430 protein-coding genes, 11 pseudogenes and 6 riboswitches (2 of these 447 running past the window's edge) are annotated in these 461,373 nt (G+C 33.0%); of the genes and pseudogenes, 328 read left to right on the forward strand and 113 right to left on the reverse strand.

What is annotated here, in order from left to right; translation table 11 throughout:
- Positions 1 to 789, forward strand: partial view of a S8 family serine peptidase gene (locus V5E38_RS00315; protein WP_499211745.1) — the end only. Its footprint begins 3,381 nt before the window's first position; 789 of the gene's 4,170 nt are visible here — the last part of the coding sequence; its start codon lies beyond the left edge, outside the window; it ends in the stop codon at positions 787 to 789.
- Between the two features lie 292 nt (positions 790 to 1,081).
- On the opposite strand, the gene V5E38_RS00320 is transcribed toward V5E38_RS00315, so the two are convergent.
- Together V5E38_RS00320 and V5E38_RS00325 are read right to left on the reverse strand one after the other, a co-directional pair.
- Entirely contained in the window at positions 1,082 to 1,306 is a 225-nt protein-coding gene (locus V5E38_RS00320; protein WP_499211746.1) for a hypothetical protein, read from the reverse strand.
- Positions 1,307 to 1,599: 293 nt separating this feature from the next.
- The gene (locus tag V5E38_RS00325) at positions 1,600 to 2,487 is read right to left on the reverse strand and encodes a LysR family transcriptional regulator (RefSeq protein ID WP_499211747.1); all 888 of its coding nucleotides are present in this window, start codon (positions 2,485 to 2,487) and stop codon (positions 1,600 to 1,602) included.
- A 621-nt stretch (positions 2,488 to 3,108) separates the two neighbouring features.
- Between V5E38_RS00325 and V5E38_RS00330 the strand changes: the two genes are divergently transcribed.
- The 5 genes from V5E38_RS00330 (at position 3,109) to V5E38_RS00350 (ending at position 15,418) form a co-directional block, all read left to right on the forward strand.
- Positions 3,109 to 4,347: a helix-turn-helix domain-containing protein gene (locus V5E38_RS00330; protein ID WP_499211748.1), complete on the forward strand. Its 1,239-nt coding sequence runs from the start codon at positions 3,109 to 3,111 to the stop codon at positions 4,345 to 4,347.
- A gap of 415 nt (positions 4,348 to 4,762) precedes the next feature.
- Positions 4,763 to 8,926 (forward strand): S8 family serine peptidase, encoded by a 4,164-nt coding sequence (locus V5E38_RS00335; RefSeq protein WP_499211749.1) that lies wholly within the window; start codon positions 4,763 to 4,765, stop codon positions 8,924 to 8,926.
- 225 nt (positions 8,927 to 9,151) lie between these two features.
- Entirely contained in the window at positions 9,152 to 13,336 is a 4,185-nt protein-coding gene (locus tag V5E38_RS00340; protein WP_499211750.1) for a S8 family serine peptidase, read from the forward strand.
- Between the two features lie 502 nt (positions 13,337 to 13,838).
- Entirely contained in the window at positions 13,839 to 14,297 is a 459-nt protein-coding gene (locus V5E38_RS00345; RefSeq protein ID WP_499211751.1) for an SRPBCC family protein, read from the forward strand.
- A 305-nt stretch (positions 14,298 to 14,602) separates the two neighbouring features.
- Positions 14,603 to 15,418 carry a class I SAM-dependent methyltransferase gene (locus tag V5E38_RS00350; protein WP_499211752.1) on the forward strand — a complete coding sequence of 272 codons (816 nt, stop codon included), beginning with the start codon at positions 14,603 to 14,605 and terminating at the stop codon, positions 15,416 to 15,418.
- A 65-nt stretch (positions 15,419 to 15,483) separates the two neighbouring features.
- On the opposite strand, the gene V5E38_RS00355 is transcribed toward V5E38_RS00350, so the two are convergent.
- The 3 genes from V5E38_RS00355 to V5E38_RS00365 all read right to left on the reverse strand — a co-directional run bounded on the left by V5E38_RS00355 (position 15,484) and on the right by V5E38_RS00365 (position 16,786).
- Positions 15,484 to 15,618: a hypothetical protein gene (locus tag V5E38_RS00355; protein WP_056467807.1), complete on the reverse strand. Its 135-nt coding sequence runs from the start codon at positions 15,616 to 15,618 to the stop codon at positions 15,484 to 15,486.
- Between the two features lie 68 nt (positions 15,619 to 15,686).
- Entirely contained in the window at positions 15,687 to 16,352 is a 666-nt protein-coding gene (locus V5E38_RS00360; protein WP_499211753.1) for a YczE/YyaS/YitT family protein, read from the reverse strand.
- Complete coding sequence (locus V5E38_RS00365; protein ID WP_097976879.1) at positions 16,349 to 16,786, reverse strand: GNAT family N-acetyltransferase; 438 nt, start codon at positions 16,784 to 16,786, stop codon at positions 16,349 to 16,351. The genes V5E38_RS00360 and V5E38_RS00365 overlap by 4 nt, the downstream gene beginning before the upstream one ends.
- A gap of 124 nt (positions 16,787 to 16,910) precedes the next feature.
- On the opposite strand from V5E38_RS00365, the gene V5E38_RS00370 reads away from it, so the two are divergent.
- From V5E38_RS00370 to V5E38_RS00385, 4 genes are all read left to right on the forward strand, one after another.
- Positions 16,911 to 17,363: a MarR family winged helix-turn-helix transcriptional regulator gene (locus V5E38_RS00370; protein WP_097976817.1), complete on the forward strand. Its 453-nt coding sequence runs from the start codon at positions 16,911 to 16,913 to the stop codon at positions 17,361 to 17,363.
- A gap of 26 nt (positions 17,364 to 17,389) precedes the next feature.
- Positions 17,390 to 17,908, forward strand: coding sequence for a GNAT family N-acetyltransferase (paiA, locus tag V5E38_RS00375; protein ID WP_499211754.1), 519 nt, complete (start codon positions 17,390 to 17,392; stop codon positions 17,906 to 17,908).
- 65 nt (positions 17,909 to 17,973) lie between these two features.
- Entirely contained in the window at positions 17,974 to 18,384 is a 411-nt protein-coding gene (locus tag V5E38_RS00380) for a GNAT family N-acetyltransferase (RefSeq protein WP_499211755.1), read from the forward strand.
- Positions 18,385 to 18,647: 263 nt separating this feature from the next.
- Entirely contained in the window at positions 18,648 to 18,878 is a 231-nt protein-coding gene (locus V5E38_RS00385) for a transposase (RefSeq protein WP_499211756.1), read from the forward strand.
- 62 nt (positions 18,879 to 18,940) lie between these two features.
- Here V5E38_RS00385 and V5E38_RS00390 read toward each other — a convergent pair whose 3' ends face one another.
- Positions 18,941 to 21,181, reverse strand: a complete 2,241-nt coding sequence (locus tag V5E38_RS00390) for an MMPL family transporter (RefSeq protein ID WP_499211757.1) — start codon at positions 21,179 to 21,181, stop codon at positions 18,941 to 18,943.
- A gap of 118 nt (positions 21,182 to 21,299) precedes the next feature.
- Here V5E38_RS00390 and V5E38_RS00395 point away from each other — a divergent pair, with 118 nt between their 5' ends.
- Positions 21,300 to 21,923, forward strand: coding sequence for a TetR/AcrR family transcriptional regulator (locus V5E38_RS00395; RefSeq protein WP_499211758.1), 624 nt, complete (start codon positions 21,300 to 21,302; stop codon positions 21,921 to 21,923).
- Positions 21,924 to 22,335: 412 nt separating this feature from the next.
- Positions 22,336 to 22,875 carry a DUF2179 domain-containing protein gene (locus tag V5E38_RS00400; protein WP_499211759.1) on the forward strand — a complete coding sequence of 180 codons (540 nt, stop codon included), beginning with the start codon at positions 22,336 to 22,338 and terminating at the stop codon, positions 22,873 to 22,875.
- Between the two features lie 109 nt (positions 22,876 to 22,984).
- Here V5E38_RS00400 and V5E38_RS00405 read toward each other — a convergent pair whose 3' ends face one another.
- A complete protein-coding gene (locus V5E38_RS00405; protein ID WP_499211760.1) occupies positions 22,985 to 24,025 on the reverse strand; it encodes a YeiH family protein in 1,041 nt (346 codons plus the stop codon).
- 381 nt (positions 24,026 to 24,406) lie between these two features.
- Here V5E38_RS00405 and V5E38_RS00410 point away from each other — a divergent pair, with 381 nt between their 5' ends.
- The 5 genes from V5E38_RS00410 to lipP1 all read left to right on the forward strand — a co-directional run bounded on the left by V5E38_RS00410 (position 24,407) and on the right by lipP1 (position 30,543).
- Complete coding sequence (locus V5E38_RS00410) at positions 24,407 to 25,921, forward strand: acyl-CoA synthetase family protein (protein ID WP_499211761.1); 1,515 nt, start codon at positions 24,407 to 24,409, stop codon at positions 25,919 to 25,921.
- A 33-nt stretch (positions 25,922 to 25,954) separates the two neighbouring features.
- Positions 25,955 to 27,010 carry a Fe(II)-2OG oxygenase family protein gene (locus V5E38_RS00415; protein WP_499211762.1) on the forward strand — a complete coding sequence of 352 codons (1,056 nt, stop codon included), beginning with the start codon at positions 25,955 to 25,957 and terminating at the stop codon, positions 27,008 to 27,010.
- Positions 27,011 to 27,097: 87 nt separating this feature from the next.
- Positions 27,098 to 28,387, forward strand: coding sequence for an MFS transporter (locus V5E38_RS00420; protein WP_499211763.1), 1,290 nt, complete (start codon positions 27,098 to 27,100; stop codon positions 28,385 to 28,387).
- 68 nt (positions 28,388 to 28,455) lie between these two features.
- Positions 28,456 to 29,454, forward strand: coding sequence for a TauD/TfdA family dioxygenase (locus V5E38_RS00425; RefSeq protein WP_499211764.1), 999 nt, complete (start codon positions 28,456 to 28,458; stop codon positions 29,452 to 29,454).
- Positions 29,455 to 29,592: 138 nt separating this feature from the next.
- On the forward strand, positions 29,593 to 30,543 hold the full coding sequence (gene lipP1 / locus V5E38_RS00430) for an alpha/beta hydrolase (protein WP_499211765.1): 951 nt from the start codon (positions 29,593 to 29,595) through the stop codon (positions 30,541 to 30,543).
- A 119-nt stretch (positions 30,544 to 30,662) separates the two neighbouring features.
- On the opposite strand, the gene V5E38_RS00435 is transcribed toward lipP1, so the two are convergent.
- Positions 30,663 to 31,436, reverse strand: coding sequence for an SDR family NAD(P)-dependent oxidoreductase (locus V5E38_RS00435; RefSeq protein ID WP_499211766.1), 774 nt, complete (start codon positions 31,434 to 31,436; stop codon positions 30,663 to 30,665).
- 482 nt (positions 31,437 to 31,918) lie between these two features.
- Here V5E38_RS00435 and V5E38_RS00440 point away from each other — a divergent pair, with 482 nt between their 5' ends.
- A complete protein-coding gene (locus V5E38_RS00440; protein ID WP_499211767.1) occupies positions 31,919 to 33,208 on the forward strand; it encodes an MFS transporter in 1,290 nt (429 codons plus the stop codon).
- Positions 33,209 to 33,238: 30 nt separating this feature from the next.
- Positions 33,239 to 33,424: a hypothetical protein gene (locus V5E38_RS00445; protein WP_097976789.1), complete on the forward strand. Its 186-nt coding sequence runs from the start codon at positions 33,239 to 33,241 to the stop codon at positions 33,422 to 33,424.
- 65 nt (positions 33,425 to 33,489) lie between these two features.
- On the opposite strand, the gene V5E38_RS00450 is transcribed toward V5E38_RS00445, so the two are convergent.
- Entirely contained in the window at positions 33,490 to 34,395 is a 906-nt protein-coding gene (locus V5E38_RS00450) for a LysR family transcriptional regulator (protein ID WP_097976787.1), read from the reverse strand.
- Positions 34,396 to 34,539: 144 nt separating this feature from the next.
- Here V5E38_RS00450 and V5E38_RS00455 point away from each other — a divergent pair, with 144 nt between their 5' ends.
- The 4 genes from V5E38_RS00455 (at position 34,540) to V5E38_RS00470 (ending at position 38,214) form a co-directional block, all read left to right on the forward strand.
- Positions 34,540 to 35,328 (forward strand): Rossmann-fold NAD(P)-binding domain-containing protein, encoded by a 789-nt coding sequence (locus V5E38_RS00455; RefSeq protein ID WP_499211768.1) that lies wholly within the window; start codon positions 34,540 to 34,542, stop codon positions 35,326 to 35,328.
- A gap of 190 nt (positions 35,329 to 35,518) precedes the next feature.
- Positions 35,519 to 35,995 (forward strand): 2,4'-dihydroxyacetophenone dioxygenase family protein, encoded by a 477-nt coding sequence (locus V5E38_RS00460; protein ID WP_335478473.1) that lies wholly within the window; start codon positions 35,519 to 35,521, stop codon positions 35,993 to 35,995.
- Positions 35,996 to 36,210: 215 nt separating this feature from the next.
- A complete protein-coding gene (locus V5E38_RS00465) occupies positions 36,211 to 36,993 on the forward strand; it encodes an SDR family NAD(P)-dependent oxidoreductase (protein ID WP_499211769.1) in 783 nt (260 codons plus the stop codon).
- Between the two features lie 45 nt (positions 36,994 to 37,038).
- The gene (locus V5E38_RS00470) at positions 37,039 to 38,214 is read left to right on the forward strand and encodes a thiolase family protein (protein ID WP_499211770.1); all 1,176 of its coding nucleotides are present in this window, start codon (positions 37,039 to 37,041) and stop codon (positions 38,212 to 38,214) included.
- 84 nt (positions 38,215 to 38,298) lie between these two features.
- Here V5E38_RS00470 and V5E38_RS00475 read toward each other — a convergent pair whose 3' ends face one another.
- A complete protein-coding gene (locus V5E38_RS00475) occupies positions 38,299 to 39,066 on the reverse strand; it encodes a sulfite exporter TauE/SafE family protein (protein WP_499211771.1) in 768 nt (255 codons plus the stop codon).
- A gap of 228 nt (positions 39,067 to 39,294) precedes the next feature.
- On the opposite strand from V5E38_RS00475, the gene V5E38_RS00480 reads away from it, so the two are divergent.
- The gene (locus V5E38_RS00480) at positions 39,295 to 39,624 is read left to right on the forward strand and encodes a hypothetical protein (RefSeq protein ID WP_499211772.1); all 330 of its coding nucleotides are present in this window, start codon (positions 39,295 to 39,297) and stop codon (positions 39,622 to 39,624) included.
- Positions 39,625 to 39,793: 169 nt separating this feature from the next.
- Here V5E38_RS00480 and V5E38_RS00485 read toward each other — a convergent pair whose 3' ends face one another.
- Genes V5E38_RS00485 through V5E38_RS00495 form a run of 3 tightly spaced genes read right to left on the reverse strand, consistent with a single transcriptional unit; the run spans position 39,794 to position 40,516 of the window.
- A complete protein-coding gene (locus tag V5E38_RS00485) occupies positions 39,794 to 40,063 on the reverse strand; it encodes a hypothetical protein (protein ID WP_499211773.1) in 270 nt (89 codons plus the stop codon).
- 9 nt (positions 40,064 to 40,072) lie between these two features.
- Entirely contained in the window at positions 40,073 to 40,252 is a 180-nt protein-coding gene (locus V5E38_RS00490) for a hypothetical protein (RefSeq protein ID WP_499211774.1), read from the reverse strand.
- A 36-nt stretch (positions 40,253 to 40,288) separates the two neighbouring features.
- Positions 40,289 to 40,516 carry a hypothetical protein gene (locus V5E38_RS00495; RefSeq protein WP_499211775.1) on the reverse strand — a complete coding sequence of 76 codons (228 nt, stop codon included), beginning with the start codon at positions 40,514 to 40,516 and terminating at the stop codon, positions 40,289 to 40,291.
- A gap of 80 nt (positions 40,517 to 40,596) precedes the next feature.
- Here V5E38_RS00495 and V5E38_RS00500 point away from each other — a divergent pair, with 80 nt between their 5' ends.
- Positions 40,597 to 40,938, forward strand: coding sequence for a hypothetical protein (locus V5E38_RS00500; protein ID WP_499211776.1), 342 nt, complete (start codon positions 40,597 to 40,599; stop codon positions 40,936 to 40,938).
- Positions 40,939 to 41,026: 88 nt separating this feature from the next.
- Here V5E38_RS00500 and V5E38_RS00505 read toward each other — a convergent pair whose 3' ends face one another.
- On the reverse strand, positions 41,027 to 44,143 hold the full coding sequence (locus tag V5E38_RS00505) for an efflux RND transporter permease subunit (RefSeq protein WP_499211777.1): 3,117 nt from the start codon (positions 44,141 to 44,143) through the stop codon (positions 41,027 to 41,029).
- A gap of 237 nt (positions 44,144 to 44,380) precedes the next feature.
- On the opposite strand from V5E38_RS00505, the gene V5E38_RS00510 reads away from it, so the two are divergent.
- Genes V5E38_RS00510 through V5E38_RS00525 form a run of 4 tightly spaced genes read left to right on the forward strand, consistent with a single transcriptional unit; the run spans position 44,381 to position 48,995 of the window.
- Positions 44,381 to 45,079 carry a response regulator transcription factor gene (locus V5E38_RS00510; protein ID WP_499211778.1) on the forward strand — a complete coding sequence of 233 codons (699 nt, stop codon included), beginning with the start codon at positions 44,381 to 44,383 and terminating at the stop codon, positions 45,077 to 45,079.
- 1 nt (position 45,080) lies between these two features.
- Positions 45,081 to 46,439 carry a sensor histidine kinase gene (locus tag V5E38_RS00515; RefSeq protein WP_499211779.1) on the forward strand — a complete coding sequence of 453 codons (1,359 nt, stop codon included), beginning with the start codon at positions 45,081 to 45,083 and terminating at the stop codon, positions 46,437 to 46,439.
- Positions 46,440 to 46,479: 40 nt separating this feature from the next.
- Complete coding sequence (locus V5E38_RS00520) at positions 46,480 to 47,793, forward strand: VTT domain-containing protein (RefSeq protein ID WP_499211780.1); 1,314 nt, start codon at positions 46,480 to 46,482, stop codon at positions 47,791 to 47,793.
- Between the two features lie 41 nt (positions 47,794 to 47,834).
- Positions 47,835 to 48,995 carry an MFS transporter gene (locus tag V5E38_RS00525; protein ID WP_499211781.1) on the forward strand — a complete coding sequence of 387 codons (1,161 nt, stop codon included), beginning with the start codon at positions 47,835 to 47,837 and terminating at the stop codon, positions 48,993 to 48,995.
- Positions 48,996 to 49,150: 155 nt separating this feature from the next.
- Here V5E38_RS00525 and bioA read toward each other — a convergent pair whose 3' ends face one another.
- Complete coding sequence (bioA, locus tag V5E38_RS00530) at positions 49,151 to 50,509, reverse strand: aminotransferase family protein (RefSeq protein ID WP_499211782.1); 1,359 nt, start codon at positions 50,507 to 50,509, stop codon at positions 49,151 to 49,153.
- A 140-nt stretch (positions 50,510 to 50,649) separates the two neighbouring features.
- Between bioA and V5E38_RS00535 the strand changes: the two genes are divergently transcribed.
- From V5E38_RS00535 to bioB, 3 genes are read left to right on the forward strand one after another with little or no spacing between them, the layout of a single operon-like run.
- Positions 50,650 to 51,222 (forward strand): biotin transporter BioY, encoded by a 573-nt coding sequence (locus tag V5E38_RS00535; RefSeq protein WP_499211783.1) that lies wholly within the window; start codon positions 50,650 to 50,652, stop codon positions 51,220 to 51,222.
- A gap of 1 nt (position 51,223) precedes the next feature.
- A complete protein-coding gene (gene bioD, locus V5E38_RS00540; protein ID WP_499211784.1) occupies positions 51,224 to 51,910 on the forward strand; it encodes an ATP-dependent dethiobiotin synthetase BioD in 687 nt (228 codons plus the stop codon).
- Between the two features lie 16 nt (positions 51,911 to 51,926).
- On the forward strand, positions 51,927 to 52,922 hold the full coding sequence (bioB, locus tag V5E38_RS00545) for a biotin synthase BioB (protein ID WP_499211785.1): 996 nt from the start codon (positions 51,927 to 51,929) through the stop codon (positions 52,920 to 52,922).
- A gap of 78 nt (positions 52,923 to 53,000) precedes the next feature.
- On the opposite strand, the gene pgmB is transcribed toward bioB, so the two are convergent.
- Positions 53,001 to 53,672: a beta-phosphoglucomutase gene (gene pgmB, locus V5E38_RS00550; RefSeq protein ID WP_499211786.1), complete on the reverse strand. Its 672-nt coding sequence runs from the start codon at positions 53,670 to 53,672 to the stop codon at positions 53,001 to 53,003.
- A 22-nt stretch (positions 53,673 to 53,694) separates the two neighbouring features.
- Complete coding sequence (locus V5E38_RS00555) at positions 53,695 to 54,714, reverse strand: LacI family DNA-binding transcriptional regulator (RefSeq protein WP_499211787.1); 1,020 nt, start codon at positions 54,712 to 54,714, stop codon at positions 53,695 to 53,697.
- Positions 54,715 to 55,211: 497 nt separating this feature from the next.
- Here V5E38_RS00555 and V5E38_RS00560 point away from each other — a divergent pair, with 497 nt between their 5' ends.
- From V5E38_RS00560 to V5E38_RS00600, 9 genes are all read left to right on the forward strand, one after another.
- On the forward strand, positions 55,212 to 56,894 hold the full coding sequence (locus tag V5E38_RS00560) for an alpha-amylase family glycosyl hydrolase (RefSeq protein WP_499211788.1): 1,683 nt from the start codon (positions 55,212 to 55,214) through the stop codon (positions 56,892 to 56,894).
- Positions 56,895 to 56,905: 11 nt separating this feature from the next.
- Complete coding sequence (locus tag V5E38_RS00565) at positions 56,906 to 58,192, forward strand: ABC transporter substrate-binding protein (RefSeq protein ID WP_499211789.1); 1,287 nt, start codon at positions 56,906 to 56,908, stop codon at positions 58,190 to 58,192.
- Positions 58,193 to 58,349: 157 nt separating this feature from the next.
- Complete coding sequence (locus V5E38_RS00570; RefSeq protein WP_499211790.1) at positions 58,350 to 59,234, forward strand: carbohydrate ABC transporter permease; 885 nt, start codon at positions 58,350 to 58,352, stop codon at positions 59,232 to 59,234.
- Positions 59,218 to 60,072 (forward strand): carbohydrate ABC transporter permease, encoded by an 855-nt coding sequence (locus V5E38_RS00575; RefSeq protein ID WP_499211791.1) that lies wholly within the window; start codon positions 59,218 to 59,220, stop codon positions 60,070 to 60,072. The genes V5E38_RS00570 and V5E38_RS00575 overlap by 17 nt, the downstream gene beginning before the upstream one ends.
- A gap of 35 nt (positions 60,073 to 60,107) precedes the next feature.
- Positions 60,108 to 61,166 carry a zinc-dependent alcohol dehydrogenase gene (locus V5E38_RS00580; protein WP_499211792.1) on the forward strand — a complete coding sequence of 353 codons (1,059 nt, stop codon included), beginning with the start codon at positions 60,108 to 60,110 and terminating at the stop codon, positions 61,164 to 61,166.
- A gap of 53 nt (positions 61,167 to 61,219) precedes the next feature.
- The gene (locus V5E38_RS00585) at positions 61,220 to 62,014 is read left to right on the forward strand and encodes a sugar phosphate isomerase/epimerase family protein (protein WP_499211793.1); all 795 of its coding nucleotides are present in this window, start codon (positions 61,220 to 61,222) and stop codon (positions 62,012 to 62,014) included.
- Between the two features lie 16 nt (positions 62,015 to 62,030).
- On the forward strand, positions 62,031 to 63,065 hold the full coding sequence (locus tag V5E38_RS00590) for a Gfo/Idh/MocA family protein (RefSeq protein ID WP_499213485.1): 1,035 nt from the start codon (positions 62,031 to 62,033) through the stop codon (positions 63,063 to 63,065).
- Positions 63,062 to 65,284 carry a glycoside hydrolase family 65 protein gene (locus V5E38_RS00595; protein ID WP_499211794.1) on the forward strand — a complete coding sequence of 741 codons (2,223 nt, stop codon included), beginning with the start codon at positions 63,062 to 63,064 and terminating at the stop codon, positions 65,282 to 65,284. Before V5E38_RS00590 ends, V5E38_RS00595 begins: the two co-directional genes overlap by 4 nt.
- 9 nt (positions 65,285 to 65,293) lie before the next feature.
- The gene (locus V5E38_RS00600; protein WP_499211795.1) at positions 65,294 to 66,415 is read left to right on the forward strand and encodes a glycerate kinase; all 1,122 of its coding nucleotides are present in this window, start codon (positions 65,294 to 65,296) and stop codon (positions 66,413 to 66,415) included.
- 122 nt (positions 66,416 to 66,537) lie between these two features.
- On the opposite strand, the gene V5E38_RS00605 is transcribed toward V5E38_RS00600, so the two are convergent.
- A complete protein-coding gene (locus V5E38_RS00605; RefSeq protein WP_499211796.1) occupies positions 66,538 to 67,731 on the reverse strand; it encodes a chromate transporter in 1,194 nt (397 codons plus the stop codon).
- A 164-nt stretch (positions 67,732 to 67,895) separates the two neighbouring features.
- Here V5E38_RS00605 and dsdA point away from each other — a divergent pair, with 164 nt between their 5' ends.
- From dsdA to V5E38_RS00690, 17 genes are all read left to right on the forward strand, one after another.
- Positions 67,896 to 69,233: a D-serine dehydratase gene (dsdA, locus tag V5E38_RS00610; RefSeq protein ID WP_499211797.1), complete on the forward strand. Its 1,338-nt coding sequence runs from the start codon at positions 67,896 to 67,898 to the stop codon at positions 69,231 to 69,233.
- 314 nt (positions 69,234 to 69,547) lie between these two features.
- Positions 69,548 to 71,023 carry an aminotransferase class V-fold PLP-dependent enzyme gene (locus V5E38_RS00615; protein ID WP_499211798.1) on the forward strand — a complete coding sequence of 492 codons (1,476 nt, stop codon included), beginning with the start codon at positions 69,548 to 69,550 and terminating at the stop codon, positions 71,021 to 71,023.
- A gap of 211 nt (positions 71,024 to 71,234) precedes the next feature.
- Positions 71,235 to 71,495 (forward strand): metal-sensitive transcriptional regulator, encoded by a 261-nt coding sequence (locus V5E38_RS00620; RefSeq protein WP_429889219.1) that lies wholly within the window; start codon positions 71,235 to 71,237, stop codon positions 71,493 to 71,495.
- A 127-nt stretch (positions 71,496 to 71,622) separates the two neighbouring features.
- Positions 71,623 to 72,099 carry a DsrE/DsrF/DrsH-like family protein gene (locus V5E38_RS00625; RefSeq protein WP_499211799.1) on the forward strand — a complete coding sequence of 159 codons (477 nt, stop codon included), beginning with the start codon at positions 71,623 to 71,625 and terminating at the stop codon, positions 72,097 to 72,099.
- A gap of 19 nt (positions 72,100 to 72,118) precedes the next feature.
- Complete coding sequence (locus V5E38_RS00630; RefSeq protein WP_499211800.1) at positions 72,119 to 72,415, forward strand: rhodanese-like domain-containing protein; 297 nt, start codon at positions 72,119 to 72,121, stop codon at positions 72,413 to 72,415.
- 54 nt (positions 72,416 to 72,469) lie between these two features.
- Positions 72,470 to 73,042: a sulfurtransferase TusA family protein gene (locus V5E38_RS00635; RefSeq protein ID WP_499211801.1), complete on the forward strand. Its 573-nt coding sequence runs from the start codon at positions 72,470 to 72,472 to the stop codon at positions 73,040 to 73,042.
- 44 nt (positions 73,043 to 73,086) lie between these two features.
- Complete coding sequence (locus tag V5E38_RS00640) at positions 73,087 to 74,214, forward strand: MBL fold metallo-hydrolase (RefSeq protein WP_499211802.1); 1,128 nt, start codon at positions 73,087 to 73,089, stop codon at positions 74,212 to 74,214.
- 21 nt (positions 74,215 to 74,235) lie between these two features.
- Positions 74,236 to 74,463, forward strand: a complete 228-nt coding sequence (locus V5E38_RS00645; protein WP_499211803.1) for a sulfurtransferase TusA family protein — start codon at positions 74,236 to 74,238, stop codon at positions 74,461 to 74,463.
- Positions 74,464 to 74,531: 68 nt separating this feature from the next.
- Positions 74,532 to 75,323: a sulfite exporter TauE/SafE family protein gene (locus tag V5E38_RS00650; protein ID WP_499211804.1), complete on the forward strand. Its 792-nt coding sequence runs from the start codon at positions 74,532 to 74,534 to the stop codon at positions 75,321 to 75,323.
- A gap of 222 nt (positions 75,324 to 75,545) precedes the next feature.
- Positions 75,546 to 75,896: an ASCH domain-containing protein gene (locus V5E38_RS00655; protein ID WP_499211805.1), complete on the forward strand. Its 351-nt coding sequence runs from the start codon at positions 75,546 to 75,548 to the stop codon at positions 75,894 to 75,896.
- A 5-nt stretch (positions 75,897 to 75,901) separates the two neighbouring features.
- The gene (locus V5E38_RS00660) at positions 75,902 to 76,336 is read left to right on the forward strand and encodes a hypothetical protein (RefSeq protein WP_499211806.1); all 435 of its coding nucleotides are present in this window, start codon (positions 75,902 to 75,904) and stop codon (positions 76,334 to 76,336) included.
- Between the two features lie 274 nt (positions 76,337 to 76,610).
- A riboswitch (SAM riboswitch) is annotated at positions 76,611 to 76,728 on the forward strand.
- A 175-nt stretch (positions 76,729 to 76,903) separates the two neighbouring features.
- Positions 76,904 to 77,920: a methionine ABC transporter ATP-binding protein gene (locus V5E38_RS00665; RefSeq protein ID WP_499211807.1), complete on the forward strand. Its 1,017-nt coding sequence runs from the start codon at positions 76,904 to 76,906 to the stop codon at positions 77,918 to 77,920.
- Positions 77,910 to 78,578: a methionine ABC transporter permease gene (locus V5E38_RS00670; protein ID WP_056467650.1), complete on the forward strand. Its 669-nt coding sequence runs from the start codon at positions 77,910 to 77,912 to the stop codon at positions 78,576 to 78,578. The genes V5E38_RS00665 and V5E38_RS00670 overlap by 11 nt, the downstream gene beginning before the upstream one ends.
- Positions 78,575 to 79,423, forward strand: coding sequence for a MetQ/NlpA family ABC transporter substrate-binding protein (locus V5E38_RS00675; protein ID WP_335447773.1), 849 nt, complete (start codon positions 78,575 to 78,577; stop codon positions 79,421 to 79,423). The genes V5E38_RS00670 and V5E38_RS00675 overlap by 4 nt, the downstream gene beginning before the upstream one ends.
- A 46-nt stretch (positions 79,424 to 79,469) precedes the next feature.
- On the forward strand, positions 79,470 to 80,660 hold the full coding sequence (locus tag V5E38_RS00680) for a M20 family metallopeptidase (RefSeq protein WP_499211808.1): 1,191 nt from the start codon (positions 79,470 to 79,472) through the stop codon (positions 80,658 to 80,660).
- 278 nt (positions 80,661 to 80,938) lie between these two features.
- Positions 80,939 to 81,328: a YidH family protein gene (locus V5E38_RS00685; RefSeq protein WP_499211809.1), complete on the forward strand. Its 390-nt coding sequence runs from the start codon at positions 80,939 to 80,941 to the stop codon at positions 81,326 to 81,328.
- A gap of 84 nt (positions 81,329 to 81,412) precedes the next feature.
- Complete coding sequence (locus V5E38_RS00690; protein WP_499211810.1) at positions 81,413 to 82,288, forward strand: alpha/beta fold hydrolase; 876 nt, start codon at positions 81,413 to 81,415, stop codon at positions 82,286 to 82,288.
- Between the two features lie 478 nt (positions 82,289 to 82,766).
- On the opposite strand, the gene V5E38_RS00695 is transcribed toward V5E38_RS00690, so the two are convergent.
- Entirely contained in the window at positions 82,767 to 84,119 is a 1,353-nt protein-coding gene (locus tag V5E38_RS00695; protein WP_499211811.1) for a divalent metal cation transporter, read from the reverse strand.
- A gap of 335 nt (positions 84,120 to 84,454) precedes the next feature.
- Between V5E38_RS00695 and V5E38_RS00700 the strand changes: the two genes are divergently transcribed.
- Positions 84,455 to 85,015, forward strand: a complete 561-nt coding sequence (locus tag V5E38_RS00700) for a DEAD/DEAH box helicase family protein (protein ID WP_499211812.1) — start codon at positions 84,455 to 84,457, stop codon at positions 85,013 to 85,015.
- Between the two features lie 207 nt (positions 85,016 to 85,222).
- Here V5E38_RS00700 and V5E38_RS00705 read toward each other — a convergent pair whose 3' ends face one another.
- The 3 genes from V5E38_RS00705 to V5E38_RS00715 all read right to left on the reverse strand — a co-directional run bounded on the left by V5E38_RS00705 (position 85,223) and on the right by V5E38_RS00715 (position 87,359).
- Positions 85,223 to 85,837, reverse strand: coding sequence for a TasA family protein (locus V5E38_RS00705; protein ID WP_499211813.1), 615 nt, complete (start codon positions 85,835 to 85,837; stop codon positions 85,223 to 85,225).
- 72 nt (positions 85,838 to 85,909) lie between these two features.
- Positions 85,910 to 86,455 carry a signal peptidase I SipW gene (sipW, locus tag V5E38_RS00710; RefSeq protein ID WP_499213486.1) on the reverse strand — a complete coding sequence of 182 codons (546 nt, stop codon included), beginning with the start codon at positions 86,453 to 86,455 and terminating at the stop codon, positions 85,910 to 85,912.
- Between the two features lie 13 nt (positions 86,456 to 86,468).
- Complete coding sequence (locus tag V5E38_RS00715) at positions 86,469 to 87,359, reverse strand: DUF4047 domain-containing protein (RefSeq protein WP_499211814.1); 891 nt, start codon at positions 87,357 to 87,359, stop codon at positions 86,469 to 86,471.
- Positions 87,360 to 87,623: 264 nt separating this feature from the next.
- Here V5E38_RS00715 and V5E38_RS00720 point away from each other — a divergent pair, with 264 nt between their 5' ends.
- The 6 genes from V5E38_RS00720 to V5E38_RS00745 all read left to right on the forward strand — a co-directional run bounded on the left by V5E38_RS00720 (position 87,624) and on the right by V5E38_RS00745 (position 95,364).
- On the forward strand, positions 87,624 to 89,318 hold the full coding sequence (locus V5E38_RS00720; protein WP_499213487.1) for a M4 family metallopeptidase: 1,695 nt from the start codon (positions 87,624 to 87,626) through the stop codon (positions 89,316 to 89,318).
- A gap of 203 nt (positions 89,319 to 89,521) precedes the next feature.
- The gene (locus V5E38_RS00725; protein ID WP_499211815.1) at positions 89,522 to 90,781 is read left to right on the forward strand and encodes a helix-turn-helix domain-containing protein; all 1,260 of its coding nucleotides are present in this window, start codon (positions 89,522 to 89,524) and stop codon (positions 90,779 to 90,781) included.
- Between the two features lie 628 nt (positions 90,782 to 91,409).
- A complete protein-coding gene (locus V5E38_RS00730; RefSeq protein WP_429889194.1) occupies positions 91,410 to 92,087 on the forward strand; it encodes a response regulator transcription factor in 678 nt (225 codons plus the stop codon).
- Positions 92,084 to 93,472: a sensor histidine kinase gene (locus V5E38_RS00735; RefSeq protein WP_499211816.1), complete on the forward strand. Its 1,389-nt coding sequence runs from the start codon at positions 92,084 to 92,086 to the stop codon at positions 93,470 to 93,472. Before V5E38_RS00730 ends, V5E38_RS00735 begins: the two co-directional genes overlap by 4 nt.
- A gap of 123 nt (positions 93,473 to 93,595) precedes the next feature.
- A complete protein-coding gene (locus V5E38_RS00740) occupies positions 93,596 to 94,681 on the forward strand; it encodes an ABC transporter permease (protein ID WP_499211817.1) in 1,086 nt (361 codons plus the stop codon).
- Entirely contained in the window at positions 94,681 to 95,364 is a 684-nt protein-coding gene (locus V5E38_RS00745) for an ABC transporter ATP-binding protein (RefSeq protein ID WP_499211818.1), read from the forward strand. The genes V5E38_RS00740 and V5E38_RS00745 overlap by 1 nt, the downstream gene beginning before the upstream one ends.
- Positions 95,365 to 95,516: 152 nt before the next feature.
- Here the strand turns inward: V5E38_RS00745 and poxB are convergent, their stop codons facing one another.
- The gene (poxB, locus tag V5E38_RS00750; protein WP_499211819.1) at positions 95,517 to 97,253 is read right to left on the reverse strand and encodes a ubiquinone-dependent pyruvate dehydrogenase; all 1,737 of its coding nucleotides are present in this window, start codon (positions 97,251 to 97,253) and stop codon (positions 95,517 to 95,519) included.
- Positions 97,254 to 97,501: 248 nt separating this feature from the next.
- Between poxB and V5E38_RS00755 the strand changes: the two genes are divergently transcribed.
- Positions 97,502 to 97,879, forward strand: a complete 378-nt coding sequence (locus tag V5E38_RS00755) for a MerR family transcriptional regulator (protein ID WP_499211820.1) — start codon at positions 97,502 to 97,504, stop codon at positions 97,877 to 97,879.
- Positions 97,880 to 97,910: 31 nt separating this feature from the next.
- Positions 97,911 to 99,575, forward strand: coding sequence for an acyl-CoA dehydrogenase family protein (locus V5E38_RS00760; protein WP_499211821.1), 1,665 nt, complete (start codon positions 97,911 to 97,913; stop codon positions 99,573 to 99,575).
- Positions 99,576 to 99,807: 232 nt separating this feature from the next.
- Here the strand turns inward: V5E38_RS00760 and V5E38_RS00765 are convergent, their stop codons facing one another.
- The 3 genes from V5E38_RS00765 to V5E38_RS00775 all read right to left on the reverse strand — a co-directional run bounded on the left by V5E38_RS00765 (position 99,808) and on the right by V5E38_RS00775 (position 101,143).
- Complete coding sequence (locus V5E38_RS00765) at positions 99,808 to 99,996, reverse strand: hypothetical protein (protein WP_499211822.1); 189 nt, start codon at positions 99,994 to 99,996, stop codon at positions 99,808 to 99,810.
- Positions 99,997 to 100,086: 90 nt separating this feature from the next.
- Positions 100,087 to 100,245 carry a hypothetical protein gene (locus tag V5E38_RS00770; RefSeq protein WP_176522550.1) on the reverse strand — a complete coding sequence of 53 codons (159 nt, stop codon included), beginning with the start codon at positions 100,243 to 100,245 and terminating at the stop codon, positions 100,087 to 100,089.
- A gap of 13 nt (positions 100,246 to 100,258) precedes the next feature.
- Positions 100,259 to 101,143, reverse strand: coding sequence for a hypothetical protein (locus tag V5E38_RS00775; protein WP_499211823.1), 885 nt, complete (start codon positions 101,141 to 101,143; stop codon positions 100,259 to 100,261).
- Between the two features lie 280 nt (positions 101,144 to 101,423).
- Between V5E38_RS00775 and V5E38_RS00780 the strand changes: the two genes are divergently transcribed.
- Positions 101,424 to 101,750, forward strand: coding sequence for a transposase (locus V5E38_RS00780; RefSeq protein ID WP_499210303.1), 327 nt, complete (start codon positions 101,424 to 101,426; stop codon positions 101,748 to 101,750).
- Positions 101,693 to 102,613 (forward strand): IS3 family transposase, encoded by a 921-nt coding sequence (locus V5E38_RS00785; protein WP_499213488.1) that lies wholly within the window; start codon positions 101,693 to 101,695, stop codon positions 102,611 to 102,613. Before V5E38_RS00780 ends, V5E38_RS00785 begins: the two co-directional genes overlap by 58 nt.
- A 56-nt stretch (positions 102,614 to 102,669) precedes the next feature.
- Here the strand turns inward: V5E38_RS00785 and V5E38_RS00790 are convergent, their stop codons facing one another.
- Entirely contained in the window at positions 102,670 to 103,221 is a 552-nt protein-coding gene (locus V5E38_RS00790) for a hypothetical protein (protein ID WP_097976684.1), read from the reverse strand.
- Positions 103,222 to 103,337: 116 nt separating this feature from the next.
- Here V5E38_RS00790 and V5E38_RS00795 point away from each other — a divergent pair, with 116 nt between their 5' ends.
- The 4 genes from V5E38_RS00795 (at position 103,338) to V5E38_RS00810 (ending at position 107,142) form a co-directional block, all read left to right on the forward strand.
- Entirely contained in the window at positions 103,338 to 103,637 is a 300-nt protein-coding gene (locus V5E38_RS00795; protein WP_088014157.1) for a metal-sensitive transcriptional regulator, read from the forward strand.
- A gap of 14 nt (positions 103,638 to 103,651) precedes the next feature.
- A complete protein-coding gene (locus V5E38_RS00800; protein ID WP_499211824.1) occupies positions 103,652 to 106,045 on the forward strand; it encodes a heavy metal translocating P-type ATPase in 2,394 nt (797 codons plus the stop codon).
- Between the two features lie 12 nt (positions 106,046 to 106,057).
- The gene (locus V5E38_RS00805) at positions 106,058 to 106,258 is read left to right on the forward strand and encodes a cation transporter (RefSeq protein ID WP_088014159.1); all 201 of its coding nucleotides are present in this window, start codon (positions 106,058 to 106,060) and stop codon (positions 106,256 to 106,258) included.
- A 77-nt stretch (positions 106,259 to 106,335) separates the two neighbouring features.
- A complete protein-coding gene (locus tag V5E38_RS00810; RefSeq protein WP_499211825.1) occupies positions 106,336 to 107,142 on the forward strand; it encodes a DUF8832 domain-containing protein in 807 nt (268 codons plus the stop codon).
- Between the two features lie 83 nt (positions 107,143 to 107,225).
- On the opposite strand, the gene V5E38_RS00815 is transcribed toward V5E38_RS00810, so the two are convergent.
- The 6 genes from V5E38_RS00815 to V5E38_RS00840 are packed head-to-tail and all read right to left on the reverse strand — an operon-like array spanning position 107,226 to position 111,087.
- Complete coding sequence (locus V5E38_RS00815; RefSeq protein WP_248266999.1) at positions 107,226 to 107,393, reverse strand: hypothetical protein; 168 nt, start codon at positions 107,391 to 107,393, stop codon at positions 107,226 to 107,228.
- Positions 107,394 to 108,401, reverse strand: coding sequence for a ThiF family adenylyltransferase (locus V5E38_RS00820; protein ID WP_499211826.1), 1,008 nt, complete (start codon positions 108,399 to 108,401; stop codon positions 107,394 to 107,396).
- Positions 108,398 to 109,165, reverse strand: a complete 768-nt coding sequence (locus V5E38_RS00825; RefSeq protein ID WP_499211827.1) for a thiazole synthase — start codon at positions 109,163 to 109,165, stop codon at positions 108,398 to 108,400. The genes V5E38_RS00820 and V5E38_RS00825 overlap by 4 nt, the downstream gene beginning before the upstream one ends.
- A 2-nt stretch (positions 109,166 to 109,167) precedes the next feature.
- Positions 109,168 to 109,371 carry a sulfur carrier protein ThiS gene (thiS, locus tag V5E38_RS00830; protein ID WP_499211828.1) on the reverse strand — a complete coding sequence of 68 codons (204 nt, stop codon included), beginning with the start codon at positions 109,369 to 109,371 and terminating at the stop codon, positions 109,168 to 109,170.
- A 26-nt stretch (positions 109,372 to 109,397) separates the two neighbouring features.
- The gene (thiO, locus tag V5E38_RS00835) at positions 109,398 to 110,489 is read right to left on the reverse strand and encodes a glycine oxidase ThiO (protein WP_499211829.1); all 1,092 of its coding nucleotides are present in this window, start codon (positions 110,487 to 110,489) and stop codon (positions 109,398 to 109,400) included.
- The gene (locus tag V5E38_RS00840) at positions 110,473 to 111,087 is read right to left on the reverse strand and encodes a thiamine phosphate synthase (protein ID WP_056467557.1); all 615 of its coding nucleotides are present in this window, start codon (positions 111,085 to 111,087) and stop codon (positions 110,473 to 110,475) included. The genes thiO and V5E38_RS00840 overlap by 17 nt, the downstream gene beginning before the upstream one ends.
- Before the next feature lie 88 nt (positions 111,088 to 111,175).
- Positions 111,176 to 111,285: riboswitch (TPP riboswitch) on the reverse strand.
- Positions 111,286 to 111,522: 237 nt separating this feature from the next.
- Positions 111,523 to 111,637: riboswitch (TPP riboswitch) on the forward strand.
- A gap of 136 nt (positions 111,638 to 111,773) precedes the next feature.
- Here V5E38_RS00840 and thiC point away from each other — a divergent pair.
- Positions 111,774 to 113,552, forward strand: a complete 1,779-nt coding sequence (thiC, locus tag V5E38_RS00845) for a phosphomethylpyrimidine synthase ThiC (RefSeq protein ID WP_499211830.1) — start codon at positions 111,774 to 111,776, stop codon at positions 113,550 to 113,552.
- Positions 113,553 to 113,797: 245 nt separating this feature from the next.
- On the opposite strand, the gene V5E38_RS00850 is transcribed toward thiC, so the two are convergent.
- Positions 113,798 to 113,977 (reverse strand): small acid-soluble spore protein H, encoded by a 180-nt coding sequence (locus V5E38_RS00850; RefSeq protein WP_056467551.1) that lies wholly within the window; start codon positions 113,975 to 113,977, stop codon positions 113,798 to 113,800.
- 430 nt (positions 113,978 to 114,407) lie between these two features.
- Here V5E38_RS00850 and V5E38_RS00855 point away from each other — a divergent pair, with 430 nt between their 5' ends.
- Positions 114,408 to 114,941: a hypothetical protein gene (locus V5E38_RS00855; protein ID WP_499211831.1), complete on the forward strand. Its 534-nt coding sequence runs from the start codon at positions 114,408 to 114,410 to the stop codon at positions 114,939 to 114,941.
- Positions 114,942 to 114,998: 57 nt separating this feature from the next.
- Here the strand turns inward: V5E38_RS00855 and V5E38_RS00860 are convergent, their stop codons facing one another.
- The 4 genes from V5E38_RS00860 to V5E38_RS00875 all read right to left on the reverse strand — a co-directional run bounded on the left by V5E38_RS00860 (position 114,999) and on the right by V5E38_RS00875 (position 117,748).
- Positions 114,999 to 115,130, reverse strand: coding sequence for a YjcZ family sporulation protein (locus V5E38_RS00860; RefSeq protein ID WP_088014171.1), 132 nt, complete (start codon positions 115,128 to 115,130; stop codon positions 114,999 to 115,001).
- Positions 115,131 to 115,302: 172 nt separating this feature from the next.
- Positions 115,303 to 115,563 carry a hypothetical protein gene (locus V5E38_RS00865; protein WP_499211832.1) on the reverse strand — a complete coding sequence of 87 codons (261 nt, stop codon included), beginning with the start codon at positions 115,561 to 115,563 and terminating at the stop codon, positions 115,303 to 115,305.
- Between the two features lie 176 nt (positions 115,564 to 115,739).
- Positions 115,740 to 117,146, reverse strand: a complete 1,407-nt coding sequence (gene bcaP, locus V5E38_RS00870; RefSeq protein ID WP_499211833.1) for an amino acid permease — start codon at positions 117,144 to 117,146, stop codon at positions 115,740 to 115,742.
- Positions 117,147 to 117,568: 422 nt separating this feature from the next.
- Positions 117,569 to 117,748 carry an H-type small acid-soluble spore protein gene (locus tag V5E38_RS00875; protein ID WP_056471502.1) on the reverse strand — a complete coding sequence of 60 codons (180 nt, stop codon included), beginning with the start codon at positions 117,746 to 117,748 and terminating at the stop codon, positions 117,569 to 117,571.
- 338 nt (positions 117,749 to 118,086) lie between these two features.
- On the opposite strand from V5E38_RS00875, the gene V5E38_RS00880 reads away from it, so the two are divergent.
- Complete coding sequence (locus V5E38_RS00880) at positions 118,087 to 119,046, forward strand: LacI family DNA-binding transcriptional regulator (protein WP_098565736.1); 960 nt, start codon at positions 118,087 to 118,089, stop codon at positions 119,044 to 119,046.
- 290 nt (positions 119,047 to 119,336) lie between these two features.
- On the opposite strand, the gene V5E38_RS00885 is transcribed toward V5E38_RS00880, so the two are convergent.
- On the reverse strand, positions 119,337 to 120,236 hold the full coding sequence (locus tag V5E38_RS00885; RefSeq protein ID WP_499211834.1) for a LysR family transcriptional regulator: 900 nt from the start codon (positions 120,234 to 120,236) through the stop codon (positions 119,337 to 119,339).
- 132 nt (positions 120,237 to 120,368) lie between these two features.
- Here V5E38_RS00885 and V5E38_RS00890 point away from each other — a divergent pair, with 132 nt between their 5' ends.
- From V5E38_RS00890 to V5E38_RS00940, 11 genes are all read left to right on the forward strand, one after another.
- Positions 120,369 to 121,637: an APC family permease gene (locus V5E38_RS00890; RefSeq protein ID WP_499211835.1), complete on the forward strand. Its 1,269-nt coding sequence runs from the start codon at positions 120,369 to 120,371 to the stop codon at positions 121,635 to 121,637.
- 146 nt (positions 121,638 to 121,783) lie between these two features.
- Positions 121,784 to 122,866 carry a hypothetical protein gene (locus tag V5E38_RS00895; protein ID WP_499211836.1) on the forward strand — a complete coding sequence of 361 codons (1,083 nt, stop codon included), beginning with the start codon at positions 121,784 to 121,786 and terminating at the stop codon, positions 122,864 to 122,866.
- Between the two features lie 159 nt (positions 122,867 to 123,025).
- Positions 123,026 to 123,173, forward strand: a riboswitch (FMN riboswitch).
- A gap of 331 nt (positions 123,174 to 123,504) precedes the next feature.
- The gene (gene ribE, locus V5E38_RS00900; protein ID WP_499211837.1) at positions 123,505 to 124,152 is read left to right on the forward strand and encodes a riboflavin synthase; all 648 of its coding nucleotides are present in this window, start codon (positions 123,505 to 123,507) and stop codon (positions 124,150 to 124,152) included.
- Between the two features lie 12 nt (positions 124,153 to 124,164).
- Entirely contained in the window at positions 124,165 to 125,358 is a 1,194-nt protein-coding gene (locus tag V5E38_RS00905; RefSeq protein WP_499211838.1) for a bifunctional 3,4-dihydroxy-2-butanone-4-phosphate synthase/GTP cyclohydrolase II, read from the forward strand.
- Positions 125,359 to 125,375: 17 nt separating this feature from the next.
- Positions 125,376 to 125,837 (forward strand): 6,7-dimethyl-8-ribityllumazine synthase, encoded by a 462-nt coding sequence (gene ribH / locus V5E38_RS00910; protein ID WP_097976649.1) that lies wholly within the window; start codon positions 125,376 to 125,378, stop codon positions 125,835 to 125,837.
- 146 nt (positions 125,838 to 125,983) lie between these two features.
- Positions 125,984 to 127,270, forward strand: a complete 1,287-nt coding sequence (locus V5E38_RS00915; protein WP_499211839.1) for a class I SAM-dependent methyltransferase — start codon at positions 125,984 to 125,986, stop codon at positions 127,268 to 127,270.
- Positions 127,267 to 129,852 (forward strand): metallophosphoesterase, encoded by a 2,586-nt coding sequence (locus V5E38_RS00920; RefSeq protein WP_499211840.1) that lies wholly within the window; start codon positions 127,267 to 127,269, stop codon positions 129,850 to 129,852. The genes V5E38_RS00915 and V5E38_RS00920 overlap by 4 nt, the downstream gene beginning before the upstream one ends.
- 225 nt (positions 129,853 to 130,077) lie before the next feature.
- Positions 130,078 to 131,076 carry an MBL fold metallo-hydrolase gene (locus V5E38_RS00925; RefSeq protein ID WP_499213489.1) on the forward strand — a complete coding sequence of 333 codons (999 nt, stop codon included), beginning with the start codon at positions 130,078 to 130,080 and terminating at the stop codon, positions 131,074 to 131,076.
- An 81-nt stretch (positions 131,077 to 131,157) separates the two neighbouring features.
- Positions 131,158 to 131,634: a YbaK/EbsC family protein gene (locus V5E38_RS00930; RefSeq protein ID WP_499211841.1), complete on the forward strand. Its 477-nt coding sequence runs from the start codon at positions 131,158 to 131,160 to the stop codon at positions 131,632 to 131,634.
- Positions 131,635 to 131,787: 153 nt separating this feature from the next.
- Positions 131,788 to 132,609 (forward strand): MBL fold metallo-hydrolase, encoded by an 822-nt coding sequence (locus tag V5E38_RS00935; RefSeq protein WP_499211842.1) that lies wholly within the window; start codon positions 131,788 to 131,790, stop codon positions 132,607 to 132,609.
- A gap of 423 nt (positions 132,610 to 133,032) precedes the next feature.
- A complete protein-coding gene (locus V5E38_RS00940) occupies positions 133,033 to 137,199 on the forward strand; it encodes a S8 family serine peptidase (protein ID WP_499211843.1) in 4,167 nt (1,388 codons plus the stop codon).
- Positions 137,200 to 137,251: 52 nt separating this feature from the next.
- Here the strand turns inward: V5E38_RS00940 and V5E38_RS00945 are convergent, their stop codons facing one another.
- On the reverse strand, positions 137,252 to 138,442 hold the full coding sequence (locus tag V5E38_RS00945; RefSeq protein ID WP_499211844.1) for a YhgE/Pip domain-containing protein: 1,191 nt from the start codon (positions 138,440 to 138,442) through the stop codon (positions 137,252 to 137,254).
- A 173-nt stretch (positions 138,443 to 138,615) separates the two neighbouring features.
- On the opposite strand from V5E38_RS00945, the gene V5E38_RS00950 reads away from it, so the two are divergent.
- Entirely contained in the window at positions 138,616 to 139,224 is a 609-nt protein-coding gene (locus tag V5E38_RS00950; protein ID WP_499211845.1) for a TetR/AcrR family transcriptional regulator, read from the forward strand.
- Positions 139,225 to 139,284: 60 nt separating this feature from the next.
- On the opposite strand, the gene V5E38_RS00955 is transcribed toward V5E38_RS00950, so the two are convergent.
- Complete coding sequence (locus V5E38_RS00955; protein WP_499211846.1) at positions 139,285 to 140,133, reverse strand: MurR/RpiR family transcriptional regulator; 849 nt, start codon at positions 140,131 to 140,133, stop codon at positions 139,285 to 139,287.
- Positions 140,134 to 140,689: 556 nt separating this feature from the next.
- Between V5E38_RS00955 and V5E38_RS00960 the strand changes: the two genes are divergently transcribed.
- The 13 genes from V5E38_RS00960 to V5E38_RS01020 all read left to right on the forward strand — a co-directional run bounded on the left by V5E38_RS00960 (position 140,690) and on the right by V5E38_RS01020 (position 161,007).
- Positions 140,690 to 141,949 (forward strand): helix-turn-helix domain-containing protein, encoded by a 1,260-nt coding sequence (locus V5E38_RS00960; protein ID WP_097976632.1) that lies wholly within the window; start codon positions 140,690 to 140,692, stop codon positions 141,947 to 141,949.
- A gap of 806 nt (positions 141,950 to 142,755) precedes the next feature.
- Positions 142,756 to 146,901 (forward strand): S8 family serine peptidase, encoded by a 4,146-nt coding sequence (locus tag V5E38_RS00965; RefSeq protein WP_499211847.1) that lies wholly within the window; start codon positions 142,756 to 142,758, stop codon positions 146,899 to 146,901.
- 907 nt (positions 146,902 to 147,808) lie between these two features.
- Positions 147,809 to 151,978: a S8 family serine peptidase gene (locus V5E38_RS00970; RefSeq protein WP_499211848.1), complete on the forward strand. Its 4,170-nt coding sequence runs from the start codon at positions 147,809 to 147,811 to the stop codon at positions 151,976 to 151,978.
- 184 nt (positions 151,979 to 152,162) lie between these two features.
- A complete protein-coding gene (locus tag V5E38_RS00975) occupies positions 152,163 to 153,233 on the forward strand; it encodes a GerAB/ArcD/ProY family transporter (protein ID WP_499211849.1) in 1,071 nt (356 codons plus the stop codon).
- On the forward strand, positions 153,230 to 154,696 hold the full coding sequence (locus tag V5E38_RS00980) for a spore germination protein (protein ID WP_499211850.1): 1,467 nt from the start codon (positions 153,230 to 153,232) through the stop codon (positions 154,694 to 154,696). Before V5E38_RS00975 ends, V5E38_RS00980 begins: the two co-directional genes overlap by 4 nt.
- Positions 154,697 to 154,702: 6 nt before the next feature.
- Positions 154,703 to 155,818: a Ger(x)C family spore germination protein gene (locus V5E38_RS00985; protein WP_499211851.1), complete on the forward strand. Its 1,116-nt coding sequence runs from the start codon at positions 154,703 to 154,705 to the stop codon at positions 155,816 to 155,818.
- A 124-nt stretch (positions 155,819 to 155,942) separates the two neighbouring features.
- Complete coding sequence (locus tag V5E38_RS00990; protein WP_499211852.1) at positions 155,943 to 156,662, forward strand: hypothetical protein; 720 nt, start codon at positions 155,943 to 155,945, stop codon at positions 156,660 to 156,662.
- A 36-nt stretch (positions 156,663 to 156,698) separates the two neighbouring features.
- Complete coding sequence (cobU, locus tag V5E38_RS00995; protein WP_499211853.1) at positions 156,699 to 157,274, forward strand: bifunctional adenosylcobinamide kinase/adenosylcobinamide-phosphate guanylyltransferase; 576 nt, start codon at positions 156,699 to 156,701, stop codon at positions 157,272 to 157,274.
- A 10-nt stretch (positions 157,275 to 157,284) separates the two neighbouring features.
- Entirely contained in the window at positions 157,285 to 158,025 is a 741-nt protein-coding gene (gene cobS, locus V5E38_RS01000; protein ID WP_499211854.1) for an adenosylcobinamide-GDP ribazoletransferase, read from the forward strand.
- Positions 158,022 to 158,621: a histidine phosphatase family protein gene (locus tag V5E38_RS01005; RefSeq protein WP_499211855.1), complete on the forward strand. Its 600-nt coding sequence runs from the start codon at positions 158,022 to 158,024 to the stop codon at positions 158,619 to 158,621. The genes cobS and V5E38_RS01005 overlap by 4 nt, the downstream gene beginning before the upstream one ends.
- 14 nt (positions 158,622 to 158,635) lie before the next feature.
- Positions 158,636 to 159,133 carry an ECF transporter S component gene (locus V5E38_RS01010; protein ID WP_387332183.1) on the forward strand — a complete coding sequence of 166 codons (498 nt, stop codon included), beginning with the start codon at positions 158,636 to 158,638 and terminating at the stop codon, positions 159,131 to 159,133.
- Complete coding sequence (locus V5E38_RS01015; RefSeq protein ID WP_499211856.1) at positions 159,114 to 159,884, forward strand: hypothetical protein; 771 nt, start codon at positions 159,114 to 159,116, stop codon at positions 159,882 to 159,884. Before V5E38_RS01010 ends, V5E38_RS01015 begins: the two co-directional genes overlap by 20 nt.
- Positions 159,885 to 159,918: 34 nt before the next feature.
- On the forward strand, positions 159,919 to 161,007 hold the full coding sequence (locus V5E38_RS01020; RefSeq protein WP_499211857.1) for a DNA alkylation repair protein: 1,089 nt from the start codon (positions 159,919 to 159,921) through the stop codon (positions 161,005 to 161,007).
- A 53-nt stretch (positions 161,008 to 161,060) separates the two neighbouring features.
- On the opposite strand, the gene V5E38_RS01025 is transcribed toward V5E38_RS01020, so the two are convergent.
- Complete coding sequence (locus tag V5E38_RS01025) at positions 161,061 to 161,933, reverse strand: hypothetical protein (RefSeq protein WP_499211858.1); 873 nt, start codon at positions 161,931 to 161,933, stop codon at positions 161,061 to 161,063.
- A gap of 303 nt (positions 161,934 to 162,236) precedes the next feature.
- On the opposite strand from V5E38_RS01025, the gene V5E38_RS01030 reads away from it, so the two are divergent.
- Positions 162,237 to 163,370, forward strand: coding sequence for a zinc-dependent alcohol dehydrogenase (locus V5E38_RS01030; RefSeq protein ID WP_499211859.1), 1,134 nt, complete (start codon positions 162,237 to 162,239; stop codon positions 163,368 to 163,370).
- Positions 163,371 to 163,407: 37 nt separating this feature from the next.
- On the opposite strand, the gene V5E38_RS01035 is transcribed toward V5E38_RS01030, so the two are convergent.
- Complete coding sequence (locus V5E38_RS01035) at positions 163,408 to 164,658, reverse strand: MFS transporter (RefSeq protein WP_499211860.1); 1,251 nt, start codon at positions 164,656 to 164,658, stop codon at positions 163,408 to 163,410.
- A gap of 508 nt (positions 164,659 to 165,166) precedes the next feature.
- Between V5E38_RS01035 and V5E38_RS01040 the strand changes: the two genes are divergently transcribed.
- The 17 genes and pseudogenes from V5E38_RS01040 to V5E38_RS01120 all read left to right on the forward strand — a co-directional run bounded on the left by V5E38_RS01040 (position 165,167) and on the right by V5E38_RS01120 (position 180,435).
- Entirely contained in the window at positions 165,167 to 165,541 is a 375-nt protein-coding gene (locus V5E38_RS01040; protein WP_387332191.1) for a hypothetical protein, read from the forward strand.
- 402 nt (positions 165,542 to 165,943) lie between these two features.
- Complete coding sequence (locus V5E38_RS01045; RefSeq protein ID WP_499211861.1) at positions 165,944 to 166,861, forward strand: LysR family transcriptional regulator; 918 nt, start codon at positions 165,944 to 165,946, stop codon at positions 166,859 to 166,861.
- A 239-nt stretch (positions 166,862 to 167,100) separates the two neighbouring features.
- Positions 167,101 to 167,646, forward strand: a complete 546-nt coding sequence (gene ssuE, locus V5E38_RS01050; RefSeq protein WP_499211862.1) for an NADPH-dependent FMN reductase family protein — start codon at positions 167,101 to 167,103, stop codon at positions 167,644 to 167,646.
- A 28-nt stretch (positions 167,647 to 167,674) separates the two neighbouring features.
- Positions 167,675 to 168,490 (forward strand): type 2 periplasmic-binding domain-containing protein, encoded by an 816-nt coding sequence (locus V5E38_RS01055; RefSeq protein WP_499211863.1) that lies wholly within the window; start codon positions 167,675 to 167,677, stop codon positions 168,488 to 168,490.
- 26 nt (positions 168,491 to 168,516) lie between these two features.
- A complete protein-coding gene (locus tag V5E38_RS01060) occupies positions 168,517 to 169,299 on the forward strand; it encodes an amino acid ABC transporter permease (protein ID WP_097976606.1) in 783 nt (260 codons plus the stop codon).
- Positions 169,296 to 170,006: an amino acid ABC transporter permease gene (locus V5E38_RS01065; RefSeq protein ID WP_499211864.1), complete on the forward strand. Its 711-nt coding sequence runs from the start codon at positions 169,296 to 169,298 to the stop codon at positions 170,004 to 170,006. The genes V5E38_RS01060 and V5E38_RS01065 overlap by 4 nt, the downstream gene beginning before the upstream one ends.
- Positions 170,003 to 170,755 carry an amino acid ABC transporter ATP-binding protein gene (locus V5E38_RS01070; RefSeq protein WP_499211865.1) on the forward strand — a complete coding sequence of 251 codons (753 nt, stop codon included), beginning with the start codon at positions 170,003 to 170,005 and terminating at the stop codon, positions 170,753 to 170,755. The genes V5E38_RS01065 and V5E38_RS01070 overlap by 4 nt, the downstream gene beginning before the upstream one ends.
- A gap of 18 nt (positions 170,756 to 170,773) precedes the next feature.
- A complete protein-coding gene (locus V5E38_RS01075) occupies positions 170,774 to 171,784 on the forward strand; it encodes an LLM class flavin-dependent oxidoreductase (protein ID WP_499211866.1) in 1,011 nt (336 codons plus the stop codon).
- Between the two features lie 25 nt (positions 171,785 to 171,809).
- On the forward strand, positions 171,810 to 172,976 hold the full coding sequence (locus V5E38_RS01080; RefSeq protein WP_499211867.1) for a zinc-binding metallopeptidase family protein: 1,167 nt from the start codon (positions 171,810 to 171,812) through the stop codon (positions 172,974 to 172,976).
- A 10-nt stretch (positions 172,977 to 172,986) separates the two neighbouring features.
- Complete coding sequence (locus V5E38_RS01085; RefSeq protein ID WP_499211868.1) at positions 172,987 to 173,460, forward strand: DinB family protein; 474 nt, start codon at positions 172,987 to 172,989, stop codon at positions 173,458 to 173,460.
- 16 nt (positions 173,461 to 173,476) lie between these two features.
- Positions 173,477 to 174,010: a GNAT family N-acetyltransferase gene (locus V5E38_RS01090; protein WP_499211869.1), complete on the forward strand. Its 534-nt coding sequence runs from the start codon at positions 173,477 to 173,479 to the stop codon at positions 174,008 to 174,010.
- 14 nt (positions 174,011 to 174,024) lie between these two features.
- Positions 174,025 to 175,353, forward strand: a complete 1,329-nt coding sequence (locus V5E38_RS01095) for an LLM class flavin-dependent oxidoreductase (protein WP_499211870.1) — start codon at positions 174,025 to 174,027, stop codon at positions 175,351 to 175,353.
- Positions 175,354 to 175,498: 145 nt separating this feature from the next.
- Positions 175,499 to 175,780: a hypothetical protein gene (locus V5E38_RS01100; protein WP_499211871.1), complete on the forward strand. Its 282-nt coding sequence runs from the start codon at positions 175,499 to 175,501 to the stop codon at positions 175,778 to 175,780.
- 334 nt (positions 175,781 to 176,114) lie between these two features.
- A complete protein-coding gene (locus V5E38_RS01105) occupies positions 176,115 to 176,786 on the forward strand; it encodes a response regulator transcription factor (protein ID WP_141437794.1) in 672 nt (223 codons plus the stop codon).
- Between the two features lie 8 nt (positions 176,787 to 176,794).
- Positions 176,795 to 178,030: a sensor histidine kinase gene (locus V5E38_RS01110; protein WP_499211872.1), complete on the forward strand. Its 1,236-nt coding sequence runs from the start codon at positions 176,795 to 176,797 to the stop codon at positions 178,028 to 178,030.
- 448 nt (positions 178,031 to 178,478) lie between these two features.
- Positions 178,479 to 178,604 (forward strand): annotated as a pseudogene (locus tag V5E38_RS01115) (FGGY family carbohydrate kinase); the annotation flags it as partial.
- A gap of 184 nt (positions 178,605 to 178,788) precedes the next feature.
- Positions 178,789 to 180,435 carry a glycerol-3-phosphate dehydrogenase/oxidase gene (locus tag V5E38_RS01120; protein WP_499211873.1) on the forward strand — a complete coding sequence of 549 codons (1,647 nt, stop codon included), beginning with the start codon at positions 178,789 to 178,791 and terminating at the stop codon, positions 180,433 to 180,435.
- A gap of 80 nt (positions 180,436 to 180,515) precedes the next feature.
- On the opposite strand, the gene V5E38_RS01125 is transcribed toward V5E38_RS01120, so the two are convergent.
- The gene (locus V5E38_RS01125) at positions 180,516 to 181,097 is read right to left on the reverse strand and encodes a DNA-3-methyladenine glycosylase (RefSeq protein WP_499211874.1); all 582 of its coding nucleotides are present in this window, start codon (positions 181,095 to 181,097) and stop codon (positions 180,516 to 180,518) included.
- Positions 181,098 to 181,315: 218 nt separating this feature from the next.
- Between V5E38_RS01125 and V5E38_RS01130 the strand changes: the two genes are divergently transcribed.
- The 7 genes from V5E38_RS01130 (at position 181,316) to V5E38_RS01160 (ending at position 190,619) form a co-directional block, all read left to right on the forward strand.
- Positions 181,316 to 183,703, forward strand: a complete 2,388-nt coding sequence (locus tag V5E38_RS01130; protein ID WP_499211875.1) for a M6 family metallopeptidase — start codon at positions 181,316 to 181,318, stop codon at positions 183,701 to 183,703.
- Positions 183,704 to 184,389: 686 nt separating this feature from the next.
- Positions 184,390 to 185,409: a Bug family tripartite tricarboxylate transporter substrate binding protein gene (locus V5E38_RS01135; protein ID WP_499211876.1), complete on the forward strand. Its 1,020-nt coding sequence runs from the start codon at positions 184,390 to 184,392 to the stop codon at positions 185,407 to 185,409.
- A 63-nt stretch (positions 185,410 to 185,472) separates the two neighbouring features.
- On the forward strand, positions 185,473 to 185,925 hold the full coding sequence (locus tag V5E38_RS01140; protein WP_335447669.1) for a tripartite tricarboxylate transporter TctB family protein: 453 nt from the start codon (positions 185,473 to 185,475) through the stop codon (positions 185,923 to 185,925).
- A 45-nt stretch (positions 185,926 to 185,970) separates the two neighbouring features.
- Positions 185,971 to 187,476 (forward strand): tripartite tricarboxylate transporter permease, encoded by a 1,506-nt coding sequence (locus V5E38_RS01145; protein ID WP_420488132.1) that lies wholly within the window; start codon positions 185,971 to 185,973, stop codon positions 187,474 to 187,476.
- Between the two features lie 67 nt (positions 187,477 to 187,543).
- Complete coding sequence (locus V5E38_RS01150; protein ID WP_499211877.1) at positions 187,544 to 189,178, forward strand: sensor histidine kinase; 1,635 nt, start codon at positions 187,544 to 187,546, stop codon at positions 189,176 to 189,178.
- Positions 189,144 to 189,845, forward strand: a complete 702-nt coding sequence (locus V5E38_RS01155; RefSeq protein ID WP_499211878.1) for a response regulator — start codon at positions 189,144 to 189,146, stop codon at positions 189,843 to 189,845. The genes V5E38_RS01150 and V5E38_RS01155 overlap by 35 nt, the downstream gene beginning before the upstream one ends.
- Positions 189,846 to 190,079: 234 nt before the next feature.
- A complete protein-coding gene (locus V5E38_RS01160) occupies positions 190,080 to 190,619 on the forward strand; it encodes a GNAT family N-acetyltransferase (RefSeq protein ID WP_499211879.1) in 540 nt (179 codons plus the stop codon).
- Positions 190,620 to 190,725: 106 nt separating this feature from the next.
- Here the strand turns inward: V5E38_RS01160 and V5E38_RS01165 are convergent, their stop codons facing one another.
- A complete protein-coding gene (locus V5E38_RS01165; RefSeq protein WP_499211880.1) occupies positions 190,726 to 191,685 on the reverse strand; it encodes an ABC transporter substrate-binding protein in 960 nt (319 codons plus the stop codon).
- 169 nt (positions 191,686 to 191,854) lie between these two features.
- Here V5E38_RS01165 and V5E38_RS01170 point away from each other — a divergent pair, with 169 nt between their 5' ends.
- From V5E38_RS01170 to V5E38_RS01190, 5 genes are read left to right on the forward strand one after another with little or no spacing between them, the layout of a single operon-like run.
- Complete coding sequence (locus V5E38_RS01170; protein ID WP_499211881.1) at positions 191,855 to 192,856, forward strand: FecCD family ABC transporter permease; 1,002 nt, start codon at positions 191,855 to 191,857, stop codon at positions 192,854 to 192,856.
- Positions 192,853 to 193,905, forward strand: coding sequence for a FecCD family ABC transporter permease (locus V5E38_RS01175; RefSeq protein WP_499211882.1), 1,053 nt, complete (start codon positions 192,853 to 192,855; stop codon positions 193,903 to 193,905). Before V5E38_RS01170 ends, V5E38_RS01175 begins: the two co-directional genes overlap by 4 nt.
- Positions 193,906 to 193,909: 4 nt before the next feature.
- Positions 193,910 to 194,710, forward strand: a complete 801-nt coding sequence (locus tag V5E38_RS01180) for an ABC transporter ATP-binding protein (RefSeq protein WP_499211883.1) — start codon at positions 193,910 to 193,912, stop codon at positions 194,708 to 194,710.
- A gap of 59 nt (positions 194,711 to 194,769) precedes the next feature.
- On the forward strand, positions 194,770 to 195,492 hold the full coding sequence (locus V5E38_RS01185; RefSeq protein WP_499211884.1) for an ATP-binding cassette domain-containing protein: 723 nt from the start codon (positions 194,770 to 194,772) through the stop codon (positions 195,490 to 195,492).
- A 13-nt stretch (positions 195,493 to 195,505) separates the two neighbouring features.
- A complete protein-coding gene (locus V5E38_RS01190; protein ID WP_499211885.1) occupies positions 195,506 to 196,285 on the forward strand; it encodes an ABC transporter permease in 780 nt (259 codons plus the stop codon).
- A gap of 56 nt (positions 196,286 to 196,341) precedes the next feature.
- Here the strand turns inward: V5E38_RS01190 and V5E38_RS01195 are convergent, their stop codons facing one another.
- From V5E38_RS01195 to mprF, 3 genes are all read right to left on the reverse strand, one after another.
- Positions 196,342 to 196,761: an organic hydroperoxide resistance protein gene (locus V5E38_RS01195; protein WP_499211886.1), complete on the reverse strand. Its 420-nt coding sequence runs from the start codon at positions 196,759 to 196,761 to the stop codon at positions 196,342 to 196,344.
- A 26-nt stretch (positions 196,762 to 196,787) separates the two neighbouring features.
- Positions 196,788 to 197,240 (reverse strand): MarR family winged helix-turn-helix transcriptional regulator, encoded by a 453-nt coding sequence (locus tag V5E38_RS01200; RefSeq protein ID WP_335447664.1) that lies wholly within the window; start codon positions 197,238 to 197,240, stop codon positions 196,788 to 196,790.
- 205 nt (positions 197,241 to 197,445) lie between these two features.
- The gene (gene mprF / locus V5E38_RS01205) at positions 197,446 to 199,968 is read right to left on the reverse strand and encodes a putative bifunctional lysylphosphatidylglycerol flippase/synthetase (RefSeq protein WP_499211887.1); all 2,523 of its coding nucleotides are present in this window, start codon (positions 199,966 to 199,968) and stop codon (positions 197,446 to 197,448) included.
- Positions 199,969 to 200,555: 587 nt separating this feature from the next.
- On the opposite strand from mprF, the gene V5E38_RS01210 reads away from it, so the two are divergent.
- The 9 genes from V5E38_RS01210 to V5E38_RS01250 all read left to right on the forward strand — a co-directional run bounded on the left by V5E38_RS01210 (position 200,556) and on the right by V5E38_RS01250 (position 211,035).
- Entirely contained in the window at positions 200,556 to 202,151 is a 1,596-nt protein-coding gene (locus tag V5E38_RS01210; protein ID WP_499211888.1) for an FMN-binding glutamate synthase family protein, read from the forward strand.
- A 311-nt stretch (positions 202,152 to 202,462) separates the two neighbouring features.
- On the forward strand, positions 202,463 to 202,732 hold the full coding sequence (locus tag V5E38_RS01215; RefSeq protein WP_097976557.1) for a hypothetical protein: 270 nt from the start codon (positions 202,463 to 202,465) through the stop codon (positions 202,730 to 202,732).
- 289 nt (positions 202,733 to 203,021) lie between these two features.
- A complete protein-coding gene (locus V5E38_RS01220; protein WP_499211889.1) occupies positions 203,022 to 203,546 on the forward strand; it encodes a DinB family protein in 525 nt (174 codons plus the stop codon).
- Positions 203,547 to 203,660: 114 nt separating this feature from the next.
- Positions 203,661 to 204,239, forward strand: coding sequence for a TMEM175 family protein (locus tag V5E38_RS01225; RefSeq protein WP_499211890.1), 579 nt, complete (start codon positions 203,661 to 203,663; stop codon positions 204,237 to 204,239).
- 26 nt (positions 204,240 to 204,265) lie between these two features.
- Positions 204,266 to 204,613 (forward strand): VOC family protein, encoded by a 348-nt coding sequence (locus V5E38_RS01230; RefSeq protein WP_499213490.1) that lies wholly within the window; start codon positions 204,266 to 204,268, stop codon positions 204,611 to 204,613.
- Between the two features lie 612 nt (positions 204,614 to 205,225).
- Positions 205,226 to 205,366: riboswitch (cyclic di-AMP (ydaO/yuaA leader) on the forward strand.
- 86 nt (positions 205,367 to 205,452) lie between these two features.
- Positions 205,453 to 205,632 carry a hypothetical protein gene (locus V5E38_RS01235; protein WP_097976550.1) on the forward strand — a complete coding sequence of 60 codons (180 nt, stop codon included), beginning with the start codon at positions 205,453 to 205,455 and terminating at the stop codon, positions 205,630 to 205,632.
- Positions 205,633 to 205,816: 184 nt separating this feature from the next.
- Complete coding sequence (locus V5E38_RS01240) at positions 205,817 to 206,500, forward strand: response regulator transcription factor (RefSeq protein WP_499211891.1); 684 nt, start codon at positions 205,817 to 205,819, stop codon at positions 206,498 to 206,500.
- A complete protein-coding gene (locus tag V5E38_RS01245) occupies positions 206,497 to 207,822 on the forward strand; it encodes a sensor histidine kinase (RefSeq protein WP_499211892.1) in 1,326 nt (441 codons plus the stop codon). Before V5E38_RS01240 ends, V5E38_RS01245 begins: the two co-directional genes overlap by 4 nt.
- Positions 207,823 to 207,933: 111 nt before the next feature.
- Positions 207,934 to 211,035, forward strand: a complete 3,102-nt coding sequence (locus tag V5E38_RS01250; RefSeq protein ID WP_499211893.1) for an efflux RND transporter permease subunit — start codon at positions 207,934 to 207,936, stop codon at positions 211,033 to 211,035.
- A gap of 384 nt (positions 211,036 to 211,419) precedes the next feature.
- On the opposite strand, the gene V5E38_RS01255 is transcribed toward V5E38_RS01250, so the two are convergent.
- From V5E38_RS01255 to V5E38_RS01270, 4 genes are all read right to left on the reverse strand, one after another.
- Positions 211,420 to 211,758 (reverse strand): hypothetical protein, encoded by a 339-nt coding sequence (locus V5E38_RS01255; protein WP_499211894.1) that lies wholly within the window; start codon positions 211,756 to 211,758, stop codon positions 211,420 to 211,422.
- A gap of 106 nt (positions 211,759 to 211,864) precedes the next feature.
- Complete coding sequence (locus tag V5E38_RS01260) at positions 211,865 to 212,002, reverse strand: hypothetical protein (protein ID WP_499211895.1); 138 nt, start codon at positions 212,000 to 212,002, stop codon at positions 211,865 to 211,867.
- Positions 212,003 to 212,240: 238 nt separating this feature from the next.
- Entirely contained in the window at positions 212,241 to 212,531 is a 291-nt protein-coding gene (locus tag V5E38_RS01265; RefSeq protein ID WP_499211896.1) for a HesB/YadR/YfhF family protein, read from the reverse strand.
- A gap of 174 nt (positions 212,532 to 212,705) precedes the next feature.
- Positions 212,706 to 213,404, reverse strand: coding sequence for an FTR1 family protein (locus V5E38_RS01270; RefSeq protein ID WP_499211897.1), 699 nt, complete (start codon positions 213,402 to 213,404; stop codon positions 212,706 to 212,708).
- Between the two features lie 155 nt (positions 213,405 to 213,559).
- On the opposite strand from V5E38_RS01270, the gene V5E38_RS01275 reads away from it, so the two are divergent.
- The 3 genes from V5E38_RS01275 to V5E38_RS01285 all read left to right on the forward strand — a co-directional run bounded on the left by V5E38_RS01275 (position 213,560) and on the right by V5E38_RS01285 (position 214,258).
- Entirely contained in the window at positions 213,560 to 213,895 is a 336-nt protein-coding gene (locus V5E38_RS01275) for an MGMT family protein (protein ID WP_097976538.1), read from the forward strand.
- Between the two features lie 76 nt (positions 213,896 to 213,971).
- Positions 213,972 to 214,139: a hypothetical protein gene (locus V5E38_RS01280; protein ID WP_499211898.1), complete on the forward strand. Its 168-nt coding sequence runs from the start codon at positions 213,972 to 213,974 to the stop codon at positions 214,137 to 214,139.
- Positions 214,136 to 214,258: a DUF3967 domain-containing protein gene (locus V5E38_RS01285; protein WP_499213491.1), complete on the forward strand. Its 123-nt coding sequence runs from the start codon at positions 214,136 to 214,138 to the stop codon at positions 214,256 to 214,258. Before V5E38_RS01280 ends, V5E38_RS01285 begins: the two co-directional genes overlap by 4 nt.
- A gap of 329 nt (positions 214,259 to 214,587) precedes the next feature.
- Here V5E38_RS01285 and V5E38_RS01290 read toward each other — a convergent pair whose 3' ends face one another.
- Positions 214,588 to 214,848, reverse strand: coding sequence for a hypothetical protein (locus V5E38_RS01290; protein ID WP_499211899.1), 261 nt, complete (start codon positions 214,846 to 214,848; stop codon positions 214,588 to 214,590).
- A gap of 85 nt (positions 214,849 to 214,933) precedes the next feature.
- Here V5E38_RS01290 and V5E38_RS01295 point away from each other — a divergent pair, with 85 nt between their 5' ends.
- The 8 genes from V5E38_RS01295 (at position 214,934) to V5E38_RS01330 (ending at position 221,959) form a co-directional block, all read left to right on the forward strand.
- Positions 214,934 to 215,386, forward strand: a complete 453-nt coding sequence (locus V5E38_RS01295) for a hypothetical protein (RefSeq protein WP_499211900.1) — start codon at positions 214,934 to 214,936, stop codon at positions 215,384 to 215,386.
- Between the two features lie 14 nt (positions 215,387 to 215,400).
- Entirely contained in the window at positions 215,401 to 215,784 is a 384-nt protein-coding gene (locus V5E38_RS01300) for a hypothetical protein (protein WP_499211901.1), read from the forward strand.
- Between the two features lie 261 nt (positions 215,785 to 216,045).
- The gene (locus V5E38_RS01305) at positions 216,046 to 216,228 is read left to right on the forward strand and encodes a hypothetical protein (protein WP_499211902.1); all 183 of its coding nucleotides are present in this window, start codon (positions 216,046 to 216,048) and stop codon (positions 216,226 to 216,228) included.
- A gap of 361 nt (positions 216,229 to 216,589) precedes the next feature.
- Complete coding sequence (locus V5E38_RS01310; protein WP_499211903.1) at positions 216,590 to 217,204, forward strand: DUF4004 family protein; 615 nt, start codon at positions 216,590 to 216,592, stop codon at positions 217,202 to 217,204.
- Positions 217,205 to 217,222: 18 nt separating this feature from the next.
- Positions 217,223 to 218,032 (forward strand): polymer-forming cytoskeletal protein, encoded by an 810-nt coding sequence (locus V5E38_RS01315; RefSeq protein WP_499211904.1) that lies wholly within the window; start codon positions 217,223 to 217,225, stop codon positions 218,030 to 218,032.
- Between the two features lie 255 nt (positions 218,033 to 218,287).
- Positions 218,288 to 219,964, forward strand: coding sequence for a glycoside hydrolase family 13 protein (locus V5E38_RS01320; RefSeq protein ID WP_499211905.1), 1,677 nt, complete (start codon positions 218,288 to 218,290; stop codon positions 219,962 to 219,964).
- A gap of 542 nt (positions 219,965 to 220,506) precedes the next feature.
- Positions 220,507 to 220,965, forward strand: coding sequence for a C40 family peptidase (locus V5E38_RS01325; protein ID WP_499211906.1), 459 nt, complete (start codon positions 220,507 to 220,509; stop codon positions 220,963 to 220,965).
- Between the two features lie 268 nt (positions 220,966 to 221,233).
- On the forward strand, positions 221,234 to 221,959 hold the full coding sequence (locus tag V5E38_RS01330; protein WP_499213492.1) for a prepilin peptidase: 726 nt from the start codon (positions 221,234 to 221,236) through the stop codon (positions 221,957 to 221,959).
- Between the two features lie 50 nt (positions 221,960 to 222,009).
- Here the strand turns inward: V5E38_RS01330 and V5E38_RS01335 are convergent, their stop codons facing one another.
- Positions 222,010 to 222,564: a thioredoxin family protein gene (locus tag V5E38_RS01335; protein WP_499211907.1), complete on the reverse strand. Its 555-nt coding sequence runs from the start codon at positions 222,562 to 222,564 to the stop codon at positions 222,010 to 222,012.
- Positions 222,565 to 222,692: 128 nt separating this feature from the next.
- Between V5E38_RS01335 and V5E38_RS01340 the strand changes: the two genes are divergently transcribed.
- Positions 222,693 to 225,089 (forward strand): penicillin acylase family protein, encoded by a 2,397-nt coding sequence (locus V5E38_RS01340; protein WP_499211908.1) that lies wholly within the window; start codon positions 222,693 to 222,695, stop codon positions 225,087 to 225,089.
- Positions 225,090 to 225,390: 301 nt separating this feature from the next.
- Positions 225,391 to 226,263: a patatin-like phospholipase family protein gene (locus V5E38_RS01345; RefSeq protein ID WP_499211909.1), complete on the forward strand. Its 873-nt coding sequence runs from the start codon at positions 225,391 to 225,393 to the stop codon at positions 226,261 to 226,263.
- A gap of 597 nt (positions 226,264 to 226,860) precedes the next feature.
- On the opposite strand, the gene V5E38_RS01350 is transcribed toward V5E38_RS01345, so the two are convergent.
- The gene (locus tag V5E38_RS01350) at positions 226,861 to 228,162 is read right to left on the reverse strand and encodes an NCS2 family permease (protein ID WP_097976523.1); all 1,302 of its coding nucleotides are present in this window, start codon (positions 228,160 to 228,162) and stop codon (positions 226,861 to 226,863) included.
- 187 nt (positions 228,163 to 228,349) lie between these two features.
- Here V5E38_RS01350 and V5E38_RS01355 point away from each other — a divergent pair, with 187 nt between their 5' ends.
- Positions 228,350 to 229,219, forward strand: coding sequence for a Rossmann-fold NAD(P)-binding domain-containing protein (locus tag V5E38_RS01355; protein WP_499211910.1), 870 nt, complete (start codon positions 228,350 to 228,352; stop codon positions 229,217 to 229,219).
- A gap of 48 nt (positions 229,220 to 229,267) precedes the next feature.
- On the opposite strand, the gene V5E38_RS01360 is transcribed toward V5E38_RS01355, so the two are convergent.
- Entirely contained in the window at positions 229,268 to 229,480 is a 213-nt protein-coding gene (locus V5E38_RS01360; protein WP_056471273.1) for a DUF1540 domain-containing protein, read from the reverse strand.
- 174 nt (positions 229,481 to 229,654) lie between these two features.
- Here V5E38_RS01360 and V5E38_RS01365 point away from each other — a divergent pair, with 174 nt between their 5' ends.
- Positions 229,655 to 231,379: a phospho-sugar mutase gene (locus tag V5E38_RS01365; RefSeq protein WP_499211911.1), complete on the forward strand. Its 1,725-nt coding sequence runs from the start codon at positions 229,655 to 229,657 to the stop codon at positions 231,377 to 231,379.
- A 41-nt stretch (positions 231,380 to 231,420) separates the two neighbouring features.
- On the opposite strand, the gene V5E38_RS01370 is transcribed toward V5E38_RS01365, so the two are convergent.
- On the reverse strand, positions 231,421 to 231,678 hold the full coding sequence (locus V5E38_RS01370) for a YhdB family protein (RefSeq protein ID WP_069032872.1): 258 nt from the start codon (positions 231,676 to 231,678) through the stop codon (positions 231,421 to 231,423).
- A 706-nt stretch (positions 231,679 to 232,384) separates the two neighbouring features.
- Between V5E38_RS01370 and V5E38_RS01375 the strand changes: the two genes are divergently transcribed.
- From V5E38_RS01375 to V5E38_RS01430, 12 genes and pseudogenes are all read left to right on the forward strand, one after another.
- Positions 232,385 to 233,806: a SpoVR family protein gene (locus V5E38_RS01375; protein ID WP_499211912.1), complete on the forward strand. Its 1,422-nt coding sequence runs from the start codon at positions 232,385 to 232,387 to the stop codon at positions 233,804 to 233,806.
- A 204-nt stretch (positions 233,807 to 234,010) separates the two neighbouring features.
- On the forward strand, positions 234,011 to 234,433 hold the full coding sequence (locus V5E38_RS01380; RefSeq protein ID WP_499211913.1) for a universal stress protein: 423 nt from the start codon (positions 234,011 to 234,013) through the stop codon (positions 234,431 to 234,433).
- Positions 234,434 to 234,579: 146 nt separating this feature from the next.
- A complete protein-coding gene (locus tag V5E38_RS01385) occupies positions 234,580 to 235,017 on the forward strand; it encodes a universal stress protein (protein ID WP_499211914.1) in 438 nt (145 codons plus the stop codon).
- A gap of 195 nt (positions 235,018 to 235,212) precedes the next feature.
- Positions 235,213 to 235,308, forward strand: coding sequence for a hypothetical protein (locus V5E38_RS01390; RefSeq protein WP_499213493.1), 96 nt, complete (start codon positions 235,213 to 235,215; stop codon positions 235,306 to 235,308).
- Positions 235,309 to 235,537: 229 nt separating this feature from the next.
- Positions 235,538 to 236,122, forward strand: coding sequence for a DoxX family membrane protein (locus V5E38_RS01395; RefSeq protein ID WP_499211915.1), 585 nt, complete (start codon positions 235,538 to 235,540; stop codon positions 236,120 to 236,122).
- A gap of 245 nt (positions 236,123 to 236,367) precedes the next feature.
- Positions 236,368 to 237,000: pseudogene (locus tag V5E38_RS01400) on the forward strand (SpoVR family protein); the annotation flags it as partial.
- Between the two features lie 871 nt (positions 237,001 to 237,871).
- Positions 237,872 to 241,684: a S8/S53 family peptidase gene (locus V5E38_RS01405; RefSeq protein ID WP_499211916.1), complete on the forward strand. Its 3,813-nt coding sequence runs from the start codon at positions 237,872 to 237,874 to the stop codon at positions 241,682 to 241,684.
- Positions 241,685 to 242,171: 487 nt separating this feature from the next.
- Positions 242,172 to 242,435, forward strand: a pseudogene (locus V5E38_RS01410) (CPCC family cysteine-rich protein).
- Between the two features lie 368 nt (positions 242,436 to 242,803).
- Complete coding sequence (locus tag V5E38_RS01415) at positions 242,804 to 243,049, forward strand: hypothetical protein (protein ID WP_499211917.1); 246 nt, start codon at positions 242,804 to 242,806, stop codon at positions 243,047 to 243,049.
- Between the two features lie 608 nt (positions 243,050 to 243,657).
- Positions 243,658 to 243,813, forward strand: a complete 156-nt coding sequence (locus V5E38_RS01420; protein WP_499211918.1) for a XapX domain-containing protein — start codon at positions 243,658 to 243,660, stop codon at positions 243,811 to 243,813.
- Between the two features lie 12 nt (positions 243,814 to 243,825).
- Positions 243,826 to 244,011 carry a hypothetical protein gene (locus V5E38_RS01425; protein WP_499211919.1) on the forward strand — a complete coding sequence of 62 codons (186 nt, stop codon included), beginning with the start codon at positions 243,826 to 243,828 and terminating at the stop codon, positions 244,009 to 244,011.
- Positions 244,012 to 244,033: 22 nt separating this feature from the next.
- Positions 244,034 to 245,212, forward strand: a complete 1,179-nt coding sequence (locus V5E38_RS01430; protein WP_499211920.1) for a NupC/NupG family nucleoside CNT transporter — start codon at positions 244,034 to 244,036, stop codon at positions 245,210 to 245,212.
- A gap of 112 nt (positions 245,213 to 245,324) precedes the next feature.
- On the opposite strand, the gene V5E38_RS01435 is transcribed toward V5E38_RS01430, so the two are convergent.
- Genes V5E38_RS01435 through V5E38_RS01445 form a run of 3 tightly spaced genes read right to left on the reverse strand, consistent with a single transcriptional unit; the run spans position 245,325 to position 248,974 of the window.
- The gene (locus V5E38_RS01435) at positions 245,325 to 246,443 is read right to left on the reverse strand and encodes a Ger(x)C family spore germination protein (RefSeq protein WP_499211921.1); all 1,119 of its coding nucleotides are present in this window, start codon (positions 246,441 to 246,443) and stop codon (positions 245,325 to 245,327) included.
- On the reverse strand, positions 246,440 to 247,537 hold the full coding sequence (locus V5E38_RS01440) for a GerAB/ArcD/ProY family transporter (protein WP_499211922.1): 1,098 nt from the start codon (positions 247,535 to 247,537) through the stop codon (positions 246,440 to 246,442). The genes V5E38_RS01435 and V5E38_RS01440 overlap by 4 nt, the downstream gene beginning before the upstream one ends.
- A 6-nt stretch (positions 247,538 to 247,543) precedes the next feature.
- Entirely contained in the window at positions 247,544 to 248,974 is a 1,431-nt protein-coding gene (locus tag V5E38_RS01445; protein WP_499211923.1) for a spore germination protein, read from the reverse strand.
- Positions 248,975 to 249,950: 976 nt separating this feature from the next.
- Between V5E38_RS01445 and V5E38_RS01450 the strand changes: the two genes are divergently transcribed.
- Together V5E38_RS01450 and V5E38_RS01455 are read left to right on the forward strand one after the other, a co-directional pair.
- Positions 249,951 to 250,382 (forward strand): hypothetical protein, encoded by a 432-nt coding sequence (locus tag V5E38_RS01450; protein WP_499211924.1) that lies wholly within the window; start codon positions 249,951 to 249,953, stop codon positions 250,380 to 250,382.
- A 142-nt stretch (positions 250,383 to 250,524) separates the two neighbouring features.
- Positions 250,525 to 250,764: a hypothetical protein gene (locus tag V5E38_RS01455; protein WP_499211925.1), complete on the forward strand. Its 240-nt coding sequence runs from the start codon at positions 250,525 to 250,527 to the stop codon at positions 250,762 to 250,764.
- Positions 250,765 to 250,873: 109 nt separating this feature from the next.
- Here the strand turns inward: V5E38_RS01455 and adhE are convergent.
- Positions 250,874 to 253,013, reverse strand: a pseudogene (gene adhE / locus V5E38_RS01460) (bifunctional acetaldehyde-CoA/alcohol dehydrogenase); the annotation flags it as partial.
- 3 nt (positions 253,014 to 253,016) lie between these two features.
- On the opposite strand from adhE, the pseudogene V5E38_RS01465 reads away from it, so the two are divergent.
- Both V5E38_RS01465 and pflA read left to right on the forward strand, forming a co-directional pair.
- Positions 253,017 to 253,271, forward strand: a pseudogene (locus V5E38_RS01465) (glycine radical domain-containing protein); the annotation flags it as partial.
- Positions 253,272 to 253,282: 11 nt separating this feature from the next.
- Entirely contained in the window at positions 253,283 to 254,029 is a 747-nt protein-coding gene (gene pflA, locus V5E38_RS01470) for a pyruvate formate lyase-activating protein (RefSeq protein WP_499211926.1), read from the forward strand.
- A gap of 53 nt (positions 254,030 to 254,082) precedes the next feature.
- Here the strand turns inward: pflA and V5E38_RS01475 are convergent.
- Together V5E38_RS01475 and V5E38_RS01480 are read right to left on the reverse strand one after the other, a co-directional pair.
- Positions 254,083 to 254,900: pseudogene (locus V5E38_RS01475) on the reverse strand (formate/nitrite transporter family protein).
- Positions 254,901 to 255,127: 227 nt separating this feature from the next.
- Entirely contained in the window at positions 255,128 to 255,436 is a 309-nt protein-coding gene (locus V5E38_RS01480) for a hypothetical protein (protein WP_499211927.1), read from the reverse strand.
- A 53-nt stretch (positions 255,437 to 255,489) separates the two neighbouring features.
- Here V5E38_RS01480 and V5E38_RS01485 point away from each other — a divergent pair, with 53 nt between their 5' ends.
- The 7 genes from V5E38_RS01485 to V5E38_RS01515 all read left to right on the forward strand — a co-directional run bounded on the left by V5E38_RS01485 (position 255,490) and on the right by V5E38_RS01515 (position 260,167).
- Positions 255,490 to 256,035, forward strand: a complete 546-nt coding sequence (locus V5E38_RS01485; protein WP_499211928.1) for a hypothetical protein — start codon at positions 255,490 to 255,492, stop codon at positions 256,033 to 256,035.
- Between the two features lie 362 nt (positions 256,036 to 256,397).
- Positions 256,398 to 256,778: a hypothetical protein gene (locus tag V5E38_RS01490; protein WP_499211929.1), complete on the forward strand. Its 381-nt coding sequence runs from the start codon at positions 256,398 to 256,400 to the stop codon at positions 256,776 to 256,778.
- 195 nt (positions 256,779 to 256,973) lie between these two features.
- Positions 256,974 to 257,318, forward strand: coding sequence for an SdpI family protein (locus tag V5E38_RS01495; RefSeq protein WP_499211930.1), 345 nt, complete (start codon positions 256,974 to 256,976; stop codon positions 257,316 to 257,318).
- A gap of 83 nt (positions 257,319 to 257,401) precedes the next feature.
- Complete coding sequence (locus V5E38_RS01500) at positions 257,402 to 257,614, forward strand: hypothetical protein (RefSeq protein WP_499211931.1); 213 nt, start codon at positions 257,402 to 257,404, stop codon at positions 257,612 to 257,614.
- 136 nt (positions 257,615 to 257,750) lie between these two features.
- On the forward strand, positions 257,751 to 258,023 hold the full coding sequence (locus tag V5E38_RS01505) for a ribosomal protein L7/L12 (protein WP_499211932.1): 273 nt from the start codon (positions 257,751 to 257,753) through the stop codon (positions 258,021 to 258,023).
- A 172-nt stretch (positions 258,024 to 258,195) separates the two neighbouring features.
- Entirely contained in the window at positions 258,196 to 258,852 is a 657-nt protein-coding gene (locus V5E38_RS01510; protein ID WP_499211933.1) for a response regulator transcription factor, read from the forward strand.
- A gap of 4 nt (positions 258,853 to 258,856) precedes the next feature.
- A complete protein-coding gene (locus tag V5E38_RS01515; RefSeq protein WP_499211934.1) occupies positions 258,857 to 260,167 on the forward strand; it encodes a sensor histidine kinase in 1,311 nt (436 codons plus the stop codon).
- Between the two features lie 205 nt (positions 260,168 to 260,372).
- Here V5E38_RS01515 and V5E38_RS01520 read toward each other — a convergent pair whose 3' ends face one another.
- Complete coding sequence (locus tag V5E38_RS01520; protein ID WP_499211935.1) at positions 260,373 to 261,608, reverse strand: IS110 family RNA-guided transposase; 1,236 nt, start codon at positions 261,606 to 261,608, stop codon at positions 260,373 to 260,375.
- Positions 261,609 to 262,810: 1,202 nt separating this feature from the next.
- Here V5E38_RS01520 and V5E38_RS01525 point away from each other — a divergent pair.
- Together V5E38_RS01525 and V5E38_RS01530 are read left to right on the forward strand one after the other, a co-directional pair.
- Complete coding sequence (locus V5E38_RS01525; RefSeq protein ID WP_499211936.1) at positions 262,811 to 266,251, forward strand: LamG-like jellyroll fold domain-containing protein; 3,441 nt, start codon at positions 262,811 to 262,813, stop codon at positions 266,249 to 266,251.
- A gap of 190 nt (positions 266,252 to 266,441) precedes the next feature.
- Positions 266,442 to 267,509, forward strand: a complete 1,068-nt coding sequence (locus V5E38_RS01530; RefSeq protein WP_499211937.1) for a HupE/UreJ family protein — start codon at positions 266,442 to 266,444, stop codon at positions 267,507 to 267,509.
- A 787-nt stretch (positions 267,510 to 268,296) separates the two neighbouring features.
- Here V5E38_RS01530 and V5E38_RS01535 read toward each other — a convergent pair.
- Positions 268,297 to 268,521, reverse strand: a complete 225-nt coding sequence (locus tag V5E38_RS01535; RefSeq protein WP_499211938.1) for a DUF3953 domain-containing protein — start codon at positions 268,519 to 268,521, stop codon at positions 268,297 to 268,299.
- A gap of 325 nt (positions 268,522 to 268,846) precedes the next feature.
- Between V5E38_RS01535 and V5E38_RS01540 the strand changes: the two genes are divergently transcribed.
- The 5 genes and pseudogenes from V5E38_RS01540 (at position 268,847) to V5E38_RS01560 (ending at position 273,799) form a co-directional block, all read left to right on the forward strand.
- Entirely contained in the window at positions 268,847 to 270,418 is a 1,572-nt protein-coding gene (locus tag V5E38_RS01540) for a peptidoglycan D,D-transpeptidase FtsI family protein (protein ID WP_499213494.1), read from the forward strand.
- 201 nt (positions 270,419 to 270,619) lie between these two features.
- Positions 270,620 to 271,252: pseudogene (locus V5E38_RS01545) on the forward strand (SpoVR family protein); the annotation flags it as partial.
- 185 nt (positions 271,253 to 271,437) lie between these two features.
- Positions 271,438 to 271,881: a hypothetical protein gene (locus tag V5E38_RS01550; RefSeq protein ID WP_499211939.1), complete on the forward strand. Its 444-nt coding sequence runs from the start codon at positions 271,438 to 271,440 to the stop codon at positions 271,879 to 271,881.
- A gap of 474 nt (positions 271,882 to 272,355) precedes the next feature.
- Positions 272,356 to 273,465 carry a spore germination protein gene (locus V5E38_RS01555; RefSeq protein ID WP_499211940.1) on the forward strand — a complete coding sequence of 370 codons (1,110 nt, stop codon included), beginning with the start codon at positions 272,356 to 272,358 and terminating at the stop codon, positions 273,463 to 273,465.
- The gene (locus V5E38_RS01560) at positions 273,452 to 273,799 is read left to right on the forward strand and encodes a hypothetical protein (protein ID WP_499211941.1); all 348 of its coding nucleotides are present in this window, start codon (positions 273,452 to 273,454) and stop codon (positions 273,797 to 273,799) included. Before V5E38_RS01555 ends, V5E38_RS01560 begins: the two co-directional genes overlap by 14 nt.
- Positions 273,800 to 273,946: 147 nt before the next feature.
- Here V5E38_RS01560 and V5E38_RS01565 read toward each other — a convergent pair whose 3' ends face one another.
- Positions 273,947 to 274,189 (reverse strand): hypothetical protein, encoded by a 243-nt coding sequence (locus V5E38_RS01565; RefSeq protein ID WP_499211942.1) that lies wholly within the window; start codon positions 274,187 to 274,189, stop codon positions 273,947 to 273,949.
- Positions 274,190 to 274,708: 519 nt separating this feature from the next.
- Here V5E38_RS01565 and V5E38_RS01570 point away from each other — a divergent pair.
- The 15 genes and pseudogenes from V5E38_RS01570 (at position 274,709) to V5E38_RS01640 (ending at position 288,481) form a co-directional block, all read left to right on the forward strand.
- The gene (locus V5E38_RS01570; RefSeq protein WP_056471542.1) at positions 274,709 to 275,206 is read left to right on the forward strand and encodes a DinB family protein; all 498 of its coding nucleotides are present in this window, start codon (positions 274,709 to 274,711) and stop codon (positions 275,204 to 275,206) included.
- A 168-nt stretch (positions 275,207 to 275,374) separates the two neighbouring features.
- Positions 275,375 to 275,509, forward strand: a complete 135-nt coding sequence (locus V5E38_RS01575) for a hypothetical protein (protein ID WP_499211943.1) — start codon at positions 275,375 to 275,377, stop codon at positions 275,507 to 275,509.
- 68 nt (positions 275,510 to 275,577) lie between these two features.
- Positions 275,578 to 276,210: pseudogene (locus V5E38_RS01580) on the forward strand (SpoVR family protein); the annotation flags it as partial.
- A 285-nt stretch (positions 276,211 to 276,495) separates the two neighbouring features.
- On the forward strand, positions 276,496 to 276,624 hold the full coding sequence (locus tag V5E38_RS01585) for a hypothetical protein (RefSeq protein WP_499211944.1): 129 nt from the start codon (positions 276,496 to 276,498) through the stop codon (positions 276,622 to 276,624).
- A gap of 101 nt (positions 276,625 to 276,725) precedes the next feature.
- On the forward strand, positions 276,726 to 276,935 hold the full coding sequence (locus tag V5E38_RS01590; RefSeq protein WP_499211945.1) for a hypothetical protein: 210 nt from the start codon (positions 276,726 to 276,728) through the stop codon (positions 276,933 to 276,935).
- Between the two features lie 370 nt (positions 276,936 to 277,305).
- Complete coding sequence (locus V5E38_RS01595) at positions 277,306 to 278,562, forward strand: efflux RND transporter periplasmic adaptor subunit (protein WP_499211946.1); 1,257 nt, start codon at positions 277,306 to 277,308, stop codon at positions 278,560 to 278,562.
- The gene (locus tag V5E38_RS01600; RefSeq protein ID WP_499211947.1) at positions 278,562 to 279,281 is read left to right on the forward strand and encodes an ABC transporter ATP-binding protein; all 720 of its coding nucleotides are present in this window, start codon (positions 278,562 to 278,564) and stop codon (positions 279,279 to 279,281) included. Before V5E38_RS01595 ends, V5E38_RS01600 begins: the two co-directional genes overlap by 1 nt.
- Complete coding sequence (locus V5E38_RS01605) at positions 279,256 to 280,410, forward strand: ABC transporter permease (protein WP_499211948.1); 1,155 nt, start codon at positions 279,256 to 279,258, stop codon at positions 280,408 to 280,410. The genes V5E38_RS01600 and V5E38_RS01605 overlap by 26 nt, the downstream gene beginning before the upstream one ends.
- A 271-nt stretch (positions 280,411 to 280,681) precedes the next feature.
- Positions 280,682 to 281,983 (forward strand): zinc-binding metallopeptidase family protein, encoded by a 1,302-nt coding sequence (locus tag V5E38_RS01610; RefSeq protein ID WP_499211949.1) that lies wholly within the window; start codon positions 280,682 to 280,684, stop codon positions 281,981 to 281,983.
- A gap of 26 nt (positions 281,984 to 282,009) precedes the next feature.
- Positions 282,010 to 282,843, forward strand: coding sequence for an EamA family transporter (locus V5E38_RS01615; protein ID WP_387328690.1), 834 nt, complete (start codon positions 282,010 to 282,012; stop codon positions 282,841 to 282,843).
- Positions 282,844 to 282,854: 11 nt separating this feature from the next.
- Positions 282,855 to 284,156 (forward strand): ArsR family transcriptional regulator, encoded by a 1,302-nt coding sequence (locus V5E38_RS01620; protein WP_499211950.1) that lies wholly within the window; start codon positions 282,855 to 282,857, stop codon positions 284,154 to 284,156.
- Between the two features lie 125 nt (positions 284,157 to 284,281).
- Positions 284,282 to 285,511 (forward strand): Zn-dependent hydrolase, encoded by a 1,230-nt coding sequence (locus tag V5E38_RS01625; RefSeq protein ID WP_499211951.1) that lies wholly within the window; start codon positions 284,282 to 284,284, stop codon positions 285,509 to 285,511.
- 14 nt (positions 285,512 to 285,525) lie between these two features.
- Positions 285,526 to 286,701: a M20 family metallopeptidase gene (locus tag V5E38_RS01630; RefSeq protein ID WP_499211952.1), complete on the forward strand. Its 1,176-nt coding sequence runs from the start codon at positions 285,526 to 285,528 to the stop codon at positions 286,699 to 286,701.
- A 111-nt stretch (positions 286,702 to 286,812) separates the two neighbouring features.
- Positions 286,813 to 287,007, forward strand: coding sequence for a DUF3311 domain-containing protein (locus V5E38_RS01635; protein WP_098427932.1), 195 nt, complete (start codon positions 286,813 to 286,815; stop codon positions 287,005 to 287,007).
- A gap of 1 nt (position 287,008) precedes the next feature.
- The gene (locus tag V5E38_RS01640; RefSeq protein ID WP_499211953.1) at positions 287,009 to 288,481 is read left to right on the forward strand and encodes a sodium:solute symporter family protein; all 1,473 of its coding nucleotides are present in this window, start codon (positions 287,009 to 287,011) and stop codon (positions 288,479 to 288,481) included.
- A 100-nt stretch (positions 288,482 to 288,581) separates the two neighbouring features.
- Here the strand turns inward: V5E38_RS01640 and V5E38_RS01645 are convergent.
- The 3 genes and pseudogenes from V5E38_RS01645 to V5E38_RS01655 all read right to left on the reverse strand — a co-directional run bounded on the left by V5E38_RS01645 (position 288,582) and on the right by V5E38_RS01655 (position 290,452).
- Positions 288,582 to 289,142: pseudogene (locus V5E38_RS01645) on the reverse strand (VanZ family protein).
- A gap of 345 nt (positions 289,143 to 289,487) precedes the next feature.
- Entirely contained in the window at positions 289,488 to 290,306 is an 819-nt protein-coding gene (locus V5E38_RS01650) for an SPFH domain-containing protein (protein ID WP_499211954.1), read from the reverse strand.
- On the reverse strand, positions 290,303 to 290,452 hold the full coding sequence (locus V5E38_RS01655) for a hypothetical protein (RefSeq protein WP_179887080.1): 150 nt from the start codon (positions 290,450 to 290,452) through the stop codon (positions 290,303 to 290,305). The genes V5E38_RS01650 and V5E38_RS01655 overlap by 4 nt, the downstream gene beginning before the upstream one ends.
- Positions 290,453 to 291,047: 595 nt before the next feature.
- Here V5E38_RS01655 and V5E38_RS01660 point away from each other — a divergent pair.
- Positions 291,048 to 291,353, forward strand: coding sequence for a helix-turn-helix domain-containing protein (locus V5E38_RS01660; RefSeq protein WP_499211955.1), 306 nt, complete (start codon positions 291,048 to 291,050; stop codon positions 291,351 to 291,353).
- Positions 291,354 to 291,465: 112 nt separating this feature from the next.
- Here V5E38_RS01660 and V5E38_RS01665 read toward each other — a convergent pair whose 3' ends face one another.
- On the reverse strand, positions 291,466 to 292,401 hold the full coding sequence (locus tag V5E38_RS01665; RefSeq protein WP_499211956.1) for a helix-turn-helix transcriptional regulator: 936 nt from the start codon (positions 292,399 to 292,401) through the stop codon (positions 291,466 to 291,468).
- Between the two features lie 156 nt (positions 292,402 to 292,557).
- Between V5E38_RS01665 and modA the strand changes: the two genes are divergently transcribed.
- Both modA and V5E38_RS01675 read left to right on the forward strand, forming a co-directional pair.
- A complete protein-coding gene (modA, locus tag V5E38_RS01670) occupies positions 292,558 to 293,370 on the forward strand; it encodes a molybdate ABC transporter substrate-binding protein (RefSeq protein ID WP_499211957.1) in 813 nt (270 codons plus the stop codon).
- Positions 293,371 to 293,388: 18 nt separating this feature from the next.
- A complete protein-coding gene (locus V5E38_RS01675) occupies positions 293,389 to 293,559 on the forward strand; it encodes a hypothetical protein (protein WP_499211958.1) in 171 nt (56 codons plus the stop codon).
- A gap of 66 nt (positions 293,560 to 293,625) precedes the next feature.
- Here V5E38_RS01675 and V5E38_RS01680 read toward each other — a convergent pair whose 3' ends face one another.
- From V5E38_RS01680 to V5E38_RS01705, 6 genes are all read right to left on the reverse strand, one after another.
- Positions 293,626 to 294,090 carry a hypothetical protein gene (locus tag V5E38_RS01680; protein WP_499211959.1) on the reverse strand — a complete coding sequence of 155 codons (465 nt, stop codon included), beginning with the start codon at positions 294,088 to 294,090 and terminating at the stop codon, positions 293,626 to 293,628.
- A gap of 197 nt (positions 294,091 to 294,287) precedes the next feature.
- Complete coding sequence (locus tag V5E38_RS01685; protein WP_499211960.1) at positions 294,288 to 294,713, reverse strand: hypothetical protein; 426 nt, start codon at positions 294,711 to 294,713, stop codon at positions 294,288 to 294,290.
- Positions 294,685 to 295,881 (reverse strand): MFS transporter, encoded by a 1,197-nt coding sequence (locus tag V5E38_RS01690; RefSeq protein ID WP_499211961.1) that lies wholly within the window; start codon positions 295,879 to 295,881, stop codon positions 294,685 to 294,687. Before V5E38_RS01690 ends, V5E38_RS01685 begins: the two co-directional genes overlap by 29 nt.
- On the reverse strand, positions 295,878 to 296,507 hold the full coding sequence (locus V5E38_RS01695; RefSeq protein ID WP_499211962.1) for a dienelactone hydrolase family protein: 630 nt from the start codon (positions 296,505 to 296,507) through the stop codon (positions 295,878 to 295,880). Before V5E38_RS01695 ends, V5E38_RS01690 begins: the two co-directional genes overlap by 4 nt.
- Positions 296,508 to 296,607: 100 nt before the next feature.
- The gene (locus V5E38_RS01700; RefSeq protein ID WP_499211963.1) at positions 296,608 to 297,864 is read right to left on the reverse strand and encodes a cytochrome P450; all 1,257 of its coding nucleotides are present in this window, start codon (positions 297,862 to 297,864) and stop codon (positions 296,608 to 296,610) included.
- Between the two features lie 14 nt (positions 297,865 to 297,878).
- A complete protein-coding gene (locus tag V5E38_RS01705; protein ID WP_499211964.1) occupies positions 297,879 to 299,111 on the reverse strand; it encodes an HD domain-containing protein in 1,233 nt (410 codons plus the stop codon).
- 269 nt (positions 299,112 to 299,380) lie between these two features.
- Positions 299,381 to 299,482, reverse strand: a riboswitch (purine riboswitch).
- A gap of 372 nt (positions 299,483 to 299,854) precedes the next feature.
- Here V5E38_RS01705 and V5E38_RS01710 point away from each other — a divergent pair.
- From V5E38_RS01710 to V5E38_RS01720, 3 genes are all read left to right on the forward strand, one after another.
- Entirely contained in the window at positions 299,855 to 301,834 is a 1,980-nt protein-coding gene (locus V5E38_RS01710) for an acetoacetate--CoA ligase (RefSeq protein ID WP_499211965.1), read from the forward strand.
- A 191-nt stretch (positions 301,835 to 302,025) separates the two neighbouring features.
- A complete protein-coding gene (locus V5E38_RS01715) occupies positions 302,026 to 302,304 on the forward strand; it encodes a DUF5655 domain-containing protein (RefSeq protein WP_499211966.1) in 279 nt (92 codons plus the stop codon).
- 297 nt (positions 302,305 to 302,601) lie between these two features.
- Entirely contained in the window at positions 302,602 to 303,621 is a 1,020-nt protein-coding gene (locus tag V5E38_RS01720) for a DNA/RNA non-specific endonuclease (protein WP_499211967.1), read from the forward strand.
- Between the two features lie 214 nt (positions 303,622 to 303,835).
- Here V5E38_RS01720 and V5E38_RS01725 read toward each other — a convergent pair whose 3' ends face one another.
- Entirely contained in the window at positions 303,836 to 304,048 is a 213-nt protein-coding gene (locus V5E38_RS01725; RefSeq protein ID WP_097978475.1) for a hypothetical protein, read from the reverse strand.
- 188 nt (positions 304,049 to 304,236) lie between these two features.
- Here V5E38_RS01725 and V5E38_RS01730 point away from each other — a divergent pair, with 188 nt between their 5' ends.
- Together V5E38_RS01730 and V5E38_RS01735 are read left to right on the forward strand one after the other, a co-directional pair.
- Complete coding sequence (locus V5E38_RS01730; protein WP_069032911.1) at positions 304,237 to 304,518, forward strand: DUF3892 domain-containing protein; 282 nt, start codon at positions 304,237 to 304,239, stop codon at positions 304,516 to 304,518.
- A gap of 111 nt (positions 304,519 to 304,629) precedes the next feature.
- On the forward strand, positions 304,630 to 305,643 hold the full coding sequence (locus tag V5E38_RS01735) for an alpha/beta hydrolase (protein ID WP_499211968.1): 1,014 nt from the start codon (positions 304,630 to 304,632) through the stop codon (positions 305,641 to 305,643).
- Positions 305,644 to 305,684: 41 nt separating this feature from the next.
- Here V5E38_RS01735 and V5E38_RS01740 read toward each other — a convergent pair whose 3' ends face one another.
- Positions 305,685 to 307,142 carry a BglG family transcription antiterminator gene (locus V5E38_RS01740; RefSeq protein ID WP_499211969.1) on the reverse strand — a complete coding sequence of 486 codons (1,458 nt, stop codon included), beginning with the start codon at positions 307,140 to 307,142 and terminating at the stop codon, positions 305,685 to 305,687.
- Between the two features lie 250 nt (positions 307,143 to 307,392).
- Between V5E38_RS01740 and V5E38_RS01745 the strand changes: the two genes are divergently transcribed.
- Both V5E38_RS01745 and V5E38_RS01750 read left to right on the forward strand, forming a co-directional pair.
- On the forward strand, positions 307,393 to 308,106 hold the full coding sequence (locus V5E38_RS01745; RefSeq protein WP_499211970.1) for a WxL domain-containing protein: 714 nt from the start codon (positions 307,393 to 307,395) through the stop codon (positions 308,104 to 308,106).
- A 129-nt stretch (positions 308,107 to 308,235) separates the two neighbouring features.
- Positions 308,236 to 309,276: a WxLIP family cell surface protein gene (locus V5E38_RS01750; RefSeq protein WP_499211971.1), complete on the forward strand. Its 1,041-nt coding sequence runs from the start codon at positions 308,236 to 308,238 to the stop codon at positions 309,274 to 309,276.
- Positions 309,277 to 309,392: 116 nt separating this feature from the next.
- Here V5E38_RS01750 and V5E38_RS01755 read toward each other — a convergent pair whose 3' ends face one another.
- Positions 309,393 to 310,292, reverse strand: a complete 900-nt coding sequence (locus tag V5E38_RS01755) for a LysR family transcriptional regulator (protein ID WP_499211972.1) — start codon at positions 310,290 to 310,292, stop codon at positions 309,393 to 309,395.
- 323 nt (positions 310,293 to 310,615) lie between these two features.
- Between V5E38_RS01755 and V5E38_RS01760 the strand changes: the two genes are divergently transcribed.
- The 3 genes from V5E38_RS01760 to V5E38_RS01770 all read left to right on the forward strand — a co-directional run bounded on the left by V5E38_RS01760 (position 310,616) and on the right by V5E38_RS01770 (position 320,911).
- Entirely contained in the window at positions 310,616 to 311,872 is a 1,257-nt protein-coding gene (locus V5E38_RS01760; protein ID WP_499211973.1) for a helix-turn-helix domain-containing protein, read from the forward strand.
- A gap of 336 nt (positions 311,873 to 312,208) precedes the next feature.
- Complete coding sequence (locus tag V5E38_RS01765; RefSeq protein ID WP_499211974.1) at positions 312,209 to 316,375, forward strand: S8 family serine peptidase; 4,167 nt, start codon at positions 312,209 to 312,211, stop codon at positions 316,373 to 316,375.
- A gap of 393 nt (positions 316,376 to 316,768) precedes the next feature.
- Positions 316,769 to 320,911, forward strand: a complete 4,143-nt coding sequence (locus V5E38_RS01770; protein WP_499211975.1) for a S8 family serine peptidase — start codon at positions 316,769 to 316,771, stop codon at positions 320,909 to 320,911.
- A 323-nt stretch (positions 320,912 to 321,234) separates the two neighbouring features.
- Here V5E38_RS01770 and V5E38_RS01775 read toward each other — a convergent pair whose 3' ends face one another.
- Positions 321,235 to 321,549, reverse strand: coding sequence for a winged helix-turn-helix transcriptional regulator (locus V5E38_RS01775; protein WP_499211976.1), 315 nt, complete (start codon positions 321,547 to 321,549; stop codon positions 321,235 to 321,237).
- Between the two features lie 177 nt (positions 321,550 to 321,726).
- Here V5E38_RS01775 and V5E38_RS01780 point away from each other — a divergent pair, with 177 nt between their 5' ends.
- The 4 genes from V5E38_RS01780 to V5E38_RS01795 all read left to right on the forward strand — a co-directional run bounded on the left by V5E38_RS01780 (position 321,727) and on the right by V5E38_RS01795 (position 325,346).
- Complete coding sequence (locus V5E38_RS01780; RefSeq protein WP_499211977.1) at positions 321,727 to 322,821, forward strand: FAD-dependent monooxygenase; 1,095 nt, start codon at positions 321,727 to 321,729, stop codon at positions 322,819 to 322,821.
- Positions 322,822 to 322,912: 91 nt separating this feature from the next.
- On the forward strand, positions 322,913 to 323,674 hold the full coding sequence (locus tag V5E38_RS01785; RefSeq protein ID WP_499211978.1) for a GTP cyclohydrolase II: 762 nt from the start codon (positions 322,913 to 322,915) through the stop codon (positions 323,672 to 323,674).
- Positions 323,667 to 324,764 (forward strand): bifunctional diaminohydroxyphosphoribosylaminopyrimidine deaminase/5-amino-6-(5-phosphoribosylamino)uracil reductase, encoded by a 1,098-nt coding sequence (gene ribD, locus V5E38_RS01790; RefSeq protein ID WP_499211979.1) that lies wholly within the window; start codon positions 323,667 to 323,669, stop codon positions 324,762 to 324,764. The genes V5E38_RS01785 and ribD overlap by 8 nt, the downstream gene beginning before the upstream one ends.
- A 15-nt stretch (positions 324,765 to 324,779) precedes the next feature.
- Complete coding sequence (locus V5E38_RS01795) at positions 324,780 to 325,346, forward strand: 5' nucleotidase, NT5C type (RefSeq protein ID WP_499211980.1); 567 nt, start codon at positions 324,780 to 324,782, stop codon at positions 325,344 to 325,346.
- Between the two features lie 680 nt (positions 325,347 to 326,026).
- Here V5E38_RS01795 and V5E38_RS01800 read toward each other — a convergent pair.
- Complete coding sequence (locus V5E38_RS01800; protein WP_499211981.1) at positions 326,027 to 327,322, reverse strand: C40 family peptidase; 1,296 nt, start codon at positions 327,320 to 327,322, stop codon at positions 326,027 to 326,029.
- A gap of 426 nt (positions 327,323 to 327,748) precedes the next feature.
- On the opposite strand from V5E38_RS01800, the gene V5E38_RS01805 reads away from it, so the two are divergent.
- The 7 genes from V5E38_RS01805 to V5E38_RS01835 all read left to right on the forward strand — a co-directional run bounded on the left by V5E38_RS01805 (position 327,749) and on the right by V5E38_RS01835 (position 333,826).
- Positions 327,749 to 328,042 carry a hypothetical protein gene (locus V5E38_RS01805; protein ID WP_499211982.1) on the forward strand — a complete coding sequence of 98 codons (294 nt, stop codon included), beginning with the start codon at positions 327,749 to 327,751 and terminating at the stop codon, positions 328,040 to 328,042.
- Between the two features lie 182 nt (positions 328,043 to 328,224).
- Positions 328,225 to 328,527, forward strand: a complete 303-nt coding sequence (locus V5E38_RS01810; RefSeq protein WP_499211983.1) for a hypothetical protein — start codon at positions 328,225 to 328,227, stop codon at positions 328,525 to 328,527.
- A gap of 192 nt (positions 328,528 to 328,719) precedes the next feature.
- The gene (locus tag V5E38_RS01815) at positions 328,720 to 329,220 is read left to right on the forward strand and encodes a GNAT family N-acetyltransferase (protein ID WP_499211984.1); all 501 of its coding nucleotides are present in this window, start codon (positions 328,720 to 328,722) and stop codon (positions 329,218 to 329,220) included.
- A gap of 21 nt (positions 329,221 to 329,241) precedes the next feature.
- On the forward strand, positions 329,242 to 329,793 hold the full coding sequence (locus V5E38_RS01820) for a 2'-5' RNA ligase family protein (protein WP_499211985.1): 552 nt from the start codon (positions 329,242 to 329,244) through the stop codon (positions 329,791 to 329,793).
- Between the two features lie 386 nt (positions 329,794 to 330,179).
- Complete coding sequence (locus tag V5E38_RS01825) at positions 330,180 to 331,265, forward strand: aromatic ring-hydroxylating oxygenase subunit alpha (RefSeq protein ID WP_499211986.1); 1,086 nt, start codon at positions 330,180 to 330,182, stop codon at positions 331,263 to 331,265.
- Entirely contained in the window at positions 331,265 to 332,713 is a 1,449-nt protein-coding gene (locus tag V5E38_RS01830; protein ID WP_499211987.1) for an aldehyde dehydrogenase family protein, read from the forward strand. Before V5E38_RS01825 ends, V5E38_RS01830 begins: the two co-directional genes overlap by 1 nt.
- An 18-nt stretch (positions 332,714 to 332,731) precedes the next feature.
- Positions 332,732 to 333,826 carry a tartrate dehydrogenase gene (locus V5E38_RS01835; RefSeq protein ID WP_387328563.1) on the forward strand — a complete coding sequence of 365 codons (1,095 nt, stop codon included), beginning with the start codon at positions 332,732 to 332,734 and terminating at the stop codon, positions 333,824 to 333,826.
- Positions 333,827 to 333,901: 75 nt separating this feature from the next.
- Here V5E38_RS01835 and V5E38_RS01840 read toward each other — a convergent pair whose 3' ends face one another.
- Positions 333,902 to 335,263 carry a sigma-54 interaction domain-containing protein gene (locus V5E38_RS01840; RefSeq protein ID WP_499211988.1) on the reverse strand — a complete coding sequence of 454 codons (1,362 nt, stop codon included), beginning with the start codon at positions 335,261 to 335,263 and terminating at the stop codon, positions 333,902 to 333,904.
- Positions 335,264 to 335,401: 138 nt separating this feature from the next.
- Here V5E38_RS01840 and V5E38_RS01845 point away from each other — a divergent pair, with 138 nt between their 5' ends.
- Genes V5E38_RS01845 through V5E38_RS01855 form a run of 3 tightly spaced genes read left to right on the forward strand, consistent with a single transcriptional unit; the run spans position 335,402 to position 337,664 of the window.
- Positions 335,402 to 335,590 (forward strand): DUF3311 domain-containing protein, encoded by a 189-nt coding sequence (locus tag V5E38_RS01845; protein ID WP_025671330.1) that lies wholly within the window; start codon positions 335,402 to 335,404, stop codon positions 335,588 to 335,590.
- Positions 335,587 to 337,062, forward strand: coding sequence for a sodium:solute symporter family protein (locus V5E38_RS01850; protein ID WP_499211989.1), 1,476 nt, complete (start codon positions 335,587 to 335,589; stop codon positions 337,060 to 337,062). The genes V5E38_RS01845 and V5E38_RS01850 overlap by 4 nt, the downstream gene beginning before the upstream one ends.
- Positions 337,063 to 337,067: 5 nt before the next feature.
- On the forward strand, positions 337,068 to 337,664 hold the full coding sequence (locus V5E38_RS01855) for an SGNH/GDSL hydrolase family protein (RefSeq protein WP_499211990.1): 597 nt from the start codon (positions 337,068 to 337,070) through the stop codon (positions 337,662 to 337,664).
- A gap of 889 nt (positions 337,665 to 338,553) precedes the next feature.
- Here the strand turns inward: V5E38_RS01855 and V5E38_RS01860 are convergent.
- The gene (locus V5E38_RS01860) at positions 338,554 to 338,796 is read right to left on the reverse strand and encodes a DUF2584 family protein (protein WP_499211991.1); all 243 of its coding nucleotides are present in this window, start codon (positions 338,794 to 338,796) and stop codon (positions 338,554 to 338,556) included.
- 138 nt (positions 338,797 to 338,934) lie between these two features.
- Between V5E38_RS01860 and V5E38_RS01865 the strand changes: the two genes are divergently transcribed.
- Together V5E38_RS01865 and V5E38_RS01870 are read left to right on the forward strand one after the other, a co-directional pair.
- Positions 338,935 to 339,840: a phosphotransferase enzyme family protein gene (locus V5E38_RS01865; RefSeq protein WP_499211992.1), complete on the forward strand. Its 906-nt coding sequence runs from the start codon at positions 338,935 to 338,937 to the stop codon at positions 339,838 to 339,840.
- Between the two features lie 167 nt (positions 339,841 to 340,007).
- Entirely contained in the window at positions 340,008 to 340,202 is a 195-nt protein-coding gene (locus V5E38_RS01870) for a hypothetical protein (protein WP_056471692.1), read from the forward strand.
- Between the two features lie 386 nt (positions 340,203 to 340,588).
- Here the strand turns inward: V5E38_RS01870 and V5E38_RS01875 are convergent, their stop codons facing one another.
- Complete coding sequence (locus V5E38_RS01875) at positions 340,589 to 341,350, reverse strand: DeoR/GlpR family DNA-binding transcription regulator (RefSeq protein ID WP_499211993.1); 762 nt, start codon at positions 341,348 to 341,350, stop codon at positions 340,589 to 340,591.
- A gap of 217 nt (positions 341,351 to 341,567) precedes the next feature.
- Here V5E38_RS01875 and V5E38_RS01880 point away from each other — a divergent pair, with 217 nt between their 5' ends.
- The 6 genes from V5E38_RS01880 to pbfA are packed head-to-tail and all read left to right on the forward strand — an operon-like array spanning position 341,568 to position 348,243.
- Entirely contained in the window at positions 341,568 to 342,320 is a 753-nt protein-coding gene (locus V5E38_RS01880) for an ABC transporter ATP-binding protein (RefSeq protein WP_335479882.1), read from the forward strand.
- Positions 342,313 to 343,938, forward strand: coding sequence for an ABC transporter permease family protein (locus V5E38_RS01885; RefSeq protein WP_499211994.1), 1,626 nt, complete (start codon positions 342,313 to 342,315; stop codon positions 343,936 to 343,938). The genes V5E38_RS01880 and V5E38_RS01885 overlap by 8 nt, the downstream gene beginning before the upstream one ends.
- A gap of 41 nt (positions 343,939 to 343,979) precedes the next feature.
- Positions 343,980 to 344,972: a type 2 periplasmic-binding domain-containing protein gene (locus tag V5E38_RS01890; protein WP_499211995.1), complete on the forward strand. Its 993-nt coding sequence runs from the start codon at positions 343,980 to 343,982 to the stop codon at positions 344,970 to 344,972.
- Between the two features lie 21 nt (positions 344,973 to 344,993).
- A complete protein-coding gene (phnW, locus tag V5E38_RS01895) occupies positions 344,994 to 346,088 on the forward strand; it encodes a 2-aminoethylphosphonate--pyruvate transaminase (protein WP_499211996.1) in 1,095 nt (364 codons plus the stop codon).
- Positions 346,085 to 346,897: a phosphonoacetaldehyde hydrolase gene (phnX, locus tag V5E38_RS01900; RefSeq protein WP_499211997.1), complete on the forward strand. Its 813-nt coding sequence runs from the start codon at positions 346,085 to 346,087 to the stop codon at positions 346,895 to 346,897. Before phnW ends, phnX begins: the two co-directional genes overlap by 4 nt.
- A complete protein-coding gene (pbfA, locus tag V5E38_RS01905; protein WP_499211998.1) occupies positions 346,891 to 348,243 on the forward strand; it encodes a PLP-dependent aminotransferase family protein in 1,353 nt (450 codons plus the stop codon). The genes phnX and pbfA overlap by 7 nt, the downstream gene beginning before the upstream one ends.
- A 604-nt stretch (positions 348,244 to 348,847) precedes the next feature.
- Here pbfA and V5E38_RS01910 read toward each other — a convergent pair.
- The gene (locus V5E38_RS01910) at positions 348,848 to 349,282 is read right to left on the reverse strand and encodes an SRPBCC domain-containing protein (RefSeq protein WP_097978500.1); all 435 of its coding nucleotides are present in this window, start codon (positions 349,280 to 349,282) and stop codon (positions 348,848 to 348,850) included.
- A 369-nt stretch (positions 349,283 to 349,651) separates the two neighbouring features.
- Here V5E38_RS01910 and V5E38_RS01915 point away from each other — a divergent pair, with 369 nt between their 5' ends.
- Entirely contained in the window at positions 349,652 to 350,518 is an 867-nt protein-coding gene (locus V5E38_RS01915; RefSeq protein ID WP_499211999.1) for a J domain-containing protein, read from the forward strand.
- Between the two features lie 168 nt (positions 350,519 to 350,686).
- Here the strand turns inward: V5E38_RS01915 and V5E38_RS01920 are convergent, their stop codons facing one another.
- Positions 350,687 to 352,258 (reverse strand): catalase, encoded by a 1,572-nt coding sequence (locus V5E38_RS01920; protein ID WP_499212000.1) that lies wholly within the window; start codon positions 352,256 to 352,258, stop codon positions 350,687 to 350,689.
- Between the two features lie 189 nt (positions 352,259 to 352,447).
- Here V5E38_RS01920 and V5E38_RS01925 point away from each other — a divergent pair, with 189 nt between their 5' ends.
- Complete coding sequence (locus tag V5E38_RS01925) at positions 352,448 to 352,975, forward strand: SH3 domain-containing protein (protein WP_499212001.1); 528 nt, start codon at positions 352,448 to 352,450, stop codon at positions 352,973 to 352,975.
- Positions 352,976 to 353,136: 161 nt separating this feature from the next.
- Here the strand turns inward: V5E38_RS01925 and V5E38_RS01930 are convergent, their stop codons facing one another.
- Positions 353,137 to 353,658, reverse strand: a complete 522-nt coding sequence (locus tag V5E38_RS01930; RefSeq protein WP_499212002.1) for a cupin domain-containing protein — start codon at positions 353,656 to 353,658, stop codon at positions 353,137 to 353,139.
- A 216-nt stretch (positions 353,659 to 353,874) separates the two neighbouring features.
- Here V5E38_RS01930 and V5E38_RS01935 point away from each other — a divergent pair, with 216 nt between their 5' ends.
- From V5E38_RS01935 to V5E38_RS01950, 4 genes are all read left to right on the forward strand, one after another.
- Positions 353,875 to 354,327, forward strand: coding sequence for a hypothetical protein (locus V5E38_RS01935; protein WP_499212003.1), 453 nt, complete (start codon positions 353,875 to 353,877; stop codon positions 354,325 to 354,327).
- 178 nt (positions 354,328 to 354,505) lie between these two features.
- Positions 354,506 to 355,225 carry a YebC/PmpR family DNA-binding transcriptional regulator gene (locus tag V5E38_RS01940; RefSeq protein ID WP_499212004.1) on the forward strand — a complete coding sequence of 240 codons (720 nt, stop codon included), beginning with the start codon at positions 354,506 to 354,508 and terminating at the stop codon, positions 355,223 to 355,225.
- Between the two features lie 241 nt (positions 355,226 to 355,466).
- Complete coding sequence (locus V5E38_RS01945; protein WP_499212005.1) at positions 355,467 to 355,754, forward strand: hypothetical protein; 288 nt, start codon at positions 355,467 to 355,469, stop codon at positions 355,752 to 355,754.
- A gap of 38 nt (positions 355,755 to 355,792) precedes the next feature.
- Complete coding sequence (locus V5E38_RS01950) at positions 355,793 to 356,254, forward strand: hypothetical protein (protein ID WP_499212006.1); 462 nt, start codon at positions 355,793 to 355,795, stop codon at positions 356,252 to 356,254.
- Between the two features lie 240 nt (positions 356,255 to 356,494).
- Here V5E38_RS01950 and V5E38_RS01955 read toward each other — a convergent pair whose 3' ends face one another.
- Positions 356,495 to 356,992, reverse strand: coding sequence for a hypothetical protein (locus tag V5E38_RS01955; protein WP_499212007.1), 498 nt, complete (start codon positions 356,990 to 356,992; stop codon positions 356,495 to 356,497).
- A gap of 439 nt (positions 356,993 to 357,431) precedes the next feature.
- Between V5E38_RS01955 and V5E38_RS01960 the strand changes: the two genes are divergently transcribed.
- From V5E38_RS01960 to V5E38_RS01975, 4 genes are all read left to right on the forward strand, one after another.
- A complete protein-coding gene (locus V5E38_RS01960; protein ID WP_499212008.1) occupies positions 357,432 to 358,682 on the forward strand; it encodes a helix-turn-helix domain-containing protein in 1,251 nt (416 codons plus the stop codon).
- Between the two features lies 1 nt (position 358,683).
- Complete coding sequence (locus V5E38_RS01965; protein WP_499212009.1) at positions 358,684 to 358,947, forward strand: hypothetical protein; 264 nt, start codon at positions 358,684 to 358,686, stop codon at positions 358,945 to 358,947.
- A gap of 61 nt (positions 358,948 to 359,008) precedes the next feature.
- Complete coding sequence (locus V5E38_RS01970; RefSeq protein WP_499212010.1) at positions 359,009 to 359,578, forward strand: nucleotidyltransferase domain-containing protein; 570 nt, start codon at positions 359,009 to 359,011, stop codon at positions 359,576 to 359,578.
- A 23-nt stretch (positions 359,579 to 359,601) separates the two neighbouring features.
- Positions 359,602 to 360,105: a GNAT family protein gene (locus V5E38_RS01975; RefSeq protein WP_499212011.1), complete on the forward strand. Its 504-nt coding sequence runs from the start codon at positions 359,602 to 359,604 to the stop codon at positions 360,103 to 360,105.
- A 103-nt stretch (positions 360,106 to 360,208) separates the two neighbouring features.
- Here V5E38_RS01975 and V5E38_RS01980 read toward each other — a convergent pair whose 3' ends face one another.
- On the reverse strand, positions 360,209 to 361,651 hold the full coding sequence (locus V5E38_RS01980; RefSeq protein WP_499212012.1) for a flavin monoamine oxidase family protein: 1,443 nt from the start codon (positions 361,649 to 361,651) through the stop codon (positions 360,209 to 360,211).
- A gap of 289 nt (positions 361,652 to 361,940) precedes the next feature.
- Here V5E38_RS01980 and V5E38_RS01985 point away from each other — a divergent pair, with 289 nt between their 5' ends.
- The gene (locus tag V5E38_RS01985) at positions 361,941 to 362,663 is read left to right on the forward strand and encodes a toast rack family protein (protein ID WP_499212013.1); all 723 of its coding nucleotides are present in this window, start codon (positions 361,941 to 361,943) and stop codon (positions 362,661 to 362,663) included.
- A gap of 49 nt (positions 362,664 to 362,712) precedes the next feature.
- Entirely contained in the window at positions 362,713 to 363,558 is an 846-nt protein-coding gene (locus V5E38_RS01990; protein ID WP_499212014.1) for a class I SAM-dependent methyltransferase, read from the forward strand.
- A gap of 51 nt (positions 363,559 to 363,609) precedes the next feature.
- Here the strand turns inward: V5E38_RS01990 and V5E38_RS01995 are convergent, their stop codons facing one another.
- Positions 363,610 to 363,942, reverse strand: a complete 333-nt coding sequence (locus V5E38_RS01995; RefSeq protein WP_499212015.1) for a hypothetical protein — start codon at positions 363,940 to 363,942, stop codon at positions 363,610 to 363,612.
- A 268-nt stretch (positions 363,943 to 364,210) separates the two neighbouring features.
- On the opposite strand from V5E38_RS01995, the gene V5E38_RS02000 reads away from it, so the two are divergent.
- The 6 genes from V5E38_RS02000 to V5E38_RS02025 all read left to right on the forward strand — a co-directional run bounded on the left by V5E38_RS02000 (position 364,211) and on the right by V5E38_RS02025 (position 370,077).
- Positions 364,211 to 364,900 (forward strand): response regulator transcription factor, encoded by a 690-nt coding sequence (locus V5E38_RS02000; RefSeq protein ID WP_499212016.1) that lies wholly within the window; start codon positions 364,211 to 364,213, stop codon positions 364,898 to 364,900.
- The gene (locus V5E38_RS02005) at positions 364,897 to 366,354 is read left to right on the forward strand and encodes a sensor histidine kinase (RefSeq protein ID WP_499212017.1); all 1,458 of its coding nucleotides are present in this window, start codon (positions 364,897 to 364,899) and stop codon (positions 366,352 to 366,354) included. Before V5E38_RS02000 ends, V5E38_RS02005 begins: the two co-directional genes overlap by 4 nt.
- 88 nt (positions 366,355 to 366,442) lie before the next feature.
- A complete protein-coding gene (locus V5E38_RS02010; protein WP_499212018.1) occupies positions 366,443 to 367,480 on the forward strand; it encodes a hypothetical protein in 1,038 nt (345 codons plus the stop codon).
- A gap of 317 nt (positions 367,481 to 367,797) precedes the next feature.
- Positions 367,798 to 368,994 (forward strand): CapA family protein, encoded by a 1,197-nt coding sequence (locus tag V5E38_RS02015; RefSeq protein WP_499212019.1) that lies wholly within the window; start codon positions 367,798 to 367,800, stop codon positions 368,992 to 368,994.
- Between the two features lie 196 nt (positions 368,995 to 369,190).
- Entirely contained in the window at positions 369,191 to 369,481 is a 291-nt protein-coding gene (locus tag V5E38_RS02020) for a hypothetical protein (protein ID WP_097973929.1), read from the forward strand.
- A 128-nt stretch (positions 369,482 to 369,609) separates the two neighbouring features.
- Positions 369,610 to 370,077 (forward strand): GNAT family N-acetyltransferase, encoded by a 468-nt coding sequence (locus tag V5E38_RS02025; protein ID WP_499212020.1) that lies wholly within the window; start codon positions 369,610 to 369,612, stop codon positions 370,075 to 370,077.
- A 45-nt stretch (positions 370,078 to 370,122) separates the two neighbouring features.
- Here V5E38_RS02025 and V5E38_RS02030 read toward each other — a convergent pair whose 3' ends face one another.
- A complete protein-coding gene (locus V5E38_RS02030) occupies positions 370,123 to 372,222 on the reverse strand; it encodes a TerD family protein (RefSeq protein ID WP_499212021.1) in 2,100 nt (699 codons plus the stop codon).
- A gap of 399 nt (positions 372,223 to 372,621) precedes the next feature.
- On the opposite strand from V5E38_RS02030, the gene V5E38_RS02035 reads away from it, so the two are divergent.
- The 5 genes from V5E38_RS02035 (at position 372,622) to V5E38_RS02055 (ending at position 375,404) form a co-directional block, all read left to right on the forward strand.
- Positions 372,622 to 373,047: an SRPBCC family protein gene (locus V5E38_RS02035; protein ID WP_499212022.1), complete on the forward strand. Its 426-nt coding sequence runs from the start codon at positions 372,622 to 372,624 to the stop codon at positions 373,045 to 373,047.
- The gene (locus V5E38_RS02040) at positions 373,047 to 373,418 is read left to right on the forward strand and encodes an ArsR/SmtB family transcription factor (RefSeq protein ID WP_499212023.1); all 372 of its coding nucleotides are present in this window, start codon (positions 373,047 to 373,049) and stop codon (positions 373,416 to 373,418) included. Before V5E38_RS02035 ends, V5E38_RS02040 begins: the two co-directional genes overlap by 1 nt.
- Before the next feature lie 126 nt (positions 373,419 to 373,544).
- On the forward strand, positions 373,545 to 374,708 hold the full coding sequence (locus V5E38_RS02045; protein WP_499212024.1) for an MFS transporter: 1,164 nt from the start codon (positions 373,545 to 373,547) through the stop codon (positions 374,706 to 374,708).
- 117 nt (positions 374,709 to 374,825) lie between these two features.
- Complete coding sequence (locus tag V5E38_RS02050; protein ID WP_499212025.1) at positions 374,826 to 374,963, forward strand: hypothetical protein; 138 nt, start codon at positions 374,826 to 374,828, stop codon at positions 374,961 to 374,963.
- A 114-nt stretch (positions 374,964 to 375,077) separates the two neighbouring features.
- Positions 375,078 to 375,404 carry an antibiotic biosynthesis monooxygenase family protein gene (locus V5E38_RS02055; protein ID WP_499212026.1) on the forward strand — a complete coding sequence of 109 codons (327 nt, stop codon included), beginning with the start codon at positions 375,078 to 375,080 and terminating at the stop codon, positions 375,402 to 375,404.
- Between the two features lie 150 nt (positions 375,405 to 375,554).
- Here V5E38_RS02055 and V5E38_RS02060 read toward each other — a convergent pair whose 3' ends face one another.
- On the reverse strand, positions 375,555 to 375,710 hold the full coding sequence (locus V5E38_RS02060; RefSeq protein ID WP_069033300.1) for a DUF1540 domain-containing protein: 156 nt from the start codon (positions 375,708 to 375,710) through the stop codon (positions 375,555 to 375,557).
- Between the two features lie 639 nt (positions 375,711 to 376,349).
- Here V5E38_RS02060 and V5E38_RS02065 point away from each other — a divergent pair.
- Positions 376,350 to 377,531 (forward strand): hypothetical protein, encoded by a 1,182-nt coding sequence (locus V5E38_RS02065; RefSeq protein ID WP_499212027.1) that lies wholly within the window; start codon positions 376,350 to 376,352, stop codon positions 377,529 to 377,531.
- A gap of 89 nt (positions 377,532 to 377,620) precedes the next feature.
- Here the strand turns inward: V5E38_RS02065 and V5E38_RS02070 are convergent, their stop codons facing one another.
- Positions 377,621 to 377,956, reverse strand: coding sequence for a hypothetical protein (locus tag V5E38_RS02070; protein ID WP_069033298.1), 336 nt, complete (start codon positions 377,954 to 377,956; stop codon positions 377,621 to 377,623).
- A gap of 279 nt (positions 377,957 to 378,235) precedes the next feature.
- Here V5E38_RS02070 and V5E38_RS02075 point away from each other — a divergent pair, with 279 nt between their 5' ends.
- The 7 genes from V5E38_RS02075 to V5E38_RS02105 all read left to right on the forward strand — a co-directional run bounded on the left by V5E38_RS02075 (position 378,236) and on the right by V5E38_RS02105 (position 384,819).
- On the forward strand, positions 378,236 to 378,568 hold the full coding sequence (locus V5E38_RS02075) for a 2Fe-2S iron-sulfur cluster-binding protein (protein ID WP_097973915.1): 333 nt from the start codon (positions 378,236 to 378,238) through the stop codon (positions 378,566 to 378,568).
- A 112-nt stretch (positions 378,569 to 378,680) separates the two neighbouring features.
- The gene (locus tag V5E38_RS02080) at positions 378,681 to 379,448 is read left to right on the forward strand and encodes a creatininase family protein (protein WP_499212028.1); all 768 of its coding nucleotides are present in this window, start codon (positions 378,681 to 378,683) and stop codon (positions 379,446 to 379,448) included.
- 27 nt (positions 379,449 to 379,475) lie between these two features.
- Complete coding sequence (locus tag V5E38_RS02085) at positions 379,476 to 380,930, forward strand: hypothetical protein (protein WP_499212029.1); 1,455 nt, start codon at positions 379,476 to 379,478, stop codon at positions 380,928 to 380,930.
- A 220-nt stretch (positions 380,931 to 381,150) separates the two neighbouring features.
- A complete protein-coding gene (locus V5E38_RS02090) occupies positions 381,151 to 381,879 on the forward strand; it encodes an iron-containing redox enzyme family protein (protein WP_056471818.1) in 729 nt (242 codons plus the stop codon).
- A gap of 58 nt (positions 381,880 to 381,937) precedes the next feature.
- Complete coding sequence (locus V5E38_RS02095; protein ID WP_499212030.1) at positions 381,938 to 383,410, forward strand: aldehyde dehydrogenase family protein; 1,473 nt, start codon at positions 381,938 to 381,940, stop codon at positions 383,408 to 383,410.
- A 12-nt stretch (positions 383,411 to 383,422) separates the two neighbouring features.
- A complete protein-coding gene (locus V5E38_RS02100; RefSeq protein WP_499212031.1) occupies positions 383,423 to 383,902 on the forward strand; it encodes a GlcG/HbpS family heme-binding protein in 480 nt (159 codons plus the stop codon).
- 248 nt (positions 383,903 to 384,150) lie between these two features.
- A complete protein-coding gene (locus tag V5E38_RS02105) occupies positions 384,151 to 384,819 on the forward strand; it encodes a GntR family transcriptional regulator (RefSeq protein WP_098232970.1) in 669 nt (222 codons plus the stop codon).
- Positions 384,820 to 384,973: 154 nt separating this feature from the next.
- Here V5E38_RS02105 and V5E38_RS02110 read toward each other — a convergent pair whose 3' ends face one another.
- Positions 384,974 to 385,774 carry an aspartate dehydrogenase gene (locus V5E38_RS02110; RefSeq protein ID WP_499212032.1) on the reverse strand — a complete coding sequence of 267 codons (801 nt, stop codon included), beginning with the start codon at positions 385,772 to 385,774 and terminating at the stop codon, positions 384,974 to 384,976.
- Between the two features lie 190 nt (positions 385,775 to 385,964).
- On the opposite strand from V5E38_RS02110, the gene V5E38_RS02115 reads away from it, so the two are divergent.
- From V5E38_RS02115 to V5E38_RS02130, 4 genes are read left to right on the forward strand one after another with little or no spacing between them, the layout of a single operon-like run.
- Entirely contained in the window at positions 385,965 to 386,309 is a 345-nt protein-coding gene (locus V5E38_RS02115; protein WP_097973903.1) for a 2Fe-2S iron-sulfur cluster-binding protein, read from the forward strand.
- Positions 386,310 to 386,339: 30 nt separating this feature from the next.
- Positions 386,340 to 386,543: a hypothetical protein gene (locus V5E38_RS02120; RefSeq protein WP_499212033.1), complete on the forward strand. Its 204-nt coding sequence runs from the start codon at positions 386,340 to 386,342 to the stop codon at positions 386,541 to 386,543.
- Between the two features lie 29 nt (positions 386,544 to 386,572).
- A complete protein-coding gene (locus V5E38_RS02125; RefSeq protein ID WP_097973900.1) occupies positions 386,573 to 387,142 on the forward strand; it encodes a chromate transporter in 570 nt (189 codons plus the stop codon).
- Positions 387,142 to 387,666 carry a chromate transporter gene (locus V5E38_RS02130; protein ID WP_387328446.1) on the forward strand — a complete coding sequence of 175 codons (525 nt, stop codon included), beginning with the start codon at positions 387,142 to 387,144 and terminating at the stop codon, positions 387,664 to 387,666. Before V5E38_RS02125 ends, V5E38_RS02130 begins: the two co-directional genes overlap by 1 nt.
- Before the next feature lie 210 nt (positions 387,667 to 387,876).
- On the opposite strand, the gene V5E38_RS02135 is transcribed toward V5E38_RS02130, so the two are convergent.
- Positions 387,877 to 388,119: a YkuS family protein gene (locus V5E38_RS02135; protein WP_056471845.1), complete on the reverse strand. Its 243-nt coding sequence runs from the start codon at positions 388,117 to 388,119 to the stop codon at positions 387,877 to 387,879.
- Between the two features lie 103 nt (positions 388,120 to 388,222).
- On the opposite strand from V5E38_RS02135, the gene V5E38_RS02140 reads away from it, so the two are divergent.
- The 6 genes from V5E38_RS02140 to V5E38_RS02165 all read left to right on the forward strand — a co-directional run bounded on the left by V5E38_RS02140 (position 388,223) and on the right by V5E38_RS02165 (position 393,518).
- A complete protein-coding gene (locus V5E38_RS02140; protein WP_082459488.1) occupies positions 388,223 to 388,357 on the forward strand; it encodes a YuzL family protein in 135 nt (44 codons plus the stop codon).
- 221 nt (positions 388,358 to 388,578) lie between these two features.
- Positions 388,579 to 389,514, forward strand: a complete 936-nt coding sequence (locus tag V5E38_RS02145) for a DUF1835 domain-containing protein (protein WP_499212034.1) — start codon at positions 388,579 to 388,581, stop codon at positions 389,512 to 389,514.
- Positions 389,515 to 390,017: 503 nt separating this feature from the next.
- A complete protein-coding gene (locus tag V5E38_RS02150; protein ID WP_499212035.1) occupies positions 390,018 to 390,992 on the forward strand; it encodes a DMT family transporter in 975 nt (324 codons plus the stop codon).
- Positions 390,993 to 391,004: 12 nt separating this feature from the next.
- A complete protein-coding gene (locus V5E38_RS02155) occupies positions 391,005 to 391,946 on the forward strand; it encodes a DNA-3-methyladenine glycosylase family protein (RefSeq protein ID WP_499212036.1) in 942 nt (313 codons plus the stop codon).
- Between the two features lie 115 nt (positions 391,947 to 392,061).
- Positions 392,062 to 392,703, forward strand: a complete 642-nt coding sequence (locus V5E38_RS02160; protein WP_499212037.1) for a thermonuclease family protein — start codon at positions 392,062 to 392,064, stop codon at positions 392,701 to 392,703.
- A gap of 401 nt (positions 392,704 to 393,104) precedes the next feature.
- On the forward strand, positions 393,105 to 393,518 hold the full coding sequence (locus tag V5E38_RS02165) for a hypothetical protein (RefSeq protein ID WP_335477964.1): 414 nt from the start codon (positions 393,105 to 393,107) through the stop codon (positions 393,516 to 393,518).
- 98 nt (positions 393,519 to 393,616) lie between these two features.
- On the opposite strand, the gene V5E38_RS02170 is transcribed toward V5E38_RS02165, so the two are convergent.
- The 6 genes from V5E38_RS02170 to V5E38_RS02195 all read right to left on the reverse strand — a co-directional run bounded on the left by V5E38_RS02170 (position 393,617) and on the right by V5E38_RS02195 (position 398,996).
- Positions 393,617 to 395,125 (reverse strand): flavin monoamine oxidase family protein, encoded by a 1,509-nt coding sequence (locus V5E38_RS02170; protein WP_499212038.1) that lies wholly within the window; start codon positions 395,123 to 395,125, stop codon positions 393,617 to 393,619.
- A gap of 157 nt (positions 395,126 to 395,282) precedes the next feature.
- Positions 395,283 to 395,423 (reverse strand): lmo0937 family membrane protein, encoded by a 141-nt coding sequence (locus tag V5E38_RS02175; RefSeq protein ID WP_170927396.1) that lies wholly within the window; start codon positions 395,421 to 395,423, stop codon positions 395,283 to 395,285.
- 115 nt (positions 395,424 to 395,538) lie between these two features.
- The gene (nadE, locus tag V5E38_RS02180) at positions 395,539 to 396,360 is read right to left on the reverse strand and encodes an ammonia-dependent NAD(+) synthetase (RefSeq protein WP_499212039.1); all 822 of its coding nucleotides are present in this window, start codon (positions 396,358 to 396,360) and stop codon (positions 395,539 to 395,541) included.
- The gene (gene nadD / locus V5E38_RS02185; RefSeq protein WP_056471873.1) at positions 396,357 to 396,986 is read right to left on the reverse strand and encodes a nicotinate (nicotinamide) nucleotide adenylyltransferase; all 630 of its coding nucleotides are present in this window, start codon (positions 396,984 to 396,986) and stop codon (positions 396,357 to 396,359) included. Before nadD ends, nadE begins: the two co-directional genes overlap by 4 nt.
- On the reverse strand, positions 396,979 to 398,448 hold the full coding sequence (locus V5E38_RS02190; RefSeq protein WP_499212040.1) for a nicotinate phosphoribosyltransferase: 1,470 nt from the start codon (positions 398,446 to 398,448) through the stop codon (positions 396,979 to 396,981). The genes nadD and V5E38_RS02190 overlap by 8 nt, the downstream gene beginning before the upstream one ends.
- Positions 398,445 to 398,996: a cysteine hydrolase family protein gene (locus V5E38_RS02195; RefSeq protein WP_499212041.1), complete on the reverse strand. Its 552-nt coding sequence runs from the start codon at positions 398,994 to 398,996 to the stop codon at positions 398,445 to 398,447. Before V5E38_RS02195 ends, V5E38_RS02190 begins: the two co-directional genes overlap by 4 nt.
- Before the next feature lie 265 nt (positions 398,997 to 399,261).
- Between V5E38_RS02195 and V5E38_RS02200 the strand changes: the two genes are divergently transcribed.
- From V5E38_RS02200 to V5E38_RS02210, 3 genes and pseudogenes are all read left to right on the forward strand, one after another.
- Positions 399,262 to 399,714, forward strand: coding sequence for a GNAT family N-acetyltransferase (locus V5E38_RS02200; protein WP_499212042.1), 453 nt, complete (start codon positions 399,262 to 399,264; stop codon positions 399,712 to 399,714).
- Between the two features lie 106 nt (positions 399,715 to 399,820).
- Positions 399,821 to 400,036 (forward strand): annotated as a pseudogene (locus V5E38_RS02205) (RtcB family protein); the annotation flags it as partial.
- 287 nt (positions 400,037 to 400,323) lie between these two features.
- A complete protein-coding gene (locus V5E38_RS02210) occupies positions 400,324 to 401,283 on the forward strand; it encodes an RtcB family protein (protein ID WP_499212043.1) in 960 nt (319 codons plus the stop codon).
- A 247-nt stretch (positions 401,284 to 401,530) separates the two neighbouring features.
- On the opposite strand, the gene V5E38_RS02215 is transcribed toward V5E38_RS02210, so the two are convergent.
- Complete coding sequence (locus tag V5E38_RS02215) at positions 401,531 to 402,010, reverse strand: GNAT family N-acetyltransferase (protein ID WP_499212044.1); 480 nt, start codon at positions 402,008 to 402,010, stop codon at positions 401,531 to 401,533.
- A 146-nt stretch (positions 402,011 to 402,156) separates the two neighbouring features.
- Here V5E38_RS02215 and V5E38_RS02220 point away from each other — a divergent pair, with 146 nt between their 5' ends.
- Genes V5E38_RS02220 through V5E38_RS02230 form a run of 3 tightly spaced genes read left to right on the forward strand, consistent with a single transcriptional unit; the run spans position 402,157 to position 403,940 of the window.
- Positions 402,157 to 402,519: a VOC family protein gene (locus V5E38_RS02220; protein WP_499212045.1), complete on the forward strand. Its 363-nt coding sequence runs from the start codon at positions 402,157 to 402,159 to the stop codon at positions 402,517 to 402,519.
- A 29-nt stretch (positions 402,520 to 402,548) separates the two neighbouring features.
- Positions 402,549 to 403,121 (forward strand): hypothetical protein, encoded by a 573-nt coding sequence (locus V5E38_RS02225; RefSeq protein ID WP_499212046.1) that lies wholly within the window; start codon positions 402,549 to 402,551, stop codon positions 403,119 to 403,121.
- 54 nt (positions 403,122 to 403,175) lie between these two features.
- Positions 403,176 to 403,940, forward strand: a complete 765-nt coding sequence (locus V5E38_RS02230) for a 2-phosphosulfolactate phosphatase (RefSeq protein ID WP_499212047.1) — start codon at positions 403,176 to 403,178, stop codon at positions 403,938 to 403,940.
- A gap of 23 nt (positions 403,941 to 403,963) precedes the next feature.
- Here the strand turns inward: V5E38_RS02230 and V5E38_RS02235 are convergent, their stop codons facing one another.
- Positions 403,964 to 405,223, reverse strand: a complete 1,260-nt coding sequence (locus tag V5E38_RS02235; protein ID WP_499212048.1) for a TolB domain-containing protein — start codon at positions 405,221 to 405,223, stop codon at positions 403,964 to 403,966.
- 138 nt (positions 405,224 to 405,361) lie between these two features.
- On the opposite strand from V5E38_RS02235, the gene V5E38_RS02240 reads away from it, so the two are divergent.
- A complete protein-coding gene (locus V5E38_RS02240) occupies positions 405,362 to 405,778 on the forward strand; it encodes an NUDIX hydrolase (protein WP_499212049.1) in 417 nt (138 codons plus the stop codon).
- A 45-nt stretch (positions 405,779 to 405,823) separates the two neighbouring features.
- On the opposite strand, the gene hpt is transcribed toward V5E38_RS02240, so the two are convergent.
- On the reverse strand, positions 405,824 to 406,351 hold the full coding sequence (gene hpt, locus V5E38_RS02245) for a phosphoribosyltransferase (protein ID WP_499212050.1): 528 nt from the start codon (positions 406,349 to 406,351) through the stop codon (positions 405,824 to 405,826).
- A 172-nt stretch (positions 406,352 to 406,523) separates the two neighbouring features.
- On the opposite strand from hpt, the gene V5E38_RS02250 reads away from it, so the two are divergent.
- Entirely contained in the window at positions 406,524 to 408,062 is a 1,539-nt protein-coding gene (locus V5E38_RS02250; RefSeq protein WP_499212051.1) for an FAD-dependent oxidoreductase, read from the forward strand.
- Between the two features lie 125 nt (positions 408,063 to 408,187).
- On the opposite strand, the gene V5E38_RS02255 is transcribed toward V5E38_RS02250, so the two are convergent.
- Together V5E38_RS02255 and V5E38_RS02260 are read right to left on the reverse strand one after the other, a co-directional pair.
- Positions 408,188 to 408,547, reverse strand: a complete 360-nt coding sequence (locus V5E38_RS02255) for a GNAT family N-acetyltransferase (RefSeq protein WP_499212052.1) — start codon at positions 408,545 to 408,547, stop codon at positions 408,188 to 408,190.
- The gene (locus V5E38_RS02260; RefSeq protein WP_499212053.1) at positions 408,535 to 408,720 is read right to left on the reverse strand and encodes a GNAT family N-acetyltransferase; all 186 of its coding nucleotides are present in this window, start codon (positions 408,718 to 408,720) and stop codon (positions 408,535 to 408,537) included. The genes V5E38_RS02255 and V5E38_RS02260 overlap by 13 nt, the downstream gene beginning before the upstream one ends.
- A 156-nt stretch (positions 408,721 to 408,876) precedes the next feature.
- On the opposite strand from V5E38_RS02260, the gene V5E38_RS02265 reads away from it, so the two are divergent.
- From V5E38_RS02265 to V5E38_RS02300, 8 genes are all read left to right on the forward strand, one after another.
- Positions 408,877 to 409,329, forward strand: a complete 453-nt coding sequence (locus V5E38_RS02265; protein WP_499212054.1) for a VOC family protein — start codon at positions 408,877 to 408,879, stop codon at positions 409,327 to 409,329.
- Positions 409,330 to 409,588: 259 nt separating this feature from the next.
- The gene (locus V5E38_RS02270; RefSeq protein WP_499212055.1) at positions 409,589 to 409,933 is read left to right on the forward strand and encodes an SHOCT domain-containing protein; all 345 of its coding nucleotides are present in this window, start codon (positions 409,589 to 409,591) and stop codon (positions 409,931 to 409,933) included.
- A gap of 42 nt (positions 409,934 to 409,975) precedes the next feature.
- Positions 409,976 to 410,887, forward strand: coding sequence for an AEC family transporter (locus V5E38_RS02275; protein ID WP_499212056.1), 912 nt, complete (start codon positions 409,976 to 409,978; stop codon positions 410,885 to 410,887).
- A gap of 137 nt (positions 410,888 to 411,024) precedes the next feature.
- Entirely contained in the window at positions 411,025 to 411,570 is a 546-nt protein-coding gene (locus tag V5E38_RS02280) for a Gmad2 immunoglobulin-like domain-containing protein (RefSeq protein ID WP_499212057.1), read from the forward strand.
- A 421-nt stretch (positions 411,571 to 411,991) separates the two neighbouring features.
- The gene (locus V5E38_RS02285) at positions 411,992 to 412,660 is read left to right on the forward strand and encodes a response regulator transcription factor (RefSeq protein WP_056471929.1); all 669 of its coding nucleotides are present in this window, start codon (positions 411,992 to 411,994) and stop codon (positions 412,658 to 412,660) included.
- A 14-nt stretch (positions 412,661 to 412,674) separates the two neighbouring features.
- Positions 412,675 to 414,063: a HAMP domain-containing sensor histidine kinase gene (locus V5E38_RS02290; protein ID WP_499212058.1), complete on the forward strand. Its 1,389-nt coding sequence runs from the start codon at positions 412,675 to 412,677 to the stop codon at positions 414,061 to 414,063.
- A gap of 201 nt (positions 414,064 to 414,264) precedes the next feature.
- A complete protein-coding gene (locus V5E38_RS02295) occupies positions 414,265 to 414,726 on the forward strand; it encodes a hypothetical protein (protein ID WP_499212059.1) in 462 nt (153 codons plus the stop codon).
- 117 nt (positions 414,727 to 414,843) lie between these two features.
- Entirely contained in the window at positions 414,844 to 415,485 is a 642-nt protein-coding gene (locus tag V5E38_RS02300; RefSeq protein WP_499212060.1) for an alanyl-tRNA editing protein, read from the forward strand.
- Positions 415,486 to 415,587: 102 nt separating this feature from the next.
- Here V5E38_RS02300 and V5E38_RS02305 read toward each other — a convergent pair whose 3' ends face one another.
- Positions 415,588 to 416,412 (reverse strand): aldo/keto reductase, encoded by an 825-nt coding sequence (locus V5E38_RS02305; RefSeq protein ID WP_499212061.1) that lies wholly within the window; start codon positions 416,410 to 416,412, stop codon positions 415,588 to 415,590.
- A 285-nt stretch (positions 416,413 to 416,697) separates the two neighbouring features.
- Here V5E38_RS02305 and V5E38_RS02310 point away from each other — a divergent pair, with 285 nt between their 5' ends.
- Positions 416,698 to 417,261, forward strand: a complete 564-nt coding sequence (locus V5E38_RS02310) for a beta-class carbonic anhydrase (RefSeq protein WP_499212062.1) — start codon at positions 416,698 to 416,700, stop codon at positions 417,259 to 417,261.
- 513 nt (positions 417,262 to 417,774) lie between these two features.
- Here V5E38_RS02310 and V5E38_RS02315 read toward each other — a convergent pair.
- Positions 417,775 to 418,560 (reverse strand): carbonic anhydrase, encoded by a 786-nt coding sequence (locus V5E38_RS02315; RefSeq protein WP_499212063.1) that lies wholly within the window; start codon positions 418,558 to 418,560, stop codon positions 417,775 to 417,777.
- Between the two features lie 88 nt (positions 418,561 to 418,648).
- On the opposite strand from V5E38_RS02315, the gene V5E38_RS02320 reads away from it, so the two are divergent.
- From V5E38_RS02320 to V5E38_RS02335, 4 genes are all read left to right on the forward strand, one after another.
- On the forward strand, positions 418,649 to 419,356 hold the full coding sequence (locus V5E38_RS02320; RefSeq protein WP_499212064.1) for a DNA alkylation repair protein: 708 nt from the start codon (positions 418,649 to 418,651) through the stop codon (positions 419,354 to 419,356).
- Positions 419,357 to 419,553: 197 nt separating this feature from the next.
- Positions 419,554 to 420,060, forward strand: a complete 507-nt coding sequence (locus V5E38_RS02325) for a GNAT family N-acetyltransferase (protein ID WP_499212065.1) — start codon at positions 419,554 to 419,556, stop codon at positions 420,058 to 420,060.
- Between the two features lie 31 nt (positions 420,061 to 420,091).
- Entirely contained in the window at positions 420,092 to 420,472 is a 381-nt protein-coding gene (locus V5E38_RS02330; protein ID WP_499212066.1) for a hypothetical protein, read from the forward strand.
- Positions 420,473 to 420,568: 96 nt separating this feature from the next.
- On the forward strand, positions 420,569 to 421,084 hold the full coding sequence (locus V5E38_RS02335) for a PCYCGC motif-containing (lipo)protein (RefSeq protein WP_499212067.1): 516 nt from the start codon (positions 420,569 to 420,571) through the stop codon (positions 421,082 to 421,084).
- 76 nt (positions 421,085 to 421,160) lie between these two features.
- Here the strand turns inward: V5E38_RS02335 and V5E38_RS02340 are convergent, their stop codons facing one another.
- The gene (locus V5E38_RS02340; protein ID WP_499212068.1) at positions 421,161 to 421,322 is read right to left on the reverse strand and encodes a hypothetical protein; all 162 of its coding nucleotides are present in this window, start codon (positions 421,320 to 421,322) and stop codon (positions 421,161 to 421,163) included.
- 162 nt (positions 421,323 to 421,484) lie between these two features.
- Between V5E38_RS02340 and V5E38_RS02345 the strand changes: the two genes are divergently transcribed.
- Positions 421,485 to 421,868 (forward strand): ArsR/SmtB family transcription factor, encoded by a 384-nt coding sequence (locus V5E38_RS02345; RefSeq protein ID WP_335479253.1) that lies wholly within the window; start codon positions 421,485 to 421,487, stop codon positions 421,866 to 421,868.
- Positions 421,869 to 421,899: 31 nt separating this feature from the next.
- Entirely contained in the window at positions 421,900 to 424,026 is a 2,127-nt protein-coding gene (locus tag V5E38_RS02350; protein ID WP_499212069.1) for a heavy metal translocating P-type ATPase, read from the forward strand.
- Positions 424,027 to 424,238: 212 nt separating this feature from the next.
- On the opposite strand, the gene V5E38_RS02355 is transcribed toward V5E38_RS02350, so the two are convergent.
- Positions 424,239 to 424,850, reverse strand: a complete 612-nt coding sequence (locus tag V5E38_RS02355) for a DedA family protein (RefSeq protein WP_499212070.1) — start codon at positions 424,848 to 424,850, stop codon at positions 424,239 to 424,241.
- A 349-nt stretch (positions 424,851 to 425,199) separates the two neighbouring features.
- On the opposite strand from V5E38_RS02355, the gene V5E38_RS02360 reads away from it, so the two are divergent.
- From V5E38_RS02360 to V5E38_RS02375, 4 genes are all read left to right on the forward strand, one after another.
- A complete protein-coding gene (locus V5E38_RS02360) occupies positions 425,200 to 425,745 on the forward strand; it encodes a GNAT family N-acetyltransferase (protein ID WP_499212071.1) in 546 nt (181 codons plus the stop codon).
- Positions 425,746 to 425,816: 71 nt separating this feature from the next.
- Positions 425,817 to 426,488 (forward strand): HAD family hydrolase, encoded by a 672-nt coding sequence (locus V5E38_RS02365; protein WP_499212072.1) that lies wholly within the window; start codon positions 425,817 to 425,819, stop codon positions 426,486 to 426,488.
- Positions 426,489 to 426,504: 16 nt separating this feature from the next.
- Positions 426,505 to 427,767, forward strand: a complete 1,263-nt coding sequence (locus V5E38_RS02370; RefSeq protein ID WP_499212073.1) for an MFS transporter — start codon at positions 426,505 to 426,507, stop codon at positions 427,765 to 427,767.
- 44 nt (positions 427,768 to 427,811) lie between these two features.
- Positions 427,812 to 428,759 carry an aminoglycoside phosphotransferase family protein gene (locus V5E38_RS02375; RefSeq protein WP_499212074.1) on the forward strand — a complete coding sequence of 316 codons (948 nt, stop codon included), beginning with the start codon at positions 427,812 to 427,814 and terminating at the stop codon, positions 428,757 to 428,759.
- 61 nt (positions 428,760 to 428,820) lie between these two features.
- On the opposite strand, the gene V5E38_RS02380 is transcribed toward V5E38_RS02375, so the two are convergent.
- Positions 428,821 to 429,105, reverse strand: coding sequence for a YciI family protein (locus V5E38_RS02380; RefSeq protein ID WP_499212075.1), 285 nt, complete (start codon positions 429,103 to 429,105; stop codon positions 428,821 to 428,823).
- Positions 429,106 to 429,202: 97 nt separating this feature from the next.
- On the opposite strand from V5E38_RS02380, the gene V5E38_RS02385 reads away from it, so the two are divergent.
- The 18 genes and pseudogenes from V5E38_RS02385 (at position 429,203) to V5E38_RS02470 (ending at position 451,838) form a co-directional block, all read left to right on the forward strand.
- Positions 429,203 to 429,358 carry a hypothetical protein gene (locus V5E38_RS02385; protein ID WP_499212076.1) on the forward strand — a complete coding sequence of 52 codons (156 nt, stop codon included), beginning with the start codon at positions 429,203 to 429,205 and terminating at the stop codon, positions 429,356 to 429,358.
- Positions 429,359 to 429,518: 160 nt separating this feature from the next.
- Positions 429,519 to 429,689, forward strand: coding sequence for a hypothetical protein (locus V5E38_RS02390; RefSeq protein ID WP_499212077.1), 171 nt, complete (start codon positions 429,519 to 429,521; stop codon positions 429,687 to 429,689).
- A 495-nt stretch (positions 429,690 to 430,184) separates the two neighbouring features.
- Positions 430,185 to 430,958, forward strand: a complete 774-nt coding sequence (locus V5E38_RS02395) for a nucleotidyltransferase domain-containing protein (RefSeq protein ID WP_499212078.1) — start codon at positions 430,185 to 430,187, stop codon at positions 430,956 to 430,958.
- A 68-nt stretch (positions 430,959 to 431,026) separates the two neighbouring features.
- Positions 431,027 to 431,464 (forward strand): Dps family protein, encoded by a 438-nt coding sequence (locus V5E38_RS02400; protein ID WP_499212079.1) that lies wholly within the window; start codon positions 431,027 to 431,029, stop codon positions 431,462 to 431,464.
- Between the two features lie 253 nt (positions 431,465 to 431,717).
- The gene (gene argF / locus V5E38_RS02405) at positions 431,718 to 432,755 is read left to right on the forward strand and encodes an ornithine carbamoyltransferase (RefSeq protein ID WP_499212080.1); all 1,038 of its coding nucleotides are present in this window, start codon (positions 431,718 to 431,720) and stop codon (positions 432,753 to 432,755) included.
- Positions 432,756 to 432,796: 41 nt separating this feature from the next.
- Complete coding sequence (locus V5E38_RS02410; RefSeq protein WP_499212081.1) at positions 432,797 to 434,011, forward strand: argininosuccinate synthase; 1,215 nt, start codon at positions 432,797 to 432,799, stop codon at positions 434,009 to 434,011.
- A gap of 27 nt (positions 434,012 to 434,038) precedes the next feature.
- The gene (argH, locus tag V5E38_RS02415) at positions 434,039 to 435,430 is read left to right on the forward strand and encodes an argininosuccinate lyase (RefSeq protein ID WP_499212082.1); all 1,392 of its coding nucleotides are present in this window, start codon (positions 434,039 to 434,041) and stop codon (positions 435,428 to 435,430) included.
- A 116-nt stretch (positions 435,431 to 435,546) separates the two neighbouring features.
- Positions 435,547 to 436,554, forward strand: coding sequence for a PTS sugar transporter subunit IIC (locus V5E38_RS02420; RefSeq protein WP_499212083.1), 1,008 nt, complete (start codon positions 435,547 to 435,549; stop codon positions 436,552 to 436,554).
- A gap of 452 nt (positions 436,555 to 437,006) precedes the next feature.
- Positions 437,007 to 437,414: pseudogene (locus tag V5E38_RS02425) on the forward strand (DapH/DapD/GlmU-related protein); the annotation flags it as partial.
- A 78-nt stretch (positions 437,415 to 437,492) separates the two neighbouring features.
- A complete protein-coding gene (locus V5E38_RS02430; protein WP_499212084.1) occupies positions 437,493 to 438,254 on the forward strand; it encodes a metallophosphoesterase in 762 nt (253 codons plus the stop codon).
- Between the two features lie 494 nt (positions 438,255 to 438,748).
- The gene (locus V5E38_RS02435; RefSeq protein ID WP_499212085.1) at positions 438,749 to 444,034 is read left to right on the forward strand and encodes a S8 family serine peptidase; all 5,286 of its coding nucleotides are present in this window, start codon (positions 438,749 to 438,751) and stop codon (positions 444,032 to 444,034) included.
- A gap of 162 nt (positions 444,035 to 444,196) precedes the next feature.
- Positions 444,197 to 445,072: a Rossmann-fold NAD(P)-binding domain-containing protein gene (locus V5E38_RS02440; RefSeq protein WP_499212086.1), complete on the forward strand. Its 876-nt coding sequence runs from the start codon at positions 444,197 to 444,199 to the stop codon at positions 445,070 to 445,072.
- A gap of 370 nt (positions 445,073 to 445,442) precedes the next feature.
- The gene (locus V5E38_RS02445; protein WP_499212087.1) at positions 445,443 to 446,873 is read left to right on the forward strand and encodes a GntP family permease; all 1,431 of its coding nucleotides are present in this window, start codon (positions 445,443 to 445,445) and stop codon (positions 446,871 to 446,873) included.
- 40 nt (positions 446,874 to 446,913) lie between these two features.
- Complete coding sequence (locus tag V5E38_RS02450; RefSeq protein WP_025568519.1) at positions 446,914 to 447,615, forward strand: CoA transferase subunit A; 702 nt, start codon at positions 446,914 to 446,916, stop codon at positions 447,613 to 447,615.
- A gap of 12 nt (positions 447,616 to 447,627) precedes the next feature.
- The gene (locus tag V5E38_RS02455) at positions 447,628 to 448,284 is read left to right on the forward strand and encodes a 3-oxoacid CoA-transferase subunit B (protein WP_097973804.1); all 657 of its coding nucleotides are present in this window, start codon (positions 447,628 to 447,630) and stop codon (positions 448,282 to 448,284) included.
- A gap of 30 nt (positions 448,285 to 448,314) precedes the next feature.
- Positions 448,315 to 449,091, forward strand: coding sequence for a 3-hydroxybutyrate dehydrogenase (locus V5E38_RS02460; protein ID WP_499213495.1), 777 nt, complete (start codon positions 448,315 to 448,317; stop codon positions 449,089 to 449,091).
- 85 nt (positions 449,092 to 449,176) lie between these two features.
- A complete protein-coding gene (locus V5E38_RS02465) occupies positions 449,177 to 450,595 on the forward strand; it encodes a sigma-54 interaction domain-containing protein (RefSeq protein WP_499212088.1) in 1,419 nt (472 codons plus the stop codon).
- A gap of 52 nt (positions 450,596 to 450,647) precedes the next feature.
- The gene (locus V5E38_RS02470; protein WP_499212089.1) at positions 450,648 to 451,838 is read left to right on the forward strand and encodes an acetyl-CoA C-acetyltransferase; all 1,191 of its coding nucleotides are present in this window, start codon (positions 450,648 to 450,650) and stop codon (positions 451,836 to 451,838) included.
- A gap of 53 nt (positions 451,839 to 451,891) precedes the next feature.
- Here the strand turns inward: V5E38_RS02470 and V5E38_RS02475 are convergent, their stop codons facing one another.
- Positions 451,892 to 453,052 carry a phosphoglycerate dehydrogenase gene (locus V5E38_RS02475; protein WP_499212090.1) on the reverse strand — a complete coding sequence of 387 codons (1,161 nt, stop codon included), beginning with the start codon at positions 453,050 to 453,052 and terminating at the stop codon, positions 451,892 to 451,894.
- Entirely contained in the window at positions 453,049 to 454,143 is a 1,095-nt protein-coding gene (serC, locus tag V5E38_RS02480) for a 3-phosphoserine/phosphohydroxythreonine transaminase (RefSeq protein ID WP_499212091.1), read from the reverse strand. The genes V5E38_RS02475 and serC overlap by 4 nt, the downstream gene beginning before the upstream one ends.
- A 283-nt stretch (positions 454,144 to 454,426) precedes the next feature.
- On the opposite strand from serC, the gene V5E38_RS02485 reads away from it, so the two are divergent.
- The 7 genes from V5E38_RS02485 to V5E38_RS02515 all read left to right on the forward strand — a co-directional run.
- Entirely contained in the window at positions 454,427 to 455,311 is an 885-nt protein-coding gene (locus V5E38_RS02485; protein ID WP_335478959.1) for an HD-GYP domain-containing protein, read from the forward strand.
- 427 nt (positions 455,312 to 455,738) lie between these two features.
- The gene (locus tag V5E38_RS02490; protein ID WP_499212092.1) at positions 455,739 to 456,155 is read left to right on the forward strand and encodes a MerR family transcriptional regulator; all 417 of its coding nucleotides are present in this window, start codon (positions 455,739 to 455,741) and stop codon (positions 456,153 to 456,155) included.
- A gap of 163 nt (positions 456,156 to 456,318) precedes the next feature.
- Positions 456,319 to 457,635, forward strand: a complete 1,317-nt coding sequence (locus tag V5E38_RS02495; protein ID WP_499212093.1) for a hemolysin family protein — start codon at positions 456,319 to 456,321, stop codon at positions 457,633 to 457,635.
- Between the two features lie 404 nt (positions 457,636 to 458,039).
- Complete coding sequence (locus tag V5E38_RS02500) at positions 458,040 to 458,921, forward strand: hemolysin family protein (protein WP_499212094.1); 882 nt, start codon at positions 458,040 to 458,042, stop codon at positions 458,919 to 458,921.
- A 302-nt stretch (positions 458,922 to 459,223) separates the two neighbouring features.
- Complete coding sequence (locus V5E38_RS02505; protein ID WP_419179311.1) at positions 459,224 to 460,021, forward strand: amino acid ABC transporter substrate-binding protein; 798 nt, start codon at positions 459,224 to 459,226, stop codon at positions 460,019 to 460,021.
- Positions 460,008 to 460,703 (forward strand): amino acid ABC transporter permease, encoded by a 696-nt coding sequence (locus V5E38_RS02510; RefSeq protein ID WP_097973787.1) that lies wholly within the window; start codon positions 460,008 to 460,010, stop codon positions 460,701 to 460,703. Before V5E38_RS02505 ends, V5E38_RS02510 begins: the two co-directional genes overlap by 14 nt.
- A 14-nt stretch (positions 460,704 to 460,717) precedes the next feature.
- Positions 460,718 to 461,373, forward strand: the 5' portion of a protein-coding gene (locus V5E38_RS02515; protein ID WP_499212095.1) for an amino acid ABC transporter ATP-binding protein. The gene runs 79 nt beyond the window's last position; the window shows 656 of its 735 coding nt (coding positions 1-656); it begins with the start codon at positions 460,718 to 460,720; the stop codon falls past the right edge of the window.

The following is a 461,373-nucleotide window of genomic DNA, read 5'->3' on the forward strand; positions in this document are numbered from 1 at the left end:
AATGCATCTGTTAAAGTTGGTGCTTCTATCGATCAAGGAAATCTAAAAATAGATAAAAACTTACCTTTCTTAGATATTACGCTTAAATTGACGAATGATAAGTTATATTTACCAGAGGGCTATGGATTTGATGTATCGTCGTTTAAATATAAGAAAACAGCAGATGCAACTACTACTAACGTTATCCGTGTCTATAAAGACAAACCATTTTATGTTTTACCAAAACAATCGACAGTGAATGGAGTTATGTTACCTGAAGCATTCCTGATACCTGGGGCAAATCAAATAAATTCTAAGGTTGACTATTCTAAGCTTGGAGCACAAGTATATGCACAAGATGCAAATGGTAAAACGTATAATCTATCTAGTATTACAAAAAGTTCATACTTTACGCTTGATAACCTACCATTTTCAAATAAAGACTATGACATTTACGTGAAAGTGCCAGGACATCTAACTAGCAAAGTATCAGCAAAATTATTTAGAGACTTTGCTGGTGAGCTTGCTGGGGCTAAAAAGTTAGTTGAGATTGACAAAAATCATGCAGGTGATGTAAATGGCGATAATGTGATTGATGTAATGGATGCAATTTATTTACAAGTTTATTGGGGAACGAATAAACGTTCTGCCGATATTAACTTTGACGGTGTAGTTGATGTGAAAGACTTTGCATTTGTTGAGAAAAACTACTTAATGCAAAATACTTCAATAGACAGTTCAGTAAAACCTAAGAAGAAATATAAATCAGAAACGTTGGAAAGTGTAAAAAAAGATATAGGAATTAACTAATATTTAAATCTTATGTTTTAATTGGCTCCGGTTTTGAACCGGAGTCTTTATATAGATTGGAGGATATATAATGCATTTGTTTGTTTATCCTTTATTACTAATGTTGCTATTTTTGACATCAGTTATTTTAATCCTAATGCTATTAAAATGAAGTGGTTAAAATAAATTAGTATCTTTCACTATTAAATTTTTCAATTTAAATATAAAAAACCTACACACGTATGCAGGTTTTAATAGTATTGTTTATATTCATAATATGTTATAGGAAAATTTAAAAATATGTTCAAAATTATTAATAAACTGGATGCTGGCTTTGACAAGGTGGAAATCCATTAATATCTTGAATCATATTGAAATCGTACTGTTTTAGAGCAAATTGTGATTGATACATATATTCAATAATAAGAACTTTTGAACCTGAAACACCACACAATACTCCTGATGTACCTTGCCCATTTGTTAAAGAAACTCCTACAGGTTGACCCACTAAATATCTTGTTTTTTGACTCCAAGGCATTCTGATCACTCCTTTCAAATAAGTATATTTGATTGGAAAAGGAATGGTGCCTTATCCAATGGGGGAAGGCAAATAATGTTTAGTTCAGATTTTTTCGGGAGAAGAACTTTTATTTAGAAAATTTTAAATTTATAGTTTTATTCAAAATTCAAATTAAATCAACTTTCAATATAATGTAAATATCAACAGAAAGAGGGGATATTTAAAATTAGGGGGTGTTAATTGCTGTTTTTTTACTGTAATATACCAAGACCAAATCTCTCAACGATTTGGTCTTTAGTTTAATTGTTAAATCACTCAATATTAGCTTGCATATACTTGATAAAGTTTTTCGAAATTTTCGTAAGAGGCTTGCTGATAAGATTGACAGACCAAAATTCATCACTTATAAAAGTTGGAGTTTTTAAAGGAATGGCCCTGATTTTTCCTGATAAAGTATCAGGGTGATTTTTAAATGTTAGATCACGCACCAGTGTAATCCCTAAATTATTTTTTACTGCATCTTTAATACTATCGGTATTATTTGTAACAAATAATACTTTCATATTGTCAAAAATTTTGCGACTGTGTTCAATCAAAGAATTACTGTTATATAGGACAAAATTTTCATGAATTAAGTCTTCTGGAGTAACTTCTTTTAGTTTATTTAGTGGAGATTTTTCGCCAACGAGTACGCAATATTTAGTTGTAGTCATCAGTTCGTATGTTACATCTTTGTTTTCATTTAGTCTTTTTTCACTTGAAAATAAAAAAGCAATATCAGGTTGATCAATTGGAATTAGGTCTAGAATCTGTGCAGGATCATATTCATAAACTTGCACATCAATCATTGGGAAAGCTTTTTTGAAGTTTAGGATTGAATCATTGATCATGTAAATTAATCCTGGAACCGTTGCAATTTTTAATTGAGTTTGTAAAACATTCTTTTGAATTGCAATCTTTTCCTCCAAAATTTCAAATTCATCTAAGACTTTTTGTGCCTGTTTAATGACTTCTTTTCCAGCTTCAGTAGGTACTGTTTTCATCTTTAAGCGGAAGAATAGTTTTAAATCCAATTTCTTTTCTAATTCTTTAAGAGCTTGACTTACAGCTGAAGGAGATATATGTAAGTTTTTAGCTGCTTTTGTAATCGATTCCTCTTTCGATATTTCTGCTATATATTTTAAATGCTCAATATTCATTTGTACCTCCTTTAAGCGGGATCGAAGTATGAATTATTATACTGTATGTTTTTAAATATATTAAATTATTAAATATTATTTTAGTACTGGAAATATTGACCATTGGCCGTGAAGGGGAATTTGTTATTTTGATATATTTTCTAATAAGTGTTTGATTAAGTATTCCTTAATAGTTATTAAACAAAAACGCGTTTTACAAGATAAATATAAGTATCTAAAATATAGTGTATACATTATAAGATAGAAATTTTTGAATAAGGGTATATGGTTTAAAAGTGAATGTTTTATAGCCAAATCAAAATTAGAGATGCGCTTAATTTATATTCTATAATAATATTTTTAGCCTTACTATTGGTATTCAAATTGTAGAGGAAAATAACTGTGTTCAATCCACATACTTAATTTCAATTTATAATTTGGGAACTGAATAAAGAGTCAGTCATTTTAAGGATAAACTACAAAATCATATCCCCGCATAGTTAGACAGCATCTTAGTACTTCAATATACTTCATTCCAGTTAACAATAATTAGATGCTGTAAGCCATGGATAAAGTGGTTTATGGCATTTTTGCTTTAAGTATAAAGAGATTAAAAATTCTTAATATTAGGTGGGGTGCAACATGAATGATTTTCTACTATATGAGTTTAACAAGCTGATGAAGAAAAATAAGTGGAATCTTAAAGAGCTAGCTAGAAAAGCAGATATCCATTATAGCGATATGAGTAGAATATTTAATAATAAAAAACCACTATCATTACATTATTTGGATGCAATAACAGAGGCTTTTCAACTACCTAAGGGATCCTTTTACAAAGGATATTTGAAATTATGTTTTAATGAGAGAAATTTATTAGATAAAAGGAGAAGTGATGCCTTTATCTATGAATGTGCTAAACATGGTTTTAATTCAGAACTATCATTTACCTTATCTGTAATGATTGAAGAAAAATCAAAAGCAATCCGTTCTAAATATTTTCAAAATTTATTCTATATTGCAGAACAACTTTTTACAGAAGGGAACGAGCAAGAAGCATTACCTTTATACGAACTAATTATTGAGCATATGCCCAATTCAGCAACTGAAGAAGTAGCAATTAGTTATTTCCGAAAATTTTATATGACTCGTCTAACGAGTGAAGGAAGTTTAGTTTTAGTTCGTATTATCGAGTATATTTCCTATATGCCTCCCAAATTTCAGGAACTAACAATTTTATGGATTACAGCTACTTACTATATGTTAAGAGATTGGGATGAAGTTTTACATTATGCTAAACGATTAGAAAGAATGGCTAAAATTAAAGACCATGTAGGACGTGCATTAATGTATCAAGCATTTGCGTTAACAAGATTGGGCGGTAAATTAGAGGATGTTTTAAATTTAATTGAAAAATATGAAAAAATTAATGCTTATTATGCGGATATTGCTGTTGGAAATCGATATGTAGCACACATAGATTTTGGTAATCTGCATGTTATTGATTCGTATTTTAATTGGCTTCGAGATCGTGAGGATTTTTATGTTGGAATTCCAAGAATCATTGAAAGCTATGTAAACTTAGGTAGATTAGATGATGCTGAAAACTTTATTGAAAAGTATGAAGAAAAAATAGTTGAAATGAGCAACTCTCCTGATCTATTTAAACAGCATCTTTATTTAGATTACTGTTATGCACTAGGATTGTTAAAATGTGAAGAAGATAAAATAAACGAAGGTCTGGATGAAATATTAAACGTGGCGTTAAAGGTCAAAAATTCGGAGATTCATGAGAGATTCCAAAAATGTTTATTAGCAATATGGCACTATCGAGATTTTTTGAGTGAAGAATTAGAAGAAAAATATATTCGTATTCTTAGTTGAATTGTTAGTTTCAAAAGGCTTCGGTAACTATCGGAGTCTTTTTATTTTTTTACAAAATCAAAATTGCATTAACATTAATATAATTAATATTTCATTATAACAGCAAAATTAAAATGTATAAAAGATATACTTTTTTGCATTAAACGACAGTTCTATAATCCGTTAATGACGAAAACTGCTTGTGAATTACAAATTGTAAGTTCTTTAACCACATGAAATGTAAGTATTTAAAAGGAAATATTTTCAAATTACAAACTACAAACTACATAAGGGGATATTAACCGTTTGTCGTTTTTTGTTGGAATTTATCAAAAGAAAAAATAAAATTGATTGTTTTTGTCAAAATGTCGAAACTGCAAACTGTCCGTATAATCTAAATAGAAAGAAAATAAAGATAAATGGGGGAGACAACAGGATGAAGCGTATAATCAAGGGTACAGCAATTTTGACATTAAGTACTGGCGTTTTATTAAATGCATTTCCAGTAACACAACATCAGCCAATTGTAAAGGCTGCGGCACAATCTTCAATCGAAGAAGTACTATCAAAGCTTACAACAGAACAACGTGAAGCTTTAAAAAAATTAGAGGTTACTAGTCAAGAAGGGTTACAGTTACCAAATTCAGTTGATTTAAACAGTACTAAAAATTTATCAGTCATCGTTGAATTGAATGAAAATCCAGCAAAAGTAGCTGTACTTGAAGAGGCTGCGAAAGGCAATAGTTTATCTCTTGATGATGCAAAACAAAAAGCGAATGAAGCGCAAGATACATTTAAAAATGACTTGCAAACGATCTTTAAAGATGATTTAAAACAAAATAAAAATCTTTATAAAATTAAACGAACTTATAAAAATACATTAAATGGTGTGGCGATTGACTTACCTGCGAATAAAGTTAAGTCATTATTAAATTCAAAAACTGTTAAAGCAGTATGGCCAAACAATGTGATTCAAGTAGAACCAGAAAAAGTAGCTCAAAGTGCAGTGGATTCAACACAGAAAATGGAAACAGAAGTATTCCCTGGTGTTAGTAAAGTACACGCAGAAGGCTTCACTGGAAAAGGAGTTAAAGTTGGAGTTATAGACACAGGGATTGATTATAATCACCCAGATTTAACAGATGCATATAAAGGATACCGTGCACAAGATGGTGTTAATCCTAAGACAATTGATCCAAACTCTGTAAAAGGTTGGGATTTTGTAGATAATGATGCAGATCCAATGGAAACAACTTATGCTGATTGGAAAAAATCAGGGTTAGCAGAAAAGGATCCTTTAACAGGTGCAACTTTCTACACAGAACACGGGACACATGTATCCGGAATTATTGCCGGTCGTGGTAAAAATAATACTGATTACGCCGTAACAGGTGTCGCGCCAGATGCTGATTTATACGTTTATCGTGTATTAGGAAGATTTGGATCTGGTACAACTGAAGCTGTTTTAGGCGGTGTTGACAAGGCTATATCTGATGGGATGGACGTTATCAATTTATCACTTGGATCGAACATTAATGATCCAGAAAATATTGAGAGTCTTGCGTTAAATAATGCAGTCCTTTCGGGTGTAACGGCTGTTGTATCAGCTGGTAACTCAGGTAGTGGTATGGATACTTTAGGATCACCTGGAGCGTCAGCATTGGCGATTACAGTTGGTGCAAATGATACGAAGACTGTGATTGAAACATCAAAAGGTACTCTACATGGAACAGAAGATGTAGCTGCTGATTTAAAATTATTTGGTAAAGGTTTTGCAGATGATGTAACAAGCTTAAAAGGTAAAAATTTACCAATCGTTTTAGTACCAAGTGTAGGTGCAGATTCTGATTATAAAAATATTGATGTGAATGGAAAGATTGCATTAGTAAATAGAGGATCAGTGGCACTGAATGATAAAATTACAATTGCTCAAAAACATGGCGCGGCTGCAGTTATCATGATTGATAATGTACCTGGTGAAGGGTTTGTTCCATCGTACCTAGGTAAAGGTTATGGATTTATTCCTGCATTTTCTATGTCATATGAACAAGGGGCAGCATTAGTAGCAAAACTTGGTACAAGTAATCCAACATTCTCATTTGATGAAATAGGACAAGTAACGGATCAAGGTAGTAAGTTAGCGGCATTTAGTTCGCGTGGACCATCTCGTATTAATTATGATATTAAACCTGAAGTAACAGCACCAGGTGTTGCCGTATTCTCAACTGTACCTTCTTATATGCATGGTGCGAATCAAATTGGAAAATATGACTACGCTTATGAGAATTTATCAGGTACATCAATGGCATCACCGAACGTAGCGGGAGTTGCAGCATTATTAAAACAAGCAAATCCTAACTTAACACCTGCCGAAATTAAAGAAACATTAATGAATACTGCCGATCCACTAAATGGAGACTATAGCGTATTTGAATCTGGTGCAGGACAAGTTGATCCTTATGAAGCAATCCATTCAAAAACAAGAATTGAAGTAGTGGATGAAACAAAGGGAACATACGATAAAAAAGGCAATTTAACAACGGCAAAAGATTTAACAGGTGCACTTTCATTTGGTTCACATGCTCCAGAAGGAAAAAATATTAGCGATCAACGCACGCTGAACATCTATAACAATAGCAATCTAGCAAAAACATATGATGTGACTGTTTCCTTCCAAGCAGACCGTCGTGGTTCATTAGATGCTGACGACAATGGCGTAATGGTAGTGACAGATAAGTCAATTAAAGTTGGCGCAAATTCGAAAAAGAAATCAACTGTCGCAATTACAGTACCAAAATCAGCAAAATTAGGTATTTACGAAGGATTTGTGACCTATACAAATCATGCTAATCCAGACGAAACATTCCAAGTGCCATTTGGGATTAAAACGGTGGAAGATGGAATAAACCAAGTAACGATGAGTCCACAAGCATTTACGCAAGTATTTGATGCAGCTTATCCGGGTCAACTAGTTTATACAAACGCGCAATTTAGTCTGAAATCAAACTTAAGTACTATTGATGTTATCCTAGAAGATGGGAAAACAGGAGAAGAATTGGGCTATGTAGGTACTTTAAATGGCCTGTTAATGAAGGAAAATGTTGCTTTATCAGCGAGAGTATTTAATGGATATTATTATAAGCCGACAGGTGATTCTGAGCACCCATTTGCGTATGATTCTGATTTAGCAAAACCAGGTTATTATAAGATCAAGTTAGTTGGTAAAAATGACGCTGGAAAAACATTTACTCAAGAAGCACCGTTCTACTTTGATAATTCGGCACCAAAAATGACAATTAACAGTCCGGATCTTGTTGAGTACAAAAATGGTCAAACAAGTGTGACAATAACTGGTTCAGTTTACGATAAAGAAACGGAAGAAATGCAAAAACTTGGCATGAACTTTAATCAAGGTAGTACAAAAGTATATTATCAAGATTATTTAGGTGGAAGAGCAGTAGCTGTACCTGTAAATCCAGATGGTACATTTACAGCAACAATTCCAACAGTTTCAACAAGACCGATGGAACTTGTTGTCTATGCAATGGATGCGGCATCAAACAAAACATTTAAAGAAGGTAGAGAGATTTTTGTTACGCGCGATGACGTAACGTATGGCTATATGAACCCTGAAAAACGTACGGCAAAAATGGGCGAAACAGCGAATGCTACTTTAAAGTTAAATAATGCAAATGGGGTAAAACAAGTAGTCTATAAATTCCAATATAATAAATCTGTTGCAACTATGAATGTAAAAGCAAATCCAAGTGTAGCTGATAAAGTGGATATAAAAGTAGAAGATGCAATATTGGGTGGAACTACTTATGGGGGCACAGTAACTGTCACAACAAAAGATGGAGTTGCTCCATTATCAGGAGATTTAAATCTTGCAGATATCGAATTTAAAATGAGTAATAATTATTCTGCGTCTGCTGCTCTTTTCCCTACAAATTTATATAGTGTTACAGTAATGAATAGTAGCGGGACTACAACAACTGTTCCATCTGGAAATCCATCTATTACTTATATGGAACCAACTACTTCTTTACTTGATGGAGCTCTGTTGGCAGAATCATTCTTAGCTCCAGATGGAGGTTTACTTGGTATTTTTGATTATTCTAAACTGGGTGCAAAAGTTAAAGCGACAGCTGGTAACGGTAAAGTGTACGAAGGGGTTATTTCTTCCACAGGTAGTTATAAAGTACCGAATTTACCATTAAATGATGATAAGTATGAACTTGAAGTAAATATTCCTGGATATTTTACAGAACACAAAGATTTTACAATCGGATTCCATGGTGAAAATGGAAAAGTGACGAATCAACATTTAAACTTGAAATTAAATACTGCGATTGCTGGAGATGTAAATAAAGATGATGTCATCGACGTTATGGATGCACTTTACTTACAAACTTACTGGGGAACAAATAAACGTAATGCAGATATTAACTTTGATGGTGTAGTTGATGCAAAAGATATGGCATTTGTAGAGGAAAACTACTTAATGCAAAACCCTACAATTAACTATGCACCGACACCTAAAGAGAAATATAAATCACAAACGTTAGAAAGTGTTAAGAGTGCATTAGGCGTTAATTAAAAGAAAGAATTTAAATTAAGTTTTAGGCTTAAAGGGCTCCGGGATAAACCGGAGTCTTTTCAATTTTATTGGAAGCAAAGTTTAAGTTCAGTATTAATAGATTAACCAAAATTATTTGTCGAATTATTTTAGTAAATTGATAAAAAATGTCAAAATCTAAAAAGCGTAAACTTTCCCTATAATCAAAATAGTAAGATTATTCTATTGATAGGGGGATAAAAGAAGTTGAATCGTTTAATCAAAGGTACAGCAATTTTGACACTAAGTACTGGTGTGTTACTGAACGCTTTTCCAGTAACACATCATCAGCCAATAGTAAAAGCTGCGACACAATCATCAATTGAAGAAGTGCTAGCAAAGCTTACACCTGAGCAACGTCAAGCATTAAAGAAATTAGAGGTTACTAGTCAAGAAGGATTACAATTACCTTCTTCAGTAGATTTACAGAGTTCGAAAAATCTATCTGTAATTGTTGAGTTTAAAGAACAGCCAGCGAAAGTAGCTGTTTTAGAAGAAGCCGCGGATGGTAATAGTTTATCTCTTGATGATGCAAAGCAAAAGGCAGACGATGCGCAAGAAACATTTAAAACTGATTTACAAACAATTTTTAAAGATGATTTAAAAGAAAATAAGAATCTTTATAAAATACAACGTACGTACAAAAATACATTAAATGGTGTAGCGATCGACTTACCAGCAAATAAAGTTAAGTCATTACTAGAATCTAAGGCTGTTAAAGCTGTTTGGCCAAATAATGTGATTCAAATTGAGCCAGAAAAAGCAACTGAAAATGCACAAGGTTCGACAACGAAAACAGAAACGGAAGTATTCCCTGGCGTAAGTAAATTACATGCAGAAGGATTTACTGGAAAAGGTGTTAAAGTAGGGGTCATTGATACAGGGATTGATTATAATCACCCGGATTTAACGGATGCGTATAAAGGCTATCGTGCGCAATCTGGTGTTGATCCAAAGACAATCAGTCCAAGTTCTGTAAAAGGTTGGGATTTTGTCGACAATGATGCAGATCCAATGGAAACAACGTATGATGATTGGAAGAAATCAGGATTAGCAGAAAAGGATTCACTTACAGGCGAAACTTACTACACGGAGCATGGAACTCATGTATCAGGCATCATCGCAGGCCGTGGTAAAAATAATACTGATTACGCTGTAACGGGTGTTGCACCAGATGCGGATTTATACGTTTATCGTGTATTAGGAAGATTTGGTTCAGGTACAACAGAAAATGTATTAGGTGGTATTGATAAGGCGATATCTGACGGAATGGATGTTATTAATCTATCACTTGGTGCTAGCGTAAATGATCCAGAAAATGTTGAAAGTCTTGCATTAAACAACGCGGTCCTTTCTGGTGTAACGGCAGTTGTAGCGGCCGGTAATGCTGGTAATGGTATGTATACAGTAGGTGCACCAGGAGCTGCGGCATTACCGATTACAGTTGGTGCGAATGATACAAAAACAATCATTGCTACATCGAAAGGTACATTACATGGAACGACTGACGTAAGTGCAGATTTAAAATTATTAGGAAAAGGCTTAAACGACAATGTCGATAATTTAAAAGGAAAAAATTTACCGATCGTTTTAGTACCGAATTACGGTGCTGATACTGATTATAAAAATATCGATGTGACTGGTAAAATCGTACTTGTGAAACGCGGCTTAAATGCGTTGATTGATAAAATCACGATTGCCCAAAAACATGGTGCAGCAGCCGTTCTTATGGCAGACAATATAGCGGGTGAAGGGTTTATTCCAGCTTACTTAGGTGCAGGCTATGGAATGATTCCTACTTTCTCAATGTCATATGAGCAAGGCAATGACCTGATTGCTAAACTTGGTACAGGTACGCCAACTTTCTCATTTGATGAATTGGGACAAATAACGAATCCAGGAAATACATTAGCTTCATTCAGTTCACGTGGACCAGCTCGTATCACATATGATATTAAACCTGAAGTGACGGCTCCGGGTGTAGCAGTATTTTCAACTGTACCTTCTTACATGCACGGTGCAAATCAAATTGGTAAATATCAGTATGCTTATGACAATTTATCTGGAACATCGATGGCAACCCCAAATGTTGCAGGTGTCGCGGCCTTATTAAAACAAGCTAATCCAAACATAACACCAGCTGAAATTAAAGAAACGTTAATGAATACAGCCGATCCATTAAATGGGGATTATAGTGTATTTGAATCGGGTGCTGGACAAGTCGATCCTTATGAAGCAATTCATTCACAAACGAGAATTGAAGTAGTAGATGAAACGAAAGGTGCAGTAGACAAAAAAGGCAACCTTAAAACAGTTAAAAACTTAACAGGTGCACTTGCATTTGGTGTATTTGCACCAGCTGGACAAAATATTAGTGATCAGCGTTCAGTTAATATCTATAACAATAGTAATCAAGCAAAAACATATGATGTAAAGGTATCTTACCAAACTGGACGTCGTGGCTCATTAAATGCTGACGATAATGGTGTAATGGTAGTAACAGACAAGTCTATTAAAGTTAGCGCAAATGCGAAAAAGAAATCAACTGTCGCAATCACCGTACCAAAATCAGCAAAATTAGGCATTTACGAAGGATTTGTAACGTACACAAATCATGATAATTCGGCTGAAACATACCAAGTACCTTTCGCGATTAAAACAGTAGAGGAAGGAATCAATCCAATTTCGTTTACGCCACAAGCAATTACGCAAGTATTTGATTATGCGATTCCAGGCCAATTAGTGTATACAAGTGCGATTATGAGTCTTAAATCACACATGCGTACATTTGATGCGATACTTGAAGATGGCAATACGGGTAAAGAAATAGGCTTTCTCGGAACGATGAGTGGGATAGGAATGGATGAAAATATAAAATATACAGTAAATCATATTTTTAATGGTCAATATTACAAGGCTACGGGTAATGATGATCAACCATTCGAGTACAATTCGGATATGGCGAAACCAGGATACTATAAGATCAAAATAATAGGTACAAATGATGCAGGAAAAACATTCTCACAAGAAGCACCAATTTATTTTGATAATACAGCCCCTAAATTAACAGTAAACGCACCAGATATCGTTGAATATAAGAATGGTCAATCTAGCGTCACATTCACTGGTTCGGTTTATGATAAAGAAACAGAAGAAATGCAAAAACTTGGTATGAACTTTAACCAAGGAAGTACAAAAGTTTATTATAGAGATTATTTAGGTGGACGAGATGTAGCAGTACCAGTAAATCCTGATGGTACGTTCTCAGTAACTGTTCCAACAGTTGCAACAAGAGCAATGGAACTTAATTTCTATGGGGTTGATGCGGCAACAAATAAAACATTTGTCGGTGCTAGAAATGTCTTTGTCACACGTGATGACGTAACTTATGGGTATTTAAATCCTCAAGATCGTTCAGCAAAAATGGGTCAAACAACCCATGCGACTTTTATGTTAAACAAAGCAAAAGATGTTAAACAAGTTGTCTATAAATTTTATCATTATTCAAATGTTGCAAAAATGAATATTACGCTAGATCAAAGTGTAGCAGATAAGGTAGATATGACTGTGATTGATAATCCGGTTTCTCCAGGTTCGGCTAATTACTTGGCTACGGTTACAATCAAAACAAAAGATGGGGTTGCTCCACTTTCTGGTGATTTAAAACTTGCGGAAGCAGAGTTTAAGATGAGTAATGACTACACTGCATATCCTGTCATGTACGAAGGTGTACAAGGATTATTCAGCACTACTGTAACAGATAATAATAATTCAACAGTTGCTGTACAGAGTAGTAATCCAGTCATAGCATTCATGGACCCAACTTATTCTTTACTTCGTGGTCCAAAAGCTGCAGAAGCGTTCTTGGCTCCAAATGGTCAACCAATAGGGTCAACTTCTCTTGATTATTCTAAATTGGGCATAAAAATAACGGCAACAGGTTCAGATGGTACTGTGTATGAAGCACCAAACAGTAAAGATTCTACGTTCAATGTACCGAATTTACCATTTACGGATGAAGAGTTTGAGCTTAAAGTTGATATTCCTGGACATTTTACAGTACACAAAGACTTTACAATCGGATTCCATGAAGATGGGAAAGTTACACATCAAAACCTTTATCTATATGGACTACAACCAACATACGCAGGGGACGTAAATAAAGATGATGTCATCGACGTAATGGACGCAGTTTACTTACAAACTTACTGGGGAACGAATAAACGTGATGCAGATATTAACTTTGACGGTGTAGTTGATGCAAAAGATATGGCATTTGTAGAGAAAAACTACTTAATGCAAAATCCAACAATTAACTATGCTCCATCACCAGTAAAGAAATATAAAGGACAAACTTTAGAAAGTGTTGAGAGTGCGTTAGGAATAAAGTAATAGAAGAAAGACTATTTGGCTCCGGTAAAATACCGGAGTCTTTTATATTTTATAATTTTAATTGAACAAATAAATTGGAAATGATGATTGTTGACGAAATTAGAATCATGTCAATTTAACATATAATAAAGATAAGAAATTTAATTGGATACTATTTTAAGGGAGATTAATATGATTGCTGTTTTACCTGGTTTATTTTAAATTTTTGTTACTGCAATTACTGTTTACTTTATTATCAGATTTACGAATACTAAGTATGAAAAGATGATCACAATGTTGGGGACATCTGTTTTAGCTATTATGACAATTGTCTTTATTGCTGAGACTGTCTTTTATTGTAAAATCTAATAAAACTAACGAATAAGTCAATATCATTAAGAAGTATATATATAAAAGTGGTAAATCGAAGTCGATCTATAAAGGGATTATCCGTTTATATGTTGAATAACTCTATACTGATTACGGATAAACTTAATTTTATTGAATAATAGGAGGGAAGGATATGGACCAAAACAATGCAACTCATGTAGGTGAAAACGAGATTGTCATCACTCGCATTTTTGATGCTCCACGTGAACTTGTGTTTGAAGCTTGGACGAATGAGGAGCACTTATCAAAGTGGTGGGGACCTAATGGATTTACGTCGACTTTTCAAAAGTTTGAGATGAAACCCGGGGGTACTTGGGAGTTTATCATGCATGGCTCTGATGGAGTTGATTTTCCTAACACTAACATTATTGTCGAAGTCGTTCAACTGGAGAGAATCGTCTTCAAACATGATGTATTTCCACATTTTCTAGCGACTGCAATCTTTGAGGAGCTGGATGGTAGGACTAAACTTACATATAGTTCACGATTTGAAGAAGAAGCTACTGTATTTGATAAGGTAAAAACATATGCTGTTCCGGGGGCTGAACAGACAATGGAACGACTTGGGGAACATCTGGTAAGTATGTCTTAATATTACCTGTGAACGATTGATCGTTTTGATATTTACTTTGTTAGAAAATTGCCTAAATGAAGAATGAAAAGAGATAGGAGGCGACCATAAGCTGTCGCTTTTTTTGTGTAATCATTAATTCCATAAACAATAATAGTATCTCTAATATGTGTTTAATAAACAGATGGCTTCAATAGAGAGTTATTCTGTTTTTAATAAATATTTACAGATCGCATAGCAAGGCCATCTCCAACTACAAGTATCAAAATTGAAAAAGGTATTTTAGATTATTTAACGAACCCAATAATAAACTCTTTAAAGATTGGGTGGGATTAATAATAAAACAAAATGAATTTTATAGTAGTGAACAAATTAAAAATAGTGTAATCGAGCAACTTCGGAACGCCGGTTGCGTTTTTGCAGAAGAAGAGGCTCAGCTTCTCATTTCTGAAGCTGATACTTTTGAAGAACTTTTAACAATGGTAAATCTTCGAGTAACTGGTTCACCAATAGAATACATTCTAGGTTGGGCGGAGTTTTATGGCAATAGGATTGCAGTAGGCCCAGGGGTCTTCGTTCCTCGCCGTCGGACAGAGTTTCTTGCTCAAAAGGCGATTGACTTATCTGTACCTGGTGTCAAAGTTGTTGATCTTTGTTGTGGTTCTGGTGCAGTAGGTGTAGCGATTTACAATGCAGTAGGGTTGGTTTCGTTGTATGCGGTCGATATTAATCCTACTGCAGTCCAGTGTGCCAAGTGCAATATTTCTAAACTAGGTGGTCTTGTATATGAAGGTGATCTTTATAATCCATTACCACCTCAATTACATGGGAATGTTGATATTATAGTCGCAAACGCACCATATGTTCCTACTGAGGCAATAAAGTCTCTCCCTCAAGAGGCACGTCTTTATGAGCCAAAAGTTGCACTTGATGGTGGTAAGGATGGAAATGATATTCATCGAAAAGTTGCAGAAAATGCGTCTTTTTGGTTAGCTTCGGGCGGGCATTTATTAATAGAGACGAGCAAAGTTCAAGCTCATCAAACAGTTGAAATTTTTACTCAATGTGGACTAATAGCCGGGTTAGCACACGATAATGATTTGGACGCCACAGTCGTAATTGGTACAAAACCGCCATTATAGAATTAATTAAAAACAACCAGTGTAGCCTCGTTATGGGTTACTCTGGTTGTTTTTAGTAGCAAAGTTTATTTTTTGTTCGACTTTTTTGCTAAATTCTGTAGTTCACTTTGAGGCTCAGTTGAAAATTCAACGTCTTTTCCGTATCCTTGTGGATTAACACTTGGAGCCTTTTGTCCTCTTCCAGATGATTTTTTACTCATGTGCTTCACCTCCAAAGTTAGTGTTTCCGAAGAGTGTAGATTTATGAGTAAAAGTAATCTAGTACATTCTATATAGAAAGATTTTTCTCTTTTTCAAAGTTAGAAGATGTACTATGGTGTGATAGTACGCGGTCTAAAAATTTTTTTGTAAGTGGCATAAAGAAATTAAGTATTAACCCACCAAAACAAACGGTTAGCATCGTCCCAATGCCAATTGGTCCATTTGAAATGAAGGCAGCTATTAAGAAAATGAGATAAATGACTGTTTTCGAAAAAAAGATAGTTGTTCTTGTTAATTCCTGTAGGATTAATGTTAATCGGTCCACTGGAATAGGTGCAAAGTTTGTGTGTAAATAGGTTGCAGTTCCGAGTCCTGAAATAACTAATCCGAAACTATAACATGCTGTTTTGCTATACCAAATTTCAGGTGTTACTAAATTGTGTAATAAATAAAGCCACATATCAATACCGATACCTGTAATAAAGGCAGTTACTAATCCTAAAAATTCTGGTCTTTGTCTTTTTAAAAAAGAATTTATACATATTAGAAGTAAAGCAATGATGATTTCCCAACTTCCGACAGTCAACCCCACATTTTTGGATAACCCTACTAAAAGTGCATCAAAAGGTGAAGTTCCAAGGTTAGATTGTATGTTGATTGAAATACCTAAGGTTAATATTAAAATTCCTAATACGTAATAGACATGTTTCGCTTTAATTAATCGCTTTATCATTTAGTTATTTCTTTTAGCATTAGAATATGAGGGATCCCGTCTTCTATAAAGACATCAGAGGAAGTGTGATAACCAAGTTTTTTATAAAAACCTTCTGCATGTGTTTGGCCATGCAATTTTACTTTCGAAGCTCCTTGTTCTTCCGCGATTTCTTCTAAAGCTTTAATAATGTTTTTGCCAAGACCAAATTTTCGGAAAGACTCAAGGATACAGATTCTTTCCAATTTACCTACTCCATCAACAAACCTAATTCTTCCTGTTCCGACTGGTTGTTCATTGTAATGAACTAATATGTGTTGGCAATCTCCATTCAATTTGTCGTATTGATCAAATTCATCTTCTAGAGGTACACCTTGTTCTTTCACAAATATATCTTTCCTTATTGCAAATGCTATTTTTAGCTCTTCTTCATTCATTATTTTTTTTGTATTCATCACTTTTATCAGTCCCTTTTAATTAAATTTTTTTGTTTTATTGCAAATGCAACAAAAATAAGTTAAATTCAATATATATCATTTTTATTGCATTTACAACAAAATTAATACTAAGGAGTTATTTATGAAGGAGATTCTTCGTGAAATTGGAATGATCGCAAGGGCTCTAGATTCGATCAGTAATATTGAATTTAAAGAGCATGACCTTACCAAAGGGCAGTATTTATATCTAGTGCGAATAGCTGAAAATCCAGGAATCATTCAAGAAAAATTAGCTGAGATGATAAAAGTAGATCGAACAACAGCAGCGCGTGCTATAAAAAAACTTGAAATGAATGGATTTATTGAAAAGAAAGAGGATAAAGAGAACAAAAAAATAAAAAAACTCTTTGCAACAGAAAAAGGGGAAAATGTTTATCCATTTATAAAAAGAGAAAACGATTATTCTAATATCGTTGCACTAGAGGGACTGTCCGAAATAGAAGTTGAAACCATTTTTACTCTACTTCAAAAGGTAAGAAAAAATGTAGAAAAAGACTGGGAATTTGTAAAAAAGGGAAACAAGAGAAATTATTGATTAGATAAGAGGAGAGATAGATTAATATGACGATCAATATAACAAAGTGTAGTTCTAAGGATTCACACACACTTCAACAAATCGGTTATGAAACGTTTAATGAGACATTTAAGGATCAAAATACGCTAGAAAATATGAATGCTTATTTAGAAAGAGCGTTTAATTTAAATCAAATAGAAGAAGAATTGTTAAATCAGTCTTCGCAATTCTTTTTCATTCATTTTAATCAAACCATTACTGGCTATTTGAAGGTCAATAGAGACGATGCCCAATCCGAAGAAATGGGTTCAGAATCACTTGAAATCGAGAGGATTTATATAAAGAAGGAGTTTCAAAAACATGGGCTTGGTAAAATTCTGTTTAATAAAGCCATAGAAATTGCGGAGGAACTTAATAAAAAGAAAATCTGGCTAGGCGTATGGGAAAAAAACGAAAATGCGATCGCATTTTATAAAAAAATGGGATTTGTTCACAATGGGTCACACTCATTTTATATGGGTGATGAAGAACAAATAGACTTGATCATGACTAAAACACTTGGGTAAAATTGTCCACATTAAAATAATCTCTCAACTACAGATTAGTGGTAAAGAACACAAAGGAGAGAACGATGGAAACGACGATAAGACAAGTAAAAAAGGAAGATGTATGGAAAATAAGGCATAAAGTTATGTGGGCAGATCAGCCTTTTTATTATATCAAATTGAAAGATGATGCATTAGGGGTTCATTATGGCCTTTTTGAAGGATTTACTTTAATTTCAGTTATTTCTATTTTTATAACGAACGGAGAATGTCAGTTCCGTAAATTTGCAACTCTTCAACAAGAACAAGGTAGAGGGTATGGGAGTAAGTTGTTAAATTATGTAATAAAGGAAGTTCAGAATAATAGCGTGAAGAAAATTTGGTGTAATGCTAGAAAGAATAAAGTGAGTTTTTATAAAAAATTTGGTTTGATAGTAACCAATACCAGTTTTATAAAGGATGGGAAAGATTACGTCATTATGGAGAAATATTTGTAGTAGATAAGTATAAAGGTTGACAATGATACTGATTACGGTTATCTAAAAAAGCTTGACTAGTTACCAAGCTTTTTTGGTATTTTTTTGGTTAATTTTAGGTGGAGAATGAAATGAGCGGTCAATTTGGATAGTTAATCTAAATTGGTAAAGAATAAAATTAACAATATTCAATAATAAAATGGAGTAAGCACTTGAAAACTTTAATATTTTGTTCAATTATTTTTTTTCCTATTATTATGAATGGATTAGCCAGATTTAATCGAATGTTTAACACAATCTTTAATTTGATCGCAATCATATCTTATGTAGTATTTGGTGGAATTTCAGCAATATCAATTTATGAAATTATAAAACATGATGTTGTTTTTATGACCAATATCCATGCTGTATTTCTTAATATTTATTTTTTAATTGCTGGCTCTTACTTAGGTATATATGGCTTATATCAACTGATTAATTTGATGATGAAACAGCTTAATCAAACTAATCAGTAAAGTACAAAAACACCACAACGCATCATTTTCTCTAAAGCATGCATTGTGGTGCTTTTTTATCGTTATTTTTCTATTTGCATTTCTAGTTTTGAATCATACTCTTTTTTCGAAAGTTCACCTGGCCAATATGCAAATCTACCTAATACGGTAGTAATTGCTGGAACTAAAAGTGGACGAACTATGAATGTATCAATTAATACTCCAATACAAGTAACAATTCCAAATTGAACTAATACTTGAATAGGTAGTGTTGCTAATACTAGGAATGTACCGGCCAAGATTAATCCAGCAGATGAAATAACAGCCCCGGTTTTTGCGACGCCATTAGAAACTGCTTCGCGATGAGTTTGTTTCTTTTTATTTTTCCATATTTCCGAAACCATGAATATATTGTAATCTTCACCTAATGCTACTAAAAATACAAAGGAATATAATGGAATCGAACCTTGTATCGCGCTAGCCCCAAATCCGTAGTGAAGAATTAGCCAGCCAGCACCTAATGCTGAAAGATAAGATAATATGACGGTTAGAATTAAGTAAATCATCGCTGTAAAGGAACGTAAATAAGTTAACAGTAATAATGCAATTAATCCAATCATTACCGGAATGATCACGGATTCATCCTGCTCAGTTATATTTTTTGTATCTAAATTTGTTGCTGTTTCTCCACCAATCCAGTAATGCTTATTTACTTGTTGTATATCATATTCGTTCAATAGTTTCTTAATTTTCTTTTCTAGTTGAGGGATTCTCTCTAATCCTTTAATAGAATATGGATTATCGACTAAAGAAATTTCATATAATTGTAATTTTTTATTCTCTTTACCTGTAATAGGATCAGATACATCTTTTACGAATGAAAGTGATTCTAATTCTTTTTTTACAGGGATATTTTTATTTTCTGTATCGATTATTACTTTAACAGGTGCTAATAAACCTGATGAATAATGGTCAGATATTAAATCAAAACCTTCTCTTGAAGGCATATCTTTAGGAAATGATTGAAGTAAATCGTACGTGTATTGTACTCGAGGTACAAATAGAGCTAGCCCTCCTAAAAGCATGATCGAGACTAGAATAATTGTCCAAGGTTTTTGAGTAACTACTTTTCCTATTTTTTGATTAAATGTTACTTTGATTTTTGATTTCTTAATTGATTTGCCTTTTTTCTTAGCTCTTAATGCTTCCATTTCCTCTGTTCTTGGGATAAAAGGAAAAAATGAAACTCTACCAAAAATAGAAAGTAGGGCAGGTAGGATTGTAATTGCAGCAATACCCATAATAAGGACTGCCAAACTAAATGGTACTGCGAAACGATGGAAAGCACCATATTGAGCTAATAAGAGAGTACCTAATCCAATAACGACTGTTAAAGCACTCATTGAGATGGCTCCACTAGATTCTCGGATTGCGAGTTGAAGTGCTTTATATTTGTTTTCTTCCAAAAGTAAATATTCACGATATCTAGATATTAAAAATAAACAATAATCAGTTCCTGCACCAAATAATAAAACTGTCATAATCGAAACGGCTTGGGAATCTACCGTTATAATACCTTTATCACCTAAAAAGCCTAATAATGGATTTACAATTCCATATGAGAAACCAACGACTATTAACGGGACAATTGCCATAATTGGTGAACGATATAGAAGGATTAAGAAAACTAATACAAGTGATACTGTTGACAATAAAAGTTTAACATCGGCTTGTGAAAATAAACTTACAGCGTCTGTTTGAATACCAACCGGGCCAGAAAAGCGGACTTTTAGACCTGATTCTGTTAATTTTCGTTTTACCGGGTCTTCACCAGAATTGTTTTTAATTAGCTTTTCTATTTTGTTGATGTTTTTTTGTAGTACTTTATCATCTGCTTTTTTATCAAAAAGAACGGCTGTAATGATTGTAGTACCATCCTCTGAAGAACTTCGTTTAATTGCCTGGATAGGCATTAAATCATATGACGGAGATGTTAATTGATTTTTTAATGGATTATTTCTAAGTTCTTTATAAACAGTTTGAATGACTTTGTAATCGTCCTCATTTAGTCCGTCTTTACGGTTCCAAACAATTAATAAAGGATTTCCAGAATCAGTTGGAAATTCTTTTTTTATCAGCTGATCCGCTTTTTGAGACATGGATTGCTTAGGTAAGTTATCTGCAGTATTGTTTTCTACCTCGTTTACAGATGGAAAAGAAAATGATAATACAACCGTTAATAAAACCCACACCAACAATGTTATCCATCTTGTACGTTTACTACTTACAAATTTGCCCCAAGAATGAAAGGGGTGCTGTTTCATATGGAATTCACCTCACGTAAAATTTATTAACTTAATTATATATACTGGTCAGTTAATTAATCAAGAACTTTTGTTATGCTATAATGAAGGGGAAATAAAAGGTTAGGAGAGAAGCACATTGGAACAAATTAAACGTCCTCTTGGAAGACCACCACAGGACTCAAAAAAAAAGCCTACAAAAACAACAATCGTTGAAAATGCAATCCAATTGTTTCTTCAAAACGGATATCAATTAGTTTCAATGGATGACGTAGCTAAGAAGTGTGGTGTAACCAAAGCAACGGTTTATTATTATTATCCAACAAAAGCAGATCTCTTTACGGATGCAATGGTTCAAATGATGCTTCGAATAAGTGATCGAATTGCTGAGATTTTATCTACAGATAAATCGTTAAAAGAAAATCTCAACGAAATGGTAAAAGTCCATTTAAGAGCAACTTTTGAAATTGATTTAAAAGCTTTTACGAAAGAAGCGAAAGTCTCTTTATCAGATGAGCAATTACAACAGATGAATAAAGCGGAAGAAATGATGTATAATGTGATCGAAAAAGCAATGGCAACGGCAATAGAGAATGGAGAAATACCTAAAGGTAATCCAACATTCTATACCCAATTGTTCTTAGCAATTTTATCGGTTGGAAATTATAAGGATACAGATCAAAATTCAATTTTCTCTACAATAGATGAAATGGCTGAACAGATTATAGACTTCTTTTGGAATGGAATAATGGGCAATAAATAAAAGAAGATTTACTTTTTGAGTAGATCTTCTTTTTTGCGTGTGAATAAAAATTAAAACATCAGAAAAGGCTCATGAGTAAGTAAACAAGTAAGAAGTTGAAAAGAGCAAACTCATAACAGTTTCATGAGTAAATGAATTAGTAAGAAAAATGTTGGTTTATTTTAACAGTAATCTTTTAATGTTTTGAAAGAAAAGCAGGAATTTAAATGAACAAGTTGAATTAAGTACTAAACTGGTAAATTATACAAAAAAAATCACACTGTGTACTCATCAATTTACCTATATTATTATAGTAATTTTCTACTAGGCTTTCACTTTGATTCCTTAACAAAAAGTTTAAAAGCAAGGCTTAGGATGAAACAAATAAATACCTAAATCTGCTGTCCAAAATTTAAACTTTGAGGTGTCTACATTGAAAGATATTTTACTTATTTTATTATTGCAATTGATTTATGTACCTATTTTAACATTAAGAACTATTTTTTTAGTTAAAGGGCTGAGTATGGCTGCTGCGTTTTTCGGCTTTGTGGAAGCAATTATTTACGTATTTGGATTATCGCTTGTTTTTTCCGGAGACCAAAGTACTGTATCAATGGTTGTTTATGCGGTCGGATTTGGGATAGGCATTCTAATTGGCAGTTACGTAGAAAACCGCTTAGCAATCGGTTACACGGCATTAGTAGTTAATTTAACGAACAAAAATAAATTACTTATTAACCGACTTCGTGAGGAAGGATTCGGCGTAACAGTATTTCAAGGAGAAGGAAGAGATAGCGAGCGTTATCATTTGGATATATTAACAAAACGTAATAGAGAACCTGAACTAATGGGTCTTATTGAGCAGTATGAACCAAGTGCCTTTATTATTTCATATGAAGCGAGAAGGTTTAAAGGTGGATTTTTATTAAACGCAATGAAAAAAGCAAAACATAAGAAACCGAACGTATTATAGACACTATAAAATAAGAAAAAAATCAGAGAAACTGCCGTTTAGATTCTCTGATTTTTTTATTTATTGATATATAGGGAAAAGTGGTTGCCAATTAAGAATGTATATCTATTTAAACTAAAATAAATGTTATGAAAGATAGTAGAATTGATGTAATGAATATGGCAATTAGAGGGCGTAATGATTTCGTACGTAATTCTTTTAGGTTAATATTTAATCCTAAGCCAGTCATTGACATTGTTAAGATAAATGATGTAAAAACAGCAATGTCTGACATGAAATTTTTAGATACTGGAACTTCTTTTCCAAGGACGTAACTCCCTACAAAACTCATAATTACAAATCCAATTAAAAACCATGGAAACTCCAATTTTGCTTCTCCATCTAATTTTCCTTTCTTCTTCATCCAGAATAAAAGGATAAAACAAACCGGAATTAATAGAAAAACACGAGAAAGTTTGGCAAGCAATGCATGAGCGAGAGCATCTTGACCTGCAGGAGCAGCTGCTAAAGCAACATGAGCAATCTCGTGAAGACTTATTCCAGCCCAAGCTCCATATTCAGTTGGACTAATCGGTAATAAAGGATAGATTAGAGTATAAATGATGGAAAAAATTGTGCCGACTAATGCTATGATCCCAACGGCCATAGCTGTGTCTTCATCTTTAGATTTTATTATTGGAGATACGGCAGCGATTGCAGCGGCGCCACAAATGCCTGTTCCAATACTTAATAATAAGGACAGATTAAAGTCTGCTTTAAGCCATTTTGCTATAAGCAAAAGAACAACAATCGATAATATAATTGTTCCAGCCCCTTTTAGTAATAAAGGCAAACCATCACTAAAAATGACAACCATGTTTAGTTTTAATCCGTACAGTATGATGGCAAATCTTAAAAGTCTTTTTGAAGAGAATTGAATTCCTGCGCGTAATTTTTCAGGATAACCAAAAAATTGTCTATATACTAAAGCAAGTAAAATGGCACATGCAAGTGGTCCAACATGATCGAACCCTGGTAACTTTGCCAATAGAAAACCTAAAACAGCTATGATGAATGTAAAAGCCACTCCATAGATCATTGCTACATTTAACTGTTTAATAGGCTTTTTTTGTTGCTCTGGTTTTGTATTGATTATTGCCTTTTGTTCCATCTTGTCCATCTCCTCGTGGCGTTCTATGTTATTATCGTATCGAAACATTTATCATAAGGAAAATAAATTATTATTATAGTTATGATAAGGAAATACGATAGGTGGAAAAAGAAGTTATAATTTAACTATAAATAAACAGAGCCTTTTTAAGTTTTGGCTTTGTTTTTTTATTTTAGAGCTAGGTGAATCTTAAAGTGTGTTTTAATGGGACCTTATTATATGAATAACATCTTAATATTAGTTAGACTTACATACAAATTAAAATCTTTAATTTTATTTCATTTTTATTTATGAGTATACTTAGTGTAGTAATATTTTAAATATTCAAAATAATTAATTTATAAAACGCTTTCAAGCGGTTGGAAGGGGGGAATTCACTTAATGAGCAATAACTTATACGAAATCTTAAATAGAAGCGCTATTAATTTCCCGGATAGTATTGCTTATATGTATGGTGATCAGTGTGTTACATATAGGAAATTAAATCAGCTTGTAAATCAATTTGCTACCGGAATGTCTGCACAAGGAATCGGCAAAGGAGATGGAGTTGCCCTTTTATTAGGAAATAGCCCAGAATTTCTCATTGCTTACTATGGAATATTGCGACTAGGTGCATTTCTTGTTCCAATTAATCCTTTATTTACCCAAGATGAAATCAGCTACATATTAGAAAATAGTCAAGTAAAAGCGGTTATTGCTCATGAATCTGTTGAGCCAACGTTATCAGATCTAAAGAAACAGTTGGTTAATCTAAATTTAGTCATTTATACAGAAGCAAAGAAACAGGAATGGACATGGGAACACCTTATGAAATCAGGAACAAGTGTAATTGGAAGTCCATTTATTGATCAAGAAGATCTAGCAGTTATTCTGTACACATCAGGTACTACAGGCAAACCAAAGGGTGCAATGTTAACACATCGAAATTTGGCTTCGAATGCAGATTCTATTTCTAAATTACTTGAACTGGATGAAAACGACCGAGTAGTGGCTGTTCTGCCAATGTTCCATGTTTTCTGTATGACAGTTTGTTTGAACGCATCGATTACTTGTGGCGCAACAGTTATAATTCAGCCTAAATTCAGCCCAGTTGATGTAGTAGGTACCATTCATAAAAGAAATGCCACGGTATTTGCAGGAGTACCTACGATGTACAATTTTATTAATCAATTACCTGAAGCTTCATCGGAGCATTTCAAATCCATTCGTATTTGTATTTCAGGTGGTGCGTCGATTCCTGTAGAGCTTCTACAAAAATTTGAAAGTAAGTTCAATGTACCTATATTAGAGGGATATGGACTTTCTGAAACAGCCCCACTTGTTGCAATTAATCCATTAAAAGGAATTAGGAAACCAGGTTCAATCGGAAGAAATATTCCCGCTGTTCAAAGCAAAGTAGTTGATAAATTTGGAGAAGAATTACCAAGAGGCGAGGTTGGAGAATTGGTTGTTCAAGGACCAAATGTAATGAAGGGATATTTAGGAATGCAGGAAGCTACATTGGCTGCTTTTAAAAACGGGTGGTTTTACACCGGTGATCTCGCAACAATGGACGAAGATGGATACATCTACATTCTTGACCGAAAGAAGGACATGATTATTGTTGGAGGTTACAATGTTTATCCTCGTGAAGTGGAAGAAGTACTATATCAACATGCCGCAGTTGTAGAGGCAGCAGTAGTTGGCGTACCTAATAAAGAATACGGAGAAAGTGTAAAAGCATACGTCGTAGTTAAAGATGAACAGTTTACAGAGAACGATATTATTCAATTTTGTAAAGATAAGCTAGTTAAATACAAGCTTCCTAAATATGTAGAATTTTTTAAAGAGCTACCAAAGAATTCAACTGGGAAGATTTTACGTAGAGAGTTAAGAGAATTGACTGAAGTGAAGTAAACAAATAAATCATTCATAAAGGGAGGATTCATTATGTCAACAATTTTAAAGGAAAAGGTTAAAGGGCAAGTAGCTTGGAAAGGAACAGACTTAGCAAAAGATGAATCTTGGATTTATCACTTATCTGAGGAAACAATTGTTGAGCTTGAAAATGCACTAGCACATGTTAAACAAAAAGGGTTAAGAGCACCAAATTTTAACAAAGAAGACTTCCAAGTTCCAAATCTTTTAAATGAAATTGATTACTTTGTTGAAGAACTTGAGAATGGAAGGGGATTTCTATTAATTCGAGGTTTACCGATTGAAGGATATACAGATGAAGAAGCAAGTATCATTTATTGGGGACTTGGCCTTCATATGGGTACTCCAGTATCGCAAAATGCAAATGGTGAACTTTTAGGGCACGTTAGAGATCAAGGTCTTAGTTTAGCAAATTCAAACGTTCGTGGTTACCAAACGAAACTGCATCTTCCTTTTCATGCTGATGGTTCTGATGTAGTAGGTTTATTAAGTCTACGAAAAGGGAAATCAGGGGGGGAAAGTAGCATTATAAGCTCGATGGCAGTTTACAACGAAATTCTAGAGAAGAACCCAGAATATTTAGGAATACTATGTCGTCCGTTTAACTTTGATCGCCGTGGAGAAGAGGGGCCAGGAGAATCGCCAATATTTACGTCACCAATTTTTAGTTACTATGATGGAAAACTAAGTTGCCGATATGTTCGTTTATTTATCGAGTCAGCACAAGCGAAAACGGGTATCCAGCTATCAAAAGTTGAAATTGAAGCATTAGATTTACTGGACTCTCTACTTCATGATGAAAATTTACATTTCAATATGATGCTGGAACCAGGTGATATGCAATTTGTAAATAATTACACGGTTCTTCATTCACGAACTCAATACGAAGATTATGAAGAACTAGATCAAAAACGTCATTTGTTAAGATTATGGCTCACAATGCCAAATGGCCGTGAAATTTCTCCGGATTTCGCAATGTTTTTTGACGAAAATACTGGAAAACCGGGTCGTGGCGGTGTACCTGCACGTAATAAAACAGCGGGCGGTATTGTTGAAACTTTAAAGTAATTTAACTTCTGTAAGAATGAGTGTGAACACCTTTTCCTTTTTTGGAAAAGGTGTTCCTTAAATAGTGAAAAGTGAGGATATACTTGTATGTCAAAAACTCCAAAGTATGCTTGGGTAATCTTATTATTTCTAGTTCTTACCGGTATGATCAACCAAGTCGATAAAATTATCATTGGTTTGGTTTCTGTTCCTTTAATGAAAGAATTACATTTAAGTCCAACAAAATGGGGAGTTGTAGGAAGTTCATTTTTTTGGTTTTTTACATTTTCTTCAATAATACTTGGAGGAATGGCTGATTCAAAAAATACAAAAAAAATGCTGACATGGCTTTCATTGGTTTGGCTAATTGTGCAGTTTGCAACTCCTTTTGCTTCTAGCCTAACTTTGCTTTTGATAACAAGAATGTTTTTAGGATTAGGTGAAGGTCCAGCTCCTGCTCTTTCTACAGCAATCATGGGAAAATGGTTCCCAAAACATAGGCATGGTATAGGTTTTGGTGCGGTTCTTTTAGGAACGACCGGGGGTTCGGCAATCGCTTCTCCCTTATTAATATCATTAATTGATAAACAAGGATGGAAATCGGCATTTTTAATGATGGGAGTTCTTGGACTAATCGTGTTAGTTTTATGGTTAATTTTCGGTAAAGAAAGTCCAACAGAAATTGGACTACCAGCCATGCATCAAACGGAGCACCAGCCTAGCCTACCTAAAGTATCAATGCGACAGTTTTTTCCGTATCTATTTTCTAAAAACTTTATATTAACCGTTTTGTGCGGTGGATGTGCATATTGGTTATTATCCATTCAGGCAGTATGGTTCCCGTCTTATTTTACAAAAATTCAACAGTTTGACTCTCAGACTTTAAAACTAGCGGTATCCCTGCCTTTTCTTTTTGCAGCTTTTTGTCAAATTGGATTTTCTATGCTATCTGATCGTCTTTACCGCAAAACAGGCAATATTCGTAAAGCCCGTATTAATCTTGCGGGTATCATGATGATGTTATCTTCTATTTGTCTATATCTAGCAATAACCGTGAATTCAGTTACGATGTCTATTGTTTTCTTTACACTCGCACCTGGTTTTGCGTATGTAATCCTTTCACTTGCTTCTGCTATATTGATGGAGTTCTTTTCTCCCGAGAACATTGGTAAAGCACAGGGGGCATTCATTGCTTTTGCAAGTATATCTAGTATTATTGCTCCACTTGTTTTCGGATACTTTATTCAACATTCACTAACTGAAGCAATTGGTTATCATTACGCGTTTGGATTTTCTTCATTAGGAATGCTGATAATAGGAATCGTATTTTGGCTTGGTGTACATCCCGCAAATCGAAGAAACGCAATAAATGAATCGGGGGAGCAAATGAGTAGTTAAGGAATGATCTGCAAGTAAACTATTCGGCAATTAAATTAATAATCTTCAATTTCGAAGGAGGAGTTTTAATGTCAGTCATTTTAAATGAAAAAATTCAAGGGCGATCTGCTTGGAAAGGTATTGATCTTGCTAAGGATGAATCATGGATTTATTTTTTAACCGATACAACAATTGCTGCACTTGAGAAGGCCGTATTATATGTTCAACAAAAAGGGTTAAAAGCACCTGATTTTAAAAAGGATGATTTTCCAATTCCTGATTTAGCTGACGAAATTAAGTACTTTGTTGACGAATTAGAGAATGGAAGAGGTTTTCTTTTAATCCGTGGATTGCCAATGGATCGATATTCCGATGAAGAAGCAAGTATCATTTACTGGGGGCTTGGACTCCATTTAGGACTGCCAATCATTCAAAGTAAAAATGGGGAACTCCTAGGTCATATTAAAAATGTAGGCAAGGACTTTAAAGATAATACAAAAGTACGTGGCTACCAAACGAATGTACATCTTGATTATCATACAGACCTTGCTGATGTGGTTGGTTTACTATGTCTTCGTAAAGCCAAATCTGGTGGTTTAAGTAGTATCGCGAGTGCGATGTCGATCTATAATGAAATTCTGGAAAAACGCCCAGAATATCTTGAAATTCTCTATCGTTCATTTGCCCATGACCTTCGCGGGGAGGAAACGCCAGGTCAATCACCTGTCGTTCAATCACCAATCTTTAGTTATTTCGATGGTAAATTAAGCTGCAGATATATTCGCCAGTATGTCCAATCTGCACAAACGAAAACAGGTATCCATTTGTCGAAAGAGGAAATTGAAGCATTTGATTTTATTGATTCCCTTACTCATGATAAAAACTTCCATATCGATATGATGATGGAACCAGGTGACATGCAATTCGTTAATAATTATACTGTTTTCCATTCACGTACTCATTTTGAAGATTTTGAGGAAGAGGGTAAAAAACGTCATTTATTAAGATTATGGCTTATGATGCCAAATGGTCGTAAAATTGCTCCAGGTTTTGAGTTTTATATTGGTGGGGCACCCATAAATAGTTAAAGAACAGGGAAATTTAGCTTATTAAGTAATTGGTGATTTTATTCAGGGATGACATGAATAAGATCACCAATTTATCATTTAGATTGACTAATTGTCTGGATAAAAGTATAAAAATAAAACGAGAGAGGATGATATTGTTTGGCAAAGTTAGATCCGCAAGCGGAGAAGTTTTTAAGTGTACTAAAACAGATGCCACCTATTCATGAACTGGAACCCAAAATTGTAAGAGAAATGCTATCAAAGTCACCTCGTCCTCTTGTAAATCTAGAAGGATTATCAAAAGTAGAGGACTTTATGATTCCAGTCAGTAATAATGAAGAAATTAATTGTCGAGTTTACATGCCAGAAGGTCAAGGTCCCTTTCCAATATTCATATACTATCATGGAGGGGGATGGGTTCTTGGGGATATTGAATCAACGGACGCAAGCTGTTGTTTAATTGCTAATAGAACAAAGAGGATTGTTGTATCAGTAAACTATCGCCTTGCACCAGAATATAAGTTTCCAACAGCAGTGGAAGATGCATTTTCAGCTTTGGAATGGGTTTATGAAAATGGTATTTCCTTTAATGGGGATGTCTCTAGATTGATCGTTGGTGGAGATAGTGTAGGTGGAAATCTTGCTACAGTCGTTACAATGATTGCAAGAGACAGAAAAGGTCCTAGCATTGCGGGACAAGTTTTAATTTATCCCCCAACGAATCTTGAGTTCAATACAGAATCACATCAGTTGTTTGCGAAAGGATTTGGTTTAGATCGAGAACAGCTAATTTGGTTCCGAACTCATTATTTAAGCAATGAAGAGGATAAGACGGATGAGTACGCTTCTCCGTTAATAGCAAAAGACTTAAGTGGCCTTCCAAAAGCATTAATCATTACGGCGGAAAATGATGTACTACGGGATGAAGGAGCAGCCTATGCCAATCGGCTGAAACAGTTTGGAGTACAAGTTGAATATGTGTGTGAACCTGGAATGATCCACGGCTATTTTGCACATATGGCAATATTTTCGAACAATATTGAATCGACGGTTTCTAAGATCGATAAATTTTTACGATCAGACTGTGACAAAAGCTTGCAATCAGTGTGAGAATCAATTTTTAGGAATTTGTTTACGCACTTAAAGAGCCTCAAAAATTGTGAGGCTCTATTTCTTTGAATTATTAACTTATAAACTATGAAACCGTAAAACCATTTCAAATAAGTATATTAAAAATAAACGGTATTTCCGATGCCACCAGTTACTGGTATTACTTCTCCAGTTATTGATGCTGATAAAGGTGATGCTAGGAAAGTAACGACGTAAGCAATCTCCTCAGGAGTAATCAAGCGACCGAGAGAATTTAGTGATTTAACTTGTTGAATTGCTTCTTCATTCGTTACTTTGTCTCTAAAAGTTTCAGTATCAACAATTCCAGGATAGATTGCATTGACGTTAATTCCATGCTTTCCTAATTCCATTGATGCAGATTTTGTTAAATGGACGACAGATGCGTTACGTGGACCAGAGCTAAAGTAATTGCCACCAATCCTAGCAGCTAGTCCACTGATATTAATAATTCGTCCCCACTTGTTTTCAATCATATGTGGCGCAACGGCTCTAATACTACGAAAATACCCCATATATTTTTCTTCAAAATCCTTTATAATAAGTTCTTCTTTAATACTATTAAAGTCCTCAGGCTCATGACCACCAACGCGGGCTCCACTGTTAATTAGTATATCTATGCTTCCCATTTTTGCTGCTGATTTTTCTACTAGATTTAAGATGGAGTCTGGATCGGTAGTGTCAGCTACGATTGGGTAAATATTTCGACTAGTTTCTTGTGCCAGTTCCTCTGCTGCAATCTTTAGCGTGGATTCATTTCTTGAACAAATCGTACAATCTACACCTTCAAGAGCTAGCTGGCGGGCAACAGCTTTACCAATACCTCGACTACCTCCAACAATAAGTGCTTTTTTTTCTTGTAATTTTAAGTCCATTGTTCAGCCTCCAGTTCGATTCAATAGTACTAGAAAAAAATTGAATGATATAGTATTTACTCATTTCTATACTTAATTGTACCTATAAATAATATTTATATAAAATTAAAGATTCTAATTTGTAATTTAGTTGTACTAATATATCGTGGTGTGATAGTTTCCTGTTCCTATGATACAATGGTACGTATTTCATATATTAGTAGTATTTACATGTAAGTTAAAATGTTTTATTTTATTTAACTGAAAATTATGAATATAATAAATATAAAGAATATTTTAATGTAATTAAAGTTATAAAATGAATCAATTTAAATAAAGGGGGGAAGGGCATCTTTGTCATTTGGTAGAGAAGGTGATAGAACAATTTTGTAAGCGCTTTACCAAAACGGAAGAATTGTTAATTTGTTATAAACGCTTTAGTTAGAAAACAAGTTGCATTTTAGAGATGTTCAATAATTAGAAGGAAAGAAAGGGAGATTTTTTTGAACACACCAAAATACTCTTGGATTATTTTATTAATTCTAGTTGCTTCTGGCATGGTCAATCAAGTTGATAAAATCATCATAGGTTTAGTATCGGTTCCGTTAATGAAAGAATTACATTTATGTCCATCGCAATGGGGATTAGTTGGAAGCTCGTTTTTCTGGTTCTTTACGATCTCTTCTTTCATTCTTGGTGGCATGGCTGATTCTAAAAACACGAAGAAGATGTTTACTTGGATTATGTTAATATGGTTAATCGTTCAATTTACAACACCTTTTGTATCTAGTTTATCTCTATTAATGTTTTCAAGAATGCTATTAGGAGCAGGGGAAGGGCCAGCTATTTCTATTTCAACTTCAATCATTGGAAAATGGTTTCCAAAACATAGACATGGTATTGGTTTTGGGGCCGTGCTCTTTGGAGCTACAATCGGACCTGCAATTGCTTCTCCACTATTAATCTCACTAATTAACCAATATAGTTGGAGAGCCGCTTTTGTAGCAATGGGAGCAGTCGGATGTATTGTTTTACTTTTATGGATGATTTTTGGAAAAGAGAGCCCAAAAGATATCGGGATTTCTACATATGAGCAAGAGGAAAAAAACTCAGTTATTCCAAATAAGGTTTCATGGAAGCAGTTTTTTCCTCATATTTTTTCTAAGAATTTTATTTTCACTGCTGTTTGCGCAGGCTGTGCATATTGGTTATTGTCTGTCCAAGCGGTTTGGTTTCCAGCATATTTTTCGAAAGTTCAACATTTTGATGGTAAAACATTAAAAATGGCAGTATCATTCCCTTTTCTCTTTGCAGCTATTTGCCAAATTGCATTTGCCCTAATTTCAGACCGCATTTACCGCAAAACAAAGGATATACGAAAAGCAAGAATAAATCTTGCAGGAATTTCAATGATGTCATCTGCTATTTGTTTATATATTGGAAGTGTTGCAAATTCAAGTGCAATTTCCATCTTGTTCTTCATCCTTGCACCGGGTTTTGCAATTGTTATTCTTTCACTGGCACCAGCCATGTTAATGGAGTTCTTTTCACCTAAAAACATTGGAAAAGCTCAAGGGACATATGTTGCTATATCAAGTTCAACGAGTATTATTGCTCCTGTTATATTTGGTAATTTTATTGAAAATGCCGGAAGTGAGTCTTTAGGATATGGATACGGATTTTTAGTGACGTCTTTAGTTATGTTTGTTTTCGGATTAATATTTTGGATCGCCGTGCGTCCAGCTAAGCAAACAAGCACTACAATCAAGGTAGAGGAACAAGTCATTATATAAAAAGTATGAAATAATCGAGGAGGAAAGATCATGTGTAAAAATAGAAAAGTCTTTGATGGAATCGATTGCTGTGTAGAATGTAATGAAGAATTATCCATTATGGAGAGAAATCGTAGTAACTGCTGGAGTTGCCAGGATAAAATCACTGAAACTTACGCTGATGACCATATCGATAACGAAACAAAAGTCAAAACTGAGCAAAATATTAGTTCGTGATAATAATAATTTCGAATAAAAGGAGAAGCTCTCGCGTCCACTTCGAACGCAGTAGCTTCTCTTTTTTAGCTATTCATAATTTCGGATTTTAAAAAATGAATATATTTGTTAGCGTATGTAGATAAATGTTTATCTTCTGATCGAACTAATCCTAAAGAAATGTTAACAGTATTATGGTTCACTAAATCGATTGGAATAATATCACCATTAATAACTGATGGATAATTTTGCATGACAAAATCAGGGGCAAATGTAATTGCCAGGTTTTCATTTACGGCTTGTAGAAGTCCAGCCATATTATTTGTTGTAAATAAAATTTTCATAGGCTTATATTTGACAAAAAAATCTTGAACAAAATATTGCATTAATTCGCCTTTATATATGACGAGCGTTTGATCAAGAATGTCTTCCGGGGTTACTGTACCAAGAATAGCTAAAGGAGAGTGCTTAGAAACGTATACTTTTTGCTTTCCATCAAGCAGTGCTTCAAAAGCGATTCCTTCCATATTTACTCCTATATCACTTGAATATGTAATTAGGCCAAAATCAGTCTTATGCTGTCTAACATCATCAATCACTAATGTACCACTTTTTTCAGTAACCTCAAGATTTACATGAGGATAATCATGACTAAAAATAGAGATTGCTTTAACGAGAAATGTCATTAAACCAGGTAAAGAAGATATATTAAGCTCACCCACCTCGGTAGAGTTAAATAAATTAGCTGTCTCCTTTATTTCCTCAAGTTTCTTTTGAACCTCATAGGCAAGTTTTAAAATGACTCTTCCCTCATCAGTTGGAACCGCGCCATGTCCCCGTGAACGTTTAAATACTTTAATTTCTAGTTCTTTTTCTAAGTTTGTTATGGACTGGCTAATTGTTGATTGTGTAACATGTAAATTTTGTGCAGCCACTGACAAGGAACTGTATTTTGCGACTTCAACAATATAGATTAATTGCTCAATATTCATGTTTGTCCCCTTTTTTTGAATATTAATGATACTAACTTACACATTAAAATCTTTAATTTTTTTTCATTATAATTTATATGTATAATCAATATCAATAAGATTTTCAAAAATTAGAATATTCTTAATTTTAGGAGGGAGAGTAAAATGTCATTAGCACAATTATTTGATTTAACAGGAAAGACAGCAATCGTTACAGGAGGCGGAAGTGGGTTAGGACGTGTAATGGCAATAGCTTTAGCAGAAGCAGGGGCAAATGTAGTAGTTTGTTCTAGACGTTTAGAAGTTTGCGAAGAAGTTGTGAAAGAAATAGAGGCATTAGGCAGACGATCGTTAGCTATATCATTAGATGTGACTAGTCCCGAATCAATTGAAAAGGGATTGGAACAAGCTGTTTCCCAATTTGGAACCATCGAAATTTTAGTAAATAGTAGTGGAACTGTTTTTGAAACGCCAGCTGCAGAAATGCCTTTAGAACAATGGCAATCCATGCTTGACACAAATGTGACAGGAACGTTTTTAATGTGTCAGGCAGTCGGCAAACATATGATTAATAATGAATACGGCAAAATCATCAATATTTCTTCTAGTATAGGATTTAAAGGTGTTGATCCTGAAGCTGTAGATTCTGTTGGATATACAACAAGTAAGGGTGCCGTTATGACTTTAACGAAGGATTTAGCAGTTAAGTGGGGGCGTCATGGTGTTAATGTAAACTCAATTGCTCCTGGCGTTTTTACTACTGGAATGAATAATCCAGAAATACCAGGAACGCTTGTACATAAAGCAGGTCCGTTCATTGCTACTCAAGTTCCACTTAGAAGATTAGGTAGTGATCATGATTTGGTAGGTGCTACCCTTTACTTTGCTTCTGCTGCATCTGACTATTGTACAGGACAAATATTAGTTCTTGATGGAGGCCTTGGTGCTAAGTAAAATTGATCAAAACAATTTAGTGATGTAAATTAGTCAAACTTAAATACAAGTTAAAAATACTAATTTTACTTTACGGAAAATTATAAATATACTGATAATAATCAATTAGAAGTAGTTTTAAGTTGTCATACTAATGTCAGAGACTACTATAGACGAATTAAAAAAAACATAGATGGAAGAGGGGATTTAAGTGAGTAATGTAAAGGGAATAAAAGAAGTAATAGTGCACCATGCTGGAAATATTAATGTAGATGAGTTGCCTTGGATTCCTTATTTTGGTGATTCAAAATTTAAATTACTTAAAGCAAACCCCGTAACAGGGCAAACTCTTACATTATTATATGTACCTGCGAAAATGCAGCTTCCTGCACATTTCCATCCCGGAACAGTTATTGTATATACTGTTCAAGGAACGTGGAGATATCTAGAAGAATCTTGGATTTCTAAACCAGGTGACGTTGTTTATGAGCCTGCTGGATCGAAACATACACCTACTGCTGTTGGTGACGAAGATGTTATTACCTTTAATATTGTAGAAGGAACATTGGATTATATCGGTGAGAATGGTGAAATTCTTGCTAGAGATAATTGGGAAACGTTTCTAAATAGATACTATGAATATTGTGCTGCTGAAGGGATCGAACCTGTTGATGTGACTAAATTTTAATAATTAGTGTATGAAAAGAGAATCTAAAAACGTCCAGTGACGAACAGGATTCTCTTTTCTTATGAATAATAATCTTAAGGCATTTGTATATAAGTAAGACTTACTTGTAGGTTAAATTCTTTAATTTTATTTAATTATTACTTATGATTATAATTAGTTGTAAATTAATGTTTTTAAAATTTAGAATATTTAAAAATGAGGAGGTTCATCTAAATATGCCAGCTGAAACAGTATTAATTACAGGCGCTACAAAAGGTATTGGATTGGAATTTGCAAAGATTTTCGCAGGTCATCGCTATAATTTAGTTTTAGTTGCTAGAGATGAGTTGATGTTGGAGAAACAAGCTGGTTTTTTAAAAAAGGAATACGGAATAGAAGTTCATACATTTGTCGGTGATCTAAGTAATCATGAAACTGTAGAGAGCTTGTATACATACCTAAAAAGGGAAGGAATCAATATCGATATATTGATTAATAACGCTGGAGCGGGCGGATTAGGGTTAATGACAGAATTAGATATTAAGAAAGAAATAGAATGTTTACAGTTGAATATGATTTCCTTAACTTATTTAACTAGACTTATAGCGGATGAAATGATTAAGCGAAATCACGGTAAAATTTTAAATGTTGCTTCAACTGCAGCTTTTCAACCAACTCCACGGATGTCGATGTATGGGGCAAGTAAATCATATGTTTTATCTTTTACAGAAGCGATAGCCGAAGAATTAAGAGGTACCGGGGTTCAAGTTAGTGTATTATGTCCTCCTTCAACAAAGACACCACTTACTGAGGGACTTGCTTCAACTGGAACAAAAATTTTCATTAAAAACTTAATGGATCCAAAAGCAGTTGCCAAGTGTGGTTACGAAGGCTTAATGAAAAATAAAACTGTGATCATTCCAGGCTTTAAAAATAAACTGATGGCAAAATCTGTTGGAATACTGCCAAGGAAGTGGGTTACTACTTATACCCGGAAGATGATTGAGGAAAAAGTGTAAGTAGCCATATTTGAGATTAAGATATAACGAAGAGAGGGATCGTTAATGCAGAATGTATATTTAGTTGAAGCGCTCAGAACACCAATTGGGTGTTTCGGAGGCTCATTAAAAGATGTAGGTGCTGTACAGCTTGCATCAACAGTTATTAAGGAGGTATGGCAAAGATCTGGTCTATCTGCTGATTGTGTTGATGAAGTAGTATTAGGTAATGTTCTAAAGTCAGGGCTTAAAGGAAATCCAGCAAGACAAGCCGCAATTAATGCTGGTTTACCTGTTTCAATACCTGCGATTACAATTGATAAACAATGTGCATCTGGACTGCGAGCAATCACATTAGCCTATCATCAAATACTAGCTGGAGATTCGAATGTTGTAATTGCTGGAGGGACGGAAAGTATGAGTAATGTCCCACATTTAGTAATGAATGCAAGATGGGGACAAAAAATGGGAGATTTAAGGACAGTAGATGCAATTTTTCATGACGGGCTTCACTGTGCAATAGAAGGTTACCATATGGGTATTACAGCAGAAAATTTAGTTGAAGACTATCGTATATCGCGCGAGGAGCAAGACATATTTGCTTTAAATAGTCAGCAAAAAGCGATTAGAGCTAGAGAACTAGGAAAATTTGAAAATGAAATTGTTCCAGTTACGCTTAAAACTAAAAAAGGTCCCATTTTATTTAAAGAAGATGAGAACATAAAAAATACTAGTCAAGAGAAACTACAAACTCTTAAAGCGGCTTTTAAAGAGAATGGAACAGTGACTGCTGGAAATGCTTCATCATTAAATGATGGTGCTGCTGCTGTAATTGTTGCATCAGAACAAGCAGTTCGAGAATATGGATTAAAACCGCTTGCCAAAATTCGTTCGGTAGCAAGCGCTGCTGTTGCTCCTTCAATTATGGGAATTGGTCCAGTTCCTGCAACACAAAAAGCACTGCAACGAGCAAATCTAACGATACAGGATATAGAATTAGCAGAGATCAATGAAGCATTTGCTGCACAAGTACTAGCAGTAAATAAATTGTTAAATATATCAGAAGAGATTATTAATGTAAATGGAGGAGCTATTGCATTAGGCCATCCAATCGGCTGTTCAGGTACTAGAATTGTAGTTACTTTATTACATGAATTAATACGTCAAAAGAAACAAATTGGTTTAGCAACTTTATGTGTAGGTGGCGGGCAAGGAGTTTCAATGATCATAGAAGCTGTATAATCTAATTAAAAAGTAATGGTAAGCAAATTCAACGAAGAATTGCTTACCATTTTAGTTTATAAACAAGATACACTTATAATTATCTCAATGAAGATAATCAAAAGTATTTTTTGCTAACAAGATAAAGGTTACTGTAATAAAAAGGATTCGAACGTAGCCACTTCCTTTTTTAATAGCGAATTTTGAACCACAAATTGCTCCTGCTATTTGTGCAAGTCCCATAGCTAGTCCATAGGCGTAATGAACTTGTCCCAAGTACATAAACATTAATAATGCAGCTATATTACTACCAAAATTTAAAAACTTTGCGTTGCCTGCAGCTTTTAAGAAATCAAACCCCATCATTAAAAAAGCAAATATTAGGAATGAACCAGTTCCAGGGCCAATGAATCCATCATAGAAACCAATCCCAAAAATTAAAAGCATAAACAGAATAATACGAGTAACTGACAGCTTTTTATTGGTAGTCGTATCTCCCCAATCTTTCTTAAAAATAGTATATATTGCAACTGCTGCAAGCATAACGAGCATAAGAGGCTTAAGAACGGTAGGGTCAATTAAATGAACTGTCCAAGCTCCCAAGATGGAACCAATAAATGTGAGTGGGAATAACTTATAGACAGATTTCAAATCAAGCTTTCCAGAACGATAGAACATGATTGTGCTCGTTAAAGAGCCAATTGACCCAGCTAATTTGTTCGTTGCGACGGCAGCAGCTGGAGATAGACCAGTAAATAATAATACTGGCAAAGTAATTAGCTCACCGCCTCCAACTACAGAATCAATAAATGCAGCTAAAAATCCAAATACAATTAAAGTTAATAATAACGACGGATCAATATGGAATATCATCAAATCTACCTTTCTTTTATTTACTAATTTGAAAGTAGTTAAAATAGGAAACGAAGTAAATCATTAATTTAGTAATATAAGAATTATTTTTATTTTTACAAAATAAAATAGCAGTAACATTTTTTCCGTATTAGTTATAATAGGTGAGATTTTAATTTCAACTTGTGCCACTTTCTAAAATTTCGCATATATTGGTATGTGATAATTTAATGAAGAGGTGTGTATGGATTGAATTTCGAACAAAAAATTACAACTACAGAAATAGGACAAGCTAAAGAAAAATACTTTGAAAAAAACGTCAATCGTTTAATGAAAGAGATTGTTACTAAGATCGAAATGAAGATGGCACTTGAAGAACTAAAAGTTAAACGTATTATCCGATTTGATGGTCTAGAAAATGATGAAGTTATTAAACAAGTACAAAATGATTTAACGAAAATATTTGAGGATTCAATTATAGAAATACAACTAAAAATGAGTGAAATTGAGATATATCTTAATTCATTAGAAGAAATAAAGGGCAATTCAATAAAAAAGGAAAGCGATTTTAATAAATAAAAAAGAGTGAGAAACACTAGGTTTCTTCACTCTATTTTTTTGCCTTTGTTTGAGTTTGATTCATCTCGGGAAATTGCTTATTTATTGTTAATGTTGATATTAATCGTAATTTTTTTATCGCAATGAGATGATGATTGACCATTTTGTACAGCACTTAATATTTTAGCAATTACATCTGTACAGCAATCACAATTCTTGTGTTCGCAGCGGTCACACTCATGGTCTTCACAGCAGTCACACTCATGGTCTTCACAGCAGTCACATTCATGGTCTTCGCAACAGTCACACTCATGGTCTTCGCAGCAGTCGCATTCATGATCTTCACAGCAGTCACATTCATGGTCTTCACAGCAGTCACATTCGTGGTGTTCATGGCAATCACATTTGTGCTTGTCGGAATGTTTTCGAGTTTTCTTATCTTTTTTGCAACAACAATCAATATTAATATTCACCGTAATACTGTCATCACATTTCTTGTGTTCGCAACAATCACATTTCTTGTGTTCATGACAATCACATTTCTTGTGTTCATGACAATCGCATTTCTTGTGTTCATGACAATCGCATTTCTTATGGTCATGACAATTGCATTTCTTGTGGTCACAACAATTACATTTCTTGAGCTCATGGCAATCACAATTCTTGTGATCACGACAATCGGATTTCATGTGTTCGCAGCAATTACAATTCTTGTGTTCATGACATTCGCATTTTTTGTGCTCGTGGCAATCACATTTCTTGTGATCACGACAATCGCATCTCTTGTGGTCACAGCAATCGCAATTCTTGTGTTCATGGCAATCGCATCTCTTATGTTCGCAGCAATCACATTTCTTGTGATCATGACAATCGCATCTCTTGAGATCACAGCAATCACAATTCTTGTGCTCATGGCAATCGCATCTCTTATGTTCGCAGCAATCACAATTTTTGTGTTCATGACAATCGCACTTCTTATGTTCGCAACAACATTTGCATGGCGGACAAGGCGGACAAGGCGGGCACGGTCGACACGGAGGACAAGGCGGACACGGTGGTTTAGGTGGCGGACTTGGTGGTTTAGGCGGCGGACTTGGTGGTTTAGGCGGTGGACTTGACGGCTTAGGCGGTGGACATGGTGGCTTCGGTGGTAGAAGTGGCTTTATTGGTGGGCACGGAGGTTTAGGTTCGCATCTACATGGCTCACAGTCGCAGTTACATTTCTTCATTATATATCACCCATTAAATTTGAATTATTCAGGTCTTCTAACTATCAATATGTTCGATGTGGATAGCTTGTCAGTGTTATTGACTATACATGTATTATTTATTTAGATGAAAATACGTACAAGATTTTAGTCCAAGTATTATATTTCTAAAATAGAAAAGGTAACTCTCAAATACAAGAGTTACCTTTAAAAAATTATAGTGGATTAACTTTCTCAGTTGAAATTACTTTCTTATTTGATTGTTTTTTATGCAACCATTGATAAATAATTGGTATTACTAAAAAGCTATTTAAAGTAGATGTGATCATCCCACCGATTACAACAATTCCTAATGTCTGTGAAATAACTGTATCACCTTGGTGTGAAAATGCTAGTGGTAATAGTGTTAAAATCGTTGTTGCTGCTGTAATTAAGATAGGTCTAATCCTTGAAAGACTACCAGAAATAACGGCTTCTTCAGTATTCATACCGTTTTTACGATTACGCTCAATCTTATCAACTAGTACGATACCATTTGTTACTACAATTCCAGTTAACATTAAGACCCCGATTAGTGCTGCTAAGTTCCACTCTCCACCTACTATTACTAAAGAGATAACAACACCACTTAATGCTAGTGGGATACTTAATAATACTGAAACTGGAGCTCTCCATCCTTTAAATAATGATGAAGTAATGACCATAACTAAAAGTATAGAGAAGGCTACGGCAATTGACATATCAAAAATCATTTCTTTAACTTGTTGAGTAATACCTCCCATAGAGTAACTTACTCCTTTAGGAAGAGCTTGTTTACTAATTACGTCATCAACCTGTTTTGAAACTTTACTAATGTCATTTGAAGTTATTTGACCTGTAACGATTGAGTAAGGCTCTCCATTGCGTTCATTAATCGTTGAAGGAGCATTATCTTTCGTAATAGATGCAATTTGTTCAAGTTTGACGGTTTTATTACTACTTGTTAAGAAAGTTTCATTTTTAAGTGAATTGATTACATCTTCTGGCGATGCATTTAATTGAACTTGATTATTTCCACTACTAATTTGATCAAGATACATATCAACTGGCAGACTTATATGGTTAACTACAAATGTAGCATCTTTAGATTGTGACATATAACGGTTAATTACTTTCGTTATATCTGCTAATTGAATTCCATTTTGTTCAATTGCTTGTTGGTTAAATGTAATTTTATATTTTGGAAGACCAGATGTTAAATCTACTTTTCCATCAACGCTTAGTCCATCAATTTTAACAAGTTTTGATCTCATTTGATCTGCAATTTTATCTAGTGTGGCTTGATCAGAGCCAGTAAATATGACTTTCAATAAAGAGTCATCACCGGCAATACTTTGACTTGAAACAGTATAAGCTACATTTTTAGATAATTGTGGCAGTTGTTTTCCAAGCTCTTTAATGACTTGATCTGAGTCTTTTACGTTCTTTAAAGCAACAGAAATGTTAGCTACGTTAGGTTTTTGTAGGAAACCACCGCCTTGGTCAAATACATCATCACTTTGTGGCGTATTGGTTGATCCAAAATTAGAAAGATAAGATTTTATTTTTGGATTATTTTTTAATTGACTTTCTACCTTTTGAACCGCAGAATCTACTTGCATTAATGTACTTCCTTGAGGTAATTCAAGTTTAATTGCCACTTGACCAGTTTTAGCACTTGGTAAGAATGAAACAGGTAAAAACGAACCAAATGCTACTGCGAAAATAAATAGTAAAGCTGAAATGAAAATTGTAAGTTTTTTCTTCTTTAATGATGATAATAAGATCGGTTTCATCATTGGTTCTAAAGAAACAGCATTTGTTTTCTTTGTATTATTTTTCCAACCCATTAGTGCAAGTGCTGGAATAACAAGAATTGCTACAAAGAACGATATAATTAAAGAGATAACAACAGACCATGCAAATCCGCTATATGAAGCACTAATAGCTCCACCTACAAAGGCAATTGGAATATAAACAGCAATTGTTGTAAGTGTTGATGCTAAAATCGCAGGAGTCATTTCATAAACTGCTGAACTTAATGAGTATAGTAATGATTTATCAGGATTTTGTTCTCTTTTACGGTACATATTATCAAGGATAACGATTGAATCATCAACAATACGACCCATTGCAACAATTAAACCTGAAACGGTTAAAATATTAAGTGTGATACCCATTGATTTTAGGATAGCTGTTGTTGCTAATAAAGAAATTGGTAATGAAATTGCAATGACTAATGTTGATTTTACATTGCGGAAGAAGAAAAATACGCAAATCATTGAGAAAAGACATCCAAGTAAACCTTCACGAATTAAACCGTTTAATGAATCATTTAATTCTTTTTCACGATCTAATTGAGGTGTTAATTTAACAGAACCGTCTTTTACTTGTTGTAAGCTTTGAATTCTTTCCTTCACATTTTTTGCTACGTCAGTAATGTTTGCACTTTGAGTTTTAATAACATTTAATTGAACACTTGTTTTTCCATCTGTTCTTGCAATCGTTTTTACATCATTTAAGGCGTGAGTAACTGTTGCAAATGCTGAAAGTGGAATTTGATCACCATCTGAATTTTTGATTTTTACATCATTTAATTGTTTCTCATTTAAATTCCATCCATCAAATTTAACTGGAATAGACAGTTGATTTTGTAAGATTGTTCCTTCAGGTAAAGATGGAACTGTTACAGCTAAGGCTTTATTTAAGTCATCTAAAGTAAGTTTATTTTTTGCTAGGTCCTTCGTTCTAACAGTTAGAACGTATCCATCTTTTGCACCACCGAACACTGAAACATCAGATACACCTGGAACTGTTTTAAGGTGTTGCACAATATCCATTTGTGTTACTGATTTTAAAGTATTATCATCTAATTTATCACTAGTCAAACTGTAAGTTAGGATTGGGAATGAACTAGTTGTAAGTCTAGTAACTAAAGGTTTAGATGTAATTGTCGGAGGAATGTCCGCATTTTCTAAAGCTTTATTTACATCAATTTCGGCTTGTTTCATATCTGTATTCATTGGAAAATAAAGACTCATAAAAACTCCGCCATCATAAGAGCTAGTTTCAATATCTTGTAAACCTTCTGTTGTTCTTACAGCACTTTCAAGACTATTAGTAATATTTTGTTTTACTTGATCGGCCTGGTACATAGGTAGACGCATGCTTACAGTAAGAGTTGAATTGTTTATACCTGGTAAATAATCGCGTTGCATTTGGTAAGCTGAGATAGCACCCCAAGTTACAATCATAACGACACAAACAATCATTAAAATTGCTCTTTGCATGGTCCCTTCTATAAATTTTTTCATCTTAAACCTCCTAAGATTTTTATTTTAAATTGAAAATTATTTCATAAATCAACCCCATGTCATTGTAAAATTTCTAACTGAAACTTTAATGAATAATCAATTAAAATTAGATTAAAATGAAAAAAATACGAATCAAAAGTTCTATAATGGCATTTATACAAGGAACTTCTAAGACTAGAATCAGACTTAAAAATAGAATAGAGATACTAAAACTATTAATAGAAATAGGTGAGTTAAATGAAGAAAATCTTAATTATTGAGGATGAAATAAATATAGCTCGAGTTTTAAAATTAGAAATAGAATATGAGGGTTATGAAGTGTTAGTCGAACATAATGGAAAAGCTGGTTTAGAGTCGGCTTTAAGCAATAATGTCGATCTAATTTTATTAGATGTTATGTTACCTGAATTGAGTGGAATCGAAGTTTTAAGAAGGATCAGAAAAACAAACCAATTTGTTCCAGTAATTTTATTAACTGCTAGAGATGCTACACATGATAAAATTATCGGACTTGATTATGGTGCTAATGATTATATAACAAAACCTTTTGAAATCGAAGAAGTCTTAGCAAGAATACGTTCGTGTCTACGATCAAGTAATCTAGTTCATGAATTTAAGAAAAGCGAAGACGAAAATCCTACTTTAACGATTGAGGATTTAGCTGTTAATTTAGAAGCTAGAGAAGTAAAGAGGGATGATAAAGTCATTTCATTAACACCAAAAGAGTATGATTTATTAGTTTATCTATTAACAAATCAAAATAAAATTGTGACTAGAGAAGGCATCATAACTACCGTCTGGGGTTATGAGTACGAAGGGGAAACAAATGTTGTTGATGTGTACATTAGACATTTAAGAAAGAAAATTGAAGAGGACTTTGACGTCCCTTTAATTCGAACGATACGAGGTGTGGGGTACACAATGAGGAAGGGTTAAGATGAAAATAACAACTAAAATAAATTTATTAATTACTTCATGGATCTTAATCATCCTAATTTTAATTAACGGCTTAGTTTTTTATTTGTTTATGACAACAACTGTAAATATGGAAGAACATGTTGTAAGTCAAAAGGCGCATGAAATTTTAAAAAAACATGAAATCCATAACTCTTTGGTGTTAAATGAAGAAGCATTATATCCATTTATGTCTAATCATTCTTATATTCGAATCATTGATCCAAACTCTAATATTGTGACAGAAATTAGTAATGATAAACTACTGAATCGTATTAAACCTAAGTTCACTAAAAAAGAAGAAACGAAGCTAATCCCTTTTAGTGAGCATCAAAATATAGTCGTACGCGTACCAATTTTACAGAACCAAAAAGTGATTGGAACGCTTGAAATTGGTGAGCTGTTAGTAGGACTTGAAGGTCGGAAAGATTTGTTATTAACAATAATGGCGATTGTTACTGGTGTCTCTGCAATTTTATCAATGATGGCTGGAAGATGGTTAACACGCATCATTATGAACCCAATTACTTCTATGATTACTACGATGGAAGATATTGAAAAAAGTGGGGTTCCAAAAAAGATTTTAATAAAAAATGAAACGAAAGATGAATTGCATAAAATGGCAAGCACGTTTAATCGAATGATCAGTAGGTTACAAGAAAACATCGAAAAGCAGAAACAGTTTGTTTCAGATGCTTCTCATGAGTTAAAAACTCCGATTACTGTCATTAGTAGCTTTGCTAATTTATTAAGAAGACGTGGTTTGAAAAATGAGGAAATGGCGACGGAAGCAATAGAAACGATATATTCTGAAGCCAACCGTATGCAAGATTTAACAAAAACGTTATTAGCTTTAGCCGAATCAGAGAATTTAAAGAATATCGAAATGAATCCAGTAGATCTAGTTGCTTTATGTAATTCGACTTTAGTACAACTGCAAAATGTATATAAACGAGAAATTTCTTTCCACGCACAAAAACAGAAAATAGTAATCAAAGGTAATGAACTTAAAATTAAACAAGTAATTATTATCTTCTTAGATAATGCTATAAAGTACAGTTCAGACAAAATTGAGGTAAGCATTAGTTGTAGTAGTGAAACAGCTATTCTTTCAATAAAAGATTACGGAATTGGGATTCGAGAGGAAGAATTAGAAAATATTTTTGAACGATTTTATCGAGTTGATAAAGCGCGTAGCCGTGAAACCAGTGGTGGCACTGGACTTGGTCTTTCAATTGCAAAAAATATAATTAGCTTGCATAATGGGAAAATTAATTTTAAAAGTGTTGAAAATGTAGGAACGGAAGTAGAGGTAGTATTTCCCCTAGATGAGTTTAAGTGAAAATAATCAGTACATGAGTATTGAAGATTGAGGTTTTAATATGAACGAAATCATCCACTTATTAAATCAATATGGCTATATCATCTTATTTCTATCATTGATGTTGGAATTGATCATAGTTCCTATTCCGAATGAAGCATTAATGAGTTATGTAGGTGTTTTATGTTTTCATGGGAAAATGAATATTGTTTTGTCCATTATTTCTGCTGGCCTTGGAGGAATTGTTGGGGTAACAATCTCTTATTGGTTAGGATATAAACTTGGTACACCGTTTTTTCGCAAATTTGGACGCTATATCCATATGGGTCCTGAAAAGATCGAAAAGATGTCAAAATGGTATGAAAAATATGGGAAGGTATTATTATTAGTATCTTACTTTATTCCAGGGATTAGACATTTCGCAAGCATCATATCTGGAATCATTAAATTACCGTATCGATCCTTTGCTTTTTTTTCCTATATAGGTGTATTTCTTTGGATTGGAACCTTTATATGGTTAGGGCAGATTATGGGACCTAAATGGGATATTTATCAAGTAGAAATTAAAAAGTGGTTAGTATTAGGTAGCATTTTATTAGGTATTATCGTACTTACATTATTTGTTGTTAGAACAAATAAGGAAATAATAAAAGAGTCATTACTATTAATTTTTGAATCAAGTTTCAAGAGATTTAAAAGTTTCATGAAATTAAAGTTGATCATCCTAACATGTTTAATTTTTTTCGTTACGTTCATTATCTTAATGATCGGGTTAATTCAGGACAAAATCAGTAATGAATTTGATAAATTCAATTCCGTATTCAAGACCATTGTTTTTAATTTATTTAATCAAAATTGGCATGGGAGTATGAACTTTATTTATTCATTATCGACATGGAAGGTTTTATTGGCAGTCTCACTTGCTACCATTCTTGTCATATTAATAAACAACAAAAATAAATGGCTAGAATTGCTCTTTTTTATCGCTAGTTTAGCTGGAATTGTTATACTTTCCGTTGGGATTCCTTGGATCTTCAACTTTATGTTAGGTAGTAATGTAAGTAAAAACTTTCCAAATGAAAAATCTATGTTGATTTTGACAGTATTAGGTTACTTCATTATTATGTTAATTCGGCATAACAAAGCTTATTTACTTAATATCGTAATGTTCTTCTGTTTTATTTTTGTTGTTCTACTATTTTCTATAAGCAGCGTCTATTTGCACCACTTATTGCCTAGTGACATTGCCGCTGGATTTGTTTTCAGCTCAGTTTGGTTAAGCGGAATCATATTCTCACTAGAGTTGTTTCGATTTGTCTCGCTGTTGAAAGAGAATATACGTGAGGAAAAATTATTAAAAAAGCAAGTCGAATGACTGTAATCTTCTTTTATTACGATTTAAGGAGGTAATGGATTATGAGAGGCAAGAATGTGTGGATATTAAGTCTGGTCAGCTTTTTTACAGACATGGGTACTTACATGGTAACACCGTTAATCCCTATTATTCTGTCAGCCTCAGGTCCTTTTATAATCGGTCTTATTGACGGCTTATCCGAAAGTCTGGCTAGTGTATTAAAGTTATATTCTGGTAAGCGTTCAGATCGACTGAAGAACAGAAAAAACTTGGCGATTGTAGGATATGGGTTATCAGGTATAGGAAGGCTTGTTCTAATTTTTTCAAGTTCATGGATCGGAGTTTTCATTTGGAAGCTAGTTGATCGAACTGGAAAGGGAATTCGTACAGCCCCAAGAGACGCTTTAATATCAGAATCTGGTGGGAAAAATAAGCAAGGTAGAGTTTTCGGTATTCATCAAATGATGGATATGTTAGGAGCTTCTTTAGGAATAGGAACAGCCATTGTTATTTTGCAAGCGGTAGGAAATAAAAACATTAAGGATGTGTTTTTATATTCATTGATTCCTATAACAATTGGATGGATTATTTTATTTAGCGTAAAGGAAAGAATAAATATACCAATTGGGCAACCAAATAAGCCATCAAGAAAGTTAGATTTTAAATGGGAACTTTTAGATTCCAGTATAAAGAAACTATTATTAATTGTACTATTGTTTACAATTGTAAATTCATCCAATTCTTTTTTGTTATTAAGAGCGGCAAATCTTGGATTCTCGAATCAAAGTGTCTTATTAATGTATTTACTATTTCATTTAACAGCTTCTTCTTTTTCTTATATTTCAGGTGCTTTTTCCGATAAATATGGACGTAGAGGAATACTAACGGCTGGGTATGCTTTATATGGAATCGTTTATATCGGATTTGCAGAAGTTCACTCAGCCACTGGTCTAGTCATTCTATTTATTCTATACGGACTTTATTCAGCATTAACAAAAGGGGTTGAAAAAGCACTTGTCGTAGAATTAGCGAGCCCTGATTCGAAGGGAACGGCACTCGGTTTCTATGCGATGGTTTCCGGAATTGGATTTTTTCCAGCTTCGTTGCTAACAGGATGGTTATGGCAACAATTTGGAGCGACTACTTCATTTTATATTAATGGAGTGATTGCATTATTTACTGCTTTATTGTTAACGAGAACGTTAAAGAAATTTAAGAAGTGACTAAAAAACTAAATAGATTATTGGAAAAAAACAGAAAAACCAACATGAAGAGTTTTTCTGTTTTTTTCTGGAAAATTAATGATGATTAAGCCATTCTAGCTCAACCTTTAAAAGAATGATAAGTTTATCAAAAAGTTAAAACTCAAGTGACTAGTTTACATTTCTGTAACTTCAGAAATAGCGCGATAAAGAATATCAATCATCTCATCAAGCTCCGATTCCTTTGAAGCTAATGGAGGCATAAATACAATAACATTTCCAAGGGGACGGGTGAGTAGTCCAAGCTCTTTTGCTCTTTTGGTTACTCTCACACCAATTCGTTCGTTCCAATGGAAAGCTTCTTTAGTATCCTTTGATTTTACTAGTTCAATTCCAATCATCAAACCACTTTGACGTATATCTCCAACATGTTTAAACTCATTAAATTGCATCAGTTTCTCTTGGACATAAGATGCGATTGTTTCGACATGTTGTAATAATTTCTTTTTATTAAATAAATCTAGATTCGCTAATGCAACAGCGCATCCAAGGGGATTACCTGTATAGCTGTGCCCATGAAAAAAAGTTTTTTGTTCTTCATATGTACCTAAAAATGCTTCGTAAATTTTGTTAGTCGTTAAAGTTGCTGCAACTGGTAAATAGCCACCAGTTAACCCTTTGCCACAAGTTAAAATATCTGGCGTAACTCCTTCTAGTTCACAAGCAAACATTTTACCTGTTCGACCAAATCCTGTTGCAACTTCATCAGCAATTAACAATACATCGTACTTTATGCATAATTCCTGTATTGCTTTTAAATAGCCTTTTGGCATGACAATAATACCACTAGCTCCTTGAACAATTGGTTCAATAATTAATGCCGCAATTGAGTTAGCCTTTTCGATGAATAAATTTTCAACCTCTTTTAAATAGGAATTGATTATTTCTTCTTCAGTTCCCACATATTTAGAACGATAAAGATGTGGATAGGAAACCTTTAAACTTGGAAACATTAACTCGTTATATGCTTGATGATACAAGTCGATTGCCCCTACGGACACTGCTCCGATTGTATCTCCGTGATAAGCTTCCTTCATTGTAACAAAAGTATTTTTACCGGATCTTCCTATGTTTCGCCAATATTGATACGCCATTTTAATCGCAATTTCTACTGAGGTAGCACCTGAGTCTGAATAAAAAACTTTCTCTAATCCGCTTGGAGAGATTTCAACTAGTCTCTCTGCTAAAAGAATTGCAGGTATATTGGCCATTCCAAGAAGTGTTGAATGGGCAACCTTCTCTAATTGTTCATGAATGGCTTCATTTAATTCTTGAATATTATGACCGTGAACATTTAACCAAATAGAGGATACACCATCGTAATATTCATTGCCTAATACATCATATAGTTTTCGATCTTTACCATGTGAAATAATTAGCGGATCTTCGTTTAAATAATCCTTCATTTGAGTAAAAGGGTGCCAAAGATATTGTTTATTTTTTTTAGATAAATCTTGATAGAGTTCATGGTTCATATATGTTCCCCCCCTGTTTTATATGTTAACCTTATATAATAGTTTGGTTGACATATATTTCAATTGCATGTTAATTTAATTTTGTGAGTTTGTCAAATTTTGCTAAATTATCAAACTCATAAACTAATAGGGGGGATACGATGCAAAATAGAACTTTATCACTAACAGTAATCTCATTATTTGCCTCACTAACATCGATCGGAGCCTTTATAAAGATTCCTTTACCAGTGATTCCTTTTACGCTTCAAATTCTTTTCGTGTTTTTAGCAGGCTGCCTTTTAGGAAGTAAAAAGGGGATGATGAGTCAACTACTGTATGTTGGAATTGGATTAATCGGAATACCAGTATTTGCTTCGGGTGGCGGACCTGAATATGTTTTAAAACCAACATTTGGCTATTTAATCGGTTTCATTATTGCTGCGTTTGTAATTGGATCAATTGTTGAAAAAACAAAGAAACCAAAACTTAAGAATTTTATTTTTGCTAATGTAATCGGATTAATTATTGTTTATATTTTAGGCATTACATATGTATATATTTCATTAAACACTTGGTTAGATAGTCCCGTTTCATTAAAAGAAGTTCTTATGATGGGACTCGTATATAGTATTGGACAAGATTTATTACTAGCTGTTTTTGGGGGAGTATTAGCGGTGCGCCTACATTCCCATTTTGCAAAAGCTAGAGAAAATGAAAAAAAGGTGGCTGCTTAAGATGGGAAAAGGATATTTTGTTACTGGTATCGATACGAATATTGGAAAAACTTATGTTACTGCCCAAATGGTGGATTGCTTGCAGAAAAAAGGAATTGATGCAATACCCTATAAACCAATACAAAGTGGAGTCGTTAATATTAACGATAGACTCATAGGGGAAGATACAGCCTTTTATAAAGAGAAGCTAGAACTAACAGAAGAGCATGATTACTACAGTACATATACATTGAAAACACCAGTCTCACCACATTTAGCTAGTAAACTAGAAGATGTCTATATTGATGAGCAAGTTATTTTAGAAAAATATAAGCAATTAGAAAATAAGCATGATGTTGTTTTTGTTGAAGGAGCGGGTGGAGTTGCGGTTCCGTTAAAAGAAAATTTTGGAACGATTGATTTAATAAAACTATTAAACTTACCAGTAATCCTTGTTACATCATTAAAGCTAGGAACAATTAATCATACTGTATTAACAACTGAATATTTAAAATCACATCAAATTAATCTAATGGGATTATTAATTAATAAAGTACCATCAGTTATGGGTGAAATGGAAAAAGATAATTTAGTTATGCTAGAAAAATTAACAGGTCATAACGTTCTTGGTGTTATACCGGAGCAGATGGATTTTTTTACAGAAACATCTATTTTAGAATTCCAAGAATTATTAACGAAAAATCAATGAAATGGTGAGTGATGATATGAATTGGACTAAATTAGCGCAAGAGGTTATTTTAGGTAAAGAAATTTCAGATGAGGAAGCTTTAAGCATCTTGTCATGTGAAGATGATAAATTACTTTCACTTTTAAACGGTGCATTTATCATAAGGAAACATTATTATGGAAAAAAAGTTAAACTTAATATGATCATTAATGCTAAAAGTGGTTATTGTCCTGAGGATTGCGGTTATTGTTCCCAGTCTTCAATTTCTAGTGCACCGATTGAGAAATATCCTTTTCTATCTAAAGAAGAAATTCTTGATGGGGCAAAGCGTGCTTTTGAATTAAAAGCAGGTACATATTGCATTGTTGCAAGTGGGCGCGGACCAACGAATCGAGATGTAAATGTAGTAACGGATGCAGTTAAGGAAATTAAAGAATTGTATGGTTTGAAAGTATGTGCGTGTTTAGGACTTATTAAGGATCATCAAGCAAATGAACTTAAAGAAGCAGGTGTTGATCGATATAATCATAATTTAAATACATCAGCTGAGCACCATAATTATATTACGACAACTCATACATATCAGGACCGAATCGATACGGTTGAGAAAGTTAAACAGTCAGGTATATCTCCATGTTCAGGAGCTATTATAGGGATGAAAGAAACAAAACAAGATGTTATTTCAATCGCGAGGTCATTACGACAATTGGATGCAGATTCCATTCCGGTAAACTTTTTACATGCTATTGATGGAACGAAACTAGAAGGCGTGAACGAATTAAATCCGCGTTATTGTTTAAAAGTATTAGCACTATTCCGCTTTATTAATCCAACGAAAGAAATTCGAATTTCTGGAGGACGAGAAGTAAATCTGCGCAGTTTACAACCACTAGGACTGTATGCTGCAAATAGTATTTTTATAGGTGATTATTTGACTACGGAAGGTCAGGAGACAAATAGTGACCATGCAATGCTAGAAGATTTAGGGTTTGAGATTGAATTGGTTGGAAAACAAGAAGAGATATTTTCATAATAAAAAAAAACGAAAATCTTAAAAATGAGATTTTCGTTTTTTGGGGTTATATAGATGAACAAGTTATTCTTATATAATTTATGATGCTGAATACTTATCAATAATTCTATTAAGCTCTAATTCTTCTGTTGATGATAAAACAAAATTAGCATGGCTTAAAATTGTAGAATCTCCAATTGCAATAGAGAACATATTTGCAGCATTAATTGCTTCAACTCCTGCAGATGCATCCTCCACACCGATACAGTTTTCAGGGTTAGCCGAAACTGCATTAGCAGCTTTTAGAAATACCTCTGGATCTGGTTTTGAATTGACGACCGTTGCAGCGTCAACAATATGATCAAAATACGAGGTAATTCCTAAAGCATTAGCAACCATTAATGCATTCTTTGAAGCCGAAGCCATCGCAATTTTAATGCCTGCTTTCTTGATTTGAAGTAAGAAAGATTCAATTCCTGGTAATAGGTCCTTTTCAGAAATATTACGGATTAGTTCAACATAATGAGCATTCTTTTTCGTTGCTAACTCATCTTTTGCAGCTTCGGAGAAATCATTTTGTCTTTCTCCTAATTCTAGGATTCTTTCTAATGAATCTGTTCGGCTTACTCCTTTTAGCGTTTCATTAAACTCTCGGTCAAAAGGAATTCCTAAATCTTCACCTAGTTTTTTCCATGCTAAATAATGAAATTCAGCAGTATCCGTAATTACGCCATCTAAGTCAAAAATAATCGCTTCAATTTGTTTATTCAAAATGGTACCCCCGTTACTTCAATCAATTTATTTTGGCAACTGATTTTCGTTCGACCAGCTTTGTTGGAACAATAATGTGCTCTGATTTTTCAGGTTCATTTTTTATTCGCTTAAACAGTAGGTCTGTAGCTATTTCACCAAGCTTCATAATCGGAATTTCAATCCCAGTTAGAGGTGGTGAGAATAAAGGTGAAAAAATGCCATTATTATATCCAATAATTGATATATCTTTTGGAATAGATATTCCTAACTTTGCAGTTGTATTATAGAGTCCAATAACCTTTAGATCATCTATCGCAAAAATTGCAGTAGGTAAATCTTTTGATTTCAAAAGTGATTCGGAAACTTCATATGCACTTTCCATTGTATAACCACTATCAATAATTCGATCAGGGCGAAGTGGAATTCCGTTATCAACTAAACATTTTTTATATCCTTCCAATCTGTCAATCGATACATGGTAATCGAGAGAAGAATGAAGACATGCAATGTCAGTGTGTCCTTGATCGATTAAGTGTTGGACTAATTGATAACTATCATTAAAATTATCAGTATCCACTGAATAAATATGTTGATAATTTCCTTCAACTCTTCCAATAACTACTACTGGAATTTCATATTTATCTAATTCTTTGAAAAAGTCTTCATTGGCAGGTGAACTCAGCATTAGAATTCCCTTAATCATTTTCCCTCGAATTTTCTCGATACATTTATTTAATTCATCTTTGCTATTTTTAGATGTTTGGATAATGACATCGAAATTTTCTACTTCTGATCTCGTTGAAATAGAGTGAATAATTTCAGAAAAAAACGTGTTTCCGGCAGTTGTTTTCGTAGAACGAGACATCACCAATATTGCATCAAAGCCTGATGATGTAAGTGCTCGAGCTAATTTGTTTGGCTGATAATTTAATTCTTCAATTGCCTTCATTACTCGATTTCGACTTTCTTCTGAAATATTATCTTTATTATTTAGCACTCGAGATACAGTGGACTTTGAAACGTTAGCTACACGAGCAATATCATAAATTGTAGGGCCCATTTGTATACTCCATTCTGGTTTAAAGTAATTTTAGTAAAAACGTTTACATTTTATCGCTATTAATTATTTTAAAAAAATTATGATCATATAACATTTAAAAAAATATATCAAAATATTTTTTTGTGACTTATAGCTAGGAGCGGCTTCCAAAAAAATATTGTTCATAATATACATTGATAGTAACGATTTATTTTAAAATTTGTCAAGACTGTGAACAGCGAATAGTAAAATTAAACTTGTTTCATGTTGTAATTATTACAAGGGCAATTATAGGGAGAATAGGAAAAAGTAGCAATACTAAATGGTGAGTAATAAAAATAAAACGTAATAAATTATTCTATTAAAGTAAATAGAGTGTAAATAAAAAAATAAATTTTTATAAATATTTTAAATTGACAGTAAGCGCTTTCTATAATATATTGAATTTGGGAGCGGTACCAAACGTGTACCAACTTTTTTTACATCTCTGTGGGAGCGATACCACAAGGAGGGATCATATGAGTAAAATAAAAGAAAGATTAGCTTTTATTTATAAAAATGAAGATATAAAACAGATTAATAGCATAATAGAGAAACGAATTGAAGAAGCTAAATTGAACATTACTAAAAAAAGAAAACAAAATTGGGATGAGTCAGATGTTGTTTTAATTACTTATGGCGATCAGTTTCAAGAAGATGGAAAACCAACATTAGAAACATTTAAAAAAATGTTTGATGAACATTTAGCTAATAAATTTGAACTTGTTCATATTTTACCTTTTTATCCTTATACATCAGATGATGGTTTTTCAGTAGTTGACTATAAAAAAGTTAATCCTGAATTAGGAGATTGGTCACATATTGAGAATTTATCAAAATCAACGAGAATCATGTTTGATTATGTATGTAATCACATTTCTAGTAAGAGTGAATGGTTCCAAGGCTATTTGAATGGTGATTCAAAATATAAAGATTACTTCGTCGAAATGGATCCATCAATTGATTTAAGCTCAGTAACTAGACCTAGAGCACTTCCATTGCTATCAAAGTTTAATTTAGCGAATGGTGAGGAAAAATACATTTGGACAACATTTAGTGACGATCAAATTGATTTGAACTTTAGTAATCCACAAGTTTTATTAGATATGGTTGATGTTTTACTGTTTTACCTGGAACAAGGAGCAGAATATGTAAGACTTGATGCTGTAGGATATATGTGGAAGGAAGTTGGAACTTCTTGTATCCACCTAGAAAAGACGCATGAAATCGTTAAATTATTCCGTGATTTATTAGATGAAGCTGCAAAAGGCACAGTAATGATTACTGAAACAAATGTACCTCATTTGGATAATATTTCTTATTTCGGTAACGGACATGATGAAGCGCATATGGTTTACCAATTTCCACTGCCTCCATTAGTTTTATACTCACTTCATAAAGGAAATGGAAGTGCATTAACAAATTGGGCAAAAAATCTTGAAGGATCTGGAGAAGAAACAACGTTCTTCAACTTCTTGGCTTCTCATGATGGAATTGGTTTAAATCCGATTCGTGGGATTATTCCTGAAGAAGAAATACTTTCATTAGTAGAAGATTTAAAAGTAGAAGGTGCACTTGTAAATTATAAGAAAAATTCAGATGGTACTGAAAGTCCATATGAAATTAATGTAACTTACTTAGATGCTTTAAATAAACAATCATCTAGTGATGAACTAAGAGTAAAGAAATTCTTATTGGCACATTCAATTTTACTAACATTCCAAGGAGTACCAGCAATTTATATTCAAAGTATGCTTGGTTCAAGAAATGATTATGCAGGTGTTGAAAGAACAGGTATGAATCGTTCGATTAATCGTCAAAAATATTCATTTGTTGAAATTGAAAATGAATTAAATGAAGTTGGATCATTAAGAAATAAGATTTTTACAGAACTTACAAATATTATTCGAATACGTAAAGAAGAAAAACTATTTAATCCGAATACAAAAATGGAAGTACTTGATCTGAACGAAAATGTATTCGCTATTAAACGAGTAGATGAAGAAGATAGCATTGTCATTCTTCATAATCTTTCAAATGAAAAAGTTATATGCAGTTTCAATGGAAAATATTTAAATATTTTAACTGAAGAAGTTGAAGAATTTAATGAATCTATTTCTTTAGATCCATATCAATACATTTGGTTAAAACCAGTAAATTAGGAGGAAGAACAATGAAGAAATTTCTAAGTATGTTCTTGGTTTTAATGTTAGCTGTTGGATTAACAGCTTGTGGTGGTAAAAAAGAGGATGGTAAAGTAACGATTGAATTTATGCATTCTTCTGTTGAACAAGAAAGATTAGCGGTTATTACAGACTTAATTTCAAAATTTGAAAAAGCAAATCCAAATATTAAAGTAAAGCAAGTTCCAGTTGAGGAAGATGCTTATAATACAAAGGTTGTAACGTTAGCAAGCTCTGGTAAACTTCCAGCAGTAATTGAAGTTGGACAAGACTATGCAAAAGTTATGGACAAAGATGAATTAATTGATAAAGATGCAGTTAAATCAGTCATCTCTAAAGTTGGAGAAGATAAGTATTATGAAGGTGCGTTAAAGCTTTTAAAAACTGAGGACGGCAAAAATTATACAGGTGTACCAATTAGTGGTTGGGTTCAAGGAATTTGGTATAACAAGCAAATGCTTGAGGATAAAGGATTCGCAGAACCTAAAAACTGGGATGATGTTTTAAAGATTGCAAAGGCATTTACGAATAGTGGAAGTAAAAAATACGGTATTGCACTTCCAACTGTTGAAGGTGGTTTTTCTGAGCAAGCCTTCTCACAATTTGCTTTATCAAATAATGCAAATATGTTCGATAGCAAAGGTAATTTAACATTAGATACACCTGAAATGAAAGAAGCTGTAAGTTACTACAAAGAATTATCAAAATACACAATGCCAGGTTCTAATGATGTTACTGAAGTAAAAGATGCGTTTATGAATGGAACTGCTCCAATGGCCGTTTACTCAACTTATATTCTTCCTTCAGTATATGAAGAAGGAAAAACAAACAATATTGGATTTGTCATTCCAACTGAAAAAACAAAAGCAGTTTATGGAACAGTATCTGCTTACACGATTTCTTCTGGTTTAGATGATGACCAAAAAGCTGCAGCAGAAAAATTAGTAGAGTTTATGGCAAAACCTGAAAATAATACGAAGTTAGTATTAATGTCCCCAGGTGGATCTCAACCAGTAAATAAAGATGTAACAGAAAGCAAAGAATATAAAGAAAATAAAGTTGTCAATTCATTTGGTGAGCTTTCAACTGAAATCGCAAGCGCGTTTGATAACATTCAAGTATTTGGTCTTGTTGATAACAAGAACTTCTTAAAAATGGGTGATGTTACAAGTTCAGGAGCAGTTGCCAAGTTAATTAATGAAGTGACTGTTGGTGGAAAAAGCGTAGATTCTGCTATTAAAGAAGCGGGAGAAAAATTAAAAGGTGTAATAAAATAATTACTTTTAATACCAAGTATTAATTATTTGATTCTTAATTACTGAAAGTTGTTTAAGAAGAACGAACGCTTGAAAAGCAAGCTAAGTTGCTTTTTAAACAACTTTTCTTTATCACCAATCTATCAAATGAGAGAATAGATTGTTTTTAGGAGGTAGTATGAAACCGATTGTCCGAAAAAAATCTGATATAAAGCTAGCCATGGTACTACTTTTACCAAGTATTTTACTTCTATTATTACTAGTTGCTTATCCGATGTTATCTAATATAAAAATAAGTTTTTTTGATCAGCCAATTAACCCTAGATTACCAGCTAAGTTTGTTGGTTTATCTCACTACACAGATGTTCTTAAAGATATTGAGTTTTATAAATCTCTAGGAATTACCATTCTATATACAGTATTAACTGTAGTTGGTAGTACTGTAGTTGGTCTTGGTGTTGCATTATTCTTTAATCGACCATTTAAGTTTCGTAAAACTGCTCGTTCTTTAATTATCTTGTCTTATGTAACGCCATCTATCTCATTAGTTTTTGCTTGGAAATATATGTTTAATAACTCATATGGGATTATTAATTACTTGGGAACGGATGTTTTCCATCTATTTAAAACTGCACCACTATGGTTTGATAATCCAGTTAGTAGTTTTATAGTTGTAGTCGTATTTGCAATTTGGAAGTATTTCCCTTATGCGTTTATTTCGTTTTTAGCAATTTTGCAAACGATTGATAAGTCATTATACGAAGCTGCTGATATTGATGGAGCTTCACTTTGGCAAAAGTTTAAGGTTGTAACTTTACCAGCAATTATGCCGGTATTACTAACTGTTGTAACTTTAAGATTTATTTGGATGTTCTACATGTTTACAGATGTTTATTTGTTAACAAACAAAGTAAATATTTTAGGTATTTATTTATACGAAACAGCGTTTGCTTTCAATAATCTAGGAAAAGCATCGTCAATTTCAGTAATCTTATTCATCATATTATTCATTGTTATTATCGTATCAAGAAAGAGGGTGAACTTAAATGGCAGCAGTAAGTAGCAAAAGAAATAAAATTATTAAGAAAACTGGTTTCTACGTTGTGCTGATCCTAATACTTGGAATCATGTTATTTCCATTCTTTATTATGCTAATGACGTCATTAAAAAGTTCAAAAGAAGCAATTGCAACACATCCGGCAATATTGCCACATGAATGGACTTTCCAGCATTATATTGACATTTTTAATCCAACAATTTTCCCATATTTAAACTACTTCAAAAATAGTTTAATCGTTTCATTAATAGCAGCTTCATTATCAGTAGTACTTGGAATATTAGGAGCTTACGCATTATCGAAACTGAAATTTAAAGGAAGAGTCACAATTAATGCTAGTTTTTACACTGTATATATGTTTTCAGGGATTTTACTAGTAGTACCTTTATTCAAAATAATTTCTGGCTTTGGGTTATATGATACAAAAATGGCATTGATCATTACGATGATTGTGCAAACTCTTCCAACAGCGATTTTTATGTTAAGGAGTTATTTCGATACAATTCCTGAAGATTTAGAAGAAGCGGCTATGATTGATGGCCTTAGTCGATTAAAAATAATCTTCTATATTATTATTCCTTTATCAATATCGGGAATCGTTTCAGTTTTCGTATATGCATTTATGATTGCATGGAATGATTATTTATTTGCATCGATTTTCTTATCAAGTTCAGAAAACTTTACGTTACCAATCGGTTTAAATACTTTATTTAGTACACCAGATTATGTGTGGGGTCGTATGATGGCAGCATCTTTAGTTACAGCTTTACCTGTAGTTATTATGTATGCATTATCTGAGCACTTTATAAAAGGTAACTTAACTGAGGGTGGAGTAAAAGGTTAATTCGAAACGATTTTTTACTGAAAGGATGAAATAAAATGAAAAAATTAGTAGCAGTTGAACCGAGAGTTGCAGCATTAGTTGAGTACGAAGATCGCCCAGTACAACCAAATGAAGTAAAAATTAAAGTAGAATTTGCTTCACCAAAACATGGTACAGAAGTGGTTGATTTTAGAGGACTTAGCCCATTTATTGATGAGGAGTTCAATGAAGAGTGGAAAATGTTTATGCCACGTGAAGAAGGTTCTGCACGTGGAATCGTATTTGGTGAATTTCAATTAGGAAATATGGTTGTAGGTAGTATTTGTGAAATTGGTGATGACGTGACTGAGTATAAATTAGGTGATCAAGTTTGTACTTATGGTCAAATAATGGAAACTGTAATTGTTAATGCTGTAGATAACTATAAATTACGTAAAATGCCAGAAGGTTCAACGTGGAAGAATGCAGTTTATTATGACCCAGCACAATTTGCGATGAGCGGTGTTAGAGACGCAAATGTTAGAGCGGGCGATTACGTAGTAGTTGTCGGTTTGGGTGCGATTGGACAAATTGCAATCCAATTAGCAAAGAAAGCTGGCGCTAGTATTGTAATTGGTGTAGATCCGATTAGTCACAGATGTGATATCGCTTTAAAAAATGGAGCTGACTATTGCTTCGACCCAACAGCTTGTGATTTAGGATACGAAATTAAAAAAATAACAAATAAATTAGGTGCAGATTCAATTATTGAAACTAGTGGTGTTTCAAGTGCACTTCAAGCAGCGTTAAGAGGAATTGCATACGGTGGAACAATTTCTTATATCGCATTTGCAAAACCTTTCCCAGAAGGATTTAATCTTGGTCGTGAAGCTCACTTTAATAATGCAAAGATTGTATTTTCACGAGGCAGTAGTGAACCGAACCCAGATTATCCTCGTTGGTCACGTAAACGTATCGAAAATACTTGTTGGGAATTATTAATGAACGGGTATTTAAATTGTGAAGATTTAATTGAACCAGTTGTTTCGTTTAATGAAGTAGCCGAATCATATATGGAATTTGTTGATCAAAAACCTGAACTAAGTATCAAGATGGGTGTTCAATTCAATAAGTAAAAGAAGAACTTTGGGAGTGTATAGCACTCCCCTCTATTTAGGAGTGAAAAAAGATGAAAATTGGAACACAAAATCAAGCATTTTTCCCAGAAAACATAAAGGAAAAATTTAGCTATTTAAAAGAAATTGGTTTTGAAGGTTTTGAAATCGATGGTAAATATTTAGTTGATCATTTAGATGAGGTTAAAGAAGCAATCGCCGAGACTGGTTTACCTGTAACTACAGCTTGTGGTGGTTATTATGGATGGATTGGCGACTTTATTGAAGAACGTCGACTAAAAGGCTTAGCTGATATTGAAGAAATTTTAAAAGCATTAAAAGAAGTTGGAGGAAAAGGGATTGTCGTTCCAGCAGCATGGGGGATGTTTACATTCCGATTACCACCTATGGCTTCTCCAAGAAGCTTAGAGGGAGACCGAAAAGCTGTTACTGAATCACTTGAATTTCTAGATAAAGTAGCTGGTGAAACAGGAACTATAATTTACTTAGAACCATTAAACAGATATCAAGATCATATGATTAATACTTTGGCTGATGCACGTAAATATATTGAAGATAATCAGTTTGAAAATGTGAAAATAATTGCTGACTTTTATCACATGAATATTGAAGAAGATAGTATATCAGAAGCACTTCACAATAATCGTGATTTAGTTGAACATATTCACATTGCAGATAATCATCGCTTCCAACCGGGGAGTGGATCATTAGATTTTAAAAAGCACTTCGAGCAATTAAGGATTGATGGCTATGATGGTTATTTAACATTTGAATGTCGTGTTCGTGGCACTAACTTAGAGGATGAGTACATTAAAGCATTTCATCATATAAAAGAAGCTTTAAGTTGAAAGGAGTAGCATTGTGATTAAGAAGAGAGTAGCTATTATTGGCGGGGGACAAATAGCTGAAAAAGTTCACGTTGCTTACTATAAAACTAGAGAAGATTTAGAAGTTGTTGCAGTAGTAGGTGTAAATGAAGAATCACTAAGGAGCTTTGCAGAGCGAAATAATATTCCTAACTTTTACACTGATGCTACTGAAATGTATGCAAAAGAAAGACCTGACATTGTTAGTGTTTGTACTCCAAATAAATTTCATTTTGAAAGTGTTATGCAAGCATTAGAAAATAATTGTGATGTTTTTTGTGAGAAACCACCTGCTATCTTAGCTGAAGATGCTAGAAAGATGTATGAAACAGCGATAGAGAAGGGACGTATACTTGCCTATGATTTTCATCACCGTTTTGCTGATGATGTTTCGATCGTAAAAGAAAAAATAGAGCAAGGTTTATTGGGCGAAATTTATTTTGTTAAAGTGAAGGCTTTAAGACGAAATGGCATTCCAGGTTGGGGTAACTTCACTAATAAAGAAATCCAAGGCGGAGGACCACTAATCGATTTAGGAATCCATATGCTTGATACTGCACTTTACGTTTTGGACTATCCAAAGGTTAAAAAAGTAACAGCAAAAATGTTTAAGAAAATTGGTCATAAGAAAGATGAAGGTGCATTTGGTAAATGGGATCCTTCAAAATTTGAAGTAGAAGATTCTTTATTTTCTTATATTGAATTAGAGAATGGATGCTTAATTCAATTAGAAACATCCTTTGCATTGAATATAAAAGAAAAATCAGAAATGAATGTAGAACTTTGTGGAGATCAAGCTGGTGCTTTGATGTTTCCAGCGGAAATCTACACAGATGAAAAAGGAGAGCTTGTAACGCTTTTAAAGAGAGAAGAAGCTGATCCTGACCGTCATTCGAAAAGCATGGCTGCTTTTGTTGATCGTTGTTTAGGGAAGAATGTCATGTTAGCAGATGGAAAACAAGGTTATGCTATCCAACAACTTGTTGAAGCGATCTATCAATCAGCTGAAAAAGGTGAGAGTATATCTTTATGAAAGAAGTAAATGTAATTAACGAAAATAAATTTGATTTACAATCTATCAATAAATACGCAACAATTATGGCTTTAGGAAATGGCTATTTAGGTTTACGAGCAAGTCATGAAGAATACTATTCAGAACAAACTCGAGGAATGTACGTAGCAGGAGTTTATAATAAATTCACAGCAAATGATGTTACAGAAATCGTAAATTTACCAGATTTAATTGGTATGAAGATTGAAATAAATGGCGAGATTTTCTCTGTCCTTACAGGTAAAATCCTTTCTTATGAGCGTATTTTAAATATGCAAAAAGGAGAACTAACAAGAGAAGTCGTATGGAAAAACAAAGATGGTCATCGTTTTTGTTTAAAATTCCAACGATTTGTTTCAAAAGATAATTTACATTTACTTGCATCAAAAATTACTGTGATTAGTTTGGATTGTGATGCATCAATTAAAATAACGACTGGTATTGATGCACAGACATCTAATTTTGGAAAGCAACACCTTTTAGAAGAAAACATTCGTGTGATCGATAAAAAAATCATGCATGCGGTATATAGTACAACTGAAAGTAATCACACAATCGCTTTAGCATCATCATGTAATGTACCTAGTACTAGTAACGTTTCTTTTATGGCAAAGAACCGTCAACTTATGGCAATCATTCAACAAGATTTAACCGTTAATCAGTCGTTCGAATTAGAAAAAATAAGTGCAATCTATACTTCAATTGATAAAGGAAAAGAAGAGCCTACACAAGCTAGTATTCAGGCTGTTCAAGAAAATAGATCAGCTGGATACGATTGTCTACTAGAAAGTTCAGCTATTAAGTGGAATCATTTTTGGGAACAAAAGCGTGTTACCATTTCTTCAAAGGAAGAGATTGATCAAATCGCAATAGACTTTTCACTTTACCATATTGAAATAATGACACCATCACATGATGAAAGGGTTAGTGTTGGAGCAAAGGGTTTAACAGGTGAAGGGTATAAAGGACATGTATTTTGGGATACCGAAATTTTTATTGCACCTTTTCATTTATTTACTGAACCAGAAGTAGCAAGAAAATTATTAACATATCGATATCTTCATATAAAAGAAGCAAAAGATAAAGCCACTAAAAATGGTTATGCTGGAGCTCTTTTCCCTTGGGAAAGTGCATACTCTGGAATGGAGGAAACTCCTGAATATGCAGCTATTAATATATTAACTGGTACTCGTCAAAAGGTTGCTTCAGCTATAGCTGAGCATCATATTGTTGCTGATATTGCTTTTGCAGTATGTCAATACTATGAAAATACATTTGATGATGTATTTATGGCAAATGAAGGTTTAGAATTGTTAAAGGAAACTGCACGTTTTTGGATTAGTCGTACGACTGATGAAAATGAAGTACTTTCAATTAATGATGTAATTGGACCTGATGAATATACAGAACATATTAACAACAATGCTTATACGAACTATATGGCTTATTATAATGTTCAACAGGCATTAAGGTATATGGAAAAGTATCATAAAATAGAAGAAGACCTAGTAAAGAGCGGAAATGACTTTTTAAATCGACTTTACTTACCACAACCAAACGAAGACAAAATTATTCCACAGGATGATACATTTTTAACAAAACCTGAGATTGATTTATCGATTTATAAACAGACACAAGGTAGCCAGGCAATTCTCTTTGATTATACACGACAAGAAGTAAATGAAATGCAGATTTTAAAACAGGCTGATGTAGTTATGCTACTATATCTATTCCCAAATTTATTTGAAGAAGATGTAGTCAAAAAGAATTTGCATTATTATGAGGAGCATACAATTCATGATTCATCACTTAGTAAAGCAATTCATGCAATTGTTGCTGCAAGATGTGGCGAAAAAGAAAATGCTTATCGACTTTTCAGAGAAGCTTGCTTAATCGATTTAGGACCTAATCCGAAGTCATCAGATGAAGGAATTCATGCAGCATCATTAGGTGCTAATTGGTTAGCAATAATTTTTGGTTTTGCAAACATAACGGTGGAAGCAAATAAGTTGAAAATTAATCCAAACTTACCTAAAAATTGGGACAAACTTTCTTTCCCGTTCCAATGGCATGGTAAAAATCTTGAGATTTCAATTACGCAAGAATCTGTAATGGTGACTAAACATACTGATACAGAGGTTGCAATTGAAATTAATGGTGAATTATTTAACGTAACAGATCAAATTATCGCTTCACTTTAAGGAGGACAAATGAAAGTAGTTATTTTACCTGATTCCTTTAAAGAAAGCTTGGATGCAACGAATGTAGCTAATGCCATTCATAAAGGCTTTCATTCCGTATTCCCTAATGCAGAGTATCATTTATTACCATTGGCTGACGGAGGGGAGGGCACTGTTCAAGCTTTAATCGCATCAAATGGTGGAGAAGTAGAAACCATTAATGTAACAGGCCCTCTTAATGAAACTGTTCAAGCTAAAATTGCTTTTTCTAAGGATAATAAAACGGCATTTATAGAAATGGCTGAAGCTTGTGGTTTACATCTTGTACCGCTTGAAAAACGTGATCCATTACAAACTACTTCCTTTGGTGTTGGCGAATTAATTCTTTATGCTATTGAGCGTGGAGCTTCTGAGCTTATTGTTGGTGTTGGAGGTAGCTCAACAAATGATGGTGGAATTGGGATGGCTCAAGCCCTAGGTTACCAATTCTTCGATCAAAACGGTGAGGAAATTGAATGCAATGGTGAAACATTGCTAAAAGTAGCTTCAATGTCTGATGAAAAAAGGTCACCGCTATTAGATAATGTAAAAATCACAATTGCGGCTGATGTTGTTAACCCATTGATTGGTAGAAATGGAGCAACATATATTTTTGGACCACAGAAAGGACTTTCTGCGAATCAATTAGCTATAATTGATGAAGCTATGGGAAATTTCTATCAGATTGCTCAGCAGTATCTAAATAAATCCGTTTCACAGATCCCCGGAAGTGGAGCTGGTGGGGGCATGGGTGCAGGCCTAATGCTTTTCGCAAATGCTTCAATTAAAAAAGGGATTGAACTAGTTCTTGACCAATTAAATGTTAAAGAAGTATGCAAGGATGCTGACATCGTAATTGTAGGAGAAGGCAGAATGGATGGACAAACAATTTATGGTAAAGCACCTGTTGGGGCGGCTGCTTGTGCCCCAGCTAATGCGAAAGTAATTGCAATTTGTGGTAGTATTGGTGATGGGATCGAGGAATTGTATAAACACGGAATCGATGCTATTTTCCCTACGATTCCTGCAATCTTACCGATTGAAGATATTATGATAAACGCATTTGAAAATATTGAAAGAACTGCAAGAAATATTGCTATATTGTTAAAATAATTGAAAATAAAAAGCAGAAAAACATGTATGAGTTTTTCTGCTTTTTAATGGATTTGCCCTTCTTTTACAAATGACGAGGGGCTGTTCTCTTAAAGTTTGAATAGATAATTAACAAAAAAAATTCAAATTCTAGATAAAATTTCTCCACTAATTGCTCCAACAAGAACAATAACCCATGGTGGTAATTTCATCATTACTAACATACAAAATAAGACAGCTACGATTAAAAAGTCAACAATTGAAAATATAGAGCTTATCCATATTGGATTAATAAAAGCTGAAATTAAGATCCCAACTACTGCTGCGTTTACTCCTAATAAAGCTCTCCTTAATTTCGAATTACGACGCATACTAGCCCAAATTGGAAGAGTACCTAAAATAAGTAGGAAAGCAGGTAAAAAGATGGCAATCGTTGCAATTAAACCTCCTCGCCAGCCAGCCATTACAGTTCCTAAATAGGAAGCAAACGTAAATAATGGTCCTGGTACAGCCTGCGTGACACCATATCCAGCCAAAAATGTTTCTTTGTTTAGCCATCCTGTAGGAACAAACTCACGTTCAAGTAAAGGGAGAACAACATGGCCTCCACCAAATACCATTGATCCTGCTCTGTAAAAACTGTCAAATATAGATATCCATTTTGACGCTGTAAACGAACTAATTAAGGGTAATAAAACTAATAATATAAAAAATATAGCCAAGCAAATGATTGAAACTTTTTTTGATATATTCGTAACTAATGTAGTTTTATCACTATTTTCATTATCCTGATATAGTAAATATCCTACAATTGAAGAAATTAAAATGACAGCAATTTGAGTGAATGTCGTTTGCCATATTAGTGTAGCGATCATTGCAAACAAAGCAAGAGCCTTCCTTTTTAAATCAGGCGTCAAGTTCTTTACCATACCTAAAATAGCCTGTGCAACAATTGGCACTGCAACCAGTTTTAATCCATGGATCCAACCGGAATTTTTTATATCCAAGTCTTGTAGTAATAATGCAAATAATATAAGTACAATTACTGATGGTAATGTAAATCCAATAAATGAGACAATTCCCCCTAAGACCCCTGCACGTATTACGCCAATACCAATGCCAACTTGGCTGCTTGCTGGTCCAGGTAAAAATTGTGACAAAGCGACTAAGTCAGCATAGTTTTGATCGTCAATCCACTTTTTCCTTCTTACATATTCTTCACGAAAATAACCTAAATGAGCGATCGGTCCACCAAAAGAAGTTAAGCCAAGTTTAGTAGAAACAATAAGTATTTCTAATAAAGAAGTTAATTTTCTATTTTTAGTATTAAGTTCCATATTTTCCTCCAGCAACTGATACATAGAAATAGTATAGTTTGAATCAAATACTAAACCAATGTCTTCTCAATGAAATTTACAAAAGATTAACAATCAAAGCTATTCTAGAAAATTTAATATCTGTTAAACTTTAAATAAGCTGATTAAAGCAAGGAGGAAATAGGATGGAGAGAATTGATATTCAGGGATATATAGAAAGTAATCCAATACTAGAAAAACTTATTAACTTAGAGGAATACTTTTGGTTGAATCCAAATTTAGAGACGTTTCAAAAAGCTATTAAAAAGTCACCACTTACCCAAGAAGATGTAAACGACGCAGATAAACGATTAAAAAGGTTTGCTCCATATATATCAAAGGTTTTTCCAGAAACAAAAGATACAAATGGCATTATTGAGTCACCTTTAGTACAAATTCCTTCTATGAAACAATCGTTAGAAAAAAGTTTTCAACAAACTATATTAGGAGAATTATTTTTAAAATGTGATAGTCATTTACCAATATCAGGGTCAATTAAAGCAAGAGGTGGCATTTATGAAATTTTAAAGCATGCCGAAAGCCTAGCTATAAAGCATCAGCTATTAACGAGTGAAGATGATTACTCAAAAATAGATAGTGATATTTTTAGAGAATTTTTCTCTAACTACTCAATTGCTGTAGGGTCCACTGGTAATTTAGGTATGAGCATTGGAATTATTAGTGCAAAGTTAGGTTTTAAAGTAACAGTTCATATGTCAGCAGATGCAAAGCAATGGAAAAAAGATTTACTTAGAAGTAAAAATGTAAATGTTATTGAGTACGAGGCGGATTATAGTAAGGCAGTAGAAGAAGGACGAATTCAAGCAGAAGCAGATCCTAATTGTTATTTTGTAGATGATGAAAATTCAAAAGATTTATTTTTAGGATATGCAGTAGCAGCTTCACGTTTAAAAAAACAATTTGAAGAATTAGACATTACAATTGATGAAAATCATCCATTATTTGTTTATTTACCTTGCGGAGTTGGAGGAGGACCTGGTGGTGTCGCATTTGGTCTGAAACTATTATTTAAAGATAATGTTCATGTCTTTTTTGCCGAGCCAACTCATTCTCCTTGTATGTTGATTGGATTAATGACAGGACTTCACGATCAAGTTTCTGTACAAGATTTTGGTATTGATAATAAAACGGATGCAGATGGACTTGCTGTAGGGAGACCATCTGGCTTTGTAGGAAAAATCATCGAGCCTTTTTTAAGCGGTAGCTACACAATAAGTGATGAAAAGCTATATACCATGTTAAAAGAGTTAGTTGATACTGAAAATCTTTATTTAGAGCCGTCAGCACTAGCTGGTATGATCGGTCCAATTAAATTATTTAAAGAAGGTAAAGATTATTTACTAAAAAATAATTTAATGAAAAAAATGGAAAATAGTACCCATGTCATTTGGGCTACAGGTGGTAGTATGGTTCCTGAAAAAATGATGAAAGAGTACTATCAAAAAGGGTCTCTTTTTAAATAAAATAGATAGTGTAAAATTTTACTAATATTTTAAAAGTGAAAAAAATTCTTTTAATGCAGAATAATTTGACATATATTTGTATATGTAAATAAGTTTTCTATTTAGATTTTGACGCAAGATATTTTCTTTTTAATTGGTTCTGTTTAAAAATTGATAAATTACTTTAAAAAAGCCATTCCGTCATGAGCGGACTGGCTTCAGTGCATTTTATATAATACCCTATTGGGTATTGGAATACTCGGTTTTATCTTAATTATCTAAACAGAGCTTCCGATTAAAAAGCACAAAACATATTCTCATTAGGAGCGATAAAATTGAATTTAGAAAAGTATTTTTCACAATTTAGAAAAGAGATTATTGGAAATGAAAAAACATTCTTATCGCCATTTGGTGAAAAGAAAATTATTTATTTAGATTGGGCTGCGAGCGGTAGGTTATATGGACCTGTTGAAGAAAAATTTCTTTCAACTTTTGGGCCTTATGTTGCAAATACGCATACGGAATCAAATATAACTGGAAGCACGATGACGAATTGTTATCATGAAGCATTACAGATCATAAAGGAACATGTTAATGCAAGCGCTTCCGACACAATCATAACAGATGGATCAGGAATGACAGGCGTTATGAATAAGTTTCAACGTATTTTAGGGTTGAAAATTCATGAAAACTTCCATTTCCGTTTAAGTTTACCTGAGGAAGAAAGACCGGTAGTTTTTATAACTAGTATGGAGCATCATAGTAATCACACTTCATGGTTAGAAACGATTTGTGATGTGGAAGTTGTACCGAACTGTGCGAACAACGTAGTTGATTTAGAATTTTTAAGAAAACGCCTAGAGTTTTATAAGAATAAACGAAAAGTAATTGGATCATTTAGTGCTTGCTCGAATGTATCTGGATTAATTACACCTTATCATAAGCTTGCTAGACTTATGCATGAATATAATGGTGTTTGTTTTGTGGATTTCTCAGCTTCTGCACCATACGTTGACATTGATATGCATCCTAGTGATCCAATGGAAAAACTTGATGCGATTCTGTTTTCTCCACATAAGTTTTTAGGAGGGCCTGGTAGTAGCGGAGTTTTAATATTTGACTCTTCTCTATATCAAAATAAAATTCCAGATCATCCAGGTGGAGGAACTGTTGAGTGGACGAATCCATGGGGTGAGAAAAAATATATTAACAATATTCGCGAAAGAGAAGATGGCGGTACTCCAGGATTTCTGCAAACAATTAGAACAGCACTTGCTATTAAGGTAAAAGATGCAATGGGTACAATGAACATCTTAAACCGTGAAGAAGAATTAGAACACATCTTATTAGATGAACTTAAGTCAATTGAAAATGTAGTGGTACTTGAAAATTCAAGCAATCCAAGATTAGGTTTTTATTCTTTTTATTTAAAGGATATTCACCATAATTTAGTTGTTAGATTATTAAATGATCGTTTCGGAATTCAAGTAAGAGGCGGTTGTTCATGCGCAGGTACTTATGGACATATGCTTTTGAATATTACAAGAGAAATGTCTAAATCAATTACAGATGAAATTGATAATGGAAATATTAGTGTAAAGCCTGGTTGGATTCGCATGAGTGTTCATCCAACGACTACAAATGAAGAGGTAGTTATATTCACTAATGCTTTAAAAGATATTATTCAAAACATTGGCGAATGGTCTAATGATTATATTTATTTAAAAGAGAAAAATGACTACATGCATAAAGACGAAGCAGTTATGGAAGTAGGTACTTATTTTGAGATAGAAATGACTGTAAAATCTTAAATTCTCAAGATACTCGAACAAAAATGATCACATTAATGTGATTATTTTTGTTCATATTTACTTTTAACTAACTAAAAGAAGGCTAACTTTTATAAAATTAAATGGTTGACAATATACCCTAAGGGGTATATATTCTAAGTAAGAATATTGCACATATATTCTAAAATAAATGCGTAAGCCTTATTTAGTTTTATGAGTTAGGGGTGATTTAATGAAATATGATGATCCAGTAAAAAATAGAATAAAGCGAATTGAGGGACAGATTCGTGGAATTTTAAAAATGATAGAAGAAGACAAGGACTGTAAAGATGTCATTACACAGTTATCAGCAGTTAAATCAGCTTTGGATCGTACGATTGGCGTTATAGTAAGCTCAAATTTAGTTGATTGTGTCCGAAATGCGAATGAAAACGGGCAAGATGCTGAAGATTTAGTGAAAGAAGCAGTAAACTTACTTGTAAAAAGTAGATAATATATGGTTTGACTCAATTTTTTAATTTTAACATCATATACCCATAGGGGTAATAGTATATATAAGATATATTTTTTTGTTTTGTTATATACCCTAGTGGGTATAAAGAATGGAAAGGAGAAAGAATATGACAGCTAAGAAAACAAATATCATTTTATTTAGTGGAGATTATGACAAAGCAATGGCTGCCTACATTATTGCGAACGGTGCTGCAGCTTTTGATCATGAAGTAACTATTTTTCATACATTTTGGGGGTTAAATGCTTTACGAAAAGGTGAACATATAGCAACAAAAAAAGGTTTTATCGAAAAGATGTTTGGAAAGATGATGCCTAGAGGGGCCGATAAAATGGGACTTTCTAAAATGAATTTTGCAGGTTTTGGACCAAAGATGATTAAGGATATTATTAAAAAGCATAATGCATTGCCTTTACCACAATTAATTGAAATGGCCCAAGAACAAGATATAAATTTAGTAGCATGTACAATGACAATGGATCTGTTAGGTCTACAAACCGAAGAGTTATTAGAGAATATTCAGTATGCTGGTGTTGCCGCCTATATTGGTGAAGCAGAAGAAGGTCAAGTAAACTTATTTATTTAATTAGAAAGGATTGAATAACATGAAAGAAATTACTGCGATTGATCTTGAAAATAATTTGAAAACTGGAAAAGAAGTAACGGTTATCGATGTTCGTGAAGTAGATGAAGTTGCAGCAGGGAAAATCCCAGAAGCTATTCATATTCCACTTGGATTAATTGAATTTCGATTGCACGAATTAGATAAATCAAAAGAATATATTATGGTTTGTCGTTCAGGTGCTAGAAGTGGCCGTGCAACAGAATTCCTTCAATCACAAGGGTTTAACGTTAAAAACATGGTAGGCGGAATGCTTTCTTGGTTCGGTAATGTAGAATAATTTTTTTGATTAAATAGATACCCCAAGTGGTATTTAAAGTATGGAGGTTATCAGATGGAACTGATTAAATCGAACGTGAAATTAGATGCAAAAGGATTAGCTTGTCCAATGCCGATTGTGAAGACTAGAAAAGCAATGAAGGAATTAGAAAATGGGCAAGTAATCGAGGTTCAAGCGACTGATAAAGGTTCAAAAGCAGACATTAAAGCTTGGGCGGAAAGCACTGGAAATCAATACTTAGGAACAATCGAAAATGGAGAAGTATTACTTCATTATTTAAGAAAATCTTCAGATGAAAATACAATTGAAAAAAGATTCGAAAACGTCATTTCGAACGATCAATTAAGTCAAAAACTACAAAATGAAAATATAATCGTTTTAGATGTAAGAGAAGAAGCAGAATATGTATTTAATCATATACCAAATGCGGTATCAATCCCTTTAGGTGAATTGGAGAGCCGTATGACAGAATTAAATAAAGAAAATGAAATATATATCGTTTGCAGAACTGGAAACCGCAGTGACCTTGCTGCTCAATTACTAGTTTCTAGCGGTTTTACTAACGTGTTTAATGTAATACCTGGAATGACTGAATGGTCTGGGGAAACAGTAAGCATAAAAGGTTAATCTAATTTTTTTTGAATAAAAGTATACTATAGGGGGTATAAAAGATGGCAGTCACAGCAATGTCTGCAAAAGAGATTACAAAAAAAATATTTGATAAAGAAAAACTATTTATTCTTGATGTACGAAATACTGATGATTATAACGATTGGAAAATAGAAGGTTCAAATTTTGAACATTTAAATATACCTTATTTTGATTTACTAGATGGGGTTGAAGACATTTTAGATAAGATTCCTGCAAGTACAGATATTTTAGTTGTGTGTGCTAAAGAAGGATCTTCCATCATGATTGCAGAGATGCTTTCAGACGAGGGACTAGATGTAGCTTATCTTAAAGGCGGAATGAAAGAGTGGAGTGAACATCTAGAACCAGTAAAAATTGCAGATTTGAAAAATGGTGGAGAGCTGTATCAATTTGTCAGAATCGGTAAGGGATGTTTATCCTACATGGTGCTTTCAAATAATGAGGCTGCTATTATTGATGGTACTCGAATGACGGATATCTACGTTGATTTTGCAAATACAAAGAGCGTAAAAATTACAAATGTATTTGATACTCACCTTCATGCAGACCATATTTCTGGCGGAAGAAAAATTGCTGAGATTACGGGAGCAACATACTGGTTACCACCAAAGGATGCTAAAGAGGTTACTTTTGAATATAGTCCATTAGAAGATGGTAATAAGGTAATGATTGGCGAAACAGCAATCAGTATTGAGGCTTTTTATTCACCAGGTCATACAATCGGATCAACTTCATTTGTCATTGATGAAAAGTTTTTACTTTCTGGAGATATTTTATTTATCGATTCAATTGGAAGACCCGATCTTGCTGGTATGGCAGAGGACTGGGTAGGAGATTTACGCGAAACCCTTTATAAAAAATACCGAAACTTATCGCTTGAATTAATCGTGCTTCCAGCACATTTTATGGTGATTAGCGAATTGAACGAAGATGGTAGTGTTTATAAAAAACTAGGATATTTATTTGATCAGAATCATGGATTGAACATTGAAAGTGAAAGTGAGTTTAGAAAGTTAGTAACTGAGAACTTACCACCTCAACCAAACTCATATCAAGAAATCCGTGAGGTAAATATGGGTAAAATTAATTTGGATGAAGAAAAACAGAGAGAAATGGAAATTGGTCCAAATCGCTGTGCAGTACGATAATGAAAATTGGAGGAGAATAAAATGGAAGCTACAAAATTTTTAGATGCAAAAGGTTTAGCATGTCCAATTCCAATTGTTAAAACAAGAAAAGCAATTGCAGAGATTGAAGCAGGCGAAGTATTAGAAATTCATGTAACTGATAAAGGTGCTAAAAACGACCTTGCTGCTTGGGCTAAATCAGGTGGACATGAATTATTAAATTATACCGAAGAAGACAATGTTTTAAAATTTTGGATTAAAAAAGGTTAAGCTAATAGATTAATAGGAAAAGGAGGGGGAATAGTCACATCTCCTTTTCTATTATAGGGGGACTTAAAATGGAGTGGACCTTAATTTTAGTACTTTTCTTAGTTGGTTTTTTTGGGTCCTTTATTTCAGGAATGGTAGGAATTGGTGGAGCGATTATAAATTATCCAATGCTCCTATTTATTCCTCCATTATTAGGATTTGTTGCTTTCACGCCACATCAAGTATCAGGTATAAGTGCCGTCCAAGTAGTATTTGCAACTTTAGGTGGGGTATTAAGCTATCGGAAAAGCGGTTATTTAAACAAAAAAGTAATAGTAAGTATGGGAATAAGTGTACTAATAGGAAGTTTTCTTGGTGGATTCGGTTCAAATCTACTTTCAGAACATGGAATTAATCTTGTTTATGGAATTTTAGCAATGATAGCGGTCGTTTTAATGTTTATTCCTAGAAAAAACGTAGAGATGTCAGCAGATGGTCAAATTTCAATTAATGTATGGCTTGCTGCAGGTTTGGCATTTATCGTTGGAACAAGTGCAGGTATTGTTGGTGCAGGAGGAGCATTTCTGTTAGTACCAATCATGTTAACGATCTTAAAAATACCAACTCGTGTGACTATTGCATCGTCATTAGCCATTACATTTATCTCTTCAATAGGCGTAACGATCGGGAAAATCTCTACTGGCCAAGTTGAAATTTTGCCGACAATTATTGTTGTAATTGCAAGTTTAATTGCCTCACCATTAGGTGCAAAAATAGGTAAACAAACAAAAACGCAGGTTTTAAGAGGGATTCTAGCAGTTTTAATTGGATTTACCGCTTTGAAGATTTGGATTACGATTATAAAATCATGGGTTAGTTGAATAAGGATTAACTGTAAAAAACAGAAAAACTATTTTGGGAGTTTTTCTGTTTTTCTATTAGCCTTTATTATGGTACTACGTGTAAGGCACTTTTTGTTGCTTCTTATTTCAATATTCTTAAATAAAATTTGCTAATTAAGTACTAATTTAATTAAAATGGAACTAGTCGTTTTTTTTAATAGCCTTTACTATAAATTTAAATTGAAATGGAGAATGAATTAGATGACAAATCAAAATGAAACGAACGCTTTACCGCCAAAAACATGTACAATTGAACGCCTTGTTACGCTTCAAGAGGATGTTGAAAAGGTATTGGCAGGACAAAAAACTGCTACTCGCCGAAATGGTAGATATGCAGATGTTGGGGAAGTGATGACCCTTCAAAATAATCAGTATGTTGTTGAAAAAGTTTATTCTCAATCTCTTGGTGAATTGACAGATGAGGATGCTAAGCAGGAAGGCTATTCAACTGTAGAAGAGTATAAGCAATCGATCCTGTCAATCCATCCTGGAATGCCTTGGCTGCCAAAAATGAGGGTATGGGTTCATGAGTTCCGTCTCATTCAAGAATAATTTATATGCTGTATAGATTGCTTCTTTATATACATATTGCTAGTGTAATCTTATCGATTGGCCCTTTTTTTATACTGATTCCGATACTCAAAAAGCTGCATACCTCGAAGTCTGCGATACAACAGAGCTATTTGGATGTATTCCGGTTCGCTGTCAGATTGGCAAAGCATGCTGGGCATGTACTGGTTGGATCAGGGGTCTTGTTGGTACTAGTAGGTCATTGGTCGTGGAAGACATCTTGGATTGTGATGACTATTCTTCTTTTGGTGAGTTCATTATTTTTCCTAGCTAGAGCCTTTTCACCGACCATACGGAAATTTAGTGAACCAACGCATGACCAGAGAATGCTGATTCAAAAGCTTCGTCGATCTATCTGGATTTACATCGTTCTTTTGATGGTTATGCTATGGTTTATGGTAGTAAAGCCTGCATTATGGTAGGCATAATTCAAAAAAGCAGACAGGTTCTCTTTATCGAAGAAGCCTTGTCTGCTTTTTTGGCCTTATCTTAAATGAGATACTAATAAGAATCCCGAAAATTAAGTATTTAGACCTATTTTAAACGATATAATAAACAGGTTTCTTGATTTGAATTTCAAGGACCTAAGTCATGTGGCAAACTGTGCGCGCAAAAAAAATTCAAAAAAAATTCTTGACGGATTCTAAAAAGAGGGATAACATAAACTCAATAATTCAAAAACTTAATAAATTCTATTACTTATCCAGAGAGGTGGAGGGACTGGCCCTACGATACCTCGGCAACGGGTTTGTTATTTCGTAACAAATACCGTGCTAATTCCTGCAAATCGTTTAATCGATTTGAAAGATAAGAAGTAAAGTGGCTTATATATTTTAACCCCTCTTCTTATCTGTTTTATCGGATAAGAAGAGGGGTTTTTTGATGTAGTGCCTTAGGAGAAAAAGGGGGAAATATAGATATAAATCCTAGTTTTCAAATATGTTTACTAAGTTATAAAAGTTGGAATAACTTGCAATGGGGGAAGTAATTTGATTGAGATAAAAAATGTCTCCAAGGTTTATCCTGGAAGGCCACCAATTAAAGCTTTAAATAATATTAATATGAAAATAGAGAAAGGGGAGATCTTTGGAATCATTGGTTTTTCCGGAGCAGGAAAAAGTACATTGATTCGTTGTTTAAATAGACTTGAAGAGCCAACAGAAGGATCAGTTCTCATTGATGGATTGGACCTAATGACATTAAAAGATGAAGAGTTACGTAAGACACGTAGAAAAATTGGTGTCGTATTCCAACACTTTAATCTACTTTCTGCTAAAACGGTATTTGATAATATAGCAATGCCGCTATATCTTGAAGGAAAAAAGAAACGGGATGTTCAGGAAAAGGTAATGGAGTTAATTGAATTTGTTGGACTTACAGGGAAGCAAGATGTATTTCCGGGGCACTTATCGGGAGGACAAAAGCAAAGAGTGGGAATAGCAAGGGCACTCGTAACAGATCCAGATCTTTTGCTATGTGATGAAGCTACATCTGCATTAGACCCTGAAACAACAAAGAATGTATTAGAGCTTTTAAGGAAGGTAAATAATTCCTATAATCTTACAATTTTCCTTATTACCCATGAAATGAGTGTAATTCGTGATCTTTGTGATAAAGTGGCGGTCATTGATGATGGTGAAATTGTCGAGGAAGGTAATGTTTATGACGTTTTTACGAATCCACAAAAAAGTATTACAAAGAATTTTGTTAACACTGTATTACAAAATGAGGTGCCGCCTAAGTTATCGAAATCATTATCAAAGGGAAAATATTATCAATTAGTCTTCCTAGGTGACAAGGCAGGCAACCCATTATTATCAGAGGTTCTTAAAAAATTCGATATAAATTTAAATATTCTTTATGGATCGATTACAGAGTTACAAGAAAGACCTTATGGGAATTTGCTCGTGGCACTAGAAGGAACAAAAGAGGAAAGCGCAAAAGCTATTAAATTTATTTCGGAAAAGGGGATAGATGTGAGGGAGGTTGAGTTAAATGGAGCTTAATTGGGAATTCTTTTGGCCGCAGTTTTTGCAGGCAACTCAAGATACATTTCTAACTGTGCTAGGATCATTTATTTTTGGCACAATCATAGGATTACCTTTAGGTATTATCCTAGTTGTAACAAGGCCAGGTCATATAATGGAAAACAAACCTTTATTTACGTTGTTAAATACCATTATTAATATTGTTCGATCTGTACCATTTATTATTTTGCTAGTTGCCATTATTCCATTTACTAGATTATTGACGGGAACGTCCATTGGAGTAGTTGCAGCAATTGTTCCACTTTCAATCTTTGTAGGGCCATATTTGGCAAGATTGATTGAGAACTCCATGTTAGAAGTAGATAAGGGAGTACTGGAAACAGCTTACTCAATGGGAGCAACAAAGTTTCAGATCATCGTGAAGTTTATTTTGCCTGAAGCGATTCCATCGTTGATTCTTTCATTTACAACAGCAACGATTGGATTGATTGGATCGACTGCGGCAGCAGGTGCTGTTGGTGCTGGTGGATTAGGGGACTTAGCTATTACATATGGTTATCAACGCTTTGAAACATTGGTTATTGTCATTACAGTTGTATTACTAGTAGTTATTGTTCAACTCATACAAAGTTTAGGAAATACGTGGTCAAGATACGTAAGGAGGAAAAGAGGATGAAAAAGTTTTTTACTATTTTTGCAGCATTATTATTAACAGTTTCGGTATTATCAGCATGTGGTTCTAACGCATCATCAGGTAATGGAAAAGAGAGAACAGTTAAGATTGGTATTAACGGTGATGACTATGAACTTTGGAATATTGTACAAAAACAAGTGAAAAATGATGGCATTAAATTGAAAATCATTTCATTTTCAGATTATGTTCAGCCTAACACAGCACTTAATGACGGTAGCCTTGATTTAAATTCTTTTCAAACGATTACTTATATGAACCAATTTAAAGGCGATCATAATTTAGATATTTCAGCAATTGGCTCGACAGTTATTGCGCCAATGGGGATTTACTCACATAAATTTAAAAAGCTAAGTGATATTCCAGATGGAGCAACGATTACGATACCAAATGATGTTACGAACGCAGGGCGTGCACTTAAACTATTACAATCTTCAAAGCTAATTAGTTTAGTAGATAATTTTGATCCTAAAGGTAGTATTGAACAAATTAAAGAAAATCCTAAACATCTAAAAATCAAACCGATTGCTGCAGGGCAAACAGCTAGATCATTAGATGATGTGGCAGCAGCGATCATCAATAATGGATTCGCCGTTCAAGCAGGCTTAGACCCTGCAAAGGATCCACTTTATAAAGAAGATCCTAATGATAAAGCAGCTATGCCGTATATCAATGTTATTGCATCCCGTACGAAGAATAAAAATGACAAGGACTTTGCAAAGATTGTAAAGGCCTATCAATCAAAAGAAGTTCATGATTACATTATTAAACGTGACAAAGGTGCTACAGTTCCAGTAGTCATTTCGATTGATAAAATTAAAAATCTATAAAGCTAGTGCATGCTTATTTAAAAAAATGGAAGGGAGAAAAGTTTAAATGACAGTCAAAATTGAAACACAAAGAGAACAAATTGTGAAAAGTATTGAGAGATCGAAGGAAGTTTATCTTGAAATTAGCCACAAAATTCATGAGAAACCTGAAATTGGCAATCAAGAATTTTTTGCATCAGAAACACATACTAAAATTCTAGTAGAAGCTGGATTCGATGTTACACGTAATATTGCAGGACATGAAACAGGATTTGTAGCAAGGAAAAAGTCGTCTAAGCAAGGCCCAACCATCGCTTTTTTAGCAGAATACGATGCACTACCTGGTCTTGGTCATGCATGCGGACATAATATTATTGGAACAACAAGTGTGGCAGCAGGAATCGCTCTTGCTGAAGTCATCTCAGAAACTGGAGGAGAGGTTGTTATATTTGGAACACCTGCAGAAGAGGGTGGACCAAATGGAAGTGCAAAGGGGAGTTTCGTAAAAAATGGATTACTAGAAGGTGTTGATGCAGCTCTTATGCTCCACCCAAGTGGTAAAACAGGTTTATCGAGTCCATCGTTGGCAGTAGATCCATTAGACTTCCATTTTTATGGAAGAGCAGCTCATGCTGCTGGGTCACCAGAACATGGCATTAATGCCTTAGATGCAGTAATCCAATTATTCAATGGCATTAATGCCCTTCGTCAGCAGCTTTCTAGTGATGTTCGCATACACGGAATTATCACTCATGGAGGCGATGCACCAAATATTATTCCAGAGTATGCTTCAGCAAGATTCTTCATCCGTGCTAGTTCTTGGAAGCGTACGGAGAAAGTATCTACTAAGATTCGTAATATTGCCGAAGGAGCAGCACTTGCAACTGGTAGTACTGTGAAAATTGAAAGATTCCAAAATGAAGTCCATGATTTTATTATCAATCAATCTCTTGATGAGCTTGTTGGTGAGGAACTAAGACTATTAGGGGAAGTAGTGAATAGCAAAAGCGGCGGGCTTGGATCTACTGATGCCGGAAATGTAAGCCATGTTGTTCCGACTTCTCACGCATATATTAAAATTGGACCTGATGATTTAATTGCTCATACAAATGAATTTCGTGAAGCTGCGAGATCGCCACTTGGTGATCATGCTCTAATTACGGGTGCAAAAGCATTGGCTCTAACGGGCTATCGTTTAATTACTGATAAAAACCTTTTGGAAAAAGTTCAAAATGAATTTCAACAAACAGAAAAATAGTTAGATTGAACGGTCAAAAAGATGGACGGAATTACCATCTTTTTGACCGTTTTATTTTTGAAAGCTCAATTATTTGTTCTATTCATATAGAAGCCTTCTGTTAAATTCTCCCTCCGTTAATTCCATAGTAAAAAATATAGGTTTACATTACCCCATTTCAATTTTTATCAAAACGTAATCCCAATTTTACTAAATCTTAAATTTTAAAGATTAAACTAAAACTTAGATATGTTTTCTACAAGTTTACTCTATAAATCTTTGATAGGGGGTAATTTAATATGGTTTCTTTAAGTAAAGTAAAAGATTTCTCAGATGAAACTGTTAAATATGCACAACAACATCTAGCAAACGAAAGGACATATTTAGCATGGTTGCGAACTGCAATCTCAATTACTGGTGTAGGATTTTTAACAACTTCGCTACACTTTACAATTAAAATTAGTGATAGCCAGTTCATCAATACATTAGCAATTTTTCTTGGCATATATGCATGTGTTGTTGGTTTAATTTCTGGAGTATTAGCTACTATTCAGTACAGTAAAAAGCGGAAAGAAATTCAAAATGGAAAATTTATACCTGCTCATCATTCAATTATTCTTGTATCAATTCTATTATCTTTTTTACTATTCATGATTGTGCTGTATTTGTCTTTATTATTATTTAATTAAACGTGAATAGTTTCAGTTTATTCGCTGTTTTTTTAATAGGGATATTTTTATAAAAATCGAATATTACATAAAGTGGACACTAAAATGAATGGAGTGATTGATATTTTTTTTCCTGAGTCTCGGTTTGAATCGATTAATGGAATGGAGCTTCATTTTACAGAATGGGGAGAAAGAAAAAATCCAACAGTTGTTTGCTGGCATGGTTTAACTAGGAATGGTAGGGATTTTGATATTTTAGCTCGTCATTTAGCTAAGGATTACCATGTCATCTGTCCAGATATGATTGGGCGTGGATTAAGTCAGTGGAGTACTTCTCCTGAGCAAGATTACTGTTTTGAAAACTATGTAAATCTAGCAATTGGATTATTAGACCGTTTAGAAATTGAACAAGTTCGTTGGGTAGGGACTTCGATGGGTGGAGCAATTGGAATGCGACTTGCTGGTACGCCTAAACATCTAAACCGTATTTCTCATTTAGTCCTAAACGATATCGGGGCAGGAGCTTCAGAAAACCAACCACAAGATATTGAAGGGATTAAGAGAATTATTAGCTATGTCGGTACACCACCTCAATTTAAAACATTTACTGAATTGAAGAATTACTATAAGTTAATTTATCATTCATTTGGTGTTTCGAGTGAAGAAGAATGGAATGATTTTACGCAAAATTCTTGCCGTAGAAGAGATGAGGGTGGAATTGGTCCAGATTATGATCCTAAAATTGCATTACAATTTCAGCATACTGAAGATTTAACTTTGTGGAATTACTGGGAATCTATTCAGTCCAAGATTTTACTCATTCGAGGAGAAGTTTCGGACGTCTTGCCACTGGATGTAGCATTAAAAATGAAGGAAACGCAGAAGTTTCAAATGGAAACAATACCTAAAGTTGGTCATGCCCCTGCTTTAAATACAAATGAGCAAATCTCAATTATTGATAATTTTTTAAAAGAAGTCTAGATTTTACTATTTGAAATTTTGGGTTGTTCCTTTTGTTGAGTTAACTGACTAAGGAGCGGCCTTTTTTATTGAAAATATAATTGATGAACTATGTGGGGGGATCATACCTTTACTATATATTTGTAGTTTATATCTTTGTCCTTTTTTATAAATATTAAGTAGATTTTTCCAATATAGTAAGAATTAGGTTATACTTGCAGGTTTTCCGTTTGTGAATAGCCAATATTGTACAATTTTCAAGTCATAATACCTTAACTGGTACGGGGAATTTTTCATCTTAATTGCGGTTTTTAGATATTTAATTGCAGATTTGCTATTTTTATTTGTGATTTTCAAAATTTAATTGCAGTTTTGCTATTTTTATTTGCGATTTCCGAATTTTAATTGCAGTCCATTTACGTTTACAGAAAAGAGAAAGTAAAAAAAGATTGAACAAATGTCATTCAAACATCTGTTCAATCTTTTTTATTTCATTTTATTATTTAAAGAATGTTGCCCAAAGTAAATATGCATTTAATACTGCAATTACTGAAGCAATTGTCCAAGCTACTGATTTAAGCCAAGTTTTATTAACGAATTTACCCATTTTCTTAGCATCACTAGTGAACATGACTAGTGGTATAACCGCGAAAGATAACTGTAAAGATAAGATTACCTGACTTAGAATTAATAAATCTGCAGTTCCATTTGCTCCATAAAAATAAGTGACAATAAGAGCTGGTGTAACAGCAATTAATCGAGTAATTAATCTTCTTATCCAAGGCTTAAGCTTAATATTTAAAAAGCCTTCCATTACAATTTGCCCAGCTAGAGTACCAGTTAAGGTAGAATTTTGACCTGATGCCAATAATGCCAATCCGAAAAATGTACTTGCTAAAGTCGTTCCAAGTAATGGAGTAAGAAGCTGGAATGCATCTTCAATTGATGCAACATTTGTATGACCCGATTTGTAGAAAGTTGAAGCAGCTAAAATTAAGATTGCTGCGTTTACAAACAATGCAATCATTAATGCAACTGTTGAGTCAATTGTCGCAAATTTAATTGCTTCTTTTTTACCAGCATCAGATACATCAAACTTTCTAGTTTGAACAATTGAAGAGTGTAGATATAAGTTATGAGGCATAACAGTTGCCCCTAAAATTCCTAAAGAAATATAAAGCATTTTTGGATCTGTAATAACTTGAGAACTTGGAATAAATCCACCAAATACAGCTTTTATATCAGGTTGAGACATGATCAACTCAAATACAAAGCTTCCTGTAATTAAGATGATTAAAGAAATAACAAATGCTTCAATATATCTAAATCCTTTATTTTGTAAAAGTAAGACAAGTAATATATCTAAAGTTGTCAAACAGATTCCATAAAACAAAGGAATACCAAATAATAGATTTAAAGCGATGGCTGAGCCAATTAATTCAGCTAAATCACATGCAGCAATTGCGGCTTCACAAAGTACCCAAAGTATAAATGATACAGGTTTACTGAAGTGGTCTCGACATGCTTGAGCTAAATCTCTACCAGTAACGATACCCAATTTAGCAGCTAATGATTGTAGAATGATGGCCATTAGATTAGAAATTAAAATAACCGATAATAAAGTGTAATTAAAAGCAGATCCACCTGCTATTGAAGTTGCCCAGTTTCCAGGATCCATATATCCAACTGCAACTAAATAACCTGGACCAGCAAATGCAAGAAACTTTCGGAAATTACTTGCTTTCTTTGGAACAGATAATGAACGATGAACCTCTTGCAAACTAGGTTGTGTATGCTCCTGTCTCCAGCCGGCTTCGTTATATATGACTTTTTCTTGTGATTCTTGTGACATGTTTCCCACCACCTCATTTATTGTACAAATCAAATAGTTTTTCCCTAGGGAAAGTTTTTAAATTATATGCTGATTTTAACATAATAGTTCCCAAATGTAATAAAAAATTTTTGATAACTTCGTAAATTTTTAGTAAACAGAAAATATACGTAGAATATTTACCTTTTCTTTGTTTCTGCTTTTTTACTATTTCTTATGCAATTCATTCAGATCGTTCAGTTTTTTGTATGTTGAAGTTTGTTATCAAGTTAATTATTTTCAAGTGTGATATACTAGTCTGAAAATTATGTTTTGTGGTTGCTTATAAAAAATTAATATATTTGGGAGAGAGTTCTATGAAGTTTGTATTAATATTCGGGCCTCAAGCCGTCGGAAAAATGACTGTAGGGCATGAACTAGAAAAAATAACAGATTTAAAATTGTTTCATAATCACATGACAATCGATTTAGTTAGTAAGTTTTTTGATTATGGAACAAAGGAAGGGAGTAGATTAGTTAATTTATTTCGAAATGAAATATTTGAAGAGGTCTCAAAAAGTAACTTATATGGAATTATTTTTACATACGTGTGGGCTCTGGATCATAAATCTGATTGGGATTATGTTGAGAAAGTTTGTACTATATATGAGTCAAAAGGCGCAACAACCTATTTTGTTGAGCTTGAAGCAGAACTTGACGTGCGACTTGCACGAAATAAAACTCCTCACAGATTAGAGCATAAACCAACAAAAAGAGATATTGAATGGTCTGAAAATAATTTAATAAAGACAATGGAAAAATTTAGATTAAATTCAATAGAAGGGGAAATTAAGAAGGAAAATTATCTAAAAATAAATAACACAAATATGAGTGCAGAAGAAGTAGCTAAATTAATAAAAGAAAGATTTGCTTTGTAAGTAATAGATTCACTTTTAATTTTCAGTATCGTTTACTGATAGGTTCTTAAGGAGAATATCTTACTCAAAAACAAAAAGATAAAGTAAGCTTTAGTGGAAATCAAGCACACTCTTCACCTTATACGAAAGTTTTTTAATTAATAGACAAGATTGTTTTTCAACAACGTGAAAAACCACCTAATCAAATTTAGGTGGTTTTGTTTTTTATTAGTTGCTGTTAGGATCAGTGTCGTCGTGGTATGTACTTCCACCAGTTTGAGCATTAAATGTCCAATCAACTTTAAGCTTATCACCTTGGAATTGGTTTTGGTCTTTTCCATTATCAACAAACTCGAATAATACAAAAATCTTTTCTTTTTGTCCTGCTGCAATGCCGTCAGGGTCTTTTGTGCTACCTACAAATTGATTAATTGCTGTTAAATCAGGAGTTTGATTTTGTAAGTCATATAATGTAGTTTCAACGATTTCATTTGTAGCACTGCTTGTGTTGTACATAATCGTTACTTTAATATGCTTAGCTAAGTCTTCTGAGTTATTATTTTTTACGTCTTCAACTTGATATTTAGTGCTTAATAAAACTTTATTAATATCTAAAGTTCCATTGTTTTCTAACGTAAATTCACGATATACTTCATCACCAGGTTTTAAATTGCTAATGTTTACAACAGCATTAGGGTTCATACCTAAGTCTAATGTACCTGCTGCGAACGTATTATCAGTTTTAATTGTATCGCTAAAGTATGCAAAGGTACCTCCACTAATTAATGATAAACCGACTGCTCCACTCATTACAACTTGACCAATTCTCTTAGTAAAACTCATTTCATTTCCCCCTTAAGGTTTATTTATTAAACTCTTAAGCTTTTATTTTGTACTTAAGAGATCTAACCAACTTTATCCTGCTGTTTTTTGTTCAAACTCTTTTTTTAATTGGAACAAATTGCGTATTGCAAAAAGAGTTAAAAGAAAACCTGGAACTATTAATAAGAGTGCAGATCCAGCTTTAGAGCCTACAAAATTTAATGCATAACCAACATATGGAACCGTGAAATTTGAATATATTCCTACGATATTTTGAGGATACACTGTCCATAAATCTTGGGCATTATTGTTATCACCCTTCGTTTTATATGAAATTTCTCCATTTTTATGATGGACAGCCGCTATTCTGTGAGTGATTAGCTTATTATCCATTTGGAAGGTAACAACATCGCCTTTTAGATAAGACGATGGATTTGCACCTAGCTTTACTGCAATAATTGAACCTGTATGAAAAGTAGGTTCCATTGACCCAGATAAAACAGCTTTTAATTGATAGCCTAAAATGGTAGAATCTCCACCCGTAAACCTAGAAGAAATCACAATAAAAGCTAAGAAACACAAGATGACAATAGAAATACTTTTAAAAATATTACCTACAATTGATAAAATTTTGTTCAACATGAGAGATCACCTATTCGTTTTGAATTGTATTTACTGAATTATTAGAAACTTCATTTGAGATTGAATCCGTATTGGTCTGATCAGAATCTTGGCTCAGAACTGAATCTGTATTGGTCTGATCAGAATCCTGGTTCGGAACTGAATCTATATCTGTATGATTAGATTTCTGGTTCGGAATTGAATCTGTATCAGAATTATTAGAATCCCGGCTTTGAATTGAATCTGTATCAGAGTTATTAGAATTCTGGCTCTGAATTGAATCTGTTTCAGAACTATTAGAATCCTGGCTCTGAATTGAATCTGTATCAGAACGATTAGAACTTTGGTCCTGATCAGATTCGGTAGCATTTTTAGGTTCACTAGTATCGTTATTAATCGTTTCTTTACTTTCACTTAGCTGGGTTTGAATTGTAGATTTAATGGACGCTATCTTTTGAAGATTAATTGTTTCATTTAATTGCTGGATTAGTTGATTAACAACCTGGTAGCCTTTTCTCTCATATTCATAGTTACTTTGTTCAGTTTCAGAAAGTTCATGAATTTGATTGTGATAAGAGTTCAACTGCTCTTGAATACTTTGTAAACTCTTAATCTCATTATTTAATTCTTGTTCCTCATTAAGAACAGTAGTAAGTAAATTTGACAATTCAGAGTAATTACCATTAATTGATGTCTGTAGGATCGTCTTATATAAATGATTAGCTCTTGTTGAATGATCTTTTGCAGCTATTTCTAATTGTTGGATTGTTTTAGGAAACACGATTGCTGCTGAAACGACTTGTTCTGTAGATACTTGACTAGAAAAGGTTGCCTCCGTTTGACCAACTGTTTGCATTGCCAAGTAAAATTGAATAGAACATAAACTGACGATGATGGAGACTTTTTTTCTTGCTTGTTTCAAATTTTCACTCCTTTGCAAAAGCCCTGTTGAAATTCATTATTGCTCAGTTGTCGGAAAATTGAAACCGGGTTATTTTTGAGTTAATAAACGGTAGTTTTTTGTCAGAATTAGTCGTTTGTAGGGTAAAAAGCTGTAAAATCACCTGAAAAAGAACCCGGGTTTGACATATTGATTTAATTTTGAATTTTCTTAATAATGAAAATTGCAGTCGCAAAACAATTTAAATAAGGGGTGAAAGTTTTGAAGATGAAAAAAGAGAAAAGAATGAGAAGAAAAGCAATTCCAGCTGTAATGGCATTAACAGTGGCATTTAGTGGAGGACTAACAACTTTACCTTCATTTGTAAATGTAAAAGCAAGTGCAGCGACAGTTAATCAAGCTTTAAGTAAGGAAGAGGTAGTAAAAGCGTACCTGAATTCAAAGGTAAAAAGTCTTGCAAGATCAAGTTCTCCATGGGAACAATTTAAGATTGTAGGTGAAGAAGCTAATAGTGTGACTGATACTTACCATGTAAGAACAATTGAACAGTATAAGGGAATTCCAATTTATGGTTCAGGACAAACTGTAGCATTAGACGCAGATAACAATGTATATGCATCATTTGGTGATGTAAATCAAACATTATCTCGCGCAATTATTCCGACTGAAGCTACAATTTCTGAGGACGATGCTGTAGCAACTGCGAAGGAAAGTATTGATTCACAAATCGGAGTTGTTAAAAATTATGATGGAATTGATACACAATTGACGATCTATCCATATAAAGGAGAGTATCACTTAGCGTATTTAGTTAAGGCTTCAACTTCTGTTCCAGCACCAGGATATTTCCACTATTTTGTAGATGCTACAAATGGTGAAATCATTAATAGCTTTAATGCAATTGATAATGTTGATGTATCAAAACTGACAGTTGCTACTGGAAAGGGCTTAGACGTATTTGGTAAAATGCAATCTTTCCCAGTTGGAAAAGATGCATCAACTGGTTCTAGTTATTTATATGGTGGATCAGTTACTGGTTCTACAACAAGCCCTACTATCGTACCACTAGCAACATTTGATGCACATCGCATGCCTGAAACTTCATTTATCATATTATCAGCACTTTTAGGATTTACTGGCTTTGAAGTAACAACGAATAGTCCAACTAATTTCTTCTATGATCCTGCAGCAGTTTCTGCTCATGTTAATGCTGATAAAGTAAACAAATACTATCAAAATGTATTTAAACGTAACAGCTTAGATAACAAAGGTATGACTTTAATTAGTACAGTACACGTGGGAGCTAAATGGAATAATGCAGCATGGAATGGTAAACAAATGTTATATGGAGATGGCGATGGAGTTGTTTTAGGCGCACTTTCTGGTGGATTAGATGTAATTGGACATGAAATGACACATGGTGTGATTGAAAAGTCTGGCCTAGATTTAACATATAGTGGAGAGTCTGGAGCTCTTAATGAGTCATTAGCAGACATCTTTGGAACATTCGTTCAAATCTATACAACGAAAGTAAACGAGTGGGAAATGGGTGAAGATGTTTACACTCCAACTAAAGCAGGTGATGGTGGACTCCGTTCATTAAGCGACCCAGGTTCAGTACGTGTAAGCACGAAATATATGCCTTCAGGTTACTATCCAGATACTTATCAAGATCGATATTTAGGTACTGAGGATAATGGCGGAGTGCATATTAATAGTGGTATTAACAACAAAGCTGCATACCTAATTACACAAGGTGGTACAAATAACGGTTATACGATTACTGGTGTTGGTGTAAATAATGCACAAAAAATTTACTACCAATCTATGAAATATCTAACTGCTGATTCTAACTTTAAAGAAATGAGAGCAGCAGTAATTCAGGCATCACGTGATTTCTTCCCAGATAAAAATGGAGTACCTTCTGCTCAAACGAAGGCTGCTATGGATGCATATTCTTCAGTAGGTGTATACGAATAACAAAATTAAACCATGAACTAGTTTACCTGTTCATGGTTTTCTTATTTTCTGTTAAATTTTTCCTATACCTTAAAATAAGTATAGTAAGTAATAATTATTAATTTTACATTAAAATATCCTCATAAATTGTGTGTATAGCATGATGGAAACTAAGTTGAACTATTGTATATTTAGTATAAGTTTTAGGATAGGAGGAGCAATCAATGATCGAAGGAGAAGTTATAAAATTTTATCGTACGAAAGCCGGGCTAACACAAGAAGAACTTGGAAAAGGAATCTGCTCTTCAAAGCACGTTGGAAAAATTGAAAGAGGGAATACTTCCTACTCATCTGAGATTATTACCTTGTTTTCTGAACGATTACAAATTGATATTCGAAAAGAAATTGCAAACTTTGAAAATCTTGAAAATAAACTACTAAACTGGCATACAGCAATTATTAAAGTAAGAATGAAGGAAGTTGATTCATATAAAAAAGAGCTAGAAAAAATCCCTTTTATTAATTCGCCAAAATATGATGCTTTGTATCAATTGCTGCTAGCAAGATATTATCTCTTAAAGAACGACTATAAAAACACTTATACAATTATACTAAGTATACAAAGAAACTATAAAGATCTACCTCCTTTTGAAAGAAATCTCCTTTTGCATGTAATAGGAATTTATTATTTAAATAATTACAATAATTCAAGTACAGAGAATCATCATAAAGCAATACAAACTTTAAAGAAGATTGATCTAAACGAATACGGAAATCCAGAATACTATTATCATTTAGCTGTTGCATATGTATGGGTTGATTCTAAGGTAATGGCTTATGTATACGCAGAAAAAGCCCTTAAATATTTTAAAGATACAAGTAATTATTTACGTGCCATAAATGCTGAATCAATTATGCTTTTACAATCAAGCAACGATGGGCACTTAGACTTTAAAATATTGAAACAATCATATAAAAACCTGATTCATGATAGTGAAACGCTTAATGCACCGGATAAAACAGGGATGTTATTGAATAATTTTGCTTTAGAATATTATAAAAGAAAAGACTATGAAAAGGCTCAAAAATATTATAAGGCAGCATTACAATTGGAGAAAAAGCCATCGGTAATTTATCTTCAACGACTTAATAATTATCTTAGAAGTTCATTTGAAGGTAAATTAATGCGCAAATCTGCTTTATTAAATAGTGCTCAAAAAGGTCTAACAATCGCGAATGATTTAAAGAATCAACATTATCAAATTCTTTTCACATTACTGATCTATTTGATTGAAAATAAAACGGAAGAGTATATAGTGTACATAGAAAAAACAGCTTTTCCATACTTTAAGTCACGCAATCATACTATTTTTATAAAACGATATGGTAAGGAGTTGTATGATTATTATGTGAAAGAAAAAGAGTTTGAGAAGGCAGTTAAAATGTCTAACTTCTTAATAGATGCTATTAAAATACATAACTAAAGGACTGTTGTATGACAGTTTTTTTATTTTTTCAGATTAAAGAAGGAGTGTGATGAATAAAGTTGCACGCAAATAAAACTATCAATAATGATTAAATGTGCCACTAAATTTAATTGGAAACTAATTTTTTCAATAATGTTAAAAAAAGTTCCATAAAGGAACTTTTTTAAAATATTATTATGTTGGAATAACAATATCGGAAATAGGGACAAATATTACTATTTCTAACACAATTCTATCATGATTGACTCTTTTCGAAATGGTTGTTGTTTATAAACCGATCATTTTTAAATCACACAGTAAAGAAAGAAGCTGGTTGGAAACAAGGTGTGGGGTTTCTGTAGGGCAATCTGAAAAGTGGAAATTTGAGATGTCTCCCGATTATATTCAACTAGACATCTCCTTAAAGAGCAACAAGATTTACGAAAACAGCCATTTTAAACTACATATTAATAGTATGTCTAAAATACAAAAATGTATGGGGGACAAACTATATTACAGAAATTTTTTTTCATGCTATAATACATCCGCATTTTAAGCCCATGAAAAATAGTAAAAGGATATTAAAATTAAAATATGATATGATTTTTTAAATAATTGCACTAAATTCAAAGAATGGGGATAAATTATGATTCGAATTTTAATTGTGGATGATGATTCTCATATAAGAGAGTTATTGAAAATGTATTTACAAACTGAAGGCTACACGACATTTGAAGCAGCTAACGGAGACGAAGCTTCTGCATTGCTTGAGCAACAACAAATTAATTTAGCGATTGTAGATATAATGATGCCAGGAAAAGATGGGTACCAACTTTGTGAAGAAATAAGAGAGTATTATGATTTTCCCGTAATATTGTTAACTGCAAAAAGCGAGCTTTCTGATAAAGAAAAAGGTTTTGCAGTAGGCACAGATGACTATTTGACCAAACCATTTGAACCAAAAGAAATACTATTTCGGATTAAGGCTCTGTTAAGAAGATACAATATGATTAGTGCTCAAAAAATAAAACTGAACGAAACCGTTATCGATCGAAAAAGTTATGAAGTTTACTGTAATGGAAAATTACTTATGCTTCCAATGAAGGAATTTGAATTATTGTCTCAATTGGCAAGTTATCCAGATCGAATTTTTACACGTGATGAGCTGATCCAATTAATTTGGGGTGCTGATTTTGAAGGTGATGATCGAACAATAAATGTTCATATTAAACGTTTACGTGAAAGGTTTTCTAGTTTAACGAATGACTTTAGTATAAAAACCGTTCGTGGCGTTGGTTATAAATTGGAGGTCACTAGAAAGTGAAAACTTTATACATAAGAATTGTTCTTACAATCCTCGGTGTAATGATTTGTAGCAGTTTATTGGCTTTCTTTCTTTCGAATGTGTATTACCACTATAATCTAAAGCCTTATAATGATAAGAAATTAACTAAAATGGCTTTAGACGTTGGTACTTTTTATGAAGAAAATAATGATATCGAATTAAGCAATTACTTAAAAAGTATTAGTAAATTGGGATATCAAATTTTATTAGTAGATCAACAAGGAAATCAATCCTTTTATGGTGGTTCTTTTAGAGAAAAAAAACTAGATCGGAAAGTGATTGATTCTGTTTTAAACGGGAAGGTCTACCATGGTATTGCCGAATTTCCAACATCATTATTTGTGACTGGTTTTTTTGATAATACATTAAGTAATACAGTCGGTGTTCCTTTAAAATCGACTACTAATCATTTAGCGCTTTTTATGCGTCCAAATGTACAGCTTCAATTTGGTGAATTGCGTATACTCTTTTCCATTCTTCTCTTACTGACAATTGTATTAAGTATCGTATTTGTTCTAGTTAGTACAAGATATATTGTAAAACCGATTATTAAATTAACTGAAGCAACTAAAAAAATTGCAGAAGGAAAATATAATGTTCAATTGCAAATTAAACGCCAAGACGAAATAGGAAAACTGGCTAATCACTTTTCGCATATGTCACAAAGATTAGGACAAATTGAAGCGATGCGTCAGGAGTTTGTGTCAAATGTATCTCATGAAATTCAATCACCACTTGCTTCGATACAAGGTTTTTCGCAATCACTACAAACTGAAAAATTAACCGAAGAGCAAAAGAATCATTACTTATCAATAATAGAGGAAGAAAGTAAAAGAATGTCCTTGTTAAGTAAACAATTATTAACGCTAGCTGCCTTAGATAAGGAAGAAAGTATATTGCAAAAAACAACTTTTGATGTTGCCGAGCAAATTAAACAAGTAGTTTTTACAACTGAATGGAGTTGGAGAAACAAAGAGTTGGCCATTGATTTGGAATTACCACAAACTTATGTGTATGCTGATAAGAATCTACTACATCAAGTCTGGACAAACCTAATGACGAATAGCATTAAATTTAATCATGAAGGTGGATCAATCTCAATAAAACTGAGTAGTAATGAAGAGTATGTTCAAATTGAATTTCAAGATACTGGAATTGGTATTTCCGAAAAGGATTTACAACAAATATTTAATCGATTTTTTATTGCTGATAAGGCAAGAAATCGAAAGGAATCCAGTAGCGGCTTAGGTTTAGCGATAGTTAAACAAATCATTGAATTACATAATGGGCATATTGAAGTAAGTAGTAAAGTAAGCGAAGGAACTAAATTTCATCTATCCATACCAAATATAAAAGAGTTCTGATTTATAATTGTAATCGACTGTTCACCTGTTGTTCATCTAACATTCCTATACTTTAAATTACAGAGAGTGATTCTACTTTTTACACTCTTTAAAATTTAGTATGTTAAAGGAGATGAATGACAGGTGTTTCTTGCATTAAGGGAATTTAAACACGCAAAATTACGTTTTTTATTAATTAGTCTAATCATGATCCTTATATCATTCCTAGTATTATTCGTTTCAGGATTGGCGAAAGGATTATCTTTTGATAATGCTTCTTCTATTGATAGCATGGCCTCAAATTATTTTGTATTACAAAAAGAATCGGGTAAACAAATTAATCATTCAATGTTAACGGAAAATCAAATAAATGAAGTTCAGAACTTGGTTGATGAGAAAAATTCCACTACTTTAGGAGTTCAAATGACTACGTTTCTAAAGGATGGAACATCTAAAAAAATTGATGCTACCTTATTTGGAATTGATGTGAATGGGTTAGCAGCCCCAAAGGTAATTGAAGGAGAAATGATTAATAATTCAACAAAGAATGAAGTGGTAGGAGATATTTCTTTAAAAGAAAAAGGAATCAAGCTTGGGGACATAATTTCAGATCAAATCTCGGGTAAAGAATTTAAAGTTGTTGGATTTACCGAGAATCAATCATATAGTCACGCACCGGTTATCCATATGAATTACAAAGAGTGGGCAATGGTCAATAGTAAGAATTCATTTAATGCAATTGCATTAAAAACAAACGAAAGTACAGCAAAAAAAGTAAGTGAAAAAGTCTCAGGAGTAGAAGTGATTAATAAAAATCAAGCATTAAAAGGCATACCTGGTTATAAAGAAGAGCAGGGTTCTTTACTAATGATGATTGTTTTTCTATTCTTTATCGGAGCTTTTGTATTAGCAGTCTTTTTCTATATCATTACGATTCAAAAAATTAATCAATTTGGCGTGCTAAAAGCAATAGGTTCAAAAACTAGTTATTTAGCTAAGAATATTATTTTTCAAGTTTTAACACTTACACTATTAAGTTTAATGATCAGCATTTCAACCACATTTGGATTATCTAAAGTATTACCAGCTAGCTTACCTTTTGTATTTGATGCTAAGTTAATCATCGGAAGTTCATTATTATTCCTATTTGTAGCAATAGTTGGTTCGTTAATATCTTTATTAAAAGTAGTAAAAATAGATGCGATTGAAGCAATAGGGAGGGCTTTTTAATGAGTAATAAACTAGTACTAGATAATATTAGCAAAACATACAATGACGGTGATTCTTTAGCAACAACAGTATTAGATCAAGTTTCCATTCAAGTAAAAGCTGGTGAACTAGTAGCAGTTGTTGGTCCGTCTGGCTCAGGGAAAAGCACCTTCCTTTCAATAGCAGGAGCATTATTATCTCCGACTAGTGGGAAAATTTTAATAGATGATATTGAAATAAGTAATCTTCCAGCAAATAAACTGAATGAATTTAGATTATCTAAAATCGGATTTATTTTTCAAATGTCTAATTTAATCCCATATTTAACAGTTAAAGATCAGCTTCTATTAATTGCTGAATTAGCTGGAATAAAAACCAAAGTTGCCGAGAAGAAAGCAAACGAATTACTTGAACAATTAGGATTATCAAAGAGGATGAGAAACTATCCAGAAAATTTATCAGGTGGAGAGAGACAACGAGTAGCCATTGCACGAGCACTAATGAATGATCCAGAAGTAATCTTTGCGGATGAACCTACAGCTAGTCTCGATTCTGAAAGAGGAAGAGCTGTTGTTGAAATGCTATCTAAAGAAGTGAAGCAAAGGCAAAAAGCTGCGATAATGGTCACTCATGATAAAAGGATGTTAGATTTGTGTGACCGTGTTGTTTACATTGAAAATGGCAAACTTACTGAACAAATTTAAGGAAGAGCCCGTTTTAAATAAACGGGTTCTTTTTAAATTGTTTATGAGTAAGTAATTTAGAACAAAGAGCTATTTTAGTGACTCATGAACCCGGAGTATGGAATATATTCTGAATAAACAAAAGAACCCGTTCAAATCGAACGGGTTCTTTTTTATAGATGTAATCGATCTAAAAGATTCGATTTAGCAAGATCAATTACATCACTTGCATGGCCATTTAATACAGCTTTTAATGTCCATAGTGTAAATCCATGCGCTTGTTCAATACTTACTTTAGGAGGCATTGCCAGTTCTTGACGGTTTACTAAAACATCGATTAGAGCCGGTCCATTGTGTTCAAACGCACGTTGTACAGCGGATTCTAAATCAGCAGGGTCTTCTACACGAATTCCTTCAATCCCCATCGCTTGAGCTAATGATGCAAAGTTAGGGTTTTCTAAAGATGTACCAGTTTCTAGGTAACCAGCAGCTTTCATTTCTAATTCTACGAAACTTAGCGCACTATTATTGAATACGACTATTTTTACAGGTAATTTATGCTGGTGGATCGTTAATAAATCACCCATTAACATTGATAATCCACCATCTCCGCATAATGCCACTACTTGACGTCCAGGTTGAGAAACTTGAGCACCAATTGCTTGAGGCATGGCATTAGCCATCGTTCCATGATTAAATGATCCAAGTAATCTTCTTTTTCCATTCATTTGTAAATATCGTGCAGACCATAATGTAGGCGTACCGACATCACATGTAAAGATCGTATCTTCACTTGCAAGATCACTTACAATCTTAGTTAAATACTGAGGGTGGATTGGAGTTCGACCTGGTTTTCCTACAGCAAATTTTTCTAAATCTTCACGTACATTTTTGTATGCTGAAACATACTTTTCTAAATGGCTTGAATCTTTCACATCTGTTAAGAGAGGTAATAACTGACTAATTGTTTCTTTTACATCTCCACATAGTCCATAAGTAAGTGCAGCTCGTCGACCTAGATGCTCAGCTCGAACATCAACTTGTAAAATAACTGCATCGTCCGGATAAAACTGTCGATATGGGAAATCTGTTCCAAGCATTAACAAGACATCACAATCCATAATCGCGTGATATCCTGATGAGTAGCCAATTAATCCGGTTAGCCCAGCATTATATGGATTATCGTATTCAAGGAATTCTTTTCCTCTAAGCGCAATAACCATTGGAGATTTTAACTTTTCGCAAAGAAGCATTAAATGAGAATGAGCTCCTTCACAGCCCGCTCCGCAAAGTAGTGTAACTTTCTTCCCATCATTGAGAAATCCAGCTAGTTTTTCCAATTCAGGTTTCGATGGACTAATCAGTGGATTCGTTACATGAATAACTTGTTCTGGAACAGTTTGTCGATCTTCTAAAGCAGCTATGTCTCCAGGTAAAACAAGTACAGATACACCTTTTCTTGCGATTGCATGCTGCATTGCAATCGTTGCTAGACGAGGCATTTGTTCTGCTCTATAGACTGTTTCACAGAAGTGACTGCATTCTTTAAATAATTGCTCAGGACGAGTTTGTTGAAAATACTCACTTCCAATTTCGATGCTTGGAATTTGAGCCGCGATCGCCAGTACAGGAATACGGCTTCGATGACAATCGTATAATCCGTTAATTAGGTGAAGATTACCTGGACCACTGCTTCCCGCACAAACTGCGATACTTCCACTCATTAGAGCATCTGAACCTGCAGCAAAAGCCGCAACCTCTTCATGGCGAACGCCGATCCATTCAATTCTTTTTGAGTTTTTAATTGAATCCAAAACAGCATTTAAAGAATCGCCAACAATACCGTAAATTCTAGTAACTCCTGCCTGAATCAATGAATCAATCAGTAAATCTGCAATTGTTTTCCTCATTGTAATCTCCTTCTAGTTCACTGTTAATGGAACTAATTGAATTTAATAAGCCTTAGGCTACAGATAAATTTATGCTTTGCAGAAATGTAAAACGTTATACCAAAAAAAGGCAGGAAAAGTAGGATGCATTAAGAATTAAATACTTTAAAAATCTCTTAACCTCGAATTTTTTGTCGAAGGAATTCATCTTGAAACTTACGTTTACGTAAGATTTATAATATATCTATAGCTAGAAGGAGGAGGGCATTTTGAAGTTTTATTCGATTCGAGAGATGACGAATGAATTTAATACGACTCATAGAACCCTTAGATATTATGAAGAAATCGGATTATTACACCCATCCTATACTGAAAGTGGTAGAAGAAGGTATTCTCATAAAGATCGTACACGTCTTTATTTAATTCAAAGGGGTAAAAATTTAGGCTTTCATTTGCAGGAAATAAAAGAAATGATTGATTTATTTACGCTCGATCGAACAGGTGAAAAACAATTACAAAAAACAATTGAATATGGAAATCAAAAAATTATAGAGTTAGATAAAAAAATTAACGATTTAATTCAATTAAAAGAAGAAATTATGAGAATGAAGAGTAATCTTGAGCGGAATTTATTAGAAATCGAATGAAATACTTCCGAAAAAGGATGTGGAAGGTTTAATGAATTTTTATAAAGAAGATCGTAATCTACAATTGATATTAGGAAAATATTTTAATGAGGATTTTTTTACATGGGCTAATAAAGAATTAGAAGAATTTGGTGAGCTTTGTGCGAATGAAATCGATCAACGTGCAATTCACACAGACCGAGAAGGTCAACCACGTTTAATCAAATATGATGCATATGGTAATGATATTTCACATGTTTGGGTAAATGAAGGTTATAAGCAAACTGTAAAAAATACTTATAATAGAGGGATTGTTAGTTATATTCATAAGTCAATTCCCGAACTTGGTATAAAGGGGAATTATATTTATTCCTATGCACAAGGTTATTTATTATCACAGGCTGAAGCTGGTTTTTATTGTCCAGTAACATTATCAATGGCTGCTACGTTTTTAGTTGAAAAATATGCAGATGAAGCATTAAAAGAAAAATATCTCCCCCATCTATTATCAACTGGGGAAACAGAATTATATGAAGGAGCGACTTTTTTAACTGAAAGACAGGGTGGTTCAGATGTTGGGGCCAATGTAGTGAAAGCAGTTAAAGAAGGAGATTACTATCGTATTTACGGAGAAAAATATTTTGCTAGCAATGCAGGTCAGTGTGGTATTACAACAATTTTAGCAAGAATTGAGGGAGCGCCTTCTGGGAGTAAGGGGTTAAGTTTATTTTTAGTACCTTGGAAGAATGATGATGGTACTAATAATGGATTCGTGATTCGTCGCTTAAAAGATAAGCTAGGTGTAAGAGCTGTTCCATCAGGAGAAGTTGAGTTTAATGGAGCGAAAGCATTTCTAATCGGAGATCCTTCTAGAGGAATTAACTATATGATGGAAGCATTGAATCTATCTAGAATATGTAATGCTGTAGCATCAGTTGGAATTATGAGAAGAGCCTATGTGGAGGCGAAGAAATATGCTGAAAATAGACCGGCATTTGGACAAATATTAACGAATTTTCCAATGATCCAAGAGACATTAGCAAAACTTACAACCATTCAGGAAGTTCAGACAAGCGCAGTATTTAATTTAGTGGCTTTATATGATCGAGTGGTTGGGAAAGAAAATGGAACAAGTGAGGAACAAACATTAGTAAGACTTTTAATCGCTTTATTAAAAATGCGTACAGCGGAAGAAGCGATTCATTTCTCCCACGAGGCGATTGAAATGCATGGAGGAAATGGTTATATTGAAGATTTTGTTACACCTCGACTTCTAAGAGATGCTCAAGTACTTACAGTCTGGGAAGGAACAGCTAATATTTTAGGTTTAGAGATTTTGAGACTGTTTAACAAAATGAATGGTTATCAAGTCTTTAAATCATTTATTGAAGAAAAATTAGTGGATACACCTCAAACATTAATAGATGAAAGTGAAATCATTAAGAAAAAGCTGGAAGAATTAAATGAGATTGTTCTTTATACATCTACTTTAGATGCTAAAATTCAATCATATAATTCAAAGAAAATAGCAAATAAAATGGCAGACTTAGTTGAAGCAGTTACTGCTCTTGAAGATGCAAAAGAGCATATTCGAAAAGAATACATTGCAAAAGTATTGATCCATGAACGATATTTTAAAAATCACATTAACAAAGAACAAATTCATTTAAAGTATTTTGATGAAATTGTCGGTTATAAAGTTTCGATAAATAAATGAAATGATTAATGTGAAATATCTTGTGTCGCTGGTCATTGAATGTACTGGAGTCAATTCTGAAATGTACAAGTACGAAGTGAACTATATTTACCACGGGAATTTCTTAATTAAATATATTTTAATAAACTTTCTAAAAATAACACTCAATGGGAAAAATATTAAGCTATAAGTATTCTCAATAATCGAATTAGGCGACAAATTTTTAAAAAAATAATTAAAAAAAGATGGGGAATCAAAATTTCCACCATCTTTTTTTCTTGTTCGTTTGCTCATCTTTTAATGATTTTAGAAAATCTTTATTTGACTTTAATACATTTTCTTCATTGATTACGCCTAATGGTTTGGACTTGATATGTTTCATTCTTCGCAATATCTCTTCATTTGATTGAAGTACATCTTCAATTTGATTGTTTTTGCTCAATTGAATCACCTCTTAGTCACTAATAGATAGTATATTAGTATCTCTTATAAGATATGATTCAAAACAAAAAAAGAGTGCAACCATTGCACCCTATACGCCTCTATTTTTTAACGCTCTAATTGCTAATCTGTTTGTTTTTCTTAAATTAGTGATTTCACTGGATGGTTCAATTACGATTCCATTACGTTTAGGAGAGGACTTAGGTTGTGATTCAGGAGCTTTTTTAAACGATAATAATTTTTTAAACATCCATATCGACTCCTTATCTTAAGTTTCTAATAGCAGAATACATTGTTGTGATTGCAAATAAATAGTGTCTATCTACCGTTAATAAATCCGTAGATTGAACTGCAACAAGATAGCAATAACTATCTTTCATAAATTGTAGCACGTATATCCCTTGGTCTTCAATGCTATGCTGATTTTTTGATTTAATATCTGATAAAAATGATTGCTTAATATCATCTCCAACACCAAATCTTAATTTATACATATTAAAAAAATCGGTATAGGCAATATCTGTTTCCGGGTATATCTTGACAACAACTTTGGCCTCGTAAAAATATAAATAGTTTTTTAGCAAATTATTTAATTCATCCTCAGGATCTAATTGCTTGTCTAAATACGATTCTAGTGATTCTATGAACTCAATATAATGATTAGTCCTTTGAAGAAGTTTAGCAACTAATCGATCGTTTTTTTCAATTTGAGTTTTAAAACTAACACTTTTTTCAATGGTGTTCCCAGCCCAGATAAATTTATCAGGTGTTAAGAGAAAAAAGATATCTACAAATAAAGGAATCCAAATTAATGAGATTAAAATGGGGATTGTAACCAAATCCTTAATATCAGAAAATTGAACAGTATTAAAAATTTTGTATGTAACAAGCCCACCTACAAATAAAAAAGTATAAAGCGCATACCAAATTTTACGATAAAAAACTAAGTTTGCGTCATACTGAAAAATATGATCTTCGCTATTTTGACTTTTATAATATTTAATTAATACATAAATAAGGAAAATTAAAATCGCCAAAACACAAAAACAAAGAACAGCATCCATGAAATCAAAATGAAGTCCTTTCTCTGATGAAGCTTTGGGTTTTTGAATTATTTTACTTACATTAGTTTCATTAAATAGCAACATAAAATCCCTCCTAAAAACAATAAAGCAATGTGGAAGTATAATGAGTTTCATTACTCACGTAAGTATACAAAATAGTGGTTAAATTTGGTAGAAAATTTTGAATTTGTTATAAAATTATCACAAATTATGTAACTTTATGAAAATAATCTTTAGGTTAAAAAATACAATCTACTAAAAAAGAAATTTTTAAAAAAGAAAAGACACCCTAAGTGTAATAATCCCCTTATAGTAGACAGTTAAAAGAAAGGTACTGTACTGTCTACTATAGGGGGAATTTTTTATGGGGAAAATTAGAAAAACTTATACAAAAGAATTTAAACTTAAAGCGATTAACCTGTATTTTGATGAGGGTATGGGATTAAAAACTATAGGTAAACAGCTGGGAATTGCTCATTCAGTAGTAGAAAGATGGGTTAAACATTATAAAAATGAAGGTATCGCAGGGCTTGAAGAAAAACGTGGAAAGGCAAAAGGACCAAATATAGGAAGACCACGGTTAGAGCCATTAAGTGATGCAGAAAAGATTCAAAGATTAGAAGCTGAGAATGCATATTTAAAAAAGCTCTTAGCTTTGAAAAAGGAGATGGTACTAAAAAGAAAGCGCTAGAGTTTAGTGTTATTTTTGAGCTGAAAACAAAGTTTCCTGTTATTTTACTATGTAAGATTGCAGGAGTTTCTAAAAGTGGATTTTATAAATGGGCTAAGAAACAAGAAAACCCTTCAATTAAACAAATTGAAGATCAATTTATTGTTTCTAAAATTAAAGAATGTCATGAAGATCCAGATGTAAATGAAAGTTTCGGGTATGTAAGGGTAAAAACATGGTTGAAGAAAGTATATGGAATAGTAGTAAACCATAAACGAGTATATCGCCTTATGAAAGAAAATGGGATTAAGGCTAAAATTCGTGTTAAGAAATGGAAGTATTTTGGTCGTAAAGAACCTTATGTCATTTCTGATAACTATTTAAACCGAGATTTCTCTTCAGATAACCCAAATAGAAAATGGGTAACCGATATAACTTATCTAATATTTAACGGAAAAAGACTATACCTTTCAGTTATCCAAGATCTTTATAATAACGAAATTATTTCTTACCAATTAAGTGAAAGAAATGATTTAAAACTCGTTTTAGATACCATAAAAAAAGGGATAAAAAAAAGAGATGTAAGTGGTCTCCTAATACATAGTGATCAAGGATTCCAGTACACCTCAAAAAGATATAACCTAACACTTAAAAGATACAATATAAAGATAAGTATGTCCAGAAAAGGAAATTGTTTAGATAATGCATGTATTGAAAGTTTCTTTAGTCATTTTAAATCAGAATGTTTTTATCGATATCAATTTATCGAACAAAAACAAGTTGAGCACGCAGTGAAACGTTATATTTGGTACTACAATAATAAGAGATTTCAAAAGAAATTAAATAACCTTAGCCCTATAGAATACAGGGCTAAGGCTGCTTAAAGTACTTTTTAATTACTGTCTACTTGACAGGGGTAAGTCCAAAGTTGGGTGTCTTTCTACTTTTTCAACACATTAATTTTATAGCTCTGGGAAGCAGGAGTATTTCCAAAATGAGTAAAAGAATAAAACACAGTTAAAATGAGCAGCAGGCTAGAAATAATAATTACTGGAAAGAATGATGATAGTAGTTTTGGGAATCGCTGACTTAAAAACATAGTAGAACAAAATATAGATGAACAAGTTAATAATAATAAACAAATTAATAATAAAGCATGTGCTTCTGAAATTGAAATCATCACGACGATCATGCTCCCCATCATACCGGCCATCATTCCAGTAAAGATCCCCTCAAGTAGTGCAAGGAAATGTAATCGAAAGCCGATACATAACCCAATGAGTGCAGGTAAGCCCATTGAAATGAGTAAGGAATTGAAAAATTGTTGGTGATTTGAAAGTGTAATGAGTACACCTATTGTTAAACCAGTAGTCATACTGATCATCATCATATACATCATTTGATGCATCTGGTCATTTTTTGTTGGTTTGAGGTGGATTGAAATGATTGTTATGAAGAGCATTATGCTAATACATACCCAACTGGTGAACATATATGATACCCCCTAACTATTCGCTTTTTATCATCATATGGACAACTTAAAATAAATAGAATAAAAAATTGACACCTATACCCCCTATGAGTATATAATAATGGTGAGGTGATAAGATGGAAAATTGCCATGATGATCAAATGGTTCCAAGAAGTGAAGACGAAATTAATGATTTAATGAAGCGTCTTCGTAGAATAGAGGGGCAAGTAAGAGGAATTCAAAAAATGGTCGAAGAAGACCGATATTGTATAGATATTTTGACGCAAATTATGGCAGTTGAAGCTGCTATGAAAAAGGTAAGTTTCTCATTGATTGAAAGACATGCGAATCATTGTATGGTTAAGGCCGTTAAAGAAAACAATGGTGAAGCATCAGTTACTGAATTAATGGAGGTTATTAAGCGTTACGTAAAATAAGGGGGTTGATTAATATGAATGAAGCAAAGCAGTTAACCCTGGGGATTGAGGGGATGACTTGCGCAGCTTGTGCAACCCGAATCGAAAAAAGCTTAAATCGAATGGATGGCTTGAAAGCGAATGTGAATCTAGCTTTAGAAAAAGCTACTATTACCTATGATAAAGGACAATATCAAACTTCTGATTTAATAGAAAAAATCCATACGATTGGTTATGAGGTTGCAGTTGAAAAGATTACATTAAATATTGAAGGAATGACATGTGCTGCTTGTTCGGCTCGAATCGAAAAAGTAATAGGGAAAATGGACGGAATAGTTCAAATCAATGTCAATCTAGCTATGAATATAGCAACGATTTCTTATTTACCTGAAGTACGCTCGGTCCAATCGATAATAGATAAAATTAGTCACATCGGTTATGCAGCAGCCATAAAAGAAGAAAATGCAGTTAAAGAAAAAGACACAACAAAAAACAAACAGATTCAATTGATTGTTTCTATCTTACTTTCACTTCCACTATTGTATTCGATGGTATCTCATCTTCCATTTAGTACAAATATTTGGATGCCACATTTATTAATGAATCCATGGTTTCAATTATTGTTTGCAACTCCAGTTCAGTTTATTATAGGTTGGCATTTTTATGTAGGAGCATTTAAAGCAATACGAAATTATAGTGCAAATATGGATGTGCTCGTCGTACTCGGAACATCGGCAGCTTATTTTTATAGCTTTGTTGAGTCGATTAAGACAACTAATAATAGTATGTATATGCCGCATCTATATTTTGAGACAAGTGCGGTTTTAATTACATTAGTTTTGCTTGGAAAATATTTTGAGCATATTGCTAAAGGGAAAACGACTGAAGCAATTTCAAAACTAATGGAATTACAAGCTAAGGAAGCTATTGTTATAGAAAATGGAAATGAAGTTTATGTACCATTGGAAGCTGTAAAAGTTGGAGATCTACTTCTTGTTAAACCAGGTGAGAAAATTCCAGTGGATGGTGTCATTGTATCAGGAGTATCTACAGTTGATGAATCAATGATTACAGGTGAATCTTTACCAGTTGATAAAAAGACTGATGATAAAGTTGTTGGAGCAACAGTCAATGGTAATGGTATTTTAACCATACGAGCTGAGAAGGTTGGTAAGGATACGGCATTAGCAAATATTGTGAAAATAGTTGAAGAAGCACAAGGTTCAAAAGCTCCAATTCAAAGATTAGCTGATCGAATTTCGAATCTATTTGTTCCAATTGTAATTGGGATAGCCATATTAACATTTATCATTTGGTTTTTTGTAGTCGATCCTCAAAATTTGCCTAAGTCAATTGAAGTAGCAATAGCTGTTTTAGTCATAGCATGTCCTTGTGCTTTAGGACTTGCTACACCAACTTCGATTATGGTTGGAAGTGGAAAAGGTGCGGAAAATGGGATTTTATACAAAGGCGGAGAATTTTTAGAAACGACCCAAAAAATTAATACAATCATTCTTGATAAAACAGGAACTGTTACAAAAGGAAAGCCTGAAGTAACAGATATCATTAATTTAAATCATCGAGAGGATTTATTGAAGCTCGTTGCAAGTGTAGAGAAAATGTCAGAGCATCCTTTAGCACAAGCAATTGTTCAATACGCACTTAAACAGGAATTGCAACTAACAGATCTTACAGAGTTTATTGCCATACCTGGACATGGAGTAGAAGCCTTGATTGAAAATAAAAAGGTATATATCGGTACTAGGAAGTTAATGAATGAAAAGAATATCGATTTTTCTCCAGTTGAAGATCAACTAATCGTATTTGAATCTGCCGGGAAAACAGGGATGTTAATAGCAATTGACGACAACCTGGAAGGAATTATTGCTGTAGCTGATACAATTAAAGAATCTTCAAGACATGCGATAGATGCATTAAAGGATTTAAAAATAGAGGTTTTTATGGTAACCGGTGATAATAAACACACAGCAAAGGCGATTGCAGATCAAGTTGGGATCGAAAATGTATTTGCTGAAGTTCTACCAGAGAAAAAAGCAGATATAGTAGCTGAACTACAAAAACAAGGGAAAATTGTTGCGATGGTTGGAGATGGGATTAATGATGCTCCAGCTCTTGCAAAAGCTGATATTGGGATGGCAATTGGCACTGGTGCAGATGTCGCGATAGAAACAGCCGATGTTACGTTAGTAGGTGGCGACTTATCACATATTCCGAGAGCTATTAGTTTAAGTAAAAAAACAATGAATAATATTCGCCAAAATTTATTTTGGGCGTTATTTTATAACAGTTTAGGTATACCGATTGCAGCTTTAGGGTTATTGCAGCCTTGGATTGCAGGTGCTGCAATGGCATTTAGCTCTGTATCGGTTGTCTTAAACGCATTAAGATTAAAACGTATAAAAATTTAGGAGGATTTAGTAATGGAAACAATTCTAAAAGTAGAAGGTATGACATGTGGACACTGCAAAGCTGCAGTTATGAAAGCGGTAGAAGGAGTGTCTGGTACAAATAATATAATCGTAAGTTTAGAAAATAAAGAAGTAACATTCAATACTTCAAACGCTGAAACAATTGAGAAAGTAAAAGAGGCTATTGAAGATCAAGGTTACGATATCGTTTAATCTTAGCAAAAAAATAAAAGGCGAACTAATGGTTCGCTTTTTATTTGGAAAAAATGCGAGACTGGGGAGAGAATTAGATGAAATACTTATTGTTGTTACTTAGTTTTGTTACAGTTATTGGTTTAAGTGGATGTGGAAATATGTCCCATACAGCTTCTAATCATGAAAGTATGAATCATGAAACAAAAGAAGAAAAAGATTCAACAAAGGTACAATTTACGTTTAACAGTAATCCTGAAAGTGGTAAGAAAGTAAATCTAAACATTCAAGTTAATGATTTGATGGGGAAAACAGTAAATAAATTTGAGTTCGAGCACGAAAAATTAATGCATTTAATTGTTGTAAGTAAGGATTTATCATATTTTGACCATTTGCACCCAGTATACAAAGGTAAAGGGTTATTTACAGTCACACCGGATTTTCCAAGTGGTGGTGAATATAAATTATTTGCAGATTTTATACCTGAGGGCTCTGATAAAAACGTAAAAACAAAACTAGTACAAGTGTCAGGTGAGCAAGCTAAACCAGTTTCACTAATACCAGATAGAGTATTAACAAAAGTAATTGATGGAAAGGAGGTTACTTTAAAATTTGATAAATTGACGACAAAGAATGAAGTTAAAATGGCATTTACGATTAAGGATGCTAAAACCAAAAAAGGTATTACTGATTTACAGCCTTATTTGGGTGCTATTGGTCATGTTGTTGCGATTAGTGGTGATACGAGTACTTACTTACATGTCCATCCAATGAATGAAAAGTCAAGTGGACCTGACGCAGAGTTTATGACTAGTTTTCCTAAAAAAGGATTATATAAAATATGGGGACAGTTTAAACAAAATGGAGATGTGTTTATAGTACCATTTGTTGTAGATGTGCCATAAATTAAACAGATAAAAAGCAGGAAACCCTTTTTTTCCTGCTTTTTTATATTTTCTTAAAGTTATATATTTACATATTAATTGTTTTATAAGATATTCGGCTTAATATCTGCTGGATGACTATTTGGTTTTTTTAAACCATCAGTCTTACTAGCATCATTAAGTGATAAGTATTTAGTTTCATGTGCCCATGCAATTGAAACGAATGTTCCAACGACTAAAACTCTGTTAAAATATTGTTGTAAAAAAGTCATTCAACCTAAAACTTTGTGATAGAGTTCCTTAGCAACAGATGGTTCCTTTGTACCGTGAATGATCGCTCGACCGTCTTTAAATAAAACAATGCGATGATCTTCATAAGTACATGACAATAAATAAGGATTTACAATCAAATCATTTACTAACCCTTGTAATCTTTCAGACAGGTTAGTTAGTGTTGGGGTTTTAGAAGATGATACTCTTAGTTGGACTGCATCTCTTCCACATAAAACATATGACTTCATATGGTCATCATCTTTTAAAAATGGGTAACTTCTTATAGAGCCACATGTTGGACAATTTTTATTTTTTAATTTTTCGATGTTTATATCAGACTTTTCATGCTTCCAAACATCAATCGATTGTAAGATTGGTAAAAGTTCATAGTTAGTAAGATATTGCATGGCATAGGTTACTTGGTAGGCAGCAATCATTTGCACAATTGGACTGATTACTCCTACTGTATCGCAAGTCATATTTAAAGTTGGTATATGATTTAATAAACAGTTAAGACAAGGAGTTTTTCCTGGAATAATTGGAAATGAGAGGCCGTAGCTTCCAACACACGCACCAAAAATAAAAGGAATCCCATGCTTAATTGCTGCATCATTCACTACCATTCTAGTTTCAAAATTATCTGTTGCATCTAGTATGATTGTTTGACCTTTAATCAGCTCTTCAATATTAAGACTAGTAATATCTGTTATTAAACTAGTAATGGACACTTCACTATTAATTTGTTGAAGTCGATTTTTAGCTGCAATTACTTTAGGTAGTTTATTTCTAGCATCTTCTTCAGTATAAAGAGATTGCCTTTGTAAATTACTCCATTCAACGTAATCGCGGTCAACAATTGTTATATTTCCAATTCCTGCTCGTACAAGCATTTCTGCTATTGATGAGCCTAGTGCACCTACACCAATAATAATGGCACTGGCTTTTTGTAAGTTTGATTGGTGATCTCTTCCTAAAAATAATTCTTGCTTTGCATAACGGTTTGTCAAGAATTCACCAACCCTGTGATTGGGCTACTAGCTTCACCATAATTTTTTTCTTCAATTCTTCCTGCCTCATAACCAAGCCTTCCTGCTTCAATAGCAAGCTTCATTGCAAAGGCCATTTTTACAGGATTTTTCGCATTAGAAACAGCAGTATTTAAAAGGACTCCATCAGCACCTAGTTCCATCGCAAAAGCTGCATCTTTTGGAGACCCGATTCCGGCATCTACTATAACAGGAACATTCGATTGCTCAATGATGAATTTAAGATTTAATGGATTAATAATTCCTTTTCCGGAACCGATTGGAGATGCACCTGGCATAATCGCATGTACACCAAGTTCTTCTAGTCTTCTTGCTAGCACAACATCATCGGAAGTATAAGGTAATACAATAAAGCCTTCGTTTAATAACATTTCTGATGCCTTCAATGTTTCGATTGGATCAGGTAATAATGATTTATCACACCCAATTACTTCTACCTTGATCATATCGCACAAGCCTGACGCTTTTGCCAATCGTGCAATTCTAACTGCCTCTTCAGCAGTTTTTGCACCAGCTGTATTTGGCAATAATTTATATTTCGTTAGATCTAATTGTTCAAGAAAATTTGGTTGAGATTCCTCAAAAATATTCATTCTTCTAACAGCAAAAGTTAGGATCTCGGCTTCCGATACTTCAACAGCTTCTTTCTGGACTTCAAATGAAGGGTATTTTCCTGTTCCTAATAATAATCTTGAATGAAACGTATGATTTCCTACTTTTAACATAATTAGCCACCACCTACAAAATGTATTAATTCTACAGAATCTCCGTTAGAGAGATGAGTTAACGAATACTGTTCCTTATAAATAATTTCTTTATTTACCTCGACAATAACAATTCGGTTTTCTAATTGATATTCATTCAGCAGATCCTGAATTGTACAGGTTATGCTCGAAATATCAATATTCTTTCCGTTTAACCTTATTTCCAAAAGATTACACCCCCAAAGAGTTAAAATTAACGATTGATTTTAAATGCTTCGATCCAGTTACGATTGACTTTCCGCTTAAGGATCAAATCTCGAATTAATTTTCCAGTTGCTGGTGCAAGCAATATTCCATTTCGAAAATGGCCGGTCGCAAATAAGATTTGATCCTCATCTGGATGAGTTCCAATAAAGGGATTATAGTCGAGAGTTCGCGGTCGTAATCCTGCCCAAAATGAATCAATTTTCATGTCATCAATTTCGGGAAGCATTTTTTTAGCGCTTTGTATTAATGACTCAATCCCCCTTAAGCTAGGGTTCTCATTCCATTCGTTATCAAACATGGTAGCTCCGATGACAAGGCGGCCGTCATTCCTTGGAACAATATAATTTTGTTCATGGAAGAGAGTATGCTTTAATGCAACCTTTTCACTTTTGACAGAGATGCATTCACCTTTAACGGGAATAATTTCGTGTTGTAATCCAAGCTGTCCAAACAATGAATTACTCCAAACGCCACTTGCAACCACTATAGTTTTTGCTTCAAAATCGCCATTTGTTGTTTTAATTAAATAATGTGAATCATTTTTTTGAATCTGAAATACATGTGTATATTCAAAAATAGATGCACCTAAAATTTGAGCACTTTTGCAAAACGCATTACAGACAGAAACAGGTAATACATTCACATCGTCTTCAATATAAGCTGCTCCAATGATGTTTGGATGAATGCCAGGTATCTGTTTTTTTAACTCCTCCTGGTTATACCAAAGTGCCGAAGTTTGAGTGAGTAGCGGAGTTAATTGTTTTTTTTCTAAATCTGTATAAGCTAGTTTGAAAATGCCACCTTTTTTAAGTTCAATATCAATTCCACATAATTCTTTTAATTCTTCTTGAAGGTGAAAATAAGTTAATTGACTATTTCTAGCAAAAGTAAAAAACGACTCGGAGTGATCCCACTCGGAATGGGCACCAAGCATTCCAGCAGCTGCCTTAGTTGTTTTCTGTCCAACTTGTTGTCCTTCAAGAACTGCGACATGAATATTTTCTTTCGCTAGATAATAAGCAATGGAACAACCTATTATTCCACCACCAATTAATACAACATCAAATTTCTTGTTCATAAGCGAATTTGCACCTTTCAAAATATTGCAGCGCAGCTTCTAGAGGATTTCGGGCAGAAAATATGCCAGACATGACAGCTATACCATCAATTTCGTTCTCTTTTAGAACTTGGATATGTTCAGGTAATATTCCGCCGACTGCATAGATTGGTATAGTTAACGTTTTTTTCATTTCTGGAATTAGTTCAATCCCATTAGGTGTTAATCCATTTTTACACTCTGTTTCAAAACAATGACCGTACAGAATATAGTCAGCTTTATCATTTTCTGCCTGTATTGCTTCAGTAAGTGTGTGAACTGATTTTCCTACTCGTAAATTAGGAAAATATTCTTTTACATCAACAAGGGGAAGACCATGTCCCGGTAAGTGAATATTTGATAGGTTAGAGAAAATAGCTATATCTAAACGATCATTTAAAACAATTTTTTTCATATCTACCTTGTTTATTTTTAGTAGATTTAAGAGTGATAGTAGCTCAATTGCCGTTTTCGACTTTTCGCGAATATGTACATAGTCGACTGCATCGATTATTTGAATTATTTTTGTAGCAAGTACTTCGACTGAGTGCTGATCATCTGTAATTGCAATAAGTTCCATGGCCCAGCCTCTTTCATTTGCAAAATTTTTTCAAACAAAAAAACCACTTTCCTAAAAAAAGAAAGTGGTTACATTACACGCGAAAAAAGTATAAAATGCGCCACTTTCCTACGCAGGTACTAGCCTGTTCAGGTTTTGAGGGTTTAAAAGTAACTACCTTATTCTCAGCCCTTATCAAGGGATCCCCTAGTGATGAATATGTATGAAAATTAATCTTAGCATAGCATATAAAAAATAATATTCAATACTAAATTTATTTTTACTAGTCCAATTTTAGTACCAGAAATTGGGCTTGAAGTATAGTGAAATCAAGTGTTTTTAGGAATAAAAAAAAACCAAAATCTTTTTTTTGTTTGGAGTTTCTGTAAAAATTTAGGGAAATAAAAACATTTACATTTTAAATTTATGGGTTTATATTTAGTTTGAACAATTTAATAGATTGACTAGGGGTGTCCAATTAATTGGGCTGAGAGAGAAACGTGATTAAGTTTCTTAACCCTCAGGACCTGATCTGGTTCATACCAGCGTGGGGAAGTTAGAAATTTTCATTAATGATTACATAATTATTAATGTAGTTTTGCTAACACTTAGCCGGGTCTTAAACATAAGATTCCGGCTTTTTTTCATGCTTTAAATGGATTGGATTTCGTCCTTTTTAAACTAATTAAAAAGGGGAATGAAATCAAATGAACAATTCTGTAAATGAAATGAATTTTTCCATCATGTCTAGTTTTTCAGGAAGTAAGAAGGTATATGTTGAAGGATCTAGACCTGACATTAAGGTGCCAATGCGTGAGATTCAATTAAGTCCAACAACTGGCACTTTTGGCGAAGAAGAAAATGCTCCAGTTAGAGTATACGACACTAGTGGACCTTACACAGACTCAGCTAGCTCAGTTGATATTCGAATGGGACTTAAGGCGATTAGACATAACTGGGTAATCGAAAGAAATGATGTTGAAGAGTATGAAGGGCGTGAAATAAAGCCTGAAGATAATGGATATAGAAAAGAGTCAGATCAACATAATGTTGAAGTATTTAAAGGGTTAAAAAGAAAACCATTACGTGCAAAAGATAATGGAAATATTACTCAAATGCATTATGCTCGTAAAGGAATTATTACACCTGAAATGGAATTTATTGCGATTCGAGAGAATGTTTCAGCCGAATTTGTTCGTGATGAGGTTGCAAAAGGAAGGGCTGTCATTCCATCGAATATTAATCACCCTGAAAGTGAGCCAATGATTATCGGTCGTAATTTTCATGTGAAAATTAATGCCAATATAGGTAATTCAGCGGTTACGTCTTCAATCGAGGAAGAAGTAGAAAAAATGACATGGGCTACTCGTTGGGGAGCGGATACGATGATGGACCTTTCTACTGGGAAGAATATTCATACAACACGTGAATGGATTGTCCGAAACTCGCCGGTACCAGTAGGGACAGTTCCGATTTATCAGGCGCTTGAAAAGGTTAATGGAATCGCTGAAGATTTAACCTGGGAAGTGTTTAGAGATACTCTAATCGAACAAGCGGAACAAGGGGTAGACTATTTTACGATTCATGCGGGAGTATTATTACGCTATATCCCATTAACTGCAAAACGAGTGACAGGAATTGTATCTCGTGGCGGGTCTATTTTGGCTCAATGGTGTTTAGCTCACCATAAAGAGAATTTTTTATATACTCATTTTGAAGAAATTTGTGAAATTATGAAGCGTTATGACGTAACCTTCTCTTTAGGAGATGGACTGAGACCAGGCTCAATTGCCGATGCAAATGATGAAGCACAATTCGCTGAGTTAGAAACACTAGGTGAGTTAACGAAAATTGCTTGGAAACACGATGTTCAAGTTATGATTGAAGGACCAGGACATGTACCAATGCACTTAATTAAAGAGAATATGGATAAACAATTAGAAATTTGTCAAGAAGCGCCATTTTATACATTAGGACCGTTAACGACTGATATTGCGCCTGGCTACGATCATATTACATCAGCAATCGGTGCAGCAATGATTGGTTGGTTTGGTACTGCAATGCTTTGTTATGTAACTCCGAAAGAGCATTTAGGTCTTCCAAATAAAGAAGATGTAAGAGTAGGTGTTATTACATACAAAATAGCGGCACATGCAGCTGACTTAGCAAAAGGGCACCCTGGTGCACAAAAAAGAGATGATGCACTTTCAAAAGCAAGATTTGAATTTAGATGGCGTGATCAGTTTAATCTTTCCCTTGATCCTGAAAGAGCAATTGAATATCACGATGAAACATTACCTGCTGAAGGAGCTAAAACAGCGCATTTTTGTTCAATGTGTGGTCCAAAATTCTGTAGTATGAGAATCTCACAAGATATTCGAGATAAAGTAAAACAAGAAGAACTTCAGAATGATTCAATGATCGAAGAAGGAATGAAAGAAAAAGCGCTCGAATTTAGAAAACAGGGCGGAGAAATCTATCAATAAGGGTGTGAGCCTTATATGAATAGGGTAGAAGAAATCATAAAAGAAATAAAGAATTTGGAAAGAAATATGAGTCAGTTAAAAATCGAATTGAGCACAATTCAAAAAAATTGTGTACACGATTTCCAGAAGAAAGATACGATACAAGAATGCCTTAAATGCAGTTTAATTGAAAGCTTGTCTTGGTAAAATGAGAAACAATAAAAAACAAACCTCACAACAAAGAGGTTTGTTTTTTTACTTAAGAATTAATGTTCTGACAAACTATTGATTGAAACTTCTTCCTCTCGATCTGGTTGACCTAGCGGATAGATTCTAGCAGTTTCATTTGTTTCATCAACATGTTGAATGTAAATTGGTACTCCATTATATGTCACATTAGCCATTTCAGGTGAAGAAGCAATTTCTTGAGCTCGTTGTTTATTCATAAGGAACCTCCTCTTAATTAAAAATAGAAACCTAACATAGTATTAACCGTGATGAGATTGAGTATTCATATAAAATTCATCTTCAAAAGCACCACATTTTAAAGACTGGAGCTCTAAAAATTGAGAGAAGGTCTTTTTTTTATTGTTTTTTAAGAGAACATGCTGAAGGTAAACAAGTGAAGTAAAAGTGATAAAAAGAGTTAAGTAAAGAAGGATTATATACAAATATTACCATTGAAAATGATTATCACTGATGATAGGATTATAAACGTAAATGATAATGATAACTATTTTCATTTAACTGTAAAGGAGGGGGAATTTATAGAGGATCATCAACTTTGAGAATTAAATATCAATTTTAAAAAAACAACACATGATATTAGTAAGAATTTAAACTTTCTTACTATAAAGAATTGGAGAAAGTATTTAGATGGAATTATTCATTCAGCAATTTAAAAATAATGCTTTTCAATGTTTATTTACTTTAATGCGTATTCTATTTGGAATTGGTTGGTTATTTGCTGGGGTTACGAAAATTACTGAGAAGCGTTGGTATAGTGAACCTGGGGTTTTTATTAAAAACTATTTTATTTTGGCCATTGAAAAGCCAAATGTTCCTGAGTTTTATAAATATTTCATTCAACATTTTGCAATGAAGCATTACTTATTTTTTAATTACACGATTCCTGTAGTTCAAATTCTAATTGGTATTCTATTAATAATGGGTTTATTTATCCTTCCTTCTGTTTTATTTTGTCTATTTATGCATATTAATTTCATTCTTTCCGGTAATATGAACTTAATAAGTTTAACCTTATATACAAGCGCTTTTGGAATTTTACTTTCTTTAAATCGAGCTTACGTGTTAAGTTTAGATCGTTACCTTGGAATAGAAAAACTGTTCGTCTTAAAAAGTTCAGTACATATCAATACAATTCATTCTAAGCAAGCACAAGCTTCTTAATATATTATAAAAAAAACTCCTGTTAAAATTTAACAGGAGTTTTATAGTTTTTAAAGATTACCAGTGATGTCCATATCCATATCCGTCATATCCAGACCAGCAAGCTGCTCCAACAATGATTAATAAGATAAATAGAACAACGATTAAAGCAAAACCGTTAAGATGGTGTCCGTGATGTCCAGTACTCATACATGTGACCTCCTTCATACGATATTTAAGGGAAAATTCCCTTAGGGTCATGCAGCTAATTGAAAATTACAATTAGGAGAGGTGGATAATGTATCGTATGTTTTTTTGCCAACTATGAAACTAGTCTATATTGTAATTAGGCTTTTACCTAGACGAAGTTTTAATAAATCAATTATTTTTCCTTAGGAAGTGAGATTGCTGTTTCAACTACATAACCATTTTGAAACTTCACTGCAATTGTACCTAAATAAGTATCAGTAGGCTGAAGTGTTTCAGTACAAGTAAAATAACGTATATGTACAACTTCTTTCGTATCTTTACTAATCTTTTGGCAAGCAAGTAAATTACTTAGTCGTTTTAATGCGATCTCTCTTCTCACTCCAATAAGATCTTTTTTAATAAATGATTCATAATAATTTTTTAATGGGAACATTTTTACAGCTCCTGTTCATCCGAAAATAAAATTTCTTAAGAGGTATCATATCATAAAGTAAATCTGTTTTTTAAAGTTTGTTGTTGTGGATATTTATCATTATTCTAGATTTTTGAGGAAAATATGTAACTAATAAAAGAATCCCACTATAGTAACCTATAGTGGGATTTCATTACTTATGCAGTTTGATTTGTATCCTTATCAATCTTATTTTTACCGTTTAGTTTAGAATTTTTATATCCGTATGTGATATAAATTACTAAACCGATTACTAACCAGACTACGAAACCTTTCCAAGTAAATGATGAAAGTTGTAGCATTAAATATACACAGAATACAACAGCTAATACTGGTACTACAGGTACCCAAGGAGTTTTGAATCCACGCTTTAAGTCTGGACGAGTTTTTCTTAATACTAGAACACCAAGAGAAACAGCAGAGAAAGCGAATAAAGTACCGATATTTGTTAATTCAGCTAATTTGTTTAATGGAATTAAGCCAGCGAATAAAGCAACTAGTCCGCCAGTTACCCAAGTGCTTGTTACAGGAACTGAAGTTTTCTTATTAACTTTTGATAATTTACCTGGTAATAAACCGTCTTTACTGATTGCATAGAATAGACGAGTTTGTCCAAACATCATTACGATTAATACAGTTGTAATACCGATGATTGCGCCAAGTGAAATGAAACCAGCTGCCCAATCTTGGTGAATAAATGCTAGTGCAAAAGCAACAGGGTCTTTAACACCTAATTGATCAAACGGAACGATACCAGTAAGAATTAATGAAACGACAATATATAAGATTGTACAAATTGTTAAAGCTGAGATAATACCGATTGGTAAGTTACGTTGAGGGTTTTTAACTTCCTCAGCTGCAGTTGATACTGCATCAAATCCAAAGTAAGCAAATACTACTACTGCAGCACCAGCTGTTACCCCATGGAATCCCATTGGCATAAATGGAGTCCAGTTATGCGGTTGAACGTACCAAACACCAACTACGATAAAAAGTGCTACTACTGCTAATTTTACAATTACCATGATCGTGTTAAGTTTTGCTGATTCTTTAACACCTCTAGTAAGAATGAACGTTACAAGTAAAACAATAATTACTGCGGGTAAATCAATAAAAGTATGTTTAGATGGATCAAATGCACTTGTTAAAGCTGTTGGAAGGTTTACTCCAAAACCATGTAATAAACTTTGGAAATATCCAGACCATCCACTTGCTACTGCTGAAGATGCAAGTCCATACTCTAGTACCATATCCCAACCTAATATCCAAGCAATAACTTCACCAAAAGCAACATAACTATAAGTGTAAGCACTACCAGCCTCTGGAATCATAGAGGCAAATTCAGAGTAACAAAGTGCGGCGAATGTACAAGCTAAACCTGCGATAATAAATGAAAGAACAAGTGCTGGACCTGCATAATCAGCTGCTGCTACACCAGTTAAAACGAATATACCTGTACCGATGATGGCACCGATACCTAACATTGTAAGATCAAACGCCCCTAGAACTTGTTTAAGTGAACTAGGCGAACTGCTTGTAACTGATTTTTTTCGAAATAAATTCATATGAGCCTCCTCTAATCTTTTTTTGTAGTTTTTTAATCTTCTATTAAGAAAGTTTAGTATTTTCTAATTTTACCTTAAAAAATAGAAAATTCTGACAATTAGCTCCGAAGTAATATTACAATTTGTCTCCCTTAAGTGATTTTTATGATAACACACTTATAGAAATATTCAAACAATTTTTCGACTTTTTTTTCAATTTTTTTTAAAGTAAGTAGTAAATTTGACTTATTACCCAATACCTAGTTGTTTGGTAAAAATAAACTAGTTAATAGTTATGCCATAAGTAATACTGCACTCATTAAGCTCTATATTCCTAAAGGTTTCAGTTGAAATTAGACTAAATAGTTATATAATTGGGCTTTTTTCCCAAAAATGAAATAAACCTCTTAAATAGAGGTTTATTTTCGGGACTTTTTTATCATTTAATGTTCTTTTAAGTGACTTAATGATACTTCTTTATCATTTTGTGGTTGATCAAGAGGATAAATTCTTGCTGTACCCTCATTTTTATTAACATGTTGAATATAAACAGGTACTCCATCGCAAGTTACATTAATCATACCAGGTGCAGCTACGATTTCTAAGGCTCTTTCAGTATCCATCATAATACCTCCTTTAATTACTAACCTATTTTATTATTTACATAGTAAAGTTAGAGTATTCATGGAAAATAGGAGCTTTTTTAAAGGATTATGTAATATAGGACAAGGAGGATAATTGTTGCAGCGATTGTTTTAAGTTTTGCCTGCATTTACTTAACTCGTTTCTTTTCTTGTTGTATGATAGCAAAGAAAGCGAAAAATAAAATTGTACTACACATAAATAGTAAACAAAGTAAACCAAAAAGTATTTGCATATTCGTACCTCCTTTTTATGATGACAACATCGTAAAGTATGGAACTAGTTTCAGAGCAAGAAAAAGTTTAGAAAAGGTGAGAAAATGTCTAATATTAAAGAAATTGCGAGGATTGCCGGCGTTTCGGTTACAACAGTCTCACGAGTTTTAAATGATGAACCATACGTTAGTGAGGAAAAAAGAAAAGCAGTTTTAAATGCAATTGAGTTAACAAATTATCAAAGAAATCAAAATGCAGTCAATTTAAGCAAAGGAAAAACGAATCTAATTGGAGTAGTTATTCCGTTCTCGCAACATCCGTACTTTGGATTGCTAATTGATGGAATTGCTAACGAAGCGATAAAAAATAATTATAAGTTAGTACTATTTCAATCAAATTATGAGGAGAAGAGAGAAATTGAGGCTTTAAAGATGCTGCAGCATAAACAAATAGATTCGCTCATTATTTGTTCTAGAATTTGTTCGATTGAAATGATCGAGAATTATAAGCAATATGGACAAATAGTATTATTTGAAGATACGAGAAATACGGGGGTTTCCTCAACATTTATTGATCAATACAATTGCTTCATGATTGCATTAGAATATTTATATCAAAAAGGACATCGGAAAATCGGTTATAGTATTGGCCGTAGAACAGGCAAGAATAGTAAACAAAGAGAATCTGCCTATATTGATTTTCATAATAAATATAATGAATCACTAAATAACGATTTCGTATTCGATAATTGTTACTATTTTGAAGATGGTGAAAGAATCGTCCAATCTTTATTAAATTTAAAAGAGAGACCAACAGCTTTGTTAGTAACAAGTGACCAAGTGGCAGCGGGTGTGCAAACTTGCTGTAATGATTGTGGAATAGCTATTCCTCATGATTTAGCGATAATTGGGTTCGATAATCAACCAATTGCAAAAGTAATGAAGTTAACAACAGTCGAAATTCCATTACGAGAAATAGGGAAAAAACTTTTTATACAAGCGATTGATTCAGTAATTAATCAAGAGGAGATAGCGATTAAATTAATTGAGCGGCAGACTGTATAAAAAAAGCTAGTTAGGGGCTAGCTTTTTTTCATGAGGTTGAATGGGGAAGTGCAAATAAAAAAGTGGTATCAGCAATAAAATCAGCATAACTGCAAATTAAGTCTCGAAACATGATGGTATAGAGTAAATGCATCAAAAAAATAGAAAAAATAACAATAAAATGGACTGAGAAACAACTAAAACAAAACAAAATCCACTAAAACTATATTAATAAACAATAAATTTTCAAGGATTAGACAGAATATTTTTCAAAAAAATTATGTGTTCGGACTATAACTCCAAAGTAAAAACTAACTTTTGATAGACTGATTCCATAAAGATGACTGTTCTCTAACAACTTCCATAAATTTTCTAGCAGAACGTGATTGCCATCTGTTTTTATGCCATGACATGATTGTAGATACACTTCCTAAATTTGTATCCCAATGTATGACTTTTAGTTTTTGTCGCTGCATTTCATTTTGAACTGCTACGAGTGGGAGTATGGATATACCAAGTCCACACATGACACATTGCTTAATAGCCTCAACACTCCAAAATTCCATTCCAGACTCAGTTGCGATCCCTTTACTTCTTAAAAATGCTTCAAAATAATCACGATAACTACCTTGTTCTGTGAGAATTATATTTTCATTCGCATTTAGTGTAAACGTTGAAAGTGTTCTAGTATCAGAAGTTGGAGGTAGTAAAATGACAAGTGGTTCTTCAATTAGTGTTTCCGTATACAAATCCGAATCCGTTAATGGAGCCTGTAGGAAGAAACCAATATCTAGATCACCTCGACGTAATTCATCTTGTAATTCCCAACATGATCCAGATTTCATCATAATATTTACTTTCGGGTTTTGTGATCGAAATGCTTGAATAATTTGTGGAAGACGATAGATTGTTAAAGATTCAGGAGCTCCAATCTTTAACGTGGATACCTCTTCATTTTCCATTTGGAATACATCTTTTGCTTTTGTATAGAGCTGAATCATTTCGATTGCGTGAACTAAAAAGTTCTCACCGACCTCAGTCAGATGAACCTTTTTACCTAAACGGTCAAATAAAGGTACTCCTAACTCTTGCTCAAGTGCTTGTATATGTGCAGTAACTGTAGATTGTGCATATCCGAGATGGACCGCAGCTCTAGAGAACCCGCCCATATCCACAATTGACTTAAACGTAATTAAATGACGGATTTCCATAATAACCTCCTAAGTATCGGATTTTCCGATGGTTTATATCATAACTATTCATTTTACCGATGCTAGGTCGGTTCATATAATTAAAGTATACGAGATTACAATTTGTTTCAATAACAATTGGAGGGATATTAATTGAGGAATCGAAAAATTGGTTTTCTTTTGCTCAGCGGGTTAATGATTGGACCTATTTTAGGTTCGGGAATTATCATTTTACCACCTGCAGTGTATGAAACTGCTGGTAATTATGCTATTTTTGCTTGGGTTCTTATGCTTGGTTTAAGTTTAATATTTGCACTAATGTTTGGTAAGCTAAGCCTGTTGATTCCAGGAGATTCTGGAGTACCATTGGCAGTTGAACGTGCATTTGGTACACAAATAAAAAACCTTTCAGCTATTTTCTTTTTACTTGCAGTTTGTTTTGGACCAATTGCAGTTACAGGTACGGCAGGGCATTACCTACAACTACTGACAAATCAAAGTTTCTTCAATGAAAAGTGGCTAGCTTTAGGAATCCTATGTTTTGTTTATATCATTTTAACTCGAAGCATTGCCGATGTTGGAAAATTTGCCTTTTTTATGTCTAGTTTCATTGTAGTGACGCTAATAGTTGGCAGTATTCATACATTATTTACAGTTGATGGGAGCTTTACTTTATCGAATCCAATAACCGTTTCTGATTTTGGAGAAAGTTTACTTTTATTATTTTGGGCTTTAATCGGGTGGGAGGTCATCGGTAGCTATTCTTTAGAAGTAAAAACGCCAGAACGAACGATTCCTAGAGCAATAGTCTTAAGTTTCTCGATTATAGCAATAGTAAGTTTAACCGTTGCATTTGCTTTCCAGTGGATTCATTCTAAAAATGGAAATATGATGGATCAATCATTAGCACCGTTACTTAAGAGTTTATTTGGAAGTTGGTCAACTCCGATTATTTCATCAATTACAATTGCTCTTTGTATTAGTACGGTTCTCCTAGTAATAGGAGCAGTATCACGGCTAATCGCCGATCAAGCCAAAAACGGTTTATTACCTTCATGGCTTTCTTTTAAAAATAAAAATAATGTGGCAACTCGATCGTTATTTAGTTTGTTTTGCATTCACATAATTGTATTTATTCTTTATTTTAATGACTTCCTAAGCATTCAAACATTTGTAGCAATTGCAAATGCATTCTTCCTATGCAACGCCTTACTAGGAGTATTGGCATGTTTGCGATTATTTGATTCCATATTTTTTAAAATGGGTTCATGTATTCTAGCAATTTGCTTTTTAGGAATACTTTTATTTTCTTCACCGGTCATTTTAATTTCTATCGCAATGGTTTCAATTTACTTTATTCTGCTTCAGAAAAGAGAGCTGAAAAAACAAAGTATTAGTATAATTCGAGTTGGAAATAAATAAAATTTGGATGGTTTAACAATAAAAGGAATTTCAATAAAATGAAATTTCTTTTTTGTTGCATAAAATAACTTATCAGTTTTGCTTTTTTTGTAAGAATAAATGCCATTATTAAGATAAAATAAAAGTAAAGGCGGGTGAATCATATATTGTTCATATCCAAGTTAAGATGGCTTAATTTTTGTATAGTAATACTAATTGGATTAATTGTTATTTCAAATTTACTGATTTATCATCTTGAAATTATGCAGCCACTTCCTCATGAAATTGTACTTGCTTCTTTGTTTGACTTCCTCATAATAATACCTTTTCTTGTATATTTGTTTATTTTAAAAAAGCGTTATTCACTAAAATATTTACCAATTGTTGTGTTCATCGGATACGTTTTAGCTAGTGTAATCATCCCAAAAAGTCATCTAGCTTTCTATTCATTTATTAACTATTTTTTGATAGCTAGTGAAGCTTTTTTTGTAATTTTTGAATTGTATATTTTTTGCAAAGTGATTAGAAAGCTTCCTAAAATTATAAAAAAGTTTAGAGAAAATAAGTTAGAAATTCCTTATTTTCAAATCCGATTAGATCAAGTAATGACTTCTGAATTGAAACAATCTAGACTGAAAGATATAATCGTTTCAGAGTTAGCGATGTATTATTATTCTTTATTTTCTTGGAAAAGAAAACAATATACGGAGATAATAAATCATCAGGTTTTCACGTTCCATAAAAAAACAAGTTCAATCGCGTTATTTATTATGCTAATTCATGCTCTAATTCTGGAATCCGTTGGTTTTCATTTTCTGCTTTATTCATGGAATCCAGTCTTAAGTGGGATTGCATTAGTATTAAATATTTATACATTTGTATTATTAGTTGCAGAAATACAGTGCATAAGAAATTGTCCATTTATAATCACTGATCAGATTCTTCATATTCAAGTTGGGTTAATAAAGCATTTGACTGTTTCTTTAGAAAATATAAAGTCAATTGAATATATCAAATCCACTAGTAAAAAATTAATGAATGAAAAAAAAGAAACTTTTAATGCGATACTTAAAGATTTTATAGTTGAGGAGCCAACGCTTGAAATAGAATTATATAAAAAGGAACAAGCTAAGTTAATGTATGGATTTAAACATAGTGTACTAAAAATACATCTTAGACCAGATGAACCGGAAAAATTTTATGAGGAATTATCATTGAAGGTAAAGAAATTAAAAAGTCAAAAAGAATAATTTTAAATTATTTATGTAAATATAGTGTGAAAAATCCATATTTTATAAGGTTTTTTCGCTTAAATTATCTTTTCTATTAGATCGTTTTAATAGAAATAGAATCTTAAAATCTTTACAATCAAATAATTGCTAGTTATAATGAAACCAAATTTGATAATTAGTGTCCTTCGGGGTCGGGTGAAATTCCCAACCGGCGGTGTTGTATATTTTTATACTAAGCCCGTGAGCTTCATATAGATTTTTTATATGTTGCTGATCTAGTTAGAATCTAGAGCCGACAGTATAGTCTGGATGGGAGAAGGATGGAGTGCATATACGGTATGGCTATTTGTTTTTTCAAAAATACTATCCGTATAGGCTTAGTTCGTTGTACATATTTTATTTGTACAACAATAGACGTGCTACAATATTGTCTTTTAATAGTTCATATTGTACTAGCGTTTATTTAAGTATGCTTCCTTTCTTAAACATCTATTGCCCCTTAGGAGTTTTCTAAGGGGCTTTTCACTTTTTCAAATTAATTTGAATTAGAAGGTGTGATAAGGTGGATCAACTATTTATGAAATTAGAGATGGATCTTATAAAGTCATTTAAAGGGCTTGAGTGTAATGTGCTTTTTCGAAATGAGGTGAAAAAACTTGTTTACTGGAATCGTTGAGGAAATAGGAAAAGTAAAAAATATCGTAAAAAAAGGTAAAACTTTATTGCTAACAATTGAGGCACCAGTCATTTTAAAGGATGTTCATTTAGGAGATAGTATCTCTGTAAATGGAGTGTGTTTAACCGTTACAGATTTTACTAAAAATGAATTTTCTGTTGATGTCATGCCTGAAACGTTTCAAGCGTCGAATCTAAGTACTTTGGTTTCAAACCAAAAAGTAAATTTAGAGCGGGCAATGGCTGCAAATGGAAGGTTTGGTGGACATATTGTATCGGGTCATATTGATGGCACAGGTAAAATTATATCTGTAAATGCAATGGAAAACGCAGTAATGTATAAAATTACTATTCCAAGTTCGTTTGCTAAATATTGCCTACAAAAAGGCAGTATAACGATTGATGGTACAAGTTTAACAATATTTGAAGTTGAAACTGATATTGTAACAATCTCTTTAATTCCTCATACCCGATCACATACGATCTTAGGCAGTAAAAAAACGGGAGACGTTGTTAATATTGAGTTTGATTTATTAGGTAAGTATGTTGAAAAAATGCTTGGTATGAATGAGACGAAAAAGAGTTCTGCAATAACAACTTCATTTTTATCTCAAAATGGCTATATATAAAGGAGTAAGATCATGTTCTCTAAAATAGAAGAAGCAATTGAAGACTTGAAAAATGGAAAAATTATTATTGTTTGTGATGATGAAGATCGAGAGAATGAAGGCGATTTTGTTGTTATCGGAGAATTTGCAACTCCTGAAAATATCAATTTTATGGCAACACATGGCCGCGGATTAATTTGTGCGCCTGTTTCTGAAGAAATAGCCAAAAAATTAGATTTATATGAAATGGTAGCAAAAAATACAGATTCTCACGGAACTGCCTTTACTGTTAGTATCGATCATATTGATTCTACTACTGGTATCTCAGCATTTGAGCGTTCACATACTGTTTTACAAATGTTAAATGATAAATCAACTGGAGCAGATTTTAGAAGACCTGGTCATATGTTTCCTTTAGTCGCTAAAAACGGAGGCGTTATTGAGAGACCGGGACATACTGAAGCTGCAGTAGATTTAGCTCGAATGGCTGGATCGAAAGAAGTTGGTGTCATTTGTGAAATTATGAATGATGATGGAACAATGGCAAGAGTACCCGATTTAATCAAAATCGCAAACAAGTTTAATTTAAAAATGATAACAATTAAAGATTTAATTCATTATAGACAAGAAACTGAACAACTTGTAAAAAGAGAAGTTGAAATTAAATTACCAACTGATTTTGGTGTTTTTAAGATGATTGGTTATACAAATGAGATCGACGGTAAAGAGCATATTGCGATTGTAAAAGGTAAAGTTGACGATGGTGAACCAGTGCTTGTACGTATTCATTCGGAATGTTTAACAGGTGATGTATTTGGCTCATGTCGTTGTGATTGTGGACCTCAGTTACAATCAACATTATCGATGATTGAAGAAGCAGGCAAAGGCGTAATTGTTTATATGCGTCAAGAAGGCAGAGGGATTGGCTTACTTAATAAGTTAAGAGCATATAAGTTACAGGAAGAAGGCTTTGATACTGTTGAAGCAAATTTAAACTTAGGATTTGATTCAGATTTAAGAGATTATGCCATAAGTGCTCAAATTATAAAAGATTTAGGCATTGAGAGTATAGATTTAGTAACTAATAATCCAGTTAAAATAGATGCGTTAAAATCTCACGGAATACAGATTAATAATCGAGTGCCAATTCAAACTGAGATGAAAATGGAAAACGAAAAATATTTAATAACTAAAATTGAAAAAATGGGACATTTATTACACTATTAAAAATGGGAGAGATTAAGATGAAATTTGAAGGAAATTTAGTAGGATCTGGACTTAAAGTTGCTGTAATTGTAGGACGTTTTAATGAATTTATTACATCAAAACTACTTGGTGGTGCAGAAGATGCACTATATCGTCATGGTGTAGAAGAATCAGACGTTGATGTTATTTGGGTACCTGGAGCATTTGAAATTCCATTAGTTGCAAAAAAACTAGCAGATTCAAAAAAATACGATGCGATCATTACGCTTGGAACAGTTATTCGTGGGGCAACTACTCATTATGATTACGTATGTAACGAAGTGGCAAAAGGGGTTGCAGCTATTACTCTACAAACTGGTATCCCTGTTATTTTTGGTGTATTAACGACAGAAAATATTGAACAAGCAATTGAAAGAGCGGGCACGAAAGCTGGTAATAAAGGTTGGGATTCTGGTATTTCGGCAATTGAGATGGCTAATTTATTAAGAACTTTAAACTAAGTATATATATAATAGAAGAAACTGGTTAAGGAGAGGTGAATTTTACCTCTCTTTTTTTTATTAAATTACCAATAATCTATTAGAAATTACATGTTAAAATAAGATTAATAATTTGATAATTCAAAAAGAAAGGGTGATTCACTCAAGTGGCTATTTTTCAGTTAAAATCAAATAACCCTGATTTTTCCTATATAATTGCAAAAAATCCAAGCTCTGGGATGAGTATTAAAACAATTAGGAAGGGAAACGCGTTTGCGTGGTATTCTACAGAAGATACATATAATATTTATTTTAAAGATGCTGATAATGAAATTTCGTATAAAGAACAAGCAGAGGAAATGTTTGAATACTTAAATACGACAAGATATTGTTCAACCCTATTCCCTTTAAATGCAATCAACACATTCTTTTCTTCAGCATTCAAAAAATTACATGAAAAAGATCAGAATGAATATGAAAATAGCGTATTGATTAATGCTATTCATGTGAAAAACGTTAGTTACTTAAACTTCTTTCAGAGGCATTTAAATGAATTTGATCTAACCTTCGAAGAGTTAGCTAGTAAAACTTATCAGCTACGTATTCATACAACAAAAACAATTCATGAGTTAATTCACTATACGACAGTGCTATGCGTTTTCTTGAGCATCGTTTCAGATGAGTATATCGATTTTACAGACGATGTTATACGAAAATATATAACTAGTATGCAAGTCATTGATGCACCTTATTATATACGTTATTTATTTAATAGAAATGTGTTAAATAGTCGTAAAAAATTTCTTGCATTTAAAAATGAACTTGAAAAAACAAATCATTATGAAATTGATTTTAAATTTGGAAATACTGCAAGACAGCGCCAAGAGTGGATTTCAGAACAGTTAAAATTTGAGCGTTCTATTCTTGATATTGGTTGTGGTGAGGGAGCGTATGCAATTCCTTATAGTCAAAAAATCAGTGAGTATGATTATTTCGCAATTGATATTGATGACGAAATAAGAGAACGATTGAAATATAAAATAAATAACAAAGTGATTGAAAATATTGCAATCTATGAGTCTTTATCTCACTTTCTAGAGTTTTACGACAACGATTTGAATGTTGATGTATTGCTAACTGAAGTTGTTGAACATATGAGTGTTAAGGATGCTACCAAATTAATAAAGAGCGTACTATCTTATGTTAATTTTGAGAATTTCATCATAACGACTCCAAATGCAGAGTTTAATAATCTATACCAATTAGATGGATTTAGGCATGATGATCATAAATGGGAAATGACAAAAGAAGATTTCGTTAAATGGATTGATTCAATCTTAAGTAATACGAAATATACGTATACATTCTCGGATGTAGGAGATCGTGTAGACGGAATCTCACTTTCTCAGGCAGTTGTTATTACGAAGCAAAAAGTAAAGGAGCATCAGGAATGAAAATCTCAACAAATGTTCATACGATTTTTCTTTTAGTAGGCTCTAGTGAATGTGGAAAATCGACTTTTGCAAAAAATATTTTAATTCCATCTTTATCTTATAGAGACGAGTCGAGAAATTATAAAACAAATATACAGTATTTATCATCTGATGATATTAGACGAGAAATATTAGGGGAAGATTTTGATAAACATAGTACGATTATGCTCGAGGCGAGTGAACAAGCATTTGAATTACTATTTACTAAATTAAAGATGGTTACAACATTCCCCATTAATGCAGAATTTGTAATTGTCGATACAACTGGACTATCAGAATCATTCCGTGATCAAGTTGTAGAGATCGCAAATCAAAATTCATATAATGTTGATTTAGTATTATTTGACTATAAAAATATTCGTGAGTATTATTCTTCAGACCGATCAAAGAAATTAATTGATAATCATGTAAGACGTCTTCGAACAGAAGTAATTCCAAATATAAAAAGAAGTAATTATCGAAATATACATCGTATTCGTCAGAAGAATTTTCTTAATCCGACTGAATTTGAGATTAAAGTAGATAATATGGAGGAGTATATTTCTCGAAAGCTGCCTACAAAATACAAATATACAATCGTAGGGGATATTCATGAACAGGTTCTCACATTTCAAAAGCTATTATCGAAAGCTGGTTTCACGGTTCAAAATAATCAAATAATAGAATCAGAGAAAAGTAGTAATCACCGCATACTATTAGTAGGAGATTGGATTGATAAAGGGAACAAAGTTAAAGAAATAATTGAATTCATTTATTCAAACCGTAAATGGTTTTATTTTATAAAAGGTAATCATGAAAATTTTGTTAGTAAGTATTTATTAGGTCAATTAAAAGATTCTTCGATTGATCAGAGCTTAATCGAAACATACTTTACTTCTATTAAAACGTTGGAAAAAGATGAAGGGCTCCAAGTTAAGTTTTTAGAGCTGGTTAATGAAAGTAAGGAGTTTTATCACTATATAGGTGAAGACTTTCCTTCATATTATATTACTCATGCTCCATGTAAAAAGAAATATATTGGAAAAATGGATAATAATTCATCACGCCATCAACGTTCATTCCGAATTGATCGTAATAAACCGATTCAGGAGCAATTACAATTTTTAGCTGAGGAAGCTGTTTCAAATCAGCCTTATCATGTATTTGGTCATGTTGCGAGTAAGAAATTAATTCGTATTAAGAATAAATATGGAATTGATACTGGTGCTGCTAGTGGGAATCAACTGACTAGTATTAGAATTTATACAAATAACCCATATTTGTATAGTGTTCCTTCAGTTGATGAGGATGTCGTGAATAAAGAAGAATTACCAGAATTATTCAAAGGAAGAGAAAAAAGTATCAATCTAAATGAATTGGATCAAAGAGATAAACGACGTCTCAATTATGTATTAAAAAATTCAATTAATTATATTTCTGGTACGATGAGTCCGGCTGATAAGGATACAAATGCGAATGATTTAGAGTCTTTAAAGCAAGGACTACAATACTTTAAAGATAAAAAGGTTCAAGAAGTTGTACTTCAACCAAAGTATATGGGTTCAAGATGTAATATCTATTTATCTAAAACAATTGAAGAATGTTATGCAGTCAGTCGGAATGGATACCGTGTAAAAAATGTTGATCTTTCGGGCGTGTATTCAATGCTATTAGAACGATTAGGTAACTTTATGGAAAAAGAGGATATTAGAACTTTAATTCTAGATGGAGAGTTACTACCTTGGAGCGTATTAGGCACGGGATTAATAGAGGGTAAATTTAATGTCTTATCAAAATCATTAAGGTCTGAATTAAGCATATTAAAAGAGACTGGATTTGATGAGCATTTTAACAAACTGATCTCTAGATATGAGCAAACGGATTTTCATGCTGAAGTAAATCATACTACGAAACAAGTATTAACAAATAAATATGGTCACAATGACTATTCAACATTTAGTGCAGTAAAAGAAACGTTAAAGTCGTACGTACCGATTAAAAAGCATGAAGAGTTATTAGATATCTATGATGAGCAACTGAGAATATATGGAGCGGAATCAGAAATAGAGTATAAGCCATTTAATCTCTTAAAAATGGTTTATGAAAATGGTGAGGAAAAATTACCTTCATTAAGTACTGCGGAAATTTTCTCACTCGTATCGGGTGACGATTATTTAGTTCTTTCATTGGACGATGAACATTACTTTGAAAAAGCTAATCATTATTATGAAACGCTAACGACAACTAGAAAAATGGAAGGGGTAGTCATAAAACCTAACCATAAATCTTTCAATAGTGCTCCATTCTTAAAGGTTAGAAACGCTGATTATTTAACGCTTGTTTATGGATATGATTATAAATTAGAACATAAATATCAGAAGTTAATCAAACAAAAGCGGATCAATAAGAAGATAAATGCCTCAATTAAAGATTATGTTTTAGGGCAAAAGATGTTAGAATATCCACTATCTTCAATCTCAAATGATAATGAGCAGTATAAACAATTAATTGCAAATAAATTATTCGAAGAACAGCAGGCAAAAGAAATAGATCCTAGATTATAAAATGAAACACCTTTTATGAATCATAAAAGGTGTTTTTTCATTAAAAATAGCAATCTGAATATTTGTTTAATCTTCTAAATTTATGGTAGTGTAAAATTTAGTAAAAGTTAATTTGGAGGTAGAAATTAAATGTTATTTTTACTAATTATAGTATTGCTAGTTATCTTAATAACAATGTTTCTAAATACATATCCTCATTTTGGGAAGAAATATTCAAAGGATAAAATGCAGTCATTTTATGCTTTAGATCATTATAAAAATGGTAAGTTTATAAACCAAGTTCCTACGAGTATGAGTATGGATTTCAAAACAAATATTTCCATGATTAGGGACTTTGTTAAGAAAAATCCGAATCGTACACCTAAAGATGGGATCCCAATGGAGAAAATCGATGTATCATTATTGCATTCGAAAAATAACGACACAAAAATTACTTGGTTTGGACACTCAGCTTTATTAATTCAAATCGATGGAAAAAGTATATTAATTGATCCAATGTTTGGGAACGCACCAACCCCGTTTCCGCAATTTGGTGGTAAAAGATATAGTGGAGGTTTACCAATTGAGATCAGTGAATTACCAAGAATAGATGCTGTCATATTATCGCATGATCATTATGACCATTTAGATTACGGTACGATAAAAAAAATCAAGCAAAAAGTTGATCGATTTATTGTTCCTCTTGGTGTAGGGAGTCACTTGGTGAGTTGGGGAGTATCAAAAGAGAGTATTTCTGAACATAACTGGTGGGATGAATTTAAATTTGATCAATTAACTTTAGCTTGTACTCCTGCAAGACATTTTTCAGGAAGAAATTTAACTGATCGTAACAGTACATTGTGGTGTTCGTGGGTCATCATTGGTGAGAAAACGAAAATTTACTTTAGTGGAGATAGTGGTTATGCACCTCATTTTAAGGAAATAGGAGAAAAATATGGGCCGTTTGATCTAGCGCTAATGGAATGTGGTCAATATGATAAACGATGGTCTGCAATTCATATGCTGCCAGAAGAAACAGTTCAGGCCTTTATTGATGTAAAAGGTGAAGTTCTTGTTCCAATTCATTTTGGTGCTTTTACATTAGCATTTCATGACTGGAATGATCCAATTGAACGTGCTGTTAAGGCTGCTAAAGAAAATGGGGTAAAGTATGCAACACCTAAAATTGGAGAAACAATTAATATAAGTGCAGGTGAATATCCTAATTCAGTTTGGTGGAAGTAGTTTATTTATTTGAAAAAAAGCAGGATTGTACACTTTATTATTGAATAAATAAAAAATCAATTTTTTAGGGAAGTGATGTTAATGGAAGCATTAAAAGAAAGTGCAAAAATCGTACAAGATTTAATTCTTGAGTTAGGTTACTCGAATAAAGTGATTGAATTACCAAATAGTGCAAGAACTGCTAAAGAAGCAGCGGATGCATTAAATTGTGAAGTGGCTCAAATTGCAAAGTCTATTATATTTAAATTAGAAAGTTCAAATAGTCCTGTCCTAATCGTAGCAAGTGGAATAAACCGTGTAAATGAGAAACAAATCGAGAAAATAATTAATGATAAACTAGGTAAAGCAGATGCTGATTTCGTACGTGAACAAACAGGATTCGTAATTGGAGGGGTATCACCAATCGGTCATAAAAACCAAGTAATGACGTTTATTGATGAGGATCTGTTACAGTATAAAGAAGTATGGGCTGCCGCGGGTCATCCAAAAGCAATTTTTCAGTTAACACCAAATGAATTAATTGAAATGACAAAAGGGAAAGTTGTAAAAATTAAATAATAGAACCTAAATCATTTAGGCACATTCAAGTGTAATAAATCAGTTATTGATTTACTATACTTAAATGTGTCTATTTATATTGGGAATTTTTACCTTGAAATCTATATGGAATACGTCAGATTAAATTAGAGGGAAAGTGAGATGAATAAGTAAATGTTCAAATTTATTTGTACGACTTGTGGCGTTCAGTATAACAAGTCTATTGATCCTCCTGAGTACTGCATAATTTGTTCTGAAGAAAGACAATATATCAATCCAAGTGGTCAAAGTTGGACAACATTACAATCAATGAAAGAAGAGAACTATCAAAATATTATTCGTTTTGAAGAGGAAAATCTATATAGTATTGTAACTAGCCCCAAGTTTGGGATTGGTCAAACTGCATATCTCATTAAGAATGAAGGGTTTAATGTTTTATGGGATTGTGTTACTTATCTAGATGAGAAGACGATTGAAGAAATTATGAGATTAGGAGGAATCAATGCGATTGCTCTATCACATCCACACTATTACTCTAGTCAAATTGAATGGGCTGAAAGATTTGATGTACCTGTATACATACATGAAGATGATCAAGAGTGGGTCACGAGAAAAAGTGATAAAATTATTTTTTGGTCTGGCGAATCGTTAAAGCTTAACAAAGGAATTCAAATTCATCGATTAGGTGGTCACTTTAAAGGTGGGGCAGTATTAGAATGGAAAGCTGGAAATGAGCAAAAAGGAATACTGTTAACAGGTGATATTATTCAAGTAGTTGCAGATCGAAATTGGGTAAGTTTTATGTACAGTTATCCTAATTTAATTCCATTACCAGCAAAAAAAGTAAAAGAGATATCATTAGCCGTAGAGAAGCTAACATTTGATCGAATTTATAATGCATTTCATGGGATTGTAAAAGAGAATGCAAAGCTCGTTGTCTCTAATTCTGCTAAAAGATATATTGAAGCATTGGATGGTATATTATTTGATACTTAAATGATAGTTAATCTACGAAAAAAGGACCAACTCTGTTTGGTTCTTTTTTGTGTTTTAGGAATCTTACAATCTTACTTAGAACATTCCATCGTTTATCTAAATAACTTTATTTATATTTTAATTTTTAATTAGCTAATTGAATTATAAAATGAATCCCTAAAATAGTTAAAAATCACGTTAATTTTATTAAAAAAAACGCAGAATTTTGTCGTATTTTTTCATGAGTGGAATAAATGCTGATAAATCAAGGCCAGCAATAACCCATTTGATTAAAAACAGAATATTCACGATAATTTAAGTAAGATAAATGAACGAAAATTGATCATTTTAAATGATTAATGACAGTGAATTTTGTCAATATAAGATAATTTTTGTAATTAATTGTATTAGCTATTTTATTGAAAACGAACTGGAGGAAGAAAGATGGGGGAGAATAGAGAGAAGGGTAAAGTTCTTAAAGGTTTTACAGTATTAGCTTTAACATCTAGTTTTATGTTAGGTTCTCTTGGACAAGTATCAAATGTATCAAATGCAGCAAGTCCAAGTAAAGCAGAAGACATTCTTACTAACTTAACTGCACAGCAAAGAGCGGCACTTAAAGAGCTTTCAACGAATGAAGAATCAGGGCTTCAAATTTCTTCTGATATTAATTTGGACTCTACAGAGCAAACAAGTGTCATTGTCGAGTTTGTGAATCAACCTGCTAAAGTTGCTCAAATTGAAGCTAGTTTGGAAGGGAAAACTCTAACTAAATCGGATGCTGAAACATTAATCGATCAAGACCATGATATGTTTACGAAAGATGTTAGACAAGTTTTAACTAGTGGTAAAAGTAAAAAAGTAGATTATAAAATTAATCGTTCTTATAAACATGCATTTAATGGCGTTTCGATGACATTACCAGCAAATCAAATTAAGAATCTACTAACATCTAAAGCTGTTAAAAGAGTTTGGAGTAACGAAACGTTTTCAATTGATCCACCAAAAGAAACTGAACAACTAAAAGCAGATGAAGCTAATGTTGGAAATTATACTCCATACGATGCATTAGATCGTTTACACGCAGAAGGGTTTACTGGTAAAGGAATTAAGGTTGGGATTTTAGATACTGGTATAGATTATAACCACCCAGACTTGAAGGATGCTTATAAAGGTGGATATGATTTTGTAAATAATGATAATGATCCAATGGAAACGACCTACGCAGATTGGAAAAAATCTGGTAAGCCTGAAGTTAGTAATTCAGAAGCATATTACACTGAGCATGGTACGCATGTAGCTGGAATTATAGGTGGCCGTGGTAAAGCAAATAGTGACTATAAAACGCTAGGTGCAGCACCAGATTCAGACTTATACGCATACCGTGTACTTGGACCATATGGAAGTGGAACAACTGATGCCATTATTGCAGGAATCGATCGTGCAGTTCAAGACGGTATGGACGTCATTAATATGTCACTTGGAGCAACTATAAATGATCCAATGTATGCAACTTCTATCGCAGTTAACAATGCAGTTTTAAGTGGCGTGACAACAGTCGTTGCAGCAGGAAATACTGGCGATCAAATGTATACACTTGGTTCACCTGGTGCTGCGGCGTTAGCTTTAACGGTAGGGGCATCATCAATCGCTTTAGATGTTTATCAATATGCAGGAGTAAATAATGGAAAGAACTATTCAGTAAGACAATTAGCTCAAAATTATTCAGATAATATGACATCACTAAAAGGAAAAACTTATCAATTAGTTGATGTGGGTCTTGGAAACCCTGCAGATTTTACTGGTAAAGATGTAAAAGGAAAAATTGCCTTTATTAAACGTGGTACGATTGCTTTAATTGATAAAATTAAAAACGCAAAAGCAAATGGTGCTGTAGGCGTATTAATATATAATGATGAAACAAATAAAGCTGAAGGTGCAATCCAAGCATTCCTTGGTGAATCTGTTGACGCAATTCCTACATTTTCTGTTTCAAATGAAGAAGGATTAGAAATTTCGGCTGCAATCAAAGCTGGTGCATCAGATTTTACTTTTAGTGATTTTAAAAAGATACAAACAGCATCAGATGAATTAGCAACATTTAGTTCAAGAGGTCCATCTCGCAGGAACTATGATATTAAACCAGAAGTAACTGCTCAAGGTGTAGCCATTCTTTCAACTGTACCATTTTATGAAAATAATAAAACAGCTGATGGATCAAAACCTGAAGATTATAAATATGCTTATGCTCGCTTATCTGGAACTTCAATGGCAACACCTTATGTAGCGGGGGTTTCAGCATTATTACTTCAATCAAATAAAGATTTACAACCAGAGGATATTAAATCAATCTTAATGAACACTGCTGATCCATTGTCAAAAGCGTATAGCGTTTTTGAAGTAGGTAGTGGACGAGTAGATGCATATGAAGCAATTCATTCTAATGTAGAGTTAGAAGTGGTGGATCAAACATCTGCGGTTATTGATGGAAAAGAAAAATCAATTAAAGAATTAACTGGTGGCATTAGTTTTGGATCTTATGGATTCGATGATCAAGATGTTACAGATTCTCGTAAGATTACATTAAAAAATCGTAGTGAAAAAGTGAAAACATTTAATGTAGATGTAAATTTTCAAACTGGATTAAGGGGATCTAAAGATGCAGCTAAAAATAATGTAACATTAACTGGTCCTACTTCTGTAAAATTAGATGGAATTAGCCAAGAAAATATTAAGTTTAACTTAAACATTCCAAAAACTGCAGAAAAGGGAACATACGAAGGGTACATTATATTTACAAATTCACAAGATTCAACGGAAACGTATCAAATTCCATTTGGTGGACGTTTTGTTGATGAAGGAATTGATACTTTTAAGATCAACAATCCAATGTTTGGCAATAATATAGACTGGCCTGAAAATGCGTATCCTTATATAAGTTTTAGTTACTCATTAAAATCATATATGAAAACATTAGATGTAGTGTTACAAGATGCTGAAACTGGTGAGGATTTAGGTTTAGTAGGTTCATTTGTACCAATCACATTGAACGAAAATCAAAATTATACGAATTCAAGAGGATTTAATTCGATCTACTATCCATTTACTGGAGACGCGAAAAATCCGATAAGTAGCGAACCGAATAATGCAACAGCGGGTAAATATCGATTAAAAATGATTGGAACAAATGAAGAAGGTAAGGTATTCACTAAAACAGCTGATTTCTTTTTTGACGCTGGCACACCAACTATGACAACTAGCTTTGATAATTTAGATCAAAAAGTTATTGAATATAAAGATAGTCAATTCGATTCAAATGGCCAATTTTTATATGACTTTAACATTAATTTAAATGATCCTGAAACTGCCGAAGCAAATGGCTTAGGTATTCCGGTTGATCAATCAAGCAATGTAGTTGTATCGTTTTATGATAGTCCATTCCCAGCAAAGCCAAAGTATACAGATAAAAATGGAAACTATACGGATAAGATTAAAGTTAAAAAGCGTTCTACTCCATTGCAAGTTTCATTTTATGGATTTGATGCAGCACGAAACTTTACTGGAAATGCGTCGAATGATTTAAGAATCATATTTGTCGATGAAAATTTTCCATACTATTACTTAAAACCAAATAAACAAACCGTTACAACAGGTGATACTGTAAATTACAGTGTTCGTTCAAATAACGTGAAAAACTTAAAAACAACAAAAATCAATTTAAAAGTTGATCCAAATCTTGCAACTATTCAAAATGTCGATGTAAGTGACGAAGTAAAACAATTTGGGGATGCGCAAGTTTCTGTGTCATCAATACCTACTGCAACGGGTACACTTCTTTATACATTTACATTTACTTATAATGGAACGAAAGATTTGACAGAAGATTTAAAACTATATAATTTCGACATAAAAACAGCTGAGAAATGGACTAAAGGTGTGCCATTTGATTGGTATACAATGACGTCATCAACGATTGATCAATCAAATGTAGAAACAAGTAACGTCTATACTTATATGGAAACTTATAAAATCAAGGAAGCTCAATCAAGGGTAGATGGAGCCATATTATCTGAAGGATCAATTGATCCGACTACAGGTCAAATGAATTATGCAATTGATCAAAGTAAAATTGGTGCAAAAGTAACAGTTACTTCTTATGATGGAAAAACGACTGTAGAAGCACCAATTTCTAACAAAAATGGTCAATACATTGCTGAAGGCATAAAAGCTGATCATAAACCTTATACTGTGAAAGTCGATATACCTGGTCATTTTACAATGTATCGAAAAATGAATTTAGCAGATAACGTACGTGGTGAATTAATAGGGAAGAGAATGAATTGGAATTTAACTAGGGCAGCAGCTGGTGATGTGAATAAAGATAACGTTATCGACATTTTAGATGCAATAGCTGTCCAAACATATTGGGGTACAAATAAAAATACTACCGATTTTAACTTTGATAAAGTAGTGGATGCAAAGGATATGGCTTATATTGTGAAGAACTTTGGATTACAAAATTCTTCAGTTGATAATACGCCAACACCAAAAACTACTTATAAAGGAAAGACTTTAGAAAGTATTTTAAAGGATTTAGGATTAAATCAGTAATAAGAAGAGGGAAACCTATATACGGTTTCCCTTTTTGGTTCCATTTCGAAATTTATTTCATAACTACTGTTTGATTTAGTTCTTCTTTTTTTGGCTTAAACGCAGATAAGGATAAAAGAATAATGGAGATTACACCAATCCAAATAATAATACTTAATGGATGACTCATCGAAAATCCTTTATCAAAATAGAAAATTTCTCTTAATCCGTCAGCACCAAATCGCATTGGGACCCATGAGTAAATCCAGTTTTTTGAAAAAGTTGGTAAAAGCTCTTTTGGCATTCCGATTAAAGAACCCGAGAAGAAAAAGATTAGGGCAAAGATCCCTACCCCACCAAAGCCGATCCAAGACATGACAGCAGAAATTAAGATATGGAAACAGAAATAAGTAATCGTTAAATATAGCGCAACGTCCAAGAAGTTTGGAAGAGTAAAGCCAATCCACTTTACCATTAAAGTTATGCCGAAACCGATTAGGAAGGATAGAACTACTCCTAATAGTAATTGTTCAAAAATAACTTTTAATTTACTAATTGAATTTGATGTTACTGTTTTCTTTTTCGCTAAAAAGACGATTACGGCACCAATTAAGCTAGACATCCAAAGTGGTGTGATTAAACTTACTGGTGCATTTCCATTTGCTGTATGTGTTCCAATCGCATTTGTATTTTCAACCTTCGTTATGATTGGGTTTGCTAATACTTCAGCTTGATTAACTGAAATTGAGCGCACGTTTTTCTTTAATTCATTAAAAATTTCAGTATGAATAGTTAAGTTAAGATTTTCTACTAAATGAGTCAGCATTTGACTAGCCATTGTTGATCCACTTGTATTTTTACCTTGATTAACTAAAATTTTCATTGTAATAGGTGAAGGATTCGCTGTTTTTAATGAAGCCTGATTTTTACTTAAATCATTCGGAAGAATAAGGGCAGCATAGTATTTTTGGTCATTTAGACCATTACGTACTTTTTCTTCACTTGATACTTGAATCCACTTAATCGCTGGTTTTTCACCATTTTTCGTTTTAGATAGTGCATTTATTTTTGCAACCATCATATCACCTATATTAACAGTCCCTTTTGAAGGTACTTGAATTCCTTGATCTTCGTTTACGATCGCGATTGGAAGATTTTTAGGTGTAGGATTAACGGATGATGCTAATGTTAGACTGAAGATAATCGCAACAACTAGTACTAGTATAGGAGCTAATATAGCTTGTTTTTGTTTAAATAAGTTCATTTCAATAACCTCCTAATTCTTTTAATTAAATAACTGAACAACGTGTTGACTATTGTTATGTGAAGATATTACAATGAGTTTTAATAAATCACAATAAGCAAATCATACAAATGTGTTCATTACTAAACACATTTGTATGATTTGTTTAGCAAGAACTAAAAGGATGATCTAAAATGAGTCAATCATTGAGAGAAATAAAAGTTGAAAAAACAAAGAAATTAATAAAAGAGACGTTGTTAGATTTAATAGAAGAAAAAGGATTCGAAGCTATTTCAGTTAGAGATATTACTTTAAAAGCAGGATTAAATCGCGGTACATTTTATCTACATTATAGAGATAAATATGATTTAATGGAAAAAAGTCAAAATGAAATATTGGAAGGATTACAGGATCGACTTATATTTATAAGGCCAAAAGAAATGAATGAGTTTTATTCAAATGATATTGTCTATCCACCTATTCTTAATGTATATCATTATTTAAAAGAAAATCAACGATTGATAAAAATTTTAATCAGTACAAAAGGTGACCCAGCTTTTCCGAAGAAAATGAAGGAACATATAAAAGAGACGATTTATGAAAAACTAGTGGATTTATTAGAAGAAGAATACATGATTGAAATTCCACATGAATACACAACTGCATTTATTTCATCGGCATTTTTTGGACTTATGGAGCAATGGCTAGAAAAAGAAGAACCAATTACCCCTGAAGAAATGGCAATCATGCATATGAAGCTTTTGAAGTTTATGAAGAAATTTGTTAGTCAAATCGCTAAATAATATATGCAATAAAAATGATGTCTCAAGATTTTTATTTGAGACATCATTTTCCTAATAATATTAAGATCTTGTTTCTGATATTGCTGTTCTAACTTTTTCAAATGATGTTTTAGCTTTATGAGAGTTCAAAATCATTAAGTTTACGTATAATGCATCAATAATGCTTAATTGCGCAATTCTTGAAGCAAGTGCTTCTGGTCGATATTCTGTTTCTTCAGAAGATGTGTAAAGGGAGACATCAACATTTTGACTTAAAGGTGATTTTGGAAAACCTGTAATTCCAATTGTTTTGGTACCGTTTTCATTTAGTACTTGCAAAATACGAAGGATGTCTTTATTTGAGCCAGAGTGTGAAATAACGATTGCCACATCTTCCTTTGTCAATTGAGAAGCTGACATCAATTGAAAGTGAGAGTCCGTGTACGAGTTCGCTTTTATTCCTGTACGAATAAATTTATGGAAGGCATCCATTGCAATAACAGACGAGCCACCGACACCATATAATTCAACTTTATTTGCTTTTAATATAAGATTTACTGCTTTTTTAATTGATGTACCATCTAGAATTTGGGCAGTATTTTCAAGTGTTCGAATATTAGATTGAAATATTTTATTTGCGATTGTTATTTCATCGTCTTTTTCGTTAATCTCCTCGTGGATTTGCTGAATCGGCGTCATAATTTCAGTTGCTAATGCAATTTTAAGCGCTTGGTATCCTTTAAATCCAATCCTTTTACAAAATCTAAAAACAGTTGCATCAGCAACGTTTAAGTCTTCAGCTACTTCTGTAATCGTACTGTGTATAATATGCTTTGGGTTTTGTAATATATAATCAGCGATTTTTTTTTCTTTATCACTTAATCGCGCATAATAAGAACGAATTTTACCTAAGCTGTTCGTTTGTTCCATATTCTTTACACCTTTCCTCAGGAAATTGATTTTTAGAATAAATAAATTTTTAATATAGTATTAAATTGAAATTGTTTGTATTTCAAAGATTTAGAAAAGCATTATTATTTGCTTAATAATTATTATATAGGAAAAAAGAGTTTTTTTTAATAATAATATGAAAACCCTTTCATACGAAAAATATTTCGCATATTATTATTTTTGTCAAAAAAATTTTTTTCACACATATTTAGTATAGCAAATTTTCAAAATAAGTGGGTTAAGTGATAAAAAAAGAGTCAATAAAGGAATATTATTTGGTTTAAATGGAGAAGGATGAAATTAAACATAGCTGGCTGAATAGGTCTTTAGGAATAAATAAAAAATAATACATTAGTCTTTAAGATAGGATTTCATTTTTAAACCATATCTTTTTTTTAGTTATATTGTATTGAAATTGAAAGGGGATTTCCTAGTATTAGGTAAAAATCATTAATTGTTTTTTCCTTAAAAGGATATTAAAATTTAGTAAAGAATATTTAGATAAATATGTTTATAGAGATAGAGGAGGGTGCATATGATTGAGGGGGAAATCATAAAGTTTTATCGTGAAAAAATGGGGTTAACTCAAGCTATGCTTGGAGAAGGTATATGTACAACTACTCATGTAAGTAAAATTGAAAGAGGTAAGACGGCATACTCACCTGATATTATTGCTTTATTTTCAGATCGTTTAGGAATTAATATTAATCAAGAAGTCCAATCTTTTTATAATTTAGAGAAAAAATTACAACTATGGCATGATGCATTAATCATGAAAAAAGAAGCTCAAATAGAAGAATATAAAGCAGAACTTGAACAAATGCCCTTTATTGACTATTCACAATATGCAGCCCACTATAATTTACTAAGAGCAAGGTATTATTTTCATTATCAAAATTTAGATATGGTTAAGCAAATACTTACATATGTAAAAAAAGAATTTAGTGATTTATCTCCTTTCGAGAAAAATTTATTCTATCATCTTCAAGGTATGTACTATATATCGAACTATACTAGCCTAAGTAGTGAAGACCATCAAAAGGCAATTAAAGTATTAAAGATGATTAATATTGATGAGTATCGAAATGAAGAATATTATCACCATCTAGCAATTGCCTATCATTATGGAAGTTCAAAAATCTTAGCGTATAAATATGCCGAAATGGCACTTAAGTTTTTTCAGAAGACGAATAATTATTTATTTGCAATTAGTTCCGAAACCCTTATGCTATTGCAGTACGGTAGTGAATTAGAAATGAATTTTAGTGAAGTTGTCGAACGCTATAAAGATCTGATTCATAACTGTGAAGTATTAGGAGATCGCGAACGCAAGGCCATTTTATTAAATAATCTCGGAGTGAAATACTTTAAGCGGGAAGAGTATGAAACTGCGTTGTATTATTTTGAGGAAAGTATTAATGAAACCGAAAATAAAAAATCAATCAATTATTTAAGACGTTTGTGCAATTATTTAGAGACATGTACAGAAGGCATACTATTAGAAAAAGAGATACTTCTTGGTGTGATGAAAAGAGCATTAGCATTAGCAAAAATGTTAAAAAGCCCAGTACATATTACATTGATTAAACTATTTAAGCTTAAGGCTGAGGGAGCCCGTGAAAAATTTTATCAATATCTATCGGATGAGGCACTCCCATTCTTTTATTCTACTAATAATAAATTTTATATCGAACAGTTTGGTAAGAAATTATATAAATACTATATAGAGATTAAAGAGTTTCAAAAAGCTGCTGAGTTATATGAGTCCATTGAACATACATTTGTAAGCATGTAAATAACATGAGGGTATCCCAAAAGGGGTCCCTCGTTTTTTTTGCTGAAAAATTCAAATAAAGTGGTCCAACTATGCAAATAAATATTGGCAAGTTCAAATAAACAGTGAACTGTAAATAAAATCTGAGAATCGCAATTAAAATTAATAAAACAGCAATTAAAATTAGAGAATAGCAATAAAAATTGCCAAAACTGAAATTAAATCCAAGGAAATCGCAAATAAAGTTAATAATTACCCATACCGGATGGGGTATTATGAATCGGAAATTGTATAATAGCAGATCAGTTTAAATGGAAAACTAGCTAATATAATCTAAATCTTACAATTTCAACTAAACGATTTAATTATTTTTAAAAATAGAGAAGTATCTCAAACACAAATGAGAAGTACATCCTGAAATACCCCCACTATTTAGATTAACAAATAATTGTTCCAAAGAAGTTAAGGAGACATCGTGTGAAATTTGAGATGGCTCCTTTTTTTGTCTTTTATAGAAATTTATTTCGTGGTAATAGGCTAATAAATTAATAGATTGAATGTAAATGCATGAAATTGGTTTATTCTGATGGGGAATTATGTTGTAATTTGTCGTTTTTTCAAAAGGGTATTTAGTAAACGTTGATAAATCAAGGTTTGTTATAACCCAATTGCTTAAAAATAGAAAATTCTCAATAATATAATTAATAGAAATGAACGACAAATGTCATTCTATTTTGTTGATTACTTGAAGATGTTGTCAAAAAAACTTATTTCTAGTATTAACGTAAAAGGCAATCTAAGAAGAAAAATGAACTGGAGGAAGAAAAATGGGGGAAAAGAGAGAAAAAAGTAAAGTTCTAAAAAGTTTTACTGTTTTAGCTTTAACATCTAGTTTTATTTTAGGTTCTCTTGGGCAAGTAACAAATGTATCAAATGCAGCAAGTCCAAGTAAGGCAGAAGATATTTTGGCAAGTTTAAGTTCAGAGCAAAGAGCAGCTCTTAAGCAGCTTTCTACAAGTGAAGAAACTGGGCTTCAAATTTCCTCAGATATTAACTTGGACTCTACTGAACAAACGAATGTCATTGTAGAGTTTGCCAATAAACCAGTTAAGGTCGCTCAAATTGAAGCGAGTGTGGAGGGTAAAACCTTAACAAAAACTGATGCACAAAAATTAATTGATCAAGACCATGCTACTTTTACAAAAGATATAGGGCAAGTTTTAACAAATACAAAAAGTAAAAAGGTAGATTATAAAATTAATCGTTCATTTAAACATGCATTCAATGGTGTTTCGATCACACTGCCAGCAAACCAAATAAAGAATCTATTAAAATCAAAAGCAGTAAAAACAGTTTGGAGTAATGAGAAATTCTCAATTGATCCGCCTGCAAAAAATCAAGAAAACGAACAATTAAAAGCAGACGAGTTTAATGTTGCAAACTATTCTCCTTATGATCAGCTAGATCGTCTACATGCAGAAGGCTATACAGGTAAAGGGATTAAAATTGGTATTTTAGATACAGGTATGGATTATAACCATCCAGATTTAAAAGATGCATATAAAGGCGGATATGATTTTGTCGATAATGATAATGATCCGATGGAAACAACATATGAGGATTGGAAGAAATCAGGAAAACCAGAAGTAAACGGTTCTACTTATTATACTGAACATGGTACACATGTTGCAGGAATTATCGGTGGGCGTGGAGTAGCTGATAGTGAGTATTCATCTGTTGGTGCTGCACCAGAAGCAGATCTTTATGCTTATCGTGTACTAGGTCCATATGGTGGCGGAACAAGTGAAGGAATTATTGCAGGAATTGATAGAGCAGTAAAAGATGGCATGGATGTTATTAACATGTCACTTGGGGCATCATTGAATGATCCACTTTACGCTACTTCTATCGCTGTAAACAATGCAGTATTAAGTGGGGTAACGACAGTTGTTGCAGCTGGTAATGATGGAGACAAAATGTATACATTAGGTTCGCCAGGATCAGCTGCATTAGCTTTAACAGTTGGTGCTTCATCTGTTGCAATTGATATATATCAATATGCCGGTGTACTCAATGGTAAAAATTACAATCTAAGACAATTAACGAAAAATTACAAAGATGATTTATCAGCATTAAAAGAGAAATCGATTCAACTAGTCGATGTAGGACTTGGAGATCAGGCTGGTTATAAAAATAAAGATGTAAAAGGGAAATTTGTATTCATGAACCGAGGGGTTTATACATTAGACTCCAAAGTTGCATATGCCAAAGCTCAAGGTGCTGTGGGTGTTATCATGGCTAACGATGAAGCAAACAAGGCAGAGGGAGCAATTCAGACATTCCTTGGTGAATCAATGAATGCGATTCCTTCATTCTCAGTTTCATTTGAAGAGGGTTCAGTAATTTCTGCAGCATTAAAAGCTGGTAAATCAGAATTCACATTTGGTGATTTCAAGAAAATTCAAACAGCATCTGATGAATTAGCAGGGTTTAGTTCAAGGGGTCCTTCACGAATCAATTATGATATCAAACCAGAAGTTACAGCACCTGGAGTATCAATACTAGCAACTGTTCCATTTTATGTAAATGATAAAAACGTTGATGGCTCAAAACCTGAAGATTATAAATATGCTTATGCACGACTATCAGGTACTTCAATGGCTACTCCTTATGTAGCTGGTGTATCTGCATTATTACTTCAATCAAATAAAGATCTTGAGCCAGCTGATGTAAAATCTATTTTAATGAATACAGCTGATCCATTAACAAAGGATTATAGTGTATTTGAGGTAGGAAGCGGTCGAGTTGATGCATATGAAGCAATCCATTCTAATGTAGAAATTCAAGTAGTAGATCAAACACCGACAATCATTAATGGAAAACAAAAAACAATCAAAGAATTAACCGGTGGATTTAGCTTTGGTTCAATTGGATTTGAAAACAAAGATATTACAGAATCTCGCCATGTTACATTGAAAAATAGAAGTGAAAAAGCGAAAACATTTAGTGTAAAAGCTAAATTCCAAACGGGCACTAGAGGATCTTTAGATGCGGCTAAAAATAATGTAACATTAACTGGTCCTACTTCAGTAAAGTTAAATGGAATTAGTTCTAAATCAATCAATTTTAGCTTAAGCATTCCAAAAACAGCTGAAAAAGGCACATATGAAGGGTATATTGTATTTACAAATAATGCAGATCCTACTGAAGAATACCAAATTCCATTTGGTGGACGTGTTGTTAATGAAGGAATCGATTTCTTTAAAGCTGACCCATTGTTTTCAACTGATACTAGCTGGCCAGCAAATTCATTTCCATTTCTTGGATTTGAATTCTCATTAAAATCTCATATGAAGACATTGGATGTTCTTTTATCTGATCCAAAGACAGGTGAAGATCTTGGTTTAGTTGGTTCATTTACACCAATTACTTTAAATGATAATCAGTCGTATTTTATTGGAAGAGGATTTAATTCGATTTACTATCCATTTACAGGAGATTCTAAAAATCCAATTAGCAATGAACCGAGCTTTGCGCAACCAGGTCATTATCAATTAAAGATGGTTGGAACAAATGAAAATGGAAAAACGTTCACAAAAGTTTCTGATTTCATTTACGATTTAGCCCCTCCAACTATGACGTCAAGTTTTGACTCTTTAGATCAAAAGGTAATTGAATATAATGATGCACAGTTTGATTCAAATGGAGAATTTTTATACGACTTTAATATTAATCTAAATGACCCTGAAACAGATCAAGCAAATAAATTAGGTTTAGATGTAGATCAATCAAGTAACAAAGTTGTTTCGTTTTATAATAGTCCATTTCCTGCAAATCCAATTAAAACAGATAAAAATGGAAACTATAGTGACCAAATTGTAGTGAGAAAACAATCTGCGCCGTTGGAAGTTTCGTTCTATGGTATTGATGCAGCAAAAAACTTTACTGCTAACGCAACTAATAAGTTAAGCGTCGCATTTGTGGATCAAAATTTACCGTACTACTATTTAAAAGCAGATAAAAACCTTCTTAAGACTGGTGAAGCTGTAAATTACACTGTTCGTTCGAACAATGTGAAAAATTTAAAGACAACTAAAATTACAATGAGAAATTATAATTATGCTTCAATTGAGAATGTAGTTGTAAATGATGCAGTTAAAAAGTATGGTAAAGCAGAGGTTAGTGTAAATACTACACCAACGAGTCATACATTTACATTTACATATTTTGGAGATAAAGCATTACCAGAAGATTTACCATTATTTAATTTTGACCTTAAAACAGATAACAAGTATCTTAATGAAAGTCCTTACTGGTTTGATATGAATGCAACAACAATAGATCAAGCAAATGTTGAGACAAAAGATATCTATACTTATATGGAAAGATATAAATTAAAGCCAACTGTTTCTAGAATAAGAGGTGTATTACAAGTTGAAGGTGGCTTAGATCCAGTTACAGGTGAACCGAATTATGCTATTGATCTAAGTAAAGCCAATGCAAAAGTAACAGTTACTTCGTACGATGGAAAAACAGTTACTCACGCACCAATTACAGACAAATATGGTTCATATGATGTTGATGGGATAAAAGCTGATAAAAATGCCTATACATTAACAGTGGATGTACCTGGGCACTTTACGATGAACCAACAAGTTGTTTTATCATATGAAATTCGTGGTGAAACTGTAGGTAAATTTTATAAATATAGTTTAGCAATTGCTGCAGCTGGAGACGTTAATAAAGATGATGTAATCGATGTACTAGATGCATTAGCTGTACAAACTTATTGGGGTACAAATAAAGCTACAGCAGACTTTAATTTTGATAAAGTAGTAGATAAAAAGGATATGGACTTTGTTGTTCGAAACTTTGGATTACAAAATCCTACTGTTGATAATGCGCCAAAACCAAAAACTACTTATAAAGGTGCAACTTTAGATAGTATTTTAAAAGAGTTAGGTTTAAATTAATCATCATTTAGAAGAGGGAAGCCAGCTAGATTGGCTTCCCTTATTTATGTTATAGGAATATATGTGAAATGATGAAGTAGAGAAGTGCAATTAAAATAGTGAAAAATGCAATTTAAAAAGTTGGAACTGCAATTAAAAAATAGAAATCTGCAAATAAATTGGGGAGCGTGCAAATAAATATTCGAAAACTACAAATAAAATTGCCAAATCTACAAATAAAAAAGTTAAATCTGCAAATAAGATTGCTGCAACAACATATAAAGCTATTAATTTTAATTAAATTGAGTGAAAAAACATAGATAAGTAAAATGATAAATTGAAAATGATCAAAAACAGAAGTAAAATCCAATGAAACAATCGAAATGCCCAAACTGTGAACTCAAATAGCATTCTCTCAGATTGTCCACAAACGTTCGTATTCTTTGTTACTAAAGGTAACTCATCCTTCTCCCGTTCGGTACTCTTTACAATAAAATGTGTTAATTTTTGACCATTAAAATGATGAATTAAAATATTCTAAAATAGTTTTATCAAGTTCAATTAGCTAGAAAAAGTGAACATCCCGAAATTTATCTAAAACGATTAAAGTTTAATTAAAAAAAGTAAGCGTTTTCAAAGAACTGACTATTTCTTTTAAAATGATAGAAAAATTGGGTTATTTCGATTGTTATTCACGGGAGAATATAGAAGAATCCTGTCGAATGTAGAGAGGGAGAATTTAAAACTTTGGTAAATTAGGGGAGGGATAACCCAATTGACCGAAAATTGGAAAAAAATGATAATAAATGTAGAAAGTAAATTTGATGTAAAGAGGTATATATGAAGATAAAAAGTAGCTTACTATTTTATAAATCATAGATCTTTATTTAATTTTACTTTAGATAAATAAAAGCCAGGAGGAAGAAGAATGGGGAAAAGAGTAAAGAAAAGTAAGTTTGTATCAGGCTTTACCGTATTAGCTCTATCATCTAGTGTTGTTGTTGCACCGATTGCACATGTAACTAATGTTTCAAAAGCAGCAGGGAAAACAAAGACAGAAACAATACTTGCAAATTTAACTTCCCAGCAAAGAGCTGCTTTAAAACAAATTTCAACGAATGAATCGACAGGGCTTCAAATCTCATCAGACATAGATCAAACGACTACAAAACAAACCTCAGTTATTGTAGAGTTTGCAAATAAACCTGCGAAGGTGGCCAAAATTGAGGCGCTAGTTGAAGGTAAATCATTAACTGAGACACAAGCAGGGAAATTAGTTGATCAAGATCATACTACTTTTACTGCAGAAGTGGGGCAAGTTCTTAAAGATGAAAATAATAAAAAGGTAGATTTTAAAATTAAACATTCGTATAAAAATGCCTTTAACGGCGTTTCAATGAGTCTACCAGCAAATCAAATTAAGAATCTATTAAAATCAAAAGCAGTTAAAACTGTTTGGAGTAACGAGAAGTTCTCTATTGACCCTCCAAAGGAATCAGATAAGAACAGCGAGTTAAAAGCAGACGAATCTAAAGTAGCAAACTATACGCCATATGACGGCTTGGATAAGCTTCATGCTGAAGGCTATACAGGAAAGGGCATTAAAGTTGGGATTCTTGATACAGGTATCGATTACAACCACCCAGATTTAAAAGACGCTTTCAAAGGTGGGTATGATTTTGTAGATAATGATAATGATCCAATGGAGACAACATATGCTGATTGGTTAAAAGCTGGTAAACCAGGTTCTGCAAATGGAGCTGATTATTATACTGAGCATGGTACTCACGTAGCAGGTATCATTGGTGGACGTGGTGCGTCAGATAGTGAATACAAACAGGTTGGTGCAGCACCAGAATCTGATATCTATTCATATCGTGTACTTGGACCTGGTGGGGTTGGAACAAGTGAAGCTATTATAGCTGGGCTTGATAAAGCAGTAAAAGATGGCATGGATGTGATTAATATGTCACTAGGTGCATCGATAAATGATCCACTTTATGCAACTTCTATCGCGGTTAACAATGCGGTATTAAGTGGCGTAACGACTGTCGTAGCTGCAGGAAATGATGGAGACAAAATGGACACATTAGGTTCACCAGGAGCGGCTGCATTAGCATTAACTGTTGGAGCTTCATCAGTTGCAATTGATCTTTATCAATTTAACGGAATGCAGGATGGAAACAAATACAACTTTAGACAATTAGCTCAAAACTACTCCGATAATTTAACGACATTAAAAGGTAAAACCTATCAACTTGTTGATGTAGGTTTAGCAAATCCATCTAATTTTACAGGAAAAGACTTAAAAGGCAAGATTGCTTACATTCAACGTGGAACGATTGCTTTGATTGATAAAATTAAAAATGCAAAAGCAGCTGGCGCTGTAGGTGTATTAATGGCTAATAATATTGATAACCAAAGTGAAGGAGCAATCCAAGCATTCTTAGGTGAGTCAGTAGATGCTATTCCTTCATTCTCAGTATCATATGAAGAGGGAATAAAAATCACAGCAGCGGTTAAAGCAGGTAGAAATGAAGTTTCTTTTGGTGAATATACTAAGCTACAAACAGCTTCCGATGAATTAGCGACGTTTAGTTCGAGAGGACCATCACGTGTAAACTATGATATCAAGCCAGAAGTAACTGCTCCAGGTGTTTCGATTCTTTCAAGTGTACCATTTTATGTAAATAATAAAACAGGCGATGGATCAAAGCCTGAAGATTATAAGTATGCTTATGAGCGTATGTCTGGAACATCGATGGCGACACCATATGTAGCAGGTGTATCTGCACTTTTACTTCAATCAAATAAAGACTTGCAACCAGAAGATATCAAATCAATCCTAATGAATACTGCTGATCCATTATCAAAAGCTTATAGTGTATTTGAAGTAGGTAGTGGACGTGTAGATGCATATGAAGCAATTCATTCAAATGTAGAATTAGAAGTGGTTGATAAAACACCAACGATCGTAAACGGCAAGGAAAAATTAATTAATGAGTTAACTGGTGGGATGAGCTTTGGTTCATATGGATTTGATAATAGTGATATTGCAGATTCTCGCAGTGTTACTTTAAAGAATCGTAGTGAAAAAGCAAAAACATTTAGTGTTGACGTGAAATATCAAACTGGTTTAAGAGGATCTAAGGATGCAGCTTCGAATAATGTGTCACTTTCGGGACCTACATCAGTGAAGTTAAATGGAATAAGTTCAAAATCAATTAAGTTTAATTTAAACATTCCAAAAACTGCTGAAAAAGGAACATATGAAGGCTATGTTACATTTACGAATACAGCGGATCCAACTGAGCAATATCAAATTCCGTTTGGTGTTCGCGTAGTTGAAGAGGGGATCAAATCATTTAATTTAATCAACCCACTTTATTCAAATAAAATTACGAATCCAACTTATGCGTACCCATTTATTGATGGAAGTGTTTCTCTGAAAACACATATGAAATCATTAGATGTTATCGTTCAAGATCCAACAACTGGTCAAGATTTAGGTATTATTGGATCATTTAATACCTCAGTAATAAAAGAAGATGTAGTGTACAATATTGGTCGACTTGTAGGAGGATATTACTTCCCATTCACTGGAGATGCGAAAAACCCGATTAGCAGTAAATATGAATTAATTAAACCAGGTCACTACAAATTAAGACTAGTTGGTGTGAGTGAAAGTGGAAAAACATTTGCTGAAGCTAGAGACTTTATGCTGGAATATGCTGTTCCTAATATGACTTCAAGCTTTGACAAGTTAGATCAAAAGGTTATCGAGTATAGTGATAGCCAACTGGACAAAAATGGACAAATGTTATATGACTTCAATATTAACGTAAATGATCCAGAAATTGACGAAGCGAAAAAATACGGTATTAAAGCTGATCAATCAGATAACACAATTGTTTATACTTATAATTCTTTCTTCCCATCATTACCTATTAACGTAGATAAAAATGGGGATTATACGGATCAAATTTTAGTTGATAGTAAATATTCAGTATTACCATTAACATTCTATGGAATGGATGCAGCGTTAAATCCAACTGCTCAAATTAGAATCTCTTTTGTAAAAAATACAACTCCGTATTACTACTTAAAAGCGAATAAGCAAAATATCGTACCTAGTGATACTGTAAACTACTCAGTTAAAGCAAATAATATTAGTAACTTAAAAACTACTAAATTAACTCTTCAATTGAATAATAATCAAGGAATCATTGACAATATTCTAGTAAATGATGAAGTTAAAAAATATGGCGATGCACAAGTTACAGTAAAAACATCTCCTACTACTTGGGATTATATTACGCAATATGACTTTACTTTTACTTACTCAGGTTCTGCTAAGTTACCAGAAGACACTCAATTATTTAATTTCGATATTAAAACATTAGATAAATCATATACAACAGGTTCAGCAATAAACTTCTCAGGTAACGGTACATCTACAATTGATACATCAAATGTAGAAACGAAAAATGTTTACACTTATATTGAAGGATACAATGTAAAACCATCAGTTTCAAAACTTTCCGGTACACTACAAGTAGAAGGTGCAAAAAATCCTTTAACAGGGGAAACGAATTATGCGATCGATCAAAGTAAATTAGGTACGAAAATTACATTAACATCTTATGATGGTAAAACTGTTTTACAAACACCAATCACATCAAAACAAGGTGATTATGCATTCGACGGTGTGAAATTAGACAGTAAACCTTATACATTATCAGTAGATGTACCAGGTCACTTTAAAATGAATCATATAATGGATAATTTATTTGATAATGTCCGCGGGGATTTAATCGGTAAGCAATTGCGCTACTTATTAGATGTTGCACCTGCTGGCGATGCAAATAAAGACGATGTAATCGACGTACTAGATGCATTAGCTGTACAAACTTACTGGGGAACAAACAAAGCATCTGCTGACTTCAACTTTGATAAAGTAGTTGATGCAAAAGATATGGATTATGTCGTTAAGAACTTTGGATTACAAAATTCAACTGTTCCAAATCCTCCTAAAGCTAAATATTCATATAAAGGTGCTACGTTAGATAGTATCTTAACAGATTTAGGCTTAAACTAAACAACTAATAAAAGCAGCCTTCTCCCGATTATTTTCTGGGAGAAGGCTTTTTATTTTTAAATTACTTTTTTAAAAAATTTCTTTCTCTAAATCCTACAATAAAAAACACAATGGTAAATTTATACATAAAGAAATTCACTTAGGGTTAACTTAAAGAAATAAAGGATTTATAGGGAGACTTTTTATGAATAAAAAGTTTATTTATTCAATTCATATCTATATTTTATTAATTATGTCTAGCGGGTTTATGTTACACGTGTTTATCGTGCCGAGCGTTTTGACATCTACTCATCGAGACTCTTGGGTTACGGTTATTGCTAGTATTCTCCCTTTCATGATCTGGGCAGCTATAGTTTTTAATTTGTATAAAAAGCTTAATAATGAAGATATTTTATCTTTAATGTTTAAAGTATTTTATAAGCCATTAGCTTACATATTATCAACTATTTTTGTAGCTTACTTTTTACTAGTAGCTTTTGTTACTTTTAAATTTACTCTTATTTGGGCCAATATAAACTATACACAAGATATACCAAATTTTGTTGTTGTATTATTAATTACTCTTATTTGCTTTTATGCAGCACTTAAAGGAATACGTTCAATTAGTACGATGGCATTCTTAATTTTACCACCAGTTGTTTTGTTCGGCTTTTTAGTCGGTGTCGGGAACGGTAAGAACAAAAATTTTGGCCTACTGTTTCCAATATTTGAAAATGGATATCATGATATTTTACATGGTTTCGTTTATACTTGTTCAGGATTCTTTGAAATTATTTTCATTTTATTTCTAAATTCTTTCTTAAAAGATCAAATAAAAGGTAAATGGCTAATTTTAGTAAGTTTTATATTACTAATGTTAATTTTGGGACCTCTTACAGGTGCGATTATGGAGTTTGGACCTGTTGAGGCAGAAAAAATGAGAAATCCTGTTTATGAACAATGGAAACTTCTAACGTTAGGAGTGAATATTACTAGATTGGATTTTTTATCAATTTTTCAGTGGTTATCAGGCGCATTTATTCGAATTAGTTTGAATCTGTATATTGCGAATTACATTATCGAATATAGTGGACGAAAAAAATGGAGTTTACCAATACTGTCACTTTTTTTATTTGTAGCAGTAATGATTCCATGGAATGCATCGTCATTTTATAACTTTTTACAATACTATTATTTTCCAATAAATTTAATCTTTTTAATATGCACTATGCTACTATTTTTAGTTATTACAAAATTTAAAGGTGATTCAGCATGAAAAAAGAATCGACAACTTTAGAAAACCTTAATCTATTAGAATTTATGGAGTCTTTTAATCACTCTTCGGATATTGACTTTAGAACGAAATCCTATAAAGAAGGCGAAGACTCACACTTTGTAATCATCATGTTTTGTCCAAACTTAATTGATGTACAATTTAGCAATCAAATTATTAATGACATATTTAACGTAGTCCATAAAGAAGAAATGTTTGATTTTGAGTTATTAAGAAATATAGTCGAAGCTAAAAGATTAAAAGATGGATCTACTATTAAAAAGGAAGTTGAAGAAAACTTATTTTCTGGAGATTTAGTAATATTTAGCTCTTATTTAAATGATGTTTTCTTTATTCCAGTAGCAAATCCTCCGCAACGAAATCCAGAAGAATCAAATTTAGAAAATTCAATACGCGGTCCAAGAGACGGATTTGTAGAAAGTATTTCAATTAATATGGCATTAATTCGTCAAAGACTGAAGACTTCAACATTAAAAAGTGTTGAATATACAATCGGTGAACGAAGTCGAACGAAAGTTTTATTAGTATATATAGAAGACATTATTAATCCTGAAATTCTATCAAAGGTAAAAAAACGTCTAAGTTCAATAAAAAAAGATGTGATTGTAAGTAGTTATGAAATTGAGGAAATGCTGTATGACCAACCATTCTCGATTTTTCCACTTTTAGATAATATAGGAAGACCCGACTTCGTTGTACAATCATTAAATCAGGGAAGGTTTGCGGTGATTGTTGAAGGGAATCCAACCTGTTTAATTGGCCCTACAAACTTAAACCAACTAGTGTATTCGCCTGAGGATATACATGCGAGCTTTTATTATGTAAACATAGTTAGGTATCTTAGAATTATGGCCATTGTAACAACCATTTTCCTACCAGGATTCTATATTGCATTAATTACATTTCATTTAGATCAATTGCCATATCCATTTCTTGCCACAATTGGCATGTCTAGGAATGGACTTCCTTTTTCGGCACCAATAGAAGCTGTTTTAATGCTAGTATTTTTTGAGTTATTTAAAGAAGCTGGTATACGTTTACCAAAAGCAGTTGGGCAAACTGTAGCTGTTCTAGGCGGGTTATTTATCGGAGATGCAGCGATACGTGCAGGATTAACTTCTCCTTCCATGCTTGTTGTGGTAGCTTTAACTGTCATCTCAGGCTATACATTAATTAATCAAAATATTTCTGGAAACATTGTGATTTTACGCTTTTTTGTTCTGTTTTTTTCATCTATTTTAGGATTAATTGGTTTCTTTACCAGTTTTTTTCTAATAGCTACGATGATTGTTTCTTTAGAAAGCTTTGGTCATCCATATATTTCGAATCTGTCTGTTCCAAGTAAATCTGACTTTTTAAATATACATATAAAATTACCACAAAAGTTTAAGAAGACAAGAAATCAATCACTCCATCCAGTTGATGAAGACCGTCAAAAGGAGTGAGAAAAAATGAAAAAATTACTAGTCCTTATCATAATGATATTTCAACTATTCATTTTAACAGGTTGCTGGGGAGAACGAACCATTATTGATCAAACATTAGTGACAAGTTTTGGGATTGACTATAAAGATGGTCAATATATTGTAACCATTCAAGCTCTCAATTTTTCGAATATCGCTAAGCAAGAAAGCGGGGCATTACAAGTTCCCGCTCCTCCTTTAATCGGTCAAGAAACAGGTAAGAGTATACAGGCAGCATTTACTAAATTGGAAGCAAAATCACCAATACCTTTATATTTCGGTCATGTTAACAGTGTCATTTTAAGTAAGTCGGTTATTGAAAAAAAAATGAAGGATGTTAATTCCTTTATTAGCGGAAGACCTTTATTAAGATACACACTTTGGATTTATGGAACTGATCGGAAAATTGAAGATATACTACTGAGTCAAAGCTTTTTCAATTTGCCTTTTCTTTATACTGTGGTGAATAATCCTGCTGAAAAAAGTAGAATGAGTTTAATTTCTTTAAGTATGCAATTCCATCAATATATTTCGAAATTCAATCAACCCGTTGGGGCATTAATCATTCCTTCGTTAGATATTGAAGATAGGAGTTTTAAAGAAAAAAAGGAAGACAAAATCGCATATATAAACGGTGCCTACATTATTTCACAGCAAAAATATAAAGGTCAAGTAACTTTAAAGGAAATAAAATCACTAGATTATCTTGATCAAAAAAACTATAGTCTACCACTTGTTTTAGAAAGAGATAAATTAAATATAGAAATAAGAAGTTCAAATGGTTCAGTTAAAGTCGTAAAAGGTGGTAAGAAGCCAAAGTATATTATTAATATAAAAACAAATGTAGCCATTGTACAGAACGAAAATAATTTAAGTAATAAAAAAGTTTCCTCTAAAATCAGAAATAAAATGAAAAAAGAAATATTAAAAACAATTAAAAAAGGAGAAGAACTTCATGCAGATCTTCTCAATATTTCAGAAAAGCCTTATCGGTTTAATCGAAAAGAATGGGATTTAAAAACGTTGAATGCTCTTAATGTTAACTCAATAAAAGATGTAAAAGTGACAGTGCACATTATAGGTAGTAAAGCTTATAAAAGATAAAAGGTATGAAAAGGAAGATCACATTAAGAAGGTTAATTTTTATATAAAAGACCTTCTTTTTTTTTGCTCATTTTTGTTGAAAATGAATTATGATAGAAATGAACTGAAAAAAAGGAGAAAGGCTATGACTGAAGGAGTAAAGGATCATTGGTTTCCAGGACGTTGGTTAGGTGGGATCTCATTAATTTTAGGCCCAATTTTTATGCTGATGGGAGTTATTTTAAGAAGTAAGTTTCATTTCTTCTTTCCAGATCAGTTAGAAGCATATAAGGCTCACCCAACTTTACTATTTTTATCTTATAGCTTCTTTATTGCTGGGAACGTTTTATTGTGGCCAGCAGTTATTTCACTTTGTAAATTAATCAGTATAAAGAAGCCAAATTGGGCAATATGGGGAGGGAGTTTTGCGATATTTGGTCTTTTTGCTCGTACTTTTCATGCTGGGGTTGATCATCTAGCTTTTCAACTTGTACGAATTCAAGGTGTTGATTCCGCAACAAAAGTAATGGAGCAATCTTACGGAGCGTTTCATATATTCCATAGCCTATCCCCATTAATTATGTTTGGTTGGATTATTTTAGCCATTGGTTCATATCGAGCTAGAGTACTGGGGTTAATTCGATCTATAATGTTAGGCCTTATGAGTTCGCTGCCACTTGGTGTCTTAAAAGGTACAACCCCATTTTCAATTGTGGCTACAACGGCTCTTTGTATAGCACTTTTACCAATGGGTATAAGCGTATTAAAAGAAGGACCAAGACCTAGTTTGAAGAAAATACTTGGCTCAGTTTTATTAATGATTGTATTGTTAGTAGGTTTATTTGTAATCGGAGAGTTAGGTTAAAAAAATTAAAATAATCCCTAATTTTTTGGAGAAGAGGTGAAAAACTTGATTCTTGTAATTGGTGGAGCGCGTAGTGGAAAAAGTTCTTACGCAGAAAAAAGAATAAGAGAATTACAAACAAATTCAACTGATGTAGTCTATATTGCTACTGCAATACCATTTGACGGAGATATGAATGAGAGAATTAAGAGACATCAAGAAGATCGTCCGATTGATTGGCATACTGTTGAGCGGTATAAACAATTTAATCAATTAAAAATGAATGAGGAATTTATACAATCCAAATTTGTCATATTAGATTGCATGACGGTTATGATTACAAATTTAATGTTTGATCATTATACTGATATTGATTTTGAGACGATGAATAATGAACAAATAAATAAACTAGAAGTAGATATAGAAAATGAAGTGAACGAGTTGATAGACGTTTGTGATCAACACGGTAAAACATTCATAATTGTATCGAATGAGGTAGGTTATGGACTTGTTCCATCTTATCGATTAGGAAGGATTTATAGAGATATAGCTGGGCGTATAAATCAAAAAATAGCTTCAAGAGCAGAAGAAGTTATACTCGTTACAGCTGGTATACCATTAAGAATAAAGTAGGAGTACCAATATGAATCGATTTAAAATGATCCTTAGTTTTTTTTCAACCATCCCGGTTAAAAATTACGATTTTATTGAAGCCGAACTAGGAAAAGGAATTAGATTGGTTCCATTAGTAGGTGTGTTAATTGGTTTAATACTAGTTAGTTTAAATACTGGAATCTCGTTAGTTTTGGACAAAGAAGCCAATGCATTTCTTATTCTATTAGTCTATTTATTCTTAACAGGTGGATTACATTTTGATGGAGTAGCTGACACCTCAGATGGAATTTTTAGTTATCGTTCAAAAGAAAGAATATTAGAAATTATGAAAGATAGTCGCATTGGCGCATTTGGGGTCATTTCCTTAATTGTTTTATTTTTAGGAGATTGGTTATTTTTATCAAAGAGTACAACATTTGTTATGTTTTTATTTCCGATTATTGGAAGATGCATTGCCTTATTTACATGCAGAATTAGTACTTATGCTAGAAATGAAGGATTTGGAAGTCAATTTATAATCGAAGCCAAAAAATCTAATTCATTATTTGTTCTAATTACATATGTGTTACTCATTTGTGTAAGTAGTGTATTACTCAATGAAATAGCCATTATTTTTGCGGTATGTATCACGTTTATTTTTATTACTTTTTTAACGAAAAGAATCAATCAAAAACTTGATGGAATTACAGGGGATGTAATTGGATTTACAATTGAAGTTTCCCAATTATGCTTTTTAATTTTTGCTGTTATAGGTGAGAGATTAGTATGAGAATATTTTTAATTAGACACACAGAAAGCATTGGAAATAGACAAAAGGTTTATGCAGGAATGACTGATTTTGATTTAACAGAAAAAGGCTTAAGTCAAATAGGTGGTGTGATCACCCAGTTTACGAAAATGATTGAGCCTACTTCACACTTTACTTTGTATTCTAGTCCACTTCGTAGATGCACATTATTAAGTGATGCGATTGAAGGTTTAATAGGAGAATCGAAAATCGTTGATCATCGGTTACAAGAGACAAATTTTGGGCTATTTGAAGGGAAAACATATACTGATCTTTTAAATGAAGTGCCTGAAGTTGTAGAAAAGTGGAATGAGGATTTGATTCATTTTCAAATTCCGAATGGGGAAAGCTTAAAGCAGTGTGCAGAAAGAGTTAATACATTTTGTCATGATATTAGATTAAAAAATGAAGATGTAATAGTCGTATCACATGGTGGGATTATGAAGGTACTACTCTTAAATTTACTTCATTTAGATTTAAGTCATTTCTGGAAATTTTATACGAGTAATGGATGTATTATTGAAATTGAGTATAATAACGGTTTTGGATTTTTGAAAAATATCATTCAACTAAATTAATAGGATGGAGAAACATGAACACAAAAAGAATTGTTTTACTTTCATTATTTATCGCATTAAGTGCAGTACTGTCTAATATAAAAATAGTTTATTCTATCGCATTCGATTCATTGCCGGCCTTTCTGGCTGCTATGTTGATTTCACCGATTGCAGGCGGGATTGTAGGGGCACTAGGTCATCTTCTTACAGCAATTACTTCAGGTTTTCCATTTACAGTACCAGTGCATCTATTTATCGCAATACAAATGCTTGTGATTGTTTGGATGTTTGGCGTATTATTTAAAAAAATGAATCAATACATCGCAATGATCGTGGCAATTATCTTAAATGGTCCAGTTGCAACTTTGTTAAGTGGTCTATTAATTGCTTATTTGAATCACTCGTTTACAGTAAAGACTATTAGTAGTTTTTTTATCTTAATGGTTGTGCCTTTGACTTTAGCTTCAGCAGCAAATATTGTTTTAGCATTTATACTTCAAAAGGTGATGAAACGTGCAAATTTCAAAATATAGAGATTTAACTTTAATGCATATAGATGGGAGTCGTTATTTTACTATTGCTTGTGATAGTTGCGGTGGAATAGGGATGAGTGAGCTTGATCTCATTAAAGTTGATGAAGACATTGTAGGTTATTTAACAGCGAAATTATGTTTAGTCGAAACATTAGCATTTCGTGCTAAGCCCACTGTTTTAATTAATACTTTATGTGTAGAAATGAACGGAAGAGGTAAGCGAATAATAAACGGGATTGAAAAAGCGATTAAAGAATATAATGAAGCTAATTTTTATGAAGACAACTTAGAAATAAATATTACAGGAAGTACAGAAGAAAATATTCCAACAAAACAAACAGGTTTAGGAATTACTTTAATGGGAGAAATTTATAATCCGTTTAATAGAAAAGAAGTCATTTCAGGGGATCGTGTAATATTAATTGGTTATCCAAAAGTAGGAAATGAAGTATTAGAGGATTTAAATGAAAATAAAAACGAAATCATTAACTTTAATTCATTAAAGCAATTATCAAATTGCGAAGAAGTCTCAGATCTATTACCGGTCGGTTCAAAAGGCGTTCAATATGAATTGAATCAGTTGATTGAAACACATACTATCGATATAAAATTAGTTAATCAATCTAGTATCCCATTACATAAATCGGCAGGTCCCGCGACATGTGCTCTAGCAATTATTAAAAAGGATGCGATTGAGGGATTAAAAAGGCAAATCTTACAACCAATCACATTACTAGGTGAGATCATTTAATGAATCGATTGAAATAAAAATATGGAGAATTAATATGGCAGAAGCTTTAAAAGATTTATATAACCACGATTTAATTTCAAAAATTGCAAACGAAATTAATAACGTTTATACAGATTTTAATCGAGAAACATTTATGGATAAGGTTTTCAATGAGAGCTGGGAAGCAAAAACATTAAAGGAAAGAATGAGACATATTACGATTTGTTTGGGAGAGACACTTCCAAACAAATATGAAAAATCAATAGAGATTTTAAGTAGTATATTAGAGAAATTTCCAAAAGGCCAATTAAGTAGTATTTTTTTTCCTGATTTTATTGAAGTGTACGGCTTAGATCATTGGGAAAAATCAATAGAAGCCCTAGAATTATTCACAAAGCACTCAACATCAGAATTTGCTGTTAGACCGTTCATTGTTCAAGACCAAGAACGAATGATGACACAAATGCTGAAATGGTCTACTCATCCAGATGAACATGTAAGAAGACTTGCAAGTGAAGGATGCCGTCCAAAATTACCTTGGGGGACGGTTCTAAAAAATCTAAAAAAAGACCCAACTCCAATTCTTCCTATTCTAGAAAACTTAAAGGAAGACGAGTCATTATATGTTCGCAAAAGTGTAGCGAATAATTTAAACGATATTTCGAAAGATCACCCAACTCTAGTATTAAAAATTGCGAAAGAATGGTACGGTAAAAATCCACATACGAATTGGATTATAAAGCATGCATGTAGAACATTATTAAAAAAAGGGAATATAGAAGCTTTAACGATTTTTGGATTTCAAACGACAAAAGCAATCCATTTAGACAAATTCCAATTACAATCAGACAAAATCGAAATTGGTGGAGACTTAAACTTTTCATTTACAATTCATAGTAACGAACCGACTACTACAAAACTTAGAATCGAATTCGCAATTGATTTTGTAAAGTCAAAAGGTAATCGTACAAGAAAAATCTTTAAAATATCCGAAAACACAATTGAAAATGACAAAACATTATCATACAACAAAACACACTCATTCAAAAACTTATCAACAAGAAAACACTACCCAGGCCAACATAGCATCACAATTCTAATCAATGGAGTTGAAAGTGGAACTTTTGACTTTATGGTAAACTAAAAAAGAGATTCCAATCTATGGAATCTCTCTATGTTTTTTAATCTTTTCTTCACTTATCCCTGCCTCTTGTGCATCATCACATCTTCAGTTAATGGAGTAAAGCCTAGTTTTTCTTGTAACACACTTTTAGGAATTAGTGATTTAGTGATTGTAACTGCTGTAACTTTTCGATTGATGTTTTCATTATGGATGATCGACATTATATCATAAAAATAAGGTATAGCTGCGTCAGTATAAGCAACAGCTAATATTTCTGAATACCCAGTATCTGGTCGTATTGTCATACCAAAATAGGCAATGACTTGATTTTCTTTCTTACATTCAACTGCATAGTCAAATTCAATTGAGCTATAATACTCATTCATCATGGCAACTTGTTCGTTCGTAAGAATTTGTTGCTTCATTTTTAAATCTTTCCAAACATTAAATTGAAATTGATCCTTTATCTCATACGAAAATCCAGGAATACTTTGAATTGTTTTTATAAGAAGTGGATAATACGCACCAACTATTTGTGTACGATTGGTAATGTTGAAGCCTTTTGATAAGAAATAGTCTATTTGTTTTGACCACTGTCCTCTAAATCGCTGTGCAAATAGTTTTCCACCGTATTCCTCGCTAACAGCAAATTGATAAACTCTTTCAAACAATTCATCCCGGACTGTATCCTCATATTCAGGTAATACCCATGGATAACCTAATGAAACAAACTCTCCTTTACCAGAAAAACTCATATATCCTACAAGCTGATCTCCGTTAAAAGCAAAGCATCTAGATTTTTCATTAAATTCAGATTGTTGTTCAAATAATTTTGGAGATAAAGTTGCTTTCCAAGCATATGGTAGAGATTCGGTCATCTTATTCCAAAAATCAAACTGCAAATCAAGATCTGTTGGACTCTCATAAAAACGATAATCTATAGTCATATTAATATCCTTTCCTAAATCGTACTAATTTTAATAGTATCAAATTCATTTGGATTTGAATCTTCAAATAGCTAATTTTACTAAAAAAAATCAGTAACATTTAATAGGGTCAATTAAATAAATATCACATTAATTAAAGTATGATTTTATAGGCATTCTGTTGCCTATAAAAAGAGCATTGACCAAGAGTTTAATTAGAGTTTGAAAAGGGGCTCTTTTTTATTTCACTTTTTTATTACTAATTACATATTTATATTCCTTAAGGTAACGCTATGAAAATGACCTGAATTTAGGAGGAGAACTATGCGAGCGGTTACTTATCAAGGGTATTATAATGTAAAAACAATTAAAGTAGATGACCCAAAAATACAGGATAAAGATGATGTCATTATTAAAATTACTTCAACAGCAATTTGTGGATCTGACCTACATCTTTATCAAGGCAATTTTCCAATAAAAGAAGGCTATATTATTGGACATGAGCCAATGGGAATAGTCGAAGAAATTGGCCCGGGTGTTACTAATCTAAAAAAAGGGGACCGAGTTGTTATTCCATTTACTGTAGCATGTGGAACTTGTCCATATTGTAATCATGGAATGCAAAGCCAGTGTGATAATTCAAATCCACATTATGATTCGGGTGGATATTTAGGTTATACGGCAAAGTTTGGAGATTATCCAGGTGGACAAGCAGAGTATTTAAGGGTACCGTTTGGCAACTATACTCCGTTTAAAATACCAGAAAGTTGTGAGTTAGACGATGATCATTTACTTTTTATGTCAGATGTATTACCAACTGCATTTTGGAGTGTTGAAAATGCAGGGGTCAAAGAACGAGATACAGTCGTTGTATTAGGATGCGGTCCAATTGGACTAATGGCTCAGGAGTTTGCTTGGAAAAAAGGTGCAAAAAGAGTTATTGCTGTAGACTATATCGATTACCGATTAGAGCATTCAAAAAAGATGAATAAAACTGAAGCCTATGATTTTTCGAAAGATCCAGATATGGGTGAAACCTTAAAAGAGATAACAAAAGGTGGAGCGGATGTTGTAATTGATTGTGTTGGTATGGATGGGAAGAAATCACCGTTGGAATTTATTGAACAGAAAATGAAATTACAAGGTGGAACACTAGGACCAATTCAAATTGCCACAAAGGCTGTTAAAAAATGTGGAACTGTTCAAATCACAGGAGTCTACGGTGGGAACTATAATGCGTTTCCTTTAGGTGCATTTTTCAGTAGAAATATAAATATAAAAATGGGGCAAGCTCCGGCAAGACATTATATGCCATACTTATATGAACAAATTACAAGTGGAAATATTGATCCGACGAAAATTATTACTCATAAATTATCTTTAGATGAAGCAGATCATGCTTATCATATTTTTAATAATAAAGAAGATAATTGTATTAAAGTGGTTTTACAGCCATAAATAAAAGGAGTTCAAATTTGAACTCCTTTAGATTTATCTAGAGAGATATTTTATTTTGCTTATAATCTAATTGTTTTGAATGTGCCATTTTATAGGCCATCACGCCAAAGAATACTCCCGCCAATCCTCTGAATATCGTTGAAATAATCATGGCAATATTCATACTGAATGATTCAAGTAAAAAAACACCAAATTGTGGAGCGATGAAGGCAACGATTGAAAGTAAGAAATTATAATTGGCAATATAGGAAGTGCGATGTTCTTCTTCTGTAGCTTCTAGTAAGCTATTAAAAAGTATTAAAACTGTACCAGATACAAAAAATCCTGATGTAAAGTTTACGATAAATAGGTATACATAATTTGTTGATAAAATATTTAAAATAGGTGCAGATGCCATTCCGATTGAAATCCAAATTAATAATTGAGTATTACTATAACGATTCGCCATCTTTGCCCACCAACGAAAGCTAACAATTTGTGAAAGTTGATTGCTTACAGTAAATAAACTAATCCAGAAAGCAGTTGCATGAGCAAATCTTATTTGATAGATTGAAAATAAAGACCATGCCATTTGCCATGCGAAGTTAAAAAATAGAGCACAAACTAAAAATGAGATATAGGGTTTATACTGAAAAAGATGTTTTGAAAAAGGAGAATAATGATTTGAAATTTCAATTTTTTGCTTCTCCTCTTTATGTTTCAATATATAAAAGAACTCAATCATTCCGAATATAAACGCGAATAAAAAAAGTAATTGATATGGAAGGGCACTTTTTGGGCTAATGGATTTCATACATATTCCTGCTACAAGCGTTACAATCATACCTGTAAAGGTTAGTATTCTATTTCGATTGCCAAAAAATGTGTTTCGACGATCTGCTGGAATTAAATCACCAATAAATGCTTGCCAGCTTAAATTCAGAAATGTACCTGGAAAATTCATTAATGCAATTAAAATAACAAAAAGCCATGCGATATGCTCTGATTTAACAAATGGAAGAAAAACCATTATTAATAGAAAAAAACGTGTAAAGAAAATGGAGTAGGCAGTGAATTTTCTTTTTTCTTCTAGCTTATTAACCATAAAAGCAGCTGGGAGCATCGCGGCCATTCCGACGATTGAAGGTAAGGAAGAAATTAAACCAACTTGATAATTGGTAGCACCTAAAATTGTAATAGCAAACAATATAAAATAGTTATTTGATAAACTGATTGCGATTGTAGATGCAGCTCCATTTTTAATGCTCTGGGATTCATTGTGTAGCACATCTTGTTTACTGTAAATCAACTTACGTTCCTTCTTCCTTTTTATTAATTTCCTAATTTTAAACAAAATTCAAAATAGAATATTTGATTTTAAATTTTTAAATAATTCATTAGAACAATAGCATATTTATTCATTGAATTCTATGTTTTAGAACTAAGTTTTATTGTAAAATAATGGCTTTAATTTGAACGAAAATTTCCAAAAATTAGCTATTAATTTCAGAGTTTTAAAATTGCATTTTATAATAATTTTTAATAAACTAGAATAATCTGTCTGATGTACTAAGATTAATATTTAAAACATATTAAATATTGGAAAGAACATTTTTTAATAGTTAAGCCATACTAATATTAGAATTGACGTAAAAATAATCCCAATTATTTCATCGTCAATTTTTTATTTCACTATGATGATCAGTACGCAAGCGTAGTAGGCAATTGCACTACGTCTGACTTCGCCTAAAAGGCTGGTCAATCGAAGTTTTCTTTATTTTACATAATTAAGAATATACGGCAAGGAGTAGAGACATATGTTTTCACCAGTTTACAAAGTAAATGATGATGGAGAAATTTACTTAAGTACAAAAGGTTTTTCAGTAACCTACGACCAATTTAAAGAGGATGAACAAGGAAACGCATATGTAATCGTAAAAAGCGATGAAGAACCTCTAATCAGAGTAAAACTACTTCTACATAATATTGGTAATGCAAAAACACCAGAATTAGAAGTGAAAAACAAATCTGGATTAGGTCAGGTGGAAATAAGATTACTTCGTGTAAAAATTAAAAAATTCAAAAATGGATGGGGTGCAAAAATTCCTTTATCCAATGGAGAAGTGACGATTAAAGGTGATATACCTAAACACGTCAAAATCCAAGTAGTTCGAAAAGTTAAATTATCGTAAATTTTTATTTAATAATAACTAATTAGAGTTCCACTATTTTTTGTCCTTTTTATGCTTATCTATTAATAATTTTAAAAACTAATTTATCGACTTATATTAATAAAACAGGGAGTCTGCTCCTACTAAATAGCCCTAGTTCTATATAAGAACTTGGGTTTTCTTTTAATCATCTTGAATAGTTATATATAATTTTGTACAACAAAGTTTCTATTTAAGAAAACTGAATCATCAACTAAAATTGTTCAGAATGTAGTATATAAAAAAGGATTTTTTGAAGCTTCAAAGAATATGTAATGATTAAAATATAAAAATAACATATTCTAATAGACTTTATTAATGATAATATTTTAAAAAATGAGTAGTAAGATAGAATCCTCCGAATTGAATAAAGATGAATATTAAATGAATATAACTAAACTGTTTTTTAAGGATGTGAAAGAAATTAATATTGAAAATATAGAAGCGTTTATCCATGTAATTCACTATGGTAGCTTTAACAAAGCTGCAGAATCACTTTTTCTATCACAACCAACTGTTACAGCTAGAATTCAATCGTTAGAAAGAGAATTAAATTGTCAGCTTTTTCACCGTTCCGGTAAACAAGTTAATATTACAGAAGAGGGTAAACGCTTCTTACCGTATGCTCAACAATTAGTTCATATATACGAAAAAGGGAAGATGCACATTAATCAAAAAAAATCACACAATAATGAATTGAAAATTGGCTGTACTGTTTCGGTTTCAAATTATGTTATTTCAGAAATTTTGCCAAAACTTTCGGTAAGTAGTGAAGATTTACATTATAAAGTTATTACAGGTAAGAGTGATGAATTAATGGATAAAGTGTTAAATAATGAAATTGATATAGGTTTTGTTCGGAAAACTAGTCACCCTAGCTTTCAATCAATTAAATTATTTGAAGATCCAATTACACTTTATGTTTATAAAGATCATCCATTTATTTCAAAAAAATCAATCACAATTCAAGATATCGCTCAGGAAAATCTTATTTTCTTTGAATGCGGTTCATTAGATTGGCTGAGAATTCATCGATTATTTGAAAATCTAGAGGCTCCTCCAAATATTAGGATTCATACTGATAGTTCGGAGATGGCAAAAAAACTTATAATAGAACAATTTGGAATTGCTTTCTTGCCTAGTATCAGTGTCAAAAAAGAAGTTAAAGAAGGAATACTATTTCCAATACATATTGAAGAAACAAAGGGAATTTTTCTTCAAACAAATATTTTCTGCAATCGTGGAGAGTATACAGATTTAATGAATGAAATAGTTGATTTAAGCAAAGAGTTGGTGAAATAGCCAACTCTTTTTTTTTATAAGGAAATAACAATTGGGGGCATCTACATTTGACAATCAACTAGATCGTACTGAAAGGATCAATAAAATTAATGAGCTAATTCAAATATTTAATTAAACGATAGAAAACTTCTATTGGAAATTACGTTGACTAAATATTCTGTCAGTGATAAAGTTTATAACAATTAATTCCTAGTTAACCAATAAGAAATATTGGTTTTATGAGATGAGGAGGGAAATCATTGAAGGAAATCGTCATTATTTCAGCTAGTTCGTCACCAAACTCAAGATTGAATGGCATACTCCAATTTGTAAAAGAAAAATGGACCAAAGAAGGTGTTAAAGTATGCCAAGTAAATATTGGGGATTTACAAGCGGAAGCTTTAATTAAGAGCGATTTTAATAATGAAGAAATTAAAGAAGCCCTTAATAAAATTGAGAATTCGATCGGGATTGTTATTGCTGGACCTGTCTATAAGGCCTCATATTCAGGTTTATTAAAAATATTTTTAGACTTAATTCCCCAGAATGGTTTGAAAAATAAAGTTGTGCTTCCTATCTTCATCGGTGGTACAATTGCCCATTTACTTAGTTTAGATTATGCATTAAAACCAGTCCTCTCTGTTCTTGGGGGAAATCATTTTGTTTCTAGTGTTTATGCAATTGATGATTGGGTAATAAGAGATTATCAAAATCATTTTTTATTATCTAATGAATTAACAGAAAGACTAAATAAAGCAACTGAAGAATTATCAGAAGAATTAATTTGGCTAGCAGTAAGACCCTAAAAAAATTATCAGAAATGAGGAATTGAGAATGAAAAAGTTTGTGATTACACTTGTATCCTTGGCAGTCGTTGTTTTAATCATTACATTTGCTTTAAAAAATAAAGATAAAGAGGCAGCAACAGCTACTGGTTCAAAAGTTCAAAGAATTGTTGTAGGTACTGGTACACAATTTCCAAATGTGTGCTTTATCGATAAAAATGGAAATCTAACTGGTTTTGATGTTGAACTTGTAAAAGAAGTTGATAAAAGATTACCAGAATACAAGTTTGATTTAAAAACATATGAATTTTCAAGCTTATTGTTAAGTCTAGAAACTAAGAAAATAGATTTTGTTGCACACGAAATTGAAAAAAATCCAGAGAGGGAAGAGAAGTATTTATTTAACAAAGAAGCTTATGCGCATTGGAAAAATAAAATCGTTGTTGCAAAAGGTAATAATTCAATTCAATCAATTGATGACTTAAAAGGCAAAAAGGTATTAACAACAGCTACAAGTGCAGAAGCACAAATTCTTGAAAATTATAATAAAGAGCATAATAACGCAATTAAAATTGTTTATCAAAATGGTGGAGCAAATGACACTGTACAACAAATTACGTCAGGGCGTGTAGATGCTACAGTCTCTGCAGATTTTACCTTATCTTTGATTGATCCAAAAGGCGAATTGAAAGCAGTAGGGCCAGCTTTAACCGAGGCTGATGTAATATTTGCCTTTAGAAAAAATGATACAAAAGATCAAAAATTAGCAGATGCAATTGACGAAGCACTATTAAAAATAAAAGCTGACGGAACACTTGCTAACTTAAGCAAAAAGTGGTTAGGTGCTGATTTTACAGAAAATTAAAGCTAAAACCAAAAGGGTGAGAATGAATGGGTGCTGATTTTAAAGCTGGATTGATCTTTGAATATTTTATTAAATTACTACCTTTTATAAAGATTTCGTTAATCATTGTAGGGAGTTCTATTTTAGTAGGGTTGGGTGTTGGTCTACTTGTAGCCTTACCTAGAATGTATAAGGTACCAATTTTTCAAAGAATCTCGCAAATATATGTTTCATTTTTTAGGGGAACTCCTATTTTAATTCAATTATTTTTAATTTATTATGGCGTACCTGAGCTATTAAAACTAGTAGAAGTAGATGTTAGTAGAATTGATGTTTTATATTTTGTCATTTTAACATACGGATTACACAGTGCAGCTTTTATTTCAGAAGGTATTCGTGCATCAGTTAGTGCTGTAGATAGAGGGCAAATTGAAGCGGCCTATTCTGTTGGAATGGACGGATATCAGGCTTTTAAGAGAATCATAGCACCACAAGCATTCGCAATATGGATCCCTATTTTAGGAAACTTATTAATAGGAACACTAAAAGATACATCATTAGCATTTACTCTTGGGGTAATGGAGTTAACAGGGCAATCACAAACATTAGGTTTACTAAATCGTCATTTTATTGAATCCTATCTTGCCCTTGCTCTCGTTTATTTTATTTTAAGTGTCTTTCTTGAAAAAGGATTTATCTTATTAGAAAACCGATTTGGAAAATATGAAAGAACAAGTGTTGAAAAGAAAGAAAAAACTTTTAAAATCCGTAACTTATTTGGAAAAATGAATCGTGATGTTGTTGTTGTGAAAGAAGGTACGAGATTATGAAACTAGATTTCTCATTTATTTGGGAGGCATTTATACAAATACTACCTGCAATTCCAACTACACTTTTCATAACTTTTTTGTCAGTCCTTATTGGATTTGTAATAGGAACTTTTACGGCTATTGTTCGTATTTATAAGGTTCCAATATTGAGTCAGGCAGCATCTAGTTACGTTACGATTATTCGAGGAACGCCGATGATTACACACTTGTTAATTATTTATTATTCAATTTCAATGCTATTAGATTCACTTGCTAAACATTATCATTTATCTTTTAATTCATCATCAATTCCTATGACGGCTTTTGCAATTATTTCCTTTTCTATTACAGCAGGTGCGTATTTATCTGAAGTGGTTAGAGCTGGAATTACAAATATCGATCGAGGACAAATTGAAGCAGCTTATTCAGTTGGTATGACAACAACACAAGCACTAAGAAGAATTGTATTTCCACAAGCCTTCGCTGTAAGTTTACCAAATTTATCAAATACATTTATTGGAATGCTGCATGGATCAACTTTGGCATTTATTGTTTCTGTTGTAGATATAAACGCAAAGGCACAAATTGTTGCTTCTACAAATTGGAAGTTTTTTGAGGCATATATTGCAGCCGCACTAATTTTCTGGGGAATTACATTAGTTATTGAAAGAATGACAAGTTTATTAGAGAAGAGATTTAGCGTCTTTAGTCGAGGGGGAGTGAAATGATTACTTTAACGAATGTAACAAAGTCCTTTGGAAAAAATCATGTGTTAAAAGGTATAGATTTAACAGTTAATAAAGGAGAAGTCGTCGCAATTCTAGGTCCTAGTGGATCAGGAAAAACAACTTTACTTCGTTGTATAAATTATTTAGAGAAACCAAATAAAGGAAAAATTACAATAGACGATTTTAAAGTAGATTTTAGTCAAGCTTCAAAAACTGAAATTCTTTCATTGCGCCAGAAAACTGCTATGGTATTCCAACAATTTAATTTATTTAAAAATAAAACAGTAGTTGAAAATGTAATGGAAGGATTAATAGTAGCTAAAAAATGGTCTAAGGAAGCAGCATACAAAAAAAGCGCTGAATTACTTGAGAAAGTAGGCTTAGGAAACAAGTTAGATTCTTACCCTCTACAGTTATCCGGTGGTCAGCAACAAAGAGTAGGAATTGCTCGGGCCCTTGCTTTAAATCCAGAGGTCATTTTATTCGACGAACCAACCTCTGCTTTAGACCCTGAATTAGTAGGTGAAGTACTAGCGATTATACGAAAAATAGCAAAAGAAGGAATTACAATGATTATCGTCACACATGAAATGGCATTTGCTAGGGAAGTTGCTAATCATGTTGTGTTTATGGACGGCGGCATAATTGTTGAAGAAGGGAATCCCAAGGCTATCTTTCAATCACCTAAAGAAGAAAGAACAATTCAGTTTTTAAAACGATTTTCAGAGGAAGACATGTACTATATTTAAAAAAATGGAGGAAAGAATATGGGACTTAAATATGGATTCTTAGATCAAAGTATTATTTTTCCTGGTCAAACTGCAAATGAAGTACTTATAAACACTATAAATCTAGCAAAAGAAGCTGAAAGATTAGGATTTAACCGATTTTGGGTATCAGAGCATCACAATTCACAAGGAATTGCTGGATCATCTCCAGAAGTGCTTGTTTCACATATTCTTGCTAAAACTGAACGAATTGCTGTTGGTTCAGGTGGGGTAATGCTACAGCATTATAGCCCGTATAAAGTAGCAGAAAACTTTAATGTATTAGCTAATTTGTCACCAAATAGAGTAGAGCTTGGCATAGGAAGAGCACCGGGCGGATTTCCAAAATCTAGCCAAGAGCTCCAAAAAAACTTGAAAGAACCTCAATCTCTTGAAGAGAAAATTGATGAATTAGAAAATTTTTTATATCAGGATGCTTCAGAAGTAAGTTCGTTTGATTCTTTACAAGCTTCTCCATTACCACAGATTAGAGTTCCGCTATTTTTATTAGGAACAAGTGTATCAAGTGCAAAATTTGCAGCTAAAAAGGGCTATCCATATGCATTTGCATTATTCATAAATAATGACCCAGTGGCAGCAAGGGAAGCGATCGAGGCTTATAATAATTCCTTTAATCAACAAAGTGGTCGAAAACCAAAGTTTATTTTAGCCTTGTCTACGATTGTGACTGAAACGGAAGAGGAAGCACTAAAATTATCAGATCAATTACAAACTGTGCGAGTTACATTAGGGAATGGCCAAATTATAAATGTCGGCACGCTTGAGCAAGCAGAGATTTACGCTAAACAAGCTGGCCAAACCTATACTACAGAAGTTCGAGAGGCAGACGTTCTTAAGGGAACAAAAGAAACTTTTCAAAAAAGAGTTTTTGAATATCAAAAAGAATACGGTATTGATGAATTTATTTTCACATCATTAATTCCAGATTTTGAACGAAGAGTTCGTTCTCTGCAATTAATTAAAGAGGCTTTTACAGAAATAACAGTCTGACTTAACAGTTTAGGAGTTGAAAACCATGCAATTTGAGATATCTGATGCGCTACTTGAAAAGCTAATTCAAATAAGAAGGAGTTTACATGCAATACCAGAGTTAGCGTTTGAAGAATATGAAACAACAGCCACACTTGTTCAACTTTTAACAGAGTATAACATACGGATCCTTTCTTTACCGTTAAAAACTGGTCTTGTTGCAGAAATCGGTGATGACCGAAAAGGTCCTACAATCGCAATTAGGGCGGACATTGATGCACTTCCGATCCAGGAGGAAACAGGATTACCTTTTTCATCAAAAAATCCAAATAAGATGCACGCTTGTGGACATGATTTTCATACAGTTGCAATCTTGGGTACAGCTATTTTATTGAAGGAAATTGAAAGTGAACTGCCGGGAAAAGTACAGATTCTATTTCAACCTGCTGAAGAAATTGGAAAAGGTGCATTAGAAATTATTAAAACAAATGTATTAAAGGATACAAAGGTGATTATTGGTATGCATAATAAACCTGATTTAACAGTTGGAACGATTGGGATAAAATCAGGTCCTTTAATGGCAGCTGCCGACGGATTTACTGTTGAAATAAATGGGAAATCTAGCCATGCAGCGGTACCGGAAGCAGGGCTAGATTCAATCCTTACTGCATCACATATTATTACGTCCCTTCAATCGATTGTGAGCCGTAATATTAGTCCACTTGAAAATGCAGTTGTAAGTGTAACAAAATTCCATAGTGGGAAAGCATCAAATGTGATCGCAGACAAAGCGGTTTTTAGTGGGACAGTTCGTACCTTTAAGATGGAAGTCAGACAGACCATTCAAAATCGGTTAAATGAAATTAGTAAGTCTGTTGGTGATGCTTTTAGAACGGATGTTCATACGATTTGGAAACCTGGTCCACCCCCTGTTGTTAATGATGAAAAATTAGCACGAATTGCAAGAGATGTAGCAACTGAACAAAGCTTACATGTAATTGAGCCGTCTGTATCTGCAGCAAGTGAAGATTTTTCCTATTATTTAGAAGAGATTCCAGGTTTATTCGTATTTTTTGGAACTTCAGGAAAATATGAGTGGCATCATCCTAAATTTAATCTTGATGAGAAAGCAATCCCGCTAAGTATTAAATTTTTCACAGATTTTTCGATCACGATACTGAATGAACTTTCAAAAAGTGTAGTCAAAATATAGGAGGAAATAGATGAGTACTTTATCAATTGAATTAAGTGAATTTAATCAACTTTATGATTTATTATCGGAAAAAACTTTCAATCTTCCAAAAGAGAAACTGCATTGGAAGAAAAATGAAAGATCGTGGAGTATTGTAGAAGTGTTAACTCATTTATTAGATCATGCACTTGTAGTGAACTTTCGACTAAGGGAAGTTTTAGCTGGATCAAGTGTTCAATTACCTGCTTTTGATCAAGATAAATGGATTGCAGGGCAATATGCAAATGATGGAAATATTGCAGACGTACTGGAAACATATCGTGTTATTTTATATTACAATAGTCAATTGCTTAAAAGACTAACAAGTGATGATTGGAAGAAGAGCGGAATAAACCCTCAAAATGCAATCGTTACAGTTGAAGACATAATTAAATCTTTTATCTCACATGTTCATCTTCATTTAAAACAAATACAACGTATTTTGTATGAATACAGCTTAGTTTAATTAGAGGAGGTAGGCTATGTCTTCAAATCGTTTAATTATTAGAGAGTCCCAACCAAATGAAATAGATAAAATAAAAAAAGTGTTAATCGATGCGTATGAACAATATGCTGCTATTCTTTCAAAAGAACAATGGGAAAACTATAAAAATAGTATTATTGATGCAACTGATAACAGCCACACTAAGACAAAGCTTGTTGCGATTGTCGATAATGTTCTATTAGGTGCATGTTTTATCTATGACTCTGCTGAAAAAGCATATGGGAAGCCTAAGTTAGAGATTAATTATCCTATAATTCGCTTAATAGGTGTTTCCCCTAAAGCAAGAGGATTAGGGATTGCGACAGAATTAATAAAAGCAAGCTGCAATCTTTCATTAGAGTGGGGAACGGACAGAATTGTTCTTCATACATCAGATATGATGAAATCTGCTATTAGTTTATATGAAAAAATTGGGTTTCAACGAGCTAAACAATATGAGTTTATGAATGGAGATTTACTTGTAAAAAGCTATGAACTAAATATTAAAGATACTGCAATTTTATTAAATTAATGGAGGGGAAAAAAATGACAGAAAGAAAAAAACTAAAGCTTGGAGCACTAGTTCATGGAGTAGGAGGCAGTATGTCTGGCTGGCGTCATCCAGAGGTTCAAACGGATGCAAGTGTAAATTTTTCCTATTACCAAGAGCAAGTGAAATTAGCTGAGAACGGAAAATTTGATTTAGTTTTTATTGCAGATGGATTATATATAACAGAAAAGTCGATACCACATTTTTTAAATCGCTTTGAACCAATTACCATCTTATCGGCATTAGCAGGAGTAACAAAGAATATAGGCCTAGTTGGTACGCTCTCAACTACTTATAGTGAACCATTTACTGTAGCGAGACAATTCATGTCAATTGATCATATAAGTAATGGGCGTGCAGGATGGAATTTAGTTACTTCTCCACTTGAAGGCTCTGCTAAAAACTATAGTGAAAATGGTCACCCTTCACATGATGATCGATATAAAATTGCAGAAGAGCACTTAGAAATAACTAGAGGTCTATGGGATTCTTGGGAAGATGACGCGTTTGTTCGAGATAAAGAATCAGGTGTATTTTTTGATCCGAAAAAGCTACACAGATTAAATTATGAAGGAAAGTATTTTCAAGTAGAAGGTCCTCTTAATATCGGACGCTCTAAACAAGGTCAACCAGTTGTGTTTCAAGCTGGATCTTCAGAAAGTGGCAAGGAATTAGCTGCTAAAGCTGCTGACGCAGTGTTTACTGGTCATGATAATATACAAGAAGCTAAGCAATTTTATAAAGATGTAAAGGATCGTGCAGTAGCATACGGCAGATCAAAAGATGATATCGTTATTTTCCCTGGTATTGCTCCAATAGTTGGTCAAACCGAAGAGGAAGCAGAGCAAAAATATTTAGATCTTGTTAATTTAACAAGTATTGAAAATGCGTTGGATTATTTAGGTCGTTTCTTTGAGCATCATGACTTTTCTCAATATCCTTTAGATGAACCTTTCCCAGATATTGGTGATTTAGGGAAAAATAGTTTTAGAAGTAATACAGATAAAATAAAGAAAGAAGCGAAAGAAAAAGGATTAACACTTAGACAGGTAGCATTACAAGCTGCTACTCCTAGAAGTTCATTTATTGGCACCCCGGAAAAAATTGCTAATCTAATTCAAGAGTGGTATGAACAGGAAGCAGCTGACGGTTTAATGATTTATTCAGCAATTCCAAGTGCATTAAAGGATTTTACGGAACAAGTCATACCATTATTACAGGAACGAGGAATCTATCGTACAGAATATGAATCGTCTACTTTGAGAGGAAACTTAGGATTACAAATTCCTCAAAATCGTTATATTACTAATCTAGTTAAAAACTAATCTTAAAATTTATCGAAAACCATCTTAGACAGGTGGTTTTTTTATGATTTTTATTCTAAAAAAGTCAAAATTAATTAGTTGTTAAGTAAAAATTAAGGTTTCTATTACATAATTCAATTAATTGAATTTAAGGAGTGGAATCAAGATGGAAGATTTGGAATCAAATTTCGTAGAAAAAAATCAAAAAACGAATTTGAAGAATCGTTCAACTATGGGTGCGTTTTCGCCTAAAGTCATTTCTATTTTATTAGTTATCAATTTAGTAATTGGCATTTTTACGTTAATTGGAGTTGGCTATTTAAGTTATAAAAATAATAATCGAACAGAAATGATGAGAAACTTCCGAAATGGAGGAGGCTTCCCACAAAATGGTGGAGGAGGTTTTTTCAATCAACAACCAGGAGGTTCATCAGGTAGCAGCAATTAAGGAAAAGCCTCAGTTGGTGCACATATTAAGGATTATAAAAACTTTCAAAATACAATCGGTAACCATGAACAAGAAACAGATATACAAATACATTATTAAGCGAATATTCGTACTTAGCTCATTTGGTGGTATGATAAATATAACAAGAATGTATTCAATTTACCTGTTTTTTTATTATCATTAACATTTTCTCTATTAGTTGGGGTGATTTTTTAGGGGGGTTCCTAAAAGAACTTCAAATATGAGGCCAATTCAAGCAGTACGATTTGAATAAAGAAAGGGGAGCGTTGTTATATGATGAACGCTTCTTTTTAGTCTAATGGAGGCAAAAAAAGTGAGAATTTTAGTTGTAGAAGATCATATAGAAGTTTTAAATTCAATCGTTGAATTATTATCAAATGATTTTAAAGTAGATAAGGCGTTAGAAGGGGAAGAAGGCTTTTTCATGGCGATGCAAAACATATATGATGTAATTGTATTAGATGTCATGCTGCCTGAGAAAAATGGTTTTGAAATTGTTAAGGACTTGAGAAAGGTAGGGGTACATACACCAGTTCTTTTCCTAACTGCCAAAGATTCACTAGAAGATCGTGTTGAAGGATTAAACTTAGGAGCGGACGATTATTTAGTAAAACCATTTCAAGGGCCGGAGTTACTAGCAAGAATTTATGCATTACTTAGAAGAAGTGGTAAATTAACAATTGATAGTTCATTGAAGTATCAAGGAATCATTTTAAAAGGAAAAGAGCATCCTGTAGAAATAAATAATGAATCGATTCATTTAACCATCAAACAATATGAGCTACTAGAATACTTCATTCAAAACCAAGGCAAGATTTTAATGAAAGAACAAATTTTTGATAGAATTTGGGGATTTGATTCTGATACGACTGTTGCGATCGTTGAAGTATATGTACATCAGCTCCGAAAAAAACTAGAGCCATTTAATTATGGTAGTATGATTAAGACTGTTAGAGGAATCGGATATATTATGAAAGATGACTAGGTGAAGAGATGTTTAAGAAAACAAAAATTCGATTAACGATAATAAATTCAGTAGTATTTATCTTAATAATTGGAATCCTTTCTTTCATTATTTATTCATATACAAATAATCGTTTATATAAAGAAGTAGATCAATCACTTTTATGGAATATTAATCGTATACAAAATAGTGATAATCCAAATCGTTTACCAATTTCCAATCGAGATCCACGTGTTTTAATGATCATGTGGGATGAAAATAAAAAATTAGTAAATCCCATGCCAGGTATGAATGCGATTATTCTACAAGATGAACTTAAATATCCTACAAAAATAAACGAAATTTATAATGATAAAATCGGTGTTATGAATTATCGAACGATCTCAATTCAGGGTGAGACGAATCGAGGGAAAATTACACTACAAATATTACGAAATATCGACTCGGAGAAGGATTTAGTTGATACATTATTAATCATATTAATCGTTGGTTGGGTTCTGGGAAGTGCATTATCAGTTGTAGCAGGTTATATTTTGGCTGGACGCGCACTCGTACCAATAACAAACGCATGGCAAAAACAACAAGAGTTCGTATCAGACGCTTCACATGAAATTCGAACGCCTTTAACTGTAATCCAATCACGTTTGGAATTATTACTTAGAGAGCCAAGCGCAACAATCGAAGAAAAGGCACAAGACTTTTCAATAATGTTAAAAGAGAATAGGCGTCTTTCAAAACTAGTAGCAAGCTTATTAACCTTAGCTAGATCAGATTCTGGGCAAATACAATTAAATAAAAAAATATTCTCCTTAAATGAATTGTTAGAAGAAGTTGTTTCACACTTCACTGAAATCATATCATTTCAAAATAAAGAAATATTTTTGTCTATTAAAGATACGTATTTTTATTTTGGCGATCAAGAAAGAATTCACCAATTACTTGTGATTTTAATCGATAATGCAATGAAATTTACAAACGAAAATGATACGATTCAAATTAGCTGTAAACAAGTGAAAAATAATTTTTTAATTAAGGTTATAGATAGTGGAGTAGGGATAAAAGAAGAAAACCTTCCTCGAATATTTGACCGTTTCTTCCAAGAAGATGTCTCACGTACATCCAAAAATGGAATTGGACTTGGATTATCAATTGCAAAATGGATTGTTGAAGAACATGGTGGGAAAATCAAAGTTCAAAGTAAAAAAGGAGAAGGCACTAGTTTTGAAGTATCTTTACCGATAATGTCCTCTTCAAAAAACAGTTAAATGCCAAGACATCGTAGCGATTTAATGATGATTTCCTCAAGAAAATAACTTATATTTCCGACATTATTTCCTAAGAAATAACGATAAACTACAATAAATTAAATAAAACAAAAGAATTTAATATAAATGAGAAAATCTACTATATAAAATTAGTGGGTTTTTTTATGTGAAAAAAAATGATGATTTCCAATACAGTACTAGGAATGAAAGGAATCACTAATTATCGAATAGAATATGTATTTAAAAGATTAAATGTAATATTTTGGCCAAGATTTAATAAATGGTGTTTGCAAAAAGCAACTTTCAACTTTTGCAGTTATTAGTTCTTTGATTTAGTTCCTGCTTTTCTGAGATTAAAGTGTGGAAATCAACATTCCTCTTTAAATAGATACTAAGTCGCATTTTTAAATCAAACCTACATAAAATAATAGTAAGGAGGTCATTTGAGATGGAAAAATATATTTTATCACTTGACCAAGGGACGACTAGCTCAAGAGCAATTTTGTTTGATAAAAAAGGTAAGATAGTACATACAGCTCAAAAAGAGTTTACACAATATTTTCCACAGGCTGGAAAAAAGCAGTTAATGCCACTTTAGCATTTAAATAAGTAAACAACATAATTATTTTTTAATTCGAAACTCTAGGACCCTTTCTACATGCAGATGTAATTGTAGCGGTCCTTTTTCATTTTAGATTAATTTCTTTTTGTGTCGCTTTTTAAGACAACTAGAAAATTTGTTGAAGTGAGGTTTTACAATGGAAGAACAATTTTCAAGTTTAAATAGGAAAAGGATTAAGAAAACATTAGCTGAAAAAGAGTTCGATTTATTAGTAATTGGTGGTGGAATAACAGGATGTGGTATTGCACTTGATGCAACTACTAGAGGGATGAGTACGGCCCTAGTTGAGATGCAGGATTTTGCATCGGGTACATCTAGTCGTTCTACTAAGCTAGTTCATGGTGGTTTACGATATTTAAAACAGTATGAATTTAAAATGGTAGCTGAAGTTGGGAAAGAACGTGCAATTGTTTACGAAAATGGTCCACATGTGACTACACCTGAAAGGATGTTACTTCCCATATATAAGGGTGGAACTTTTGGTAAGTTTACTACTTCTATTGGCCTTAGATTATATGACTACTTAGCGGGTGTAAAAAAAGATGAGCGAAAGAAAATGTTAAATCGAAAAGAAACGATAGAAAAGGAGCCATTAGTTAAAAGAGAGGGGCTTAAAGCTGGAGGATATTACGTTGAATATCGAACCGATGATGCTCGCCTTACAATCGAAGTTATAAAAAAAGCAGTTGAACACGGAGCACATGCAATCAATTATGTAGAAGTGACTGATTTTATCTATGAAAATAATAGAATAGTAGGAGTCAAAGCAATTGATTTGATAACGAAAGTACCTTTTACAATTCGGGCAAAGAGGATTGTTAACGCAACTGGCCCATGGGTTGACCAGCTTAGGGAAATGGAACGATTAGAAAGTGATAAAAATCTTAGACTAACAAAAGGGGTTCATTTAGTAATTGATCATAAGAAATTTCCTTTAAATCAGTCTGTCTATTTTGATACGGTTGACGGTCGAATGGTCTTTGCAATTCCAAGAGATGGAAAGACTTATGTTGGTACAACAGATACATTTTTTAATCTAGATACCTCTAATCCAAAAGTAAGTAATGAAGATCGGGAATATATATTAAATTGTGTTCAGTATATGTTTCCAACAATAAAGCTGGAAGATACTGACGTTGAATCAAGTTGGGCTGGCATTCGTCCTTTAATTTTTGAAGAAGGTAAGGATCCTTCTGAAATCTCAAGAAAGGATGAGATTTGGGAATCATCTTCTGGTTTAATTTCTATTGCTGGGGGAAAGTTAACAGGCTATCGGAAAATGGCGGAGACAATTGTAGACCTTATTTCAAAAGATAATGAAAATAGATTTAAAGTATGTCAGACTAAAACTTTACCTATATCCGGTGGCGATGTTGGGGGCTCAAAAGGTTTTAATTATTTTAAAAAACGATTTTCATCTGCTGGGATAGCAATTGGATTAAGTGAATCGGAATATAAAAGATTAAGTAAAATATATGGATCGAATATAGAACATTTAATGAATATATCATTTAGTGAATTGAAAAATGATTCTAATTTTCCACTATCATTATTTTTACAACTAGAATATGGAATTCAAAATGAAATGGTTGTAAAGCCAGTCGACTTTTTTATAAGGAGAACTGGATTTTTATATTTTCAAATTGATCTAGTTAATAAGTATAAAGACGAAGTGATTCGTTATATGGCGAATCGATTAAGTTGGAATAAGTACCAAGTTTTAGAATATCGTTTGGAATTGGAAGAGCAAATAAAAAATGCAGTTTCTTCATCTGATGAATGATATTTAAAAATAGGTTCCGAAATTAAGAAGACCCAGACTGTTTGAAAGCGAGAATTCGTCAACAGCCTGGGGATTTTTTATTATCTTGAAACAAATTTATTTTCCGTAATCCAAAATCTCCATGGATAGTCCCTCGCTTCACCGGTATTTTCAATACCGATTCTAGGTCCACTACTAATATGTTCTGGTTTAATTCCTTCTTTGATGTAAACGGGAGGGAGCCAAATCGGTTTTCCATAAGATTCCATCGTAATATTCAATGCTTTTGTAAGCTTACCTGGTCCATTCGTTAAATTAGAAATGGGTTGATTTTTTCGAAATTCGATCATTTTTTCAATCCCGTCCAAAGGTTCTAGTGCTCTAATTAATATTGCATTAGGAATGCCAACTTCCCCGCAAACAACATTTATTAAGGTATGAGTGTGCATTTGATAAGTATAGATGAATCCTGGCTCATGAAACATAATTTCTGTCCGTTTCGTACGTCGGTTTTGAAAACTATGTGCAGCACGATCATCTGGGCCCATATATGCCTCGGTCTCTACGATCATTCCAGAAAGTTCCAATTCATCAGTACGATGAACTAATATACAGCCTAAAAGCTCCTTTGCTAATTGTAAAGTTGGTTTTAAAAAGAAATCTTTTTTAATTGTCGAATTCATAATAAACTCCTCGAAATTTGATTGATAAAAAGAGAAAATGTATTTTCTTGTCACTGTAATAAGAAATTGTACCTATTCCTAATGTTAAAAAATCATTAAAAATGGATTAAATAGATTAAGTGAACCATTAGAAATTATTCATAATTACTCATTGTACAATACACCTTAAGCTAGTACTATTTAATTTGTTAGAAGATTCTGAAAAGGGGTGTAGATTTATGGCAAGACCATCATACTGGAAGGTATTATCGAGCGTATCACTTGCTGCAGCATTAAGTATGTCCATTTTTTCAACTGGAGTTACTTCAAAAGCAGCAATTCCTACTGAAAGTGAAAGTAAGCAGTTAGTAGAAAGTCCTTATTTAGATTTAAACGTAGTGGATGAAGAAAGATTAGAAAAGGCTTTAAGAGACAGAGGCGTGATCAAAGAATCTGATAGTGCTGAAGTAGCTAAAGAAAAAGTACAAGCATACATAAAAGAAAAACAAGGTGCATATAAAGAGAAAGTTAATGCACAATCAGATTCAAAAATTGCTGATAAACAAAGAGAAACACTAGAAAAACGTAAAGCTCAACTTTTATCACAATTAAATAAAGGACACGAAAACTATAAAAAAGGCAAACCAACTGGTGTAGTAAAAGTTGATTCTGCTAAACAGGCTAGCTATAACGGCGGAGTTCGTGAAGATAAGGTATTAGTAATTTTAACTGAATTCGCTGATTTCAAACATAACAATATTGATAAACAAGATGGGTACATGTACTCTGATGATTTCAGCAAAAAACATTACGAAGACATGCTTTTCGGAGATAAAGAATTTACTTTACACGATGGCTCTAAAGTAAAAACTTTTAAACAATTTTATGAAGAGCAATCTGGTGGGAGCTATACTGTTAAGGGTACAGTTACAAACTGGTTAACAGTTGCTGGTAATGCAGCTGATTATGGCGATGATAGCCCAACTGGTGGACATGATAACTTAGCACCAAAAGGTCCTCGTGATCTAGTTAAAGAATCACTACGTGCTGCAATTAATTCAGGTATTAATTTAGCTGATTTTGATGATCTAGATATTTATGACCTTGATGGCGATGGAAATATTAATGAGCCTGACGGATTAGTGGATCACTTAATGGTTCTTCATGCTGGAACTGGTCAAGAAGCTGGTGGCGGTAAATTAGGAGATAAAGCGATCTGGTCACATCGTTGGACTTTAAATGGAGTAACTACTTTCTCAGGAACAAAATCAAAATCTACAAATTGGAACGGATTGATGGCTGCATATGATTACACAATTGAGCCAGAAGATGGAGCAGTTGGTGTATTCGCTCACGAATTCGGTCATGATTTAGGATTACCAGATGAGTATGATACCGGGTACACTGGAAATGGTGAACCAGTTGCTTCTTGGTCAATCATGAGTGGTGGTAGTTGGAACGGTGCAATCGCTGGTACAACACCTACAAGTTTCTCACCACAAAACAAGGAGTACTTCCAAAAAACTTATGGTGGAAACTGGGCAAATATGACTGAAGTAGACTATAAGGATATTGATGAAAAAGGTATTGCTGCTATTATCGATCAAAGTGTTACTAAATCAAATAATCCAGCGATCATAAAAGTTAACTTACCTAAAAAAGAAGTAAAAAGTAAATTTCAACCTCAATTTGGTGCAAAGTACTACTATAGTACAAAAGGTGATGACCTTCACACTACTATGACTTCACCAGTATTTAATTTAACAGCAGCTACAAATGCAAGCTTCGCTGTAAAAGCAAACTATGAAGTTGAAACTGGTTATGATTATGTAGATGTAAATGTATTAGATGCAGCAACTGGTGCTAAACTTGCAAAAATTGATACGATTGGTGACGAAAACATTGCAGGTGGACTTGATACATCTAAAGGACTTTGGGTAGATAAAGTTTATGACTTATCTGCATTCAAAGGAAAAAATGTAAAAGTTCAGTTTGAATATGTTACTGATGGTGGACTAGCTCCTGAAGGATTTGCTTTCGACGAAGCAAAATTAACTGTTGACGGTGCAGTTAAATTTACTGATGGTGCTGAAGGAACTCCAGCATTTACATTAGACAAAGCAACTGTATCAAATGGTACTGATTTTAAAGATCACTACTACTACTTAGAGTGGAGAAATTATGCTGGCTCTGATAAAGCATTAGAATATGCTCGTGGGGTTAAGTATAATACTGGTTTAGTAGTTTGGTATGGAGATGATAGCTACACAGATAACTGGACAGGTGTTCACCCTGGTGAAGGTTTCTTAGGTGTAGTAGATGCTCATCCAGAGGCTATGGTTGGTACATTAAATGGTAAACCATCCGTATCACAAAGTACTCGTTACCAAGTAGCTGACGCTGCTTTCAGTTACGACAAATCACCTGAATTCTACATTAATTCGCCATCTCGTGGGATCTTTGACTATGATGGACTACCTGGTGTAACAGAATTCAATGATTCAAATAGTTACCAAAATACTTTAATTCCAGATGCAGGAAGAAAAGTACCTAACTACGGCTTAAAATTCCAAGTAATTGGAGAAGCAAAAGATAATTCAGCTGGTGCTGTTTGGATTCATAAGTAAGAAAAAAGAATACGATTCTGATATAATTTCAGACTCGTATTCTTTTTTGTTTTTGTAGACTGGTCGAGAAATGAGTTTTTTTTTAGTCTCTTGGTTAATTTCTATTATAGCTTGTTATGAGTAAGTTAATTTCGAGTTCTAGCTTTTATGGTTCCTCATGAGCCTGTTATGAGTAAGTATTTTTTGAGTTTTAGCGGATCAAGTACCTCATGAACCCGTTATGAGGAAGTAACTTTCAAAAACTAGCGTAAATAGTTCCTCATAAACCCGTTATGAAGAAGTAAATTACAAAATCCAGCATATATAGTTCCTCGTAAACCCGTTATGAGGAAGTAACTTTCAAAAACCAGCGTAAATAGTTCCTCATAAACTCGTTATGAGGAAGTAAATTACAAAATCCAGCGAATCAAGTACCTCATGAACCCGTTATGAGGAGGTAACTTTCAAAAACTAGCGAATCAAGTTCCTCATAAACCTACTATCAGTAAGCAATTTTTTATTATCCCAACTACGCCTCTTTTCCGCCTAAAGGTACCCCAATCGGAGAGTCTTCTTTATCGTGGTTTTTATGAACAAAATGGTTTTAATGGACTTTACGTCTTTAACGTTCATAAAAACTTTTTTCAGAATTATTAAATTATAATACTTGTATTAGAAAGCGTTTTCAAAAAAGGGAGGAACTAAAGGTGAAATTTAAAAAGACTAGTTTGTTTGTAATGACTTCTTTAATCGCTGTGAGTCTTGCAGCATGTAAAAGTAGTAGTGTAACAACAGGAGGCAATAACTCATCTTATCCAAATAAGGCAATTTCGGTTGTAGCACCATCAGGAGCAGGCGGGGGATGGGATTTAACAGCTAGATCGTTCACTAAAGTTTTAAGTGAAACAAAACTTGTTAAGGAACCTATGACGGTAGAAAATAAGCCAGGCGGTGGCGGTACGGTATTCATGGCTGAGTATGCTACACAGGATAAAGCAAATAATGAAAAATTATTTGTAAACTCACCACCTATCATTATTAACAACTTGAAAAAAGAGGGAAATAGTCCTTATGGCTATAAAAATAGTACACCTTTAGCTCAGCTAACTAAGGATTATGGTGCAATCGTTGTAAAGGCTGATTCTAAGTATAAAGATTTAAAATCACTTTTAGAAGATATTAAAAAGAATCCAAAGAACATTACTTTAGCTGGGGGATCTGCTCCAGGGTCAATGGATCATTTAATCGGAATTTTACCTGCTTATAAATACGGAATTGATCCTACGAAAATTAAGTATGTATCCTATGATGGTGGTTCAGAGGCAATTACAGCATTATTAGGTAATAATGCGGATGTCATATCGACCGATGTTTCTAGTACGCTTGAGTTTGTTAAATCAGGTAAAGTTAAAGTTTTAGCAGTAACATCACCTGAACGTTTACAAGGAGATGTATTGTCTGAGTTTCCAACAGCTAAAGAACAGGGCGTTGATGCTGAGTTTATCATTTGGCGTGGGGTTTTTGGACCAGAGAAAATGTCTAAGGATGCATACTCATATTGGGAAAAAACAATTTCAAAATTAGTTGAAACAAAAGAATGGAAAGAAGAAGTAGAAAAGCAAGGCTGGCAGCAGGAATATAAAGATGGTAAAGAATTTAATTCGTTTTTATCAGAACAAGAAACACAAGTTCAAGATTTATTAAAAGCATTAGGAATGAATAAATAGTTGAAATAAAGAAGGGGAAAACACTCCTTCTTTTCCAATACTGAACATAAAGAGGTGAGATACATGAATAAAAAATTTGATCGATTAGCAGCAATCATTTTTCTTATTACAGGTATTACTTTTATTATAGAAAGTCGGAGTATAGCAGCCACTGCTTATGGTAGTGTAGTTGGTCCGAACGTTTTTCCATTTATACTTGGCTGTGCGCTATCTTTATTAAGCTGTAGGTTATTTTACGAAACATTTTCTTATAAGGGAAAAGAAAAGGAAGTAGTTCAATATAATTATAAGCAATTTTTTATCATCCTAGCTTCAGCAATTCTTTATGCACTTTTACTTGAGAAAATCGGTTTTATTATTAGTTCGTTTTTATTCTTAATTGTAGCAATTCAAACAATGGAGCGTGGAAACTGGTTAAAATCACTTTCGATTTCATTAGGTTATTCACTCATTATTTATTTTATTTTCGTCGATGTTTTAAAAGGAACTTTACCAGTTTGGTCAATTTGGTTTTAGAAAATAGAAGGGAGAGTTATTAACTTGAGTACTTTTCAATATTTAATGCAGGGATTTGAAACTGCATTTACATGGTACAACTTATTGTTTGCTTTTGCCGGAGTATTAATTGGTACAGCAGTAGGGGTATTACCTGGTATTGGGCCAATGAGTGGGGTCGCTTTATTAATACCTGTTACTGCTTCTGTAACTGGTTTTTTAGGACCTGAGCAAGCAGCGGGCAGTGCAATTATTTTATTAGCTGGTGTATATTATGGTGCTATGTATGGAGGTTCTACTACTTCAATTCTATTAAACACGCCAGGTGAATCTTCATCGGTAGTGACGACTTTAGATGGCTATCAAATGGCTAAAAAAGGTAGAGCTGGAAGTGCTTTGTCAATCGCCGCAATTGGTTCATTTGTAGCAGGGATTTTTACTCTTATTGCACTGATCGTATTAGCAAAACCATTATCGGCATTAGCAATTAAGTTCGGTCCAGCTGAATATTTTTCATTAATGCTTCTTGGTTTATGTGCAGTAAGTGGACTAGCAGGAAAGTCAGTAACAAAAGCATTAATTATGACGATCTTCGGATTACTACTAGCTACAATTGGAATTGATTCCGTATCAGGCGTTTCTCGTTTTACATATGACATTCCATGGCTATATCAAGGGTTAGAATTTTTAACAGTAGCGGTAGGATTATTTGCGCTAGGTGAAGTATTTAAAACAATTATTGAAAATGAAGTTGAAGATGGTGAGATGGCAAAGATTAATAATTTATTACCATCTAAAGAAGAATTAAAAGAAAGTGTAGCACCGATTGCTAGGGGCTCTGTTTTAGGATTTTTCGTCGGTTTATTACCGGGGGCGGGTGCTATTTTAGCTTCATTTTTCGCTTATATTTTAGAAAAGAAAGTTAGTAAAACGCCAGAAAAGTTTGGAACTGGTACAATTGCTGGAGTTGCATCTCCTGAGTCAGCAAACAATGCCGCATCTGGGGGAGCAATGATTCCTTTATTAACTTTAGGGATTCCAAGTTCAGGAACAACTGCAATCCTAATGGGTGCTTTAATGATGTATAACATACAACCGGGACCACTTCTTTTCGATGAACATCCTGATGTTGCATGGGGGTTAATTGCTAGTATGTTTATTGGTAACGTAATGCTGATTATCTTAAACATGCCTTTAGTAAAAATATTTGCAAAGATTATTCAAACGCCAAAGAAATACTTGTTACCACTAATTGTAGCCATTTCAATATTTGGTGTTTATGCCGTACAAGTATCTGTAAATGATTTACTTCTATTAATAGCATGTGGTATTTTTGGATATTTCCTTTCTAAAAATGATTTTCCAATCGCACCACTAGTATTAGGTATCGTTTTAGGACCAATGATTGAGAATAATTTAAGAAGAGCTTTAACGGTATCAAATGGTGATTATAGTATTTTCTTTACTCATCCTATTTCATTAGTATTTTTAATAATTGGAGTACTTTGGATTCTTATTCCAATTATTATTAAATTGAAGGGTAAAGAAGTAGTTATTAATGTAGAAGCTTAAATTTCTAACAAAACTCCTTTAACAAAAGGAGTTTTTTGATTATTATAAAAATATAAGGAGAAATTTTATGCGTTTACATTATAAGTTAATGATCTTTATTTCTGTTCTCATTTTAGTTATTAGTAGTGTTTTTGAAATAGTATCTCAAGAAATGTTTCTAAAAAACCTTAAACATGAAAAGGGATTAAAGGCTTTAGCTATTTCTCAAACAGTGGCAAATATGCCAGAAGTTCGTAAAGCATTTTTAAGTGAAAATCCATCTGGGATCATTCAGCCGATCGTTGAACAAATCCGAAAGAAAGTTGGAGCGGAATTTATCGTTGTTGGGAATAAAAATGAAGTACGTTATTCACATCCAAACCGATTCCTAATCGGGAAGAAAATGGTTGGAGGAGATAATGATAAAGTATTTAAGGGACAAGAAATCGTATCGGAATCGACTGGTACACTCGGTCCTTCTTTAAGAGGAAAAACTCCTATTTTTGATGATAATGGTAGCGTAATTGGAGTTGTTTCTGTAGGCTACTTAATAAAAGATATCGACCATGAGGCACAAGCGTTTAGTAAAAAACTAATAAAAAATAGTATTGTCATCTTACTTCTTGGAATAGGAGTAGCATTTTTAATTTCATTTAATATAAAAAAATCGATCTTCGGATTGGAGCCGAAAGAAATTGGAAGGATGTACAAAGAAAAACACGCAATTTTGGAATCGATTCATGAAGGGATTATTGCGATTGATGAATACGGAGAAATAACGGTAGTTAATGAAAATGCTCATAAAGTACTTTCTATTCCAAATAATTTAAAGCTTAGAGGATTAAAAATAGAAGACGTATTGCATAATTCGCATCTGAAGAAAGTAGTTGAAACAGGTCAGCCAATTTATGATTTAGAGTTTTTAATAAATGAAAAAGTAATGATTATTAATTGTATACCGATTGTTGGAGTGAATTCTAAAATTGTTGGAGCAGTAACAACCTTTAGGGAAAAATCCGAATTGAATAAATTGCTAAATGAACTATCGCAAATAAAAGCATATTCAGAAGGCCTGAGAGCTCAGGCACATGAATATTCAAATAAGTTGCATACCATCTTAGGTTTAATACAGCTTGAATCCTATCAAGAAGCGATTGAATTAATTTCAAAGGAATCAAATATTACTCAAAATATTATCCATTTTATTATGGAAGAAATTTCAGACCCAGTTGTTGCAGGACTTCTTTTAGGAAAAATAAGTTTAGCTAATGAGTTAAAAGTAGACTTTAACATTGATTATAATAGTAGTTTTGCAGATGTCCCAAAAGAAATAAATAGGGAAGACTTAATAACAATAATCGGAAATCTATTAAATAACGCATTCGATGCAGTATTAGAAACAAATAAATCAGAAAAGCTTGTTTCACTATTTCTTACTGATTTAGGTAAGGATTTAGTGATTGAAATTGAAGATAATGCAAATGGTATCCCTGAGGAATTAATCGATGAGATTTTTGAATATGGTATTTCTACTAAGGAGCAATCTAAAAACTCAGGGATCGGACTTCACCTAGTCCAGAGATTGCTCCATAAATTAAACGGACAAATTACTTTTCATTCAAACGAACATGGGGGAACTACATTTATTGTTGCCATTCCGAAACGCCAAAAGGAGAGTAACAGATACGATGAAAAAGAATTTAATAGAAGTGTTAATAGTTGAAGATGATAGTAGAATTGCAGAAATTCATCAGCGATTTATTGAAAGAATAGAAGGGTTTAGTGTAATTGGTATTGCGACAAATTATCAAGATGCTGTTGATTTAATTGAGATTCTAAAGCCGCAGCTAGTATTATTAGATGTTTATTTTCCGGATATGAATGGTTTAGATTTTTTACAATGGATGAAGAAAAATTCAATTTTGGCAGATGTTATTATGATTACAGCTTCCAAAGAAATCGAATCAGTTAATAAGGCCTTACATTATGGTGTATTTGATTTTATTATTAAGCCAGTCATTTTTGATCGTTTTAAAAAGTCTCTAATTCGTTATGTAAATCATTCAAATAAAGTACAAAGCCTACAATCCAAAAGTGCTTATCTAACTCAGGAAGAAATAGATGGTTTAATCGGAAAAAATAATTCGATGATTGAAGAGCAAAGTATATACCCTAAAGGTATTGATAAGCTTACTTTAGATAAGGTGTTATTTGTGATAAATGAAGTTCATAACGGTATGACTGCTGAGAATATAGGACTGGAAATTGGCGTTAGTCGTACTACTGCCCGGAGATATTTAGAATATCTAGTATCTGAAGGAAAAGTATTAGCGGATTTAGCGTATGGAACGATTGGTAGGCCAGAAAGAGTATATTTGATAAAAAACTAGATTATTTGATAGTAAAGTTTACTTAATGACTATGACAAACCTAACATTTCTGTAACAAGAATTGAGAAAAATCATGAAAAGAGAATCAGCTAAACGCTTGGTATACAAGCGTTTTTTTATGTTTTTTACAAATTTATGACAATGTGAGTTTACTAGAGTCTAGCTTTTGAAAGCGTTGAAAACCTTCTATTTGTTATATAAAATATACTTTGCAAGAACTACGGAGGGATAGGTATGAAAATACGTTTATTAACTAAAGAAGATGCTGAAATCTATCTTAATATTCGTTTAGAAGGTTTAAAAGAGAATCCTGAAGTTTTTATTACAACTATGGACGAAATACTTGATCAAGATGACCCTATTGAATACAAAGCAGAAATATTGGATCAAGATAAAAACTATACGATCGGTGCATTTACTGACAAAGGTCAATTAATTGGAGTAGCAACTTTAAAAACATTTGAAAAAGTTAAAGCAGAGCATAAAGGAAAAATTGAGTCTGTCTATGTTTCTCCTAGCGCTCGAAAAATGGGGGCAGGCTATCTTTTAATTGAAGAAGCGATCCACTTAGCAAAAAGCTTTGGACTTGAACAACTTACATTAAATATCGTAGAAGGTAATGAAACATCAAAAAAACTGTATGAAAAACTAGGATTCAAAACATTTGCTAAAACACCTAATAGTTTAAAATTTAACAATGAATATTGGGACCAGGAGCATATGATGCTTACGCTAATTGCAGGAAATGCTGAAGATGCAGGGAAAGCGGGATAAGCAAGTATAGCAGGAATGGAAATTAGCTAAATACCGACTTTAACAAAAAAAGTTTACCTAAATTGTCATTCGATCTGACAATAAAGGTAAACCTTTTTAAATTCTATTATTTAGTAAAAGTCTTTTCAATATCATCTAACATTAAGTAAGCAGCCTTGATTCCACCTGCAGTGTTCCAAGTAACATCATTTACTTTAATGACATGTCCATTTTTAGAAGCATTTAACTTTTTGAATAAAGGATCTTCTGTAAATTCTTTTTCAAGCTTAGATCCAGACTCTTTACCGTCATCAAACGTAAAGTAGAATATGTAATCTCCATCCATCGCTGGAATACGTTCTTTTGTCACACCTCTTTCAGCAAAATCAGGAGCATTTTGTTCCTCTGGACGTTGGAATCCTAATTGTTTAAGAATTACACCAGAGAATGTATCTTGGTGATAGATTCGTACATCAGCACCCATGAAACGGACCATTGAAATTTTTTGATTTACTTTATCGCCTAATTCAGCTTTTAGATTATCAACACGTTTAGTATAATCAGCTAATACTGTATTACCTTGTTCTTCTTTGTTTAAAACTTTTGCATAAAATTTGAAATTCTCTTGCCAATCTCCACGTAATGTTTCAGCGAAAACTGTTGGTGCAATAGCACTTAATTGCTCATACACTTTTTCTTGACGCATTTTATTACCGATGATTAAATCTGGTTTTAAACTAGCGATTTTCTCAAGGTTAACTTCACTTTCCACACCTACAACTTCTACGCCATCCATATCTTTAGAAATATGATCATACCAAGGGTTTCCTGTCCATGATTTAACAGCACCAACTGGTTTCACACCTAATGCTAATAAAGCTTCAGTTCCTTCGTTTGTTAATATAACAACTCTTTTTGGATTAACAGGAACTTTTGTCGTTCCCATTGCATGCTCAATTGTAATTGTATTTGCTTTTTTACTTTCTTTACCAGAAGCTTCGTCTGATTTTTTTGTGCCACAAGCACCTAATACCATAATTGCTGCAATGAATAAAGCAATTAGTGAAGAAAATTTTAGTTTTTTCATAGAATGGTCTCCCTTTTTAGTTGATAATGATTATCATTTATCTCGACAAATAGTATTATAGATTAAGATTTGATTAGAAGTCAATAAGAAAATGAAAATCATTCTCATTGACTTGATAATTCATATCATTTAGACTAATAAAAGAGAATAGAATAGTAGGAGATATAAAATGCTTATTCATCCAAGATCAAGAGTTATTGTATTAGTAGCTTGTTTTTTATTATTAGTAATTTGTTTTTTTTCTAGTATTTTACTAGGATATACGGATACTAGTTTTACAAGCTTAATTCATTCATTTACACAATTTGATGGGTCTAATGAACAGTTAATTATTCAAAATGTTCGAATTCCAAGAGCGATCATTGCTTCAATAGTAGGAGCAAGTTTAGCAATCGCTGGTTTATTTATGCAAGTTTTAACTAAAAATCCTCTAGCATCACCAAGCGTTCTAGGAATTAACGCTGGTGCCTCGATGTTAATTGTACTTAGTATCACTTTTTTTCATTTACAATCACCTAATGCGACTATATGGCTTTCATTTATAGGAGCTACATTATCAGCTGTATTTGTATTTGGTTTAAGTTCAATAGGGAAAGACGGAGCGACACCATTAAAAATTACTTTAGCTGGTGTTTCAATTGCAGCTATGTTTAGCTCAATAACCCAAGGCTTACTAGTAACTAACGAAGTGGCATTAGAGCAAGTACTATTTTGGCTAGCTGGTTCAGTTCAAGGGCGTTCACTTGATTCTTTACATATGGTACTACCATATATCGTAATAGCTTGGGTGGTCTCATTTGCACTTGGTGGAAAGATTAATACATTCATGTTAGGAGAAGATGTATCTAGAGCTTTAGGTCAAAATACAGCTTTATTAAAAACGACATTAGTTGTATTAGTCATCATTCTAGCCGGTGGTGCTGTAAGTATAGCAGGACCAATAGGATTAGTCGGTATAATTGTCCCTCAAATAGTTAGAATGTTCGTTAAAAATGATTATCGTTGGATGATTCCGTTTTGTGGTATTTTCGGAGCAATACTACTTCTTTTAGCTGATGTAGGATCTCGTTACATTTTAATGCCAGAAGAAACGCCAGTTGGTATTATGACCGCAGTTATTGGTGCACCATTTTTTATTTACTTAGCAAGAAAAGGCGGTACAGTAAAATGAACATGATTAAATTAAGAAACAAGTACTTTTCACTACTATTTAATAAGCGATCATTTTCCGTTTTAATAATTGCTCTTCTTTTACTGATCAGTTCTTTTATAGTGAGTTTAACGCTAGGTGACCGTTATATCTCGATTCCAAAAGTATTATCTGTTATTTTTGGTGAAGGTGAAAAAATAGATGAATTATTTATACAAGCATTTCGAATGCCACGAATCATCATTGCCATTTTTGCTGGAATTTCTTTAGCAATCGCTGGAGCAATTCTTCAAGGTTTAGTTAGAAACCCACTAGCATCACCAGATATTCTTGGAATAACAGGTGGAGCAGGTGCTGCCGTTGTTTTATTTTTAGCTATTTTTAGTGATAATCGGACGAATCAATTAACTGTAAGTATAAAATGGTTACCATTAGCGGCATTTATCGGTGCCATCATCAGTTTAGTATTTGTCTATGCTTTTGCTTATAAGGATGGGGAATTAAGACCTTTAAGATTAGTTTTAGTAGGAGTAGGATTTTCGGCATTAGCTCAAAGCACAACTTCATTCTTTATGATTATTGGACCTATTTTTAGAGCAACCGAAGCGAATATGTGGTTAACCGGGAGCGTCTATGGAGCAAACTGGGAACAAGTTAAAATCATTACAGTCTGGACGCTAGTTTTTATCGTGTTAGCATTATCGTTTATAAGACATATCAATACGCAGCAACTTGGAGATGAAGTTTCAACAAGCTTAGGAGTTCAAGTAGAAAAAAATCGACTAATCTTGTTATTTATAAGTACAGCATTAGTAGCTGGTGCAGTTGCATTTGCGGGAGCAATCGCATTTGTTGGACTAATTGCGCCTCATATTGCTCGGAAAATAGTTGGTGCTTCTTACGGTGCATTGATTCCCTTATCTGGAATCATCGGTGCCATCATGGTATTGTTAGCTGATACAATTGGAAGAACGGTGTTTAGTCCAATTCAAATACCTGCTGGTGTATTTACTGCTGTAATTGGTGCACCATATTTTATCTATTTATTATTTAAGACAGGAAAAAGGTGATAAGATGTCAACGAGTGCAATCGAAACAGAAAAATTAACGTTATCGTATGATGACCGTACAATTATAAACGAATTAAATTTTCAAGTCCCAAAAGGAAAAATCACAGTTTTAATTGGAGCTAATGGGTGCGGAAAATCAACATTACTTCGTTCACTTGCAAGATTACTTCAACCAAAAAGTGGAACCATCTTACTTGATGGAAAAGAAATTAGTAAGCGACCTACAAAGGAGATTGCACGTAATCTTTCAATCCTGCCTCAAAGTCCTGTTGCACCAGAAGGTTTAACAGTTTTTCAATTAGTAAAGCAAGGAAGATATCCATATCAAACTTGGTTAAAACAATGGTCAAAAGAAGATGAAGAAAAAGTAAATCATGCTTTGAAAATGACAAATATGTATCAATTAAAGGATCAATTAGTCGATTCTTTATCTGGTGGACAACGTCAACGTGCTTGGATTGCGATGACATTGGCTCAGGACACAGATACAATTTTATTAGATGAACCAACAACATATTTAGATTTAACACATCAAATCGAGATATTAGACCTACTTTACGAATTAAATGAAAAAGAGCAGCGTACAATTGTTATGGTACTACATGATATAAACCTAGCATGTCGTTATGCACACAACGTTGTTGCGATTTCAAATGGTGAAGTTTACGCAGAAGGAGACCCAGAAAACATCATTAATCAGAGCTTAATCTGTGACGTTTTCTGTATGAACTGCGATATTGTGAAGGATCCATTATTCGGAACGCCACTTTGCATACCTCATGGCCGAGGAAGAAAAATAATTTAATCAATTTTAAAGGGTGTCCTTGTATAGGGCACCTTTCATTTAGAAAGAGGTGAGAAAGAATGACGTTATCAATTAACAGTATAAGTGTAGATATTCTTGGTAGTTCAATCCTTAAAAACATTAATTTTCAAACGAATAAGGGTGAAATTTTTTGTTTAATTGGAACTTCAGGGGCAGGGAAAACGACATTGCTTCGGACATTAAATCGATTACAGTCAATTAGTAAAGGTGAAATTCATTTAAATGGACAATCAATATATAAAATGACACCTCAAAGTTTAAGAAAAAGTGCAGTAATGATCCTACAAACTCCTTCATTATTTGAAGGGACCGTTGAGGATAATATTTTGTTTGGAGTCAAATTAAACGGTAGCTATGATAAGACTGATTCCAAAACAGTAGCGAAATCTTTATTAGAAAAAGTAGGATTAGAGACGAAATTACTTGGTCGGAATGCTTCAACCCTCTCGATAGGACAACAGCAAAGAGTATCAATCGCTAGAGCAATTGCCATGAAACCAAGCATTTTATTATGTGATGAAATTACTTCAGCATTAGATCCACAATCGACTCTACATATTCAGGAGCTTCTAGTAACTTTAAAAAGAGAAGAAAATTTAACGATTATTCTTGTTACGCACAATATGGAATTAGTTCAACAAATAGCTGATCGAGTAGGGCTACTGATTGATGGTAAATTAGTAGAAGTCAGTCCAGTTAATGAATTTTTTAATAATCCCAGCACAGAATTAGGGAAGAATTTTCTTTCTACAATTGCTTAAAAGAGGTGAAATGATGGACGGTAATTTGCATATTACAGGAGTATCTCTGACATTTTTATTAATTATTATAGCTATCGCATTATCCTATTATCAGAAACTCGGTGTTGAAAAAGACATTGGCGTTTCTTCAGTAAGAACCGTCATTCAATTAATGATCATGGGGTATGTACTTGAATATATACTGCAAATTGAGCACCTTTTAATTATCATCATTATTTTATTTTGTATGATTTTATTCGGTGCTTATACTTCGAGTAAAAGGTCACAACAAATTGAAGGAGCATTTTTTATTTCATTTATTAGTATATTGCTAGGTGTCATGATTTCTTTAGGAGTCGTATTGTTAGCAAATAAAATTGCGTTGAAGGCTCAATATGTTATTCCAATTTCAAGTATGATTATTAGTACATCTATGAACGCGAATAGTTTAGCATTAACGAGACTTAGAGCTGAAATTCAAGCAAGTAAAAATCAAATTGAAGCTGCATTATGCTTAGGGGCAACAACTAAACAAGCTTCAAATAATGTCATAAAAAATTCAATTAGAGCTGCCTTAATTCCATCAATTGATCGAGCTAAAACTGTAGGAATTGTTACTTTACCAGGCTCGATGACGGGAATGATCTTTGCTGGCATAAGTCCTTTATATGCGATTAAATATCAATTGTTAATCGAATGTATTTTAATTGGCGCAATCGCAATTAGTGTATTCTCCTCAACACTTCTTTCCTATAGAAAGTTCTTCACAAAAGACGATTCATTGAAATATGAAACGATAATGGAACAAGGATAAGGATAGAGGGAGAAGGTGTAAGCAAAAACTTTTCCTTCTCCCATTAGATCTAAATATTATCCGATTACTCTTAATTGTACATCCATGTTTCCTCTAGTTGCTTTTGAATATGGGCAAACACCATGGGCTGCTTTTACTAGTTCTACAGCTACTTCTGTTGGAACACCTTGTACTTTTACATCAAGTTGAGCAGCTAATTTGAATCCTCCGTCAGCAGGGTCTTTACCAATTGTTATGTTTGCAATAACTGATGTAGATTCTAATTTAATTTTCTGCCTACGAGCTACTAAATTTAATGCACTGTCAAAACAAGCTGAATAGCCAGCGGCAAATAGTTGTTCAGGATTTGTTGCTCCACCAGGACCGCCTAATTCTACTGGTGGTTTAAGTGATAAATTAATAAAATCATCTGATGAAATAACTCTTCCGTCACGTCCACCTGTTGCAGTTGCTGTAGCAGTATATAATTTTTCCATTACAATCTCTCCTTAATATTTATTATCTATTTTTTATTTTCGTTAGCAGATTGAACTTTCTTTAATAATGCTTTTGTTTGGTTTAATATTGTTAAAAATTCCTCTTGAGTAGTATTACTTTCCTTGAAAAACTTCTCAGGTATACAGAAAGCTTTTTCTTTTAATTTAATACCTTCTTCAGTTAATGTAATAAATACTTTTCTCTCATCACTTGAATCACGTTTTCGGAAAATTAGTCCCGCAGATTCCATCCGTTTTAGCATTGGGGTAAGTGTTCCTGAGTCTAAAAAAAGAGTCTCCCCAAGTTCTTTAACAGTTTGTTGGTCTTTTTCCCAAAGTGAAAGCAATGCAAGATATTGCGGATATGTTATGCCAATCTCATCTAAGATTGGTCGATATAATTTAGTAATTTCTCGAGAACAAGCATAAATTGAAAAGCATAATTGATTTTCAAGCAAAAGCTGATTTTCTTTATTCATTCGTCAACATCCTTTTATATTAGTTGTGCACAATTTAATATGACACAATCGTAATTGATGAGAAATAATTTTGCAAGTGATATTAACTATTATTTTTTACCAATTTATTTATTTTGATTATAAATTGAGGAGGTTTTGAAGTGGAAAATAGCTTTTTCACAATAAAAAAGCCAGTCAATGTTCAATACATTAACTGGCTGTAAATTTAATTTTTTCTAGACCTAGAAATTAATGAAGTTATTTGTAGCATTGTGATTGGTAAGGATGTTTTTTTATGATACGCCAAAAACTTAGGTGTCCAAGAATTAACATATTTCTCTTTGAAGCTTCTTAAACCTTGAAAGTGATATAAAAATTGTCCATATTGATAAATTTGCGCTGCAACTTTTTCACTTGTAAAAGAATACTTAGATAGACCCACGTTTGCTAAAGGTGTCATACCGACATTAAAATAATGAAAATTTCTAGACCTAAACCACTCAATTAAGTTAACAAACATAAAGTCCATAATTCCTTTTGGAGCATCAACTCTATGACGCATTAAATCAATTGAAATCGTATGATCATTATAGTTTGGCATAATGGATGCAAATGCAATCATTTTATTTTCATTGTTTTTAATAATAGCTACTGGAGCAAGTTTGATGTAATCCTCATCAAAATAGCCAAGTGAAAACCCTTTTTCTTTTCGCCCTTTCAACCACTCTTGTGATAATTCCTTTAATTCCGTAAAGAATTCATTAGAATAAGGGGGCTCAATAATTTCAAAACTATATTCTTCGCGTTCAAATTTATTGTAAAGTGCACGAATTCCTTTATTACGTTTTCCAGATAAAGTGAATGATGAAATATCAGTAAATCCTTCTTCACCAAGTTTAAAGAAATCAAATCCATTTTCATGTAAATAGGAAAGTGAATTTGAGTTTACTTGGTAGAAGACAAGAGTATATCCAAATTGATCAGCATAGTTTAATAATTCCTCAATAGCAGGATATAAACGAGATTTTTCACCAACCGGGTCACCTAAAATAACTAATTTGTCTGCATATGGCTGAAAAATAAATAATACTGTCTCATCCTGAGCCCAGAATAAATATTTATCATGTAAAAAAACCAAATGTGAAAGTTCTGTACCACCATACTTATTAAAATGTTCTTTTATTTTTTCTTCTTCAGCTTTCGTATTTATAAATTCAAATTGTTTTCTTTTAACTTTGAAAAATGCGATATAAAAAAATAGTAAAGCAGCTGCAAAACCAAGAACTGCACTAATCACGATATCTCTCGAATTAACAAGTATATAAGGTAAATATTTAGCAGGTATTTTGACATTTGTTTGAGGTAGATTGATATAAGCAATAAGTAAATAACTACCCAAAAAGAAAAATAAAATAAAATTATCAACAATAAGCTTACCCCAGGTTAAAACGAAGCTTTCTCTATAAAATTGTTTCTTTGAAATAAATAATATAAAAGCAACTGCTAATACGAAAAGTGCTTCTTCATAATCTAATCCTTTTGAATACGTTGTAACTGCCCCAACAATCAGCATGAAAAGTGTAATATACCATGCTCTTTTATCTTTATAATCAATTCCACGAGAGAGTCCTAACAATGTAAAGCCTGCTGTGACCGAAATTAAATGTGAAATATTAATAATTGTCGAAGGTAAAATTAAATTTAAAAGACTAATTCTTAAAAGCATGCTTGGTACCGCAGCAGAAACTAATAGGATAACGCCAGATAAAAATACTAAAATCGTTAAAAGTTTATGCCCCATATAAGTTGAAATTTGATTTGGAATATTATTAAATGATTGATTTATTTTATTCCATAATAATTTAAGAGCTAAAATAATACCGCAAGCAAACGGGAAAAAGAAATAACTGAAACGATAAATCAATAAAACAAGAAGTGTCGTTTCCTTATCGATTCCAAAGTATGTAAAACCTAGTAGGAAAATAAAATCAAAAGACCCAAGACCGCCTGGAATCATACTTAAAAGTGCTGCAACAGATGCTACTAAAAAAACAGGTAAAACCTCAATGATTGAAATGTCGATATGTAAAAATAAACAAATGAAGTAAATGAATAATAAAATAAAAGACCATTCACAGAAAGAAATGACAACCAGTGAAAGCATATATTTTGCCGAAAAATTCTCCGAGAAAAAATTACGTTTTAAATAAACGACTAAAAACATTACCGGGAAATAACAAATTGCAATAATAATAGCGATATATAGATACTTATATTCATTTAAAAATGATAAATCAAATATTCCTGTAAATAAAACTAAGCTCAATATTGATAATCCAGAAAGTAAGAATATCGTTACACTACTCACTGCTTTAACAATTTCGGGTCCGGTGCGATCTTTTCGATAAAATAGAGTCCGAATGGTAGTACCTGCAACGCCACCAAGACCTATTAGGTTTGAGGAAGTATTCGCAAGCCAAGCAACCATTAGTATTTTTCGAAAACTGAAATCTAATTTTAATAGTCTTACAAGTACGAAGTCATATAAAAACATTGGCGATACAGCTAAAATACCTAATGCAAAAATCAAAAAGTACTGTATTAATGTAAGAGACTCCATATAGTTAAAGAACATTTTAAAGTCGAAGTTTAAAAGTACGTTTTTTCCAACGAATATAAATGTAACTAGTAATATTGAAATGAAAAATAGTTTAAATAAACCTACTTTACTAATCCGAATCTTATTCATAAGACACTCCTGAAGTTATTATTCAACAATTAAAATAATAGTTATTAGCTTTAGTATTCCATATTATTCCACTATTTAACAAGAAGAATATTAACACGTGCTAGAAAATTTATTAACTTATTATTTTGGAGATAAAAAGTTAATTAGATTTTAATTTTCGGGACTATTTTCTGATTAGTATTAATGAAAAAAGACTTAGGTTTCCACTCGTTTTCTATGGGGCGAGACCTAAGATACTTCCAAATTCCAATGAAGTCGGGGTATTAATGTTCAATTATGAGAGGACTATTTTATGTTTTTTTGAATATTTATAAATGAAAATATTAAATGGGTTCTATATAAAAAAGGGAGACCTCTTATTTGGAAGAGAAAAGAAATTCAAACCTCTCTTGAAGAATATTCAAATGAGTAGATTAGGCTTTATAGCTGAATAAGAGCATATTCAATGATGCAAGCATTGTATAAATTGGAAGGAAATATGTAAAGAATAAAATGTAAACTCGATTAAGGAGAGTAAGAATGAAGTATTTTAATTTAAAATAAATTTGATAGCAATGTTACGGAACTTTTTCAAGGGGGAATTATAATTGAATATAACAAATGTTTTAATTATCCTTGGATTCATTTTTTTTGCCTTAATACTTTTAGTTTTATTAATAGGTACACTATATTTGTTTTTTATAGATCGAAAACAGAAGCAGCATCCAATACTTCGTAATTATCCAGTAATAGGACGAGTTAGGTACTTCTTAGAAACGATTGGACCTGAGTTACGTCAGTATTTATTTAACAGCGACCTAGAAGGCAAACCTTTTTCTAGAGAAGAATATGAGCATATTGTTAAAAAAGCAAAATATAAACGAGATGTCCTTGGGTTTGGGTCTAAAAGAGACTTTGAAGAAAAAGGATATTATATTAGAAATTCGATGTTTCCAAAACTGTCAGAAGAATTAAAAATGGACCAGCAAATAAACGTAACAACAAACCGATATTTATTGATTAAAGAGTCTTTATTTACACAGAAGGAAGAAAGATTAGAGAAGAATGATTCACTTGCATTTTTATTGGATGATAGTGATGCAATTGTGATCGGTAAAAACACGAAGTATCCTTTTATTGTAAAAGGCCAGATTGGTATGTCTGCTATGAGCTATGGATCCCTAGGTGAAAAAGCTATTACTGCACTATCAGAGGGATTAGCAATTGCGAAGGGGACATGGATGAATACAGGTGAGGGTGGCTTGTCTGAATACCATCTAAAGGGTGGCGTTGATATTATCATGCAAATTGGCCCAGGTTTATTCGGGGTTAGAGATAAAGAGGGGAATTTTAATTGGGATGCCTTGAAAGAAAAAAGTAAAATTCCTGAAATAAAAGCTTTTGAACTTAAATTAGCTCAAGGTGCCAAAACACGCGGTGGGCATATTGATGGGGAAAAGGTAACAGAGGAAATCGCAAGAATAAGAATGGTAGAACCGTTTAAATCAATTGATAGTCCTAATCGTTTTAGAGAGTTTCATGACTTTCCTTCTTTGTTTGACTTTATGGAACAAATTCGGGAACAAACTGGAAAACCAGTAGGAATGAAAGTGGTTATTGGAAGTGGTCATGAAGCTGATGAATTAGCAAAATATATAAAAAGTACTGGGAAGGGCCCTGACTTTATTACTGTAGACGGTGGTGAAGGGGGAACAGGTGCCACATACCAGGAACTGGCGGATAGTGTAGGATTGCCAATTAAATCCGCATTACCTTTAATGGATCATGCTTTAAGAAAATATGGCGTACGTGACCAAGTTAAAATAATAGCATCAGGAAAATTATTCTCGCCAGATCGAGTAGCGATTGCACTAGCAATGGGGGCTGACCTTGTTAATATCGCAAGAGGATTTATGATTACGATTGGTTGTATTCAAGCTTTAAAATGCCACTCCAATGCATGTCCAGTCGGTGTGGCCACAACAGATCCTGATTTACAAAAAGCCCTTGTCATTGATGAAAAAAAATATCGAACGGCGAATTATCTAATTTCAATGCGTGAAGGTTTATTTCGGTTAGCTGCTGCTGCAGGTTTGGATTCCCCTGCCCATTTTCAAAGTGAACATGTTGTTTATAAAGATGAAAAAGGGAAAGTGTGGTCACTGAAGGAAATTTATCAATCATTGGTAGAAAAAGTAGATTAAAAATAGTAACTTTACAACGTATTTTTCAGTGCTAGTCCGAACTTTATCGTAATAGTTGAACAATTAGAGACTACTTAGGTAGTCTTTTTGTGTGACAGGTAGTCGCATAGGGTGCTGACCTAGTCAGTGCCCCTTTTTAGACAGAGAAGACACTTCGGTGTAACGACAGACAGGATGAAAGATAATGTTCACTTAAAAATTTTTAAGCCATGCTTATAGCCTATTCCGCAAACTCCCAAATCTACATATATTATAAAGATTTGAAAGCCCAAGATTGCATAAAACGTTATTTAAAAGGGAGGAAAGTTAATATGAATTTCTACAACTATGTACCTTATAATCACAATGATTATTATAGAAATCCACAGCAAACTGTAAATCCACAACAAATTCTAACATTAATAAATCCAGCTGTTAGCCATGGATTAAAAGAAGCACAACAGCTTGGCTATCAACATGCATTAACAGAAGCGGTTGCTATAGGTTACTTGATGGGAAAAGGTTACGATTATAATACTGCTTGGAAAACTGTTGAATCTTGGTGGAGACCACCGGGAACGCCAATACCTACTCCATATTAAAAGTTAAAAAGTTATTTGAATAGTATCATAGCTAAAGAGAATTTTTGAGGAATCATTAAATTAAGAGATTCCTTTTTTTGTGTTTGTTGAGCTATATAAATATTACTTCATTTAGTAATTAGGACTCTATTATTGTAAGTATGTAAAGTATAATTTAGATGTACAAAAAAATCGACTGCAAAGTCGATTTTTTAATTGAGATAAATGGTAGATATTTTGAAGAAGGTATTTGTAAACGAATATTGAATGATTAGTTACATATGCAAAAAATGTAAAATTTTAGATTTAAGTGAATACAAAGGAGGAATTACCCCTGAGCGAAATTGAACTGATTAATACATACAAAAACGAGCTTCAAAATTACTCTTTGGAACAGTTAAGGTATAAATCTGAAGAGGAGGTTTGGTCTATTGGCCAAATGTATGATCATTTAATCATTTGTGCCCATGAATATCTAGATAGCATGGAAACTTGTGCTACCTTAAATGATGAACAACCCCTTGGAAAAACGGAATTTGGCGAGAAGTTATATAAGAATGGGGGATTTCCACCAATTAAAATTAGATTACCAGATGAATTAAATGATCCACCTAATAATTCAGATAGCAAGGACGAGCTGATCAGCAGAATTAATCAAGTAATACTAAGGTTGAGTCAATGGGAGTCGAAAGTGGAACATATTAACCCAAATTATAAAGTCCAGCATGGAGGGTTCGGATGGCTAAATGCAAAGGAATGGTATGATTTAGTTTATATGCATTTTCGTCATCACTTGCGCCAGAAAAGTGATTTAGAACAAAGGCTTGTTAAGTGACGGGCATTCTTCAAACTAACCGATATGAAAATTTTAATTTACGAGGAAATAAGGAATTTAAATAGATAGAAATATTAATAAAACAAAAAGACAAATAATAATAGGGAGTAAACAATGAATAAAAATCGTTTGGAAGCTTTTAGTGACGGTGTACTTGCTATCATTATTACAATTATGGTCCTAGAAATTAGGATTCCTCACAGTCCGAATATACGAGACTTATTACAGCTTTTCCCAACCTTTCTTAGTTATTTACTTAGTTTCATTTATGTTGGTATTTACTGGAATAACCATCATCATATGATACACACTTTACAAAAGGTGACAGGATCAATAATGTGGGCAAATCTTCATTTGCTTTTCTGGTTATCCTTAATTCCTTTTGCATCTGGTTGGATGGGGGAAAACCATTATAAGCCTTATCCAACAATGCTTTATGGTGTAATACTCTTAATGGCCGCAATAGCTTACTTCATATTACAAGGTATAATTATCCAAAAAGAGGGAAAAAATTCAAAATTAAAACAGGCAGTAGGTAATGATTGGAAAGGTAAAGCTTCAGTGGTTTGTTACTTAGCTGCAGTTTGCACTTCTTTGATCTGGCCTTGGTTCGCTCAAATAATTTATGTAATCGTTGCAATTATGTGGTTATTACCGGATCGCCGAATTGAGAAGGTTATGCAAAGTAGGTAAATAAAAAAGTGAGGGAGTAGACTATGATGATCAAAGGTTTTGGGGGAATATTCTGGAGGACTAAAAATTTGGATGCTTTAAAAAAATGGTACAGTAAAGTGCTGAATGTTGAAATAGAAAATTGGAATGGGACGATCATTAAACCCGATTCTGAAAATGAAACGATCTTTTCTTTCTTTACGGAAGAAGACAATTATTTCCCAACAGAACAGCAAGTCATGTTAAATTTTCAAGTTTATAATCTAGATGAGACGATTAAGCATCTTCAACAAGTCGGTATACCTCTTGCTAAGGAAAAAGAGATTAGTGATTATGGTAAGTTTGCATGGATTAAAGATCCTGAAGGTAGATTAGTTGAACTTTGGGAGAAATAAACTGCGCTAAGAAAGGGTTGCTGCGGCGATCCTATTTTTATTTGTACTATTGCAATTTAGTTAAACAAGGAATAAAAAGATTCTCCATAGAATATTAGTGTTTTAGTAACTCTGTATTATTTGAATACATAAAGGAGAACAAACTATGTCAGACTTATTTATTTTTATACCATTATTAATTCTTATTATAGTAATAGCTATTATTGTCTTCCTAATTAACAAATTTGCAAACAAAAAGAATAAAACACAGGAAGAATTGTTGGAACCATCTTATTGATATATGTCACTTTTAATTTAATAATAGGGGTTATTACTTATTTTAAAGGACCTTAGTTAATAATTACATACGTTAACTGTGAATTAGGGTTTCATAACAGAGATGGACTCATGCTCCTTTTTTAGTAAGTAATATTGAACAACTTGCTATCCAAAAATCAACTAGTAACAGATTAATCTAATGGTCATTTATTGGCCCAGCATTTTTAATCAAAAGACATATTAGTTTCTTTAAGTAGTAAAATAGTTTACAATTTAGTAGTTGAATTGTAATTTAAGTAATATACATAAAATTAAATGACCATAGATCGCTGAGTTTTAGTTAAGTGTTTCTTCTATTATTGAGGGACATTTCAACTTTGAAGCGGGGGAACCAATTTTTGTACACTTGTACTTTGGGGTGAATCCTTTTTAGGTAGGGCTACTTTTTAGGTCCGAATCCGACAGCTAACCTCGTAGGCGTGTAAGAGAAGGTTTCCAAAATGATGTCTTATTAAGGCACTGGAGATTTTCCTAGTGTCTTTTTTGCATTCAATTTTGATAAAGTAAGTGGGGGTTATGTAGTGCTAGAAATGTATATATTTGGCGGGATTCTTATTTTAACTATGTTAATAGCAGTATTTATGACTCGTAAGGATTCTGTAGTAGATGATGAAAATGGAAAATATAAGTGTGGAAAGTCTGAGAATAGGAAGAGAATCGTTAGAGAGAGAAAATCAGGTAAAGTCGTGAGAATAGATTGATTAGTATTGTAGAAAATCGAAATAAAAATGGATTGAAACAATATTTGAAACTTCCGTTAGAGAGTGGTCAATTAGGCCATTCTTTTTTTTATATGGTTAGTTTTGGTTTCATAATTCATATTTAGTTCATAATGAGTCTATATAATATGTACATAATTATTTGAAATGTAAGTAGGTGAATTTATTGAATCATGTAAATGTATTAGTTGTCGATGATGATGCAAATATTCGGGAGTTAATCTCTATTTTTTTAAGTGGTGAAGGCTATACAGTTATTGAGGCTGAAAATGGTCAAGAAGCATTAACGTTACTGGAAGAAAATTATATTCAAATAGTAGTAGTTGATGTGATGATGCCTGAAGTAGATGGATATGAGTTCACAAAAGAGGTTAAAAAATATTATGATATTCCGATTTTAATGGTCACAGCAAAAGGTGAATCTCAAGATAAATTAAAAGGCTTTGATCTTGGGGTAGATGATTATGTTGTTAAGCCGTTTGATCCTTTGGAAATCGTAGCCCGTGTAAAAGCTCTATTAAGAAGGTTTCAATTACTATCTGATAAAAATATTATTATAGGTAATTTAACGATTAATCAAGTTAAATTTGAAATTTCGGCGAATGATCAATCGATTACATTACCATTAAAGGAATTCGAATTATTGTTGAAGCTTGCAAGCCAAGCTGGAAGAATTTTTACGAGGAATGATTTGATTGAGCAAATATGGGGACTTGATTACGAAGGAGATGAACGCACAGTTGATGTGCATATAAAGAGAATACGAGAGCGCCTAAGAGAGTTAAAGGCTACAGTCGAAATCGTTACAATTAGAGGTTTAGGTTATAAATTAGAGGAAAATCACGCATGAAAAGTATGTATACGAGATTGGTTTTAATCTTTATTTCAGTTATTTTATTGAGTTTAGTCATTACTTTTTTTATCGCTTCAAAATACTTTATAAAACATGTTGAAACAGAAGTACAAAGTGATTTAATTGATGTTGGAGAAAATTTTATTTCCATCTATTCTAAACAAGATAATCAAAATGGAGTAGATGCGACCTTACAAATTCTTAGTAAAAATTTTTATATTTCACTGTATGATGAGTCGGGTAAAATCGTTTTGAAAAATACAGCACTAAAAAAGAAGAATATAAAAAAAGAACAAGTATTAAATGTACTAAACAAAAGTAATGTTCAAACAAAAGGATATCTCAGCGGTCTACCTTTTGAAAAAGATGGACATCAATATGCTTTATTTATTCAACCCAATATTGATCGTGGGTTCTTTAAAATGCGGAGAGTTTTATTTTTTAGTTTGCTGACAACTTTAATCATTGGGTCAGTAACATTTTTATTTGTTGCTAAGTTATTAGTAAAGCCAGTAAAAGAGCTAATTCGTGCCACAAAAGAACTAGCTAAAGGTAACTATGACGTTCAAGTAACGATTAAACGTAAGGATGAAATTGGACTACTCGCTTCAAATTTTAATCTGATGACGAATAAATTAAACAAGCTAGAAGAGATGAGAAGTGAATTTGTTTCAAATGTTTCTCATGAAATTCAATCACCGTTAACATCAATTAAGGGATTTGCAAAGGTTTTAAGAAATAATAAGTTAGCTGAAGAGAAAAAGGAACATTATTTATCCATTATTGAGGAAGAAAGTGAACGTCTTTCAATGATGAGTGAAAGGTTGTTAAAGCTGGCTTCATTAGACTCTGAGCAACATCCATTCCAGCCTACGACCTACAAATTAGATGAACAAATTCGAAAAATTATTTTGGCATTAGAGCCACATTGGGAAAGTAAAAAGCTTCAATTAGTTTTAAATTTACCACAAACAGAAATAGTAGCAGATCGATTACTACTTGAACAAGTATGGATTAATTTACTTCAAAATGCGATTAAGTTCTCAAGAATAGCTGGGTACATTAAAGTAGATATTTTGGAGTTGGATCATACTATTCACGTCATGATTAGCGATAGTGGACTAGGAATAAGTAAGGAAGATATGGAGCGGATATTTGAACGTTTTTATCAAGCAGACCGTTCTAGAAATAAAAAAGGAACTGGGCTTGGTCTTTCGATTGTTCAAAAAATTATCGAAATACATCATGGGAAAATAGAGGTTGAAAGTGTTGTTGGGAAAGGAACTAGCTTTACGATTATCCTTCCGAAAAGCTTGTAAAATTAAAAAGTTCAAATTATGTTCTTAATTGTTCATATTCTGTTCATATAGATTTGATAAACTAATCACGTATTAGAATTGTAACCAATCGAAAGGGGAAATAGATACATTATGTTTGCAGGCTTAACGAAATTAAGTTTGAAGAACACAATTTCAGTTATTATATTAAGTGTTCTTGTTTTAGTTGGAGGAATTTATTCTGCCCAAAAAATACAAATTGAAACATTTCCTGATGTTTCATTTCCAGCTGTTGCAGTACAGGTAGTATACCCTGGTGCATCATCTGAGGATATAGAAACTGAGGTCACTAAACCAATCGAATCAGGTTTAATGAAGCTTGAAAACTATGATCAGTTAACAAGTACTTCAAGTGAAAATATGGCTTCAATCTTTTTGATTTATCCTTTTGGATCGGATATGGATAAAATTGAAAAAGACGTTGATAATGTAATCAATAAAACTAAGTTACCTGATAAAGCAGAAGCGACAGTTCAACGTATTGCGATGGATTCTGCTCCTATTTATCAAGTTGCAATTGCAAATAACGGACAAGTAAAAGACTTACAACAATCAATTGAAAAAGATTTACTTCCTCAAATTAAAAAAATCACTGGTGTTAGTGATGTAAGTCTTCAAGGAACAAAAGATGAAGAAATTCAAATCGTTGTAGATAATAAAAAAGCAGAAGAAAAAGGCATTTCTTTAGATACGATTAAAACGGCAATTCAAGGTCTAGATTATGCAGTGCCATTAGGATCTGTTGAGAATAATGGCAAAACAGTCTCTGTTCGAATGAAAGGTACGTTAAATTCAGTCGATCAAATCAAAAAAACAGTTCTATCTAGTGCAGCTGCTCAAAGTTCACAAATGGGTACGATGACTCAAGGAGCACAACTAGGTAGAGGTGCAGGACAAGCACAAACAGTAACGCCAAAAAATGTTACGGTTGCTGACATTGCAGATGTAAAAGTAGTATCAGTTCAAGAACAAATATCTAGATATAACGGAAAAGAAAGTTATATTTTATCTGTTTCTCAAACACAAGATTCAAATACAGCCGATGTAGCAACATCTGTTAAAAAAGAAATTAAAACGTTTAAGAAAGACAATAATGTAGAAACGCATGTCATTATGGATAACGGTAAAGAGATCGAAAAATCCGTTAGTTCTTTAATTAAAGAAGGTCTATTAGGTGCGTTATTTACAGTAGTCGTTATTCTGTTGTTCTTAAGAAATATTAGAGCAACAATCATTTCAATTTTATCATTACCAATTTCAATCTTTGCAACAATATCTGTATTAAATTCATTAGGTTACACATTGAACATTATGACTTTAGGTGGACTAGTTGTTGCGATCGGACGTATTGTTGATGATAGTATCGTTGTAATTGAAAATATATACAGATGGAAACAACAAAAAGGTAATCAATATAAGAAAAAAGAGATGGCATTATATGCAACTAAAGAAGTAATTGGTGCCATTGCATCATCTACATTTGCAACGGTAGTAGTATTTTTACCTTTAGCATTTGTAAGTGGTATTATCGGAGAATTTTTTAGACCATTTGCTATTTCAGTAGTAGTTTCGATTTTAACTTCTCTAATTGTTGCGATCATTTTAATTCCAACATTAGGAGCAAAATTCTTATCAAAACCATTAAAAGAACATAGTAATGATACTCGTTTTATGAGAGGTTACGAAAAGTTACTTCGTTCGGCATTAAAACGTAAATGGATTGTTATCTTATTATCAATCGTTTTATTAGCTGGTTCATTATCGATGATTCCTTTATTAGGATTCTCATTCTTACCAGGAAGTGTAAATAAAACACTTCAAGTGACAGCAACTCTTCCATCGAATAGTACTGTGGATCAATCAAATGTAGTCGCAAAAGAATTAGAAAAATACTTTGCAAATTCCGACAAAATTGACAGTGTACAAGCTACTGTTGGTGGTAAACGTGATTTTATGATGAATATGGATGGTGGCAAAAATAAAGCAATCTTCCAAATCAATCTAAAAGATGGAAAGAACATGGATAAAGAACTTTCAAAAATCAATAAAGAAGTTCCTTCAATTGTTGATGCGAAAGTAAAAGGTACAACAATCACAGCAAAAGAACTTTCTCAAAATGGTCCTCCAACAGGGAACAATATTGATGTAAATTTATACTCTTCTAACTTTAATGACTTAAAAAATGCAGCATCAAAAATTGAAAAAGAATTAAATAGTGATGATCGTCTGAAAAATGTTTCTAATAATTTAAAAGATGTACAACCTAAATTAGAAATCACATTAAACGATAAAGCACACGATGAAAATATTTCAATGTTCCAAGTTATGGGAGCTATTAATGAAAAAATTAACGACGTTGAAATCGGTGATTACGATTTTAACGGCGAAACAAATAAGCTTACTGTAGGTTATAAAACTAAAGCAACTTCAAAAGAAGATATTGAAAAAATTAAATTTATGACTGCAACAGGTCCGAAAGAAATTAAAGACTATGTAACTATTTCTCAAAAGGATGCACCAGTTTCAATCAACCATGATGATGGAAAAATGTTTGCATCAGTAAGTGCAGAAGTAAAAGGTAAAGATACTGCAGCAATTACAAAAGATGTAACAAATCATTTAAATAAAATTGATTTACCAAAAAGCGTCGATATGAAAATTGGCGGCGGTTTAGATATGATTTCAGATGGATTCAGCAGTTTAGGAATAGCAATGGTAGTTGCTGTTGGATTAGTATTTTTAATCATGAGTATGACATTTGGTGGCTTAAGAACACCGTTTGTTATTTTAACCTCACTAATTTTCGTACCAGTCGGAGCTTTCTTAGCGCTATTTATTGGTAAGCAAACACTTTCAATGAGTGCAATGATCGGACTATTAATGTTGATCGGTATTGTTGTAACGAATGCGGTTGTATTATTAGACCGTGTTGAGCATAATCGTAAAAATGGATTAGATGTAACTGACTCATTAATTGAGGCTTCAAAGACGAGATTACGTCCAATCCTAATGACAGCATTAGCGACAATTCTTGCATTAGTACCAATGGCCCTTTCAAATTCAACTTCTGGCTTAATTTCGAAAGGATTAGCAGTAACTGTAATTGGTGGTTTAACAACTTCAACATTCTTAACACTAATCATCATCCCAGTTATTTATAAGTTAGTAAGCAAAAAGAAAAAGATTGAAGAATAATTGAAAAAGAGTGCCTCACTTCAATAGTGGGGCACTCTTTTTATTTAAAACAAAACTCTGTTAATAAAAAAACAAAAAAAGAGGCTGTCTAATAGACAACCTTTTAGATATACCTTACTAAATAACATAGACTAAACCGTATCAGAGTTTATCATAAAAAGTACCATTTATTAATAATACGATGTCGCCTATTGCTACAATACAAAAAAAGATGAAATAATAACTCGCTTTTGTTATTTCTTTATTAAAAAGTTCTTTAATTGCTTGAACAAATATTTGTTCAAATTTAAACCAGCTTAGAATCCAAGCAATTATTAAAAAGCTAACAATTGTTATTATTAATTAGATCACTCCAATTCCTCTAAAAAAAATTCCTAAATTCTTTTAGTTGAAAAGTACCATTTCATTTAATCTTAAAGATACTAAATATTGAATAACCGGTCCCACTACGCATATACCAAAAATAAGGGCACCAATTTTCATTTTTTTTGTCAGTTTTAAAGAAGAATTTAGTTTAAATATAATAAAAGCAATCATCGCTCCACTAAAAGAACCAACTATACCACGCTTTAAAATTATGATTAAATAATCAAATACACCTAAATAATTGATCTCGTTTCCATCAGAATCTGCGATTATTTCATAATGTTTAATAAATAAAATCGCAATTGCTACTCCAAATAAAAAGCCATAAATGAGGCCTTTTCTAATATCTTTTTCCAAATGAACTCCTCCAAGATGACTATATCCAACAAGTATTATATCAGAATTAATAATAGAATTATTAATATAAAAAAATGCCTAAAATAAAAATGGAAACTATTTAAATTCAGTTTCCATTTTTATAAAACGATTTAGCTGAACCTGTGAATGGATTAATTTCATAAGATAGATCTTTGCCAGCCTCTTTTTCTTCTTGGTTTATTCTTTTTCCTAAAGATGAGTAATACCATATCCATGCACCCAATGCTAAAAGCTACCAATAGTTGAAATCCAAAAAGCCATCTAAATTCCCTCCAAAAAGTTCCAAATGAGAAACACGGATATGTTTATTCTCTTAAAACTATATTCTTTTTATGCTTAAAAAATCCTTTCCATATCGAACGATCCTGCCAGTTACTTATACAAGAAAATAAACAAGCTACTTCAATAGATTCAAAAGCAAAAAAAGAGCTTAGGCACAAACACTACCTAAGCTCCTTACATTATTTAGGTTCATAATCAAAATGTAATTCATTATTTTCATTTACAATTACACTTAAATTATGATCTTTAAAATACCATAAATCTGTTTCGTTTATAAAATAGACTACGTTATCAATCGTAATAGATTCTCCGATGTCCACAGGTTGTTCTTTAGTAACACCTAAAGAATAGCCTTTATGTATTGTACTATTTCCACCGTAACGTGCGAAAAAACGAATTGTATCTCCTTCTTTGACATTCATTTCATCTTTAAACCATTTTAATGCATCTTTGGAAATTGTAATTTTCATTGTATCCGACCTTTCTTTATCTTATAAAAATATTATAGTATGAATGTGAAAAACTATACAGAAAAGTGATGTTAAGTGCAAAAGTGTAACTAGAATAAAGAAGAAAACCCACATTTTGCAGGTTTTCTTCTATAATTGAAGTATTTTAAGACAGGCGTATTAGACAAAGCTATCTTATTTTTTGAAAAATGATAGTATGTTGTTTTTAAATAAAAAAAATAGTGAAATGAGGACAAATCCATAATAGACGATTTGTTCAACTAGTGGGGTAGCATCGATAAAGGAGAAAAGACCCTCAGTGAATACTTTACCGCCAAAGAAAATTAATAGAATACCTAGTAAAGTAAAAATCACTTTAATATTTAAATTAATTGTAGTTTTGATAAATAAATATGCAATTAAGATAGCTATAATAATTCCTAGTAAGATAGAAATCATACCAACAAAGGCAATTGTATGAGCATTTGATAAAACAAAGAGAACTAGCTCTAAGCCTTCCCGGATCACAAATACGCTTGCCATTAAAAATAATGAAACACTACTGTCCATAATTTTAACTTCTGATTTTAGTTTATCTGAAATATTAATGCTACTTTGACTACTTAACCAGTAAATAAAATAGAAGATTAGCAATGCTGCAATTAATTGAATCACACCTTCAATTGTATGTTCAACACTTCCATCTAGTTCACCGAATGTTGTAAATAAGAAAAATCCAGCAAAAATACTAACTACTACTCCAAGTATTGTTCCGTAAACTACCGATTTAATTAAATGCTCTTTTTTACTTTGTATTAAAGTAATGAGTAAGTACCCGATTACCAAGGAAACCTCAAGGCCTTCTCGTAAAGCTATTAAAAAATTAGCATTCAATTCACTATCATCCTCCCCATTATATTTAAATCTACTAATTAGACTATTCTTTAATAGTAGAAACGGACACTATTTTATTAATAAATAGGCATAATAAGTTATGTGGTAAAATTAATATAAAATAGCCCAAAATGTGAATTTTAGAAGGGGAAAAAATGGAATCTTTTACAAGTAGAGCGATTGAAATTATTAAAAATATACCACTAGGAAAAGTTATGACATATGGCCAAGTTGCAAAATTGGCAGGAAGTCCAAGAGGAGCTAGACAGGTTGTAAGAATCTTACACTCGATGGGCCAAAAATACCAATTGCCATGGCATAGAGTTATAAATGCTAAAGGTGAAATAGGAATCCAAGATGAAGAAGGATTTTTAAGGCAAAAACGTTTGCTCCAAAACGAAGGGGTCAAATTTACGAACGAGAGAACCATTAACTTGAAGGAATATCAAGTAAGTGTAGTTCTTGAGAAAGAAGATGTAGACTTAATTTAGGATCAAAGAAAAGGTGCTAGCTAAAAGATCTATAAGAAAAAATGATATAAAGAATCGGTTAGAGAATGAAGGTTGTTTGAAAAATTTAGTGATTGATTATGAGGATATAGTTGAGCCAGCTTTAGAGATAATGGTAGTTGTTCCTGAAGCAGAATTAAGTATTTTAACTAAACAAACAACTGAACTGATTAAACAAAATAGTGAGTTATTTCAACGGCTTGACCGAGTTGAGGGGAGAGAATAACTAAGCAAGATGATTATTTTATGCAGATGATTCGTTCAATTCAGGAGCTAAAGCAAATTCAATTAGAAATGGCTGCATCTAAACAAGAGGAAAAGAAATGGTGGCAATTTTGGAAATAAAATTTAAAATTTTGTTTTTATTGTTGCTATGGTAAGTTAATTGTAAATAGGAATTCTCATTTAGTTAAACTTGAACAAGATTACCAGGAGTTGAGTTTAGTAGAAAAAGAGAAATATAATGGTCATCTTATTAATGAAATGGATTTTGACTAAAGGTTAAAGCATATGCTTTAACCTTTTTTGGTTGTTTAAAAAAGGTTAAATGGTTCATAGTTGAAATATTTTTGATGATTGTTGGAACTATAGTTTAATTGAAATCCCATTAAAATTGGATTGTAGAGAGTTTTTAGATAAAAGGAGGTAATAAGGAACGAATTGAACAAAAGAGATTAAATAGATTTAAATACTTCTCCAGTGTCATATTCCTCACCTAAATATTCAGCAGATGAAACAAGTTTTCCTCCATCTGGAATGTCAACCTCAAATTTATATTCATGAGGTGCTGTATTATCTTTAATTGTAATTAAAGTACGAACCCCTTCCTCAGTAGGTTGTACTGAAAAATCTACTGGTTCAGATTGATTTTGAAAATTAAGTGTTCCATTTTCTGATTTTGAAAGTTCTGTATTACTTTCTACAGGTAAAGACATTTCTAAAGATTTATTATTTTCATAAAGCTATTAACAAAATACAACAAAACAATAATAATTTATTCTTTGCGCAGAAGGTAGTAATATGGGGAATGATGGCAGAACCAAATGTGTGGAGAATTTAAAAATAAAAATAACTGATAATATTATTCAAAGTGTATTTTCACCAGCATGGGCTAAAGATGCAAATGGTAATTCTGTACCAACAAAATATACTGTAGACGGAAATACTTTAATTCAAACAGTAGAATTTAATGAAAACTCAGTTTTCCCTATTATTGCTGATCCTGACTGGATTCGTATTGGTAAATGTGCAACAGCTATATCTTTATTTTTAGGCTCTAATCTCATCATGGCTTCAAAACTAGTGAAAATTAAACAATATATCAATGCATTAGGTGGATTTACTCGATCTGCACGATTATTATTAAGTGCATCAACTTGGGAAGAAAGATTACGTGTTGGTGGTACAGCTTTAGTAGGATTAGCAGGGGAACTGACAGGAGCTACAGGTGTATGGGCTGCTTGTAAAAAATAGGAAGGAGTGTAAATATGCTGTATGTAGCAATAATCACTAATCTAATGTGTGGATTAATTATACTGTTAACAGGCATTGTTTACATGAAAAATACTCTTAAAACATCGAATGTTAATCAAGAAACTATTACATATAAAAAAGTTTTTAGTGAGTTTAAATTAGGTGATTTTTATAAACTGTTATTTATTTCATTTATGTTTGGATTTTTACTTAGTGTGATAAATCAAGCAGATATAGGTTCAGATTTAATTTTTAATATTGTTTTATCTTCTTTTACAGTAGTAATTTCAATTGAAAGTATCTGTTATTTATTAAAAAGACCAACATTATTATTTTTTTATAAAACATTAGTGAGTGTTATTTTATTATTTTTGTTAAGTGGTAGTTATTTAAATTAACAATTCAATTTTGCTTGAATATCGTATGCAAATCTAGTTTACATAAAGATTCTTAACGGAAGTAACACAAAAGCCAATCCCTTGCAGCAGAAGGGATTGGCTTTTGTGTTTTTTTTATTTTGTATGCACAATTTTATACATTGTTGATTTATCAACGGTTGTAGGGGAATCTACTATATTCTAATCCTACTATTTTTGTATAAAATACTGTATAAAATAAGTTGTAATATTTAAAATAATTAAATTAGGTAGGGTAAGTATATGACGTTTAGTAAGCAGTTCGTAGAAGAGGTTACCAAACAGTTAGATAGAGATGAGTTTTCTGTAGATGATTTTGAAATAGAGCAATTTTCAAATTTTACAACAGATCTTCAATTCACTTATAAGTACGTTGAAAATTATTACTTTCTCTTAAAATTCAATGAAAATCGTTCTGAGACATAACTGTACGATTGGAGTTAAACAGTTACTCGTAGACGGCGGTTATGACATTCTAACTAAATAGATTTAGAGTGAGATTGCTACTCAAAATTCATGGATAAATGGATTTTGGGTATTTTTTTCACTTAAGAAATATGGGGAATACTCATGTAATAGACAATTCTATGAAAATAGGTGCAACTATGACTCTCTCTAAAAGGCTCGTCAATCGACGAGTTTTCTTTATATGAAAATGATTTTGATTAAAACATTGTTACACACAATATTGTTGTGAAATTGAATAATTATTATGTCAAAAGTGCTACATCCGAATACTTTACAATAAAACATTGTTTTGTTATACTCACGTCAGGAGGAATGTCATATGAGTGAAGAATTAATTTCCAAAAAAGATTTACTACAACTTACAGGCATATCGTACGGACAGCTTTATAGATGGAAAAGGAAAAACATCATTCCTGAAGAGTGGTTTATGAAAAAATCAAGCTTTACTGGGCAGGAAACGTTTTTTCCAAAACAGAGAATTTTGGATCGGATTGAAAAAATAAAAGAGTTGAAGGATGATCAATCATTAGATGATATTGCTAGAGTGTTTTCAATCAATGAAGTAATCGTTTCTGATCGTGGGAATGCTACTTTATCTTTGGAGCAAATCCCTAAACAAGTTGTACAAATATATCAATCACTTTTTCCAAATACTAAATTAGAGCATTTAGGTACGGTTCAACTATGTTCGTTACTTTTTGTAAACGAGTGGCTTTCAAATGGAAGTGTAACAATAGATGAAATAAAACAATTTTTAAATTTGGTTGAAACGCATAAAAACCAAATTAACATGGATGAAGCGACTGTCATTTATATTCGAAAATTTGGTATGGGTACATGGATTATTGGAAATCATGGGACGTTTGTTGATCAAAAGGATTCGATCTTAATCAATGTTACTCTCTCGAGCTATTTAAATAAAGCAATTAAATAAAGATAAGGAGGAGACATTATGGCGAATGTGCAATCGAGGCAAGATGCGATTATTAATGGTTCAGGAACAATTGGTACTGGACGATATGATGACGTTAAAATTAGTGGTAGCGGCCGAATTCTAGGTGATATTCTTTGTCATGAAGTAAAGGTAAGTGGTTCTGCTAAATTTAATGGTAAAGTAGAAACGGAATACTTTAATTGCAGTGGTAGTGCTAAATGTTTAAGTGATGTTGAAGCAAAAAAAATGAACGTCAGTGGCTCAGCTTCTATTGATGGAAAAGTTTCTGGTGGAGATGTCAATATTAGTGGTAGCTTTAAAACAAAAGGTGACTTATATGTTCAAAGTATTCATGTCTCTGGTTCAATGAAAACAACAGGTTTAGTAAAAGCAGAAGTCATTAATATAAAAGGATCACTTTCAACAGAAAAAGGATCTGAATGTGAAGTATTTACAGCAAAAGGTCACTTATCAATGAATGGTTTATTAAATGCTGAAAATGTAAAAATTACGCATGGTGGATATAGCTATCATAGTGGATTTAGTTATATTCCTGAAATAGGCGGAGAAACAATTGAAATTAGTCGATTTGATGACAGTAATGTATTATCACGACTTTTTACGAAAATTTTTAACAACCGTACAAACTTCAAAGCAGATGTTATTGAAGGAAGTGCTGTAAAAATTGATTATACGACAGCAAGTGTAGTACGAGGCGATGCTGTAACAATTGGACCAAAATGTGTAATCGACCTTGTTGAATATACAGAAGATGTTCAAATACATCCTTCAGCAAAGGTAAAGGATGTAAAGAAATTAGAACTATAAGCGGCTTAAGGTATAACCTAAGTTGCTTTTTTTTTGCTTTTTTTGAAAACGTTTTTAAATAAAGCAGCATAAGGGAGTTAGAATAGAAATTTCTAGCAAGCTGGCTCTTAATTTCGGTTATTGAACTATAGTTAGTTGAATGTTAAGATAATAATGTGCAAACGGTTGCAATTGAAATTGTACTTAATTTTTTAAAGAAGGCTACTAATATAGTCAAAATTGAAAACGCTTTTATGCATTTGGAGGAGAGAGATTATGACAAATCAAAGTTGGTGGAAGGAAGCGGTTGCTTACCAAATTTATCCACGTAGCTTTATGGATTCAAATGGTGATGGAATTGGTGATTTAAGAGGTGTAATTTCCAAATTAGATTATTTAAAAGAGCTCGGTATAGATGTTATTTGGATTTGCCCATTTTACAAGTCACCAAATGATGATAATGGTTACGATATCTCGGATTATCAGGACATTATGGATGAGTTTGGCACAATGGCTGATTTTGATGAGTTATTAGAGAATGTTCACGAAAGAGGAATGAAGTTAATTTTAGATTTGGTAGTCAATCATACAAGTGATGAACATCCTTGGTTTTTAGAATCTAAAAAATCTAAAGATAATCCTTATAGAGACTACTATATTTGGAGAGAAGGAAATAAATCAGGCAATGAGCCAAATAACTGGGAAAGTATTTTCGGTGGATCTGCATGGGAATACGATGAAGCAACAGAGGAATATTTCTTACACTTATTTTCCAAAAAGCAGCCTGATTTAAATTGGGAGAACAAAGAAGTAAGACAAAAAGTCTATGATATGATTAATTGGTGGTTAGATAAAGGAATCGACGGTTTCCGAGTAGACGCGATCAGTCATATAAGAAAACGACCAGGTTTTCCAGATATGCCAAATCCAAAGAAAGAGAAATATGTGGCAAGCTTTGATATGCACATGAATCAAGAAGGAATTCATAAATATCTGGATGAACTAAAACGTGAAACATTTGATAAATATGACATCATGACAGTCGGAGAAGCAAATGGTGTAACAACAAAAGATGCACACCTGTGGGTTGGAGAAAAAGAAGGTAAGTTCAATATGATTTTCCAATTCGAAAGTTTAGATCTTTGGAAGAAAACCGATGAATCGGAAACCTCCATCGCTGATTTAAAAGAAGTACTTACTAAATGGCAAACTGGTTTAGAAGGATATGGATGGAATGCATTATTTATAGAGAACCATGATATACCTAGAGCAGTCAGTACATTAGGAAACGATGATGAGGCATTTTGGAAAATTTCAGCAAAAGCTATTGGAGTAATGTATTTCTTTATGCAAGGAACACCATTTATTTACCAAGGACAAGAAATTGGAATGACAAATGTTCATTACACATCAATTAACGATTATAATGATGTAAGTGCAAAAAATATGTATAATACAATGATTGAAAATGGTTCAACTGAACAAGATGTACTAGACATTTTATGGAAAACAGGCAGAGATAATTCTCGCACACCTATGCAGTGGAACAGTACAAAGAATGCTGGATTTACAACGGGGAAACCTTGGCTTAAAACAAATGATAACTTTACTGAAATAAATGTTGAAATCCAAGAAAAAGATGCAGACTCTATTTTATCATTCTATAAAAAGATGATTTCATTACGTAAAGAAAATAAGGCACTAGTTTATGCACCGTATGAATATCTAGACGTTAAAAATGAACCTGTTTATGCATACACTCGAAATGGTGAAAAAGAAACATTCTTAGTGATTACTAATTTATCATCAGAGAAACAAAAATTTACATTACCGAAAGAACTTACGAAAAAGAATGCCCAATTAAGTTTAACGAACATTGAATTAACAGATCATCAATTAGTTGAAAACATGGAATTTAAACCTTTTGAAGCTAGAGTTTATCGCTTAATCTAATTTTTTTATATGGTACTTACTGAACAGACTGTGACATGACAGTCTGTTTTCATTTTGTACAGGATGATTGCTTTCAATGGGGGAAATCTGTGGAAGTGCAAATAAAAAGGCTGGAACTGCAATTAAAAATATGAAAACTGCAAATAAGGCTACAAAACATGGGGTAATAGAATAATAAATCAAAGAAAAAGAAGATATATCATTAAAATAGACTTTGAAACAACCAAAACTAAACATAATCCAGTAAAAACAAATGAATGGGGCCGAACTTTTTACCACTAGATTTCAACTTAAAATCAAGTAAGAATACCACTATTTAACGGGGCTCGTAACCTTATCAATTAAGGTAAATTAGTGTTCGGATTTCTCAATACCCTAAAAAATGGCTGTCGAATGATAGCCATTTTTTGCTGCATATTTTTGGCAAAAACCTACAAGGTTTTATAGTATTACAAACACTTCGACAATTTGTAACATTCCTGTAATGGCTTTCAAAATGGTATTTTGTTAGACTTACATTATCAATGAAGGGGGAGAAAGAGATGAAAAAGCAAGTCCTTATAGCTTTCGTATGCTTACTGAGCATGGTATTTTTTACGACTAAATCACAAGCAGCATCTACATATAACCCATACTCAAAGAAAAATCAGGTAACAAAAATCGCTAAACAATATACTGGAGTGCCATATCGTTTTGGTGGTACAAGTACTAAAGGTTTTGACTGCTCAGGTTACGTAGGGTATGTATACAAAAAAGTAGGTACTTCATTACCTCGAACTGCTTCGTCAATGTATACTGTTAGCTCAATTGTTAAAAAGCCTGTTCCTGGTGATTTAGTTTTCTTCAAAAATACATACAAAAAAGGTATTAGCCATGTAGGAATTTTCATGGGAAATAATAATTTTATTTCAGCGACTTCAAGTAAGGGAGTAGCTGTTGTAAGTCTTTCTAATTCATATTGGAAACCGAAATTCGCTGGCTCAGGTAGTGTAATTAAATAAACATAATAATAAATGCAATTTACTTTTCTTTAGAATGGTAGATTGCTTTTTTTTGTACTTTAAGAAATTATAGATTAGCTTCGAGGAGGAGAATTCGACGCATAATTGCAACTACGCCTCTGTCTGCGCCATTGCATTTTCATAAAGTATTCTTTTTTAATAAATAAGTAGATTATGTTCCAATGATATAATGACCTTTAACTAAACTAGTTAAATGACTATAAAGGAGCTGGTAATCATAGCATTAGTCTATTTTACTTTTTTTGTAATGGGTCTAGTATTTGGTTCTTTTTTTAATGTTGTTGGGCTAAGAGTACCGATTGGGAAATCAATTATTTCACCGGGTTCCACGTGTTCAAATTGTGGACATAAATTGAGTTCTATAGAATTAATACCGGTATTTTCTTTTTTACTCCAAAGAGGGAAATGTCGAAGTTGCGGGATGCTAATTTCAAAACTATATTTATTAATTGAAATACTAACAGGTATGTTATTTGTTTTTTCCATCTATGAAACTGGCTTTCATAAGGAGTTAATGATCGCTCTTTCGATAATATCTTTATTAATCATTATTGTTGTCTCGGATGTGATCTATATGATTATCCCTAATCGGATTCTACTATTCTTTTTATTTATTTTTAGTTTTGAGCGAATCGTATTTCCATTGGATCCATGGTGGAGTAGTATGGTAGGAGCAATAGGAGCATTTGTGGTTTTGCTTCTAATTAATCTGATTAGTAAAGGTGGTATGGGAGGAGGAGACATAAAGCTATTTAGTGTGCTAGGAATAATTTTAGGTTGGGAACCGACCCTCATTGCATTTATGCTTGCATGTTTTTTAGGCAGCATTTACGGGGGAGTTGTAATATTGTCCGGAAAATTAAAGCGGAGTAATCCGATTCCTTTTGGTCCATTCATTGCAATGGGTGGATTAATTAGTTATTTTTATTGTGAAAATCTATTGGAATTTTACAATATAATTTTTTATAAATAAAAAGGCTATTTAATTGAAAAATTCTTCAACTAAATAACCCTTACTTTTTCTTATGAGAATAATTTCTCTTCTACACTTTTTATAACTGAATTCCAGTATTTTTTGTCTTCAACAAAGTTTGTTCGAATCGCTTTAAAAACAGCAGTTTGTTTTTCTTGGAAATTTGGATCATCTTTATCTGGAAGCTCTTTTTTCATTTCAACTACAATTTCTTCAATCTCCGCAGAACGTGGCCCCCATACATTTACTTCATTTCCTTTTTCATCCATAAAAACAAAAATTGGAATAGAACGAGATTTACCATTCGTTAAATATTGATCCATTAATTCTAGATTTTCATCTCTAATTAGGAAACTAGTATCTATATTTGCTTTTTCCATCATTTTCTGAATAACTGGTACATTAAGTAATGCATCTCCACACCAATCTGCAGTTAAAGTAACAACCTTCCAATGACGATTCTTTAATTGTTCAAGTTTTACTTGTGTACTTTCAGGAATCGTAACTTCATTATAGATTTTTAGAAGTTCTTCTTTATTTACATTCATTGCTTCTACATATTCTTGAAAAGTCATGCCCTTTTCGAACCAAGAATTTAATGACATTTCCATACACTCCTTTAATGTTAATAAATAGTATTATACCCCATTCGTCATAAGAAGGAATGCAATAAGACTTGCAGAATTATTATACAGTATATGTTTTATATGCAGTTTAAGCAGGAGGGAGAAAAATGAGTGCGCCTATTGAGATATCAAAAAATCGGAAGCGCTTTCCGAAATGGATTAAAGTTACGTCAACTATCTTAATTGTTATCGTCTTAATCGTTGCAGGCACTGGCTTGTACTTAACCAAAAAATCATTACCAAGCATTAAAGGAAATTTAACGATCAGTACGTTAAACCGTAAAGTAGAGGTAGTTAGGGATGGTAAAGGCGTACCTCATATTAGTGCTAAAAGTTTGCATGACTTGTATGTTGCGCAAGGCTTTGTAACTGCACAAGATCGATTATTTCAAATGGATTTAAGCAGGAGACAGGCGTCCGGACAATTAAGTGAGGTAATTGGTGATGCTACAGTGGAGCGTGACTCATATTTTCGAACGCTTGGTTTAAGAAGAGCTGCAGAAGCTTCTTATAGCAAATACGATAAAAATGGACAAAATGTATTAAATTGGTATGCAGAAGGAGTAAATGCGTACATAAAATACGCAATAAAGGAAAAAAAACTACCAGTTGAATTTAAAATTTTAAAATATAAACCAAGTAAATGGACAGCAATTGACTCACTAGTAATTGGTAAATATATGGCATTTGATTTAGGCGGTCACTGGAATGAACAAGCATTTCGTTATTATGCTTTGAATAAATTTCCAAAGGATAAGGCTTTGGAGCTATTCCCTGCTAATAATGATCTAGATCCGTATATTATTCCAAGTAATACTTCAAAAATAGACGTAGAAAAGAGCTTTACAAGCGCAATTATTCCACCTGTTTGGAATGGAAGTAATGATTGGGTTGTTAGTGGAGCTAAAACTAAGTCCGGTAAACCGTTATTAGCAGATGATCCTCATTTAGGATTAGCGACACCAGCAATTTGGTATGAAACTCAATTAAAATCTGGTGATATGAATGTAAGTGGTGTAATTTTTGCAGGGGTGCCAGGAATCATCGTTGGTCATAATGAACATATTGCCTGGGGAGTAACAAACGTTGGCCCGGATGTACAAGATTTATATATTGAAAAACGAAATCCAAATAAGTCAGACGAGTTTTTATATGATGGTCAATGGGAAAAGGCACAGGTTATAAATGAAACGATCAAAATTAAAGGTAAAAAGAATAAGGTTTTACCTGTTATGATTACGAGACATGGTCCCGTGATTTCGGAATTTGCGAGCGATGCTGGAAAAGATACTGTATTCTCTTTACAGTGGACAGCACTACAACCAACAACAGAGCTAGAAGCCGTTTTAAAGTTTGACGTTGCAAAGGATTGGAATTCGTTTAAAGAAGGATTAGCTTTATTTGAAGCGCCTGCTCAAAATTTCGTATTTGCATCGGATGATGGAACAATTGCCTACCGAGCGAATGGAAAAATTCCAATCCGTAAAAAAGGTGATGGGCTAATGCCAGTGCCAGGTTGGACTAGTGATTACGGTTGGAAAGGATCTATTCCATACGATGAACTACCAACAATTTTTAACCCAAAGGAAGGATTTATTTCATCTGCGAATAATAAAGTAGTGGACGATTCATATCCATACCATATTTCAAATTCGTGGGCACAGCCATACCGTCAATTACGCATTCAGGAAGTATTAAAAAAGAATGACAAACTGACTGTTAAAGATATGCAAAAGCTACAAATGGACGAAATGAATTTACAAGCGAAGGAGCATGCACCTAAGTTTATTAAGTCAATAAATCAAAATAAAGATCAATTATCATCTGTTGAAAAATCAGCTTTAAAGGAACTTGAAAAATGGAATTTTATAGATGATAAAGATGAAGCATCTCCTCTCATATTCCAAATGTGGATGTCTAAAATAAATAAAGCATTGTTCGATCAACAAATCTCAAACGATATGATGGATTTATTTGGAGACCGCAAAGTCGTAGTCGATCAATTGCTACGTGACAGTTTAAATGGGAAAAAAGTAATCTGGGTTGATGAACAAGGCGGAATTGATAAACTTTTATTAAAAACCTTCAAATCAACAATTAAAAATATTAGCAAAACCGACGGTGAAAATGCAGCGAAGTGGAAATGGGGTAATCACCATAAAGTTGCTTTCGAACACCCATTATCCAGTATTAAATTCTTAAGCTATTTCTTTAATGCAAGAGATCCAATCCAAGTAGGAGGTAGCGCAACTACAGTGAAAGCAGCAGGATATGATGACCAAGGAATCGTCGACCATGGTGCATCATGGAGAACTGTTGTAGACTTTGCAGATTTAAGTAAATCAGTAAACATAGTTGGACCAGGACAATCCGGTAACCTCGGAAGCAAATGGTATAGTGATCAAATGGAAGATTGGGCAAATGGAACCTATCATACCACTTCTTTGAAAAATGTTAAAGGTGTTAAAGAAATGTTCGAACCGGGAAAAACAAAAAAGAAGTAGGAAGGACGTATAGAGGACAGACCTTATGGGGTCTGTTTTCTTTGTTTGAGAAGTAAAATATAGTGATTTAATTGCGATACGCGGTTTTAATTGCGATGCCCAGGATTTAATTACGATACCTAGGATTTAATTACGATACCTAGGATTTAATTGCAATACCCGGAATTTAATTGCGATACCGGATTAAGATTTGAATACCTTATCCAGCAAACAACTCTAATTTCTTCCCTTTCATCACCTCATATAATAAAATATTTAAATAGATTGTCCTAAAAAATTTGAAAAAAGGGGGGCTGTGAAAATGAATGGAATGGGCTTAGTTCTCGAAGGTGGAGGAATGAGGGGGATTTATACTGCTGGTGTTCTTGATTATTTTCTTGAACAAAATATAGAAATTCCTTATGTGATAGGTGTTTCTGCGGGTGCTTGTATGGGAACTTCTTATTTATCAAAACAACATGGTCGTAATAAACGAGTAAATACGGAATTTTTACAGCATCCAGATTATATTTCTTTTAAAAATTTAATTCGTAATAAGCAGCTTTTTGGTATGGACTTATTATTTGATATTATTCCTAATGAGTTAGATCCATTTGATTTTGATTCTTTTTATAATGCTGAGCAAAAATTTGTAGTTGGTACGACTGATTGCGTTACAGGAGAACCAGTCTATTTTGATAAAGGTCAAATTGTAGAATCAACAGATATGTTAAATATAATTCGGGCATCAAGTTCTTTACCGTTAATGGCTCCAATCATTAAATTTAATGATCATTTCTTGATGGATGGTGGCATTGCAGATCCGATTCCGATTGGTAAATCTGAAGCGGATGGCAATCGTAAAAATATAGTTGTTTTAACTAGAAATGCTGGATATCGTAAAAAACCTTCAAAAGGAACTTGGTATTTGCAAAAAAAGTATAAAGAATATCCCGGACTTGTTCAGGCCGTACTAAAAAGATATGAAGTTTATAATAAGCAGTTGGAATATATTGAGGAGCAAGAAAAAGCTGGAAATATATTAGTCATTCGTCCTGTACAAAAGTTAAAGGTTGGACGAATTGAACGAAATAAAGGGCGTTTATTAGAACTTTATAAAGAGGGCTATGAAGATGCTAAGCGACTTCGTGAACAAATTTTAGGTTTTATCTCGTATGAAAAAACGACCTGTTAATCAGGTCGTTTTAATATGTTGAAAATTAAACTATTTAGACTGATTGAAAACGCTTGTCTTTCAAAGTACTAAGCATATTATAATAAGCGAAACAACTAAGAAAGCGAGCGTTTGCAACAGTTTGATCAACCTGTTAAATTCAGGTTGTTTTTTATAGGGGAGGGAGAAAATAGATTAATCCTTATTATTATTATTTTTGTTATTATTGTTCATCATGTTTCTCATCATCATTTCAAACATTACCATATCGACACCTAAACACGGATTCATACAGCCACAGTTACTTCTTCTTCTAGAGCAACAGCATCTGCAATTGCAGTGACAATCATGGCGACGGCAATCGCAACGATCTCTATCACAATCATCAAAATCACAGCGTCTTCTTCTGCAATCGTCACAGTCACAGTCGTTACGTCTACATCTACTTGAGTTCATGTTGACTTGATCTTGGTTGTTCCACATCGTAGAACACCTCCTTGAATAATCTACATAAACAAAGTATGCATAGATGTCCCATCAAGGAAAGGCTAGTACCTAAATAAAAAATAAAAAAGCACATTAATCTTTTTAAAGATCATGTGCCTAAAATATTTATTATTAATGTGGGAAGAAAACCAATTGGATTAAGAATAAAATACCAAATATATAAATTACTGGTTTAACATTTTTAGCTTTCCCTTTAACGACTTTTAATAATGGATAGGTAATAAACCCAAGAGCAATACCTGTCGCAATACTTGATGTAAGTGGCATTGTGATAATAACTAGGAATGCAGGGAATGCTTCTTCAAAGTTATCCCACTCTATATGACGAACGCTACCCATCATTAGGCAACCTACTACGATTAATGAAGGTGATGTAATTGCTGCTACACCAGAAATTGAATTAACAAGTGGGCTAAAGAATGCTGCAAAAACGAATAGTAATGCAACAACAAGTGCCGTTAAACCTGTTCTACCTCCAGCTGCAACACCTGCTGTAGATTCGATATAAGCTGTTGTTGGTGAAGTACCAAACATCGCTCCAATTGTAGTACCGAATGAATCAGATAGCATCGCACGACCAGTACGTTTTTCATCTTTCTTATTTAATAAACCAGCTTGTGAAGCTACACCTAAGAATGTACCTGTCGTATCAAAAATTGTAACTAATAAAAATGAAAAGACAACTGAATATAGTCCATAATGAATGACATCTGAAGCTGCTGTTATTGGATTAGCAACAATGATCCCCTCAGGTAATTTAGGGAAAGAGAATATACTTCCTTTAATGTGTAATTTTCCAGCTAATCCTGCGATGATTGCTGTTGCAGCCATTCCGAAGAATAAAGCTCCATTTACATTTAATGCAAATAAGATAATTGTAATTGCAATTCCGACTATAGTAAGTACTACACCAGGAGAATGAAGATTTCCTAACCCTACAAGATTATCTTTGTTAGCAACGATTATACCTGAAAGACGTAAACCTATAAATGCGATAAATAATCCAATTCCAACACTAATTGCATGTTTTAATGTATTTGGAATTGCTTCTATTAAATGCGTTCTAAATTTAGTTAAAGATAAAATAACGAATAAAATACCTGTAATAAATACAGCAGAAAATGCTAAATGATACGAAATACCATGTGCTTTTGAAACAACTGAATAAGCAAAGTATGCATTCATTCCCATTCCAGGAGCAATTGCAATTGGGTAGTTTCCGAACAATGCCATAAATAATGTCCCGACTAAAGTTGCAATGATTGTTGCAGTAAATGCTTGGTTAAATGGCACACCAGCATCGGATAATATAATAGGATTGACAATAATTATATAAGCCATAGTTAAAAAAGTGGTAAAGCCGGCTATAATTTCTGTTTTAACGGTTGTGTTAGCCTCTTTTAATTTAAACATAGTAGTTCTCCTTGTTAAAAAATACGAATGATATACTCAACAGTTATTAATATTATTCGTTTTATTGTGAAAGTGCAATACTTTTTGAGAATTTTACATCTTTTAACAAATTCAATTATGTTTAGTATTCCTAAAAGTACGATTTGGGTATGCTAAATCTGAAATATTTAAAAGGAGGATATAGTAAATGAGTCAAAAACAAAAGTTTCCGACTAAATTTGATCCACAACATCAAAATAAGCAACCAGGTATTGAAAAGGAAATGATTCCAATACCGATATCGGATGATCCTAATTACACACCAAGTGGTAAATTAAAGGGAAAAGTAGCCATTATTACTGGAGGAGATAGTGGGATTGGAAGAGCAGTTGCTATACTTTTTGCGAAAGAAGGGGCATCAGTTTTTATTCCATATTTAGATGAAGATGTCGATGCACAAGACACAAAGAAATACATAAATGATTTAGGTGGAAATTGTGAAATAATGAGATGTGACATTAGAACGGAGGATGTATGTAAACAAATCGTTCAAAATGCAATTCAAACCTTCGGAAAAATTAACATTTTAGTGAACAATGCTGCTGTTCAATATCCACAAAAGAATTTGGAAGACATTACTGAGGAACAATTAAAACGAACATTTGAAACGAACATTTATCCAATGTTCTTTTTATCAAAAGCTTGCCTTCCACATATGAAGCAAGGTGATTCGATTATTAATACTGCGTCAATTACTGCTTATAAAGGACATGATCAATTATTGGATTACTCAGCAACGAAAGGAGCGATTGTCACATTTACTCGCTCACTTTCTACAAATCTTGCTCAAAAGGGAATTCGTGTTAATGGAGTAGCTCCTGGGCCAATTTGGACACCATTGATTCCAGCAAGTTTTGACGAACAAGAAGTAGCTAAGTTTGGTAGCACAACTCCGATGAAACGAGCGGGACAGCCAGTAGAGCTCGCACCAGCATATCTTTATTTAGCTAGCAATGAAGCTTCCTTTATTACAGGACAAATGATTCATGTTAATGGTGGGGTAATTGTGAACGGATAAACTAATAAAATGGTGCCATATACAAAAAATGTAAATGGCACCATTTTATTAATACTTAGGTCGAAACGTGTGACAGCAAGTTTCTCCACTATGTACAGCAGAAGTAGTTATCTCACCGTCTAAGACTGCATTTTGAATCGTTAGATCAAAGTCATTTGAGTATTCATATGCTTCGGTTTGAACAAGAATTGAGTCTGCTTGGCAAAAGTTTCCCTGCCCCCAAAAATTACAATTTGCAACACTACATCGAATTTCTGGCATGAACTCACCCTCCTTTAATTTTTATTTTCTACATACTTTGCAATCTCATGCAGATTTAAAGTAGTACCATTGTAGAATTTTTAGAGAGAATATTGTAAACTTTTATCATGATAGAAGGAGTTAGGAAGACTTTTATCGAATCAAACTCTGATTAAGTATAGGAGGAGAACAAATATGAATTGGGAAACAACTTATGAAAAATGGATTCAATCACCGACATTAGATCAAGAACTAAAAGAACAATTAATTAAACTTGAGAATAATCAGCTTATACTTAAGGAAAGTTTCTATCAAAATTTAGAATTCGGAACTGGTGGAATGCGCGGAGAAATCGGACCTGGAACGAATCGTATGAACATTTATACTATCCGTAAAGCATCAGCTGGTTTTGCAAAATATATTGAAAGCTTTGGAGACGAAGCAAAAAACCGTGGAGTTGCAATTGCTTTCGATTCACGTCATAAAAGTCCTGAGTTTGCAATGGAAGCAGCAAAAACACTTGCAACATATGGTATTAAAGCGTATGTCTTCAATGAATTACGTCCTACACCAGAATTATCATTTGCAGTACGTGAGTTAAACTGCTTCGGTGGAATTGTCATTACGGCTAGTCATAATCCACCTGAATATAACGGATTTAAAGTTTATGGTGATGACGGTGGTCAATTACCTCCAGCTGCTGCTGATCAAGTAATTGAATACGTAAATTCATTTGAAAATGAGTTAGAAATTGAAGTTTCTTCAGAAAAAGAATTAGTTGAAAAAGGCTTAATACATAGATTAGACGAAGAAATGGACAAATTATATGTAGAACAACTAAAAACTGTTGTTGTTAACAACGATTTAGTGCAAGAACATGGTAAGGATTTAAAAATTGTCTTTACTCCATTACATGGCACAGCATTACTACCTGCAACAATGTCATTAAAAGCAGTTGGCTTTGAAAATGTAACAGTTGTTGCCGAACAAGCAAAAGCAGACCCGAATTTTACAACTGTAAAATCACCGAATCCTGAAGAACACGCAGCGTTTGAATATGCAATTCGTTACGGTAAAGAGATTGATGCAGATGTTTTAATTGCAACTGATCCTGATGCTGACCGATTAGGAATCGCTACGAAAAATGAAAAAGGCGAATATGTAGTATTAACTGGGAACCAAACAGGAGCATTAATGCTTCATTATTTATTAAGCCAACAAGATGTACCTTCTAATGCACTATTACTTAAAACAATCGTTACATCTGAATTTGGTCAAGTAATCGCATCAAAATTCGGTGTTAAAACAATCGATACACTTACTGGATTTAAGTTTATTGGTGAAAAAATTAAAGAATATGAGCAAACGAACGAATACTCATTCTTATTTGGTTATGAAGAAAGCTATGGCTATTTAATTAAACCATTTGTTCGTGATAAAGACGCAATTCAAGCAACAGTACTTGCTGCAGAAATAGCTAGTTATTACAAAACAAAAGGTATGACTTTATATGAAGGCCTAAATAGCCTATATGAGCAATATGGCTATTATTTAGAAGGACTAAAATCATTAACATTAAAAGGGATTGAAGGTACAGAAAAAATCCAATCGATTCTAACAAATTACCGTCAAAACCCTCCTATTGATATAAATGGTCTAAAAGTTGTTACAGTTGAAGACTATAAACTTCAAGAGAAAACAACTTTAGAATCAGGAGAAAAAGAACAAATTCTTCTACCTAAATCAAATGTATTAAAGTATCATCTTGAAGATGGTTCATGGGTATGCTTACGTCCATCTGGAACTGAACCAAAAATCAAGTTCTATTTCGGAATTGTTGGACAATCTCGTCAAGATAGCATCCAAAAATTGGATAGTTTACAACAAGCATTTATGGAAAAAATTGAAGTATTAGTCTAAAAAAGAGCGACTATTTAGTCGCTCTTTTCATTTATTTTTAGTTAAAGCTCTAATGATGAGATAAAAGATTGTTCCTCGGCGCTTTCTTCCCTAGTAGCATGCTCAATATGCTGGAACATACCCTTTAGTTTTTCATCAATAATCGCTAAGTCCCTCTCGTATTTAAAGGCATGTAGAAAATGTTCGATACGCTTTGAAAAAAGCTCGTCTTTCGTATTTACCATTAATACGAGAAGCTTATCCCATTGACAACAATAAGTGTAATACAATGCTAAATCATAATCGGATTGTACTTGCATTGTGAACCTCCTTTTTAGAGGGTACACATAGTTTATGGCGAAAAAAATTAATTAGCCATGAGAGAATTTAACAAAAGGTTACGGTAGAGGTTAGGTAAAAAAAGGATGGTTAAGTGCTGGAACGATAGGGAAAACAGGAAGTGTAGATGGGGATTTTAGAAATACTTTAATTTTTTTGAAAGAATTATTAAAGAATGGCTTCAATATTGTTAAATGGGCCTCAAAATAGTAAAAAAGGGCCAAAATTATATTGAATTGTTTTTTTGCATTTGCCTTTGGAGTTTAATTGCGATTGCTGGGATTTAATTGCGATACCCGGAATTTAATTGATTCCGGACTTAATTACGACTACTACAAATCTTCCTCCAATTCAGTTAAAATCTTTTCCAAAACTTAAGTATACATTTAAAAGAAACAGGAATAATAAGCTTAAAATAATAAGCAATACTGAAGAAACTATGTACTCCAAACCTGCATTATGATTTTTCTTAATTAAAAATAAAAGAATTCAAAAAATATAGTTATATCAATCACATTGTACAAATAAAATGAACTACCGTATGAATTTTTTTCATACGTTTTTTTGTGTTTATGATTAAAAAAATTTCGAATTAGGAAAATGAATATAGTAGAGATATGACTATTTTTACATTAATTCAATTTTCAGTTCATAGAATAATATAAGAAGAGACAGGAGGAGAGTGTGATGAAGGCGAGTGATTATAGAGCGTTGGAATATGCTATTGACGAAATAACAGAGATTGCGAGAGGATTTGGGCTAGACTTTTACCCAATGCGCTATGAAATCTGTCCTGCAGATATCATATATACATTTGGCGCTTACGGTATGCCTACAAGATTCTCCCACTGGAGCTTTGGAAAACAGTTTTATAAAATGAAGCTTCATTACGATTTAGGGTTAAGCAAAATTTATGAATTGGTTATCAACTCTGATCCATGCTATGCATTTTTATTAGATACAAACTCTCTCGTTCAAAATAAATTAATCGTTGCTCACGTTTTAGCTCACTGTGACTTCTTTAAAAATAATATTCGTTTCTCAAACACGAAGAGAGATATGGTTGAAAGTATGGCAGCTACTGCTGAACGAATTAAACACTATGAGCATATATACGGAAAACAAGAGGTAGAAAATTTCCTAGATGCAGTACTCTCAATTCAAGAGCATATTGATCCATCATTAATGCGACCAAAATTGGCTTATGATTTAGAAAGTGACTTCCCAATAAAAGAGAAAAAAAGAGTTACACCATATGATGATTTATGGAATATGGATCAAAGTAAAGAAAAGAAAAGTGATTCAAACCTGATCCCAATTAAACGTAAACAATTCCCACCACAACCTGAAAAAGATATCCTTTTATTTATCGAAGAGTACTCCAGAGAACTAGAAGAATGGCAACGTGACATCCTGACTATGCTACGAGAAGAAATGCTTTATTTCTGGCCACAGCTTGAGACGAAAATTATGAATGAAGGCTGGGCAAGTTACTGGCACATCCGAATCATGCGTGAACTAAATCTAGATTCAAATGAAGCAATCGAATACGCAAAACTTAACGCAGGAGTAGTTCAACCTTCTAAAACAAGTATTAATCCATACTACTTAGGACTAAGAATGTTTGAAGATATTGAAGAGAGATATAATAACCCAAGCAAAGAAATGAGAGAGTTAGGTGTTAAACCCGGCAGCGGTCGAGAAAAAATGTTTGAAGTGAGAGAGTTAGAGTCTGATAGTTCATTTATACGAAACTACTTAACGAAAGACCTTGTCATGCGTGAAGATATGTATCTATTCCAGCGACAAGGGAAGGAATATAAAGTTACTGATAAGGCATGGGAGAATGTAAGAGACCAACTCGTAGTTAGTCGAGTAAATGGAGGATTCCCATATATCGTTGTTCAAGAGGGCGATTACTTAAAAAATGGAGAGCTTTATTTGAAGCATTCCTATGAACATATGGAACTTGATGTGAAGTATGTTGAGAAGGTTATGCCGTATATTCATCAGTTATGGGGTAGAGGGGTTCATTTAGAGACGAATATTGAGAATAAGTCTGTGTTGTTTAGTTATGATGGGAAGAATATTCATCGGAAGTATATTTAATTCTAGATTTTTAGATGGATAAAAAGTGTTACGAAAGACGAACAATTTATAAGTAGTACAAATATGATTAGACTAAAACATCATTCGATTTGAATGGTGTTTTCAATTTAACTAAAAAAGTTAACATATTTTTGTCTATTAAAAACTATGATGTGATATTAATTTAAACGTGAGAATAGGATTTACTGGAAGGAGCTGAAATATATGTTAACTGTATGTTCCAAAATTGTAGTTCCATATGATAATTCTGAATTAGGCAAAAAGGCGTTAGTAACTGCAATAAATATAGCAAAACAAGATGAAGAGATAGAATTGATAGTTATTATGGTTGTAAATATTCCTTATACCGTCTCATATTACCGAATGATGCTTGAGGCAGAGATCTCAGCAGCTCAGGAAATACTTAATGAAATTGAGAAAAAGTTAAATTCTCTGCCAAACAAGACAAAATCATTTGTTTTGGAAGGTAACCCTACTGAAACGATTGTGAATTTCGTTAAGCAGGAAGATGCCGATCTGGTTGTGATGGGAAGTCGTGGTTTGAGTGGATTAAAAGAAATTTTCTTAGGTAGTGTCAGTCATTATGTATTGCAAAAAGCTACTTGCCCAGTATTAATCGTTAAATGATTGAATTTTAGTTTACAAAGATTTTTACTTCCAAAGCTTGTGAGATTAGTAGGGTGAGTATCTAATATAAATTATATTTTTACTATGAACTTACTAAAATTTTATTTATAAATAATAATAGAAATTAATATTGGAGGATCAAATAGATGTTAGATGTATGTTCAAGAATAGTAGTTCCGTATGATAATTCTGAGCTAAGTAAAAAGGCTTTGGAAATGGCAATTACGATGGCAAAACAAGATAAAAGTATCGAATTAAATGTAATTACAGTATTTCATGTACCTGTTGATGTTACTTACTATGGTACTTTAAATGTGGAAGAGATTCGCCAAACAGAATACGATATAGCAAAAATAGCTCTTAATGCAGTAGATCAAAAGCTGAAAGAACTTCCTAACAGGACAAAAACATTTGTATTGGAAGGAATCCCTTCTGGTACGATTGTTGATTTTATCAATAATAATAAAGCTGATCTTGTTGTAATGGGAAGTCGTGGATTGAGTAAACTGAAAGAGTTGTTCTTAGGAAGCGTCAGTCATTATGTTGTGCAAAAAGTTGCTTGTCCAGTATTCATTGTTAAATAATAACTTGGTAATTTTGGTTTAACTTGATGCTATTTTTCTGTAAAATTTACAAATATTGTAAAGTACGACAACAAAGGATGGGACTGTTTCAAAAATTAATCTCTACCTATCTTTTAGATCAGTCGAAACAACATCAAATATGATGTAGATCATATTGTAACAGAATATGGTATAGCTAAATTACGAGGAAAGAGCATATCTCAACGAATACAAGAATTAATCAATGTAGCTCATCCGAAATTTAGTGATAAGCTGACATATGAAGCAAAAAGGCTTGGATTCATTGTTTAAACGATTAGATATAGGATTAAAATTAAGAATACAATTTTCATATAAATTAATATCATACCAATAATAAAGAAAGAAATGGTATTTAAGGACAAATTAAAAGATATCAACTTTAGAAAAATAAATAATAAATTTCTTTTTAACCCCCACCGAAACATTAAATTTCACATTGTACATATTTTTAATTGTTAATAAATATATAATAGTAATTCGTACATGAGGGGGGAAATAAATGGTAAACAAAAAAGTAGACGGATATGATGTTGTTGTTTCTGATAACCCCGTATCTAATTTTTTATTTAATAGTAGTAAATCTGCTTGGATTTGGTTACTTGTTCGTTTTTACTTGGGGTATGAGTGGCTTTCTGCTGGATGGGATAAAGTAAATTCAGATGTTTGGACTGGAACAAAAGCTGGTGTTGTAGTAAAAGGGTTTACTCAAGGAGCTTTAGCAAAAGCTAATTCTAACATGCTGCACCCAGATGTAACAGGGTGGTATGCTAGTTTTTTAAAGCATACGGTACTTCCAAATGCTAAATTCTTTTCTTATTTAGTAGCATATGGTGAAGTTCTTGTAGGATTAGGTTTAATATTAGGATTACTTACAGGAATTGCTGCATTTTTTGGTAGTTTAATGAGTGTAAGTTACTTATTTGCGGGAACACTTAGTTCTAATCCACTATTGTTTATTTTAGCTACATGGCTAGTTCTAGGGTGGAAAGTAGCGGGATGGTATGGTTTAGATCGTTGGGCTCTTCCATTTTTAGGGACGCCTTGGGAAAAAAAAGATAAAAAACAAGTTACTAATAAAGTGTAATTAAATAGATATAAGAAATGCACTATGCTTTGTATTTTATGAAAAAAGCATTGATTGATTCATCTTTTTTCGGCTTTTTTATTGCCGCTAAAATTAATATGTATTTACTCGATATAATAATGTTCTTTATTCAAATCCGCTTTCCGTAAGTATAATAGTATCAATGATATAAACAGAAAAAGGGTCTTAAAGTAAGATCCTTTTTCTATTGCAATAAAGTAGGTCTTTAAAATCTTAAGGAGACGGAAGGCTGGGCAAGTTATTGGCATATAAGAATTATGCGAGAATTAAATCTTGATTCTAATGAAGCAATTGAGTACGCAAAGCTTAATGCAGGAGTAGTTCAGCCATCAAAAACAAGCATTAACCCGTATTATTTAGGACTAAGAATGTTTGAAGATATTGAAGAGAGATATAATAACCCAAGCAAAGAAATGAGAGAGTTAGGTGTTAAACCCGGCAGCGGTCGAGAAAAAATGTTTGAAGTGAGAGAGTTAGAGTCTGATAGTTCATTTATACGAAACTACTTAACGAAAGATCTTGTCATGCGTGAAGATATGTATCTATTTCAGAGACAAGGTAAGGAATATAAAGTCACTGATAAGGCATGGGAAAATGTACGAGATCAACTTGTAGTTAGCCGAGTAAATGGAGGATTCCCATATATCGTTGTTCAAGAGGGCGATTACTTAAAAAATGGGGAGCTTTATTTGAAGCATTCCTATGAACATATGGAACTTGATGTGAAGTATGTTGAGAAGGTAATGCCTTATATTCATCAGTTGTGGGGTAGAGGGGTTCATTTGGAGACGAATATTGAGAATAAGTCTGTTTTGTTTAGTTATGATGGGAAGAATATTCATCGAAAGTATATTTAAGACCACCTTTTTTAGGTGGTTTTCTTAATGGATTAGAAAGTATAAAATTCTTATTTGGTAAGTGAAGCTTATACAACTAAATGGCAGATTAGTTGTATAAGAAAATAGAAGAATTCACAAAAGTTTTATATGGAATATATTAGTAACGTGGTAAATTGGGGCAAATATTATTTGAGAGGTCAATGAAAAATTATAAAGTTTATTAGCCCTTTAAAACCATCTTTTGATTAGATTTTGGCTATTTTCTCGTCTATATTTTTATCGTTCTTTGACTTTTCTTTGAAATAATCATTTTCTTGAAACAGGCTATTCTCAAAAAATGAAGAAAGGGTTTTTTTATAGGGACTTTTTCAGTGCCACATTATTTGATTGGCAGTTTTTTATGTTGTAAAAATTGTTGAATTTTAAAAAATATTATAAAGTTAGTAGAAAATTAGAAGTCTATAAAATTTTTAACCAATTACTATTAAATCCCCCAAAATTGCTACTAAATCAAGTAGTCAAATTGATTCAAAATTCAACAAAAAAAATAAAGATATTACTACTATTTCCGAAATTAAACTATGAAAAAATCCTCGGAAATTTAAATTCTTGTAAATTCTTGTTAAAAATTATCTATATAAATTATAGAATATTCCCCCAATTTACTCGAAGCTCCTCCTAACCTATAATTTTAATTAACTAATATTTCTGAATGTTAAGAAAAAAACCGTAGAACTCTAATTTAATAATAGATTAGTTGAAAAATCTCAATAGTATTATGTTGAAATACATGTCAGTGTATTAAATGTGAGGTTAAGTCATTTGCACAAATCTTTACATTTTTACAAATAAATTAATCTACATTTTTGTGAGGAGAAGGAGAGTTTAAATGGGGAAACGAAGTAATAAGAAAATGATTAGTGTAATGACCGCAGGCCTAGCTTCCGCAGTCCTTTTAGGGACAAGTACTGGTAATACATTTGCCAATGATGACACGGCTATCGAAAATCCTACTGTTATGGCGACTCAGTCTAAGGAAGATTCTAAGACAGTTGAGCAGCACAAGATTACGCTTGTCACAGGGGACGTTGTAACAGTAGATAAGCACAGTGACGGAACGATGGTTGCGACACTTGCACCAAGTGAAGACGGCAACCAAGTCTCATTTACTGAAAAAACGATTGATGGTGATTATTATCTGATTCCTGATTCAGCGACGCCATTTCTGGCAACTAACGCAATGGATGAGGCTTTGTTTAACATAACAAAATTGATTGAGTATGGTTATGATGACTCGCATCAATCAAGTATTCCATTAATTGTCACAGAAGAGTCAGGAAACGATTCAGCTGTTAGTCAATCAGCTGAGGAAGCTGTAACGACAGGAGCAACGAAAACATTCGATCTTACTAGTGTTAATGCAGTTGCAGTAAAAGCAGATAAAAAACACGCTAAGAAGTTCTGGAATGCTGTTGATGGAGAGGATATTACAAAGCAATCTAAACCTGAGCTTACAGAAGGTTTAAAAAAGATTTGGTTGGACAAGCCAGTACATGCAGCACTTGACACGAGTGTTCCACGTATTGGAGCGCCTACAGCCTGGGCTGCAGGATACAATGGAAAAGGCGTTAAAGTAGCCATCTTAGACACAGGGGTTGATCCGACTCATCCTGATGTAAAAGATGTTATTAAGGAAACAAAGAGCTTTGTACCGGGTGAAGATTTTGTCGATCACCACGGGCACGGTACGCACGTTGCTTCAACGATTGCAGGTTCGGGTGCAGCTGCTGGTGGTAAATACAAAGGGGTAGCTCCAGGTGCAGACCTTTTAATTGGAAAGGTACTTGGTAATGAAGGTGGAGGTTCTGATTCGGGAGTTATCGCTGGTATGCAATGGGCCGTTCAAGAAAAAGCTGATATTGTCAGCATGAGCTTAGGTGGAACTGATCCGAGCGACGGAACGGATCCAATAAGCCAAGCGGTAAATAATTTAAGTGAATCTAGTAACACATTATTTGTCATTGCTGCAGGAAATGCAGGAAACAAAAAGGGGACAGTAAGTGCACCTGGAGCAGCTGCAAAAGCATTAACCGTTGGGGCAGTTGACAAAACTGAAACTGGATTTTTGGCGAGCTTCTCAAGCCGTGGTCCGCTTATTAACAATTTCAATGTTAAACCTGAAGTTACTGCGCCAGGAGTATCAATCACAGCTGCTCGTGCTGCAGGAACCAATTTAGGACCAGTTGTCGGAAATTACTATACTACAATTAGCGGTACATCAATGGCTACGCCACACGTAGCCGGTGCTGCAGCAATTCTAAAACAAAGACATCCAGATTGGACTGGAGATCATATTAAGCAGGTTTTAGCTGATACAGGTACATTGAATATCCGCTACACACCATATCAACAAGGTGGTGGACGTGTTAATATTGCGAATGCCTTGGATGCCAACGTTTATAGTAGTCCTGCAGTCGTCAGTATGGGAGCTGTTAGTGTAAAAGATCAGCCAAAAGTAAAAACGTTTAAATATGTTAACCCATCTGATCAAGATGTGACATTGAATCTTAAATTGGATGCCATGAATGAAACTTTAAATATAGACCCCACTGGAATGTTCACACTAGATAAATCAACGGTAACAGTTCCAGCACATGGTAGCAGTGAGGTGAGCGTGACAATAAATCCAGCACTAGGCACTGTTGCGGATCATAAAGTTGTGGTTACGGCTACTTCAAGTGACAATAAAACAATCAACACGACTATTGGTGTTACGAAGACTGAACCAACAGTTAAGGTAAACCTTCAAGTGATTGATCGAAACGGAAAGAAAGGACTGGGGGAAATTGCAGTTACTAACCTCGACACGGGGAAATTCACAGCGGTTTACCCTTCAGTTGGGCAAGATACGAGTCTCCAATTAACGCCAGGACGTTATTCGATGGTGGGAACAATTTTCACAATGGACTATAATACTATGATTACCGAGAACTATACTCTTGCAGGTGAGTCACTGGTGGAGTTGAAGCTTGATGAGCCTAAGACAATTACGCTGGATGCTAGGTTAGGTAATGAGGTCAAGATCTCGACGCCTAAGGAATCAGAGCAGGGAGGATTCAAAATCGGCTTCCGTCAAACATTTATTGGCGTCCAAGGTGGAGTTAGCTACATGAAGGGAGGAAATAGCGCAATTTGGGATCACGTTTATGTAGTTCCGACAAAGCCATTGCCGGATGGTGCAGGGACGTTTGAGTATGACTTCCAGCAACGCAGGTATGCCCCTGTAATCAAGGCATCTTATGACGGATTAGGTGGAACCGGACAAGGTGGAACACTCCCTTTAGAACCAGTAGGTTTTGTACCTAGATTAGACGGACATAAGAATCTAAAAGCATTAAATGTAGGTAAGGCATTGCCGGAGGACCTGATTGGTAAGGACGTTAGTGGAAAGATTGCGGTCGTTACTCGTGATGATAATCAGGGCCCAGCCAACCAAATTAAAGTTTTGCAAAATGCTGGTGCAGCAGCGGTGGTCTTAGTTAGCGACAGACCTGGAATTTACGCTGTTAGCGTAAAAATAGCTGATAATATCGGTATTCCTGCCTATACGCTTGGGCAAGTAGATGGAACTGAACTACTTAACCGAATTGCAAACGGTCCAACTTTAATCGACCTAAGAGGAATCGCAAACAGCCCATACGTATATAACATCTCAATGATGGTTCCTGGTGTAATCCCAGAAGATCCAAGCGATGAAGTGACTGCAGAAAACTCTGCGATCGTAACGAACCATTACCGTGGATCTAAGGGTAAAAAAATTGGTGAGACGATGTCGGCAATTCGTCCACAAGAACTTGGCATAATCCAAATCGTAAATTGGATTGACGCTCCGCTAGATAGGGAGGAATGGTACTCTACTGGTAGCAAGTGGCCGACTATGGACAAGATGGGTTGGTTCCAAATGGTCTATCCAAACCCAAAAAATATCGGCCAACATGTGCAGGACGCGGTATGGACTTATCAAGCCGGTGATAAGCGTGAACAGACTTGGTTGGGTGCTGCAATCGGTCAGTCTCAGTACGTATTAGCGTACCGCGAGGGAGATAAATTCATCATCAACAATCATGAGTTTGGTGATAGCGAGTCTACCCATTGGGGTGATTTCGCATGGCAAGACGACACCGCGAATGTGCAGTTGTTCAAGGACGGGAAGCTGATCACAGACGGTTACTATTTCTCGAATTCAAAACCAGTGGTCGTAAGTCCTGACCCAGCAACGTACCGTGTTGTTATGAACACGAAGCAATCTATGTGGTCTCCACTGTCTACAATGACAAGCACTGCATGGACTTTCAAGTCAGTTCGACCAGCTAATGGGAAGGAAGACTTAGCGGTATTGTGGCCGAAATATGACATTAAGCTTGATGGGGAGAACAATGCAAAAGGTGGTATCAGCGACCATTTCGATCTATCGTTCGCTCTTCAATCAGGTGCGATCCCAGACATGCGTGGTTTAGAGGTTTCAGTATCTAACGATGATGGTAACACTTGGAGCAATGCAAAGGTACAAAATATTGATGGTAAATACACTGTGACTGTGAAAAATCCAGTATCTGGTTATGTGTCTCTGAAAATCAAGGCATGGGACGCTAATGGTAGTCAGATTGAGCAAACTACTATTAGAGCATACGGAGTGCGTTAATCCAAGTCTAAATGTTAACTGCTACATTCGGATTTCAACTAAAATAGCATGGCCCGCCAATAGGCGGGCATTTTTTCACTTATTAATTATTAATAGAATTGGAGGAAATGAAAATGACATCAGTTTTACAGCCAAAAACTTGTTCAATTGAAAGAATAGTAACAATGGAAGAAGAGGTAAGGAAGGTATTATCTGGTGCGATCGCAATACGAAAAAACAATCTATTCTTGTAATTCATTAAAAGATGCTGTGGTTATCGAAAATGATAGTTTGGGTTCATGAATTCAGTGTACTAATAGCATAATGATTTTCACATAAAGAAATAGATGTTTTTGATATATTCCCATTTAAGTAGATAGGTACAAAACAAGCTGTACCTTTTACTTATCGAGATGTTTTTTTATTAGGAAATATCGCTAAAATGGTAAGAAAATCATAATTTATTGTTCAACTAACGCATTGCATTTCTTAAATAGAGGTGAAGTTCATGAAATATACTTGTCCTTGTTGTGGGTATAAAACATTAGATGAAGAACCACCAGGAACATATGATATTTGCGGTATTTGTTTTTGGGAAGACGATGGAGTTTAATACCGTGATCCTGATTATGAAGGTGGTGCAAATGAGGTTTCATTAAAACAAGCACAACAAAATTTTATTAAATTTGGGGCTTGTGATGAAGGCAGTATTAAGTTTGTAAGAAAACCAAATCAAGAAGATATTAAGGGCCCGACCTGGAAACCGTTATGATTATACATTTGCATATATGATTATGTTTCTTATTCAAGTAACGCATGCTTAAGTTGAATAAAAAGATCGGCTGTTTGATGCCGTTGATCATTGTAGTAGAATCGCTGACTAGCGTATGATCTTGAGTGTGCCAATATTAAACTTTCTTCTGTTGCTTCTGACATTATGGGTGTCTCTGGTCGTGCAGATTCTTTCAAGATAAAATTGACTCTATTTTTAATAAGTCCCCACATACAGGTCTTCTTTGGGCTTTAGAAACATTAGCATATCTATGCACAACTTAGTGGGAAACAACGACATGAGCATTATAGTAATGTTGCGATTGCTTCTTCACGAGTTTCTGCTTGGATTGATAATGGCGCACTTGGATGAACTTAAAAGAAATCGGCAAACACACTGCAACGTCACTTGTCAGCTATTATCAACTTCAACGGATGCATTCCACTGACTATTTACCACAGGTAAAAACGCTGATGATGGAAAATCCCTATCCGGATTTAACAGGCGAAGAGCGTTTTGCTTTTGCAACTACGATGTTAAACGAGCACATTCAGCATGGTGTACCAGGAAGCACTTTTTTATCCATCTTCGTTAGCAAAACGTTCAACGTCTGAGTTTTTTTTTGCACCAACTCTTCCCAAAAACGAAAACAAGCGGAGATTTAACGGACCAATTCTTAACGCAATCTCGGAATAGGAGAAGAAAGAAAGACGTGCACGTGATCAAACGAATGGTAGATAACAGTTCGTACATTTGCTTTGATGCGCACACATTCACAAGTGGTGGGGAATTTTTCCGTTTCACCTCCAACTTCTTAAGTGAAGAAAAGCTACCCGATACAGCCAGAGCGTTTTTTGACATGATTGCTCCATTTCGCAAGTGAAAGGAATCAAAAAAAGTCGTGGAAATTACGATCTTTTTTATCTTTTATAAAAACGCTTACTTATTTTGTTTAGGTCGTCTGAATTTGCTTACTTAAAAAACAAAAAATGAAGTTGTTAATTTAAAAACAGAAAAAAATTCCTTAAAATAAACTGAATTGAACAACATTTTGTTCACCTATATACATTTAGTTAAATTCGTTTTACTATATAGTCATTGAAGGGGATATCTTTTATCCCTTCATGTGAAATATATCACAAACAATTACCAAACAGTCCGAAGTGAGTACTCCTTATACGGCATTTAAATAAATTACAAAAATCTAGGAGGTTTTACGGCTATGCAAGAAATTTTAATGAGTTTAATCGCTGGATTAATTTGTGGAATCGCTTTCACATTATTGAAATTACCAATACCAGCACCACCAGTATTCAGTGCAATTTGCGGAATCGTAGGTGTATATGGAGGGATGAAAGTAGTTCAGTTGTTTTTATAGGGAGAACAAAAAATGATTAAGAAAATGCTTTATGAAATAAAACAGGACAACATCACTCATAAAGGGATGCTACAAGACCTTTTAAAACGAGCGAAGTCGAATCATAATCATGAACAAGTTTATGCAATCTTAACTTTAATCAATCTTATTGAAAAGCATGTTGAATTATTAGACGAACAAATCAGATATCAACGATAAAACAACTTAGAGGAGGAGCAACATGTCAATACTAATTGCAATATTAGGAATCGGTATATTACTAGGTGTCGCATTTTTAATGTCAAATGATAAGAAAAACATCAACTATCGTGGAATAGTAGTGATGGCTGGGATTCAGTTTGGGCTTGCTTGGTTCATGCTTAACACATCAATCGGAAAAGCAGTTTTACAAAAAGTTGTAAACGTATTTAACAAAATTTTATCTTTCGGACATGAAGGGATATCATTTGTTTTCGGTGATTTATCAACAAAAGGTTATTTCTTTGTAAACGTTTTAATGATGATCATTTTCGTAACAGCATTATTAGGAATCGCAACCTATACAAGAATCTTGCCACTAGCCATTAAATACATCGGTGGTGCCGTATCAAAAATTACAGGATTACCAAAAATCGAATCATTCGTAGCAGTTAACTCAATGGTATTCGGGGATACAACTGCAATTCTTTCAGTACAATCTCAAGTTCACAAATTATCACCAAACCGATTATTTGTAGTCGTAACATCTTCACTCGTAGCGGTATCTTGCTCGATCTTAGGGGCATATATGCAAATGATTCCTGCAGAGTTCGTACTAGTAGCACTACCTATCAACGTATTCTCTGGACTGATCATGAGTTCAATCGTAGCACCAGTAAAAGTAGAAGGTAAAGAAGATGAAATCGACATCAAAGAAATGATTCCTGAAAAATCATTATTCGAAGCAATTGGCAACTGGGCTCTATTAGGTGGGAAAACAGCGTTAATCGTAGGCGCAATGTTAATCACTTACATTGGCTTACTTGCTGGTATCAACTATATCTTAAACGCAACAATCGGAATGACGTTTCAAGAGATTATCGGTTATGTGTTCGCGCCAGTAGCTTACATGATGGGCATTGACCATTCTGAAATTTTACGTGCAGGTTCAGTAATGGGGACTAAAGTTTCTGCAAATGAATTTGTGGCAATGTTGGATTTCATGAAGATGATCCCTCATTTAGAACATAAAACAGTCGGCATCGTGTCAGCATTCTTAGTATCATTTGCCAACTTCTCTTCAATCGGAATTATTTTAGGTTGCTTACAGGCTATCAATGGCAACCAATCAAAAGTTATGGCAAAGATGGGGTTAAAAGTACTGTTAGTTGCAACAATGGGTTCCGTAATGACAGGGACAATCGTTGGATTATTTTTATAAAATAAGATTCATAAGTACCGAGTGATAGTTAAACAAATTCAGGAGTCGATGATCATCGACTCCTTTTTCTGCATGAGCAGAACAATCCAGATTACCAGAAGATAGGAGGATTTTACATTCGATCAACATTTAAGATGTGAACCTTGAAATGTGGCTCGATCTTCATTTTAGGATAGTCCGTTTCCCAATTTAAATTTTTCCAAATTTTCGGGTGAAACGCCTTAATCCTTTGGCCTATTCCAATCAAATCACAATTCGCTTTTTGCATGATTTGAATCGTCTCTAATGCTTTTTGGTCTAATTGATTACCTAATTCTTTTTCGATTTTATTCACATATTTTGCATCAAGTTGGTGATATTCTTTTCCTAAATCGATACCATTGATGTCGATGTTAGCATCGATCGTCACTTTTGGTGGTCTTTTTGATTGTGGTATCACACGTATCGTTGAATTTGCTTTTCTTAATGAAAAGCTGTAACTACGATAAACATTCTTTTCCTTACTAACTTTATCTAATTTACCACTATATCGTTGTCTTCCTTTTTCATTCCCGGTTAGCAGCATCCACATACGCAATTGTTCTTTATTGAGCTCTACATCAGTATTTTTTCCATGACTAAATAACAGCGCACCATCTAATTCTGAACCTTGCTCTTTTTGCTTCATAACAGGAATAGCAAGATTTGCTAATTCATCTTCTTTCGATTCTATTAATTGCATCATCGTCACACTAGGAAGGATACTATTCTTATTTAACGCCAAATTAAAGGAATAAAAATTATCAGTGAAATTTCCATTCTGTTTCGGAGTTGTTTTTAAAAATGTTGCTAAGTCCCCCTTGAACACAACAACCGGTGTGTTAATCGACGAATACGGTGCATGTAGTAAAAAATTAAGTTTCGAAATTGGATCGTTTTTCACAAACGAATCACTCATTAAATAAATCTCTGTGCTGATTCCTAAAAAAGGCGCTTGATCGATATACTCTCCTTCACTGATTGCTTCAACAACATTAGCCCCTTTTAATATAATCGTCTCAGAAACTGGTTCACCTGAACCTACACCAGTACTTTTTATGTTGGTGATGACATAATTTAATTCGACTTCACGATTCGTTTCATTCCAATCGAGTCCTGCAATATCGACAAATTGTAATTTTCTTAAAGGTAAGCGATCCCAACAACCCGTTAAAAGTGGTAATAACAATAGTAAAATGGCAGTTTTTTTCATCCTTTAGCCACCTTTTCTCGTATAATCGATCCTAGCAAAAGAAACGTTGGTAGTACGACGATCATGATAAAAGAAAGAACATTGTGAACATCGGAGTAATGAAAAATTCGTTGTCTATCAGCGCAAAAGCAAGAAATGACAACGGCAAAACCTGCGATCAACCAAACCAATAAAGAATGACGATTGATTTCTTTTTTTGGTATGTTTGCAATATAACGCGCGGACATAAACAAATATACATAGACGGTTGCCGTTATGATAGATAGCCAAATCGTCATGAAGACGATATCTAAACTTTGAACGACAGGCCACCTGAATTTACGTAGAATGAACACCATTGGTTCTGTAATAGTATTCAATTGGGTTTCGCTAAAATTATAGGTGACGATGATGGTGATCAATAGATAAAAGAATGTTGTAATTCCGTTTGCCAAAGTCATTGCAAATAATATCTCAATCTTTTTTTTACACTGTACAAATGGAAAAACATATAGAAGTATTTCAAATCCAGTATACGCCGAAAATGTTGGTATCGAGTCCTTTAAGACTGCCACGATTCCATGTGTGCCAAACGGTAAGAGATGAAGCCAACTCCCTTTACCTAGGCCACTTATGATGATAATCACCGCACAAATAACAAGTAATGTGAGTACGGATTGTGAAACAGTCGAAATACTCCGTAGTGAAGAAGATGCGGTGTAGGCTGCCATCAGAAATGATAAACCGACAAGTGCAATCCAAGGTGTTTCATACAACATCCACCGATGAAGGATGTCTGAGTAAGTAATCACAACAATGATACAATTCTGGGCGCAAAAAAGGGCAAATAAAAAGTTTAAAATGACACCAATTGGTCTTCCAATAATTTGATAGATATACTGCTGAAATGTTAATGTAGGATAACGTTTACCAAGTTGATAAATCACAAGGATAACTACTTGTGAGAACAGACCTCCGACCAGAACAGATATCCATGCATCATGACCTGTATGGCGAGATTCGGCGTAAGGTATAGATAAGACATGAGCGCCTATTTGTGTTGTAATCACAAGGCATATAAGTTGATTAATTGAAATCTTCTTCAGATGAATCATTGTCAACTACTCCTTCGGATTATTTAGTCTCGTCATATCTTTTGCGACACTTTCGATTGATCGTTTTTTTAGACGTCTAATCGGTGCTCGAAATAGGGTATCTTTTATCGCATCTTTGGTAAACCACGCATAAAAATAAGGAATACCGATCGTGTGAATCCGTGCTAAATGTGTTAATAACAAAAAGAAGCTAATCTCTAACCCAATCAATCCAAAAATAGACGCCATAATTAAGAAGGGATAGGTTATGAGTCTCGTGACATTGCTCATCTCGTATGAAGGAATAATGAAAGAAGATACTCCCGTCAACGCAGTAACGACGACCATCATATTTGAAATCAGATTCGTTTGAACAACGATTGTACCAATAACAATCCCACCAACCACCCCAATTGTTTGACCAATCGGACTTGGTAGTCGAACGGCTGATTCGCGTAAGATTTCGAGCGTAACAAGCATGACTAACGCTTCTAAAATCGGAGGTAATGCAACCAATTGCATTGAACTTTTAAGTGACAAGGCAATTTCAAATGGGATAATTCGTGGATCGAATGTTACGAGTGCTACATACAATCCTGGTAATGAAATGGCAAGGATGAAACAAAAAATACGAAGGAAACGAAACGTGCTTCCAACAATCCAACCAACTTGATAGTCATCAGGTGTTTGGAAAAAGGACCAAAACGAGACCGGAAGAATGACACATTCTGGTGACCCATCTGTTAAAACAGCAATTTTCCCATCCATTAAATAAGAGCGGATTCGGTCTAGACGTTCAGAGACGAGAAATTTTGGGAATAGAGAAAATTTATCATCCGTAATTAATTCCTCAACAAAACCAGGTGACTCGATATAATCAATATCAATACTTTCGATTTTTTTCTCCAATTCCATTAAGACGACATCATTTGCTAGTGAATGAAGATATACAACTGACACTCTTGAATTTGAACGACGCCCAATTATGTAACTCTTTACGATTAAATCTGGCGTTTCCACTTGTTTGCGTAACATATTTAGATTTGTATCGATATTTTCATTTAGCGCTTTATGAGAACCGCGTAAAACACGTTCATTCATTGGAATTGAAACGGTACGATCATTTGTTAGTTCAGTGTCTAATAGATAACAGATGGTTTCTCCATTTTTTTGAACCACTGTTTTTCCTGCAACTAGTGCTTTTGATACATCTAATAACGATTCGGTTTCTTGATAATCTAGAATTGTGACCGCTTCACGAACACTCGTGTGATGGTTATGAAGTAACGGGCGGATGATGTGTTCTTGTACTATGGTCTTTTCAGCCATTGAGTTCAAATAATAAAGACGATACCAATGTTCACCAGCTCTAACATCACTCGTTTTAAAATCAGATGTATGAAATAACATGTCTCGAAGGTTTTTTTCATTTGAATCTAGAAGTGGTTCGATTTTCATGGTAGATCCCTCCTTCTAAAGTTGTCCTTATTTTTCCCGAATTTTGGATTAAAATTCCAAGTAGTTGCATAGAGTTCCCACTAACTTTTCTTCTGCAGTTTTTGACTCTTTGGGCATGCGTTAAGTGACAACATCGCAACAAGTGCAAGCACCGTCATTGTTTTTTTCAACTTCTTCACCTCCATAAAATCAACTTAGGTGTAACGAGAAGAAAAGCAAGGATTCTACTGATTTTCCATCTACCTCATAGAACACTGGTAAAATGAAAAGGATTCTAGGAAAGGAGACCATCTGATGAACCGAACACTTTCTCTCCCTGAGCATTACGCTATGTTCGTCAGTGAACGAACAGGTCATCCAACTAAGTTCCAGTTTAGTGCGTTCGACCAATCCTTTGACCGATACGAATTGTATTGCTATTTGCGAACGGTCCTCCAAAAGATGGTCCCAAGTGACGTACAAGACATTCGATTTCAAGAATCATTGACGAAAGTAGCACTACTTGGTTGTGAGATCCTCAACCAACGAAATCTCTCCACAAGACCGACGATTCCACTACTATATCAACTCATCCAAAAGAAAATGGACGCTGTTACAATTCACTCTCCAACGAGTTTACTCTTCGTCGTAGACAAACCTCACGTAATCATCTTATTCAATGAACCAGCGTTTTCGTTTCGGTTCACAGAAGCGTTGTTAAAACCCGCAACCATTTACCAAACAACCCGCGTGCTACTTCTCATTGTCGATATCGCACTCGATGCACTCGATCACCCCAAAAAAATTCGAAAGTAATGAATAGATGTACTAAAAGAGGGAATTCTAAACATAATTCCACATCCCACAAGTCCTGATTATCATCCATTTTTGGACAGTCGTAGCACACACGCCCATTTTTTGGGCGTTTTTTCATTTCCACGTTTGTTCTCCTTTATAATGATGGCGTATTGAACGAAAGGATGAAAGGGGAAAACTGATGAGACGCGTAACAACCTTATTAAAAGCAAAAAATGAGATTCTTCACACAGAATGTGAAAAAAAAGGGGTAAACCAACTATTATTCGACTTGCCGATCCAGTGGCAAATCCAAGCTGGTGAGAACATGTATGAACGTTTTTATGAAAAAGTGAAAGATTATTTTCTCAAAACAATCAAACCACTTGGTCTGAAAGACATTCAAAAGCTCAACAAAGAAATTGTAAAAGATTCATCAAAAAGCATTGAACTCGTACCACTTTTAACAAATGAAGCGATGAAAGAACGAAATGGCGATTTCCTTCGCGCCATCCATAAAAAATGGGATAAAAACGACTTATCTTTTTTCGAGGACTATCTCCCGTTTTCGGTAAAGGTGAAAACGAGTAATTACGAAAAAGTCGGACTAACCACAAAGAAACGAAGAAAATGAATAAGTAAGACTCCTATTCATTTTTTCTTAAATTAACTGAAAATGAGATGTTGCTCCAATGTGATTCTTGGTTGAAGGGAATACATAATTCATGAAAATCGTGACACACTAATGCTTGTTTAAATAAACAAGGGGTGTGAGCATGAGCAAATTTACACTTAAATGTGATTGGGTGGATTTTGAATACGAAAACGGTGATCGTCTAACAGAAGAGGAATTCGAAAGTATGGTTGGTGAAACCTTTCAAGCGATGATGGTAGATGAAAACAATTTCCCTCAATTTATCTGGACAGCTAATCATGTACTGATTGTCACAATAAGGAATCGATTTTTGGGCGATATTGAATTCAAAAAAATCCCTCGAAATCCGGCATGTGAATAAGAAAAAGCAGATAGAAATAGACTGCACCCCTTAAAATCAATGTTGCCCAATTTTCAATATCTACTTTAAGGGGTGCAGTCTATTGTAAGCCATCTGCTTTTTTGATTAGTTAGAATCCTCGATAAGCATTGAGGTAAACTTCTTCAAGTTCTTTAACAAGCGGTAATCGTAGATTCGCTGTTGTACATTGATCCTCGAAAGCTTTGTCAGCTAGATACGAAACTTTTTCTAGGAACTCGTTTTCATCGACGCCTTGAGCTCGAATACTCATTTCAATACCTAACTCTTTTCCTAGTTTTACGACTGCCTTAATTAAGCTATCAACGCCTTCTTCTGTTGTTGAAGCTGGTAACCCTAACATGCGAGCAATTTCAGCATAACGTTGGTCAGCGATGAAATACTTATATTTTTGGGAACGACACGAATTTAGTCGGCTTTTGAGAATTGTAACGGATTACGTGTGGCATTAAAATGGTGTTCGCACGTCCATGTGGTATGTGGAACTCCGCTCCAATTTTGTGAGCCAAACTATGGTTGATTCCAAGGAATGCATTGGCAAATGCCATACCTGCAATTGCATAAGCATTATGCATTTTCTCACGAGCCTCATAGTCGTTACCATCATTATAAGATCTTGGTAAATACGTAAAGACCATTTTGATTGCTTGCATTGCAAGCGCATCCGGATAGTCATTCGCCAAGACTGAAACATAAGCCTCAATTGCATGAGTTAATACGTCCATCCCAGTATCCGCTGTAATGGACTTTGGAACAGTTGTTACGAATTGGCCGTCAATGATCGCAACATCTGGTGTTAACTCATAATCAGCTAATGGGTATTTAACATTCTTCGCTTTATCTGTAATAACGGTAAACGGTGTTACCTCTGAGCCAGTTCCTGATGTTGTTGGAATGGCAACGAATTTTGCTTTGCGTCCAAGATGTGGATATTTATAGGCACGCTTACGGATATCTAAGAATTTTAATTTTGGTCCTTCTAAATCAGTATCTGGGTATTCGTAGAACAACCACATACCTTTTGCAACATCCATTGCTGAACCACCACCGAAAGCAATAATGGTGTCTGGTTCAAATGAACGCATACGTTCTGCACCTCTATAGACTGTCGCATCTGATGGATCAGGTTCAACATCGGAGAAGATTTCAATTTGAATTTTCTCTTCTTGTTTTTCTAAGTGGTATTTTATGACGTCAACATAACCAAGTTTGACCATCGCTGCATCCGTCACAATTAAAGCTTTCTTAATGCCTTGCATAACTTCTAAGTACTGAGTTGAATACTTTTCAAAGTAAATTTTAGGCGGTAGTTTGAACCAGTGCATATTCGTATTTCTTCTCCCTAATTTTTTGAAGTTTAACAAGTGAGTCGAAGTAACATTTGCAGAAACAGAGTTCTTGCCGTATGAACCACAACCCAATGTAAGTGAAGGGATAAACGCATTATAAATATCTCCAATTCCACCGTGAGTAGAAGGTGAGTTAAAGATAATACGATACGCTCTCATTTTTAATCCAAATTCCTTTTGGATTTCTTCACAACCTGTATGGATAACTGCAGAATGTCCTAGACCACCAAAATGTAAGATCTCGTCACACGTTTTAATTCCTTCGTCTTTTCCTTTAATTGCTGCAAGCACTGGACTTAATTTTTCACGCGTTAAAGGTTCCCCTACATGTTCACATTCAACAATCAATATTTTTGTATCTTGTGGAACATCGAGACCAGCTTTTGTTGCAATCTCGTAAGGTGATTTACCAACGATATCGGCATTAACCGCACAAGTATTTTCATTAATCACGAGACCTTCTAATTTCTTTTTCTCTTCTGGGTTTGCAAAATAACACTTATTATCGAGTAACTCTTGTTTTACTTGGTCATAAATAGCTTCATCAACAACGATTGTTTGTTCTGAAGCACAGATCATCCCATTATCAAACGTTTTTGACAGCATTAAATCATTACATGCTTGTTTAATATTAGCAGACTTTTCAATATAACAAGGAACGTTACCAGGACCAACACCTAGAGCTGGTTTCCCTGTACTGTATGCTGATTTCACCATACCTGAGCCACCAGTTGCTAAAACGAGTGAGACACCTTCATGGTTCATCAATTGTTTTGTTGCTTCAATTGAAGGTACTTTAATCCATTGAATACAATCTTCTGGTGCACCTGCAGCTACCGCGGCATCTAACAGAATGCGAGCTGCTTCCAAACTACAATTTTGTAACCAAAAGCGTTAGGAAAAGAACAAGAACAGCAAATCGGTAACTTAGTGTCTATTTTAGATGGGTATGCGATAAAATCCGGCCACCACTTAAATGTAAATGTATTAAATAAAGGGACATTGATGGAAGCGATGGAGCACCCTGAAGAGTATCCTCAATTAACGATTCGCGTATCAGGATATGCGGTAAATTTTATTAAGTTAACGAAAGAGCAACAACTTGATGTTATTAACCGAACATTCCACGAGTCATTGTAAGGAGGGATGATATGGTTAATGGAAATATCCAATCAATTGAATCATTAGGCACTGTTGATGGAACTGGTATTCGTTATGTAGTTTTTACACAAGGTTGTTTACTGCGCTGTCAATTTTGCCATAATGCAGATACGTGGGAGATTGGGTCAGGTAGAGAAGTAACGGTTTCTGAAATCATGAAGGAATTGGAAAGTTACTTACCATTCATTCAACCTTCTGGTGGTGGCATCACAGTAAGTGGAGGAGAACCATTACTCCAAATCCCGTTTTTGATTGACTTGTTTAAAGAATGTAAGAAAAAGGGGATTCACACAACAATTGATTCGTCGGGTGGTTCATTTAATGCGGAATCAAAAACGTATATGGAGAACTTAGATGAGTTATTAAATTATACGGATCTCATCTTACTGGACCTAAAACACATTAACCGTAAAAAACACTTAAAATTAACGGGGATGCCAAATAACCACATTATTGATTTTGCGCAATTATTATCAGAACGAAAAGTGCCTGTTTGGATTCGGCACGTTCTGATTCCAACCATTACCGATAATAAGGAAGACTTAACAAAACTTGGTCAATTTATTGGCACGTTGAATAATGTGGAGCAAATTGATGTCTTACCGTATCATAAGCTCGGTGTCTATAAGTGGAAAGCGCTTGGTCTGGAATATCCACTAGAAGGAATTGAAACGCCATCTGAGGAGCGGGTGGAGAACGCTGTTAGATTACTAAATGCATACAGAACGGTACATTAATCACAAGCAAAAGTAATAAACCTGCCTTCGTACACTCGGAGGCAGGTTAATACTTAAGAAACGCGTTTAAATTTTGATTTTTTATTTTCTAGCTCTTGTTCTTTCTTTTCATGATTTAAGTAGAAGTAAACCATTCCAACACCTATCGAACCACCGATAATATTCCCTAATGTAGCAGGAATTAAGTTGTGTAAGACGTCGCCAAATGTAAATGCTACTTCGTGCGGTAAAATCGCTGTAATAGCGAATACATCCATGTTTGCAATGCTATGCTCATAACCTGAGAAGAAGAAGACGAATACGAGTAAAAAGATCAGTAGTATTTTTGCCATATCGTCTTTCATGCGAGTTGGAATGAAACAAGCTAGACACACTAACCAGTTACATAAGATCCCTTTCATAAAAATATGAAACATCGATGCATGAATTTTGTGGTCAACGACTGCGTTTAAGAAATTATCAGAAGCGAAGTCTTTTGTCGAACCTGTTAAGTAGAATAACCCTGCGAATACTAATGCACCAATTAGGTTACCAGAATAGCAAGCAGCCCAGTTTTTCAGCAAATCCACTTTCGTTGTTTTCTTCGATAATGTCCCAACAGTCAGGTACATTGTATTACTCGAAATAATTCGCCACCACCATATATAATGAGAACTAATGCAGTTGCGAAAACGAAAGGGTATGCAATTGATGTGTAAGCAGGATTATTCACTCGAAACAATTCAGCTAACTTTACACACACAATTAAGACAAAACCTATATAAATTGATGCTAATGATGCTCTAACAAGATACTTTGTTAGACTATCCTCTAACATCTTCTTTATATTAAGAGCTAAGTCGATCATATAATTGATACTATCTTTTTCCATGAACTCACCTCTTGTTTTTATTGTTTACGTATCACAATGACATTATTAATATAAAGGAAAATCAAAATAAAAAACGTGTGAATTATGAATATTTGTGACAATCTTCACATTCGATAGTTTGCCAAGTAATGATAGAGCCAAATCAAAAAGAAAGTCCTTACACAACGAAGTGTAGGGTCTAATCGTAAAATACCTCTGTATCCATTTAAGGATGCAGGGCATGAATATTAAATATTACTTCGCTCTTTTTGATTAATTTCCCTTAGCTTTCTGTGAAGCCATTTTGTCCATATCAGTTCTTTACTAAATCTTGTAAAAAGGTCTATTTGTTGATATTCTACGATATCATGAACCAACTTGTCATAAACATCGTGAGTAAAAATCGATCGATCTAGGTAGATATTTAATTTGCAGAAATCCTCATATTCAGAATTTTTCTGAACTCCTTCAGACACGTTAACATTGGAATAGATATTTCTGAAATCTCTTTCTTTAAAACCACTCGCTCTAAATAAATCGTCAAACTGATTGGACATAGTAACACTCCTTTTTGTGTATGAACCGTTTAGCTATGGAGTACTTTACCATATTGTATATTTATTGCACACAATATTGCTGGGTTAATTGTTACAACTTTTTAAAACTTATTGAGATTCCAAATGGTGAAGATTACGCGCACCAGAAAAAAGTCAACTTTGTAGAAATGATTACTAAAAAGGACTTTGCTAGATTTGAATTATTAATTCCTAACAGTATAAATAGTAAAGAATATCGTGTTTTTGATTTTATCTATAATTATATAGGGGCAGAAAACTTCAACATTGAAAGAGATTCATATAAAATAATCCTCAAAATTAAACCGATATTTGTTCAAATGGATAAAGAATTGATAGATACATATTATGAAACAATTTTAATTTTAGAAAAAATATTAAAAGAAGGTATTGTTCAACTTAGGTATAATGGTGTGCATATTGGAACGGTTAATGAAAGTATTACGATTTATATTCCAAAAAGTATCAAAGAACAAATACGTGATCTGGCTAATGAATTGAATTTATCTATCGAAGATTACATTAAAGAAAAATTACTGAATCAACTAAAAGAAAAGGAACAAAATGAGGTACATATATAATAGAAAGAAAGTGGTGTAAAAATGAATGGAAGGAGTTGATTAAATTAACCTTTGATTTTGAAGTTGGGAAGGATCCACTACTTGAAAGTTATGTAGAACGTTTAATTGATAGTAGTTTTACTACTCAATATAGAATTGAATCATGCGTTTATTAAATAATAATTGGAGCTTTTTAAGCTCCAATTTTCTTTTGGATATAGGGACTTAACTTGAGAATTATGAACATAATCTTGTTCAACTAAATGACAGTTTAGTTGCTTAAGGATTATTGGAAATTCTATGAAAAAAGTCGAAATTCCCCCAAATTACAAAAATCGTTTAGTTGGTATAATTAACTTATCAATATATAAAGGGGAATATATATGAAAAAAATTATAAGTTTGCTTCTCTTTATTAGTGTATTTTCATTACTGATTGGATGTAGTGCAAATAAAAAAAGTCTTTCAGAATTGAAACATACAAAAATAAGTGAAGTTACGAAAATTGAAATAGCGAATGGTCAGAATGGGAAGAAAACCGAAATAACGGATCAGCAGACAATTAGAAATTTTTATAAAGATATTAAAGGAATTGAACTTGTACAAAACAACGACAATGATGTAAAAGGTTGGTTATACAGTGTTACATTGTATAAGAAACAAAAAAAGGTTTTAAGTTTTACAACTAGTGAGATTGTAGGAAAGACTGAACAAGATGATGAAAAATTTATTACTGCAATTGAAACATTATTGAATCAAAAATAAGTTTTCTTCAACTAAAGCATGCGATTCTTCAATAGAAGATCGCTTTTTCTTATACAACAAAATGGCAGTTTAGTTTAATAAGAATTGCTTCGTTTGTATCTAGAATGAATTTAATTTTAGTGTTAAAATTTACATATAATGGAAATTTTTAAAAGCTAGTATTCGAAGTAAATTATCTTAAATGGGGATGAGAGGGTGGAAAATATATCTTCGTTTGTCATTAGTTTATTAATTCCTTTTCTTATGATTATTATTGGGATAGTGAATAAAAAAAGAGCTCCTAAGAATATAAATCATTTTTACGGTTACCGTACCTTTCGTTCAATGTCTTCACAACAAGCTTGGGATCGAGCTCAGAAATTATTAGGGTATTATTCAATTAGATTAGGTATCTGTAATATTCCAATTAGCATATTACTTTTGTACTTCTTACCATTTTCATTAGACGTCGTTACTTTAATTAATTTAGGAGTAAGTATATTATTTTTATTTATTCCAATTTTCTATATCGAAAAGGATTTAAAGAGAAATTTTAAGTAACATAGCGTAGACCTAAAAATATGTATTCAACTAACGCATGCATTAGTTGTACAATTTGAACGACTGTCATCTGGGGGGATCATGTGGATGATAAATTAATGGAAATGTCATTTCCTGAACTTATCTCGAAATTAGCAGTAGCACCATTATTTATTTTGGTTGTAATATTTGCTATTTTATATGTAATTCTAAATAGAAAAGATAAAGGGTGTTTTAATTTTATATTGATAATAGGTTCATGGGTATATATTTGTATTTATGTTCTAGCACTGTATTTCTTTTTCTTTGGAAAATAAAATGCTATGTAACTAACGCATGTGTTAGTTGTACAAACACGAAAGGCTGTTTCGACAGCTCTTTTTTTAATTAAGTAACTGATATAATATGCAAAGAGATAAAGAAAAGATTTTTATAAATTGGTAGGGGATTCAGATGGAATATATGTTTATTGGAATATTGTTAGTCATTGTTTTTGTACTTATTACAACTGTTATTGATAAACTTAATAAACTAGAGAAGCGATTGAATAATATCAAGGCTACTTTAGACCAAGTTGCTAACGTATTAGAAGTACCTGAACATCCAATTAATGATGAATTGCGTAAACTTTTAAAAGAAGGAAAAGAAATTCAAGCGATTAAAGAAGTTAGAAATGTTTTAGGTCTTTCATTAATAGAGGCTAAGCAATATGTAGATGCTTTATAATCGAGATTACTAAACCTCCTTATTCAACTAACTGATGCAATAGTTGAACAAAAAGAGTTGCTTCGGCAACTCTTTTTTAGTTTAATCATTTTTTTAATTTGAAATTTCCAATTCATTCTTACCAAATTCTTACAAAGTTTTTGTACAATTATTCATAAGGAGTGAGAATGACATGGAAATACGGATTTTAGTTGTAGAAGATGATGTAAAGATTGCTCGATTATTAGAGCTTGAATTAAATCACGCTGGTTACAATGTAGACTGTGTTTATGATGGACTTAGTGCGTTAAGCATTTTGCATGAATATGATTTTGACTTAGTTTTGTTAGATATTATGATGCCTAACCTAGATGGAATGGAAGTTATTAATGAGATTCGAAAGTACAATTCAGAACTACCTGTAATAATGTTATCAGCAAAGGGACAGATTCAAGATAAGATTAAAGGTTTGGATCATGGAGCAAATGATTACGTTACAAAACCATTTGTTGTAGAGGAATTGCTTGCGAGAATAAGAGCTTTTTTGAGAAATAGAAAATGGACTAATACGGAACAAATTGGAGAATTACTTGTAAATTATAGAGAAAAATCGGTTATGAAAAATGGTAAGGAGACAGCACTAACAGAAAAAGAGTATTCATTATTAAGTTATTTTTTACGTAATCGAAACGCAGTCCTTTCAAGAGAACAAATTCTAAATGCCGTGTGGGGAATTGATTTTGAAGGTGAAATCAAAATTGTGGATGTGTATGTAGGCTATCTAAGGAAGAAGTTACAAGAAAATCGATTAGTAACTATACGGGGTAGTGGCTATCAATGGAAGGAATGATCTGATGAAAATGAAAACGAAGTTAGTATTTGTTTTTAGTTGTATTTTGATTCTATGTACAGTAGTTGGTAGTATTGCAATTTATATAACGACCTATAATCATGCTATAGCGCAAAGCTCTGTTGAAATGGAGAATAATTTTAAAGATATAATGAATGACATAACTTTAGAAGATTGGGATAAAGGTAATGTAAGTGCAGGACTATTTTTTAATGAAGGGTATATGACTGTTTATAAAAAAGATAAAGTTTTATATAAAAAAGAATTTCATGGTGGTAGACCAGGTGAGGAAGAAAAAATGAATAAGGTTATAAATGGCCAAAAGTATAGCAGATATTTAGGGCCGTTTATAACATCATTGGGAATGTCTATAAGCCAAAAAACGAATGATTATTCTGTTGTATTTACATTTTACAATCGCGATCTCAATGAAATGTTAATCCACCTTCAAAAAGTTTTAATAGAAGTTACAATTAGCATTATTACACTCGGGACAATATGTATCTATGCATTTATTCATTTTTTATTTAAGCCAGTTAAAATAATTATCAATACAATGAACGAGATTACGGAAAGTGAAGATTTAAAGGAAATAGTATTGAAACATAAACGTGATGAGTTAGGTCAAATTGTAATAGCATTTAATACGATGATTCTTAAAATTAAAGACATGATAAAGAGACAAGAATCTTTTGTCATTAATGTTTCACACGAATTAAAAACACCAATTACAATTATTGAAGGTTATGGAAAATTATTGGAGCGATGGGGATTAGAAAATCCAGAAATTGCTAAAGAAAGTATTGAACACATTATTGAAGAAACTAATCGAATGAAGAACGGTTTAATAGAGCCTATGTTGCTTTTAACGAGTTTAAAAAAACGAAGTATAATTAACGATACGATTCAGCTGGATTTATTAGCAAAAGGAATAGCAAAGAAATTCGAGGTTATTAGCAAAAGGAATATAGCGATTAAAGGTCAGGGAACCGTATATAGTAACAGAGAATTAATAGAGCAGATTCTTTATATTTTTATTGATAACTCGATTAAGTATAGTAATTCAATCATAGAAATTATGATAGATGATAATTATATTTGCGTCAAAGATAGTGGATCCGGTATTTCAGAAGAGGATATACCCTTTATATTTGACCAATTCTATCGTGGTAATAAAGAACGTTCTGATAAAAAAGGTGTGGGACTTGGATTGGCGATCGCCAATGATAGTGCGAATTTATTAGGAGCTAAGTTAGAATATAAAACAAATCCAAAAGGTGGAAGTATGTTTAGTATTCTATTTCCAGAAAATTAACTTTAGTTTTAGAAGAATGGAATATTATGAGAACGGTTTAAAGATTAAAATAATATACTCCTTATTGAACTAAACCAGCTAATAGTTTGTCAATAATTTTCAATAAAAAAAATATGTGACTCATGTTATACTATTTTTGACATGCCAAATAACCTTCCCATTATTTAAAATCGGAAGATTATGGTAATTATGGTTGTTTCAGATTTTAAGCTAGATCTTGGAAAGTTGTTTTGCTTTTTAACAGGGCATAAATCCAATGTAATAGTTTGTTTACACAAGCAATAACTGTTACTCTAAATGGTTTTCCTTCTTCACGCTTTTTATCATAAAATTGTCGCATTCGTTTATTTCGTGGGATGATTTCGTCTGTTGTTTTGGTCTTACGATTATCACGAATTGCACACCGAACAGCCATGAATAACGCATGCCTCAATCGGCTAGAGCCACGTTTTGTAATACGGTTTCTACTGGCTGTGAATTTACCAGATTCAAAGACACTCGGGTCAACACCAGTGAAAGCCACAAGTTTTTTAGGATTATCAAATCGATCAATTTCACCAATTTCAGAAATAATCGTTGCCGTGATTTTTTTTCCGATACCTGGAATCGATTGGATGATAGTATATTCTTCAATTTCTTTTACGAGGACATCTATCTCTGCTTTCAAATTGGATAGATGTTCTTTGTATTGAAGAACCATTTTAATATGCATTTCAAGCGAAATAATAAGACTTCTATAAAGATTAACTTGAAACGGATTTTTTTCAGCCGCAGTCATTAAAAGCTTAGCTCTTTCGTTTGCCCATTGTTTAGAACGACTAGTACACAAAGATGCGATTCGTTTAGCTAGTTGATCTTCACCTGCTTGTAACACAGCCTCAGATGAAGGAAACTCTAGTAAAGTTAAGAGCGAAACATTAGAATACAAATCTCCAAATACACCTCGATATTCAGGAAACACTTGATCTAGAATCGCTAAAAAATGTAGTTTTGCCTGAGAACTAATACCCGTTAAATGATCGTGCTGTCTCGTTAAGTTTCGTAGGTTCAGTAATTGTGCACCACGTTTTTTATATGGCTCTAACTCTTCTTTGTAATACAGCTCGCAGAGGTGGTACGCATCGATGACATCAGTCTTTACTTTTCTTAAACTCGAGCTTTTAGCTCGATAAGAGATTAATGGATTAATAACGATATAAATATAATTTAAGTTGTCTAAGAACTGCATAACAGGTGAATGGTAATGTCCTGTCGATTCCATTATTAATACTGGTTTTGTATTCGTTGTTTCTTCGATTTTCTGTAAGAATTGAAGTAGCTGCTCAAAGCCTTCAACCGTATGTAAAATCTTAAAACTTCTTTTAAAAGGAGTCTCCTTATCTAAAAAACCTTGAATCTGACTTTCTCCTTTTGCGACATCCAGACCAACTACTGGATTCATAATTATCTCCTCCTAAATAAATTTATCGGTTCCCCTAATACTCCCTTATAGTGTCATAGGTTCGCTTGTTATGCGGGTCCTTGTCCCAACCAGCCCAAAGCATGTTTCTATAAGTAGGGGGTGAACTGTTTAGTTGACGGGGTCTAAGCCCCACGCAAGCTTCGTTCTGCCCCGACTACTTTAATCATAAAACCATATAAAAAATGGTCAACCAGAAATTTAACTGGTTGACCTTATAATACGAACGCATGCGTAAGTTCAATAAGAGTGGATATAGAATTCCTATAATTTAACAGATTTACGCAAAATCTAGACCAGAAATGTTACCAGCATTTCTGGTCTCTTTTTATTTTTTTCTCTGAAAATAAGCATGTTTATATCGAAATTCCCCCAAGTTTGATTGAAACTCTTTAACCCCAACGGTTTTAAATCGTTAACAAACGAGTTGATGAGAAGAATCAAGAATATGTCAAACCTTGCCTGGTAATGCAATTGAAGCCTGGTAACATCCCACTTCGCGTGTGTGTAGCTATTCTATGATTATTATTATAAAAGTTTTTTTAAAAATTATTTTTTATTATTTCTAAGTAAAAAAAGTGAAATTCCCCCAAGTTTGATTCATAACACTTTACACGAAATCTATAGTCTGTTAACAAACCGGTGCTACTATCTGTACAGGGTCACCTAGAGACGGTTGTTTTCGAATTGTGTCGAAAGGATGAGAAAACCCAAGAATAGGACAAGTCTTGCCTGGCAATGCACTCGAAGACGGTATCATCTCTCTTTCTAAGTATACTTCTATTCTATGGTTATTTTTAAAAAAATAGGAGGTGGCAGCTTTAGTCCAAAGGTGGAACGGCCCTCGGTTGATCAAGTATTAGGTTCGACAGGAATAGGAAGAAACACAAAATCGAGCGGAGAACGATTATGAAGAAATGGCGTTTGGAGTGACAGTTTGAGAATAATGTCCGGTCAATTGAATGATCAGTGAGTTGATTTGTAAAATTGGGTGGAGATCTTGTAGCAAGAGTTGTAAAAGATCAATGCTTGCGAATTTAGCTCAAAAACTGTCCATTAAGGGAGGTACAACAAAATTCGATGTTAACGTGGGCCTATGTTAATATACGAATTTTTCCATCTAAGTAAGACTACAAAAGGCCATTTCATAATGAGTATTACAAAGAATAACAGGAGGTTTAATTATGCTATTTCTTAAAAGATTAAAAAAGCCATTTCTATCTCTTATGCTGGTGAATCTAGCCCTGACGGGTGTAGTAGGCATTACTTCGGCAGAAAGCTCTGCAGCAGGGGTAGAAAACACTACGGAAGATCCTATCTTCAGCTTCATGTCAATATCGGACACACATAGCGATACGGGTAAAACGGTTAAAGCTGTAACGGATGCTGTTAATAATAATGCCAGTGCAATCGTTTTATCCGGGGATATAACCAATGTAGGGGATAGCGGTGAATATGACGCCATAAGAAATGCTGTCAATTCCGTAAAAGATCATCCGCCGGTGTATTATGCAATTGGAAATCATGAATATGATTGGCAGTCGGATTTTAATGTAGCGAAGAACAGATTTATACAAAAGGCAGGAATACCAGAAAATAAGGTGTATTACCACCGGGAAGTACAAGGCTATGACTTCATATTTTTGGGAAGAGATGAAAAGCCGATCAATTACTCGTATATGTCCAACGAGCAGTTAGCCTGGTTGGAAAGCACGCTTGCTGCAAATGCAGTTCCGGACAAGCCGATTTTTGTGTTTGCGCATGAGCCTATTTACCAAACCGTATCCAAGTCATATGCTTCGGATAATTATGCTTATGCGAGTAACCCACAGGAACAGAAGCTCAAACATATCCTTGAAAAATATCCACAGGTTGTTTTGACAACGGGACATCTTCACGACGATATTAAGATACCTGGCAACTTGTACTCTGAAAAATTCTCAGCATTAAGAGACGGTGCCGTTTTGAATAGTCAAGCTATGATTTTTGAAGTATACAAAGACAAGGTGCATCTAAAGGGAAGGGATGTAAATACAAAAAAAACCGTATGGGAAGCTACTATAAGTATGCACCCGAATACAACCGGCATGTATGAAGCCGAGGAAAGTGTGTTTGCATATGCAACCTCTGGCGACGACATAAATCTGTCGGGCGGCAAGTATGTGAATATGAACCATGGAAGCGCATATATCGAATCGCACAAGGTTGACGGAGGAGATTCTGGCGGCAATAAAATATTGAAAATAAGGTATGCTACCGATGCTGCCAATGTTGCCAAGGGATTATATGTAAATGGAGCCAAAGTACAGACACTCAGCTTTCCGACTACCGGAGGCATGAACTCGTATAACGATTTGGCGGTACCTGTTGAGCTGAATCCGGGTCCAAATAACAAAATCGTCATAAAAAGCGATGGCAATGCAGCGAGCGTGAATATTGATAAAATCCAAATTATGGATAGTAACAAGCCTAGAAGTATGTGGGGATTTAACGGCAATGGCAACAACAGTATCAAGAATGGGATTAATGCAACCTTGCATGGAAGTGCTGTCTCTGATAAGACGGATAAAATGGAAGGTTCAGCTTCGCTAAGCCTGAACGGTGCTGAGGGTAATTATGCAAGTGCAGATCTTGCATCCAACAAACAGAACAATTTAACTCTATCAGCCTGGGTGAAGTGGAATGGTGAAACTTCGGAATCGCAGCAGATCTTGTCCAATGGCGATGGCCTTAGTAACGGTTATTCCATCGTACTGGATCATGAAAAGGGCGATAAGGTATCAATCGTGATCAACGGTCAGACGATTCTGGGATCTCAGACTGCTTTGACTGCAGGACAATGGACTAATATTACTGCGGAAAGAAGAAACGGCACCTGGGAGCTTTATATCAATGGCAAGAGCACCCCGGTAACCAATAATACAACAGATCCTTCAAAGCCTACAACGGGAACGTATATCGGTGCAGACAGTAGAGGCCAACAAAGCTTCAATGGACGTATTGATGCAGTAAGGATTTACAATCAAGCACTGTCTACCGATCAGATCATGGCAATGGCCAACGAGACTTCTGACGTTAAGTTGCAAAGCCTCGAAATAACTAAACTGCCAACAAAGTTAAATTACTTGCCTGGGGATTGGCTTAATATTGATGGGCTGATTGTGACAGGCACTTACAGCGATGGAACAACAAAAGTGGAGAACGTAACGGTTGATAATATTACCGGCTTTAATAGTTCCATTCTTAATGAAGGGCAGCAAGTGACTGTGGCGCTAGGTGGAAAGACAGCCAACTTTAATGTAAATATTTTAGATGTATTGCCTGGTTCAGCATCGGTACCAGGAAGGATAGAAGGTGTAAGCTATAATTCGAAACAGGGTATTTTACTTAAAAATCTTCCTGCTAATGATGGCGCACTCACATGGATGGTGCATCCTCTAAATAAAGGCGACTGGATGGAATATAAAGTAGATGTGAAAAGTTCGGGAACCTATCAATTAGCTTACAGGGTTGGAACAGCACCGGATAAAACGGGAGAGGTTGAATTCCTGGTAGATGGAGTACCTCAAACGAAAACTTCGTTCTCAAACACGGGTGGTTGGTATACTTGGGGCAATAGAACTGCTGATTATGTCAAGCTGAGTGAAGGCCCACATAAAATAAGGCTGAATGTAACTGAAGCTTATTGGACTCTGCGCTGGTTTGAATTGACGAAGGTTGAAGATAAAACATTAAACAGCATCACAGTACCTGCTGACTTAACAGATGTGGCAATCGAAACAGTGAAGACAGCTGAAGCTCTTGGATTGCCTCCTAAAGTAGCCCTTGTAACCGATAGGGGAAATGTGGATGCAAGTGTGAATTGGGATGTAAATAGTGCAAGCTACGATCCAACTGCACCGACGGCGCAGAACTTCACTGTAACAGGAAAAGTAACTCTGCCTATTGGAGTTACAAACCCGAAAAGCATTCCATTGACAACAAGCATTAGTGTATCTACAAGGGCTGCCGAACTAGTAGCCCACTGGAAGTTCGATGAAGGCTCCGGTACAACCGTCGGCGATTCTTCAGGCAACGGCAACAACGGAACTCTGGTTAACAATCCGACTTGGACCGATTCGGGCAAAGGCGGAGCTCTTGCTTTTAGCGGTGGCTCAAGGGCCGAGTTCAACTCTTCGGCAACTTTGAATAAAACAGGTGACGAGTCCGTGTCGTTTTGGTTCAAGACTTCTCAGCCTGCAACCGGCACCACGAGCATTTTCCGTCAAAGTAATCGTTTCACGGCCCTCCAGTTGGCAAGCGGTCAAGCTCGCGTGGCCTATTGGCCCAACGCTTCATCCAGTTATAAAGCGCTGTATACTCCATGGACTTACAACGATAACAATTGGCATCATTATGCGGCTACTTACGATCATTTAAATGGTCTGAAGATTTATGTCGACGGTAACTTAGTGGCAAGCAATACAACGAATCTCGGACCGCTTCCGACAGTAACGAGTAAAATCATGATGGGAGCCAATGAAACCGGCGGTGAAGCATACAATGGATTGCTTGACGAAGTTCGTGTATTTGACCTGGCGTTGACTCAGGACGAAATAAGGCAATTGTGTGATCAACAACCGTAAAACGTAAAAATATTTTCTGAGGGTTTCAATTTACTAAAATAAATACGATTCGCTCAGGGGATTAGATTTAAACTTTAATGAAAAGAGGTCCCACGGCAAAATATTTGTTACGGGACCTTCAATATTTATTGACACAATTACGATTCCCTCAAGGGATTAGATTTAAACTTTGATGAAAAGAGGTCTCGCTTTGAAACTACGTGCATTCCTGTCCTTGTTCATAGTCACCTTAGTATTTTGTGCGAATGCAAGCACTTCATTTGCCCATACCGACAAAAGTAGGGGTTACTCGATGTTAAACATTAAAGGGAAAACGATAGACTATGAACTTTTTCTTGATCAAACAGACATGCTGGAACAATTTGATACCAACAAGGATAAATATCTGGAGAACGAGGAACTATCCTTGCAGAAAGAAAGAATCGAATCAGTATTACAGAAAGATCTTCGTATAGTTGTGGATACAAAGCCCTTAACGATGGAATTGCTTTCGATGAACGTGGAAGAAAAGGCTTCCACGATGGGCGTAGTGCTTAAATTAAGGTTAACCGCTGATGAGCCGATCGAACAATTTAATCTTCATTACAATCTGTTATTTGAAAATGCGCCTCGTCATTCGAGTGTACTCTTGGTCCATTCAGGGGAATATTTCTATCAGAACATTCTTGATATCAATAAAAAAGATGTTCAGATTTTCATTGCTCAGCCTGATATTGAATCCGTTCTATGGAAATACTTTGTACTTGGAATCGAACACATTTTGACCGGGTACGATCATTTGCTGTTTTTGGTGTCCTTAGTATTAATCGCAACTCGCTTCAAAGATGCGTTGAAAATTGTTACTGCTTTTACAATCGCCCACAGCTTTACACTGTTATTGGTGGCGTCGGGCCGCATTCACGTTATCCCGTCCTGGGTCGAAGCCTTGATTGCCCTGACGATCTGTTATGTAGCAGTGGAAAATATGTTTGTACAAAAGGCGAAATGGCGGTGGCTATTGACGGCCTTATTTGGCCTGATTCACGGCATGGGCTTCGCCGGGGCTTTGGCCGATACGGGTCTTCCAAAGAGCAATCTGATTGGCTCACTCCTGACGTTTAATTTAGGTGTGGAAGCGGGCCAGCTCATGTTCCTATGCCTAATACTTCCCTTCTTGCTATGGATACGTCGGTTCTCTTGGTATCGTAAAATGATGATATCAACGTCTTGCCTTATTTTTGCTCTGGCATTTTATTGGTTAATTCAAAGACTGCAATGAGGCCATGATTAGTATATGGTACATTTGGATCGATTATTTTTCTTTTATTGGTAATTGAACTGATAAAACAATTAAGAAGCTAAACTTGAAGATAAGTTCTTAAAGCTAACGCATGTGTGTGCGGCCGAGCCTAGGTCGTATCATATAGCGGGTGGGATTCCCGTCGAGTAATAACTAGCCGTTCACTCGTAGCGAGTCTTGGAGGGCTAAAGGTAACTTTAGACTTTAAGCGTAGACAGTTAGGTTGCGGGCCGAAAGCCAAATGGTTGAAGGGATTGAGCTTCAAAATGTTAGTAAAGCGAGAGGGCTGATGCCTTACGCATAGCAGAAAACAATATTTTACCTTTCGTTAAGGCAAGAATGGTAAAGCCTCTCCGGAGTCAGAGACCTTGGCACGTAACACATTGATATGATACGGCAACTCGGGAGACCCTACCGGTCTTTTCATTTAATAGAAGAGTATGGTGTACAAGCGATAACAAGTAAGGAAACCAAATGCCGATGTAGGGAGTCGGATAGCAGCGTAGTACCTATGAAGTTGGGTAATGCTGATGGAGGAAAGGCTGCTACCAAAGTATCACCCTTAAGAAGGACACATTTACTACACACAGAGGTAGAATAAATGGAAACAAAACTACTAAGAATAGCAGAATAAAGTCTGATAGAAATTAGCTGAGTTCTGTAAATGATAATTTGGAGGAGCCGTGTGCGTTAATAGCGCAAACACGGTTCTAGGAGGGGATGGAGTTCGATTTACCGTGAGGTAAAAAGACTCCTTTCTACTCGACTAGTTCAATAAGAATGTATAAATAGACACGAATATATTGAACCCAGATACAAGTATAAGTGAATAATTAAGAGGTTTTCGTTTTTCTTGCAAACCCATTATCAATAACATTACTCCTAAGAAAAATAACATATATGGCATTACAACAAATCTATCTGTTGTTAAAGCATATACTGCTAAAACAAATGCAAATAGTCCAAAAACATTTTTGAATATTTTTAACAAAGAACTACCTCCTTAATAAAAAATTTAAATGAATTCTAATTAAAATTCTACCATATTATTCCAATTTTGTGTTTTAAACTTCGCTAATTAACCTGCCAGTTTTTTCAAAAAAAAAAGCCGCATATGCGACTCTTGATCTTGTTCAACTAAAGCATCAGTTAGTTGCTTAAGAGGCGCTAATTAATAGCCCTTTAAAAAAGAGAATAAAACACTAAAAGCTCAAAATAAAGATGATGACCCTGCTTACAATAAAGCTTACTATAAATTACAGCTTGATAAAATTACAGCAGATGATATCAATTCTCTTAGTGCAAATGACTTACAAATTCTTGCAATTTACAAGCAAATGAGTGTTGGTTATGCGTTAACTCCACAAACAATTAAAAGTGAGGGAGTTACTGAACCAGAATATGCAACAGTTAGTGAACATTTGGATGAGCTTCCAGGTGTAGATGTAACGACAAATTGGGAAAGAAAATACGTTTATAGTGATACGTTCCGAACAATTTTAGGTAATATTACTTCTGAAAAAGAAGGATTACCTGCTCAGAATGTCGATTATTATTTAGCACGTGGTTATGATCGTAATGACCGTGTAGGAAAAAGCTATATAGAAAAGCAATATGAAGATGTTTTACGCGGTACAAAAGGTAAAGCACAAAATGTTATTGACTCAAATGGAAATGTTGTTGATACGAAAGTCATAACAGAAGGGGAACCTGGAAGTGGTTTAGTTCTATCAATTGATATTGATCTTCAAGGTAAGGTTGATGAAATTGTAAAAGAAAAGCTTTTACAAGCCAAAGCAACGTCAAATGGTCGATATTTGGACCGTGCATTTGTTACGATGATTAACCCGAGAACAGGTGAAATTTTAGCAATGTCAGGAAAGCAAATTGTTAAAGACAAAAAGACAGGAAAGACTAAAGTTGTAGATTACGCAACAGGTAATCTTACTTCATCTTATGAGATGGGTTCAACAGTAAAAGGTGCAACGGTTCTAACAGGTTATCAAACAGGTGCCATTGTCCCAGGGCAAAGGCAATTCGATACACCGATTAAAATTGCAAGTACACCAGTAAAAGCATCTTATAAAAACATGGGGTGGATTAGTGATTTAGATGCACTAAAATATTCATCGAACGTTTATATGTTCCGCACAGCTATGGCTATTGGACATGCAAATTACGTAGAGAATAAGCCTTTAGATATCGATGTTAAAGCGTTTGATATATTCCGTAATAGTTTCAGTCAATTTGGCCTTGGGGTTAAAACTGGAATTGATTTACCCAATGAAGCAATTGGCTTTAAAGGTGTAGACAAAAATCCAGGTTTCCTTCTAGATATGGCGATTGGTCAGTATGATACTTATACGCCACTACAATTAGCTCAATATGTATCGACAATCGCAAATGGAGGTTACAGAATTCAACCTCATGTTGCGAAAGAATTGAGACAACCTTCAATAGGCGAAGATACCGGTGTCATTAGACAAGAAATGAAACCGAAGATATTAAATCGAATTGATATGAGGGATTCGTATATCGACCGAGTAAAAGAAGGTTTTTATAAGGTTTATAATGAAACGGGCGGTACAGCTCGCAAATATTTTACTGGTACAGACTATAAACCTGCAGGTAAAACTGGTACAGCCCAGTCCGTGTATGATGGACCTGATCGAAAAAAATACAACGGACCTCAAAAAACATATAACTTAACACTTATCGGCTATGCCCCATATGACAATCCGGAAATTGCCTTCGCAGTTGTTGTACCTTGGTTACAAAGTGACCAGGCGCCGGTTAATAAATACATTGGCCGCGGTATTATGGATGAATACTTCAAAATGAAAAAAGAAGGAAACAGTACGAAAGAAGAAGTAGTTAAAAATAAATAAAAAGAGAAGGCAGCTCCTTCTCTTATTTTTTTAGGTTTTTATTGGTGGACGAAAGAAAACATCCCGCTCAATGGTTGCGATTTTTGTGCAATAGGGTCTGATTCTAAATCTGAGATAAAGGAATAAAACTTATTCCTTCTGCAACTAAACCAGCTAATAGTTGAACAACATTTAAGCTGCTACGAAGATCTTTGAGAGAAACAAGGCTGGGCAAGTTATTGGCATATAAGAATTATGCGTGAATTAAATCTTGATTCAAACGAGGCAATTGAATACGCAAAGCTTAATGCAGGAGTAGTTCAGCCATCGAAAACAAGCATTAACCCGTATTATTTAGGACTAAGAATGTTTGAAGATATAGAAGAGCGATATAATAATCCAACAAAAGAAATGCGTGAGTTAGGTGTTAAACCTGGCAGCGGTCGAGAAAAAATGTTTGAAGTACGAGAGTTAGAGTCTGATAGTTCATTTATACGAAACTACTTAACAAAAGATCTTGTCATGAGGGAAGATATGTATCTATTCCAGCGACAAGGTAAGGAATATAAAGTTACTGATAAGGCATGGGAAAATGTAAGAGACCAACTTGTAGTTAGTCGAGTAAATGGAGGATTCCCTTATATTGTAGTTCAAGAAGGAGATTATTTAAAAAATGGGGAGCTTTATTTGAAGCATTCTTATGAACATATGGAACTTGATGTGAGGTATGTTGAGAAGGTTATGCCTTATATTCATCAGTTGTGGGGTAGAGGGGTTCATTTAGAGACGAATATTGAGAATAAGTCTGTGTTGTTTAATTATGATGGGAAGAATATTCATCGGAAGTATATTTAAAGCCACCTTTTTTAGGTGGTTTTCTTAATGGATTAGAAAGTATAAAATTCTTTTTTGGTATTGAACCTTATGCAACTACCTTCTATGAATATAAAAGACAAGAAATCTTTTCAATCGCTGAGGCACTCAACATTGTTTGAGTGCTTTTATTTGTAGGTAAAAGTTAAAATGATTCTATTAAGTCAGTGGAAAAACGAAAAAAATTAGAACAAGCATTGATTATAAAGGAAGAAAAAATATCCCAAATACAAAAAATGGAAACAAAATTAGAAGAAGAATTTAATAATTTAGGAATAAGGTCTGAAATTTATCCGTTAGATGTAAAAGCTGGTGAGAATTTAATCCAAAATCACAAAGCATTTATTAAAAAATTAGAGAACGATAAATATTTAACAACTCATAAAGAGATGAAAGACTTTAAAAGACTCGAAATAGCTTACGCTAATTCTTCTTTAAATGTCGATAAATTCTTTATAGATAAATTATCTCTAGCTCGGAAAGATCAAAAAGTTACAACGTTTAATGAAGAGCAAATCAAAAAACTTATAGAAGTAAGAAAGAAAATGAAAAAAAGGTCAATTCGATTCAAAATAAATATTATAGTGATGAGCAGAAAAAAATCGCAGTAGATAATGAAAATAAGATTATTACTTACTTTGTTAATGCAGTTAAAGATTTTAATCGCCAGCAAAGAGCAGTCGAAACGTACGATACTGTAATGGTTTTAGACGCTTTTGCAGGTGATATAACTGATGAAAAGGTGTATGTTAAGTCGGGAAAACGTTGTTATATCAACGTTTTTATTAAAATCGGAAATTACTCGAAATGGATTTTACAACTGAATAGTAAGTAAATCTTGATAATAGCATTAAAATCTTTTAATTTTATACAAATTTTATACAAAAAAGACTGGAAATAAAATAAGTAATGCTCTTGGAAGGCTTGCTATTATGTAAACATCACATGAATACAATATGCATAATTTTTATTCTTTTTTGGAAATATAAAATTATACCGATTATAAGAAGAAATGTGGAAAAATGAGAAGTAATGAGCCTTCAGAAAGTAGTAATCCTGAATTGTGAATAAGGAAGTGACCTGCGATGATTACTAGCCCCAAAGACCGTATTACAACAATTCAAGTAGTTGTTATCATTATCAATTATATACTTGGAACGGGAATTCTGACCTTACCACGAGCAGCTACAGAGAAAGTGAAAACACCAGATACCTGGTTAACTGTAATTTTAGGCGGGCTGATTGCGATGGTGGCAGGAGTTATTATGGTCAAATTAGGACAACGGTTTCCAGGAAAAACCTTTTATCAATACAGCCAAGAAATTGTAGGGAAATGGATGGGTAAGTTACTAAGTCTAATCCTTGTATGTTATTTTTTAATGATGGGTGGATTTCATATCTGTGCATTAGTAGAAGTAACAAGTTTATTTTTGTTGAAAGGTACCCCAACTTGGGCCATCGCGATGCCATTTATGTGGATAGGTCTCTATTTAATTATGGGCGGCATAAATCCGATTGCCCGTCTGTTTGAAATTATTCTCCCCATTACGGTCGGCGTTTTTTTGGTGGTTGCTTTTATGAGTTTTAAAATATTTGAAGTGGATAATCTGCGCCCGGTACTGGGGTTGGGGATCATGCCCGTACTAAAAGGAATCAAAACAACGGCTCTCTCATATATAGGTTTTGAAAGCATGTTGATTATAATGGCGTTTATGAAACAGCCAAACCAAGCAGTAAAAGCTGTTTTAGTCGGAATTTTCATCCCACTGATCTTTTACTTGATAACTATCGTAATGGTCATCGGTGGACTATCCGTCGATGATGTAGTAACCAAAACTTGGCCAACGATTGATCTCGTGCGAAGTTTTGAAATGCCTGGTTTGCTATTTGAACGGTTTGAGTCTTTGTTGCTTGTAATATGGATTATGCAAATGTTTACTTGCTTTAACGTTAGTCATTATGCTGCTTCTTTGGGGCTTGCCCAACTGTTTAAAAAAAACATTCATCCATTTATGTTTGGTTTGCTTCCGGTTATTTATATCATTTCCATGACCCCGAAAAATACGAATGACCTATTTAAACTTGGGGATACGATGGGCAATGTTGCGTTTTTTTTATTTGGTATACAACCGCCGCTACTTCTGCTTGTCTTAAAATTGAAAAAGAGGAAGAATCGAGAAATTGAATATTCCTGAACAACTTCGAAACATAATTGAAATAGTGACTCAAGAATTAAGTGTTGGAACACAAATTCTTGCTATGGATAATGCAATTTATACTGCTGAGGTTTTAATAAGAAGTAATTCAGAAATAAAGTGGGGAAGAATTAGAAAACCCAAGAGTTCAATAGATGTAAATCGACCTGTTCTACTTAGTAATTCGTCTAAGGTGGTAATAAACCCAATTAATGAAATTAGCAATCTGACAGGACGAATGGTGAAAATTGGAAATAGTAACGAAACAATAGTTAAAGAAAAATATGAATCATGGGTTTATTTTTTCAGTAATAACTATTTAAAAGAATATTGAATAACTTTTATTAAATTTTAAAAATGTTGATTATTGCAAAAGAAAAAGGCACTAAACTCAAATAAAAACAACTATAAATAATCAAAAGTTGTTCAACTAACGCATGCGTTAGAAATAAAACACTTTTTTAAAGCTCAATTAATAAATCTAAAATAATGTAAATTGTTCTGATTCCACTTTCTTTTTCTTTGTGGATTTTTTCTTTTCAATTACTTGTTTCGAAGTATTATTTACTTGAACAGCTATTTTTACTGCACTTTCATAACTGTGTTCATTTTTGCAATTTGGACAGAGGTATATCTGTTTGTTAATACGTGAGTCAGCTAGTTTCATACGTTCTTCTTTTGACATTCCTATGTTTCTAGCACATGGTCCACAAATTTTCTCCATTACTTCAACCCCTTTTTTATATTTTTCTGTAAGACCTTAAATAAAAATCTATTTTATTGTCTTTAATCGCTTAGTAAATAAAAAATTAATTATACCATGCCTTAATTAACGATCCTTCAAAATACTAATATAAAAAAAGCAGCTATTGGCAGCTCTTCTTAATAACTAACTCATGCGTTTGTTGAATAAAAGTTTTATTAATCTTAGTATCATTTTCAATTCATATCTTATTAATTATTTGTAGAATTTTTGTTTAGGTTCTTACGTTTTCTACTATTAAAAAGCAATCCTCTCATAATCTATTGACTTAGAGTTTACTCTAAACAATATAATTAAAAAAAGATATGAAAAAGTACTGTAATTAGTAAAAAATTGGGTCTTTATCATCATATGGTTCAGATGAAAAATTCGATTTGATTAATGTTAACAGTGATTTTTTCTATTAAATATTTAGATAATAGAAAGGGATAGAACAACAAATTTAGTAAAATAGAAATAAAAATGTTGGGAGTCGGTAATATGGAGCAGTCAAATAAAGCATTTAGTGACACATTAGTAAAATCATTAAGAGGAGAACGTGGTCATCTTCCTATCAAGAATGCTTTGTTGGATATAGACATGGATCTTGCTGGAAAAAGAATAGAGGAGCTACCTTATACTATTTATCAATTAGTCAAACACATGACATACTGGCAAGAATTCCTCTTATTATTCGCACAAGGAGAGAGGCCTAAATTACCTTCTGATGTGAAAGAAAGCTGGCCTGTTGAAGAAGGACCTAGTAATGAGGAAGAGTGGAAACAGATTATTCAGCATTTTCTTCAAGGGATAGAACAGGCATGTACGATTGCCCAAACTGTTCAATTGGACAAATCATTAGAGAAATGGCCAGGCGAATCCCCAGGTGGTGTACTACGCAATATTGCATCTCACAACTCCTATCATTTAGGTGAAATCGTACTAATACGCAGATTATTTAGTGCTTGGCCACCACCAACCGGAGGATATCCTGCTTAAACTTTGGATCAATAGTGAATTCATGGAAGCCAATTGAAATTCACTATAAAGGTTTTAGTTGAGTCAACAATTTGGGGGCAATTCATTAGTTCATTATAACTAACGCATGTGTTCGTATTATAAGGACAACTAGTTAAATTACTAGTTGTCCAATTTTTTTATGGTCTAATGTTTAAAGTAGTCGGGGTGGTAGCAGAAGTATCAAAGAAGCATGCAGGATTCATTGTGAATGTAGATCATGCAACTTCAAAGGATTACCTCGACTTGATTCGATCTATGCAAGAAACGGTGAAAAATAAATAAAAATTGTTATTGAAACAGAAGTGAAAATTCTTGGTGAGGAATATCAAAAAGAAGATCGTTGAGAGAAACAAGGCTGGGCAAGTTACTGGCACATCCGTATCATGCGCGAACTCAACCTTGATTCAAATGAAGCAATCGAATACGCAAAGCTTAATGCTGGGGTAGTTCAGCCATCGAAAACAAGCATTAAACCATATTATTTAGGACTAAGAATGTTTGAAGATATTGAAGAAAGATACAATCATCCAACAAAAGAAATGCGTGAGTTAGGTGTTAAGCCAGGCAGCGGAAGAGAAAAAATGTTTGAAGTACGAGAGTTAGAGTCTGATAGTTCATTTATTCGAAACTACTTAACGAAAGATCTTGTCATGAGAGAAGATATGTATTTATTCCAGCGACAAGGTAAGGAATATAAAGTCACTGATAAAGCATGGGAAAATGTTAGAGACCAACTTGTTGTAAGTAGGGTAAATGGCGGATTTCCAAATATCGTTGTTCAAGAGGGCGATTACTTAAAAAATGGAGAGCTTTATTTGAAGCATTCCTATGAAAATATGGAACTTGATGTTAAGTATGTTGAGAAGGTTATGCCTTATATACATCAGTTGTGGGGTAGAGAAGTTTATTTAGAGACGAATATTGATAATAAGTCTGTGTTATTTAGTTATGATGGGAAGAATATTCATCGGAAGTATATATAGAGCCACCTTTGAAGTATTGAACTTTTTGGCAATTCGTAGAGATTAAATGGATGTTAAATGTATTGAATTACATTTAATGTCCATTTTTTTGTGTTTTTAATTTACTCAATAAAGTATGGAATCGTTCGTTATTAAATCCTTTAACAATATATATTTTCGATTTGTTATAATATAGTTGGATTTGAAGTTTATACAAAAAAATGTAAGACTATGTGTGGGAAATAACAAACAGAATTATGAAATATGTTGATATATACAGGATAGTTCACGAAAGGACTTGAATCAATGACCAAAATAAAATTAACGGATTTAAAAAGAGAACTAAAGGTATTAGATAATCTAGAACTAATTAACTTAATTACAGATCTATATAAGCAAAATAAAGATGTTCAACAGTTTTTATCCAATAAATAAAATAGGTGAAGAAGCAATAAATGATTTATATGAAAAAACCAAGAAGAAAGTAGAATACATATGGTGATATTATTAGTAAGTTTTACAATAGTATGATAACTATGTATGACAAAGTAGTGGACGAATGTAATAAAAATGAAGACTTTTTTAATTCATTTAAAGAACGTCTATATTCTGTTGTTCAAAAATCTGAGGGAATTGGATGGGGTTATCATGATTGTATATATGATATCTATTATTCACTGGACTATGAATTAGAGGATGATGAAGATGGGTTGAATGCACATAATCACTCCTTATTTTTTGTGTAGAAATTTATGAACTAAATATTGATAAGTCCCCCTTCATAAAGATAGAAGGGTTTTTTTTTTTTGACTCAAGTTCTCTCCCCATTAAAAAGCATTGATTTTTTTTAAGGGAAATTTAAGGTACACAATCCAAAATGAGCTTATCAAATGAAATTAGGAGGAGTAAAAAAATAAATAAAACAAGCTCTAATTCAAACGATCAATAGTAGAGTAAGTTTGCTGTATAAACGAATGACAAGTCCTAATTTTCTTAAAATGGTTACAAGATAGAGGTTCGGGGGATATGTGAGATTCCGAAATCGCATGTATCTCAAGATAGAATAATCGGGTAAATATTCATATCAATCTCAATGATGGAGAGGAGAAAAGTAAATTGAAAAAGTGGGTTATTATTTCAGTTATTGTTGTTGCTGTTGGAGGAGGAAGTGGTTGGTTCATTTATAGTAAGAGTCAAGCAAATCAAGCCCAAAATGTGATGGCTACAGCACAAACAATTACGGCACAAAAAGGAAAGTTAGAGGTAGCTGTTACTGGATCGGGTTCGGTAACTGCAAATACTGACGAAGATGTTACTGCGGAAAATACAATTCTAGTTGTGGATAGTGTAAGTGTTTCATCTGGAGAATCGGTAGATAAAGGTGACACACTTGTAACATTTAAAAATGGAGATGTTGTTACTGCTCCAAAAGATGGAGAAATTACAAAGGTTTATGTAAGTAGCGGTAGCGGAGCATCGCAAGGAAAAGTTCTAATTCGTATGGAAGATGAAGAGGGAGTTAAATTACCGATTACAAGAGAAAATGGTGACAGTTCCTCAAATAATTCTAGTACTGGAAATACTGGAGGTAGTAGTTTAATAGCGGATACTGTAAATGTGAAGGAAGGCTCAGTTGTAAAAGCAGGTGAAACACTTGTGAAATTTACAGATGATAGTATTTTACAGGCACCAGTTGCTGGAACAATCACTAGTCTTGCTGTTAATAGTGGAGATTCTGTACAAAGTTCTGCGACAGTAGCACATATAACAAATTACAGTTCTTTGGAAACAACAATCAGTGTAGATGAATTAGATATCACTAAGGTAAAAGTTGGACAGTCAGTAAGAATAACTGCAAGTGCTTTTGAAGGTGAAACATTCGATGGGATTGTAACGAAAGTAGCAAATGAAGGCACATCGACAAATGGCGTTTCAACATTTGATGTAACTGTAAAAATTAAAAATCCAAAAGGTTTGAAAATTGGTATGTCAACAGAAGCAAGTATTTTAATACAGAGTAAAGCAGATGCGTTATATGTTCCAGTAGAAGCAGTGTATAAAAATGAAGATGAAAAATATGTATTAGTTCCTACATCTACAGATGATTCTGGAAAATCTACAAAGAAAGTTACTGTAAAAACTGGTATCACAAATGATACGAATGTAGAAATTACAAGTGGATTAACAGAAGGAGAGTCTGTTGAAATACCGAGTGTTCAATCTAGAGGTAATTCCTCTCAAGGTGGATTTATGATGCAAGGTGGCAACTTCCCAGGTGGTGGCTTCCCAGGTGGAGGATTTTCTGGTGGAGGTAACTTCGGAGGAAGAGCTACTGAAAGAAACCAAACAGGTGGCGGACAAGGAGGTAAATAATGACTAACTTTGAGCCGATTATTCAAATAAAAAACATGACGAAAATGTATGAACTTGGCGGAGAAACGGTAATGGCTCTTCAGAGTGTATCCCTTGATATCCAAAAGGGTGATTTTATATCAGTCATCGGTCCTTCAGGTTCAGGGAAGTCAACATTTATGAACATGATTGGATGCTTAGACCGACCGGATTCTGGGAGATATTTGATTGATAATGAAGATGTAGGGCAAATGAAGAGCTCGCAACTAGCGACTATACGGAATGAAAAAATTGGATTTATTTTTCAGAATTTCAATCTTATACCAAAGTTAACTGCGGTAGAAAATGTAGAACTACCTCTCATTTATAGAGGGATGAAAACAGCTGAACGAAGAGAAATTGCTCTTTCGGCGTTAAAAAAAGTAGGATTAGTCGATCGAGCAAATCATTTACCTACACAATTATCAGGGGGGCAGCAGCAGCGTGTCGCAATTGCGCGTGCTCTTGCTGGAAGCCCTCCTATTTTACTGGCAGATGAACCGACTGGAGCTCTTGATAGTAAAACAAGTAAGGAAATTTTGGAGATTATGAATTTGTTAAATGAGCAAGGGCATACGATTATTCTAATTACACATGATTTAGAAGTAGCAAAACAAGCAACTCGTGTTGTACGAATTCACGATGGCCAGTTATACGAGAATGGAGGAGAATGGTTTGCAGACACTGAGAATGGCGCTTAAGAGCATTAAAGGAAATAAAGTAAGAGCGTTCCTAACAATGCTAGGTATTATTATCGGTGTATCCTCCGTAATTGTGATGGTTGCGATTGGACAAGGATCAACGAAAGAAGTGCAAGATCAAATAGGAAGCTTAGGTACAAATGTATTAACAGTAGGTGTTACTGGCTCAGATGTAACGTTTAAAGAAGATGATGCCAATCAACTTAAGGACGTTAGTGGTGTAGAAGCGATCGCTCCGACTGTCTCTGGAAGAGTAACTGTAAAAAACGGACAAACGAACGCACAAGTGTCAGTAACAGGAACAACTTCACCTTATTTAAAAGTTCGTGATTTAGAGTTGCAATCAGGCAGATTTATCGCAGACTTGGATAATGATAATCACTCAAAAATAGCAGTTCTTGGTTCAAGCACAGCACGAACATTATTCGGTTTTGGAAATCCAGTTGGTCAATACGTTAAAGTAAATGGAACATCATTTAGAGTTGTTGGGGTACTTCAATCAGTTGGTAGTTCATTAGGTTCAAGTGGGGACAGTACGATTTTTGTTCCGCTTAGCACAGCTCAGCGCTTGGCATCTACTACTTCAATTGGATCTGTCTATGTAAAAGTAGAAAATGAAAATATGATTAATTTTACATTACGTAGAATCGAACAAAAGATGTTTACGATTATTGGCGATGAAGATAGCTATAGCGTTTCGAGTCCAGAGGATTTAATGGAAACTGCTTCATCTGTTAATAAAACGATGACATTAATGCTAGGTGGAAGTGCTGCGATCTCACTTATTGTTGGTGGTATCGGTATAATGAATATTATGCTTGTATCGGTTTCAGAACGTACAAAAGAAATTGGTATTCGAAAAGCAATTGGAGCAAAGCGTGAAAGTATTCTTCTTCAATTTCTCATTGAATCAATGGTATTAAGTTCACTTGGAGGAATAATAGGTGTTGTAATAGGCGTTATAAGTACAAAAATATTCACTATAACGACAGGAACAGCAATTGCATATTCTGTACCAGTTATGCTGTTATCATTTGTATTCTCTTTATTAGTTGGGATCGTATTTGGTGTTTTTCCAGCAAATAAAGCGTCTAAGCTTGATCCAATTCAAGCTCTTCGATATGAATAGTACGAATAAAGAGGTTGTCCCAAAAGTAAAACTTTTAAGGGGCACCTTTTTTTTTGTTAAAAAAAAATCATTCTCTACGATCGTTTTACTACTTAAGTAAGAAACCTTATTAATCTATTAAAATAGTATTTTAGGTTTCTATTCAAAAATGTCAGAATAGTCTATAATTATGGTCGTAACCTGAATTCAACCGTAAATATTGAGAAAAGTGAAAGGTGAGTATTTTTTGGCTTGTTGTTTAATTTAATAATTCTATTAGGAGGCAAACGACGTGGAAGAATTAATCTCAGAATTGGTTGATAAGATGAAAGGAAGTTTAATCAATATTAGACGTGATATCCACTGTTTTCCTGAGATAGGATGGACAGAATTCCGAACCTCATCTCTCATAGCAGATTTCTTGTCTGAATTGGGATTTGAAGTGAAAGCTGGAAGGGAAATCATTGTACCTGAATCGAGAATGGGTGTCCCGGATGAAAAAACGATAGAAGAAGCAAAAGAGCGGGCATTGTCGTTTGGGGCAAATTCGTATTGGATTGAGAAAATGGAAGACGGGTTAACTGGTGTAGTAGGCATTTGGGATACAGGGCGGATTGGTCCAACACTTGCCTTCCGATTTGATATTGATGCATTGGAAATAGCTGAGGATAAAGGATTAAATCATGTTCCATGGAATCGAGGTTTTCATTCGAAAGTAGAAGGCTATATGCATGCTTGTGGACACGATGGACATATTGCAATTGGGTTAGGAATGGCACAATTGATTTCAAAAATGAAAGAGGAGCTTTCAGGAAAAATTAAACTCATATTTCAACCTGCTGAAGAAGGTGCGCGTGGTGCGAGAGCAATGGTTGATTCGAGGGTCTTAGATGATGTTAATTATTTCTTTAGTGGTCATATTGGTGTAACAGCAACAAAACAAAATCAACTTGTCTGTGGCGTAACAGATTTTTTCGCGTCAACCAAGTTTGATTTAGAACTGGAAGGATTGCAGGCACATGCTGCATTAGCACCACATGAAGGTAGGAATGCATTGCTTGCGGCATCTACTATTACATTGCAATTGTATGCAATCTCACGGCATGGATTAGGAGATTCAAGAATAAATGTTGGAGTTATTCAAGGTGGAGAAGGTCGAAACATTATTCCGGCACATGCTAAGCTAAAATTTGAAACAAGAGGATCAACCAACGAGGTTGATCAATATATGAAGAATGAATCAATGCGGATCATACAATCCGTGGCTCAGTTGTATGGGATTAAGGAACATACCGAAGTAGTAGGACGTTCGATTATAGCAGATTGTGACGCTGATCTTGCGAAACTTGTATATGAAATAGGATCAAAAGTTAAACAAACCAGTGAAATTGTTATTTCTCAGCCTTTTCTTGCTTCAGAAGATGTAACGTATATGATGAAAGAGGTTCAAAAAAATGGTGGGATGGCTACTTATCTATTGTTTGGGACTGAATTGGCTGCAGGCCATCATAATTGTGCATTCGACTTTAACGAAAAAACAATTGCGTATGCAGTTGAAGTTTTTGGAAACTTACTTGTACATTTAGCCAGATAATGAACTAGAGGAGAGGGGAATAGAGTATGTTTTTTCTTGCATTAATTAGTTCTTTTTTGAATGCAGTAAATGCGTTGTATGCCAAAAAAATAACAATGCAAATGAAGGATAATAATAGTTTTATTGTAACATCTTTTCTAGTGGTCACCATTTTGTTAGGTTGCGTAATGCCTTGGTATTATTCCTTTTCTGTTACCCCAGCTACAATAGGTTTATTAATCATTGTAATTATTTTAGATGCATTGTCTAATGTAACATTTTTCTTAGCGCTAGGACGAATAGAAGTATCTCAACTAGCAGTGTATACTGCATTAACTCCATTATTCACGTTTATTCCAAATAGCATATTGCACGGATTCGATATACATATTTTAATTCCGGTATTGCTTATTGTACTTGGTGTATATTTCCTGAACGTAAGAGGTAGAAACATGTTATCTCCATTAGTAGAAATAAAAAAGCCAGGGAATTTATTAGGAGTTGCAGCTGCAGTTACTGCTGGGCTCAGCATGGTTCCTACACAACAATTGCTCGTTCATCAATGGATAAACGCCCCCACACTTTATTTTTTCAGAGCGAGTGGGATTGCCCTAATAATCTATTTAATACATCGTCCAAAAATTTGGTATCCCAAACTGAATATGCACCTTTCGATTCGTGGGGTGCTTGCGATTTCACAATGGATTGCATTGTTTGCAGCCTTAAAGATTGCCAATGGGACTCTAGTTGTAGCTTTAGCTTATACCTCACCAATATTTGCATTGTTTTTAGCAAGAATTTATTATAAAGAAAAAATTACAGCAGCTAAGTTGATTGCCTGCTGCATTACCATTTTAGGAATTTTATTTATTTTAGAGTAGTGGAGGAAAAGATGAAAAAAATCCGTTTAGGTTTACTTGGATCTGATGATTCGATTGACGTTATTCAATCTGTAATAAAGGAATACCCTGAATTTGAATGTACTTCTATTATCTATTGGAGAGAAGAGGAAATACCTGATCTTTTAAGTCCAGTTGCAAATGATTTTGATATTTGGCTCTTTTCAGGAAAGGTCCCTTATGCCATAGCAAAAAGCTGGGGTGGAATTACAAAACCCATGTTTTTTACGCCCCACACTGGACCGAGTCTTTATAAAACTTTGTTACAAATATTTTATCATAACCAGATTGCAATGGAGCAAATCAGCTTTGATAACTTCCATTATGATGAACTCAAAAGCATTTTAGATGAAGCAGAAATTAAAGCTGATCATTTATTTTTGAAATATTATGAAGGGGAAGTTGATGCAAATGTACTTGCAGGATACCACTATGATTTATGGAAAAGTGGAAAAACGAAAGCAGCAGTTACATGTCTCAGGTCGGCACATATTGAACTTGAGAAGATGGGAGTCCCCGTTTATCGCGTACTTCCTGCAAAGTCAGCTATTGAGTCTGTACTAAATTTAGCACTTCGAACTTATGAGATGTTACATTTTAAAGAAAGTCAAATTGCAGTTCAAATGATAGAGATTGACTCTTATTTTGGACTAGCAAAGGATACTTTTTCAACTGATGAAATTTACAAAATAGAAATTAAAATGGCAGAGAAGCTTCTTGTTTACGCAAATAAACTTCAAGGATCACTTAAATCTGCTGGTCCTGGTCGATATGTCATTTTTACAACCCGAGGGCTACTACAGGATATAACGAATGAATTTTCTATTATACCGAATTTGGAAGATCTCGAAGAATTAAAGAAAGAAGTCATTACGTGTGGAATTGGAATCGGTAAAACGGCTTACGAAGCAGAAATTCATGCCGGAAGAGCGTTATTTCATGCTAGAGAGTTTGGAAAAGGAAGTTGGATGGTTGCTCTCGATAATCAAACGATAGCGGGGCCATTGGGAAGAGAGGAACAAATTACATATTCTTATGTCTCAAAAGAACTACAAAAAATAAGCGAACAAACATCTTTAAGCATTTCGACACTTAGTAAGTTAGAATCTATTCTTAAAAAAATAGGAAAGAGTGAGATTGGAGCTCACGAACTAGCACAGTATATGCAAATCATGCCGAGAAGCGCGCGTAGAATTTTAAAAGAATTAGAGGAACAAGGAATTGCTCAAGTTGTTGGAGAGGAAACACCTTATTCGCGTGGAAGGCCTAGAAATATTTATAAAATTAGCCTTTGATATTAGATAAAATATGAAAATTTAATATTCTGAATATTATTACTTAACAAAATAAATAATTAGTGATATAGTTATGGTCATAACCATAAATAGACCTTAAATACTAGTTTGTAACGGGAGGAAAAATGATTAATCAGGATAGATTGTGGAATCGCCTTATGGAACTCGGGTCCATAGGAAAACAAGAGTCTGGAGGAATTACTCGTTTGTCCTTTACTGAAAATGAGAGAAAAGCTAAAGAATTAGTTACTTCCTATATGGTTGAAGCAGGATTAAAAGTTTACGAAGATACCGTTGGAAATCTTATTGGACGTAAAGAAGGAACTAATCAAAACGCACCTGTTGTACTCGTAGGCTCCCATATCGATTCTGTATATAATGGCGGAAATTTTGACGGACCACTTGGCGTTCTCTCTGGGATTGAAATTCTCCAGACGATGAATGAACAGGGAATTACAACAGTACATCCTATTGAAGTGATTGTATTTACAGATGAAGAAGGAGCAAGATTTAGCTTTGGAATGATTGGAAGTCGAGGAATTGCTGGAACACTTACTTTGGAGGAACTCCAAAATAAGGATCAACAAGGAATTACTGTAGCTCAAGCGATGAGCGAGGCAGGTTATAACCCATTATTAATTGATCAGTCAGTCAGAAGTATTGGATCAGTAAAAGCCTATGTAGAATTACATATTGAACAAGGTAAGGTGCTTGAAAACGATAATTTATCGGTTGGTATTGTTACAGGAATCGCAGGCCCGTTGTGGCTTAAATTCACAATTGAAGGTAAAGCAGGGCATGCGGGGACAACTCCAATGAATGACCGTAACGATGCCTTAGTTGCTGCTTCCCAGATTGTTCAACTAATTGAAACTGAGTCAGCTAAGACAGGTTCAACGGTTGGAACAGTTGGTCAATTGCAGCTGTTTCCTGGAGGAATCAATATAATTCCTGGAAAGGTTGAATTCACCTTGGATTTGCGTGATGTAAATGAAGCAATTCGGGATGGGGTGGAAAACCGAATTTTAGAAGGAGCTAAAATTTTATGTGAACAACGTAGTGTAGGATTGCAAGTTGAAGTTTTGCAACGTATTGCACCTTCATTATGCTCTAATGAAATTCAAGATATAGCAAAACTAGCTTGTGAAACGATAGGTGTAGAACCATTTTTTATCCCAAGTGGAGCTGGGCACGATTGCATGCAGCTTACAAGTCTATGTCCTATAGGGATGCTTTTTATCCGTTCAAAAGATGGAATAAGCCATAATCCTGCTGAATGGAGTTCAAAAGAAGATTGTACAGACGGTGCTAATGTACTTTATCATACTGTACTTCAGTTATCTAATAATGAATAGAGGGAGATACAATCATGCAAACAATATCATTAGATAGTTTAGTAGAGCAAACAAAAGAAGAAGTAATTAAGTGGAGAAGGCATTTCCATCAGTACCCAGAGTTATCTTTTCACGAGGAAAAAACAGCTCAATATGTGTATGATACACTTCAAACTTTTGGAAATTTAGAGATAACTCGTCCAACAAAGACAAGTGTTATGGCTCGTCTGATTGGTTCTCAGCCCGGCAAAGTGTTAGCAATTCGTGCCGATATGGATGCTTTACCGATTGAGGAAGAAAACACTTTTGAATTTGTTTCTACAAATCCGGGTGTAATGCATGCATGTGGGCATGATGGTCATACAGCAATGCTTCTAGGCACAGCAAAAATTCTAACTAGTTTAAAAGATAAAATCAAAGGTGAAGTTCGCTTTTTGTTTCAACACGCCGAAGAGTTGTTTCCTGGTGGTGCAGAGGAAATGGTACAAGCAGGAGTAATGGATGGAGTTGATATGGTAATCGGTGCTCATCTTTGGGCTCCTATGAAACTAGGTACAGTAGGTGTAGCTTATGGACCGATGATGGCTGCTCCAGATACTTTCTATATTACTGTTGAAGGTAAGGGTGGACATGCAGCACTTCCTCATGACACGATTGATTCAATTGCGATCGCTTCCCAAGTTGTAACGAATCTTCAACATATTGTTTCTAGAAACACTGATCCACTTGATAATCTAGTAGTTTCTGTTACTAAGTTTATTGGAGGTACAACTCATAACGTAATCCCAGGTTCAGTTGAAATCTGTGGAACCGTTCGTAGTTTCAACGCCGACCTTAGGAAATCAGTTCCTGACCTTATGGAACGTGTGATAAAAGGAATAACTGAGGCTCATGGTGCACAATACAAATTTAATTATGAGCTTGGATATCGCCCTGTTATCAACGATGATCAGATTACGAAGGCTATTGAAGAAACGATTCTAGAAGTGTTTGATGAAAAGACTCTCGACCTTATGAAACCAAACATGGGTGGTGAAGATTTCTCTGCTTTCCAACAAAAGGCACCAGGAACTTTCTTCTATGTGGGAGCAGGAAACAAAGAAAAAGATATTACTTATCCGCATCATCATGCACGGTTTACAATAGACGAGGATGCTTTGGAAATTGGTGTAAAATTATTTGTTCATGCAACATTTAAGCTTTTAGATTAATAGACTTATGGTTAAGTAGACCTTATTTTATAAGGATATACTTAATCTAAATCTCTATTTTCTGAATATTTAAACTAGTATAAATTTTAAATTGAAAGTGGGGAACAATTTTTGAAAATCTATCATTTATTAGCACTTATTCCATTTATTGCTATTCTGGGCTTTTCATCTTGGGCAAACCACGTTGAGCCATTTGTATTAGGAATGCCTTTTCTACTTTTTTGGGTTGTACTTTGGACTGTTTTATCAACACCAGTTATGTGGATTATCTTTAAATTAGATACGGCGAATAAGGGGGACAGATAAGATGAATAGTGCATTAATTATAATTTCTCTTTTTCTTGCAGTATCGATTTTTCTAGGGGTACAAGCTAGGAAAGGAAAAGACATGAATCTTGAGCAATGGAGTGTTGGTGGAAGAGGATTTGGTACGATTTTCGTCTTTCTTTTAATGGCAGGTGAAATCTATACAACCTTTACGTTCCTAGGTGGAAGTGGTTGGGCTTATGGAAAAGGTGGTCCAACATACTATATCACTGCTTACGGTGCACTTGCTTACATTATGTCTTACTGGTTGCTTCCAAAAATATGGAAATATGCCAAAGAAAATAATTTAATGTCCCAACCGGACTTTTTTACAAGTAAATACAAAAGTAAAGCCCTTGGCGTTTTAGTTTCACTAGTTGGTGTTTCTGCTGTAATTCCCTACTTAGTTCTACAATTAAAAGGATTAGGAAGCATCGTTTCGGAGGCTTCTTATGGAATGATTTCACCAACTTTTGCGATTTGGATCGGTGCTATTTCAGTAACTATTTATGTAATGATCTCTGGTATCCATGGATCTGCATGGACTGCAGCGTTAAAGGACATTATGATTCTTGGTGTTGTTCTTTTTCTAGGAATTTATCTACCATTTCATTATTATGGTGGATTCCAAGCGATGTTTGAAGCAGTTGATAAAGCTAAACCAGGTTTTCTAAGTCTCCCAAAAGAGGGTTTAAGTGTATCTTGGTTTAATTCTACAGTTCTTCTAACAGCTTTAGGTTTTTATATGTGGCCGCATACTTTTGGCTCCATTTATTCAGCTAAAAGTGAAAATGTATTTCGTAAAAATGCGATTATCATGCCTTTATACCAACTTGTGTTGCTATTTGTGTTTTTCGTTGGATTTGCAGCAATTCTTCAAGTTCCTGGACTACAAGGTCCGGATGCCGATCTGTCTTTATTAAAATTAAGTAAACAATCTTTTAACCCGTGGTTTGTTGGAATCATTGGTGGAGCAGGGGTATTGACTGCAATCGTGCCAGGTTCGATGATTCTAATGGCATCTGCTACTTTAATATCAAAAAATATTTATAAAGTATTTGTACCAACTGCAACAGAAAAGCAGGTTGCAGTTTTAGCTAAATACCTAGTTCCTGTAGTTGCATTATTCGCAGTTTTTTTCACATTTAATGGTGGAACTACATTAGTAACTCTGCTTTTAATGGGATACAGTCTAGTTACTCAATTGTTCCCAACACTTGTCTTTAGTTTAATGAAAAAGAACTTTGTAACGAAGCAAGGTGCATTCGCTGGTATTCTTACTGGAGTTGCAACAGTTACTTATGTCACTATAAGTAATACAACAATCGGATCATTATTTCCAGCACTGCCTCAATATATTAAAGATTTGAATATCGGTGTAATTGGCTTAGTTGTAAATCTTGTATTTTTAGTCGTTGTTAGCTTACTTACTAAAAATATAGCGGTTCAAAGCAAAAAAGAAATTGTAGCATAAATAAGAATTACTTTTTAACGAAGGGGTTGATTGCTTTAATCAGCCTCTATTTTTTTGTGTAGGTATTCTTAAGAATCTAGGAAATTTACGAAGTTAGGTTTTAATCTTTGAACGTTTCAAAACTTTTAAAGTATCTTGAACTTACTTTATAAATAGCTAGTCCTATAATTGTTCCAGTTGTATTTAGTATTAAGTCATCAATATCACATGATCTGTAGTTATAGCCAAGGAACAGTCCAGAAATAGCTTGAATTAATTCGATTGTTAGACTTAATGTAAAACCTATTAAAATCGTTTTTCTGTTTGTTATTTAAAAAAATAGAATAGGGAATGCAAATCCTAGTGGTATAAATAATAAAACATTACCAGCAATTTGTTTTAGAACAATTGAAATTGAGCCATAATTGATGGTATCTACGATCGATTTAAAGGGAATAAAATTATGATTAGATCCCAACTGATCTTCTATCATTACTCGAATTAAATATTTTTGATAGGGGAAAGGAAATAAAGTGAAGTTAATTAGACATGTAAAATAAATACCAAAGATTAACCAATAAAGAAGTTTTAGGAAAGTTATGGAACCTTTTAGATATTGATATCCAAAATATAAGATAAAAAAAGTAGAAATGATGATGCTAGGATATAAGAAATTTAACAATCATTTCTACCATCCCTTTCATATTAGCAGACTTAATAACTTAGAGATCCTGAACCTTGAATATTACAACTACAATATTTAGCTCTGTTTCCTATTGTTTTTATACATATAGAGAATAGCATACTTGTATAGTTTTCATTCACCATTTTTATGTCAAATTTTAGAAACTTATAAATTAGTTCTTTTTGTATCTTAAAATAAATAAAAACCCTTTCTATAAATAAAGAAAGAGTTTTAATTTGCGGAGAGGATTTCTTTTTTATTCTATTTTTAAAATTTTTGGGGAGAAATAAAATTTTAAATTAATGTGACCACTTTAGAGAAAGCTTCTAGATTGTTCTTTATTTATTTTGCTTGCACTAGAGGTGTCCCGCCTTGAACAGTAACCCAACCCCATTTTTGTCGAGCATCCATTTCCATTTTCTTTAATAATTCTGGAGTAAGTGAGTCTGATAAAATTTTATTTGCTTTAGCATCTGCTTCTGCATTTAGGATTTTTGTTTGGTTTTCAATTTTTGCTTTTTCTTGGTCAGCTAATGCCTTCTTTACGTTCAATTCAGAAGTTGCCAACTGTGCTTGTGTCTGTGCCATACCTGCAGGAGATCCTACGTGTGTAAATCCAAAAGTTCCGACTTCAATACCTTGTTTTGCGAGTTCCTTATCTAGTGCAAGATTGATTTCTTCAGTAATATCAGCTTGTTTTGAACCTTTTATGTCGTTCCAGCTATATTTGTGCGTAATTTTGTTCACAACATTTTTCATTGTAGGTTTGACGATATTATTTTTGATGTAACTAATATCTTTTCCACCTACTGATTGATAAAGATTAGCTACGATTTTAGTTGAAATTTTCCATGTTAAGTTTGTATTAACAGGTAGTTCTTGCTGATCTCCGGTACCTACTGACCATTCTTGATCAGAATTACCACCTTCGTGTTTGTCACTTGATAAAACTAAAGATTGTGTATATGTAGGGTATTCTTGGACGGAAACTCCCCAACCAGTCCAATGAAAACCTTGGGGGACTTCAGTAATTTCTCCACTCATATGTTTTTCAATACCGATACTACCAACACTAATATGCGACATACCACCAATTGTGTAAATAATACCTCCAATTATAATAACACCGCCTGCAATCAGACTTCTTAATCCACCGTTCACTCTTCATCTCTCCCGATTTCTTTTTTAATGTTTTTAATATGATTATTAAATAATCTACCTATTTTGATAAAGACCTTATAAAACAGTAAGAAGAGAACGATTCCAATAATAACAACTAAAATTCCGAATTGATAAAAGAAAACCATTGTTATTCCCCCGAATGTGCTAATTAGATTGACTATCTTTCTACCTTTTCTTATATGCAATTATAGTTTGATTTAAGCCTTATTAATAATTAAATTTTGCTTAGAGATATAGTGTGTTAACAAGCTTTTTTGGAAAAAATAATAGCTTTTAACCCAATTCCCCCAAATGAATAGTTATAGTTAAAAAGATTTTAAGAATAGAGAATCCCTTAGAAAACCACCAATTATAGGTGGTTTTTCTATTTGAGTAATATAATATTGGCCTATTTAACATATATTTCTTCTGAAATTAGCCGTATCAAACTGGAAAATTCAATAAAATCAAGGCAAAAATAACCCAAGTTTAAATCAAAGGGAAATCAATTTTAATTGTAGAACTTTTCCTTTATTGAGTTGGTATCATTTGAAATTGTTCAGTTGGTTTTTAGGAAGGTGATTACATACGCAGTTATAAACGATTAATTCAGTGAAAAATCATTATTTAATCAGAAAAAACAATATTGATACTTTTTTTCAAAATTAAAATTACATCAACACTTAATATAATAAAACTAGATCAGGAAAAGGAACATCTTAGAGTATGGAGGAAAGTAATATGAAAATTGAACAATTAAGTCATCTTTGTGGGGTTTTAGAGAGTGGTTCCTTTACGATTGCAGCACAGAAATTTTTTATGAATGAAGCTGACTTGAAAGAATCAATCATTAGTTTAGAAAGTGAATTCGGCATAAAGTTAATTGAGTGTGACGACGAATCTAAAGTGGTGCCTTCTTTTGGATGTTTACAAATTATTTCATATATAAAGGAAATCGTAAGGAATTGTCGAGAAATTGAAGAGGAAATTAAATCCTTACATAAAAAATCTTCTGTTAATACAATGTATGATGTGAGTATTTTTTAACTCATTATAGTTTTAAATATAGGACCAAATCATAATTGCTTTGGTCTTTTTGAATAACTCTTACTTTTCAAATAAACGGCAAAAAAAAGGCTACAAATTAAGTAGCCTTTTTTTAATTTGTCTCATATATAATTTTCCCGGTCCTGGAAGTATCATAATCTCCTAAAGAATCAACCTCTGATTGAAACTGATTTGAAGATAAAATTTCTGTGACAATTCTGATCAGTCGTTCATTTGCAGGTTTTTTTAATATAACAAGGTCATATTGTTCTGTGATTAGTGGAATAAAATCAATTCCTACAATTTTAGCAGCTTTTTCAATTCCGACTCCAACATCTGATACCCCGGTAGAGACAGCGGAGGCCACGCTTAAATGATTGCTTTCTTCATGCTCATATCCGTTAATTTTTTTAGAAGAAATTTCGTTGATACGGAGCTGTTCATCGAGAAGAATTCGTGCACCCGAACCTTTCTCTCTATTTATGATCTTTATATCTTCACGTTCTAAATCTTTCCAAGATGTAATCTTTAAAGGGTTACCTTTTTTAACATATAAACCTGCTTTCCTAGATAGCAGATTGAATAAAATAAATGGATGTCCCACTAAAATTTTTTTAAGATATGGTAGATTATACTCTCCTGTATCTCCGTCAAAAAGATGAAGGCTAACGATGTCACATTCGCCATTATACATAGAAATAAGACTGTTTAAGCTTCCAGTAAAAGATCTTAAAGATTTATAGGATGAGTTTTTCTCGATCTGTTTACCGAGCATATCTAAAACTAAATCTTGGCCACTAATAACAACATGATTTGATTCTTTTAGATCGCTTCTGCGAGGTTCAGAAACAGAGGCAGGCAATGTGGTGTTCGGATTGGTTTTATTGTTTTTTATGTAATTGTCCAAGTCATTTGCTGCTATTCTCATCTGTCTTCCTACACGGAATACAGGTAATTCACCTTTTTTGACAAGGTCATAAATGGTTAATTTCGATACTTTTAAAAACTGTGACACTTCTTCGATTGTATAGGAAAGTTCCATCGTCATTTACATCCCTCCATTTTCTATTTTAACTCAATGCCTTTTAAAAAGCATATTCCTAGTAAGTTTAATGGGAATTTTAAAATTCTATTTCTTATTTAGTTATAACTAAATATAATTATATATAACTAGTTATGTTTTAGAAAGGAAGGCTGATGAATAATGAAAAAATTTTATTCTTTATTTTTATCGATAACGATGTTATTAGGACTAGCAGTATCCGGTTGTTCAACAAATGAACAAGCTACAAAGTCTACAGGCAAGAAACAAGAAACTGTTCAAAAGAATGTGGAATTGACGATCTCAGCAGCAGCTAGCTTACAGGATGCACTAAATGATATTAAAGCAAACTTTGAAAAGGCAAATCCTAATGTGAAAATAAATTTTAACTTTGGAGCATCCGGAGCATTACAACAACAAATTTCTCAAGGAGCACCGGTAGATCTTTTCTTCTCGGCCGCAGAAGACAAATTTAATAATCTAGTACAAGATAATCTAATTGATAAGAGCCAAGGTAAAGATGTAGTTGGGAATGAACTCGTATTAGTTGTACCAAAAGATACAAAAAAAGAAATTAACTCCTTTGAGGATCTTACGAAAGCAGATAAAATTTCAATCGGTACGCCAGAAGCGGTACCAGCAGGACAATATGGTAAAGAAACATTGGAAAATTTAAATGTTTGGAAATCAATTGAAGGAAAAGTAGTATATGGTAAGGATGTTAGACAAGTACTTTCTTATGTAGAAACAAATAATGTAGATGCAGGGATTGTATATAAAACAGATGCGCTGACATCAACAAAAGTTAAGATTGTAGCAACTGCAGCTGAAAGTACACATGATCCAATTATTTATCCGTTAGGCGTAATAAAGAATAGCAAGCAACCTAAAGAAGCTAAAAAATTCTATGAATATCTTCAAAATGATGAGTCTATGAAGATATTAGAGAAGTATGGGTTTAAGGGACTAAATTAACTGACATGAGTCTTAGAAATGAGCCGATTAGTTGATTGGCTCATTTTTCTTTTAGTGGGTATATTAAAGAAGCTTGGGAAGTATTCGGTACAGATGATTAGAACATCTTTGAAATACAAGGATTCCTCCGTTCTATATAAAGAACAATTAGGTAGCTTTGTTAAAGCTTGTTTAGAAGAGGAAATTTAAGAGAGGAGGATATTAATAGTAAGAATGGGAATTGGTTAGAAAAATTTATATCAATGCCGAATAATATTAGTGCATGTATTCCTTTATTGATATATTGAAGAGTTTTCGGTCTCTTTTCCCTTTTTGACCAATTAGCCAGTACCAGCTTTGTCCAATATAAAAAGAGTTTGAAACAAGTTGTTCAATATACTTTGAAATAATTCCATTGATTTTTTCTTTTTCAATTTTATTTTTTATAGACAAGGCAATGACAAAATAGGATTTATCACTTTCAAATTCAAGTAATTGTAGATGATATTTACCACCTTTTTTTTCATTAAAATCATTTAATACGTGATCTATACAGTTTCGGACGTCAATTTTATATTTAGCTGCATCGTTCCAATTTGATATAAGAGAGTCATTTAATGAGACAGTTAAGATGTAATATGATGCATAGTCTTTAGGATTAAATTTTCGTTTCTCACCTGTATATTGATGTAAAGGTGGAACAACAAATTTTTCATAATCAGCAAAAAAATCTTCAGTCATGTTTAATACCTACTTTCTAGATTGAACAAAAGTTTACTATATCGAATCTTAATTTAGTTTTTCCTATTCTTTCCAAAAATAGACAGGTAAAGATGAATTGGATTAAGGAAAAGAAAATATAAAATTTTTAGTAAAAAGCAGAGTTGAAAAAATTCAACTCTGCTCCATTGTAAATGAATTTTTCAATCTATTTAGCTTTATAGTATTTGAAGCGAGAATACTAGAGAGGTGAAATCACCATTCGCAAAAGCATCATTACAACTGTAGAACATGACATCTTTCTCTTTTTTGATTCTCATACCAGACTGAAAATCATGGAATCCAATCATTCGTTCTTCTTCCCAGACATTAAAAACATTTAAAAAGCCACTAGAGCATTTTAAGATCAGTTCTGATTGAATTTCACTTTTCCATATAATAACTGTTTTTTGTTTTGGGGCATCATTGATTGATATTCCATTTTCTGAAATAAATCCGATACCTTGATTTCTAGGAGAATTTGAACTCAAAAATTTTAACTTAATCACTTTTTCTTCATTCATTTGAAATACTTCTGTATGAATCGTTTCATTAGATTTTACAGACTTGTTAGTACTATACACTTTTTCTTTTACTAGTAACATTTTCACTTATCTCTCCTGTTAAGTTATTTTGATCCCCTAATGTTAATTTCAAAAAATAACACAACCCTAAACAGGGGATACAGACTAATGCCATACCTAAAAAAGCAAAAGATGGAGATATAGAGTAGAGGTAACCACTTGCTAATGTTAAAATACCGCTACCTAAACTTAAACCTAGAGCTGCATAAATTCCATGAGCAAAGGGGAAGTACTTATTTTCAATGTTTTCATCTAAGTATTTCACAAAGGCATACTGAGTAAGCCCAAACGTAATAGAGTGTAATAATTGAGACAATACAAAAACTGAAATACTGTTAAAAGAAAAGATCAATACCCATCTTAATATGGATGCACTTACACTAAACAGTAATAAAACTGGAACAGATCGTCTTTTAAATAAAGAGTCTGATATATAGAAGAAAACAATTTCTGATATTACTGCAATGATTAAGATGAATCCTGTAAAACTAGTTTTCACCCCAATATTTTTCAAAAAAAGCACAGCATAACTATAATATGCTGCATGTGCAGCTTGAAGAGTGATACAGATCGCTAATACTATTAAAAATGCTTTTGATTTAAACAACTTAAACAATGGAACTTTCTTTGATGTTATTTTTGCTTTTAATGGTAAAGGAGCGTTAATGGATGTTAAGAAAGAGAGTAGAACACATCCAATGATCAAAAAGTAAATAACTACATTTTCACTTTTTAAAGATATGATTATTCCAGTTAATGATAGAGAAATAATATAGCCAATCGAACCATAAGATCTACTCTTTCCATACACTATTTTGCTTTCCCTAATAAGGATAGATGCCATAGCTTCATACATAGCTAAAGGCATTGGATAAACAAGGCTTAGTAAAACTGTAATAAAAGCTACTGCAATTAAACTATTAAACGGGATTAATATGATTAATAGCGTAACAGAAGTTAAGGAAACTACTTGATTTAATCTTGCTAAATTTAGGTATCTACTTATAAATGGAAAAATAAAAAAGGTTGTTATTGACCTTGTTATTAATCCTAAAGCAATGATTAGTCCAGCTTCATCAGCTGTAAAACCTTTACTTGTTGTTAGCCAAGTAGACCAATAGGGCACGAAGATTCCGAAAGTGAAGAAAAACCCAAAAAACTGTAAAGACATCCATCTTTGAGCGGTCATTTGATTCCTCCAGTTTCGGAAAAATTATTATTTTGTTTCATAATAAAATCATGCATTTTTTGAAAACAATATTCAGTAGCATACTGATCATAATTAGAAGTTGATTGATCGGTAAAACCATGACTTCCTTCTACTTTAATAATTTGAATCCTATCTTTTGTTTTCAATTCAGTTAGGACAATTTCGGGGGCAAATGATTTTTCTTTCGTTGGGAATATTAATAAGGTCTCACATTTTGGACTAACCTCTAAATAGTCCCTAATCCTCGAACCATAAAATCCAATTACTCCATCAAATAACCCGTCATATTTACTGCATAGCCATGCAATCGTTGCACCTACACTAAAACCCAAAATATACAAATTAGCACACTTAGTTCGAAGTTCTTTTGCAAGAGTGATCATTTTATTAGTAGCTAACTCAAACCCAATCTCATTCACAAAATGCTGATAAGCTTTCTTTTCATCTTTATAGCAATAGTTCTCAATATTACTTAATAGATTTGGACATACAACTGTAAATCCTAACTTATTTAAACTGTCGCAAATATCTTTTATATGTTTGTTAATACCATAAATTTCGTGAACAACTAAAATGGTGGTATTATGAAACTTGCAATTATTCAATTTTTAATCACCTCTAACTTAGAAAAAATAGGAATAGAATTTTGTTCTATTCCTATCATTGTGTAACAGAGTCCAAAAACTTGAGTTGAGTTTCAGACTGCTAAATTTTTACTTGCATCTGGATCATTCCAGTGAAAGTAGGGTTTGCAGTCCACTCTGGATTTTCTAAATCATATAATGAGACGATTGTTGGAAAACGAGTTATTACTTCCTTAAGAATCTCCATGATCTCTACACGAGCAAAAGCAGCAGCAATACAAGTATGATAACCTCCACCGAAAGCTACATGACGGAAACCTGTTCTACTTATATCCATTTTGTCAGGATTTGCAAATACTCGCTCGTCTCGGCCAGCAGAAGCTAAGAAGAAATAAACAGAATCATTTTGTTTGATTTGCTGTCCGTGTAATTCGATATCATTTGAAGCATGTCTAACAATATATTGGATTGGCCCTTCTAGTCTCATTGTTTCATCTAATACTTTTGGAAGAAGAGACATATCATTTTTAAGCATTTCTAGAACATCTTGATTCTTAAATAGAAGATGTAATGTATTACTTAACACAAACTGAGGAATTTTATGTCCACCGAAAATTAAGTGCATTGTTTGTGCAATTAATTGATCATCAGTAAGTTCACCATCTTCACCAGGAGTCTCAGATATTAACCTACTTAACAAATCATTTTTCTTTTCTTTTCGTCTTTCCGCAATCGCATCTGAAAGGTATGTCCAAATTTCTCTTACACTTCCTCTAACTTGTTCACTAATTTCTTTACTAGGAACATGAGACACAACGAAATCTTGCATAAATAATGCGATATCATCAGACCACTTAATGAATCTGTCAACTTCTTCACCAGGAATTCCTAACATTTTACAAAGTACCATCGCAGGAATAGGGTGTGCGATCTCTTTTACAAAGTCAAATGAACTTATGTTTTTTTCAAGTACTTTATCAACGATTGTAGAAACAATTTTCTGAATTTCCGGAGCAATAAGATCGATTTCATTAACTAAAAAGGCTCTGTTCATATAACCTTTTAATTGTGAATGTACTGGTCGATCATTATAGACCATCCAAGTCTTAATGATATCGATTATATCTTTAAAATGTTGATCTTCTCCTTCAGCGAGATTACTCATTTTATTGGGAATTACATTACTTGAAATAAATTTATCTCCTAGTAAATTCTTGGACACATCCTCATACCTAGTTATAAACCAGGATTGCATTTCTTCATGCCAAAAAACAGGTGCATCGTTTCGTAATCTTTCATATAATTCGTATCTGTTTTCATAATACTCTTTACTATTTAAACTAAACTGCTCGACAGATTGTTTTACATTTGTACTCATGTTATTTCCTCCTGTTATACTACAATTATTTTTTTGTTAGATTTTCTTACAAAATTTCCAATCTCCATATCACTTAAATGACATATTACATCACAAACAAGACGTGAACGCTCAATAACATTTGAGATATTGATCAACTGTTGTAAGACTTCCTTATCTAATTTCAACAAAGAATCCTCACTATTTAAGTTAAAAAGATAATCGTAGGTGAACTGGATATTATGAGTAATCTTTTTATCTATTTCTCTATTAACTTTTCTTTCTAAGAAACATTTCTTTGTAATTTGATTTAATAGAAAAAGTTTTAATTCATTTTCTATTGGGAGACTCAATTTACTATACATTGGTTGTGCATAGTTTATCTTGATCACTAATGTATCTATAAAATCATGGATAATAGTTTGTAGTGGTTCCGATAGGAACTTTCGGTAATTTTGTAAAATTTCCCCAAGTATATTATTTTTAATGTCTTCCATAATCTTTGGAATGAAATAAAGTAATTCAGATCTACTAATTTCAGAGAAAAAAAGCATTGCCTCTTCTAGCATCGCGCCTTCAGTAAAATATTTGTTAAGTAATTGAGCAAATCTATTTTCTCCATAAAATTGAATTAAATCTTTTAGATCTGATAGGGCATAAGATAATGTATCTGCTATGTCTACAATCGATTGTTCAATGACATTTTCTTGATATGTCAAAAATAAGGGTTCTAAATAGTCTGTCATATACCCGTAATAGCCTTTGATTAAACCGTTATATTCTTCTCTAATTAAAGGAATTTTGGTTTTGTATTTCATTAAGGCTGTAAGGGTCCTGTATTTAAAATCATCCGAACTATTAACTAAAATTTTAACGCTCTGTGCATTCGATTCAAATCCACCCATAGTTTTCATCATTTCATCTAGCGCTCGTTCACCGGTATGTCCATATGGTGGATGACCAATATCATGAGCTAGACTAATAGCCTTTACTAAATCTTTATTTATGGGTGTAATATTATTCTCTTGAAAATAATGGTTAAGATGTTCCACGATTAAGCCTGAAACATGGCATACGTCAATAGTATGGGACAAACGATTATGGCAATGCTCTGAGTTGGGAATTAACTGTGTTTTTTTTGCTAATTTTTTTAAATGGGGGGATTCTAAAACTGCATTAAAGTCATGTAAGAACGCAATATTCGCTACTTGCGTTTGCTTGTCAGATAATCTTAGGTGGTCAAAAGTATGATACATGGCCTTATACATATCAATAAACCCCTTCTATAAACAGTAATTTAAGAAAACATTTAAATGACATAAAAAAACCAAGATAAAGTAGGACATATTCTCCACTAATGAGATAAGTCCTACTTTATCTTGGTTCGCAAAAAAAGTTGAAATTTTAAAGGGATATAAAGCCCTTCAAATAGGTGAAGAATACGCACTTTTAAATAGTCTAAGATTAATAGAGTATTTAAAAGGATCTATTCAAAGGGATATGGTTATCCTTTACTAAATTCAGCTTTTTTTTACTAATAAAGTAAAAATTACCTCGTAGTCTAATTCTTAACGGGAATTAGGTAGAGACTCCCAGACCATATTTCTGGAGATATACGAGCTATAATATATTTATGGTAACTAATGGTAAAATTGGAAATAATAACCTGCAGAATTATCAATTAATATATTACATTTAATCAAATTAAATATCAACAGTGTCTAAATGAGGATAAAGTATGAAGTTTTTTGGGTTAATTTAACTAGAACGCTATATGAAAGCTCAATTTATAAAGGTGCATTTAGTTGAGCGATGATTCATTCTCGATATTGACAGTGAATTTAGTGTGTAATAGTATAATAGTTAATTTTTAAATATTAAGTATTTTTAGAAAAATAGATTTGGCTTATACATAATGGAAAGATTATAGTGAGTTTCATCAAAAGGTTTGAGTTATACGCAGTTACTGTGTCCTTAAAATAAATAGATTGCTAATTTAGGAGGAGTAATAATGAAAGCGATTACTGAAGGTGCTTTATTATGGGAACCAACTAGGCAGCAAATTGAAAATGCTGGAGTTAGCCATTTTATGAACTGGCTCGAAAATGAAAAAAACCTATTTTTCAATACACAAAGTGAGTTATGGAAATGGTCTGTCGATGAATTAGAGTCCTTTTGGGAAAGCGTATGGAAATATTGTAATGTAATTTCACATGCACCATACGATCATGTTCTTGAAGAGCGAAAAATGCCAGGCGCAAAATGGTTTACCGGCTCAAAAATTAATTATGCAGAACATGTATTTCGAAATGATAAAGGAGACCAACCTGCATTAATTTTTCAATCAGAAATTACTCCAAAAACAGAAATAAGTTGGAAAGAGCTTAAGGAAAAGACAGGCTTGGTCGCAAATTCTTTAAGAGAATTAGGTGTTAAATCTGGGGACCGAGTTGTGGCATATATGCCTAATATCCCTGAAACAATCATTGCCTTTTTAGCTTGTGCAAGCATTGGAGCGATTTGGTCTAGCTGTTCACCAGACTTTGGAACGAGTAGTGTAATTGACCGATTTAAACAAATCGAACCGACTATTTTATTTGCAGTGGATGGTTATTCTTATAATGGAAAAATTCAAAATAGGCTATCAAGCGTTGACGAGCTACAGTCTGAATTACCTACATTAAAGAAGACAATTTTAGTGCCTTATGTAAATTTTGATGAGTCGAAAATGGAAGTTGAAACAGTTCTTTGGAATGAATTATTAGTGGGAAGCAGTGAACTTACTTTTGAAAGTGTTCCTTTTGATCATCCACTATGGATTCTATTTTCATCGGGGACAACAGGGTTGCCTAAACCAATTGTACAAAGTCAAGGTGGAATATTAGTTGAGCAACTTAAGACATTAGTAGTTGAACAAGGAATAAATCAAGATGATGTCATGTTTTGGTTTACTACTACTGGCTGGATGATGTGGAATCAATTAGTTGGCGGATTGTTATCTGGCAGTACGATATTATTGTTTGATGGAAGCCCAACTTATCCTAGTCTACATGTTTTATGGGACCTTGCAGAAGAAGTAGGTGTAACATTTTTTGGCACAAGTGCAGGATTCTTAAGTGTGTGTGAGAAGCACGCAATAAAGCTAAAAGATAGACATAGTTTTTCTAAATTAAAGTCTATTTGTTCAACGGGATCCCCACTATCAGTCGAAGGATTTTCCTGGGTATATGAAAATATAAGAGATGACATCTGGCTTGTTTCAACTAGTGGAGGTACTGATGTTTGCACAGCTTTTGTTGGAGGCTCACCGATTCTTCCTGTTTATGCTGGAGAGATTCAAGCTCGTTCATTAGGTGCTCATGTACAATCATTTAATGATGAGGGAAAATCAGTTATTAATGAGGTGGGAGAACTAGTAATTACTTCTCCTATGCCGTCCATGCCGCTTTATTTCTGGGGTGATTTGTATAATGATCGTTATCTTGAAAGTTATTTTGAAGTTTATCCAGGTATTTGGAGACATGGAGATTGGATTAAAATTGATGAAAAAGGTAGTTGTGTCATTTATGGGAGATCAGATTCAACAATAAATAGACATGGAGTACGTCTAGGTACAAGCGAAATCTATCGAGTTGTTGAGTCACTTGATGAGATAATGGAAAGTTTAGTAATCGATTTAGAACTACTAGGCCGTCAGTCATTTATGCCATTATTTGTTGTACTAAAACATGGGGTTGTTTTGACAAATGAATTAAAGGAAAAAATAAAAGTAGAAATTAAACAGAAGGTTTCACCGCGATTTATACCTAATGAAATTTATGAAGTTGAACAAATTCCAAAAACATTAAGTGGCAAAAAATTAGAAGTTCCAATACGTAAAATATTATTAGGGTTTTCTCCTGAAAAAGTTGTCAATCAAGGTTCAATGGCTAATCCGGAGTCATTAAAGTTTTTTACCGGGTTGGCACAAGTTTTAAATGAACAAAGTTGAAATCAGTCTAAAACGTTATCTTCATTATGAGATAGCGTTTTTTTTAGGCTCTGTTAAGATATATTGTTGATTTTCTTATGCAACTACCTGGCAGATTAATTGAATAAAGATAATTGTAAAATGATGTAAAAAGAGGCAAAATATATGTTAATACTATCTTCTATGGTAAGAAGAAATAAGGAGATGACAATATGTCAGAAGATGAATTATTCTCAAATAAGGCATCTAATGTTTATGAAATATATTCAAAAATCCTCGATTTATTGAAAGAAATAGGTGCATTTGAAATTGAGTTTAAAAAGACCTCTATTCATCTTTTGAATAAATCTTCTTTTGGGGGAGTTCATCCAAAAAAGAAATGGTTAGATTTTAATTTAGTTACAAACCACCAAATTGAACACGAAAAGATTACTAAAATTGAACAAGTTTCCAAAAACCGATTTCACAATAATCAGAAGAATTCGGACTAAGTTATAATGAAGATGCATTTATTTATTGGCTTAATAATGTAAGATTTAAGAGAGGCAAAAAAGTTGCATTTATTATAAAAAAACCAAAGTACTTACCAAAAAAGACAATAAGTTTTTAAATTCTAATTCAACTAATGCATTGCATTAGTTGTATAAGATTACGGTCGGTATTTCGGCTTTTTTTATTGATGTAAATGGCGGGATAGTTTCATATTGTTTCAATACTAACGATAGATAAATTCCAACAAAAGATCAAAATGTGATATCGTTTAAATATGATTTTTATAGAGTAGAAACATGAGAAAGGTGTGCAGAAGTGTGAACAAAAGAATATTTTTGATTTTATTTACTGTGATTTTACTATCAGTATCTGTGGGTTGCGGAAATATCACTGAACAGACGTCGTCAAAAAAAGTGGAAACTCCAACGAGCACGGCTTCTAAGACAGTTGAAACTAATAAGACTACATCTGACGATGACAAAGAAAAACCAACGAGTGATAGTGAACCAAACAAAAGTGTTCCTGCATCTAGCACTTCAAAGGCAACAGGTACAACGGGCGGATTTGATTACAGCAAATATACCCTAATTGTAGTAAACGGCGGGGATATGTCGGGACATAGACAGCCGAATGTCAAAGTAGATGTTGGATATGGAGAACGGGAATATTGGGCGTATACAAATGAATACGGTCAGCTAATACGTGTTGAGGCGAAAAAGATAACACTTCAAAATTCGAATACTGATCATGTTTTGTCATCAGGTAGATATTACGCTGATGAAGCAAATGTTCCTGGTACAGAGAGTCCGATCTTGGATAAAGGGCATGTGATTGCAGACTCGCTTGGTGGAGTATCAAACGCATATAACATTACACCTCAGAACAGCAATCTTAATAGGCACGGTGATCAAGCTTATATGGAAAAAGTGATTCGAGATGCAAGAGGTTGCACTGATTTCGTAGCAGTGATTCTATATCCAAATACTAAGACGCAAATTCCTAACCATTATAAATTCACATACAAAATTCAGGGCAGATCCATTACAGATGAATTTGACAATGTAAACCCGGATGAAGTGAACAAAAATTTAGGGAAAACGACAAATGTGAGCAGTACGCCACCAATAACAAACAATGTACCTTCAAATAAAACGAAAAATAGTAATGAAGATGTTAGTAAAGTGGATACCAATCATAACGGAAGTGTTACAATCGCTGAAGCCAAAGCTGCTGGCTTTAAAATGCCAATTACGCGCGATTCATGGCTCTATAAATATATGGATGATCGAGATGGTGATGGCTTAGTAGGCGAATAAATGGCAATAGTTAGCGTTATAAATTTTATTTTGCCATTTTCATAAACAAATGATTCACCAAAGAATGCATCAATAACATAGTTTTCTTATTAAAACTTTACCCCTTTAAGTATGCTTAGTTATGTAAGCTTTTAAAGGGGTAAAAAAATGGGGGTTTTTAAACGTATAAGACTTTTCATGGGTGTATTAATTCATTTATTCTAATCAATGAAAATTAACATTCGTGATTAATAATTTTGCCTTGATCAGTCAGTTTAACAAGAGCCGCATAACCGATCCCTTTTTTTACGACAGTCGCCATACCTTCACCAACAAGTATATTTAATGTTTTTAGTTCGTCTTTGTTTAATTTTGTATATCGGTAATAACCATCACCAATTTTGTGAATTAATCTGCCTTCTCTTGTCATTCCTAAAACAGTAGTCATATGTTTCCCTTCTTTCGAAAGTTGTTTGGATTAATGATTACATACCTATCGTATATTGTTTGTACAAATTTGTCTGTGAATAAATTGTGAAACATTTAACAAACTTAAGTCTGTAATAATTTGGAAGAATAAACATATTTTCATCTCGCCATACTATTTTTGTGTCTAATAAATGGAGGTGTGTTGGTATGTCGTTTCAAAATCGTGGTATCGGACATCCTGAACATCAAGATGATCCAAATAAATTACATATCGTCGCAGTACGAAAAAATGGCGATGGTGATATTACAGATGTAAAATTTCAAAATGGTGAAATAGTCGGGATCGAACAAGCCATTGCGATGGCAGAACTTGAACAAATTGAAGATGTAAACACAGGTCTAACTCGTGGAGATAATCCACATAAAACACTTCGTTCTTATCCTGATGGTGATCCTACAAATAATTTAAGTAATTTACCTACTTTTTAGTGTCTATACGCTAAAAAGGTGCACAAGTTATGTGCACCTTTTTTATTTCCGAGTAAATCATGAGAAAATGGAAATTTAAAATTAGAAATACCAGTAAAGTAGGGATCTAATTTGAAAAAAACGTTTATATTTCTTTCAGTAGTGACTTGTATGTTAATCGGAAATTATTTAGTTGCTTCAAAAAGTACTGTAAAAAGTGAAAGCAATGCTTCCCTTATCTATAAAAATGAAAAACCCGACAAAGTCTCAGAAGCTCTTAGAGCATTAAATATAAAAAAAGCAAAAGAAGGAAGAACAGCATCATTAGAGCAAAAACGAATCGAAATTGAAAAACAAATAGTCCCAACTCCTTCGAATATTAAAATTAAGGGAGATAATATTGAAGGAACAAAAGTGGAATGGTTAATTCCAAATGGATCTTCAGAAGATAAGATTGTTTTTTATATACACGGCGGAGGTTGGTCCAGAGGTGGGTTAGGTTTTTCGAGGAATTTAGGAACAATCTTAGCTAGAGAGACAGGTTATAGGGTACTAACGATACAGTATAGACTTTCACCTGAAAATCCATATCCAGCTGCATTAACCGATGTTGAAAAAGTTTATAATTATTTAGGGAAAAATACTGGTCCTAATTCTAAAGTTGTTATTGTTGGGGATAGTGCTGGTGGCAATTTAGCATTTGCTTTGTTAAATAAAATAAAATTTTCAAATGGAAACTATCCAACAGCTGTTGTAGGGATTTCTCCAGCGACTGACTTAACGAAAGAAAGTCAATTATACACTTCAGATTTAGATAGTATTCATGCGAGTTATCATGGAAATGATATCAATATTGTTGATACATACGTAGGGAATAATAATCGAAAAAATCCTTTAATTTCACCACTTTATGGTGATTTAAAAGGTTTACCTCCAATGCTGATCCATGCTGGCGCAAGGGAAGAGTTAATCGATGATATTTTAGCTTATGCGGCAAAAGCAAATGCTAATGGCGTAGAGGTTACATGTAAAGTGTGGAGAGGAATGTTTCATGATTTTCAGTTAATGGACAAGGCTTCGAGTATTAGTAAGCAAGCGAACGCTGAAATTGCACAGTTTATTAAACAACACTTGAAAAATAGATAGTCAAAATACAAAAAAAGTAAGGCTTATTTTGCCTTACTTTTTTATGTCGAGTTACTTAAGAAATTTGAAATTTGATCAATATCTCTTTGCGTAAGAATAGGGTCAATTGTAATGATTGGATGAATGATTTCTCCTTCAAGCAAGAAATCAGAAATAATAAATTCAATGTTTAGTTCATTTATAATTGTTGATTCAAACTCACCTAATTTAGGAAGAATAAAATCAATTTTATGACCAAAAGCAGTAACCAATTTCGTTTCAATATAACGATGTACTCCTGGACCATTACTTGTTAATAATAAAACCTTCTTCCTTAATGATGAGAAATTAATTTTAGAAGCTTGAACATTTAATGCAACTTTCGCAATTTTATCTCTAGTAATGTCAGGGTATGAATATTTTTTCGTCCAGATTTGTAAGGCTTTTGATACTTTTTTATATAGGTCTGAATACTGATTTTTAACATAGCGGTCCATTGAATAGGATGGTTCTTTTTTATCGATTGAGTATAAAATGAACGAGTATCTTTGGAATTGGTCATGTAATGTGTAAAGAAACTCCTCGTCTTCATCTAACGATATACCTGTTTTTTCCTTTAATAGTTCAACTAAGTGATAGAGTTCCTTTAAATACCTTGTTTTTTGATTTTGATATAAATAAAGAAATTCGTTTTTTTCCATGTTGTCAAAACTATAATATGGAAGAGTTGAAATTAATAATGAAAAAGCAATCCGTTCATTCATAGAAATATGATGTTTATATTGATGTTCCAAATGATTACAAATTTCATTAGCAATTTTAAAATAATTTGATTCTAAAATCTTGTTTATCGATTCATCAGTTAATTCAAGTTGCATTTTTTTTTCGATTCTATATAACATCGTACCAAGTAAATAGACGTACTTGTTGGTAGTAGAAGGATATAGGAATAATTTAAACTTTTCAGTAGTGTCTAATACAATTTTTTTAATAACTTGAAATGAGAATGCTTCAAGTGGCCAGTCTTTATCGTCCGAATAAGCGCATAAAGCATCTAGGATATCACCACACAATAGCCGAATTTCAAATTCTCTTCCTACGATTTCGAGTGGGCCACGTTTTAAAGTTAAATGGTAGGCCTCCAATAATTCCTCAACTCGATCAAGTATTGAATAGACAGCAGGTTGCTGTGTATAAAGCGCATTTGCTAATTCTGCAATACTTTTAATTTGAGTAAATTGTATGAGCATAATAACTTGAAAACTCAATGAATTTTTTACGTAAAGTGAACGAATTTCATTAATCGATGAAGAAATTGGTTTATTAATATAAATTCCTTTACCTTTTATTGTTTCAATTTGCCATCCTTTAGGTAGGTGTGTGTTAATTGCCTGTAAATCATTTCGAATTGTTTTTTCAGTACAAAGTAACTCATTTGCTAATTCTTCTGTTTTAAACCACTTATCTTGTTTACTCAAAATATTAATTATTTGTAATTTCCGTTTAGTTGATTTATCCATTCAAAATCTCCAAAATTTTGTCCAATTTATTACTATTATTGCTTTTAATGTTCCGTCTTAATTCAGTGAAAGTTTATTTATCTATTGGAAAACACCTTTTTATGCGATTTTTAGAGTTAAATGTGAATTTTTAATGAAGACAGGATATTTTTTTTACCTAAATCAAAGGTAAAAAACATCATGTGAATCACTTCACTATAGCGATATAATGACATCGTTGAAACAAAAAAATTTTAAGGAGTAATGTGAAATGAAATTTACAAAAGTCGCGCTTGTTAGTGTAATAGGGATGTCATCATTAGTTGGAGCTGCTCACTCAACTTTTGCGGAGGTATCATCTGTAGGAAATTCAAAAGGGTCAATTACATTCGTTGCTGGAACAGGCCCAGTTACACCTGTTGATCCTACAAATCCAATTGAACCATTAGAACCAACAGGTCCAACTGATCCAACAGATCCACCAACAGGAAATGCTGGTTCATTAACATTAGATTATGTTTCATCAGTTGATTTCGGAGTAAATGAGATTTCAAATAAAACAGAAGTCTATTCGGCTAAATCTAAAAAGCCATTTATTCAAGTGTCAGATCGCCGTGGTACAGGGGCAGGTTGGTCAGTAACTGCTAAAGCAAGTAAATTTACAAATGGAACAGCAGATTCTCTACCTGGTGCAATCATTACATTTAAAAATGGTTCCGTTATTTCATTAAGTACAAGTGGGTCTCCAGTAGCAACTGAATCAATTGCTCTAAATACAGACGGAAGTACAGCATCACCTGTTGTTTCCGCATCTCCAGGTAATGGTTATGGTACATGGGTAACTCGTTGGCTTGGACCAAATCCAGAAGTGAATGATGGGGCATTAAATGATAATGTCACTTTGACGATACCGGCAGGCTCAGCAACGATTGGGAACCACGAGGCAACTATTACGTGGACATTAACGGATGCTCCGGGTTTATAGTAGTTAATTTGAAAAATAACCATTAATGGAATGGACTTTATATTATTTGGAACCTATTAGATGAAACGTTATTAAATGTCTTATAGTGAAAATGATATAAAGTCTCTATTCTAAAGGGGGAATATAAAATTGGATCTTATACGTCAAAAATTATTGCTAATTTTTTCTGCTATTCTGTTAACTTTATCGTTCATCCCTCTATCTGTAAAAGCAGAGAATAATATCGATTTTTCTGTAAAAGCGATCATTCCAACAAATCAAATTGATCATCTCAAATCTTATTTTGATTTAAAAATGTCTCCAGGACAAAAACAGGATCTTAAAATCGAGGTCTTTAATAATAGTAAAAAAGAAGAAACAATCCAAGGGAATATTAATTTTGCAACAACAAATGATAATGGACTGATTGATTACTCTGAATCGAATAGTAAGGATGCAGATAAATCTTTAAAGTATCCATTAACTAGCTTAATAAAAGAACCTCAAAAAGAAGTTGTTATTCCACCAGGTAAATCAAAGGTAGTGTCATTTTCGATTACAATGCCGGAAGATGAATATGATGGAGTTATTTTAGGAGCAGCCCACTTTAAGAAAAAAATCGAAGAAACTGAAAAAAGTTCTAAAAGTGAGAGCATTAATATAAAAAATGAATACGCATATGTGGTAGGAATAAAATTATCGGAAAACACTAAGGAAGTCGAGCCGGATCTACATCTGCTTGACATTAAACCTAAACTAGTAAATTATCGTACAGCAATTGCTGCGACAATCCAAAACAGCGAATCCTCCATTGCGAAGGATATGAGTATAGATGCGCAAATCTTTAAAAAAGGGTCCAATAAAGTTTTATATAGTTCGAAAAAAACTGAGATGAGCATGGCACCTAATTCAAATTTCGATTACGCAATCGATTTAAATAATAATCCAATTGAACCCGGAACTTACCGATTAAAGATGAAAGCGATCATCGGAACTCAAGTATGGGAATGGGATAAGTTATTTACAATTGGAAAAGAAGCAACAGATTTGAATAATAAAGCAGTTGAAATAAAAAATAATCATTTTTGGTATTATATCGGAGGCGGATTATTACTTTTAATAGGGATCATTTGGTTAATTGTCTTCCTAAAAAGAAAGAAGGAAAAAGAACAATCGAATAATCAAGAATGATTTTTGAAAGATTGGATAGTATTGATCAGTTGACTTAAAAGATTATAATTAAAACAAATAATATATTGGTAAAACAAAAAAGGCTCATTTCTTCATTGGAAATGTTGCCTTTTTTATTATGAAATGATTTCATTTCTCAAGAAATTGATAAATTGTTTTTCAACCTTTGATAATATTTTCTTTTTAGAAGTGATTACTCCAAGCTCGGAGTTTACAAGATCGTAATTTACGAGATCAATTTCAACGATTTCACCATTCGATAAATATGGATGATTTTTTAATGAAAAATTTGGTCCCCATGTTATTACATTGCTATTTAAAATTGCTCGTAATAACTCTTCAAGATGGTTGGAAGAAAATAAAATATCTAATTTTCCAATTTTATGTTGGAAGTTATTTGTAAACCATCTTATATAATCACCATTATATAGAACAAATTTTTGCTGAAGAATTTCTTCAGGAGTTATTTTTTTCGTAATGGCAAAAGGGGAATCTTTTTTTGCATATACTTTCATCTTTCCATCTACTAATCCTTCGTAATGAAATTCTTCTAACTCTTTCATAATGCCTTCGTAAAGACAGATGATTCCTATATTTACTTGATTTTTTTTAACAACTTCAATCGTACGTTCAGTAGTATTTTCTAATATGTCTATATGCAAATTTGAATGTTGGTTTTTAAAATCAACTAACGGTGTTAATAAGTAATTTATAAAAGCAGGTACCATTGAAACCCTAAGTTCACTGAGTTGGGTATCTTTACTTTTCTGTGCTATTTCTTTTAATTCTGCGTATTTTAAGAGTACTTCTTGTGATTTTTCCACGATTTGTACTCCATCCACTGTTAATCTAGCGCCTAATCTAGATCGATTGAAGATTTTTATTCCTAACTCTTCTTCTATTTTAGTAATCGCTTGACTTATACCCGATTGACTTATATGAAGATTTTCTGCAGCGATTGAAATCGACCCAGCTTTAGCGACTTCTACTAAAATCTCTAGTTTTTCTAAATGCATTACATTGACCACCTTTATGCTTTCATACATGAACTAAAACTTTTCTAATATAGAATTATTATTTCAACTTTTATATTAGAAATCGTGAAGTTATATTTAAAAATTGTAAATTTACTTAATCATTTTGCAAATATAGAATTGGGTTTAACTAATAGTATTATTCTATTTTTTCGATTGATTCCAATGTAATTGAAAAATAATACGTTCTAATGTTGAATCAAATCTTTAGATTTATCAAGTGCTTTCTTATATTTAGAAAAATTTACAATAAATGATACTTTTTTGTTCAATTTGGATGTTGCCTAGTATAGAGGAGGCTAAATATGTTAGTTGGAGAAATCATCAAATATTATCGAGAGAAAAAAGGAATTAGTCAGTCTAACTTAGGTGAAGGAATTTGTGGTAAAGCGTATATTAGTCGATTTGAAAGTGGAAAAGTTACATTATCTCCTGAAATTATATACAAATTAGCTCAAAAACTAGAAATTGATATAAACAAAGAAATCGAATCTTTTTGTCTAATTGAAAAGCACTTAAATGATTGGAATCAAGCAATCATTATGCATAGAACAGCACAAATTGAGGGAATTAAATTAGAATTAGATCAAAATCCGTTTGTCATGGCTTCTAAACATGCGGCAAATTATATGCTAACAACTGGGAGATATTATCTTCTCAAAAATATGTTTAAAGAAGCAAAAAATATAATTGAGAACGTAGAAAAAGAGTTTCAGTCATTATCAAATTATGAAGAAAATCATCTTTTACACATTAAAGGATTATATTGTATTAGTACATTTAGAACTGCCCAGGGTGAAGAAAGTCAGACTGCTGTGAATCTTTTAAAACAAATTAACATAGCAGAATATAAAAATGAGGAATATTACTATCACTTAGCGCTAGCTTACCATCATGCAAGGGCAAAAATATCAGCATTTACTTATGCTGAAAAAGCACTGCAATTCTTTAATAGAACATATAATCATGTGAGTGCTATGAATGCTCAAATCTTAATGCTAATGCAATTGGATAGTGAAAGAGACATTGACTTTTTAGTGTTAGTCGAAAACTATAAGAATTTGATTCATAATTGTGTGATTATAGGTGCTCATGAAAGTAAAATAAATATTTTATTTAACTTAGGAGAAGAGTTTTATAAAAGAAAGGAATTTGATCAAGCAGTTAGTTACTTTGAAGAAGCATTTTTACTAACTGATAAATCATCAATAAAATATTTAAGACGATTATATCATTTTACTGAAGCATGTTTAGATGGAAAGTTAATGAAAAAAGAGAATCTTTTAGAAAAAATAGAAACAGGGACAAAGTTAGCTAAAAAATCGTGTCCAATCTATTTTAATCTGTATAAATTATTAGCTTTGAAAAGTAAAAAAAATTTAAGTCAATATTATCTATATTTAGCTGAAGTAGTGGTGCCACAGCTTATTGCCACTAATAATAGCTCATTTTTTGAGCAATATGGAAAGATTTTATATAATCATTATGTCGAGCATAAAGAATTTGAAAAAGCAATTGAAGTAGATAAAAACTTTAAATTGATGCATAAAGCTTTAAATTAAAAGTCTATAGATAACGAGTATTCGTTATCTATAGACTTTTTTTGTTAGTAGTAAATGGAATTTATTTTAAAAATATCAAAATTTATAACAAATGTTTATAAACTTCAGCCAAGAAATTTGTCGAAATTCGCTCGGGTTATTCTATAAACCCTGTGATATAGGGACTCTATAACCCGATTGATAAAAGATTGAAAATTCACAATAATTAAGTTTGATAAACAGACAAATTGTTTGTTTATTTTTTGGGAAATAATCCATATTTTTGTCAAAGTAAGAATATTTTTGTACTTCAATGTAGTAATCTACTTTGTCGTAAATTTTCTAGGAGGAAGAGAAATGGGGAAAAAGACAGAAAAAAAGTTTTTAAAAAGCTTTACCGTTTTAGCTTTAACATCTAGTTTTATTCTTGGTTCACTTGGACAAGTAACTACTAGCACTAAAGCAGCAAGTCCAAGAAATGTAGAAGATATTTTAGCAAACTTAACTTCAGAGCAAAGAGCAGCACTTGAACAGCTTTCGACTAATGAAGAAACTGGTCTTCAAATTTCTTCAGATATTAATTTAAACTCAACAGAACAAACAAGTGTCATTGTTGAGTTTGCAAATAAGCCTGCAAAAGTTGCTCAAATTGAAGCAAGCGTAGAAGGTAAATCATTAACTGCATCTGAAGCAGCAAACTTAGTCGATCAAGATCATGAGACATTTGCTGAAGATGTTGGTCAAGTATTAGAAGGTGGCAAAACTAAAAAAGTAGATTATACAATTAATCGTTCATATAAGAATGCCTTTAATGGTGTGTCTATGAGTCTACCAGCTAACCAAGTTAAAAACCTATTAAAATCAAAAGCTGTAAAAACAGTTTGGAGTAACAAAACATTTTCAATTGATCCTCCTAAGGAAAACGATCAGTTAAAAGCAGACGAAGCGAATGTTGGAAACTATACACCTTATGACGCTCTAGATCGTTTGCACGCGGAAGGTTTTACAGGTAAAGGAATTAAAATAGGGATTTTAGATACAGGTATTGACTATAACCATCCAGATTTGAAGGATGCATATAAAGGTGGGTATGATTTCGTTAACAATGACAATGACCCAATGGAAACAACCTATGCAGATTGGAAAAAATCAGGACAATCAGAATTCATAAGTGGCAGTGCATATTATACTGAACACGGTACACATGTAGCCGGGATCATTGGTGGTCGTGGTAAAGCGAATAGTGAATATAAAACTGTTGGTGCTGCTCCAGAATCGGATATTTATTCTTACAAGGTGCTTGGACCATATGGTAGCGGAACATCTGATGCGATTATTGCCGGTATCGACCGAGCAGTTAAAGATGGTATGGATGTAATAAATATGTCGTTAGGCGCAACTTTGAATGATCCACTTTTTGCTACTTCAATTGCAGTAAACAATGCAGTATTAAGCGGAGTAACGACTGTCGTAGCGGCAGGTAATAGTGGGGACCAAATGTACACAGTTGGATCACCTGGTGCTGCAGCTTTGGCTTTAACCGTTGGTGCATCATCAATCGCACTTGATATTTACCAATATGCAGGTGTACAGGATGGTAAAAATTATACTTTGCGACAATTAGCAAGAAATTATAAAGATGATTTAACAACATTAAAAGGAAAAACGTATGAACTTGTTGATGTTGGACTAGCTAATCAAGCAAACTTTAATGGAAAAGATCTAAACGGTAAGATTGCGTTCATTAAACGTGGTTCAATTGCATTAATTGACAAAATTAAAAATGCAAAAGCAAAAGGTGCAGTTGGCGTATTAATGTATAACGACGAAACAAATAAAGCAGAAGGTGCAATTCAAGCATTTTTAGGTGAATCAGTAGACGCAATCCCTGCATTCTCTGTTACAAATGATGAAGGAAATGCAATTTTAGCTGCAATTAAAGCTGGAAAAACTGACTTCACTTTTGGCGACTTCACGAAACTAAAAACAGCTTCGGACGAACTAGCACAATTCAGTTCAAGAGGACCAACTCGAGTGAACTATGATATTAAACCTGAAGTAACTGCACCTGGTGTATCAATTCTTTCGACCGTACCATTTTATGTAAACGATAAAACGGTTGATGGATCAAAACCAGAAGATTACAAGTACGCATATGAGCGACTTTCAGGAACATCAATGGCAACTCCATACGTAGCTGGGGTATCAGCTTTATTACTACAATCAAAGAAAGATTTAAAACCAGAAGATATCAAATCAATCTTAATGAATACAGCAGATCCATTATCAAAAGCATATAGTGTCTTTGAAGAAGGTAGCGGACGAGTAGATGCTTATGAAGCAATCCACTCAAATGTGGAATTAGAAGTAGTGGATAAAACGTCTACAATCATTGATGGAAAACAAAAATCAATACAAGAATTAACAGGTGGAATGAGCTTTGGTTCATTTGGATTTGATGATCAAGATATTGCTGATTCACGTACTGTTACATTAAAAAATCGTAGCGAAAAAGCAAAAACATTTAATGTAGATGTGAAATTCCAAACTGGCTTAAGAGGCTCAAAGGATGCAACTCAGAACAATGTAACTTTATCGGGTCCTTCAACAGTTAAATTAAATGGAATTAGTCAAAAATCAATTAAATTTAACTTAAACATTCCAAAGACAGCTGAAAAAGGTACGTATGAAGGATATATTACATTTACGAATACAGCAGATCCAACGGAAAACTATCAAATTCCATTTGGTGGACGTGTTGTGACTGAGGGAATTGATTCACTTAACGCCGAACCATTGTATTCAACTGATACAGCTTGGCCAGAACAAGCATGGCCATTCCTTTCGTTTTCATTCTCATTAAAATCACATATGAAGACATTAGATGTAATATTACAAGACCCAACAACAGGTGAAGATCTTGGATTAGTTGGTTCATTTTCACCAATTCTGTTAAATGAAAATTATATGTACTATGTAACAAGAGGATTCACTGGTACTTACTATCCATTTACAGGTGACTCAAAGAATCCAATCGGCAGTCAACCACTACTTGCAAAAACAGGACATTACAAGTTAAAACTAGTTGGAACAAATGAGCAAGGTAAAACATTTACTAAGACTTCTGATTTTATTTACGAACTAGGAGCTCCGAAAATGACTTCTAGCTTTGATGCACTAGACCAAAAAGTAATCGAATATAAAGATAGTCAATTTGATTCAAATGGACAATTCTTATATGATTTTAACATTAACTTAAACGATCCTGAGACTGAGGAAGCTAGCCGTTTAGGTCTTCCAGTTGATCAATCAAACAATGCGGTTGTTTCGTTTTATAATGGCCCATGGCCGTCAAATCCAGTTAATACAGATAAAGACGGAAATTACACAGATAAAATTGTAGTTAGAAAACAATCTGCACCTTTACGAGTTCAATTTTACGGAATGGATTATGCAAGAAACTTTATTGGAAATGCATTTAATATGTTAAGAATTGTATTTGTTGATCAAAATACTCCTTATTATTATTTAAAGGCAAATAAAGGAAGCATTACACAAGGCGACACAGTAAACTTTAGCGTTCGAGCAAATAACATGAAAAATTTAAAAACAACTAAAATTACAATACCAGTTTCTAATGGCTATGCTTCAATTGATAATGTAGTTGTGAATGATGCAGTAAAGCAGTATGGTGATGCACAAGTTTCTGTAGATGCTGTTCAAACAAGTACGTACTATACGAACTATACATTTACGTTTACTTATTTAGGGAATAAAGCATTACCAGAAGATTTAAAGATATTTGATTTCGACTTGAAAACTAATAAAAATGTATTTAATAATGGACTTTATGCTGCTCCTTACGATTGGTATTCTATGACTGCATCAACAATAGATCAATCAAACGTAGAGACAAAGAATGTATATTCTTATATGGAAAGCATTAAAGTTAAGTCAGATTATTCAAGAGTAGAGGGATCAGTGCAAGTAGAGGGAGCTAAGGATTCAGCTGGAAATACAAATTACGCAATTGACCTAAGTAAGATTGGTGCAAAATTATCGGTTACTTCTTATGATGGAAAAACAAATGCAAACGCAACAATTTTTAATAAACAAGGTCAGTATTATGCAGATGGCCTAAAAGCCGACGTACAACCGTATACTGTAACTGTTGATGTACCTGGTCATTTTACCATGAACAAACAAATGGTTTTAGCAGATGAAGTACGTGGTGAAATTGTAGGAAAAAGATTAGGCTGGAACTTACCGCTTGCAGCAGCAGGAGATGTAAACAAAGATAATGTGATTGATATACTTGATGCACTAGCAGTACAAACATATTGGGGTACAAACAAAGCAACTGCAGATTTTAACTTTGATAAAGTAGTAGATAAAAAGGATATGGATTATATTGTTAAAAATTTTGGACTGAAAAATCCAACTGTGTCTAATGCTCCAAAAGCAAAAACTGCTTATAAAGGCGTTACTTTAGATGAAGTATTAACACAATTAGGATTACAATAACAAAGAATGAAGAGAAGCTGATATCGGCTTCTCTTTTTTTATATAACATAATACCAGTTGGAATCCCTAAAAAAGCTGAAGATCATACAAAAAACTAAATTTTTCGACAAATCAAATCTATAAAAATATAAGAAATACTTATAAATATATCAGAAGTTTATAAACTTCTTTTACGAATATTGTCGAAAAATGTATAAAAGAAGAAAAAACATTGAAGTAATCCACCAAATATAACCCGATTGTTAATTGTTCGAATATTTTTAATAATTAGTAATAGGAAGAGATTATTAGGTTGATGGATTTTTAGAATATAAAAACTAGAGTTTTAGATTCAAGGTTCCTCTACTATTAATAACTTCATTTTGCGAATCTTACTATAAATGGGGGAAGAGTATGTTAAAGAGAATGAGTAAAAGTAAAATTGCAAAAAGCCTTACAGTAGCTGCGTTATCTACTAGTTTTATTTTAAGTTCTTTAAGTCATGTTTCAAATGTAACGAAAGCTGATGCTGTCTCAAATGCAGAAACAATTTTAGCTAAATTAACTCCAGAACAAAGAGAAGCTCTACAAAAGATTTCAACGACTGATCAATCAGGTCTTTTTCTTGATTCAAATGTAAATCTAAATAGTCCTGAATCTGTTTCAGTCATTGTTTCATTTAAACAAAAGCCAGAGAAAATTGCTGTATTAGAATCTGCTTTAAAAGGACAAGCTTTATCAGATTCAGAAGCAGCAAGCAATGCGGATGCAGATCATACTAAGTTTAAATCGGACATAAGTTCTCTATTTAAAACAAAATCTGATGGCTCATATAAAATAAAACGTGAATATAAACATGCATTTAACGGGGTAGCTTTAGAAGTACCTGCAAATAAACTAAATGATTTAATGAAATCAACAGCTGTACAAGCTATTTATAGCGATGTAACAGTGAAATCAGAGCTTCCAGTTGAAGGGAAAGATTCATCTACAAATTCAACAGGTAAAGGAATGGCTGATGAGCGTTCTTACTTACAAATTGATAAATTACATCAAGAAGGCTATACAGGTAAAGGAGTAAAAGTAGCTGTTATTGATACAGGTGTTGATTATAACCATCCAGATATTAAAGCTGCATTTAAAGGTGGATACGATTTCGTAGATAATGATAATGACCCAATGGAAACTACTTATGCTGATTATGTAAAAGCAGGTAAACCGTACGGAGCTTCTGGAGCTGGAAATTATGTAACTGAACATGGAACTCATGTATCAGGTACGATTGTAGGGCAAGGAAAAAATGAAAGTGAAGATGCAACAACTGGTATTGCACCAGATGCTGATCTTTATGTTTATCGTGTATTAGGACCAGGTGGAAGCGGTACGACTGATAATATCATCGCAGGAATTGATCAAGCAGTTGCAGACGGAATGGATGTTATGAATCTCTCACTAGGTGCAAATTATAATGACCCACTACTTCCTGAAAGCATTGCGATTAATAATGCAGTATTAAATGGTGTAACTGCAGTAGTTGCTGCTGGAAACGCAGGAAATAAGATGTATACGTTAGGTTCTCCAGGAACGGCTGCTTTAGCATTAACTGTAGGCGCAAGCAGTGTACCAATTACGACACTTGGAGGGAAAGGTGCGATCGATAATGTAACGGCATCTTTACTTTTAATGGCAAAAGGCGCTGGGGATGATGTTTCAAAATTAAAAGGTGTAACGAATTCGGTTGTAGATGTAAATCTAGGAGAAGCATACGCTGGTAAAGATGTAAAAGGTAAAATTGTTCTAATGAGTCGTGGAACTTATACATTAGATTCTAAAATTGCGGTTGCTAAATCACAAGGTGCTGCAGCAGTACTTATGTACAATAACAATCCAACTGAAGGCCAAATTCCAACTTTTTTAGGCGATGGTGTAAATTTCATTCCAACGTTCTCATTATCTAACGCAGATGGTCTTGCTTTGAAGCAAAAGCTACAATCAGGATCTGTTAACTTTACATTTACTGACATAGGTGAAGCGAAAACTCAGGGCGATACATTAGCTGACTTCAGTTCAAGAGGACCTTCAAGATTAAATTATGATATTAAACCAGAAATTACAGCTCCAGGTGTAAGTGTATTATCAACAGTACCAGGTTTTATAAACAACCCAAACAATCCTACAGATTATAAAAATGCATATCAGCGTATGTCAGGTACATCAATGGCTACTCCATTTACAACAGGTGTTGCAGCATTATTAAAACAAGCTAATTATAATTTACAACCAGAAGATATCAAAGCGATTTTAATGAATACTGCAGATTCGTTAAGTAAGCCATACAGTGTATTTGAACAAGGTGCAGGACGAATTGATCCATATAATGCAATCCATTCAACAATTGAAATTAAAGTGCAAGAAAAAACACCAACAATCGTTAATGGAAAAGAAAAACAAATCAATGAAGAAACAGGAGCACTTAGCTTCGGAAATGTATCATTCGATGGAAATGACTATTCAGATAACCGCACAATCACTTTGATGAATAGAGGAGAAAAGTCAAAAACATTTGATGTAAAAGTTGATTTCCAATCAAACTTACGTGGTTCAAAGGATGCAGTAGCGAATGGGGTAACTGTTCAAACTCCATCGACAGTTACATTAAAAGGAATTAGCCAAAAGAAAACGGCTATTACATTAACTATTCCAAAGACAGCTGAAAAAGGAATTTACGAAGGATATGTAGTGTATACAAACAAAGATAATCCATCAGAAACATATCGTATTCCATTTGGTGTTCATTACGTTGAGCAAGGATTTGATTACTTTAAATTGTATAAACAATCAGTGCCTGAATCGCTTAGTCAAAGTAGTCAAAAATGGAATCGAACTGATGCTGCTAACATTGCCTTAAAATCACATATGAGATCAATTGATGTCGTGATCTCAGATGCAAAAACTGGCAAAGATCTTGGTGTTGTTAATTCGTATGATGGAGTAGCATTTAATGAAGGTGTAGATATTTCACTTCCTTTCGTATATTTCGGATTTTACTATCCATTTACAAATGATCCGGATAATCCAATTGATACAAACCAAGATCATCTTGTAGTACCAAAAGCGGGGCAATATGTATTAAAAATGATTGGTACAGATGATAATGGAAAACAGTATACAGTAAGTCAAAATTTATTTGTGGACGGTACAAAACCTAAATGGAATATGCATGTGGAGGGTGAAGTACCTGGTAAACAAATTGTCGAATATAAAGATGGTCAAGATACTTTAGGTGTAACAGCTCAGATTACTGATGATAATGTAGATGTAAAAAAAGCAGCTGGTATGGCTGCAGATCAAACACAAAATCAAATTTATTATTCTTACAACTCTTGGTTACCAAATGGTAACTTGACGCTAGATAAAGAGGGGAATGCATCCGATGATATTGCGATGTTACCTAACCAAAGTGTTCTAAGTGTTAAATTTGAAGGGATGGACGAAGCAACGAATGGTTATCTTCAAAAGCAATACTATTTTGTAAATGAACATACACCATATGTTTTTGTTGAGGCAAATAAACCGACAAAATTTAATGCAGCATTTGTAAAACCAGGTGAAACTTTAACGATGACATTAAATGCAAATAATGTAAGTAAACTAGCGAAGGCAAATTATAAGTTCTCTGATACTCCAGGGACAAAAATTACGAAAATTTCATTAAATCCTGCTGCACAAAAGCTTGGTGGCACATTAGATGTTAAACAAACTACATCAGGAAGTACAATTTCATCAGATGTTACTGTTAACTTTAATGGAACTTCTGGAGTAAATGGTGATTTACCAATGGTTGATTTAACAATTGAAATTCCTAAACCATTGGATCCAAAAAATGCTTATTCATTTAGCTCAGTTACTTCACAATTTACAGATATAAATAATGTATCAACTAATGTTTTTTCAAACGTTTCGCCAATCGCGATCTTAAATAATCAAACTGAATTCCAAGGTTATATTCATGCACAAGGATTTTTAGATGCTAAGGGTAATTATGATTATTCAAAAGATTACTCAAAGATTTCGCCAACCTTAACAGTAATTGATAGTAATGGAAAAGTAGTAAAAACAAATATAGTCGCAAAAAATGGGTCATTTGATATTGCAGGACTGGATCCATCAAAAGATGATTATACATTAATCCAAGATATACCAGGTCATTTTACAACGAGATATTCAAGAATTAACGCTTACTTTGGTTTAGATGACGAGGTATACGGTACATCATATAGAGTAGGTGTAGAAAGTACTCCATATGCAACTGCAGGAGATGTAAATAAAGACGATGTAATCGATGTTCAGGACGCACTAGCAATCCAAACATATTGGGGAACAAACAAACGTAGTGCAGATATCAACTTCGATGGAACGGTTGACGCGAAAGACCTTGCATTCGTAGAAAAGAATTACTTAATGCAAAATCCTTGGGTTCCAGCACCACCAAAACCAGTTAAAAATTATAAAGGAAGTACATTAGAATCAATTAAGAGTCAATTAGGATTACAATAAAATGTCAAAGCGAAGAATTACTTAATGCAAAACCCAGCTGTAGATAACGCGCCAAAACCAATTAAGAAATCAAAAGGTAAGACAATTGATGCGATTAAGAGTGAATTAGGTATTCAATAAACGAACAAGTTTTGAGTAGAGTAAGAAATTTATTTTACTGTTAATAAGGGTTGCCTCATTAGTCAAAGTACTTTTGAGGCAACCTTTTTATTGTATTAAAAAAGGATGTCCCATAGTTAGAATTCAACCGATGCGACACCCCTTTATTTTTATTTGAATTCTAAAAAATAATCAACAGGCGAAGCAAAAAACAAAAACCATTTTTAATCGAGTGTTGTCCAATCTTGCGACCATTTCATTAATTCCTTAATTACTGGTTCTAAAGCCAGTCCTTTTTCTGTCAAAGAATATTCGATTCGAACTGGAGTTTCTGGGTAAACATCTCGTTTTACTATACCTGCTTGTTCTAAATCTTTTAGTCTTTCTGAAAGAACGCGCCCGCTAATTGGCAAAGTTGATTCGATCGTACAAAATCTTTGTGATCCAGAAAGAAGTTGAAAAATTATAAGAATTGCCCAGCGTTTACTAATTAACTCTACGCTTTTTTCAAACCGTGGGCATAATAAAGAAAAATCCATTTAAAACCACCTCACCTATATCCATATTATAACTAAATTTGTATTAATAACAAGATTACCATACATAAATTTATTACTTGACGTAACTTTATTACTAAATTAAACTTACTTACATAAAGTAACTAAATAGTTTTTTAAGAAAAATAATTAATGTCTATAAATAGGTGGCAAAACAACATGAATATGAATACAGATGTATGTATTGTAGGTGCAGGGCCGGGTGGTGCACTATTAGCATATTTGCTTGCTAAAAATAATATTTCAACTGTTCTTGTGGAACGACATAGTGGTATTGATAAAGAATTTAGGGGGGAACATCTAAATTCTGATGGTGAACTAATATTAAAAAAACATCATCTTTATGAAAAAGTTAAAGAATACGGACTGCTGCTAATGGATCGTGTTGAATATTGGAATCATAATAAAATAATAAAAAGTATTTTTCCATCACAAGGTTCAAAACACGTTGGTATTCATGTTCCACAAAATCATTTATTAAATGTTATTTTAAAAGAAGCAAATAAATATGAAAACTTCAAGCTTTTGATGGGCACACGTGTGTCTAAATTAATAGAAGATCAAAATGGACGCTATATTGGTGTTAAAGCAATAAAAAATGGTGCTGAAATAACAATTAATAGTTCGGTTATAATTGGTGCCGACGGTCGATTTTCAACAATCCGTAAATTAGCAAAAATACACACGGATATTATAAAACATGGATACGATCTACTTTGGGCTAAAGTACCAAGACCAGTAAGTTGGGATCCTACAGTTAGATTAACGTTGATAAATAAACAACAATTGGCTTTGTTTACTCAAGCAGGTGGGTTTATTCAAATTGGATGGAATATAGATGAAGGTTCTTTTCCGAACTTAAGAAAAAAATCTTTTAATCCTTTTGTAAATCAGCTAATCGAAGCATTTCCAGAACTGACTGAAACTGTTCAAGAAAATATAAAATCTTGGAACGATTTTGTATTATTAAATGTTCAAAGTAGCCGTAGCAAAACATGGGTAAAAGACGGCTTAATTATAATGGGTGATGCGGCACACACTATGAGTCCTACTGCAGCGCTTGGTGTAAATATTGCGATGAAAGATGCTGATACTTTAGCAGAAATCATACAAGATGCTATTCAAAACAAAGATACTAGTACAATAGTGTTAAAGAAATTTGAATATGCTAGACGAGGAGAAGTTGAAAGCTTACAAAAGCAACAACTAACACAGGAAAGTACTTTTAAACATCACTTTGATGTGACTTTATAAGAATGCCTTTAAAGTTTAAAAATGTACAAGTAAAAATTAAGAAATATATGATATCAATATGAAATTGTGTAAGAAAACAGGAGGAAACCTTATGATCAACGAAAAAGTAGTTTCTTTATTAAAAGAGAAAATTAATGTAATAAAAAATAACGATAAATCAATTTACTTAGTTGGACCAATTAAACTACCAGTAAATTTAGATGGAGAAACAGTCCTTTTTCAATGGTATTGTTGGCTACGCTGTGAGGATATCGAAGGAGATTTTTGTAGCGATGGTTCATATAATACTGAAAAAATTATTAGTAAATTAGCTTCATCAAATTTAGCAGAAATGCAACAATCAAGCGTATTAGTTTATGGTGACTTTGAGAATACAGAGGATGCTCTAATTCGAATGCATAGTATTTGTCATACAGGTGATATTTTTGGAAGTAAACGTTGTGATTGTGGATTCCAATTAAAAGAAGCAATGAAAATGATTTCTTCAAATGAATCAGGTGCATTATTTTATTTAGCAAATCATGAAGGAAGAGGAATCGGTTTATTTAGTAAAGCTATGGCGTATGTTCTCCAAGAGCAAGGATTTGATACTGTTGAGGCAAATGAAGAGCTTGGTTTTGTGGATGATGCACGAAACTACGAAGATGCTATTCGTGTTTTAAAAACGCTTCGCTCAAAACCGGTTACTTTAATTACAAACAACCCAAGAAAATTGGATGCCCTTCAAAAATCTGGAGCTAATGTATCTGGAAGAATTCAATTATGGGGAGACAAATCAAAGTATAACGAAAAGTATTTAGAGACTAAAATTGTTCGTTCTGGTCATTTTAAAGGAGGACGTACAAGTGAATAATCATGAATTTTATATGAATTTAGCTATTCAAAATGCAATGGCTACGAAAGGTCAAACCGACCCCAACCCACTAGTAGGATCTGTAATCGTAAATGATAATCGAATTGTTGGAATTGGTGCTCACCTAAAGGCCGGTGAACCTCATGCTGAAATTAATGCGCTTAGAATGGCGGGCGATAAAGCTGAAGGTGGAACAATTTATGTAACGCTTGAGCCATGCTCTCATCATGGACGAACTGGTCCGTGTGCAGAGGCGATTGTACGTGCAGGCTTGAAAAAAGTTGTTGTTGCTACATTAGACCCAAATCCGCTAGTTGCAGGAAGAGGAGTAAGAATTCTTCAAGATGCGGGAATTGAAGTAATCATTGGAGTTTGTGAAGAGCAGTCGATCAAAATGAATGAAGTATTTAACAAATATATTGTTAAAAATATTCCTTTTGTCGTAATGAAATCAGCGTCTACATTAGATGGGAAGATTGCTACCCATTCTTCTGATAGTAAATGGATCACTTCAGCGGAAGCTCGAAATGATGTTCATCAATTAAGAAATGAAATTGGCGCGATATTAGTTGGTGTTAACACAGTATTAAAAGATAATCCAGAATTAACAACTAGAATTCCAAACGGACGTAATCCAGTACGAGTGATTCTAGATTCAACTTTAAAAATTCCTTTAGAATCAAAAGTAGTAACCGATCAGCAAGCTGAAACATGGATATTCACAAGTCAAAAACACTCTGAACAAAAAAGAAGTGAATTAGAAAACTTAGGTGTTAAAGTATTTGTTACGAGCGATCTAAGTCGAGTTGATTTAAACGAAATGCTAAAAGTTCTAGGTGAACATTCAATCTCTTCTTTATTAGTAGAAGGTGGTGGAGAAGTGAATGCTTCCTTTATGAGTCAAAATTTAGTTGATAAAGTGATTGTCTATTTAGCTCCTAAATTAATAGGTGGAAAAAATGCACCTACATTTTTAGAAGGTACTGGACTTGATAAGATGGCACAAGCGATTGAACTTGAAGAAATCGAATTAACGAAAATTGGTCCTGATTATAAATTCATAGGCTATCCAAAATATACTACTTCATGAGGAAGGACTTTTAGAATGAAATTCGGATTCGATATAGACGATACTTTAATTGATTTAAGACAGCATGCTTTTCACATTTATAATAAAAAATTAAATAAAAACATTCCTATAGAAGCTTACAATGAATTAAAAACTGTTGAAATTCATGAACCTTTTGGCTTAACGGCTGAAGAAGGAAGCAATATGTGGAAGAGTAATCTAGAAGAGACATATTTTACTACATGTCCTCCATTTCCATATGCTGTTGAAACATTACAAGAATTAGAAAAGCAGGGACACGAAATTTATTATGTGACTGCAAGAAATAAAGAATATGGTGAACGAACAAAAGAATGGTTATTAAAGAATGGATTTCCAGTTCATCAAGATCGATTTTATTGTGGAATGAAAGATTCTGAAAAAATTCATATAATAAAAGAATTAGCTTTAGATTTCTATTTTGATGATAAACCAGAAATATTGAACACACTATCAGAATTACCTTTAAAAGCTTACGTGAAAGACACTTCATATAATCGAGGGTTGGACATCCCACGTATTACTTGTTGGTCTGAATTAAAGGATATCATTGAACGTAATTAATAAAAAAACACCTGTGATGGGTGTTTTTTTGTTGATGAAAAATGAGTAGGTCAATTAGTAGGTATTTGTTGCTGATGTCCATTACAACCTGTTATGAGTAAGTTATAATTAACGTTTTAATTTTATACTAACTCACGAATTAGTTGTGAGTATCATTGTTTTGCTATAATAGTTCCTCATGAAACCGTTTATGAGGAAGTAAAAATCAACATTTAGGAAAAATAGTTCCTCATGAAGCCGCTATGAGGAAGTAAAAAACAACATATAGGAATTATAGTTCCTCATGAAGCCACTATGAGGAAGTAAAAACCAACATTTAGGAAAAATAGTTCCTCATGAAGCCGTTATGAGGAAGTAAAAACCAACATTTAGGAAAACTAGTTCCTCATGAAGCCGCTATGAGGAAGTAAAAACCAACATTTAGGAATTATAGTTCCTCATGAACCCTCTATGAGGAAGTAAAAACCAACATATAGGAATTATAGTTCCTCATAAACCCGCTATGAGTAAGGAATAATCAAGATTTAGCAATTATTGTTCCTCATTAACTTGAGTAAGTAATGATCACCATTTGGCAACTTTACATATCATGAGCAGATTATGTGTATTAGACTTTGTTTTATGTCAACAAGCTAAAAAACACCCATGATAGGTGTTTTTTAGTAAGGTGTTTGCAATATCTATTTAAATCTTTTAAATCCTAAAAAATGTTGGTTCCAATATGAATTGTTTATTTTAGAAATAGTTACGCCTGAACTACTACTTGCATGGATAAACTCATTATCATTAATCACTATACCCATGTGGGACGGTCCATAAGTATAAGTGTTTTGGAAAAAGATTAAATCTCCAGGTTGAAAGTCATCTACAGTTTTTAAATTTGAACTATTATACCAATATCCTGCAACATTTGTTCTAGGAAGTGACAATCCAGATTCTTTGAATACATAGGAAATATATCCACTACAGTCAAAACCTGATGGATTTTCCCCACCCCAAATATATGGTACACCTGAATACTTTTTAGATAAGGTGATTAAAGATTGTACATCAAATGATTGAGAGGTATTTGAATCCACTTTATTTGTATCTGTCTGACTTGAATCAACTTTGTTTGAATCTGTCGTATTTGAACCTGTCTCTTTTTCAACATAAGATGCACCAATATACCCTATTACCCCATTAAATTTTACCTTATACCAACCGTTAGATAATGAGATGACATCTAGTTTTTGATTTTTATTAACACTACCTAAAATCTGATAAGAAGTTCCGGCCCCAGATCTTACGCGTAAACCATTAATAGTAGAAATATAGTTTCCAGAACTGACCACATGATTATTATTACTATTATTCGATTCGGTAACTTTTCCAACATAAGAAGCACTAATATATCCAGTTACCCCATTATATTTTATTTTATACCAACCATTAGAAACTGAGATCACATCTAATCTTTGATTTTTATTAACACTACCTAAAATCTGATAAGTTGTTCCAGCGCCGGATCTTATGCGGACACCATTACCAGTAGAAATGTAGTTACCAGAACTGCCCACTTGATTATTATTACTATTATTCGATTCGGTGATTTTTCCAACATAAGAAGCACTAATATATCCTGTTGACCCATTAAATTTTATCTTATACCAACCATTAGACAATGAAATGACATCTAGTTTTTGATTTTTATTAACACTGCCTAAAATCTGATAAGAGGTACCACCTCCAGATCTTACGCGGACACCATTACCGGTTGATTTATATGTACTAATAGTATTATTTGAATAAAGATTACTAGATTGCAGAGTTTTCTTGGAATCAATCGAGGCTGCAGCTGCAGTAGTATTATATGGAATTTGCATTGTTAATGTTGAAGCAAGTCCAACTAATGCCAAAGAGTTTAATGTTCGCTTTTTGTTTCTTTCTCCTTTCAAATTTAACTTTAATAAGGTACTTGCTGATTTTGATTTCATTACTAACCTTCCCTCTAACCAATAACTGAAATAACAAAGAAAAAATCCCTTACCTCATTTAATAGTAAGGGCAAATCTAAGATTACATGAACTTGGTAATTAAATTATTTAAAATGTAAGATCACATTTAGTTTAAATTCTAACATAAGATGATAGGAATCTTCACTTAATTAGTGTCAAATTTTTCCGGAAAAGTAAATTTTGTTCAAAATTTACTAAAAAAACAAGGGAGAATATGAAACTCTTATTATTCATCAAAGTGAAAAAGCTGAAATAGTTTTTAGTAAATACAGATAAGATTATTGATTTAAGAAAGTTTTGTTAAGTAAACTAATAATATAGATTAGACAAGTTGTCAGGAAATATAAACTTAAAAAAGTCTATTAAAATCTTAATCCTACTCTTTAATTGGAGGTGCAAGTCAAAGTGACAAAGCTTGAACTTGATATTGAAAACGTACAAGTTGCAAAACATACGGATTATAAAGGCTATAAAATTAGATTTTCGATTAATCACCAGCAGTATGTATTTTTAGTCGGTAAAACAAATATATTATTTCCCTTGTCTCTAATTCACACTTTTAATGAAAAAGGAACATGCCAGCTTTGTAATAAACTAGTTTTAGCTTCAAATATTAGTCAACAAGTTTGTCCAACATTATTTAATAGAAGAAAAGAATTATTAGCTTATTTCCAAGAACATTATTCTGAACAATTTTAATCAGACATAAAATAGCTTTTGACAATCGTCGACCACAGTAAAATAATAAATTAATAAAGAAATCGTGATAAAAAACTACTTTTTGGGTAGTTTTTATTTTTTTATGAAAATATTTAACGATAATGAGACATAAAAATAGCATTTCGTCATATATTTTGTTGAAAACGGAGGTGCTATTACACATGGTGATTCAAGATTTAGATATTCAAAACGTGGTAATTAGTAAGCTTGCAGGATACGACGGTTATAAAATAAGCTTTTCTGTTAAACATCAAAGCTACATATTATTAGCTGGAAAACAAAAGACGATTTTCCCTTTGTCTATTAAACATGCATTTATTGAAAAGGAAAAGTGCCAGTTTTGCAATAAACTTGTATTTAAATCTGCGATTAGCCAGCAAATTTGTTTGAATCTCCTTCTTAAAAAAAGTGATTTATTATCGTATTTTCAGCAAAATTATCCCGAACCATTTGAGCAAATATAGGTTTTTTATTTAAGAAAACTATCGAGGAAAAACCACTAAAGAAGTGGTTTGGATACATATTAGGTTTTAACCCTCCATGATTTCAATATAGTTGTTTAAGAATTTTAATGATCTAGTAAAAAAACACTGTAGAAATACGATTATAATTGTTGTACTATTCTTATAATTCTATTTTTATTGGAGGGTATTTTCATGTTTAATTCTTTATTACCGACAAATACTATTTCATTACAATTTTATAATGATCAATATGATGATCAATTAAAAAACTATTTTCTAGCTGATGAGCATCTAAAATTTACTGGTCTACCTATAGAGAATATAGAAAAATGTGTAATAGAGGCTGAGCGTCATGCGATTTTAATTTTGAGTAACAATGATGTTGCAGGATTTTTTGTTTTACATGGTTGGGATGGAGTTAGACAATATAGTGATAATAAAAATGCAATTCTATTAAGGGCTTTTTCTGTTGATACAAATTTTCAAGGAAAAGGGATTGCGAAACACTCTTTACATTTATTGCCTTCTTTTGTAAAAGCGAATTTCCCCAAGCGAGATGAAATTATTTTGGGAGTCAATCATAAAAATATTACTGCACAGCATGTTTATTTAAAGAGCGGATTTATTGATAAAGGAATTAGAGTAATGGGGAGAAAAGGTGAGCTCTTTATTATGCATATGGATCTAGTATAAGTTTAGAAAGAGGGAAGATTGATGTACGGAGTTGTAGCATTATTTGATGCAAAAACCGAACAAATTATTAAAGATATTTGGACAGAGTTAAGAGAAAAATCGATTTCTTTCTATGCTGATGAAGTAGTAGATCGAAAACCCCACATTACTTTAGCAAGTTATCATAGCTTAGATAAGCAAAGGTTTATTGAACAATTAGATGATTTTTATGAAAATAAGCCGGAAATAGATATTAGTTTTAATTCAATTGGATCATTTTTAAATACAGGCATATTGTATTTTTCACCGCATATTACTAAAAATTTAATTGAGTTTCATAAGAATTTTCATAATCAGTTTAAACATTTTAATGATAATCCAATGTCTATCTATCTTCCTGAAAAGTGGATTCCGCATTGTACTTTAGCTAATAGATTGTTACCGGATAAACTAGTAGAAGCGTATAATTATTGTTTATATCGAAATGATACGATTGTAGGGAAAATACAGGAAATTGGTATTATTGAGATAGTTAGTAAAAATAATGCATCTATTATTTATTCAAAGTCTTTAAAGCCCAATAAGATAAGCTGAAAAACTCGTGAGAAATAACGAGTTTTTTATTTTTGGGCACAATTAACCTTAATTTTGGTACTCTATGTTAAGTTAATGGAGAGGATACGACAGCCATGAAAATCGCATAATGATTGCTATCTTTGGATGATGGAAACATAGAACGAAAATTAAATTACCACCTTTATAAGAGCAATTTGAAATGTTAGATCTTAAGATTGCTCGAGTGAGTGATAAGTGAACTGGAAACAACTCAATTGAATTGTTTTCAGTTCACTTATTTTATTAGCTTGAGTCGTTTTGAATCAGTAAATGTTGATTTATAGGTATTTTTTAATTTTGGCATAGATATTGCAAAATAAAAGATACAGGGGTAGAAAATAGGGAAATGAGAGGGGTTAAAACAAATGACTTTTAACAAAGTACAAAATGCAACGACTGAAATTTTCGAAAGAACACTAACTTATGATTTATACACTGATCCAAAGGTTTTAGAGCAAGAGCAAGAAAAGATCTTTTCAAAGTCTTGGCAGTTAGTTGGACATATTAGTCAATTAGAAAATGTAGGGGATTTCTTTACAGCTGAAGTAGCTGGTGAACCGATTCTTGTAACACGCGATAAGAATGAGGTTATTCAAGCTTTTTATAATGTTTGTCCACATAGAGCAACTAAGCTAGAGAAAAATGAAAGTGGAAATAAAAAAATTCTACAATGTGCTTACCATGGATGGACTTTCCATTTAGATGGTAAATTAAATAAAGCTCCTAATTTTAGAGGAGAAGATCTAGCTTGTGTATCAAATGCTTGTTTACGTTCTGTAAGGATGGAAATTGCTGAGTCATTTATTTTCGTTAATTTAGATGATCAGGCTACGTCATTGATTGAGACATACGGTGACTTTTTTGAAAAGCTAAGTAAATTTTCTTTTTTAAGTGAATTAAAAAGAACGAGCAGTAAATCTAGAATTATTAAAGCGAACTGGAAAGCATTTATTGATAATTATTTAGAATGTGATCACTGTCATGTAGCTCACCCAAGCTTTGTTGCTACGTTAGATATGAAGGACTATCAAATTATTACATGTCAAAATTATTCTGTTCAAGGATCGGTTGTGAAAGCGAATAAGAAAATGGGTTCATTAGATTTTAATGAAGTAGAAATGCAAGGTGGCACGTTCTATTGGTTATGGCCAAATTTAATGATGACTATTTATCCAGGCCCAGGAAATATTGCTACGATCCAAATGGTCCCTATCGATCATGAGACAACTCTTGGAATCTACACATACTACTTTAGAGATGAAAATTTAACACAAGAAGAAAAAGACTTAGTTGAATTTGCTGAAGTAGTACGAAATGAAGATGTTGAGCTAGTTGAATTAGAACAAGTTGGATTCCGTTCACGAGCATTTAATAAAGGCTTTTATTCATCTTCAGAGAAAGCAATTGTTCAGTTCCATGAGACTGTCCTAAGGGCACTGGAGGAAGAATGATGATCAACAAAATAAGTCCGATAAAAAAATATTTATTTATTAATGGAGAAGAAGTAGAAACAAAAGAGTATTCAAACTTGTATTCTCCTTATACTAGAGAAGTAATATCAGAGATTGCTGTTGCAACTAAAGAACAAACAGAACTGGCAATTGAAGCAGCATATCAATCAAAAGATGAGTTTGCTAGAGTTCCAGCATTTGAGAGAGCACAAATTCTTGAAAATGTCGTTCAGTTATTAAAAGAAAATTTTAATGAAGCTGCTGAAATAATTACAAAGGAAACTGCGAAACCAATAATGTTTTCAAGGGGAGAAGTAACAAGAACAATAGAAACATATAAATTTGCAGCGGAGGAAGCAAAGCGAATCCATGGAGAAACAATTCCATTCGATGCTGCTTCTGGTGGTATAGGAAGAGTAGGATATACAGTAAGAAATCCGATTGGTGTAATTGGAGCAATTACTCCGTTTAATTTTCCTATGAATCTAGTAGCTCATAAAGTTGGGCCAGCTATTGCGTCGGGAAATACAGTTGTTTTAAAACCAGCATCTCAAACGCCACTTTCAGCACTTTTTATTGCTAAGCTATTCAAGCAAGCTGGCTTACCAGACGGTGTATTGAATGTTGTAACGGGTCCAGGTCGCACGGTAGGCGACACGATTGTAGAAGATGACCGAGTAAACATGATTACATTTACCGGGAGTACTAGTGTTGGGATTAATATTAGAAGTAAAGCAAAGCTTAAGAAAACAACGCTTGAACTTGGATCCAACGCTGCCGTCATTATTGATAAAAATATTAATGTCGATGAAATTATTGATCGCTGTATAATGGGTGCTTTTTCAAATCAAGGTCAAGTCTGTATCTCATTGCAGAGAATTTTTGTTCATGAAGAGATTTATGATGAGTTTACTTACAGATTCGTAGAGGCAACTAAGAAATTAAAACTTGGTAATCCATTTGACCAAGAAACCTATCTATCTTCATTAATTTCACCGGACGAATTAGATCGAACGTTAAACTGGATTGAAGAGGCAAAACAAAGCAATGCAACTATTCTTGCGGGTGGTAAAACCCAAGGGAATATATTAGAGCCTACAATAATTGCTGATTGTACATCTAGATTAAAAGTTTCATGTCAGGAAGTTTTCGCTCCAATTGTAACGGTTAACAAAGTGAAATCGATTCAGGAAGCTATCTCTAAAGTAAATAATTCACGCTATGGATTACAGGCTGGAATTTATACGGAAAGTGTATCGAATGCATTACTCGCAACAAATGAACTTCATGTAGGTGCAGTCATCATTAATGATATCCCAACATTTAGAGTGGATAATATGCCATATGGTGGTGTAAAGGAAAGTGGTACTGGAAGAGAAGGTATAAAGTTTGCAGTTGAAGAAATGACAGAGTTGAAGCTAATTGTCTGGAATCAAAACAGAATTTAGTAAGGTAGGAGATAGAGTATGAAAACACATAAAATAGCAGTTATTCCAGGGGATGGAATTGGACCGGAAGTGATTAATGAAGGCGTGAAAGTATTAAATAAAATAGCTAGTCTCGATGATTCATTTGAATTCGAATTTACGTCTTTTCCTTGGGGCTGTGAATACTATGCACGATACGGAAAAATGATGGATGATGATGGAATTGACAGATTAAAAGAGTTTGAAGCAATTTATTTAGGAGCTGTCGGATTTCCTGGTGTACCTGATCATATCTCATTGTGGGACTTGCTATTAAAAATTCGAAAAAGCTTTGATCAATATGTAAATATACGTCCTGTTACTCTATTAAAAGGGGCACCGTGCCCTCTAAGTAATATGAAAACCGAAGATATTAATATGTTATTTATCCGAGAGAATACAGAGGGGGAATATGCAGGAGCTGGTGATTGGCTTTATAAAGGAAAAGAACATGAAGTGGTTTTACAAAATAGTGTCTTTTCTCGAAAAGGTACGGAGCGAATCATACGATATGCTTTTGAAGTAGCCCTTAAACAAGGGAAAACATTAACAAGTATTAGTAAAGGTAATGCCTTAAATTACTCAATGGTTTTTTGGGATCAAATATTTGAAGAAGTGAGTAAAGAGTATCCTTCGGTAAAAACATACTCTTATCTTGTTGATGCAGCTGCTATGCTTATGATTAAAGATCCGAAACGATTTGAGGTAGTAGTGACTTCTAATTTATTTGGTGATATTTTAACTGATTTAGGTGCGGCCATCGCAGGAGGCTTAGGTCTTGCAGCTGGAGCAAACATAAATCCAGAGAGAGAATATCCATCAATGTTTGAACCGATTCATGGTTCAGCACCCGATATATCTGGAAAACAGTTATCGAATCCACTTGCAGCAATTTGGTCAGCAAGCCAATTGCTCGATTATTTAGGGTATGAGCAGTATGGTAAGGTAATTCTTACTGCAATTGAAGAATTATTAATTGAAAAAAAATTCTTAACGCCTGATTTAGGTGGGGTATCATCTACATCAGAAGTTGGAGACCGTATCGTTGAAATAGTTGCTTCAAAAATGAATGTTTTTCAGACTCAAAAAAATTAATAAGGCGTATTGGTTTCTAAAATTAAAAGGGAAATACCACAGAAGTATCTCCCTTTTTATTTCACCTTTGTAAATCTACTCGTTTTTACAATATTTTTGGATTAATTTGTTAGCTTTTGTTTGACTTAATCCGAGATCCTTTGCAACTTTTCGAGAGCTTTTATGAATCTTGTAAGATTCGATAATCATTTTTTTCTCAGTTTCTTCTAAAATATTTTCTAATGAATTTTCCTCTTGGATGGTGATTGTACAATCATTAGGAATTAATTGTGATGGCAAGTCAGATAATCGGATGACCGATTCGCTAGTTATAACAAGTCTCTCAATGATATTTTCAAGTTGCCTAATATTACCTGGCCATTGAAAAGCTTCAAAAGTATTTTTTACACTTGGTGAAAACGACCGGTCAACTTTGTATTTATGATTGAACTTAGTTAAGAAATGATTAGCTAATAAGGGAATATCTTGTTTTCTGTTTCTAAGTGGCGGAATTTGAATATCAATTACATTTAATCGGTAAAATAAATCTTCTCTAAACTGCTTTGATTTTACCATTTCTAGGAGATTACGGTTCGTCGCTGTAATAATACGAACGTCGACCTTTTTTAATTCTCTGCCTCCTACTGAAAAAAAGCTACGATCTTGTAATACTTGGAGTAGTTTCGCTTGAAATTTTAAGGAAATTTCTCCAATTTCGTCTAAAAAAATTGTTCCTTCATTTGCAGTTTCGAGTAAGCCGATTTTTCCATTCTTTAAGGCACCTGTGAATGCACCAGTAGCATACCCGAACAGCTCAGATTCCAATAGGTCTTCTGGGATAGCAGCACAATTAATGGCAAGAAAAGGACCGTTTTTCCGGTTACTTAAATCATGAATATATTTCGCTAATACACCTTTTCCAGTTCCAGATTCACCTTGAATTAAAATATTTGTATCAACGGGAGCAACCTTTTTACAAAAATCAACGATAGTCGTCATTTCATCATCAATTGTTAAAATTCCATTTGAATTAAATTCTTCTCTCGAATCTACCATTTCATGAATGTTATTATGAATAATAGATATATAGTTTTTTTCGCGAGATGTAATGAAAATGAAATCCAATTTTTTATTGATCGGATTGAATATTGGAATGGCAGTTGTGACTAATTCTTTACCAGTATGTGTGGTTTGGTTAATTGTGACGGTATTATTTTTCTCTAAAACAATTGGAATGATTGATGGGGTCCAATACCCTTTTTCCAAAAAAATATCATTATGTTTTCCTATGATTTCGTTTTGACGTAAACCATAATGTTGTTCACACATTTTATTAACATAAATGATTTCAAGATCTCTGTTTAAAATATAAATTTCATCAGAAGAATAGTTTAAAATGTTTAACAACACTTCTTTATCGAATTCTAGTATTTCTGAAAGATTAGAATAACTGTTCATAATGTATGCTCCTTTTTAAGCGCTTACAATAAGAGGCTAATATTTTATTATTTTATAAAACGAGTTTAACATAAGTCTACAAATTATTAACAGAATTTTTTAAAAAATCAACTTATTGAAAGGTAAGGGGGAAATAGAATGAAATATTTTGCAATTTTTTTAACTATCTTTGCTTTCATAGGATCATTAAGTATTGTGAATCGGGTAGAGCCTTACATATTAGGATTACCGTTTATTGTATTTTGGTCAGCGAGTTGGTTAGTCATCACATCTGTCTGCCTTTTTATTAGTAATGCAATTTTAGAGAAGCAGGAGGAAAATCAATGAGCATTCTATTAATTGGAATTACGTTTCTGTTAGCACTTTTTTTAGGTATACGTGCCCAAAGAGGAAGAGAAATGAAATTGGAATCATGGGTAGTAGGAGATCGAAATTTTGGTAGTATTATTATGTTTGTCCTAATGGCTGGTGAAATGTTTACAACGTTTATTTTCCTAGGTGCTAGTAGTGCATCATATTCAATGGGAGGCCCAGTAATCTATATTTTCTGTGCTGTTACTTATATTATTCCATTTTGGATCTTACCTCATATTTGGCGTTATGCGAAAAAGCATAATTTATTAACTCAACCAGATTTCTTTGTTAAAAAATATAATAGTAAATCTTTAGGACTGATAGTTGCAATAGTTGGAGTAGTTTCCATTATTCCATATATGGTACTTCAATTAAATGGTATAAAAATTATTGTATCTGAGGCTTCATACGGCGCTATTTCTCCAAATTTAGCAGTATGGATTGGTGTAATTGTTGTGACGATCTTTGTTTATATCTCAGGAATTCATGGTTCAGCATTCACTGCTATATTAAAAGATATTTTGATGCTCATAACGATTTTGTTTTTAGGGATCTATTTACCTTTACATTATTACGGCGGTGTAGAACCGATGTTTAGAACATTAGATGCAGCTAAGCCTGGTTTCTTATTACTACCTAAGTCTGGTTATAGTATTTCTTGGTATGTGTCAGTTTGTTTAATTATTGCGCTCGGTCAATATATGTGGCCACATGTTTTCGGTGCGAGTTTATCATCAAAAGATTCAAAAACATTACGTAAAAATGCAGCACTAATACCTCTTTATCAAATTCTGATGGTTTTTATTCTTTTTATTGGTTTTACTGCACTTTTACAGATGCCACATATTCCAGGTGGACGAACTGATTTAGTTTTATTCGAAATTGCTAAAGCGACACTTCCACCTTGGTTTATTGGTGTAATTGGTTCAGCTGGTCTACTTGCAGCGTTAGTTCCTAGTTCATTGTTATTATTAACGGCTTCAACATTACTTTCTAAAAATATTTATAAAGTAATAAAACCAGATACAAATGAAGCGAAATTAGCTGGACTTACAAGAATCTTAGTTCCGATCATCGCTTTAATAGCATTATTGTTTACGTTCTATGGTGGTAAGACAATGCTTTCTCTTTTATTGATGGCATATAGCTTTGTCTTACAACTGTTCCCTGCATTAATTGTTACGTTCTTAAAACGTAATCCGGTTACAAAAATTGGAGCAGTAGCAGGAATACTAGCTGGACTTACTGCAGTTGCATACGTAACAATAAAAAATACAACATTTGGGACATTATTCCCACATGCACCTCAATTTTTAAAAGATTTAGATTCAGGATTTATTGCATTTACGATTAATATCGTCTTTATGTTTGGAGCTAGTGGAATTGTTTATTTAGTAAAAATAAGACCAAGAGTAGGTCAAAAAGCTATAAAGGAACAATGGTGAGAAAGATGAAAATAGTATGTATAGGTGATAGTCTTACAGAAGGTTTAGGAATATCAAAAGTTGATGCATGGCCAACTATTCTTCAAAACGAATTATCAGTCGAGATTATTAATAAAGGAATCTCAGGTGATACAAGTACTGGTATGCTATCACGATTCTACCATGATGTTGTATTAAACAATCCATCACATGTAATTATTTGTGCAGGTGGGAATGATTTATGGTGGGATGTTGAAATAAAATATATACTTTCAAATATCTATTCAATGGTAAAACAAGCAATTCACAATGGTATTCAACCTATTGTAGCAATCCATCCACCAATTCACATAGATCATATCAAACATGAAGAAGTGTGGGAACCGTTTTCTGGTTATGAAACATTCTTGCTGAAGGCACAAGAGTTAGCAAATCGAATCGAGCAAATGGTAAAAGTAAATCAATTTAAACTTATTGATTTTCGAATTCCATTTCAACATCATCAGAATCTAAAATCAAAGTTTTTTGAAGGCACTGATGGAGTACATCCAAACGAACTTGGACATAGTGCATTAGCCAAAAAAGCATATCAAACGATTATAGGGTTAAGTAACGAGTGGTAAAAAGATTCAAATGAACGGATAGCAAAGATAAGCTATCCGTTTTTAATCTTGGAAAAAAGGGCTTTAAAGAGCTTACAGCCTGGTATTAAAAAATGCCCCATCACAAGGAGGACATTTTAGGTCAAAAGACATTTTTCAACCGCAGAGTAAACCACCCCTTCTCATGTGTGGTGATAAGGAATCTTATATACATTGCAGTGATTCGGGTTTTCCGCCAATTTGAATATTAAACTGTTAACAGATTAAACGATGATTCTACCAATTAAAAAATAAATTCAATTTTATTGAAGTGAGTTAATCGTAATTCAAAGCGTTTTTAAGAAAATCTTCATAGTAATTATTAGTTAACATAAAAATTAGATTAACTTTACAAAAGGTCAATAATTCTGATTTAAAATTATATGTAATTTTTATATGACTTTATCATAATTTCTTACGCAAGAAGGATTTCAAATAATTAGTAAATTGATAAATAAAAGCTAATAGATATGACTGCTAAATATAGTTCAAGAACACAAATGTTCTTGAACTTTTTGTGTTTATGACGATGTTGAGGATATAATAAATATTTCAGGTAGAGCTAATTTGGATTGGAACTTTAACGATCAATCTAACAAATGGTTATATTCCAACTGATGACGCTGTTATTGTTAAATATAATCATTTAGCGAGTGGAAGCAAGTTTGATGATGTGGTTATATTAGGATTGCCTTCAGGCTATAAAACTACGACTATATATAAAAAAGATCAACTTCTCTTAAAGATTATTAAACCTAACAAGCAAACAATAAAATAAAGTACAAAGTAGCGCAATTGAAAGCAAGCAACTAAGAAGGACTGTCTAATTTTGACAGTCCTTTTAGGTTCTAATAAAAGTTATGGTATCATTTTAATTAACTGTATCAATTGCTTTTAGTTCATAAAGCATATAAGTATTTTTATTTTTCCATTCGATTTTCTGTATAACAGCTACTCCAAAAGGTTTTTCATCATTCTTTCTTGTGACATTGATTGGTGTGTCAATAGGATATACATGGTATCCGGTTTGCTCTAGCGTGAATAGATTGTTTTCGTGTCTAACGGCGTGATCGTTCGTTACAATTAACCAATTAAATTCAAAAGGCATACTCATATTTTGAAAACTCCTTAAATTGAATAGTAGAATATTTTATATAGAAAAGATTAATCACTTAAAAATATCTTAATATATTTTTGTTCTGAACACAAAAGTGGGGTTGTATAAAATTTTATAAGATAGCAGGGATTCTCAATGAAAAAGAAGCATAGTAATCAAGTTCGTTTAACCGGTGGGTTTCAAAATGATGTATTTTATGATGAAGACTATAATAGGGTAGTTAGGCAGTCTAAATTAGGAAAAACAAAAGAAATGGTGTTACAGGAAATTGATTTTATAAATTTTTTACATATGCAAGGAGTAAAAGTCCCAAGAGCGGATCGTAATTTAAGAGAAGAGGATGGAAGAGTCATAACTTATTTTGAGTATATTGATGGCGAACAAATTGATGTGACAAACCCTAACCATTGGAATAAACCCCTGTTTGAACAATGGGGTAAAAAATTGGGGAAGATGCATTCTTTAGCCAAGAAGTATAAATTAAGTGAAGTTCATCGTCCTGCCTGGTCACATAAAAGTGTTGATGTTTTTGGGATTAGAGATCAGTTAGTTCCTAATATGAAAGAGTTTTATGATAAACACATGGAAAAGCTCTTACAATTTCAAGTGACATCCGATACATTTGGGATTATTCATAATGATTTTCATCTAGGGAATATAATTTTAGTCGGTAATACTCTCTTTACGATCGATTTTGATGATTGTGCATTTAATTGGTTCGCACAGGATTTTGCTACAGCTTTTTATCATGCGTATTGGCAACAGAACTCTTTTAATAAAGTGAGTGAACAGTTTATTGAGACTTTTATGGTGAACTTTTTTAAAGGATATAAACTAGAAAACTTACTTCATCATGACATAGTAAAACAAATCCCGATCTTTCTTAAATTGAGAGAAATATTTTTGCACCATTTATTTGTCCAAAAATGGGGTATGAATCGATTAGAGGAGTGGCAAAAATATACACTTATTGATTTGGAAAATAAGATTAAAAATGATGTGCCATATGCAGACCTTATAGATTTTTCGATTTATCAATAATGGAAGCCAAAGGAAAGGTCTAGTTATAATAACCTAGCGCTATCCTTTTAATTTTTTTAAACTTTTACATATACTCATAAACGTATGGTCATTGATTCGTTAATTCGACTATATAATAAAACAAACAGTATTTTTTGTAGTTGCTTTATTGAAAGGGGCTGATGTTTATGCGAAGAAATAAGAATGCGGCTCTTATTGTAATTTTATGGTTATGCATGGTGCTTTTTATAGTTATAAATGCAATACGTCATATTCGAGTATATATGGTTTACAGTTCAGGCTTAATGCCTTTTATTGTTTGTGGAATGATTATCTTTGCGATTATTATCTTATATGTAAGGGGTTCGAATCAGCGGAGATAAAGAGTTATATTGAACCCATTATGTTTTTGGGTTCTTTTTTTTTGGATAGATATTGGAGAACAATTTAGAAAATTAATTGAGACAGTATATAGTTGCATTAAAAAAAATTCGTTCTTAAATGTATAAGAGCGGTGCAACGCGTGTTTTCTATTATTGAAAGTACCTGATTTTTTAAAGTTTTAGGTCGTAACACCCTTACTGGTATGGGTTATTTTTTATTTTAATTGCGGTTCCTTAAAATTTAATTGCACTAACTGTGTATTTGCACTTTTCTCCGACTTATTTGCACGGACAGAATACTCATTTGCAGCCCGAGATATTATTCAACACTATTCATCTCTTCAATCAAAATAGAAGGGTCCCATTATGGACCCTCCTCCTTTTATCTATTCTGCAATTACCAAATTTGTATTTGTCTTATTAAATTTAGAAATAAAACTTTTATTAATATGAGAATCCGTAATGATATAATCAATTTTTTCAAGCGGTGCTATATGAACAGTGACGTTCTTACCGAATTTTGTGCTGTCAGCTGCTACATAATTAAGGTTGGATAACTCAATTATTTTCTTCCTTGTAATTGCCTCTTCTAAATTATAATCGGAAACTCCTTTTTCAATTGTAATCCCACTCGCGCATATAAACGTCTTTAGAATATTTAATTCATTAAAATTAAATAAGTAGTCGTACGTAACAACCGATTGTTCATTACGTCTAATTTTACCGCCGATTATGATCAATTCAATCGAACTATTCATTAACTCATTGATGATTGGGATCGAATTCGTAACGACTGTTAAATTCTTTTTATCTTTAATATATTTCGCAATTTGGAGCGTAGTAGAGCCGCTATCTAAATAAATACAATCTCCATCTTCAATATGTTCAGTGCATTTCTTTGCAATCTTTTCTTTTTCCTCTAAGTGGCTCACCATTCTTTCTTCCATTGATGATTCAAAGAACTTCGATTCAGCTATTTTTGCACCGCCATATATTTTCTCAATTTTGCCTTGTTTTTCAAGTAGATTTAAATCTCTACGTAAAGTGTCAGTAGATATATTTAGAGCTTCAGTTAACTCAGTTATTTTTAAAACATTATTTATTTTTAATAAATCGATTATTTTTTGTTGTCTTTCAAGTGGAAACATAACCTCACCCATTCAGTATTTATTAAGACTTGTTTTCAGTTTAATGAAACGAATGCACATTATCAATAGTAGTAATGCAAATGTTTGGTTAATTAAATGTAAAGTTGTGCACAAGTTATGCAAGAGTTACTGATAATTTACATATTATTTACTTAAAAGGCTAATTGGATTTACATATGAATTTTATACTAAGGTTGTACTTAAGGGGGTGACTAGTTTGCTGAAACTACAAAACGTTAGCAAACAGTTTGATAAAAAAGTCGTATTAACAGATATAAATCTTGAAATTAAAACTGGAGAAATCGTCTCATTACTAGGCCCAAGTGGAAGTGGAAAAACGACTTTATTAAATCTAATTCTAGGTCTAACGCAAATGGATCAAGGTCAAATAATATTCAATGATGTAGACATTACAAAAACACCAATGAAAAATAGAGGATTCAATATTGTTTTCCAAGATTATGCACTTTTTCCTAACTTGAATTCTTATGAAAACATTGTATACGGATTAAGGAATAAGAAAGGTCTTGTTTCGGATCAAGAATTACAGGAATATATTGACTTCTTAGAATTAAAGCCTCACTTAAATAAGAAAATTGGAGAGCTATCTGGAGGACAGAAACAAAGGGTTGCCCTTGCTAGAACATTAGTAACGAAGCCAAAAATTTTATTATTAGATGAACCTTTAAGTGCACTTGATGGTGTCATAAAGGAATCAATTAAAGAACGAATTAAATCAATCGCAAGAGAATTTAAATTGACTACGATTATCGTTACACATGATCCAGAAGAAGCTTTAACTTTATCAGATAAAATTTTAATTATTAATGAAGGTAAAATTTCGCAATTTGGTACGCCAAGTGAAATTATAAACCAACCAAATAATCGATTTGTAGAAGAGTTTATATTAAAGCAGCTTCAAATTAAGAGACATAATATTTACAACTTATTTGGTGAGAAATATGCATAAGGTTAAACCGGAAATGCGGGTTATTTACTTAGCAATATTACTATTATTTGTCTCATTTCTATTACTACCATTAATCATATTATTTTATCGGTCATTTGAAACGGATCATGGGTTTGGAGTTAATAATTATCTAACAATGCTGGCAGATAAAACCCTTATTCAAGCAGTCTGGAATAGTATAAAGATCTCTACTCTAACTGCTTGTGTCAGCACAATATTAGCTTTTATTTTGGCATATTCAATTAACTGTACGAAATTGATTCAACCTTTAAAAGGATTTATGAAAATCATTATTCTCATACCAATGTTGCTGCCGACAATCACTTATGGATTTGCGATTATTTATTCCTTTGGCCAACAAGGTTTAATAACAAAACTATTAGGAAAAAACTTATTTGAAATTTATGGATTTAATGGATTGCTAATTGGATACGTAATTTATACATTACCAGCTGCATTCCTATTAATTAATAATTCGTTTAAATATATTGATAAAAAATTTATGGTTGTTTCTGAATTGATGGGTGACGGTCCATTTAGAAGCTTCAAAAATACAATTATTCGCCCATTACTTGGAACGCTTGGTGGAGCTTTTGTTCTTTCTTTTATTTTAAGCTTTACAGATTACGGCATTCCAGCTTCGGTGGGTGGTACATATTACGTTGTAGCTACCCAGTTATATCAAGTTATGCTTGGATCAATTCCTAATTTTAATAATGGGGCAGTTATTGCAGTATTAATGCTAGTTCCAGTTGTATTTGGCGTTTTATTACTAAACTATCTTGAAAAATTCAATTTTCATTATGACAAGTTTACAAACGTTGAAATGATTTCCAATAAAGTAAGAGATATTTGTTTCGGGATTATTTCTACAATCATTTTAGTTGGAATCCTGTCAGTATTTGCAGTAATGTTCATCATTCCATTTTTTATTAGTTATCCATTTAAATTAACTTTTACGCTACAGCATTTCGTAGATGCTTTTCAATCAAGTGATTTAATAGGAGTTTATAAAAACTCTTTATATGTTTCAGTTGTAACAGCAATACTAGGAACTCTTGTTGCATATAGCTCGGCACTATTAAGTGTGCGAACAGCTATAAAAAATAAATCTAAGCTAGTCATTGATTTAATTTCGATGCTAACAAACACTGTTCCAGGTATGGTTTTAGGTTTATCGTATTTACTATTTTTCAATAATAGTAGCTTGAAAGGAACATTTGCCATTATCATTCTTTGCAACATCGTTCATTTCTTTACTACACCTTATTTATTAGCAAAAAACTCACTATCTAAAATGAATCCTGGTTGGGAAACTACTGGAGAATTAATGGGGGATACATGGTTTAAAACAATTTACCGAGTTGTTTTACCAAACTCTAAATCAACAGTTTTTGAAATGATTAGTTACTATTTTATTAATTCAATGGTAACGGTGAGTGGGATCATTTTCTTAATAACAGCTGAAACCTCATTAGTTGCAAGCAAAATTAAAGAACTTCAGCACTTCCAAAAATACGATGAAATATTTGTATTATCTCTATTAATCTTTTTCACGAATTTAATTGTTAAATTCATCTGCGACTATTTTCAGAGAAAAAGTGTTATTCAGGGATAATCAATCATTTATAAAAAAATTAAAACAAGAGAGGTTATTTTATGTTTAAGAAATTTAAAGGAATCATGTTGTCTTTATTCGCATTATGTTTAGTTTTTTCATTAACTGCATGTACTAGTTCAAAAACAAATGCCTCAGGAAAAGTTGTTATTTATACGAATGGTGATGAAGAAGCTATTACATCAATGGAAAGTGCATTAAAGAAAGCTGGTTATGAAGGGAAATATGTGTTCCAAACATTTGGTACTTCGGAATTAGGTGGAAAACTTATGGCTGAAGGCGATAAAATCGAAGCGAATTTAGTAACAATGAGTTCATATTTCTTAGATAGTGCCCAAGAAAAACATAATATGTTTGAAGACTTAACGTTTAAAACAAATTCACTAGAGAAATATCCTTCATTCTATACACCAATTTTAGCTAACACAGGATCAATCTTTGTAAATACAAAAGTAATGAAAGAAAAAGGCTTACCAATGCCAACTTCAATCAAAGATTTAGCAAAACCAGAATTTAAAGGTTTAGTATCAATTCCAAATATCATGGATTCTTCAACTGGCTGGTTATTAATTCAAGCTATTATTACTCAGTATGGAGAAGTTGAAGGTAAAACCATTTTACATGATTTAATCGCAAACTGTGGTCCACATTTAGAGAGCTCAGGTTCAGGTCCAATTAAGAAAGTAGAAGCTGGCGAGGTTGCAGCGGGTATCGGATTACGTCATCAAGCAGTATTAGATAAAAAATCAGGTTTACCAATTGACTATGTAGATCCAACAGAAGGAAACTTCTCACTAACTGAATCAGCTGCAGTTGTTAAAAAAGATAAGAAATCAAATGAATTAGCAATGAAAATGGCGGAAGTAATTATTAAAGATGCTCGTAAAGATTTAATCAAAAATTACCCAGTTGCTTTATATAAAGGAGAAACTGTTAGCGACGAGCATAAACCAGCTCATTCTATGAAATTTAGTCAACCATTAACAGTTAAGTTATTAGAAGAGCACCAACAGTTCTTTAATGCTGCAAAATAATTACTAAGGGGATGAAAAGCCATGAAAAACTATAAATTACTAACACCAGGTCCATTAACTACTACATGTACGGTCAAAGAAGAAATGCTCTTTGACCGATGTACTTGGGATAATGATTATAAAGAAATAACACAAAAAATTAGAACACAGCTTCTAGAACTAGCAAATGTATCAGAAGAAGATTATACAGTTGTTTTAATGCAAGGTAGTGGTACATTTGCAGTTGAATCAGTTATTAGTTCAACAATCTCAAAGAATGACAAGGTATTAATCGTAACGAATGGAGCATATGGCGAACGTATTGTAAAAATGGCTAAATATATTGGACTTAATTTCATTCAATATAGCATTGCATATGATGAGCTTCCAGAAGAAGAAGAGTTAAGAGATATTATTGAAAAAGATCAAGCGATTACTCACATCGTGATGGTCCATTGCGAAACAACAACTGGTATATTAAACCCAATTGAAATGGTAGCCGAACTTTCAAAAGAATATAATAAAACGTTAATGATCGATGCGATGAGTAGCTTTGGTGGGATCGAAATTGATGTGCGAAAACTGGAAATAGATTACTTAATTAGTAGTGCGAATAAATGTATTCAAGGAGTACCAGGATTTGGATTTGTTATTGCAAAACTAGATCAGCTTGTTCAATGTGAGGGAGTTGCTCGAAGTTTATCTTTAGATTTATTCGATCAATGGAAGGAAATGGACAAGGATGGAAAATGGAGATTCACTTCTCCAACGCATGTTGTTGCAGCATTTTCAAAAGCAATTGATGAATTGATTGAAGAAGGTGGCATTTCTGCTAGATTTGGACGTTATCAAAATAATAACCGCTTGTTAAGAATGAGATTAAAAGATGTTGGAATTCATGCTTATATAAATGAGGAAAATCAATCGCCAATTATTACAACCTTCTTATTTCCAAGTGAACAGTTTAGCTTTGAAAACTTCTATTATTTCATAAAGGAAAAAGGATATGTAATCTATCCAGGTAAGCTAACAGATGCTGATACTTTCCGTGTAGGAAATATTGGAGAAATTTATGAAGAAGACATCCAAGGTTTATGCAATATTATCGAAGAATATATGGGAGTGGTGACAAAATGAACAAAGTTGAAGGAATTATTTTAGATTGGGCTGGTACAACAGTTGACTTCGGATGTTTTGCGCCAGTAAATGTGTTTATCGATATTTTTAAACATGCTGGAATTGAAGTAACAATGGAAGAAGCGCGAGCACCAATGGGAATGTTAAAAATCGATCATATTCGTGAAATGCTTTCAATGCCTAGAATTTCTAAGCTTTGGATTGGAAAATATGAGAGACCATTCAATGAACAAGATGTGAATATACTTTACGCAAACTTTGAACCAGCTCTAATGGCTTCACTATCTGACTATGCAGATCCGATTCCTGGAGTCATCGAAGTAGTGCAGGAATTAAGGAATAAAGGTCTAAAAATAGGTTCAACAACAGGGTACACAAATAAAATGATGGATGTAGTCGTACCAAATGCTGAGACGAAAGGCTATTATCCAGACTTCTATATTACACCTGACGAAACAAATTCATTTGGTAGACCTTATCCGTATATGATTTACCGTAACATGGAAGCATTAAAGTTAACAGCACCATGGAAAGTCGTGAAAGTAGGCGATACAATTTCGGATATTAAAGAGGGGATTAATGCAGGTGTTTGGTCTGTCGGCGTCATTATCGGAAGTTCAGAAATGGGACTTAGTTTAGAAGAGTTTAGTAGTTTAATAGATAGTGAGAAAGAAGCAATCATTTCAAAAACTGAACAATCATTTAGACAAAATGGTGCAGACTTCACAATTAAATCAATGAGTGAATTACCTATGTTAATTGAAAAAATTAATGATTTAATTATAGAAGGTAAGAAAGTAACATGTTAAATACTCATTTGAAAAGAGAAGGCGATATAAACTCAAGTCCTCCTCGCACGGAATGGATGAATCAATTAAATCAAATTAGCAGAGAAGTCATTCAAGAGGATGAAAGGGTTTTTGTAAGACAATCAATGTCTACGCCTTGTCTTAATGGAATAGTCGATGCTAGTGGAAGTTATCTAATTGATGTGAATGGGAAGAAATATTTAGATTTTCATGGAAATAGTTCACATCAAGTCGGATATAAAAATCCATATGTAGTGGATGCAATCAAAAGACAAGTTGATGAACTCCCATTTATTCCAAGAAGGTTTACATCTGAGATTGTCATTAAGGCAGCTAATGCATTAGTAAATAAAACAACTTCAAAAGATTACAAAGTTTTATTTACACCTTCTGGAAGTGCAGCTGTCGGATTAGCTCTTAAAATTGCGCGAAAGGTTACTGGGCGTCATAAAGTCATCTCAATGTGGGAATCATTCCATGGAGCTGGTTTAGATGCAATTTCAGTTGGGGGAGAATATGTCTTTAAAAAGGATATGGGTCCACTAATGCCTGGTACTTTAAAAGCAATCCCTTTTAATGGATATCGTAATCTATTAAAAAGTGATTCGCATGAAGAAGTAGCGAATTTTTGCTTAGACCATATTGAATATATGATTGAGCATGAAGGAGAAATTGGGGCAATCTTATTAGAACCAATTCGAGCAACTGATACACATATCCCACCAAAGTCTTATTTTAAAAGATTGAGAGAAATATGTGATCGAAATGGAATTCTATTAATATTTGATGAAGTTCCGACAGCCTTAATGAGAAGTGGAGCATTTTATGTTCATCAAAACTTTGAAATCGAGCCTGACATTTTAGTTCTTGGAAAAGGGCTAGGTGGAGCGGTCATACCTCAAGCGGCTGTACTAACTCGTACAAAATACGATGTTGCTGAAGAAATATCACTTGGTCATTATACACATGAGAAACCAGCATTAGGATGTGCGGCGATTTGTTCAACGATGGAGTATATAGACGACTATAACTTAGAAGAGAATTGCCGAGTACAATCCGAATTCGTAAAAACAAAGCTAACTCAACTTTATGAACAGTATGAGAAGATTGGCGATATACGTGTTGCCGGATTATTGATTTCTATTGAGTTAGTCAAATCACGTGATACAAAAGAAAAGAATGATGAATTAGCTGAAAAAATTCTTTATTTTTGTTTAAACAATGGGCTTTCTTTTAAGCTTTCTGGAGGCAATTGCATAACATGGCATCCACCTTTAATTGTTACAAAAAATGAGTTAGAGTTTGCTGTTGGGCTTCTTGAAGAAGGCTTGAAAAGGTTTAGTTAATTCTTATAAGTGTAGCTAATCTTTAGCATATGAGTTTAGCTACACTTTTTTGATGGAATAAAAAGGGCAGCAATAGTTAAAATCTGAGAATCGTAAATAATTTCTGGTGCCGCAAATAAGACTAATAGTACAGCAAATAACGAGTCCAACAGTGCAAATAAATGTTGAAATGCTGCAAATAAACAGCTGACTGCAAATAAAATCTGAGAATCGCAATTAAAATTGGAGAAACTGCAATTAAAAATAGAGAATCGCAAATAAAATTAGCAAAACTGCAATTAAATTCCAAGGAACCGCAAATAAAATTTAAATTTACCTATACTGGTTAGGGTATTTAACCTGGGGATCGTACAATAGTAGTAACTTTCTAATGGTAAAATAGCAAAACAGCTCTTTTTCTAACTATACCGAATAAAAATCTGCTATTTATCTATAAAAAAGTTCAACTACAAATGATAAGCACCCCAGAGATCCCCCCATCTAAGTTATGGCTACAGAATACTAGACGAATAATATATTCCATTTACAATTAAAAAGGGGGCACCCAAGAGTCAGTTAACCTAACTCAGGGGACAGCCCATTGATAAATCATATTATATTAAAATTATTTCACTAGTCCGCCTCTTAACTTAGTTACGCCAAATTCTAAATAACATTTTAAACAGCTTAGCATAAATACCCAGCCTTCTTTATTATCGATTAAATGATGAACATATTCTGGGTTGCTTTCACTAAAGCCTTCTTCTACCACTTCAATAATTGTGTTATTTTGATCTTGTTCATTTAATGTAATCGTTACGATATTTCCTTCTTCTGTAGGTCCCCAAGCAAACACAATCTTCTTATTTGTTTCAACTTCGATGATTTTAATTTTACCTTCAGCATTGTAAAGATCATATTTTAAAGTAATGACTTTTCCTTCTTCCCATCGTTCAGAGCTAGAAGAAAACCAAAAGTTACCTATTTTACTTGGATCAACAAATGCCTCAAATATGTCTTTTGCTGGTTTGAAAATATTAAACTTAGTCACATTATTCATTTAAGTATCAGCCTACTCTCAATTAATTTCATATGTATTATCTTCGTCCTTACAAACCTATTTTAAACTGTTAACTTTTAATTGTGAATATTTAAGTTGCAATATTCAGTTAATAATCTTTTACCTATCATCTATAGTAAAAAGCTTTAATCCAGGTAGTCTGGTCGCTATCATCCTGAAAATGATTAAAATCAATTTTAGAGTAAAGAAGAAAAAGAATAGGAGAATTGATGGGTAATAAGGTCTATTACATAGGTCATTTTATCTAAAATAATCTTTTTTTCACATTTTTGATTGTGTATACTTAAAGATGTATTTTATATATTGGTTAAATTTTATAGTTATTAATACAAGAGAGGGAGAGAAACAGTGGGGTTCTTTATTTTTTTAATCATTGCATTTTTTATTATTAAATCGATCTTTTTTTCAGGTGGTTCAGGTTCAAGTGAAGGTCATAGCCATCAAGGCACAAGTAACGGTTCAACCTATTACCCAGCTGGTCAATTTGAAACAGGATTTTATATTGAACAGATTCATGTTTATGCAAAGGGACCCGTCTTTACTTATGATACTCCAACCATAAAAGATGAATGTTTTTATGTATTTGGTGAAGGAGTACTACAAATTAGTAACTCAACAGGGGAATTGAAAATTGCTCTAAAAAAAATAAGTGATAATCGAATAGTGCCTATGCACTTTTATATTAATGGTAGCTATCACCCTGTTATTGATCGATATGGAAATACTTATGCTGGTATTGATTACACGACAGTGAGTGTTGGAAGAACAGCGGCTGCTTTGTTAAATGAATTAGAAGCATCATTGGTAGATCAACACCTTTATAATAGAACTTGTTTATTTTTAAAAGAACTACTTGTGTTTAATATGTTAGTAAAAAGAAAGATCATTACAAGTTATAGTAATCACCATATAACTGTTTCTAATGCAGATATTAGCACGTTTTACCAAACCTTCGATAAGTTAAGTGAGCAAGCGTTTAATCTAATGGATAAATATATTACAGAAGGAACAGGTGAGCAAAGAGAGGATTATATCACTAAGTTACTTAAAATATTAGAATTACCTACTGATACAAGAGATTTAAATGTCATTAAGAATCAATACAAACAATTAGCTAAGAAGTATCATCCAGACCGAAATAAAGGTACAGAAGAATTAATGAAAAAGATAAACGTAGCATATGAAGAGATATGTGAATATCTGAAGGCATCTTGAATTGGGATTCTTAATAGGAAACAAAATTAGTGGGTAGAAAGCAGAAAGCAAAAGTAAGGGGTATTGTAGTTGTATCGAATGTTATTTAAAAACTTGTTCGTTTCGATTTTATAATACTAAACTATTACGCTAAAAAGGATAGGCGATTGCCTATCCCAGTTTATACCTTTAATATCGATCCGATTCATGGCCCATATTTTTCGCTTTATCAGATGCGACATCAGCTGCTTCGGTGCTAGTGTGTTCAGTTTGATCACGATTAGCTTTTTCTAAACCTTCGCGCACTCTGCGTCCGTATTCTTCATCAGCTTTTGTAAAATAACCAACCATCGTTTCTTGGATATGAGGCTTACATACTTTTAGTGCATCTACTAAATTTGAAATAAGTTCATTTTTTTCAGTTTCGTCGAAAGCACGGTAAGTATTTCCAGCTTGGATAAAGTCGTTAGGTCGGTCGATTTTTTGTCGTACTAACTTATTATTGTACGCTGGTTCATGATCTTTTCCATTCTTTGGCGCCTCTTTTAATCCACCTAGTGATGAAGGTTCATAGTTTACATGTGGGTTTTGACCTGGAGCTGCGTCAACTTTATATTCCATTTGTCCATCACGTTGATTTGTTGCTACATGATTTTTTGGCGAATTAACTGGTAGTTGTAAGTAATTTGTTCCAACTCGATATCGTTGTGTATCTGAGTACGAAAAAGTACGACCTTGAAGTAATTTATCATCTGAAAAATCCAGTCCGTCTACTAGAACACCTGTCCCAAATGCAATTTGTTCGACTTCTGCAAAATAGTTTTCTGGATTTTTATTTAATACCATTTTTCCAACTGGTAAAAAAGGAAACTTTTCTGGATCCCATAGTTTTGTAGGATCAAGTGGATCAAAATCAAGCTCCGGATGCTCATCATCACTCATGATTTGTACACATAATTCCCATTCTGGATAATAACCTTTCTCAATAGCTTCGTAAAGGTCTTGAGTTGCATGATTATAATTTGTAGATTGGATTTCATCTGCTTCGCGTTGTGATAAATTTTTTATTTCTTGTTTTAGCGGTTCCCAGTGGTATTTAATAAGAACTGCCTCGCCATCTTTGTTTAACCACTTATATGTATTAACACCGGACCCTTGCATTTGTCGATAGTTAGCTGGAATTCCCCATGGTGAAAAGAGAAATGTAACCATATGAGTGGATTCTGGTGTTAGATGAAGAAAGTCAAACATTCTTTCAGGATCAGGAAGGTTTGTTACTGGATCTGGTTTAAATGAGTGAACCATATCTGGAAATTTTAAAGGATCACGAATAAAAAAGATTTTTAAATTATTGCCTACTAAATCCCAATTTCCATCTTCAGTATAAAACTTCGTAGCGAAACCACGTGGATCACGTAAAGTTTCAGGAGAATGTCCACCACCTACAACTGTGGAAAATCGAACATATACAGGTGTTTTTTTCCCCTTCTCTTGAAATAATTTTGCTCTAGTATATTTAGAAATTGCGTGATTTCCTACTTTTCCATAGGCTTCGAAATATCCTTGTGCACCGGCTCCACGAGCATGCACAACACGTTCAGGAATTCGTTCACGATCAAAATGTGAGATTTTTTCAAGAAAGTCATAGTTTTCTAAAGTTGTTGGTCCCCGATTACCAACGGTTCTTACGTTTTGATTATCTGTTACTGGATGGCCTTGCCGATTCGTCAATATTTCTTCATTATTCGCTTGGTTATCCATAATTCTCCTCCATTCATACAAAATACAAAATTTAGATTGTCCATAAATTTGGAAGTATATACAAATTTTTCCTGTTTAATGTATCGGAACAGTATAATTGAAAAGTTTACAATTTGGATACATTTCATGACCAATTTTGAAACATTGATTCAATATTATTGAGATATAAAGTGAGAGGAGGAATTTAAAATGAAGAAAAAATTATTAAAAGCTTTTGTATCAACAATGGCCTTATCTGGCGCATTATTCGTTTCAAATGGTGTAACAGCCGGGCCGACACATGTTAGTGCAGCGGTTATAAATGCTCCGATTAGTGTGTATGAGGTGACTGCAAGTGTATTAAACGTACGAAGTGCTCCAAATACTAGTTCAAAAGTAGTAGACACTTTAAGAAAGAAAGATCAAATTGAGATTGTAAAATACTATAATGCTAGCTGGGCACAAATTAAAACAACAACTACTAAAAATGGTATAGCTTATGTAAGTACTAAATATTTACAAAAAGTACCAACTACTGTTACAACAAAGTCTAATTTAAATTTACGTACTGGTCCAAGTACAAAATATAAAGTCCTAACAGTAATACCAAAAGGTGCAAAAGCCAGCTTCCTTGGCTATCAAACTGAAGGGAAAACTCAAATCGATTATAATTGGGCATTTGTTTCTTACAATGGTAAAAAAGGATTTGTGAGTACTAGTTATTTAAATATGAAGTAATCACCAAATGGCTAAATCAAAATCAAAAATGACGAAATCGTAACGAGAAATCCAATGATATAGGGTTAAAAAAAGATTACCTTAACTTTGAGTTAGTTGTTTCATTTCCCTATTCCCCAAAAAAGAAAGTGAGCTAAAATGCTCACTTTCTTTATTTAGAACTAATAAGGAAGTACCTTATAAGCTAACTTATTAATAATCTCTTTATGTTCAGGGTATTTAGTATGTAATTGCTCTTGAGTAAATAATTCAAAGTCTTTAAAATCAAATCCTGGTGAAACCATACAGCCTACTAATGAAAAAGTATTTTCTTCCATAACTGATGAACCGAAAATTGAATTTTTCGGTACTAAATATTGAGGAACTTCTCCATTTTCTAAATTAAGTCCTAATTTTATTTCTTCGTATTGACCGTTCTCATGTATAACATGAACGGTTAAAGAACTTCCTGCATGGAAATACCATAATTCATCAGACTTTAATCTGTGAAAATGAGAAATATCATGTGATTGTAGCAAAAAATAAATACTAGTATAAAGCAATCTATGATCATCATAGTTTACCGTTAATTCACGATCAGATATTTGTTCCTTTGATTGATAGGTAGATTTGTAATATCCCCCTTCAGGATGTGCTTCTAGTCCTAGTTTAGAGATCCAATATTCTGGATTATTGTTAACCATTTTATCAATCCTTTCTATTACTTCTCCCACCATATTACCTTAATTTTTGTTATTTCTATAAAAAATATGTTGAAAATTATCTTATTTTAAAAAGGTGAGTATTATAAATTAATTGATGGAACATTTTGAAAAAGTACAGAATTTTCCCAATATACAATTTAATAGAAATAGATTACATTAAACTTATTAAATGAAAAAATATGGAGCGGAAGTTCGATGTTTAAAAAGAGGATCTTATATTTAGTTGCAATTTTTACGATTTCGATCATTATTAACCAAACAATTTTGTCAAAAGATGAAAAACCGGAAGTTAAATTTGAGCTAGCAGATAAAACAATTCCTTATAAAATAGCAAATTATTCTTGGGGAAAATTATTAGATAAAGATATATCAACAAATGGTACATATAAAAATATTAAAGAAGAAGTAGCTATTCCAGCATTCGAAGGTGATTTTCTAAAGATATATTTTTCGGAACAACACGAAAATGTGGAAATTTTAGAACACAGTGGGACTAAAAAAGCATATATTTATGACCACAATTTAGATAATTACGGAAGTTACTCATTCCAACTTGGATCTAAAAAAGGGGAAAGAATATATGAAGTAAAAGGTATCTGGAAGGGGAATAATTATTTTACTTATTTGATAAAGGTAAAAGTAATATAAAAATAAAAGCATTACTTCAAAACAAGAAGTAATGTTTTTTATTTCCACTAATTTTTAATAACGATTAATTTCGAAAAAAAGTATAAATGAGGTATAATATTAAATGGTAAATGTTTGACGAAAGTCAAATACATAGTAAATTAAACGTAGATTTAAAGTTGAAAGAGAGTGGAACAAGATGGGTCGTAAATGGAATAATATTAAAGAGAAGAAAGCTTCAAAAGATGCAAATACTAGTCGTATTTATGCAAAGTTTGGACGTGAAATATATGTAGCAGCGAAGCAAGGTGAGCCGGATCCAGAATCAAACCAAGCTTTAAAAGTTGTACTAGAGCGTGCGAAAACTTATAGTGTACCGAAACATATTGTTGATCGTGCAATCGAAAAAGCAAAAGGTGGTTCTGAAGAAAGCTTCGATGAACTTCGCTACGAAGGTTTCGGACCAAATGGATCAATGGTAATTGTTGATGCACTTACTAATAATGTAAACCGTACAGCTGCAGAGGTTCGTGCTGCATTTAGTAAAAACGGTGGTAACCTTGGGGTAACAGGTTCAGTATCATATATGTTCGATGCAACGGCTGTAATTGGACTTGAAGGTAAAACTTCTGATGAAGTTCTTGAAATCTTAATGGAAGCAGATGTTGATGTTCGCGATATTTTAGAAGAAGATGAAGCTGTTATTGTTTATGCTGATCAAGACCAATTCTATGCAATACAAGAAGCGTTTAAAAACGTAGGTATTACGGAGTTTACAGTAGCAGAATTAACAATGTTAGCACAAAGTGATGTAACTCTTCCAGAAGATGGCCTTGTAAAGTTCGAAAAAATGTTAGACGTTCTTGAAGATATTGAAGATGTTCAACGTGTTTACCACAATGTGGACTTAGGTGAATAGAAGCTTAACAACAAAAAACACAATGAATTAAGATAAACGTGTCCATATAGATGAATTAATTTTCATCTGTATGAACACGTTTTTTGTTTTTTTGAATTCATTTGGTCAGGATTACTCAAAGAATTTTTATGTTCCATAAGAGGAAGACAGGAAAATATGACTAGGACAGAGAATAGTATTGTTAGTCAATATTTGCTAATTAATTTCGAATATTATATTCAATTTGAGGAGATCTATACATATGGATAAATTATTAAAAAACGGGTACAAAGCATTTCAGTACGCGGCTCTTAGAATTGGTGTATTTTTGTTAGTTTTAGCAACTCCAGTTGGTATTTTAATGAGCTTTAATGCTAATGCTGATGAGCGACAAGACCAAGAAATAAACTATTACGAACAATCCGTTGGCGAAAAAGGATTGAAGTTAGAAGAGCAACGAAGAAATGCAGTTATTCAAATTAAAAATAGTTCAACAGGCTTTGAAACCAAAGGTAGCTGTGATGCTGACTCAAACTCGGTATGTGAATAAAATTATACCTAGATTTGAGGTATATGGAGGAGTAAATTATGGAAGAGACGATTAAACAAAATAGCTTCACACATAGGGAGCTTGCTGCTTCATGTTTTAATAAAGTGTGGGATCTACTTGAATTAGAAAATAGATCTCAAAATGAAACAGAAGAAATGGTTCATTTATGTCATAGCTCTTTTTGGCATTGGACAAAAGTAGAGAGCCATACACCAAGAAACATATCGATTGGATATTGGCAATTATCACGAGTGTACGCTGTTATAGGGCAAGGAGAAATGGCTTTAGATTACGCAAAAAAATGTGTCAAGATTAGTTTAGAAAAAGAGGTTGAGCCGTTTTATATAGCATATTCATATGAGGCTTTATCAAGAGCGTATGCAAAACTAAATCAGTCTGCTGAAAGCTTAGCTGCTAAAACTAAAGCGTATGAATATGTAAAAGACGTAAAGTTTGAAGAAAGTAAAGAGATGTTGCTGAAAGATTTAGATACAATTTAATCAGTTTGTTTTAGTAATTAGGCTAATTGATTTGGGAAGAAACTACAAATGACTTAAAAAGGAGATCTCAAAGTCAGTGTACTTTTGAGACCTCTTTTTTTGTATAAATTCTTTTTGGGGCAAAAATGCATAGAGTAAGGTAGGAAAAAAGATTAAATACATAAAAAAACCACAAGGGAAAATTATCACCTAGTTGATTTTCTTCATTTATCACGGTCTTTATTAAGAACGAAATTTTATTTAAATAACTTTTAAATCATAAATACTTGAAATGACCCATTTATTTTTTAATTTAACAAGATCCAGTGTTACATTACATCTATTTCTACCGTTTTTATAATTTCCTTCAGGCCTTATCCCATCAACAAATGTTATTTCGTATTTTATATGTACCGTAGTTTTATGATCTTTCTTATTTAAATGAATGACAGATAAATTATCACCGATGAATTTTGCATCAAGTACGTTAGACATTATCTTAGTAAAGTAGTAAGAGTGATTGCTGATTTTTAATGAATCTACTACAACAGAGTTATAAATCTCAACATCTTTCCACTTTAAAGCTGTAATGTAGTTTCTTACAGAATTTTGAACATTTTGTTCAATTATTAATTCTGTAGACGCTTCATCGTCTAATCTCTTCTGTTTTTCTTTTTCAATAGATAGTTTTAATGTTAATATAATAATGATAGATATTCCAATAATTACCAAATATAAAGTGAGTGGTTTTTTTGTCATATGGGACCTCTACGAGTATAAATTAATTTCGAAGATTACTAGCTTGAATATATTAAAATACTTGATGGCTAGAAAACTATATTTAAATTATTTATTAAAAATGGATTTAATCAAAAAAATCGCAAGATGTAATAATTACATCTTGCTTTAAACTGGTTATTAAATGGGGGTGCATTTAAAAAATACTAATGAAGTTATTAGTCGTTAGTATCGTTTAATTGCTTGTACTAAAATCATACCATTCTGTTTGACTTTTTTGTATTGGGAAAATTTTTTGAATATAATTTGTCTGAAAAAAATCGAAAAAGTATATTAATGTATCGGAAAATCTAATAAAATTTAATTATTAAGAGAAAATTAAAAATATTAATATAAGAAATTAATAGTTTCTAGTCATATAAATATCTATTTTAAATAAAGGTGAACAGGAGATTTTATTATGGATTATGGCATGATGATCTTTCATCATCGAAAAAAATTAGGGTGGACCCAGGAGAAATTATGTGAAGGAATATGCTCTGTTTCGCATTTAAGTAAAATTGAAAACGGTACAAAAGAGGCTGGTATAGAAACGATTGAATTGCTTTTAAGAAAGATGCGAGTTGAAATTAATGAAAATGATAGTATAGATGAAGTGACTAGTCAACTTAAACGATTATGGAATTCAATCGAACGAGCTGACTATGATTCAAGTAAAATACTGTTTGAAGAATTGATCGGGAAAGAGGAAAGTATAAATTATACTAATATATCAAATGATTTTTGTATTACAATTTGGAGATATTATATTTTTGTTGAAAATCTTAAAATGGCAAAGAAAAAATGGAAACAACTTGAGGCAAAAAAGAAGAAATTTTCCCAATATGAAACGATAAAATATTTGTTTACACTATCAATATATTACATAAAAGAAAAAAGATATAATGACTCTCTTCTAGTAATGGATGAAGTACAAGAAATTACGCCAAACCTCGAGATCGATTTCCAGGAATATTGCTTTTATAGAGCTTTAGTATATAGCTTTATTAATCAGACTTCCTTATCGATGTATTTTTGTAATAAAGCAATTCCTATTTTTCTACAAAATAATAATATTAAACGAATCCTTGATGCCAAAATGTTACTTTCACTTCAATTAATTAAGAGCAAGTTGTTAGATCGAGCCGAGCAATTTCTAATTGAAATACTAGATTCTTCTGTCATATTAAGTGATAAAACAATACATATGAGTGCTTTACATAATTTAGGCTTTTTATACTATCATTCTCATCAACATAAAAAAGCAATAAAGTATTATCAAGACTATTTATCTAACATACAGGAGGATACTGAAGAGTATTTTTTAGTCATTTCAAATATAGCGAATAATATGATGATTATAAATGATTACGAGACTGCTACTAAGTTGTTATGTAAGAATCTCTCCAAAATAAAGGATAAAAATAGTGCATCCTATATTCGAATGAAGGTTTTATTGCTAGAGGCAAAAAAGGATGAAGCAAATTTAGTTACATATTTACGTGAAGTTGGCTTGCCATTATGGGTTCAAACCAATGATCATGAAAAATTAATCAAATACTATGATGTTGTTGCAGATTACTATGAAAAACACGAATCGTTAGAAAAACAAAACATGTTATATAAAGAATACAATAGCACTCTATTAAAAATTCTCGAAAGTAGGAAATAACATGATGAAAAGACTATCCAACATGATAACAATATTGTGTTTGTTCACTGTACTATTTATTAATTACAGTCCTAATTTAGTTTCTGGTGGTTCGGAGACCTCAATTGTTTCAGGTGATTTAGGAACACAACTTTACTCGGATAATAATGACCAAAGCGAGTCTTCAGATAATGGGTTTCAACCATATAATCGATCAAATCGTTCTTATGCAGATGAGCCAATTCATCCTAAGGTAGAAAAATTTTTATTTATTCGAACTAAATAAATCCATTAATAAGTATCATACATTTTGTGTGGTACTTTTTTAATTAGGAGGTAGGAAAGCTATGTCTTTTGAACAATGTTATAAAGTTCATAAACGAATGAAGGATTTTAATAAAGGGTGGTATATAGCTGGTGGATGGGCAATTGACCTTTTCTTAGAAAAACAAACGAGAAACCACAATGATATTGAAATCGCCATTGCGCGTAAGGATCAACTTTATCTGAAAGAATATTTACATAACTGGACGTTTACTAAAGTCATTAAAAGGGAATTATCAACTTGGGAGAATGAATATTTAGAACTACCTATTCATGAAATACATGGCAAAAATGATAAGACAAAAAATGAATTAGAAGTTTTATTAAATGAAATCGAGTTAAATGATTGGAAGTTTAGAAGGGACGAATCGATTACTTGTAAGCTTGACTCATTTTATCGTGTTACAAATGAAGGGATTCCTTATTTGAATCCAGAAATAGTGCTTTTATATAAGGTTAGAAATACAAGAGAAAAGGATCATCAGGACTTTAAAAACGTGAAAGATTATTTGAACCTTTCACAAAAAGCATGGTTACGTGAGGCAATCTTAATTCATCATCCTAATCATGAATGGCTTGAAGATTTAATATAAAAAATTTGTAGGAGTGAGCATAGATGGAAGTATTGATTAGACCAGTAGAAATAAATGATGCTAAGGCACTTCATCGTATATGCACCCAAGAAAATGTTTTTCCTTATATGATATTTTTACCTAGTATGCGAATGGACATGATGGAAAATAGAATTAGAAACTTACAATCAAACGAATTTGAATTTGTCGCAGAATGTAATGGAGATGTAGTAGGGATAGTTGGTTTAGTGCAAAGAACAGGTCGCAGGTCACATGTAGGAGATTTATTTATCGCAACTGATGGAAATCATCATAATAAAGGAATTGGAAAAGCTTTGCTTACGAAAGTATTAGATTTGGCAGATCATTGGTTAATGCTAGAAAGAGTAGAACTAGGAGTATTGGAGACAAATCCTAAGGCACAAGCGTTATACGAAAAGTTTGGGTTTAAGGTCGAGGGAGTTAAGAAGGGGAATATTAAAGCAAATGGCCGTTTTGTTGATGAAATTATGATGTGCCGATTTAGGCCAGGCGGTATTATACAATAATAATAGTTATTAATTGTTGAAATTAGGTTTTGTTTGGGCAAGTTAAACAGATCTTAAAGCGGACCGGGCAGTGATTACCCGGTCTTTCTTACTTTTAAGTAGTTTAGTGTAGGCTATTCACTTCATTAGCAGCCCGTATCCCAGACTCAATGGCACCTTGGATCCAAGCGTGGGAACGAGAAGTATGCTCCCCTGCAAAGTGCAATCTGCCCTCAGGAGAAGAAATATAAGAATTCAGTTCTTCCTCTTGCCCCGGTTCAAAAAATGTAAAGGCCCCAATAGAAAATGGATTTTGACTCCAACTAAAGGACGTTCCAGTTACAAATTCAGAATAAACTTGGTTGCCCCAAATCTTAGACAAGTCCCGTAAAGCATAATGAATGCGCTCTTCTTCAGTTAAGGCACTCAATGTTAGCGCCTCATCTGCCCACGTATAGCTTGCCTTGACAACAGCTGGACCTGAGGTGCCAATTCCAGCACTAGGATAGAGTGAAAGTCTAGTAGGCAAATCGGTTGTAGACATACCACCGAATTGACCATATTTCTCCCAAAATCTACTTTTAAACTCAATGCCAATTTTTGTTGCAGACATGTAGTTTATTTCTCGAATTGCTTTTCGCTTGTAATAAGAAATCGAATGGAATGGTTCAATTTCCACGAATCTTAAAAGTGAAAATGGTATAGCTATAATGGCAAGATCTGCGTTCATAATGTATTGGTTTGCGGTATTATTATCAGTTGTTTGGATTGTTAGGGAATTACCATTTTGAATAATTTTCGTCAGTTTTTGATTTAATAGTATATTATCCTTTAATTGAGGAAGAAACGCTTTTGGTAATAGATCCATTCCTCCTGTTATTTCGTAGAATTTCGTTGCGGATTTAAAAGTGACCTGTTCCCTTAATACTTCTAAAAAGGACATTCCCATAAATGCTTCAAAATCAAGGAGCACCCCAATCATATCGACTGCACCTACTGAAAAGTACGAATTTAAAAAAGAACCAAATGAAATATTACCATACCTTTTTTCGACTATTTCCCAATTAGTTAATGGATTTTGATTAATAAAATTGATAAATGGCTGCAATGCTTGATCCAATAAAACATCTGAAGTTTTTCCTTTTTCGTTTGGTGCGACTGGATAATTTAAGATGTCGGGATTAATTTTATAGTTAACTTGATTCGTTTTTATTCCATTTGCATAAATGATATCGTTTTGGGTTTCATTAATAAATTCATTTACTGGCAAATTGAATTTTCTAATATACTCTAAAGTTAAATGATGGACATTTGGGATTCTTAATGGACCAGCATTTAAATATAACCCATGACTAAACGGAGCACGTAAAGTATAAGCACGACCACCAATTCGATCATTTGCCTCAATGATTGTGACATGGTGTCCTGCATCCTTTAATAATGAAGCTGCCGTCAAACCAGCCATTCCAGCGCCTACGATCATTACTTTTTTTGTGGATTCGCTTTTTCTAAGGCCGTTTTGAATGATTGAAATCATTTGATCAGTTGTTAGTGGAGAACTTGTCATATATTCTCCTCCTTTACAATTCCTTCATAACATTTTATTCACATTCAAGTAAACGTATGTAAATTGATTTGAATTTGAAGGAATAGCTAGTTTCAGTTGGAATTATTCATCTTTTTATAACAATTAAAGGAGAATGCTGTCAAAAAATCTAATAATTATTAATGGATATCTCGTACATTAATTACTTTCATACTTTGGTCGTAGACGGATTGATACTGCAGGATGTTATCTAGATTTTTTAATTTCCATAAAATGTGATTATTAGAAGTTTTTAATTGGAGGTTAAAAAATGAAAAAATTTATTATTTCAGCTTTATTAATGATTACTTCGGTATTCGTTCTTGCTAGTTGTTCAATTTTTAACGATGAAAAGGTAAAAGAAGAAACTGTTTCTATTCATAAAGATCAAGCTAAAAAATTGGATGTTAGTTTAGATTTAGGTGCCGGAGTAATGAACGTTTCTAAAGGTACAAAAAATTGGGTAGACGGAAGGATCGAATATAACAATAAATATTTTAATCCAGATGTATCATATAAGCTTAAAGACTCCACAGGAGAAGTAAGAATTGACCAATCTAAAAAGCATTTTCCAAAAGTGAAAATTGGTAAATTAAAGAATGAATGGAATTTGAAGCTTTCGAATAAAGTTCCGATTGATTTAGATGTTAATACGGGCGCATCAAAAACAAATCTTGATTTACGTGGATTGAATTTAAATGATTTAGAAATCGAGGCTGGAGTCGGAGAGCTAAATGTTAATTTAGGTGGAAGCTGGAATAAAAGCTTCGAAGCAAATATTGAAACAGGGGTTGGGAAAACGACCATCGTGTTACCTTCTGATGTTGGTGTAAAGATCAATCTAAGTAAGGGAATTGGCAAGGTAAATGTAGTTGATTTAATTTCGAAAGGAAATGGTGTTTATGTTAATGAAGCGTACGAAAAAGCTAATGTTAAATTAACAATAAACGTGGATTTAGGTGTAGGAGAGGTAAACTTTAAAGTAGATAAATAATAGTAGAAAAATAGTTTTAAAAAACTTAAATCGCCTTGGGAGGAATTCAATGCTAAAAAATGCAGTTGAATCAGTTATTGATTGTATGGCATCAGGTAAGGGGATGTTTGATATACAAAGAATTCAAACAGAACATCGTTTTAAATTAGTTGAGTTTTGGAATATAGAAAAGGGAAGTAAAGTATTAGAAATAGGCTGTGGTCAAGGAGATACGACTGCCGTTTTAGCATACATGGTCGGGGAAAATGGATTAGTTCATGGAATTGATATCGGCCCACGAACATACGGAAGTCCAATTTCATTAGGAGATTCAGCAGACTTCCTATTACAATCGAATTTAGGTAAACAATTAAAAATGGATTTTGAATTTGACATATTATCACCAACTGTTGATTTTTATGAAAATGAGTTTGATTATATTGTGATGTCTCACTGTTCTTGGTATTTAAAATCACAAGAAGAATTTATTGCTGTCTTAAAAAAGATTAAAAAATGGGGTAAAAAATTATGCTTTGCCGAATGGGATACAAGAATAAGCTCAATTGAGCAGTACCCGCATTTATTATCTATTTTAATTCAGGCTCAGTATGAGTCATTAAAACAAAAAAGTGAATCAAACATTCGCACCCTTTTTACTCCAAGTGATATAAAAAATATCTGTGAAGCTTCAGGGTGGAACATAATGAATGAAACATCTATATTCTCTCCAAAATTACAGGATGCTAGATGGGAGATTAATAAGACTTTAGCTGATATCGATATTGAACTCAATAATATTGAGAATATGCCTAGTAAATTAAATGGACTGATTCGTTCAGAAATAGAAATGCTAGAAGAGTCTGTTACTTCTAATGAAATCAAACCTTTATCGATATTTGCATTTGTAGCGGAATAAAACTTCAAAATCTAAAATGAAAAAGCATCTATATTCTAGATGCTTTTTTTTCTATTGAGGATGATATTTTCTTTGATAAATATATGGGTAACTTGGGTAGTAATACGGATACAAGTATATTGCTGTAACTGAAGAAAGTGGTACTGTGACCTTTTTATATACTCGGTATCTAGGGCGAAAAGTTTCCCCGCCATTTTGTCTTACTTCAAAATAACGCGATTCGGGTGCGGCGAGGTCCTCTGGGACAAGTAAGTCTGCGCTACTCGAATTGTTATCTAATAAAATCCCTTCTAATAAAGCTCTTTCAGAAGTTTGAAACACTACATGGCAGAGTTTATATTTTTTACACTGATCTTGCATATTTCGAATATGGTAACTTTCCATTGAATCCCTCCCATTTGTACTCATTACTAAATGTATGATGTCAGATAAAGGACTAGAATATTGTCCAAACTAATTAAAGAGCAGAACAAAGAAATAAAAAAAGAACAAGATGTTTCCAAGATGTAAATTTTTTGCATTTATAGTAAAAACGTTTAGTAATTCAGTACTGAGCCATCTATAATTTTTCCTAAGGAAAATATTAATAAGCTAAAAATAAAGTTTAAGTAAATAAAAATAAAAACATAAATTATGAATTTAGGTGAGGTAATTGCAAGGGAAAGTATTAATTGTAGATGATGAAAAAAGTATTGTAGATCCATTAACTTACGCATTTCGTAGAGAAGGATTTATCGTAGAAAACGCTTTTAATGGAAAAGAAGCATTAGATAAGATTCCAGATTTTAATCCAGATATTTTAATATCGGATATTATGATGCCTGTAATGAACGGCTTAGACTTATGTAAACAAATAGGAAATAAAGAAGGACTTGGCATTATTTTACTTACAGCTAAGGGTGATATTATTGATCGGGTTTTAGGATTAGAGTTTGGAGCCGACGATTATATAACAAAACCGTTTGATATAAGGGAATTACTAGCTAGAACTAGATCTTTACTCCGAAGACTAAAAAAACAATCAACGCCTGATGAAAAAAAGAGTATTTCAATTAATAAGCTACAAGTAATTCCTGCTCAAAGAAAAGTGACAGTTGATGGAACGAATATAGAATTAACCCCTAAAGAATTCGACCTTCTTGTTTTATTAATTTCAAATATGGATCGAATTTTTAGTAGAGATGAATTATTAGATTTAGTGTGGGGAATGGAGTATATAGGTGGAACGAGAACGGTCGATATTCATATCCAACGTTTACGTAAAAAGCTAGGCAATTCCTATCAACAATTAATTCAAACTGTTTTTGGAGTCGGATATAAAATATCTAGTGAAAATAAATGAAACTGAGTATTAAAGTTAAGTCGAGTTTATTTTTAGCCATTCTATTAATCGGAACTGTCATTGTATTAAGTATATTAGTCTTACAAGGTATCAAACAAAACCAGCAAAATCAAACTGAAGAAACACTTGCTAGGCAAAGTAAATTAGCAAATGTATATGTAAAGCAAGTTTATTTAAGCCAAACATCAGAGAATCCTCAAGATTTTTTCAAACGATATGGTCGGGAAATTGCTAGACAGATTGGGATTATTAGTAGTCTTCATGTCACAATTTTTAATATGTCTGGAAAAGTTGTAGGAGATTCTCTTCCTTTAGAGTCTACTAGAGATGTAGGAGATACCTTAAGTTATGCGTTAAAAGGTAAGATTGCATATCAGGAGAGCGGTGAAACATTATCTTATTTTGCACCTATTTATAATGCTAATAATCAAATTGGAGTTGTTCAGTTCGATTATACATTAATTAATAATCAGAAATTTTATGATAATACAATTAACCTGTTTATTAAAATAGGTTTAGTAACTACAATTCTTAGTTTTATCATAGGTTACTTCTTTTTTAATTCTCTTGTTATGAGTATTTTAAAACTTAGAAAAGTAACGGAGGAAATTCAATTAGGAAACTATCCAGACCGATCTACTTTAAGTCGAAAAGATGAGTTGGGTTATTTAAGCCAAGCAATTTTCTACATGAGTAATGAAATTCAAAATAATATAAAAGGTATTCAACAAGAAAAAGAAAATCTGCAATTAGCTGTTGAAAAGCTTAAAGTTTTAGAAAAACAACAAAAGCAGTTTATCGGATCGATTACACATGAGTTTAAAACCCCACTGACTGTAGTTAGGGCTTATATTGATTTATTAGACATGTATTCGGATGATCCAAAATTATTAGAAGAAGCAATTAGTAATATAGGAAAAGAATCACTTCGTCTTTACGATATGGTTGAAAAAATATTAAAACTAGCAGAACTTGATAAATATGACTTTGAAATTGTAAAAGAAAAAGTCGATGTTTATTCCCTTTTGGAAGATATTTGTTTAAGAATGAAAGGGAAAATGACTAAGTTTGGTTTATCGATCCGTACAAATTTTGATCATGCAACGATTCTTATTGATAAAGAAAGCTTTACATTAATTATTATGAATTTATTAGATAACGCAATTAAATATAATAAAACAAATGGTGAAATAAACGTTTTGAATAGGATTGAAAATAATCGTTTAGTTATTAATATATCAGATACAGGTATTGGTATTTCGTCGGAATTAGTGGATAAAATATTTGAACCATTTTTTACTGTAAATAAAGATCGTTCTCGTCAATCTGGTGGATCGGGTTTAGGGCTTGCTTTAACTAAGGATTTAATTGAAAAGCAAAATGGTACGATTCATGTTGAATCGATAGAAGGTAGCGGATCAAATTTTATCATTACATTTCCGCTAGCGAAGTAAAAGTTTACAAATTGGAAACATGATATGTTAAAAATAGAAACATTCTAAACATATCATAAAATTTGTAAGAATGTAGGAAGGTGATGTGATGTTTAAAAAGTACATGCTTAAAGTATTTTTTCTAGTTAGTACAATACTATTAATATCTGGATGTCAAAGTCAAAATGAAGATATAGTAATTGAAAAAAAACATAAAAAAATTACCGTATTAACAGGGAATGAAGAGGTTGTAACAAACGAGTTAGCCCTTGAGAAAATAGATCGTTATGAGGGTATTCGTGGGACGGATTGGTTGGATGATCATACAATTTTAACTGAACAAAAAAATACAAAATTACCAAAATCAGTAATGACAGATAATGGTGATTATACTTATCACATTAATTTATTCTCATATGATCTAAACACAAACAAATCAAAAGTATTAGCAAGCGAGGAGCATGATCAAGTAGGTGCCGTTATTTCGCCTGATAAAAAGCATATTTTCTATAAACAAACAGAGGATGGAAATTCCGGTACAGGTTTTATTATAAATTCTGACGGAACTGGGAAGGTTAAAGTGTCAGAGCCTGATACTATTTATGCATTTGCGACAGAAGGACGATGGATCGACAAACAGACAATCATTTATTCAACAATATTTCAGCAAATGTATTCGGCTGATCTAAATGGACAAGTAAATAAGATTGATGCTAGCTCTGATAAAGTTAATTTAATAAGAAAAAAATACAACGAGCAAAAAGTTGAATGGGTTATTCCATCACCAAATCAAAAGCAATTCGCTATTGTTAGAAAAATTGCAGCCACGAAAAGAGAGTTGTTCATTACCGATGAAAATGGAAGAAAAACCGTATCTTTAGCTACGGGAACTCAAATTTTCGGTGCAGGTTGGTCGCCAAACTCTAAAACATTAGCTTTTTCCGTAATTTCGGAAGATAAGGGAGAAAGAGGATTATTCGTGATCGATGTCAAATCTAGAAAGATAACACAATTATCGACTGATTTAGACGAGATTGCTGGGCCAATTACTTGGAGTCCATCCGGTAAAAAAATATTGGTTTCTAAAGTGATGTTAAAAGAAAATCAAAATGAATTTGTGGCATATGTTTTAACATTGAAAAGTTAAGAAACGAAATAGTTTCTTCTATAAGAAAGTGAGGGGAAAGTTCACTTTCTCTTTTTTCTCTTGAGTAGGTATAAATTAGCAGCGAGGAGGCGTGGTCACCAATTTTAGGACTAAAGTATAAGTTCAACTACGTCTCTGCCTTCGCTTAGTCTCGTCAGTCGACGAGTATTCTTTATCAATATTTTGAGCGAAAATCTTTGTCTAAATGTGGTAGGGGAGGTTCAGGCATCCGTACTAAAAAGAAATAGATTTTTTTACTTCACTAATAATCGAAAATATATTTCTAGCAAAGATATAAAAAGGAGAAATAAAAACATATGAGGAGTCGGAAGGATAAAGATACTGAAAAAAGAAATAGTAAAAAAATATTTATATGGATTATGATATTAGTTCTATTTGGCTGTATATCAGGATTTAGTTATTTTGTTTATAAGAAAGTTTATGAAGAAAGCAATTTAGTAAAAAACGAGACGACTAAAAATAAAGTAGTAGATAAACCAAAATCGATTAAAAAGCCAGCTATAAAGCCACCAGTTCAAAAGCCAGAAAATAACAATACGGCAAAACCAGAAAACATAGAAACGACTATAAAAATTAGCGCAGCTGGCGATTTTACACTTGGATCAGATGAGGATTTTCAATATATTAATTCTTTTCCAGCAGAAGCAAATAAAAATGGATTAGCTTATTTTACAAAAGGGCTAAATAATATCTTTAAACAAGATGATTTATCTACTGTTAATTTAGAAACGACGTTAACAAATGCAAAGATAAGAGCAACTAAAACATTTCGCTTTAAAGGGAACCCTTCTTATGCAAAAATATTAACTTTAAGTGGTATTGAAGCGGTCAATTTAGCTAACAACCATAGTCATGATTATTTGCAAAAAGGTTTTGAAGATACGATTAACAATTTAAAAAAAGAAAAGATAGGTTATTTTGGCTATAACGACCAATATGTAACAACGATTAAAGGTGTTAAGGTTGCTGCACTAGGTTATGAAGGCTGGAATGATTCACCTGAAATAAGGATTAAAATTAATAATGATATACAAAGTTTAAGAAAAAGTGGCGTGAAAATTATTCTAATCCATTTCCATTGGGGGATCGAACGAGATTATGTACCGAATAGTACACAAAAGAATTTAGCCCATTATGCAATCGACCATGGAGCGGATTTAATAGTTGGCCATCACCCACATGTTGTTCAAGGAATTGAAGAGTATAAAGGGAAATTTATCGTATATAGTTTAGGGAATTTTATGTTCGGAGGAAATAAAAATCCAAAAGATAAAGATACATTTGTTTTCCAACAAACTTTTCATCTAAATAATGGAATACTCACAGATCAAAAAGAAATAAGAGTTGTACCATTTTCAATTTCTTCAGTTTCTAGCCGAAACAATTATCAACCATTATTTTTAAAAGGCTCTGAAGAACAAAGAGTTAAGAAAAAAATAATCGATGTTTCAAATAAGATTCATGGATCTAGTTGGACTCAATATGAAAAATAAACAGACAAAATAGAGCAATCCTTAAAAAGGGTTGCTTTTTTTAATACGATATACTTTTAGAAATAATGTTATAGGTACAAGTCCTTATTTAAAAGGATAATGCTATTTTTTGGAAGGATTTTCTTCTTTTATAACGAATCAAAAGAATAACCTAATAGTAAGTTGATTGCCAAATAAAATTTAGGAGGAATAAGAAATGAATCTACAGTTTATTGAATTCCTTAGTATTATTTTCGTATCCTTGATTTTATCTGTGTGGGTAGAGGTTAAAATGCAAAATAAAACACACAATGTTTTAGCTACAATGTCGATTGCATTTAATATTAACCTATTCATCTTAGGCATTGCGAGTATTTGGTGGATCCTTAATTCTAGTGATAATGCAAGCCTGCTTTTGGGTATTCAGTTATTATTAGCAGCATTTTTTGGAATTTTATTAATTAACATTGGAGTATTCTTCTTTGTTAGAAATAGGGTAGTTTCGTAAAATTTATTATGCTCGATCAGGTAGTTAAGTTTAGATAGACTTTAATTTAAATCTAGCATTACTCTATTTTAAATGAGTAATGCTTTTTATTTTTGAAGTTTTAACAAGGAGAAAGATGAGGAGAAATCATGGAATTATACATTAGTTATATGACAGAGTCTTACGCTACAGAAATTCTTAATTGGAGCTATGCTCCCCCTTACGATTTTTATAATAATGAATTGTCTCAAGAAGGACTAGATGAACTAGTAAATAATCAGTATTTAGCAGTTATTGACCAAAATGAGAAATTAATTGGCTTTTATTGTATTGGTCAGTCAGCTCAAGTACCAAAAGGGAACGAGTTTGATGTATATGAAAAAAGGATGGTTGATATTGGATTAGGAGTTAGACCAGATCTAACAGGGAAAGGATTTGGGAGTGAATTTTTCAAGTTTATTCTTGAAAGAATTCATGAAACGACTAATCTTTTTACACTCAGATTAACAGTTGCTAAGTTTAATAAAAGAGCAATTAGACTTTATGAAAATTTTGGATTTAAAGAGGAAAATGAGTTTTGTTCTGAGCGTGCTGGATTTATAACGATGGTAAGATGAAACTAAATATCCCCCAGATTTTATTTAACTGTCTGGGGGATAGCTTTAGCTCATAAACTCACTTACTATTAAATCATAACGGTATGGAGTAACTTCTTCATTGAATGAAAATACTGTATCTGCTTCATCTTTGTTCGTAACATGCTCGCCACGGGCAACTGCATGTAACTCTAATAGTTCATAAAGAGAAATACTATTCTTTTCAGTCATAGCTTCAGTTAGTATTGCTAAACTATTCGAATTACTTTTTGCGTTGTTATAGTATTCAATATTGTCTAGTAAACCTAAATCACACCAAATAACTTTCTGTTCGAAAGTATCAAAAATTAGTGGAATACTAATTTTTTGATCATTTGCTAGATCGAAGCGATCCATTACAGTACTAGGCTCAAAGACCTTGCCAGACTTGAAATCATCTCTTAGCATCCAGCCAGCAAAACAACTAGGTAAATTACAAAATGAATGATCTGAAAAACTATTTACACTTAATACAACATAACGAATCCCATTATTTTTAAGTGTAGGAATATGGCAGTCTATGAACTCACTAGCCCCTTTAGGAGCACTTGTGAAATCACCACTGTGATAACATTTAAGCTGTTTACTTTTTAGTTCATAGTAAGAGATATCACTTATATAATTAAAATTATCATCGTAAAATACTGCACTTAAATCAATATCAACATTTCCTGTATGTACTCCATTTACATCTCCTTCTTTCCAATAAAGAAAGAATCTAATAATATCACCTTCACCAATCTGAATAGTTGAACCTCGAGGTATTGTTCTAAGCGACTTACTTGCCGAGCGCAATCCAGTAGGTAATGTAAAGTTACGATAGGACTCATCGATCCATACCTTGCCAAGAGATTCTTTAACAGAAAAACGTACGGACAAAGTTTTTTTAATAAGATTTAAAACAGCATCAATTATAACTTCGCTAAGTTTTGTTATTTTATTTTCAATTGCATAGAGTTTCGCAATATTTCCTTTAGGAAAAAAGGTGCGAATTCTTCTCTCATCATTACGTTTATTAAAATGATTCCATAGACTCAATAAAACCGGAGTTGAAACATCTTTACAAACGTTTGAAAACTGTGAAACAATATATTGCTGATCATTTTCTTCAGTAAATGAACGTAAAACAAAATCTAGTTTTCTAGCAAACTCACCAGGACGTTTTATTAATTCACTTGTTAAATTAGTGAGATTCTTTTCACTTAAGTATTTAGTAATTTTACTTTGGTATGTGCTTACTTGCTTTTTGTTTCTAAGGATATTGAATAAATTTTCAGCATGAGGAAAACGCTTTGAATATTCACCAGGATGTAGTTTTTCTCCAATTCTTATCCATACGTTTCGTCTTTTAACCATTTCTTCAATTGCATGAGGGATTTCATTTAATAATGAAAGTACGAATTTACGCTCTTTTCTACTAAATGATTTAAATTTTGTATTCATGCTTAAAGAAGGATCACCATCACTTAATGCAACACAAAAGCGTAAAATATCTGTTGCCGTTTTTAAATAATTTCCGATTTCATTTTCACTTATTTTTTTAGATTGATACAAAAGTTTTAGGACTATAACCATTTTTTCTTTTGACAAAAATAGTTCTGGAAGTAAGTTTAATGGTTTATTTTGAGCTAGGAGTACAAATTGAATATCCTCAATGTCTTGGGCTTTAAAAGAACCAGTACTATCAATTAATCTTTTAATAATTTGAATTAGATCATCTTGTTTTGCAAGATTAATTATTTTTAGATTTTTTTTATTTCTAAGCGGTGGTCGTTTTTGAATTAGAGTAAGAGGCTGAACATCAAATATATAATACAATAAGCTATTGATATATAATTCCGCTTCATCAATTTTCATTACGTCATTAGGAAAGTTTTTGTAAAAAGGAATATGGTCAACATTATAGCCTAATTCATTCGTAATCGTTCCCTTGAAATCTATAAACCAAGCTATAAATTCTTGATCGTTCCATGTTTGTAAAATTTCAATAAGCTCAAGTGAAAAAGTATAACCGAACGCTTCTAGTTGCTTCAAGGCTGTTGCAAGTAATGGTTTTGGGAGGTTGTTTTCTTGTTTTTCGATATAGAGGGAATTTTTTCTTCGGAAAAGGATGTTTGTTTGATTCATGTATAGCCTCCAAATTTTATAATAAAAAAACGAGGAAATTATTGAATCTAGAAAAAGTACTTAGAGTACAAACCTAATAGAAGGAAGATTCAATATAGCCTCGTAACCTTATCAATTCTGATAAGGAATACAGGAAAGAGACCCGCTAGACGCTCTAATCAGTGAATGTAGAAGGAAGCTGAGTCATAGCCTGTTTTATTAGTTTAGTATGTATGAAAGCGTTTTGCAACAGATAACATAGTCTTGTTGATGAATGTAAGGTATTTTTTCGATTTATAATAATTTAATTACTCGAGGTAAAAATAAGTACGTAAAATTAAATTGACATGAAACCAAACGGTTGTATATAATTTCAAATATAACCAAAAGGTTTTATATTAACTAGAAAGAAGGATTGAAATGGGCGTACAAAACCAAGTTGAAGATATTAAACAAACTCTTATATATAATGCACCTATTCAAAAAGTTTGGGAAGTCGTATCAACATCGGAAGGTATATCTGCATGGTTCATGCCAAATGATTTTAAACCAGTCGTAGGTCACGTTTTTCATTTGCAAGGTCCATTCGGTCCATCACCTTGTAAAGTTTTAGAAATTGATGAACCAAATCGAGTATCATTTACTTGGGATGTTGATGGATGGGTAGTATCATTTAATTTAAAAGATTTAGGGGATCAAACTGAATTTACGTTAATCCATAGTGGATGGAAAACTGCTGATGAAATTCTTCCAAAACCAAACCAAAAAAGTGGTATAGTACGCGACAATATGAATGGTGGTTGGACTGGTATTGTTCAGAAGCTTAAAAAGGTTGTTGAAAACTAGTGTCCAGTTCTGCACAAAAATATGACGTATTTCAAGCGATCGCCGATCCTACTAGAAGAGAAGTACTTAAATTATTAGCTAATAATGAATTGCCGATTTCAGAGATATCAAGTAATTTTCCAATGAGTCGAACAGCAATTGCAAAACATCTCTATATCCTTTCAGAAGCTGAATTAATTAGTGGAAGAAAAGTTGGCAGAGAAAAAAGATATAAACTACAACCAGAAGCATTTTTAGAGATTAAACAATGGTTATCATATTACGAGCAATTTTGGGCAAATAAATTATCCATTTTACAACATCTAGTTGAAAATAAAGAAGATCAAAGTATAAAACTAGTTAAATCAAATATAGACAATAATGAAGAGTAATTTCAAAACGAATCTAAAGTAGGTTCGTTTTTTTTTGCATAGACATTTTTAGTTATATCTATATAATAAACTAATGTGGCAAAAAATTATTATGAATGAATAGGATCATACTTGAGGAGTTAAGCAATGCATAAAAGTATATATATTTTAGCTATTGCAACATTTGTAGCAGGAACTGTTGAGTTTATTATTACTGGTTTACTGTCAATGATTGCAGGGGATTTACATGTTTCAGTTGGTGCGGTTGGTCAACTAGTTTCAATTTTTTCAGTAGTATTTGCTTTTGGGGCTCCTATTTTTATAGCGATCACTTCAAAAATAGAACGTAAAAAATTACTATTAATTGCATTAGCAGTATTTTTCTTAGGAAATATTCTTTCCATTATTAGTCCGAATTTCGCTGTATTATTAATCGCACGTATTATACTTGCAGCAAGTTGCTCAGTTGTAATAGTTGTTTCAATAACGACCGCAACAAACATCGTTTCGCCTGAAATAAGAGGTAGAGCAATTGGCGTTATTTTTATGGGGATCAGTTCATCTCTAGTTTTTGGTGTCCCTTTGGGTACAGTAATTGGAGAAAACTTCGGTTGGAGAATGACATTTGTTTTAGTTGGTTTATTAAGCTTATTGGCTATGCTAGGGGTTTATAAATTTTTACCAAAAGTTAAAGGTCAGCCTACAATCCCATTGATTAAACAAGTAGCAACACTAAAAAATAAACGTATTTTATCGATTCAACTAATTTCTTTTTTACAATTAACAGGACATTTTACAATTTATACTTACTTTACACCATACTTAATGAAAACGATGGGATTATCTACTAATATGATCAGTATTGTTTTACTAGTATTTGGTATGGCAGGAATTTTAGGCGGATGGTTAGGTGGTTGGTCTACTGATAAATTTGGTGGAAGTAAAACATTAGTGTTTAATTTAGGGTTATTAGCTATTTCTATTTTAACTTTAACATTCGCTCCTAGTTCGATTATTAGTTTATTTATTATAGTTGTTCTTTGGGGAACTGTATCTTGGTCAATTAGTCCAGCAGTTCAAGATAGTCTAGCGAGGGTGGCAAAAGATTCGGCTGATATTCAAGTTGGATTAAATAACTCTTTTTCTCATACAGGAATCGCTTTAGGTTCAAGTTTAGGTGGGATTCTAATTACTCAATATGCAGTAACAATGAACGCATTTGTAGGAGGAATTATTGTTATTTTTGCTTTACTTTCTGCGATTTATTCTTTTGTTTTAACAAATAAAGTGAATGAGACTAAATTAATATAAAAAAATGAAACGATGCGTTTTTTATTGCATCGTTTTTATTATTTATTTTCCAGAATTGGATATTCTAATAATGAAGTTTTATAGAACAAAACTAATATTAATTAGAAGGTGATTTTAATGGAAAATAAACCTGTACATTATGATGGTAGCGGAATTAATGAAGAAACAATAGAACAAAATTACCAACAAAAGGATTTTCAAGTAACAGAAGAAATGAGAAATAACATAAGTGGAAATCCTTATATTTTTGAGTAATATTTGAAAGCGATACATTGAGTATCGCTTTTTTTTTTATTTACATTTTTTGAATTTGTCTATATTAATTAACTCTTTCATCAAATATGATTAATAGAAGAAGGAGTGGGAAAAATGAGTTCATTTGCAAAAACGCCAAATCCTCCATATTATGCTGTGCTTTTTTGTTCTAAAAGAACGGATGGGGATAATGGGTATAGTAAGATGTCTGAAAAAATGCTTGAATTAGCATCGAGTCAACCAGGATTCCTAGGAGTTGAAAGCGCTCGAGATCTTGAGATGGGGATAACGGTGTCATATTGGGAGTCATTGGATGCAATTAAGAAATGGAAAGAGCACGCGACCCACAAAGTTGCTCAAGAACGTGGAAAAAAAGACTGGTATGAATCCTTCGCATTAAGAGTGTGTAAAGTTGAAAGGGATAATTTTTTTGATATGTAGCATTAAATAAGGATTAAATTGAAATAGATCCAAGATCGAGATGTAAATAATATAAAATAATTGGAATAAATTTGAATGAAAATGATAGTTATTATCAATACTATAAAATAAGAAAGGGCAACCTTCTAATTAGGTTACCCTTTGAGACAATTACATTCCAGCTTCAAATGTTTTACAATCTGTTTCAGCATTGTTTTTAGCTTGTTTCCCTTTATGGCTCACAACATAAATGGAATCAGCACTACATTTGTTTCCAGAAGCCCAAAATTTACAGTTATCAACTTCGCAAAGTACATCTTTTGCCATTATAAGACACCTCCCTTAATTTTATCATTTACATTAATAAGGGGATTGATACATCCATATCTCTTTTTTTAATGTAAATTAATTCAAGTGAGAAGTTCTTAAAAGGCAATTTAAAAACCTTATCGAAAATGCGGTAAGGTTTTTAAAATTGTGCACTCATTTAACTTGGTTAAACATAATGGAAATTGAATATAATAACATTTAAAACTAGATAAAGATTGTGCTTATTTAATTTTATAAAGTTTAAAGGAACTTAAAAAGAAATAACTTATTAAAGTCAAAGCTCAACATGTATTCACCTCTAACTTATACCGATCATTTCAGTGAAAAACAGAAAAATATAAAATTGTATACCAAAACAAGGTATTTATGGTATAATTTCTTGTAAAATAGACTAATTAATATCTTTTGGTATACCAAGGTTGAAGAGAGGAAGGTGATACAATGTTGAAGTATGTGTTTGGATTAGTAATTATTTTATATTTATCTTCTTCCTTGTTTCATTGGGATTTACAATTTATTATTTCTTCTTTATGTGCCTTTATTGTTCTTTATACGATGTTTACAGTTAAATCGCTCGTTAGAACAATAGGGAGTATTTTTTTACTTATAGGATGTATTCTTCTTTGGAGAAGCAATATGAGTATAAAAGAATATATCCTTTCATTCGGTCCAATGCTTGATTTACTTACTATGTTTGCAGTCATTCCAATATTAGGTTTTCCAGTTAAACTGGGAGGATATGCAAAGGGTATTCAAACGATCATACAGAAGAAAGTAAACACATCTGGCCAGTTGTACATAATGACATCAGGAATATCCTACTTTTTAAGTATGTTTATGAACTTGGCAACTCTACCAATGACTTACTATTCTATTCAACCATCCTTAAGTCTTTTTTCTATAAAAAAAGAAGAGCGTTTTATGAGTCGAGCTATTACACATGGATTTGCGATGCCTCTACTATGGGCTCCAATTACACCAATCGTAGGAATCGTAATTGGCGTAACTGGGGTAAGATGGATATCTATTTTGCCATATGTATTACCGTTAAGTATATTGGGGATTGTGTTAGATTGGGTATTGGCGTCAAGGAATTCACGGAAAAGTGTTACGAAAGGACATAGAAATGATTTAGCAAAAGATGAAACTGCTGCTTCACTAGAAGGTGTAGCTCCTCAAAGAAAAGTTTTTCATATTTTCATAGCTATTATTCTATTCAATCTCATCATTTCATTTGCAGAACATCTTTTTTCGTATTCTTTTGTGATTATCGTATCGATTCTAGTAATTCCGTTTGCTCTTGGGTGGTCTGTTCTCATTAAGCAACAAAAAGCATTTTTACATAATTTAAAGGAATATTTTCATTCCTATTCCTTTAAAATGAAAGATCAATTTTTTATCTTTTTGTCAGCTGGTTTTTTTATTTCCGTTGTAAAAGGTACAAATTTAAATGAAACGGTCAATATAGCAGTCACTCATTTTAAAGATATTGTAGGTCCAGAGGTATTTTTAATTCTATTACCATTAATTCCGTTAGCATTTGCGTTTACAGGGCTACATCCTGCAGTAACCTTGACGTTAATGGCTGAAGCGCTTGATCCACAAAGCTTAGGTATTTCACCTTATATTTTAACGGTGTCTTTACTAGCCGGAGCGATTTCTGCGTTTTTAGTAGGGCCATATAATGCAACAATTGGATTAATGTCGAGCATCGTTAAAGAAAGCTCCTTTAAAGTATCGAATTGGAATATTCCTTATACAATTAGTTATTTACTCATTGTAATGATTTATTTGTTTGGTTTAGAGTGGCTTATTTAGTGGGATTTTATGGACAACATTATGATAGTTGTCTTTTTTTATATGTAAAATTAAGAAATAGCACTGGATCAGTGCTATTTCTATGTAATCTATACAGTTAGTACGTCTGACTTCACTAATTTGGAATGCTGTGAGTCCTCGCTGTTTCCTTGAGCTTTTACTATTTCGTATAACTCTTCTAGTGCTGCTTCAATCGTTTCAAATGTCTCAAAGAACTTTACGCGAATATCATTCACGTATTCTTTTCCTTCATACTTTTCGTAAAGTTTAATTTTAATATTGTCGTCCAACACTTCGGCAATTGTATATTTAGCTTTTAGCTCGTTAAAAAAATAAAAGTGATATGTTTCGATTGCCTTTAATCCTTCGTTATCTACAATAGTTTGAAACGTGTCTTTATTCGTCAAAACAATATACTTACCCATCTTTGCACACTCCTCATCTAATTATGTAGTATTGAGCATAAGGTATTTTGTATACCAAATTTCTATTCATAGTGTAATACAGAAAAAAATATTAATCAATATAATTTTCTGAATTTTTAATAAAAACAATAAACGTTTTTAAGAAAGTTTGTTTGAATGGACATGGCCATTTATGTTAAAGATTTCCAAATAAATAATAGTATTTACTTTCTAAAAAATTCGAATTATAATCAGAGTAAATTTTTGAAATTTTAAGAAAATTAAATTGGAGGGATACATATGCCAAAAGTACGCTTGCATGTAGAAGGAGAAATTATTGAGCAAGAAGTGCGTGATCACGCGAATTTAGTAGTGTTGGCAGGCATCCGTCAATTCCCAAAACTGAAATACGGGTGCGGGATGGGTAAATGTACAAAATGTGCATGTAGAGTGCTAGAAGGAGCAGAAAAGCTTGATCCGCCAAACTGGAAAGAGCAAAAAATGCTAGGTGAAAAGGTTGAAGAAGGCATTCGATTATGCTGTCAGTTAACGATCAAAGATGATATTGTCATTTCACAAGAAAATATAAACGCCCCAATACCGAAAATTGCAAAGACAGTAAATGCACAGTAATTTTTTTGCATCATCTAGGTATACAAAATACCTCTTTAATTTAAATGTTGAATTCATAGGACGAAAGTAGAAGGTTTTGAAAGCGGATACAACAATGAAAGGGGGTGAAAATATGAAAGCCTATTTGTTAACTGAGATGACTTGGGAAGAAGTAAAGGATGCACTACATACTGTAAAACTAGCAATAATTCCAATCGGTGCACACGAACAGCATGGCCCTCACATGGTTGAAAGCTGTGATGCTGTACTAGCTGAGAAAATGGCTGAGAAATTAGCTGAAAAAATGTATCCTCATGTAATTGTGACACCTACTGTCAATATGGGAGTCTCGCACCATCATTTGAACTTCCCAGGAACCATTTCATTGCAACCTACTACGCTTATAGCAATTTTAAAAGATATGATTATATCTCTTAAACATCATGGTATTCAAAAATTTTTATTATTAAACTCTCACGGTGGCAATCAGTCAACTTTAAATGTTGCTTGCACCATGTTGTCAGAAGAGCTAGGTACAGAAATCTATTATGCTAAAACGACGGCATCTGCCAAACTTTCAATCTCAGAATCTATTCACTCGCCATTGTTCGGTCACAGCTGTGAACGAGAAGTGTCAGAAGCACTTTACTTGGCTCCTCACTTAATTAGACCAAATAAAATTACTAAAGGAAGCATCCAAAACGAAGGTAGATGGAAGCAACTACGACCTGGTAAAGCTATTCAAGGGTTTTATCGATATGAAGAGATGACGACTAATGGTTGCATTGGGGATGCAACGAAAGCAAGTTTCGAAATTGGGGAAAAGATTGTAGGTGAAGCACTCGAAAACCTTTCAAACGAACTCCAAAAGCTTTTACATCTAGAAGAATGTAAGTTGTAAGTACCTATAAATGAGAGGGTGGGGTTTATGGATTTAACTGTTGCTCACTGGCTTTATGGTATCATGACACTTGTTGTAATTGTGACTATGCTGTTTCGAAAAGGGGTTGTATTGCCTACCATCATTGGAACCTTTCTTGTTTCTGTTGCTTATAAAGGATCAGTTGTTGGTGGATTTCAAGCGTTATTCAACGCAAATCTTGTAGCAGCAAAGGAGCTATTTACAATCTTTTTAATCATCACTTTTATGGTGGCATTATTACATTCCTTAAAAGATACTGGTGCAGATGAAAGAATGATTGCTCCGATGCAAAAGGTAATGAAAAACGGACATATTGCTTTTGCTGTTCTATTAGTTGTCACATACGTCATTTCTTTATTCTTCTGGCCTACTCCTGCCGTTCCGCTTATTTGTACGCTATTAGTACCTGCGGCTATTCGTGCTGGTTTATCGCCAATTGCTTGTGCCATGGTTGTTTCTATTGCAGGACAAGGTATGGCATTATCTTCAGACTATATTATGCAGATCGCTCCAATGCTTACTGCAAAATCAGCAGGTATTCAAACATCAGCTGTGTCAGGTAAGGTCATGATTCTCTCTTTAATTACAGGGGGAGTTGCAATCGCGATTACTTACTTTACTGAACGCAAATCAATCGGTAAATCAGAAAGTGAAGCTTCATTGCAACATTTACAGTCACTTGTAAACAAAAACTCTTCTGCAAACGAAATAGCTGCTGCAACAGAAGCAACTATCGATGATAGAGAGCGTGAAAAATGGGGGAAAATCTTTGCTGTATTGGTCCCACTATCACTACTAGCAGTTATCATATTTATGTTTTCAACGAAAATCGGTAATGGTAAAATGAGTGGTTTTGAGGGAGGGGACGGTGCAGCATTTATCGGTGGTGTTGCCACTATGTTGTTAGTAGTAACATGTGTAGCGTTCCGTCGTTTACAAGCTCTTGATAAAATTAGTGAGCATATTACAGAAGGATTCGTATTTGCATTTCGTGCAATGGGACCAGTTATTCCGATTGCAGCATTCTTCTTCTTAGGTAGTTCGGACTTTAGCGGTACCATTTTTTCCTTAGGAGAAAATGTAGCAAAGCCAGCGTTTTTAGTTGATTTAGTTCAGGCTGGTCAATCAATCATTCCACATAATTCGATTTTAACATCTTTTGGTCTATTAATTACTGGAGCGATTACTGGGTTAGAGGGTTCAGGGTTTTCTGGATTACCGCTAGTGGGAGCTTTATCAGGAGCGTTGGCACCTGGAGTTGGTATGGAGCCTGGAACGCTAGGAGCAATCGGTCAAATGGGATCTGTGTGGACAGGTGGTGGAACGTTAATTGCGTGGTCCTCATTAGTAGCGGTTGCTAGTTTTTGTGGAGTGAATGTTTTAGAGTTAGCTAGGAAAAACTTACTTCCTGTTGCTACAGGCTTAATAGTCTCTACCATTGTCGCTCTCATTATATGGTAGAGCATCTCTTTAAAAATTAGAAAAATTAGAAAATTTAGTGAAAATGTATTTACAAATAAAAAACAATGGGTTACTATAAGGTTAGTTGGTATACCAAATACAAAATACAAATAAACACCTCATATTTAGTAGTTTTTATAAGTATTTTAAGTGATTTGGTATACTTCGATTGTTTAACTAAACTATTAAACTACATAAACATATTGGAGGAGGAGTTTGGATGACTAGATTATTATCTAAAGATGAGTTTCGTAAGGAATTAGAAGAAGCGATTAAAGGGAACCACAGCCAAAAAGCACCTTTTACTGTAGCATGGGCTGAAGGAAAATTAGAGCGTAGTCACTTCGCTCGCTGGGCTGAAAATCATTACCATTATGTTGGACCTTTTGCAGATTACTTAGCTTATATCTACCATAACACTCCAAACTTACCAAAATATGAAGACGCGAAAGATTTCACATTACAAAATATGTATGAAGAAGAAATCGCTGGCGATCGTCATACAGACTTATTAATTCGATTTGCTGAAGCTTGCGGAACAACTCGTGAGCGTGTATTGGATCCTAACAACATGGCTCCAACAACGCTAGGTTTACAAAGCTGGTGTTTTGCAGTAGCAGCACGTGAAAACTTCGTAGTAGCAACTGCAGCATTAGTTGTAGGACTTGAATCTCAAGTTCCAGACATTTATCGTAAGCAAACTCCAGCATTACGTGAGAAGTACAACTTTACAGATGAAGAGATTGAATTCTTCGACTTACACATCGTATCAGATGAAATTCACGGAGAGCGTGGATACAAAATTGTACTTGATCATGCTGATACTCCTGAGTTACAACAACGTTGCTTAGAAGTAGTACGTACTGGTGCAAAAATGCGTCGCATGTATATGGATGGCTTATGGAGAGAATATCTTGAAAAAGATTTAGGTGCTCTAGTACAAGCATAATAATTAGAAAATAAAATGGCAGTTTCCGTCTAGGGAACTGCCATCTTGTTCAGAAAGGATGATAAATTTGCTAACTACTAAACTAGAAACTTATAAAAATTACATATCTGGAAGTTGGGTCGAGTCAGTAAATAATAAAACGTTCCAAAGCGTAAACCCTTCTAATAAGGAAGATATTGTCGGCACATTTCAAGCTTCGACAGAACAAGACGTGATTCAAGCAATTGATGCAGCAAGCCAGGCTTTTCCTGTGTGGGCACAAACTCCACCTTCTAAACGTGCTACTATTTTAAATAAGGCGGCAGCAATACTAGAACAAAGAGTGGAACAACTAGCAGAAGAATTAACACGAGAAGAAGGAAAAGTAATAAGCGCGGCCAAACAGGAGGTGCTTCGCTCAGCGGAAACGCTTCGTTATTATGCCATTGAAGGACAAAGCTTTACAGGGGAAACGTTCCCAAATGATGATCCAAATATGAGAGTTACAACAGAAAGGGAGCCTCTTGGTGTTATTTCTGTCATTACCCCATGGAATTTCCCAATCTCCATACCATCAAGAAAGATTGCTCCGGCATTAATTACTGGAAATACAGTTGTTTTCAAGCCTTCATCTGATACACCTTTAATTGCATACCGACTCGTTGAGGCGCTTCATGAAGCTGGTATACCAAAAGGAGTCATCAATTTTGTAACTGGAAGTTCATCCGATATCGGGGATATCTTAGTTAAACATCCTGCTATACGAGGAGTTACTTTCACTGGGTCTACTAGTGCTGGGGAACATATTCATAAAAACACATCCTTTACTACAAGAACACAAATGGAGCTTGGTGGAAAAAATCCTCTTATTGTAATGGATGACGCAGATGTAGACTTAGCAGTTAACCTAACCGTGAATGGAGGCTTTCACCTTACTGGTCAAGCATGTACAGGCACTAGCCGTGTAATTGTTATGAAGGAAGTAAAGGAACAATTTGTGCAGAAATTAGTAGAAAAAACAAGTGAATTAAAAATTGGCGATGGATTTGACGATCGTGTCATTATTGGACCTTTAGCAAATGAAAAGCAGTTAAAAAACGTGCTGAAGTATATAGGAATTGGTAAAGAAGAAGGGGCTACACTTGAATATGGAGGCCAACAGCTTGCATATGGAAAATACGAAAATGGCTACTATATTGAACCGGCGATCTTTACGAATGTGAAGCCTGATATGCGCATTGCTAAAGAAGAGATTTTCGGCCCGGTTGTTGCTGTAATTGAAGTAGAAAGCTATGAAGAAGCCGTTTTAATAGCTAACGATGTTGAATATGGATTATCTGCATCGATTGTTACGAATAATTTGAAACTCGCTCATCAATTTACTAAAGATGTTCAAGCAGGGACAGTTAAAGTAAATCGTACAACGACAGGTAATTTGATGAATGCACCATTTGGTGGAGTAAAACGCTCTAGTACTTCAACATTCCGCGAGTCAGGCAGAGTTGGACTTGAATTCTTTACACAAATAAAAACAGTCTATATCGGTTACTGAGGAGGATTTAAAATGAAAAAAATTTTAAAATTAGAATTAGAAGAAGCAAAAGTAATGATAGAGGCTGCTAAGAAAAAATCAGAGGATATTAACGTTCCAGAGACGATTGCAATTGTAGATGACGGAGGATATGTCATTGCACTTGAACGAATGAATGGTGCTCGTATTACGGGTCCTGAAATTGCTATTGCTAAAGCATATACGGCAGCGGGTCATAAACGCTCCACTCATTTATTTAATACAGAACCAAACGGACCAGCCCTTCCGGGAAATGAAGCATTTGGAATACAACATATGCTAAATGGAAAATTTGCAATTTTTGTAGGCGGATTTCCAATTGTAGTTAATGGGGAAGTCATTGGTGGTGTGGGGATCAGCGGTGGAAATGGAGAACAGGATACAGAGGTCGGAACAGCTGCTTTACAGGCATTGCAAGAGTTCCTTTCAAATGACGGTTATGAAGTTGTTACTGATGCAGACATTAAAAAATAATACTTTGGAGGCGGTTAGGTGTTGTTCCTACATCGCCTTTTTTGGTGTACTAACATTCGTATAGAAAATAGTTGGGATTAAAGTTTGTATTTATAGGCTATAAAAGTAGAACTTGATTGGAATGGATTTCCATCTATGTGCTCGATTACTCATTTAAAAGATACTATAATAGAAATATCGATTTACTTTTAACAAAATGATGATACACTATTTTAAAATAGGCAAGAAATGGGAGGCAGGTGAATGGAATGGAGATGGAAACTAATTTTCTTTCAATCCGGGAACATGCGTATAGATATTTAAAAGAATTGATTTTAGAGGGGCATTATAAGCCAGGTGATCGCTTAATTGAACGGGAGCTTGCTGTTAAGCTAAATATTAGTCGTACACCTATTAGAGAAGCTTTATTCCGCTTAGAATCACAAGGGTTTGTAAAAACGGTTCCGCGTAAAGGTGTCATCGTTTCGAATATTTCTGATGAAGACATTATGGAAGTGTTTACGATTTTATCTTCATTAGAAGTGTTAGCAGCAAAATTGGCTGCTAAAAAAATGACGGACGAAATTCAAAAAGAGTTTGATCAGAAAATCGAGGAGCTTCTTTATATTGAGGAACACTCAGACGAAACCTTCGAGAATGAGCATATCGAAATGAATCTCCTACTATATAAGGCAGCGAGAAGTCCGAAGCTTTTTGAAATTTTATCCGGCTTAACAGATTATATCCATATGTCTGCTAATATGGGGTACGAAACGCCTGGAAGACGTAAGGAATCATTGAGGGAACATATTGAAATTATGAAAGCAGTACGAAATAAAGAAATAGAAATGTCGGAGTATTTAACGAAAATTCATATCGAAAATTCTAGACGTGCGTACATGAACTACATAGAAAAAAGAAAAGAAAAAACGACATAAAAATAGTTTGTGGATGTTTGCGTCTCTTTTCTTGTATGGAAAAATCAATTTTCTATAAATAATAAAACCCCTATTAGATAGACTGTTAGATCGTCTAGACTAAGAGGGGCTTTTTATTTTAGTTTCGTATTTCACAAATAATAAAGAGAAAATACTAGATACCAACAACGATCGAGGACGTTCTATTTTTTAAAGTATTACAAATACTCATTGCAACTATATATCCCGTCTTTGGATTAGTAGAAGAAGGAATATTTTGCACCTTTACTTCCATTTCACCAAAAAATCCCTTTACGAAAATTTGGTGTGTATTACTTGTTATGTTTGGATCTACATAAACTTGTACTTTTGTTTTATCAAATCCGATTCCAGCAAGACTCAAGGTTGCTGAAACATTTGTGCTTTCCGGAAAAAGCTTAGAAGATTCTCTAGCAACACCATTATATATGCAAATTGGCTCCGTAACGGTGTCTAAATCTACCTTTTCCTCTGCAATTGTTCCTCTCCATGCACTCGGTGGTTTTCTCGTTACAAGTTTTACTTCATCAACCCCTTGTAGCATAGAAGCAGCTACACGATCCAATCCAGCAATCGCAGCAGAAGGGATGATAATCTTGCTGTTAGTAAGCTTTGCAGTAGTTTCAAGTTCTGCTAATAATGCGTCATCTGCTAATGCACCTACAGATGAGATGATAAAGTCACTACTAGTAGACAGCGTCCTTTTTCCAAACTTATAGACAGCTTCATGACCCGCAGCTTCAATTATGAGATCCAATCCCAATCCAAAAAAAGTCTCTTCATTGTCGTAAAATAAATCGCTTATATGCGATTCGTATTGATCCTTTCTCCGTACGAGAACCGCCTTTAATGATACATCACCAGCCTTGCCTTCGTTTATATATTTGACGATATCTTGTCCGATTGCTCCATATCCAATTAATCCAATAGTAAGCACATATATCACCTCATTTTTTGAATATTAAGACGCATTTGGTATACAAAATATTATATCAGACCGGTATATAAAAACAAATAGAGTAATATAAATTAAGAAAAATAGCTTAATATATGTAATTTATATATTGTCAGAAAATTATAAATATGGTATATTGTATACCAAATAGGTGAAGAGGAGGATTTGAATTATGCCAAAACTGAATTTTGCTACTAGTGGAAAAGTATTAGAAGTACCGGAAAACTCCAATATTTTACGTATGTCTCTTCGATTTGATGGAGAATTACCAAATCGATGTGGTGGCGGCGTTTGTGGATCCTGCGTTTGTAAAATTGAAGAGGGTACTGTTGATCATATAAAAGTACAGGAGCGTCGAAAACTTGGTGAAGAATGGTTAAGCAAAGGGTTCCGTTTAGGTTGCCAAGCTTTCATTACTGAAGATGATGTAACGATTTCATGGAACGAAGAAGTAACAGATGAAGTAAAAAAACGTAAATTAGATCATCCGAAAAAGAAAGTGACATCTACACCATAAAATCCAATTTTAAGAGCGGGAGTGAATGATATGTTGTTAGTATGCGACAAACATATGAAAGAAGCCTTACAGTTAGTAGAAATGCCTCAAATTCAAAAAGCTCAAACTGGTGAGACATGCTCGTTTTGTAATGTGGAGACTTCGCTTTTAATGAATATGGTCAATCAACCTATTCCAGTGATGAAAAAACCATGCGGTAATTGTGTGAAGTGCTCTTGTCTTATTGCAAACTAAAAGAAAGATAAACTAAAGGGATGGATTTTATGAAACAGTTAAACATCTTTATCGCCTTTTTTAGGAGCAGCATGCTCGGATACGGAGGTGGACCATCGACCATTCCTTTAGTACATAAAGAAGTGGTTGAACGCTTTAAATGGATGAATGATGAAGAATTTGGAGATGTGCTCGCTATTGGAAACACACTGCCAGGACCGATTAATACAAAAATGGCTGGATACATTGGGTTTAAAGTGGGTGGTAAAATTGGGATGATTAATGCAATAGTTGCAACGATCCTGCCGACAATTATTTTAATGGTAGTTTTATTGACTACTCTAGTGACATTTAAAGATCTAAAATGGGTGCAAGGAATGACTAAAGCAATTGTACCAGTGGTTGGAGTCATGCTTGGTGTACTAACTTGGCAATTTGTAGAAGCTTCCGTTAAGGGGCTAAAATGGCCCTTTACAATCGGACATATTATAGTAGGGATTGTTTTAATGCAATATTTTCATATACATCCAGGATTTATTATTGGAGGGCTACTGTTATTTGCGGTCGTTAAGCCAACCAAATCAGTTGAAGGTAAAAAATCAAAAGGACTGTCTGCATAATGGTATATTGGAACATTTTCTGGGCGTTTTTTGTTGCTAATATTTTAGGGTATGGAGGAGGACCTGCGACCATTCCTCTTATTCAAAAAGAAGTTGTCACAAGAGGTTGGCTTACACATCAAGAATTTAATGAGGCTCTTGCTATGGGAAACTCCCTACCAGGACCGATTGCTACGAAAATGGCAGGGTATATCGGATTCCATGAAGGTGGTATACTAGGTTCATTTTTGGCTGTATTGGCTACAGTTGCACCGTCATTAATCCTCATGCTGACCTTAATGGGAATTTTGTATAAATATCGTCATTCGATTCAAGTTAAGCGAATGACTCTTTACGTCAAGCCAACAATCGCAGTTTTACTTGGCGTTATGGCTTATAATTCATTTCATGATTCATATTCTCAAATTGGTATTGGACAGTTTTTATTTTTAGGAGTAATCAGTTACATATTAATGGAGAAAGTAAAGCTACATCCGGCTTTTATTGTAATAGGAGCTTTGCTATACGGTGGATTAAATTTATAATTTGAAAAAAGGGTAAGCAAATTTCAGTGAATTTTGCTTACCCTTTTTTGCACATTAGTAAGTAAAAATATTTCAGTGGCGAAGGGGATTTGACGTAGTCGCATTTTTAGGAATTGGAGAAGTGCAACTTTAGTCTCTGTCTTCGCTTTAAAGTTCGCCAATCGGCGAGTTTTCTTTAGAATGTTTGATATAACTTTTGTTTGTAATTTGTTATTGTAATCTACTTTCAACTTGTTGACAAACTTCATCAGCTGTTAAGCCACTTGCCTCGATTACTGATCCTTGTGTAGCTACATTTTGCATTCCCATTACATTTGAATCAAGTCCTGTTACAACGCAGCAATCGCAACCATTTGCATCTGATTCTTGTTTTAATTCAACAACATCATGTCCCGCTGAACGTAATGCTTCTTGGACATTAGTTAAAGATTGTTCTACTCCGATTCTAGCCATAAAAAACACCTCCTCAGATATATAAGATTTGCAATTTACAGGAAAAATATTCTTTGAATAAAGAAGTTTAAGTTTAGAAAAAGTAAAGATGGAGGTGTTTAAAATGGGAAAAACTAAAAAAGATCCATCGAGAGTTGGCTTAGGATCACCAAATGTACAAGGTCAAGGGACTACGACATCTGAAACTGGTGTTGAGATGTCTTCTAGTAGAAAAAAACAAAAAAGAGAGATTAAATAAAGACTTTTAGAATTCAAATGTTGGGAAATTGTCAGTGACATTCAAATTAATTTGATAAGAACCCTATTTTATAAGAAAATGTCTCGCCACCTATTTAGATAGGTGGTTTTATTTTGAAAAAAAATAATAATATTATATGTAAGAGGAATCTAAGATCGTTAAGAAGAATTAAGAACTGTATTTTCTTTTTAAATAAACCAATGGAGAAAGTAGATGAATAGATGAATCATATTGTAAATGGTGATGTGGTTGGAGGAAAAATAAAGTCTTTAAATGATAATATTGTTGTATGGCGAGAAATGTATGATTTTGGGCCACTGAGTCGAGATTGGACTTTAGAAGAAACATATAAAAGAAGAGCAAATTTTTTTCAACAAAAGCTACAAATTCCTTCGAGTTTTTTTTTTGAAAATTGCCGAAGCCAATTTCAATTATTAGATGCACTATCTCGTTCTGAGGAAGTTGTCCTATGGTTCGAACATGATCGATACGATCAGGTGACAATACTTTATTTATTATCGGAATTATCGGCACTTGGATTTCAAAAAATTTCGATGGTTAGTATAAATGAATATGAAGGAATTGAACCATTTCACGGATTAGGTCAATTATCTTCAGAACAATTAATTGGATTACTCCCAACTAAACAAGAAGTTTCAGATGAACAAATAGAAGAAGCATGTGCTGGATGGAAAGCTTATTGTTCAAATAATCTAAATGAACTTGATAATTTTATTCAAAAATGTCATGCGCTTCCGTTTCTAAAACAAGCTTTATTAAGTCATATGTCATATTTTCCTTCTAAACAGAATGGATTAAATGAAGTAGAATTTTTAGCATTATCAATGATCAATGAAGGAATTAACTCCTTTGCAGAACTATTTAATAAACTCGTAAGACATAGAACAAATGATGGATTAAGCGATTTATATTTCGCAGCAATTTTAAATGAATTAATGAAAAGTGATTTCCCTTTAATAAGTAGTGACAGTGAATTACCAAGTTATAAACAACATAACCCAAAAGCAAAAATTGAATTAACTAAATGGGGATTAGACGTACTAACGGGAAAAGCAAATCGAATGAATTTAATTGGAATAGACTGGTGGGTTGGAGGGGTTCATTTAGTTAAAAAAGCCTCTAATAATAACATATAAGGTCAGGTAGTAATAATGGATGTTGGATTTAAATCAGAGAACTAATTATTTAATTTAAGGGTAGCAAGTATATGGATTGAAAATGGGCATGTCTTAATACACAGACTAGCAAGTGACACAATTTGGTCCTTACCAGGTGGTAGAATTAAATTCAATGAAGAGTCACATTTAAGCTTAAAATGGAGATCAAAGAAGAACTAGGAATAGAAATTGAAATTGATCAGATGATGTGGACAGTAGAAAATTTCTTTTCTTATAAAGGAAATAATATTCACGAAGTTGGTCTTTACTATAAAATAAACTCAGAGAACAAGCTTACTAATTCATTGAATGAATCATTTTAAGGTATTGAAGGGGACCGACTAATTTTTTAATAGGTCAGTTTAAAGAATCTAGAAGAAATCGAAGTATACCCTGAATTTTTACGGAAGAAATTAAAGGAAGTTTCAACTGAAAATCATTTTATCGTAAAAGATAATTGAAATTGTTATAGAGGTGGTAATATGCGCCCGATTTTATTAGGAATATTAGCGGCATTTTTCTTTTCAATCACATTTATTTTAAACCGCTCGATGGAATTATCTGGTGGAAGTTGGATTTGGAGTGCATCCTTAAGATACTTTTTTATGGTACCTTTTTTATTAATCATCGTAATCTCTCGAAGAAATTTGTATGATCTATTGAAAGAAATGAAAGGCAAATTAAAAAGTTGGATTATATGGTCAACAATTGGATTCGGTTTATTTTATGCACCAATTTGCCTAGCAGCAGTTTATTCTCCAGGATGGCTAATAGCAAGTTCATGGCAGATCACAATTTTATCTGGGTCACTTTTAGCACCATTTTTCTTCATTTCAATTCAAACATCAAATGAAATCCAAAAGGTTCGTGGGAAAATTCCTTTTAAAGGATTAGGAATGTCTTTATTAATTATATTTGGTATTTTATTAATGCAGATTGAGTTAGCTACAAAAATAGCTATTTCAACAGTTTTAACAGGTATTTTACCAGTTATTATTGCCTCCTTTGCATACCCACTTGGCAATCGAAAAATGATGGAATTATGTGATGGAAAGCTGGATGTATATCAACGCGTTTTAGGAATGACCTTAGCCAGTTTACCGTTTTGGATCATTCTATCAATCTATGGTTTATATACTGAAGGTCTACCAAGTCAAAATCAAGTATCACAATCATTAATTGTAGCGATCTCATCAGGTGTAATTGCTACTGTATTATTTTTTCAAGCTACTGATTTAGTAAGGGGAAATATGCAAAAATTAGGGGCAGTAGAAGCAACCCAATCCATGGAAGTATTATTCACAGTAATGGGTGAAATGATTTTCTTATCAACGGCATCTCCATCAATTATTTCTTGGATTGGAATGATTATTATCATGATCGGCATGATATTGCATAGCTATCTATCACAGAGGGGAAAGTACGTAAAGAAAGATAAGGAAACTGTTAATTTATGAATGTGGAAAGAGGTGATTAATCTGTATAAAGAATTCAATGCATCACTTGTATTAGATAAAAATAAGAATTCGATATCCATCTTAACACCAAAAGATTTTAGTTTTAATGAATGCTTAGTATTCCTAACACGATCTAAAAATGAGGTACTTCATCAAGTTAAAGAGGAATATTTTTTAAAACTTATTAAAATAGAAAATAGATTAATTTTACTAAAAGTAAGTAGTGATCATAACGAATTATTAATTGAATTTCCAGACCAACATCCAAGTGAAGAAATAAAAGTAGCTGCTGCAGCATTTATATGGGATTTATTTGATTTAGGCAGAAACCTAACCGAGTTCTATCAATTAAGTAAAAATAATCAAATGCTACAATTGCTAATTGATCAGCATTTTGGACTTCGCGTAATTGGAATTCCGGATTTATTTGAAGCATTTACATGGGCAATTATGGGTCAACAAATCAATCTGACATTTGCGTTTTCTTTAAAAAGAAGCTTTGTTGAAAAATATGGAGAAAGCTTTAGATGGAAGGATGAAATATTTTGGCTATTTCCAACTCCAGATGTAATATCCAAACTTGAGGTTTCCGATTTAACTAGTATGAAATTTACTACACGAAAAGCAGAATACGTGATTGGGATTGCAAAATTAATGACAGATGGACTCATTTCAAAAGAATCTCTAAATCGTTTAGAATCATACGAGAAAAAGTTAAATAAGCTATTGGAAATTCGAGGAGTTGGGAACTGGACGGCTGATTACGTCTTGATGAAATGTTTACAAGAGAAATCCGCGTTTCCAATTGCCGATGTAGGAATACATAATGCATTAAAAAATCAACTATCATTAGAGAAAAAACCTTCAATTGAAGAAATTAAAAAAATGGCTAAAAAATGGAAGGGCTGGGAAGCTTACGTAACGTTTTATTTATGGAGATCATTATATTCCTAAATAAGTAATACAAAGCAAAGTCCTTTAAAATTGAAAAATCCCCCACTATTTCAATACATAATTGGTTTTTATTGTTAAAATAATGTGTAGTAACAAGAATAACTGGGGGAACAACATGAAAAGACTTATTTTATTAACTGTAATGGCAATTCTTGGACTTAATGGATGTTCACAGTCAACAGCATCAGTTAATACGAAAACTAATTCAAAAATTACAGTTGAGCTTATAAAATGTATCGATGGAGATACTGCTAAATTTACAGAAGTTGGTACAACAAGATTCTTATATATCGATACGCCAGAAAGTACAAGAACGATTGAGCCATATGGAAAAGAAGCTTCAGCATATACATGCAATCTATTAAAAAATGCAAAAACAATTCAGCTTGAATACGATGGTCAAAAAAAAGATAAATATAATCGAACGCTTGCATGGGTTTGGATTGATGGCAGACTAATCCAAAAAGAAATCATAAAAAAAGGCTATGTAGAAAAATTTTATGACTATGGAAATTATGTCTATGAATCAGAGCTTAGAAGCTTACAAGCAATTGCCCAGCAGCAGAGGGTTGGTTTATGGAGCAAAAATAAAACCAATCAAACAAAAACGAATAATTCGTCTAACAATAATAAACAGTATTTTAAAAACTGCGCAGACTTAAGAAAAGTCAATCCAAATGGAGTACCAAAAGGGAATAAAGCCTACCAAGCGCAAATGGATCGTGATCATGATAATTATGCATGTGAAACGGAGTAAAAACACCTATTCAGACTGTTGACAAACGCTCGCTTTCTTTGTTACTTCGCCTGCCTGCGCGGTGCTCATTACCGTCTAGGGTAACTCCGCTCCTCACCAGGCTTCGCGCCTCGAAAGACAAGCGCTTGCAATCATTCTGAAAATCAAGTTTTTAGTACTTTGTCTACACACTAAAACACCTAATATTAGGTGTTTTTTATCTGATTAAGTCTTTTATTTTCGAATTCAATCCCTGACTCTTGGAATGATTAAATTTTGTTCTAAAAATTTTAAAAGAGAGGCAATTCTACAAAGGAATTTCGGTTTAATAATAGAATAGTATTAGTGCCTAAAAAATTATTTTTACAATCTTGTTTAAACATGACAAAATATAAATAAGAAAAATTGAAGAGGACGGGACTATGATTAAATTTTTTAAACGATTATTTAGTAAAGAAAAAACAAATCAAGTTACATTGCCATTAAAAGAAACTCGTTCCCTTTCAAAAGTGGAAATCGAATATATTATTAGTGAGTTTACTGATAAACAGAATAAATTAGTAGATGATATGAAAAAAAATTCAGTTAATAATGCCGATATCGAGTTTAATGAACTAATCACAAATAGAATCACGAATAATTTAAAGTACAGAATACCTTTTTTAGACATTGAGTTAATTTATTTAAATAATGTATTAAGAGGAAAGAAAGTAAAATCAATAAAATATAAATTGTTCCATCAAGTCAGAGAGACTGAAACGACAGAAATAACAGATATGGTTATTAATCAAGGATACTCTTTTGTTCCTTCAGTAGGTTATTTAAAAATTGGATAATATCATGATGAAACCCACAAGTTGTTCCTTGTGGGTTTTATGTTTTTCTTGAATTTCGTGGCATACTATCTAAGGTTAGATATCCAAAACTCTAGTGTTTAAACATGATCATGTGTTTCAAAATTCTCATTTGCCGTTGTTTTAGGTAAATCGTTAACCTCATAAGCCACCCTTATTCCGGATTCGATTGCACCTTGAATCCAACCTGGGGCTGTAGAGGTGTGATCACCAGCAAAATGAATTAGTCCTTCTGGAGTTGATATATATGGGGCAATTTCTGTTTGCTGGTCCGGTTTGAAAATAGCAAAAGCTCCACCTGAAAAAGGATTTTCTGCCCAACTAAATGTATTACCAGTAATAAACTCATTGTATATTTCTTTTCCGTAAATTTTCGATAAATCTTCTAGCGCATTCTCTATTTGTTCTTTTTCAGTTAAGCTATCCCAAATTGATGCGTTATCTTCCCATGTATAGCTTGCTAATATGACACCTGGGCCTTCTGAACCAACGGATTGGCTTGGGAAATAGGAATAACGAACAGGTAGGTCAGACGTCATTTTTCCTCCAATAAAACCCGCTTTCTCCCAAAATCTAGTTTTAAATTGTAAACCAATTTTAGTCGAAGCAACATAATGTAATTGTCGAATTGCTTTATATTTGTTATATGAAAATAAATCGCGTGGAATGATTTCAACGAAGTTTAGTAAAGAAAAAGGTATGGTAATAATGGCTAAGTCTCCAGTTACCGTATATGCCTGTGATGTTTGTGTATCCTCAGTATGAATCGTTACAGAAGAGTCGAGTTGTTCAATTTTTTTCATTTTTAGATGGTAAATAATATTTTCTTGTAATTCAGGTAGGAATGAATACGGTAAGTGATCGTTTCCACCTTTTATTTCATAAAACTTTAGTCCAGGAGTAAATAGAATCATTACTTCTCGTAGTAAGGCAGTGAATGAAAGCTCAGGAAAGCCTTCCATTCCAAGCATAACCTTAATCATATCAATGGCTCCAACTGATAATGTTCTGCCATAAGGATTATATTTCAAATAATATTCCATCGAATAACGATCAAGTAATTTAATAACGATTTCCCAATTCTTTTTTGGATTCTTTTTAATGAAGTCTGTTACAGGTTGCATGGCATATTGCGCCAAATAATCAGCTGTTTTGCCTTTTTCAGATGGTGAAGTAGGGAAGTTAAGAATGTCTGGATTTTCCTCATAAAGCTTTTGAATGGTTCTTACATTGTTTACGAATATAATATCGTTTGGGGTGCTATTAATGAATTCTTCTAAAGGAAGGTTAAATTTCTTAATATATTCTAAAACAAGCAAGTGAATAGATGGTATTCTCATAGCACCATTTTCCATATACTGTCCTGCATAAAAATTACGATTAGTAAAAATACGACCACCAATTCGATTATTTCCTTCTAGAATTGTTACTTCATGTCCTGCTCCTTTTAAAAGTGAAGCAGCTACTAAACCTGATATCCCAGCACCAACTATGATTATCTTTTTAGGTTCAAGTGTTTTTGGTAGTCCTGTACGAATTGTTTGAAGCATTTGTTCCATTGATATAGGAGGCTCCATACTAACTGGCATAATTTTGCTCCTCTTTATTTATGACATTCATAGAAGTTTATTCAAAAATAGAGGAATATAGAAGAGTTTAAAAGCAGGTTTAGGAATAGAACTGGCATAAGAAAAAGAGCTTGAAAAATCAAGCTCTCAGTTTGCAGAAAAAGTCACTAACAGTTTGCTACTTTTTACGTCTAAATAGGTTAACGATAAATACAATAATTGCGATAATTAATAGAATATGAATTAGTCCGCCTGCGATATGGAAAGTAAAATAACCTAATACCCATAAGATTAAAAGAATAAAAAATAAAATCCACATAATATGAACATTCCTTTCTTAATGACTGTATTATTACCTTGTCCAATTTTAATTATCATATCCACTTATTGACCACAAAAGTGAAAAAGCTACTCAAGGAGGTAGCTTTCATGAATTAAAATTTATCAAAAACAGTGTAAGGCATTTGTCTTTTATGTCTAGATTTATTAAACCATGATTCGATTTTTGCTTGTGAGTCACTATTAATTTCTTTACCTTCTAAATAATCATCGATTTCATCATATGTAACTCCAAGAGCTACTTCATCTGCTAATTGTGGGCGATCTTCTTCAAGGTCAGCAGTCGGAACTTTTTCATATAGCTTAGGTGGGCAATTTAATTCTTTTAGTAGCATCTTTCCTTGACGCTTATTTAGACGGAAAATCGGACAAAGGTCTGATCCACCATCGCCATATTTAGTGTAAAAGCCAGTAACAGCCTCAGCGGAATGGTCAGTTCCTAAGACAACACACCCATTCATAGCAGCAATGCTATATTGAGCTTTCATTCTTTCACGTGCTTTTTCATTCCCTTTTGCAAAATCAGTAAGGTCAACGCCAATTTCCTTTAATGTTTTAACACTAGCATCTACAGCAGCTTTAATATTCACTGTGTATGTTTTTGTTGGTTGGATAAACTTTAACGCTTCCTGGCAATCCTCTTCGTCCATTTGAACGCCATATGGTAATCGAATTGCGATAAATTGATAATTTTTTTCTGATTGCTCACTATTTAATTCATCTATTGCCATTTGTGCAAGTTTACCAGTTAAAGTTGAATCTTGACCACCTGAAATACCTAATACAAAACCATTTAAAAATGGATGTTTTTTAAGATAACTTTTTAGGAAATCAACACTTATTCTTACTTCCTCCTTAGGATCGATTACTGGCTTTACTTTCATTTCTTCGACGATTTCTTTTTGTAAACTGTTCAATCTTCATTCTCCTTTTGATACAGATTGTATTTTTTAATATAAGCGTAGCAATCCTCAGGTAATAAATATCTTGGCTCGCCGCCTTTAGCAAACTCTTCACGGATATATGTTGAACTAATTTCCATCGCTAATCCTTTATCAATTAGATGAAATCTTGAACCATTATCATTGTTTCGTAATAGTGGAGAACGAGAAATGGTTTTTAGCATATCAATTCCATCACGGGCCATAACAATGAATTTATTTTCGGAAACTAATTGATCCCCGTATTTCCATTTTCCTTCTGCAATATCTTCTAGGAGATCGGCTCCCATTATGAAATAAACTTCATCTTCGCTATATTTCGCTTTAAAATGGTTCATTGTATAGTATGTGAATACTTCCCAAGCCTCTTTACTCATTTCATAATCGTCTGCAATAAACTTTGAGTTGTTTTGAATTGCCAATTTTAACATATTCCAACGATGTTCATCAGTATTATGTAATTGTTTATCTCTTCTTTTTGAAGAGCATGGTAAAAAGATAACTTTGTCTAATTGACAACGATGAGCAATCGTACTTGCAGTCCATAAATGAACGTTTGTAATCGGATCAAACGAACTGCCATAAATCCCAATTTTAGCCATTTTTCATTTCCTCTGTTTTCTTTCTAGCTTCTGCTATTTTTTCCATTTTGTTATCCCAACATTTTTGACTTAAGTCTACAGGATATTCTTCAGGGTTTAATGCACGCTTGTATTCTTCCCAAAGTACACTTAAGTTGTTTTCAGCAAAATCCTGAATGTCTTTAATTGCAGGCACTTTGTAGACTAATTCACCTTTAGTAAAGATTTGGTGATGAAGTTCTCTAGCTTCAAAATTAGTTACAAACTTACTGATATATGGATGGACCGGATGGAATAACTTTATTTTTTCCTCAGACCCTGGATCTTCATCTTCAAGGGCAATATAATCAGCCTCGGCGTGGTGATTAACTGTATTAATAATTCGATATAATTTCTTAAGTCCAGGAGTTGTTACTTTTTCAGGGTTTTGTGAAATTTTTATTGTATCAATCATTTTCCCATCTTCATCTTCAATACTTACTAATTTATAAACAGCTCCAAGAGCCGGTTGATCATATGCAGTAATAAGCTTTGTTCCAATTCCCCACGAATCAATTTTTGCTCCTTGCGATTTTAAATTTAAAATTGTATATTCATCTAAATCATTCGAAGCAACAATTTTTGTATTTACGAAACCAGCTTCATCGAGCATTTTTCTAGCTTCTTTCGATAAATAAGCTAAGTCTCCACTATCTAGTCGGATCGCTGCAAAGTTAATTTTATCACCTAGTTCTTTTGCAACTTTAATCGCATTAGGTACTCCACTTTTTAATGTATCGTATGTATCAACTAGGAATGTACAATTGTAATGAAGATCTGCATATTTTTTGAAAGCTATGTATTCATCCCGATATGCTTGCACGAGCGCATGAGCATGTGTTCCTGAAACAGGGATATTAAATAATTTACCAGCACGAACATTACTAGTCGCATGAAATCCACCAATATAAGCGGCTCTTGCTCCCCAAATGGCAGCATCAAATTCTTGAGCACGTCTTGTTCCAAATTCCATTAACGTATCATTACCAACGATATGTTTAATTCGTGAAGCTTTAGTAGCAATTAATGTTTGATAATTGACAATGTTTAATAAGGCGGTTTCAATTAATTGTGCCTCTAATAGCGGTGCCTCAATTCTTAAGATTGGCTCATTGCCAAATACTAATTCACCTTCTTGAATTGCTCTAACTGAACCTGTGAATTTTACATTAGACAGAAATTGAATGAATTCATCTTTATATCCGAGTTCTTCTTTTAAATAGTCAAGATCTGAACTGCTAAATTTAAAGTTCTGTAGATAACTGATTATTTTTTCTAAACCCGCAAAGATTGCATATCCATTTCCAAATGGGAGTTTACGAAAATAAAGTTCAAAAATAGCGTTTTTATTGTGAATATTGTCTCCCCAGTAAGTTTCCGCCATATTAATTTGATAAAGGTCTGTATGAAGTGCAAAGCTATCATCTTGAAAGTTGTAATTCATCTTATTTCCGCCCCTAAAGTGTTTTTGAAATGACTTAAGGCCCATTCATGCCCAGCTGCATTAAAGCTTGCAACAGCCTGCTCGTGAACGACTATTTTATAACCCTTATTATAAGCATCGACCGCGGTATGTAATACACAAATATCAGTGCAAACTCCTATTAAATGAAGTTCGTTTATGCCTCTTTCATTTAGTTTTATCTCAAGTTCTGTTCCTGCAAAAGCGGAGTAACGAGTTTTATCGAGCCATTGAATAGTTGAATTGCCTTTCGATGAATTGTATAAATCCATTAATCCACCATATAAATCTCTTCCTTTAGTATGTCTAATATTATGAGGTGGAAATAATTTTGTTTCGGGATGAAACGGATCGTTCTCATCATGGACATCTACTGCAAATACAACATAATCTTGATTTTCAATGAAACTTTTAGTTAGTTTAAGAATACTTTGCTCGATTTCCTGTGCCGGTTTACCACAAGTTAATGAACCAGCATCTGCTACAAAGTCGTTCGTATAATCAATAATAATGAGCGCTTTTTTATCCATTGATTAATCACCCCAAGTGTAAGAATGTTAATTTCTTCACATAATAGAAAAAATTAAATTAGTTTTTCATCTTCAATCTTATTATAAGTTAATTCATATGAAAACCTAAATTTTGGAAATTTATTAAATCATGTTTATATTATTAACTTTACCATTAAAAATTACTATTTCTCGTAGGTTTTTATCCTTTGTATCGATTAGAGGAAATTAATGAAATGTACCGAACTAACTAATAGATTAATTATTAGTTAGAAGAGGTGACATGATGGAAGTAGTTCGTGCAAAATCAGAGCATATTACAGAAGTAGCAAATTTATTTGATCAGTACAGAATGTTTTATAAACAAGAAAGCAATTTAAACGGAGCGATTGATTTTATAAATGAACGAATCAATAACAAAGATTCTGTTATTTTTCTCGTAAAAGAAGAAGAGCAATATATGGGATTTACTCAGTTATATCCTTCTTTTTCTTCAGTATCAATGAAAAAGTTATGGATTTTAAATGACTTATATGTAACTGAATCGGCTAGGCAAAAAGGAGTAGCTCAATTGTTGTTAAATGCAGCAAAGAAATTTGCAATCGAATCGAAAGCAAAAGCATTAGATTTACAAACAGCGATTGATAATAAATCGGCACAAGCTTTGTATGAAAAAAATGGCTATCAAGTTGATAAAGAATTTCTTTCGTATTCATTAAATTTAGAAAATCTAAAGTGATCTTCAAATACTTGTAGCTAATAAAATGAATGAACTATTATCAAATATTTTGAAATAGCTTAATAAAGTTAGGCCTCAAAATAAAACTAACTTGAAGGAGAACATGATGCTTACAGTTAAAGGCTCATTTAATGAAGCTAAAATATTTACAGATAATGTGGAGCAAGGAGCAATCGGGCAAATTATTGAACTATGTAATCAAGAGTTCGTGAAAAGTTCTAAAATTAGAATTATGCCTGATACTCATGCAGGTAAGGGATGTACAATTGGAACGACAATGACGATTCAAGATAAAATCGTTCCAAATCTCGTTGGGGTTAACTAAAACGGCTCCAACGTTAAAAAACTCGCTCAATTGCTGGAAACCCTAACGTAAAATATAGTAGTCGAGGGCAATCAGCAGCCAGAGGCTATGGTGACATAGTCAAATGGTTCAGAGACTTGCACGTTGTTAGCAGACGATTGTGCAGAATTATTCTACTTCCTAATGTCGGATGGAATGATTAACACGGCGAGCCTACAGAAGGAGCTGCATACTCCGATGATTGTAGAGAAGGTATAGTCCACTCTCTAAGAAATTAGAGGTTAAAGTACGATATAGGTTGCGGAATGGAAACAATAAGAGTTTCACAAAAAGAAATCGATTTTCAAAAACTAGATGCTGTTATTCGTAAACATGTTCCATCAGGGTTTTCAATTCGAAATAATAAGCATGAATTTGTGAGGAAAATTGATTTTTCACAGCTTTACTGTTTTAAAGAATTAAATGAAACAAGAACAAAGCTTAGCTTAGGTTCACTTGGTGGCGGAAATCATTTTATTGAGTGTAATACTGACGAAGACGGAAATATTTATTTCGTCATTCACTCTGGAAGCCGAAATTTAGGTAAAGTTGTAGCGGAATTTTATCAGAAAAAGGCGTATGATTTATTAAAGAGCCAGTCAGAAAATCGTTCAAAGGTCATTCAGCAATTAAGGGATGAAGGCCGTGAAAAAGAAATTGAGGCGGCATTAAAAAATCTTCCTTTACAATATATTCCAAAGGATTTAGCTTATTTGGAAGGAGTTTGGTTTGATCGATATATGCATGATATGGCAATTGCCCAAGAATATGCTTTATGGAACAGGAAGGCAATGATGGATGAAATCGTAAAGAATATGGACTTAACAGTTGTTGAACAATTTACGACTGTTCATAATTATATTGATATCGAAAATATGATTCTTCGTAAAGGTGCGATTTCCGCCCAAAAAGGTGAGAAAGTATTAATTCCGATCAACATGCGAGATGGTAGTTTAATTGCAATCGGAAAAGGTAACCCAGATTGGAACTATTCAGCCCCTCATGGTGCAGGTCGAATTCTTAGTCGTTCAAAAGCAAAAGCAACTCTTTCACTTGATGAGTTTAAAGAAACAATGAAGGATGTTTGGAGTACATCAGTTTTAGAGAGTACACTTGACGAAAGTCCAATGGCTTATAAGGAAATGAAAGAAATCATTGAAAATACTAAGGACGCAATCGAAGTTATTAAAGTAATTAAACCACTTTATAATTTCAAAGCAAATTAAATCGATCTATATTACAAAACAAAGCCACCTTTAGGGTGGCTTTAAGACTGTTTACTAATGAACTATTTATGAGTATGGGATTTTCAACTTTAGCTTAATTATTAACTCACGGATCTGGAATGAGTAAGTAAATTACAAGATATAGCTTAAATAGTAACTCATGAACCTGTCATGAGTAAGTAAATATCAACATTTAAGCTTATATACTAACTCATAAGCCCGTTTTGAGCATTGCTATTTCATCTACTTAAATTTCAAATGTATCAAATTCTTGAATAGTCTTTTTATTCTCATCAACTCTTTCGGTAAAGTTCCCTTTTGTATAATAATTAATTACATTTCTCCAAAAAGCTTTGGCAGGTTCATTTTTTTCAATTTGTGAGATACTCCATTTTCCAGGAAACAGATTGAAAAGTTGAATTGCAACTTTTTTACCAAAACCATGCCCTTTATATTTTTCAATAATAAAAAACTCTTCTATACAATTTGAAGTTGATTCTAATGATGTCTCAATTATAGCAAATCCGATCAGTTCTTCTTTATACAACACAAAAAAAGCGTGATAATCTAGATCCTTCCAGCATTTTTCCAAATTAAATTTATGATAAGAACCGTTTTCCCCTAGTTTAATTTCAGGAAGATATTTAGTAAATTCATAAATATAAAATTGCATTAAATTGTGTAATTTTAATTCTTCTTCTTTTTTTACTTTAACAATCTTTATCAAAGGTTTCTCCTCCAATGTCTAATTTCAATATTTATAAATAATTGACTAATTATAGTAAAATCTCTTTATTTTTAGCATGAAATATAAAAGGAAATAGTTTACAAGTGTTGAATAAATAGTAAGTAGTAAAAAAGGAGGACTTAGCTATGTCAGAGCATTTTAAAAGAATTGATACAGTTTTTCTGCAAGTAACTGATTTTGAGAAAGCAGTAGATTGGTATTGCTCGGTGTTGGGTTTTACGGTTAGATGGAACGATCCGATAAATGGATATGCGGCATTAAATATTGGGGAAACACCATTAACGTTAGTGAGAAAAACAATTCAAGTAGAAAATCCAAATACGCATATGAGTTTTAATTTTTATACTTCAAATATTGAACAAGCTTATAATCATTTAAAAGAACATGATGTAGAATTAGAGCAATTGAATGAAGATGGAACGTTTAAATGGTTTGAATTTAAAGATTTAGAAGGAAATCGTTTAGGTGTATGCTCTTTTCCTGAATAAAATAAATGTCTAAATAAGGAATTAATAACATGAGTAAAAAGGGAAATACATTCTTGCTAATTTTTGTAGCATTAGTGAGCATATTTACTTACATATCAATCAGTTTTAATTCAAAAGAAAAAGCAGTTAATTTCGCTATTCATAAGGATTTACCAGAATTAAAAAAAGTGGACTACAAATTGGTTAAGATCCCGAATAGTCCATACATTCTTTGTATTACTGATATACCGCATAGTATATATATTTTTAAAACATCATCGTTTTTATATATGAATTTTGCTTCCATTTCAGGTGCAGAGCATTTGTATGCAGGAGATGGAAAGGGGATGTATTTTTTAAATGATCAACTAATTTATGGATTTGATAAGGATCGCCCTAAAGGAAAAGCAATCTATGTAGATGGTGAAAAAATGAGAACGGTGTATCTGGACAAATACTTTAAAACAAGTAAATATAAGATGAATTATAAAGATTTAGTGTTTTATTATCCTAATAAGCCGATGAAGACAACTAAAAATAGTTTAGGGTATAAGAAGTTACATATCGTTAGTCAGTCTGAAAAACTTATACTTTGTCTACACACGGATGCAATACTTTTATAGAGTATTGCTTTTTCTATGTGACGATTTTAAAAGAATAATAAAGGGGATGAGAATATGTTCGATCAATCTAATTATGAATGCCGTGTAGAGTGGGGGAAAAGGGGTGCGAGGGAAGCAGCGGAACGTGGGGATATTACGATTATTGTTGATGTTCTTAGTTTTTCATCGACTGTTGTTTCAGCAGTAGTTCAAAACGCAATCGTCTATCCGTATCCACCAAATTTAGATGGGAAAGCTTATGCTAAAAAGATTGGAGCAGAGTATATTTTAGGAAGAAATGAAGCGGCAGTTTTAGGGAAGGCAACACTTTCGCCGGTCTCATTTAATGAACGTCATACCAATAATAAATTTGTTTTATGTTCTCTAAATGGAGCATTTTGTTCATGGATCGCTTCAAAGGTGCCAGCGTTATTGATTGGTTCTTTACTTAATGCGTCTTCGGTTGCAAGTTTGGCTAATCGCCTAAAAAAAGAAAAAAATGTCAATATAACAGTCATTCCGTGCGGTGAGGTTTGGAATGATTTACATGAAAATGAGGATGCACTGCGACCTTCTATTGAAGATTATTTAGGAGCAGGAGCAATTTTAGTAGAGTTAGAAGGAACAAAATCACCAGAAGCGGAAGTTTGTATTGGTGCGTTTCTCCACTCGAAACATAAAATTAAAGATTTGATTTGGGAATGTGGAAGTGGAAGAGAGCTGAGAATGAAGGGCTTTGAAGATGATGTTATGCACTGTCGTCAATTAAACCATTTTAAAGTAGTACCAGTTTTACGAAATGATTGCTTCGTTAATGGTCTTGAAATGGAAAAAGGATGAAACTATATTCATCCTCATCCTTTTTAACGTTCAAAAATAGAATATGAACTTACATTTTTTAATAAAATTTTAGGTTTACTTCCATCCAAATTGGCGATCCATACATTACCGACAACATCTAATTCGCCTTTTCTGGTCCACGTTATTTTATTGGTAGACTTTGAGTAGACTGGGTTATAATCACCTTTTCCAGTTGGTGGATTCGTTATTTTTAATTGTTTATGAGTAGAAAGATTAATCACATTTAATGATGGTTTTGGTCGTTTCTTTTCATCATTTGACCACTCACTTTCTTTTACTCTTGAAACTACAATTGATGTGTCATCACACCATGTAAATCCTAATTCAGCAAAATGTGGTGGTGTTAAATTTGTAGATGTAAATGCTGGCAATTCAGTAATATTCATCTTTTTATTTTTATATCCGAAAACTAATCTGCCCCCACCTGCAATATATCCTAATATATTTCTAGTTTGAGCCCATTTTGGATTATCTAAATGTAAAATAATTTCATCTTGAACTTCAAATACCTTTCCATCTGAAGAAATGATACAAAGCATGTCACTATCCATAGACCAAGAAGCTGTTGGGTTAACTATAAAAGAGATCCATTTTTGATCGGGCGAAAATTGAAATGTTGATGCATTTATGGACGGAATGGAAGTATTGCCTTTTGTTAAGGTTTTAGGAACAACAAAAAATTGTTTTACAGTATTTGTTGTGCTAGTAATATTTTTTAAATCATTTGGTAAGGTGATTTTATATAAAACTGGATTTGTCCAACCGTCCGGATTTAGTGCTGCGGCTGATGAAGCTATAAAGCCTTTACCGTTTGGAATCCAATTATAATCATCTACACCTAGTGCAATATTATAAAAGTTTTTAAAATCAGAAACATTCAACACACCACTATCTAAAAAAGCAAAAATGTTTTTAGTAGGGGACCATTTAGGATTCTCGCCATCGGAAATGATCCTTTGTTCTTTTTTAGTTTTCATATTATAGATCCATATTTCTGAGCGAGTAGGATATGATGCTGTAGAACCAGTAGGTATTTCTTTTTGATACATTAAATAGTTACCATCAAAAGACCACTCAGGCTGATTCGAATAAACCCCTTTTGCTTTTGTTATTTTTTCCTCTTTATTATTTATTTTTATCCAAACGAATCCATCGCGAACAAACGCAATTTTTAATGGGTTAGCAGTAGTTTCGGCGTAACTAAAGTTCGGAAATATTAAACAAACAACGACCGAGAAAATGAGTAATAATTTGCGATTCATAAATTCACCCCGTTTACTAATTTTGAGTTATTTTTCCCAAGAAATTATATAAATATCAAAAGGACATTTTCAACAGGATAAAATATTAAATAATCGAATAGCTAGATTAGATAAAGTAACTAAAAGAGGTGGCTTTTCATGGAGAAATGGATTGGGGCAACTGGTATTTGTATCAATCGTAAAGGGCAGGTTTTAATGGTACTTCAAGGCAAGCCTGATGAACAAAAGCTTTGGTCTACTCCATCAGGCGGATTAGAACAAAATGAATCGATTGAAGAGTGTTGTAAAAGAGAGGTACTCGAAGAAACAGGATATGAAGTTGATGTAATTAAGCAGTTGTTTATCAAAGAAGATTTCTCATATGGTTTTCAAGTAGAAGTACATTATTTTGAAGTTAGAATTAATGGTGGTAATGCTAAAATTCAAGATCCTGAACAACTAATATATGAAATTGCATGGAAATCAGCAGATGAAATTCTTGTATTAGAGCTTAGTTTTCCTGAGGATCGAAATTTATTAATTGATTTAATTAATAAGAAAGTTAACAAGAAATAAAAAAAGCCGTTTGATAAATAATCAAACGGCATGTTCTTGATTAAATTAATATTCTTCCACAGTTGCGATATACGGTAGATTTCGATATTGCTGTGCATAATCAATTCCATAGCCAACGATAAACTCATCAGGAATGACAAAACCTACATAATCAACTGATAGATCGATTTTTCTTCTTTCAGGTTTATCTAATAAAGTACAAATCTTAATCGATTTTGGCTTATGCATTTGAAGATGGTCACGTAAAAAATGCAATGTTAGACCACTATCAATGATATCTTCAATTACTACCACGTTTTTATCTGTGATATTCTCATCTAAATCTTTTAACAGTCTTACTTTTCCAGTTGATTCAATTTGATTACTATAGCTGGAAACAGAAATAAAATCTACATTAATATTACTTTTCATTTCACGAACTAGATCAGCTGCAAATACAAATGATCCTTTTAAAACAACTACAAGGATTAGTGGTTCGTTATTAAAGTCATGTTCAATTTGTTCGGCAAGTGCTTTGACTCTATTTTTTAAATCAGTTTGAGAAATTAAAGTGTCTTTAATTCTATAGGCCATGTAAATTACCCTCTTTACTAATTATTAACTATTTTTTACTTTATTAGATGAGCATTCCTCATTATCTCCATTTTAACAATATTTACTAATTAGTAGTATTGAAAAGTTAGTTTAATGAACATCCATCAATTTGGTAATAATAACCACATAACATAAATGGAGGTATTCAAAGATGAATGAAAAGATTGATTATAATGGCTTGCCGAAACACTCAAAGCCAATATGGAGAAGTGGACTAAATATTCCTACATTTGAACCGTTTAACGATGACGAAGAGTTTGATGCTGTAATCGTTGGTGCCGGAATTACGGGAATTTCAACCGCATATTTTTTAACGCAAGCGGGTATGAAGGTGGCTTTAATTGAAGCGAATAAAATAATTAATGGAACAACTGGTCACACGACTGCCAAAGTAACAGCCCAGCATGATTTAATTTACGATGAGCTAATTCAACATTTTGGATTAGAAAAGACAAAAATATTTTATCATTCTACTAAAAATGCAATGGATTTTATTAAAAAATATACGAATGATAACCAAATAGAATGTAATTATGAGACCCAGGATGCAACAATTTATACGACTTCGGATGATTATGTAAGAAATCTAGAAAATGAATTGAAAGCTTATGAGAAGTTAGGAATTGACTCGTTTGGAGCAGTAAAAACATTATTACCTTTTGATACAAAATATTCGATTACAATGCGGGATCAAGCTCAGTTTCACCCACTAAAATACTTGATTCATTTATTAAAAGCTTCAATTGAAAACGGATTAAAGGTTTATGAAGAAACTGTAGTCATTGACGTTGAAACAGGCAACAATCCAGTCGTAGTCACTCAAAGTGGAAGAAAAATTAAATGTAAGCATGTTGTTAGTGCATCCCATTTTCCTTTTTATGATGGTAATCAATTGTTTTTTACGAAATTACATGCTGATCGTTCATATGCCTTAGCTGCAAAAGTAAAAACAGCATATCCAGGAGGCATGTACATAAGTGTGGAAAATCCGAAAAGGTCTCTAAGATCATTTAAATATAATAATGAAGAACTAGTACTTATTGGTGGAGAAAGTCATAAAACAGGTGTAGAAACTCGTACTATGAGTTTTTATGAAAATTTAAAACTTTTTGGTGAAGAAACCTTTGGAATTGAAGATGTATTATTCAGATGGTCTACGCAAGATTTGATCACTTTAGATAAAATGCCTTATATTGGTAGACTATCATCAAAACATGAAAACATATACGTAGCCACTGGTTTCCGTAAATGGGGTATGACAAGTGGAACAGTCTCTGCCCAGTTAATCAGTAATTTAATATTAGGAAAAGAAGCTGTTGATGCTGATGTGTTCACTCCTTCAAGATTCCAAGCAGACCCTAGTATCAAGCATTTCTTAATGCAAAACATAGATGTAGCTAAACATTTAATTGAAGGAAAATTAGAACCTGTTTCTAGAAAGATAGAAGAATTATACAATGATGAAGGCTCAGTTGTAACACTAGATGGGAAAAGAGTTGGAGCTTATAAAGATGTAAATGGTAAAGTTCATTGTGTAGACACAACTTGTACTCATTTAGGTTGTGAAGTCGAGTGGAATAACGGTGAAAAATCATGGGATTGCCCTTGCCATGGCTCCAGATTTTCAATTTATGGTGACGTATTAGAAGGGCCAGCTGATCAACCTTTAAAACAAGTTTTTGTTCAATAACTATAAATTTATGTAAAAATATGAGGGGTTTCTCAAAAATGTGAGAGATCCCTTAATTTGTAGACAAAGTTTAAAAAAATGATATCTGAATGTTTTCAAGCACTTTTCTTTCAAGAAGCGAAGTCTTAATTATATTCCATTACGTAACAATCTCTATATTCACCTTCATGTAATTCATGCTTCGGAAGTAATCGAATTTTTTTAAATCCACATTTTTCATAGCATTTAATCGCGCGTACATTCCATGTTTGTGGATCTACTACTACTTTTTCTGCGTTTTGATTATTAACTAGGTAATTCACCATCGATGAGACAAGTAAACTTCCAATTCCACGATTCCAAAAATCAGTTTCACCAATAAATTGATCCATTCCGTAAATAACTTCACTTGTATTTTCATATCCATATTCAATTTTTGATTCATCGTCTAATTTATAAAATTGTATATGGCCTATCTCAATATTTTCATAAACTACAATACACATTTTAACAGAGTGATCTTTAGTAAAAAAATACTTTTAACCTTTTCAGCGTTGAACGGATTATCTCGACCTTCATAATATTGAAGAACTTTAGGATTCGAAAGCCATTTTGCTAGAAGGGGAACATCATTTTCTTTTAATTGACGAATAGTAAGCTTATTTGATTGGAAGATCACGTACAAACCTCCTTACATTTTGAATTAAAGTTAAATAAATCATATCATCTTGGAGATATTTAGAGTTTAAAATCCAGAATTTTTTAAAATTAAACAGCATAATGCTAAAATATAATACTTACGATATTACTTTCATCTGATAAAAGGAGAAAAGCGATGATAAAAAGTATATATGAAACTCATTTAGAAGTGAGAAATTTAGAAGAATCCATTATGTTTTACGAAAAACTAGGTATTAAGCTTGCTCATAAAATTGAAAAAAGAAGAGTAGCTTTCTTTTTTATCGGTGAGGACAAACAAATGCTCGGTCTATGGGAAGTAGAGAAAGGAAAGGAATTTCACAAAGGTCACTTCGCTTTTGGAGTAAGTCTACATGAACTAGAGAATAGTATTGAATGGCTAAAAGAGAGAGGGATAAAACCAACTGAAAACTTTTTTGGATTAAATCCAATTGAACCTGTAGTACATACTTGGATGCCAGCAGCAAGTGTATATTTCCGAGATCCTGATGGAAATAGTTTAGAATTTATAACGCTACTTGATGGAGAATCTATAAAAACAAATGAAGTTTTCTATTTAAGTGAATGGAAAGAAAAATATTCAAAATAACTCTTTGATTTTTGTTTATAAATATGGAGTGAATTCATTTTATACGAACCTATCAGATTAAATCAAAAATAGTGTATATAAGTTAATATAAAAATTTAAAAAATCACTTAATTAGGTGGTTTTTTATTTTTGCAATAGGTATTTAAACATAATTTGTCGAATATAGTATTTTGAAAGCAAAATAATAGTTTATCAAATTTAACCGACAAAGCTTCTATTTCATTCAGAAATTTATTTTAAAATGAAAAGAGGTGAAAATTTGAGAAAGATTCGAGTTAAACCAAGTAAAGGGCAGTCATTTTTTGGTTTAATGGTTGGCATTATTTTTATCGTCCTCGGTTTTACAATTGTAATACCACAAGCTGGTTTGTTCGGATTGTTATGGACCGGAATTGCGCTAATGATTACGCTTATTAATGGATATAACGTTTTTAGTGATCGTGGTATATCAAATTTTGAAGTAAATGTTGAAGAGAATATGACAAGAGAAAAAGAGGACTTTGAAGTGAAACTTCGTAAATTAAATAAATTAAAAAATGACGGGGTGATCACAGATAGTGAATTTCAGAAACAAAAAGAAAAAATTTTTAACCGAGATATGTAGATAAAATAAATATCGGTTGATCATCTGAAAGAAGGAAAAGCAATGGTAATAAAATTATTACTAGAAGTTATGCTACCTCTATTTTTTTATGTTATATTAGGCTATTTGTTTAATCGTCTTTTTAAACTTCACTTACGTACTTTAACAACCCTCTTAGTTTATTTATTTCTTCCAGTAGCCGTATTTATGAAAATCTATGATAGTCCGTTATCAGGTAAAGTTGCAGGTGGTGTTTTATTTTACTTGGTTATTCAATTTGTTGCCATGTCTCTAATTTCAACATTAATATGTAGATGGAGAGGAATTGAAAAATCGATGCAAGGTACATTTGCTAATAGCATCGCATTAAATAATTCAGGAAATCTTGGATTGCCAGTAAATGCGTTAGTTTTTAAAAATGATCCTTTTGCATTGAGTATTGGAGTTTTAATCGTTTTGTTCCAAAATATAATGACATTTACTGTTGGGGTATATAATGCAGAGGCTTCAGTTCAAATGAAAGAAGCAATTATGAAAATGCTAAAGCTACCAATCATATATAGTGTAGTACTTGGCTTTATACTTCAACTATCTCATGTGAAATTAAATCATGAATTGGTTACCATTTTAAATCCTATTACTGAATCATTCGCCCCATTTGCGTTAATTACGCTTGGAGCTCAATTAGCTGAATCGGGGAAAGAAATTAGCTGGAACAATTTAGCGATTAGTAACTTTTTAAGGTTAATTGGTGGTCCGATTATTGCATTTGCCCTTATAAAAATTTTCGGTTTTGAAGGTGTGGTTGCAAAAGCCCTTTTTATAGGTAGTGCCTTTCCAAGTTCAAGAAATAGTGCATTACTATCATTCAAAGGTCCGCATGCAAATTTTGCAGCACAAACTGTCATTACCTCAACTATATTAAGCAGTCTAACTTTACCAATGGTAATACAACTTGCTAGTACTTTCTTTTAATATGTTTAAAAATTCATTCCTATTTTTAAAAGTACACCTCGGTAAAAATGCATTTCATCTGTTGCTAAAAATAAATAGTTTAATTTAGAACAATATTTAAACTGCAGCAATAAATTAATTTAGGGGTGATTAAGAGAATGAAAAGACTTTTATTTATTGGACTTATAATTTTAAACATATTCTGTTTAGCAAGCTGTCAGTCAAGTGACTACGGTAATGGAAAAAAAGATGGTCAGTCATCACAAGTTGATAAGGGTAATACACCAGTTAAAGACAAAAATACTGATAACGGTAATACACCAGATAAGGGAACCAATAATCCGCCAAAAAAGGATGAAACTAAGCCACCAGTTAAAGTATTTACACCAGTTGAAAACGATGCATTTAAAGTCACTTCAGTTGTAAATGACTCAACAGGTAAAAATGTGTTAATTGTTGAAGGGAAAGCTAGTGTTTTTGAAGCAACATTTCTTTATCGCATAGAAGATGGTCATAATGTATTAGCGGAAGGTCATACAATGGCTGATATGGGTGCTCCAGAATGGGGGAACTTTAAATTAGTCATTAATTATGATCAGCCAACTAGTCCAAATGGGGTACTTACTTTATATGTAGCAAGTGCAAAAGACGGTCAACCAGAACATATACTAAATATTCCGATTCAGTTTCCTAATTATAAATAATATAGATTAGGAAAATTGATTTTAATGGGAATTGATTTGATTCTACTTACTCCATTGACAAATAATTTATTTAGTATGAAAATGACTTTAGCAAATGCTAAAGCCATTTTTTTTGAAATCTTAAGAAATTAACTTTAAAAATTACATACATAAATTAAAAAAGTTTATACCCGATCTTTTGGGAAGTTTAAAATATATTCTTAAATAAATTTTAATCGTTTTTAAGTGGAATTATTAGAAAATGCACACAATAGGTAGTAATATCAAGGTTATTAAGTTAAAGAATTAAAAATTTCTAATAAAACTCTAATTGAATTTTAAAATATTCGTAAAGCCATTTTCATCTTAAACAGATATCCTTATACAATACAAATAATAATTTTATAGATGTTATTATAAAAAAAAATGAGGGATAAAATATATGAAAAAAATATTAATTATAGAAGATGAGAAAGAATTAGCAAATTTTATACGATTAGAATTAGAGTATGAAGGTAATGAAGTTCATATTTCAAATGATGGTAGAGATGGTTTAAACCTAGCGATTGACCAAGAATTTGACTTAATTTTGCTTGATTTAATGCTTCCTAATTTAAGTGGTATTGAAGTTTGTAGACGAATTAGAGCACATAAAGACACACCAATTATTATGATTACAGCAAGAGATAGTGTTTTTGATCGAATTTCTGGTTTAGATAGTGGTGCAGATGATTATATTTCAAAACCATTTGTTATTGAAGAACTTTTAGCTCATATGCGAGCAATCTTTAGACGGATCGATCGTTCAACAAATTTACACTGCTTAAAGTTTAAAGATTTGTCATTAGATTCTGCAGCTCGAGTTGTTAAGAAGGATGAAGCGATCATTGATTTAACTAAAAAAGAATTCGATTTATTGTATTTATTAATGAGCAATGTAAATCGTGTATTAACTAGAGAAATTTTATTAGAAACTGTATGGGGCTATGGCTCTACTATTGAAACAAATGTAGTGGATGTTTATATTAGCTACTTAAGAACAAAACTAGATGATAAAAATAATACCTATATTCACACTGTAAGAGGTACTGGGTATGTAATGAGGATGTAGAGGTGAATCTGACCTTGTTAAATAAGCTTTCGATTAGATGGAAAATAACAATTACAATCGCTGTGCTTATGTTTTTCATATTTACATTATGTAATCTTATTCAATCTGCTTTAATTCAAATGTCTGTAATGAATCAGCAGCAACATCGCATTGAAAAAAGATTAAATGATACGTCAGCTTATTTAGATGAAGAATATAAAACGAAACGACCTAATGTGGCATCTTTTGCAGAAAACAAACAATATTTTGAAAAAATTATTCAAAATAATGAGATGATCCGACTAATAGATATAGATGGAAAAGAAATATTTACAGTTTCAAGAACAATGCCTAAAATTCCTATTATTAAAAAAGAATTCGGTGAAATTCAAAAACATAGAAAAAACAATCAAGAAATATTAATCAATAGTAAGGTGTTACATTATAAGAATTTTGACGGTGTATTAGAAGTTGCGATGAATGTAGACATCTTTTCGAAATTAATTAAAGAATCTTTCATGATTCTCGTTCTAGGAACAACCATTTCGTTAATTTTAAGTATACTCAGTGGTTATTTCTTATCTAAAAAAATATTAAATCCTATTAAAAATCTAAATCAAACAATGATTAAAATAAAAAATAATCAATTAAAAGAGCGAGTTTTTGTAGGAGAAACAAAAGATGAGCTATCTGAACTCGGTCTGCTTTTTAACAAAATGATGGATGAGTTAGAGGCTTCAATTACAAGACAAAAGCGATTTGTTGAAGATGCTTCTCATGAATTAAGAACACCTTTAGCAATCATTCACGGTCACTTATCATTAGTTAATCGCTGGGGGAAAAAGGACGAAACTGTTTTAGAAAACTCATTAAATACATGTATTAATGAAACAAACAGAATGATTATTTTAACGAATGAGCTTCTACAGTTAACGAAGCTAGAGAAAAATAACGAAAAGATTGAACAGTATGCTCCAACAAATATTAATGAAGTATTAAATGAGATCATAAACAATTATCAGCTATTACATGAAGATTTAGAAATTCACTTCCACACTCCTAATCAAATTGTCGATAATGCAAATATTGCAAGAGAACATTTAATGCAAATATTAATTATTTTGTTTGATAATGCAGTTAAATACAGTAAAGAACACACCATTATCGATATAACAACAACTCAAGTTGCAAACAAGATCGAAATCAAAGTGGAAGACAACGGAATCGGTATTAAAGAAGAAGATATCAATCATATATTTGACCGATTTTATCGAGCTGATAAAGCGAGAAGTCGAGCTAACGGTGGTAATGGTTTAGGCTTATCAATAGCAAAAGACCTAATTGAAAACTATGGTGGCAATCTACAAATTACAAGTAAAAATGGAGAAGGCACAACTGCTTTCATCACATTAAACACAATTTAGTTAAGATTGTGTATCTAAATTCTCCAAAAGAAGTAAAATCACAAGATCTGTTACAGGATCTTGTGATTTTTTTCGTATTCACAAAGCATTCCCTATCCTCATCATCTCGGTGTAAATCTCATCAATTTAATAGTTTAGTACGGTATTATATGTTAAAGTTGAATAAAAAGAATATTCTTTTAATTCGAAGGGAGAACAAAGATGAGCTTTGTTAGTATTGCTATAAATAATGCAATTATGATTGAAAGTCTACGTAGTGCTGGTGTAGAAAACATTCAGTTAATAAATGCTGTGAAAGAAGAAAATTTCGAGTTTTTAAATCAATATGGTAATGGTTTTCCTAACTGGGAAACATTAATTAATCTGTACAAAAACAATGAAGAGAATTTTAATAAAATCGTTAATAATGGCTATCAGATCAAATTTTTAACAAAAGGCTCATTAATGACTTTCTTAAGATATAAATTTGGCATTGAAGTTGAAAAAGATTATGAAGATATGGGAACTGCTATTCAAGGAATTTATTTATCTGAAGAAGCAATTAATTTAATTAAACATACTCTTGCAGCAAATTGGAATTTAAGTACATATGTTGATGAAAAAGATGGGCTGAAAAAAGTACGTATTGAATTAGTAAAAGGTAGTGAAGTTGTAACAAAGTAATAAGGATTAATTAGATGAGGGACAATTTATAGAACTTGTTCCTTTTTTATAACTATAAAAGGGAAATCAACTAGTGGTTACAAAATTCAAAACCAAAAACGAATAAGGAGTATAGAAATGGGAGTAAAAAAACTATTTTGGGAAGATCCATATCTTACAAAAGCCACTGCAATTGTTACGGAAGTAGATGGCAGGAATGTTACTTTAAACGAAACCATTATTTATGCTTTTTCGGGTGGGCAACAATCAGACTCGGGGAGAATTGGTAATTATGAGGTGATTGAAGCTAAGAAGGACGGATTTGATATTATCTATACTTTACCAGAAAATCATGACCTTCAAAAAGGACAAGAAGTAGTGATTGAAATCGATTGGGAAAAACGATATCGAATTATGAAGCTACATTTTGCTGCAGAAATCACCTTGGAGCTAATGTATCAAAATTATAATAATCCTGAAAAAATTGGTGCAAATATTAGTAGTGACAAAGCTAGAATTGATTTCTATTGGGATGGAAAAATCTCTGAAACATTCCCACTTTTAGAGACAAAAGCAAAGGAACTGATTGATGCAGATTTGGAAATAACTAGTGAGTTCGATGATCTCAATAATCAAAGAAGATACTGGGAAATCAAAGGCTTTGGTAAAGTTCCGTGCGGTGGGACACATATTAAACGAACTGGAGAAATTAAAGGAATAAAGTTAAAACGAAACAATATAGGTGGAGGGAAAGAACGATTAGAGATTTATTTAATTTGATTACAAAAGAACCTAAAGGATAAGGAAAAATGGCTACCTTTCAAAAAACTGGTAGCCATTCCTATTTCATTATTATAAATTTCTTACTCTTAAACCTGCCCCTTAAAAATCAAAATTATCAGGGTCTGGACCCACACGTTTATTTGCATCAAGAGTAGCAATTTGTTGCATATCATTTGAAGAAAGCTCGAAGTTGAATACTTCAAAGTTTTCTTGAATTCGTGAAGGTGTGATTGATTTAGGAATAACGATTACATTACGTTGCAAGTGCCAACGGATAATGACTTGGGCAGTTGTTTTACCATATTGATCCGCAATCTCTTTTATAACAGGATTTGTTAAAGCTTCGCCACCTTGCATTAATGGGCTCCATGCTTCTAATGCAATTCCGTTTTTATGACAATATTCACGTAATTCATTTTGTTGAAACATTGGGTGCAATTCGACTTGATCGACCATTGGTTTAATATTGCGATGAGCTGCAATATCCTCCAAGTGATGGACATGAAAATTTGAAACACCAATTGCTGGCACAAGCTTTTCATCGTAAAGTCTTTCTAATGCTTTATATGTATCTAAATATTTCTCTTTTACTGGCCAGTGAATTAAATAAAGATCAACATAGTCCAAGCCTAATTTTTTAAGACTCTCTTCATGAGCTTTTAAAGTAGTATCATACCCTTGATCAGCATTCCAAACTTTTGTTGTAATAAAAAGTTCATCACGGGAAACACCAGATTGGCGAATTGCTTCACCTACTTGCTCTTCGTTTTGATAGACAGCTGCAGTATCAATATGACGATAACCTACTTCGATAGCTGTTCGGACTGCATCTACACCATCTTCTGGTGACACACGCCACACACCTAAACCTAATTGAGGCATTTTAACTCCATTATGTAATGCAATAGAATGTTCAAACTTCATTTTAATTCCCTCCTTATTAAAGATTAAGTCTAGTGTACAATATAAACTTTAAAAATAAAAAAAATTGATAGAAATTAATGGGAATTTAAAAATAAAACATTTCGTTTGTTTTTTTTTGTATGACAGTGTATTTAGCATACTAAAAAATAAAAATAAAACGGTATAAATGAAAACATAATTTTAGATTAATACTATAATTGAGTGCAAAATGGTTGTATATTTTGAGCTTTTCCTTCAATATAGGTATAGGAAAAATGCTCTTTATTTTTGTTTGGAGGGGAATATATGTTAGATCAAATTTTAGATTTTAATAAGAAGTTTGTTGAGAATAAGGAATATGAGCAATACATAGCTTCAAAGTTTCCGAATAAAGAGGTTGTAGTTGTTACTTGTATGGATACACGTCTAGTTGAGCTTTTACCAAAGGCTCTTGATATTAGAAACGGTGACGTGAAAATGATTAAAACAGCTGGTGCAGTTATTGCCCATCCGTTTGGTTCAGTTATGAGAAGTATTCTAGTTTCAATTTATGAACTAGGAGCTAAAGAAGTGTTAGTAATCGGTCACCATGAGTGTGGAATGGGTAATATAAATCCTACACGTATGAAAGAAAAAATGATTGAAAAAGGTATTAAAGAAGAAAACCTAGAAATTTTAGGTTTTTCAGGTCTAGATTTAGACAAATGGTTAACTGGCTTTACAAATGTATACGACAGTGTTAACCACAGTGTTTCAATTATTAAAAACCACCCTCTTGTTCCAAAAGAAGTTGAAATACATGGTTTAGTAATTGACCCTCATACAGGAAAATTAGAAGTAGTTCATCGAGATGAAAAAACTGCTGAATAATGTTTTAAACAAAAAAAGTTATCCTTTAGGTAGGATAACTTTTTTTGTGGTGTTGAAAAAGAAGATGGTAGCTAAATAAGAATTATCTGTTGATTTCACTCCAGGGTGCTATGAGGAAGTAATTTTCAAATTCGACCATTAATAGTACCTCATGAACCTGTTATGAGGAAATAAATTTCGAATTTGAGCAATAATAGTACCTCATGAACCCGTTATGAGGAAGTAAATTTCGACTTCGAGCATTAATGGTTCCTCATGTATCTGTTATGAGGAAGTAATATTCAAATTCGAGCAATAATAGTACCTCATGAACCCGTTATGAGGAAGTAATATTCAAATTCGAGCAATAATAGTACCTCATGAACCTGTTATGAGGAAATAAATTTCGAATTTGAGCAATAATAGTACCTCATGAACCAGTTATGAGGAAGTGAATTTCGAAATTGAGCAATAATAGTTCCTCATGCCCCCATTATGAGTAAGTTATTTTCATAATCAAGCAACTCGTTATGTTTACCAAGATTCAAATAAATCTCTACCATTTAATGGCTGAACAGGACGGCTATTTGGTTCGAAATAATTTTGATAAGAATGGATTTGTTCTTCGGAAATTTGTATAGGTTTGTTAAAGATTATCCATTTAATCCCTTCAGTACATGGAGGAGTTGTAAAAGAGCCAGTGTACGAAAATTTTTTACTTGTATACGGAATAAAGGACTGCAAATTTATTTTTACAATCTTTCCCCCAAGATCTTCATCCATAGGATTTGCATTTAGGATTTTTTGGAATTCTTTATTCAATCTTCCACTATCAACAAGTACCCCAATGGTAATAATAGATTTATTTTTATTTTCATTTATAAAATGAATCTCTAAATCACTTTGTTTCCCATTTATTGTATGCTCGCTTGGGGTATGGAAATGAAATTGTAGTAATGTATAGTTTGTTCCATTTAAATTAATAGTGTTGGAGTGATTAACCGGAATGAATTTTACCGTGTACTGCGACCTTTCTATTTTAAAAAGATCATTATGATAGTTTATACCTAAAGGTAGTGATTTTTTTATAGCTTGATCAATATTAATTGGTGATTGCTGTTTTCCATTTGAACATAGTGCATATTTATTATTGATTGAACTCCAATATTTTGGTCCAGTTTTTCCTGTGTAAGACCAGTCTTCGTTTCTTGCAGCTGCAATTGTTGATTTATTTAGATGAACCTCATGCACAATCTGATTATTTGAACAGGATGAGAGTGTAAAACTGAATAGTATGATGAATAGAAAAAAATAGTTCAATATAAACTTTCCTTTCTTGATATGTATGATAGGATACATTTTAGACAACGATGTTACGGAACAAACCTTTATTAAGGGGGAGAATATAATGACATTAGAAGAAGTTATGAAATCATTAAAGGAAATGGGAACTGAGCAAACGAAAAAAACTTTTTTGCGTCATGGTGCAAAGGAACCATTCTTTGGGGTTAAAATTGGTGATATGAAAAAGCTTGTTAAATATGTTAAAAAGGATCAGGAATTAGCATTATCACTTTTTCATACAGGAAATTCAGATGCGATGTATTTAGCGGGTTTGTCAATTAATCCGAAATTAATGACGAAAGAACAGCTTCAAAATTGGGCGAAAGAAGCTCATTGGTATATGATTTCTGAAAGTATTGTAGGTGCAGTTGCAGCAGAAAGCCAGTATGCAATCGAATTAGCTAGAGAATGGTTGAAGTCAGAAGATGAATTGATTGAAAATTGTGGATGGAGTACGTATAGTCATTATTTATCAGTTGCACCAGATGAAGAGATTGATAAGGAAGAAGTTCGTGAATTGCTTAATTATATTGAAAATAATATACATACTTCAAAAAATAGAGTTCGTTATACAATGAATGGGTTTGTAATTTCAGTAGGTAGTTTTGTTCCAAGTCTAACAGTTGAAGCAATGATGGTTGGTCAAAAGATTGGAAAAGTCCACGTGGACGTAGGAGATACGGCTTGTAAGGTACCTCTTGCGACTGATTATATTGAAAAGGTCGAAGCTAGGGGAAAGCTTGGAGTAAAGAAAAAAACATGTATTTGTTAATTGGATTGGTCACCTATTTTAATAGTTGACTCAGACTGTTGACAAACGCTCGCTTTCTTCGTTGCTTCGCTTGTCTGCGGTGCTCATTACCGTTTAAGGTAACTCCGCTCCTCGAAAGACAAGCGCTTGCAATCAGTCTGAAAATCAAGTTTTTAGTATTTTTTATTACACACTGGTAACGGGAGATAACCATGATTATGAAATCAAATAGACTATATATAAGAAAGCTTAAAATGGATGACCTAGAGCATTTACACAAACTTCAATCTAATGTGAAGGTAATGAGATACATTACAAATCGTCCCAAAACATTAGAAGAAACTGAAAATGAATTAAATAAAATTCTTCAAATGTATAAGGAGAAAAACGCTGATTTTGAAGTGATGGCAGTTTGTAAAAATGAGACTAATCAATTGATTGGAACATGCGCGGTCATAAAAAATGAAGCGGATGAGTTTGAAATAGGCTATCGATTAGCTGAAGAAGAATGGGGAAATGGTTATGGCTCTGAGATTGCTAGTTTAATAGAAGATTATTGTTTTGAAATTAGAAAGTTAAATTTTATAATAGCTACCGTTGAAGCAAAAAACATCTATTCAGTAAAGATTCTTGAGAAAAAAGGATTTAATTTAATTTTAGAATCAAATGATGATGAAAATGATGAATTAACTAAATATTATCGTAAAGATCGTCATAAATATTAGAAACCATCAAATTATCTAAAAGGAGGTACTAATGGATTTCAATATTCATTTTGATGAATATCATTTTGCTTCCACCATCATTATTACGCTAGTAAATTATATAACTCTTGGAATTTTATTTTATAGGGTCTATAAGACGAATGATTTGAAGCCTGAAGTATGGAAGGCTATTCTTACAATGCTTATCGGATTATTTGTCATTAGTATTAATTTGAATTTCGATCAATACCGTATTGAAATACCAATTTTACCACTTGGATTTTGGATTTTAATGTGGATTTGTAAACGGAATGATAATCTGGAACGATGGGAAAAATATAGACGTTTTGCTTGGGCTGGTTTTTTGATAAGATTTTTCTTTTTACTTACAAGTTTATTGCAAATGCAGATCGACTCAGTTATTTATTCATAGTTACGTTCAATCATTGGTATCAGATTTAAATATCATTTGTTTTCCACTCCAATAATTATTAAAATAAGATTAACGTGCATTTATTGGAGGAAAAGGATGAAACGAAAAACAATTCATAATGTACTTTCAGCTTTAACAATTTCGATTTTATTTACAGGATGCAGTAATCACCAAGTAGAAACGAATGATACGAAGAAACACGAAAATCATGCCGAACATGTTCAAACAAGTGATATTAGAGAACAAACAATTAATAACGAAACTTTGCCGAAGTTTTTAGGCGATAAAGAACAACAGATTCAACAAATTTATATGGTGGCAGCACAACATGCTGATTTACTTAAAAATATTCCGTGTTATTGTGGTTGTGGTGAAAGTGTAGGTCATAAAAGTAATTTAGATTGCTTTATTCATGAAGTAAAAGAAGATGGTTCAATCGTGTGGGATAGCCATGCTACTTCATGTGTCAACTGTATGGAAATTGCAGTTGAATCAGCGAAATTACAGCAAGAAGGAAAAACGCCTTTTGAAATTCGAAAAGTCATTGATAATAAATACAAAGAAGGATATGCCAAGCCGACAAATACCCCTATGCCAAAAGAACAGGGTTAAAGATATAGGAAAAAATTAAAAGTCAGACAGTTACTGAGTAATTCCGGTAACTGTCTGACTTTTTTATTTATAACGTTTATTCCTGCACTAAAGCTCGATCAATTTTCGTTATTTCTTCAAATAATGCTTGATGCTCTGTTTTATAAGGAGGAGTTGTTCCTAATTTTTTTCCGATTAAAAAGGTAAGTATTACGGCTGCTAAGCAAATTCCCCAAAAAAGATATCCGATTAGAGTCATTAATTTTTCTCCTTTTGTATGCATTACTAATCATTTCTTTATCATATGAAATATTCCTTTAAATTTTACAAATAATGTTTTGACACATATGAACAATTACTCATATAATATATATAAAGAAAACACATGAATGATTGTTCATGTATTCATAGGAGGACAGTTATGATTGAAGAAAAGAAGAAAGTTGATGAAGTTTGTGAAGAAGCTTGTCAACAAACGGTTATGCACGAGGATATAATTCTTTCAGTAAAAGAAAGCATGTTAAATATTGAAACACTGACAGGAGTAGCAGAACTTTTTAAAGTTCTTGGAGATAAGACGAGAACGAGAATATTACATGCACTAAGTCAATCTGAGATGTGTGTATGTGACCTAGCTTATTTATTAGAAATGACTCAATCATCTATATCACATCAGTTACGTGTATTAAAACAGGCGCATTTAGTAAAAAATCGTAAAGAAGGTAAAGTAGTTTATTATTCGTTAGCAGATAATCATGTTACGCAAATTTTCAATCAAGCACTAGAACATATTTTAGAGGATTAATATAGGTGTTTCTTGAGAGGAGTTGAGTTTGTTGAGTAGGGGGCAAAGGCAAGTAAATAGTGAATTAAAATTAGAAGGTCTTGATTGCGCTAATTGTGCAATGAAGATTGAAAAAAGAATTTCCACACTTGAAGGCGTTGATGCATGTTCAGTAAATTTTGCAACATTAACGATGACAATTACAACGAGTGAGGAACAAAAAGAATCGGTTATCGAGAGCGCTAAAGATAAGATTCGTGTATTAGAACCGCATATTAATCCTGTTTCAAAAATTGATTTAAAACTTGGGCAAGAGAAGCAACAGGGAATGAATGCTGAAACAAAAAAACTTATTGTTAAATTAGGGAGCGGTACTGTTTTATTAATCTTAGCTCAATTACTTAATGTACCTATGCTCTTTCAATTGATTATTTTTATAGCTGCCTATTTAATAGCGGGTGCTGACGTTGTTCTAAAAGCGATTCGAAATATTTTTAGAGGGCAAGTATTTGATGAGAATTTTTTAATGGGAGTTGCTACAATTGGAGCATTTATTATTGGTGAGTATCCTGAAGCTGTTGCAGTTATGCTATTTTATCAGCTAGGTGAATTGTTCCAAAGTATTGCAGTAAATCGTTCACGGAATTCGATTTCAAAATTAATGGATATACGTCCTGATTATGCTAATTTAAAAAATGGTGACAAAACTGAACAAGTATCTCCTGAAAAGATTCAAATTGGAGATATGATCATCGTTAAACCTGGGGAAAGGGTTCCGTTAGACGGAATTGTAAAAAGTGGATTTTCAAGTGTTGATACTTCTGCATTAACAGGAGAGTCATTACCAAGAGAAATATTTGAGGGCGATGAAGTATTAAGTGGATTTATAAATGTTCAAGGTTTACTCGAAATCGAAGTCAAGAAGGAATTTAATGAATCGACAGTTTCAAAAATATTAGAACTTGTTCAAAATGCAACAAATAAAAAGGCTCCTACAGAAAATTTTATTACAAAATTTGCAAAGGTCTATACACCTATAGTTGTAATCACAGCAGCCATTATTGCAATCATCCCGCCAATTATTATTCCTGGTGAAACGCTATATGATTGGGTATATCGAGCATTAATTTTCCTAGTTATTTCATGTCCTTGTGCACTAGTTGTTTCAATTCCTTTAGGATTTTTTGGAGGAATCGGAGCGGCATCAAAATCAGGAGTATTAGTAAAAGGAAGTAATTATTTAGAAGCATTAAATGATTTGAAATATATTGTGTTTGATAAAACAGGAACATTGACGAAAGGGCAATTCCAAGTAAGCTCGATTATACCTACACGTGGTCATTCGAAAGAGGAGCTATTGGAATTAGCTGCTTTTGGAGAGTTTTATTCTACTCATCCAATCGCATTATCGATTCGTCAAAAGTATGGTAAAGATATTGTTGAAGCAAAGCTATCTAACTATACTGAAATTGCCGGACATGGAATTAGCGTTACGATTAATGGAGATGCTCTGTTAGTAGGGAATTCAAGACTAATGGAAAGTCATTCAATTTTATATGAACCAACTAGAGAAGTAGGTACAACAGTTTATTTAGCAAAAAATAATCATTATATAGGATCAATTGTCATTGCAGATCAACTAAAAGATGATGCAAAAAAAGCGATACTTGAGCTTAAAAAAGTTGGAATTAAAAAGATTGTCATGTTAACCGGTGATTCTAACTTAGTGGCGAAAAGTATTGGTAAGGAATTAGCAATAGATGATATTTATTCAGAGCTACTTCCACATCAAAAAGTAGAAAAGCTTGAATTGATTGATAAGATAAAATCATCGAAAGAAAAGATTGCTTTTGTTGGGGACGGTATTAATGATGCACCAGTTTTAGCACAAGCAGATATAGGTATTGCAATGGGAGGAATTGGTTCCGATGCAGCGATCGAAGCTGCTGATGTTGTATTAATGTCGGATGAACCTTCAAAAATTGTAGATGCAATTAAAATCGCTAAACGAACAAGACAAATTGTATGGCAAAACATCTTTTTTGCTTTAGCAGTGAAAGGATTTTTCTTATTACTAGGTGTAATCGGAATCGCTACAATGTGGGAAGCAGTAATTTCAGATGTTGGAGTTACTGTATTGGCAGTATTGAATTCGATGAGAATACTTAGACATAAATAAAGCTAAAAAACTCAGTCTGTTGACAAACCCTCGCTTTCTTCGTTGCTTCGCCTATCTGCGGTGCTCATTACCGTCCAAGGTAACTCCGCTCCTCACCAGGCTTCGCGCCTCGAAAGACAAGCGCTTGCAATCAGTCTGATAATCAGGTTTTTAGAACTTTGTCTACAAACTAACTCAGACTAAACGAAATTAGTCTGAGTTTTTCTTCTTATTTAAGCAGAGCGTTTTCTTTTTTTGATAAAAAGGAAGATAAAAACGACCAATCCAATCAATAAAATTCCATAAATAATACTTGAGTACACATCCATATACTCAACAATCTTTTCCCAGGATGCACCGACTGATGCACCAACTAAAACTAAAATTGTATTCCATATTAATGAGCCTAAAGTTGTAAATAACAAAAAGATCCAAAAATTCATACGTGCCATTCCAGCTGGGATAGAAATTAAACTACGTATTAATGGAATCAGCCTACAGAAAAAGACAGTCCAAACACCGTATTTTGAAAACCATTCGTCCGCTTTATGGACATCCTTTTTAGTTAAACGTAAAAAATGCCCCCAGCGTTCTACGATTTTTTCTAACGTTTTTATATCTAGTAAAGTACCAAACCAAAAAAGTATGATTGCCCCAATTACTGATCCTAAAGTTGAAAAGAAAATAACACCTATTTTAGATAGTGAAGATTCTGTCGTCATGAACCCTCCAAACGTTAAAATTACTTCGGAAGGAATTGGAGGAAATATGTTTTCTAATGCAATTAATAAAAAGATACCTAAATAGCCAAAAGTATCCATTGTTTCAATAATCCAGTTTTGCATGAATTTACCTCATGTTTGATATTTATTTTTAAGGAATAATTAGAAGTTTTTAATATTCCTTGTGAAAAAATATACTATGTAACTAGTGATTAGGCAAGTGATTGTGAAACTTGTTCCAAAAATATATTAAAAACTATTAATAAAATGTAGATTTTATGTCTAGTGAACAATGGATTAACATTGTAGGTAAGAATTTTTTTGAAGTCAGAGGATTTAGAGCAGTTGATAGAGAATTAAAGTAGATTAATATAAAAGCAGAAATTAGATTTGGTTACAATACTTCTCCTAAATCTGAAGAAATGTAATTAGCTAATTAGATTTAATGTCTTAGTAAAAAAGGAGGATAGACATGTTTAAAGTTCAAATTAGTGAGGATTTATCAATCAATTTATTAACACCGAAATATGCAGCAACATTAGTAGAGGCACTGAAGGAAAATCAAAACTCCTTAAAAGAATGGTTGATTTGGGCTGAAAATATACCATTGATCGAGGATTATCAAAAATCGATTATACCTATGTGGTTACAAAAATTTGCAGATAATAATGGTTTTGAAGCGGGCATTTTTTATAAAAATGAACTAGTAGGTATGGTAGGATTACATTATATAGACTGGTCGAATCAAACAACTGAAATAGGCTATTGGCTAAGTGAACATGTACAAGGTAAGGGAATAATGACTCGTGCTGTAGAAGGCTTAGTTTCATATTGTTATGATGAGCTTAATCTTAATCGAGTTGTGATTAGAGCAGCTGTTGAAAATGGTAAGAGTAGGGCAATTCCTGAACGTTTAAATTTTAAACAAGAAGGTGTCCAAAGAGAAGCACAGCAAATTAGAGAAAAGTATTATGATATAGCTGTTTATAGTATGTTGAAAAAAGAATGGAAAATTTAAATGAATCAATTTGCGTTAGCTAAAAATGCTAACGCTTTTTTGTGGAGTACTATTGATGGAGGAAGAAAATAATGACTTATAATACAATTTTGTTCGATTTAGATGGTACATTGACGGATCCAAAGGTAGGGATTTTGAACTCAGTAAAGTATGCATTAGAGAAAATGAATAAAGCTATTCCAATAGAATCAGAGCTTTTAAAATTTATTGGCCCTCCGATTCAGCAATCATTTTCGGAAATTTTCCAATTTAATGAAAAAGAATTATTAAATGCAGTTCATTTTTATCGCGAATACTTTTCGCAGAGTGGTATGATTGAAAATAATGTATATGATGGGATACGTGAACTTCTAAGCGAACTCCAAAAAGAGAAAAAAAGATTATATGTAGCAACTTCAAAACCTACTATTTTCGCAAGGGAAATATTGAGCCATTTCCAGCTTGATGAGTTTTTTATTCAAATTGTTGGAAGTGAACTAGACGGCACAAGAATCGATAAAGGCGAGATCATTGAGTATATTTTTGAAAAGAATAATAAACTTTCTAAGGAAGATTCCGTAATGGTTGGGGATCGATTTCACGATATAAAAGGTGCAAAAATCGCTAATATTGATTCAATTGGAATAACCTACGGATATGGATCTGAATTGGAATTAACTAATGCAGGAGCGAATGCAATTATTAATAGTGTAGATCAACTGAAAAAAATGTTATTAAATGAGAGAAAAATCATGGTCTACTAATGAAGGAGGAGTTTGATTGCAAAGTGGAAAAATACATTATGCTTGGATTATTTTAATTGTTACTTTCTTATCCGTCATTATTGCTGCAGTAACAAATACGATGTCTGGAGTGATGATGATTCCTTTTGAAAAGGAATTTGGTTGGAGTAGGGCATCAATTTCTGGTGCGTTTGCGATTTGTATAACTCTTGTTGGATTCTCTGGTCCATTTATTGCTGGCTTATATCAAAAGTTTAGTGTACGAAAAGTATTGCTAGTAGGTATGGGAACATTATTAGTTGCTATTTTACTAACAACAATTATGACACGAATTTGGCATTTATTTATCATTTGGGGAATCATTATTGGATTAAGTGCAGGGGCATTTTTGACGGTTTTAAATGCGTATGTTGCAACTACCTGGTTTGAAAAAAAGCGTGGTTTAGCACTTGGGCTTTTAACTTCTAGTTCAGCAGCCGGTCAACTTGTTTTCTTGCCGCTTATGGCATATATTGTTGAAAATTATTCTTGGAGAAATGCCGTTTTAACCATATTTTCTTTTGGTGTTTTCATTTATGTATTACTTTGGATTTTTATGAGGAATGATCCAGCAGATGTTGGGGTTTTACCTTTAGGGGCTGAAAAAAGTAATAAGAAGCAAGCGAACAATATTAATCCGGTGAAGGCAGCTTTTGATGGGTTAAAATTAGGTGCTAAATCAAAAGTTTTTTGGTTATTAGCGGGAAGTTTCTTCGTTTGTGGCTTTTCAACTAGTGGTTTAATTGGGACTCATTTTATCTCACTTTGTATGGATTATGGATATAAAGAGGTTACGGCTGCTAGTATTTTAGCGTTCATGGGAATATTTAATATTATCGGAACGACTTTATCCGGATATATTTCTGATCGCTTTGATAATCGTTGGTTGTTATTTTGGTATTATGGTTTAAGAGGATTATCACTACTTATTCTACCTTTTGCTTTATCTACTAATTCAATCATTTATTTAAGTGCTTTTGCCATTTTCTATGGGATGGATTGGATTGCTACAGTTCCGCCAACTATTAAACTAGCGACGGACCATTTTGGTAAAGAGAAGGTAGGGGTAATCTATGGATGGATTTATACTGCCCATCAATTAGGTGCTGGAGCAGCAGCATATGGTGGAGGTTTAGTTTATTCTTGGTTAAATGCTTACCAATCAATCTTTATTGCAGCAGGTATCTTTTGTTTAGTTGCAACTTTATTTGTACTTAATATAAAAAAAAGAGCGGTATTAAATCAAAATCTTTCTGCGTAGAAGGGAAATTAATAAAAAAAAATTTAATAATTGAGGTAGAATGGATGACCTATCTTTATAAAATAACAAAAGAAAAATATAGAATAATGCGCGAGAAAAATTGTTTTTGGGAAGGCAAGATTCGTAAAATTTGTGAGTTAGAAAAGATCGATTATGAGAAGCTTAATCGATTTTCGTACGGTGGAAATATTGTTTTTAGTATAGATGGTGAAATTGTCATTAAATTATATCCTTCTTATGTGAATGACGAGTTCATAAAAGAGAAACAGGTTCTTGAGTTTTTAAACGGCCGAACTCTCTCCGTAGATGTTCCTAAATTAATTTCAACTGGTCAATTTGAAGGCTGGAGCTATTTAGTAATGAGTGAACTAAAAGGGACTCTTTTAATTGATGTCTTTGATGAACTGAATTTTGAGGAGAAAAAGCAAATTGCGTTTGATTTAGGAAAAATAATAAGAGAAATCCATGACGCAACGATCTCAACAAAACAAGATGATAATGATCATTGGAAGAAATTTATTACAAATCAAATAGAGCAAGTAGAGAATCATCATAAAAACAACGGAATGAATGATGAATTATTTACCCAATTAACAAACTATATAGAAGATAAAACATTACAAGGAAAAGAACAAATCGTATTATTAACCGGAGAATACACACCATTTAATTTAATCATGAATAAAGTTGATGACATGTGGCGGTTTACTGGTTTAATTGATTTTGCTGATTGCTTTGTAGGAAACTCAAAATATGATTTGCTTGGGCCAATAGCGTTTATGTTTTATCCATTTGAAGGACTAAATAAAATTTTTCTAGAGAGCTATGGCTATACGAATAACGAATTAAATGAGGGCTTACAAAAAGAATTAATGATTTATTTATTACTACATCGTTTTAGTAATATTAGTTTCTATCAAGAAAAGTCTGAGGTAGCTAAGAAAGCTACTACGATAAAAGAATTAGAAAATATATTTTTTAATTTTAAGTAATTAACAATAAAAGTGCATCAAGATTGGCTTGTATTAGTCATTTTCGATGCACTTTTTGTATTTAAGTTAATGCAATTAAAAATGGATATAATTCAGCAGTCATAACATTCTTTTTAACAGCCGGATCATTTTGCATGATTTCCTCTGCATGCTGTAAGTTTTCTGTTTTTAAGATGACAATACCGAATTCTGATTGTTCGGTTCTTCCTGCTAAAGATACTGTCTTTTCTTTATTTAAGTTTTGAAGATAATGGAAATGCTCTGATACAATATTTCGTTCTTCTTCCGTTGAATCATGTAAAAAAGAAGATTGAACTGGTTTTAAAACATAGATAAAGTTTTCCACTTAAGCCACATCCTATCGATTATACTATTTTATATTGGAATCTAGATTAATTCTCTGTATTTTCTCTCATAATATATGCAAGGAGTTAAATGGGCAAATGCCATATGGAGTAATTTATCTTCGACCATTAAGAGCAGAAGATGGGTACATGCAGTTCTACATCCATAAGATGGAGACAAATTGGTATTTGATTAGACGACTATATGACCAACTTATCCAATTATCTTTAAGTAGGAGAAATGAAATTGATTAAATGATAGTGATAGTAATAAATCTTAGTTGGAAGATTTCAGTCATTTTTTAATGTATTTGGAGATACTATGCTTGAGGTGAAAAATGGAAAGTATCTAGGAGTAAATACAATCGCTAAAGTAATTGAAGCTCCTTTAATGTAAGAATTTGTAGGTGATCGAATGAGTGAAGAATTGTGGGATAAAGTAGAAGAATTAGGAAAAGAAAATTTGAAAAGAAGTCAGATAATAGGAAATGAAATAGCTAAAGAAAAAAGAGAACTAACGTTAGAAGATTTAGTTTTTTCCTTCCAACAAAGAGGAATGCTTAAATCAATTATGTTCCGACGCTAGAAATCTATATGATTGGTTATATGAAGAATTGCAATTGAAAGAACCAAATTTTGAAATGGTCGTTCAAACAGTTAAAGAAGGAGTTCAAAATATGGATGAGTTATCAGATAGGCTAAGAGAGTTTTTAAAGGGCAGTCATTAAACGACTGTCTCAGACTGCCCGAAAACGCTCGCTTTCTTCGTTGCTTCGCCTGTCTGCGGTGCTCATTACCGTCTAGGGTAACTCCGCTCCTCACCAGGCTTCGCGCCTCGAAAGACAAGCGCTTGCAATCAGTCTGAAAATCTGGTTTTTTGTACTTTATCTACATACTGGGGCAGTCATTAAACGACTGTCTTTTTCTTTTTTTAATCCTCGATTTGACTGTATACCATAGGGTGTATGGTTTTCTTTTTTATTTTATAATAAAAGATGAAAGTAGATTTCGATCTAGATTCTATAATATTTATAATACTATTTAAACTAAACATTTATTGACGGGGGGGAAGTGGATAATTATGCAGGAAATCATTATAGAAAAACTGAAACAAATAGAAACCGAACATGACGTAATAATACTATTTGCAGTTGAGTCCGGTAGTAGAGCGTGGGGATTTCCATCTAAAGACAGTGATTATGATGTGCGTTTTGTTTATGTGCATCGCAAAGGTTGGTATTTAAGCATTGACCAAAAACGTGATGTAATTGAATATCCAATCAATGATTTACTCGACTTTAGTGGGTGGGACATAAAAAAAGCACTTAATCTTTTTGCAAAGTCAAACCCGGCTTTATTAGAATGGTTAAGGTCTCCAATTGTTTATTATGATGATTTAACGATTTCAGAAGAATTAAGAAAAATCGGTAATGAAATTCTTTCTAAAAAGGCGTGTATTTACCATTATCTCCATATGGCCAAAGGTAATTACCGTGATTATTTGCAAGGGGAAGAAGTTAAGATTAAAAAATATTTTTATGTATTAAGACCAATTTTAGCTTGTATATGGATTCAAAAATACAATGAAATTCCTCCAATTTTGTTTGATGAACTTTTAAAGATGGAAGGGTTAGAGCAGGAATTTTTAGAAGAAGTAGACAAGTTATTAATCCGAAAAAAACAAGGTGAAGAATTAGATTTAGAGCCTAGAAAAAAAGTATTAAACGATTTTATTGAAAAAAACATTCAGTTTTTTGAAGAGTATGTTAAGGGAATTACTGAATCAAATAAGGTGAATACTGAGAACTTAAACAAACTATTTCGAACGACAATTGAACATTCATGGGAAAAATAGAATAGACTACACACTTTTTGGGAAAAATTTCTTTGTATGTTAACAAAGAAATTGGAGTGTGAATGAAGTTGGCAAATTTAGAAAGTCTTTTAAATCAACAATTGGCGAATTGGAATGTATTATATGTAAAATTACATAACTATCATTGGTATGTAAAAGGACCGAATTTCTTTACGCTACATGAAAAATTTGAATTGTATTATAACGATGCAAAAGTAATGGTAGACGATTTAGGAGAACGTATTTTAACAATTGGTGCAAAACCAATTGCTACGCTGCGTGAATACTTAGAAACGGCTACGATTAAAGAAGGTAATCATACGTTTTCTGCAGAAGAAATGGTATCTGATCTGATTAAAGACTATGAAAAAGTTGTACAAGAATCGCGTGATGTAATCTCAATTGCAGAAGAAAGTGATGATCAAGAAACAGCGGACTTATTTTTAGGTAAGATTGCTGAAATTGAAAAGATGCTTTGGATGTTAAAGTCATTTCTTGGTAAATGAATAAATATTAAAACAGGTGGATTAACCAATCATTAATTATGATTGGTTAGTTCACCTGTTTTTATTTTACCCGTTTTTTTTATCTTGTGTACTAGTGAAAAATGAGTGTTTATAAGGGTTTTGGTGATGCGTTAAAATTATTCGAGTAAAATTACAAAAAAAAACTAAAAAACCAATTGTATAATTATTTATATTTGTGTATAATCATTCATTATATAAGAATCTAAAGCTTCTAAAAAAAGGGGATGGATTTATGAGCAAAGTATTGAAAGAAAATCATGTAAAGAAAAATGGTTATATTCAAAAGACAAAGGGGAATGTTACAAAAGGAAATTTTAGCTCTGTAAAATGGTCGGATTTTAAAGGGAAAAATTTTCTTTCGATCAGTGAGTTTTCATCAAGTGAATTATTATTTTTACTAGAAAAATCTTTAGAGATGAAAAATATGCAAAAGGCCGGAGAGGCACATTCTTATTTAAAAAACAAAGTGTTAGGGATGATTTTTGAAAAGAATTCTACTAGAACGAGACTTTCATTTGAAATTGCCATGATGCAATTAGGTGGTCATGCAATCTTTATGAGCAGTAAAGATTTACAGCTTGGTAGAGGCGAAACTGTTCATGATACATCGAAAGTATTTTCTCGTTATGTAGATGGAGTCATGATTCGAGCAAATACTCATGAGATGGTGAAGGAGTTTGCTGAACATTCGTCAATTCCAGTTATTAATGGATTAACTGATCTGCACCATCCTGCTCAAATTATGGCTGATTTCTTAACAATTCTTGAGCATAAAGGTAGATTAAAAGGTTTGAAGATTGCTTATGTAGGAGATGGTAATAATAACATCTGTCATTCTTTAATTGAAGGTGCAGCTAAGCTTGGTGTTTATTTAACAATTGCATGTCCCGTAGGGTATGAGCCGAATAAAGTTGTACTTCAATCGATGAAACATGTTGCAAAAACAACTGGAAGTGTTATTGAAGTAGTGAATAATCCTGTAGATGGTGTAAGTAGAGCTGATGTTGTCATAACGGATGTTTGGACCAGTATGGGGCAAGAGGAAGAGACTGAAATTCGCTTAAAAGATTTTAGCCCGTATCAAGTAAATGATCACTTATTAGAAAACGCAAAAGATGATTATTTATTCATGCACTGCTTACCTGCACACAGAGGGGAAGAAGTAACAGCTTCAGTAATTGATGGTAAGCATTCGGTAGTATTTGATGAAGCGGAAAATCGACTTCACGCTCAAAAAGCAATCTTAGTAGCATTAATGGGTAATTTATAATTCTAAAAATCTATTATAAAAATCTAATCGGGGGTAATAACATGGGAAATGAAAAAATTGTTTTAGCATATTCAGGTGGTTTAGACACATCAGTTTGTATTAAATGGTTACAGGAGAAATATCACTACGATGTGATTGCACTTTGTCTAGATCTAGGTGAAGGGAAAGATGTTGAAGCGGTTCGTCAAAAGGCGTTAAATTTAGGAGCAATTAAGTCATATATGATCAATGTAAAGGAATTATTTGCAAATGAATATATTGTCCCGGCTCTAAAAGCGAATGCATTATATGAAGGGAAATATCCACTATCGTCTGCTCTATCAAGACCGTTAATCGCAAAACTATTAGTCGACGTAGCAAAACAAGAAGGTGCAGTTGCTGTTGCACATGGTTGTACTGGAAAAGGAAATGATCAAGTTCGTTTTGAAGTTTCTGTAATGGCCTTGAATCCGAATCTAAAAGTAGTGGCGCCTGTTCGTGAATGGGGCATGACACGTGATGAGGAAATTCAGTACGCACATGAAAATGGTGTTCCAATTCCGGTTGATCTAGATAATCCATTTTCAATTGATGCAAATATTTGGGGAAGAGCTTGTGAAGCAGGTGTATTAGAGAATCCATGGAATGAAGCACCAGAAGAAGCTTTTGATTGGACGAATGCAATTGAAAATACTCCGAATGTTCCTGAATATATTGAAATTGAATTTTCAAAAGGTGTACCTGTAAGCTTGAATGGCCAGTCTATTGAACTAGTTCAATTAATTGAACAATTAAATGGTATTGGTGGAAAGCACGGTGTTGGAAGAATCGACCATATTGAAAATAGATTAGTAGGCATAAAATCACGTGAAGTATATGAAAATCCAGCAGCACTAATCTTAATCAATGCTCATAAAGAATTAGAGTTCCTTACATTACCTCGTGAGGTAACAAATTTTAAAGTAAGTATTGAACAACAATTTTCAAAAATGCTTTACGATGGATTATGGTATTCACCTTTAATGGGTGCTTTAGATGCGTTTGTTAATACAACACAAGAAACAGTAAGTGGTATTGTTCGTGTGAAATTATTTAAAGGCACTCATACAGTAGTCGGTAGAAAATCGGAAACTAGTCTATATAATGAAGAGCTTGCTACTTATTCAAAGGGTGATTTATTTGATCATAATGCAGCGGTAGGCTTTATTAAATTATGGGGATTACCAACAAAGGTATATAGCGAAGTTACACAGAAAAATACAGTTTTAAGTAAATAAAATATAGAGTGGATTAAGGAGGCAGTTATGTCAAAACTTTGGGGCGGACGTTTTACGAAGGAGACAAACCAATTAGTAGAAGAATTTACGGCATCAATTGAATTTGATCAAATAATGGCTAAAGAAGATATAGCTGGTAGTATCGCACATGCAACGATGCTTGGAGAATGTGGCATAATTGAAATCCAAGAGGCTGAACTTATAATAGAAGGTTTAAATAATATATTAAAAAAAATTGAAAAAAATGAGGTTCAATTTAGTATTGAAAATGAAGATATTCATATGAATATCGAAAGCTTGTTAATTGAAGAAATCGGTCCTGTAGGAGGAAAACTACATACAGGGCGCAGTCGAAATGATCAAGTAGCAACGGATATGCACCTTTTTTTAAAAAATAACACATCCTCCATTATTGATTTAATTGAAGAAGTTCAGAATAAAATCATTTCGCAAGCAAAGAAACATGTAAATACAATTATGCCTGGCTATACGCACTTGCAAAGAGCGCAGCCAGTTTCATTTGCACATCATATACTTACTTATTTTTGGATGCTTGAGCGTGATAAGAGTCGTCTCAAAGATAGTTTAAAACGAGTAGATATTTCACCACTAGGTGCAGGTGCATTAGCTGGAACTACTTTTCCAATTAACCGTTATCGTACCGCTGAATTACTTGGTTTTAGCGATATTTATCATAATAGTTTAGATGCAGTAAGCGATCGTGATTTTATCGTAGAGTTCCTTTCACATGCATCATTACTTATGACACATATTTCTAGGCTATCAGAGGAATTTGTCATTTGGTCTAGTCAAGAATTTCAGTTTATTGAATTAGACGATGCTTTTTGTACCGGCTCTAGTATTATGCCGCAGAAAAAAAATCCAGATGTTCCAGAATTACTTCGAGGTAAAACTGGAAGAGTTTATGGAAGTTTAATCGGGTTATTAACTGTTTTAAAAGGACTTCCTTTAGCTTATAACAAGGACATGCAAGAAGATAAAGAAGGCATGTTTGATACTGTTTATACTGTTGTAGGGGCATTGCAATTACTTTCAGGAATGATCGATACAATGAAAGTAAACGAAAATCGTATGTATGAAGCTGTTAAAAATGATTATTCAAACGCTACTGACCTTGCTGACTACTTAGTGCGAAAAACTATCCCATTCCGACAAGCTCATGAAATCGTTGGAAAAACGGTTCTATATGCTATAGAGAATCATAAATTTCTTGGGGAATTAAATCTTGAGGAATTTAAGATGATTAATGAAGTGTTTGAAGAAGATATTTTTCATACATTAAATCCAAAAACGGTTATGGAAGCAAGAATTAGTGAAGGTGGAACTTCTACAAATGAAGTTTGGAAACAAATAATGAAAGCGGAAGAGTGTTTAAGTATTACAACAAATATGGTATAATTTCCCTATTGAAAGCGTCCAATTTCTTGGACGCTTTTTTGTGCTTCTAATTATTAATAATTTTCTATTCATTATGCAAATACTAGAAGCAGTTACTAAAAAAAGGTAGGTATGATATGAGCGCGAAAGAAAAAAGTAGAGTATTTAGAGCATCAGAAGGTATAGCACATGCTGTTTTTGTAATGATCGGTATCGGGTCTTTACTTGAGAGTATTGGAAAAATTTTTCATTTTGAATCTTTAATGACGATCGGATTATCAACTAAGTTATTAATGGCACCAGCTATTGGCGCAGGTATAGCCGTGTTATTAGGTTCAAGTACGTTAATCATTTTTTCTGCAATGGCTGCTGCAATAATCGGTTCCGGGGCATTGTTAATGGTAGATACGGCAATGACCATTAAAATGGGTGAACCAGTCGGAGCACTTTTGTCAGCTTTAGTTGCAATCCTTGTTGGAAAAGCTGTTCAAGGTAAAACGAAACTAGATTTAATGGTTGTGCCTTTATTTGCCATCTTAATTTCAGGTATAGTTGGACTATATTTATCAAAGTGGATTTCTCCAATTTTAATAGCGGTTGGGAATTTTATTAAAGGTTCAACAGAAGGTTCACCAATTATTGCTTCAATTGTATTAGCAGTCGTTTGGGGGATTTTAATTGTTTCTCCTGCTTCCTCAGCTGCATTAGCAATTGCCTTGAATTTAGATGGAATAGCTGGAGGAGCTGCATTAGCGGGATGTGCAGCGCAATTTGTAGGATTAGCAGTTATCTCTGCACGAGAGAATGATCCAGGTAGTATTCTTGGATTATTGATCATTACCCCAAAATTACAGCTACCTAATGTAACTAGGAATATTAAAATACTTATACCGACAGCAGTTGCAAGTGCCGTGGCAGGACCGGTTTCTGCATTCCTATTTCATATTGAAGCGCCAAAAGAAATTGCAGGTTTAGGGTTATGTGCATTAGTTGCACCAATGAATTTATTAGCTACTTATGGAAGTTCAGTTATTATACCGATGATTGTTACATACGTATTAGTACCTGGGATTGTTTCGTATATCGTGTACATATTCTTAAAACAAACGGGTATGATTAAAGCTGGAGAGTTGAAGATATTATAATAATATTGAGTGCTGAAGTAACACGTAGTTGATGGGGTGCAAATAAGGGTTAACCAATCTTAAATAAATAGAGTGATACAACTAAATTCAAAGAAATAACAATAAAATATAACTAAACCAAGTAAAAAGACCATTAAATGCATTTACTTGCCTACAAAAAAGAAAATGAGTACTAATCACAGTACTCATTTTTCTGTTCATTGACTACTTATTAAGTTACACTTTTATCGATTCATAACAAATAATTTTGATCGAATTCCTGTAAAAATAGTGCCTTGTGCTAGATTGATTATTTTAGATGATTTCTCATTTTGTAACAGTTTTTCACCCAAGTTTCCTGCAAAAACAGCTATAATTGAAAAAAAAATGAAGGAAAAGGTTGGTAAAATAGTATTAAAGGAGAGTTTAATTTAACGCTTGAAACTGAAAGTAGTAAAAGAGAGAGACGATTAAAACAGTTATTTGGTTCAACTGGCGAATGCTTAAATATTGAGCCCACGTTTCGTTGTGATTATGGATACAATATTCACGTAGGTGAAAATTTCTATGTAAACTTTGATTGTGTCATACTGGATGTTTGCCCGGTTCATATTGGCGTAAATTGTTTTATGGCACCAGGTGTACATATTTATACTGCTACAAATCCGCTTGATCCAGTTGAGAGGGCTAGTGGAGCTGAGTTTGGTAAACAAGTTACGATTGGTGATAATGTTTGGATTGGCGGAAGAGCCATCATTAACCCAGGAGTAACAATTGGGAATAATGTAGTAATCGCATCTGGTGCCGTTGTAATAAAAGATGTTCCTGACAATGTAGTAGTTGGAGGGAATCGAGCGAGAATTATTAAGGAAGTTAAATAATAGAATTTACGAAAAAGCCTTTTTAGGAAAGCACACAGCGTTTAAGTAATTTTGTCCATGATAGAAATGGAGGGCTATATGTTTTATATTTTTTTCATTTGTATATTACTAGGTTTTTTGCTATTAGTTTACATGTTTATAGAGGCTCATATGAATATAGTTCGAAAACACGAAATCTCTTTTTCGAATACGCTCCTTGAGAAGCCAATTAGAATCTTTTTTATTTCTGATATTCATAGAAGAAAAATAGATTCTTCTATTATTAAGAGGATGTCTAATCAAGTTGATCTTGTCATTATAGGCGGTGATTTATTAGAAAAAGGTGTGCCTCTTGCAAGGATAGCACAAAATATTCGAAAACTAAGTAGTCTTGGTGAGGTCTACTTTGTTTGGGGTAATAATGATATCGAAATGGAAAAGAAGGATTTAGTGACTATTTTTAATAAATGGAATGTAACTGTTTTGAAAAACGCCTCTGTTACGATAAACCATTTGCAAAGAGAATGGGCTATAATTGGAGTAGATGATTTGAAAACGGGGAAGGTGGATCTTGATCTTGCCTTTCAAGGTGTTAAACAAAATGCATTTAAGCTTTTAGTGAGTCATAATCCAAGAATCTTGAAGTTTTTAAAGAAAGAACATGGGGTATCTCTTGTTTTAAGTGGTCATACTCATGGCGGACAAATAAGGATTTTTGGTTTTGGTCCTTATGAGAAAGGAAAAACGCATGTATATAATAGCATGACTCAAATAATAAGTAATGGATATGGTACCACATCTATACCACTTAGATTAAATGCACGCCCTGAAACCCATTACATTGTGATTAAAAGTATATAAAGTCGTAAAGACAATAACTTAAACATGAGATACAAAGCTACAAATGTATTTCATGTTTTTATTTGTTTTTTATTTCTTTTCTATACAATGTAAACTGAAAATTCGGAATTTTTTTATTAAATACCAAAAATAGAGAAAGATGTAAATATCTGGATTTATTAAAAATACATAAAAAAATTATTATGAATCTATCAAATTCCCCAAAATATGATTAAATTTATCAAATTCCCCCAATTTTAAAAAAGTTGGTATTTACCAAGAGTTTAGAGAATTTGTTCAATATTTTTGATGTTGAATCATCGGAATAATCTGAATTATTTAAAGGTTTATAATATTAGCTGACTAAAATTTAATAGAAATGTACGAAATTCCCCCAATACACGATACGTGTCGATTTTAGTAAAATAATTTTAATGTTAAATCTTAAGAAAATTTTTAAGATTCTAATAGTTAAGAAGGAAATTTTTATTAAAAGGTTAAAGGGGGATAACAACTTGGGAAAGTACAAAATTAGAAAAGTACTTGCAAGTGCAACAATTGGTGGTGTATTACTTTCTACAACGATTCCATATAATGTTTTGGCAGCAACTAATACCCAAAACACCGTTGTAGGATCTAGAACAACAAGTAACCAATCTACAGCAATGAATTTAACACCTGAGCAACAAAATGTTTTGAAAAGCTTTAGTACAGAGAGTGAAGTTAAAGTTGATCCAAAAATTAATGTTAACAACGCTGCACCTGTTCAAGTAATTGCACAATTTAATCAAGCACCGGCAAAAGTTGCGGTACTTCAGCAAAAAGTAGCAGGTAACCAACTTTCGCTAAAAGAAGCAACTCAAGATGTAAATGATAGTCATAAACTATTTAAAGATTTTGTTGAAAAAATGGTACCAACTAGAGCTGCTGGAACAAATGCAATTAGTACTTATTCAGCTACACCTAGTACTGCTACTTCTTCAGAAGCTACTAATCAATTAGACATTCAAATTACACGTGAATATAAGAATGCATTTAATGGAGTGGCGATGACACTTCCAGGAACTTATGTGAACCAATTATTAGAGTCAGGTTTAGTCAACCGAATTTTTAAAAATGAAGCTGTAAAGCTTGACCCTAGTGAGCTAGGGATTAAAGACAATGGTACTTCTACAAACATAAGTGGGAAAGCAGTATCTTCATCAACGGCTGTTAATCAACAATATACTGTAGTACAAAATAACTATCCAGATACAATTGAAGAGAATTCAATTCCACTTCCAGGAATTGAAGACTTGCATAAAGAAGGCATTAAAGGTAAGGGAATCAAAGTCGGTGTGATCGACACTGGGATTGATTACAATCATCCAGATTTAACGGGTGTATATAAAGGCTATCGTAAAGTAGATGGAGTAGATCCAGCGAGCATTGACCCAACTACAGTAAAAGGTTGGGACTTTGTTGATAATGATGCGGATCCAATGGAGACGACTTTAGAGGATTGGAAAAAAGCTGGTTCTCCAGAATCTCAAGGTGGGGAATATTATACTTACCATGGTACTCACGTTTCAGGAACGATTGCAGGACAAGCAAAAAACAATATTAAATATCCAGTGTTAGGAGTAGCACCTGATGTTGATTTATATAATTATCGTGTATTAGGACCTTATGGTGGTGGGTATACAGATGCTGTTCTTGCAGGTATTGATAAAGCAGTAAAAGATGGAATGAATGTCATTAATTTATCGCTAGGCGCTTCAGTGAACGATCCGTTATATCCAACTTCGGCAGCAATAAATACTGCTACTTTAGCTGGTGTAACTTGTGTTGTTGCAGCTGGTAACGCTGGGCCAAATGAAGGTACACTTGGTTCGCCAGGTACAGCAGCATTAGCAATTACGGTTGGTGCTAGTGATTTTCCAATGAATATTCCTACAGCATCAGCAACTGTTGGTTCTGAAGCATTCAACAATATGAAGCTGTTAGGTAGAGGTTATAATGATGATTTAAACACACTTGTAAATAAATCATACCCTGTTGTCTATGTAGGTTTAGGTGGGAATGATGACTTTAAAGATGCAAATGGAAAAAAGATCGATTTAACAGGGAAGGTTGCTTTAATTCAGCGTGGTACTTATGCATTTGCTGATAAAATTAAGAATGCAAAAAACGCTGGAGCAGTGGCTGTAATTGTCTATAACAATATTGACGGTGAAATTGATGGTTACTTAGCACAAGATACTGGTTTTATTCCCTCTTTCCGAATTACTAAAGCTGATGGAGAGCGTTTAAAAAATGCGGCTGGAGCTTCTTCCATAAAGTTTACTAGCGTTGGTTCGTTTATCACGGATGGTAATCATCTTGCAAGCTTTAGTTCTAGAGGACCAGTGTCTGGAAGCTATGATATTAAACCTGATATTGTAGCACCGGGTGTATCAGTTTATTCTTCTTACCCTGAATACGTTCATAGTCCAGAAGATGGGATCGATTATTCGTCAGCATATGCTCGTATTTCTGGTACGTCTATGGCAACACCTCATGTAGCGGGAATTGCAGCGCTTATTTTACAGGCCCATCCAGACTACACACCTGCTCAAGTTAAAGAAGCGTTACAGAATACAGCTGATAAATTAAATGGCGACTATTCTGTGTACGAAGTAGGAGCAGGATTAGTCGATGTGAAAGAAGCAGTTCATTCAGCCGTTTCGATTGAAGTTCTGAACAAGACGGTACAATATGATCCAGCAATTAATAAGATAATTGACGATAAAACTGGATCGTTCATTTATGGTACGATGTATAAAAAAGCAACAGATTCAAATACTGGCGTTAAAAATTTCACAATTAAAAATAAAGGCACACAATCAAAACAATTTGATATTAGTTATGAATACTCGAAAGCGAAAACTGGTGTACTTGACGCAGTTACAAATAATGTAGTCATAACGACATCTACTCAATCAGTTACTGTTGATGCTGGAGCATCTTCTAATTTGACAGCAACAATTAGTATCCCATCATCTGCACAAAATGGTCGATATGAAGGATATGTGAATGTTGTAAATCATGATAATCCTGTGGAGAAATATCGTTTACCATTCGCTGTTCGTGTAGTTGATCGAGGTATTGGAAGTAATAAAGTACTTAACCCAGCTTCAAGCCAAGTTAGTTGGATTCCTGCACATCCGTTTATGAGTATACCAGGTTTAACATATTTCCAATATAGACTAAATAGTCCTATGCAGTCAGTTCGATTATTTATTTATGACAAGGATGGTCGTCCACTAGGAACTACTACAATTAAAGAGGAACTTTCAAATGCTGCAACAAAAACACTTGATCAAAATATAAATGCATCTGTACCTAACCAAGATATTATTCCATGGGTTGGAGACCCAAAAGATGAGAAAGTGGATGCAAATGTACCGCACGTAAAATTAACAGAAGGTCAATATTATGTAAAATTAAGAGCTACTGATATAGACGGTACAACAAAATATGAGACACCGCTACAAATGTTTACAATTGATAACACGTTACCTAAGCTTACATTTAAAGATCACGCTCCTGGAGTATACGAGTTAAAAGATTCTGACTTTACAACAGAGACAATGAACGGGGAAGCTTATAATGGATATTGGGTTCATACAAACGTGTACGATGAAGGGACAAGTAAATTAGCACCACTAGGAATTTCACAATCAGCTAACACACTTTGGTATTATTACAACCAAAAAGTGTTCCCAGATGGAGATTTTCCACTTGATCCAAATGGAGATACGAAATTTGCAATTGAAAAACAGGATATTGAAAAAGGTCCAGCAACAATGGTTTTATTCCCTATGGATGCAGCGGGAAATGCTCATCTATTAAATGAATTTTATAATTATGCTTTTATTAAAGAAGGTTCGCCATATATGGTTCCTACTTATGATAAAAAGAGAATTACTTTAAATGATACAATTACGATGACATTGGATTTGAACAATGTTGAGAAACTAATGTCAGGATCATATGACGCTAGATTCTACAGTGCTTATCTTCAATTTGTAGATGTAAAGGTTAATAAAAAATTCCAAGAATATGCAGATGCACATGGTATAACTGTGAAAGTAGACGATCCAGTCATAGCTAAAAACCCAGATGGACTGATTAACCAAGATGAGGTAAAAGTAGGTGCACATTTAAACGGTGCAGAAGGCTTTAGTGGAGATAGTCCATTTCTTGATGTAACATTTAAAGTAAAAAATGATGAGTATGACATTCTTTATAATAATATAAATCCAGAAGTCAATACGACAACTTTTAGTTACACGAAACAAGGTGAAACAAAGCCTACAGAAATACCTGCATTTAATCAGATTAATAGCTTCCAAATGATTCAAAAACATTCGTTTGTAACGTCTTATGTGAAACTTGAAGGAGTAGGCATAAGTTCAGATGTAGCGCAAAAAGGTTTATCAAAATTTGTAACAAGTGCTTACGCACAAGGCTCTGACGGAAAGAAATACCTTGGAACAATAAGTGAAAAATCAGAATTTGATAATCCGAACTATATTGACATTCATGGTATTCCACTTTCAAATGATCCATACGATATTGTGTTCGAAGCACCTGGCTATTTAAAGAGTATCCAAAAAGTAAAATTAGGAAGAAAGACAAGTTGGGGCGAGGATGTCGGAGAGCTTAAATTCGTTGCAGGTTCTCAACCAGCAGCTAAAGCTGGTGATGTGAATGGCGATGGTATCATTGATGTCCTTGATGTTAAAAAAGTTTATGACAAACTTGGAAAACAAGACAGTGTGAATTACCAAATAGAAGATTTTAATAAAGACGGCATTGTTGATAAAAAGGATATGCAGTCAGTTGCTAATAATATTTATCTAAAAAATCCAGAGGTAAGTGCAAAACCAAAAGAAGTAATTAATGTTGACGGTAAAGATATGTATGCAACAGATTTCTTCAATCTAGCTAAAGTATACAGCAATGTAAACACGTTTAAAGTTACTTCGAAAAATACTACGTCAGCTACACTTAATTGGTTAGCTGTAGATCCTGCTGGCGTATCGGTATCGGGCGGATTGAAAATTCAGCAGCAATCAAGCAATGATGGTATCACATGGCCAACTACTTGGACAGATGCAAAACTGGATACACCAATCACAGTTAGCTCATCAAGTGCGAAAGTGACAGGGTTAAGTGACAGTACAAACTATCGTTTTAGATTGGTTGTTGTAGGTGGTTTGAATGGAACTCTAAATGGTGGATATTCAAACGTTATTCAGATGACAACATTACTATTAACTCCAACTATTGATGTAATTGATGATAATGATACAGCGATTACAGGTAAAGCAAATGCTAATGTCAATATTGTTGTGAAAAATAATAATACTGTAATAGGTTCAGGCAAAACGGATGCAAGTGGAAACTACACTATTCAAATTAAACCACAAAAAGCAGACAGTATATTAACAGTAAGTGCAAATGATGCAACTGGAAACCAAAGTGAAACAGCATCGATTGTTGTATTGGATCGTACGGCACCAGACGCACCAATCATTAATACAGTTACGAAAAAAGATCAAAAAATTACAGGTAGAACTGAAGCAAATGCGACGGTTGCTATAAAATTCAACAATGTAGTGACAGAAGTACAAGCAGATCAAAATGGGAACTTCAGTTTAGACATACCTCATAAAAACTATGGCGATTACATTGGATTGGTAATCTCTGTAACTGCAAAAGATGCTGCAGGGAATGTGAGTGCTGCAACTGAAACAGTCATTTTAAACAAATAGTAATTAAGATTGAGAGTCTCATATAATGGGACTCTCTTTTTGATTGTTTATATCCAAAAAAGCAGCTAGGTATGGTTAAAGAAGTTTCCTATATAAAAAAGGTGATTTGTAGTTTTATGGCGAATTATTAAAATGGGTATTTTTTTGTTTGGAGGTTAAAAAATGAAAAAGGTTTTAGTATTAGGTGGTACAAGATTTTTCGGAAAACGACTCGTTCATAAATTAATCGATAAAGGCTATGATGTTTCAATCGCAACAAGAGGACTAACAGAGGATGACTTCGAAGATCGAGTTAGTAGATTTATAATCGACCGACGAAATCCTGAAACATTAACTAGTTTAAGTACTCATAAATGGGACCTTGTTTATGATAATATTTGTTATACTCCAAACGAAGCGAAGGAAATTATTAAACTATTAACGAATCATGTTGGAAGATATATTTTCACTTCGTCTTTAGCGGTTTATGATACGGGATTAAACCATGTGGAAACTGATTTCGATCCTTACAATTATCCTATTAAGTATAACAATGATAATGAATATTATTATGCGGAAGGGAAGCGTCTTTGTGAGGCTGTTTTATATCAAGAAGCAAATTTTCCAGTGTTTGCGGCTAGATTCCCGATCGTATTAGGACCGGATGATTATACGAAGAGATTACTCTTCCATGTTGATAAAGTTTCAAGAAATGAAGAAATAATACTATCTGATTTAAACAAAGAGATGACCTTTATCGATTCTGATGAAACCACTGAGTTTTTACTTTGGTTAGGTGAAAATGAATCGATTAAAAGTGGTCCTTTTAATGCGTGCTCAAATGGTGAAATAACATTTAAAGAAATAATAAACATTTGTGAAAAGGAAACTGGAAAAAAGGCTATTATTAACGCTCATGGTGCAGTCGAACATCAATCACCATTTGATGCTTATAGCGATCAATCATTGAGTAATGAGAAAGCTACAAAAGAAGGGTTTCATTTTTTAGAAGTTCATGATTGGATGGAAAAATTAATTCATCATTATTGTTCACTATAAAAAGTTCATAAAATGTTCAAAAAACAAATTCCGAATTTCTGGAATTTCCAGGTTTTCGGAATTTTATTGGAGAGAAATTCCGAAATTTCGGAAAAATTTACATGAAATATATTGAAAATTATAAATTAACTTAATATTATTAGAATTATAAAATAAAATATTCATAGTGTAGACAAAATCCAAAGAGTTTTCCAACTGTATGAACAAAATCCATGAATAACTTGGCACACTACTTGCTTGTATTAAAAACAGAAGAACATTCTGTTGAAAGGAGCGAAATACAGTAAATAGTGGAATTTGAACTTATACAAAGTTTGAATGAAAGCGTTATCAAAAAGTGCCAATACGTAAAGATAACAAGGAGGTTATTATGGAAATCTTAATTATTTTATTAGCATTAGGACTTTTAATGTTTGTTGCTTATCGTGGGTTTTCTGTCATTTTATTTGCACCAATTTGTGCTTTATTTGCAGTACTTTTAACTGAACCAAGTTATATTCTTCCATTCTTTAGTAATATTTTTATGGAAAAAATGGTTGGTTTCATAAAGCTATATTTTCCTGTATTTTTACTTGGTGCAATTTTTGGTAAAGTCGTTGAAATGTCTGGAATTGCTGAATCAATCGCAAAAACGATTATTCAATTAGTTGGCGCAAAAAGAGCGATTTTAGCGATTGTATTAATGGGAGCTATTTTAACATATAGTGGAGTAAGCTTGTTTGTTGTTGTATTTGCTATTTATCCATTTGCTGCAAACTTATTCCGTGAAGGGAATATTCCTAAACGATTAATTCCTGGAACAATCGCACTTGGTGCGTTTACATTTACGATGGATGCATTGCCTGGTACACCGCAAATTCAAAATGTTATTCCAACTACATTTTTCAAAACGGATATTTATGCGGCACCATTTCTAGGTATTTTAGCTGCTGTTTTTGTACTTGCAGTTGGTCTTTGGTACTTAGAATCAAGACGTAAAAAAGCAGAAAAAGCAGGTGAAGGTTATTTAGGATTTAATGGAGAATTAGCTGCTGCAAATGAAACTCAAACAGAAGTTCCTTCATTAACGATCAATACGCCTACACCAGTTTTAAAACAAATTTTAGCATTTGTTCCACTATTATTAGTTGGATTTTCAAATAAATTTTTTGTTGTTTCATTCCCAAAATGGTACCCAAATGGATTTGACTTTAAATCAATTGGACTAGAAGCTTTTGGGGTTGTTCAAATTCCTGCAGTTGTTGGTATTTGGTCAGTTGAATGTGCTTTAGTTATTGGGATTCTTTCAGCGATGATTTATGGCTATAAGAATATGCGTACAAATCTAAAGACAGGTATGAATGCAAGCATTGGTGGAGCACTACTTGCTTCTATGAATACTGGTGCTGAGTATGGTTTTGGTGGAGTAATCTCTGCTTTACCTGGATTTGGAATGGTAAGTAAAGGAATCTCTCATACATTTACGGATCCATTAGTAAATGGAGCTGTGACAACTACAACTTTAGCAGGTATTACAGGTTCTGCATCAGGTGGTATGGGGATTGCACTCAGTGCAATGTCTGAAAAATATATCGAGGCAATCAATAAATACAATATTCCCCCTGAAGTTATGCATCGTGTTATTTCGATGGCTTCAGGTGGTATGGATACTTTGCCTCATAATGGTGCAGTTATTACATTATTAGCTGTAACTGGTTTAACACATCGCCAGTCATATAAAGATATTTTTGCATTAACAATCATTAAAACAGTTGCAGTATTCTTAATCATTGCAGTATTTAAACTTACAGGACTTGTTTAAGAATTAAACTACTAATCTTACTTTTGAAGGGAGCAAAATAATGGGCAAGAATAAGGTAATTACTTCAGTTGAAGAGGTTGTTTCACAAATTCATGATGGAGCTACGATTATTGTCGGTGGCTTTGGTCTTTGCGGTATTCCTGAAAAAATGATTTTAGCATTACGAGATAAAGGGACAAAGGATTTAACGATCGTAAGTAATAACTGTGGAGTAGACGATTGGGGTCTTGGTCTTTTATTAGCAAATAAACAAATTAAAAAAATGGTTTCTTCATATGTTGGAGAAAATAAAATTTTTGAAAAGCAGTTCTTAAGTGGAGAACTTGAAGTAGAGCTTGTTCCTCAAGGGACTCTAGCTGAACGTATTCGTGCAGGCGGTGCTGGAATCCCAGGATTCTACACAGCAACAGGTGTAGGTACACCAATCGCAGAAGGAAAAGAACATAAAGTATTTAATGGAAGAACTTATTTATTAGAAGAAGGGATCGTAGGAGACTTTGCATTTGTTAAAGCGTGGAAAGCTGATAAGCAAGGGAATCTAATTTTTAGAAAAACTGCTCGTAACTTTAATCCACTTGCAGCGATGGCTGGAAAAATCACAATTGCAGAAGTCGAAGAAGTAGTAGAAGTTGGAGAACTTGATGCTGATGCAATTCATACGCCAAGCATTTATGTACAACACGTATTCCACGGTGAAACATACGAAAAACGAATTGAACGTAGAATGACTACAGGAGTATAGGAGGCTAATAACATGAAAGATATTCGTCAATTAATTATTCAAACTGCGGTTAAAGAAATTCAAGATGGTATGTATGTAAACCTTGGAATTGGACTACCTACTTTATTAGCAAACTATCTTCCAGAAGGAATTGAAGTAATGCTTCAATCTGAAAATGGTTTACTAGGTATTGGACCATACCCAACAGAAGCTGAACTTGATGCAGACTTAATTAATGCAGGTAAAGAAACAGTAACTGCGGCTAAAGGAGCTTCTTATTTTGATAGCGCTGAATCTTTTGCGATGATTAGAGGAGGCCATATTGATTTAGCTATTTTAGGTGGTATGGAAGTCTCAGAAACTGGTGATCTTGCTAACTGGATGATTCCAGGAAAAATGGTTAAAGGTATGGGCGGTGCGATGGACTTAGTAAATGGTGCGAAGAAAATCGTCGTAGTGATGGAACATGCAAATAAATACGGTGAAAGTAAAGTTAAAAAAGCATGTACTTTACCTTTAACTGGAAAAAGCGTAGTTCATAGACTAATTACTGAATTAGCAGTTTTTGATTTTACAGAAAATGGAATGGTTTTAGTAGAATGCGTTGGTGGAGCAACGATTCAAGAAATTACTGAAAAAACTGAGGCTACATTTACAATTAGTCCGAAGTTATTAAATAACGTGAACTAATCTTTAAAAGGAGGCAAACAAATGCAGCAAATGCTTTCTGAGAAGGTTGCACTGATAACTGGTGCCGGTAGTGGAATTGGTTTTGAAATTGCTAAAACCTTTGCAGAGCAAGGAGCAACAGTTGTCTTAACCGACTTAAATGAGGAAAATGTTCAAAAGTCAGCTACTTCATTACAAGAGCTAGGGTTTAATGCGATTGGTTATGCATGTGATGTTACAGATGAAGAACAAGTAGTTGACACGTTTCATAAAGTAATCGACCAATTTGGTGAATTACATATTTTAATAAACAATGCTGGATTACAATACGTGTCATCAATTGAGGATTTCCCTACTGAAAAATTCGAATTACTTATTAAGGTCATGTTAACTGCACCTTTTATTAGTATCAAACATGTATTTCCAATTATGAAAAAGCAAAAGTATGGTCGCATTATTAATATGGCTTCGATCAATGGGTTGATAGGATTCGCTGGAAAAGCTGCTTATAATTCTGCGAAGCATGGCGTTATTGGTTTAACGAAGGTTGCTGCATTAGAAGGTGCAACTGATGGTATTACAGTCAATGCAATCTGCCCAGGCTATGTTGATACACCTTTAGTTCAAAACCAGTTGGCCGACTTAGCAAAAACAAGAAATGTGCCAATTGAAAGTGTAATTGAAGAAGTAATTTATCCATTAGTACCTCAAAAAAGATTACTTACTGTAAAAGAAATTGCAAATTATACAGTATTTCTTGCTAGTGAATATACTGGCGGGGTTACAGGTCAAGCGAATGTAATAGATGCAGGATATACAGTTCAGTAGGATAAGTGCGAAAGATTTGTTTTGAGCAGGGGGAGATTCCTGCTCTTATCCTTTCTAGTTCCTACTACTTTAAGTGAGGTATGGTATGAATAGTATGTTAGAGAGTCTTCCTTTTGAATGGATTTCCGAGATTATTAATCTTGCAACTGAGTGGATTGTTGTCGTTAATCGTGAAGGAAATGTTTTGTATATGAATGAATCGTATTGTGAGTTTGTTGGTCGATCTGCTCATGAAGTGATTGGTATGCCTGTAGTAGATGTAATTGAAAACTCTAGAATGCATATAGTCGCTAAAACTGGTCAGGCAGAAGTAGCGGAGATTCATCCAATAAAAAATACAGAAATGGTAGCAAATCGTTATCCGCTGTATGTAGGGGATGAATTAGTAGGTGCTGTCGGTACGGTAATGTTCCGAAATGCGCAAGATTGGATTGAGTATTCTAAAAAAGTAGAACCTTTAGTAGAAGAATTAAACTATTATAAAAGAAAATTTGAGAAAGAATTAAATAGTAAATATAGCTTCAATCAAATAATTGGTGATACGCCAGTCTTTAATGCTGCAAAAAATTTGGCAGAGCAAGTATCTGCAAGTTCATCTGCAATCTTACTTATTGGGGAATCTGGTACAGGTAAGGAATTATTTGCACATGCAATTCACGATTCTAGTCCAAGAAGAAACTTTCCATTCGTAAGAGTAAATTGTGCTTCAATTCCAGAGCATTTACTAGAATCAGAGCTTTTTGGTTATGAAGAAGGTGCTTTTACAGGCGCAAAAAGAGGCGGGAAAAAAGGAAAATTTGAGATTGCGAACCGAGGAACGATTTTCCTAGATGAGATTGGTGATATGTCTTTGCATATGCAAAGTAAATTACTGCGAGTACTTCAAGAAAGAGAGATTGAAAGAGTTGGTGGAAGTTCTCCTATTTCCATTGATGTAAGAGTTATTGCCGCTACGCATCGAAATCTTGAGAAGATGGTAGTATTAAAAGAATTTCGTCAGGATTTGTATTACCGTTTAAATGTAATTAAAATAGACATTCCTCCACTTAGATCAAGGATAAATGATTTACCTCTCATAGCAGATTCGTTAATAAAAAAACTCGAAAGGAAATTTCATCGAAACGGAATTCAAATTTCAAATGAAGTTTTTCAAATTCTTAAGTCACATCATTGGCCAGGAAATATTCGAGAACTAGAAAACGTACTTGAGAGATGCATAAATGTCCTAAATGGTAAAGTGATTACACCAAAGCAATTACCTCTTTATTTATATGAAAATCCAACCAATCAAAAAAATATAGTTGAATTCGAAAAAAATGCATCTCAATTAAACTATCAAAATTCCTTAAAATCGTTAAAAGAAATGATTGAAGAGACCGAAAAGGAAGCTATTAAGAGAGCTCTATTTGAATCTCAAGGTAATAAAATTGAAGCTGCAAAATTATTAGAAATAAGTAAGTCAACTTTTTATGAAAAATGTAAAGCTTATAACATAAAAAGTTAAAGGATTTCATGTCGTTTGGTTAATTAGGATGAAATAAAAAGGGGGAAATAAAATGAGTGAGAACGTTGTAATTGTTAGTGCTGTTAGAACTGCAATCGGAAATTTCAGTGGTACATTGAAAGATGTAAGTGCAGTAGAATTAGGCGCTAAAGTTATTAAAGAAGCGATTAATAGAGCGGGTATTCAAGAAAGTCAAGTTGATGAAGTCATAATGGGAAATGTACTTCAGGCTGGTTTAGGTCAAAATCCGGCTAGACAATCAGCATTAAAGGCTGGAATTCCAAATACTGTCTCAGCAATGACAATAAATAAAGTTTGTGGTTCTGGATTAAAATCAGTCCATTTAGCAACTCAAGCAATTATAGCAGGCGATGCTGACATTATAGTTGCTGGCGGTATGGAAAATATGAGTCAAGCTCCTTATTTACTTAAAGGCGCAAGAGATGGATATAGAATGGGCGATCAAAAGATTGTTGATAGTATGGTTGCAGACGGACTATGGTGTGCGTTTAATGATTATCACATGGGAAACACAGCTGAAAACTTAGCAGTTCGTTATGAAGTTTCTAGAGAAAAACAGGATGAGTTTGCGGTAAATAGTCAACAAAAAGCCGAAAATGCAATGAAGGCCGGAAAATTTGAAGATGAAATTGTTGCGATTGAAATTCCACAACGAAAAAAGGATCCAATCATTTTTAAAGAGGATGAATATCCAAAATTTGGTGCTACATTGGAGAAAATTTCACCCTTGAGACCAGCCTTCGAAAAAAATGGAACAGTTACAGCAGCAAATGCCTCAGGTATAAATGATGGCGCAGCAGCAGTTGTATTAATGAGTGAAAGTAAAGCAAGAGAACTAGGTATTAAACCATTAGTAAAAATAAATGCAAATAGTAGTGCAGGCGTTGATCCGAGTATAATGGGAATTGGAGCAGCATTTGCAGCTAAAAAAGCAATTGAAAAATCATCGATTGAATTAAGTGAAATAGGTTTGATTGAAGCGAACGAAGCATTTGCTGTGCAATCGCTTTCTGTCATGAAGGAATGCGGTTTTGATGAAAATATTGTCAATGTAAATGGAGGTTCGATTGCACTTGGACATCCAATTGGTGCAAGTGGAACTAGAATACTAGTTACATTGATTCATGAAATGAAGAGAAGAGAGACACAGTACGGCCTTGCAACCTTATGTATTGGTGGCGGAGAAGGCGTTGCGACAATTATTGAAAATTGTTTTGAATAAAAAATAAATAAAAAAGCGGTAGGACTCTTAATGATCCTACCGCTTTTATATGGTTAGATGATTCTTACTGAAATTATACCCTCAATATCTTTTAACGACTGTTCAACTGGTCCGTTGATCGTTTCATCAAGGTCAATCATTGTATAAGCAAAAGCACCTTTACTTCGGTTAAGCATATCAGCAATATTTACTTGATAGTTTGCTAGTAATCCTGTAATTTGACCGACCATATTTGGAATGTTTTTATGTGCAATCGTAATACGTTTTTTCCCTGTATAAGGTAATTCTACATTTGGAAAATTAACGGAGTTTTTAATATTACCTGTTTCTAAATAATTTTTTAATTGTTTTGCTGCCATTCGGGCACAGTTTTCTTCTGATTCAGTTGTTGATGCTCCTAAATGAGGAATTGGAATGACATTCTTCATGCCAATCACTTTTTCATTTGGAAAATCTGTCACATAAACCCCTACAGTCCCGTTATTCAGCGCATATTCAAGCGCAACATCATCTACTAATTCAGAACGTGAAAAATTAAGTAATCTTGCTCCCTTTTTCATTCCTGATAAAAGTTTTTCATTCACAAATCCTTTTGTTTCAGGTGTTAAAGGCACATGGATTGTTATATAATCGCATGTTGAAAAAATTTGCTCTAAATTATCGATTCGTTGCACATTCCTAGATAATCGCCATGCAGTTTCGACTGAAATATAAGGGTCATAACCATATACTTCCATATCCAACGCAAGCGCATCATTTGCTACAAGTGCACCAATTGCTCCTAAACCAATAATACCTAATTTCTTTCCTGCGATCTCTGCTCCTGCAAATTCTTTTTTACCAGCTTCGACAATTTTAGAAACATTTTCTTCACCAAATAATGAACGAGTCCACTCAATTCCTTCAATAATTCGTCGTGAAGAAAGGAATAAACTTGTCAGAACTAGTTCTTTAACTGCATTTGCATTTGCACCAGGCGTATTAAATACAACAATACCTCTTGAAGTACATTCATCAATTGGAATATTATTGACACCAGCGCCAGCCCTTGCGATTGCTTTAACACTGCTTGGAATGCTCATTTCATGCATACTATGGCTTCTTAAAAGAATTCCATCCGGTTCATTTAATTGATTGTTAATCGTATAGTTTTCCAAAGGAAATTCTTTCATTCCGTGCTCAGAAATATTATTTAATGTTTGAATTTTTATCATCTTACAATCTCCTCTACTATTTTCTTTTCAAATTGACTCATAAAATGAACTAATTTCTCAACACCTTCTAATGGCATCGCATTATAAATACTAGCTCGCATTCCACCAACTGATCGATGACCTTCAAGATTCACCAAGCCAGCTGAATTTGCCTGAGCAAGAAATTGCTTATTTAATTCATCAGAAGTTGATGTAAATGGAATATTCATTAGTGATCTATTCTCTTTTTTAACTGGTGAAGAGAACAAGTCAGATTGATCGATAAAATCATATAATAATTGAGCTTTTAAAAGATTAGTTTGATAAATACGATTTAAACCACCTGATTCTTTAATCCATTCTAAAACTAGCATCGCTACATAAATGCTGAAAGTAGGAGGTGTATTATAAAGTGAAGAAGCTTCTACATGTGTTTTGTAGTCGAGCATTGTCGGGCAATTTTTATCGGCATTTCCAATAAGATCATCTCTAATAATGACAATTGTTAACCCTGCTGGACCGATGTTTTTTTGAGCTCCAGCATAAATTAAACCGAATTGTGAGACATCAATTGGTTCAGAAAGAATATTTGAAGAAAAGTCTGCAACTAATGGAGAATTTGTTTTAGGGTAAGTAGAGTATTTTGTCCCCTCAATTGTGTTATTCGTTGTAATATGTAAATAATCGTATGGTTCAAAAAGGGCTAAATCTTCTAAATTAGGAATATATGAAAAATTTTCATCCTCAGATGAAGCGATAACATCAACATCTCCATATTTTTTTGCCTCAGAGATTGCTTTCTTTGACCAAGTTCCTGTATTAAGATAAGCAGCTTTTTTATACTTTCTTAATAAGTTCAATGGAATCATTGAAAACTGAGTTGATGCTCCACCTTGTAAAAATAACACTTTATAATTTGATGGAATGTCTAAAAGTTCACGTAATAAGCTTTCACATTTCTTAATAATTCCTTCAAACTCAGCCGAACGATGACTCATTTCCATTACTGACATACCAGAAGTACCGTAAGAAACAAGTTCTTTTTGTACCTTTTCTAATACTGGAACAGGCAAGACTGATGGGCCAGCAGAGAAATTAAAAACGCGTTCCATAAAATATCATCCTCACTAGTTATATTTTTAATATTCTAACTTTAAACTACTGATTTACGTTGGTCAATAAAAGATGAAATAAATTAATAAAAATTTCACAAAAAATTTTAATTTTCGCATTTATAAAAAGTGAATGTAATTGATTGAAGTACTTAAATTAGTAAATTTACATGAATACAAACGATAAATTAATTCGGTTAATACTTTGATTAAAAAATAAAAATGCATAGTTTTAGAAGAAAATGGAAAATTTAATGATTAAATTGTTTTTAAGGGAGTTTAAATGTTTTCTAAATGGTTTAACAATCCAGTTTATTTTCGTTATGCTTTTTACATTTCTTTTGCGGTGAGTGTATTATTTAATCTAATTTGTTCTAAAAAAAGTGATAGTTTTTACCTGCTGTACATGCTTGATACTGTATTATTTGGACTTGGTTTTTACAACTGCTCTAATTGGTTTATCATTTTAGTTTCTACAATAATAGTACTTTCTAGATACTATTTAGTTCCCCAGGCAGGGCATATTATTAGCTACCTAATTACATATTACTTAATCACTTACATATCAGTCGGTTTAATGAAACAATATCAGAGAGTTAAAACTGGATCGATCGAGTTAATATTAGCCCTTTCAAAGGCGTTAGATTCCAGAGACAACTATACTGCACATCACTCAGAATGTGTTGCCAATATTGCTTATAAAATTGCAAAGGAAATGAATTTATCTAAAAATCTATGTGCAGTCATCCATCAAGGGGGGCTATTACATGATATTGGTAAAATTGGAATTCCGGAGCATATTTTACTGAAGCATGAGAAATTGACTGAAGATGAATATAATACAATTAAAAAACATCCTGTGATTGGATATGACATTATTAAACATATTGCTATTTTTAATGAAAATGGCATCCTTGATAGCGTTTTATACCATCATGAACGATACGATGGAAAAGGATATCCAAAAGGACTAAAGGGTGATCAAATTCCTTTAACTGCTAGAATAGTAGCAATAGCCGATAGCTATGATGCGATGATCTCAAATCGATTATATCGTAAAGGCATGTCTTTAGAAGACTGCTTAAAGGAAATAGAAAAGAATAAAGGAACTCAATTTGATCCTGAGATTACTGATGTTTTCCTTAGCTTATTTGATTTTAGAGAATGAACAGTTTCAAAAAATAGAGGGTATCCCATAAGTTTTATGGGGGACCCTCTTTTTTATTGAAAAGCTACAGAAGATCAGGGGAGTGCAATTAAAATCTGAGAATCGCAAATAAAATTAGGAAAACTGCAATTTAAATTAGAAAATCGCAAATAAAATTAGCAAAACTACAATTAAAATCCATTGAATAGCAAATAAAATAAAAAATTACCCATACCATTTAAAGTATTATGGAATGGAAATTTGGAAAGCGAGCATCCTGGAGAGGAAATCAACACACCAACTTCTAAAAAACAACAAAGATTAAACAAAAACCATTAATTATAACGAATCCGTATTTACTTTGAAGACGAAATTTATGTAGAACTGTAACGTTTGACTGTATACTTTCTAAATTATATAATAGTAATACTATTTAAAATGGGGAGGGTTGTCACTTGGGATCGAGTATCGCATTGGTGAGTTAGCTGAAATAGCTCAAGTTTCAAAAAGAACAATTGATTATTATACAAAATTAGGATTACTTGAAGCAAAACGATCTGAATCAAACTATCGATATTATTCCACAGAGGCAATTGAGACTCTCAGATTTATTGAACATTGTAAAAAAATGAGAATATCGTTAGAAGAGATAAAAGATTTACTGCAAACTAATTATAATCAAAAAAATGGTGTTTTTGAACAAATTCAACAAATATCAAATCAAATTATTGAGCTTGAAGCTAAATTAGCTCAATTAGTACCAGTAATATCGGGTATGAATGATTGTGAAAAAAATGCTTTAGTAGATTCATTGTCACATCATACATTTCCGTTATTTGAAACATTGAAACATTTTGTAAAATAATGACTAAATTAATTTTAAAACTTAACAATTTATTAAAGCTATAAAATAGGTATGTTTTACTAAATTATGGTAATCTATAAAGTAAGTAAAATAATAATTTTATATTTTTGTAGATTGAAATTCTCAGGAGGTGAATACTCGAGTAATATACTCGAGTTCGTCATTGGACATAGTTAACTTGTTTATGATTGCAGTTTTAATCGCACTTACAGCTTTTTTCGTAGCAGCAGAATTTGCGATAGTGAAAGTTAGATCAAGTAGAATTGATCAACTAGTAGCCGAAAAAAAGCGAGGTGCAGTAGCTGCTAAAAAGGTTACGACGAGTTTGGATGAATATTTATCAGCTTGTCAATTAGGTATTACGGTTACAGCTTTAGGATTAGGTTACTTAGGTGAGCCAACGTTTGAGCATCTTATACACCCAGTCGTAGAATTTCTTGGATTAAACGGAACAATCGCTAAATCTATTTCGTTTATTTTAGCTTTCTCATTTATGACATTTATTCACGTTGTAATTGGTGAGCTAGCACCTAAAACGGTTGCTATTCAAAAAGCTGAATCGATCACACTAATACTTGCTACTCCACTTATTGTTTTCTATAAAATAGCTTATCCATTTATTTGGGCATTAAATAGTTCTGCAAGATTTTTTACAGGATTATTTGGAGTTAAGCCAGCATCTGAATCAGAAGAAGTTCATACTGAGGAAGAATTGAGAATTATTTTATCAGAAAGCTTTGAAAGCGGAGAAATTAATCAGGCTGAATATAAATATTTAAATAATATTTTTGAATTCGATAACCGACTTGCAAAAGAAATTATGGTCCCTCGTACTGAAATTATCGGTTTATATGCAGAAGACCCAGTTGAAGAACAAATTGAAATAATTAAAAATGAAAAATATACACGTTACCCAGTTTTTGGTGAAGATAAAGATGATATTTTAGGTATGGTAAATGTAAAAGACTTTTTTATTCGTTATCTTGATGGAAAAGTTGAAAAAACATACGATTTCGCAAACTTTACTCGCCCAGTTATTCAGGTAATTGAAACAATCGCCATCCATGATTTATTATTGTTAATGCAAAAGAAACGTATTCCACTAGCAATATTGTATGATGAATATGGTGGAACAGCAGGATTATTAACAATGGAAGATATTCTTGAGGAGATTGTTGGGGAAATACGTGACGAATATGATGACGATGAAAAACCAGCTGTTCAACATATTTCAGAATCACATAAGATTGTAGACGGAAAAGTATTAATTACTGAAATTAATGACTTATTTGGTCTATATGTTGAGGAAGACGATGTTGATACAATTGGTGGGTGGATTTTAACTCAAAATCACGACATAAAGCAGGGGGAATCTGTCATATTTGAGGACTTTGAATTCAAAGTTGTTGAATTAGATTCACACCAAGTTAAATTAGTTGAAATAAAAAAAAATGAGTTTATTCAGGCAGTAAAATCATAAAGATAAAAATGAAAAAGAAGGATAAAGGCATAAGTCTTTATACCTTCTTTTTTTTGATTCTTAAACAAATTAATACTAAAACCTTATAGTGTTATACTTTGTACAATAATTCACAAAAAGTTAACAACTTACAACTCTAATTCAATTCATTTTATTATAAAATAAGGTTGTAAGGTTGATTTGAGCAGAAGTTCTAATTCTTCTACTAGTTATTTTATTAACTATTTCAATCAGCTTATTTTTTAATCGTTTCGTACAAACCTCATTTTCCCCCCTCTACTTTTCTAAAGTAAGAGGCTTTTTTTTGCATAATTTTACCTTTATTGAATACATATAAATTAAATATTTGTAAAGGATTGTCGATAGTTAATAATTTAAAAATTTGTTATAGGGGTGTGAAGTGCTTGTCAGATGCTCCCTCGGGTAATGGTATAAAAAATTTTTTAAACTTTATTAACCGACTTTTTTTAAAAAAATCTAATGAACGAATAAATGTAGAGTCAAAAGAAAAATATCTTTTAACTCATAATTATTTATTTGATGTTGTTGATGAAGAACAATCTAACTTGTACGAAGATGAATTATTTTTAAGAACAATCACTTTTAAAGAAAAAAAAGTAAATGACATTTTAACACCCCGAACAAATGTGGTAGCGATTGATATAAATGAATCTGTGGACTATATATGTAATTTATTTTTACAAGAACGGTATTCTAGAATCCCAGTTTATGAGCAGGATATTGATCATATAATTGGTGTAATTTCTGAAAGGGAATTTTTAACCCAACTAATACAAAAACAAACAGTTAATATTCATGAACTGATTAGAGAGCCGATTTTTGTTATGGAAACAATGAAAATTTCTACAGTATTAAAAATTCTTCAAAAACAAAATGCACATCTAGCTATTGTGATGGATGAATTTGGAGGAACTTCCGGTATCGTTACGCTTGAAGACATAATAGAAGAACTCGTTGGCGAAATTAGAGATGAATTTGACGAGCAAGAGGATGATTTTTTCCAAATAAATGAGAATGAGTACCAATTCCAAGCCGCAATTGACTTATCGAGTTTTTTTAATCGATTTAACATAAAAAAGCCTAGTAGTAGATATTTAACATTAGGTGGATGGTTATTTGAAAGTTTTAAACATATACCAAAAAATGGAGAATTACTTCAATATAAAAATTTAACCTTCATCATTAAAGAAGTTCAAAATAGAAGAATCCAAAGTGTAATTGTAAAAATAAATCAACAAAATTTGCAAAGTAAACTCGGTTCTTAGGAGTCGAGTTTTTTTATGTTTGTGTTGACGATGCAGTTTAGATCTTAAAGAAATTAATATGACTACGATTTTTACTTTCTTATTTTGGTAATTTTAGGTTAATGATAAATTCTTGTTTTCCTTAGCCGCCCGATTTTTCCAACTTTCATTTTCAATAATAAAATAGAATTAAAAAGACAAAAAGAAAAATAATAAAAATATAAGATTTTTTTGTTGTAATTTTTTAATACATGCAATATATTTAAGACACACAATTCAAAACAAACAATTCCGATAAGGTTAAGGGAGATTAAAGAATGAATATTAAGAAAATTGGTTTAACATTAGGTTCGTTATTTTTAGCAGCAGGTGTTATGGCAGGCTGCAATACAAATAAAAAAGAAGAAACTGCAAAAGGAAAAGATTTATTAACTCAAGTGAAGGATAGCGGAGAGTTAAAAATTGGTACTGAAGGTACATATGCACCTTTCACGTTCCATGATAAATCTGGTAAATTAACAGGTTTTGATGTTGATTTAGCAAATGAAGTTGCAAAACGTTTAGGAGTAAAACCAAAATATTTTGAAACTCAATGGGATGCAATGTTTGCAGGTTTAGATGCAAAACGTTTTGACATCATTGCAAATGAAGTCGGTATTAGACCAGATCGCGAGAAAAAATATTATTTCTCTGATCCATATATCACTTCATCAGGTGCATTAGTTGTAAAATCTGATTCAAAAGTTAACTCATTTGATGGAATTAAAGGCTTAAATGCTGCTCAATCTTTAACAAGTAATTATGGTGACTTAGCTAAGAAATATGGAGCTAAATTAGTTGGGGTAGAAGGTTTTAGCCAAGCAATTCAATTAATTGAAACTGGCCGTGCTGATGTTACAATCAACGATAAATTATCAATTCAAAACTATTTAAATGAAACTGGCGACAATAAAGTTAAAATTGCAGCATTAGAAAATGATGCTTCTAACAGTGGATTTATGTTCCGTAAAGATGATGATTCATTAGTAAAAGCAGTGAACAAAGCACTTGCAGATATGAAAAAAGACGGGAAGTATGATGAAATAGTACAAAAATGGTTCGGTAAAGATGGACTTAAATAATATACTCAGCCCAGAGTGGAGTGACAATTTAACCATTGCGAAGGATTCTTTCCTTCCAATGGTTAAAACTGCTTTAATAGGTACTATTCCATTAACAATTATTACATTTGTAGTAGGTATTGTATTAGCATTTATTACCGCACTTTTCCGTCTGTCAGGTAATAAATTCTTAAATGGAATAGCAAAATTTTATGTTTCAATCATTAGAGGGACACCTCTTTTAGTACAATTATTTATTATTTTTTATGGTTTACCTTCAATACATGTAACAATATCACCTTATATTTCTGCTATTATTGGTTTTTCATTAAGTGTTGGTGCTTACGCATCTGAAATTATTAGAGGATCAATCCAGTCGATTGATAAGGGGCAATGGGAAGCTGCTTATTCAATCGGCATGACATATAATCAAACATTAAAACGAATTATTATTCCTCAAGCTGCTAGAGTTTCTTTACCGCCGTTATCAAATACTTTTATTAGTTTAGTAAAAGACACTTCTTTGGCTTCATTAATTTTAGTAACTGAAATGTTTAGAACAGCTCAGGAAATAGCTGCAACGAATTATAAATTTTTAGTTGTTTATATAGAGGCTGCATTCATCTATTGGATAATTTGCTTCTTCCTTTCAGTCATTCAAGGTCGATTAGAAGCTCGAGTTGAACGCTATGTTGCTAAGTAATGGAGGAAGAACATATGATAAAACTAGAAAATATTAAAAAAAATTTTGGTGAATTAGAAGTATTAAAAGATGTTAGCTTAAATGTAGAAAAAGGTACTGTTACTGCTATTATCGGCCCTTCTGGTTCTGGAAAAACTACATTTTTAAGATGTATTAATGTTTTAGAGCATCCGACAGATGGAAAGATAACAATTGATGAACAGACATTAGATTTTTCTAATAAAGTTACGAAAAAAGAAATTATTTCTTTAAGAAGTAAAACAGGTATGGTTTTTCAACAACACCATTTATTTCCTCACTTAACAGCGTTAGAAAATGTAATGGAAGGTTTAGTAACTGTACAAAAAATAAAAAAAGATGTTGCAAAACAAAATGCAATTGACTTACTTACTAAAGTAGGATTAGAAGAGAAAATAAATTTATTACCACATCAACTTTCAGGTGGACAGCAACAGCGTGTGGGGATAGCTAGAGCGTTAGCCTTAGAACCAACAGTCATTTTATTTGATGAACCAACTTCAGCATTAGATCCAGAGCTTGTACAAGAAGTTCTAAAGGTAATGAAGGAGTTAGCAGAAGAGGGAATGACAATGATTGTCGTTACACATGAAATGAAATTTGCTCGTGATGTAGCGGATGAAGTCATTTTTATGGACGGTGGTTATATTGT

It is taken from the genome of Rossellomorea sp. GAMAL-10_SWC (assembly GCF_049568075.1).
Lineage (GTDB): Bacteria > Bacillota > Bacilli > Bacillales > Bacillaceae_G > Gottfriedia.

Coding starts and splice junctions, on each gene's coding strand:
- V5E38_RS00320 (WP_499211746.1), bottom strand. CDS start 1,306: ATGCCTTGGAGTCAAAAAACAAGATATTTAGTGGGTCAACCTGTAGGA.
- V5E38_RS00325 (WP_499211747.1), bottom strand. CDS start 2,487: ATGAATATTGAGCATTTAAAATATATAGCAGAAATATCGAAAGAGGAA.
- V5E38_RS00330 (WP_499211748.1), top strand. CDS start 3,109: ATGAATGATTTTCTACTATATGAGTTTAACAAGCTGATGAAGAAAAAT.
- V5E38_RS00335 (WP_499211749.1), top strand. CDS start 4,763: ATGAAGCGTATAATCAAGGGTACAGCAATTTTGACATTAAGTACTGGC.
- V5E38_RS00345 (WP_499211751.1), top strand. CDS start 13,839: ATGGACCAAAACAATGCAACTCATGTAGGTGAAAACGAGATTGTCATC.
- V5E38_RS00355 (WP_056467807.1), bottom strand. CDS start 15,618: ATGAGTAAAAAATCATCTGGAAGAGGACAAAAGGCTCCAAGTGTTAAT.
- V5E38_RS00360 (WP_499211753.1), bottom strand. CDS start 16,352: ATGATAAAGCGATTAATTAAAGCGAAACATGTCTATTACGTATTAGGA.
- V5E38_RS00365 (WP_097976879.1), bottom strand. CDS start 16,786: ATGAATACAAAAAAAATAATGAATGAAGAAGAGCTAAAAATAGCATTT.
- V5E38_RS00370 (WP_097976817.1), top strand. CDS start 16,911: ATGAAGGAGATTCTTCGTGAAATTGGAATGATCGCAAGGGCTCTAGAT.
- paiA (WP_499211754.1), top strand. CDS start 17,390: ATGACGATCAATATAACAAAGTGTAGTTCTAAGGATTCACACACACTT.
- V5E38_RS00380 (WP_499211755.1), top strand. CDS start 17,974: ATGGAAACGACGATAAGACAAGTAAAAAAGGAAGATGTATGGAAAATA.
- V5E38_RS00385 (WP_499211756.1), top strand. CDS start 18,648: ATGTTTAACACAATCTTTAATTTGATCGCAATCATATCTTATGTAGTA.
- V5E38_RS00390 (WP_499211757.1), bottom strand. CDS start 21,181: ATGAAACAGCACCCCTTTCATTCTTGGGGCAAATTTGTAAGTAGTAAA.
- V5E38_RS00405 (WP_499211760.1), bottom strand. CDS start 24,025: ATGGAACAAAAGGCAATAATCAATACAAAACCAGAGCAACAAAAAAAG.
- V5E38_RS00410 (WP_499211761.1), top strand. CDS start 24,407: ATGAGCAATAACTTATACGAAATCTTAAATAGAAGCGCTATTAATTTC.
- V5E38_RS00415 (WP_499211762.1), top strand. CDS start 25,955: ATGTCAACAATTTTAAAGGAAAAGGTTAAAGGGCAAGTAGCTTGGAAA.
- V5E38_RS00420 (WP_499211763.1), top strand. CDS start 27,098: ATGTCAAAAACTCCAAAGTATGCTTGGGTAATCTTATTATTTCTAGTT.
- V5E38_RS00425 (WP_499211764.1), top strand. CDS start 28,456: ATGTCAGTCATTTTAAATGAAAAAATTCAAGGGCGATCTGCTTGGAAA.
- V5E38_RS00435 (WP_499211766.1), bottom strand. CDS start 31,436: ATGGACTTAAAATTACAAGAAAAAAAAGCACTTATTGTTGGAGGTAGT.
- V5E38_RS00445 (WP_097976789.1), top strand. CDS start 33,239: ATGTGTAAAAATAGAAAAGTCTTTGATGGAATCGATTGCTGTGTAGAA.
- V5E38_RS00450 (WP_097976787.1), bottom strand. CDS start 34,395: ATGAATATTGAGCAATTAATCTATATTGTTGAAGTCGCAAAATACAGT.
- V5E38_RS00455 (WP_499211768.1), top strand. CDS start 34,540: ATGTCATTAGCACAATTATTTGATTTAACAGGAAAGACAGCAATCGTT.
- V5E38_RS00465 (WP_499211769.1), top strand. CDS start 36,211: ATGCCAGCTGAAACAGTATTAATTACAGGCGCTACAAAAGGTATTGGA.
- V5E38_RS00470 (WP_499211770.1), top strand. CDS start 37,039: ATGCAGAATGTATATTTAGTTGAAGCGCTCAGAACACCAATTGGGTGT.
- V5E38_RS00475 (WP_499211771.1), bottom strand. CDS start 39,066: ATGATATTCCATATTGATCCGTCGTTATTATTAACTTTAATTGTATTT.
- V5E38_RS00490 (WP_499211774.1), bottom strand. CDS start 40,252: ATGAGCTCAAGAAATGTAATTGTTGTGACCACAAGAAATGCAATTGTC.
- V5E38_RS00495 (WP_499211775.1), bottom strand. CDS start 40,516: ATGAGCACAAGAATTGTGATTGCTGTGATCTCAAGAGATGCGATTGTC.
- V5E38_RS00505 (WP_499211777.1), bottom strand. CDS start 44,143: ATGAAAAAATTTATAGAAGGGACCATGCAAAGAGCAATTTTAATGATT.
- V5E38_RS00510 (WP_499211778.1), top strand. CDS start 44,381: ATGAAGAAAATCTTAATTATTGAGGATGAAATAAATATAGCTCGAGTT.
- V5E38_RS00515 (WP_499211779.1), top strand. CDS start 45,081: ATGAAAATAACAACTAAAATAAATTTATTAATTACTTCATGGATCTTA.
- V5E38_RS00520 (WP_499211780.1), top strand. CDS start 46,480: ATGAACGAAATCATCCACTTATTAAATCAATATGGCTATATCATCTTA.
- V5E38_RS00525 (WP_499211781.1), top strand. CDS start 47,835: ATGAGAGGCAAGAATGTGTGGATATTAAGTCTGGTCAGCTTTTTTACA.
- bioA (WP_499211782.1), bottom strand. CDS start 50,509: ATGAACCATGAACTCTATCAAGATTTATCTAAAAAAAATAAACAATAT.
- V5E38_RS00535 (WP_499211783.1), top strand. CDS start 50,650: ATGCAAAATAGAACTTTATCACTAACAGTAATCTCATTATTTGCCTCA.
- bioD (WP_499211784.1), top strand. CDS start 51,224: ATGGGAAAAGGATATTTTGTTACTGGTATCGATACGAATATTGGAAAA.
- bioB (WP_499211785.1), top strand. CDS start 51,927: ATGAATTGGACTAAATTAGCGCAAGAGGTTATTTTAGGTAAAGAAATT.
- V5E38_RS00555 (WP_499211787.1), bottom strand. CDS start 54,714: ATGGGCCCTACAATTTATGATATTGCTCGTGTAGCTAACGTTTCAAAG.
- V5E38_RS00560 (WP_499211788.1), top strand. CDS start 55,212: ATGAGTAAAATAAAAGAAAGATTAGCTTTTATTTATAAAAATGAAGAT.
- V5E38_RS00565 (WP_499211789.1), top strand. CDS start 56,906: ATGAAGAAATTTCTAAGTATGTTCTTGGTTTTAATGTTAGCTGTTGGA.
- V5E38_RS00570 (WP_499211790.1), top strand. CDS start 58,350: ATGAAACCGATTGTCCGAAAAAAATCTGATATAAAGCTAGCCATGGTA.
- V5E38_RS00575 (WP_499211791.1), top strand. CDS start 59,218: ATGGCAGCAGTAAGTAGCAAAAGAAATAAAATTATTAAGAAAACTGGT.
- V5E38_RS00580 (WP_499211792.1), top strand. CDS start 60,108: ATGAAAAAATTAGTAGCAGTTGAACCGAGAGTTGCAGCATTAGTTGAG.
- V5E38_RS00585 (WP_499211793.1), top strand. CDS start 61,220: ATGAAAATTGGAACACAAAATCAAGCATTTTTCCCAGAAAACATAAAG.
- V5E38_RS00595 (WP_499211794.1), top strand. CDS start 63,062: ATGAAAGAAGTAAATGTAATTAACGAAAATAAATTTGATTTACAATCT.
- V5E38_RS00600 (WP_499211795.1), top strand. CDS start 65,294: ATGAAAGTAGTTATTTTACCTGATTCCTTTAAAGAAAGCTTGGATGCA.
- V5E38_RS00605 (WP_499211796.1), bottom strand. CDS start 67,731: ATGGAACTTAATACTAAAAATAGAAAATTAACTTCTTTATTAGAAATA.
- dsdA (WP_499211797.1), top strand. CDS start 67,896: ATGGAGAGAATTGATATTCAGGGATATATAGAAAGTAATCCAATACTA.
- V5E38_RS00620 (WP_429889219.1), top strand. CDS start 71,235: ATGAAATATGATGATCCAGTAAAAAATAGAATAAAGCGAATTGAGGGA.
- V5E38_RS00625 (WP_499211799.1), top strand. CDS start 71,623: ATGACAGCTAAGAAAACAAATATCATTTTATTTAGTGGAGATTATGAC.
- V5E38_RS00630 (WP_499211800.1), top strand. CDS start 72,119: ATGAAAGAAATTACTGCGATTGATCTTGAAAATAATTTGAAAACTGGA.
- V5E38_RS00635 (WP_499211801.1), top strand. CDS start 72,470: ATGGAACTGATTAAATCGAACGTGAAATTAGATGCAAAAGGATTAGCT.
- V5E38_RS00640 (WP_499211802.1), top strand. CDS start 73,087: ATGGCAGTCACAGCAATGTCTGCAAAAGAGATTACAAAAAAAATATTT.
- V5E38_RS00645 (WP_499211803.1), top strand. CDS start 74,236: ATGGAAGCTACAAAATTTTTAGATGCAAAAGGTTTAGCATGTCCAATT.
- V5E38_RS00650 (WP_499211804.1), top strand. CDS start 74,532: ATGGAGTGGACCTTAATTTTAGTACTTTTCTTAGTTGGTTTTTTTGGG.
- V5E38_RS00655 (WP_499211805.1), top strand. CDS start 75,546: ATGACAAATCAAAATGAAACGAACGCTTTACCGCCAAAAACATGTACA.
- V5E38_RS00660 (WP_499211806.1), top strand. CDS start 75,902: ATGCTGTATAGATTGCTTCTTTATATACATATTGCTAGTGTAATCTTA.
- V5E38_RS00670 (WP_056467650.1), top strand. CDS start 77,910: ATGGAGCTTAATTGGGAATTCTTTTGGCCGCAGTTTTTGCAGGCAACT.
- V5E38_RS00675 (WP_335447773.1), top strand. CDS start 78,575: ATGAAAAAGTTTTTTACTATTTTTGCAGCATTATTATTAACAGTTTCG.
- V5E38_RS00680 (WP_499211808.1), top strand. CDS start 79,470: ATGACAGTCAAAATTGAAACACAAAGAGAACAAATTGTGAAAAGTATT.
- V5E38_RS00685 (WP_499211809.1), top strand. CDS start 80,939: ATGGTTTCTTTAAGTAAAGTAAAAGATTTCTCAGATGAAACTGTTAAA.
- V5E38_RS00690 (WP_499211810.1), top strand. CDS start 81,413: ATGAATGGAGTGATTGATATTTTTTTTCCTGAGTCTCGGTTTGAATCG.
- V5E38_RS00695 (WP_499211811.1), bottom strand. CDS start 84,119: ATGTCACAAGAATCACAAGAAAAAGTCATATATAACGAAGCCGGCTGG.
- V5E38_RS00700 (WP_499211812.1), top strand. CDS start 84,455: ATGAAGTTTGTATTAATATTCGGGCCTCAAGCCGTCGGAAAAATGACT.
- V5E38_RS00705 (WP_499211813.1), bottom strand. CDS start 85,837: ATGAGTTTTACTAAGAGAATTGGTCAAGTTGTAATGAGTGGAGCAGTC.
- V5E38_RS00720 (WP_499213487.1), top strand. CDS start 87,624: ATGAGAAGAAAAGCAATTCCAGCTGTAATGGCATTAACAGTGGCATTT.
- V5E38_RS00725 (WP_499211815.1), top strand. CDS start 89,522: ATGATCGAAGGAGAAGTTATAAAATTTTATCGTACGAAAGCCGGGCTA.
- V5E38_RS00730 (WP_429889194.1), top strand. CDS start 91,410: ATGATTCGAATTTTAATTGTGGATGATGATTCTCATATAAGAGAGTTA.
- V5E38_RS00745 (WP_499211818.1), top strand. CDS start 94,681: ATGAGTAATAAACTAGTACTAGATAATATTAGCAAAACATACAATGAC.
- poxB (WP_499211819.1), bottom strand. CDS start 97,253: ATGAGGAAAACAATTGCAGATTTACTGATTGATTCATTGATTCAGGCA.
- V5E38_RS00760 (WP_499211821.1), top strand. CDS start 97,911: ATGAATTTTTATAAAGAAGATCGTAATCTACAATTGATATTAGGAAAA.
- V5E38_RS00770 (WP_176522550.1), bottom strand. CDS start 100,245: ATGTTTAAAAAATTATTATCGTTTAAAAAAGCTCCTGAATCACAACCT.
- V5E38_RS00775 (WP_499211823.1), bottom strand. CDS start 101,143: ATGTTGCTATTTAATGAAACTAATGTAAGTAAAATAATTCAAAAACCC.
- V5E38_RS00780 (WP_499210303.1), top strand. CDS start 101,424: ATGGGGAAAATTAGAAAAACTTATACAAAAGAATTTAAACTTAAAGCG.
- V5E38_RS00790 (WP_097976684.1), bottom strand. CDS start 103,221: ATGTTCACCAGTTGGGTATGTATTAGCATAATGCTCTTCATAACAATC.
- V5E38_RS00795 (WP_088014157.1), top strand. CDS start 103,338: ATGGAAAATTGCCATGATGATCAAATGGTTCCAAGAAGTGAAGACGAA.
- V5E38_RS00800 (WP_499211824.1), top strand. CDS start 103,652: ATGAATGAAGCAAAGCAGTTAACCCTGGGGATTGAGGGGATGACTTGC.
- V5E38_RS00805 (WP_088014159.1), top strand. CDS start 106,058: ATGGAAACAATTCTAAAAGTAGAAGGTATGACATGTGGACACTGCAAA.
- V5E38_RS00810 (WP_499211825.1), top strand. CDS start 106,336: ATGAAATACTTATTGTTGTTACTTAGTTTTGTTACAGTTATTGGTTTA.
- V5E38_RS00815 (WP_248266999.1), bottom strand. CDS start 107,393: ATGACTTTTTTACAACAATATTTTAACAGAGTTTTAGTCGTTGGAACA.
- V5E38_RS00825 (WP_499211827.1), bottom strand. CDS start 109,165: ATGTTAAAAGTAGGAAATCATACGTTTCATTCAAGATTATTATTAGGA.
- thiO (WP_499211829.1), bottom strand. CDS start 110,489: ATGAACAAGAAATTTGATGTTGTATTAATTGGTGGTGGAATAATAGGT.
- V5E38_RS00840 (WP_056467557.1), bottom strand. CDS start 111,087: ATGGAACTTATTGCAATTACAGATGATCAGCACTCAGTCGAAGTACTT.
- thiC (WP_499211830.1), top strand. CDS start 111,774: ATGAACAATTCTGTAAATGAAATGAATTTTTCCATCATGTCTAGTTTT.
- V5E38_RS00850 (WP_056467551.1), bottom strand. CDS start 113,977: ATGAATAAACAACGAGCTCAAGAAATTGCTTCTTCACCTGAAATGGCT.
- V5E38_RS00855 (WP_499211831.1), top strand. CDS start 114,408: ATGGAATTATTCATTCAGCAATTTAAAAATAATGCTTTTCAATGTTTA.
- V5E38_RS00860 (WP_088014171.1), bottom strand. CDS start 115,130: ATGAGTACTGGACATCACGGACACCATCTTAACGGTTTTGCTTTAATC.
- V5E38_RS00865 (WP_499211832.1), bottom strand. CDS start 115,563: ATGTTCCCATTAAAAAATTATTATGAATCATTTATTAAAAAAGATCTT.
- bcaP (WP_499211833.1), bottom strand. CDS start 117,146: ATGAATTTATTTCGAAAAAAATCAGTTACAAGCAGTTCGCCTAGTTCA.
- V5E38_RS00875 (WP_056471502.1), bottom strand. CDS start 117,748: ATGGATACTGAAAGAGCCTTAGAAATCGTAGCTGCACCTGGTATGATT.
- V5E38_RS00880 (WP_098565736.1), top strand. CDS start 118,087: ATGTCTAATATTAAAGAAATTGCGAGGATTGCCGGCGTTTCGGTTACA.
- V5E38_RS00885 (WP_499211834.1), bottom strand. CDS start 120,236: ATGGAAATCCGTCATTTAATTACGTTTAAGTCAATTGTGGATATGGGC.
- V5E38_RS00905 (WP_499211838.1), top strand. CDS start 124,165: ATGTTCTCTAAAATAGAAGAAGCAATTGAAGACTTGAAAAATGGAAAA.
- ribH (WP_097976649.1), top strand. CDS start 125,376: ATGAAATTTGAAGGAAATTTAGTAGGATCTGGACTTAAAGTTGCTGTA.
- V5E38_RS00920 (WP_499211840.1), top strand. CDS start 127,267: ATGAAAATCTCAACAAATGTTCATACGATTTTTCTTTTAGTAGGCTCT.
- V5E38_RS00925 (WP_499213489.1), top strand. CDS start 130,078: ATGCAGTCATTTTATGCTTTAGATCATTATAAAAATGGTAAGTTTATA.
- V5E38_RS00930 (WP_499211841.1), top strand. CDS start 131,158: ATGGAAGCATTAAAAGAAAGTGCAAAAATCGTACAAGATTTAATTCTT.
- V5E38_RS00935 (WP_499211842.1), top strand. CDS start 131,788: ATGTTCAAATTTATTTGTACGACTTGTGGCGTTCAGTATAACAAGTCT.
- V5E38_RS00940 (WP_499211843.1), top strand. CDS start 133,033: ATGGGGGAGAATAGAGAGAAGGGTAAAGTTCTTAAAGGTTTTACAGTA.
- V5E38_RS00945 (WP_499211844.1), bottom strand. CDS start 138,442: ATGAACTTATTTAAACAAAAACAAGCTATATTAGCTCCTATACTAGTA.
- V5E38_RS00950 (WP_499211845.1), top strand. CDS start 138,616: ATGAGTCAATCATTGAGAGAAATAAAAGTTGAAAAAACAAAGAAATTA.
- V5E38_RS00955 (WP_499211846.1), bottom strand. CDS start 140,133: ATGGAACAAACGAACAGCTTAGGTAAAATTCGTTCTTATTATGCGCGA.
- V5E38_RS00960 (WP_097976632.1), top strand. CDS start 140,690: ATGATTGAGGGGGAAATCATAAAGTTTTATCGTGAAAAAATGGGGTTA.
- V5E38_RS00965 (WP_499211847.1), top strand. CDS start 142,756: ATGGGGGAAAAGAGAGAAAAAAGTAAAGTTCTAAAAAGTTTTACTGTT.
- V5E38_RS00970 (WP_499211848.1), top strand. CDS start 147,809: ATGGGGAAAAGAGTAAAGAAAAGTAAGTTTGTATCAGGCTTTACCGTA.
- V5E38_RS00975 (WP_499211849.1), top strand. CDS start 152,163: ATGAATAAAAAGTTTATTTATTCAATTCATATCTATATTTTATTAATT.
- V5E38_RS00980 (WP_499211850.1), top strand. CDS start 153,230: ATGAAAAAAGAATCGACAACTTTAGAAAACCTTAATCTATTAGAATTT.
- V5E38_RS00985 (WP_499211851.1), top strand. CDS start 154,703: ATGAAAAAATTACTAGTCCTTATCATAATGATATTTCAACTATTCATT.
- V5E38_RS00990 (WP_499211852.1), top strand. CDS start 155,943: ATGACTGAAGGAGTAAAGGATCATTGGTTTCCAGGACGTTGGTTAGGT.
- cobS (WP_499211854.1), top strand. CDS start 157,285: ATGAATCGATTTAAAATGATCCTTAGTTTTTTTTCAACCATCCCGGTT.
- V5E38_RS01005 (WP_499211855.1), top strand. CDS start 158,022: ATGAGAATATTTTTAATTAGACACACAGAAAGCATTGGAAATAGACAA.
- V5E38_RS01010 (WP_387332183.1), top strand. CDS start 158,636: ATGAACACAAAAAGAATTGTTTTACTTTCATTATTTATCGCATTAAGT.
- V5E38_RS01020 (WP_499211857.1), top strand. CDS start 159,919: ATGGCAGAAGCTTTAAAAGATTTATATAACCACGATTTAATTTCAAAA.
- V5E38_RS01025 (WP_499211858.1), bottom strand. CDS start 161,933: ATGACTATAGATTATCGTTTTTATGAGAGTCCAACAGATCTTGATTTG.
- V5E38_RS01030 (WP_499211859.1), top strand. CDS start 162,237: ATGCGAGCGGTTACTTATCAAGGGTATTATAATGTAAAAACAATTAAA.
- V5E38_RS01040 (WP_387332191.1), top strand. CDS start 165,167: ATGTTTTCACCAGTTTACAAAGTAAATGATGATGGAGAAATTTACTTA.
- V5E38_RS01045 (WP_499211861.1), top strand. CDS start 165,944: ATGAATATAACTAAACTGTTTTTTAAGGATGTGAAAGAAATTAATATT.
- V5E38_RS01055 (WP_499211863.1), top strand. CDS start 167,675: ATGAAAAAGTTTGTGATTACACTTGTATCCTTGGCAGTCGTTGTTTTA.
- V5E38_RS01060 (WP_097976606.1), top strand. CDS start 168,517: ATGGGTGCTGATTTTAAAGCTGGATTGATCTTTGAATATTTTATTAAA.
- V5E38_RS01065 (WP_499211864.1), top strand. CDS start 169,296: ATGAAACTAGATTTCTCATTTATTTGGGAGGCATTTATACAAATACTA.
- V5E38_RS01070 (WP_499211865.1), top strand. CDS start 170,003: ATGATTACTTTAACGAATGTAACAAAGTCCTTTGGAAAAAATCATGTG.
- V5E38_RS01075 (WP_499211866.1), top strand. CDS start 170,774: ATGGGACTTAAATATGGATTCTTAGATCAAAGTATTATTTTTCCTGGT.
- V5E38_RS01080 (WP_499211867.1), top strand. CDS start 171,810: ATGCAATTTGAGATATCTGATGCGCTACTTGAAAAGCTAATTCAAATA.
- V5E38_RS01085 (WP_499211868.1), top strand. CDS start 172,987: ATGAGTACTTTATCAATTGAATTAAGTGAATTTAATCAACTTTATGAT.
- V5E38_RS01090 (WP_499211869.1), top strand. CDS start 173,477: ATGTCTTCAAATCGTTTAATTATTAGAGAGTCCCAACCAAATGAAATA.
- V5E38_RS01095 (WP_499211870.1), top strand. CDS start 174,025: ATGACAGAAAGAAAAAAACTAAAGCTTGGAGCACTAGTTCATGGAGTA.
- V5E38_RS01100 (WP_499211871.1), top strand. CDS start 175,499: ATGGAAGATTTGGAATCAAATTTCGTAGAAAAAAATCAAAAAACGAAT.
- V5E38_RS01110 (WP_499211872.1), top strand. CDS start 176,795: ATGTTTAAGAAAACAAAAATTCGATTAACGATAATAAATTCAGTAGTA.
- V5E38_RS01120 (WP_499211873.1), top strand. CDS start 178,789: ATGGAAGAACAATTTTCAAGTTTAAATAGGAAAAGGATTAAGAAAACA.
- V5E38_RS01125 (WP_499211874.1), bottom strand. CDS start 181,097: ATGAATTCGACAATTAAAAAAGATTTCTTTTTAAAACCAACTTTACAA.
- V5E38_RS01130 (WP_499211875.1), top strand. CDS start 181,316: ATGGCAAGACCATCATACTGGAAGGTATTATCGAGCGTATCACTTGCT.
- V5E38_RS01140 (WP_335447669.1), top strand. CDS start 185,473: ATGAATAAAAAATTTGATCGATTAGCAGCAATCATTTTTCTTATTACA.
- V5E38_RS01145 (WP_420488132.1), top strand. CDS start 185,971: ATGCAGGGATTTGAAACTGCATTTACATGGTACAACTTATTGTTTGCT.
- V5E38_RS01150 (WP_499211877.1), top strand. CDS start 187,544: ATGCGTTTACATTATAAGTTAATGATCTTTATTTCTGTTCTCATTTTA.
- V5E38_RS01155 (WP_499211878.1), top strand. CDS start 189,144: ATGAAAAAGAATTTAATAGAAGTGTTAATAGTTGAAGATGATAGTAGA.
- V5E38_RS01160 (WP_499211879.1), top strand. CDS start 190,080: ATGAAAATACGTTTATTAACTAAAGAAGATGCTGAAATCTATCTTAAT.
- V5E38_RS01165 (WP_499211880.1), bottom strand. CDS start 191,685: ATGAAAAAACTAAAATTTTCTTCACTAATTGCTTTATTCATTGCAGCA.
- V5E38_RS01170 (WP_499211881.1), top strand. CDS start 191,855: ATGCTTATTCATCCAAGATCAAGAGTTATTGTATTAGTAGCTTGTTTT.
- V5E38_RS01175 (WP_499211882.1), top strand. CDS start 192,853: ATGAACATGATTAAATTAAGAAACAAGTACTTTTCACTACTATTTAAT.
- V5E38_RS01180 (WP_499211883.1), top strand. CDS start 193,910: ATGTCAACGAGTGCAATCGAAACAGAAAAATTAACGTTATCGTATGAT.
- V5E38_RS01185 (WP_499211884.1), top strand. CDS start 194,770: ATGACGTTATCAATTAACAGTATAAGTGTAGATATTCTTGGTAGTTCA.
- V5E38_RS01190 (WP_499211885.1), top strand. CDS start 195,506: ATGGACGGTAATTTGCATATTACAGGAGTATCTCTGACATTTTTATTA.
- V5E38_RS01195 (WP_499211886.1), bottom strand. CDS start 196,761: ATGGAAAAATTATATACTGCTACAGCAACTGCAACAGGTGGACGTGAC.
- V5E38_RS01200 (WP_335447664.1), bottom strand. CDS start 197,240: ATGAATAAAGAAAATCAGCTTTTGCTTGAAAATCAATTATGCTTTTCA.
- mprF (WP_499211887.1), bottom strand. CDS start 199,968: ATGAATAAGATTCGGATTAGTAAAGTAGGTTTATTTAAACTATTTTTC.
- V5E38_RS01215 (WP_097976557.1), top strand. CDS start 202,463: ATGAATTTCTACAACTATGTACCTTATAATCACAATGATTATTATAGA.
- V5E38_RS01225 (WP_499211890.1), top strand. CDS start 203,661: ATGAATAAAAATCGTTTGGAAGCTTTTAGTGACGGTGTACTTGCTATC.
- V5E38_RS01230 (WP_499213490.1), top strand. CDS start 204,266: ATGATCAAAGGTTTTGGGGGAATATTCTGGAGGACTAAAAATTTGGAT.
- V5E38_RS01245 (WP_499211892.1), top strand. CDS start 206,497: ATGAAAAGTATGTATACGAGATTGGTTTTAATCTTTATTTCAGTTATT.
- V5E38_RS01250 (WP_499211893.1), top strand. CDS start 207,934: ATGTTTGCAGGCTTAACGAAATTAAGTTTGAAGAACACAATTTCAGTT.
- V5E38_RS01265 (WP_499211896.1), bottom strand. CDS start 212,531: ATGAAAATTACAATTTCCAAAGATGCATTAAAATGGTTTAAAGATGAA.
- V5E38_RS01275 (WP_097976538.1), top strand. CDS start 213,560: ATGGAATCTTTTACAAGTAGAGCGATTGAAATTATTAAAAATATACCA.
- V5E38_RS01290 (WP_499211899.1), bottom strand. CDS start 214,848: ATGTCTTTACCTGTAGAAAGTAATACAGAACTTTCAAAATCAGAAAAT.
- V5E38_RS01295 (WP_499211900.1), top strand. CDS start 214,934: ATGGGGAATGATGGCAGAACCAAATGTGTGGAGAATTTAAAAATAAAA.
- V5E38_RS01300 (WP_499211901.1), top strand. CDS start 215,401: ATGCTGTATGTAGCAATAATCACTAATCTAATGTGTGGATTAATTATA.
- V5E38_RS01305 (WP_499211902.1), top strand. CDS start 216,046: ATGACGTTTAGTAAGCAGTTCGTAGAAGAGGTTACCAAACAGTTAGAT.
- V5E38_RS01310 (WP_499211903.1), top strand. CDS start 216,590: ATGAGTGAAGAATTAATTTCCAAAAAAGATTTACTACAACTTACAGGC.
- V5E38_RS01315 (WP_499211904.1), top strand. CDS start 217,223: ATGGCGAATGTGCAATCGAGGCAAGATGCGATTATTAATGGTTCAGGA.
- V5E38_RS01320 (WP_499211905.1), top strand. CDS start 218,288: ATGACAAATCAAAGTTGGTGGAAGGAAGCGGTTGCTTACCAAATTTAT.
- V5E38_RS01325 (WP_499211906.1), top strand. CDS start 220,507: ATGAAAAAGCAAGTCCTTATAGCTTTCGTATGCTTACTGAGCATGGTA.
- V5E38_RS01330 (WP_499213492.1), top strand. CDS start 221,234: ATGGGTCTAGTATTTGGTTCTTTTTTTAATGTTGTTGGGCTAAGAGTA.
- V5E38_RS01335 (WP_499211907.1), bottom strand. CDS start 222,564: ATGTCATTAAATTCTTGGTTCGAAAAGGGCATGACTTTTCAAGAATAT.
- V5E38_RS01340 (WP_499211908.1), top strand. CDS start 222,693: ATGAGTGCGCCTATTGAGATATCAAAAAATCGGAAGCGCTTTCCGAAA.
- V5E38_RS01345 (WP_499211909.1), top strand. CDS start 225,391: ATGAATGGAATGGGCTTAGTTCTCGAAGGTGGAGGAATGAGGGGGATT.
- V5E38_RS01350 (WP_097976523.1), bottom strand. CDS start 228,162: ATGTTTAAATTAAAAGAGGCTAACACAACCGTTAAAACAGAAATTATA.
- V5E38_RS01355 (WP_499211910.1), top strand. CDS start 228,350: ATGAGTCAAAAACAAAAGTTTCCGACTAAATTTGATCCACAACATCAA.
- V5E38_RS01360 (WP_056471273.1), bottom strand. CDS start 229,480: ATGCCAGAAATTCGATGTAGTGTTGCAAATTGTAATTTTTGGGGGCAG.
- V5E38_RS01365 (WP_499211911.1), top strand. CDS start 229,655: ATGAATTGGGAAACAACTTATGAAAAATGGATTCAATCACCGACATTA.
- V5E38_RS01370 (WP_069032872.1), bottom strand. CDS start 231,678: ATGCAAGTACAATCCGATTATGATTTAGCATTGTATTACACTTATTGT.
- V5E38_RS01375 (WP_499211912.1), top strand. CDS start 232,385: ATGAAGGCGAGTGATTATAGAGCGTTGGAATATGCTATTGACGAAATA.
- V5E38_RS01380 (WP_499211913.1), top strand. CDS start 234,011: ATGTTAACTGTATGTTCCAAAATTGTAGTTCCATATGATAATTCTGAA.
- V5E38_RS01385 (WP_499211914.1), top strand. CDS start 234,580: ATGTTAGATGTATGTTCAAGAATAGTAGTTCCGTATGATAATTCTGAG.
- V5E38_RS01395 (WP_499211915.1), top strand. CDS start 235,538: ATGGTAAACAAAAAAGTAGACGGATATGATGTTGTTGTTTCTGATAAC.
- V5E38_RS01405 (WP_499211916.1), top strand. CDS start 237,872: ATGGGGAAACGAAGTAATAAGAAAATGATTAGTGTAATGACCGCAGGC.
- V5E38_RS01415 (WP_499211917.1), top strand. CDS start 242,804: ATGAACTTAAAAGAAATCGGCAAACACACTGCAACGTCACTTGTCAGC.
- V5E38_RS01420 (WP_499211918.1), top strand. CDS start 243,658: ATGCAAGAAATTTTAATGAGTTTAATCGCTGGATTAATTTGTGGAATC.
- V5E38_RS01425 (WP_499211919.1), top strand. CDS start 243,826: ATGATTAAGAAAATGCTTTATGAAATAAAACAGGACAACATCACTCAT.
- V5E38_RS01430 (WP_499211920.1), top strand. CDS start 244,034: ATGTCAATACTAATTGCAATATTAGGAATCGGTATATTACTAGGTGTC.
- V5E38_RS01435 (WP_499211921.1), bottom strand. CDS start 246,443: ATGAAAAAAACTGCCATTTTACTATTGTTATTACCACTTTTAACGGGT.
- V5E38_RS01440 (WP_499211922.1), bottom strand. CDS start 247,537: ATGATTCATCTGAAGAAGATTTCAATTAATCAACTTATATGCCTTGTG.
- V5E38_RS01445 (WP_499211923.1), bottom strand. CDS start 248,974: ATGAAAATCGAACCACTTCTAGATTCAAATGAAAAAAACCTTCGAGAC.
- V5E38_RS01450 (WP_499211924.1), top strand. CDS start 249,951: ATGAGACGCGTAACAACCTTATTAAAAGCAAAAAATGAGATTCTTCAC.
- V5E38_RS01455 (WP_499211925.1), top strand. CDS start 250,525: ATGAGCAAATTTACACTTAAATGTGATTGGGTGGATTTTGAATACGAA.
- pflA (WP_499211926.1), top strand. CDS start 253,283: ATGGTTAATGGAAATATCCAATCAATTGAATCATTAGGCACTGTTGAT.
- V5E38_RS01480 (WP_499211927.1), bottom strand. CDS start 255,436: ATGTCCAATCAGTTTGACGATTTATTTAGAGCGAGTGGTTTTAAAGAA.
- V5E38_RS01490 (WP_499211929.1), top strand. CDS start 256,398: ATGAAAAAAATTATAAGTTTGCTTCTCTTTATTAGTGTATTTTCATTA.
- V5E38_RS01505 (WP_499211932.1), top strand. CDS start 257,751: ATGGAATATATGTTTATTGGAATATTGTTAGTCATTGTTTTTGTACTT.
- V5E38_RS01510 (WP_499211933.1), top strand. CDS start 258,196: ATGGAAATACGGATTTTAGTTGTAGAAGATGATGTAAAGATTGCTCGA.
- V5E38_RS01515 (WP_499211934.1), top strand. CDS start 258,857: ATGAAAATGAAAACGAAGTTAGTATTTGTTTTTAGTTGTATTTTGATT.
- V5E38_RS01520 (WP_499211935.1), bottom strand. CDS start 261,608: ATGAATCCAGTAGTTGGTCTGGATGTCGCAAAAGGAGAAAGTCAGATT.
- V5E38_RS01525 (WP_499211936.1), top strand. CDS start 262,811: ATGCTATTTCTTAAAAGATTAAAAAAGCCATTTCTATCTCTTATGCTG.
- V5E38_RS01555 (WP_499211940.1), top strand. CDS start 272,356: ATGATTACTAGCCCCAAAGACCGTATTACAACAATTCAAGTAGTTGTT.
- V5E38_RS01565 (WP_499211942.1), bottom strand. CDS start 274,189: ATGGAGAAAATTTGTGGACCATGTGCTAGAAACATAGGAATGTCAAAA.
- V5E38_RS01570 (WP_056471542.1), top strand. CDS start 274,709: ATGGAGCAGTCAAATAAAGCATTTAGTGACACATTAGTAAAATCATTA.
- V5E38_RS01575 (WP_499211943.1), top strand. CDS start 275,375: ATGTTTAAAGTAGTCGGGGTGGTAGCAGAAGTATCAAAGAAGCATGCA.
- V5E38_RS01585 (WP_499211944.1), top strand. CDS start 276,496: ATGACCAAAATAAAATTAACGGATTTAAAAAGAGAACTAAAGGTATTA.
- V5E38_RS01590 (WP_499211945.1), top strand. CDS start 276,726: ATGTATGACAAAGTAGTGGACGAATGTAATAAAAATGAAGACTTTTTT.
- V5E38_RS01600 (WP_499211947.1), top strand. CDS start 278,562: ATGACTAACTTTGAGCCGATTATTCAAATAAAAAACATGACGAAAATG.
- V5E38_RS01615 (WP_387328690.1), top strand. CDS start 282,010: ATGTTTTTTCTTGCATTAATTAGTTCTTTTTTGAATGCAGTAAATGCG.
- V5E38_RS01620 (WP_499211950.1), top strand. CDS start 282,855: ATGAAAAAAATCCGTTTAGGTTTACTTGGATCTGATGATTCGATTGAC.
- V5E38_RS01625 (WP_499211951.1), top strand. CDS start 284,282: ATGATTAATCAGGATAGATTGTGGAATCGCCTTATGGAACTCGGGTCC.
- V5E38_RS01630 (WP_499211952.1), top strand. CDS start 285,526: ATGCAAACAATATCATTAGATAGTTTAGTAGAGCAAACAAAAGAAGAA.
- V5E38_RS01640 (WP_499211953.1), top strand. CDS start 287,009: ATGAATAGTGCATTAATTATAATTTCTCTTTTTCTTGCAGTATCGATT.
- V5E38_RS01655 (WP_179887080.1), bottom strand. CDS start 290,452: ATGGTTTTCTTTTATCAATTCGGAATTTTAGTTGTTATTATTGGAATC.
- V5E38_RS01660 (WP_499211955.1), top strand. CDS start 291,048: ATGAAAATTGAACAATTAAGTCATCTTTGTGGGGTTTTAGAGAGTGGT.
- V5E38_RS01665 (WP_499211956.1), bottom strand. CDS start 292,401: ATGACGATGGAACTTTCCTATACAATCGAAGAAGTGTCACAGTTTTTA.
- modA (WP_499211957.1), top strand. CDS start 292,558: ATGAAAAAATTTTATTCTTTATTTTTATCGATAACGATGTTATTAGGA.
- V5E38_RS01675 (WP_499211958.1), top strand. CDS start 293,389: ATGAGCCGATTAGTTGATTGGCTCATTTTTCTTTTAGTGGGTATATTA.
- V5E38_RS01680 (WP_499211959.1), bottom strand. CDS start 294,090: ATGACTGAAGATTTTTTTGCTGATTATGAAAAATTTGTTGTTCCACCT.
- V5E38_RS01685 (WP_499211960.1), bottom strand. CDS start 294,713: ATGTTACTAGTAAAAGAAAAAGTGTATAGTACTAACAAGTCTGTAAAA.
- V5E38_RS01690 (WP_499211961.1), bottom strand. CDS start 295,881: ATGACCGCTCAAAGATGGATGTCTTTACAGTTTTTTGGGTTTTTCTTC.
- V5E38_RS01700 (WP_499211963.1), bottom strand. CDS start 297,864: ATGAGTACAAATGTAAAACAATCTGTCGAGCAGTTTAGTTTAAATAGT.
- V5E38_RS01705 (WP_499211964.1), bottom strand. CDS start 299,111: ATGTATAAGGCCATGTATCATACTTTTGACCACCTAAGATTATCTGAC.
- V5E38_RS01710 (WP_499211965.1), top strand. CDS start 299,855: ATGAAAGCGATTACTGAAGGTGCTTTATTATGGGAACCAACTAGGCAG.
- V5E38_RS01715 (WP_499211966.1), top strand. CDS start 302,026: ATGTCAGAAGATGAATTATTCTCAAATAAGGCATCTAATGTTTATGAA.
- V5E38_RS01720 (WP_499211967.1), top strand. CDS start 302,602: ATGAGAAAGGTGTGCAGAAGTGTGAACAAAAGAATATTTTTGATTTTA.
- V5E38_RS01725 (WP_097978475.1), bottom strand. CDS start 304,048: ATGACTACTGTTTTAGGAATGACAAGAGAAGGCAGATTAATTCACAAA.
- V5E38_RS01730 (WP_069032911.1), top strand. CDS start 304,237: ATGTCGTTTCAAAATCGTGGTATCGGACATCCTGAACATCAAGATGAT.
- V5E38_RS01740 (WP_499211969.1), bottom strand. CDS start 307,142: ATGGATAAATCAACTAAACGGAAATTACAAATAATTAATATTTTGAGT.
- V5E38_RS01745 (WP_499211970.1), top strand. CDS start 307,393: ATGAAATTTACAAAAGTCGCGCTTGTTAGTGTAATAGGGATGTCATCA.
- V5E38_RS01755 (WP_499211972.1), bottom strand. CDS start 310,292: ATGCATTTAGAAAAACTAGAGATTTTAGTAGAAGTCGCTAAAGCTGGG.
- V5E38_RS01760 (WP_499211973.1), top strand. CDS start 310,616: ATGTTAGTTGGAGAAATCATCAAATATTATCGAGAGAAAAAAGGAATT.
- V5E38_RS01765 (WP_499211974.1), top strand. CDS start 312,209: ATGGGGAAAAAGACAGAAAAAAAGTTTTTAAAAAGCTTTACCGTTTTA.
- V5E38_RS01770 (WP_499211975.1), top strand. CDS start 316,769: ATGTTAAAGAGAATGAGTAAAAGTAAAATTGCAAAAAGCCTTACAGTA.
- V5E38_RS01775 (WP_499211976.1), bottom strand. CDS start 321,549: ATGGATTTTTCTTTATTATGCCCACGGTTTGAAAAAAGCGTAGAGTTA.
- V5E38_RS01780 (WP_499211977.1), top strand. CDS start 321,727: ATGAATATGAATACAGATGTATGTATTGTAGGTGCAGGGCCGGGTGGT.
- V5E38_RS01785 (WP_499211978.1), top strand. CDS start 322,913: ATGATCAACGAAAAAGTAGTTTCTTTATTAAAAGAGAAAATTAATGTA.
- V5E38_RS01795 (WP_499211980.1), top strand. CDS start 324,780: ATGAAATTCGGATTCGATATAGACGATACTTTAATTGATTTAAGACAG.
- V5E38_RS01800 (WP_499211981.1), bottom strand. CDS start 327,322: ATGAAATCAAAATCAGCAAGTACCTTATTAAAGTTAAATTTGAAAGGA.
- V5E38_RS01810 (WP_499211983.1), top strand. CDS start 328,225: ATGGTGATTCAAGATTTAGATATTCAAAACGTGGTAATTAGTAAGCTT.
- V5E38_RS01815 (WP_499211984.1), top strand. CDS start 328,720: ATGTTTAATTCTTTATTACCGACAAATACTATTTCATTACAATTTTAT.
- V5E38_RS01820 (WP_499211985.1), top strand. CDS start 329,242: ATGTACGGAGTTGTAGCATTATTTGATGCAAAAACCGAACAAATTATT.
- V5E38_RS01825 (WP_499211986.1), top strand. CDS start 330,180: ATGACTTTTAACAAAGTACAAAATGCAACGACTGAAATTTTCGAAAGA.
- V5E38_RS01830 (WP_499211987.1), top strand. CDS start 331,265: ATGATCAACAAAATAAGTCCGATAAAAAAATATTTATTTATTAATGGA.
- V5E38_RS01835 (WP_387328563.1), top strand. CDS start 332,732: ATGAAAACACATAAAATAGCAGTTATTCCAGGGGATGGAATTGGACCG.
- V5E38_RS01840 (WP_499211988.1), bottom strand. CDS start 335,263: ATGAACAGTTATTCTAATCTTTCAGAAATACTAGAATTCGATAAAGAA.
- V5E38_RS01845 (WP_025671330.1), top strand. CDS start 335,402: ATGAAATATTTTGCAATTTTTTTAACTATCTTTGCTTTCATAGGATCA.
- V5E38_RS01850 (WP_499211989.1), top strand. CDS start 335,587: ATGAGCATTCTATTAATTGGAATTACGTTTCTGTTAGCACTTTTTTTA.
- V5E38_RS01855 (WP_499211990.1), top strand. CDS start 337,068: ATGAAAATAGTATGTATAGGTGATAGTCTTACAGAAGGTTTAGGAATA.
- V5E38_RS01860 (WP_499211991.1), bottom strand. CDS start 338,796: ATGAGTATGCCTTTTGAATTTAATTGGTTAATTGTAACGAACGATCAC.
- V5E38_RS01865 (WP_499211992.1), top strand. CDS start 338,935: ATGAAAAAGAAGCATAGTAATCAAGTTCGTTTAACCGGTGGGTTTCAA.
- V5E38_RS01870 (WP_056471692.1), top strand. CDS start 340,008: ATGCGAAGAAATAAGAATGCGGCTCTTATTGTAATTTTATGGTTATGC.
- V5E38_RS01875 (WP_499211993.1), bottom strand. CDS start 341,350: ATGTTTCCACTTGAAAGACAACAAAAAATAATCGATTTATTAAAAATA.
- V5E38_RS01885 (WP_499211994.1), top strand. CDS start 342,313: ATGCATAAGGTTAAACCGGAAATGCGGGTTATTTACTTAGCAATATTA.
- V5E38_RS01890 (WP_499211995.1), top strand. CDS start 343,980: ATGTTTAAGAAATTTAAAGGAATCATGTTGTCTTTATTCGCATTATGT.
- phnW (WP_499211996.1), top strand. CDS start 344,994: ATGAAAAACTATAAATTACTAACACCAGGTCCATTAACTACTACATGT.
- phnX (WP_499211997.1), top strand. CDS start 346,085: ATGAACAAAGTTGAAGGAATTATTTTAGATTGGGCTGGTACAACAGTT.
- pbfA (WP_499211998.1), top strand. CDS start 346,891: ATGTTAAATACTCATTTGAAAAGAGAAGGCGATATAAACTCAAGTCCT.
- V5E38_RS01910 (WP_097978500.1), bottom strand. CDS start 349,282: ATGAATAATGTGACTAAGTTTAATATTTTCAAACCAGCAAAAGACATA.
- V5E38_RS01920 (WP_499212000.1), bottom strand. CDS start 352,258: ATGGATAACCAAGCGAATAATGAAGAAATATTGACGAATCGGCAAGGC.
- V5E38_RS01925 (WP_499212001.1), top strand. CDS start 352,448: ATGAAGAAAAAATTATTAAAAGCTTTTGTATCAACAATGGCCTTATCT.
- V5E38_RS01930 (WP_499212002.1), bottom strand. CDS start 353,658: ATGGTTAACAATAATCCAGAATATTGGATCTCTAAACTAGGACTAGAA.
- V5E38_RS01935 (WP_499212003.1), top strand. CDS start 353,875: ATGTTTAAAAAGAGGATCTTATATTTAGTTGCAATTTTTACGATTTCG.
- V5E38_RS01940 (WP_499212004.1), top strand. CDS start 354,506: ATGGGTCGTAAATGGAATAATATTAAAGAGAAGAAAGCTTCAAAAGAT.
- V5E38_RS01945 (WP_499212005.1), top strand. CDS start 355,467: ATGGATAAATTATTAAAAAACGGGTACAAAGCATTTCAGTACGCGGCT.
- V5E38_RS01950 (WP_499212006.1), top strand. CDS start 355,793: ATGGAAGAGACGATTAAACAAAATAGCTTCACACATAGGGAGCTTGCT.
- V5E38_RS01955 (WP_499212007.1), bottom strand. CDS start 356,992: ATGACAAAAAAACCACTCACTTTATATTTGGTAATTATTGGAATATCT.
- V5E38_RS01960 (WP_499212008.1), top strand. CDS start 357,432: ATGGATTATGGCATGATGATCTTTCATCATCGAAAAAAATTAGGGTGG.
- V5E38_RS01965 (WP_499212009.1), top strand. CDS start 358,684: ATGATGAAAAGACTATCCAACATGATAACAATATTGTGTTTGTTCACT.
- V5E38_RS01970 (WP_499212010.1), top strand. CDS start 359,009: ATGTCTTTTGAACAATGTTATAAAGTTCATAAACGAATGAAGGATTTT.
- V5E38_RS01975 (WP_499212011.1), top strand. CDS start 359,602: ATGGAAGTATTGATTAGACCAGTAGAAATAAATGATGCTAAGGCACTT.
- V5E38_RS01980 (WP_499212012.1), bottom strand. CDS start 361,651: ATGACAAGTTCTCCACTAACAACTGATCAAATGATTTCAATCATTCAA.
- V5E38_RS01985 (WP_499212013.1), top strand. CDS start 361,941: ATGAAAAAATTTATTATTTCAGCTTTATTAATGATTACTTCGGTATTC.
- V5E38_RS01990 (WP_499212014.1), top strand. CDS start 362,713: ATGCTAAAAAATGCAGTTGAATCAGTTATTGATTGTATGGCATCAGGT.
- V5E38_RS01995 (WP_499212015.1), bottom strand. CDS start 363,942: ATGGAAAGTTACCATATTCGAAATATGCAAGATCAGTGTAAAAAATAT.
- V5E38_RS02005 (WP_499212017.1), top strand. CDS start 364,897: ATGAAACTGAGTATTAAAGTTAAGTCGAGTTTATTTTTAGCCATTCTA.
- V5E38_RS02010 (WP_499212018.1), top strand. CDS start 366,443: ATGTTTAAAAAGTACATGCTTAAAGTATTTTTTCTAGTTAGTACAATA.
- V5E38_RS02015 (WP_499212019.1), top strand. CDS start 367,798: ATGAGGAGTCGGAAGGATAAAGATACTGAAAAAAGAAATAGTAAAAAA.
- V5E38_RS02020 (WP_097973929.1), top strand. CDS start 369,191: ATGAATCTACAGTTTATTGAATTCCTTAGTATTATTTTCGTATCCTTG.
- V5E38_RS02025 (WP_499212020.1), top strand. CDS start 369,610: ATGGAATTATACATTAGTTATATGACAGAGTCTTACGCTACAGAAATT.
- V5E38_RS02030 (WP_499212021.1), bottom strand. CDS start 372,222: ATGAATCAAACAAACATCCTTTTCCGAAGAAAAAATTCCCTCTATATC.
- V5E38_RS02035 (WP_499212022.1), top strand. CDS start 372,622: ATGGGCGTACAAAACCAAGTTGAAGATATTAAACAAACTCTTATATAT.
- V5E38_RS02045 (WP_499212024.1), top strand. CDS start 373,545: ATGCATAAAAGTATATATATTTTAGCTATTGCAACATTTGTAGCAGGA.
- V5E38_RS02050 (WP_499212025.1), top strand. CDS start 374,826: ATGGAAAATAAACCTGTACATTATGATGGTAGCGGAATTAATGAAGAA.
- V5E38_RS02055 (WP_499212026.1), top strand. CDS start 375,078: ATGAGTTCATTTGCAAAAACGCCAAATCCTCCATATTATGCTGTGCTT.
- V5E38_RS02060 (WP_069033300.1), bottom strand. CDS start 375,710: ATGGCAAAAGATGTACTTTGCGAAGTTGATAACTGTAAATTTTGGGCT.
- V5E38_RS02065 (WP_499212027.1), top strand. CDS start 376,350: ATGAGTATAAAAGAATATATCCTTTCATTCGGTCCAATGCTTGATTTA.
- V5E38_RS02070 (WP_069033298.1), bottom strand. CDS start 377,956: ATGGGTAAGTATATTGTTTTGACGAATAAAGACACGTTTCAAACTATT.
- V5E38_RS02075 (WP_097973915.1), top strand. CDS start 378,236: ATGCCAAAAGTACGCTTGCATGTAGAAGGAGAAATTATTGAGCAAGAA.
- V5E38_RS02080 (WP_499212028.1), top strand. CDS start 378,681: ATGAAAGCCTATTTGTTAACTGAGATGACTTGGGAAGAAGTAAAGGAT.
- V5E38_RS02085 (WP_499212029.1), top strand. CDS start 379,476: ATGGATTTAACTGTTGCTCACTGGCTTTATGGTATCATGACACTTGTT.
- V5E38_RS02090 (WP_056471818.1), top strand. CDS start 381,151: ATGACTAGATTATTATCTAAAGATGAGTTTCGTAAGGAATTAGAAGAA.
- V5E38_RS02095 (WP_499212030.1), top strand. CDS start 381,938: ATGATAAATTTGCTAACTACTAAACTAGAAACTTATAAAAATTACATA.
- V5E38_RS02100 (WP_499212031.1), top strand. CDS start 383,423: ATGAAAAAAATTTTAAAATTAGAATTAGAAGAAGCAAAAGTAATGATA.
- V5E38_RS02105 (WP_098232970.1), top strand. CDS start 384,151: ATGGAGATGGAAACTAATTTTCTTTCAATCCGGGAACATGCGTATAGA.
- V5E38_RS02115 (WP_097973903.1), top strand. CDS start 385,965: ATGCCAAAACTGAATTTTGCTACTAGTGGAAAAGTATTAGAAGTACCG.
- V5E38_RS02120 (WP_499212033.1), top strand. CDS start 386,340: ATGTTGTTAGTATGCGACAAACATATGAAAGAAGCCTTACAGTTAGTA.
- V5E38_RS02125 (WP_097973900.1), top strand. CDS start 386,573: ATGAAACAGTTAAACATCTTTATCGCCTTTTTTAGGAGCAGCATGCTC.
- V5E38_RS02130 (WP_387328446.1), top strand. CDS start 387,142: ATGGTATATTGGAACATTTTCTGGGCGTTTTTTGTTGCTAATATTTTA.
- V5E38_RS02135 (WP_056471845.1), bottom strand. CDS start 388,119: ATGGCTAGAATCGGAGTAGAACAATCTTTAACTAATGTCCAAGAAGCA.
- V5E38_RS02140 (WP_082459488.1), top strand. CDS start 388,223: ATGGGAAAAACTAAAAAAGATCCATCGAGAGTTGGCTTAGGATCACCA.
- V5E38_RS02145 (WP_499212034.1), top strand. CDS start 388,579: ATGAATCATATTGTAAATGGTGATGTGGTTGGAGGAAAAATAAAGTCT.
- V5E38_RS02150 (WP_499212035.1), top strand. CDS start 390,018: ATGCGCCCGATTTTATTAGGAATATTAGCGGCATTTTTCTTTTCAATC.
- V5E38_RS02160 (WP_499212037.1), top strand. CDS start 392,062: ATGAAAAGACTTATTTTATTAACTGTAATGGCAATTCTTGGACTTAAT.
- V5E38_RS02165 (WP_335477964.1), top strand. CDS start 393,105: ATGATTAAATTTTTTAAACGATTATTTAGTAAAGAAAAAACAAATCAA.
- V5E38_RS02170 (WP_499212038.1), bottom strand. CDS start 395,125: ATGCCAGTTAGTATGGAGCCTCCTATATCAATGGAACAAATGCTTCAA.
- V5E38_RS02175 (WP_170927396.1), bottom strand. CDS start 395,423: ATGTGGATTTTATTTTTTATTCTTTTAATCTTATGGGTATTAGGTTAT.
- nadD (WP_056471873.1), bottom strand. CDS start 396,986: ATGGCTAAAATTGGGATTTATGGCAGTTCGTTTGATCCGATTACAAAC.
- V5E38_RS02190 (WP_499212040.1), bottom strand. CDS start 398,448: ATGAATTACAACTTTCAAGATGATAGCTTTGCACTTCATACAGACCTT.
- V5E38_RS02195 (WP_499212041.1), bottom strand. CDS start 398,996: ATGGATAAAAAAGCGCTCATTATTATTGATTATACGAACGACTTTGTA.
- V5E38_RS02200 (WP_499212042.1), top strand. CDS start 399,262: ATGGAAGTAGTTCGTGCAAAATCAGAGCATATTACAGAAGTAGCAAAT.
- V5E38_RS02210 (WP_499212043.1), top strand. CDS start 400,324: ATGGAAACAATAAGAGTTTCACAAAAAGAAATCGATTTTCAAAAACTA.
- V5E38_RS02220 (WP_499212045.1), top strand. CDS start 402,157: ATGTCAGAGCATTTTAAAAGAATTGATACAGTTTTTCTGCAAGTAACT.
- V5E38_RS02225 (WP_499212046.1), top strand. CDS start 402,549: ATGAGTAAAAAGGGAAATACATTCTTGCTAATTTTTGTAGCATTAGTG.
- V5E38_RS02230 (WP_499212047.1), top strand. CDS start 403,176: ATGTTCGATCAATCTAATTATGAATGCCGTGTAGAGTGGGGGAAAAGG.
- V5E38_RS02235 (WP_499212048.1), bottom strand. CDS start 405,223: ATGAATCGCAAATTATTACTCATTTTCTCGGTCGTTGTTTGTTTAATA.
- V5E38_RS02240 (WP_499212049.1), top strand. CDS start 405,362: ATGGAGAAATGGATTGGGGCAACTGGTATTTGTATCAATCGTAAAGGG.
- hpt (WP_499212050.1), bottom strand. CDS start 406,351: ATGGCCTATAGAATTAAAGACACTTTAATTTCTCAAACTGATTTAAAA.
- V5E38_RS02250 (WP_499212051.1), top strand. CDS start 406,524: ATGAATGAAAAGATTGATTATAATGGCTTGCCGAAACACTCAAAGCCA.
- V5E38_RS02255 (WP_499212052.1), bottom strand. CDS start 408,547: ATGTGTATTGTAGTTTATGAAAATATTGAGATAGGCCATATACAATTT.
- V5E38_RS02265 (WP_499212054.1), top strand. CDS start 408,877: ATGATAAAAAGTATATATGAAACTCATTTAGAAGTGAGAAATTTAGAA.
- V5E38_RS02275 (WP_499212056.1), top strand. CDS start 409,976: ATGGTAATAAAATTATTACTAGAAGTTATGCTACCTCTATTTTTTTAT.
- V5E38_RS02280 (WP_499212057.1), top strand. CDS start 411,025: ATGAAAAGACTTTTATTTATTGGACTTATAATTTTAAACATATTCTGT.
- V5E38_RS02285 (WP_056471929.1), top strand. CDS start 411,992: ATGAAAAAAATATTAATTATAGAAGATGAGAAAGAATTAGCAAATTTT.
- V5E38_RS02295 (WP_499212059.1), top strand. CDS start 414,265: ATGAGCTTTGTTAGTATTGCTATAAATAATGCAATTATGATTGAAAGT.
- V5E38_RS02300 (WP_499212060.1), top strand. CDS start 414,844: ATGGGAGTAAAAAAACTATTTTGGGAAGATCCATATCTTACAAAAGCC.
- V5E38_RS02305 (WP_499212061.1), bottom strand. CDS start 416,412: ATGAAGTTTGAACATTCTATTGCATTACATAATGGAGTTAAAATGCCT.
- V5E38_RS02310 (WP_499212062.1), top strand. CDS start 416,698: ATGTTAGATCAAATTTTAGATTTTAATAAGAAGTTTGTTGAGAATAAG.
- V5E38_RS02320 (WP_499212064.1), top strand. CDS start 418,649: ATGACATTAGAAGAAGTTATGAAATCATTAAAGGAAATGGGAACTGAG.
- V5E38_RS02325 (WP_499212065.1), top strand. CDS start 419,554: ATGAAATCAAATAGACTATATATAAGAAAGCTTAAAATGGATGACCTA.
- V5E38_RS02330 (WP_499212066.1), top strand. CDS start 420,092: ATGGATTTCAATATTCATTTTGATGAATATCATTTTGCTTCCACCATC.
- V5E38_RS02335 (WP_499212067.1), top strand. CDS start 420,569: ATGAAACGAAAAACAATTCATAATGTACTTTCAGCTTTAACAATTTCG.
- V5E38_RS02340 (WP_499212068.1), bottom strand. CDS start 421,322: ATGACTCTAATCGGATATCTTTTTTGGGGAATTTGCTTAGCAGCCGTA.
- V5E38_RS02345 (WP_335479253.1), top strand. CDS start 421,485: ATGATTGAAGAAAAGAAGAAAGTTGATGAAGTTTGTGAAGAAGCTTGT.
- V5E38_RS02355 (WP_499212070.1), bottom strand. CDS start 424,850: ATGCAAAACTGGATTATTGAAACAATGGATACTTTTGGCTATTTAGGT.
- V5E38_RS02360 (WP_499212071.1), top strand. CDS start 425,200: ATGTTTAAAGTTCAAATTAGTGAGGATTTATCAATCAATTTATTAACA.
- V5E38_RS02365 (WP_499212072.1), top strand. CDS start 425,817: ATGACTTATAATACAATTTTGTTCGATTTAGATGGTACATTGACGGAT.
- V5E38_RS02375 (WP_499212074.1), top strand. CDS start 427,812: ATGACCTATCTTTATAAAATAACAAAAGAAAAATATAGAATAATGCGC.
- V5E38_RS02385 (WP_499212076.1), top strand. CDS start 429,203: ATGCCATATGGAGTAATTTATCTTCGACCATTAAGAGCAGAAGATGGG.
- V5E38_RS02390 (WP_499212077.1), top strand. CDS start 429,519: ATGAGTGAAGAATTGTGGGATAAAGTAGAAGAATTAGGAAAAGAAAAT.
- V5E38_RS02395 (WP_499212078.1), top strand. CDS start 430,185: ATGCAGGAAATCATTATAGAAAAACTGAAACAAATAGAAACCGAACAT.
- argF (WP_499212080.1), top strand. CDS start 431,718: ATGAGCAAAGTATTGAAAGAAAATCATGTAAAGAAAAATGGTTATATT.
- V5E38_RS02410 (WP_499212081.1), top strand. CDS start 432,797: ATGGGAAATGAAAAAATTGTTTTAGCATATTCAGGTGGTTTAGACACA.
- argH (WP_499212082.1), top strand. CDS start 434,039: ATGTCAAAACTTTGGGGCGGACGTTTTACGAAGGAGACAAACCAATTA.
- V5E38_RS02420 (WP_499212083.1), top strand. CDS start 435,547: ATGAGCGCGAAAGAAAAAAGTAGAGTATTTAGAGCATCAGAAGGTATA.
- V5E38_RS02430 (WP_499212084.1), top strand. CDS start 437,493: ATGTTTTATATTTTTTTCATTTGTATATTACTAGGTTTTTTGCTATTA.
- V5E38_RS02440 (WP_499212086.1), top strand. CDS start 444,197: ATGAAAAAGGTTTTAGTATTAGGTGGTACAAGATTTTTCGGAAAACGA.
- V5E38_RS02445 (WP_499212087.1), top strand. CDS start 445,443: ATGGAAATCTTAATTATTTTATTAGCATTAGGACTTTTAATGTTTGTT.
- V5E38_RS02450 (WP_025568519.1), top strand. CDS start 446,914: ATGGGCAAGAATAAGGTAATTACTTCAGTTGAAGAGGTTGTTTCACAA.
- V5E38_RS02455 (WP_097973804.1), top strand. CDS start 447,628: ATGAAAGATATTCGTCAATTAATTATTCAAACTGCGGTTAAAGAAATT.
- V5E38_RS02460 (WP_499213495.1), top strand. CDS start 448,315: ATGCTTTCTGAGAAGGTTGCACTGATAACTGGTGCCGGTAGTGGAATT.
- V5E38_RS02465 (WP_499212088.1), top strand. CDS start 449,177: ATGAATAGTATGTTAGAGAGTCTTCCTTTTGAATGGATTTCCGAGATT.
- V5E38_RS02470 (WP_499212089.1), top strand. CDS start 450,648: ATGAGTGAGAACGTTGTAATTGTTAGTGCTGTTAGAACTGCAATCGGA.
- V5E38_RS02475 (WP_499212090.1), bottom strand. CDS start 453,052: ATGATAAAAATTCAAACATTAAATAATATTTCTGAGCACGGAATGAAA.
- serC (WP_499212091.1), bottom strand. CDS start 454,143: ATGGAACGCGTTTTTAATTTCTCTGCTGGCCCATCAGTCTTGCCTGTT.
- V5E38_RS02485 (WP_335478959.1), top strand. CDS start 454,427: ATGTTTTCTAAATGGTTTAACAATCCAGTTTATTTTCGTTATGCTTTT.
- V5E38_RS02510 (WP_097973787.1), top strand. CDS start 460,008: ATGGACTTAAATAATATACTCAGCCCAGAGTGGAGTGACAATTTAACC.